Here is a 461,373-nt window from a genome sequence, read left to right as displayed (position 1 = left end):
ATCCCCATCGCCATCCGCCGCAGCATGACAAAAGCTGGCAGCGCGCGCAGCGCCTGGCGCAGCGGATTGTCGAGGGTAAGCTGGCGGATGTGACCAGGGGCGCGACCTTCTTTCATGCGCACAGCGCCAGACCCGCGTGGCGCCACGCCTTCCAGCGTACCGTGGTGATAGGCAATCACGTTTTTTACGCCAGCCGTTAATCATAAAAAAAGGCCGGATGCATCACATCCGGCCTTATTTATTTCATGTCGGCTTAGCTGGCCTGACGGGTTTCATGCTGGCGGCGCCAGGCCACCAGGTCTTCAATGGTCACCACCGGCATGGCGTGCTGCTTCGCAAACGCAATCACTTCCGGCGCGTGCGCCATGCTGCCGTCATCATTGGTCAGTTCGCACAGCACACCCGCAGGTTTGAAGCCCGCCAGCGTCACCAGATCGAGCGTCGCTTCGGTGTGGCCGCCGCGCGCCAGTACGCCGCCGTCGCGCGCGCGCAGCGGGAATACGTGGCCGGGACGATTCAGATCGGACGGTTTAGCGTCATCGGCAATCGCCGCGCGGATGGTGGTAATACGGTCGGAGGCCGATACGCCGGTCGTCACGCCGCTGGCCGCTTCAATGGTCACGGTAAAACCGGTGCCGTAAGAGCTGGTGTTGTTCTCTACCATCATCGGCAGATCCAGCTGCTGGCGGCGCGCTTCGTTAATGCACAGGCAGACAATGCCGCTGCCGTGACGAATGCTCAGCGCCATCTGTTCCACGGTCATGGTTTCGGCGGCGAAGATCATATCGCCTTCGTTTTCGCGATTTTCATCGTCCAGCACCATCACGCCGCGCCCGTTGCGCAGCGCATCAATGGCGCGTTCTACACGCTGTTCCGGCGTGCCAAATTCAGAAAGAAGCGTCTGATTCATGGTAAAAAAACCTTATTAATAAAATATGAGTTACCAGAACCAGGGCGAGCTTAGGAGTGCGTAGAAAACACATGGCAATAACGTGACGCGGGCGCAGCCCGGCTGATGTCGTTACCCTCTCCCATCCGGACTTTAACCGTCGGCCCCGGAATTACACCGGATCTGCTGACCTTTCACTGTACAGCGAAAGCGCTCGCGGGCTTTCAGCCGAAGCTGATTTACCGCCGGTGGGGAATTTCGCCCCGCCCTGAGAATAAGCGAAATTACTATAGCGCCAATCACCTGGTCGGGCAATTAACAAAAGTGCAAATGCTTTTGCACTTCATGCGTTGCGGATTTCGGGTTTAACCTTTTCGTTTCTGGCATTACACTTAATGCTTGATGAGTCGGAACACGCGCTGTTATCAGCCACCGTAACCAGGAAACAACCATGATCGACACGAAAAAAATTGAACAACTGGCGCGCCAGGTGCACGAAGCGATGCCAAAAGGTATTCGCGACTTTGGCGACGATGTGGAAAAGAAAATTCGTCAGGTATTGCAGGCGCAGTTAACCCGCATGGATCTGGTTAATCGTGAAGAGTTTGACGTGCAGACCCAGGTTTTGCTGCGCACGCGTGAAAAACTGGCGGCGCTGGAGCAGCGTCTGGCGAAGCTGGAGAGTGAAAGTCCGGCGGCCCCGGCTCCGGCGGTGATCACGCCAGATCCTGCAGGCAAAATCGATACGCCTCAGTAAGGTTTACGCGGCGGGAGTTCGCTCCCGCCGGCTACGTGTTTACTGATTGCGAATGGTTTTGATGATGTTGGTGGTGGAGATACCGTCTTCAAAGTTGAGCACACGCACGTCACCGCCGTTGGCCCACACCTCTTTACTGCCCGCGATATCTTCCGGCTTATAATCACCGCCTTTCACCAGCAGATCCGGCAGCACTTCGGCAATCAGCCGCTGTGGCGTATCCTCTTCAAACAGCACCACCCAGTCTACGGCCTCCAGCGCACCCAGCACGATCATGCGGTTTTCCTGCGGGTTCACCGGGCGGGTTTCGCCCTTAAGACGTTTGGTGGAAGCATCGCTGTTGACCGCCACGATCAGGCGATCGCCCAGTTTGCGCGCGTTGGCCAGATAAGAGACATGGCCGGCATGCAGAATATCGAACACGCCGTTGGTCATTACTACTTTCTCACCTCGCTGGCGCGCCTGCGCCACCGCCACTTTCAGCTCGGCTTCGGTCATCACGCCAAAGCCGCTGTCCGGCCGCGCGTGAATCGCATTCTCCAACTCCACGGTACTGACGGTAGAAGTCCCGAGCTTGCCGACCACCACGCCAGCCGCAGCGTTGGCGAGGAAGCAGGCATCTTCCAGACTTTCACCGGCAGCCAGCACTGCGGCCAGCACACCGATCACCGTATCGCCGGCACCGGTCACGTCATACACTTCCTGCGCCTGGGTAGGCAGATGCAGCGGCGCTTTGCCCGGCTGCAGCAGCGTCATCCCGTTTTCCGAACGCGTCACCAGCAGCGCGGAGAGATCGTAATCGGCGATCAGTTGCATACCGCGGCTAACAATCTCCTCTTCGCTTTTGCACTTGCCCACCACCGCTTCAAACTCGGACAGGTTGGGCGTCAGCAGCGTCGCGCCGCGATAGCGTTCAAAATCGGTGCCTTTCGGGTCGATCAGTACCGGCACCTGCGCCGCACGCGCCAGCTGAATCATGGTCTGCACGCTGCTCAGTGCGCCTTTGGCATAATCAGACAGCACCAGCGCGCCCGCCTGTGCCAGCGACTGACGCAGACGATCGTGAATCGGCTGCGGATCGACCTGCTCAAAGCCCTCTTCAAAGTCGAGGCGAATCAGCTGCTGATTGCGCGACAGCACGCGCAGTTTGGTGATGGTCGGATGGCTGTCGAGGGCGACGAAATCGCATTCAACCTTCACCTGCGCCAGCGTTTCGCGCAGCACGCGCGCAGCATCATCTGCACCGGTCAGGCCGATAAGGCGCGAGTCCGCACCGAGTGCAGCGATATTCATCGCCACGTTGGCCGCGCCGCCCGGACGCTCTTCAATGGTATCCACTTTGACCACCGGCACCGGGGCTTCCGGTGAGATCCGGCTGGTCGGGCCGTACCAGTAGCGGTCTAACATCACATCGCCGACAACCAGCACAGCGGCCTTGCCAAACGCGGGCAGTGTTACTTTCATGCAGAGACTCCAGACTTCAACGTTCAGTCAAAATAATGCGCGGATAATAGCATAGAAGCCGCCAGGCTCACTGCTCCGTGTCATCCGCGTCGCTCGCGGCCAGCCAGCGCTGCCAGCTGGCGTGCACCACGGCGCGTTCGTCAGCGAACGATGCCGGATCGACATGACCCGGCAGTTCCTGTAGCGCCAGATGATGCAGCGCATCGCGCAGCGTGACGTAAGCGTGCGTCAGCGCCTGCGCTTCCTCATCAGCCATGATGCCGTGGCGCGCCATCAGTTCGAAAATGCGCACGTTATCCGACCAGCGCGTCAGCGCCGGCTGGCTGGCGGCGTAACCTAAGACCAGATACTGCGCAATGAATTCAATATCGGTGATACCACCCTCATCGGTTTTAATCTCCCAGCGGCCTTTGTGCTTGTTACTGAGGTGCGCGCGCATTTTCTCACGCATCTCACGCACTTCGGTTTGCAGCTTCGCGCCTTCACGCGGCAGGCACAGAATACCGCGCCGGATCGCATCGAAGCGCTCACACAGCGCCGGTTCGCCAAACACGATGCGCGCGCGCACCAGCGCCTGATGTTCCCACGTCCAGGCTTCATGGCGCTGATAGTCGTCAAAGGCGGCAAAGGTGCTGACCAGCATGCCGGCCGCGCCAGAAGGGCGCAGGCGCGCGTCCACCTCATACAAAATGCCGGACGAGGTGCGGGTGCTGAACAGATGCATGACGCGCTGAGCGAGACGCAGGTAAAACTGGCGCCCGTCGATAACGCGTTCACCGTCGGTTTCGGCATCGTCCGGACAGTCATGCAGAAACACCAGATCGAGATCCGAACTGTAACCCAGTTCCCAGCCGCCCAGTTTGCCGTAGCCGACCACGGCAAAGCCGCGCTCGCTGTCGCTGGTGAGGTGCGAAGGGCGGCCATAGCGCTGCACCATCATCTGCCACGCCTGCTGCACCACCGATTCAATGATCGCTTCCGCCAGCCAGGTTAAGTGATCGCTCACTTTCATCACCGGCAGGGTTCCGGCGATGTCGGCGGCGGCGATACGCAGATGCTGTGCCTGCTTGAACTGGCGCAGCGCTTCCAGCTGCTGCTCTTCATCATCGGTGGGAATGCGCAGCAGATACTGGCGCAGTTCGTCACGATAAGCGTCGGTGGCGGTGGGCTGATACAGCGTGGCCGGATCGAGCAGTTCATCCAGCAGCAGCGGATAGCGCGCCAGCTGGCTGGCAATCATCGGCGAAGCGCCACACAGGCGAATCAGGTGGCGCAGCGCGCCGTGATACTCGGTCAGCAACTCGAGATAGGTGCTGCGCGTTAATACGCCAAGCAGCAGCGGCGTCAGGCGTGCCAGCACCACATCGGCGTCGTCACGTGCGCACACTTCGCTTAGCAGGCGCGGCATTAATTGATCGAGCGCCAGCCGGCCGCGCGGACCGATGGTGCGGCGACTGACATCCTGACGGAAATCATTCAGCGCCCGATACAGCGCATGGCGCTGTTCCGCCTGCAGCTGCGGTACCACCGGCAGCAAATCGCTCTCTTCCAGCGCGTCCTGCCACAGGCTGGCGAACTCCGCCAGCTGCGGCTGATCGTCGACATCCGGCGCATCATCGCCTATCAGCTCGTCGAAAATGTGGCGCACGCCGGCCATGTGCTGCTCCAGCTGTGCCAGCAGCGTCGCCCAGTCCGCCATGCCCATCGCCCAGGCCAGGCGCTGGCGGTCGAGGGGATTTTCCGGCAGCGTCTGCGTCTGCTCATCGTTGATGCTCTGCAGCAGATTCTCCAGCCGGCGTAAAAACAGGTAGGCGGCGCGCAGATGATCAACCTGCTCCGGTGTTAACAGCGCCAGCTCACCGATGGCCTGCAGCGTCGGCAGCAGCGAGCGCAGCTGAAGTGAGCGCTCACGTCCACCTCGAATCAGCTGAAACACCTGGACGATGAATTCGGTTTCGCGAATGCCGCCAGCGCCGAGTTTGATGTTGTCCTTCAGGCCGCGCCGCCGTACTTCGCGGGCAATCATGCCTTTCATGTTACGCAGCGACTGGATCACGCTGAAATCGATGTAGCGGCGATAGACGAACGGGCGCAACATCTGCTGCAGCTCCTGGCTCCAGTGGCCGCCATCGTCGCCCATCAGGCGCGCTTTCACCATCGCGTAGCGCTCCCAGTCACGGCCCTGCTCCTGGTAGTAATCTTCCAGCGCGGCAAAGCTCAGCACCAGCGGGCCGCTGTCGCCGAACGGGCGCAGGCGCATATCCACGCGATAAACAAAGCCATCGACGGTAGGTTGATCCAGCACCTTAATCAGCCGCTGCCCCATGCGGGTAAAGAACTGCGCGTTGTCGAGCTCGCGCCGGCCGCCGTGGGTGACGCCGTTTTCCGGCCAGGCAAAGATCAGGTCAATATCGGAAGAGAAGTTGAGTTCACCGCCGCCCAGCTTGCCCATACCCAGAATCAGCATCGGCTGCGCTTCGCCGGCGGCGTTGCACGGCGTACCGAAATCGCGGCAGCAATCCTGCCACACCCAGTCGCGCGCGGCGGTAATAAGCACTTCCGCCAGCGTGCTGAGCTGCGTCAGGCTCTGCCCGGTGCTGGCCTGCTCCAGCGCCTGCATCCACGCGATGCGCACCAGCATATGACGGCGGAACAGGCGCAGTTCGCGCATCAGGGAGGCTTCGTTATCCACCGGCTGCAGCGCCGCTGCCAGCCAGGCCGCATAGTGCTGCCACTCTTCGGGCTGCGGCGGTTGCTGCTGCAGCTGTTGCCACCACGCCGGATGCTGCTGCAGGTTGTCTACGATAAAGTCACTAAAGGTCAGTGCGCCAGCCTGCTGCGGCGTGATGGCCGTCAGCGGCAGGCCCAGACGTTCTGCCACGCTGGCGAGCTGCGCCTGCATCAGCGTCGGTAACGGTAACGACATCTTCCCTCCCTGATGATTGATGGTGCCGTAGCCTTAGCGTTTCGCACCGTTATTCAGCCAGAACGGCGGTTGACGGATCGCCAGATTAACCAGCTGAATCAGACCGCGCTCCTGTTTTTCACGAATGGCGTGCTGCAACTCCTGCCAGCCCGCCAGCCACTGGCTGACTTCTTCAGCCGGATACGCCCCCGCCAGCAGATGCACCGCCAGCAACTGGCGGTTCAGGCGCGTAGCTTTGTCCTGAAATTCATTGAACAGCTGCACGTCGACGAAGGTTTCACGCAGATCCGCGCCGATGCGCCCCAGCATGATGTCGCTGAAGCGTTTAAACGAGCCCTGTAGCTTGCTTTTGTTCTTCTCGTCCAGCCACGGCTGCCACTGCGACTCCACCAGCCAGTGAGTAAGTGCTAACTGAGCTTCGACCGAGGTCGGTGAGAAGCAGACGGTTTCTGCGCTGGCCTCGCTGTCCGCCAGCAGCTCTTCCAGCCGGGTCAGCTTCTGACGCAGTTCGCTGTTGGCCTTGCGCGGCACCAGCGTGCCAAACAGGGAAAACGCCTGACGCAGCGTTTCCAGCGCTTCAATTACCCGTGCCCGGGCGTCTTCATTACCGCGCAGCCAGACTTCTTCATGGTACTGCCAGTGGCCGAGCGCCGCGCTCATGGCGTGAACCATGCCCTGCTCCACCGTGGCTTTGGCGGCAATTTTCTGCAGCGGCAGCGCGCGCAGCGGTCGCGGCGCGTTGCCCTGCGCCAGCTGATAACCGCGTGCCGCTTTGCTCAGGCTGCCGAGGCGCAGGCCGCCCGTGGCGATCAGCGCACTGGCGAAGGTCAGCATATCGCTGCGCGCTCCACGCTTAAGCTCCAGCTCCACTTCATACAGCGGCTCGCTCAGCTCCCCTGCGGCAACGCTGCCGCAATCGAACGCTACTTCAATTTCGCTGTCGCCAACGCTCACCAGCCAGGTTTCACGCTGGAAATGGGTACTGAACAGCGGCTGCAAACGCGGCTGCAGCGCGGCGACATCGGTCCCCTGCGGCCAGATCTCTGCCGGCAGGCGGGCAATGTCCAGCTGCGGCTCGCTGAGGTCGACGTTGTATTCCGGACGCTGATGCAGGCCGCCCAGCGTTTTGCCGGCGGTTTTCAGCGTCATTTCATAGCGCTGATCCACGCCGCGAATCCGCAGGCCCATATCCCAGCGGCGCAGCTGGTTGTCATCGGTTTCGTAATAGATGTTGGTCAGCTCACGCGCGGCGTGGTGCTGATGTGGCCAGGCGGCAAGCGTCTGCGCCAGTTTTTCGGCGGCTTGCGGGGTGGCAATGAACTTTAATTCGATTTCGATGGTCATAATTTTTTATTCAATACGCTGCTGGCACTTACGAGTTTAATCTGGCGAAGAGTAATGCACCGCAAGCCTGCTGTCTCTGCTTTCTTGTGCTTTTACGACCCTTTTCGCACCGCATTGAGACCAGGATAGTTCTCATTCAGATTTATGCGAAGCGACTCCAGACTGTGCCGGTAAATTTACGCCCATCATGAAAAAACGATATCGAATGAAAAAAATCTCACTTGCCGCCCTCTCTTTGCTGGCTTTCAGCGCCATCGCACCGGCCCACGCGGCCGATGAAAAACGTTACATCTCCGACGAATTATCCACCTGGGTACGCAGCGGCCCTGGCGATCAGTATCGCCTGGTTGGCAAGCTGAATGCCGGGGAGGAAGTCACGCTGCTGCAAACCAATAATGACTCGCAGTACGCGCAAATCCGCGATGCAGAAGGCAAAACTAACTGGATCCCGCTGTCGCAGCTCAGCGCCTCCCCCAGCCTGCGCACCCGCGTGCCGCAGCTGGAGCAGCAGGTCAAAGAGCTGACCGACAAACTGGCGAACATTGATAACAGCTGGAATCAGCGTACGTCAGAGATGCAGAACAAGGTGGCCAACAGCGACGGCACCATCAACGGCCTGAAAGAAGAGAATCAGAAGCTGCGCAACGAGCTGATTGTCGCGCAGAAGAAGGTCAGCGCCGCTAACGTTCAGCTGGATGACAAACAGCGCACCATCATCATGCAGTGGTTTATGTATGGCGGCGGCGTGCTCGGCGTCGGTCTGCTGCTCGGTCTGCTGCTGCCGCACATGGTGCCGCGCCGCAAGAAAAACGATCGCTGGATGAATTAAAGCCGCCACGCCATTTGTGGTTTGCCTGGAGGGGATCGTAAGATGCCCCTTTTGGCATGCCCGCTTTTTCGCCAAAGTATGCAACAATAACGTAACAAGCGTGCGCGGCACGCAAAAGTGGATTGCCTCTGGAGTGGTTGAGTGAAGACGTTTCTGGTCGGTGGCGCAGTGCGTGATGCCTTACTGCGTTTGCCGGTAAAAGATAGAGATTGGGTGGTGGTGGGCGCAACGCCCGACAGCATGCTGGCGCAGGGCTATCAGCAGGTGGGCCGGGATTTTCCGGTTTTTTTACATCCTGAAAGCCGCGAAGAGTATGCGCTGGCGCGCACCGAACGCAAAAGCGGCAACGGTTATACCGGCTTCGTGACCCAGTTCGCGCCGGACGTGACGCTGGAGCAGGATTTACAGCGTCGCGATCTGACCATCAATGCCATCGCGCAGGCCGCTGACGGCACGCTGATCGACCCTTATCATGGCCAGCAGGATTTGCAGCAGCGTACCCTGCGTCACGTGTCTGCAGCTTTTAATGAAGATCCGCTGCGCGTGCTGCGCGTGGCGCGTTTTGCTGCCCGTTTCGCCCACCTCAATTTCCGCGTGGCACCTGAAACCCAGGCGCTGATGCGCGAGATGGCGCACAGCGGCGAACTGGCGCACCTCACCGCAGAGAGGGTGTGGAAAGAGACGGAAAAAGCGCTGCTGACGCGCAATCCTCAGGTCTATTTCCAGCTGCTGCGCGACTGCGATGCATTACAGGTGCTGTTCCCGGAAATCGACAACCTGTACGGCATTCCGGCCCCCGTTAAGTGGCATCCGGAGATCGATACCGGCGTCCACGCGCTGATGACGCTGACCATGGCCGCAGCGCTCTCCGACCAGCTTGACGTGCGCTTCGCCACGCTGTTCCACGATGTGGGTAAAGCGCTGACGCCGCCAGAGAAGTGGCCGAGCCATCATGGTCACGGCCCGGCCGGTGTACCGATTGTTGAAGCGCTGTGCCAGCGACTGCGCGTGCCGAACCAGGTGCGCGATCTGGCCCTGGTGGTGACGGAGTTTCACGATGTGGTACACACCATTGAAAGCCAGCCGGCTGACGCGCTGGTGGCGCTGTTTGACCGCATCGACGCCTGGCGCAAGCCCGATCGCGTGGAAAAGATGGCACTGACCAGCGAAGCCGACGCTCGCGGGCGCACGACGCTGGAGAGCATGGCTTATCCGCAGGGCGATTATCTGCGGCGCGCGTTTGCGCTGGCGCAGGCGGTGCCCACCAAAGCGGTGGTCGAGGCCGGTTTCAAAGGCGCGGCGGTGCGGGAAGAGCTGACGCGTCGGCGCGTGCTGGCGTTGCAGGAAGGGTTAATCGACGCGCGGCCAGCGTAACCGGCCGCGCCTCGCGCATTACATAAAGATGGCGTAAACCGCTGCCGCGACGATAAAGCGGTAGATGGCAAACGACACAAACGAGATACGTTTGATCAGCTCAAGGAACACTTTGATCGCCAGCAGCGCGACGATGAAGGCGGTCACGAAGCCCACGGCAAACATCGGGAAATCCTGCATCGTCAGGAAGCCCATGCTCTTGTAGAGATCAAGTCCGGTAGCACCGATCATCATCGGTACCGCGAGGATGAAGGAAAACTCGGACGCCGCATAGCGGCTGACGCCCATCAGCATACCGCCGGAGATGGTGGCGCCGGAACGCGAGAAGCCCGGCCACAGCGCCAGACACTGGAAGCAGCCAATCATAAACGCCTGGCGATAGGTGATGTCATCAATGCCCACCGCTTTCGGCTGCTTTGGCTTGAGATATTCCGCCGCCAGCAGCAGCACGCCGCCCACCACCAGCGCGTACATCACGTTGATCGGGTTAAACAGGGTTTTAATCTGGTCATGCAGTACCAGGCCAATCACCACTGCCGGCACCATACCCAGCAGAATGTGAATCAGCGTCAGTTTTCCGCTGCCGACGCCTTCGTGGCGCTCCTGGCCGAAGTGAATGCCGATCAGGCCAAACAGCCGGCGCCAGAACATCACCACTACGGCGAGGATTGAGCCCAGCTGGATCACCACTTCAAAGGTTTCCGCCTTCTCACCCTCGAACCCCAGCAAATGGCCAACAATAATCATGTGGCCTGTGGATGAGACCGGCAGGAACTCCGTAAGGCCTTCCACAACCCCCAGGATTGCAGCTACCCATAGCTGATGAATGTCTGCCATCAAATTTTACCCTCTATCCGTTTTAAACAGTAAAAAGGCGGTCGCGCACCGCTACCGCCTGAAATTATGCCTGCACCTTGCTGAAGGAAACCTTAAGGATTTCGGTCACTTCCCCTTCATCAGCGCAGCGGCCTCCACTGAGACACACCATAATTTGGTTTGGTTTCATTGTGATGGCAATCACGCAGGATTTATTTAGGAATAGTCCCGCGCTCAATTCTCACGCCCACGCTCGCCGCCTGGGCGACAGCCCCCGGTTTACCTACCTTCACGCGTACGCCAGGCGTTTTGAAACGATTCATCAACAGATCGGCGATTTCTTCTGCCACCCGTTCGACCAGCGCAAAACGCTGTCCCTGTAAATGATTGAGGATCGCTTCGGTGACATCGGCATAGCTCAGGCAGTGGTTCACATCGTCGCTTACCGCCGCCCGACGGTTGTCCCACGCCATTTCGACATCGAGCACCAGCTTCTGCTGCATGCCCTGTTCCCAGTCGTAAACGCCAATGGTGGTGAACACGGTGAGTTGTTCTATAAATACGATATCCATGATGTCACTCTCTGTTTTTGGCTTAGCCGGATACCACTTCCGGCGGATTATGCGTATTATCCACGCTTATCGAGAACAAAACGACCCAAAAGGAACGGTACGAAGCTATGAGTGCTATCGCGCTTGGTATGATTATTTTCGCGTATCTTTGCGGCTCGATTTCCAGTGCGATCCTGGTTTGTAAACTCGCTGGTTTACCCGATCCCCGCAGCGCAGGCTCTGGCAATCCAGGCGCCACCAACGTGTTACGTATTGGCGGTAAAGCCGCCGCTGCCGCGGTACTGATTTTCGACGTGGCGAAGGGAATGGTGCCGGTATGGATCGCCTGGTGGCTGCACGTCACGCCGATGTATCTTGGCCTCACGGCCATCGCCGCCTGCCTCGGCCATATCTATCCGGTGTTTTTCCGCTTTCGCGGCGGCAAAGGTGTGGCCACCGCGTTTGGGGCCATCGCGCCGATTGGCTGGGACCTGACCGGCCTGATGACCGGCACCTGGCTGCTGACGGTGCTGCTCAGCGGCTACTCATCGCTGGGCGCGATCGTCAGCGCGTTAATTGCCCCGTTTTATGTCTGGTGGTTTAAGCCGCAGTTCACCTTTCCGGTGTCGATGCTGTCATGCCTGATTTTGCTGCGCCATCACGACAATATTCAGCGCCTGTGGCGCGGTCAGGAAAACCGCGTGTGGAAGCGTAAAAAGAAGAAATAAAAAAACCGGCGCGCGGCCGGTTTTTTATCATCAGATGGTCGGTAATTCCGCCAGCGGCCAGCGTGGCCGCACGCTGACGCCCAGCTCACCGCGCGTGCCGCCTTTCAGCCGCACCATGCCGGCATAGGCAATCATCGCGCCGTTATCGGTGCAGAACTCCGGACGGGCATAAAACACCTCGCCGCCGCGCGCGCTCATCATGGTTGCCATGCGTTCACGCAGCGTGCGGTTGGCGCTCACGCCGCCGGCAATCACCAGGCGTTTAAAGCCGGTCTGCTCCAGCGCACGCTTGCATTTGATCATCAGCGTGTCTACTACCGCATCTTCAAAGGCGCGGGCGATATCGGCGCGCGCCTGTTCGTCACCGTCATGTTCGCGAATGGTATTCGCCGCAAAGGTTTTCAGGCCAGAGAAGCTGAAGTCCAGCCCCGGACGATCGGTCATCGGACGCGGGAACTTAAAGCGATCCGGCGTGCCCTGCTGTGCCATGCGCGACAGCATCGGGCCGCCCGGATAATCCAGCCCCAGCAGCTTGGCAGTTTTATCGAACGCTTCCCCGGCGGCATCATCAATCGATTCGCCCAGCAGCGTATATTCACCAATGCCGGTGACGCTGATCAGCTGCGTGTGGCCGCCGGAGACCAGCAGTGCCACGAACGGGAATTCCGGTGGGTTGTCTTCCAGCATCGGCGCCAGCAGATGGCCTTCCATGTGATGCACCGGCACCGCCGGCACGTTCCAGGCGAACGCCAGCGCGCGGCCAATGGTGGCGCCAACCAGCAGCGCACCGACCAGGCCGGGACCGGCAGTGTACGCCACGGCGTCAATCTCTCCGGCCTGTAAGTCCGCCTGTTTCAGCGCGGCCTGGATCAGCGGCACGGTTTTCCGCACGTGATCGCGCGAGGCCAGTTCCGGCACCACGCCACCGTAATCCGCATGTAATTTCACCTGGCTATATAATTGATTCGCCAGCAGACCGGACGCATCGTCATAAATCGCGATGCCGGTTTCATCGCAGGACGTTTCAATACCCAGAACTCGCATAGCTTTATCACCCTCTTCTTGCGGCGCGCAGTGTAGCACAGGCCGGCTGACGCCTGCGCCCTTCCGCACGCGAAAAAGTGTTTTTCTGTCGCGCAAAGAGTGCGCTATACTCCACGGCCTGAAAAAACCGGCAGCCGCACAGGCAAACGCTCCTGTTGGTTCTAAATTGTCCATGGTGCTTTACAAGCCAGCCGCGCCTGGAGTAAAATGCTGCACCATTTTGAAAAGTGCTGGCGCCGCAGTCAGCAGCAAAAACCGAATTTTATCGAGGTGAGAGTTACATGCCGGTAATTAAAGTACGTGAAAACGAGCCATTCGACGTAGCACTGCGTCGCTTCAAGCGTTCCTGCGAGAAAGCAGGCGTTCTGGCTGAAGTTCGTCGTCGTGAGTTCTATGAAAAACCAACGACTGAACGTAAGCGCGCTAAAGCGTCTGCTGTTAAGCGTCACGCCAAGAAACTGGCTCGCGAAAACGCACGCCGCACTCGTCTGTACTAATTTCTTTTCGGAAGTTCGCTTCCGCCGCGTGTTAAACGCAGACAGAGTCAAGTAAGAGGCCGTGCTTTCCGAAAGGAAGCGCGGCTTGTTGCCGTTTATGAGCTGAAAAACCGGGGCTTATGGCTGGACGAATTCCACGCGTATTTATCAATGATTTACTTGCCCGCACGGACATCGTGGATCTTATCGATGCCCGCGTTAAGCTGAAAAAGCAGGGTAAGAACTATCACGCGTGCTGTCCTTTCCATAACGAAAAAACCCCCTCTTTCACCGTAAGCGGTGAGAAGCAGTTCTACTACTGCTTTGGCTGTGGTGCCAAAGGCAACGCCATCGACTTCCTGATGAATCACGATCGTCTGGATTTCGTCGAGAGCGTAGAGGAACTTGCCACGCAGCACGGCTTAGAAGTGCCGTACGAAGCGGGCAACGGTCCGAGCCCGATGGAGCGCCACCAGCGCCAGAGCCTGTATCAGCTGCTGGAAGGTTTAGACAGCTTTTATCAGCAGAGCCTGCGCAATCCGCAGGCGAAATCAGCACAACAGTATCTTGCCACACGCGGGCTGAGCCAGCAGGTGATCGATCACTTTGCCATTGGCTATGCGCCAGCCGGCTGGGACAACGTGCTGAAGCGTTTCGGTCAGCAGAAAGAAGATCGTGAATCGCTGATGGAAGCGGGCATGCTGGTCAGTAATGACAGCGGCCGCACCTACGATCGTTTCCGCGATCGCGTGATGTTTCCGATTCGCGACAAGCGCGGACGCGTGATTGGTTTTGGTGGCCGCGTGCTGGGCAACGATACGCCCAAGTACCTGAACTCACCGGAAACACCGATTTTCCATAAAGGCCGCCAGTTATACGGCCTGTATGAAGCGCAAAAAAATCATCCGCAACCGGCGCGTCTGCTGGTGGTGGAAGGCTATATGGACGTAGTGGCGCTGGCGCAGTTCGGCATTGATTATGCTGTCGCCTCGCTGGGCACCTCGACCACGGCGGAACATATCCAGCTTTTGTTCCGCTCGACCGATAACGTGATCTGCTGCTACGACGGCGACCGCGCCGGTCGTGAAGCTGCATGGCGTGCGCTGGAAACCGCATTGCCTTACATGAATGACGGTCGTCAGCTACGCTTTATGTTTTTGCCCGACGGCGAAGACCCGGATACCCTGGTGCGTAAAGAGGGCAAAGCAGCGTTCGAAGCGCGGATGGAGCAGGCTATGCCGCTCTCCACGTTTCTGTTCGACAGCCTGATGCCGCAGGTGGATTTGAGTACGCGCGACGGCCGTACCAAGCTGGCGACGCTGGCGCTGCCGCTGATTAGCCAGATTCCGGGCGAAACGCTGCGGATTTATATGCGTCAGACGCTGGGTAATAAACTCGGCATTCTGGACGATAACCAGTTAGACAAGCTGATGCCGAAGCAGGCGGAAAGCGGTACCGCGCCGGTGGCGCCGCCGATGAAACGCACCACCATGCGCGTGCTGATTGCGTTGCTGGTGCAGAATCCGCAATTTGCCGCCATCGTGCCTGCCCTGGACGGGCTGGAGCAGTCTAAATTAGCGGGATTGCCGCTGTTTGTTGAGTTAGTCCGCCGTTGTACTGAGAATCCTGGCCTGACCACCGGACAGCTACTAGAGTTATATCGCGGGACAGAATTTAGCCAGCCCCTTGAAACACTGGCCACCTGGAACCACATGATCGTAGATGACGAAGCGGAAGAAGTGTTCCAGGACTCGCTGGCAAGCATCTATGATGCTGCGCTGGAGCAGCGCCTCGAAGCACTGATTGCGCGCGACCGGACTGAAGGCCTGAGCGCCGCCGAACGCCGTGAATTCTGGGCATTAAGCCAGGCATTAGCCAAAAAATAAGATTTTACCGGGTCAGAACGATGAAGGCTGATAGCGCCGCCGTTCTTGCCTGATGTTTCTGGTTTATGGTCGCTGTAAGCGAAGCCGGAAGCAATGCATACATACCAGAGGCGTTAACGTCGCTGTCAGTTTCAAGGCTGCCAGCGCGCAGCAACCGGAGCGTACTGGCGTACGTGAGGATTGCGGGCACTGCCAGCATTGAAAATGGCAAGTAAGTTAGCCCCGGACAGAATATTAAGCGGCTTAAGTGCCGATTTACGATGGGCCAAAGCCCTGGCCGCGTTGAAGGCAGCGGCAAAAATACAACGCCTTCACTGTTATAGTTGGCTCGCTGCCGACCGACACCAATCTAATTAACAGAAGTGTGGATACCGTCTTATGGAGCAAAACCCGCAGTCACAGCTTAAGCTGCTTGTCACCCGTGGTAAGGAGCAGGGCTATCTGACCTATGCTGAGGTCAATGACCATCTGCCGGAAGATATCGTCGACTCCGATCAGATCGAAGACATCATCCAAATGATCAACGATATGGGTATTCAGGTGGTGGAAGAAGCCCCGGATGCCGATGATCTGATGCTGAATGAAAACAGCACCGATACTGACGAAGATGCCGCGGAAGCTGCCGCTCAGGTATTATCCAGCGTTGAATCTGAAATTGGCCGTACCACCGACCCGGTTCGCATGTACATGCGTGAAATGGGTACCGTTGAGCTGCTGACGCGTGAAGGCGAAATCGACATCGCCAAGCGTATCGAAGACGGTATCAACCAGGTGCAATGCTCTGTCGCCGAATACCCGGAAGCAATCACCTACCTGCTCGATCAGTACGATCGCGTTGAAGCGGGCGAGTCACGCCTGTCTGACCTGATCACCGGTTTCGTCGATCCGAACGCCGAGGAAGATCTGGCACCAACCGCGACCCACGTTGGTTCTGAGCTATCGGAAGAAGACCGCGACGACGACGAAGAGGAAGACGAAGAGAGCGACGACGACAGCTCCGACGACGATAACTCTATCGATCCGGAACTGGCGCGCGAGAAGTTTAACGACCTGCGTACGCAGTACGAAACTACGCGCAACGTGATCAAAGCCAAAGGCCGCAGCCATGCGGACGCCGTGGCCGAGATTAATAATCTCTCTGAAGTGTTCAAACAGTTCCGCCTGGTACCGAAGCAGTTCGATTACCTGGTGAACAACATGCGTGAAATGATGGAGCGCGTGCGCACGCAAGAGCGCCTGATCATGAAGCTGTGTGTTGAACTGTGCAAAATGCCGAAGAAAAACTTCATCACCCTGTTTACCGGTAATGAAACCAGTGAGAGCTGGTTCAAAGCGGCACTGGCCATGAACAAACCGTGGTCGGAAAAACTGCAGGAAGTGGAAGAAGATGTCATGCGTTCGCTGCAGAAACTGCTGCAGATTGAAGAAGAGACCGGCCTGACCATTGAGCAGGTGAAAGACATCAACCGTCGTATGTCGATCGGCGAAGCCAAAGCGCGTCGTGCGAAGAAAGAGATGGTTGAGGCTAACCTGCGTCTGGTGATCTCCATCGCCAAGAAGTACACCAACCGTGGCCTGCAGTTCCTCGACCTGATTCAGGAAGGCAACATCGGTCTGATGAAAGCGGTGGATAAGTTTGAATATCGCCGTGGCTATAAGTTCTCAACTTACGCCACCTGGTGGATCCGTCAGGCTATCACCCGTTCCATCGCCGACCAGGCGCGTACCATCCGTATTCCGGTGCATATGATTGAGACCATTAACAAACTCAACCGTATTTCGCGCCAGATGCTGCAGGAGATGGGCCGCGAGCCAACGCCGGAAGAGCTGGCTGAGCGCATGCTGATGCCGGAAGATAAAATCCGTAAGGTGCTGAAAATCGCTAAAGAGCCGATCTCCATGGAGACGCCGATTGGTGATGATGAAGATTCGCATCTGGGCGACTTTATCGAAGACACCACGCTGGAACTGCCGCTGGATTCCGCAACCTCGGAAAGCCTGCGTTCTGCCACTCACGACGTGCTGGCTGGCCTGACCGCGCGTGAAGCCAAAGTCCTGCGTATGCGTTTCGGTATCGATATGAATACCGACCACACGCTGGAAGAGGTGGGCAAACAGTTTGACGTAACGCGTGAGCGTATCCGTCAGATTGAAGCCAAAGCGCTGCGTAAACTGCGCCATCCGAGCCGCTCGGAAGTGCTGCGTAGCTTCCTCGACGATTAATCGTCCTGGTCAGTAAAAACCCCGGCTAGCCGGGGTTTTTTATTGTCTTCAGTATGGCGTCAGCCCTTTCTCCTGCATCACGCTGCGCGCCTTGTCGCTCTGCAGGTATTTCACGAACTTCGCCGCGGCCTGCTGCTGCTGGCTGCTGCGCGTGATCACCGCACCGTACAGCGTATCCTGCTGTGCCGCCGGCGGAATCAGTCCCACGATAGTAATGCCTTTCACCGCCTTCAGCTCGCTGTTCTGCTGGAAGCCCAGCTCGGCTTTGCCCTGCGCGACCGCCTCACCCACCGGCGTGGCCGGAATCACGGTGATCTTCGCCGCCGTTTTCGGGCCCAGCTGCAGCTTATCCAGCATCTTGCTCTGAATATATTTGCCGCTGGCGCTGTCAGACACGGCGATGCTTGAGGCGGAGGTCAGTACCTGTTTGAACTTCGCGACGGTACTGATATCCGGCGGCGTGGTACCCTGCTTCACCGCCATGGCAATGTACGAGTGCGCCAGCACCTGATGGCTGGCGCTATCCACCCATTTGGCCTGCTCCAGCGGCTTGATGGCGTAATCCACCATCACCAGCACGTCGGCGCTTTCATGGCGTTTAAGGCGATTAGGAATCGCCTGCGGCGTATCACCCATCGACGGCGCCGCTTCCAGCTCAATGCTGTCACCGCTCTGCTGCTGATAATCCTGCTTCAGGCTTTCAATCACCGGGTACATACCGCCGGAACTGAATACCTTCAGCGTTGCGGCCTGGACGCCCGGTTGCGCCGCCAGCAGCAGTGCCGCCAGAACCATGGTGCGTTGCTTCATCTCCCTGCTCCTTTTTTTGCGTGGAGCATCCGGTGTAGCCAGAAACAAAACGATGAACAACGTTATTACCTGATGAAACAGAGCCAGCTCACGCCTTATTCTGTAACCAATCATGAAGCTGGCGATAAGCAGCAACCATCTCTTCCAGCGAAGCGCGGTTTAATCCGCTGGGATTGGGCAGCACCCATAAGCGGGTTTCGCCCAGCAGCTGCGGCTGCTCGCCCCACGCCACGTTGCGCTGACGAAACGCCTTCTGAAACGCATCCTTACCCAGCACCGCCAGCGCGCGCGGCTGAAAGCGCAGCACCTTTTCCTGCAGACGCGCGCCGCCGTCACGCAGCTCCGCGCCCGCCAGCTCGCTGGCCTGAATGGTAGGGCGCTCTACCAGCATGGTGATGCCGCAGCCGGTCTCCAGCAACCGCTGTTCCTGCTCCGGCAGCAGCTGTTCGCGGGTGAATCCGGCCTGATGAATCACCTTCCAGAAGCGGTTGCCGGGATGCGCAAAGTGAAAACCGGTATGCGCCGAGGATTTACCCGGATTGATGCCACAGAACAGCACCTGTAAATCGGGCGCGATGATGTCACGGATGTCGTGATCGCTCATGCCGTCACCAGCCCGGCGCGCAGTTTGACCGCCTGACGCGTCACCTCCAGCATCTGGCGCGCTTCCGCCTCGTCAGTACAGGCGCGCGCCAGCGCCAGCGCACCGACCATTTCGGCCTGCATACTACTGGCGATGCTCTCCGCCTGCGCATGCCCCAGCTGCTGCAGCGCCTGCACCAGCTGGCGCCGCACTGCTTCGCGCTTCGCTGAAAACAGCGCCCGCGCATCCGGCGGTAAATGCGCCACTTCGCTGACCAGCGCCGGTATCGGGCAGCCCTCGCCCGGCGCGCCACAGTGCTGGTCCGACAGATAGCGGTCGATCCACTGGTTCAGCCGTTCAGCCGGATCCTCAATCGCCAGCACGGCGGCAAAACGCTGCGCCGAGTCGGCAAACATCTCGCTAATCACCGCTTCGACCAGCGCTTCACGCGAGGCAAAGTGTGCATAAAACCCACCGTGCGTCAGACTAACGCGCTTCATCAGCGCTGCCACGCCAATGCCTTCGGTGCCGCATTCGCGCATCACCACCGCCGCTTCTTCCAGAATGCGCTGCCGCGTGCGCGCCTTATGGCTTAGCTTTTCCATCGGTTGTTACCCTGCTCATCGTTAATGGCAATCAGTGTAATTATTACGATCGTCATATTCCAGCTTGACGATAGATATGATGGTCGTCATATTATCAGCACACCAATATGACGACCATCATAAAGAGGGCTTTTCCCATGTCACACCAACTGGCTTTAATCACCGGCGCTTCCAGCGGTATCGGCGCAACTTACGCAAAACAGCTGGCCGCACGCGGCAACGACCTGATTCTGGTGGCGCGCGATGCTGCACGTCTGAGCGCACTAGCGCAATCGCTGCACGAAGCGCACGGCGTGGAGGTCAGCGTACTGGCCGCAGACCTGACGCGCCATGAGGATCTGGCGCGTATTGATAGCGAGCTGCGGGACAATACGCGTATTACCACGCTGATCAACAATGCGGGTATGACGGTGGAAGGCGAGTTTATCGACGCCAGCATTGAGCAGACGCAAACCATGCTGGCACTGAACGTGGTGGCGCTGACGCAGCTCTCTCACACGGCCGCGCAGGTTTTCCGCAGCCGCAACGCGGGCACCATCGTGAACGTGGCGTCGGTACTGGCGCTGGTCAACGAACAGGCAAACGGGGCCTACAATGCGACGAAAGCTTTTGTGCTCTCGCTGACGCGGAATATGCAGCGTGAGCTGGCGGGCCACAACGTACGCGTACAGGCGCTGCTGCCGGGCCTGACGCGCACCGAGATCTTTCAGCGCACCGGGCGCTCGGTGGATGATCTGCCAGCAGAGATGGTGATGGAGGTCGACGACTTAGTCGCCGCCGCGCTGCGCGGTCTGGATGACGGCGAAGCGATCACCATTCCTTCGGTGGAAGATATGGGCCTGTGGCACAGCTTTGAGCAGGCGCGCGGCGCCATCCTGCCGTTTATCTCGCTGAATAAGCCCGCCACGCGTTATCGCTGAGCCTGCGCATCCGGAGACAAGGCGGCAGCAAGCCTTGTCTCAAAAACGCGACAGCAGTGGGCGCTTATTGCCCGCTTCTGCCGGGGTTCCGGGATTTTTTGCTGTGAGATCAAGGACTCAGTGATTGCGGGAATTTTCACCAACCGATTGAGCAACGCTGGATCGCCCCACCGAGATACTTTATAATCCCCGCTCCGCTGGCCCCTTAGCTCAGTGGTTAGAGCAGGCGACTCATAATCGCTTGGTCGCTGGTTCAAACCCAGCAGGGGCCACCAAATTATCAATGACTTACCTTAAAAGCTACCGTTAAGCTGGTTTTCCAGGATGCTTATAGGATACCGGCCTGAAGTAGAGCAAAATAGTGCTTCACCCACCCTATATTCAGTCAATTTTACTTTAAGCTAATTTCACCCTAAGGCTACTTAACGCTCAGGCCATCTGTGGCATAAAGCTGTTCAGCAAGCGCAATGTCCGCTTTGCGCGAAAAGCGGACCTTTTTATTTTATAGTGAAAACGCCCCGCATGGTCAGGTTATAGTAATACCTCTCGCCCTTAGACTGCGTCTGCTTGAGTCGATAGCTTCAAGAAGGCGGAGGCGGCTTTCACTAAGATGATTGGCGAGTAATTCTGCTGCTTTCTCAGTATTCTGCGAGCGAAGCGCAGCAAATATTTCGCGATGATCCTCCCAGGCGGGATTCGACGGTGCCTTGTCCAGCCATCTTGCTCGTGAAAGCCGGCGCAGAGCATCGCTTATCCCTTCGATAATAAACGCATTCTGACACAGACGGGCCAGCTCTAGATGAAATCGTGTTCCGGCATCGTCCATAATATCTTCAGCTGCATCAGCAGCCTTCTCTTTGAGCAGGGTTTCCAGACTGCTGATTTGTTCTTCCGTCATTTGGCCGGCTGAAAGTTTTAATGCCGCAACTTCCAGTACTTCCCGGTAAATACATAGCTGTTCAACTTCCGCGATATCGATCGGCGCCACCATCCAGCGTATTCCGTCACGACATACCAGCCCCTCTGACTCCAGCTTTTGTAATGCGGCTCGCACAGGTGTCCGGGACGCGTTAAACGTCGCTTCAGCCCAGCGCTCTGTCAACCGTTCTCCCGGTCCCAGCTCCATGTTGAGAATTAGTTTTCGTAACTGGTTTTCAACCTCTGATGCCTGACTCATGACGGCAGTGTTCTCCCATAAATTGACAGTAAAATGCACAATCTGTATTGTATACCAAATTGGTATACCAAAAAAAGAGCGATTGTATGACCCAACTCTATAACAGCTTCTGGCAGCGAAATCTGATCGTTTGCTTCATAGGCTCATTCTCAACCGTCTTCGCAATGACGCTGATGCTGCCGTTCCTCCCCTTATATGTTGAAGAGCTTGGTGTTCACGGGCATGCAGCAGTTGTTCAATGGTCTGGTGTGGCATTCAGCGCAACGTTTATTACTGCCGGCCTGATCGCCCCGGTCTGGGGAAGACTTGGTGACAGATATGGACGCAAGTCGATGCTCGTGAGAGCCAGTCTGGGCATGGCGGTTACGGTATCTCTTATGGGGCTGGTAACCAATATATGGCAACTTGTCGGTCTGCGGTTGTTGGTAGGACTGGCTGGCGGTTATTCCTCCGGCGCGACAATTCTTATTGCGGTCCAGGCTCCCAGAGAACGTGCAGCGTGGGCGCTCGGGATAGTTTCATCCGGTGTAATGGCAGGGAACCTTGCCGGTCCGCTTGCCGGGGGATGGCTACCCGGCCTGATTGGAATTCGATCCACATTTCTTTGTGCCGGCGCGCTGATATTTTTAGCTTTCCTCATGACACTTCTTCTTATCCGGGAAGAGGTGAAAAAACCTTCGGATGTAGCCACTCAAGCCCGGATTGGCTGGTCGCAGATACCCGCACGGTCTGCAGTTGTCGGCATGCTTTGCACCGGCCTGCTGCTGATGCTGGCTAACATGTCAATAGAACCCATTATCACGGTCTATGTAAGAACCCTCGTCAGTGACGCGTCTCAGATAACTAAAGTGGCAGGATATGTGATGGCGGCAGCGGCATTGGGAAGCATTATTTCCGCCTCCTGGCTTGGGAAGCTGGCAGACAGGATAGGGCACCTTCGCATTATCGCACTTGCGTTAACTGCGGCCGGTTTGTTGCTGATCCCTCAGGCATTTGTCACGTCCGGGTGGCAACTGATTGCCTTGCGTTTTCTGATGGGACTGGCACTTGGCGGCCTGTTGCCATGTATTGCGGCAGTGATACGTCATCGCGTACCAGAAGAAATGGTGGGCAGCATTCTTGGTTATTCCGTCGCAGCGCAGTTCGCCGGACAGTTCATCGGGCCGCTGATTGGGGGTTTTGTCGGCGGGCATATCGGAATGCGAGCCGTCTTCCTGGCAACCAGCTGCTTCCTGCTGCTCGGAGCGGCGTGGAACCTCAAAATACAAGGCCAGTCATCGACGCGCTGACTGGCAGCATTATCCTTCCCCCTGCAGATTTCGGAGATTTTATGTCAAATCAACTCAGTAATATTAGTAATAACAGCGCGCTGCTGGTAATGGACTTCCAGACGATCATTCTCAACAACTTCCTCCCGCATGAGAGTGCTGGAAACGTTATTCGCAACACGGCATCGCTGATATCTGCCGCACGCGCAGCAGGTGTACCGGTTATCTACGTCAGTGTCGGATTCCGCAGGGGTTACCCTGAGGTAAGCCAGAACAACATGATTTTCTCGTCCATAAAAGAGAATGGGATTTTTATGGCTGATAACGAGAGCACGGCTATTCATGCTGATGTCGGGCCGGCAGAGAATGAGCCCGTCATTGTAAAACGCAGGGTCGGTGCTTTTTCTTTTACCGAACTTGATATGATCCTTCGTGCACAAGGCATCGAAACCCTGATCCTTACAGGCGTGACGACCAGTGGTGTGGTGCTTTCTACAGTCGGGCAAGCTTTCGACCTTGATTACCGCCTCATCGTTGTGAGTGATTGTTGCGCAGACCCGGCCCATGAAACCAATGTGTTTTTACTTGAAAAAATAATACCTCAACATGCTTTTGTTACCAGTTCATCTGAAATATCAGAAGTCTGGGCATAAAAATATGAATTTCTGAGGTCAAAACAACCGTAATGTACTGGCGGAAGATGATCGGGTATGCCCGGTCATATGAACTTCCGCTTCAGGCACGTTGCAGATATCAGGTACATCCAGAGAGTTAAGTGTGAGCGAAAAGCGGAAATTGATATGATGTCAGAAACGACATTTTAAGAAACGCTTCTAAACCATTCAGTGAGAGGTATCAAAAATGAATACATGGCTGATAACGGGAGCTTCACGTGGTCTTGGTTTGGTCATCGCCAGGGCTGCATTGAAAAACGGTGATAATGTTATCGCTACAGCCCGACGCCCTGAAAATCTTTCGGAACTTAACGACATAGCGGACGGACGCCTATTATCAGTAAAGCTGGAGCTGAACGATCCTGAATCCATTAATGAGGCGGTCAGGTCAGGACTTGAGGCTTTTGGGGGCCTGAATGTTCTCGTTAATAATGCCGGGTATGGTCAGTTAGGTTTTTTTGAGGAGGTTGATGCAGATGCCGTTGAAGCTCAAATGGCTGTCAACTTTCTGGGTACGCTTAATGTTACCCGTGCAGTTCTGCCCGTTATGCGTACTGCCGGAAGCGGTCATATCATCAATATCGCTTCCATAGCTGGCATTGAAGGTTTCGTGGGTTCGTCTGTTTACTGCGCGTCAAAACATGCAATGGCTGGCTGGTCTGAAGGTCTCGCACAGGAGGTTGCTGATTTTGGCATCGCCGTTACGTGCCTTTATCCGGGCCGCTTCAGGACGGATTTCCTTGACCGAAGTTCCGTTCGTTATGGATCAGTGAGCATTGATGCCTATGCAACTGAATCGCAAAAACGGATAGAAGAACTGGATGCTGGTAATCATGTGCAACCTGGAGATCCGGAAAAACTTGCCAGCGTGTTAATTCAAATCACGAATATGCCCCAGCCGCCGGTCATTCTTCCGCTTGGCAGCGACGCGCTTAAAATCTTTGAGAAGAAGAGAGAGCAACTTGATTCAGTCATTAAAAAATATGGTGATCTGACGTCTTCGACTGACTACTGACAACTTACCTTTTTAAATTGGGAATTGGCGCCCCCCTTTTCCTTGAAAAGGAATGTCCGCTTCTGGCACAAAGCGGACACTCGACATGAGCTTTCAGTGCGATCAGTAATGTCAGGCCTGCCACATATAAGCAAGCAGCCACTACCCTCCTTCTCCCCTCGCTTTCGAGCAACAAATAATTGCGATGTTTGCATCGCTGATTTAAACCACTCGAGGCTGCCGAGCTGCCAACCCTACCGGCACAGCTAATCGCCATTAGAACGTTTCGAATGAGATAAGCACAGCCTCGAGAAAACAGCCTTACCGAAATGCCACGTAAGCTGTTGTATATTCCATTCTTCGTCACTTTTGTCATCATGGTCATGCTTTACCTGAAACTCTGCGTCCAGAGCAGCCCAAAGGCGCTGACGCGCTGTGATTCATCGATTTCACCTGTCTGCTTGTAGGGGTGTTATAAAATCCCCCTCTCCTCTGCGATTTCAAAAATGCACATGTGAAATTCACTACCAATTTGGTTTAAATTTGACCAGGCAGCTCAGCCTGGCAGGTGAAATCCAGTTTTATTCATTCATTTCATAAACTTACAAACTGGTCTAATGACACCCCTTGAAAAAAAGTGTACAGGTGATCACGAAAATTATTCTTTATTTTCATTGAGTTAAGAGACCTGCCGCCGCCACCATGAAAATGCAAAAATCAGCCGTTTTCCGCGGGGCCGCCGCCTCGTGGACAGGGTACCCCGCCGGGAGGACCCGCTCATTTTTCCACGTCCTGACGGCCACAGTGGCTCACCATCAAAAGGCTGGTGGTCGGTTTAGAAAATGAAAGTCAGGCCCGAAAGGGTTTTGCCCAAATAGTGCAAAACCTTCAGGCTTTTACAATGACTTCTCAGAAAGGGCGGACATTCAAACACAGCTTAAGCTTTTGATTTGTTCGGGACTGTCCCTCTGCCTGCTTAAAAAGAGCTGGAAGTTAGAAGATTAATTAGTAACCTCATGATTTTATTAGGAGTGGTCACAGTGACCACCCGCATCCTGACACTCAATCTGGCCCCCTCTTTAAGGACCGCCCGGCTCTTTGGGCAGGCACAAAGCCGTAAGCTATTGTTTATTGCATCCATCCTCACTTTGAGGATACAGGTCATGCTCTAAGTGAATTCGTTTTTATGGCAATTATTGATGTCCGATACTTCTCCAGCGTTTGCACGTTCAGCCAGCATCTGCTGGTTAACTAAACACTGAGAGTAAAAGTCACGCATGAAAAGGGTTTTACCCGAAAAGTGCAAAACCCCGATCTGCGGCATCAGCTCTCATTTTGCTAACGCTCAACTAGAACTTAATTCGTTGATTTATCCATTCATCGTCATTTCGGCCCCCTCTCGGGATACTCGATTAACAACACTCTGATTTCAGTATCGAGGGTACTGGCAACCTCTCGCCCTAAATCATTGTCGGGTACCCAGTTCGAAGATGATCCAGTTATTAAGCCTGCTTCAGATTTTAACAATTACGATTGACTCTTAACTAGTTGAAAGAAATATAAGCCCTCATATTAAGAATGACCACCAGCCAGAAATCGATTATCCTCAACAAAGCAGGATTATAATTCTTTCTCAACATGTAAGCCTGACCAGTTTATATTTCATAGAAAACTAATATTTTCTAATTCAGGCCTCATACCCGCAATGAGAGGGTATGGCTAATGATATGCTGTATGTAACATCAGGTAACAGTTAATCAAGACACCTATTAAGATTCAAATCTTATTAATTTTATTTCTGGTTGGCTTGCTCATTTAGCCTGTATAGACTTATGGCCTGACAATTTCGCCTCTCAAGCTCGTTTCAGTCCAATTCAAAAATTGCTGAATAACTGGCCTGTTTCTGTATCCCACTGGGGTCACAATATGATGTGCGTTAACAGCATGAGTGAAATTATCTGGTAATACGCGCACAAGTTTACCTTCTTCTAAAAACCTGCCGGCAAGCAAGTCGCTCTCAAGAACAATTCCATGTCCCATCACCGCTGCTTCAATGCTCATGTAGGAACGATCAAACCGAAATAGCCATGGCTGAGCAGGCTGATTAAGATGATGCATCCGAAACCACTCGGGCCAGCGCAGGAGCGTTGATTCAGAGTAAATCAGCCGCCTTGTAATCAAATCATAGAGGGACTTAACCGGCGCTTGTGCCAGATATTCAGGTGATGCCATTGGCATGATATGTTCATCTCTGACAGAGATTATTTCACACCCCTCCCAGGCTGGAAAGCCATGCCTGATTGCGATATCAATTTCTCCACGAGAAAAGTCTATTTCCTCATATGAACAAGCCAATGTAACTTCAATGCCAGGACACTGATCCTGAAACGACTCAAGCCTCGGTAAAAGCCACATATATCCAAATGTCGGTGAACTGTGAATGCGAATTCTATTAAGTTTATCTGAATCTTTCATCTCCTCAGATGCCTGCATCAGCCCCTGCAGATGAACACCGATCATGGCCAGATAGGCTTCACCTTTGGAGTTAAGTTTTACTCCCGCTGCGTTACGGTCAAATAACTGACACCCCAGGCTTTTTTCCAGCTTCGCCAGCTGATGACTTGCTGCAGAAGCGGTAATTCCTAATGTTTCTGCCGCACGAAGGACATTGCCTGCACGTGCGATTTGTTCAAAAACCTGAAGGCACTTCAGCGAAGGAATGTCTGCATATTTTCTCATTATTGAACTCATCAAAGATGTATCCGGCCCACATTTTACCAGTTTGAGAAACCTGATTACACAGTGACCTTGATAAATGGTAAACCATTATAGCGATCACAATCACAGTTCATTATCAATCATAGCGTGCTTTGTAGACAACCAACCCTCCTCTGTTGTTAATTGGTTAACCATTAATGTGACCTATCTGAGGAGAATCCAGTATGTCAGAGTTGCAGCAGAAACTAGACAAGCTTTCCGGGCATGCCTGGGCGATACGTCGGCACGCCCTTCGTATGGGTGAAGTGCAGGGCCAGGGCTACATCGGACAGGCGCTCGGCATAGCCGATGCACTGACAGTGGCGTACTTCCATGCCATGTCATTCCGTGCAGATGAACCGGAATGGGAAGGTCGCGATCGTTTTTTATTATCGATTGGTCACTACGCTATCGGTTTGTACGCGGCACTGATAGAGGCGAAGATCATCGCCGAAGATGAGATCGAAAATTATGGCAGCGATAACAGCATCTTGCCGATGTCCGGAATGGCAGCGTATACCCCTGGCATGGAAATTACTGGTGGGTCACTGGGGCACGGGCTGGGTATTGCGGTTGGAATGGCGCTGGGACTGAAAAGAAAAGGTAACCCGGCCGCTGTCTACAACCTTCTGTCAGACGGGGAACTGAATGAGGGTTCTACTTGGGAAGCCGCACTTTCAGCAAGCCACTGGAAGCTGGATAACCTAATCGCGCTGGTTGACGTCAACCGTCAGCAGGCAGATGGCAACAGCCAGGAAGTACTTGCGACGGAGCCGGTGGATAAAAAGTTCGAGGCTTTCGGATGGTTTACGCAGCGCGTGAACGGCCATGATTTGCAGGCACTGGTCTCTGCGTTCGATACAGCCAGACATCACCCGGGCTGTCAGCCACGCGTCATTATTCTTGATACGCTTATGGGCAAAGGTGTGCCTTTCCTTGAAGAGCGGGATAAGAACCATTTTATTCGCGTAGCGGATGCCGAATGGCAGCAGGCGCTTGACATGCTGCAGCGTCATATCTGAATTTCCCTTAAGACTTTATGAGGTCATGATGACTACCCGTAAACTGAAAACCTCCGCCATGATTGCGTCCATAGCTGAAGAGGGCCAGGCAACAATTCCTGCGCCCTTTGGCCATGCTCTGGTGCAACTGGCAAAACACCATGAGGATATTGTCGGCATGTCAGCCGATTTGGCAGCCTATACCGATCTGCACATCTTTTCGCGCGAATACCCATCGCGTTTTTATCAGATGGGTATGGCGGAGCAGTTACTGATGAGTGCCGCTGCTGGACTGGCTCGTGAAGGTGCCACACCGTTCGTCACGACCTATGCGGTATTTGCTGCACGCCGTGCCTATGATTTTATCTGCATGGCAATCGCGGAAGAGAAGCTCAATGTAAAAATCATTTGCGCACTGCCCGGGCTGACAACAGGCTATGGGCCCAGCCACCAGGCAACCGAGGATATTGCGATCTTCAGGGGAATGCCAAATATGACTATCATTGACCCCTGTGATGCCATTGATATTCAGCAGGCTGTGCCGGCCATTTATGAACATGACGGACCCGTCTATATGCGGCTGCTGCGAGGGAAAGTGCCGGTGATTCTGGACCGCTTCCCCGATTACACATTCGAAATAGGAAAAGCCAGGCTGCTGACTGAAGGGCAGGATGTGCTGATCATCTCTTCAGGATTAATGACAATGAGAGCTGTTCAGGCTCGCGATTTGCTGGCGCAACAGGGGATCAGCGTGGCTATTCTCCACTCGCCGACAATTAAACCATTGGATGAAGAAACGATTTGTCGCGAAGCGGCGAAGCGTAACTGTCTGGTGATTACCGCAGAAAATCATACTGTTATTGGCGGGCTGGGTGAAGCTGTTGCTTCTGCGTTGATGCGTAACGGGATTTCGAGGCCATTCAGGCAGGTTGGCTTACCCGATGCGTTCCTTGATGCAGGTGCGTTACCCACACTGCATGACCGCTATGAAATCTCGGCCCGTTCGCTGGCATCAAATATCGCTACCTGGATAAAGAAATAATGAAATTTATATTTATTCCCAGGCGCAAGCCTGGGTGTAAATATTGAAAAATTTCAGATGATTCATCTTTCTGAACCCTGAAGGGATTAACATGATAAATAAATCGAAAAAGACGAGTCACTATCGATGGTTTGTCATCGCACTAATTTTCGTTCTTTTTATGGTTGCACAGGCTGATCGCGCTAATATTGGTTTTGCCATCCCGTTCATTCAGAAAGAATATAATCTGACAAACACGGAAATCGGGATGATTATCAGTCTTTTTTTTGCGGGCTATGGATTATGTCAGATACCAGCAGGTTTTTTTGTCAAACGTAAAGGGATCCGTTTCTCGTATGCTGCAGGCATGTTATTGACGTCTTTATTTACTTTCATGATGGGAAAAGTTGATTCTGTTCTCCACCTGAAAATTCTGCGCACGCTGGTAGGAATTAGCGAAGCGCCAGTTGTGATCAGCTCTACAGCTACAATCAATAACTGGTTCCCAACCAGCGAAAAAGGCACAGCTACCGGTATTTTTTTAGCAGGTTCCAAATTCGGGCCACTGTTAGTGCCACCCATTTGCGCGTGGATCTTGATTAATTACGACTGGCGCCACATTTTTCTTTTCTTCTCCATTCCCGGCGTGGTACTGGCCCTGGTGTGGTATGTCCTTGTGAGGGATACGCCTTCTGAAAGCCGCTTCGTCAGCCAGCAGGAAGCGGAATATATCGCAGAAATGGATGAGGGCATTCCGTCGGGCCGTAAGTTAAGTTCTTCTGGCCGGGCGTTTCGCTACAGCTGGATTGATCGCCTGATAAGAACTGAAAAACTCAGTCCGTTGGAATCTTCCCGGCAGGTTTTCAGGTCCTGGGATATTATCGGTGCGGCAATAGGTTACATGTGTATGGTCGGTATAGTTGATGGCGTCATAATGTCCTGGCTACCCAAATATCTCCTGCAGGAACATCATCTTACTCTGGTATCATCGGCAACACTCGCTGCCACGCCCTTTGCGGGCAACGTAGTGGGTAATCTGTGCGGTGGGTGGATTTCTGACAACCTCTTAGCGAAACGTCGTAAGCCGTTGATGATGTTTAGCGCCGTCTCCACAATTGTCATGACCGGTCTCATGACCATTGCGCCCCAAAATCCGTATTTACTCGGCGTGCTGCTGTTCCTACTTGGATTCCTGATAGCACTGGGTTATTCCGCTTACTCAGTCTATGCCATGGCGAGGGCTTCCCGAGAAACCTATCCGGTTGCCTATGCAATTATTAATATGGGCGGTCAACTTGGAGCAGTGTGTATGCCTATGATTGTGGGCGTTCTGCTTGATCACTATAGCTGGAATGCCGTGTTCATTACGCTGGGGGTTGCAGCTGCACTGTGCTTCACTGTGGTTCTGACCATTCGTGAACCATTACCAGCCGGTGCGAAAATAGATTAACGGCGCAGTTTCCTTTAGAAGTAGCGCAACTGCCAGTTAGCGCTGCTTCATCAGCAAGCTTATAAGCATATTTTCCCGCTCCCAAAGCGAAAAATGTGCTCTCATGGCGGCTCGTGCTGCTTCAGGATCCCGTACAGCAATTGCCTGAACAATATCCTTGTGATTACTGTTTATGCGGGTTTTTGACTCATCCATATCTTTCATTATGCTGCGTCTTTTTCGCAACAGATCCGAAATAAAAGAAGCGATGCTTTGATAGAAAAGCATGATGACCGGATTATGCGTCATCCCTGCCAGGATAAGATGAAACTGATAATCAGCTTCCACTTTCTCTTCAAAAGTCTCAGCTTCTACCATGCGTTCACTCTGGTGCCTGAGCTCCGTTATTTCCTCTTCTGTAGCATGAGTAGCCGCTTCTTCCGCCAGCATTCTCTCAAACATTTCCCGAGCATCTTCTATGGTATCAAGGGAAATATAACCAAGCTGTGTGGCGATATCAAAGTAGAGATTTGCAAAAGAAAAACGAGGCATCCGGATATAAGTACCACTCCCCTGATTACGTTCAATAAAACCAAAGAACTCAAGTGAAGATAGCGCATTACGGATAATGGATCGCTGAACACCCATTTGCTCCGCCAGCACGCGTTCAGGCGGTAATTTATAAATACCGTTCTTATCGATTGCAGCGGTGGCAAGAATGCTTTTGATTAAAGTCTGACTTTCTACGGGTATTCCGGTCATTTTTGTCACGCAAGGTAATCACAGATAAAACATCTGATGCTGAGGCCATCCTAACGCCTGCCTTTGCCCCTGGCAACTGCAATAACATCAGAAACTGATAAGTCGGGCTTTTGTAAGTGATGAGCCAGAATGACTGATTACACCCGGCTCAAGGGGGATGGACGCTGTGGCGGCCTGTTCGATCACGGATTGTCTAAACAGATGCAATGTCATTACCAATTTCTCTGATACCGGCCGAGTTAATCAGTGAGAAATATTCTTGCCGATGCAGCCAGTCCGGCGACAGCCGTTTTATCTGCAGGTTTAAGGGTCTGCTCTAAACGAAAAAAAGGGCTGCCATCATAAAAACGGCAGCCCTGGATTCAGGCCCAGTAATGTTTACTGGAAAGATTAATTCGTATCAGGCAGTGCGTAAGCAATGACATAGTCGCCTTTGCCCGTGCGCATGAAGTGATGGCCGGTGGCTTCAATAACGACATACTCTTTGCCGTTCTGCTCATAAACCATTGGGTTCGCCTGGCCGCCTGCGGGTAATGGTGCAGACCAGACCGTTTTTCCGGTTCTGATGTCAATCGCCCGAATCAGGTCATCGGTAGCGGCTGCGATGAATACCAGACCACCCTTAGTCACGGCTGAGCCGCCGTTATTTGGGGTGCCAATGTTAATCGGCAAACCTGTGGGAATGCCAAAAGGACCGTTATTACGTGCGGTGCCTAAGGGACGATCCCACACGGTATGCCCGGTGCGGAGGTCAATTGCGCGAATACCACCATAGGATGGCTCATTACACAGCATGCCGGTAAAGCCATTCTGCCAGCCCGGATTAATGTTCAGTGCAAAAGGTGCGCCGCTCTGCGGTGTAAGCGGGCTGGCGTGCGTATCCAGGTTATAGCCAATTTTGTCTGACGGATGCACATTGAGCTTATCGGCCACGCTTCTGGCCACAAACTCAGTGTAGTTGACCGTATTGTTGTAGTTAGCAATCACCAGACCGTTTACCGGATCGACCGATACGCCACCCCAGTCGCTGCCGCCATTGTAACCCGGATAAGAGATAAACGGTTTACCTATCGAGCCCGGTGTGTAAGCACCCCGGTAATCTGCCTGATGGAATTTGATACGGCAGTAGAGCTGGTCCAGCGGAGTCAGTCCCCAGGTGCTTTCCGGCGTCAGATCAGGCTTACGCATACTGTTGAAGGTCGAATACGGCTGCGTAGGGGAGCGCATTGCGGGATCGGTTCCCCCCTGCGGCGCAGGTTTTTCAATCACATCAAAGAGTGGCTTACCGGTTTCACGATTGAGGACATAGAGCTCAGCGTTCTTGGTCGGAAGAATGATGGCCGGCACTTTACTGCCATCAGGCTGGGGGTAATCTACCAGAGTTGGAGGTGAGCCCAGATCATAATCCCAGATGTCATGATGTGTGGTCTGGAAATTCCAGCGTGGCAAGCCGGTATTAATATCCAGTGCAACCAGCGAATCACCGTATTTCAGTTCAGCGGCCGTACGAGGCGCACTCCAGTAATCCCCAGACGGGTTGGCTACCGGCAGGTAGACAAGTCCCAGTTTTTCGTCACCGGTGAAGGTTGTCCATACGTTAGGGCTGCCACGTTTGTAAGCATCAGGGCCATGCTTAGGCGTAGCGTCGTCAGGATTAGCCGCATCCCAGGCCCACTTGAGTTTACCCGTCCTCACGTCAAAAGCTTTGATTACGCCTGGTGGACCAAACACTCGCTGTCCGTCGATGACCTGATGACCCACTACAATGGTGTCGCGTACCACTACCGGGCCTGAAGTAATAGATACATATCCTGTATAGGTCTCTCCCATATCTTCAAGGATGGAAACTTCGCCATTGTTACCAAAATCAGTACAGCGTTTTCCATCCTGCGCATCGACTTCAATCACACGGTCGTCAAGAGTACCCAGAATGATGCGACGGTCGCAGTGCTGCCCAGGCTGATTTTCGGCCTGTACTGGTACAGGTTGAGACGGGTAATGAGTCGCATCAAAGTAAGCAAGTGAGCGACACGCTGGCGTATAGGGCAGAGCGTCACGGTTAATCTGTGCATCAAAGCGCCATTTCTGCTTGCCGGTTGCAGGATCAAAGGCAACGATGTTATTAGCCGCGGTGCAGACGTAGAGGAAGTCACCCACTTTCAACGGAGTATTTTCCGTACCCCAGCGCGCGCCCGGTGGTAAATCCCCCGCATGTGACTGCCAGGCAACTTTCAGCTTACTGACATTGGCTGGCGTGATTTGCGCGGCGGATGAATAGCGTGCCGCAGAAAGGTTGCCACCATAAGCAGGCCAGTCATTTTTGACCTCTTGGGAGGTCATACCCGTGCCAGTATCTGCCGTAAAATTTTTGCCATCAGGTTGGGGAAAGCCGTTTGCTTCAGTGGTATGTGATGGCAGAAATGCCAGGCCACCAGCCCCGATAAACGTCAGCGCTAGTGCGCCAGTGATTGCCCCGCTGTGCTTGCGCTTCATACGCGGCAGCAGCGTGGAAAGATGGAAAGAAAACGCAATCGCCAGGGCTAAAATCAGTGCGAAACGAGGCACCCATCGCCAGAAATCGGTTCCGGATTCAGCAATCGTCCAGAAAAGTGTACCGAAGAACAGCAGGCTGAACCAGAGCACTGCACTGGCCTTTCCCCGCCACAACGTGTAACCGGAGAGTATGCTAAGAATACCAGCAATCCCGTAATACCAGTTTCCGCCGAGCGAGATAAGCCATATACCGCCAGCCAGTAAATAGAGTCCGAGCAATAGCAGAATAGCTGCAAGTAACCTGCCAGCCCATCCGGGCTGACTTTTTAGTTTTGAACGTTGATTCACAATAATACCTTGCCTGTTTTAACTAAAAATTAAATAAAGCGGCAGATTGTTATCATGATGTGAGTAATTTGTCACACTTCATATTCAAATTAAGCACAAAACATTCAATTCCCATTTTATTCATGAGGGGTTGAAAAAAAACTCATCACTTAAGAATATCAATAGAATTCAGATTAAGCTTTGCAGCCATTTTTTTAGGAATTAGCTAACATTCATAATACTGAAACAAAAAAGCCATAACCAAAATAGACGGTAATTATTATTGTGAATCCGTCACATTGCAGGCAAATTGAAAAGTCAAAAAATAATTGAAGATCCTTTCACCAACCATTGATACTGGAAATAATTTATTTCCTGCAAATCTGAACTATAATTACATTTCGGATTCAACCATGGCTGACTTTGTAGCAGGTAAACTCGACGAGAACCTCGATTCATGAAGTCAGTTTTTAATCGACTCATGGTTAAGTACTGTCCTGCAACTTTTATGACCTGGACGCCCCCCCTTGGTTAGGGTGGCACTGAAAATTATTAATATTTTATCCCTCTTAAGAAAATATCATAATAACTCATAAGAATCAGCACATCGAATTTTGCTGACTCGCATAATGTTAAAGCGATCTCGGACAGAGCCTGTTTCAGTCGCTCAAACCAGCAGAAAGCAGATGAGCAACTTAGCCTGGGCCTTCACAATTAGTAAATGTGAACTATCCGTTTTATCATTAACGTAGTGTCTTCAAGGACCGTTCGCTGAGAGATGGCTGTAAAAGTCGACGAAATTCATTTGTGAATAAAAATGCTGTCAATAGATAAATAAAACCCCACAAAACAGGAAATAATTTATATTTTTTCAAAAACATCAATAAGCATTGGCAACTTCCTGATTTAGCAAAAAAAACACACCACTCATAGCGGATTAAAAGTCCGCTATGAGCGGTGTAATGTTAACACTATAATTATCTCTATTTATTATTTCGGGCCATGAAATTTCCTGCATCACCATCATTCGGGTCAACGAAGATAATATCATCAGGACTGCGACGCGGACTGTCTAATGACAGAAAAATCACCGGCTCTTCCAGCAGCTTCGGTAGTGCATGTACAACATTACGTTCGAAGAAAAGCAGGTGACCCGGAGCAAATTCAGCCTCATCGCTGGGGTCCTCCATCCAGAACGTGCCCCGTCCGGAAAGAACATAAAGATATTCATCACACTGCTGATGATAATGCGGCTTTACGCCATGATAGGCTCGAAAAACACGGCAACTCGCTTCAGGTCTGTCTGTAAGGTACTCATCAGCCAGCATGCTATCAGAGTATTCTGGCAAGCGACGGGCGATTTCGGTTGGAATGAACCGTGCAGAACGCGTTTTTTCTGGCATCTCATTCTCCTTTATATTGCCTGGTTAAACAGCAAAGGAATTCCCGTTCGGGATTCAAGCCTTAGAGCGTAGTCCCGAACAGCAGGTGGAAAGTAAAGTGTTTTAACAATAGACAGGCAGCGCAGCAGTGGCCACAAAACAATATCGCTGATATCGATGTGATGACGTGATTCCACCAGCGGCACCAGATCATATAGCTTTGTCAGCATTTCATTACAGAGAGCAGAGGTGCGGGCTGTCAACGCAGTCAGGTCACCAAAGGCTTTTTCCTCACGCCGGCGATAAGCCTCACGGGCCCCAGGCGTAGACAATTCAGGAAAGTCAGCCTCTGTAAAGCGCGGAATGAAAAGCTTGAGAGCAACTGACCACACATCGTTAATCCAGGACTCTATCTTCTGATCAATCTGACCAGAAAACGCGGGAGTGTGGGCTCCGTCCATATAGCGCACAATATCCAGGCTTTCTGCCATGTGCGATCCATCCTCTTTTTCCAGAATGGGGACGACTTTTTTACCGACAAGTCGTAATGGCGTGTCCTCATCTCCCTCCATGATAATGGAAAGTGTTATGGGCTCTTTCTTAATAGCAAACGCCATGCGCACCCGAGTACAGAAAGGGCAATGGTCGTATATGTAAAGCTTCATGCTTTGCCACCGGCAAGCGGTTTAAGGGCGATGATTTCTGATGTCTCAATATATTGAGGAAGCTCAGCAAACAATGCCTTAATGTGCGGGGCATTCAAATGTTCATCCAGCAATACCTGACTCTCCCACTCTTCTGTCCAGATAAAGCGACTTGCGTTCTTTGCATCAACATTGAGCTGGTAGCTAATGCAGCCCTTTTCAGCAAGCGTTGTATCAATAACCGATCGGAACAGCTTTTCAACAGTGGATTCGGTACCAGGGGTTACCTGAAAAATAGCAATTACGGGAACAGTCATGATCTATCCTCTTAAGTTACTCATGAATAACTTACTTAAAAGTAACCAATGAGCTGACATGTCGCAACTTTTTTGTTATCTTTCTGCTTCAGAAGAGAGAGGATGAGCAAAATGTCAAAAAGGGCTGAGCGCGCCGCTCATACACAGGCAAAACTTCGTGAAGCGGCTATAAGCGTCTTTGCACGAAAAGGTTTCCATGAGACTAAAATCAGTGACATCGTGGCAGAGGCAGGGGTGAGCCAGCCCGCATTTTACCTTTACCATGACAGCAAAGAAGTGCTGTTTGAGACTTTGGTCAGTGAATTTCGCAGTGAATTGTACGAAGCAACCCGTCAGTGCCTAATTTCTCCCGGACTCAGCGCTGAAGAGTTATATGAAGATCTCCGTCAAAGTTTCGTTCGCTTTCTAACCGTTCTGCAAAGGGATCGCGACCTGACGGAAATTGGTTTTTTCCAGCCCGCAAGCGGTGAAACAACTAAAGAACAGATGATCGCATGGATTACGATGAACATGGAACGTGAGCAGCGAGCAGGTATCTTGCGTGATGATATTTCTGTACGCTGCCAGGCAAGATTCGTCATGGGCCTGCTCGACCAGATGTCTCGTATTATCGATTCTGAACACGACGTAAATGAATTCGCTGGCATTTGTGCCACTCTTTTCTGTGACGCGCTTGCCGCTAAAAGCCTGAATTAAGACTAATAATTTACAATAAGAAATTCTTGATGGCTCTTTGCTTATTTTGACATCCAGTGGTGCTATTCCTCCCCACCTAATCTCGTGAGCTGCTGAGTGAACCCCGGTAATGTCTTATTTTATTAATTATTATCCGCAGCTGGCGTAAAGCGGACGTTTTACATAGCATCGTCATATTCAATTTGAAAAAATATTTGATAATAAACACGCTCAGTTGTCGGTGGTAAAGCAAGAGCTGCAAAACTCACACCTGAGCCACGCAGAGCTTCAGCACTTTAAGCAGCGACAGAAAATAAAGAATTAGCGGCTTTACCTGAAGTCTTCTACGAATTGTCAGATACTCTCCTGGAAATTGGTGGCGTTGAGCTGGAGTGTTATGTGCTGGATGACGCAGATATGACGCGAATTATAAAAGCAAGTACAGCTGGTATGGGGTTAGGTTTTTTATCCTGTAAGCGCATCAGCGCGACTTGTTAATTTAGTGACCAGCGAACGATCAAAGCCCTCTTTAAACAGTGAGTTAATAGGTCAGCGCCAACCCCCTATCCGCTTCATATACCCTTCAAGAAATATCGTTGGGTCTGCTTACTCGACCACTATATTGGCTGGTATTTGCGATGCAATTCTGGCTGCGCGCAAAGATGGCAAGCTTCAGGCTCAGCAAATGCATATCGCCGCTCAGGCTTAATACTGGTAAGAGGCTTTGCTCGCGTCGGTATAATCCTGACGCTGGCCAGCCAGTATCACGGAAATGTACCCCCCAGACGCTTCACCAGAAACTCTGCGTCAAGCGCAGCCCAAAGGCGCTGCCCCCCTTAATTCTTCAACTTCATCGGTCTACTTTTGGTGGTGTTATAAAATCCCATCTCCTCTGCGATCTCAAAAATGCGCCAGTGAAAGGCACCACAAGTGGTTTGAATTCGACCAGGCAGCTCAACCTGGCAGATGAAACCCAATTTTATTCACTAATTTCACAACCTTATCAACTGGTCTAATGACACCCCTGAAAAAAAAGTGTACAGGTAATCTTAAATATTATTTATTATTATCAATAAGTTAAGGGACCTGCCGCCGCCACCATGAAAATGCAAAAATCAGCTGTTTTCCGCGGGGCCGCCGCCTCGTGGACAGGGTACCCCGCCGGGAGGACCCGCTCATTTTTCCACGTCCTGACGGCCACAGTGGCTCACCATCAAAAGGCTGGTGGTCGGTTTAGAAAATGAAAGTCAGGCCCGAAAGGGTTTTGCCCAAATAGTGCAAAACCTTCAGGCTATAGCAATGACCTCTCAGTAAGGCAGACATTCAAACACAGTCTAAGCCTTTGATTTATTCGGACCGTCACTCTGTCTGCCCTGCGAGAGCGGGAAGCCAGATAATTAGTGAATAACTTCCTGATTTTACTACGAGTGGTCACAGTGACCACCCGCATCCTGACGCTTAATCCGGCCCCCTCGTTTGAGGATAGTCCTGCTCTTCGGCCAGGCATAAAGCTGTAAGTTGATGTTTATCTTATCCATCCTCACCTTGATTGATGCAGGCCGTGCTCTCCGTGTATTCGGTTTTAATGGAGATCGTTAATGCTCGATACTTCTACGGCATTTGCAGGCTCAGCCACCGTCTAGCTCTTTGCTCAGAATATGATAGTTTCGTCTGAATAAGGTTTTACCCGAAAAGTGCAAAACCCCAAGTTGCGGAGCGCCTTTAACTGCTCAGGATCCGTGCCCAGATAGCTGGCCCCGCACAGGTCTTTGCAGTTCATGCCGTGCAGCTGCATCAGGCGCACCACCAGCTTTCTGCAGCGGGTCCCTGCAGAAAAGGGGCCTGTCGGACAGAGAAACCGCCCCAGAGAGGTCCTCGCCTGTACACTCGCTCTGGGTTAATAGCTGCGCGTATGAGATGCATGGATTAGTCATCTGGAGGCTGCACAGCAGCCAGGATGAATTCACAGACACACCGGGGGAAACGATCATTTCCTCTGCTTTTGCTTCAATGGATTATGATTATTTTACTAAGTATACGAATGAACTTTTTTTGAGGATTTAGCGTGCTGCGAGCATGTATTCTTCTGCTTTTTGCAGGATTTGTATCTTCATCCCTGGCTGAGACATTTACGCCTCGCGAGCAGGCATGGATAGCGTCACATCCCCGCGTTTACTATACCGTCGATAACCTCTGGCCACAGGAGTCTGTAAAGGGCAGCAAGCATACCGGCCTGAGTCGTGAAGTGCTGGATGAAGTCACACGTCGTACAGGGATTCAATTCATTTATGTTCCCCCTAATCAGACTTCGCAGCATCGGCCAATGATGGTGAGTGCGCTGACAGGCAATCTATTAACAAATGAGCAGCGTCAACGCTGGCTGCTGACCTTTCCATGGATTAATACCATGCCCATCATTGTGGCAAAGAAAGATCAGGTGCAGTTACGTACGCTTGCCCAAATGCAAGGCAAACAAATAGCCGTGGCAGCTGACAGTGAGTTTGCGCCGTGGATACGACGTCATTATCCAGCGATACATGTTGTCATGAAATCAGACGTGCGTAGCGCTTTGCAGTCAGTTGAGACGGGCGAAAATGTTGCAGCGATTGCCTCTGGCCTGGTCATATTACCCATTTTACAGCGGCATTATATCAATCAGCTTGGTATTGTGGCGCAGGTCCCTGAGATGGTTAGCGGGGTCAACATGGGTGTCAATCCCGCTTATCCTGAGTTACGTGATATTCTCAATAACGTTATGGCGAATATCTCTGCACGAGATGCAGAACGCCTTTTTGCCCACTGGGTCAGTGTCGTGGATATTGGCACACCGACGTTGCAGTTCGTAGTATGGCAATACCGCTATCCCCTGGCGGTGATAAGCGTTCTGGTGCTTATGCTGATTTTAGCGATGCGGTTTGCCTTGCAGTCACGCAAGCGAGCAATTCGCAGTGAGCAACATAAAAGTCAATTTCTTGCAGTCATGAGTCATGAAGTGCGTACACCGATGAATGCGATAATCGCTTCACTGGAGTTATTGCAGCAAAGTGACAGTTCCAGCATAAAGCGTCATCATTACCTAGATCTCGCTTATTCCTCTTCACAGGACCTGCTTGATTTGCTCAATAACGTCCTCGACCACGAAAAAATCAGCCAAAATAAAGTCGCTATAATATCCGACCCCGTGGCCATCGGCACTTTGCTGGAAGCAGTCATCGACAGCCAGCGACCAGCCGCTCAGCGAAAAGGCATCATGCTGAGCTTTGAGGATTACCGGAGCAATACGACAGAATGGGTCCAAACCGATGCCCATCGTCTGAGACAAATCATTAACAACTTGCTTTCCAATGCTATCAAGTTTACCGACAGCGGCAGCGTACTGCTTCAATTAGAGAATCGTGACGAATTAATGTGCTTTACCGTGCGTGACAGCGGTGTAGGAATTGCACCCGCCCTGAAAAAAACGTTAATGAAGGCATGGCAACAAGGTGATCATCAAGCTGGCGGCAGCGGACTTGGGTTATACATCTGCCATTCACTGGTGACGCAAATGGGCGGTACTGTTGAAATCAACAGTCAGCCGGGAAAGGGCACGGAGGTACAAGTCATCCTGCCTTTGAAATCAATCCCAGCGGTGGTTAACTATGAAAATACCCGAAATTTGTCCCTGCCCCATTTCGGAGGAAATTGTTCGGTGCTGTTAGTGGAAGATCACTTTGCAAACCGAGAATTAATAGCAGAACAGCTCACGCGGCTCTCGTGTCATTATGAGATAGCGGAAGACGGAGAAAGCGCGATTCAGCTCTTTGAAGATGAAAATTATTACGACGTTGTTTTGCTTGATTGCGGTCTGCCAGGTATGGATGGTTACGGCGCGGCGAGACAGATTCGTCTAATCGAGCAACATCAACGGCGTGAACGCACACCTATAATTGCTATTTCAGCTCTGCACAGCCCAAGCCATCAAGCTAAATGTCATGAAAGCGGCATGGATGGCGTATTATCTAAGCCTATTCGCATTAGCGAACTGGCTGAAGAGCTGAAGAAATGGTGCCCTCACGAAGCACTTCAGACTTCAGTTGAGCACTCTGCAGCAACGGTATCCCATGAGGTCTGGCTTGCACTGCAGCAGGATGCTGATGCATTTATGACAGCAGCCAGACAACGTCAGATGCGCTATATGATTCATCATATTCACCGAATAAAAGGGGTGGCGCTAATGTATCAACTTCAGGGGCTGGCTGAGTTTTCGGCAGAGCTTGAATCAAGACTTCGCGCCGATATGCCTTCTGAACATTGGAAGCTGGAGCTATGGCATGAGCAGCTGATTACGTTATGCAGACCTTCAAATCCCTTTGACAAGTAGCGTTTTGAGAGTGCTCCCGTAGTCCGATCATGTCATTTTTACGTTCAATCATATCCGATTTATAAGACCACATATACCGTGTGGTCAGGATAATGAGAGAACCCCCATGCTTTCCAGGGCGATAGAGATACTTATTCTTCTTGTGGCTGGAGTACTGAGTTCCAGCACTATCGCCTCATCACTGCTAAATGATGAGGAACTTGCCTGGATAATAGCTAACCCGGTTATCCATTATGCCGTCCAGCAGGACTGGCCTATTGACTATATTTCACAGGATAAACATTTCGGCCTGAGCAGGGATTATCTTGATCACATCGAAAACGTGACAGGTTTACGCTTTGTGCTGGCAACGAACCCCGGAGATGCTGCTTTAATAACAAATATGGCACCGGGACTCATGGTGGATACCGAACGGGACAAATGGATTTTCAGCCAGCGCTGGATTACCGCTAATGCATTAATTGTCACCCGTGCTGGCACTACCAGCACCCGCACACTGCAGCAGTTACTGGGTAAACGCGTTGCAGTACGTGATGGGAGCGATTATGAGATTTGGCTGAGGCGTCATTACCCGGATATTACTCTTTTGCCACAAGCCGATCTCTCTGCCGTGCTGAACAGTCTTCAGCGTGAGGAGGTGGATGCAGCAATCGGCCCCGACCTGTTGATGCGACCGCTGTTATATCGTCATTTGAAGAAAAAACTGGTGGTGGCCGGTCAAATACCTTCCATGGCGACGGGTCTGCATATGGCCGTATCGCGCGACAGGGAGCCACTGAGATCGATAATCGACAAGGCACTCGCCGCTATGTCAGCCAGTCAGACTGATGCGTTGTTCAGCCAGTGGCTGGGCGACCTGAAAATTGGCCATTTAACCGCAAACGTGATTTTTTCAGTATTTCCGTTTGAACTTACATTATTTACGCTCCTGATCATCGGTCTTATCTGGGCCCTCTGGCGCGCATTACGCCATCGACGTCGCGCTGTCATTAGTGAAGCGAGTATGGGTCAGTTTCTCGCGATCATGAGTCATGAAATTCGCACGCCTATGAATGCAATGATTGCAGCGCTGGAATTATTACGTTTGCCCTGCGACACCCAACAACGTAAAGACTACCTGGCACTTGCTCACACCTCATCAAAACATTTAATGGGTCTCCTTAACGATATTCTTGATCATAGTAAATTATCGCACGGTCAAATCCGACTGGATAAACAATGTTTTTCTCTTGCGCATATGATGGAGGATTTGTCAGCTTTACAGGAACCGGTTGCCGCAGAAAAAGGTTTGAAACTTGTAACTTCACTTGATAAATCACTCGAACACCAATGGATTGTTGCAGATTCCTATCGATTGCGTCAGATAATTAATAATCTTCTGGCGAACGCGATAAAATTTACTGAGGAGGGTGTCGTTTCACTGGAAGTGGTTTATCAACACTATGCGGAAAAAGAAGGTTTACGCATTACCATCAGTGACACCGGAATTGGAATCCCACTGTCCGCCCAATCCACGCTCTTCGATGCCTGGACACAGGCAGATAACGCCAGTCAGCGCCGCTATGACGGCAGCGGTTTAGGATTATTTATCTGCCATGAACTTGTAAGTTTAGCGGGCGGACAGATCCGGTTTAACAGTCAGCCCGGTGTAGGCTCAACTTTCTGTGTCAAGATACCTGTCGTTTTCTGCGATAAGCCAGCCCAGCACGCGAAAAATGAAACGGGCATTCAACGATTAGCAGCTGGCAGCAGTATTTTAGTTGTAGAAGATCATCCAGCAAATCAAGCGATTCTTGCTGCGCAGTTAACAGCCCTGAATTGCCACTATGATATGGCGAGTAATGGTAGAGAAGCACTCTCTTTGCTTGAAGATGAAAATTATTATGACGTCATTTTACTGGACTGTAACCTTCCCGATATGGATGGCTACGAAGTCTCGCGACGGATCCGCGCATTTGAAATCGAACGTAATCAGAATATAACACCCATTGTCGCAATTTCTGCACTGAGCGGCACTAAACACCAGCAGCAGTGTTTAGAAAGTGGCATGCAGGCGTGGCTGACGAAGCCCTTATTATTGCCATGTTTATCCGCTACACTCTCCCGCTGGTGCGAATCAGACAGTACCGGGCAATCAGTTAAAGAAATAACAGACATTAAATGTAATATTACGGCTCACTTGTCTGAGGACATTGAAGGGTTCGATAAGGCGCTGAGAGAACAGAACATACGCTTGATGCTGCACTACATGCATCGAATACACGGCGCGGCACTATCGTATCAAATACAGCCCCTGGCGGCTTGCGCAGCTGATTTTGAGCAACAGCTGCGTGCTGCGAAGATTCCATCGATGCTACAGGGCAAAAATTGGATCAAGCAGCTCAGGAATCACCTTTCAGCAGCTCATGCTTAATGATAAAAAGTTCATGGTCAGCTTTCAGTCCCAGCTTTCTCAGCGCGCTCTGTTTCTGCCCACTCACCGTCTTCAAGCTCCTGGCGAATTTTTCAGCAATATCGGTAACGGTCATGCCAGCCAGAAAACAGCGGATCACTTCCTGCTCTTTAGGAGACAGCATCTTCAGCGAAACCGCACGCTGAATGTTATCAGCGCTCAGATTGCCGGTGATCAATATTTCGCCGTTATGTTGCTGTTCGGCAAGACGCTGCATCATTTCGTTTTCGAGGTAAATACGTCCTGCGTGTATTTCTGTTAGCGCCTTTGCAATCTCCTCAAAGGGACGATTTTTCCCTATAAAGCCTTTAGCTCCTCCACGCAAAGCGAGAGCTACCGTCGCTGGATTGTAATGCGCTGATACGACAAGAATGGCGACATCAGGATGACGACGGTGGAGGGTTTTTATCAGGTTTAAACCATCCATATCAGATGGCGACAGCTCGTAATCCACTATAGCAACATCACAACCTGATGATTTTAAATGTTTAAAAAGGTCGCCACTCGTTGTAAACGTTCCTGTAACGTTAAAGGCTGAGTTCTCAGCTAAGACATCCCGTAAACCACGTAACACTAAAAAGTGATCGTCCAGCAAGGCAATAGATATCGTTCCAGATAAGGATGTGTTCATCGCAAATCACTCTGTTCAATCATTCAGCTGACATGAGATAGAGTGTAATGCATTTTGGGAAAAATACACCACTAGCATTGTTCAAAGGTGGCTTTAGCAGGTTGATATGATTTGGTATTTTACCTTTTTTCAAGCCAGGTGATGCAGTTGACACCACAGAACTTAAGCAATTAAAGTCACACATCATTTATTTGAAGGCATTTTTGAGATTGCTCTGGTATTTATCCTTAACATTTTAGCATACCATTCGATTAAATTTGATTTAAAGAGATAATATACCACTTTAACAAGAATGAATTTATTACAACCACCTCTTTCAGAAAAATATTAACGTGTTTAATTTTCTTAACTTTGCAAGTTATCATGCATGCCGTCATTTTAAGATTTTAAATCTATCACGATCGCACAATCAAAAAACATTTAAACATTGAAAATCAAAATATATTGGACGTATAAATTAAAAATAAATTCATTTCTTCACAATTAAAATCATCAAGAAAGTTATTTAAACACATTCTGTAAAAAAGGTAAAATGTAATGATCAAAAATATTACTATCCTCGATGACCATCCTTTGTTTTCTGCAGGCCTAAAAATCATCATTAATCAGGATCCATTACTCGTAGTTAGAGATATTTGCAAAACCAGCATCGAATTATTTTTTTCTTTGACATTTGGATCTACTGATATATTACTTGTCGACTGTTCTCGTCCTGCTGGGGAGATCAATGCTCATGATCTAGTGAAGAAGTTACATAAAGAATTTCCTGATATAGCGTTGATTCTTATGGGTGAAAATAGTTTTCATCTTCAGATTGCAGAACAATGTTCCGGCATGATTGAAGATTATTTCTGTAAAACTCTTTCACCTGAATGTTATTTGATTGGCCTGCACAGGGTTAGAGAAAAACTGGTCGGAGAACCCTACAACATCATCTATCAGTCTGAGACAAAAAAATCGGTAGCGCCTCTTTCTCACGAACGCCTGTCAGCCAAGGAGAAGAGCATTATTGAATATTTACATTCCGGAATGAGTGTAACGGAAACCGCCGCCCGAGTGAACCGCAGCGTAAAAACCATCAGTACTCAAAAACGCAATGCAATGAGGAAATTAGGCATCAAACAAAATCGTGATATTTATCGGCTGAATCTTAATGAGCTTTAAAATTAGCTTGCCTCAACTTAAATATCGCAGAGATATTCATTTTCAAAGGGATCTGCACTGAGCACATCCCATTGAATGCATGATAAATAATGTTTGCCGAGACATGCTATTGCAGGCTAGCGTAAGGGCTGAATTCCGACCAGCTGTAGAGCAGAAAGTGGCCCCGGCTGTTGCTGTTGCTGTTGCTGTTGCTATTGCTGTTAATGCGACTTTACCGGTGGCAGGCTGAAACAGCTGAACAGAGAACTGACTACGCTGAATCCATTAAACGCCTGAAGGGCGTCAGCGGCCTGCGGGGGATGGCCGGAGCACCAGCACCGGCTTTTCCTAGCCCACAGGGTGTCGATGTTGCTGTTCAAATAATGGCAGAAATAAATAACAGAAAACTCACCAGATGGCGCGGTCTGCGGTTATCAGTTGCAGGAATTATTTGCCCGGCCGTTCCTCTGCAGAAGTAGCCAGCACGCCCGGGTGCAGATGTAAGCCTGAAACGCCCGTAATTGCACGCGCCTTGTGCAAATCGCAGGCGGCCTGCATGGATAATCAGAGACGCGCCGCAGCACCAGCCCCGCCTCCAGCAGCACCGCCATTTCCGGACTGACAGAAGCCTTACCGCTTATGACTTTGCTCAGCGCCGAAGCGGACACGCCCCGCTCTTTCGCCAGCACGCGCAGGTCAATATTATTGTGTTCAATATACTCGGTGATTAGGCCGCCCGGATGCGGGTATTAACATGCCCATCAGTGGTAATCATCCAGGTTGAGAATATAAGCTTTACCGCTCGTGAAGTTGAAGGTTATGTACCTGTAAGCCCTGACCATGGTGGAATAATTTTCCCTGTCTTTATTCAGGATATATATTCAGGCCGCGATAATCTTTTTCTTAAAAAGCAGGCTACGTATAAGTTTTACGTTGGTTAACGTGGACCGATAAGATCGACCACAAGCGAAAATACCTCATCCATAACGTATGGCTCAACCGTAGCGGCATTACTTGCTCTGCGCGCTGTCAGGTCAAGCGAACGCAGCTGATAGCATAGCGCTAAGCCTGTCACTTTACCGGTATCCGTGCTGTTGTCATGCAGATATATGATCACACCCTGCGAGCGTGACGCACCGCCGCCGCTTGTTAGCGGCACGCAAACCGCTGTTCCAATACCGCCACCAGCTCTCGTTGCGAGATTACCAGGTAGTGGTGCAGTCCCTTAAACTCACGACCTTTCACCGGATCGTCGTTTACGTGCAATATTCCGCCCTTCTGCGACACTCTACTCGAAACTATCAGATTTGCTCCCTGCCCTGCGGCGCGTCATTCAGGCCGCCGGATGTTTCATCGATATAGCCATGAATTTTCTGCTGAGCAATACCGGCGAGCAGCCTGACAGGATATGCATTACAAATGACGCGAATGAACGAACCTCAAGCCGAGCGGCTTAGTTATTATCTGCTAACGGGTGCGATGTAACGTTTCGCCAGTTGCTGTCAACGTTGGATGAAGCCCCGCAGCGATACGTGCTGACGGACGGTAAGCCGTAAGTCGACCATACCTCGTACCGGTGCTGCGTGGGGTAATGCAAAACGAAAACGGACCGGCTAAAGAACGACTTGCGTAACGACCGCAACGCTCGGCGATAGCCCGGCGGTTTTGTTCGCCGAATCAGTGGTCCTCAGGGATACAGGCTAAGGCGCACTTTACGGGAGCCATCGAGGTGCTCCGGGGGAAGCATATCCGCTAAGGCTATATAGAGGAAGCGGCGTGCTGGGCGGCGTAAAGTTGATGACATTCACTTTCGGATGCCGTCCAACACCATAATTGAAGCGCTGCGCCTTATTGGCGAGCTGTACGGGTATAAGGTAGCTGCCAGTGAAACGACATCAATCCAGAGCATTATCTGAGCCAAGTGCTGTCTGTGATCGCCAGCTGGCCGAACAGGAGCGTGGGTGAGATGCTGCCGAGGCACCTTATGATACCAGACAGGAGCTCCGGTATATCCCGTCAAGACGGTATTAGTCGTACGCTTATAGCTTCTTCAACAGTAACTATCGCACTAATGAATCATACGTACGATTCATTTGGGGTTCAGAACGGATTCAACATTCCTAATAATTACTGGACTGTGATGGTATAAGTTGATATTGCTTCAAAGTTTCCTGTCTGGCCGTTTTTCTTCTGAGGCAAATACCGCAGTGACCAATAGAATGTTTCATCAAAATGGCTTTTATCTCCGCTCAAAGAGGAATTATAGTTTAATGGGATAGTGTCTCCAAACTTAATCCATGAACTGTTATCCTTGCCACTAGAAAATCGCACGATTATATCATCGATATTTGTAGACAGCGCATATCCATCGTTAGGATGTAATTTTCCCGCTGTAAACTTAATATTTACATTATAGAGATTACCCTCTGCGCGTTTAGGACTGCATGCCACCTCTATACGCGTCGATTGCGGCTGACCAACCGTGGTTTCAGTCTGCACATCTGGTCGATTAACTGCTCCGAAAGATACTGACTGATTCTTATCTGTCATAATTTCACAACTTGCTGGGGTTATAAGTGTGGGCGCAACCAATCCGCTATTAAATATATCGATACTGGATTGCCCTGTGCCATTTAAAACGACAGAAACGCTTCCATTTTCTGCATGCAGTACGCTTTGACGTTGAACTGGTGTAGCATTGCCGGTTTTAATCAATTGGGCTTTGATAACATAATTAAATGAACGTATTTCACTCCCCTGGGCCTGCAAACTACAGCGCGCTGGGTTATTAAAACTTAGCGTGCCCGCTCCTGAGCACTGGCCACCCACGGTAGTTAACTCTGCAAACAACCTCACACCAATTCCGGGAATATTTGTAGCTAAGATATCCCGTGCAGGTCCCAGCCAATTCACATTGCCGGCGATTTGGCTTTGCATGGTGACCGGCGAGGCTAGCGTGTTACTGCATTGCACACCAAAGTTAAGGATTGTACGCGGCGTGCCGCCAATATCACTCCATTTAGCGGAAGAAGTTGCAATGTTTAAGCTGCTGCTAAATACCTGCTCACTCTTCTCGGTGAAAGAACAGCCTTGCGGTAAATCTCCTGTGTTAAAGGCTTCAGCCTGTGCCGTTTGGCTGGCGATAATCAGAGGAATAATTCTCATGAAAATGAGATTATACATTTTGTTTTTATTTATTCTAAGCATTACCATTTCCTGTTAATTTCGCTGACAAATGCTTTCAGTTTGTAATGGCACGCCATCCAGCTGATTTTTTATGGCCGCCTCAAGATTAAATCTTACCTGGCAAGTATTATCTCCGCCCTTGCCCCACGTCAGCTCCATTGAACCTGAGTCAGGCATACCAGAAATATATAACAGGCCATCATCACCAACGATACCGGTAGAGGGCTCTTTGTTTTGGCTATTCAGCAGGCGTGCTGTTGCACCAAATGGCACAAATTTCCCTTGCTCGTTTTTGAGCGTTATCATTACTTGGTGTCCACGTTGCGTAGGATATTCAGCCAGTACTACAGCTCCTCGTGTTGGCGTTACGGATGCGGTGGTTTTTCCTAATGTCACCGTGGGTTTTAAACCCTTTGGATTTAATGAAATCTCCGTTCGCTGGTAAGGGATCACCCACGGCATAATCGCCTGGCCAAAGGTATCAGTACGTAGGCCGGTCTGATTACCAACTTTGAGATCGCTCGCTCCCGGCGCGCGTATTAATGCTATGGTTTCGCCTAAATCCTGTGATAACGTCACCCCATAAGGATGTGCAACAATGCCTCCACGGAGGCCGTAATTAATCTGTTGCTGGCTAGGACTACGATTAAAGCCTGCAGATAAGGTACCCGCACTGCCGCTATATGTTCCTGACAAAGCCGTCGAATGGCTGTTGTCTTTATTTGCATATGACTGGCTTAAATTGTAGTTAAGCTGGTTGTCTTCCATTGCCGAGCCGCTGATTCCTGCTTGCTGGTTCGCACCCTGGCCGTTACTGCTGGTAAGAGCGTAATTGGCATAGACGCTGTTATTCGCACCGCCAGACAACCAACGGCTGAGGGGCACCGCTATGTTAAACGCCACGCGACGATCTTCACGTCCCGAATCAGTATCCTGTGACTGACTGAAATTGAGACCATAACTGATGCCGTACAAATTAGTGTTATAACCTAATGCCCAAGTGCGTAATTCCCCGGATTTTGTCCAATAATTACGCTGAGAACCCGACGCATATATCGAACCTGCGGGACCCAATGATTGATTAAGCATCACCTGAAATTCGCCACGTGGACGATAGCGGTTATTGAAATTGCTTTTGCCGGGATCGGAAAAGGCATCCTCAAGGCTGTAGTATCCCTCAGTTGAATAACGGTAAGCAGCTAAAGATAGTGTTGTGTTGGTCTCTGCCAGACTCTGCGAGTATCGCAGACGATATGACTGCCCTTGACTCTTGTCCCGATGTGGCAACGTCATACCCGAATGCGTTACATCTGCCGATAACGCGCCCAGCTTGCCCAAACCAACACCTACACCAACGCTTGCGGCCATAAACTGCTTCGCCAATTGCATGCCGCCATACAGGGTTACGCTGCCTGGTAAGCCATAAACGAGCGTACCCTGTATAAAGCGTGCATGGTTAGTGTTAGCTGACGACCCACTGTTACGTAGTTTGCCGGCTACCGCTGCATATTTTAACTGTCCTTCGCGCTGCATGATGGCGAGCGAAGAAAAAGGCTGAATGAAACGTCGTTCGCTGCCATCACTCTCTTTAATGATTACCTCAAGGTCGCCACTCATCGTGGCTGGATAAAGATCGTCAATCGCAAATGGGCCCGGTGGTACATAAGATTGGTAAATTACGTTGCCGTTTTGTCTAATGGTGATTTCAGCGCCTGATTCCACCACGCCCCGTACTACTGGAGCATAACCTCGCTGGGTACTGGGCAGCATCCCTTCATCTGAAATCAACTGTCCTCCCTGAAATTGCACGCTATCGAAGACATCTGCTGGCGTAGCGCTATCCCCGACAATTAATTGGCCTTTGATCGTATGAATATCGCGCTGCAAATAGGTGCTTATCAGATTAAAGCTGTCACTCGCCGCCGCGCCGGCACGAGCGGTATGTTGATAGGTGGCGTAACTGCGCAAGCGCCATGCCCCCAGATTTATTCCACCGCGCAGGTTGCTATAGATTGACGATTGATTTCCGTTACCTGAGCTTTTGGTCTGATTGCCACTCAATGAATAGTTCAGCAGAGCCGCAGGCATGCCTTGATCCCACTGTTCTGCATCTGCTTCAAATTCGCTACGACGCTCTGAATAAAGCTGTGGGAAAGTCAGTTCCACCCGCTGTGAGGCATAATCGAAACGCACAGTTGCGCCAGGCAACACTTCACGAATATCACTAATCAGCGTGTCATCGGCAGCGCCGGCAAGTGACGGGACCGCTTGTGTTCGTAGTCCAATCGCCTGATACTGCTTTAATGTCAGCTGGGGAATTAAATTTCCATCTTTATCATTAGTAAAAGTGAGCTTGCGTTCACCAATGACTCGGTTATTTACTACGAGTTGGACATGATATTCCCCTGGTGGCTGCCTGCCTTTTTCAAATACAGACAAATCTGCGACGTTACTACTTATATCACCGTCAACCCCCAGAGAGAGCAATGCTGGATTAAAGTATTCTTGCGCCTGCGCGGACGGAAGTGCAATAAGAGTCAGACCGCTGAACCACAGTATCTGGCCGATTTTAACTGCGAGCGGTCTAAGGACGATGTCTTTGAACAGCACGCGATTTATGACTCCATTCGATTTGTTGTACAAAGACATGAAAACCCTTATCTTGCAAAATTTTTGCCTGAATTATTTAATTAAAAAGTAAAACTTCGCGTAATTGCAGGTGTAACACCACCAAAATCATTGATGGTTTTAAAGGTAACCGTTTTCTCCTGAGTATTTACCGGGGACTGATAACGCTGCTCGCTCAGTGGAGCAACCATCGCTGACACATCTTTTACGCCCTTACCGCCCACTCTTAATTCATTTAAGGTAATAAAGTAAGGCGTAGGGTTTTTTACCACTATCTCGTCACCCTGCTTGCTGAAAGTCAGTGATTTATAAGCAGAACTGGCATCACCATTTAAGTTTGCAGGGCGATAAAAAAGTTTAATTCTCATTACATAGGCAATCGCTACCACATTTTTGGCGTCTTTATCTTGTGCAGGAATCGCTTTAACATTTAACCAATAAGCTGTCTCACGATCGGTTGCCAGGTTTTCACTTCTCAATATACGCAAAGTGTTTTTACCTTTATCCTGACGGTATAACGGAGGTGTTATAATAAACGCGCCCTTTTCAACTTTGTTCGTATCATAGTTACTCAGCCATGACTGAACTAAAAAAGAAACACTCTGAGAAGAGTTTATAACATCAATGTTAGCTTCTTTTTTACTTTCATCATATATCACGCGAGTAGCTGATAGAGCAAAGCCCCCCTTATCAATACTGGCAATTGAATTGAAACTCATCAAGGCAATACAAAAAGAGAATAAAAAAAATTGATTTTTCACAGAAATAACCTTTAAAAAAATAAGTGAACAATGAACTAGTTTTCCATTGTTCACTAAGTCGGCATCACTCGTAAGTCATTGCCATATTAAGTGTGGAACTGTAGTCCCCCGAAACCACAGCTCGGCTGTCCCTGATCATACGTGCTTGCAATGTTTTACTACCGCCCCCATTAGTAATATCGATAGTCTGAGTGTCACCAGATTTTATACGAGTACCATATGGATCACTCGGCGATGCGTAATAGAATAAAGTCATACCTTCCATATCACCATCTACTTCTGGGTATTCAGCATTGACATCATAATTCCAAGTAGTAACAAGCTTCGCTTTAGTAATGCCTGAAGCACAAGCTGAAAGTGTAATTGGAATATCTTTTTGGGTAACAGGTGAAAAAGGCGTTGTTGCCTCTACAGTTGCAGCAGTAACTTCGTCAAACATAAGTGATCCGTCAATTCCTGCGACCGTACAAGTCCCATTACCGACCTTGCCACTTAAAGTAATTATGCCGGTTTCGTTTGCATGTGCTGCGCCCACTGAAAAGATCATTGCCGATGCGAAAGCGGCCAGAATGGTTTTTTGCATTTTCTTACCCTAATATAATTAACAACTAAATGATGCCAAATGCATCTACTTTTACTGCCACACTTCCACTCTCTTAAGAATGTATGAACGTCTTAAGAGAACGAAGATATAATATCAAAAAAACTCTAAACCTAATTCAAGAGCATTCTCAAAAAATCAATTTGAAAAATAAATTTATCCACAAAAATATTAGCAATTTGCTAAGCGAAATCAAACATTCCCAAAATAAATGAGCCCATGCAAATCGCTCCCATTCTTTCATTTTTTTAGATGCACAACCGATCTTTTTTATGTATTAAGATTTTTGCTAGTTTAATTAACGCCATAGTGATACTCAAAATACAGCTATTATTGAGCACAGGTGCTAAAGCACCACATTTTGAACCAATGCAAATTCATTTTATCATTGCGTGAATGTAGATTTATCATGTTTAAATAAATCGCCATCTTAGCAAGTGTTTTTCATGTGGATGTGTTTTAAATTGCACCCAGGATTTTTGACTTAAAATGTCAACACAATGGCAATTGCTTACTGATCAAGCCAGATCTAGTAAGCATTTTTTGGAGTAGTTCTTTTTAGCTGAGGTAGCCAAATTGTGAGCCTAATCTTAGTCGAAATCTCACCAAATTAATTTCCAAAAACAACTAGATTACCTTTTTAAATCAATAAAACTATCGACTTCGTCGTTTAAGCTTCAACCATCATAATTTTCATCAAATATTAAAAACTTCTTAACTCAGGTTAAAATTGGACAATTACTAACAATTACAATGCTGTTCTTATTTGAGTCATTTCAATTCTTGCCCCCAGCCAGAAGCCAATCAGTCTTCTCGCCATTTAAAGAATATAATCAACAAGAAATCATGTAATAGCAGACTACATTTCACTCAAACGTATAAAATAATCTATTACTCTAATCGTGCATTTAATCATTTAGAATTTCCACATCGAATTGCAATGTGGCTCCTGCAGGAATCAAACCCGTGACACCCTTTTGACCAAAGGCTTGCTCTGGTGGCAGCACAATTTCAACCTTTGTGCCTTCACTTAGCTGACTCAATATTTTGGTTATCGTAGGCAACAGATTTTTGACATTTGAACGTTGTACTTTTTTTTCCAACCCACTGTTATCAAACACCGTTCCGTCAGCTAAACGTCCAGTAATTAAAATATTAACAGTGCTTGCAGGCATAATCTTCTTTCCGGAACCAATTTTTGTTACCACATAAAGAGCACCGTCCAGTTTTTTTACACCTTTGCGTTTAAGTGTTTTCGCTATTAGTTTCTTTCCAAGCTCGCGCTGCTCTTCTTCTTGTTTAATGAACTCTTGTTGTTGCGCAGTTAATTTTTCATTCAGCTTTGTGTCTAATTCAGACACCAGCATGCTAACTTCTTCGCTATTCATCAGAATTTTTCGGTCGAATGCATCTTGAATTCCTGCTAATACCATCGAGCGGTCTGGTTCAATGCCCAGGTCTTGCTGAGCGCGCAAGCTATTAACAATATTGTCGGCAAACGCAACCCCATTTGCATAGGACAATTTCTGCTGATGACTTTCCGGCTTCGCTGTCGAGCGTGCTGACTTAAGTTTGTTAAGCTGCTCCTCTGCGTTGGCTTTATGCTGCTGTGCCAGAACAAGAGCCTGTTGAAGTGCATCGATTTTTTTCTGCTGGGTGATATCCGCCACTGATGACTCTACCGCACGCTGATGATGGGTAGCTTTAAGCTCATCGAGCTGCTTAGTCAGTAAGACAATACTTTGCTCTTTTTCATTCAACTGTTCTTTCAGGGAGTTGTACTGGATCGTATTGCTATCAGTTAACAGCCGTTGACCCTGCATTACTGTAGTTAATTCCGCAATTTGACTCGCAGCCTTTGCATGTTCACTTCGCGCGCTGCTCAACGCTTGTTTGAGATGTCTTACCTCGTCGCGCAGTTCTTCCGCCATTGTCCCCTCGCTTTTCAGAGCGGTAATCTGAGCTTCCAGTACCAGTTTCTCCGATTGATGTCCGGCTAAGACTTCTTTGTTAATACGCTGCTGTTCGTTAAGAGAACGTTGCAGTGCTTCAATACGCTGCATCTCCTGCAAACTATTAGGCGTGGCCGGGCGCAGAGTTTTTTTCTTTACCGGCGCTGACTGAATCCATGGTTTGTCATTATCAGAATCATCAAACAGCGAATAAGGAATGGTATTCGATGAGTCATACCCCGTGAGCGCAGGCTTAGCCCAAGCCATGCTATAACTGATCGACAGCATCAGAACCAGCATCATGCGAGTGAGAAGGACTTTCATCGTACCTCCTGAGTGCGGCTGGCAATGATTTGGTGTTGAAACTGTTTAACCAACAGGCGTGCTTTTGCGGCCTCACCGTTGCGCGTCGCCTCGGCATACATGCGGAGTTTCATTTGTTCAATGATCTGAGAAAGTTGTGCATCACGGCTGGATTGACTGGCAATCTCATACCAGGCATATGCCAGCGCAGGGTTTGGTTTTACACCTTCTCCTGCTTGGTAAGCTCCAGCAAGATTGAATTGGGCAAGCGTATACCCTTGTAGTGCTGATTTGCGATACCATTCAAGTGCCTGAGCGACATTTTTTTTCACACCAACACCCCGGCTGTATGCTGCGCCCACATCGTTTTGTGCCTGCGGATCGCCTAATTGTGCAGCGTGTAGTCGCCAGTTAAAGCCTTCTTGCGGGCGCTGTAGCAATGAGGTGCGCTTTAAAAAGTATTGAGACAATGCTTTCGCCGCCTGCGCGTTACCGCTTTCTGCAGAATGTTCAAGCCAGCGACGCGCCTCCGCAGGCTGCTCTTCAAGTAACATTTTACCCAAGAGGTATTGCGCCTGGGTGTCCCCATGCTCAGCCGCGTTACGCAGCAATGGCTGAGCAGCTTCATTCTGACCGGCTGAAACTAACCAATGACCGTATTGCTGCTGAGCCTGCTGATTGCCAACAGTTGCCCTCTTTAAGGTGTCCTGCAATTGTTTATTTAATCCGGTAAGCATCAGTGAGGATGAAACGCTACGATTACCTGGCGTATTGCGGTCGTTATGGCGCGCACTACAACCAGCTACCAGTGTAACCATTAGCAGAAGGGTTAGAATGGGTTTCATCCATGCACCTCCTCTGCATCTGCCATAATGGCCTCGAACAAGAGAGAATGAATGGTGTGACAACGCTTAGCCAACTGCGCCTCGTATATGCTGTCTAAGGTGATACGCATATCTGTACTCAGTTGTTCACGCAGTAATAAATATTTTGCGCTATTATCGCGTAATGCATTGAAATGCTGCTTTTGCTGAAGGAATTGCCCTTTATCGTATTTTGCCAATACAGCGATTTCTTTCTGACAGCGCGTCATTGTGGGGGATTCATTGAGTTGAACACTATCTGACAACGAACGTTTAACATTAGTCGTTGAAGATACTGACTGACAGCCTGCGAGTATCAGCAATACCAATCCCATAAAAGTAAATTTAATTCCCATGCAAAGAGACATATCACTATTCAGCCTAAATTGAGGTCTGGATAAATGCCCTCGCGACCACAAAAATTGCATCAAGGTGAGATAAAACAACCGGTATTGCGTGACTGAGGGCATATAAAATTGAGTTTCATAATAGGACTGCCGCCCAGTAAAAAACACAAGAGCACTCTTGAAAACTCTGAATTGCCACGGGTTTAACAGATACCTTAGAGTTATTCAAGATGGCTTAAAGAGAGGTGCCCATGAGCAGTAAGCATTTTCCCCTAGAGTTTGAAACTGAAGCAGGTCATCTCCCACTCTCTGGGTATATACAGGTGAAAAGTGGAGAATGTGGGGTCCCGCTCCCCACCTTGCCCACCATCTCCCCACATTTTTACCCAGTTTTATGATGAAAATGGAGCGCAAGGTGATCACCTTTCTGGATAACCAGATCATCATCAGTCAGTTTCTGCAGCAAGCGGATAAAGTGCTTGGTATTGATCCCCATAGCTTTAAGCTCTTCGCATAGAATCATTTTTGTACATGCCTCCTCGCTGGCAATAAGACTAAGAATAGCCTGCCTGAGCGCCATATGATTTCCTGTAAAATTCGGCACGCCGGCCCGTTCTGGTTCGCGCTCATCATCCTCACGGGCAACATCCTGCACGGCCAGCGAATGGACCTCCTCGCCCTCTTCATCGGTAAACAGTTTTACCGGCAGCAGGTCGTTCGCCCGGCGCTTCTGCTCTTCAGCATCCTTCATTTCCGTGCATGTCAGTATCAGGACGATTTATTCCCCTTCTTAAACGTTGGACACATAAAGAGCAGCAACTCTGTTTTCAAAAGCACGAAAAAAAATAGTGGTTTAAGTGTTCACCTATTCACCTTTCCCATTTTTATTATAATTATCATTATATTAATTGGTGAGCACCATAATTATAAGTATTCACCATGTGTTCACCCTAAAAGTCTTAAAGGTGAACACTTAAAGAAAAAGTGTTCACCCCTTATGATGATAAATAAGATTCTTTCTACAGGATGAACACTGGTGAACACTTTTAAATTAATTTTTTTCTTGTGTAGTTTCAAAACAACGGGGCATCCATTCTTGAGCCTCGGGTGTAAGCAGCAGGTTTGACCTCATGCCCTGCTTTGTCTTCTCATACGGCTTTCCATACTCAGCCATGGCACCAGGCATGTCTGTGCCAAACCGCATGAGCGATACCGCGTTGCTCAGCCCGTTCGCCCGCATGTAAGCCATGTAGGCGTTGTAGAGATAGCGACGCTGGCTGAAAGGAATAATTCCTGCGTTACCTATCAGCATGCCGTCACAGTGCGGTGAAGCCGTCAGGTAACCGCAGAAATCGACCAGCGAATCGCACTCGCGCTAACTGGCCAGAGCCTCACCGGGCGACTGCTGTTCAGACAGCAGCTGACGCGCCTCCTGCTGGTCCGTAAAGCGGGTAAGAAGGTGGCGGATGATGACCGGCAGCTCAGCCTCTATCTTTGCCGTCATCAGCGGATCGCGTTCGTCTTCCGGGATGACCCGTGAAAAGTTAAAAATGATCCGGCGCCGCGATATGCCCCCGCTGCGATCGCTGAAGGTCATGGCGTTATTTTTGATGACTAGAATAGATGTGGAGTACAGCGGCTTACGGCTGAGACTGATCGCACTTTAATAAGAGAATAAAAGAACATCCCTGACCGTAATAATGAACCAGGCTATAAAGATTTTACGGTGATAACAGCGGAAAGAAGGACACCGATGAAGACCAGCTCGAAAACTGCCAGCAGCAGTAGCCTTTCGAATTTTCCCAGGCCGGAATTCGACAGGATGGCATTACCTGTGCTGCGTGCTGTCAACACCATGCCCAGTGTAGAAGCCACTAAAAGACTCCAGAATATGAGCGGATGCCAGTCTGCACCTTTTAGTTCCCGTTGCCTCAGAACTGCAGCCATCACGACTGACTGTAATAGTCCCAGCGCTATCAGGCCAGACGTTTCATTTGCGATTTTGCAGTAGTCAGACAGGAAACTTTTCACACCATACCCTTAGTTTTCACATAACGAACCAGCATAGTAGTCCTTTCACTTCAAAGGCTTTAACCTGGTCACAATCAGGTTCTCCATATAACCATTTCCTTTTCCGGCCCCCACCATGCCCCCACTTTTGCCTGCCCCCACCACGCCCCCACCTGTTTTTTGAAAACCCCCTCTCAGCCCGGTAAATTCGCGGGTTTGAGCATGGCCCCCACTTTCTGTGTGTATACAGGGAAAAAGTGGGGGCGAAAGGGGTGTCGCCCCCACCGCCCCCACCTGGCCCCCACTTATTCCCCCATATTCCTCTGAGAGTGAATGACAATATTTTCGCCGTCTAAAGAAACGAGCCCTGCCTTTGTCAGCTTACTCAGCCAGCGGGAAAAATGCTTGCGGGTATCAATGCCCATGGCCTTCAAATCATCAATGATGATGGCCTTTGTACAGGCCTCACCCCGCGCATTGCGACTTCTCACTGACTGCCATATTGCCAGATGATTTTCACTGAGGTTTGGCACGGCAATTAAATCCGGATCGCTTTCCTCAGCCTCACGGGCGACGTCCCGCACGGCCAGCGAATAGATTTCCTCTCCCTCTTCGTCCGTAAACAGCCTGACCGGCTCCAGGTCGTACGCCCGGCGCCTCAGCTCCTCAGCGTCCTTCATTTTGGTGCAGGTCAGTATCAGGGCGATGTTCTCATCCTCGCGTTTCACCTGAAACTCAGCGTCCAGCGCCGCGCGGAACGAACTGGAGCCCCGCGCCCCTCTGGCCTCGTCTTTCCCTGAGTGGTGAACCACCAGCACCGTGGCGCCGGTTTTCCGCTTAATGTCGTCACAGCCCTCAATGAACGCCCCCATATCGCGGGCGTCGTTCTCATCGTTGCCGCCAAAGCAGCGCGCCAGGGTGTCGATGACAATCAGCCGCACCGGCAGACCGCCCTCTGACGCAACCTGCTTCGCCGCCAGGATGACCTCCTGCACCTCTGACTGACGCACCGGAAAGACGGGGCGGTTTACCAGCCAGACGTTCTCCACGCGCTGCTTATAAACCTGCTCCCAGGCGCGGATGCGGCGCGGCACGCCGATGCCTCCCTCACCCACGATATACAGCACCGCGCCGCGGTTAACCCTGTGGCCTGCCCAGGAGAGGCCTGCCGAAATATGGCAGGCCCAGGAGACGGCGAGAAAGCTTTTGAACGAGCCGCTGGGGCCGTAGATGCTGCACAGCGCCTGCGCGGGCAGGACGTGCTTCATCACATAGTCCTGCCGGGCGTCGAAGCCCTCAGAGCCGCGCGACAGCGGCAGCCGGGTCCTCGTCGTGTCTGCCGCAGGAAAGACGCGCTGAATGCGCCCGGTGTCGCGCAGGCAGGCATTCAGTTCCTCCGTGCCGAGGATTTCTGCCACGACCGAGCGGCGGAGCGCCTTCACCTGCTCAGCGTCCGTGCCCAGGTAGCCGGCATCGCACAGGTCTTCGTAGGTCATGCCGTGCAGCTGCATCAGGCGCACCACCAGCTTTCCGCAGCGGGTTGCCGGATCGTGATGCTGGCGGGCGGCCTTTTCCAGCTCAGAGCGGCTGCAGGGGCGTCCGTGTGCCCACAGATAGACGCAGGCAAAGAGCGCGTCGGAAAGCGGCTCAGTAAGCCGCAGGGGAAGGCTCATTTCGGCAGGCCTCCGCTCATCTGGAATTTGCCAATCAGCGGGTGGTACCAGTACGCCGAGCCGTACTTCCGTTTGGCCGCACGCAGCACCAGACGGGCCGCTTCACGGAATTTCCCGTCCGATACCAGGTAACCTCCGGCCCTGTGCCGCACCAGCATCACGCCGGCGTTTTTTGCCAGCTCCTCCGCCTTTTTGGTGGAGATGCCAAACTCCGCCGCCAGGGTGCTGACCGGCGCCATGCCGGGCGGAATGGTGCCGCCCTGTGAATCCACCAGCGCGTTCAGGCTGGCCTCCAGGTCCCCGACGCGCGCAGTGAGCGCCTCCACCCGGCTGGCCAGCTCGTTAAACTTCACGTTACTGATCATGGTACTTTCCTCCGTCAGCCCTGAGCGCGCGGTAAATCTCAAAGTTGATGTCGCAGGCCAGGCTGATGAGGTGCCGCAGCTGGGGCGAGCACTCCTGGCAGGCCTTGTCCATAATCACCTCAAACAGCGAGGTGGCCATCTCGGCCTGGAATTCAGCCTGATCTAAATCCATGGGCTCACGCATTTTGGGCCTCCTGAACGGGCAGCGGGTCCTTGGGAGAGTGGGTAAGGCAGCGGATATCCTGCTCTGAGCCGGCGCCGGTGCAGAGATGAAACGGGGGCACAGTCCGGCCCTGACGGGAAATGGCGGGGAGGCAGTACTGATATTTGGGGCGAGTTTGGGTATGCTTGTTAACAGCCATAGTCGTTACTCCTAATAACGCGACAGGTCAGAAGCCTCGGATGTGTTGCAGCACTTCGGGGCTTCGTTCATTTGTTCACACCAACACACACTGGTGTTTAAACACGTTACCTCTAAGTGTTTAAACACGTCAAGAGTCTTGTGTTTAAACACTTCATGTGCCAAACGAACTGCGATAAGGTTGTTACTTGGTGAACCACAGAGGTTATGACTAAAAATGAGTACTGGGCATAAGAACAACAAATCCACCTTTAAAGGGATTCGTTTCCCGCACGAGTTAATTGATGCGATCGAAAAAATCGTTAGCGATGAAAAAAAACTGAACCCACAAACAAATTTCTCTTCTTGGGTAATACAAGCATGTGAAGAAAAGCTGGAAGCGAAACAGCGCGGCAAGTAATAAAACATTTCATACTTCCAGTTGATTACTTTGCTGAGCAGCATTTGGTAGCCTCGACACTGTAGCCCTGATCCTATCTTGAGCTGTAAAATTTTCTTATTCTCAAACACAGTCAACCTCACACGGTCTGCGTACGACGCGTGGACGCCAGATAAGCGTCTAAATCTGACTGAAAATAAATAACCTTGCGACCGACTTTGTAATGCGGAATTTGCACCTTCCCGGTGCTGGCCCAGTTAGCCAGTGTCTGTGGCGTAACCCCCAGATAGTGCGCTGCCTCTGACCGGGTCAGACGGCAAGGTGTTTTCAGGCTGAGAGGGAATTGCATGAGTATCACCATCAATATCAGTTGAAGACTGATGGTGAATATCTATCGCCGGAGATACTGTGTGTAGCCCCACAACGCGCTGTGATCGGATCACAACGCGCTATAAGGGGATCATAACGCGTTATGAGGGTATGACTAGCCGAAAAGGCGGATACGGGCGAACTTTGGAAGCCGGCCCGAGTTTCTCCTCTTTAATCCAGCGTGCCAGCGTCTCTTCACTGACCTGTCCTTTCAGATGGCCATATACTTTTTTGATCATGGCATTTTTAGGGGTGTGCGGATAATGGCGCCAGGTTTCAGACATTATCGCGATCACTTCATCTGCATGTTTATTACGCCGTCCTGACGCATTCCTGCTGTTATGGCCGCTATACACTTCCCGACGGAACTCTTCAGACTGACGCAGCTTATTCATGGCGACATCAATAAACGTTGCAGTATCGGTCTGTCCCAGGATGTCGAAAGACTTCAGAACAGGAAGGAGTGAAATGGCTGTGTGGTAGTGCTGTTCAAGCAGAAGCAGCAGATAGGATTTAAGCAGGGCCAGCCGGGCACGGTCATAGCTGCCTTTCGCGAGGTCCATACACCAGAGCGGATCTGAAATTTCGGTGATATACGTCCTGCGGTCTGCATCACTGAAGGACAACGCTTGGTAAAACATATTGATATAACCTGTCACCGGCTCTGCCATAGCCAGCTCTTCCAGCTTTTTTGTCATTTCCGCTTTGATTTCATCAATCATTTTCTGACCTCATTGACCTTTTCCGAGAGTGAAAAAAGCAGTCTTCGTTTCTCATCATCATTGAGGTGCTCCAGCGCTTCTTTCAGCCGGGCATCCAGGCCTTCGGGCTTATCCGCTCTCCCGCTGTAGCCCAGGATGGCATGCTCAATTTTTGCTGCCGGTGCCTGCAGTTCATCCGCACCAAAGTGCAGATACCCCTGGGTCACATCGGCACTGCGCAGCGTTCTGTGGTTCATCAGGCGCTTCAGGATATAGCTTCCTACCCCGGCCAGCTCCGCCACGGTACCGTAAGTTCGCCTCGCGTCATGCCACTTGAACGGGATGGGCTGCAGATTGTCCGGATTGGGTTCAGGAACCGTTGACCGGCTTATGCGCCCGGTGACGTGGCGGTATTCTTTGATGGTGGTCTTTATGCCCGGAAAGACCAGAGGATGCTCTCCGCGCCGCGCCGCAGCGCGCCGGCGGAACAGCGCCAGTAAGGTACGGGTGATGGGCAGTTCAAGCGGGTCGCCGTTTTTTGTCGTATCTATCCAGAAGTAGCGGCCTCCCAGGTTAACGCAGGACCAGGCGAGACCGAATATTTCGGACTTCCGCAGGCCCGTGAACGTGGCCATCTCCACGGCATCACACACGGTCGCAGCGAAATCATCAAGTTCCCGCTCCGCCTGCTGCCTTACCGTCTCTATCGCAGATAACCAGCGGCCAAGATCGTGAGTACGGATGCGGTCGCTTTTCCTGACCGTGCCATGCCATTTCCGCTTGGTGCTGAGCACCAGTGTGGGTGGATCGGGAAGCAGGGTTCGCCCTTCCTCATCCCGGTAGTGATCGTGTGCGAAACGGTAAACCGCCCTGAGTGCGCGTGCCCATAAATCCGCCTGCGCATGACTCCCCTGCCCGGTGCCCCGTCGGAGGGAACGCTTATCCGCACCATACCAGACCGTGCCATGCGTGATGGCTTTATGACGGGCTTCAACGCGATCGCGGGTGATGTAAGCCAGAGGCTGTGAGAGCCAGTCCCCTGAATAGTTGCCCAGAATGCTCCGGTATTGTTTTGCGGTGGCCGGCTTCAGGCGATGCTCGCGGCTGAGAATATAGGTGTTCAGGGCATCCTGCAGGGTGACGGCTGCCCGTTCGTGCGTGCGCTTCTGAATATTAGGGTTCTGACCGCTGAGGGCCATGCTGCCCATGACCTCCAGGGCTTTCGCCCGGGCATTCTCCACCGACAGCGCAGGAAAACGCCCCAGCGTTGCCCGGAAAAACTTGCCGTTTTTCTTGCGGGACACACAGAAACTTTTAGTGCCGCTGACGCCGACACGGATCCGAAGCCCGTTTACGACCGTGTCGCCATACTCCACCTGTCCCCTGGCAGCAGGGGGGAGCTCTTCCAGCCTGGTTTTCGTGAATTTGAACGTTTCCATCCAACCTCCTCGACCACACGATCAGGGTATCCTGCGAATCGCATGGTCCAGCCAGGATACCTATAGGATTCCCCAAGCGCGTATTAGGGATGACTTCTGGTTATTTATACAGCGGTTATTATATTGGGAAGGTATTGAAAAGTATAGAGGGGCATATTAACGTAAGTTGTTGATTTTACACTCATAATCGCTTGGTCGCTGGTTCAAACCCAGCAGGGGCCACCAAATCTTCATAAATCATGTATTTAAATCACTTCTCTGGTGATTTTTCCGTCCCCATTTTGGATGGTGCTGCTTTAAATATATGTCACTGCAAAGCCTGACCAGACTAATCGCTTTAAATGATTAAATGGTGATTAGTAAGCTCATGAAATGACTTAACAAAAGGAATCGTTATGTCTTACAGCTGCTATCTGTTATTAAATCGTCGTGAAATGACTTCACTCAATTGTCCGGGCATTGGTGTTTTTCCCGCGTTTTCAGGCCAGAAAGATGGCCGTAATAATCCTGATAAAACTCATGTCCCCGATATTGGCCCATTAGTGCGCGGACGTTATTACATCGTTGAGCGGCCATCAGGTGGAAGATTAGGTCCCTGGCGTGAGAGATTTTTGAAAGAAATATACGGAACAGATCGGACCACCTGGTTTGGTCTTTACCGCGATGACGGCAAAATTGATGATTACACGTTTGTGGAGGGCGTCAGACGTGGGAATTTCAGGCTCCATCCCATAGGACCGCTCGGTCTTAGCGAGGGCTGTATTACACTTGCTCATCCTATCCAGTTTCAGTACATGCGCGATATGTTCCTGCGCGCCGGCCCCACTCTCAATATTCCAGGTAGTCAATTGAAAGCCTATGGAACGGTAAAGGTGTACTGATGATGCGTATTTTTTTACTCATTTTGTTATTTATCATCTGTTGCGTGGCAATCTCTAAAGCGTTCGCAATATTAGTTCCTGCATCAATATATTATTCAATCGCCAACGCCCTGCAGATCTATGGTGATGAATCGGTTATTGATTTTATATTAATAGTCAATATTTCTATATCGATTCTGCTTTCTCTAATACTGGTAGTCCTTCTAAAGCGTAAAAAATGAAGATAAGAGGCTCCGGAGCCAGGTTTCATCAACTGAGAGCCGGCTTAAGACATTTGTAAAGGTGCTGTCGTTGCTGTAGTCACCCACTGTACAACAGCGCTCAGCCCAGTACTATAAATAGTATCTCATTGATAATTTGTTATTAATCTTTTCGTAAAAAACTGATTAAAATAAACTTTTTTCGCACCTCAGCTATCGCGCGATAATGCTTTAACCAATAATTTTCTAGAGATCATATAACTATTTTTTGGTGAAAATCATATGCAGAGCGAGATAACTTTTGAACTGTAGAATTCTTTTCGAACATAAATGGTGTTTTAGGGAGAATGAGATCCGATCGGGTCAGATATTCTATGTAAAAACTGAGCTAAAGGTAAGCCAGGCGGTGCCGATAACTGAAAATTGCAGGCTCAACTGCCATCCAACAGGAAAGCGCAGGTGCTCTTTAAACCTTGCTATTCAGCGTTTAGGATGGCTTTGCAACGCGCGGGAATCGAGACACCTGCTGGGCAGCTTACGCACGTCTTGCGACACACCTTCGCGTCTCATTTCATGATGAACGGCGGCAATATACTAGTGCTTCAGCGAATATTGGGACATACAGATATCAAGGTCACGATGCGATATGCGCACTTTGCACCGGACCATTTATTCGAAGCGACATTGTTTAACCCACTGAGTATGTTAATAAAATGATAACATCAATAACCTCTCACACATATATGTGATAAGTAATTAATATTTCTCTAAAAATAACCCTACTCAATATTTTACATAAAGAAAGTGCTTTTAATAATTAACACTTGTCGTTTTAATTAGTAAATTAAAAAAGGAAGTTAGTAAATGAACAATGAAACACAATACTTGTATGATCTTAAAAAAGAAGATTTTCTTTTTAAAAACAACCTTACAGAAGAAGATTTTGAAAATTCCAAATTAGTATGGAATGATCTATTAAAAATCGGCAGTTATCATGCTGCGCGCGTTGATTTTTTGAAGGAAACAGCCATTATGATATCTTCAGTACTTCAGCAAGTAAATGAAGTCCACTCAGTAAGATGGCGTGTAAAAGATCCTGAACACCTCATGGCTAAGGTTGTAAGAAAACGCAATGAGGGAAATAAAAAGTATGATGAAATTTCAGAAGAAAATTACACTACGATTATCACTGACTTGATTGGAATAAGAGTCCTCCATCTATTTAAGAAGGATTGGAAGCCTATTCATAGTTTCATAGAATCAATGTGCCAGCAACTAGAAAAACCTGTGGTATATATTAGAGAGGGAGATGACTCCGAATCTGAAGAATATAGCAATCAAGGTTGTTTAGTAAAAGTACACAAAGCTGGTTATCGTTCAGTTCACTATATAACAAAAACTCGACCTATGAAGGATGAAATATTTACCGAAATTCAAGTTAGAACTATCTTTGAAGAAGGCTGGAGTGAGATTGATCACAGAGTTCGATATCCCAATTTCTCTGACAACGAGCTTTTAAATTATTTCCTTATGATATTCAACCGATTTTCTGGAAGTGCTGATGAGATGGGTTCATTCGTTCTTGATCTCAGGCAGACTATCGAACTTATGGAATTGTCAAAACTAGAGTTATCAAGAATTGAAAATGAAAAGGCTGAGAGCCTACAAAAAATAGATGAATTAATAGCCAAGCTAAGCTCAGAAGAAGAAAAGGTTGGTCAAGCATCCACCGAACTTAAGGAACTAAGAGCTGAGATTAAAGTGCTGAAGAATAATGAAGCAACAACATCTAAAGGGAATTTATTAAAATCAATTGAATCACAAGATTATATAACTGCAAATGAAAAGCTTTCAAAATCTTTAGGACTATATAAAAATAGCAATTTTGATAAAAGCAAGTCATGGCTTGACGAATATTTAACAAACAATAGTATAGCAACGAATGAAAAAATTAACTCACTGTTAGGCTTCAGTAATAATAAAAATCAACAAATGATTCTAAAAGCATTAGGCACCACACCATTAATTAACAAGTCGAATGCAGAAAACATCCTTAAAAAGTTAGGCATTACAAATGACTCGATGTCTCATAGTCACACCATTCAAAATATTGTTAATCCTAAGTCGTCAGAAAATATCGATGACATATTGAAATTAAAATCAAAAAATAATGATTCTGATTAAAATTTTATGTTCCTAAATGGCAGCAAAGTGGCAGCAGAGCGCAACGCTGTGCGCCACTTTTCATCACTATTCGGCCTAACGAAAACCTAAAAATCAGTAAGTTACTGATTTATCTAGTTTAGAAATGGGACTCATAATCGCTTATTCAGTGGTTCTAACTTAGCGAAGGCCGCCAATAACTTGTTCATCTGATTGACTTAAGTCACCCTCAAACAGGTGGCTTTGCTATTTAGATTTAAACAATGACGATGCAAGGTCAGCGTTTTTTGCTGATACAGTTAAAACTCCAATGCGCAGTACCCTTCCGCTTTCAACCTAAAATCACCTGTTTTGCCAGCCTTTCCGACTCAAGCTGCCTCACGCTGCCATTGTGTTAACAACCGCCTGTTACAGACCACTACACCACAATCCATCTCGCTAAACCTTCATGCAGCCTCAATTCCCCCACAGAACCACACATTTTGCACATCAGGCCAACACATCCCAGTGACTGCCAGCAGCTCACCTGCCAGATTATCTATTCAAAAACCTATTCATCTATCTATTCATAAAGTGATTCAACACCATGTCTACGCGTGCGGAAACCCTACGTCAGCTTCTCCATAGCGGGCCGATAACGGGAAGGCAACTCATTGAAAAAATGGGTATAAGCCAGCCCACGCTTTCCCGTGCGATTAGAGAACTGGGTGATGACATCGTCAAAATCGGGGCGGGTCCATCTATTCACTATGCCCTGCGGGATACGTTTCGCGGATTCCGCTCGGCCCCGATTTACCGTGTTACCGATGAAGGGCAAATCAAACCTCTCGGCGAGCTGATCCGGTTCGTCCGGAAGGATTTGTGATGGTGCAGGCGGACCATAAAAGCTTTCACAGTGACGGGCTGCCGTGGTGGCTGTTTGACATGCGACCGCAGGGCTATCTCGGCAGAGCGTATGCCTCGACTTATGCCAGCGGGCTCGGTCTGCCGGCGAATCCCGAACAATGGGCGGACGCAGATGTCGTCAGAGCGCTGCTGGCACAAGGTCATGATGCGATCGGCAACCTGCTGATCGGCGAGCAGGCGCGCAGCCGTTTTCTGGAAATGCCCGAACCGACACCCGTGGAGCGCGTGACGGCGTATCCCGAGCTGGCGCGGGCGGCGGGCGCTGGTGAGGTGCAGGGCTCATCAGCGGGTGGTGAGCAGCCCAAATTCTGCACCTATACCGAACGCGGTCATGTGCTGGTGAAATTCACCGCAGCAGATGACAACCCAGTCAGCGAACGCTGGCGCGATCTGCTGATGGCTGAACATCTGGCCCTGAAAGTGCTGGGTGTTGGGACCGACGTGTTTGATATTGCAGGGCAGCGCTTTCTCGAAATCCCCCGCTTCGATCGGGTGGGCAAAATGGGCCGTATCGGCGTGTTTTCGCTACGGGCGCTTGATGCGGAGTTCGTCGGCAATGCCAGTGCAAGCTGGCCGGTCCTCGTCAACCAGCTTGTGGCGGAAAAGTGTGTCCATTCTGAGGCCGCTAATAGCACGGCCCGGCTTTGGGCATTCGGCATGCTGATCGGCAATACCGACATGCACGCCGGTAACCTGTCATTCATCAGTCGCCATGGCCGTCCTTATCACCTCGCGCCAGCTTATGACATTCTGCCGATGGGCTTTGCGCCCAGAGCGGGCGGCGCCATCGTGAATACGCTGCGGCCAGCGTCACTGCCGGAAGTGGTCAGCAGCGATACATGGCGGGAAGCGCTGGCTTTGGCGGAGGAATTTTTGTCTCTGGCGAACAGTTGCGATGGTTTCTCAGCGCGTTTTGCGCCGTGCCTCGCCGCGTTACAACAGCATCTGAATGAGGCCCGATCGCGCATCGCCCGACTGGGCTAAGCGCTTTTCATCATTGATTATTCCCTTAAAGCTGCATCACTGAAAGCGGCGGCGACCAACCGCCTCGTACCCAATTTTTTCCCCGCAACTTTGCAAAAGTAAAACGATCGGTTTACTTTTTAAGGTATGCGTAAAAAACAACATATCCTGAACGCTGCCGAGCGGCTGTTCTACAACAATGGTTTTCATGCCACCAGCACCGATTACATTTGCCGTGAGGCGAAGGTCTCCACGCGTACGCTCTATCAGCACTTTCCGTCGCGCGAGCGGTTAACTGCCGCGGTGATGACCGCGCGCCGGCAGCGCTTTGCCGATTTATTGTCACAGCCAGACGATCCTGCAGCCATCAGCCAGCTGTTTTCGGTGCTGGAACAGTGGATGCGGGCAGAAGGATCGCTCGGCTGCTTTTTTGCCAAAGCGTACGGTGAGTATGCGGAGCAGGATGCTGAGCTGGCGGCGCAGGCGCTGGATTATCGTTACTGGCAGCGCGGCTATATCCGTGCCTGCCTGGCGCACTCGCACAGGAATTCGCCGTCAGCGCTGGCCGATGCTATCTGGATACTGTTTGAAGGGGCGATTATGGCCGGATTGATTGACGGTCCGCAGGCTGTGGTCAATGCGCGTCTGGCGGCTGAGCAACTGATGGCGAGTGCGTCATGAAAACCTCACTCCGCCTGACACTGAGCGGCTTTATGCTGATCGCCGTGACCTACGGGCTGGCGCGTTTTGCGTGGGGAATGATGATGCCGCAGGTGGCACAACAGATCAGCTTCAGCCCGCGCGCATCGGGCATGCTGGCCGCCTGCAGCTATCTGGCTTACTGCCTGGCCACGCCCGGCGCCACGCTGCTGCTGGCGCGCTGGGGCGTGCGCAGCACCGCCATGCTGGCAGCGCTGACGGCTATGCTCGGCTTATTGCTGCTGGCCGCTGCCGGCAGCGCATGGCTGATTGCCGGTGGGCTGTTTATCGCGGGTCTCGGTGCCGGACTGGCTTCCCCGGCGCTCGCCAGTGCCGTGAGCCGGCAAATTGACGCGTCGCGGCAAACCGCCGCTAATACGCTCATCAACGCCGGCACCGGCGCGGGCATTATTGTGTCAGTGCCCATTTTTATGCTGATGCCCGGCGGCTGGCGCGCGGCCTGCTGCTGTTTTGCCGCGCTGGCGTTAATCAGCCTGTTGCTGGCACGCTATTGCCTGCCCGCCGGTCGTGCCGATCCACCGGGATCGCCGGTTGGCTGGCGCGATCGGCTGCACAATCATGCGCTGCAGCGGGTGATTATCATCGCTTTTCTTAGCGGTGTCGCCAGCGCGGCGTGGTGGTGTTTTGGACCGGATGTGTTACGCCAGCACAGCCACCTGAACGAAGGCCACGCCAGTATGCTGTGGCTGGTTAGCGGCGCGGCCGGCATTCTCGGCGCGCTGACCGGCCCGCTGGCACGCTGCATCGGTATGCGTCAGGTATACTGGCTGGCGCAGCTGGCGATGGCCGTTCCGCTGCTATTGCTGGCGGCACTCACCCACTTTAGCTACTGGCTGGTACCGGCGGCGGCACTGTGCGGCGCGGGATATGTCACGCTGTCGGGTATTCTGCTGGTTGCGGGTGCCGCCGCCACGCCACAGAATGCGGCCTCTGGCGTGGCGGCGGCGTTTCTGACGCTGGCGATTGGGCAAATTGTCGGGGCGATACTCTTTGCGCAGCTCTACAGCAGCAGCGCCGCCACAGCCCTGCTGCTGTTCGCTGCCATCCCGGTTGCGCTGCTATTTCTGATACCGGCTAACCCGCCACAGCGCGCTGACGCTTAACGTCCGGTGGTGAGCCAGCGGCTGAGGATGCCGGCACTGGAGTAGCCGCGAATGATCGCCGCGTAGCTGTCAAAGCGATTGCTCACTTCGCTTACCTGATTGTTATACAGATCGCTTTCGGCGCTCAGAACATCCAGCAGCGAGCGGCGTCCGAGGTGATACCACTGATCGAAAAAGTCTTTGCGGATGCGGTCAGACTCGACAATCAGACTCTTATACAGCGCGGCGCGATCGGCCATCGAATGTGCATCCTGGCTGGCAGCGCGCACGCGATTCTCCAGATCGCGTCGCTGCTCCTGTACCTGCTGACGGCTGGCTTCGGCGCGTTTAATCGCCGCAATCTCCTGCGCGTTGGTTGAACCGCCGCGGAACAGGCCCCAGCTAACGTTGATGCCGGTTTGCCACGCCTGCTGGCGACCGAGCTGATCTTCACGCGTGCTTTTGGTTACCGTCCAGTTGAGTTTTGGCAGGCCGGAAGCTTTAATCGCTTCCGCTTCTTTAAACCCCGCTCGCGTTTCCGCGCTGGCGCGCAGGATCAGCGGATGATAATCCAGGCTGGCCAGCTGGCGGTTGAGATCGCCAAAATTCATCGCCCAGCGATCGCTGGCTGGCAGCGTCACGCGACTATTGCCCATCAGGCGGTTCAGCGTGATTTCGACATCGCGCGCGCGCGACTCGGCATTCTCCAGATAACTCTGCGCCTGCAGCAATCGGCCTTTGGCCTGCGTCAGCTCGCTGCGACGACCGGTATCTGACTGCACAATGCCGCTCAGCATGGTGGTCAGTTCGGTCATGCGCGCCACGTACTGCTGGCTGATGGCAATGATCCGCTGCTGCTTGTTCCACTCAATCAGCGCGTTGCTGACCTGCATCGCCAGCTCTTCACGCTGCGCCTGCGCCGCCTGCTGCGCCGAGGTCACGCGCTCTTCGCGGCTCTCGATGGTGCGGCTGGTCTGACCGAAATCAATCAGGTTGGTCGCCATCGACACGCCGAGCGCCGGCACGTTGCTCTGACTACCGTCGCTTTTTACCCCGCCACCAAACTCTTTGGTCGCCGAGCTGGCGCTGACATCCAGCTGCGGCCAGCGCTGCCCTTTCGCCTCATCCACGCTGGCGGCGGCGGCATCGGTCTGCGCCACGGACGATTTCAGCGCCGGGCTGATGCGCCAGGTGATGCGCGCGGCCGAGAGGAATTTCTGCCGCAGCTCGGATTCAGCCACGGTTTCATCCACCGCGCCGCTCAGGCTGACCGGTGAACGCGCCACGGCGGCATCGGCGGCAGTGGTTCTGGTTTCCGCTACTGGCGGACTGACATAACTGAACTCGCTCTGTGCTTTTACTTCTGCTTCATTCACCGGCACCGGCGCAGGCTGCTGTGAGTTGAAAGTGCGTACCGATTTCAGCAGCGGATTCGTCTGCCTGGGTTCCGGCTGGCGCTGCTCCTCCGTCAGAAAACCGCCGCCCTGTACCGGCTGCACCGGCGGTGGTGCAATCGGCGCTGCTGGCGCTGGGGCCGGTGAAGGTGCCGGCGGTGGTGCAATCGGCGCTGCTGGCGCTGGGGCCGGTGAAGGTGCCGGCGCTGGTGCCGGCTGAGCGCGTGGCGCGGCGACCGGTGGTGCAACCGGCGCGGCCTGAGGTTGCGTAAACATCGGTTGCGGTGCCGGCGCGGTTGCAAAGCGCTGGGCTGGCGCAACGGGCACGCGCTGTACCGGCACGCTGCGTACCGGTGCCGCAGCGGGGGCGGCCGGGCGATGTCCGCTCATCTCGGCAAACATCATCAATTCACTGGTCGAATCGGCCATTACGCTGATGGCCGGAGCCATCATGACCGTAATGCAACCGGCAAGCAAAGAGAGGCGCCGCGCCGCTGCGCGACGGTGCATATTATTATTTTTCATGGTTATTAACGCTCGCGGAAGGCTTCTTTCGCCTTAAGTACCGGCTTCAGCAGGTAATCAAGGATGGTTTTCTCGCCGGTGCGGATTTCCACCGTGGCCACCATGCCGGGAATGATCGGCAGATCTTTATTGCCTGCGTGCAGCGTGCTTTTATCGGTGAGAATCAACACGCGGTAATAAGTGTCATCCGGGCGGCCGGAAGCGGCTTTCTGATCGTCTTTCAGCGTATCCGGACTGATGTATTCCACATGGCCATCCAGTCCACCGTAGATGGCGAAGTCGTAGGCGGTGATTTTCACTTTGGCCGGCAGCCCCGGACGCAGGAAGGCGACATCAGAAGGACGGATTTTCCCCTCCACCAGCAGTTGCTCTTCCAGCGGCACGATTTCCAGGATGTGCTCACCGGGCTGAATGACGCCGCCGATGGTGTTGACGCGCACGTTTTTCACCGTGCCGCGCACCGGTGCGGTAATGGTGGTGCGCTCGACCACGTCCGCGCGGCCAATCAGGTTTTCGCTTACCTGGCTCAGTTCCAGCTCCAGCCGCGCCAGTTCGGTGTTGGCATCAGACTGGTAACGGTTACGCCGCTCGACAATCTGCGCCTGGATGTCGTTCGCCTGGCGCTGCATGCGCAGCAGTTCAACCTCAGACAGCAATCCTTTCGCCGCCAGCGGCTCCGCCAGACGAATTTCACGCATCGACAGGGCATAGCTGCGCTGCAGTGAGTTAATGCTGTCGTTCAGCGCGCGCTTGCGTGATTCATAGGCTTTGGTCTCCTGCGCAACCACGGCGGGATCGCTCTGCACCTGCTCGTCAAACGTCAGCGGCTGCGCGTAGGCTTCGGCACGCAGACGCGCAATGCTGCCCTTCAGGCCAATCACTTTGCTCAGCGCCTCGCGATAGCTTGATTGCGCACGCGTCGGATCGATTTTCAGCAGGACGTCGCCCCGGTTGACCACCGTGCCTTCACGCACATTCATTTCGGCAAGAATGCCGCCTTCCAGACTCTGAATCACCTGCTCGCGGCTGCGGGAAATCACTTTTCCGTCGCCTTTGGTGATCTCCTCCACCCGCGCATAGTTTGCCCAGGTGAGACCGATGCCAATCACCGCGATGATGATCCACATCACCAGTTTCGATCCCGGCGTGGTTTGCGACAGCAGGGACGCCTGCACGTCATTCATGAATTCGGCATCCGCAGCGGAGAGATTTTTGCTGCGGCTGCGCCATGGCATTAACTTGATCATACTGCGGCCTCCTCTGCCGCGGCGATGGCGGGCTCTGACGTTGCCGAAGCATCGTTAGCCGGCGCGGGTGCGCGCGCCGCCTGCTCTACCGCCTGACGCGGCTGGCGGGTTTTACCTTTACCTTCCAGCGCGGCCAGCACCTGCTCTTTCGGGCCATCCGCGACAATTTTTCCTTCCTCAACCACGATGATGCGGTCGACCAGCGCCAGAATTGACGGACGATGCGTCACGACGATCAGCGTGTGGCCTTCGCTGGCGCGGCGCAGATGGGCGAGGAACTGGCTTTCGGTCATGCTGTCCATGGCGCTGGTCGGTTCATCCATCAGCAGCACTTTGGGCCGCGTCAGCAGAGTTCGCGCCAGCGACACTAACTGACGCTGACCGCCCGACAGCCCTTCACCGCCCTCACCGACCGACAGGTTGATGCCGCTCGGATGGCGCGCCGCCACGTGATCGAGACCGGTCAGATTCAGCACGCGCAGCAGTTCATTCGCGGTGGCATCCGGCCGGCCAATCATCACGTTCTCGCGCAGCGTGCCGTAGAACAGGCGCGCATCCTGGCTGACGAAGCCCACCGCTTTGCGCCAGTCGGCCGGATCGATCTGGTTAACATCGAGTCCGTCAGCGGAGATCTGCCCTTTCACCGGCTGATACAGACGCGCCATCACGCGTAACAGCGTCGATTTACCGCTGCCGATGCGGCCAAGAATCGCCACGCGCTCACCGGCCTTGATAGTCAGCGAGATGTCTTTGAGGATTTCCGGATTGGGCTTCATCGGCGGTGCCGGATAAGAGAAGCTGACATTGCTCAGCGAGATCTCGCCGGTCAGCGGCGGATCGGTCAGGTAGGTTTTGCTGCTGTCGCGATCGACCGGCATCTCCATCAGCTTATTCAGCGAGGTCAGCGCCGCTTTGGCCTGCTGATAACGCACCGCCAGACCAATCACCTGACCCAGCGGGCCGGTGGCGCGGCTGGCCAGCATCACGGTGGCGATCATCGCACCCATGGTGAAGGTGCCAGCGTTGATCAGATAAACCCCGGCCACCACCAGCATCACGGTCTGAAACTGCTGAAGAAAGGTCACCACGCCGGTTGCCAGCGTCGAATAGCGTTTTGACTTCATTGAGTTAGCCGACTGCAGCGCGCTGAAGTTCTCCCAGCGGCGCTGCATATGTGCTTCACCGCCCACGGCTTTCAGCGTTTCCATGCCTTCAACCGACTCGATCAGCACGCCCTGTTTCAGCGACGCATCGCGCAGGTTCTCCTTCATGATGCGCGCCAGCGGCCACTGGATCGCGGCGCTGACGATGATGATCAGCGGGATCATCATCAACGGAATAATCGCCAGCGGACCGCTGATAAAGAAGATCACGCCGACGAACATCAGGATAAACGGCAGATCCGAAATCGCCGCCAGCGTCGCCGAGGCAACAAAATCGCGCACCGATTCGTATTCACGGATCTGGTTGGCGAAAGTGCCTGATGAGGCCGGTTTGTGCTCCATCTGGATCGACAACGCCTGACGGAACAGCATGCTGCCCAGCACCAGGTCGGCCTTTTTGCCCGCCATGTCCAGCAGATGTGCCCGCACAAAGCGGGTAATGGCTTCGAAGATCATGGCGATGGTGACGCCAATCGCCAGCGACCACAGCGTAACAAACGCCTGGTTCGGCACCACGCGATCGTAGACGTTCATGGTGAAGAAGATGCTGGAGAGTGCCAGCACGTTGATCAGCACGGCGGCAATGGCGGCGCTGCGGTAGTAACGACGGTAGCGCCACAGGGTGCTGAACAGCCAGTGACCTTTGACCTCCGGCAGCATTTCACTGGCGCGCTCATCCAGTACCGCCGCCGGTTTCGCCATCACCGCAAAGCCGGCATAAATCTCGTTGAGCTCTGCCAGGCTCATCTCCACCGCTTTATCACTCACCTCCGGCATGATCAGCTGGAAGCGCAGCTCGCGCTGATTCTCCTCATTGGTGTGAATGCGCCGCGACAGCACAATGCAGCCGCCGCCGTTCTGCCGCAGCAGAATCATCGGCATCAATTGCTCCGGCAGATCCTGCAGGCGGCGTTCGACCATGCCGCCGGTAATGCCAGCGTTCTCCAGAGCGGTCATCGCCTGCGACGGCGACAGCAGCGTCGCTTTTGGCAGGCCGGCGACCAGCGCCTCTTCACTCTTCTCGCGTTTGTAGTGTTTGCAAATCCACGCCACGCTTTTTAATAGCGTGTCATCCACGGTGGTTTCGATACGAGCAACAGAACGCGCATCCTGCTCCACGGCATTCTGCTTCTGGTCCATCATTTCCCGACTCCTGTAAACCTGACAAAAAACGGTGGACGCATCGTCCACCGCAGACTTTTCTTTGAATTGGGAAAATTCTGACAGAAGGCAGCTTTCAGGCCGTCCAAGACTTGTCTCAAACGGTGGAGAATATTTATGAATAAAGTGGGCAAAGCCCGATTGAATGCGGTCTGGCGACCGAACGATTGCAGAATAATCGCGGCGCTGTTGAGCGCTGTCCTGGGCGTGTTATCTTAGCTGCTCGCTTTACTGCAACCGGACAAAGAGCAATGGCAAAACAGCGGGTAGGTATCGTATTTGGCGGCAAGTCGGCCGAACATGAAGTGTCGTTACAGTCGGCCAAAAATATTCTTGAGGCGATCGATAAAAACAAATACGACGTGGTCCTGCTGGGGATCGACAAACAGGGCGAGTGGCATCTCAATGACGCTTCAGGCTTTCTGCTCAACGCCGACAATCCGGCGCTGATTGCCCTGAACCGCTCCGGTGAAAACGTGGCGCTGGTGCCCGGCAGCCGCGCGGAACAGCTGATTACGCGGCAGCAGGCGCAGCCACTGTCGCAGCTGGATGTCATCTTCCCGATTGTGCACGGCACGCTGGGCGAAGATGGCTCGCTGCAGGGGTTGCTGCGCATGGCCAATCTGCCGTTTGTCGGGTCGGATGTGCTGGGTTCCGCGGTCAGCATGGACAAAGATTTCACCAAACGCCTGCTGCGCGATGCCGGCCTGAAAGTGGCACCGTGGCTGAGCGTCACCCAGCCGCAGCGCGCGGCGCTGGATGTGCAGGCGGTGATTGCGCGCTTTGGCCTGCCGCTGTTTATCAAGCCAGCCAATCAGGGATCATCCGTTGGGGTGAGCAAAGTGACGCAGCCGGACGAATTCGACGCGGCGCTGGATCTGGCGTTCCGCTTTGACCGCAAGGTCCTGATTGAACAGGGCATCAGCGGCCGTGAAATTGAATGCGCGGTGCTGGGTAACGAGGCGCCAGAAGCCAGCCCGTGCGGTGAAATTGTGGTGCACGACGCTTTCTACTCGTATGACACCAAATATATCAGCGAGAGCGGCGCGCAGGTGGTGGTACCGGCTGACATCAGTGCGGAAGCCAGCGAGGCCATTCGGGCTGTAGCGATTACCGCGTTCCAGGCGCTGGAGTGCTTTGGCATGGCGCGCGTCGATGTGTTCCTCACCGAAACGGGCGACATTATTGTCAACGAAGTGAATACTTTACCCGGCTTCACCAACATCAGCATGTATCCCAAACTGTGGCAGGCGGCCGGCCTGAGCTACAGCGATCTGATTACCCGCCTGATTGAGCTGGCGCAGCAGCGTCATCAGCAATCCAGCCAGCTGAAAAGCAGCGTGTAACCTGCGATGGCGTGGCTCAGGCCACGTCATGCGCCATGCTGCGCGGCGCGATTGCCGGTGAGGTCTGATTGCGGCCGTTGCGCTTGGCAACGTAAAGGTGTTTATCAGCCGCTGACACCAGCCGGTTGATTACCCCCGGCCATTCACGTTCGTTAACCGCACCGCCGCGCGCCAGGCCGAGGCTGACCGTCACGGTCACGGTGTTGCCCTGAATCCAGAACTTCTCTTTCACCATTGCCTGACGAATCACTTCGGCCAGCTGAAACAGTTGGCTGTGGGTGTAATCAAACACCACCACCACGAACTCTTCGCCGCCAAAGCGGCACACCAGGCCACGACTGCCGACTACGTGCTGAATACGGCGCGCAATTTCCTCCAGCACGCCATCGCCGGCATCATGGCCAAAATTGTCATTAATGGCTTTGAAGTAGTCGACATCCAGCATAATCACGCCGGCTTCACGCTGCAGGGAAAACGGCTGCTGGCGAAGGTTTTCATACAGGCCGGAGCGCGACAGTAGCTGGGTGAGGAAATCGTAATTGGCGCGCAATGCCAGGCGATGGTTAAGCTGGCGAATGGCGTCCATGCTCACCGCCACCAGCAGCGGGCTGAGCGCTACGGTGGCCACACCGAGCCGTGCGGAAGTGAGATGGCTGATGGGCAGCAGCGAATCATCGCCCTGAATATTCATCACGCCGTGCGAGACCAGCACGATCTCGGTGATGCCGGTGAACAGAATCACCAGGCTGGTGATCGGAATCGGCAGAACAATGGCACACCAGATCAGCGCCGGTACCGGGAAGGTCAGACTGCCCGCGCCACCAATCAGCGCCCCCACCGTGAGCGACAGCGCCACGGCGAGCAGCGGCAGCAGCCTGGCCGGGTGCACCAGCGTCCGCAGCGGCACGCTGCGCAGCGGACGCGTCAGCATCACCGGCAGCAGCATCAGCGAGGTGGAGAACTGCTCGCTGAACCAGTCGGCCCACGCCACCACAAAGCGCGCGTTGAAGTCGATATCCTGCGCCCACGCACCCCAGGTGGCGCAGGCTGCTGCACCGAGCAGGCACGCCGGAAAGATGCGCATGGCGTTGAACACCTGGCTGTTTGCAGTTGGCGATTGCAGATGCTTAATCAGCATGCTGACTGACACCAGAATAAACAGGATATTGGCAAAATTAATCGTCACCGCTGGCAGTGCCCAGCCGGAAAAAACCGTATCGTTGAAAATCATGGCGGCAAAACACACCAGATAACTGGAGGTGGTGTGTAAAAACGGGTTGCGCACCATTAAACCGGCGATGAGGGCATTCACCGGCCAGAACAGGGAAAACTCTTCGGGAATACGCAGGTGGCTGCCAATAAAGCAGAAGAACAGCGTAATAAGACACAGCGAAAGAGCATTCTTTTTAACATTATTCTCTTCAAACAGCTTAACGCGCATACGTCTGAACCCTGTAACCTGAAATCGCTGCCATCCGTCGCTGGCATCAGCAATCATTTAACCTGAAAAATCCGTGCGATAATTCGCTAATTAACCCGGTATTCGTCGCCCTGCTCTGCGACTGAGCGGCGCTCACTCTGCCATGAAAGCCAGAGACGAGCTACCAGCCCCGCCGGCAGCATGTGAAACAGGCAGGCGCAGTGAGCGGCAATTATGCCGTATAAATAAAAAAATCGGATATCCGGGATATCCGATTCTGGCGAAAAAAACTGCATGACTGCGCGCGGGAACGTTATTTCACCGCCACCGGCCACTGGCTCAACCGGATGCCGCGCTCACCGGCGCTATCCCCGAAATCCTGCAGCACCGCTTTCACGTCCGGATCCATATACTCGGCGTTATCGTGATCGACAATCACCACGCTATTTTCCGGGATCTCCGCCAGCAGCCCCTGCAACTTCGGGTTGTGCATAAAGGTCAGGTTTTGCTGAAAGCGCAGCACGTAATGGTCGTCATAGCGGGTAAGTTGCAGCGCGTTGCGATGGCTTTGGTAGATGCTGCACAGAATCTGCGTCGCGATACCGATACCAATCCCGGCCAGCATGCCAAACACAATGATACCGCCGATGGTGGCAAGAAACGGCACGTACTGCTGCGCGCCCATGCGAATCTGTTCGACGAACAGGCGCGGCGTTGCCAGCTTATAGCCGGTATACAGCAGCACCGCCGCCAGGCTGGCGAGCGGAATCGCGTTAAGCAGAGCGCTGAACCACAAGCCACAAATCAGCAGCAGCACGCCGTGCAGCAGAATCGACAGTTTGGTTTGGGCACCCACGCTGACGTTGACCGAACTGCGCACAATCACCGCGGTAATGGGCATCGCCCCGAGCAAGCCGGCGGTCAGGTTACCGATGCCCTGCGCGAACATCTCTTTATTCGGTGACGGCGCCGGGTGCTGCGGACGCAGTTTTTTCAGCGCCTCCTGGCTGAGCAGCGTTTCAAGGCTGGCCACCAGCGCCAGCGTAATCGCTACCACCCACACCGACGGATTCTGCCACGCCAGCCAGTCAGGAGTTTCCAGCTCCGCCACCAGCGCCGACATACTGTCAAACGCCGGCAGTACGATACGCGGCAGGCCTTCGCCGAGGCTGGGAAACAGGCGATCGCCTAACACCGTGGCGAGGCAGCCAAACAGCACCGCCACCAGCGGGCCGGGGATCCAGCTCAGCGCTTTAACCGCTTTGATCGCGGGCGTGGTCCACAGCCACAGAATCAGCAGCCCGCTACCGGCCACCAGCATCGCGCTGAGCGAAAACGCAAACTCCCCGCTGACCAGCGACTGCAGACCGGCATCACTCGCGGCGCCCAGCGCTACCGGAATCTGCTGCATAATCAACAGCAGGCCAATGGCCGCCAGCATCCCTTTGATGACACTGCCCGGCACCAGCGAGATAAAACGACCGGCGCGCAGCAGGCCGAGCATGCACTGCAGCACGCCAGCCAGAATCAGCGCAGTGAGAAACGCGGAAAAGCTGCCGAGCGTCTGGATTGAGGCCACAACAATGGTCACCAGCCCCGCCGCCGGGCCGCTCACGGCAAAGCGCGAGGGACTGAGCGCGGTAACCAGCAGACCGCCGATCACCCCGGTGAGCAGACCGGCAAAGGGCGGCAGACCGCTGGCCTGCGCGATGCCCAGACACAGTGGCAGCGCCACCAGAAACACCACCAGACCAGCAGGAATATCCTGACGAAGCGTTTGCAGATTCATGATGAGGGTTCCTCTGACGATTGCTGTATTAACTCTTTCAGATGGCCGGACTGCAGGTCATAAACGCAGCCAAATACATCCAGCTGCTGTCCGGCCTGCCAGGCCTGTTGCACCGGCTCGCAGCGCACCAGCTGGCTAAACTGGGCGATGACATTGGCTTCAATCAGCCGGTTAAGCTTGCTGCTCTCCTCTTCCTGCGCGGGACTGGCGTGATAGGCCACCAGCCCGTGCTGCAATGCGCGCCGCAGCGCGGCAATGCGCCTGGCGAGCGCCGAATCCTCCTGCGCTAACGGGCTGGCAGGCAGACCCAGCGCCGCCTGCACGCCGCCGCAGCCGTAGTGACCGCACAGCACAATGCGCTCGACGCCGAGATAAAAAATCGCGTACTGCAGCACGCTGATAAAGTTGTCATCATCGGGTAGTACCATATTGGCGATATTGCGGTGCACGAATAGCTCGCCCGGATGCGAGCCGGTCAGCACTTCTGCCGGTACGCGACTGTCGGAACAGCCAATCCATAAGGAGTGGGGTTTCTGCTGATGCAGATATTGTTCAAAGTAATCTGGATTACGCTCGCGGCGCTGGAGTGCCCAACTGCGATTTTTCGCTAATAAGGGTTTAAGGGTCGTCACAATTATCTTCTCTCTGTATCCGCAAATAGCGCTTCCGGGCAAATAAATGCATGGCGCAGCACGGTTTTAGCGTTCTGTGGCAGGTGAATACGGCGCTTTCTCACAGAAATTGGTTATAGACGCTTATGAATTGATTTGCACCAGGAATATTTCAGCCCGGCAGAAGAAGCGACCTTATGTAAAATAAGTGTCAGCAAATGTCATGAAAAAGTAAGTTAATGCAAGTGACGCAATCAGCAGGAATTTCATTAAAAATAAATATAATCAGTCTATTAATAATATTTTTTAAAACGCATTTCGGATGCACTGACAAATATATACACGTAAAACTTTTGCGCCTTTACGCTGGTATGGTGGATTACACTCTGCTCGCTGAGAAAAATCCTAATTACTAAATTTATGAATAGTGATATTCGCTGGTTTTAACGTTATTCGCGATGATATTTCACTGAAGACGGCGGAAGGATTAAGTAAGAGATCGGGAAAATGATAAGCAGAATAATAATTACAAAGAAACGTAAATATCACTGGCGCTAACCGCCTGCGATAAGCGCCCGCCAGGGCAGGCGCTATTTCGCTTGACGAATTATTTACCGTTCCAGGCTTTCATGCGGGATTCACGCACCTGCAGCTGCTGTTCCGGGGTTAACTTATTGTAGTTTTCAGCCATGCCGCTCTCCCAGTCGCCGTACAGTGGATTTGGCAGCACAATGAACTGGGTGCCAAAACGCTGATGGTTGAGCGTGACAAACTGCTGGCGCTGCGCGTTACCCTGATGCCAGGTGGCGCCGCCGAAGTCATTCAGGTTATCGCCGATATACAGCACCACGTTGTAGCCGGCATTTTTAATTGCGTCGAAACGCGCCTGTTTATTGGAATTGCCGGTACTGAGACGCACGGTTTTGTCGCTTACGCCGCTGAAGCCCAGCTTGTTGAGGTTATCGACCGTGGCCGCGTAGTCTTTCTGATCGCGGTTCGAGACGTAGAACATGGTGCCGCCGTGGCTATTCACGTAATTGGCAAATTCGACGGCACCGGGCACTGCGGTCGCCTGGCGCGCCTGCGTCCACGCTGACCAGGTTTTACCGGAGAACGGCTGGCCGTTTTTTGCCTGCCACGCGCTGTAGGCGCTGTTATCGATCATGGTTTCATCCAGATCAACAATCACCGCTTTGGGTTTGCCGGTGAGCGAAGGAGCGTTATCAAACGCCATGCGTGCCGTGTTGAACGCCTGCCAGCTCAGCGCCTGATATTCGCCAGACTGCTGGAACCAGTTGACTGCCAGCACCGACTGCTGACCGAGTTGCTGCTGAGCCTGCTGTTTTTGCGGTTGGGCACAGCCGGTGAGCGTCAGGGCAATCAGGCCCGCCGCGGCCAGCCAGGAGGTGTTTTTCATCATGTCGTCCTTAAGTGATTATGGTCAGTTTTTGTAAAGCTTTAAAAATGTAGCAGTTAACGTAAGCTGTGGGCAGAGGAAAACCGGGGTCAGGTCACAGGAGACACTTATGGATAATCGCGGGCCGCGCTCGGCGCTGCTGGAGAGTCAACGCTGGCTGGAGTATGCCTTCCAGCCTGCCGGTCAGCCGGCACCGGCCGCTGCGGCGTACGGACAGCAGCGGCACAGCGCAAAAGTGGTGTTGGCCGGACAAAACCGGCCGCCGAAAAGTTGTGAATCCGATGGGGTGATCGGTGACGATCATCGGCCGGTTGCGGTTTACACCGCTGACTGTCTGCCGGTGCTGTTTGCCGATGTGAAAACGCATCAGGTGGCGGCGGTGCATGCCGGCTTGCAGGGTACGCTCGGCGGCGTGCTGAGCAGTGCCCTCGATCAGCTGCTGGCGGGTGGCGCGACGCCGGCATCCCTGCTGGTGGCGATCGGTCCGGCGATCGGCCCGTGCTGCTATGAGCTGGGCGTTGATCGCATCGCACAGATGCAGCAGCGCCCGGATCTGCCGGCGCTAAGCTGGTCACAGCAACAGCCGCATAATCCGCAGGCAATCCGACCTCAGGCGCGGGCGCATCATCAGGGAGTATGGTTTGATTTGCCTCAGCTGGCGCAGGACCTGCTGTTACAGCGCGGCATCCCGGCGGCGCAGATTGATCGCGTGGCGGTGTGTACTTACTGCATGGCGGAGGCGGGTTCGAGCTATCGCTATAACACCCATTTTGACAGCGGCTATCAGTCACGTTTCTCGTGGATTCGCCGCCGCGAGTAAGCACGCTTCACCTCCCTGTGAAGCGCAGGCCTTAGTGAATGATGGCGTTGAGCGCCAGTACACCGGCGAGGCCGAGGATGGAGATCAGCGTTTCCATTACCGTCCAGGTTTTCAGCGTTTCAACCACGCTCAGGTTGAAATAGCCTTTGAACAGCCAGAAACCGGGATCGTTCACGTGCGAAGCGATCACGCTGCCTGAACCAACCGCCAGCACCATCAGCGCCGGATCGGTATGGGTAGCGGCAATGATCGGCGTTACGATGCCGGCGGTGGTGATCGCTGCGACGGTGGCCGATCCCAGCGCGATGCGCAGCATTGCCGCCACCGTCCAGCACATCAGCAGCGGTGACAGCGACGATCCTTTCATCAGATCGGCGATATAGTTACCGACACCGCTATCCACCAGCACCTGCTTAAAGGCGCCGCCGCCGGCAATGATAAAGACGATCATGGCGATGGCGGCAATCGAATCGCCGCACATATCCATCACCTGCTCCATTTTGCGCCCGTTGCGCAGACCGAGGGTGAACACTGCAATTACCACGGCGATAAACAGCGCCACCGCCGGGTTGCCGATAAATTCAAAGAACTGGCGCAGCGCATTCTCTTTCGGCATCGTCAGTTCGCAGACTGCCGCAATCGCCATCAGCACCACCGGAATCACTGCAGCAAAGATGCTGATAAAGAAGCCCGGCATCTCTTCTTCAGTGAAGATTTTAGGGTTATACAGCCCTTCCGGCGGCGACTTTTCGAAGCTTTTGAGGAATTTTGAGAAGATCGGGCCGGCAATGATCACCGTCGGGATGGTAATGATTAAGCCGTACAGCAGCGTGGTGCCGAGATTGGCACCAAAGATGGTGGCAATGGCGGTTGGGCCGGGATGCGGTGGCAGGAAGCAGTGCGTCACCGACAGCGCTGCCACCATTGGCACGCCGACGTACAGCAGTGGCAGTCCGGCCGCCGCAACGATGGTGAACACCAGCGGCAGCAACAGCACAAAGCCGACTTCGTAAAACATCGCCAGACCGACGATCAGTCCGGTGACCACCAGCGCCCACTGCAGCCGCTGTTTACCGAACGCGGCAATCAGCGTGGTGGCCACCCGCTGGGCAGCGCCGGTATCGGACACCAGCCGCCCGAGCATGGCACCAAAGCCGAGGATCATCGCCAGGCCGCCAAGCGTGGAACCAATACCTTTCTGAATCGAGGCCATCACATTGAGCGGCGTCATGCCTTCGGCGATACCTACCACCGCCGAGACAAACACCAACGCAATGAAGCCGTTGACCTTGAAGACAATCATCAGAACCAGCAGCAGTATCACACCCAGCACAATTATGGTTATTGGCATTTTTTATTATCCTTAGGAAGACAGAGGGGTGTTTAAGGTTTAGGCGCGCGCCGGCAATTACGCCAGCCGCGCCAGGGCATTACACGGCGACGCGCATACCGCCATCAACAAACAGCAGATTGCCATTGACGAAATCAGATGCGCCCGACGCCAGGAACACCGCCGCGCCAATCAGCTCTTCCGGCTTGCCCCAGCGCGCAGCCGGCGTACGTTTGGTCAGCCAGCCGGTGAAGGCCGGATCGTCAGCCAGCGTCTGGGTCATCTCGGTGACGAAATAGCCCGGCGCAATGGCGTTAACCTGAATATTGTGGCGCGCCAGCTCCACGCACATGCCGCGCGTCAGCATAGTGACCGCGCCCTTGGAGGCGGCATACGGCGTGATGGTGTCGCGCCCCAGTTCGCTCTGCATCGAGCCGATGTTGATGATTTTTCCGCGCTGACGCTGCACCATTCTTTTCGCCACGGTTTGTGACACCAGAAACACCGCTGTCTGGTTGACGGCAATCACGTCGTTCCAGTCCTGCTCGGGAAACTCGAGAAACGGCCGGCGGCGCTGAATGCCGGCATTGTTCACCAGGATATCAATCGCGCCCCACTGACTTTCAATCTCCTCCACCGCCTGCTGAACCTGCGCCGACTGCGTGACGTCAAAGGCCTTCGCCCGCGCGAGATAACCCAGCTCGCGCAGTTTCGCCGCGCCCTGCTCTGCGCCGCCCTCGGTGGTGGCGTTGATGATCACTTCCGCACCCGCCTCCGCCAGACCGCGCGCCAGCAGAAAACCGATGCCGCGCGCCGAACCGGTGAGCAGCACACGCTTGCCCGTCAGGGAAAATAGCTGACTCATACTGACTCCTTAAAACGTTAACTGGACTTTCGCCGCCCGGGTTTTATCACCGGCAAACTGCAGCGCCGCGTCGATATCCTGTAAGTCATACTCCCCGCTGAACAGCGGCAGCGGATTGACTACGCCGCGTGCCAGCCAGTCAACCGCCGTGTTGAATTCGTAGGTGAAACGGAAAGAACCGACCAGATTGATCTCTTTGGCGATCAGCGTCATCAGCGGGAAATCCGGAATCGTGCCGCCCATGCCAACCTGCACCAGCGTGCCTTTGGCGCATACCACGTCGAGACAACGCTGCAGCGAGGACGGCTGGCCGGAAGCCTCGAAAGCGACATCGAAGAAGCCTTTATCTGCAAGGTAGGGCGTGAAATCACCGTCAGCAGCGTGGATCACCCCGGTCGCGCCCATCTGCTGCGCCAGGCTAAGCGAGCGTTCGCTGATATCGCTGCAAATAATCTCGGCAGCTCCGCGGGCTTTGGCAGCGGCGGCAATCAGACAGCCAATCGGCCCGACGCCAGAAATGAACACGGTTTTGCCGCTCAGATCGCCCGCCTGCTGCGTGGCGTGGATGCACACAGCCAGCGGTTCAGCAAACACCATTACGCTGTCATCGGCCTCCTGCGGAAACGGCACGCACTGCGCGCTATCGACCACTTTGTATTGCGTGAAGCCGCCATCCACGTGCGGCAGATACATGGCGCTGCCGAAAAAGCGCATTGAGGTGCACTGATTTTGCTGCTCGCGCAGACAGTATTTACAACTGCCGCACGGCTTTGAGGGATTGACCGCCACTTTTTGATTGGGCTGGAGCTGTGGATCGTCGCTCTCCACCACGTAGCCGATCACTTCATGGCCGAGGATCATCGGCATCTTCACTTCGAAGCTGCCGACTTTACCTTCCTGATAGTAGTGCAGATCGGACCCGCAGATGCCGCCGCGCGTGATGCGCACCAGCGTGCCGGTGCCGTCCCACTGCACCTGTTGCTGTGCGACGCTAACCTGTTTTTTGCCGGTAATGACGCAGGATTGCGTTTCAATGTTCATTGTAGCCCCTTCAGTGCTGTAGCAATGGGGCTATCACAGCGGGATACGGCCGGCAAAACTGTGACGAACATCACTCAAAGCGATGTTACAAAACGGCTGTTACCGGGAACGTGATGCAGAGAGGCGGAAAAGCAGACGGCGGCCATCCCTGACCGCCTTAAAGAAGGATTAGCTGCCCGACATCAGGTCGTGGCTGTATTTGAACAATTCCGAATCCGAGCGCAGGCCGAGCTTTTTCAGCGCCGACTGCTTTTGTCCACTCACGGTTTTACGGCTGCGTTTAAACTTCACGGCAATTTGCGACACGCTGAGCCCATCCAGAAAACAGCGCACCACTTCCACTTCGCGCGGGCTAAGGGTTTTGACCTTCTCATACATATTGCCTTTGCTGGAGAGATCGAGGTTTTCGTTGATGGCGTCTTCATTCATCACGTAGAGGTTTTCCACCTCGTACGCCACTTCCTGTGACAGGAATAGCCGCCCCTGCGCCACCTGACGAATCGCCTGAACGATCTCCTGCATATTGTGGCTTTTTCCAATAAAGCCCTTAACGCCGGCGCTCAGCACCATTTTGACAATCGCCGGGCTCTCCATGGACGATGAGATCAAAATCTTTTGCTGCGGATAGTGATTTCGCAGCTGTTTCACCAGGGCCAGGCCATCCAGTTCACGCTCGCCCAGCAAAAAATCCAGCACCAGCACATCCACCGTGGTGCTGCGCAACTGACTAAACAATTCATTACTTGAAGACCAGGTCCCGACCAGATGAATATCCGGTTCGTGTTTCAGGCATAACTCGAAAACGGTACGAACCATCGGGTGATCATCAAGGACAGCGACACGCACCTGTTTATTATGTGCATATACCATTCTTTTATTCCTTTATTACAGTCTCAATTTTGTCCAGTACTGATAACCACACCAGTGAAAATGACCTGAAAGTATGCACTGACCGCTGCAGGGAAAATCGCCTGCAACGGTTTAAACCAAACGTCACCAGGTTAACAAAAATTAAAATTTTGCTTACGCGTTTAACTTATTACCGCTATTTAAAAGGTAGTTTTACCGGATTAATGGACAGCAGCGGTTAGCGGCCCCGGAAAAACTGCGAAAATTCTGACGTAACTCTGCGAATGGACCACATAAGAATTGTCTTGAAAGGTCATTTTATGGATAAGCCGTTGAAATATTTGAAATCAAAGCAAAAGCAATATCTAAAAAAAATCATGAATGTTAATAATAAGTTAAACATTCGAGAATGGTCGCAAAATATCCTTAATGCGGCATTAGATCAGGCAGGCGGGAAAAATCTCTTTATACTCCTTTTCCCTTATCGGCATTAATGACTTTATTTTCTTCAGGAACGCACGGTGTTTAATCCTGTTAATTTCATCCGTCTGGCGGGCGTGGTCCTGTTTATTTTTTTTGGCGGCGCGCTGCAGGCGCAGGTCAAACCTTTGCAGCTTTTAGCGCGTTACGATACCGCACAGCCCGCGCTGCAGCTGGCTGAGCCCATCTCTTCTGCCTTTCGAAATAAAGTGATTAAAGTCGCAGTGGCCGGTAAATCACAGCCACCGATATATATGGATACCGATACGCGCCGCTTCGAAGGCCTGAGCGCCGACTACCTGTCGCTGATTCAAAGCATGCTGGAGACCAGCATTGAGCTTTATCACTTCCCCAGTCATAGCGCCGCGCAGCAGGCGGTGCTGAAGGGCGAAATGCATATGCTGGCGATTTACGTCGCCCAGCCATCGTCACAGTCGCAGCCGCTGCTGGCCAGCGCCCCGTGGATGCTGGATTACAGCGTGATGGGATTGAAGACCGACAGCGACCTTTTTCTCAATAACGGCATGCCCGAGCAAATCGCCTGGTCAGGCACGCCGCTGCAGCGCCAGTACCTGGAAGAGACATACGAAAACGCGCAGCTGGTGCGTTTCCCGGGCTACTATGATGCCGTCGCCGCCACCGTTTATGGTCAGACGGCGCGCGTCTGGGGAAATGCGGCGACGCTGACACACCTCAACCGCTATCTGTTTGCCAACGCGCTTACTATTCTGGCCGATGAGCATACGATTCCGCTCAACGTCGGTTTCGGCATCAGTCCGCTGTATCCTGCGCTGGCCGACGCCATCAACCAGGCGCTGCCGCAGATTCCGCTGTCTATCCGCATGCAGATTGCCAAACGCTGGCAGCTCGATCCCCATCATGTACTGCAACGCAATCCGCTGGCGCTCACCGCCGACGAAGAGCAGTGGCTGCAAAACAACATTCACATCGAGACCACCTTGCCGCTGGCGCAGGCACCGCTCAGCAGCCGGACGCCGGCAGAGCAGTTTCGCGGCATGGCGCCGGACGTGCTGGAGCTGATCACCAGCCAGACCGGCCTGAATTTTGTGGCGCACGCCAGTCATGAACACCCCGGCGGACGTCCTTTGCCAAAGCTGTTTCCACTGGAAATTCTGGAGCCACAGTTCGAAGCACAACCGGCTCTGATTACACGTCCGTGGCTGGTTTCGCATTGGGTGATCATCCGCAATCAGCAGCCGGGAAACATCATGGCACGTGACACCTTTCCGTTTGGTTCGGCGCTGATGCTAAAAAATCCGCTGATGAAAAGCTGGCTGCAGGAGCACTATCCGCACCTGTCGGTGAGCGATACCGATCGTCCGCTGGATGCGCTGCGCCAGCTGCTGGCGCGCAAGGTCGATGCGGTGATCGTGCCGAAAATTTTTGCCGACTACCATCTGCGCAACCATTTTGGCAGCGGGCTGATCGTCGAGGGTACGCTGGGCGCCGATCCCGCGCGCTTTGTGATGCGCGTTGAGCCCGGCAATGAGACGCTGATCAGTATTCTCGATAAAGCGCTGCTGGCCATCCCACCGGAAACCCTGTTTAAGCTGATGGCGCAGTGGCGTCAGGCGGAACCGCCGTTTCTCAGCGGCTCGTGGCAGAACTATAAGCAAACGATTCTGCTGATTGTTTCGGTATCGCTGGGATTGATTCTGCTGATCCTGCTGTGGAACCACCATCTGCGCAAAGTGATTCAGCAGCGTATGCAGGCTGAGAATGCGCTGAAAAATCAGCTCAATTTTACCCACACGCTGTTTAATGACTCGCCGGTGGCAATGTATATCCGCGATAAGCAAACGCGGCTGGTGGATTGTAATAATGCCTATCTGCGCTTTTTGCACATCAAACGCGACGAGGTGATTGGCAAACGACTGTCGGACGTGTTCAACACCAATAACGCCAGCATTCACACTATCGAAGATGGTTACCAGCAGACGCTGCTGGATGGTGAAGCGGTAATGCGCGACGTCCAGCTGATGTTTGGCCAGCAGGCCTTCCATCTGTACCACTGGACGCTGCCGTTTCGCGATCGGCTGGGGGAAGTTGCCGGGGTGATCGGCGGCTGGGTCGATGTTACCGAGCGTAACGCGCTGCTGCAGGAGCTGCAGCTGGCCAAGGACACCGCAGACAAAGCCAACCGCTCCAAAAGTGAGTTTCTCGCCAGCATGAGTCATGAGATCCGCACGCCGCTGCACGCCATCATTGGTCTGCTGGAGCTGGAAACCCGCTCGCAGCCGTGTGAGACGCTGTCAGAAAATATTCGCGTCGCCTACAGCTCGGCGCGTGCGCTGCTGTCGCTGATCGGCGATATCCTCGATCTGTCAAAGATCGAATCTGGCCAGTATCAACCCACGCCGGAAACCGTCTACCTGCCGGATGTGATCGATCAGGCGGTGACACTGTTTCGCAACAAGGCCGAAAGCAAAGGGATCGATCTGCGCGTAGAGATGGACATCGCGGCCTACTGGGTACAGACCGATCCGCTGATGATCAACCAGATCCTGTCTAACCTGTTGAGTAACGCCATTAAATTTACCGATCGCGGCAGCGTAACCGTGGTGCTGATGCAGGGGATTGGCCAGGAAGAGGAAGGTTGTGAGTTCGTCATAGAAGTGAGCGATGACGGCTGCGGCATGACTGAGGAGCAGCAGCAGGCGATCTTTGAGCCATTTGTCCAGGTCGGTGAACGTCAGCAGCAGCAGATTGGCACCGGTCTTGGCCTGAGCATCTGCCGCAATCTGGCAGAGCTGCTGGATGGCGAACTGATTGTGGAGAGTACGCCAGGTGAAGGATCGGTGTTCTCCTTCTACTTCCGCGCGCCGGCCGGCGAACCGCGCGATCAAACCCAACCGCATCTGTCACAGCCGCTGGTCACCGACAAGCTGTCAGTGCTGGTGATTGATGATCATGCGCCTAATCGCCTGCTGCTGGGTAAACAGCTGGAGCTGGCGGGCCATCAGGTGGTGGTGAGCGAAAGCGCCGTCGAAGCGCTGAAACTGTGGCAGCAGGATCCGCTGCGCTTTGACTTGATCATTACCGACTGCAATATGCCCGGTATGAACGGGTTTGAATTTGCCCAGGCGCTGCGCCAGCATGAACGCCACCATCATCTGCCGCCGATCACGCTATACGGCCTGACCGCCTCCGCCGAGCAGCACATCATGCAGCGCTGCCTGCAGGCTGGCATGAACGACTGTCTGTTCAAGCCGCTGAATCTGGATACGTTGCTGGCGCAAATCACCCACTGTCCGCGCCGCACGCCAAACGCGCCTGACAGCGAGGCTGCAGCCGGCGTAACCGGGCAACCTGTTGCTGATACCGCCGTCGCCGCGCTGCCGGCCCCTGTGGCGGTTCCGACTTTTGCGCCGCTGCTGATGCAGCTGGCTGAGCGCGATCCCGCCAGCTGCATCACCCTGCTGGAAAGTATTCGCACCAGCCACGATGAATTGCTGGCGGCGCTGCAGCAAACCACTGATGCTCACGCGCTGTCACAGCTTGGCCATAAGCTGAAAGGCGGTGCCAGTATTCTTAATGCCAGCGCGCTGATGGAGCTGGGGCGCAAGCTGGAGAAACACCAGCAGGAAGGACACGATGTCGCGCAGCTGATTGCCGCCATCGCGTGCGAAATTAACGCCGTCAATGAAACATTAATTATCTTTGAACAATATCGGCTGAAAAATCAGCAGGTTTTATAAAAACATAATCTTATCAAGACATTTCTCGGTTCGCCGGGATAAGCCGCCAGACATAATGTCCGCCAGCGCCATCATATCGGTGTCGTAAAAGGGAGATCTATGTTTAATGCAAAAATTCTCATCGTTGATGAGCATCGCCTTGTTGCGGCTGGGGTGCAGGCTTTATTATTAATGAATGGCTTTAATTGTGTCACTACAGCAAACACAATTAATGATGGTATTGACGATGTTATTCATCAGCACATCGACATCCTGATTTTAGATCCTGATTTCAAAGAGAAAAATGGCATCGCCTTTTTACGCGATATCGTAAAATCTAAAACCTGGATGAAAGTCATTCTGCTCAGTCAGAGCAGTAACAATCACCTGCTTATACAATCGCTTAGTCAGGGTGCTAACGGCTTCGTGTCGAAATACGATCCGATTCAGACGCTGATCGCCGCCATTGGCTGCGTATTTAACAATGTAAATTATCTGCCCGGCGATATTCTTGACCGGCGCCAGCGTTATGTTAATGAACAGGATATGCTGTCGCGCCTGACCGAGCGGGAAACGCTTATTTTACGTCAGCTGGCGCAGGGAAAATCCAATAAAATCATTGCCTGTGAATTAGGATTAAATAACAAAACTATCAGTACTTATAAAACTAAAATTTTTCAAAAGCTCGAATCAAAGAATCTGGTCGATATTATCGAACTGGCACGGCGAAACGGTGCCTGCTGAAGCCAAAATCAAGACCAGTCTTGCGGATTAATTCGACTGAGGCATGGCATCATCACCTCGTCCTCACCCGGGATTGTTATAGAGATTGAGTCATACAGGAATTTATAACCACAGAGCTAATTTATTAGCCCAATCTTCATGCCATTACAGGGCGCGCAGGTTTCTTCCCGAGCCTGGCGAAAGTGGTCCGATACTTTCGTCTGCGACTTGCCGCCCTGCTTTTTTTTGATGTTTCTCACAGGCTGAGCGCCGCAAATTTCCAGCCCGCACTTTTCCCGCTAGAGTTCACTCATCCGACCACTCACTGAGTAAGTGATCATGACTGAGCGTTATCCGCATCTGTTTGCCCCGCTGGATCTGGGCTTTACGCAACTGAAAAACCGTTTCCTGATGGGCTCAATGCACACCGGTCTGGAAGAGCATGCTGATGGCGCTCAGCGCCTCGCTGCCTTCTACGCCGAGCGCGCCCGGGAAGGCGTTGCGCTGATTGTGACCGGCGGCATCGCGCCCAATGCGCAGGGCGTGGTGGCGCAGGGCGGAGCCATGCTCACAGACGAAACCCAGTGCGGCTGGCACCGCCAGATAACCGATGCGGTACATGCACAGGGGGGCAAAATTGCGCTGCAGATCCTGCACGCCGGACGTTACAGCTATCAGCGCGATCTGGTGGCGCCCTCGGCGTTACAGGCGCCCATCAACCCGTTTACACCGCAGGCACTGAGCGAAGCGCAGATTGAACAAACCATCGCGGATTTCGCGCGCTGCGCCCGGCTGGCGCAGCAGGCCGGTTACGACGGTGTCGAAATCATGGGTTCCGAAGGCTACCTGATTAATCAGTTCCTGGTCGCCCATACCAATCAGCGCGACGACGGCTGGGGCGGTGATGTGGCGCGGCGGCAGCGCTTTGCACTGGAAGTGACGCAGGCGGTGCGCGCCGCCGTCGGCGAAGCCTTCATCATTATTTTTCGCCTGTCGATGCTCGACCTGGTGAATAACGGCAGCTCACTGCAGGAGACGCTGCAGCTTGCCACGGCGCTGGAGCAACGCGGCGTGACGCTGTTCAACAGCGGCATTGGCTGGCATGAAGCACGCATTCCCACCATTGCCACCTGCGTGCCGCGTGCCGGTTTCGCCTGGGTCACGCAGCATCTGCGCCAGCACGTCAGCGTACCGGTTATCGCTACCAACCGTATCAATCATCCTCAGGTAGCGGAGGAGATTGTGCGCGACGGTATTGCCGACATGGTGTCGATGGCGCGGCCATTTCTTGCCGATGCCGCGTTTGTCAGCAAAGCGCAGGCGGGCCAGCCCGACGCCATCAATACCTGCATCGCCTGTAATCAGGCCTGTCTCGATCAAATCTTTGCCGGCAAGGTCACTTCCTGCCTGGTCAATCCGCGCGCCTGTCATGAAACGCTGATGCCGGTCATCGCCGCCGCGCAGCCAAAACGCCTGGCGGTGGTAGGTGCCGGTCCGGCCGGTATGGCGTTCGCGCTGCAGGCGGCGCAGCGCGGCCATCACGTCACCCTGTATGAAGCCGATGCGCAGATTGGCGGCCAGTTTAATATTGCCCGCCAGATCCCCGGCAAGGCGGAGTTCAGCGAAACGCTGCGCTATTTCCGCCATCAGCTGGCAGCCGCAGGTGTTGAGCTGTGCCTGAATCATCGCGTCAGCGCCGACGAACTGGAACAGGCGGATGAAGTCATCATCGCGACCGGCATCACACCGCGCCAGCTGGCGATTCCGGGCATCGATCACCCCAGCGTGCTGAGCTATCTCGAGGTGATACGCGACAAAAAACCGGTTGGCCGGCGCGTGGCGATTATCGGTGCCGGCGGCATTGGTTTCGACACCGCGGAGTTTCTGCTGCAGCACGCCGATCGCGAGGAAGACTTCTACCAAAGCTGGGGCATCGATCGCAGCCTGCAGGCGCGCGGCGGTTTAGTGCGTCCACAGCCGGCTCCTGCCGATCGCCAGATCTGGCTGCTGCAGCGTAAATCCGGCAAGCCGGGCGCCGGGCTGGCGAAAACCACCGGCTGGATCCATCGCGCCAGCCTGCAGGCGCACGGCGTGCAGATGTGGGGCGATGTCGAGTATCTGAAGATTGATGATGACGGGCTGCACCTGCGCCATCAGGGGGAAGCGCTGACGCTGGCGGTAGATAACGTCGTGATTTGCGCCGGTCAGGAACCGCTGCGTACGCTGGCGCAGGCGCTGGCCGCACGCGGCAAAGCCGTGCGGCTGATCGGCGGTGCCGACGTCGCGCAGGAGCTGGATGCACGGCGCGCCATTGCTCAGGCCACCGAACTGGCGCTCAGCCTGTGATTAACGCAGCTTGACCGAACGCAGCACCACAAATTTGGCGTTAGAGGCCACCAGCTCGCAGTTGCCAAACAGCTTCTTCATTTTCTGATGATAGCCAAGGTGGCGGTTGCCGACGATGCGCAGCTCGCCGCCATACTGCAGGCAGCGTTTGGCGTCACGCAGCATCTGCCACGCCAGGTGGTCGGTCACCGCGTGCTGCTGATGGAACGGCGGATTGCACAGCACCGCATGCAGCCGGTCCGACGGAAAACCGCTCAGCACGTTGTTAACCCGAAACTGGCAGCGCGCCAGATCCTGTGGCCGGTTGAGCTCAACGTTAAGCTGGCTGGAAGCCACCGCCATGTAAGATTCATCGACGAACAGCACCTCGGCCTGCGGATTCTGTTCCAGTGCCTGCAGGCCGATCACGCCGTTACCGCAGCCGAGATCGACGATTTCGCCCTCAATATCGTGCGGCAGGTGTTGCAGAAAGAAGCGCGCGCCAATATCCAGCGCCGCGCGGGCGAACACATTGGCGTGATTGTGGATATGATACGGCGTCTCGTCGAGCGGCCACACGGTGGTCGCCGGCACGTCCGCCAGCGCCGGCGCGCTGAAATGGCTGTAAATCAGACGCGCTTTTTTCCACGCCAGTGAGGTTTTGCTCTCACCGAGAATGCGTTCAAACAGCTGCAGCGTGGAATTATGGATATCTTTGGCTTTGCCGGCCGCCAGAATCAGGGTATCCGGCGTGACGACCGTCCGCAGCGCGCGCAGCTGGTGCTCAAGCAGCGCCAGCGCTTTGGGCAGCTTAATCAGTACCGCCGCCGGGGCAGCCGGCAACGGCGCCAGGCTATCAAGAAAGTGTACCGACGCTTCATCCAGACCGTTGAGACGCAGATTCTGCCGGGCGGCCTGCTGGCTGAGCCACGAGTCGCTGACGTGCCAGATTTCCCGATCGTTCAGCCCGCAGGTCAGCGCGCCAAAGCTGTCATTGAATACCAGCACCGGGCCTGCCGGCAGCGCCTGCTGCAGCAAATATTCATCTGCGGCGTCCCACGCCTGTAGCGGGCTCTCTTCGCGCATCGGCGGGAAGCGCTGAAGCGTCAGCGTGCGATCGGTCAGTTCAAGTTGGCTCATGGAATCTCCGGCGTGGTACACTTTGCGCGATTTTCGCCCTGAAAAGGGGGCGCAGTATACTGTCTTTCGTCGGGAATCCCAATGTCATTAATCTATCTGCAGGGTTACCCTGAAAACATCCTCGAACAGGTGCAAGTGCTGATTGATAATCAGCGATTAGCCGCCTTTTTGCAGCAGCGCTATCCCGATACGCACGACGTCGTCAGCGACCGCGCGCTGTATGACTACACGCAGGCGCTTAAAAACCGCTATATGCGCAGCGCGCCGCCGGTGAGCAAGGTCATCTGGGATAATAAAATCAAAGTGATGAAGCATGCACTTGGCCTGCATACCGCCATTTCCCGCGTGCAAGGCGGTAACCTGAAAGCCAAGGCCGAAATTCGCATCTCGACCTTTTTCCGCCTCGCGCCGGAACCCTTTCTGCGCATGATCGTGGTGCACGAACTGGCGCACCTGAAAGAGAAAGATCACAGCAAAGCCTTTTATCAGCTGTGCTGCCACATGGAACCGAACTACCACCAGCTGGAGTTCGACGCGCGCCTGTGGATGACCGAACAGGCGCTGCGCGGCAACGCGGCCTAAAGAAACTCCTGCGCTTTCTGGATCAGACTGGTTTTGGTCAATGCGCCAAGGAAGCGACGCTCCTGCGCATTATTCAGCACCGGTAAACGCTCCAGCGTCACGCGTGCAAACGCCTCCCAGCCTTCACGCATGCTCTGGTACTGGTAAATGCAGGGGAAATTATCATCCATCACGCTGCTGACCGGCGAATCCAGCGTGATCTCCTGTGCCAGCACTTTGCGCGAAATGTCATGAATTGATACTACGCCAAGAAACTGACCGGCCTGATTAATGACGTAAACGTAGCGCTCGCGCTTGAGTGAACTCACCGCCAGCGCCTGCCCGACCGATTCCGCCGGCTGCAGCGCCGCGCCGGGGATAATCAGCTGATCAACCCGCATATTATCAAAATCATATTTCGCTTCTGAACGATTAAGGTGATGGCTTACCACCGGATAGGTGCTGGCGGACTGCAGCCGGTAGACCAGCATTGACGCCAGTACCGAAGCGATCATCAGTGGGAACAGCAGGCTACTGTTGAGCGTCATCTCCAGCACCATCAGCATCGCCATCAGCGGCGCCTGACTGACCGCCGCCAGCACCGCCGCCATACCCACCGCCGCATACAGCAGCGTATTGCCCACCGGCAGATGCAGCAGCACGCCAGTCTGCGCCAGCGCCACGCCGAGCAGCGCACCAATCAATAATGAGGGCGTGAACAGGCCGCCTACCGCGTTGGAGCCAACCGAGAGCGTGGTCGCCAGCATTTTCAGCACCAGCAGGCCGAGCAGACCCGCCAGCAGATAGTTGCCTTCAATGATTTTCACGATCACTTCATAGCCGTTACCAAGGATATCGGTGGAGATCAGCGCCAGTAAGCCAACCGCAAAGCCGCCTGCGCCCAGCCTGAGCGGCAGCGAGCGCACGCGGCTGAACAACGCTTTGCTGCGCGCAATCAGCTTGATCAATAGCCAGCCCGCCACACCCGCAGTAAAACCAATGATTACCGTCATCAGCAGGCTGGTGAGATCCATCTGAAACAGCGTGTCGGAGAGCGGATAGAGCGCGCTGCGAAAGCCCAGTGACCACATGGTCATCACCGCCACAGCCGAGGCGATAATCAGCGGAATCAGCCGCTGTAGCGCAGAGATACCAAACGCAATTTCCGCGACAAAAATCGCCGACGCCAGCGGGGCGTGATACACCGACGACAGACCGGCGGCCGCCGCCATCGCGACGATGTCACTGTTGCGCATATTGAGGGACGCTGGCAGCCAGCGCCCCAGCAGGCTGCCGCTCAGCGCCGACAGCTGCACCATCGGCCCCTCTTTACCAATCGACGCCCCGCTGCCGATACTGGCAATCGACGACAGTGCGCGAAACAGCGAGGTTTTGGTGGGCACCGCATCCAGCCGCGCGTTAATCACTTCAAGGTAATCGGTTTTCACCGTCTCCTGCTGCTCAATCGCCACCGCGTAGCGCAGGAACCAGCCGGCCAGCAGCCCGCCCGCCCCCACCAGCAGCGGCCAGAAGATCCACGGCCAGACGTGCATCGCGACCGTGATTTCGCTGTCGCTGTGAAACAGCAAATGATTGATGAGATCGATGATGCCGCGAAACGCCAGCGTGACCAGTGAGGCCACCAGGCCCACCGGAATGGCGATCAGCAGTGTGGTCCAGTTCAGTGCGTGTTTGCTTCCGCTCACCCGGCGTCCCCGCATGTCGGTTAAAAAAGGGTTTGGCATCATCATATTGGAATGCGGATCGCAGGATCAAATTTCGCCTGCCTGCGCCGCCAGGGAACATGCTACTCTGCCGCTTTCAAAGTGCAGGAGAGCCAGCCGTGATACGTTTTGCCATTGTGGGAACCAACTGGATCACCCGCCAGTTTATCGACGCCGCGCACGAGAGCGGCAAAATGAAACTGAGCGCCGTCTATTCACGCAGCCAGCAGCAGGCCGACGCCTTTGTCGCGGATTATCCCTGTCCGCTGACCTTTACCTCACTCGAGGCGCTGGCGGCAAGTGCGGAAATCGACGCGGTGTATATCGCCAGCCCCAATGCGCTGCACTGTGAGCAGGCGCTGCTGTTCATGTCGCACGGCAAACACGTCATCTGCGAAAAACCGCTGGCCTCTAACCTGCGTGAAGCTGAGGCGATGATTGCCTGTGCGCGTCAGCATCAGGTGGTGCTGTTTGAGGCGTTCAAAACCGCCAGTCTGCCGACGTTCCTGCGCCTGCAACAGGCACTGCCGCAGCTGGGCACGCTGCGCAAAGCGCTGTTCAACTACTGTCAGTACTCGTCACGCTATCAGCGCTATCTCGACGGTGAGAACCCAAATACCTTCAACCCGCGCTGGTCCAACGGTTCGATCATGGATATCGGCTACTACTGCCTCGCCGCTGCCGTTACCCTGTGGGGCGCGCCGCAGCAGGTGAAAGCTGAGGCCTCGCTGCTGGCAAGCGGCGTCGATGCGCACGGCGTGGTAGTGCTGGACTACGGCGATTTCGACGTCACGCTGCTGCACTCGAAAGTCAGTGATTCACAGGTTCCCAGCGAAATCCAGGGCGAAGCCGGCTCGCTGGTGATAGAGAAAATTTCCGAGTGCCAGCAGCTGCGCCTGATTCCGCGCGGCGGCGAGAGCCAGAACCTGACGCAGCCTCAGCACATCAATACTATGCTGTATGAAGCAGAGACCTTCGCCCGGCTGGTGGAAACGCGCCAGGTGGAGCACCCTGCGCTGGAGGTGTCACGAATTACCGCCCGGTTGCTGACAGAGATTCGTCGCCAGACCGGCGTGGTGTTTCCGGCGGATCGGAAAGAAGTGTAAATATTGCAAAATATTACAGCTCCCCCATTGAATCTGCTCGCGCTTGCACGTATGTTGGCGGCAGCAAAGGGGAGTAACTTGTAAGCTGACCGATCGTCATTACGATGCGTAGCGCATCCGGTCGTCAGGCAACCCGGAATTGATTCTGTGTTGTAAGTGAGACCTTGCCGGAAGGCGAGGTTTGCTTGCAGCTCTATAAAGCGGCTGACGTCTTCTGACTCAGCCGTTTTTTCATTTTCAGGACAGGATACGACTATGCACTCTGTAGGCACACCGTTACTCTGGGGCAGCTTCGCTGTCGTCGTGCTCATCATGCTGGCGATCGATCTCTTCTTACAGGGACGACGCGGCGCACAAACCATGTCATTCAAACAGGCTGCCGTCTGGTCGCTGGTGTGGATCTCCGTTTCTCTGCTGTTTGCCGCCGCGTTCTGGTGGTATCTCGACGGCAGCGCCGGGCGCGAAGTCGCGACGGCGCAAACCCTGGCTTTCCTGACGGGTTACGTACTGGAAAAAGCGCTGGCGGTCGATAACGTCTTCGTCTGGCTGATGCTGTTCAGCTACTTCGCCATTCCGTCTAATCTTCAGCGCCGCGTGCTGATTTACGGCGTGCTGGGCGCGATTGTGCTGCGTACCATCATGATCTTTGCCGGCAGCTGGCTGGTCACACAGTTCAGCTGGATCCTCTACATCTTCGGCGCTTTCCTGCTGTTTACCGGCATCAAAATGGCCTTCGCGAAAGAGGACGATGACGCTGCCGTCGGCGATAAGCCGGTGGTGCGCTGGCTGCGTAAGCATCTGCGCATGACCGATGAACTGCATGGCGAAAAGTTCTTCACCCGCAAAAACGGCGTGCTGTTTGCCACACCGCTGCTGCTGGTGCTGATTATGGTGGAGCTGAGCGATGTGATTTTCGCTGTCGACAGTATTCCGGCTATTTTTGCCGTCACTACCGACCCGTTCATCGTGCTGACCTCTAACCTGTTCGCTATCCTTGGCCTGCGCGCCATGTACTTCCTGCTGGCCAACGTGGCAGAGCGCTTCTCGATGCTGAAGTATGGTCTGGCGATCGTGCTGGTATTTATCGGTATCAAGATGCTGATCGTCGAGTTCTATCACATTCCGGTGGCGATCTCGCTGACGGTGGTCGGCGTAATTCTCGGCGGTACGCTGCTAATTAACGTCTGGGTAAACCACAGAAACGACCAGAAAGGCATCTCACGATAATCTTCTGCAGGGGCGCTAATCGCCCCTGCTTTGTTTCGCCAGCGCCAACCTTCGCGTTTCATATCTCTGTCACACTTCCTGTCATCAGCAGATCAAAAAACCGATCTGGCGCGCACCGGCAGAATTATCTCTTTTCTCGTCAGCTCTTTTCCTTATACTCCGCCGGGCAAACCGTTTGGCGCGGAGCAACCGCGCACAACACTCATACCGCAATAAAAAGACCGTAATATGCTAAATAATCTTCTTCGACCGCTGGGCATCCTGTTCTCAGGCAGTCTGGTAAAACAAATCATGATTGGCCTGGTTGCCGGCGTGGCGCTGGCGTGGCTTTCACGCGATGCCGCGTTAGCCGTCGGTCTGCTGGGCGAACTGTTCGTGCGCGCGCTGAAAGCCGTGGCACCGCTGCTGGTGCTGGTGCTGGTGATCTCTTCGATTGCCAACCATCAGCAGGGGCAAAAAACCAGAATTCGCCCGATCATTATGCTGTATCTGCTCAGTACCTTCTTCGCGGCGGTGGTCGCGGTAATTTTCAGCCATCTGTTCCCGCAGACGTTATCGATGAATGTCGGTACGACCGAAATCACCCCGCCGTCCGGCATCACCGAAGTGCTGCACGGCCTGCTGATGAGCATGGTCGCCAATCCGATTGAAGCGCTGATGAACGCCAACTACATTGGCATTCTGGTGTGGGCGGTTGGTCTTGGCCTGGCGTTTCGTCATGCCAGCCCGAGCAGCAAAGCCTTCCTGAATGACGCGTCGAATGCCGCGACCTGGGTGGTGCGCTGTGTGATTCGCTGCGCGCCGCTGGGCATTTTTGGCCTGGTGGCATCGATTCTGGCCTCAACCGGCTTCGGCGCGCTGTGGCAGTATGCCCACCTGCTGACACTGCTGATTGGCTGCATGCTGATTATGGCGCTGGTGGTCAACCCGATGCTGGTGTTTCAGAAAATCCGCCGCAATCCTTATCCGCTGGTGTTTACCTGCCTGCGCGAAAGCGGCGTGACGGCGTTCTTTACCCGCAGCTCGGCGGCGAATATTCCGGTCAACATGGCGCTGGCCAAACGCCTGAATCTGGATGAAGACACTTATTCGGTATCGATTCCGCTGGGCGCGACCATCAGCATGGCGGGCGCATCAATCACCATTACCGTACTGACGCTGGCTGCGGTGCACACGCTGGGCATTGCCGTGGACGTGCCCACCGCTATTCTGCTGAGCCTTGTCGCCTCGCTGTGTGCCTGCGGTGCGTCCGGCGTGGCGGGCGGTTCGCTGCTGCTGATTCCGGTTGCCTGCAACATGTTTGGCATTCCTAACGATCTGGCGATGCAGGTGGTTGCGGTCGGTTTTATCATCGGCGTACTGCAGGATTCCGCCGAAACCGCACTCAACTCCTCAACCGACATTCTGTTTACCGCCGCCGTATGTCAGGCAGAAGCGGAACGTCAGCCACGTACCGCCGGTTAACCCGTTTCGCGGCACCCACCGGTGCCGCGCTTTAACCGCTGCCGCTTTAAAGCGTCACGCCACTCTTGAAGATCGCCAGCTCGCGGAAATCATTAGCTTCATTGCGCGCCGGCTGGCCGTTCGCAATTGCCACAATAGTCTCAACAAACTCCGCCAGCAGCGTCTCCATGCTGGTGCCCTCCAGCAGTCGTCCGGCATTGAAATCAATCCAGTGCGGCTTTTTCTCCGCCAGCGGCGTGTTGGTGGCGATTTTCACGGTGGGCACAAAGCCGCCATACGGCGTGCCGCGCCCGGTGGTAAACAGCACCATATGGCAGCCGGCTCCGGCCAGCGCGCTGGTGGCGACCGCATCATTACCGGGCGCGCTGAGCAAATTGAGCCCCGGCGTGCGCAGCCGCTCACCGTATTTCAGCACATCCACCACCTGACTCTGCCCGGCTTTTTGCGTACAGCCCAGCGACTTCTCCTCCAGCGTGGTGATGCCGCCCGCCTTGTTGCCCGGCGATGGATTTTCATAAATCGGCTGCTGATGATCGATAAAGTAGCGCTTGAAGTCGTTAATCATCGCCACCGTTTTGTCGAAAATCGCCGCATCACGGCAGCGGCTCATCAGGATGCGCTCGGCACCAAACATCTCCGGTACTTCGGTCAGCACCGTGGTGCCGCCGTTGGCGATCATCTGGTCAGAGAAACAGCCGAGCAGCGGATTGGCGGTGATGCCGGAAAAGCCGTCCGAGCCACCGCATTCGAGACCAAACTTCAGCTCGCTCAGTTTGCCCGGCTGGCGGCGGTCGTGACGCATCACGTTGTACAGCGCATGCAACCGCTGCAGGCCGGCTTCCACTTCATCATCCTGCTTCTGACACTCCATAAACTGCACACGTTCGCTGTCAAAGCCGCCCAGCGTGTCGCGAAAGATATCGACCTGATTGTTTTCGCAGCCGAGTCCAATCACCAGCACCGCGCCAGCATTGGGATGACGCACCATATTTTGCAGCATGGTGCGGGTATTTTCGTGATCCTGCCCCAGCTGTGAACAGCCGAAGGGATGGCTGAACAGGTGCACGCCGTCGATGCCGGCCGCGTCGTCACTCTCCCGGAGAAAGCGTGACACAATCTGCCGGGCGATGCCGTTCACGCAGCCGACGGTCGGTAAAATCCACAGCTCGTTACGAATGCCAACCTCGCCCGTGGCGCGACGATAAATCTGCACCTCACGATCCGCCGCCTGCGGTGGCAGCGTGAGGTGTTCCGGCTGGTATACGTACTCGTCGACATCGCTCAGATTGGTGCGCGCGTTGCTGGAGTGAATCAGCTCGCCGACGGCGATCGGCTGAGTGGCATGGGCAATCGGCAACCCATACTTAATCACCTGCTCGCCACTGATGAGCGGTTGCAGCGCAAACTTGTGGCCGCGCCCGATATCCTGCTGCAGCGTAATCCGCTGTTCTGTGACGATAACCTGGGTGCCAGCCGCCAGATCCTGCAGCGCCACGGCGACGTTGTCGCGTGAATGTATTTTGATTGCCTGTTGCATCGCGTTATCTCAGTTGGCTAAGGGCCGTCCGCATGCCGTGGACGAGAATGTTGTGCAACTGCTGGCTGACCGCCGTAACCAGACCGGGCCGCTGGGTTAAATCTTCGCCCCAGTGCTGCGCGTCGCTCAGTACGTCGCTCACCAGCTGCTGCGGGGTGGGTTGATCGGTGAGGACCGCCGGCCACAGCCGGGCAAAACGCTGCAGCCAGTGCGCGTCATCCTGCAGCGGCCACTGCCGGTCATCCTGCTGGCCGCGATAAAACGCCAGCAGCGCGGCAAAGGCAAAGATGAGGCGCGGCGGCCAGTCGCCACGCTGCTGCTGCGCCTGCAACAGCGCCGGCAGCAGGCGCGTGCGGAATTTGGTCATGCCGTTGAGCGCAATCGCCAGCAGCGCATGGTGAATAAACGGATTGCGAAAGCGGCGCTGCACCGCATCGGCAAAGGCGTGCAGCTCGGCGCGCGGCAAATCCAGCGTCGGAATCACCTCTTCGCGCAGCAGCGCATCGACAAAAGCGGCCAGCTGCGCATCGTTCATGGCCTCACCCACGCTCGCCAGCCCGGCCTGAAACGCCACCGGCACCAGCGCAGTGTGCGCCCCGTTAAGGATCGCCACCTTCTGCGCTTTGTACGGCGTGATGTCATCCACCCGCCTGACGGCAGGCGCCAGCGCCGTCAGCTGCAGCTCATGCATCAGCGCATCCGGTCCCTGAAGCACCAGCTGGTAATAGCGCTCCCCGGCCACCAGATAGCGGTCGTCATAGCCCAGTTGGGCTGCAATCTGTGCGCCATCCGGCGGATAGCCGCTGACAATGCGATCCACCAGCGTGTTGTAAAAGGCGCAGTGCTGCGTCACCCACTGCGCAAAGGCCGCTGGCAGCTGCCACTGCTGGCAATAACGCAGCACTAACGCGCGCAGCGTGTCGCCATTATGGTCGATCAGCTCACACGGCACGATCAGCCAGCCTTTATCGGCGGCACCGGCAAAGTGCTGATAACGCGCCCACAAAAGCTGCGTCAGTTTGCCGGGAAACGACGACGCAGGTTGATCCTCCAGCCGATCCTGTTCGGCATACACGATGCCGGCCTCGGTGGTGTTGGAGAACACAAAACGCATCTGCGGCGCGCGTGCCAGAGCCAGGAATTCTTCGAACTGCTGATAAGGCTGGATTTCACGATTAAGGCTGCGGATCAGCCGGGTTTCACTGAGCGGTTGCCCCGCTTCATTCAGGCCGCGCAGCAGCGTGGTGTAGAGGCCATCCTGCTGATTGAGCGTCTCCGTCTGCATCCGGTTGCGCGGTCGCACCACCACCACGCCGGCATCGGTGCCCTGATGTTCATTGAGCCAGTCGAGCTGCCAGTCGATAAAGGCACGCAAAAAGTTGCCTTCGCCGAACTGGATCACGCGTTCGCTATAGCGTGCGCCGGGGAAATCGCGGCGGTTGAGTCGCAACATGTCGCTTCCTTGAAGATGAAATCGGTCAGCTAATGCGCAAAAGTTATCATACCAATTTCAGCGACAGGGAGATTTGTTTGCCAACTGCGTCACATTATCCATCATTGCCATACGGCGAAAGCCGGCGTACCTCTTATTCCCATCAGCTTAACTATATGTATATTCTATAAATTAAACATCAAACCTGAGCAGGCGCGCAGGTTCTTAACTTGCCAGATGGTATAACAGCTTCATCGCTTTGCGACATCGCAGGGTAAGTGGTATAACAACTTACCGTCTTTCACAGAACCGAAAAATCATGGACCTGAACGAATCCCGCCGCCTCTACCAGCAACTCGCCAGCGAACTCAAGCAGCGCATCGAAGCGGGCAGTTATGCCGTGGGGGCAAAGTTACCGGCAGAGCGGATGATTGCGGAGGCGCACCAGGTGAGCCGTACCGTGGTAAGGGAAGCGATCATCATGCTGGAGGTGGAAGGCTACGTCGAGGTGCGCAAAGGGTCGGGCATTCATGTGATCAGCGACCAGCCACAACCGCGCGACAGCGCCGCCGATCAGCTGGAGTTTGCCAGCTATGGCCCCTTTGAACTGCTGCAGGCGCGCCAGCTGATTGAGAGCAATGTCGCCGAATTTGCCGCCACGCAGATCCGTCCACAGGACATTGTGGCGCTGCTGACGATTCAGGAAAAAGCCCGGCAGGAAGATCACGCGCGCGATTCGACATGGGATATGGAGTTTCACGTGCGCATTGCGCAGTCCACCCAAAACAGCGCGCTGGCCGCCATCGTAGAGAAAATGTGGCGGCACCGGCTGCATAATCCTTACTGGCTCAAGCTGCACGAGCACATTGACGCACGCCATATCACCAGCTGGTGTGACGATCACGACCAGATTTTAAAAGCGCTGATGCGCAAAGATCCCGCCGCCAGCAAACTGGCGATGTGGCAGCATCTGGAAAATACTAAACAGATGCTGTTCGACGCCACCGCCGATGATTTCGAATTCAACGTCGACCGCTACATGTTCGCAGAAAATCCGGTGATCCTGCCCTGAAGCCGCAATGGCAGAAACGCTGCATTTTCAGGCTAAAAAGTCAGTTAATCTGCAATAGTGTCAGCTCGTGTAAAGCTCCTTTTGACCATCTGCGTCAAAAGGTAAAACTCCTGTGCGACCGCGACTTTACACTGTCTGAATCCCGCGATTTTTGTTACAGTTATCGCCCTTTTCTTACCCTTTGCGACAGGGCTATAAAAAGTCGCTGATTTAACAATCAATTCTGGATGGATCCGGAAATCCTGCTCAGGTGGCATACCTAAAATGTATAACTTAACCCGCCTGCGCCTAAGCCCCTCACGGGCACGTTTAACAATGATGTTCAGGAATGATTGATGGATATTTTGCAAGCATTGCTGCATGCCCTGTGGCAGCAGGATTACGAAATGCTCTCCGACCCCACGCTGGTGTGGGCGATTTATGGCGTGTTGTTCATGATTCTGTTTCTCGAAAATGGCCTGCTGCCCGCCGCGTTTCTGCCCGGTGATAGTCTGCTGATTCTGGTCGGCGTGCTGATCGCGAAAGGCACCATGAGCTTCCCGCTCACCCTGCTGGTGCTGACCACCGGCGCCAGCCTTGGCTGCTGGGTCAGTTACATTCAGGGCCGCTGGCTTGGCAATACGCCGACGGTGCAGAAATGGCTCTCCCATCTGCCCGCGCAGTATCATCAGCGCGCCCACAGTCTGTTCCATCGCCACGGCTTGTCTGCGCTGCTGATTGGCCGCTTTATCGCCTTTGTCCGTACCCTGCTGCCGACCATTGCCGGCCTTTCCGGCCTGAGCAATGCCCGCTTCCAGTTCTTTAACTGGATGAGTGGCTTCCTGTGGGTGCTGATTCTTACCGTGCTCGGCTTTGCGCTGGGGAAAACACCCATTTTCCGCCGCTATGAAGATGAGCTGATGTTCTGCCTGATGCTGTTGCCGCTGGTGCTACTGGTCATCGGTCTGGTGGGTTCACTGGTAGTGCTGTGGCGTAAACGTCAGGCGGGTCAGAACGGGAAGTCACAGTAATGACAGGGTTGCGTAATTTCCCCAGGCGTTTACTCCCCTGGCTGTGCGCTGGTGTGCTGGCGCTGCTGGCTATCGGCATTGTGCCCAAACTGATGCAGCATGAAACGGTGGTGAAGATCCGCGTGGCACACAGTGGCACCAATCTGCCGGACGGCTTTTATCTCTATCAGCAGCTTTCGGCGCAGGGCGTGCGGATTAAAAGTATTACCTCGGCAGGCGATGCGCTGGTCATTCATTTTGAGAATGAAGAGCAGAGCCTGGCCGCGCAGAAAGTACTGCGCCGCCTGCTGCCACAGGGCTTTGTCGTGGCGGCGGGTCCGCAGGCGTCACAGCAGGTGGTGGACGCTAATCGCCCCACTTATAGCTGATCCCCGCCGTCGGGTTCACCGCCCGGCGGCACCTCAATCCTCGCTATCCCCGCGTGTTTTTTGAATTTTTTCGTCTGCTGTCTATTCTTAAGTAAGCGCGAGCAGACGACAAGCTGGGATGCCCCTCCTGTCCGGTTTGCGACAGGTCGTCAACAATGGAAGGTAAAAACCTGATGAAACAACAACTACTGCTGGGTGCGATTCTTTTCTCTCTCTCGGGTTCACTGCTGGCAGCGGAATCGCTGTGTCAGCAAAAACAGCAGGATATTCAGCGCGAAATTGAGATGGCGAAACAGCACGACAACCAGCGCCGGGTCACCGGACTGGAACGCGCACTGACCGAAGTCCGCGCCAACTGCACTGACGAGAAACTGAAATCCGCCCACGCTGAACGCATTGAAGCTCAGCAGCATAAAGTGGCTGAGCGCGAGCGCGAACTGCAGCAGGATCGCCAGGAAGGCAAAGACCAGGAGAAGATCGGTAAGCGCGAACGGAAGCTGGAAGAGGCACGCCAGGAGCTGAAAAAGCTGCAGGCCGAGCCTTATTAATCGGACTTAAATAAATGATGTAATGGAGAACACCATGGCTAAAGACACCACATCTGAACATCTGCGTGCGGAACTGAAAAACCTTGCCGACACCCTGGAAGAAGTGCTGAGCAGCTCGGCTGATAAGTCGAAAAGCGAGCTGGATAAACTGCGTCACAAAGCACGCGGTGCCATTGAGAGTTCACGCGAGCGGCTGGGCGAATCCGGCGAACGCATCGCGCAGACCACGCGTGAAGCGGCGGAGAAAGCGGACGTCTACGTGCGTGAAAATCCGTGGCACGGCGTGGGTATCGGCGCAGCAGTGGGCGTGCTGATCGGCATCCTGATTTCACGTCGTTGATATGAGCGAGAATCAGAGCCACGGCCCAGGCAAAGGGGTCTTCAATGTAGGTCAGCGCGTGGTGACAACGCTGGTTGGCATGGTCGAGACACGCGTGCGGCTGGCCGTTGCCGAGCTGGAAGAGGAAAAAGCCAATCTGATCCAGATGTTGATCATGATAGGCCTGACCATGCTGTTTACCGCTTTCGGATTGATGAGCCTGATGGTGCTGATTATCTGGGCGGTAGATGCGCAGTACCGGCTGATGGCGATTGCCATCACCACCGGCGTGCTATTCGCGCTGGCGCTGATTTTTGGTTTATGGACGTTGCGTAAATCCCGGCAGTCCACGCTGTTGCGCCATACGCGCAAAGAGCTGGACACCGATCGCACCTTACTGGAGGAGCATCGCTCATGAGTCAGCGTGAACGTGAAGCACGCATTCATGAATTGCTTAATCAGGTACAGCAGCAGCGGCTGGATCTCAGCGCTGCGCGCCGCGACTGGCTGGAAAGCACCGCGCAGTACGATCGCGGCTGGCTGACGTTTCTCAGCCTGCGCCGCTATCTGGCGATTGGCAGCAGCGCGCTCGCCATCTGGTCGATCCGCAGTCCCAACCGCATCATGCGCTGGGCCAAACGCGGACTCGGCCTGTGGAGCACCTGGCGCATGATCAAATCGGCGATGCCGCCACGCTAACTTCCTCACCTTAAACCGGATCGAAAAGATTCGGTTTTCCTCCTTCAGAATTCCTGAATAACATCGACAGTTTATCTCGCTTACAACTATTGCTGCGCGCGACTATCATCTCCCTCCATCAGCCCGACGAACTGTTTAACGCGGTTTAGCGGGAAAATAACCTGGCAGGCCAACAACCTGCGCCAAAAACCTTGTTGGAGTAAATGATGAAAAAATTCGAAGACTCAGGCCTGCTGCTGGCACGCGTATTAATGACCATCCTGTTTATTACTGCCGGCTGGGGCAAAATCACCGCTTATGCGGGCACCGCACAGTACATGCAGGCGATGGGCGTGCCCGGCTTCCTGCTGCCGCTGGTGATTCTGCTGGAACTGGGCGGCGGCCTGGCGATTCTGTTCGGTTTCCTGACGCGCTTCACCGCGCTGTTCACCGCCGGCTTCACGCTGCTGACCGCGTTCCTGTTCCACAGCAACTTTGCGGAAGGCGTTAACCAGCTGATGTTCATGAAAAACCTGTCCATCGCCGGTGGTTTCCTGGTGCTGGGTCTGGTGGGTCCGGGCGCCTACAGCATTGACCGCCTGATTCGTCAGCGCTTTATGCCAGCAACCGCTCGCTAAGCACACAAGCCGTGCAACAGCACATATACTGAATAGCAGGGGTGGGGATTTTCCTCGCCCCGTTTTTTTTATGGAGGGCTTATGGGACAACTGATTGACGGTGTCTGGCATGACACCTGGTACGATACGAAGTCAACCGGTGGCCGCTTCAAACGCACAGAAGCAGTCTGGCGTAACTGGATCACGGCAGACGGCAGCGCCGGGCCAACCGGGAAAGCCGGCTTTGCCGCCGAGCGCGATCGTTATCATTTATACGTTTCGCTGGCCTGCCCGTGGGCGCATCGCACCCTGCTGATGCGTCAGCTGAAGGGGTTAGAAGAGATGATTTCGGTGTCAGTGGTGCACCCGCTGATGCTGGAGAATGGCTGGACCTTCGACGATGACTTCCCCGCCGCGACCGGCGATTCGCTGTATCAGAACGAATTCCTCTATCAGCTCTATCTGCATGCCGATCCGCAGTACAGCGGGCGCGTGACCGTGCCGGTGCTGTGGGATAAAAAGCAGCACACGATTGTCAGTAATGAGTCCGCCGATATCATCCGTATGTTTAACAGCGCCTTCGACGCGCAGGGCGCTCGCGCCGGCGATTACTACCCGCCCGAGCTGCGTGACAAGATCGACGAACTCAACGGCTGGATTTATGACACCGTCAATAATGGCGTCTACAAAAGCGGATTTGCCACGTCACAGTCGGCCTATGATGAAGCCGTAACCGCACTGTTCCATTCGCTGGCACGGCTGGAGCAGATTCTGGGTCAGCATCGCTATCTGACCGGCGATCGCCTCACCGAAGCCGATCTGCGCCTGTGGACCACGCTGGTGCGCTTTGACCCGGTCTACGTGACCCACTTTAAGTGCGATCGTCATCGCATCAGCGATTACCGTAACCTGAACGGCTTCCTGCGCGATATTTATCAGATGCCGGGCATTGCCGATACGGTAAACCTGCCGCACATCCGCCATCACTACTACTGCAGCCACAAGACCATCAATCCGAACGGCGTTATTTCGCTGGGACCGGCTTTTGACTGGGATGAGCCGCACGGCCGCGGTTAACGGCTTGCTTACGCATGCCTGCCCTTCTCTCCCACTATTGGGAAAGCAAGGCAGGCAGTATTGCGCTGCCTCAGGCAAATTTGATCAACACCATCCCGGCCAGCAGCAGTGCCACGCCCAGCCAGCCGCGGGTGTTCAGACGTTGTCCGAACAGGATCCAGCCTGCCGCTACGGTAGCCACCAGACCGAAACCGCCCCACAAGGCGTAGGCCACCGAGAGATCGATCCCCTTCACTGCCTGCGACAGGGCACTGAATGCCGCCAGGACAGCCACCAGCGATACCACGCCATACAGCGGACGACGGAAGCCGTTGGCGTATTTCAGCGCGATGTTCGCCACAATTTCCAGCACGATGGCCAGCGCCAGCCAGGCCAGATGCACGACATTAAGCGTGGTCATGACGCAGCTCCTTACGGCTGAATGTCCCCGCTTTGATCAGCGCGATACCCGCGATCAGCGTGATCAAACCCGCCGCCTTCATCACCGACAGCGCCTCGTCAAACAGCATCACGCTGGACAGAGTGATAAACAGAATACCGACGCCTTCCCACATGGCATAAGCCACGCCAAGGGCAATACGTTTAACGGCAAAGGTGAGGAAGATGTATGACAGGGCGATCATCAACAGCATAAAAATATAGCCAGCGCTGCCGCCATTAACGCTGGCCCATTTCATTGACACGGTGCCCGTAATTTCGGCAGCAATCGCTAACGCTAATAAAATCCAGTACAGCATGATTTCTCTCCTGTGAGAAATAAACGCCATCCACGCGCAAACAGCAGCGTGATAGCTGAAAAAGATAAAAATCCAGGAAGGAGAGAAAAAAACTACAGCGCGAAGCGCCAGTGCCGATCGCTCAGTGAGCAGCAGAAAACGCAGGTGGGTGAAGAGGTTAATACGTAAAGTGTAACGAAATGGTTATCCATAATTTTACAACTTATCCACGTTGTTGCTTTTCCCGGTGTGGATGAAAAATTGTCCTCAGTAGTTGAACACGCGCCTATTCTGGCACAGGGAAAAGAATGTTTTTGCGGATTTGCGTTTCTTTACGCAGAGAAATGGGGGTTTTGTGCGGTTTTATCTGGCTACGTGCGGTTTTCTGCCCTCACCCTAACCCTCTCCCACGGGGAGAGGGAATAGTCTGCTGCGGTTTTCTGACCTCGTGCCACATGAGGGAATAGTCAGATGCGGTCTGGCAGGGCGAGCACTCAACTCGCCACACGCACAATCGGTCCCTTCTCCCGCTTGCGGGAGAAGGTTAGGATGAGGGACAGCACGCACCTTACCCCAAAAACAAAACGCCCGCAGATTCTCACCTGCGGGCGTCTTTATAAAAAAGTCGAAACTGACCGATAAGCCGGGTTCTGTCGTGGACAGTCATTCATCTAGGCCAGCAATCGCTCACTGGCTCAAGCAGCCTACCCGGGTTCAGTACGGGCCGTACCATGTGAACCCCTATTTGGCCTTGCTCCGGGTGGAGTTTACCGTGCCACGGACTGTTGCCAGCCGCGCGGTGCGCTCTTACCGCACCCTTTCACCCTTACCTGATCCCATTACTGGGCCATCGGCGGTTTGCTCTCTGTTGCACTGGTCGTAGGCTTGCGCCCCCCAGGCGTTACCTGGCACCCTGCCCTATGGAGCCCGGACTTTCCTCCCCTCTGCCCGTCTCCCCCGAAAGGGACGACGACAAAGCGGCGACTGTCTGGTCAGCTTCGGCGCGGGATAATAGGCGATCCGCCCGCGTTTGTCACGCCTCTTGCTGCTCCAGCGCATACTTGTACAGGGCATTTTTCTTAACCCCATGAATTTCCGCCGTCAGCGCCGCCGCCTTTTTCAGCGGCAGCTCAGCCTGCAGCAGCGCCAGCGTGCGCAGCGCCTCTGCCGGCAGCGTCTCTTCATCCGCTTTATGCCCTTCGACAATCAGCACCATCTCGCCCTTGCGGCGATTCTCATCCGCCTGCACCCACGCCAGCAATTCACCCACCGGCGCACCGTACAATGATTCCCAGGTTTTGGTCAGCTCTCGTGCCAGCACCACGTAGCGCGTCGCGCCCCATACGCTGACCATATCCTGTAGCGTATCCAGCACGCGATGGGTCGATTCGTAGAAAATCAGCGTGCGCGGTTCGTCACTCAGCGCACGCAGCGCATCGCAACGCCCTTTACTTTTGGCCGGCAGAAACCCTTCGTAACAGAAACGATCGGACGGTAATCCCGCCGCGCTCAATGCTGTGATCGCCGCGCAGGCACCGGGCAACGGCACTACGCGCACCCCGGCCTCGCGGCAACGACGCACCAGATGGTAGCCCGGATCGTTGATTAACGGCGTGCCCGCATCGGAAACCAGCGCAATGCTCTGGCCCTCCTGCAGCTTCGCTAACAGCACGTCGGCCTTCTGCTGTTCGTTATGGTCGTGAAGTGCGAACAGTCGCGCATTGATGGCGAAATGTTGTAGCAACAGCCCGGTATGACGTGTATCTTCCGCAGCGACCAGATCGACGCTCGCAAGCACCGTCAGCGCACGCTGCGTGATATCACCCAGGTTACCGATCGGGGTAGGAACGATATAGAGCGTGCTGGCAGAAATCTCTGCCCGATCGAGTTGTTTCATTGTTTCATCCGAATTGCCGATTTAATATTGAGCATCTTGAAAAAAACATCACTGGATACAGTATGCTTCCTTCGAAAGTCGTACGTCATAAAGCAGGACGCCTGGTCCCTGTTTTGCTCGCGGGCCTGATTCTGGCCGCCTGTAGCGGCCAGGGACCGCAGCAAACCTCAAGCGTAAACGTGCAGGGTCCTGCCACGGGCCGCTCTGACTATTATCTGCAGCAGGTGCAGCAAAGCAGCGATGATAGCAAGACCGACTGGCAATTACTTGCCATCCGTGCCCTGCTGAAGGAAGGAAAGTATCCGCAGGCGCAAAATCAGCTCGGCCAGCTGCCACAGCAGCTCTCTGACGTACAACAGCAGGAACTGCTGCTGCTGCGCGCCCAACTGCAAATTGCCCAGCAGGATTTCAACGGTGCTCAGCAGCTGCTGGGACAGATAAAAGCCGCTGACCTGTCGCAGGATCAGCAGGTGCGCTACTACGCGCTGCAGATTGCCGCTGCGCAAAATCGTCCGTCGCTCGCGCTGCTGCGCGCCTATATTGCTCAGGAACCGCTGCTGAAAGGCGCCGATCACCAGAGCAATATTGACGCCACCTGGCAGGCGCTGACCCAGTTAACCCAGGATCAGCTCAACAGCGTGGTGATCAACGCCGACGAAAATACGCTGCAGGGCTGGCTCGACCTGCTGAATACCTGGCACGCCAACAGTCAGGATGCCCAGATGCTGAAAGCCGCCATTAGCGACTGGCAGACGCGCTATCCGCAAAACCCCGGCGCGAAAACCCTGCCGACCCAGCTCAGCCAGGTGCAGAACTTCACTAAAGCTTCGACCAGCACTATCGCGCTGCTGCTGCCGCTTAATGGCCAGGCGCAGGTGTTCGCCAGTGCCATCCAGAAAGGCTTTAACGATGCAAAAAACGGTGTGCTGACTGCGCCAGCAGCCCCTGCCGCACCGGCCAGCAGCGATGCCAGCGCCTCCACGCAACAGCCCGCCAGCACGGCAACGCCAGCCAATGGCGATGCCAACGCGGTAGTCAGTCCGGCGGCCGCGGCCATCACGCCGTCAGACAGCGCACAGCCGCAGCAGCCCGCCGCACAGCCAGCCGTCGCGCAGCCTGCCAGCAGCGCCCAGGTGAAAGTGTATGACACCAGCAGCCAGCCGATTGCTCAGGTGATGCAGCAGGCGCAGCAGGATGGTGCCACCCTGGTGGTTGGTCCGCTGCTGAAAAATAACGTGGAACAGGTCGCCAACAGCCAGACACCGCTGAACGTGCTGGCGCTCAACGAGCCAGAGCAGATCCAGAACCATCCGAATATTTGCTATTTTGCGCTTTCTCCTGAAGACGAAGCGCGCGATGCCGCGCACCATATCTGGGATCAGGGCAAACGCCAGCCGTTGTTGCTGATGCCGCGCAGCAGCTATGGCGACCGCGTGGGCAAAGCGTTTGCGCAGGAGTGGCAGAAGCTGGGCGGCGCAACCGTGCTGCAGCAGCGTTTCGGCGGCGTGGGCGAGCTGAAACAGGGCATCAACAGCGGTGCCGGTATTGCACTGAGCGGCACGCCGCTGACGGTCCAGCCGGACCAGCCGCAGGGCGTGGCGGTCGCCGGTCTGACGATTCCGGCACCGCAGACCAGCACTCCTGCACCTGAGAGCGCCAGCAGCAGCGGCAGCGTTGATGCGGTTTACATTATTGCCACTCAGGACGAACTGCAGCTGATCAAGCCGATGATTGCCATGCGCACCAGCAGCCGCAATAACATCGCCCTGTATGCCAGCTCGCGCAGCGCGCAGGCTGGTGCCGGTCCGGACTTCCGGCTGGAAATGGATGGCCTGCAGTTCAGCGATATTCCGCTGCTGTCCGGTGCCAATCCTGGCCTGATGCAGCAGGCGGCGCGTAGCTTTAACAACGACTATTCGCTGGTACGCCTCTATGCGATGGGCATTGATGCCTGGACGCTGGCGAACCAGTTTAACCAGATGCGTCAGGTACCGGGCTTCGCCATTGATGGCAACACCGGCAAGCTGAGCGCCGACACGGATTGCGTGATCAACAGGAAGTTGGCATGGAACCAGTATCGTCAGGGACAAATCGTTCCGGTGCAGTAAACCGCCAGCGCCTCGGCGCTGAGCAGGAGCAGCAGGCGCGTCGCTACCTTGAGCGCGCCGGACTGCAGTGGGAGGCCAGCAATGTGCGCTGTCGCAGCGGGGAAATCGACCTGATTATGCGCGACGCAGATTGCTGGGTGTTTGTTGAAGTGCGCTATCGGCGCGATGCACGTTTTGGCGGCGCGGCTGCCAGCGTGACGCGCCAGAAACAACAAAAGCTGCTGCGTACCGCTGCGCTGTGGTTGCTGGCACGCGGCGGCAGTTTTGATACGGTGAATTGCCGTTTTGACATCATCGCCATCACCGGGCGCGAACTGGTGTGGCTGGCCGATGCCTTTCGTGCGGATGGATAGAACCAGGTGGTCTTGTGCAGGACAGAATTAAAGCGTGTTTTACCGAAAGTATTCAGACGCAAATCGCCGCAGCCGAAGCGCTGCCAGATGCGATTTCCCGCGCCGCGATGACGCTGGTGCAGTCACTGCTGAACGGCAACAAAATCCTCAGCTGCGGTAACGGAGCCTCGGCGGCTAACGCCCAGCATTTTGCCGCCAGCATGATTAACCGTTTTGAGACCGAGCGTCCCAGCCTGCCGGCGCTGGCGCTGAGTGCGGACAATGTGATGCTGACGGCAATCGGTAACGACCGTCTGCACGACGAAATTTATGCCAAGCAGGTTCGTGCGCTTGGACAGGCCGGCGACGTTTTGCTGGCCATCTCCACCCGTGGCAACACCCGCGATATTGTTAAAGCGGTGGAAGCTGCGGTTACCCGCGATATGACTATCGTCGCGCTGACCGGCCATGACGGCGGTGAGCTGGCGGGCCTGCTCGGTCCGCACGATGTGGAAATTCGCATTCCGTCACATCGCAGCGCACGCATTCAGGAGATGCATATGCTGACGCTGAACTGCCTGTGCGATTTGATTGATAACACCTTGTTCCCACACCAGGAATGACTGAAGGAGCTCAAATGAAAGCATTGAACGCTATCGCCATTCTGTTAACCGCCATGCTGCTGCAGGGCTGCGTGGCGGTTGTCGCCGGCGGCGCTGCGGTCGCCACCAAAACCGCCACCGACCCGCGTACCGTGGGCACGCAGGTTGATGACGGCACGCTGGAGCTGCGCGTCACTAACGCGCTGGCAAAAGATGAGCAGATCAAAAATCAGGCGCGCGTGGTCGTGACCGCGTATCAGGGCAAAGTACTGCTGACCGGTCAGGCACCGTCAGCCGATCTCGCCAGCCGGGCGAAACAGATCGCCATGGGCGTTGATGGCGCGACAGAGGTGTATAACGAGATTCGCACCGGGCAGAAAGTGAGCCTCGGCACGTCTTCATCAGATACGTGGATCACCACCAAAATCCGCTCGCAGCTGCTGGGCAGCGATCAGGTGAAATCGTCCAACGTGAAAGTCACCACTGAGAACGGGGAAGTGTTCCTGCTGGGTCTGGTAACGCAGGAAGAAGCGAAGGCAGCAGCGGATATCGCCAGCCGTGTCAGCGGCGTGAAGCACGTCACCACCGCCTTTACCATTCTGAAATAATGCCACAGGCGGCCAACAGGGCCGCCTTTTTTACACCGGAATATCAATTACCAGCGCACGCAGCGGCGTTTCCGCCTGCAGCGTAATCTGCGCCTCTTCACTGACAAACGCCCCATCGCCACAGCGCAGCTGCTCCTGATGCGCACTGCTGGCCCGTACCTCAAGCGCACCGTGAATCGACTGCAAATAGGCGCGCGGTCCGTGCAGCGCCAGGCTGTACTGCTCGCCCGGTGCCAGCGTGACCTGATGTACCCACACCTGCTGACGCAGCTGCAAACTGCCGTCCGCGCCATCCGGTGACGCAATCAGCACATGGGTTTGCTGCGGCAGCGCGCGTTTTTGCAGCAGCGGATTTTCCCGTTCCGGACAGGCGGCCAGCCACAGCTGCATGCGCGTCAGTGGGCGATCCTTGCTGATATTGTGTTCGCTGTAATTGACGCCCTGGCGGGCCGACAGCAGCATCGCTTCGCCCTCGCGCGCCACCAGGTGATTGCCTTCGCTGTCGCGGTATTCGGCTTCACCCTGCAACACCAGGTTGAGCACATCCACCTGCGGATAGGTGCGCGGCTGAAATGCCGCACCGGGCGCCAGCACTTCCTGATTTAGCACGCGCAGCGAGGCGTAGCCCATCAGCTGGGGATCAAAATAGTGGCCAAATGAGAAGCTATAGCGCGCCTGCAACCAACCGAAATCGGCCTGGCCACATGCGGACGCGCAGCGGGTTGTCATCATGCTTTACCTCCGACGCACTGCGGTGAGAATCCACCACAGGCTTTATACGTCAATGGTAAAAGGCTGGACGCCGGATTGTTAGCCAGTTAATCTGCCTGGCATATTCAAATTTACTGACAGAGAGTCGGCATGGCTAAAGAGCGCGCGTTAACCCTGGAAGCTTTACGTGTGATGGATGCTATTGACCGTCGCGGCAGCTTCGCCGCTGCGGCCGACGAGCTGGGACGCGTGCCATCGGCGCTGAGCTACACCATGCAGAAGCTGGAAGAGGAGCTGGATGTGGTGCTGTTTGACCGCTCCGGCCATCGCACCAAATTCACCAACGTCGGGCGAATGCTGCTGGAACGCGGCCGCGTGCTGCTGGAAGCCGCCGATAAACTCACCACCGATGCCGAAGCGCTGGCGCGCGGCTGGGAAACCCATCTGACCATCGTGGCCGAAGCGCTGATCCCGACCGAGCTGCTGTTCCCGCTGGTAGAGAAGCTGGCCGAGAAAGCCAATACGCAGATTTCGCTGGTCACCGAAGTGCTGGCGGGCGCGTGGGAACGACTGGAACAGGGGCGCGCCGACATCGTGATCGCGCCGGATTTGCATTTTCGCGCCTCCACCGAAATCAACACGCGCAAGCTGTACAGCATTATGAGCGTGTATGTTGCCAGTCCGGATCACCCGATTCATCAGGAAGCCGAGCCGCTGTCCGAGGTCACGCGCGTTAAGTATCGCGGCATCGCCGTGGCGGACACCGCGCGCGAACGTCCGGTGTTGACGGTGCAGCTGCTGGACAAACAGCAGCGCCTGACGGTAAGCAGCATGGATGATAAACGCCGCGCGCTGCTGGCCGGTCTCGGCGTAGCGACCATGCCCTATCCGATGGTGGAGAAAGATATCGCCGAAGGCCGCCTGCGTGTTGTCAGCGCCGAGTACACCCGTGAGGTGGATATTATTATGGCGTGGCGCCGCGATAGCATGGGTGAAGCCAAAGCCTGGTGCCTGCGTGAGATTCCGAAACTGCTGGCGAAACGCGGCTGATTTTGTGGGCTGGCGGCGTTTCGCCCTCACCCCAGCCCTCTCCCGCACGCGGGAGAGGGAGCCGTCCGGGCATGGTTTGAGGGCCAGAATTCAGTCAATCCACCGGGCGCTGAGAATCAGCGCCTGAACTCACACGCCGCTGGGTCGGTCCCCTCGCCCGCTTGCGGGAGAGGGTTAGGGTGAGGGACAAACCGCACCCATCCCCATCACAACCGGCTCAGACAATCCATCGCCACCGCTTTAAAGCTGACGAAATCAGCGCAGTCGCGCAGTCTTGTCACCGCCCTTTCGCGCAGGAAGGTGACAAACAGATCGTAAATCGCCATCGCCTCCTCGTATTCACTCTTACTGATCGCCAGCAGAAAAATTACCGAAGCCGTCTCATCGCCCCAGCTCACGCCGTGCGGTGCCAGCACGGTATAAACCACGGTTTTTTTAGCCAGTAATCCCAGCGAGTGTGGCAGCGCGATCCCTTCGCCCAGCATGGTACTGACAATCGCTTCACGCTCTTCAACCGAAGGATAAAAATCAGCATCGACATAGCCCTCCGTCTCGAGCCGATCGCACAGCAGGCGGAACAGCGCCGACTGGCTCATCGGCCGGTCGAGCACCATGAAATGCTGCGCGTCGAAGTACTTCTCCAGCATGTAAGGCCGGGTGCGGTCCACCAGCACCAGCTTGCCGAGCTGTTCCAGCTGAAACTCCGTAGGGAATGGCGACATCATCACTACCGGCTTGTTCTTCTCGCTGAGCCGCGCGGTTGAAATAACAAAATCTTCATCAATGTGCGCACGCACTTCGTAGTCACGCTGCGACAGCCGCGCCGTCACCACCAGCTGCGGGTATTTGCGCAGCAGCAGCGCCTCGATCATGCGCAGCGTGGAGTTGCCGCTGTCGCAGACCAGCAACACCTGCGGGTGTCGCTGGTAGCCGACATCGTAATGTCGCTCCAGCCCGACGCCGATGTGCAGCACCAGAAAGCCAATCTCGTTTTCGCTGATGGTATACGGCGTGTATTTGCCCCAGCTGGTGACGGCCGCCAGCGTTACATCGTAGGCCATCGGATAGTGCTGCTTGATGTTACTCAGCAGCGGATTGGGAATGTGGATTTGATAGCGCACGCGAGTGATCATGGTTTTGATGTGCGTGAGCAGATCGGCGCGCAGCTGCTCATCCTGCTGCAGCCGGTAGTTGTAATGGGTGTTGATGTAGTTAAGCAGGTAATCCACCAGCGCATCCGCGTCATCGGCGTTGATGGTGCTGGGGGCCAGCGCCTGAATCTGCCGCGCCGCAATATTAACGCGCAGCCAGTTCTCTTCCGCCTGCGAGATGCCTTTGCCCACCAGCGGACGCATCAGATTAACCAGATCGTGCGCCGCCTCGCGTATCTCCTCGCCAACATCCTCCGCGCCGGGATCGCTGAGCGGGAAGCCTTCGCTGATGCGGCGCACCGCCACCGCGCAGTAAATCAGCAGGTAGCGCTCGCCTTCATCGCTCAGCCGGATGGCGTGCTGCGTAAAGCACTGCGCCAGCAGCGGTTGCAGCTGCACCAGCATGCCGCTGTGCAGCGCCTCGACCGTCAGCAGCGGGCTGTCCGGCGTCTGCTGGTCGATTTGCCACAGCAGATCGGTCAGGCAGGTGCGAATCGCCGCCTCGCTGCCAAACAGTTTCATACCGTAGCGCGGCTTGGTTTCGATGTTGAGATGATAGCGGCCCAGCCACTCGCGCACTTCCGCCATGTCACTCTGCAGCGTGGCGCGGCTGACGAACCACTCTTCCGACAGATCTTCCAGCTTGAGCGAATACGCAGCGGTGAGAAAGCGGCTCAGCAAATAGCGCACCCGATCCTGCGAGGTGCGCGGCACCCGCAGCGGTGCCGCACTCTCCTGCTGCAGGCGGCCGAAGCGCACCGCGTCGTCGATTTTTAGCTGATAGCCCGCGCCGCGCGCCAGCACGAACTGAGCGCCGTGCTGTTCCAGCAGCGCATTGAGCGCGGTGATGTCGGTGCGCACCGTGCGCGTTGAAACGGAAAAACGCCGCGCCAGCTCATCCTGTGGCAGCGTTTCGCTTTGCAGCGCCGCGAAGAGTTGAGCTAAACGCTGATTGGGAAATCTCACGGAGCCTCACCTGTTACTCATTTGTTACAGCAGTTTCTTGCACGTTGCCAGAAGCTGACGCACATCGTCAATGCGCGTGTCGCCGCTGGCGCTATCAATGATCGAGCTGTAAACGTGCGGGATGACTTTACTGACCCCGGCCTCCAGAGCAATCCGCACGATCTCTTCGAAATTACTAAGATCGATACCGCCGGTCGGCTCCAGCCAGAAATCATGGCGCGCACAGGCGTCCGCCACCGCGCGATACTCCTCCACCGCTTTCAGGCCGCCCATCGGGAAATACTTCACCGAACTGCCGCCCATATCCTGCAGCATGGCGATCGCCGTGGCGATCGGCACAATACCGTCCGCCGCCTGCGAACTGCGCGGACCGGTGGAGATTTTCACCTTGCCCGGCGTGCCGGTTGGTGAAACCAGACCGTTCACGATGGTGTGTGGCTGTCCGAGCAGCGCGCGGCTGGTGGCCACGCCGGTAAAGACCTGATTAACGTGCTGCGGCTGCAGTTCTGCCGAGATTTCACTGACCATCGCCGACTGATTCGGGTCGCCCGCGCCCAGCCCGACCGACAGCGCATTATCAATCAGCGCCGCATACTCGCGCATATCGGCAATCGCGGCCTCATTCGAGGCATAGTTCTTCGACAAAACGCCGACCAGCACATGCCCTTCTGCCGCCTGCCAGATCGCCTGCGCATTCTGCTTTGAACCGGCCAGCACGTTGAGGCACAGACGGCCCTGATAGAAATTGGGGTTAAGATTCATGCGCGTTTTCCTCCGCTGAGCAGCGCCTGGATGCGGCTAAAGATGATGTGCAGCTGTTCCGCGCTGACGCTGCGCACATCCGCTTCGATAATGCCTTCGTTGGCTTTATAGCCGCGGAAATAGATGGCGATGTCGCCGTTTTTCAGCGCCTGCACCAGCTCGCCGGTTGGCCAGCCCGTCACCGCTTCATCAAATTTGATCTCGGCGCGGGCGATATCACGACCGGCCGCATCCCACACCACGCGCGCGCTGACGCCGTTCAGCGTGTTGAGGTTATCGATAAAGGGCGTCATCTTCGCCACCATGTCGGCACCGCTGGTTTTGCTCTGCAGCAGATAGTTTTCAATCGCCTGAGTCAGACCGAGAATGCCCTCTTTGCCAACTTTCATCGCGCGGCCAATGCCGTTGCTCTGGCGTTTCACCCACTCGACGTACTGGCTGCGGCCAATCACCAGGCCGCTGGTTGGCCCTTCAATGGCTTTGGCACCGCTGTAGATCACCAGGTCGGCGCCCATCTGGTAATAGCACTGCAAATCCTCTTCGGCCGCCGCATCGACAATCAGCGGAATACCGTGTTTGCGCGCGACTACTGCCGCCTGTTCGACGCTGAGATGGCTTTTCTGCACACAGTGATGCGACTTGACGTACAGCAGCGCCGCGGTGGTCGGCGTGATGGCCGCCGCCAGCTGTTCTGGCGAGCACTCATTGCTGTAACCGGCCTCAATCAGGCGTCCGCCGCCCAGCGCCACCATGCTACCCACCGGCGCGCCGTAGTTCACGTTATGGCCTTTCGGCACCACAATGTCGTGCGGCACGCTGAGCGGCGCGGCGTGCAGGTTATCCAGCAACCAGTCGTTATCTTTGACGATCACCGCCGCTACGCACTGGGCAATACCGGACGAGGCGCAGGACACCACCACCGCGTTTTCGACTTCCAGCAGGCGCGCGATGTAGGCACCGGTTTTGTTGACCAGATCTTTGATCTCAAAGTAGTGATTGAGGCCGTAGCTGACGGTATCCACCACGTCGGCGGACGGCGTCGACACGCCGAGAATGGTCATACGGCCGGAGGCGTTGATCACCTGTTTCAGGTCATATTTCTCATAAATCGAAGACATGATGCGCTTTCCCTTCCTCAGTCAGATGCCACTGGCCCGCGATCACCACGGCCAGCGGCAGCAAATGTTGCTCACCCGTTACCCGTTCGCCTTCAGCATCGACGAACGGGCGGGCTTCCTCTTTGACGGTAAAAATGGTCAGATCGGCGTCATAACCGGCGGTAAGATGCCCTTTACCGGCCAGATGCAGACCCGCTGCGGCATTAACGGTGACGCAGGCGATCACCTGCGGCAGCGTCATGCCGATGGAGAAAAATTTCGACATCACGTGCGCCAGGCTGTGCACCGGGCCGTTGATGCGGTTGCGACAATAGATATCGGAGCTGATGGTGTCCGGCAGAATGCCCTGGGCAATCGCCTCGCGCGCCACCGCAAAACTGAAGCTGGCGCTGCCGTGGCCGATATCCAGCTTCACGCCGCGCGCGATCGCCTGCTTAACCGCCGCTTTCAGCTCGCCCTGCGGTGACAGAATGCGGTTCGGCTTGCCGTTGAAGCAGTGAGTGATGATGTCGCCGGAAGTGAGCAGCGCGGCTATCTCCTCCAGCACCGGCGGGTTGTTACCGATGTGCACCATCAGCGGCAGATTGCCCGCCGCCTGCTGAATGGCTTTGGCGCGCACCAGCGGCTGAATGCCGTTGTCGCCGACCACGCTGCTGCTCATGCGTGCCTTCAGGCCGACAATAAAGTCCGGGCGACGCTGTACCGCCTGCACCACCGCTTCGCCATCGATCTGCGCCATGTCGGCCAGCTCGTTCTGCGTGACGATGCCGGTGCGCGAGATGTTGATCAGCGCGCGCACTTCGGTCTTCGCGCTGCGCGTCAGCTGATAAAAGTCGTCGATGTGATCGGCACCGGTGCTGCCCGCATCCACCACGGTGGTGACGCCCTGCGCCACGCCAATCGCGTCGGCTTCGTCGTGGTAAATCGGTGATTTGGGATAGCAGTGTACGTGGCTGTCAATCCAGCCGGCGCTGACGTAGTAGCGGCCGCCGAGATCGCGCTCCTGTTGCGCTGCGCCGTCCACCTTACCGACCGCCGCGATTTTGCCGGCGCGAATCGCGATATCCACCAGCTGTTCATCACACAGACGCGCGCGGCGCAGAATCAGATCAAACATAAAACCCCCATTTACAGAGCGCACATGCCGTAGCGGCGCAATTTATTGCGCGATAAATCGCGCCGCTACGGGATTGTGCAGCCATTTCGCGCTTACAGCGAAACCGGGAAGATAGCGCCGAGCACCATGGCACCGAGAATTGCGCCGCCGGTAATCGGCTTGTTCCACAGGTAAAACAGCAGTGCACCGACCAGCGAACCGAGGCCGATCGGAATCGACGCCGCCATAGCGGACAGAATAATCAGTGGACCAAGGAAGCGACCGGAGGCATTCCCGGCGCCCATCATTACGTCCGCGCCGTAGGTGGAATCGCTCTGGTTGATGGTGAATTTGCGTGCAAGGATAATCACGTAGCCAATCGCCACGCCAATCACCAGCCCGGTTGCCAGCGAGGCGGCAAAGTTCGCCACCGGAAACACGATACCGGCTCCCAGCAGCAGCGCTGGCACACCGAGGCCGACGCCGGTCTGAATCGCGCCGCCGATATCCAGAATCCCTACCAGCGAGCCTTCAATGATGCGCGCAAACAAGAAGCTGGCACCAAACGCCGCCACCGCACCGTACACGCCGGTCTCCATGCCGGAGCGCAGCATCGAAACGAATGCCACTTCGTTAAAAGCACCGATGCCGTACAGGTAGTACATGTGCGTCCCGGCGAATACGCCGGAGGAGAGCAGGCCGACAAACAGCGGAAAAGACCAGTCGGCGTACCAGAACCCTTTGTTTTCGTTCTCGTTCATACTGAAGGCTCCTTATTTGCCACTCAGGCTGTTGTGGATCATGTCCAGCCAGCCAGGGATGCCGAGCTGGAAGGATTGCAGCAGTTTCACATCGAAGCCACGGAAGAAGCCGCTCAGCACAAACAGCAGGACAATCGCAGCCATCATCACTTTGGTGACTTTGTTCCAGCCGCTCTCTTCCACGCCTTTACCGATCAGAATGCCCAGCACCAGACCCGGCACGGCGTTACCCATGATCAACTGCGCCAGACCACCAAAAATGGTTGCCCAGAAGCCCGATTTCTTACCGGCATCTATCGCCGCCAGCCAGAAGATCACCGGCATCACCGTGTTCACCAGCAGATTCGCCGCCGGCACCAGCACTTTTACCGCGGTCACCTGCAGCGCAGCCGGTACGGCAGAAGCGGTACTGTTCAGGAAGGCCACCACGATCATGCCGATGATGCCGCAGGCAATCGCCATGCGCTTCGGGTTATGCAGCGTTTCCGCGACGTTGCGGTTCTTTACCATCAGTGCGGCCGCGCCCCAGTTCGGCAGAATGCGGTGATCCACATCCTGCGTGAAGGAGCCCGCGGCAACGGAGGATGCCCAGGCGTTAAAGAAGAAGCCGAGACCAAAGGAGAAGTGCGAAGCCGGATCGCCCTCGCAGGAGTTGAGCTCGCCCAGCGTACGGAAGGCACCCATCCCCTGCGTGACGGGCGCGTGGAACATGCGCGCCGCGCCCGCTCCAACGCCCACGCCGACTAATCCACCGATGATCAACGACTTAAACAAAATGATTAAAAACATATTGTTACCCTTGTTGTCGTTATTCTTACGTTGCTGTGAAGGTCACGCTCTCGGTGTCGATCACAGTGACGCTGACAGTAATTTCCAGCTCCACGCTGTAATTCCGCCGTTCACGCGCGAGGAAGAAGAACAGAAATTTCTCCTTCCGCACGCTCTCCTGCGCGCGCAGCACCCGCACATCGAGCGGTTCAATGCGCAACAGAATTTTCTGGCTGGTGCGCAGCACCTGCTGCTGCACCTTGCTGAGCGCATCGGCGAAGGCTTTTGCTTTGCTGTCGCCTTTGCCCTGCACCGTGACCTGCGTCTCATACTGTTGTTTCATGCTTAGCTGCCGTGTTTTTTATTCCAGGCCTGCACCAGACGCTCACCCAGCTCTTCTTTATCCATGAAGCCAAAACCGAGCACGGTGGCACCTTCGTTGATGGCGGTTACCCCTTCGTCAACCGAACGCATGCCGTGTTTGGCTTTGTAGCCGTACTTGTTCTGCGCGGTGATGGCACCGGCACCGCCGCTGCCGCAGAAGGAGATGCCGAAATCAGCGTTTTCCGCCTTCATCACATCGCCCAGTTTCATATCCGCCGCCACGCCCGGCACCACTACTGCCCGGCCGCCGGCTTTTTCCACGCCAGCTGCCACTTTCTGTCCTTTACCCAGACGATCGCCAATCACTACCGTTACCATATTCCGTTCCTCTCTCAATTCATGCTTCGTTCGATTTCGCCACTTCGATATGCACCGACAGCAGCCAGGCTTCTTCGACAGGCAAATTGCCAAACAGATCCACCACCTGCTGCGCCAGCGCCATGGTCTCAGGCGAGATGTCCTCAAACAGTTCGGCTTCGACGTCCGGCAGCGCCTCTCCGGTGAGAGAGCGAGCCGCCATGGCGCGGACATGTGAGGCCAGCATTTGCTGTTGCACCGCATTGGCTGCAATGTGGTGCGCGGCATACAGCGCCGCGATTTGATTCATCACCTTATCCGCCAGCGCCTGGATTGCCTCCGGCGTGCTCGGTTTCAGCGGGACAGCATCACTCCTCACCTTGTTACTCCTGTTTACAGCGGACAATGTCAGATAATTCGCGTTGAGAAGAAATTACGCTGTCCGCCTGGCGGTGTGGAGACGCAACATTTCCACCTCAAAGTGGAAATCCCACGGGCGACTGTGCGCCAGATCGCACGATGCACGAACTATGCGAGATCGCTCACGAAATGCGTGAAATGAGGTAAAAAGCGGGATAAAAACGGTGGAATGACGCAAGGCTGCGGCAGGAATAAGGCCAGCCTGCAGGCTGGCCCGGTTTATCAGCGGAATTTCTTATGGTTGGCGTTACGGATATCTTCCAGTTTCTTCGCTTCGGTTTTCGCCTCGTCCAGCTTGTTGGCCTGCGCCAGCTGGTCGACAACGTCGATCTGGGCAATCAGTGAGTCCAGACCGGCGTGGTAATCCTTGATCTGTGCGCTGTCAGCGCCCTGACCTTCCAGTTTCTCCGGCGTGGATTTTTTCGCATCCTGCGCCGCAGCCCGCATCTTGCCCAGTGCAGTGTGCATTTCCTGCGCGTCAGAGGTTTTCTTCACTACGCTCAGCCCGTCTTTCAGGGTATCCATATCCTGCTCCAGGTCAGCCGCGAACAGGCTGGCCGAGGAGAACAGTAACGACAAAGACAACATTGCAATCACATGCTTACGCATAACGTTTTCCTTTAATTATTATCAGGCGAAAAAAAAGCAGCCGCTGTGGGCTGCTTTCATCAAGCGATGTCTTTATTGTCCGGCGATTTTCATCTCCGGCAGCAGCACCGATCCGCATTGTATATTGCTGCGCGTTTCAATGTCGTTACCGACCGTTACCATATTGAGCCACATATCTTTGAGGTTGCCCGCAATTGTGATCTCGCTCACAGGGTATTGAATTTCACCGTTTTCAACCCAGAAGCCAGCCGCACCGCGCGAGTAGTCGCCGGTCATGGCGCTGACGCTGGAACCCATCATCTCGGTAACGATCAAACCGCGCCCCATCTGCTTCACCAGATCGTCAAAGCTGTGGCCCTGACCGGCGATGCGCCAGTTATGAATGCCGCCCGCGTGGCCGGTGCTTTGCAGGCCGAGCTTACGCGCCGAATAGCTGGTCAGCAGCCAGTTCTGCAGCACGCCATCTTTCACGATTTCGCGCGCTTCGGTGCGTACGCCTTCGCTATCAAACGGCGTCGAGGCCAGCCCTTTCAGCAGATGCGGTTTTTCTTCAATCGTCAGCCACGACGGCAGAATTTGCTGGCCCAGCGCGTCAAGCAGGAAGGTGGATTTACGGTAAACGCTGCTGCCGCTGATCATGCCCACCAGATGGCCGAACAGGCCGGTGGCCACTTCCGGCGCAAACAGCACCGGCGCTTTCATGGTCGGCAGCTTACGCGGCGAAAGACGTGCCAGCACGCGGCGCGCGCACTCCGCGCCCACCCAGTCGGCGCTTTGCAGATCGCCCATCGCGCGACCAATGGTGTAGGCGTAGTCGCGCTCCATATCACCGTTGTGCTCGGCAATGACGCAGCTCGACAGCGAATGCCGGCTCGAGCAGTAGCTCTGCAGCATGCCGTGGCTGTTACCAAAGACTTTGATACCGACGTGGCTGTTAAAGCTGCCCCCTTCGGTATTGGTGATGCGCTTATCAGCCTGCAGTGCGGCCTGCTCGGCCTGGGCGGCCAGCTCAATGGCGCGATCGGCGTCGATCTCCCACGGGTGATAGAGATCGAGATCCGGCGCCTCGAACGCCAGCAGATCGCGCTCGGCCGGCGCAGCACAGGGATCGGGCGAGGTGTAGCGCGCGATATCGATCGCCGCCTGCACGGTGCGTTTAATCGCGTCCGGGCTGAGATCGGTCGAGGAAGCACTGCCTTTGCGGTTTTGGTGATAGACGGTGATGCCAAGCGCGCCATCGCTGTTGAATTCGACGTTTTCCACTTCGCCGTAGCGGGTACTGACACCGATTCCGGTGGTTTTGGTGACCGCCACTTCTGCTCCGTCGGTGCTGGCTTGCGCCAGTTCCAGCGCCTGCGCGACAGCCTGTTCCAACACTTTACGTTGTTCTGCAACCTGAGTAGATACGTTCATCGACCTGCCGTCTAATCTTAAGTATGAATTTATTGAGTCTATCAGACTCAGAGAACAATTTCGCAGTCGCCCGATAAACTGGTAGGATTAGCCTCTTTTTTTAGGGAGCCAACAGATGACGAAGCAGCCCGAAGACTGGCTCGACGATGTGCCGGATAATCAGGAAGAAGAAGACGAAGAGATTATCTGGGTCAGTAAAAGTGAAATTAAACGCGACGCCGAGGAGCTGAAACGCCTGGGCGCCGAGTTAGTGGATTTAGGGAAAAACTCCCTGGATAAGATCCCGCTTGATGAACAGCTGCGTGACGCCATTGAACTGGCGCAGCGCATTAAGAAGGAAGGCCGCCGCCGCCAGCTGCAGCTGATTGGTAAAATGCTGCGTCAGCGCGACGAAGAGCCAATCCGCCTGGCGCTGGATAAGCTGAAGAACCGCCACAACCAGCAGGTTGCGCTGTTCCATAAGCTGGAGCAGCTGCGCGATCGGCTGATTGAACAGGGTGATGACGCGGTGGCGGAAGTGCTGAATCTCTATCCGCACGCCGACCGTCAGCAGCTGCGCAGTATGATCCGCAACGCGCAGAAAGAGAAAGCCGCCAGTAAGCCGCCAAAAGCCGCCCGCCAGATTTTCCAGTACCTGCGCGAGCTGGCTGAAGCGTAAGTCCGCTGCGGACGGTTGCCCTGCCCTCACCCTAACCCTCTCCCGCAGGCGGGAGAGGGAATCTAAAGCGCAGTGCTGAGGTAGCTGAAGCGCAGTGTTGGGGTAGCTGAAGCATTGTGCTGAGGTAGCGGAGGACGAGCGCTGAATGTGACGTCCGCACCGGACGGCCCCTTCTCCCGCCTGCGGGAGAAGGCTGGGATGAGGGCAGATCGCCTCTCTTCCAGGGCCGGCCTTAACCGGCCACGCATTACTTACCTAACCGCTCCAGCAGTTTCTGATGAATCCCGCCAAAGCCGCCGTTGCTCATCACCAGAATCGAATCACCCGGCTGCGCCGCTTTAGCCACCATCTCCACCAGCGTATCAATGTCCGCGCTCCAGTGCGCCGGCTGAATGCAGGCTTCCGCAACGTCCGCGACCTGCCACGGAATGTGGTGCGGCTGGAACAGGAATACCTCATCGGCACGCCCTAACGAAGGAGCCAGTTCGTTCTTGCTCACGCCCATCTTCATGGTATTAGAGCGCGGCTCAAGCACCGCCAGAATGCGTGCGGTACCGCCGACTTTACTGCGCAGCGCCGCCAGCGTAGCGAGAATCGCCGTTGGGTGATGGGCAAAATCGTCATACACCTTAATCGCGTTCACTTCGCCGCGTAGCTCGAGGCGACGACGCGCGTTAATGAAGCTGTTCAGCGCCTCTCCGGCATCGCACGGCTTCACGCCAACGTGACGTGCGGCGGCAATCGCCATCAGGCCGTTGTGCATGTTGTGTTCGCCGACCAGCGCCCAGTTCACTTCCGCCACTTTCTCACCGTCGAGCCACGCTTCCCAGCGCGAGGCATCCGGCACCAGCTTCTTCGCCTGCCAGCGGCCGTTATCGCCCACGCTCTCCTGCTCGCTCCAGCAGCCCATCGCCATCACCTGCTTAATATTGTGATCGTGTTCCGGCAGCAGGATCTTGCCCTGACCCGGCACGATGCGCACCAGATGGTGGAACTGCTTCTGGATCGCCCGCAGATCGTCGAAGATGTCGGCATGATCGAACTCAAGATTATTGAGGATCAGGGTGCGCGGGCAGTAATGTACAAACTTGGAACGCTTGTCGAAAAACGCGCAGTCGTACTCATCCGCCTCGATGACGAAGAATGGACTTTTTCCTAATTTTGCCGATACGTCGAAGTTACCCGGCACCCCACCAATAATAAAGCCCGGTTCCAGGCCGCAGGCCTCGAGAATCCACGCTGCCATGCCGGCTGTGGTGGTTTTGCCATGGGTACCGGCCACCGCCAGCACCCAGCGATCGCGCAGCACGAAATCATGCAGCCATTGCGGTCCGGAGAGGTAAGGAATGTTGCGTTCCAGCACCGCTTCCACGCACGGGTTGCCGCGCGTCATGGCGTTGCCGATGATCACCAGATCCGGTGCCGGCTCCAGCTGCGAGGCGTCGTAACCTTCTGTTAATTCAATGCCTTGCTGTTGCAGCAGCGTGCTCATCGGCGGATAGACATTGGCATCTGAACCGGTCACTTCGTGTCCGAGCGAGCGGGCCAGCATCGCCAGTCCGCCCATAAAAGTGCCACAAATCCCAAGGATGTGAATGCGCATAAAAAGATCCATTACTCAAAAGTTCGGCGCACAGTGTAACGCCGAGTCCGGAGGGAAGAAACGGATTAGGACTATGGTTTTTGAAGTTCAATCGGCTAAACTGCGTACGCATACGTTGGTAGCTTGTTACAGCTGCTGCCACTCCATCGTAGATTCAGGGAATGTGTTATGAAAACGTTAGGCGAATTCATCGTCGAGAAGCAACACGACTTTCCTCACGCCACAGGTGAACTGACGGCGCTGATTTCCTCCATCAAGCTGGGCGCAAAAATCATCCACCGCGACATCAACAAAGCGGGTCTGGTGGATATTCTCGGTGCCAGCGGCGTAGAGAACGTGCAGGGTGAGCAGCAGATGAAGCTGGATCTGTTCGCTAACGAAAAGCTGAAAGCGGCACTGAAGGCGCGCGGTGTGGTCGCGGGGATTGCTTCCGAAGAAGAAGATGAGTTTGTCATCTTTGAAGGTTCGGAGAACGGTAAGTATGTAGTATTGATGGACCCGCTGGATGGTTCTTCGAACATCGACGTTAACGTTTCCGTCGGCACCATTTTCTCGATTTATCATCGTATTAGTGAGCCAGGCACGCCAATCACCGAAGCCGATTTCATGCAACCGGGCCACAAGCAGGTTGCCGCAGGTTACGTGGTGTACGGTTCCTCAACCATGATGGTGTACACCACTGGCGTGGGCGTTCATGCCTTCACTTACGATCCGTCGCTCGGCGTGTTCTGCCTGAGCCACGAACGCATGACCTTCCCGGAAAAAGGCTACACCTACTCGATCAACGAAGGGAATTACATCCGCTTCCCGCAGGGCGTGAAAAAGTACCTGAAGTTCTGCCAGGAAGAAGATGTATCTACGAAGCGCCCTTACACCTCGCGCTACATCGGTTCGCTGGTGGCGGATTTCCACCGCAACCTGCTGAAAGGCGGCATTTATCTCTATCCCAGCACCGCCAGCCACCCGAAAGGCAAGCTGCGCCTGCTGTATGAGTGCAACCCGATGGCCTTCCTCGCCGAACAGGCGGGCGGTAAAGCCAGCGACGGTAAAAACCGTATCCTCGATATTCAGCCGGAAACGCTGCACCAGCGCTGCCCGTTCTTCTGCGGTAATGATGCGATGGTCGACGACGTTGAACGCTTTATGCGTGAGTTCCCGGACGAACATCAGGCGTAAGTAAGTGGGCATTTAAAATGCCTGCGTGTGAAGCCTGTCAGTAAATGATTTTCGGTCGCCATTAATGGCGACCCTACAGGTTAATGGCACGGTTTATGTTGGGTGCGCATTTATGCGCACCGGCATACAGAGATTAATTGCAATTAAATCGGCACTACGCCGTTGCCCAGGCTTACTTATTTTTTATTTCTGATTCTTGCCTGACGATTAATTAATTCACCATTCTCCGCATAATAACGACTCGGCCAGATCTCAGCCGGCGAAATACCAATTGCTTCGGCAATAATTAATTCCCCTTTCGGCCACGGACGCGCCAGCGCGTTGGCTAACGTGGTGGAACATAATCCGGCCTGTCGGGATAACGCCGCCATTGAGGTTCCCTTTTTACGCAGCGCCGCAATGATATCGGCCGGATGCCAGTCTGACTTCGCATTATTCACGCAACTCTCCTTAGTTCGCTTATCCATTCCCGTAACGATACTACGTTACTCGTAGTATCTGACAAGCGCTAAATCTACGATTCTCGTAGTCATGAAACCGACCTCCTCGCTGCAAGACACTTTTTGTCGACGCCTGAAACAGGCGAATCAGAAAAACTTTATTTCGCAATAAAGCTAGGGATTGCTTCTGCTATAGATGCACTTTTTCGCGAACATATTTATCAATCGTTTTGAAAAAGTGTTTATGGGGCAGATATAATAAAATAAGTGGCTGAGGTACACCCTCTCGCATTCATATGGAGCTGATAATGAGTTAGCTGCATTTATATTAAATTACAGAAAAAATCAAAACTCATTACAAAGCACTGTTTATAATAAAACAAATGTACACTTCAATTAACTCAACGCAACCTATATATTATAAAGAATTATTTTACAGTTCATCATTAACATCCCACCTAATTGAAAAAATATACTTTTTACAAAAAAAATGATTAACTTATAAAAGAGCTTAAAAAACAATAGGTTATATGGAAAAATCAATAATTGTTTCTGTTGTTCTAAAAAGATATAATGGTAGCAATTTGAATATTGAGCACTACCATGAAAACAACACATCCTAACATTTCCATTTTCTCATTTTTTTCTGGATCAGGTTTTTTAGATCTGGGGTTTGAAAAAAGCGGATTTAATATAGTTTTTGTAAATGAAAATCATCAAGCATTTCTCAATGCCTATTCTTACTCAAGAAAAAAAATGGGTATGCAGCCCCCCCAGTTCGGTTATAATCTCGAAAGTATAGAAGAATACATATACGGGAATAAAATAGAACATTTGGGGAAATTAGTGATGACAACTAAAGGTTCATCACTTGTTGGGTTCATTGGCGGTCCTCCATGTCCGGATTTTTCGAATGGTGGAAAAAACAAAGGCCATATCGGTGACAATGGTCGCCTCACAAAAGAATACATTGAATTAATCTCCTTACATAAACCAGACTTCTTTCTTTTAGAAAATGTTAAAGGATTATGGAAAACTGAAAAGCATAGAAAGTTTTATGATGAAATGCTTAATATTTTAAGAGATAGAGACTATTCTCTGACAAATCATTTGGCTAATGCCTTAGAGTATGGCGTTCCTCAAAATAGGGATAGAATAATGCTTTTTGGTGTACATAAAAATTTATTACATAACGAAAAAAATTCAAATTCACCACTTCCTTTTAACTGGAAAGAAAATTTAACCTACACATCTGATAAAATCCCTCAGAAAGATGTCTGGCCAGGTAAAGAGGTTTTCATTAAAGACAGCGTTAAAAATATTCCGAACACTCTAGAGAAGTTCAATGAATTAACCGTTGAGCATTGGTTCAATAAAAATGATGTAACCAATCATCCTAATTCCATACACTTTTTTAAACCGAAACAAGGATTGGCAAAGTTTCAAAACATTGATGAAGGAGACGTCAGTAGAAAATCTTTTAAACGACTTCATCGCTGGCGTTATTCTCCAACTACTGCTTATGGAAACAATGAAGTTCATCTTCATCCATATAAAGAAAGAAGGCTCAGTGCTTCTGAAGCCTTGGCCATTCAATCTATGCCTAAAGATTTTGAATTACCTCAAGATATGTCCCTAAGTGATATGTTCAAAACCATCGGAAATGGTGTTCCTTATTTGATGTCAAGAACAATCGCCAACGATATTAAAACTTTCCTTTTTAATATTATAAAATAAGAGTTTTATAAACCTTAATAGAAGAGGATTGATATGCTTAACACCTTGACAATTGATGAGTTAAAATCATTGGTAGGTCTGAATTTAACGCCCCTTTCTCAAAAAGAAAGAGCATTTATGATTACTGAAATAGATAATGACAATAATAAAATTTTAATTAAAACATTTAATCGTGAGAGTGTAACAACTCGCAACCTTAAGTTTTTTGAGATTTTCTTTGATGAGATAAAATCAAAGAATTATTGTTGCATTGAAGACTCAATAAAATTAGATGGGATGGTTTTAAGTCAAATTCAAACCATTGCAGCTAATTTGGCAAAAATTTATTTTTTCCATTATAATAAAAAAACATTCTTATTTTATGTTCCTGAGTCATATAAAGCTCCAGGAACTATCGAAGAACTAAATCAAGTAGATCAACCAAAAGCTAAAAGAGTTATCAATAGTAGTAAACGGCTTGATTATATAGAACTTGCCTATCAAGTTGAAAAAAATATTCGCAATTTTAAGAAAGAAATAGATAATTTACACGCACTGTCCCCAGGTATTTTGTCTAACACCAATATTAAAACTGTAACGGATGATTTCGATAAAATACTTACTGAAATTGAAGCAACTAAGTTTTCAAGTAATAAAAAAAATAATATTTACAACTTAGATAATTTTGATATTAATGCTGTCGAGATGTCTGACATAATTGACATCCCTCAAATTACCGGCATTGATTCCGGAGAGGATTCGTATCATATTAATACGGACGAAGAGAATAGTGAAGCCAAGTTTTCCTTAAAGGTGCCTAATATTCGTCGCCAAACTCCAAGCTTAGCTTTATTATATGATAGATTATTATACGATGAAATTGAAATACAACCAGAATATCAAAGGAAAGATAGAATTTGGAGTGATGACAAAAAATCGAAATTAATAGAATCAATTCTGATGCAATTACCATTACCAATCTTTTACTTTGGAGAAAGAGAGGACGATGTTTGGGTTGTTATTGATGGCTTACAAAGAATAACAACTGTTCAAGATTTTATGAGAAACAAGTTTCCTCTCAAATTAGAGAAAAGCTCATCTGTTTACGAAATGAATGGATTAACCTTCCAAGAGTTTAGCCGTTCATATACACGTATTTTGAGAGAGTTTGAAATCACGGCTTATGTTATCGAATTACAGGAAAGTGATGACTCAAATAGATTCATTATTGAATTATTTCATCGCATTAACACATATGGAGTAAAATTAAGCGATCAAGAAATAAGGTCTGCAATCAACTTTGGCTCGAGCGTTTTCTATTTAAGATATTTGGCTACAAGTAGCTTGTTTTTAAATGCAACAACCTACACTATAAATGACAAAAGGCAAAAAGATCTTGAGTTATGTTTAGGTGCTCTTTCTTTTATATTGTTTGGATATAGTAATTTTAATTATAATAGATATGACTCATTCCTTTCTTCTACAATGAAATGGATAAATAAACAAACTTTTAAAAAAGTTGAAAATGACGATGACATCACGTATCACTCTGATTCTCAAGAAATAACAGAGTTAACTCGCAGGTTCGAAAAAGGCCTAAGAGTTAGCATGGAAATTTTCGGACGCGATGCGTTTAAAAAACAGCAAAATAGCACAAAAAAAGATCCAATCAGTAAACCCTTATTCGAATTATTTGTGACAATTTTTTCTAATATTGACGATGCTAATTTATTAAAACTTAGAGAAAATAAAGATATATTCATAAATAAACTTTATGATGCTATTGCAGATGACTCAACCGATTACGCGAAATGGAACAGCCCATCATATGAAAATACAAATAGAGGACTGAACTACTCTTTATCAAGTTCAACAGGAAAAAGAACTACCATTCTTTATCGGTTTGAATCAATACTTCAAATCCTGTTAGTTTCAACTGGATGCGCCATAAATATTCAACCAATGCTCGGAGATCAAAATGCTTGAGAGAGTAATCTTAAAAAACTTTAAATGTTATAAAAGTGCAGAAATAAAATTCTCCAAACTAACAATCTTCTGCGGTAGTAATTCTGTAGGAAAAAGCACAGCCATACAAGCTGTAGGAATGGCGTTCCAAAGTGAATTTTCAGAGAGTTTAGAAATAAGCGGAGACTTGATAGACTTAGGCACTTTTAAGGATATCTTCTGTAGATTTGCAGATGACTCTGATGATCTATTAAGTATATCCCTACATTTTGACCTTTCACAAAGGATGGTTATGCAGTGGTCGGCCTCTAACACATCGGGTCACACTTTTAATAGTAACTCTTTAGTAGCTGTAAATTTCAATGGAGACTTTAGAGAAAAAATTACAACAAACTATTTCATTAAGAATGGTTTTCAATTCATAGAAGCAGAGAGATTTGGGCCAAGAAGTTACTTTAACATCAACAAAAAAAAGAAATCTTTATTTTGGCTTGGTACAAAAGGGCAGTATTCTTACGAAATATTCTCATCAATTAAAGAATCCAAAGAAAGGCTTCCATCAAAAGATCCCCGCAATCATCATAAAGCTGAAGATGGGTCAACAATACGTAGAAATTTAAATTATTGGATGTCTGAGATAACGCCAAATTTTATTATGGATTCGTCTGTAGTTGATGAGGCTAAAATTAGCCATGCTACTTTCCAAGTAAGCTCTGGAAAAACATCTCCATCAAATATGGGTTTTGGATTAAGTTATGTTCTAAGTGCGGTATTAGCTTTATTAGTAACCAAGCCTGGTGGCATTGTTATAATTGAAAATCCCGAAGCTCACTTGCATCCTCGGGGACAAAGCTACTTAGGCCGTTTGATCGCCTTGGCTTCGCTTGCGGGCGTACAAGTAATAATTGAAACTCATAGTGATCATTTAATAAATGGAATACGTGTTGTTTCTAGAACCAATCATACTTATCGAAAAGAAGATTTTAAATTGCATTACATTTCTTCCAACAAAATAGGTGAGGGAGAAATCAAAACTATTGATGTTGGTGAAAAAGGTGAGCTATCAGAGTGGCCTCAAGGTTTTTTTGATCAACAATCAAAAGATTTAAAAGTAATCATCAAAGGCATAGACGATTGAGGATCTTAATCCATGGAAAAGAACATCTCTCAAATACATATTAGCGGATATAGCTTATCTTTATTAGATGGAGAAAGTAGCTTTGATGAGATCACTGATGCATTAGAAGAATTAAAATATAAGATAAATGAGTATGCCGAATGGAGTAAAATTGAAGTAATTTGCATGAGTGACATTGTAGAATATAGCTCGCCCGAAGAAAATGAAATCTCATTAGAATATAAATTACTCAGTGCTGCAGACTATGATGATAGCATTTATGCTTATTATTTAACCCTTATTGAGAAAGCCATTGGCCCTTACAAATCTCATCTTTACACGACATCATCTTTGGATAAAATAACAAACCAAAATGAATATACCTTCCCCAGGAACTATGCATTTTGTTCAAAAAACCTTTTGTGGCCTAATATAACCGAGGAAAAACACACAGATTCTTGCTTAGATACTTTACAAAGGAATGCTTCATTTATAGCAAGTGTACAAACTGACGAAGCAAATTTTATTGAGCTGTGCATCGAAAATTTTTATAACATTGAATTTCATCCTCAAATAGTATCAACTTTAAACACAATTAAAAGAGGCACATATCTGGATTACATTTTTTCAATTTTAATATGCCTAAACACTCTTAACAAAGCTCACAACCTCATTTCTAAAGACCCTCAAAAAAACGAAGAAGATTTGTTAATTATTGCTGGTATCACAGCAGATTTTGGAAAACAATTTCCATGTACTAGGCAAGGAAAAAACAAACCATTTTTCCAGTTCAACAATGATGGAAAGATTATTAAAATCAACTGTGAATACCACCTCAAAATAAATTGGAATGATAAAAACATCAGAGATAATAATGAAGATTTTTTGCGTTTATATTTTGGGTTGAAATATGATGAAAATAATAAAAGGAAGTTCATTAAGGTCGCTCATATCGGATGCCACCTCCCAATAAAAAATAACAAGATATAATTTAAAAAATCAACATCTTCCGTAAACTACCAAGGTAATATTTTACCTTGGTAGCTAAATTATGTTTCTTTTAAAAACAAAACTGTGCCATAGATGCCTGCAACTGCTGCGACTGCGCTTCCAGCGACTGCGTAGCGGCACTGGCCTGCTCCACCAGCGCGGCGTTTTGCTGCGCGGCTTCATCCATCTGCGTCACCGCCTGATTGACCTGCTCAATGCCGCGGCTCTGCTCTTCCGAGGCGATGGAGATCTCTTTCATTAGCGCGGTCACCCGCATCACTTCACTGGAGATCTCATCCATGGTTTCGCCGGCGCGCGTGGCCATGTCGCTGCCCTCTTTGACCCGCGTCTGTGATTCGCTGATCAACTCACGAATCTCTTTGGCGGCGCTGGCGCTGCGCCCGGCCAGGGTGCGCACTTCGTTGGCAACCACGGCAAAACCGCGCCCCTGCTCACCGGCACGCGCCGCTTCCACCGAGGCGTTGAGCGCCAGGATGTTGGTCTGGAACGCAATGCCGTCGATCACGCTGAGAATATCGGCGATCCGATCGGAGCTGTGGGTGATCTCACGCATCTTCTCCATCACGTAGCACACCACTTCTGCACCGCGATCGGCAGTATCCGACACGCTACTGGCCAGCTGATTGGCCTGCTGCGCGTTGCTGGCGTTAAGCCGGACGGTGGCCGTGAGCTGCTCCATGCTGGCGGCAGTCTGCTCCAGCGAGGCCGCCGACTCCTCCGTGCGCTGCGACAGATGCACCGTGCCCGCGGACAGCTCGCGGCTGCCGACGTCAATCTGCAGGCTGGCTTCACGCACCTGGCTGACCGAGTTGCGCAGCGCCAGCTGCATTCCCGTCAGCGCCTGGTTCAGACGGCCGATTTCGTTATTGGCCGCTGCCGGCAGCGGCTGCGACAAATCGCCGGCTGCAATCTGCTCCAGATGCTGGATCGCCCCGTCCAGCGGACGCAGCAGCGCGCGGCGCAGCAGCAGCCAGGCCAGTGCAATCAGCAACAGGGTCAGCGCGACGGCGACACCAATCATGATCTTCATCTGCAGTTCATTGTGCGCCGCTGCCGCCAGACGTGCGGCAGAGACCTCGTCGGCATACAGGCTGAAGTCGTTCACTGCCTTCGAATAGTTAGCCGCCAGCTGCGACAGGTTGCCTTCCAGCACCTGGTAATACTCATCGGTATACTGCTTTTGCAGCGCATCCATCATGGGTGCCATGGCGCCTTTCTGATACGCGCTGAACGCGGCCGCGACCGCATCGGCGAGGCTTTTGCCCTGCGCGGTAACGGTACCGGCATCAATAAACGCGGTCAGATGGCGTTGCGAGCTGGCGACATCCGCCTGCGCCTGTTTGCTAACGGTCGCGCCCTCGTCCAGCAGGCCGATTTCGATTTTGCGCACCGCCAGCGCGGCGCTGGCGCGGGCACGCATCAGATCGGCGTTGCTCTGATACAGGCTGTTAAGTTCAATGCCCTGAATACGGTTGATGGCGTCAAGTGACTGGTTGCCGGAATTGATGGCGTAGATGCCCATACCGCTCACTGCCAGCAGCAGCAGCGTCATAAAGGCCAGAAGAGAGAGTAAAGCCGTGCGTATAGATAGCTGTGTGATCATGATAATTCCCGTGCGCTTTAAAAAAGGGAGAATCCAGTAGCCCTAAAACGGAGAGATTATCGGCAGTGACCGGGGGAAACTTTATCCTTCATTGATGGTCAACCTGATTACGATCATCTACGCTTCAGATTTCCTGAAGTTCGTAGCGCTAAAAGCAAGGAATGTAACGATGAAAAAATGGCTTCCGCTTGCCTGTCTGTTCGCGTCCAGCGTGGCAATGGCACAGCAAAACCCTATCGATCAGCAGCTCAATCAATGCCTGAATAAAGAGTCCAGCACCACCGGCATGTCGCAGTGCTACAGCACGGCCAATAAGGCGTGGGACAAAGAGATGAATGCGCAATATAGTCAGCTGATGAAGAAATTAACCGGTGAGCCCAAAGACAAACTGCGCAATGCGCAGCGCGCCTGGCTGGCCTACCGTGATAGCTGGACCGATGCCAGCCGCAGCTATTTCCTCAGCAGTCAGGGCTCCATGGCGGCGCTGTCAGTGGGCGCGCAGGGCGTCAGTCTGGTGCGCAACCAGGCGCTGATGCTGCAATCAATCAACAAAGGCAGTTGCGCCAATCCCGATGATTGTTGATAAATGGGGGCGTTAAACACGCTCAGCGCTGGCCACGGTCAGCGCGCCCATTATTCACGGAGAAACCATGGCTGCCTACGCCTCGACCCTCATTCTTATCTGCCTCGCCATCCTGAGCTACTTCGTCCACAACAGCGCCGTCACCATTTCGATTCTCATCCTGCTGGTGATTAAGCTCACGCCGCTGGCACAGTTCTTTCCCTATGTCGAAAAGCAGGGCATCCAGATTGGTATCATTATTCTCACCGTGGCCGTCATGGCACCGCTGGCAAGCGGCACGCTGCCGGCCTCGTCGCTGCTGAAATCCTTTGCTAACTGGCAATCCATTGTGGCGATTATCGTTGGCGTGTTTGTTGCCTGGCTCGGCGGTCGCGGCGTCAGTTTAATGAGCGTGCAGCCGTCGGTGATTGGCGGGTTGCTGATTGGCACGGTGATTGGTGTGGCGTTCTTTCGCGGCGTGCCGGTCGGGCCGCTCATCGCGGCAGGGATTGTGTCGCTGTTTGTCACCACGAAGTAGCCTGCTGGACCATTCCGAAACGCCAAAAAGGGGGCATACTTTCAGAGTCAGTTGGCTATAATAGCCGTCACTCAACTTACGACTAATGAAGGAAAGCCAGATGAGTTTGAACCAGGTGCCTGCAGGTAAAGATCTGCCAGAAGATATCTATGTCGTCATCGAGATCCCGGCCAACGCCGATCCGATCAAATATGAAGTGGACAAAGAGTCTGGCGCCCTGTTTGTAGACCGTTTCATGTCTACCGCCATGTTCTATCCGTGCAACTACGGTTACATCAACCACACGCTGTCTCTGGATGGTGACCCGGTTGACGTGCTGGTGCCAACCCCGTATCCGCTGCAGCCAGGTTCAGTGATCCGCTGCCGTCCGGTAGGCGTGCTGAAGATGACCGACGAATCAGGTGAAGATGCCAAACTGGTTGCGGTTCCGCACACCAAGCTGAGCAAAGAGTACGATCACATTAAAGATGTGAACGACCTGCCAGAACTGCTGAAAGCGCAGATCACCCACTTCTTTGAGCACTACAAAGATCTGGAAAAAGGCAAATGGGTGAAGGTTGACGGCTGGGACAACGCGGAAGCGGCTAAAGCTGAAATCATCTCCTCTTTCGAGCGCGCACAGAAGAAGTAAGTTTTCTGTCAGCGCTGTCGCATCGCTATGTATGGCGATCGGCAGATAAAAAAACACCGCCCACTGGGCGGTGTTTTTATTTACGCTTCTGCGGCGTCATCGCGCCGTAACCAGTCGCCACTCGCGATGCGGGTGCGACCGGCAATCGAACGCTGATACACGTACAGCCAGGCGCTGCCGTAGGGCGTCTGGATCAGCTGGCGCTTATACTCGCCGTTCTTGCTGCGCAAGGCATCCAGCTCGCCGAGGGTACTGGCGTCGATGCGATACACTTCGCAGTACACCGTGCCGTCCCCCTCAACCACGCCCGGATAGTGACCGAGATTGTAGAGCGCAAACCCTTCAATCTGATGGTCGCCGAGCCATTGCGCATTGGTCATCCAATGACTATTTCCCTGTTTGCGCCGTAAACTGCCGTAGACAATTATTCGCATTGCTAAAACTCAAACTGATAGAGCAAATCCAGTGCCTGATCGAGACCCGACACGGCTTCCAAATAGAGTTTGGGCATCAGGCGATAACGCAAAGTGAGCGTCGCCAGTGAATCAAATATGCCAACACCGTATTTTACCTGCAGACCCGGCAGCACATAACCACTCACCTGCACCTGCTGGCTGTCGCCGACACCGGTGGTATCAAGCGCAAGGTTACTGACGCCGAAGGTCTCGCCGATTTTACCCATAACCTGACCACTTTGTGCAACCCCCAGTCCAACCAGCGCCGAGGTTAAGGCGTTGCTGTCGCCATCGCTGCTGAGTCCCTGACCGCGTAACAGGTAAGACAGCGCCTCCTGCTGCGACATCGCCGGGTCGGAGAAGACCTCCACCTTCGGCTCGTCGGCCAGCCCGGTGACGCGCAGACCAGCTGTCACATCATCCTCGGTGGCTTCCGGGTTACGAATCGCCTCCAGGTTGACGTACGGCTGATCCGGCGGACCGGCGAACTGCAGCTCGCCTTTACGCACAATCAGATCCTGACCATACGCGTGGAAACGGCCGGAAGGAATATTGATTTGTCCGTTTAAGCCCAGGCCGGTTTTATCCTGCACCAGTTTGAGATCGCCGTTGAGGCGCGCTTTCAGGCCAAAGGCCGAGAGGCGCACATCGTTGCCGACGTGGATCACCAGATTGCTGTTGATCGGGATCGCGGCGGTTTTCGGCTGAATCGGCTTGAGGTTCTCATCCAGCATCACCTCATCCGACGACACGCCGGTAGCGCTCTCCGGCACTTCCTGCACCGTGATGCGCGCCCACGGAATATCAACCTTGCCGTCAAGGTTGAACGCCGCCGGTGTGGCTTCAAACGCCAGGTCCGGCGAAACGTCCATCCGCACCATCGGCGGAACGGTAACGCGAATGCGGCTGCCCTGCGCAGTAACGCGCGCGCGCCAGTTATCCAGCTGGCTCCAGTCCGCGTTGCCGCCCAGATTGAGATTACCCTGCTGCGTCTGGATCAGGCCGTTGAGCGTGGAACTCATGCCGTTAAACACCAGGTTGAGATTGGCCGAGGTGAGATCAACCGGCATAAAGCTGCCGTCCACATCAACATCGCTCAGCCCCAGCTGACCAAAGATCTGCGGCTGCTGCAGCGTGCCGCCGAGACGCAGATTGCTGTTGAGGTTGCCTTTGATCTTCTCGCCCTGCATCAGCGCCGGGTTGAGCATCGCCAGTGAAATGTTGCTGATGCCGATGTTGCCTGACAGCTGGCGGCGATTCTCCGGATCGGCGATTTGCACGTTGCCGCTCAGCTGACCGTTATTCACGATGTGAATCAGCCAGTCGAGCTGCGCGCGTCCATTACGCAGCGCCGCATTCAGGTTGAGCGTGTCGAAGGCGATCGGCAGGTTATTCCCCTGCACATCCTGCACCACTTTTACGCCGTTTCCTTTAAGCGACACCGTGCCGGTCGGCAGCGCGCCGTCGGCGGTCCAGTTCACGCGCGCATCACCGCTGAACACGCCGTTCAGCTGGGTGGCATCGGTGAGGAACGGCTTAAGCATTGCCAGATCAAAGCGGTTCAGCACCACGTGCGCATGGCCGCTGGCTCCGGCCTCGATCGGCTCCGGCACGCACAGCTGCGCGTTGGGGTTTTGCCAGCAGTGCGGCCCGATGGTGGCGCTCTGTTTGCTGTTCAGGTAGTCAATCGTCATCGCGCGCGTCAGGCGCCATTCGCCCACCGGCGTGTCAAAACGCGTATTGTTGAGATTGCCCTGCCAGCGCTGCGTCTGGCGGTCAAAGCTGCCGTTGAGCGCCAGCTGGCCGGAGACCGGCTCGCCCTGCACGTTGAGTTTCAGCTGGTGCTGCTTCTCGTTACCGTCGGCGTTGAGCGTCAGCAGGCTGATCTTAAACGCGTCCTGCTGTAGCTGCTCTACGCGCAGCTGCAGTTTACCGGCGACCTGATCGCTGGATTTCACATCGCTCTGCAGCGTGACGCGGCGGATCTGCAACTGCTGCCAGCGCAGACCGCTGGCGGTAAGATCGGCCAGCAGCTGGGGCGCCTGCAGCGTACCGCGCGCCTTGATGGTGCCTTTGGCTACGCCGCCGAGGCCCGGCAGCGCGTTATCCAGATGCGGCGCATCGACACTGGCATCGAGATTTAGCGCGTCGCCCAGTTCGCCCTTCACGTCGAGATGGTTGCGCCCCAGCGCGATGTCAATGCCGGGGATTTTCCACTGGTTGTAACTGTTGCCGGTCAGCGAGCCTTCGGCGCTCACCGCGTTCTGTTTCACATTGCCCTTCAGCGCCAGCTGCGGCACGCTGAGCTGCCAGCTTCCGCCGTACAGGCTACCGCGCGTGGTGATTTTACCGTCGAGCTTCGCCGGCCAGTCAGGATACTGTTTAGCGGTATTGATGCCCGCCAGCGTCAGCTCGCTGCGCCAGCTGATGGCTTTGCTCCAGTCCACCAGCGCGCTGAGGTCAATGTTGCCCTGCAGCGCCGCCACGCGAAGTTTATCCAGGCTGAACTGCTGCACGTTGCCTTTACCGTCCAGCGTAATGGTGGCCGGCGGCACGGCTTCGCCCTTCACTGCGGTGCGCAGCGACATCACGTAGTCGGTGGCTTTGCCGCTGAACTGGTAGTCGAGATTATCCGCCTGATACTGCACCGGACCGGTCAGCGGCCAGCGCAGCTGCGGGCTGGTGAGTTTGAGCGACAGCGGCAGACCGGCGACCGCCGGCTGCGCGGCGGCGTCCAGCTGAGCACGCACCGGCCCCGAGAGGTTCAGGCCCAGCTTCAGCTCGTCACGCATTGCCCCGGCGAGGTTCAGTTTGATCTTCTCGCCTTTAATCGGATCGAGATTCAGCGAGCCGTTGAGCACAAAATTGACCGGCCAGTTATCCGCCAGCCGGGCATCGCCGCTGGCGTTGAGCTGTCCCTGCGGCGAGTCGACGTCAAAGGTCTCCAGCTGCACATGCCGGTCGGTAGTTTTGGCCTTCAGCAGCAGACGCGTAATCGCCACATCCGTATCGCCGGTGATGCGCAACTGCTCACCCAACAGCTGCTGCACGTTGATATCGAGTGGCAGCTGGAAATCCGGCAGTGCCGGCAGCAGCGGCTCGGCAAACATCGCCTGCAGCGTTTCGCCCAGCGGTTTCTCATCCGGCTGCGGCTGCTGCACTTTAGGCTGCACCACCTGTTCGTCCGCCACTTTCGCCGCCTTCGGCAGCGCGATCAGCAGGCTCTGGATATGGGTGGGATTGAGCGTCAGCGCGCGATCCTGCCACTGCAGGCCGCTGGTGAAGTCGAGCAGCGAAATGGCGGTGTCATCGACTTTAACGTTGATGTTATGCAGGCTGACCCGGCTCAGCGTAATCGGGTATGGCGTGCTGAGATTGCTGCTGCCGCTCTCCTCTTCCGGCGGCGGCGCACTGGCGGGCGTCATTTTTTTGCTGTCGACCACCACGCTGACGTCCTGCAGCGCGATATCGTTCACGCACACCGAGGAGTGCAGCAGGCAGTTGAGGTTGAGCGCCAGATGGAAGCGCCCGGCATCCACGCTGACGCCCGGCATCTGGTACTTCACGCCGCTCAGCGTCAGATCGCGCCAGCCGCCTTCCACCTTGTTAATCGACAGGCCCGGCACCCAGCGATCGGCACCTTTAAACAACAGATGCAATCCGGGCGTGGTGCCCACCAGAAACGCCACGCTGGCCAACAGCACCAGCACGAAAATACCGATACCGATCAGGACCTTTTTCCATAGCTTCATAGTTCAGGCCCCAGTCCTACATAAAATTGCAATCCATGCTCCTTGTCGTCACCAATCGGGCGCGCGATATCAAACTTGATCGGCCCTACCGGAGAAGACCAGCGCACGCCGAAGCCTGCACCGGTTTTAACATTACTCTGCTTGATGTCGTTGACCGCTTCGCCGGAGTCGACGAATACCGCGCCCCACCATTTGCCGGAGACGTTGTACTGATACTCGAGCGAGCCGGTGGCCAGCTTTGAGGCACCGGTGAGTTTGCCTTCGTCATCGCGCGGCGAGATATCTTTGTATTTATAGCCGCGAATGCTGCGGTCACCGCCGGCGAAGAAGCGCAGATCGGGCGGCACTTTTTCAAAGTCGTTGGTTTCAATCCAGCCAAGATTACCGCGCGCCACAAAGCGATGCTTCTCGCCCAGCGTGCGGATCCACACGTTCTGCGCCTGCAGGATCAGGAAGTCGACGTCCGAGCCCCAGGTGGTGTCCGACACGTCTACCGAATAGCGCTGTGAATCGCCCCAGGTCGGCATCAGGCCGCCGCGCGAACGGGTGCGGTTCAGGCTGACGCCCGGATAGAGCAGCATGGTGGTGTTGGTGACGCTGCCCTGAGTAAAGTGGTCGAGGCTCCAGCGCAGGTTAACCGCGCGCTGCCAGCCGGAGCTGCTGTCCCAGTTACGCGACATCGCCAGCGTGGTGGTGTCCGATTTGGTGTCGTTGAGATCGGTGCGTTTCAGGCCGCCGGAGAAGGTGTAGTACTGCTCCAGCGGACTTTTCAGCAGCGGCACTTTATAGCTGAGATCAAGCTGCTGCTCCGGCGCGGAGATATAGGCGCTGGAGGTCAGGCTGTGGCCGCTGTCGTTGATCCACGGCTTTTTCCACGTGCCTTTCAGCCGCGGTCCGACGTCCGTCGAGTAACCGACACCGGCTTCGATGGTGTTCTCCACGCGCGGCGACACGGCGGCGCTGAGCGGCAGCACTTTGGTCTGGCGTCCTTTATCGAACTCGGGTGCCACGACGACAGAATTAAACCAGCCGGTGGCGGAGAGGCGACGATTGAGTTCGGCCAAATCGCGTGAGCTGTAGGGATCGCCCTTTTTGAACGGCACCAGATTGCGCAGATAGGCTTCATTGATTTGCGAGCCCTCAAAGCTGACATCGCCGAAGCGATAGCGCGGGCCGCTGTCGTAGTCGATATCCCAGAATGCTAAACGCCGTTCGACCGAGACACCAAGCTGGCTCTGCTTAAAGTCACCGTCGAAGTAACCATTACGCAGCGCCAGGCTGGAGAAGCCGTTTTTGAATTTATCGTAGTCGCCGTGATTAAGCTGGCTGCCGACTTTAGGCCTGCCCTGCTTCACCCACGCCTGATAGTCAGGATCGTCTTTTGCGGCGCCTTCCACCACGATGGTGCTGCCGCCAATCTTCACCGGCTCACCGGCGGTGACGCGGGCAATCAGCACCGGACGCCCCCCCTGCGGCGGTGCCGGGCGTGATTCAAAGTCGATCTGCGGCTCGTAATAGCCCAGCGCACGCAAACCTTCTTTGATCGCGGCAGCCACGCGCGCCTGGAAACGGCCGTCGTTCGACACCTCGTCACTGCCGATAGTGGACAAGCGCGCCCTGACGTTTTTCTGTAACTCCCCGGTCAGGCCTTCCAGCTGCAGTCGCACTTTGGCTGCCTCAACAGCAGGTGCGGCAAGCAGCAGGCTGGCCAAGCAATAAGCATGAAATCGCGGCACGCGTACTCCTGTTAATAATGCCTGCCCCTATTCCGCAGGGGCGTTAACTCTGGTGGAAAGGGTATCACCACACCTTGCATACCCATCAGCATAGCCGCTCTTTTTTGCGAACGGCTGCGTAAAAACGGCCGCTAAGCCAAATCGACTGCTATTGTCGGTAAATGTGCGTACCGATACAACAACGAAGCCGCGCTTCTGCGCACCGCCAGCTGCCACTCGGATTAATCCGAGCCGCCCAATCACGCCGCTGGCGGCAGCAATAGCGCTGCTGCTATAATCAGCGACCAGCAGGCCTCGCCTGCACGCATTTCTGCCCCGACGTTAACGTGACTTTGTCGAACTGGCGCAGACATTTTTGGCACGGATAGCCCTGTTTGACGGGTAAGTACCGGATGTACGCCTCTTCGCGCTGCCCAGGCCAAAAATGACAAGTGATTAACCCAACGGATCTTTTATGCTTGATAGCCTGCTTGTCATTCTTTTACTGATCGTAATCAGTTCATTTTTTTCTCTGTCGGAGATCTCGCTGGCGGCTGCCCGCAAGATCAAACTGAAACTGCTGGCCGATGAAGGCAACATCAACGCGCAGCGCGTGCTGAAGATGCAGGAACAGCCTGGCATGTTCTTCACCGTGGTACAGATTGGCCTCAACGCCGTCGCGATTCTCGGCGGTATCGTCGGCGATGCGGCGTTTTCTCCCGCCTTCAGCAGCCTGTTCAACCGCTTTATGGAGCCGGAACTGGCGGATCAGCTCAGCTTTATCTGCTCCTTCACCATCGTCACCAGCCTGTTTATTCTGTTTGCCGACCTGACGCCAAAACGCGTCGGCATGATCGCGCCGGAAGCCATCGCGCTGCGCATCATCAATCCGATGCGCTTCTGCCTGCTGGTTTTCCGCCCGCTGGTATGGCTGTTCAATGGCCTGGCCAACGTGTTCTTTCGCATCTTTAAGCTGCCGATGGTGCGTAAAGATGACATCACCTCGGATGACATTTACGCGGTGGTAGAAGCGGGCGCGCTGGCCGGCGTGCTGCGCAAGCAGGAGCACGAGCTGATCGAGAACGTGTTTGAGCTGGAATCACGCACCGTGCCTTCGTCTATGACCTCGCGTGAAAATATCGTGTGGTTCGATCTGCACGAAGACGAAACCAGCCTGAAAACCAAAATCGCGCAACACCCGCATTCGAAGTTTCTGGTGTGCGACGGCGATATCGACCATATCGTCGGTTACGTTGATTCCAAAGAGCTGCTGCTGCGCGTGCTGGGCAATCAGAGCATGACGCTCAACAGCGGCGTGCAGATTCGTTCGGCGCTGATTGTGCCGGATACACTGACGCTGTCAGAGGCGCTGGAGAGTTTTAAAACCGCCGGCGAAGACTTCGCGGTGATCATGAACGAATATGCGCTGGTGGTCGGAATTATCACGCTTAACGACGTGATGACCACGCTGATGGGCGATCTGGTCGGTCAGGGGCTGGAAGAGCAGATTGTGGCGCGCGACGAGAATTCCTGGCTGGTGGAAGGCGGTACGCCGATTGATGACGTGATGCGCGTGCTGGATATCGACGAGTTCCCGCAGTCCGGCAACTACGAGACCATCGGCGGCTTCATGATGTATATGCTGCGTAAGATCCCCAAACGCACCGATTTCGTCAAATTCTCCGGCTACAAATTCGAGGTGGTGGATATCGACAGCTACCGCATCGACCAGCTGCTGGTGACGCGCATTGATGACCGCCCGCCGGTGCTGAATGTGTCGAAGAGTACGCTGGATGAGTCTGAAGGGCCTGCCGCATAGCAGTGATCGTGCGGTTACAGAAAGATTCAGGGCGCCAGCGGCGCCCTTTCTTTTGCTTAGTTGTACTCGGCTTGCAGCCGCAGCACCTGGCGGTTGATTTCTGACATCACGCTAAGGTGCTGTTTATCCTTGACGCGCGGCAACATGACTTTGCCTTTGTCGAACTCAAACGCGCCAACATCCTTGATGTACAACCTTCCTTTAAATAGCGTCTTTACATATTTCGCAATTTGCAGCGGATTATAGCGCTGGAAGATCTTCATGCTGTTTAACTCCTGAACAGATGTAATACGCTTCGCCGTTGCCAAATTCGGTACGAGCCCTTGAAGCGCAAATGAGGCATAACTATAGAACATGATTCCTTGCCGATGTTCCGAAAAAATGGATTTTTTACTGAATTGACACATCATTACAGAGAACTCTGTCATAACGATCACAAAATCCAGTATAAACCTTCATTGGTTAAGGAATTGTGGCATGGGTTACAAAGCTGCTATCTCATCGCGACAGGCGCATCATCCACGCCTAATATTGCAAAAACATGAATAACTGGTCGGATCACTAAGGAGCATTACCATGCGTTTGGCACATTCCGTGATAGCCCTGGCGCTGCTGCTGCCCAGCCTTGCCTCAGCCCACGCGTTTAAGGTTGGCGAGCGCGTGCCGGCAGTCGGCGTTAACGACAAAGGAGAACTGCTGTATCAGCAGGAGAAGTTTCGCTACCAGCCCTGGAACAGCGCCCAGCTGAGCGGCAAAGTGCGGGTCATCCTGCATATTGCCGGACGCTCGTCAGCCAAAGAACAGAACGCCGCGCTGATTGAAGCCATCAAAGCCGCCCAGCTGCCGCACGACCGCTATCAGACCACCACGGTGGTTAATACCGATGATGCCATTCCCGGCACCGGGATGTTTGTGCGCAGCAGCATTGAGAGCAATAAACAGCAGTATCCGTGGTCGCAGTTCATTGTCGACAGCAACGGCAACGCGCGCAAGGCGTGGCAGCTGGAGAAAGGCGGTTCGGCAATTGTGATTCTGGATAAGACCGGCCATGTGCGTTACGCCAAAGACGGTCCGCTGACGCAGGATGAAGTGCAGCAGGCGATGAAACTGATCCATCAGCTGCTGCAGGCGTGATCGCGCCACAGCGGGTGGCGCGCATAGCGTATCAGAACAGCGAGACGCGGAAGCCCGGATTCAGGAACGACTCGCGCGGCGCGTAGTCGAGGGTTTTGCCCTGCCAGTCATGCACGTGTGCGCCGGCGGCAATTGCTACCGCATGGCCGGCACCGGTATCCCAGATATTGGTCGGCCCGAAGCGCGGATAGAGCTGCGCCTTACCCTCTGCCACCAGGCAGAACTTGAGCGAGGAGCCGATAGCGGTGGTCTGATGCTCGCCCAGCTGGGTCAGATACTCTTTCAGCTCTTCGTCTTTGTCGGCGTGCGAACGGCTCACCACCACCAGCAGCGGTCGCGCTTCACGCACGTGGATCTGCGTGGTGTGGCCGCCCTCTTCTTTCCACGCTTTGCCTTCGGCCGCAGAATACATCACCCCCAGAGCCGGCGCGTACACCACGCCCAGCACCGGTTTGCCGTGCTCAATCAGCGCGATATTGACCGTGAACTCGCCGTTACGCTTAATGAACTCTTTGGTGCCGTCGAGCGGATCGACCAGCCAGTATTGCTGCCAGTGCTGACGCACATCCCAGCCGGGTGGATCCTCTTCCGACAGCACCGGCACGTCAGGCGTCAGCGCCGCTAAGCCCTGCACGATAACCTGATGTGCCGCCAGATCGGCCGCCGTGACCGGTGAATCATCCGATTTACGCGTCACGTCCAGCGGTTGTGCGCCATCGTAGACCTGCATAATGGCATCGCCCGCGCTGCGCGCCAGCTGGCAAATTTTATCTAACATTGTTCACCTCATTTCGGCTGATGCTGCCGCTGAAACCCCGGCAGCCCGTCTCCAGATATTTTAGCAGGTACGCTGTGACAGCCGCAGCTAAGCGTATTCGCTTTGATTATCAATATCATAGTTCGGTCGTGGCGGCTATGGCGCAATGCTGAATGGCAGGCACTCCGTCAGCTTACGCAGGAAAGAGGCAAAATCCCGAGCCCCATCACAAATTGAAATGATAATTCGTCATGGTTTTACATTATTTTGAGAGGCCCATTAAAGCGAACAAGGAGCAAGCCATGTTCAAAGCGAGCATGTCGTTACTGGCCCTGTGCGTTGCAGCCGCCACGGTGCAGGCTGCCACGGTGGATTTACGCATTCTGGAAACCACCGATCTGCACAGCAACATGATGGATTTCGATTACTACAAAGACACGCCGACCGAAAAGTTTGGTCTGGTGCGCACCGCTACGCTCATCCAGCAGGCGCGCGGCGAAGTAGCAAACAGCGTGCTGGTGGATAACGGCGACATTATTCAGGGCAGCCCACTGGGTGATTACATGGCGGCCAAAGGCCTGCAGCCGGGAGAAATCCATCCGGTGTATAAAGCCCTTAATACGCTGGATTACGCGGTGGGCAATCTCGGCAACCACGAATTTAACTACGGCCTGCCCTATCTGCAGCAGGCGATTGCCGGGGCACGTTTTCCCTACATCAACGCCAACGTTATCGATGAAACCAGTGGCAAACCGCTGTTTACCCCCTATTTAATTAAAGAAACTGCGGTAAAAGACCGCGACGGCAAGCCGCATACGCTGAAAATCGGCTATATCGGCTTCGTACCACCGCAGATTATGGTGTGGGATCGCAACAATCTGCAGGGTAAAGTGCGCGTTGATGACATCACCGAGACAGCGAAGCGCTATGTGCCGGAAATGCGCGCAAAAGGTGCTGAAATAATCATCGCTATTCCGCACTCCGGTCTGAGCAGTGAGCCGTACCATGCCATGGCGGAAAACTCGGTGTATTACCTCAGTCAGGTGCCAGGTATCAACGCCATCATGTTCGGCCACGCGCACGCGGTATTTCCCGGCAAAGAGTTTGCGGCGATTAAAGGCGCGGATATCCCTCAGGGCACGCTTAACGGCGTACCGGCGGTGATGCCCGGCATGTGGGGCGATCATCTCGGCGTGGTTGACCTGGTGCTGAAAAATGACGGCGGCAACTGGCAGGTGACCCAGGGTAAAGCCGAGGCACGGCCAGTTTACGATGCGGTAGCGAAAAAATCGCTGGCGGCGGAAGATGCCGATCTGGTGAAAGTGCTGGCCGACGATCATCGCGCTACGCGTGAGTTTGTGGCAAAACCGATCGGCAAGTCGGCGGATGTGATGTACAGCTACCTGTCGCTGGTGCAGGACGATCCCACCGTGCAGATCGTCAATAATGCACAGCGTGCTTACGTCGAACGCTTCATTCAGGGCGATCCCGATCTGGGCCGCTTACCGGTGCTCTCGGCAGCGGCCCCGTTCAAGGCCGGCGGCCGTAAGAACGATCCGGCCAGCTACGTTGAAGTGGAAAAAGGCGATCTTACCTTCCGTAATGCCGCCGATCTCTATCTCTACCCGAATACGCTGGTGGTGATGAAAGTCAGCGGTGCGCAGGTGAAAGAGTGGCTGGAGTGCTCGGCAGCGCAGTTTAATCAGATCGACGTGCATCGTCGTCAGCCGCAGTCGCTGATCAACTGGGATTTCCGCACCTACAATTTTGATGTGATCGACGGCGTGCAGTATCAGATCGATGTGACGCAACCGGCGCGCTACGACGCCGAATGCCAGCTGATTAACCCGGCGGCATCACGCATCCAGGATCTGCGCTGGCAGGGCAAACCGATCGATCCCAAAGCGACCTTCCTCGTTGCCACCAATAATTACCGTGCCTGGGGCGGCAAATTTGCCGGTACCGGCGAGCAGTATGTCGCGTTTGCTTCGCCGGATGAGAACCGCTCGGTGGTGGCCGCCTACATCAGCAGCGAAACCCGCGCCCACGGCGCGGTGCAGCCACAGGCCGATCACAACTGGCGGCTGGCACCGATCGCCAGCGCAACGCCGCTGGATATTCGCTTTGAGACCGCGCCGGGCGCAAAAGCCACGCAGTTTATTGAGAAGTATGCTGATTATCCGATGAAAGCCGTCGGCAGTGATGAAACGGGCTTTGCAATCTGGCAGGTAGATCTACAGAAGCAGGCAGAGAAGAAGTAGTGACCGCGGGCGCCAGATATGGCGCCCGCTGTTTATTACAGGATTTCCAGCAGCTCGACTTCGAAAATCAGGGTGCTGAATGGCGGGATAGAGGCACCCGCGCCGCGCTCGCCGTAAGCGAGATTGTGCGGAATGGCCAGCTCCCACTTCGAACCAACCGGCATCAGGGTCAGCGCTTCAATCCAGCCGGCAATCACGCCGCTGACCGGGAATTCAGCCGGTTCGCCACGGGCAACGGAGCTATCAAACACGGTGCCGTCAATCAGCTTACCGGTGTAGTGCACGCGTACGCGATCCTGACGTGATGGGATCGGACCATCGCCCTGGGTGATGACGCTGAACTGCAGGCCGGATTCGGTGCTGCTCACGCCTTCACGCTGTGCATTCTGCTCGAGGAACTGCTGACCTTCGGCCGCCATGGCTTCGACGCGCTCACGACGTACGCCTTCGGCACGCTCGTGGACTTCACGCAGCGCACGGTGTACCACGTCAACCGGAACTGCCGGTGAGTTCCCTTCCAGCGCGTCGCGCAGGCCCGCAAGCAGCGCTTCTGGCTGCAGACCCTGCAGTCCAGACTCTTGCAGCTGCTGACCAACCTGTAAACCGATACCGTAACTTGCTTGTGATTCGACGCTGTCAAATGAAGGGGTCGTCATCTTGTTTCCTTAATCCCGGAGAAAATAGAACCGGCAGCATAACAGCGCAGGCGGCTGGCGTAAAATCTCGCGCGCCGCGGATGACATTTCCCGGGGAAAGAGAAACAATATGCAGGTCAAATTTTTCAATGCTGGCAGGCACTTCGCGCCCGCTTTGCCCATACTATAGAACAAGAGAGCATCCATGGGCCAAATCGCCCCACGACGTCGCAGGACGCGCGCACCGCGTACCTTATTTTCCCGGTTGCAACGCTGGCTGCCTGACAGGCGCGTCACGACCGCCAGCGAGGAGGAGGAAAGAATGGCTTCTGAAACCCCGTCGCGTATACCCGCTGTGCTGCAGCGCATCTGGCATCTGCTGGATAACGTACGCTGGATGGATCCGCTGCCGCCGCTGCACCGACGCGGTATCGTTATTGCCCTGCTGGTGATGCTGCTGGCGTTTCTCTGGCCTGCCAGCACACCGCAGTATCCGGTGGAACGTCCGGCGGAGAGCAGCGGCAAAGAGGTGCCGATGCAGGCGGAAATCTACGATAACAATGCGCAGCCGCCGCAGAATACGACGCCAAAGAGTGATGCCCAGGGCGAATGGCACAGCTATACCGTGGCCTCGGGCCAGACGCTGGCACAGCTGTTCCGTGACAACAATCTTCCGGTCAATGATGTGTTTGCCATGGCGCGGGTGGAAGGCGATGGGCAGCCGCTGAGCGCACTGCAGAGTGGTCAGCAGGTGAAGATTCGTCAGAACGCGCAGGGCGTGGTGACCGGCTTAACGGTCGAGAGCAGTAACGGTCCGGTGTTGTTTACCCGCCAGCCGGACGGCAGCTTTATCCGCGCGCAGTAAGCGACAGAAACAAAAACGCCGGCACAAGGCCGGCGCTTTCAAACTAAGTAAAAAATTACTCAGCTACTACATTCACAACCAGTTTCGCGAATACTTCGCTGTGAACCTGGAAGTCAACTTCGTGCTCACCGGTGGTGCGCAGAACGCCGTTTGGCAGGCGAACTTCGCTCTTCGCCACTTCAACGCCAGCTGCAGTAACTGCATCAGCGATGTCGCGGGTACCGATGGAACCGAACAGTTTACCTTCGTCGCCTGCTTTAGACGCGAGAGTAACGGTGCCCAGTGCATTGATTTTCTCTGCACGTGCGTTAGCAGCAGCCAGAACGTCAGCCAGTTTGGCTTCCAGTTCAGCGCGACGCGCTTCGAAGAACTCAACGTTTTTCTTGGTAGCAGGAACAGCTTTACCCTGTGGAACCAGGAAGTTACGAGCGTAGCCCGCTTTAACGTTAACCTGATCACCCAGGCTGCCCAGGTTTGCTACTTTATCAAGCAGAATAACTTGCATTACCTTATCCTCTTAAAGTCGTTAATGGACAGTTGCCGATTACTGATGACGATCAGTGTACGGCAGCAGAGACAGGTAACGCGCGCGCTTGATAGCACGAGCCAGCTGACGCTGGTATTTTGCACGAGTACCGGTGATACGGCTTGGAACAATCTTGCCGCTTTCAGTGATGTAGTTTTTCAGCGTTGCGATATCTTTATAATCGATCTCTTGAACGCCTTCCGCGGTGAAACGGCAGAACTTGCGACGACGGAAATAACGTGCCATTTGGCTAGTCTCCAGAATCTATCAATTCAATCTGCTCGGCATGTAACACAAGTTTGCTCTGGCCATTGCGTGCCTGATGGCAGCTAATAAAACCTTCGAGTGTGAGTTGCGTGCCGACCGTTATATGTTGAGTAATCGCCTGATGGGCGCTGCCGCTGATAATCACCGGCATCTGACACCAGGCTTGCCGGTGAAACCCGGCTTCCTCCTGCACAGAACGATGCTCAAGCACGAACTGGCAGTGAGGAATCCCTGACGGACTGACTTTTCGAACTGGCGTCTTGCACACGGTGCCAGACAGGCGCAGCCGATTGGCCGTCATCGTGGATTACTCTTCAGAATCCCCAGCATCTGAGTCTTCTGCCGATTCGTTAGCGAAGTCTTCGCGGCGCTCACGACGCTCGTCTTTCGCTTTAACCATCGGAGAAGCTTCAGTTACCGCGTGCTTAACGCGCATAACCATGCTGCGGATAACGGCGTCGTTGAAGCGGAAGTTAGTTTCCAGCTCGTCGATCACTTCCTGCGGTGCTTCTACGTTCAGCAGAACGTAGTGTGCTTTGTGCAGTTTGTTGATCGGGTAAGCCAGCTGACGGCGACCCCAGTCTTCCAGACGGTGGATCGTGCCCTGTGCACCAGTGATAGCACCAGTGTAACGCTCGATCATGCCCGGAACCTGCTCGCTCTGGTCAGGATGGACCATAAATACGATTTCGTAATGACGCATCGATAGCTCCTTACGGATTATTCAGCCTCCTGTCAGGGTCAGCTGCGGCCCACGGAAGCAAGGAACGTTATAGGTTGCGAATCACCCAAAAGATGAAACACACCTCTGAATGCAGCTGAAAAATTGACGCGTAATCATACTGACCTCGCCGGGGAAACTCAAGCGCACAATTCATCAAATTGTCGCTGCCGTGCCAGGCGGGGACACCTTTCGTGCTAAGGATTGAGATTCAGCAGGTTAGTCAGAGATTGTTCAAAATCCCTGAACGAGGCGTTCAGCATGACGATCTGGCGTCGTACTGGTGAAGAACTAAACTCTCTACAGGCGCAACGGTTTGGCTTAATCAGCGCGCCTGAGAGTGAAATCCCTGGAGTGAGGAGTCGATTATGAAAGCTGTCATTATCGCCACTTTACTGGGTCTCTTCCTGTCTACCCCCGCTCTTGCCAGCTCCGCTGACCAGGCGCTGCAGATGAGAAGTAACAGCAGCAAAGCGGCTTCAGGCTATGTCTACGTTAACCGGCTGGATGCGCCAGGCGGTAACCCGGTCAGCGCGAACACCAGCGCCGCCGACCGCTTGTCGTCACAACTGTAGTCCGGCCTGTTATCCCGGGCTGGCGTGCTCCGCGCCGCCAGCCCGTTCCGTTTTACAAATGATGTTTAAAGAAACTGACCAGCGCGGTGAGCGCTGGCGGCGTGATTTTGTGCCCGATCTGCTTTTCCGCCAGAAAGGTGAGCCGGCTGTCGAGCTGCGCCTCGCGCAACGCCTTCTCCAGCCGTACCGTTTCGGCAAACGGTACGACTTCATCCGCTTCACCGTGCCATAACAGCAGCGGCCGGTTAGCCAGCTGCGCCAGCTGCTGACAGGGATCGTAGGCTGCCAGCGGGGCCAGCCGCGCCTGTAACGCCGCTTTTTGCTCTGGCGTGTGCGCTACCAGCGGCGGGAACAGCGTCTGACTGAGCTGCATGAAGTAACCGGAGCCCATCAGGCAGGCAACGCTGTGCAGGTGTGGATAGCGCGCCATCGCGCCCAGCGCGGTCATGCCGCCCATTGAGGCGCCGGCAATGGCGAAACGCTCGTCCGCCACCCAATCGTTGTCGCGCAGCGCCGCTTCCAGCAGCGGCACTTCATCAATGTTCTGGCGCAAAATCTCCCAGAAGTGCGTCATGCGCGCGTCGGTATCGCCGTTGTAGCGTGCGCCGTGCATCTCTGCATCCGGCATCACCACACGGAAACCGGCCTGCGCCAGCGCCACGGCAAAGTAGCTGTACACCTCTTTCGACGAGGTAAATCCGTGATAAAACAGGATGGTGGGTAAGCGCGCCAGCCGCTGTCCGGCCGGTGCCGCGTGAATACACTCAATGCCCGCCAGGTTCTCCGTTGCCAACTCAATCATACCGTCTCCGTTGAGAATGATTATCACTGGTCTCAGTGTACGTGCTGCCGGCCAAAACGCGAGCCACATCACATTTATTTCGATTAATTTCTGCCCTAAACATTTGCCGCATTTTGCCGTTGATCCTGTACCCCTCCAGTTATTTATTAAAGGTACTTTATGAAGCGTCTCTCTCTCAGCGCCATGAGTCTCGGAATTAAGCTGTCTGTATTGACGTCTTTCAGTGTGGCAATCGTGCTGTTTGCCCTGACGTTAACGCTCAGCCATAACGCCGCGCGCCAGCTGGAGCAGCTGGCTGTCGACGATATGCAAAACCAGGTGCTCGGCATTAATGAAATGGCCACGATGTTTAACGCGACCTTATCGGAAGAAGTGGCGAACTATACCCGGCTGTTTCAGAGCTTTTTACCTAAGCGATTCAGCCGTGACGACAGCTCACGCATTCAGGTGGGATCGTTCAGCACGCCGACGCTGCGTGCCGGGCTGAAAACCCTCAACCTCGATCAGATCGCCGTGGACGATTTTCTCGATCGTACCGGTGCAGTCTCCACCATTTTTGTGCGCGACGGCGAGGATTACATTCGCATCGCGACCTCACTGAAGAAAGAGGATGGCAGCCGCGCGGTGGGCACCCAGCTTGATCGCAGCAGCGCGGCGTGGCGCAGCGTGAATAAGGGCGAAGTGTATCGCGGCCTGGCGACGCTGTTCGGCCATCGCTATATCACCCAATACCAGCCGGTGCAGGACGACAGCGGCGCAGTCATCGCCATTCTGTTTGTTGGCGTGCAGATTGATAAACAGTACGCGCTGATGCGGGACAAAGTGCTGGCGCGACGTCTCGGCGACAGCGGCAGCTTCTTCGTGCTGAACGGCACGCCGGGCAGCGCACAGGGCCAGTATCTGTTTGCCCGTCAGTCCGAAGGCAAGCTGCCGGACTGGGATCGCAGCGTACAGCAGCAGATCCTGACGCAGCCGCACGGCCTGCTGGAGATCGCGCATCAGGGCGAAACCCGCCTGCTGGCATGGCAGCAACTGCCGGGCTGGAACTGGATTATCGCCGGTGAAGTCAGCCGTGCCAGCCTGCTGGCACCGATCACTCACAGCCGCAATCTGTTCATGCTGATTGGCCTGGCGCTGGTGCTCGCCTTTGCCATTGGCTTTGTGCTGTATAGCCGGCGCGCCATTACCCGGCCGCTGCAGCAGGTGATCCATCTGGCCGAGCAGTATGCGGCAGGTAATCTGCAGGCGCACCTCGACTCAGCGCGCCGCGACGAGATCGGCCAGCTGGTGAGCGCGATTAACGGCATTGGCGACGGCCTGGAGAAAGTGGTAGGCCAGGTACGCGCCGCCGCGCGTGAGATCAGCGACGGCACCGACACCATTGCGGCCAGCAGTTCCAGCATCAGCGAGCAGATTGGCCGCCAGGCGAGCAGCGTCGAAGAGACCTCGGCCAGCATGGAGCAGTTTGGCGCAACCGTGGCGCAAACCGCCGCTAATGTGCGTCAGGCGATGGCGCTGGTTGGTGAAGCCGCCAGCACCGTCAGCCAGGGCGGCAGCACCGTGGCGCGCTCGGTAGAGACCATGGCGGAGATTCGCATTGCCTCGCAGAGCATCGCCGACATTACCCACGTGATCGAGTCGATTGCCTTCCAGACCAATATTCTGGCGCTCAACGCTGCGGTTGAGGCGGCGCGCGCCGGTGAGCACGGCAAAGGCTTCGCGGTCGTCGCTGCGGAAGTACGTGCACTGGCGCAGCGCAGCGCCAATGCGGCGAAGGAGATTGATGGGCTGATCGCCAGTTCGATCGACAAAGTGGCCGCCGGCCATGCGCTCTCGGAACAAACGCGTGACGCCATGAGCCATATTGTCAGCCATATCGAACAGGTGAAAACCCTGATGGGGGAAATCAATATCGCCGCCCAGGAGCAGGCTGCGGGCATTGGTCAGGTCAATCTGGCGATGAACCACATCAGCCATGCGACCCATCAGAGCAGCGACATGATTAACCAGTCCGAGCACACGGCGCAGCACCTGAGTCAGAAAGGCCATCATCTGACCCAGCTGGTGAGTATTTTCCGCCTCAACGACTGATGAGCACGGGCAGATGGCTTACACTTGAGTCATCTGCCTGTTTTCCGGAGCCACCATGCGTACGCTTATTCTGCTGCTGGGCCTGCTGCTGAGCGGCTGTGCCGCACTGCACACCACGCCACAACCCCCGCCAGCGCCCACCACTCAGGCGCAGGAGATCACCCGCGCGCAAAGCTATGGCCTGCCGAAGCTTGGCACCGTCAGCGCCCATTCACGCGGCTCGCCGGATGATGTGCAGCGTGCGATCGCTGCACGCGCCAATCAGAGCGGTGCGGTTTACTATCAGATCCTGATGGTCGATGAGACCACCATGCCTGGCTTCTGGTATGCCACCGCCATTCTGTACGGCGCGCCCTCAGGCGGCAGTAGCACGCTGCAGTAAGCGTGCGTTCAGATCATCACTCAGCGCCTGTGCCGGGCGCGATGAGAGATAACGCGCGCACCAGCTGTCTGCCAGCGGCGGTTCTGCCGCTTTCAGCAGCACCGCGGCACTCGCCAGCCGAATCAGCATGTCGCTAACCTGCCGTGCCTGCTCTTCGCGCAGGTTGCCGAGCTGTAGCCGCAGCTGACGCCAGCAGCGATCGAAGTGGCGATTGCTGCCCTTCACCGCATCAAACTCATCCTGCAGCATGCTAAGCACCTCTGCATGCCGTCCCAGTACACGCAGCACATCAAGGCACATCACGTTACCCGAGCCCTCCCAGATACTGTTCACCGGCATCTCGCGATACAGGCGCGGCAGTTCACTCTCTTCGCAGTATCCAATGCCGCCCAGCACCTCCATGGCTTCAGCCACAAATGGCATACCGGCTTTGCAGATCACGAACTTTGCCGCCGGGGTGAACAGGCGTGCATACAGCCGTTCATGCGCGCTGGCCGGCGTTGACCAGGCGCGCGCCAGACGCAGCAGCAGCGCGGTTTGTCCCTCCAGCTGCAGTGCCTGCTGCGCCAGCACCGCGCGCATCAGCGGCTGATCGCTAAGGCTTTTGCCCATCACCTGACGCTGACCGGCGTGATGCAGCGCAATCGCCAGCGCGCGTCGCATCTGGCCATGGCTGCCGAGCGCGCAGTCAAAGCGCGTCATACCGCCCATTTTCAGGATCAGCCGCACGCCATCGCCCTCCTCACCCATCAACCAGCCGAAGGCATCCTGAAACTCCACTTCGGCACTGGCATTGGCGCGGTTGCCCAGCTTGTCTTTCAGACGTTCAAGACGAATGGCGTTGCGCGTGCCGTCCGGCAGCAGGCGCGGCAGAAAGAAGCAGCTCAGCCCGGCGGCGGTCTGCGCCAGAATCAGGTGCGCGTCGCTTTGCGGCACCGAGAAAAACCACTTGTGGCCGGTGATGCGCCAGGGTTCGCCCGGCGCACGCGTGCCAGGCGGTTCGGCGCGTGTGGTGTTGCTCAACACATCGGTGCCGCCCTGCTTCTCCGTCATGCCCATGCCAATCAGCAGGCCGCGCTTCTGGCTGCCGGGCAGATGATGCGCATCATACCGATCGCTCAGCAGCCGATCGTGCCAGTCGGCGTAGGGAGCGGGCAGATGGGTTTGCAGCAGCGGGATCGCGGCGTGAGTCATGGTTACCGGGCAGAGTGAACCGGCTTCCACCTGCGCATGCAGAATGAAACGCGCCGCGCGTGCCACCATGGCGCTGCCCTGCACGTCAGGCTGCCAGCTCAGGTTATGTAACCGGCTGGCGCACACGCCCTGCATCAGCAGATGCCAGGCAGGATGAAAGCGCACCTCGTCGAGCCGCTCACCGCGCGCGTCGTAACGCAGCAGCTCCGGCGGCTGTGCATTGGCCAGGCGACCTAATTCCAGTGACTCCGCGCTGCCGAGCTGCAGGCCGACGGACGCCAGCCATTCGCGGTCCCAGCCGGCCCCTTCACGCACCACCGCCTCGCACAGCGCGCTATCGCCGGTGAAGAGATTGCTGTTGCTGAGCGGAGATGGTTGATTGAATACGCTGTGAGTGGTCCAGGCCATGGCACTCTCCTCTCCTGTTGCCCGTACTGATGTGGCTATAAGTATGGAGAGGATGTGCAGTTATGCCTGGTACAGCTGAGGTTTTGCGGCGGCGATCACGCCTGGCGCTGACGCACCGCTTCGAACAGACAAACGCCGGTGGCCACCGAAACGTTGAGGGAAGAGACGCTGCCGGCCATCGGGATGCTGATCAGCTCATCGCAGTGTTCGCGCGTCAGGCGGCGCATGCCCTCTCCTTCCGCACCCATCACCAGCGCCATCGCGCCGGTCATTTTGCTCTGATACAGCGTGTGGTCTGCTTCACCAGCCGTGCCGACGATCCAGACGTTGTACTCCTGCAGCAGACGCATGGTGCGCGCCAGATTGGTGACGCGAATCAGCGGCACGTTTTCCGCCGCCCCGCTGGCGACTTTTTTCGCCGTGGCGTTGAGTGGTGCCGAACGGTCTTTCGGTACGATCACCGCATGCACACCCGCCGCATCGGCGCTGCGCAGGCAGGCGCCCAGGTTATGCGGATCGGTGACGCCATCCAGAATCAGCAGGAACGGCTGATCCAGTGAGGCCAGCAGATCCGGCAGATCGCCTTCCTGATAGTTTTTACCCGGCTTAACGCGCGCCACGATGCCCTGGTGCACGCCGCCTTCGACCTGGCCGTCGAGCCACTGGCGGTTGGCCAGCTGAATCACAATTCCCTGAGCTTCCAGTGCGGCGATCAGCGGCTGCAGGCGGCGATCATCGCGGCCTTTAAGGATAAAGACTTCCTGAAAACGCTGGGGATCACGCTCCAGCAGCGCCTGCACGGCGTGAATGCCAAAAATTATTTCACTCATTACTTTGCTCAAGGTTGGATGTATATCGTTGAATACAGAACATTAATCAGGCTGCGCGTTGGGGCGCAGCCTGCGAAACAGGTTGAGCAAGGTGCGTCAGCGCTGACGCACCTGGCCGCTGGCGGGTGAAGAGGCCATCAGGCTTCGCTGGCCTTCTTCTTCACTGCGCGCTTCGCCTTGGTTGCGGCGGCGATTTTACGGGTTTTTTCGGAGACTTTTTTGCTTTTTTTCTCGCTTTTATTCGCCGCAGGCGGCTGCTTCTCACCGCGGAAAGCGGCGTCCGGCTCAAAGTTGCCCTTGCGGCCCGCATCGCGTCGCCGCTTCGCCGGTGGCTTGCCGCCACGCTTCTCACGCTCGCGCGCGGTTTTTCCTTCACCGCGCGGTACGCGTTTGCTGGAGATCAGCGCGAAATCGATCTTGCGCTCATCCATGTGCACCGCGTCAACGCGCACTTCCACCGCATCACCCAGACGATAAGTGCGACCGCCGGATTCGCCAATCAGACGCTGGCCCACCGGATCGAAGCGGTAGTAATCATTGTCCAGCGTGGAGACGTGCACCAGGCCATCAATGAACAGATCGTTGAGGCGAACAAAGAAGCCAAAGCCGGTCACGCTGGAGATCACGCCGTTGAATACGTTACCCACCTGATCCTGCATAAAGTCGCACTTCAGCCAGTCGGCCACATCGCGCGTCGCTTCATCGGCACGGCGTTCGGTCATCGAACAGTGCTGACCCAGCTGCAGCATCTGCTGCATATCGTAGTGATAACCACCGGTTGGCGTGGTGTTGCCTTTTACCGTGCCCTGCTCTTTGGCCAGCAGATACTTGATGGCACGGTGCAGCAGCAGATCCGGATAGCGACGGATCGGCGAGGTAAAGTGCGCATACGACGCCAGCGCCAGGCCAAAGTGACCGCGGTTTTCCGGATCGTACACCGCCTGCTTCATCGAACGCAGCAGCATGGTTTGCAGCATTTCAGCATCCGGACGGTCGGCAATCTGCGTCAGCAGATCGGCATAATCGATCGGCTGCGGTTTCGACCCACCCGGCAGGCTGAGGCCCAGCTCGCCCAGCACGGTACGGAAGCTGGTGATGCTGTCTTCGCTCGGGCGATCGTGATCGCGGAACAGCGCCGGCTCCTGATGTTTCTCAACGAAACGCGCGGAGGCGATGTTGGCCAGAATCATGCACTCTTCAATCAGCTTGTGCGCATCGTTACGTACGGTGCGCTCCACGCGCTCAATGCGACGCTCAGCGTTGAAGATGAATTTGGCTTCGTCGGTTTCAAACGAGATGCCACCGCGCTGTTCGCGGGCGGTTTCCAGCACCTCATACATGCGGTGCAGCTCTTCGAGGTGCTTCACCTGCGCCGCATACTGTTCACGCAGCTCCGGGTTGCCCTGCAGAATGCTCCACACTTTGTTGTAGGTCAGACGCGCATGTGAGTTCATCACCGCTTCGTAATGTTTGAAGCCGGTGAGTTTACCGCTGGCCGAGATGGTCATCTCGCACACCATGCACAGGCGATCCACCTGCGGATTGAGCGAGCACAGGCCGTTCGAGAGGATCTCCGGCAGCATCGGTATCACCTGCGACGGGAAGTAGACCGAGGTGCCGCGCTGCTGCGCTTCGTTATCCAGCGCGGTGCCGGGACGCACGTAATAGCTAACGTCGGCAATTGCCACCCACAGGCGCCAGCCGCCGCCGCGTTTTTTCTCGCAGTAAACGGCGTCATCGAAGTCACGCGCGTCTTCACCGTCGATGGTCACCAGCGGCAGTTCACGCAGGTCGACGCGGCCTTTTTTCGCCGATTCCGGTACCTGCTCTTTCAGTCTGGAAATCTCTTTCTCGACTTCTTCCGGCCATGAGTGGGGAATTTCATGGGTGCGCAGCGCCATATCCACGGCCAGACCGGTGCCCATGTTGTCGCCGAGAATTTCTGTAATTTTGCCGATGGCTTTGCTGCGGCGCGTCGCGCGCTGCACGATCTCCACCACGACCACCGATCCCATGCGCGCATTCAGCGTCTCTTCCGCCGGGATCAGAATGTCAAAACTCAGACGGCTGTCGTCCGGTACCACGAAGCCGGTGCCGGCATCGGTGAAGTAGCGGCCAACAATCTGGCTGTTACGCGGTTCCAGCACGCGTACCACGCGCGCTTCACGCCGCCCTTTGCGGTCGGAGCCGCCCGGCTGGGCGAGGATGACATCACCGTGCAGGCAGAACTTCATCTGCTCCGCCGAGAGGTAGAAGTCATCTTTCTGACCATCAACGCGCAGGAAGCCGTAGCCATCGCGATGGCCAATCACTTTGCCGCGCAGTAAATCCAGACGCTCCGGCAGGGCGTAGCACTGGCGACGGGTGAACACCAGCTGGCCGTCACGCTCCATGGCGCGCAGGCGGCGACGCAGCGCTTCAAGCTGATCTTCGCTGGTGATGTTTAACTCTTCGGCGATCTCTTCGCGGCTCGCCGGCTTTTCACGCTTTTCTAATAGCGCGAGGATAAATTCCCGACTGGGAATAGGATTTTCGTACTTTTCAGCTTCTCTATCCTGAAAGGGATCTTTTGACATTACGGTTCCTCCGATGTCATTTATGTGGAATTGCCACCGGCGGTTCGGACAATAAGATGTGGTAAAGCGAATCGTTGTTTTGCACCAGGTCGGCGAGCGTATATTTATCCAGTTCCTGCAGGAATAGCTGGACCGCATTATTCAGCGCGCTACGCAGGCGACAGGCGGGATTTATCGCACACTCTTTACAGTTTACCAGCTGCAAAGGCTCCATTTTTCTCACGACATCGCCAATGACGATTTTTTCCGGGTCCATGCCTAAACGAATTCCGCCGTTTTTACCGCGTGTCGCGGCAACAAAGCCGGCCCGGCTCAGTTGATTGATGATTTTAACCATATGGTTACGCGATACCCCGTAGGTATCGGTGACTTCGGTAATGTTGGTCTGCTGACCTTGCGGCAATGTCGCCATGTAAATCAGGGCGCGCAGACCGAAATCGGTAAAACTTGTTAGCTGCACATGTACCTCAGTGAATCATCGATATTGTTGTTATAACGCCCGTGAGCGCTTCGATTAACATTGATGATAAACCAGTGTGGAAAACCCGGAGCGCTTTTTTCCTGTAACTCCCGAAACCAGCAGGAAAAAATGAAGTGAGCGGAGTCAAAGAGCAGATAAACGAAGGCCGGACAGTGTCCGGCCTGCAAAACGTGATTAAGCGTCGAACGGATCGCGCAGAATCATGGTCTCACTACGGTCGGGACCGGTTGAAATAATATCAATCGGCACGCCAGTCACTTCTTCAACACGTTTGATGTAATCACGTGCTGCCTGCGGCAGGCCTTCCAGTGTTTTAACACCAAAGGTGTTTTCACTCCAGCCCGGCAGAGTTTCATAAATCGGCTCGATGCCTTCCCAGCCTTCTGCCGCCAGCGGCGTGGTGGTCATCTCGCGGCCATCCGGCATACGGTAACCGACGCAGATTTTCACCTCTTTCAGGCCATCCAGCACGTCCAGTTTGGTCATGCAGAAGCCGGACAGGGAGTTGATCTGCACCGCACGGCGCACTGCAACCGCATCCAGCCAGCCGGTACGACGACGACGGCCTGTGGTGGCACCGAACTCATGACCTTTCTCACACAGGAACTCGCCGGTTTCATCAAACAGTTCGGTCGGGAATGGACCGGCACCAACGCGGGTGGAGTAAGCTTTGACGATGCCCAGCACGTAATCCACGTAACGTGGACCGATACCTGAACCGGTCGCCACGCCACCAGCAGTGGTGTTGGACGAAGTCACGTACGGATACGTACCGTGGTCGATATCCAGCAGCGTACCCTGTGCGCCTTCGAACATGATCAGGTCGCCACGCTTACGCGCGCCGTCCAGCAGTTCAGACACGTCAACGACCATGCCGGTCAGGATGTCGGCCACCGCCAGCACATCGCTCAGCACTTTATCGTAGTCTACTGCATCTTCTTTGTAGTAGTTCACCAGCTGGAAGTTGTAGAAATCAACGATCTCTTTCAGCTTCACGGCGAAGGTTTCTTTGTTGAACAGGTCGCTGACGCGCAGACCGCGACGGGCAACTTTATCTTCGTAGGCTGGGCCGATACCACGACCGGTGGTACCGATAGCTTTGGCACCGCGCGCTTTTTCACGCGCCAGGTCCATCGCCACATGGTATTGCAGAATCAGCGGACAAGCTTCAGAGATCAGCAGACGTTCACGTACCGGCACACCGCGCGCTTCCAGACCGTTCATCTCTTTCATCAGGGCTTCAGGCGACAGCACAACACCATTACCAATGATGCTGGTGACGTTTTCACGCAGGATGCCAGAGGGAATTAAGTGGAGGACGGTTTTCTCACCGTTGATGACAAGTGTATGGCCTGCATTGTGGCCACCCTGGTAACGCACAACATATTTCGCGCGTTCAGTCAGAAGGTCTACGATCTTACCTTTACCTTCATCACCCCATTGGGTGCCCAGTACGACGACGTTCTTACCCATTTTCTAAAATCACCGATTGCTTAAAAATGGATTCTACCATCGGATTTTCACTCTTTCAGCACTTTTAGCATACGATTGCGCTGTTTTTTGCCTGAGTTTTGATCACTACAACATGTTGGGGGCAATGCTCTGCAGCAGACACAATTTAGCCGTGCGGCAGCGCGCAGATTTTTGCTCAGCCATTCGCGTGCGTGCTCAGCATGGCGTAAATCACCACGCCCGCCACCACCAGCCCGCCGCCAAAACGGTGCAGTATACGGTCAGGTAACTGCGTCATCGCCAGAATCATGCGACGCCACAGGCGCGGCAGCAGCATCGGTCCTAATCCCTCCAGCACCAGCACCAAAGCCAGCGCCATCCAGACGGTTGTGTTCATTCTGTTTTCCCAAAAAAAAGGCCGACATCAGTGTCGGCCTCAAGGTTATAACAGTTATTAACGCGAGACGTTAGTTGGCGCCTTCATATAGCGGAAGAAATCGCTATCCGGGCTCAGCACCATCACGTCCTGATTGTCCGCGAAGCTGTTCTCATAGGCACGCAGGCTGCGGATAAAGGCATAGAAATCAGGATCCTGGCTGAAGGCGTCAGCGAACAGCTTGGCCGCTTCACCATCCCCTTCACCACGGCTGATCAGCGCCTGACGCTGCGCTTCTGCCAGCGTACGGGTTACCTGATAATCGGCCTGGGCGCGCAGTTTTTCCGCCTCTTCCTGACCCTGTGAGCGCTGGCTACGTGCTACCGCTTCACGCTCGGCGCGCATACGGTTGTAGATCGCGTCCGACACTTCGGTCGGCAGGTTGATCTGCTTGATGCGCACGTCGACCACCTGAATACCCAGCGCCGCCATACTGTTCGGGTTTGGCGCCGGCTCATTGCTGTTGGTCTCGCGCTCAACGCGGGCAGCCGCGCTGGCAATCGCATCGTCAGCGGCTGGCGTCTGCACTTCGTCGTCATTGCCGGCACTGCCGGTGTTCAGCGCATCGCGTACGTCGGTAGTCAGACGGCCACGCGAGTCGGTGACGATATCTTTCACATCAAGACGGCCCATTTCTGAACGCAGACGGTCGCTGAACTTACGTTTCAGCAGTACTTCCGCCTGAGATACATCGCCACCGCCGGTCGCGAGGTAGTAACGGCTGAAATCGCTGATGCGCCACTTGATGTAAGAGTCCACAATCAGGTCTTTCTTCTCTTTGGTGACGAAACGATCGGCCTGGTTATCCATGGTCTGGATGCGCGCATCCAGCGACTTCACGGTTTCGATAAACGGAATCTTGAAGTGCAGACCCGGTGCGTACACCTGCGGCTTGTTCTCATCATCACGCAGTACTTTACCAAAGCGCAGCACGATACCGCGCTGGCCTTCCTGCACCACGAACAGTGAGGCGTACAGCACCACCAGAACAACAATAATTACGGCGATGATTGGCTTACGCATCGATTACTCCCTCCCTTCGCGCTGGGTATCGTTACGCAGCGCATTGGCGCGACGCTGATCCATGATGCTGTCCGGACTATAGGATGAAGTGTCGCCGCGGCCGGCATTGCTGCCCGGTGACGACGGTAACTTCATCAGATTGGCATTGTTCTGACCGCTCTGGCCGCCTGCCTGGCCGCCACGCATCAGCTGATCCAGCGGCAGCACCATCAGGCTGTTGCCACGGTCGTTAACCAGCACTTTGCGGGTATGGCTGAGCACGCGCTCCATGCTTTCAATGTAGAGACGTTCTTTGGTGATCTGCGGTGCGGCTTTGTACTCCGGCAGCAGACGCGCGAACCGCGCCACTTCACCCTGCGCTTCCAGCACGGTACGCTCTTTGTAGGCTCGCGCCTCTTCAAGAATACGCTGCGCCTGGCCGTTAGCACGCGGCTGCACTTCGTTGGCGTACGCTTCAGCTTCACGCACGTACTGCTCGCGGTTTTCGCGGGCGGCAATCGCATCGTCAAACGCGGCTTTGACCTCTTCCGGTGGACGCGCCGCCTGGAAGTTGACGTCAAGCAGCGTAATACCCATGTTGTAAGGACGAATGGTTTCGTCGATTTCACGCTGGGTATCGCTACGCACGACGGTACGGCCTTCGGTGAGGATCCGGTCCATGGTCGAGCGGCCAATCACGCCGCGCAGCGCGCTGTCAGTAGCCTGACGTAAGCTGTCATCGGCACTGGTCACCGCATACAGGTAGCGCTCCGGATCGGTCACGCGGTACTGCACGTTCATCTCCACGCGCACCACGTTCTCGTCCGAAGTCAGCATCACGCCAGACGCCGCCAGCTCACGCACCGCTTCGACGTTGACGGCCCGCACCTGATCGATAAAGGTCGGTTTCCAGTTGAGGCCAGGCTCAACCAGATGGCTGAATTTGCCGAAACGCGTCACGACCCCGCGTTCCGCTTCTTTGATGGTGTAGAAACCACTGGCTGCCCAGATGACCACTGCCGCCACGGCGACAATGCCAACCAGTTTGCCACCGCTGCCGCCGCTGCGCTGGCCGTTATCGCTCTGTTTGCCACCGCCCAGTCCGCCGAGTTTTTTACTCAGCTTACGGAAGATATCATCCAGATCAGGAGGTCCCTGATCGCGACCTCCTTTATTTCCCCCAGAGTTGCCGCCTTGGTTATTGCTGCTTCCCCACGGGTCGCGGTCCTGTCCGTTATTTCCGGGCTGATTCCACGCCATGTCTCTACTCCATTTATTGTATATAAGTTTACCCTGCCACGTGCCGGGCACGTCTTGGGGTAAATGAGTTGGGCAACGGTCAAACAATATAGCTGGCGAGCTGCGGTTCCTGCTTGCACAAGCGGCGCCAGTCAACAATCGGCATTCGCACCTGCAAACCTACGCAGCCATCTTCTTCATTCCACTCTTTTTCAATCGCCTGCAGCTGATAGAAGCGGCTGCGCAGGCGGCCCGCTTCCGGCGGCAGACGTAAATCATACTGCGCCACTTCACCGGCTAAGCGCTCGGACAGCGCCTGCCACAGCAGCGGCAAACCGGCACCGCTCTGCGCCGACAGCCACACGCGCGTCGGCCGGTTCTCTTCGTCGCGATCGATACGCGGCTCAAAGCCATCCAGCATATCGATCTTATTCATCACCAGCAGCACCGGAATCTCATCGGCTTCAATCTCTGCCAGCACTTCGTTTACGGCGTCGATGTTGTCATTGACGCGCAAATCCGCGGCGTCAATCACGTGCAGCAGCAGCGACGCCTGACGGGTTTCCTGCAGGGTGGCTTTAAACGCCGCCACTAAGTCATGCGGCAGGTGACGGATAAAGCCTACCGTATCCGCCAGCACCACTTCGCCGACATCGGCCACGTTGAGGCGGCGCAGCGTCGGGTCCAGCGTGGCGAACAGCTGGTCGGCAGCATACACGTTGGCTGAAGTGATGGCGTTGAACAGGGTGGATTTGCCGGCGTTGGTGTAGCCCACCAGGGAGACGGTCGGCACATCGGCTTTCGCACGCGCCTGACGTCCCTGCTCACGCTGTTTTTCCACGCGTTCAAGGCGGGACAGAATCTGGCTGATGCGGCCGCGCAGTAAGCGCCGGTCGGTTTCCAGCTGGGTTTCACCCGGTCCACGCAGGCCGATACCGCCTTTCTGCCGCTCAAGGTGAGTCCATCCGCGCACCAGACGGGTAGCAAGATGGCGTAACTGTGCCAGCTCGACCTGCAATTTCCCTTCATGGGTGCGGGCGCGCTGGGCAAAAATATCGAGAATTAAGCCGGTGCGATCGATTACGCGACATTCGCACAGCCGCTCAAGATTACGTTCCTGAGCAGGGGATAAGGCATGATCGAATAAAACGACCGATGCTCCACTCGCTTTCACCGCATCGGCAATTTCAACTGCCTTTCCTTCACCGACAAAATATTTGGGATGTGGCGCTTTACGGCTGCCGGTAATCACTTGCAGCGCATCGACGCCCGCAGAAGAGACAAGAGTTTCAAACTCCTGCAAATCTTCCAGCTCTTTGTCTTGGGAGAACCAGATGTGTACCAGTACGGCCTGCTCACCGGCATCATAACGGTCAAACAAGCTATAACCTCGCTAAAATAAAATAACCAGGACGGGAAAACGCGCTCGCTCCCCAGCCCTGGCTTTACGGCCGTGCAGAATTACTCTGCGTTATCGCCGTCTTGTTGTGGCTGCGACTGAGCGCCCTGGTTGCTTCCGCCATGGTGGTAGTTACTGCCACCGCTGCCGCCCGCGTTGTTGCTATGGTGCGAAACCGGACGAGAAGGAACCACTGTAGAGATGGCGTGCTTATACACCATCTGGCTTACCGTGTTTTTCAACAGAATGACGAACTGATCAAAGGATTCAATTTGTCCCTGCAGCTTAATACCATTCACCAAATAGATCGAAACCGGTACACGTTCACGACGCAATGCGTTCAAAAACGGGTCTTGTAATGATTGCCCCTTAGCCATTCTATCTTTTCCTTATATGCTTGTTGTTTGTTACTTTGTGAACCGTGGTTCAGAAAAACTGCGTAAAAATTTGCGCACGATAACGGACCAATTGTACACAATCATCCCTGCTACGCACTAACAACCTGAAGCACCGCATTACGCGCTAATTCTGGCGCGTCACTGTCTAACCAGTGGACGTCGGGCCAGCCACGTAACCAGGTCATCTGGCGTTTAGCGAGCTGCCGGGTGGCGCAAATTCCCCGATAAACCATTTCGTCGTAATCGATTTCGCCAGACAGATAAGACCACATCTGACGGTAACCAACACAGCGAATGGAAGGCATGTCCGTATGCAAATCACCTCGTGCAAACAGTGCCCGAGCCTCCGCTTCAAAACCTGACGCTAACATCTGGTCGTAACGCAACGCGATGCGCTGGTGTAACAGTTCGCGGCTCGCCGGAGCGATAGCAAACTGGTACACATCGTAGGGTAACGCTTCACCGGCCGTTTTTGTCAGTTCCGTTAAAGTTTTACCCGAAATAAAAAAAACTTCCAGTGCTCGCGAAAGTCTCTGCGGATCATTCGGATGAATACGACTACCGGCGACCGGATCGATTTCACACAGCTGGCGGTGCAGGGCTTCCCAGCCTTTTTCCGCCGCCATTTGCTCTATTCGCTGACGCACTTCCGGATCGGCCGAGGGCAGCGGCGACAATCCTTCCAGCAACGCTTTGAAGTAAAGCATGGTTCCACCAACAAGCAGCGGAATCTTACCTTTTTGGGTAATCTCCGCCATTTCTGCCAGCGCATCGCGACGAAACTCAGCAGCGGAATAGCTCTCCGCCGGGTCGCGAATGTCCAGCAAGCGATGGGGTGCCTGCGCCAACTCCTGTGCCGACGGTTTCGCCGTGCCAATATCCATCCCGCGATAGATTAAGGCAGAGTCAACGCTAATAAGTTCCACCGGAAGTTGCTGACGCAGCGCAATGGCTAATGCCGTCTTACCGGAGGCGGTCGGCCCCATCAAAAAAATTGCCTTTGGCCGGCTAGCCTGGTTCAGTTCACTCATGCTTCAACGCGTTTAGCGCGCTCTCAATCTCAAGGGTCTGTAACAGACCTGAAGGCGGCGATTTCAGCAGATGCGGACAGAGCCGTTCGAGCTCTGCCAGCAGCGTGATCGCCTGCGAGTGATTCCAGTGAGGTTCTGCCGCATCATCGCGTCGCGCCAGCCACTGGGCCAGTGCGGAAGCAGAAACCTCTTGCTGCCGGGCGAGATAGCCTAACAGGTCTGGAATCAAGATTTGTAAATTTTGTGTTCGTAACGGTAAAGGGACAGCGCGCAGCGTCACATGCTGTCCTTCCCGTTGTAAATCAATGCCCATCTGGCTTAACAGCGCCGCCTGGGCAGCAATCACGCTTAACTCTTCGTGAGCGATTTTCAGCCGTACCGGGATCAGCAGCGGCTGCGGTTTGAGCCCCTCATCGCCGGGTTGCAGCTGGGCCTGTTTGAGCCAGCGCGCCGCCACGCTTAATGACAGCAGCTGCAACGTCTCCCCGCGCTCCAGCAGCGCATAGCGCTCGCGTAGCACGCTGAGCACCCGGCCAAAACTTTGCGTATGGGCGGCCAGCGGCGCTTCACGCGCGGGTGCCGGGCGTGGCGCGGGCGCGGGCGCGGGTTCAGCGGCCGGTGCGCGTGGCGTCTCCGCCGCCGGTGTTTTTATCAGCTGCTGATAAACCGCCCCTTCACGCGCGCGATAGCCCGGCTCTTTCGGCTGCCACTGGCCGCCCGTGCCGCCGGATGCCGCACTGCCACCGCTGCGCGCGCCGGTTGCCGGCTGGGCAAAGTGATTCGCTCCGGCGGCCTGGCGGTTCTCAGGCTGCCACTGCGGCGGTGGCTCTTCGGCATGGGCCAGCGGCAATTCGGCGCTGCGACTGGCCTGCAGCACGCTCATCACGCCCTGCCAGATAAAGTCATGCACCAGACGCGACTGATGAAAACGCACCTCATGCTTCGCGGGATGCACGTTGACATCCACCTGGTGCGGGTCAATCTCCAGATACAGCACATAGGCTGGCTGCTGATCTTCACCGAGCTGGGTTTGATAGGCCTGGCGGATGGCGTGATTAATCAGCTTGTCGCGCATCATGCGACCGTTAACGTAGCAGTACTGCAGGTCGGAAACCTGACGCGACCCCGCCGGATCGGCCACCCAGCCGCGCAGCGCCAGATCGTCGTGCTGCCAGTCAATGCGCAGCGCGTGCTGCATGAAAGGCGTCCCGCAGATGGCGCCCAGACGCCGCTCGCGCTGCGCCTCCTGCGTCACGCCGCGATACTGACGCACCAGCTTGCCGTTGTGCGTCAGCGAAATGGCAACGTCGAAACGCGCCAGCGCAATGCGGCGAATCACCTCATCAATATGGGTGAACTCGGTCTTTTCGGTGCGCATGAATTTTCGGCGGGCAGGCGTGTTGTAGAACAGATCGAGCACTTCCAGCGAGGTCCCCACCGGGTGGGCGGCGGGTTTGACCGTCACCGCCATATCGCGCCCTTCGGCATAGGCCTGCCAGGCTTCCTGCTGATCGGCGGTGCGCGACGTCAGCGTCAGGCGCGACACCGAGCTGATACTCGCCAGCGCTTCGCCGCGAAAGCCGAGGCTGACAATCGCCTCCAGATCATCCAGCGAGGCGATTTTGCTGGTGGCGTGGCGGGCCAGCGCCATCGCCAGTTCATCTCTGGCGATGCCGCAGCCGTTGTCGCGGATGCGGATCAGCTTTGCACCGCCTTTCTCAATATCGACCTCAATGCGCGTCGCTCCGGCATCAAGGCTGTTTTCCACCAGCTCTTTTACGACCGAGGCCGGGCGCTCAACCACTTCGCCAGCGGCAATCTGGTTCGCCAGCTGAGGCGGTAAAATCTGTATTGGCATGGTGGTGATCCTTATCAGGTATGGGCTGCGCGCAGCCCCTCATCAGGATTGTGGAATCTTTAAATTTTGCCCCAGCATCACGTTGCTCGACTTCATGTTATTCGCCTGCATGATGGCTTTCGGGCTGACGCCGTACTTCGCGGCAATCGCCGTCAGCGAATCACCGCGCACCACTTTGTGCCGCGCCGGACGGCTGGCCGCGGTGCTGACGCCGGAACCGGCCGGCACTTTCAGCCGCTGGCCGACCCACACCACATCGCGCTTCAGGTTATTCAGCTCGCGCAGCGTCGCCATGCTGACCCCGTATCGCGCGGCAATGCCGGACAGCGTCTCGCCGCGCGTCACGGTATGGCGCTGGGTAGCACCGGTGTACTGCACGGTGCCGGTCGCCGGGTTGCTGGCGACGCTAACCGCTGGTGCGCGATCCAGCGGCCGGTTTTCCTCCTTTGGGACCGATTGCAGCGGATGCGCGAGGAAATAGTTACGCAGTCCTTTGTAAATCGACTGGGCAATCTTTTCCTGATACGCGCTGCTGCCAAGCAGCCGCTCCTCCCCGGCGTTACTGATAAAGCCGGTTTCAACCAGTAAAGAAGGGATGTCCGGCGAACGCAGCACGCCGAGGCTGGCATGTTCCGGCAGACGTTTGTGCAACGGCGTTACGCCGCGCAGCTGCTGCAGTACTTTGACCGCCACGTCATAGCCGACGCGCTGTGAATGGCCAAACTGCAGATCCAGCACCGCCTGGCTCAGGTAAGGATCGGCCTGGCTGTTCGCCAGCAGATCGCCCGCGCCGCCCAGCAGCTCAGACTGTTTCTCTTTCTGCTCCAGCCAGTTAGCCATTTCGCTATTGGCACGACGGTTGGACAGCACCCAAACCGAAGCCCCGGTGGCAGAGTGATTCGGTGCGGCGTCGGCGTGAATCGATACCAGCAGGTTAGCGTTCTCTTTACGCGCCACCTCGGAACGGCCCATCACCGAAATAAAGTAGTCGCCGTTACGCGTCAGCACCGGTTTGAACATCGGGTCCTGATCCATCAGCGCTTTAAGCTTACGGGCAATGGCGATGGTGACATTCTTTTCATGCAAACCATGCTGGCCCGAGGCGCCCGGATCCTGACCGCCGTGTCCGGCATCAATCGCCACGATCACCGCATCGTTACGGCTGACCGCGCCGCCCGGACGCACCGTGGTGTTGCTGCTGGTCACCGCCGTCACCGGATTGGCGTTGAACGGATTGCCCTGGCTGGTCGTAGCGCTGTCGCTCTGGCGCGCACGCGTCACCGGTGCGGCCGCCGTGCTGCGTCTGGCGGGCTGCGTTCCGCTGATGGTGAACACCACGCGGTACTGATTGCCGTCACGCTGCGTACTGGCGCGCGTTTTCGCCGCCTGCGTCAGCTCAAACACCAGCCGGATGCTCTGCTTATCCTTCGGCTGGCTGTTGCGAATACGTTTGACGATGTTATCGCCGCTAAAGTTGAGCGGCAGGCCCTGAATACTGCCGCTCTGGCGAATATCCAGCACCACCCGGTTCGGGTTGTGCAGCGGAAAGAAGCCATACACCGGCTGGCCGTTAAAGCTCAGGGTCACCGTCGCCTGGCTGTCGCCGTTATCGACTTTGATATCCGATAGTGTCGCGGCCAGCGCCGACGAGGAGAACAGACACAGCAGGGCGAGCATCATCCCGGTAACGCGTGACATCATGCCGGTTCCCTGCCCTGCTGAAACTGCTGCAGCAGCGTGTTGCCGAGCGGCGAATGCGCGCTGATTTCCGCTGCGCGCGCGCTGGCGACGTAGCTTAGCGTCAGTGCCAGATCCGGCTCTGGCAGCACACCTGCGCCCTGCTGCGGCCACTCAACCAGGCAAAGCGCGTCGCCGCTGAAGTAGTCACGGATGCCCATAAACTCCAGCTCTTCCGGGTCGGCGAGGCGATAGAGATCGAAATGGTACAGGCTACGGTCGCCCAGCTGATAGGGCTCAACCAGCGTATAGGTTGGACTTTTGACGTTGCCCTGATGGCCAAGCGCCTGCAAAAAGCCGCGGCTGAAGGTGGTTTTACCGGCACCCAGATCGCCATACAGATAGATCACCACCGCGCTGCTGCAAACGCGGGCCAGTTGCGCACCCAGATTCAGGGTTGCCGCCTCATCGGGCAAAGGAATAACACAGGTCTTCATGCTTTATTGTTGGATCATCTCTGGATTAACAAACTGCCACAGCAGTGCGAACAAATCAGTGGCTAACATGCCGCGCGTCCCGCGCTGTCGCGCTACCGCATCCGCCGCGGCACCGTGCGCGACACAGCCCGCACAGGCGGCGTCAAACAGGGTGGCCTGCTGGCCCAACAGGGCGGCGATAATACCGCTCAGCACATCGCCCATACCGCCGGACGCCATGCCTGCATTGCCGACATCCGCAATCGCCATGTCGCCCGTCGCGCTGGCAATTACCGTACCGGCACCTTTCAGCACCACCACGCCGCCGTAGCGGTTTGCCAGGGTCTGCGCGGCGTGTAAGCGGTCACTCTCAATCTCTGCGGTTTTCACCCCGAGCAGGCGTGCTGCCTCGCCGGGATGCGGCGTAATGATGCGATTCTGACGGTTATCTGCATTGATTGCCAGCAGGTTAAGCGCATCAGCATCCCAAAGCATCGGCTTTTCACTCAGTGCCACCTTTTTCAGTGCCTTCTGAGCCCATTCACGCTGGCCAAGACCGGGACCGATGGCAATGACATCCGCCCACGCCAGCGCGTCGTCCAGCCGCGCGTCGCTCAGGGCATCCACCATCAGCTCCGGTCGTGCGCTGAGAATCGGACCAATATTATCTTCATGCGTTAACACCCGCACAAGCCCGGCACCGCTGCGCAGCGCCGCTTCGCCGGTCATGCGGATCGCGCCGGCCGTGCCGCTGTCGCCGCCGACCACCAGCAAACGGCCGTGATCGCCCTTATGCGAGGTGGCTTTGCGCGGCTTCAGCCAGCGCGGTAAATCCGCTGCAGCGTAGCGATGAATCGGCGCCGGCTCGCCAGCCAGAAACGTGTCCAGGCCAAGCGTCGCGCAATGCAGCACGCCGACGTGGTCACGCGCTTTGCCGGTGAGCTGACCGGGCTTCAGCGCAATCATACTTAGCGTACAGTCCGCCACGACTGCCGCCCCTGGCGTGGTGCCGGTCGCCGCCACCAGCCCGGAAGGGATATCGACGGCAAACACCGGCGCGGCGTGCGCGTTGACCTGTTCGATCAGCGACTGATAAGGCGCGGCAGGCGCGCGATTCAGCCCGGTGCCCAGCAGCGCATCAACAATCACGTCGATGTGTTCCGGCCAGGCAGCGTCGGCGGCATGAATCACGCCGCCCGCCGCCAGCCAGCCGTCGCGCGCCTGCTGTGCTTCTTCCGGCAGCGGACGTTCGCTGTCACAGGCCAGCAGCGTCACGCTCAGCCCGGCGGCCTGCGCCAGCCGCGCCACCACGTAGCCATCACCGCCGTTATTACCGTGGCCGCATAAAATCAGCCAGTGCTGCGCCTGCGGCCACTGCTGGCGAATCCGTTCATAACTGGCCTGCCCGGCGCGCTGCATCAGTTCATACAGCGTCAGGCCCAGGCTATCGGCGGCGTCGCACTCCAGTTGCGGCATGGCCTGCGCAGGCCAGACAGAGTGTGGTAAACTGCGTGCGTTTGCTTCAATTGCCTGGTCTCTCATGTCATACCCTCTCGATCTTCAACAGCTCGCTCAACAGATTAAACAGTGGGGGCGCGAACTCGGCTTTCAGCAGGTGGGTATTTGCGATACCGACCTGAGCGCCGAAGAGCCGAAACTGCAGCAGTGGCTGGAGAAACAGTATCACGGCGAGATGGACTGGATGGCGCGTCACGGTATGATGCGCGCCCGTCCGCATGAACTGCTGCCCGGCACGCTGCGCGTGATCAGCGTACGCATGAACTATCTTCCGGCCAAAGCCGCGTTTGCCAGCACGTTAAAAAACCCGCAGCTGGGTTATGTCAGCCGCTACGCGCTGGGCCGCGATTACCACAAAGTATTGCGCAATCGACTGAAAAAGCTCGGAGAAAAAATCCAGGCCCACTGCGGCGCACTCAATTTTCGTCCGTTTGTTGACTCCGCGCCGATTCTGGAGCGGCCGATTGCCGTCAAAGCCGGACTCGGCTGGACCGGCAAACATTCGCTGGTGCTTAATCGCGAAGCCGGCTCATGGTTTTTCCTCGGCGAACTGCTGATTGATCTACCGCTGCCGGTGGATGAGCCGCAGCAAGAGCAGTGCGGCCGCTGCGTCGCCTGCATGACCATCTGCCCGACCGGCGCCATCGTCGAACCTTATGTCGTCGATGCGCGCCGCTGCATCTCCTATCTCACCATTGAACTGGAAGGCGCCATTCCCGAAGCGCTGCGCCCGCTGATCGGCAACCGCATTTACGGCTGTGACGACTGCCAGCTGATCTGCCCGTGGAATCGCTATGGTCAGCTGACCGACGAAGAGGATTTTTCGCCGCGCGCGGTGCTGCACGCGCCGCAGCTGGTCGAACTGTTCGGCTGGGATGAAGCCCGTTTTCTGCGCGTCACGGAAGGCTCCGCCATTCGCCGCATCGGCCATCTGCGCTGGCTGCGTAACGTAGCGGTGGCGCTGGGTAATGCGCCCTGGGCACCCGAGAATCTCACGGCATTAGAACAGCGGCGCGGTGAACATCCGCTGCTGGATGAGCACATTGACTGGGCGATAGCGCAACAGCGGCAAAAGCGCGCGGCGCAGGCGATAGAGGTGCAATCGGCACAGCAGCAGCGGCTGGTGCGCGCCGTCGAGAAAGGGTTACCGCGTGATGCATGATTGAGCAATCGCGCAGGATATTATGCTTTTCCACATGCTGTGAATAAAATTATTTCCCCGAATAGTGACGTGGATCGTTATTTCGTCTAAAAGGGGCATTCACAGTCTGAAATATCATTTACCCAATAAAAAACATAGAGTTAGATAATTACTGTAAACATTTACGTCGGGTTTTGCACGCAGGGGCTTGTCCAGAGCTTGTGGATAACTCTGTTCAAAACGGTTTTGCAGATAGGGTAAAACGCCGTCAGCACGTTGCGGGCGCATTGTGGATAACCTGTAAGATTACTGCAACAGACGCAGACATCTCAGGCACTCACGCGGCGTGCAAAATTTCCAGATAACAAACGGAACCGCACAGGTAAAACGACTGCAGCAGTTGTATGTCTGATTGCGCCCGGGGGCAAATAACTTTAGTGAATATGAAAATCTGGAGCGGGAAACGAGACTCGAACTCGCGACCCCGACCTTGGCAAGGTCGTGCTCTACCAACTGAGCTATTCCCGCATAATCTTCGTATTTTAGTCTGCCACGGCGTTGGCTGCCTTCGCTCACCCAGGTCACTTACTCGTGTAAGCTCCCAGGGATTCGCTCAGTTGCCGCCTTGTTGCAAACTCAAATACTCGATTATGTACCGGCATTCTTAAGTCACAACAACCGCAAAAAGACTAAATCCGTGATTTGGATGGCGTACTGCAACAGAGACTGGAGCGGGAAACGAGACTCGAACTCGCGACCCCGACCTTGGCAAGGTCGTGCTCTACCAACTGAGCTATTCCCGCATAATCGTCGTCTTTCATTGCGCTGCGGCGTTAACGGCCTGGACGCGGCTGAAATCCTTGATTCTGATGCATTACTTTTTACTGCACGTTCTGGAGCGGGAAACGAGACTCGAACTCGCGACCCCGACCTTGGCAAGGTCGTGCTCTACCAACTGAGCTATTCCCGCATCATTGTCTTTCAATCTGCTGCGGCATTGACCGCCTTAGCGCAACTGAACTACCTGATTCAGAACATTTGTTACTTTTACTGCTCCGTACCTGCTGTAAATTCTTCACCGGTACGGGGTGCGCATTATACGAGAAATCCTTCCCGCCGCAAGCGTTGCAAAGCAAAATTTTGCGCTTTGCGCGCGTTTGCTGTTTTAATCGGCAAACTGCTGCTTTCCTGCGCACCCGCGTTGATTTACAGCTGCAGGAAGTGCTCGCGGTAGTAGGCCAGCTCGGCAATGGACTCGCGAATGTCGTCCAGCGCCTGATGCGTACCGGCCTTTTTAAAGCCTGGCAGAATCTCTGGCTTCCAGCGGCGCGCCAGCTCTTTCAGCGTGCTGACATCGAGATAGCGGTAGTGGAAATAGGCTTCCAGCTCCGGCATGTACTTAAACAGGAAGCGGCGATCCTGGCCAATGCTGTTGCCGCAAATCGGTGAGGTGTTGGCCGGAACCCACTGCTGCAGAAACGCAATCGTCGCCTGCTCCGCCGCACGATCGTCATGCTGGCTGGCCTTCACGCGCGCAACCAGCCCGCTATTGGTGTGGGTGCGTACATTCCAGTCATCCATCAGCGCCAGCTGCGCATCGGACTGATGCACCGCCAGTACCGGACCTTCGGCCAGAATGTTGAGGTTGGCGTCCGTTACAATGGTGGCGATCTCAATAATGCGATCGCGCTCCGGATCCAGTCCGGTCATTTCCAGGTCGATCCAAATCAGATTGTTTTCATTTCCCGCTGTCATGCATTTCCCGCCTGTTGCCAAAGTCGTCATTAGCCTGAATTAAGGTGTATCATAGACGTTTTGCCCAGCGGGGCGAAGCCTGGCGAAAGCGTGAGAGGATGCGTGAGCAAAAATAAATTGTCGAAGGGTCAACAACGTCGCGTGAGCGCCAACCATCAGCGTCGTCTGCAGCAACGGAACGAAAAGCCGGAACCGGACGACAGCCTGTTTGGTGAAGCCTCTGAAGGCGTAGTGATCAGCCGCTTTGGCATGCACGCGGATGTGGAAGACAGCGCCGGCGAGGTGCATCGCTGTAATATCCGCCGCACCATTCGCTCGCTGGTCACCGGTGACCGCGTAGTGTGGCGCGCCGCCGGCGAAAACGGTGGCAAAGGTATTGTTGAAGCCGTACACCCGCGCCAGACGGTGCTGACGCGTCCGGACTTCTATGACGGCGTGAAACCAATCGCCGCCAACATTGATCAGATCATAATTGTGTCGGCGATCCTGCCGGAGCTGTCGCTGAACATTATCGATCGCTATCTGGTGGCCAGCGAAACGCTCGGCGTGGAGCCGCTGCTGGTACTGAATAAAACCGATCTGCTGGATGACGACGCGCGGGCGTTTGTCGATGAGCAGATGGATATCTATCGCCACATTGGCTATCGCGTACTGATGGTGTCGAGCCGCGCCAAAGATGGACTGAAGGATCTGGAAGCGGCGCTCACCGGCCGGGTCAGCATTTTTGCCGGCCAGTCGGGCGTGGGTAAATCCAGCCTGCTGAACAATCTGCTCGGCCTCGACCTGGCAGGCGATGAGATCCTGACCAATGATGTGTCGGACGTGTCCGGCCTCGGCCAGCACACCACCACCGCCTCACGGCTGTATCACTTCCCGCACGGCGGCGATGTCATCGATTCGCCTGGCGTGCGCGAGTTCGGTTTGTGGCATCTGGAGCCGGAACAAATTACTCAGGGATTTGTCGAATTTCGTGAATTTCTCGGCGGTTGCAAGTTCCGTGACTGCAAGCACGACAACGACCCAGGCTGCGCCATCCGCGAAGCGGTGGAGAACGGGATCATCGACATTTCACGCTTCGATAACTACCACCGTATTCTGGAGAGCATGGCGCAGGTAAAAACGCGTAAAAACTTTTCCGCCAGCGAAGATTAACGGGTACAACGGCACATTCGCCAACTGACCGGGGCGCTGCTACAATCCGCCCCCTTTTGTGTAAACCAAACGTTATTAAGCCAGGAGGCAACGGTGTTTGATCGTTTTAAACTCGGCCTGAATCACATTCTGCCTAAAAAAGCGCTGACCGAACTCGCCGGTTGGGGCGCCAGCCGCCGCGCTGGCTGGCTGACCAAAGCGGTCATCGACATTTTTGTCTGGTTCTACAAAGTGGATATGGCGGAAGCCAGCAAGCCGCACACCGGCAGCTACCGCACCTTTAATGACTTCTTTGTACGCCCGTTAAAAGAGGGTGCGCGCCCTATCGATCCGGACGCTTCGCTGCTGGCCTTGCCAGCCGATGGCGCCATCAGCCAGCTGGGCCGTATTGCTGGCGATCAGATCTTCCAGGCCAAAGGCCACACCTACTCGCTGCAGGCGCTGCTGGCCGGCAATGACGATCTGGCGGAAAAATTTGTCGACGGTGAGTTCGTTACCACTTACCTTGCGCCGCGCGACTACCACCGCGTGCACATGCCGTGTAACGGCATCCTGCGCGAAATGATCTACGTGCCGGGCGATCTCTACTCGGTTAACCCGCTGACCGCGCGCAACATCCCGAACCTGTTTGCCCGTAACGAACGCGTGATCTGCGTATTCGATACCGATCACGGCCCGATGGTGCAGATCCTCGTGGGCGCCACCATCGTCGGCAGCATCGAAACCGTCTGGGCCGGCACCGTGACGCCGCCGCGCGAAGGGGTGATCAAACGCTGGCGCTACCCATCTGCCGATCATGATGGCGCGGTCGTGCTGCTGAAAGGTCAGGAGATGGGCCGCTTTAAGCTGGGCTCGACGGTGATCAACCTGTTCGCGCCGAACCGCGTTAAGCTGGCTGAAAGCCTTGAAGCCGAAAGCAAAACCCGCCTGGGTCAGCCGCTGGCTATCGCCCTGCCGCAGCCCGGCGACAGCGCTCCGCTCATCGACTAATTCCGGGAAACACCGCCGTGCGCGCCTCTCTTTTTCTGCTGCTGAGCCTGGTGCTCAGCAGCACCGCCTTTGCCGCCACCGTTCCACCCGCCAGCCAGCTGAAACAGGATCTGGAAACGGCGAAATCCGCGAAAAGCTCGCCCAACCAGGCCGAACAGGTGCAGGCGCTGGAAGCAGCAATTAACTTCCTGTCCGAACGCGACGACTCGCTGGAACGGGCGAAACAGTATCAGCAGGTAATCGATGATTTCCCGCGGCTGGCGCGCGAGCTGCGTCAGCAAATCGCCACGCTGACCGACAGCAGCAAGCCAGTGCGCAGCAACATGAGCAATGCCGAGCTGGATCAGGAGATCCTGCAGGTTAGCAGCCAGCTGCTGGAGGAGAGCCGCCAGGCGCAGCAGGAGCAGGATCGCGCCCGCGAAATCAGCGATTCTCTGTCGCAGCTGCCGCAGCAGCAGACCGATGCGCGGCGCGCCATGACCGAAAGCGAACGGCGCGCACAGGGCGTGGCGGCTGCCGCTACCCCGCTGGCACAGGCGCAGATTTATGCGCGTCAGACCGAGAGCGCTGCCAGTAAAGCGCGGGTAGATGAGCTGGAGCTGGCGCAGCTGTCGGCTAATAACCGTCAGGAGCTGGCGCGCATGCGCGCGGAAGTGCATCAGCGCAAAGCCACCCAGCTGGATAACTATCTGCAGGCGCTGCGCAATCAGCTCAACAACCAGCGCCAGCGCGAAGCCGAACTGGCGCTGGAGCGCACCGAACAGCTGGCGGAAAACAGCGGCGATCTGCCGGCCTCCATCAGCGATCAGTTCCGCGTTAACCGCGAGCTCTCCGCCGATCTGAATCAGCAGGCGCAGCGTATGGATCTGGTGGCCTCGCAGCAGCGTCTCGCCACCAATCAGACATTGCAGGTGCGCCAGGCGCTGAGCACGCTGCGCGAGCAGTCACAGTGGCTGGGCGTGTCGAACCTGCTGGGTGAAGCGCTGCGCGCGCAGGTGGCGCGCCTGCCGGAGATGCCGAAATCCCAGCAGATCGACAGTGAAATGGGCCAGCTGCGCGTGCAGCGGCTGCATTATGAAGACCTGCTGGAGCGCCAGCAGGCGCTGCGCAAAGAGAAACAGGCGGACGGCACGCCGTTCACCAGTGAACAGACGCGCATTCTGGATGCCCAGCTGAAAACCCAGCGCGAACTACTGAACTCACTGATTTCCGGCTGCGACACGCTGATTCTGGAAATCACCAAGCTGAAGGTTTCCAATACGCAGCTGCAGGACGCGCTGAGTGAAGTTAAAGAGGCGACGCACCGCTATCTGTTCTGGACCGCCGACGTCAGCCCGGTTGGCCTGAAATATCCGCTGGACGTGGCCACCGACCTGACGCGCCTGCTGTCGCTGGACACGCTGGGCCAGCTGGGCAAAGCGCTGGCGATGATGTTCACCAACCGTGAAACGGTGCTGCCAATTATTGGCGCCATTCTGCTGGTGGGCTTCAGCATCAGCACGCGTCGTCACTACAACGCCTTTATGGCGCGTGCGGCCAGCCGCGTGGGGAAAGTGACGCAGGACCGCTTCAGCCTGACGCTGCGCACCGTCTTCTGGTCGATTCTGGTCGCGGTGCCGCTGCCGGTGCTGTGGGCCGCGCTCGGCTTTGGCCTGCAGCACGCCTGGCCTTACCCGTTTGCCGTAGCGATTGGCGATGGCATCACTGCCACCCTGCCGCTGCTGTGGGCATTCATGATCAGCGCGGCTTTTGCCCGTCCTGACGGCCTGTTTGTCGTGCACTTCCGCTGGCCGCAGGCGCGGGTCGCGCGCGCCATGCGTTATTACTCGCTGACGGTCGGCCTGATCGTACCGCTGATTATGCTGCTGATTGCTTTCGCCAATCTCGACGATCCGCAGTTCTCCGCCACGCTGGGGCGCTTGTGCTTTATTCTGATCTGCGGGGCGCTGAGCATTGTCACCGTCAGCCTGAAACGCGCAGGTATCCCGCTCTATTTAGATAAAGAGGGCGACGGCGACAACTTCGTTAACCGGATTCTGTGGAACCTGATGATCGCCATTCCGCTGGTGGCGGCGCTGGCCTCCTGCATTGGCTATCTGGCCACCGCGCAGGCGCTGCTGGCGCGCCTGGAAACCTCGGTCGGCATCTGGTTCTTCCTGCTGGTGATTTACCACATCATTCGCCGCTGGATGCTGATTCAGCGCCGCCGCATCGCCTTTGACCGCGCGCGCCAGCGTCGTGCCGATATGCTGGCCAACCGCGCGCGCAGCGAAGAGGAAAAAGAGCAGCAGTCTGCCGTCAGCACCGATACCGTGGAAGTCGAAGAGCCGATTATCGATCTGGATGCGATCAGCGCGCAGTCGCTGCGGCTGGTCCGCTCGATTCTGACGCTGATTGCGCTGGTGTCGGTGATTGTGCTGTGGTCTGAGATCCACTCCGCGTTCAGCTTCCTCGACAACATCCCGCTGTGGGATGCCAGCACCACGGTGCAGGGCGTCGAGAGCGTACAGCCCATTACGCTGGGTGCCGTGCTGATCGCCATCCTGATCTTTATCATTACCACCCAGCTGGTGCGCAATATGCCGGCGCTGCTGGAGCTGGCGCTGCTGCAACACCTCAGCCTGTCGCCCGGTACCGGTTACGCCATTACCACCCTGACCAAATACGCGCTGATGCTGGTCGGCGGTCTGATTGGTTTCTCGATTATTGGCGTGGAGTGGTCAAAACTGCAGTGGCTGGTAGCGGCGCTGGGTCTGGGGCTGGGCTTTGGGATGCAGGAGATCTTTGCCAACTTTATCTCCGGCCTGATCATCCTGTTTGAGAAACCGATTCGTATCGGCGATACCGTGACCATTCGCGATTTGACCGGCAGCATCACCCGCATCAATACGCGCGCCACCACCATTACCGACTGGGACCGCAAAGAGATTATTGTGCCGAACAAGGCCTTTATCACCGAGCAGTTCGTCAACTGGTCGCTGTCGGATTCGGTGACGCGCGTGGTGCTGACCATTCCGGCACCGGCCCACGTTAACAGCGAAGAGGTGACGACCATCCTGAAGCAGGCGGCCGATCGCTGTACCTACGTGCTGGATATGCCAGCGCCGGATGTGTTCCTTGTGGATCTGCAGCAGGGCATTCAGCTGTTTGAGCTGCGCGTGCACGCGGCGGAGATGGGTCATCGCATGCCGCTGCGCCATGAGCTGCATCAGCTGATTCTGCGCGGCTTTGAAGAGCATGGCATTGAGATGCCGTTCCCGCCGTTCCAGGTACGGATGGAAACGCTGGGGCGCAAAACGCCGGCCAGCAACGGTTCGACTGCCAGCCGGACCTTCAAATCCGGTGGCCTGTAAAACAAAACGCCCGGCATGCGCCGGGCGTTTTTTCTTTACGCGCGAGTTACTTCACAAACTCTTCGCCCTGCGCGATATCTTTTTTCAGCGTCTCCAGCATGCCGTTAAGCGCCTGCTGTTCGAAATCACTGAGCGGCCCGAGCGGACGGCGTTCGGCGATACCGTTTTTGCCCAGCAGCAGCGGCTGCGAGAAGAAGCGCGCGTACTCGCCGTCGCCTTCCACATAGGCGCACTCTACGACATTGGCTTCGCCCTGCAGTGCACGAATCAGCGACAGACCAAAGCGCGCCGCCGCCTGGCCCATCGACAGCGTCGCCGAGCCGCCACCGGCTTTGGCTTCCACCACTTCGGTACCGGCATTCTGAATACGTTTCGTCAGGTCGGCGATCTCCTGCTCGCTGAAGCTGACGCCTTTAACCTGCGACAGCAGCGGCAGAATGGTCACGCCTGAATGCCCGCCGACCACCGGCACTTCAATCTCCGTAGGCTGTTTGCCCTTCAGGGCAGCGACAAAGGTGTTGGCGCGAATCACATCCAGCGTCGAGACGCCAAACAGCCGGTTTTTATCGTACACACCGGCTTTTTTCAGCACTTCGGCGGCAATCGCCACCGTGGTATTTACCGGGTTAGTGATGACGCCAATCAGCGCTTTTGGCGCGGTGGTCGCCACCTGTTCAATCAGGTTACGCACGATACCGGCGTTGACGTTAAACAGATCGGCGCGGTCCATGCCAGGTTTGCGTGCCACACCGGCCGAGATCAGCACCACATCGGCGCCGTGCAGAGCCGGCGTCGCATCTTCGCCACTGAACCCTTCAACTTTCACGGCGGTAGGAATGTGACTGAGATCAACCGCGACGCCTGGTGTCACCGGGGCAATGTCATACAGTGAGAGGGCTGAACCTGCGGGTAATTGGGTCTTGAGCAGCAGAGCGAGTGCCTGGCCAATACCACCAGCTGCACCGAGAACGGCAACTTTCATCCTGAACTCCTTATTAAGGTGGGGCAGAGATATGCCGGAAATCCATCAGGTTACGAGTTTAATCAACTTCTCAGGCGATAGCGACACACCTGTCGCGCAATAACATTACGCCGCAATCGGCTCCCGAGACATCTCCACTTCAGAAGTCGCCTGAATGATCCAGTCGCAGCCAGAAGACTATGGACGGCAATGATCATCGTTTTGTTGTTACCACTTCAATAATATAACAACTTTGCAACCTTCGCTTTGCGCGCCAGCGCGCGATTTTGGTGCAGGATAAAACTCTGTTATCATGCCCGCCCCACACGCGCATGCCGTGAATTCACGCATCCGCTTATTGCATAAAAATTCATCTAAATGCATAATAATTTATCTGCGACGGGCCTGTTGCCTGCTGCAACCCTCTTTTATTGGTAGCTTATGCGAAACCCATCTAAACAAGACGATCTGATAAAGGCGTTCAAAGCCTTACTGAAAGAAGAAAAGTTCAGCTCTCAGGGCGAAATTGTCCAGGCGCTGCAGGAAGACGGCTTCGGCAACATCAACCAGTCAAAAGTTTCTCGTATGCTGACCAAGTTTGGCGCGGTGCGCACGCGTAACGCCAAAATGGAGATGGTGTACTGCCTGCCTGCCGAACTGGGCGTGCCTACCACCACCAGTCCGCTGAAGAATCTGGTGCTGGATATCGACTATAACGATGCGCTGGTAGTGATTCATACCAGCCCGGGCGCGGCCCAGCTGATCGCCCGCCTGCTCGACTCCCTCGGCAAAGCCGAAGGCATTCTCGGCACCATCGCCGGTGACGACACCATCTTTATTACGCCAGCGCGCGCCTTTACGGTGAAGCAGCTGTATGACGCCGTGCTGGTGTTATTCGAACAGGAACTATAAAACCCTGTCTGTTACCGGCGGTTCACCTGCCGGTAACCTTGCCTGCCCGCCCACGTTTCTCCCGCTGTTTTATCGCCAACACCTTACAAAATAACCGCTTAGCCATATTCCGCCGGGTTCTCAATGCGCGAAGGTATTGGTACGACCTTTTCGCCTGCTTAACCCTTTGCGCTATTTTACGCTGTTTTACAATTAGTGCTTAGCGGTTATCTCTTGCTTTTAGCGCACAGCCAGCTTGATCAACCACATTGTTTCGCACAAAAAGATAATTTGATGCAGATCATTGTTTTTGCATGGAAATACACCCTCCTGGTTAAGATCCAGGCGGTTTTAATAACTTTGCGTTATAAAAATGTGCCATAAGGATAAAGAATTACAACCAATCATTATTAGCGGGATATTAATTTCATGGGTGATTAGATCTATACTTCTTTTCGTGATGCAAATCACACGAAATCAAAAAGAGAAAAACAGAAGACGAGGAAAAATACCATGAACGTTAAAACTACTATCGCCACCCTGAGTGTTCTATCTGCCCTGTCATTTGGTGCTTTCGCCGCAGATTCTATCAACGCCGAACAGGCAGCGAACCTGCAGCCGGTCGGCACCATCAGCGTCAGCGGCATTGGCGGCTCACCGATGGATATCCATCAGCAGCTGAACGCCAAAGCTGAAGCGCAAGGTGCTAAAGCCTATCGCGTTGTTGAGGCTTATAACGACAACAGCTACCACGCAACCGCGGAACTTTATAAATAAGTTTGCCGGAACAAGATGCAGTGTGAACGGCGACCCGTTTGAGAGGCGTTTGCCTCTCAGGTTGCCCACCCCATTTCAGGAGAGTGAATCATGAAAACCAAATTATCTATTGCTGTACTGAGTCTGGCTTCCGTTCTGTCTTTTGGCGCCAGTGCTGCCACCCTGGTAACCAACACCCAGGCTGAAAATCTGCAGCCGCTGAATCAGACCATTAGCGTGAGCGGCGTCGACGGCGACCAGACCAATATCCGTCAGGAACTGTCCCAGAAAGCCGATGCTCAGGGTGCCAGCCATTACCGCATCATTGAGAACAATCAGGACAACACCTTCCACGTGACGGCTGAACTGTACAAATAAACTTTAACTATCGATCCGGCGTTATGCAGTCGCCGGGAGAAGATCGACGACCCGCTTACCCTCTTAGTGCCGCAGGTTGTTGATTCTAATGAGGAGACGAATTATGAAAATCAAAACAACCATCGCAACCGCTACGCTGCTTTCTCTGTTCGCTTTTGGCGCTTCAGCTGCCCAACTGGTAACGGATGAATCCGCGCAGAATCTGCAATCTACCGGCCAGACCATTACCGTTAGCGGAACAGGCGGCTCACCTATGGATTACCGCGCTCAGCTTTCTCAGAAAGCCGATGAGCAGGGTGCCAGCGCGTATAAAGTGATTGAAGCGCGCACCGGTGACAGCTATCACCTGACTGCAGAGCTGTACAAATAATTCCTCGTCAATTCTGACGAACCCTTTGGCCCCGCCTGCCGGGGCCCTTTTTGGTTGTGCTACTGAACATTAAAGCGGAGCTGGCCTTCCAGCTCCTCTTCTGCCTCATCGAATAGCAATATCAGCGCACCATAGCGGCGTTTCTGCCCTTTCCCCAGATTGATGAACGCAATTTCCAGCGGCAGCGGGATCTGCTCGCCGATGATCATTTCCCACAGATCGTCCAGATCCTGAATGGTGCGATCCGCCAGCGCGAAACGTTCGCAAAACTGACGGTAGAAATGAGCCTGATCGACGATTTCATTGAAGTCGAAACGCTCGGTTCTCATGGTGACATCCTCTCGCTACGCCAGACCGCCGAGGTGCAGCGCTTTGACTTCCAGATACTCTTCCATGCCCAGCACCGATCCTTCGCGTCCCAGTCCGGACTCTTTCACGCCGCCAAACGGCGCCAGCTCGGTCGAGACCGCACACTCGTTGATCCCAATCATGCCGGCTTCCAGCGCCGCCGAAACGCGGAACACGCGCTGCAGATTCTGCGTATAGAAGTAAGCCGCCAGACCGTATTCGGTATTGTTGGCGCGCGCGATCACCTCAGCTTCATCGTCAAAGCGGAAGCAGGCGGCCACCGGACCGAAGGTCTCTTCCTGCGCCAGCTGCATCTCTTCATGCGCATCGGCAATCACCGTCGGCTGCCAGAAGTTACCGCCCAGCGGATGGCGCTCGCCGCCCACCAGCAGTTTCCCACCTTTGCTCAGCGCATCTTTGACATGCTCTTCCACTTTCTCCACCGCGGACGGCTCAATCAGCGGCCCGACCACCACGCCCGGCTCCACGCCGTTGCCCACTTTCAGTTTGCCCACCGCCTCAGCCAGCTGATGCACAAAGCGGTCGTATATTGCGTTGTGGATATAGAAGCGGTTAACGCTGACGCACACCTGGCCGGCGTTACGGAATTTGTTGGCGATAGCCCCCTGCACCGCCGCGTCGATATCGGCATCGTCAAACACGATATAGGGCGCGTTGCCGCCCAGCTCCATCGAGACTTTCTTCATGGTTTCGGCCGCGTTCCGCATCAGCGTTTTCCCCACTGCGGTGGAACCGGTAAAGGAGATTTTACGCACCGCGCGGGAAGCCATAATGGCGTCGCTGATGGCGTGCGTGTCGCCGGCTACCGCGTTCAGCACGCCGTCCGGCACGCCCGCCTTTTGTGCCAGCGCCACCAGCGCAAAGGCGCTGAGCGGGGTGTTATTGGCCGGCTTGATGATGCCGGTGCAGCCGGCCGCCAGCGCCGGGCCGAGTTTGCGCGTCAGCATCGCCATCGGGAAATTCCACGGCGTGATGGCAGCGACCACGCCAATCGGCTCGCGCGTCGCCAGAATGCGTGAACCGGCTTTGGCCGGCGGGATAATTTCGCCGTTGGCGCGCTTCGCCTGCTCGGCAAACCATTGAATAAAGCTGGCGGCGTACTCTACTTCCCCCTCGGCTTCCTTTAGCGGTTTGCCCTGCTCGGCGGTCATCAGCTGGCCCAGCCAGCTTTTGTGCTCAATGATCAGCTGGTACCAGCGATAAAGGATTTCGCTGCGCTGTTTGGCGGTTTTGTCGCGCCACGCCGGAAAAGCGCGCTGTGCGGCGGCAATCGCCTGTTCGGTTTCAGCCTTGCCGGCTTTCGCCACCTGCGCCAGTACCTCGCCGGTGGCCGGATTGGTGACATCAAAGGTGCTGCTGGCGGTGTGCCACTGGCCGTCAGCGAAGTAGCCAGTGTTGAACAGTTCGTGTTGTTGCAGGGAAGTGGACATCGTTATTCTCCTGTCAGTAAGCATCCTGTCAGGAAAGTATAGATGGCAATAATCGGGCAATGAGGGTCAGCGTGGCATCAGGCCAGCCGCTGCGCCAGGCAGCGGCCAGTTTCAGATTTGGATGAGGGTGTTCTGGTACTTATCCAGCATCATCGACAGCCGTTTCACCGGTTCCGTCACGCTGGCCGGAGCGGCATAGTGCTGCAGCTTCTGCTGATAAACGTCCAGCTCCTGCAGCAGGCGCTCAAAGTAGTAGCGCCGTTTATCATCGCTGCTGGCCGCAATAATGCGGTCGGCGGTGGCGCGCAGCTGGCGGTGATACGCCGACAGGTCGGCATTGACCGGCACCTCCGCGTTGCGCAGGCGCTGATGACCAATAATCAGCGTGAGCGCGATCCGGTACTTGTCGATATCGCCCGGGAACAGATTAAGTAGCAGGAACAGCTGCTGATAAAGCGCTGGTAAATGGTTCTCACGCCGGCGCGCCTGATTGGTGGTCAGCGCGGCCACCGCAGCATACATAAAGCGATTCAGCAGCTTGCGTCCGGTGCGGGCTTTGGATTTGTCACGAATCAGCAAAATCACCATCATCGCTACAAAGCTGCCAATCCACTGGCCGAGCGCGTTGTCGAGAAACACGTTGAACTCAAACTTCATCGGGTTATCCAGCACCAGCACGTTAATGGTGCCGATCAGTGCGCCCAGCGTACCAATCTGCCGCCGCTGTACAAAGATGCCGCCGATAAAGCCGAGTGCGCCAATCGCGATACACAACAGCAAGGCACTTTGCTGGGTGCCCGGCAATACCCAGATGAAGTAGAGCATGCCCAACGGCACCGCAAAGGCCATGCCGTAGAAGAAGTCTTTCGCCATCATCAGCGGATTCGGCATACGCATCGCCAGCGCGGTAATCACCGCCAGCATCACCATGCAGCCGCTGCCGGAAGTCCAGCCGGTATACAGCCAGAACAGCGAACCGAGCGCGGTGGCGACAAAGGTGCGCACGCCATTGATCATCGCATGATGCGTTTCCGCTGAGCGCGCCTGGATCACCACCTCACGCTGCAGAATGCTCTCCTCCAGCGTGGTGATACGGCTGTTGCTTTTAACGCCATTGATCAGCAGCAGATATTCGGTCGCGGCGCCGACCCAGCTGGCCAGGGTAAACGGCACGCTTTTACTGCTGACGCCAATAACGCGGCGCATCAGCTTCATGCGCTTATGTACGTCGCTGACGCTGGTTACCTCTTTTTCAATCAGCAGGCGATACTGCGGCGGGATGTAATCCGGGCGCGAATTCTGAATCAGGAAGGTCTCAGCGGCCTGAGTAATCAGCGTCAGCGATAGCGTGTTGAGCATTTGCAGCCGGCGGCTGGTGTTGCTCCAGCGCGACGACTCCATCAGCAGCTGGCTGCGCATACCGTTGAGCGCGGTCGTGCGGCGCACCAGTGCGCTCCAGGCTTTGTCGACTTCCTCTTTATCCTCGTGTGCCACGCACAGCTGCAGCAGGCGGTAGTGCGCTACCAGCAGCGCATCCACTTCCGCATCAATCACTTTCTTGATCGAGCGCGGAGAGAACAGCATGTCGGCGAGAATGGCGCACAGGATACCGAGCACAATTTCGCTGCAGCGCTCCACGGCGAACTGCGGCGCCAGCGTCAGGCCGCCGCTGGCATCCGCGGTCACCACGATGATCAGCGCGGTGTAACCGGCGAGGCCCAGCGCATAGGAGTTTTCGACTTTAATCAGCGATGAGAGCCAGACGCACATGCCGGCCCACAGGCAGCACAGCAGCAGCATCACCACCGGCGCGCGCACCGTCGCAATCATGATGGTGAGTGCCGCGATACAGCCGATAAAGGTGCCGATAATACGCAGAACGCCACGGTAGCGCAGCGCGCCAGAATAAGGATCGCCGCCCGCGGCAAAGGCGGTGCCGCCAGCCACGATGCCGGCGGTCATCACCGCCCAGCGCGGCGTTTCCAGATTGAAGTGAAAGCCAATCATCAGCGCTGCCACCAGCGCGAAGGTCAGCTTTACCGGGAAACGCAAAAACTCAATCATATCGCCCCCGCTTAACCAAACTCACGCAGGCGGTTGAACAGCTGCGCCATCGGCGACACTTTGGTCTGGCGGTCTTTGTCACCGGTGATCACCACGGTGGCGGTGGTCCCCGCCGGGAAGCGGTTGCCGGGTTGATCGTCAAGGCGAATACGCACCGGTACGCGCTGCGCCAGACGCACCCACTCAAGGTTGGAGTCCACGGTGGCCATGCCTTTACTGTCAACGCTGCTGCTGCTGTTGGTCACGCCAGCCGCGATGCTGTCAACTGTGCCGCGCAGCACCGTGTTGCTGCCCAGCGGAGTAATTTCCGCACGGAAGCCGGGACGCACGCCATCCAGCTTGGTCTCTTCCATGTAGGCCAGCACGTAGAACGAGTGCTGCTGCACCAGCGCCACGGCCACCGAGCCGCGCGTGATGAATTCCCCCTGATAGACGTTGAGGTTGGTGACCCAGCCATCGGACGGCGCTTTGATGGTGGTGCGATCGAGGTCGATCACCGCCAGATCGCGCGTCGCCACCGCTTTGGCCAGCTGATGTTCGCTGGTCTGCAGGTCGCTATTCGACTGCTCAATGGCTTCACGCGACATCGCGCTGGTACCGAGCTGGTTACGCCGCGCCGCTTCACGGCGTTTTTCGCTGACCAGCGCCTGGTAATATTCGACATCCGCCTGCGCCTCATCCAGCGCTTTCTGGTAGCGCGGACGGTCAACGATAAACAGCGTATCGCCTTTTTTCACCAGCTGGTTGTCGTGTACCGGGACGTCGGTGATCAGTCCGGTCACGTCCGGGGAGATCGCCACCACGTCGGCGGAGAATTTGGCGTCACGCGTCCACGGCGACTCGGTATAGAACACCCAGGCGCGGAAGATGATAATAACAGCGATGATAACCAGCAGGAGCGTAATGGCGTAACGCGCGATTTTTCTTATTAGCGCTTTCACTTAAAACCTCAGACGAATAGACGGGATACAAGGTAAAACACACAGCAATACAGCGCTGTGTTAAAAAGTGCCGGGTGCCACACCAGATCGTAAATCCCGCTGGGCGTCAGCACGCGTTTCACCAGCCAGAACAGCGCCAGCGAAACCAGTAGTTCAATGAAGATGGGCGGAAAAGACAGCCCGAATACGACAAATACCGGAAGCACACTCATTTCGGTTCCTTAGTTCGACCTTGCCGGATTGCACCGATACCTGCCCTCATGCCCTCTGGCACGTCGGGTTGATGATAGTGGGATGACGGATAATCTGATGACAACATTCAGGCCGCGTTGAGCTAATCATAGCGTATCATCGGGTAAACACTGCCGTGTTCAGGTGCGGTGAAGAGACCCAGCGTGCGTATAGTAACGCGCTTGACTATACGTTTTCTACATATTGTGAGCTAAATCACTTTTTAGCCAGAGTAAACAATGGAACGACTCAAAGGCATGTCCATTTTCGCCAAAGTGGTTGAATTGGGCTCATTTACCGCCGCCGCACGCCAGCTGCAGCTCAGCGTCTCGTCAATCAGCCAGATTGTTGCCAGACTGGAAGATGAGCTGCAGGTGAAACTGCTTAACCGCAGCACCCGCAGTCTGGGCCTGACCGAAGCCGGTAAGATTTATTATCAGGGCTGCCGCCGCATGCTGGCAGAGGCCTCGCAGGTGCACGAACAGCTGTACGCCTTCAACAACACGCCGATCGGGATTTTACGCATCGGCTGCTCAACCACCATGGCGCAAAATGTCCTGTCCGCCATGACCAGCGAGATGCTGCACGAATATCCGGGACTGAGCGTCAACCTGATGACCGGCATACCGGCGCCGGACCTGATTGCTAACGGGCTGGATGTGGTGATACGCGTCGGTGAGCTGCAGGATTCCAACCTGTTCTCGCGCCGGCTGGGCGCCATGCCGATGGTGGTATGCGCGGCGAAGAGCTACCTGGCCCAGCACGGCACGCCGGAAAAGCCGGCTGAAATCGACAACTTTTCCTGGCTCGAGTACAGCGTGCGCCCGGATAACACCTTCGAGCTGGTGGCGCCGGAAGGCCTGGTGACGCGCCTGACGCCGCAGGGGCGTTTTGTCACCAATGATTCGCAGACGCTGATTCGCTGGCTGAAAGCCGGCTGCGGTATCGCCTATGTGCCGCTGATGTGGGTGATTGATGAGATTAACGCCGGTGAGATCGATATTTTGTTCCCGCAGTATCACTCGGAGCCGCGCCCGGTGTATGCCGTCTATACCGAGAAGGATAAGCTGCCGCTCAAGGTGCAGGTGTGTATCAATTATCTGACCGAGTATTTCAGGCAGGTGGCGAGGCAGTATCAGCAGCACCGCAAAAGTTAGCCGCCGTCTGGCGCTGATGTGGCTGGCCTGAAGGGTGCATACGGGAAAATGCGGGGCAGTTATGCATGCCAGGTCACCCTGAAAGGTGACCTGGCAAAACAATTGCGTAATGCCGATCAGTTAAGTACCAAATTCAATTACCGCAGATTTCGTAGCGGCGCGATTAATCGCGCGTACTACTAGCAGCACCGTTCCCATCCATGCTTCGCGCAATAAATTGCGCCGCTACCAAAGTGTGCGTGCTGTTTACTCATAACTGACAAGCATTGTACAAACCCATTGCGCGGTTTTGACAGGGTGCGCACTGATGCGCACCAGCATGAACCTTAAGCCGTTCCGCCCACGGTAATTTTATCCAGCTTCAGCGTGGGTTGACCTACGCCGACCGGCACGCTCTGGCCCTCTTTACCGCACACGCCGACGCCCTTATCCAGCGCCAGATCGTTACCGACCATGGAAATCTGCTGCATCGCCTCAATGCCGGAGCCGATCAGCGTCGCGCCTTTCACCGGTTTGGTGACTTTGCCGTTCTCGATCAGATAAGCCTCGGAGGTCGAGAACACAAACTTGCCGGAGGTGATATCGACCTGGCCGCCGCCAAAGTTAGGGGCATACAGACCATACTCCACACTCTCAATGATCTCCTGCGGCGTCGATTTGCCCGCCAGCATATAGGTGTTGGTCATGCGCGGCATCGGCAGGTGCGCATAGGATTCACGACGCCCGTTACCGGTAGGCGGCACGCCCATCAGACGCGCATTGAGCTTGTCCTGCATATAGCCTTTCAGCACGCCGTTTTCGATCAGCACGTTGTACTGTCCCGGCACGCCTTCATCATCCACCGCCAGCGAACCACGCAGCCCTTGAAGGGTACCGTCGTCAACCACGGTGCAGAGTTCGGACGCAACCAGCTGGCCCATCTTACCGCTGAAGACGGAAGTCTCGCGGCGATTGAAATCCCCTTCCAGACCGTGGCCCACCGCTTCGTGCAGCAGCACGCCTGGCCAGCCCGCACCCAGCACCACTGGCAGCGTACCGGCTGGTGCCGCGACGGCGGACAGGTTAACCAGCGCCATGCGCACCGCTTCGCGCGCCCAGGCATCAGCCCGTACATCACCGCTCTCATCGGCAAGGAAGAATTCGTAGCCGGTACGCGCACCGCCGCCGCTGGCGCCGCGCTCGCGTTTACCCTGATCTTCCACCTGAACGCTAATGGACAGGCGCACCAGCGGACGAATATCCGCCGCCAGCGTACCGTCGGTGGCGGCAACCAGCACCTGCTCGTAGACGCCGCTCAGGCTGGCATTCACTTCCTGCACGCGCGGATCGGCGGCGCGTGCCACTTTATCAACCCGGTGCAGCAGCGCGATTTTGTCTTCGCGCGTCAGGCTGTCCAGCGGATTGACCGGGGCGTACAGCGAACGGTTAAGCACCGCGGAGAGCGCGTGCGCTTTACCGTTGCCCTGCTCGCGCACGATACTGCGCGCCGCTTCGGACGACTGGCGCAGGGCGTTGAGGCTGATTTGATCGGCATAGGCAAAACCGGTTTTCTCGCCGCTTACCGCGCGGACGCCCACGCCCTGATCGATATGATAAGAGCCATCTTTAATGATTTTGTCTTCCAGCACCCAGGATTCATGGAAGCTGGACTGAAAATAGAGATCGGCATAGTCCAGACGACGTTCTGAAAGCTGCCCTAACAGGGAAAAAAGGTCCTGCTGATTAATGCTGTTCGCAGCTAGTAACTGCTCACTTACCAGATTCAGAGTCATCGTTTCTCACTCATTATGTGCTCGGATAGTCATAGCCTGCGGCAATTCCCCGACGGCGTCAAATTCACTTCTTATCGGCTTCGCGCGGTTTGCGCAGCACTTCATTGATTTCCGGCTTATCCAGCGGTCCGCTGATGTGATAGCGCAGCAGCGAAATCTTATTCCACAACGGAGCCAGCACCTTGCTGGCGGCAAAAACCGCCGCGCCGACCACCGGGTTAATCACAAACGCGGTGGCCACGCCAACCGAGGCACCGATCTCCGGTGCCACCACCGCTTCCATGTCGATTTGCCGCTGCACCAGATCTATTTTGCCCTGCATGGCGATATCCGCTTCGAGGCCATCTACCAGCAGGTTATCGGTGCGCATCACGCCGTTTTCAATCCACGCCGTGCCGTTGATCGAATCAAACCAGAAACCTTCATTAAAGGTATCGCTAAAATCGAAGCGCAGCTTACGCAGCAGGGCATCGAAGCTCACCAGCCGCAACAACTGTCCGGCACGACCGGTGTTCACATCCGCAATCTGCCCTTTGCCGAAGTGGGTTTTCAGCGTGCCGCTCAGCGTCTTTTCTGAAGGCTGCCACGGTGCGGAGCGCCAGTGCAGGTCATAATCAATTTTAAACGGCGCATCGCGCAGCGGCGTGTTCATGCCAAACCAGTTGGTGGCATCATTGATATTTTTGCCGCTCAGGCTGCCTTTTAACGAGGTGCGCTGCTCGCCCGCTTTGTTCACCCATTCACCCGCGACATTGAGCTTCGAGCTGCCGGTATCGACGCTGCCGTTAGTGAGTGCTAACGTCTCTCCCTGCGGCTGGAGCCTGGCCTGGATGTGGCCGAACTTCTGCCCGCGCAGCCAGCACTCAGCGCAGTTGAGCTGCAGCGCTGGCCAGCTGCGGAAATCAATGCCGCTGTCACCGCTGAACGGCGAGGAGGCCTTGCCCGCTTCACCGTCACTCCATTGCGGATTGTAATAAAGATAGCTCAGGTCGATTTGCCACGGCGCGTGTTGTGCGGTTCGCAGGCTGCCGCGCGCTTCGCGGCTCTCCAGCTGCAGCTGCGTGCTGCCGCCCGCGCCCTGGGTCACCGTGGCATTAACATCGTGCCACTGCTGGCCGCCGAGCGTCAGGGCCGGGGTGCGCAACGTCACATCGCCCGGCAGCAATGCGCCGCCGATGTCCGTCTCGCCCTGCGCATTGCGTGAACCCGTCGCGCCGGTCATCAGCCCCAGCCAGGCTTCGCCGTCCAGCGCCGGCAGATTGAGTACCATCCCGCGCCGATCCGGTAGCGCCGGCGTGCTTTTGGCATCATTCAGCCAGATACCGCGATCGACGCGCAGCTGCGGCTCCAGCAGCCAGCGGCTGTTAAAGCGATGGTGCTCACGCACGCTGCCGCTGAGGTTAAAACTGTGCAAATCGCCGCTGGCATTAATGGCGATGGGCAGTGCCTCACCGGCCTCTTTATCCAGTGGTGGAGGTAAGTGACTGCTCACTGTCTTGCCGTCACCATTGATATCAACCTTGTAGCGCGCCCCACCCTGATGCGGCAGCGTGATGTCGACATTGCCCTGCCACGCCAGACTGCCGCCCAGCTTACTGCTTACACTGGCAGGCAGCATGGCCAGTTTTGCCGGCTGCCAGTCGCCCAGCAGTTTGACGTTAACGCCAAAATCATCGGGATTTTCCGTGGTGGTGAAACGCACGCCGGTGGGCTGACCGAACCAGTTGGCCTGCAGCTCTTCACTCTCCAGGTTTCCGTTGTTGTAGCGGAAACGTCCGGTCAGGTTTTTCAGCGTGGTGTTGAGCGGCTTAATGTGCAGGCTGTTGTTATTCAGCACCACGTTACCGCTGGCGTGCACCAGTTCCCCATCCAGCGGAATATCCAGGTTGAGCGAACCACGCACGTTGCCGCCAATCTGCAGCTGCTCCAGCGCCGCACCCAGCGTGGATTTGAGCGGCGTGCGGGCGAAATAGTCGGCGATATCTTTACCTTCGCCGCTCAAATCACCGTCAATGATCAGCTTCTCTTTCAGGTAATCCGGGATTACCGCACTGACGTTGCGCGCGTCCACCGCACCCAGCCGGGTTTGCGCCGCCTTCATCCACAGACCGTCGTTGATAAAATCGAGGTCGATATCGAGGTTTTGCAGCGCCGGCCAGCCTGGCTGGAACTGGAAGGTAGCATTGCGCACCGGCACGGCCACTTCAAACATGCCGTCGTGGTGTTTGAACGGGAACAGACGCGGATCGCCGGCAAACAGCAGCGTGGCATTCTCCACCTGGCCGCCTTTGACCGCTTCGCTGAGATACTGCGTCAGATCGTGGCCCATCAGCGGCTCGGGGAAGTAGCGCCACGCATCACCGGCATCGGTGACGCGAATCCCGGCAAGAATGTCGAGGCGCGGCGCTTTACCGACATTTTGCTGATAGCGGAAATCGCCGCGCGCCCATAGCGAACGTGCCTGCACGTCCAGCTGCTGGCCATCCAGCGTCAGGCCGTTGCCATCGCGCAGCCAGTTAATCCTGCCGGTGACCTGCTGAATCTGTAACGGCGCCTGGAACATATCGCCGTACGGCACTTCGGCCTGGCCCATCTGCACATCCAGCTGGCCGTGGTTCAGACTGCCGCTGGCGCTGCCGCTCAGATTGCTGATGCCCGGCAAAAGCTGCCAGTGCTGCCACGCCAGATCGCGCCAGCGCGCCTGCAAACGCGTCTGCTCCGGCTGCGCCAGCGGAATATCCAGCGCCAGCGCGTCGATATAGCCGCGCGGCTGCAGCGCCCGCCAGTTGTCCAGCAGCGTGGGCGAGAGCGGCGCAAACAGCGGCACCAGCGGTGCCAGACGCTGCAGATCGAGCCGGGTGGCACGCACCCGCACTTCCGCTGCACTGTTCGCGCCGATCATCTGTTTATCTTCCGGCTTCCACAGCAGGGCGATATGGCCGGCATCCCAGGCCACGCCGTCAGTCATCAGCCGGGTTTGCGGCACCGTCAGGCTCCAGCCATTCTGGTAGCGCGCCAGATGCGCGGTCAGGCCATCCACCTGCAGTTGATGATCGCCCTGCTCGCCGCGCCAGCGTGCGCCGCCTTTGCTCAGCAGCAGATCGCCCGCGTACACTTCGCCGTCGCGCAGGTTGACCCACGCGGCCAGGCTGAAACGCGCGCTTTGCAGGCTGGTATTATCACGCAGCCAGCGGCCAATCCACGGGCGCACGTCCACATCATCGGCCTGCATCCAGATGCGGCCGTCGTTGAGTAAGCCGTTAGTATCGTTAAGATCGAGCCGTACCTGCACCACGCCGTGCTGGCCGGTGAAGCTGGACAGGCTCACTTCGCCTTCGGCGCGATGGCGGTTGTCCTCGTTCAGCCAGGTAAGGCGGGGAATCGCCAGTTCGGCATGCTGGCCGGAAGGCGTGAGAAAACGGATGCTGCTGTCACGCAAATCGAAATGGTCAAACTGGCGTAAGAACAGATCGTTGATTTGGGCCGGTTTGAAGCTATTTTTTTGCTCGTCGCTGGTGAGCAACGGACGGTTGGTTGCCAGCCGCAGCTGCCAGAAGGTGAGATCGCGAAACTGCCAGCGCCAGTGCAGCAGCGACTGCCACACATTGAGCGCCAGCGTAACGCGGCCAATCTGCAGCTCGCCATCTTTATCCATGTCGATACGCAGATCGCGCACCTGCAGGGTCGGGCCAAAATTCTCCCATTTTCCCTGAACTTCACTGGCATCGATGGTGACGCCGCTGACGCGCGAAAGAGTGTGCAGCACCTCACCGCGATAGCTGTTGAGATGCGGCATCACAAGGCGCAGCCCGCTGACCAGCAGCGCCACAATGACGATGATTGCGGCGAGCAGCAGTAACAAAATCCCCGGCAACCGCCTCACACACCTCTCCTTGCTTTCCGTTGGGTTACGGCGTTCAACCTCACGACTTACATCATGACGACGTCAAACTGCTCCTGCGTGTAGAGCGGTTCAACCTGTACTTTGACCTGCTTGCCGACAAAAATTTCCACTTCGGCCAGCGCGTGCGACTCATCGCTTTTCAGCGCTTCACCCACTGCGGGTGACACGTACACCAGGAAGCTGTCGGAGTCGTAAGCGTGATGGACGCGGACGATTTCACGCATGATTTCATAGCACACGGTCTCCACCGTCTTCAGCGAACCGCGTCCCTGGCACACCGGGCAATCGGCACACAGCACATGCTCAATGCTTTCGCGCGTGCGTTTGCGCGTCATCTCGACCAGCCCCAGCGCGGAGAAGCCGTTGATGCTGGTTTTAACGCGATCTTTGCTCAGCGCGCTCTCCAGCGAGTGCAGCACGCGCCGGCGATGATCGTCATTATTCATGTCGATAAAGTCGATGATGATAATGCCGCCGAGATTACGCAGCCGCAGCTGGCGCGCAATCGCCTGCGTGGCTTCGATATTAGTATTAAAAATGGTTTCGTCGAGGTTGCGGTGGCCGACAAACGCACCGGTGTTAATGTCCACCGTGGTCATGGCTTCGGTCTGGTCGATAATCAGGTAACCGCCAGATTTCAGTTCCACCTTGCGCTCCAGCGAACGCTGAATCTCGTTCTCCACATCATAGAGATCGAAAATCGGCTGCTTGCCGTTGTACAGCTCCAGCTTGCTGGCCATCTCCGGAATATATTCGCTGGTAAATTCCACCAGCAGATCGCAGGTCAGGCGCGAATCGACGCGAATGCGATCCAGCGCTGCGCCGGCGAAATCGCGCAGCACGCGCTGCGCCAGCGCCAGCTCGCCGTACAGCAGGCAGCGCGTCTGGTTACGCTTCTTACGCTCGCTGACTTTGGTCCACAGGCGCTTTAAAAATGCCGCGTCCTGCGCCAGCTCTTCTGCGCCAATGCCTTCTGCGGCGGTACGAATAATAAAGCCGCCGAGATCGTCACAGTAAGCGGCAACCACCGCTTTCAGCCGCTCACGTTCGGCTTCGCTTTCAATGCGCTGTGAGACGCCCACGTGTGAAGCCCCCGGCATAAAGACCAGGTAGCGCGACGGCAGTGTAATATCGGTGGTGAGGCGTGCCCCTTTGGTGCCGAGCGGATCTTTCACCACCTGCACCATTAAATCCTGTCCCTGACGCACCAGCTCGGCGATATCGCGCACGATAAAGTTCTTCTTCTCATCACCCGCCACGCATTCGGTGTGCGGCATGATGTCCGAGGCGTGCAGAAAGGCCGCTTTGTCCATCCCGATATCGACAAATGCCGCCTGCATGCCCGGCAGTACCCGGCTGACGCGCCCTTTGTAGATATTGCCGACAATACCGCGCCGCGCTTCGCGCTCAATATGGATTTCCTGCAGAATGCCGCCGTCAATATAGGCAACACGGGTTTCAGAAGGTGTCACATTTACCAGCAGTTCAGCCGTCATCTTGTCCCCTTAACGCACGCAGCGACTGAAAATGGCTCAGCAGTTCGCTGGTTTCCACCAGCGGCAATCCCACTACGGCGTGATAACTTCCATTGATGCGGCGCACAAAGTTGCCGCCCAGGCCCTGAATACCGTACGCGCCGGCTTTATCCATCGGCTCGCCGCTGGCGATATAGTGCGAAATTTCCTCTGCCGTGATAGTGCGGAATGTCACGTCTGTGGTCACCAGGCAATCCAGCTCGCCCTGCGCATCGGCCAGCGCCACGGCCGTCATGACCTGATGGGTTTGCCCGGCCAGTTTACCCAGCATCTGCGCGGCATGCGCCGCATCGCGCGGTTTCTCCAGCACTTCGCCATTCAGCACCACGATGGTGTCAGCGCCCAGCACCGGCAGATCCTGTGGTGCTATCCGCACGCCGGCTCGCGCCTTATCGCTGGCCAGACGCCGCACATAAGACTCCGCCGCTTCGCCCGGCTGACGCTGTTCTTCAACATCGGTAATCAGGCGCTCAAACTGCAGGCCAAGCTGCGTTAACAGCTCGCGCCGACGCGGTGAGCCGGAAGCCAGGTAGAGGGTTATCATTGTATTCCTTATTGCACAGCAAACTGACGGCGAATCTTTCTCATCAGTAAGAATAGCCAGGGCCACAGGATACCGTCGACCACGCTACTCCAGAAGATTTCCGGGCGGAAGGAGACGTTGATGACCAGAAATTCTGCCCAGAAAACAATCACATCAACCGCCAGCGACAGCACCATAACCATTAATGCCTGCTGCCACAACGCCAGATTGCGGAATAGCTGAAATTTAAAGGCCACCAGATAGGCGATAATGCTGAACGCCAGCGCACGCACGCCCAGCGTTGAGCCGGCGACCAAATCCATAATGGCGCCAAGGAAAAAGCCGGTGCCCACGTTGACCCGGTGCGGCAGCGCCAGCACCCAGTAGATCAGGATCAGCAACAGCCACGATGGCCGGAACATGTAAATCTGATCCGGCCACGGCATGATTTGCAGGATAAGCGCAACAAGGAAGGACAGCCAGATCACCCAACGCCCCTGGCTGCGATATCGACTCAAGGCTGGCCTCCGCGCGAGTTCGCCGGATTACCCTGCGAACGGCTGCTGGCGGCGGGCTGTGGCGGCCCCATCTGCTGATTTTGCTGCATCATGGCGGGTGCCGGCGGCCCCATTTCGCCCGCGGGCGGCAGTACCTGCGGCATCATCTGCATCAGGCGTTCGTTGGCCACGCGATGCACTTCGTCCGGTGCCATCGGCATGTCGCCGTTCTTATCCGCACCCCACAGCAGCAGCAGGTAGCGCAGACGCTGCAGACCGGCGGTCGGACGCGCCTGAATCACGGTATAGGCACGCTGCGTATCCACTTTCACTGACGACACCACGCCGACCGGATACCCTTCCGGGAAGCGTCCGCCCAGGCCTGACGTCACCAGCACATCACCGACGCGAATATCCGTATTGCCCGGCAGATGCTCCAGCTGCAGATCTTCGCTGCAGCCGTTACCGGCGGCGATGACGCGAATATCGTTACGCAGCACCTGAATCGGCAGGGCGTGCGAGGCATCGCAAATCAGCAGCACGCGGCTGGTCATCTGCCCTACCGCCACCACCTGGCCGACCACGCCTTTATCGCTGATCACCGGCTGGCCTTCATACACGCCGTTGACGCTGCCTTTATCGATGATCACCTGATCGGTGTAAGGATCGGTGCCGGTGGAGATCACCTGGGTCACCATTTTGTGCTCATCCTGACGCAGCGGCGAGCCGAGCAGCTCGCGCAGACGCGCGTTTTCCTGCTTGTATTGCCCCAGCATCAGCAGGTCACTGTTTTTCAGGAAGAGCTCACGGCGCAGCGCTTTGTTTTCCAGCTCCAGCTGCTGGCGCGAGGCCAGCGTTTCGGAAACGCCGTCAAGAAGCTGTCGTGGCCCGTTGGCCAGGAAGTAAAATGGACTGACCGACGTGTCCAGGTAGTTGCGGATCTGGGAGAACGTGCTGATCCGGCTATCGGCTACAATAATCGCGATAGCCACAATCACGGCCAGAAACAGGCGCAACTGCAGGGAAGGTCCCCTGCTAAAAATCGGCTTCATAAATTCTGCGAATTCCTCGACATCAGGGAAGAAGCGTGAGTGTCAGCACTCACGCCTCCAGGGCTGGACGCTATACGCCGTCGTGCGCAGCGTCGCCAGTTACCCCGCATCCTGCAAACCGCAGTGACGACGTTGTGGCGCTGCTGCCCGGTGCCTGCTGCTGAGGCTGCCGTGCGGCATGCGATGGCCATCGTCCTGCCGTTGTGCTGATTTTGGGTATCGTCGCTATTCCCTGCGCAATTTGACCACGGTCTCAGCCGGAGAGGAATTACTCCTCGCTGAACAAATCGCCGCCATGCATGTCGATCATTTCCAGTGCTTTACCGCCGCCGCGCGCTACGCAGGTCAGCGGATCTTCTGCGACTACCACCGGAATACCGGTCTCTTCCATCAGCAGACGATCCAGGTTACGCAGCAGCGCGCCGCCACCGGTCAGCACCATACCGCGCTCGGAGATGTCAGACGCCAGCTCCGGCGGGCACTGCTCCAGCGCGACCATCACGGCACTGACGATACCGGTCAGTGGCTCCTGCAGCGCTTCCAGGATTTCATTCGAGTTCAGCGTAAAGCCACGCGGCACGCCCTCAGCCAGGTTACGGCCGCGCACTTCGATCTCGCGCACTTCGTCACCCGGATAAGCAGAACCGATCTCATGCTTGATACGCTCTGCGGTGGCTTCACCAATCAGCGAGCCGTAATTACGGCGCACGTAGTTAATGATAGCTTCATCGAAGCGATCGCCACCAATACGCACAGAAGAAGAGTAAACCACGCCGTTCAGGGAGATAACCGCGACTTCGGTCGTACCGCCACCGATATCCACCACCATCGAGCCGGTCGCTTCTGACACTGGCAGACCCGCGCCGATTGCCGCGGCCATGGGTTCTTCAATCAGGAACACTTCACGGGCACCGGCGCCCTGCGCCGATTCGCGGATGGCACGACGTTCAACCTGGGTTGCACCGACCGGCACGCACACCAGCACGCGTGGGCTGGGGCGCATAAAGCTGTTGCTGTGCACTTGCTTGATGAAGTGCTGGAGCATTTTTTCAGTCACGAAGAAGTCGGCGATAACGCCATCTTTCATCGGACGGATAGCTGCGATGTTACCCGGCGTACGGCCAAGCATCTGCTTTGCATCATGACCAACAGCCGCTACGCTCTTTGGGGAGCCGGCGCGATCCTGACGAATGGCAACCACAGAAGGCTCGTTCAGCACGATGCCTTGTCCTTTTACGTAAATCAGGGTATTCGCGGTACCCAGGTCAATGGACAAGTCATTGGAAAACATGCCACGAAATTTTTTAAACATACTAAGGGATAATCCTGCAAGCTGGGGGCGGAAAATAAAATCCGCCTACTTTACCAACCACGCGAAGCCGCTACAAGGCGCAAAAACGTTCTGCTTCGGTGAAAAACCAGGCTGAATAATTTTTCGCGGCGGTGCTGCCGTCCGACACCGGCGTTAAACGGCGCTAAGCTGCCGCTCTAAACGCAAATTCACCCGCCGGTCGCGGGTGAATTCCGACATAAAATCTAACATTTCCCGCCGCCGATCGCGCCGGCTGCGCACGGCATAAAGGCGAAAAATAGCCGCCTGCTGCCGTATCTGTGGCTGACGCGCTAAATCCGGTAACGTTGCGAGTGTTTCTTCACATTACTGTTCACCGGCAGCGAAGGGGCAAAAAAGTCGCCCTGGCCGCCCGCGACGCCCAGCCCGGCCAGCGTTTGCCACTCCGCGCGCGTGCGTACACCGGCGGCAAAGACTTTGGTGGGCGTGGATTTACACACTTCCAGCAAACTTTGCACGAACAGCTGATTTTCTGTACGGCGCTCAATGTTGCGAATCAGGCCCGGATCGAGCTTGATCAGCTCAATCGGGAACTGCTTGATGTAAGCGCTACTCACCACCGTTAATCCGGCCTGATCTACCGCAATCCGACAGCCAAACGCGGTCAGCATGCGGAAAACCGGCACTAAACGATTGATGTGTTGACAAACATCCGCCTCAGCAAGTTCAAATAAAAATCGTTTTCTTTGCGATTTACTGCACTGCAGCAGCAATTTTTGCAGCCAGCGCTGGAACGGCCGTTGCAGCAGCGAATCGATATTCACCGGCAGCGCCAGCGTTTCATCCGGCCAGACCTCCGACAGCGCCGCAATACGCATGACCAGCTGGCGATCCCAGCTGTCGGCCATGCCAAGCTGCAGCACCAGCGGCATGAACTCTGCCGACACCACCTCTTTATCGCCGTCGAACACGCGCGCCAGCATTTCACGGTGATGCACTTTGCCGTCCAGCAGCACCGCCGGTTTCTGGTACAGACGCGGGCCGCCGCGGTTCACGGTGTTTTCCAGCAGGGTGCGCCAGCGCACGCTGCCGCGCCCCATCTCCAGCGTATTGCCCTCGCCCACCGACCAGTTGTTGCCGCCCTGCAGCGCCGCCCGGCGCGTGGCCAGTTCGACATTCTCCATCACCTGCGACACCGACTCGCCGCTGCGCCAGGCGCTGATGCCAATGTGGATCAGGTCATCGCGATCCACCATGCGCATCGGCGGCAATGAATCCACCGCGTTGATCAGCTGGTCGGCAATGCTGTTGGCCTCTTTCAAAGTGCGGTGCGGCAGCAGTACGGCAAAGTCGCTGCGGAAATAGCGCGCCAGCAGCGCACCCGGATAGCGCAGCACGAAAGTGGAGAGCATGTTCACCAGGTCGAACAGGTATTCATCGACCAGCGTCGGCCCGAGGGTTTCATGTAGGGTGTCGAGGTCCGGCAGCCGCACCATCATCACCACACCGTGCGTACCAACGTCTTCCTGGTCTTCCAGCAACGTGGCCAGCTGGTTATCGAAAAACAGGCGATTATTCAGGCCGGTACGCGAATCCTGCGCGGCAAAGGTGCGGATTAATGTGTCGATACGCAGACGCTGCTCACCGGCTTCCTGTAAATCCCCCAGCAGCAGATCGATAGCGCGGCTGGCTTTCGGCGGCCATTCGGCGATGGTATCGCTGCGCGGCGCGCGCTCGCCAGCCAGAATACGCTCCGCGCGCGCCTCCAGCCGCTCCATATGCTGCCAGCGGCGGTTAAGCCAGCGGTGCGTCATCACCAGCAGTGCCGACATGATCGCCACCACCGTCAGCAGGATAATCAGCGTGTAGGCACCGGTGAACGAGCGGAACCAGGTTTTGGCGGGATCGAGCACCACCACGCGCAGCGCCATGCCCGGCGCGTGCACCAGCGGCACATCCAGTTGAATGAAACGATTGGGCTCGTCTTCCAGCATCGGATTTTCATGGCGCGCGAGGCGGAACAGCACGGTATCATCGTGATGCAGTTCCAGCTGTTCGGCATTGATGACGGGCATCAGGCGCGTCAGCCACTGCGTCAGTTCCTGCGGTGACTGGTTTGCCAGCGCTTTATCGACTTCCGTCGCCAGCGTCTGTACACGGTTCTCTACGCGCTGCTGCGACAGCCAGATAAAACTAAAAGCGCAGCCTACCAGCATCAGTAACATCGCCAGTAAGCTTAATAAGGTAATAAACGCAGAAAACTTGGTTGTTAATCGCATCCCTGTGCCTGTATCACTGCGGTTTATGAACGCCAGCCAACGGTTCGCGCCAGCCGCGCTGGTGCAAACCTGAGCAAATTATCACAATTACCGATCCAAATCAGCGCCCGCCCGGCGCCGGGTTTCGCCACCCTGCGGCGCGAGTATAACGTCAAAGTGTGAAGCGCTGCCTTCCGGGGCGGCTTTTTCGTCCTATTCTCAACAGAACGCACCGGCCAGGAAATTTCACATTTTGCCAGCGAAAGTGGCGCGCCGGGCAGCATTTGATCATGCTAGCTGCAGTTAATCGATTTGCCGGAGAACGCCATGAAGCGCAAGCACATCCTTACCGAAGCCGATGTTACGCCGGAAAGCATTTTTAATCTGCGCCGCCGCCAGGTGCTGAAAGCGCTGGGGCTTGGCGCTGCCGCGGCCAGTCTGCCCGGCGGCGCACAGGCCGATGTGCTGAGCTGGTTTAAGGGCAATGACAGGCCGCCGGCGCCTGCCGGACGCGATCTGCAGTTCAGTAAACCGGCCCAGTGGCAGGCGGACCTGCCGCTGACGCCGTTTGATAAAGTCGCTGGCTACAACAACTTCTACGAATTTGGTCTCGACAAAGCCGATCCCGCCGCCAATGCCGGCACGCTGAAAACCGACCCGTGGCAATTGCGCATTGAGGGCGAAGTGGCGAAGCCGATGACGCTGGATATGGACGACATCTTCAAGCGTTTCGCCATGGAGCAGCGTATCTATCGCATGCGCTGCGTTGAAGCCTGGTCGATGGTAATTCCCTGGGTAGGCTTTGAACTCAACAAGCTGCTGAAGCTGGCTGAACCCAACAGCAATGCCCGCTATGTCGCCTTCCAGACGCTATACGCGCCCGATCAGATGCCGGGACAAAAGGACCGCTTTATCGGCGGCGGGCTGGATTATCCCTATGTTGAAGGCTTGCGGCTGGACGAAGCGATGCATCCGCTGACGCTGCTCAGCACCGGCGTTTACGGCAAAGCGCTGCCGCCGCAAAACGGCGCGCCGATTCGCCTGACGGTGCCGTGGAAATATGGCTTCAAAGGGATTAAGTCGATCGTCAAAATTACCCTGATGCACGATCGTCCGCCCACCACCTGGAGCCAGATCGCCGCCAACGAGTATGGCTTCTACGCTAACGTGAATCCGCACGTCAACCACCCGCGCTGGTCGCAGGCGACTGAGCGCTTTATCGGTGCGGGCGGCATTCTCAAGGTGGAACGCCAGCCGACGCTGCTGTTCAACGGTTATGCTAAAGAGGTGGCCTCGCTGTATCGCGGTCTCGATTTACGGGAGAACTACTGAGTGCGCCTGACATTACGCCACGTTACGCTGCTGAAAGTGGTGCTGCATCTGGCGGCGTTTCTGCCGCTGGTGTACCTGTTTCTGGCGGCAAATCAGGGCTGGCTGAGCGCCGATCCGGCGAAAGATATCCAGCATTTTACCGGCCGCATGGCGCTGAAGCTGCTGCTGGCGACGCTGCTGGTAAGCCCGCTGACGCGTTATCTGAAGCAGCCGCTGCTGATTCGTACCCGCCGGCTGCTCGGCCTGTGGTGCTTTGCCTGGGCCTGTCTGCATCTCACCAGCTACTATCTGCTGGAACTGGGCTACGATCATCTGCGATTACTCGGCAGTGAGATTGTCTCGCGCCCCTATTTGTTACTGGGCATGATCAGCTGGATTATTCTGTTTGCTCTCGCCATCACCTCTTTTCAGCGCGCCCAGCGCAAACTGGGACGCCGCTGGCAAACGCTGCACAACGGCATCTATCTGGTCGCGATCCTCGCGCCTGTCCACTATCTTTGGTCAGTGAAAGTGCTGTCACCGCAGCCGTGGATTTATGCCCTGCTAGCGCTGGCGCTGTTAGGCTGGCGTTACAATAAGTTGCGTAAACTTCTGCGCCGATAATCCCCGCAAGGTTGTTTTCCTGCTGCGAGATCTGTTAAAAGGTGTGGCCTTCGGGCCTCGCCGGATCAACTTCGCAGATAAGACCAGTATTTTGCTGCGAATTGCCTCGAAACGGATATAATGCCCGGCTTTATTGCAAGCGAAGTCTTCTTTTTCACTCTGAAGAGTGACAAATGAAGGATGTCGCGGTATTTTACGCGATGCCTCACTGATTGCAGGAGATAGCCGCAAGATGGCGCATAAATTTCACATACTGCTGTTAAACGGACCCAACCTGAACCTGTTGGGAACGCGCGAGCCTGACAAGTATGGTCACACGACGCTGGCGCAGATTGTCAGCGATCTGACGCAACAGGCCGACCAGCACCATGTGAAATTGAGTCATTTGCAATCGAACGCGGAATACCAGCTGATTGATCGTATTCACGAAGCCCGCGGCAACGTCGATTACATCATCATCAACCCGGCTGCGTTTACGCACACCAGCGTTGCCCTGCGCGATGCGCTGTTGGCGGTTAGCATTCCTTTTATTGAGGTGCATCTCTCAAATGTGCATGCACGCGAACCGTTCCGACATCACTCCTATCTTTCCGATGTATCTGCCGGCGTCATCTGTGGACTGGGCGCCGACGGCTACTCGTGGGCTTTACAAACGGCCGTAAAACGCCTGTCACATTCCAATTAAACAGAGTACGGAACCACACTCATGGATATTCGTAAAATTAAGAAACTGATCGAACTGGTTGAAGAGTCCGGCATCGCTGAGCTGGAAATCTCTGAAGGCGAAGAGTCGGTTCGCATCAGCCGTTCACCTGCCAATGTCGGTTACCCTATGATGCAGCAGGCTTATGCTGTTCCGGCTCCACAGCCTGCGCTGGCTGCTGCGGTTGCACCTGCTGCTGCGCCTGTCGCTGCAGAAGCGGCTAAACCTGAAGTCAGCGGCCACATCGTGCGTTCGCCGATGGTCGGTACTTTCTATCGTACCCCAAGCCCGGACGCCAAAGCGTTTGTAGAAGTGGGTCAGAAAGTGAACGCTGGCGACACCCTGTGCATCGTTGAAGCGATGAAAATGATGAACCAGATCGAAGCCGATAAATCCGGCGTTGTGAAGGCGATCCTGGTGGAAAGCGGCCAGCCGGTTGAATTCGACGAGCCGCTGGTCGTCATCGAATAACGAGGCGAAGCATGCTGGATAAAATTGTCATTGCTAACCGTGGTGAGATTGCGCTGCGCATTCTGCGTGCCTGTAAAGAACTGGGCATCAAGACTGTGGCGGTACACTCCACGGCAGACCGCGACCTGAAGCACGTGCTGCTGGCGGACGAAACCGTCTGCATCGGCCCGGCGCAGTCGGTCAAAAGTTATCTTAATATCCCGGCGCTGATCTCCGCCGCCGAAATCACCGGCGCGGTTGCGATCCACCCGGGCTACGGCTTCCTCTCTGAGAACGCCGATTTCGCCGAGCAGGTTGAGCGCTCTGGCTTTATCTTTATCGGTCCGAAAGCCGACACCATTCGCCTGATGGGCGACAAAGTGTCAGCGATCAACGCGATGAAAAAAGCCGGCGTACCGACCGTACCAGGCTCTGACGGTTCGCTGACCGACGACATGGAGAAAAACCGTGCCATCGCTAAGCGCATCGGCTATCCGGTGATCATCAAAGCCTCTGGCGGCGGCGGCGGTCGCGGTATGCGCGTTGTGCGCAGCGACAAGGATCTTGAGCAGTCCATCAACATGACGAAAGCGGAAGCCAAAGCGGCTTTCAACAACGACATGGTGTACATGGAGAAATTCCTCGAGAATCCACGCCACATCGAGATTCAGGTTCTGGCCGATGGTCAGGGCAACGCCATCTATCTGGCCGAGCGTGACTGCTCCATGCAGCGTCGCCACCAGAAAGTGGTCGAAGAAGCGCCAGCACCGGGCATCACGCCGGAACTGCGTCGCTACATCGGCGAGCGCTGCTCTAACGCCTGCGTAGAGATCGGCTATCGCGGTGCCGGTACGTTCGAGTTCCTGTATGAAAACGGTGAGTTCTACTTCATCGAGATGAACACCCGTATTCAGGTGGAACATCCGGTCACCGAGATGATCACCGGCGTCGACCTGATCAAAGAGCAGCTGCGTATTGCTGCCGGTCAGCCGCTGTCCATCAAACAGGAAGATGTGGTGGTGCGCGGCCATGCGGTCGAGTGCCGTATCAACGCCGAAGACCCAAACACCTTCCTGCCGAGCCCGGGCAAGATCACCCGTTTCCACGCGCCAGGCGGTTTTGGCGTGCGCTGGGAATCGCACATCTATGCCGGCTACAGCGTGCCGCCGTATTACGACTCAATGATTGGTAAGCTGATCACCTACGGTGAAAACCGTGACGTGGCCATCGCGCGCATGAAAAATGCGCTGGCGGAACTGATCATCGACGGTATCAAGACCAACGTCGATCTGCAGATGCGCATCATGTCCGACGAAAACTTCCAGCAGGGTGGTACTAACATCCACTATCTGGAGAAAAAACTCGGCCTGCACGAGAAGTAAGCGCAGCGCAGAGCAATGCAGAGGCCGGTTAAACCGGCCTTTTTCATTTTTGTTGCCTTTGAGGTTGCATGATGGATGGGCGTTTTTTGCAAGCTAACAAAGAGGCGCGCTGGTCACTGTACCTGACGCTGGCGTACCTCGCCGTCTGGGGCGCGTCCGCCTGGCTCGGCGGCACGCAAAGCGGTATCACCGGCTTACCGCGCTGGTTTGAGTTCTCCTGCGTGTTCGCCCCGCTGCTGTTCATCGGCCTGTGCTGGCTGATGGTACGCGTGGTGTTCCGCGACATGTCTCTGGAGGACCACGATGGAAACTGAAATCATTCTGCCGCTGCTGGCCTATCTGGTGGTGATCGCCGGGCTGTCGGTGTTCGCCATGCGCAAGCAGCGTCAGGGCAACTTCCTCACCGAATATTTCCTCGGCAGTCGCTCGATGGGTGGCTTTGTGCTGGCGATGACCATCACCACCACCTACATCAGCGCCAGTTCATTTATTGGCGGACCCGGTGCGGCGTATAAATACGGCCTGGGCTGGGTGCTGCTGGCGATGATTCAGGTGCCGGCGGTCTGGCTGTCGCTCGGCGTGCTGGGCAAAAAATTCGCGATTCTGGCGCGACGCTACAACGCCGTGACGCTCAACGACATGCTGTATGGCCGCTATCGCAGCCCGCTGCTCATCTGGCTGGCCAGCATCAGCCTGCTGGTGGCGTTTATTGGTGCCATGACGGTGCAGTTTATTGGCGGCGCGCGCCTGCTGGAAACCGCTGCCGGCATTCCTTATGACACGGGCCTGCTGATTTTTGGCGGCACTATCGCGCTGTACACCGCGTTTGGCGGCTTCCGCGCCAGCGTGCTCAACGATGCCATGCAAGGGCTGGTGATGCTGATTGGCACCTTCCTGCTGCTGTTTGCCGTCATCCATCAGGCAGGCGGACTGGAAACGGCGGTCACCAAACTGCGCAGTATCGATCCGCAGCTGGTGTCACCGGAAGGCGTCGGCAACGTCATCAATCCAACCTTCCTCAGTTCGTTTGCCGTACTGGTGTGCTTTGGCGTGATTGGGCTGCCGCATACCGCCGTGCGCTGCATCTCCTACAAAGACAGCAAAGCGATGCATCGCGGTATCATACTCGGCACCATCGTGGTGGTGATACTGATGCTCGGTATGCATCTGGCCGGCGCACTCGGTCGCGCGGTACTGCCGGATCTGGCGATTCCGGATCGCGTGATCCCGACGCTGATGATCACCGTGCTGCCACCGATGGCGGCTGGCGTGTTCCTCGCGGCGCCAATGGCGGCGATCATGTCGACGATTAACGCGCAGCTGCTGCAATCGTCCGCTACGCTGATCAAAGATCTTTACCTGCGTATCGCGCCGCAGCACAGCGAGAACGAGGCGCGTCTGCGGCTGCTCTCCGGCACCATCACCTTTGTGCTCGGCCTGCTGCTGCTGCTGGCGGCCTGGAATCCGCCAGATATGATTATCTGGCTCAACCTGCTGGCGTTCGGTGGCCTTGAAGCGGTCTTTCTGTGGCCGCTGGTGCTGGGACTGTACTGGGAGCGCGCCAATGCGGCGGGCGCCATCAGTGGCATGGTGGTGGGAGCCGGATGCTATACGCTGCTTGCCAGCCTGAAAATCGAACTGTGGGGTTTTCACCCTATCGTGCCATCGTTGACATTAAGCCTGCTGGCCTTCCTGGTGGGTAATCTGTTCGGCAGCGCGCCTGACGCACGCGATGCTGCCCTGGAATAAAAGAGAAACGCTATGCCATGGATTCAAATCAAAATTAACAGCACCGGCGAGCACGCCGAAACCCTCAGCGACGCGCTGATGGACGCCGGTGCGGTGTCAGTCACCTTTCAGGACACGCACGACAACCCGGTGTATGAGCCGCTGCCAGGTGAAACCCGCCTGTGGGGCGATACCGATGTGACTGGCCTGTTCGACGCGGAAACCGCCATGGACGACGTAGTGGCCGAACTGAGCCAGCATCCGCTGCTGGGATCGGGTTTCCGCCATAAGATCGAACAAATCGAGGATAAAGACTGGGAGCGCGAATGGATGGATAACTTCCATCCGATGCGCTTCGGTGAACGCCTGTGGATCTGCCCCAGCTGGCGCGACGTGCCGGATCCGGATGCGGTTAACGTGATGCTTGATCCCGGTCTGGCCTTTGGTACCGGCACCCATCCCACCACGTCGCTGTGTCTGAGCTGGCTGGATGGTCTCGATCTGCAGGGCAAAACGGTGATCGATTTCGGCTGTGGCTCCGGCATTCTGGCCATCGCCGCGCTGAAACTCGGCGCAGCTCAGGCGATCGGCATTGATATCGATCCGCAGGCGATCCAGGCCAGCCGCGATAACGCGGAGCGCAACGGCGTGGCCGACCGCCTGTCGCTGTATCTGCCACACCAGCAGCCGGAAAACCTGCAGGCGGATGTGGTGGTCGCCAATATCCTCGCCGGTCCGCTGCGCGAACTGGCGCCGCTGATTGGCGTGCTGCCGAAAGCCGGCGGCCATCTCGGCCTGTCCGGCGTGCTGGCCAGCCAGGCGGAAAGCGTGTGTGAAGCCTATGCGGAGCGCTTTGCGCTGGACGCCGTGGCGGAAAAAGAAGAGTGGTGTCGCATCACTGGCGTGCGCCGCTAACCGACGCATGGGCCAGCAACTGCTGGCCCGATTTTGCCCGCCTGAGACCTGTCTCAAATCCCCGCCAGCCCCGTTTTCCTGCCGTTTCTTTACATTGAAATCATTAGACTGCTGCACCAGGCGATAGCGCTATCCCTGTTAACCGTGCCGTGCGCGGCACATAACATTGATATATCGCTTAGTGAATAAATGATGATGAAAAGCAAACACACACTGATCGCTCTGCTGCTGGCAGCAGCGCCTTTTGCTCACGTTCAGGCTGCCGCCTGGGATTATGCTCAGCCACAGCAGTGGGGCGACCTGTCCCCTGATTTTCACGTCTGCAAGCAGGGCGTGAATCAGTCGCCGATTGATATTCGCCAGGCGCTGCATGCCAGTCTGCCGGCGCTGACGCTGGAACTGCAGGCGCGCCAGGCCGCGATTGTTAACAACGGCCACACCGTGCAGATCAACCTGCAGCAGGGCGATACGCTGACGCTGGACGGCGAGACCTTCACGCTGAAGCAGTTCCACTTCCATACCCCGAGCGAAAACCTGATCGACGGCAAACGCTATCCGCTTGAGGGCCACTTTGTATTCAGTGACGAGCAGCAGCAGCTGGCGGTCATCGGGGTGATGTTCGAAGCCGGTGCGGCAAATCCGGTACTGACGACGCTGCTGGATACGCTGCCGGCGCAGGTCAATCAGCCGGCTACGCTGCAGCAGGATGTCGATATTACGCCACTGCTACCCGCCGATCGCCGTTACTACCGCTTCAGCGGTTCACTCACCACGCCACCGTGCAGTGAAGGCGTGCGCTGGCTGGTGATGAAGCAACCGGTAACGGCTTCCACACAGCAGCTGCAGGCCTTTAGCGCGGTGCTGGGTGAACACGGTAACAGCCGCCCGGTGCAGCCGCTCAATGGCCGGCTGGTGGTTGAGTAACGAAATACTCACCAAACGTAAATAAACCGTTCACTTTTCAATCATATCACCGCCATTTCTCTTGCCGATTCGCGGAAGTGGCGGTTTTTATGTTGTGATTCAGCGCATATTTTTGGAAAAACTTTTGCTCACAATTTCAGCGTATTTTTGTAATGCACTGAATTTAAACAAGTAATGATGAATACCCCGCTGCTAAGCCCCATTTCCCTGATCTTAAACGGCGAATTGTTCAAAGTTTGGCCTTTCATCTTCCGGAAAAAATGCGTAATATACGCCGCCTTGCGAACAGTTAGGGTCACTTCTTTTTCATGCGCATTGGACATCACCAGCTACGTAATCGACTCATCGCTGCGCCTATGGCCGGAGTATCCGACAAGCCATTTCGCACCCTGTGTTATGACAACGGCGCCGGTATGACTGTCTCCGAGATGCTGTCATCGAACCCGGAAGTCTGGGCCAGTGACAAATCACGTTTGCGTATGGTGCATAGTGACGAGCCCGGTATTCGCGCCGTGCAAATTGCGGGTTGCGATCCCGATGAGATGGCCGCCGCCGCGCGCATTAATGTTGCGTCCGGTGCACAGGTTATCGACATCAACATGGGCTGCCCGGCTAAAAAAGTGAATCGTAAGATGGCAGGTTCAGCGCTGCTGCAGCATCCGCAGCTGGTGGAGTCAATCCTCCGTGCGGTGGTGAACGCAGTCGATGTACCGGTTACGCTGAAGATTCGCACCGGCTGGGACAAAGAAAATCGTAATTGTGTAGAGATTGCCCAATTGGCTGAACGCTGTGGTATTCAGGCCCTGACCATTCATGGCCGCACGCGCGCCTGTTTATTTGAAGGGCAAGCTGAATACGACAGCATTCGGACAGTTAAGCAGAGCGTCGCTATTCCGATTATCGCGAATGGTGACATTACTGACCCGCACAAAGCCAGGGCAGTGCTCGACTACACCGGAGCCGATGCTCTGATGGTGGGACGCGCTGCTCAGGGAAGACCGTGGATCTTCCGGGAAATCCAGCATTATCTGGACACAGGGGAGCTGCTGGCACCGAAGCCGCTGGCTGAAGTGAAGCATATGCTGATTGGACACATACGGGAGCTGCACGACTTTTACGGTCAGCGCAAGGGATACCGTATTGCCCGAAAACACGTTTCCTGGTATTTGCAGGAAAGTGCCCCTGACGACCAGTTTCGGCGCACATTCAACGCCATAGAGGATGCCAGCGAACAGCTGGAGGCGTTGGAGGCATACTTCGAAAATCTTGCGTAAACGAAATAAAGAGCTGAAAGAACTATGTTCGAACAACGCGTAAATTCTGACGTACTGACCGTTTCTACCGTTAACTCACAGGATCAGGTGACGCAAAAGCCTCTGCGTGATTCGGTTAAACAGGCACTGAAGAACTATTTTGCTCAACTGAACGGTCAGGATGTAAGTGACCTGTATGAGCTGGTACTGGCTGAAGTCGAGCAGCCTCTGTTGGACATGGTGATGCAGTATACCCGTGGCAACCAGACCCGCGCTGCCCTGATGATGGGCATCAACCGCGGTACGCTGCGTAAAAAGCTGAAAAAATACGGCATGAACTAAGCGGTCTGGTTCATTGCTGCGATAACGCCAGCCCCCGGGCTGGCGTTTTTGTTTGTCTTTCCCGCCTGTTAACACCGCATGAAACGATTATCGTCAAAATGGTAACGATAGTTGCAATCGCCAGCGTGATAGCTCATCTCTCTCAGGGCTGCTGCCCTGCCCTGTTTTTGCGCAGATGAAATTGTCCCGATTCGCCTGCAGCCCGCTTTGTTTGTGATCCTGAACCGGTTCAGCGGTAATTCTTCTGTGCCGTACAGCTGCTGGTGAGCGTTAGCTCACACTGCTTCCATATAGTGAAACTTTTTGCACTATTTGTGATCGTGGCGACTCGTCATGCTGCCTTTTGGTGCGCGATAGTAGCGACAACTTTCCGGATACGTCCGTTTATTAAAAGATCTTTCCAGTGAATTCAGGATTCTGCAAACCTGGCATCAGCTTTGCAGTGTCGTGGATGGCCAAACGCCACAGAAAGAAATAAGCGCACAGTAAAGTGCGCGCAAACATAACAACACACGATCTCGCCACACAGGATGCTTTATGAAAAAGATGATGCTTTCCACCCTGATTGCTGCCGCCTCGCTGTTCGCCGTGACCCAGCAGGCGCACGCAGGCACCACGCTGGACGCCATTAAGAAAAAAGGGTTTATACAGTGCGGTATCAGCGATGGTCTGCCAGGGTTCTCCTACGCTGACGCCAGCGGTAAATTCACCGGTATCGATGTTGACGTGTGCCGCGCTGCCGCCGCTGCGGTCTTCGGCGATGCCAGCAAAGTAAAATACACCCCGCTGACGGCGAAAGAGCGCTTCACCGCGCTGCAGTCAGGCGAAGTCGATATTCTGTCACGTAACACCACCTGGACTTCATCACGCGACGGCGGTATGGGCTTCCTGTTCGCTGGCGTGAACTACTATGACGGCATCGGCTTCCTGACCCACAAGAAAGCAGGTCTGAAAAGCGCTAAAGAGCTGGATGGCGCCACCGTGTGTATCCAGGCCGGTACCGACACCGAGCTGAACGTGGCGGACTACTTTAAAGCCAACAAAATGCAGTACACGCCGGTCACCTTCGACCGCTCTGATGAATCCGCTAAAGCGCTCGACAGCGGCCGCTGCGATACCCTCTCTTCTGACCAGTCACAGCTGTACGCACTGCGCATCAAACTGGGCAAACCGGATGACTTCATCGTACTGCCAGAAGTGATTTCAAAAGAGCCGCTGGGCCCGGTCGTGCGTCGCGGTGATGATGACTGGTTCACCATCGTGAAATGGTCGCTGTTCGCTATGCTGAATGCCGAAGAGATGGGCATCAGCTCGAAGAACGTCGATGAGATGGCGGCGAAACCTACCACGCCAGATATGGCACACCTGCTGGGCGCTGAAGGTGATTTCGGTAAAGACCTGAAGCTCGACAACAAATGGGCGTACAACATCATCAAGCAGGTTGGCAACTATCAGGAAGTGTTCGATCGTAACGTTGGTAAAGACAGCGCGCTGAAAATTGCACGTGGCCAGAATGCGCTCTGGAACCAGGGCGGCATCCAGTACGCTCCACCAGTGCGTTAATTGTCTCCTGCCAGTCGGGCACCGCATCCTGCGGTGCCCACGCGTATTCTTCACTGAGGTTTTAACATGTCGCAACGCCCAACCGTGAAAAGGGATTTTTCGTTCGGTAATCCTACGGTTCGCGCCTGGCTTTACCAGATTGTCGCGATTGTGGCGGTGTTTGCTGTGGTGGGTTATCTGATCCACAACACGGTGATCAACCTTGCCAATCGCGGTATCACCTCCGGCTTTGGCTTTCTTGAGCGCAACGCCGGTTTCGGCATCGTCCAGCATCTGATCGATTACAGCGAAGGCGATACCTACGCGCGCGTGTTTATGGTCGGGTTAACCAACACCCTGCTGGTCTCCGCACTCTGTATTGTCTTCGCCTCCATCCTCGGCTTCGCCATCGGTCTGGCGCGCCTGTCGGATAACTGGCTGCTACGCAAGCTGTCGACCATTTATATCGAGACGTTCCGTAATATCCCGCCGCTGCTGCAAATCTTCTTCTGGTACTTTGCCGTGCTGCGTAATCTGCCGGGCCCGCGTCAGGCGCTGAACGCGTTCGATCTGGCTTTTGTCAGCAACCGCGGTCTGTATATACCGTGGCCGGAGTATGCGCCCGGCACCTGGCCATTCCTGATCGCGCTGGCGATTGCCATCGCCGCCAGCGCCGCGCTGTTCCGCTTCAACCGCAAGCATCAGCTGAAAACCGGTCAGCTGCGCCGCACCTGGCCCGCTGCGGCCGGTTTAATTGTGCTGCTGCCGCTGATCGCCCATACGCTGTTTGGTGCCGCCACGCACTGGGATGTGCCCGAGCTGCGCGGTTTCAACTTCCGCGGTGGCTTTGCCATGATTCCGGAACTGGCAGCGCTGACGCTGGCACTGTCGATCTACACCTCTTCCTTTATTGCTGAGGTGATTCGCGCCGGGATTCAGTCAGTACCGCATGGTCAGAGCGAAGCGGCACGTTCGCTCGGGCTGCCCAACCCGGTTACGCTGCGTCAGGTGATCATTCCGCAGGCGATGCGCGTGATTATCCCGCCGCTCACCAGCCAGTACCTTAACATCGTAAAAAACTCCTCGCTGGCGGCCGCGATCGGCTATCCGGATATGGTGTCGCTGTTTGCCGGCACCGTACTGAATCAGACCGGCCAGGCAATTGAAACCATTGCCATCACCATGGCGGTTTATCTGATTATCAGTCTGCTCATTTCGCTGCTGATGAACCTCTATAACCGCAAAATTGCGCTGGTTGAGCGTTAAGAGAACGGAACCATTATGTCTGTGACCACACACGAAACGCCGCCGGTGTCGGGCAATCCACTGGGTAAAGCCTGGCTCTGGGCGCGTAAAAACCTGTTCTCCAGCTGGCTGAATACGCTGCTCACGTTACTCAGCCTGTGGATTATCTGGAGCGTTATCCCGCCGGCGCTGAACTGGTTGATCTTCCAGGCTAACTGGATTGGCGAAACCCGTGCGGACTGTACGAAAGCGGGCGCCTGCTGGGTCTTTATCCACGCACGCTTTGGCCAGTTCATGTACGGGCTCTATCCGCATGAGCTGCGCTGGCGCATCAATCTGGCGCTGGTGATTGGCCTGCTGTCGATTGTGCCGATGTTTATCAAATCCATGCCGCGCCGCGGCCGCTATATCGCCTGCTGGGCGGTGATCTATCCGGTCGTCGTCTGGCTGTTGCTGTATGGCGGCTATTTCGGGCTGGATCGCGTGGAAACGCGCCAGTGGGGCGGCCTGACGCTGACGCTGATTATCGCATCTGTCGGCATTGCCGGGGCGCTGCCGCTCGGCATTCTGCTGGCGCTGGGCCGCCGCTCTAAAATGCCGGTGGTGCGCACCCTGTCGGTGATTTTCATTGAGTTCTGGCGTGGCGTACCGCTGATTACCGTGCTGTTCATGTCTTCAGTGATGCTGCCGCTGTTTATGGCGGAAGGCACCACGATAGACAAACTGGTGCGTGCGCTGGTTGGCGTGATCCTGTTCCAGTCGGCGTATGTCGCGGAAGTGGTGCGCGGCGGGCTGCAGGCCCTGCCTAAAGGCCAGTACGAAGCGGCAGAGTCGCTGGCGCTCGGCTACTGGAAAACCCAGGCGCTGGTGATTTTACCGCAGGCGCTCAAGCTGACCATTCCCGGTCTGGTGAACACCATCATCGCGCTGTTTAAAGATACCAGCCTGGTGATCATCATCGGCCTGTTCGATCTGTTCAGTAGCGTGCAGCAGGCAACCGTCGACCCTACATGGCTGGGTATGTCGACTGAAGGCTATGTCTTCGCTGCACTGGTTTACTGGATCTTCTGTTTTAGCATGTCGCGCTATAGCCAGTATCTGGAGAAGCGCTTTCACACCGGGCGTAAATCGCACTGAGGTTTTACATGACACAAACAATGACAACGGCGGCTAACGCCATGATGATTACGCTCGAAAACGTGAACAAATGGTACGGGCAATTCCACGTGCTGAAAGATATCAACCTGCAGGTGAAACCGCGCGAGCGTATCGTGCTGTGCGGCCCTTCGGGTTCCGGTAAATCCACCACCATTCGCTGCATCAACCATCTGGAAGAGCATCAGCAGGGACGGATTGTTGTAGACGGCATCCACCTGAATGATGACGTACGCAATATTGAACGCGTGCGCACTGAAGTCGGCATGGTATTCCAGCACTTCAATCTTTTCCCGCATCTGACCGTCCTGCAGAACTGCACGCTGGCACCGATGTGGGTACGCAAGATGCCAAAGAAAGAGGCCGAAGAGCTGGCGATGCACTATCTGCAGCGCGTGCGCATTGCTGAGCATGCCCATAAGTTTCCCGGGCAGCTCTCTGGCGGTCAGCAGCAGCGCGTGGCCATCGCCCGTTCGCTGTGTATGAAGCCGAAGATTATGTTATTCGATGAACCCACCTCCGCGCTTGATCCTGAGATGGTTAAAGAGGTGCTGGATACCATGATCGGCCTGGCGGAAGACGGAATGACGATGCTGTGTGTGACGCATGAGATGGGCTTTGCGCGTACGGTTGCCGATCGGGTGATCTTCATGGATCGCGGTGAAATCGTGGAGATGGCGCCGCCGGAGGAGTTCTTTGCGAATCCGAAATCCGAGCGGACCCGGGCGTTTCTGTCGCAGGTTATCCACTAAGCGAACACGATTCGCCGCATCATTCAGCCCTTGCCAGCCTGGCAGGGGCTTTTTTTATGCCTGTGGATTTTATTGAGCGTTTTTATTGAGATAAAGGTCATCGCGGAAAACAAAAAAGCCCTGAACAGATGTTCAGGGCTTTCGTGTTTGATGCCTGGCAGTTCCCTACTCTCGCATGGGGAGGCCCCACACTACCATCGGCGCTACGGCGTTTCACTTCTGAGTTCGGCATGGGGTCAGGTGGGACCACCGCGCTGTTGCCGCCAGGCAAATTCTTTTAAACCGAACTCATGCCATAACTGGTGCTGATACCCAGAGTCGAACTGGGGACCTCACCCTTACCAAGGGTGCGCTCTACCAACTGAGCCATATCAGCACACTAAATTTGATGCCTGGCAGTTCCCTACTCTCGCATGGGGAGGCCCCACACTACCATCGGCGCTACGGCGTTTCACTTCTGAGTTCGGCATGGGGTCAGGTGGGACCACCGCGCTGTTGCCGCCAGGCAAATTCTGTTTTCGTCCGCGTCTTTCGCGCTCTGACTGCGTTGCCCCGCTCGCGCCGCTCAGTCACATACTTCTGTATGCTCCTTCACGTCGTCTCGCGTGCCGCCCTGTCACAGCACAAAATCCACTGGACGTAATCCGGTGAACAAAGCTGAAAATTCTTTCGGTCTCTCAGACCAAAACGCCTCTGGCGTTGTAAGGTTAAGCCTCACGGGTCATTAGTACCGGTTAGCTCAACGCATCGCTGCGCTTACACACCCGGCCTATCAACGTCGTCGTCTTCAACGTCCCTTCAGGACCCTTAAAGGGTCAGGGAGAACTCATCTCGGGGCAAGTTTCGTGCTTAGATGCTTTCAGCACTTATCTCTTCCGCACTTAGCTACCGGGCAGTGCCATTGGCATGACAACCCGAACACCAGCGGTGCGTTCACTCCGGTCCTCTCGTACTAGGAGCAACCCCCCTCAATTCTCCAGCGCCCACGGCAGATAGGGACCGAACTGTCTCACGACGTTCTAAACCCAGCTCGCGTACCACTTTAAACGGCGAACAGCCGTACCCTTGGGACCTACTTCAGCCCCAGGATGTGATGAGCCGACATCGAGGTGCCAAACACCGCCGTCGATATGAACTCTTGGGCGGTATCAGCCTGTTATCCCCGGAGTACCTTTTATCCGTTGAGCGATGGCCCTTCCATTCAGAACCACCGGATCACTATGACCTGCTTTCGCACCTGCTCGAGCCGTCACTCTCGCAGTCAAGCTGGCTTATGCCATTGCACTAACCTCCTGATGTCCGACCAGGATTAGCCAACCTTCGTGCTCCTCCGTTACGCTTTGGGAGGAGACCGCCCCAGTCAAACTACCCACCAGACACTGTCCGCAGCCCGGATCACGGGCCTACGTTAGAACATCAAACATTAAAGGGTGGTATTTCAAGGTTGGCTCCACGCAGACTGGCGTCCACGCTTCAAAGCCTCCCACCTATCCTACACATCAAGGCTCAATGTTCAGTGTCAAGCTATAGTAAAGGTTCACGGGGTCTTTCCGTCTTGCCGCGGGTACACTGCATCTTCACAGCGATTTCAATTTCACTGAGTCTCGGGTGGAGACAGCCTGGCCATCATTACGCCATTCGTGCAGGTCGGAACTTACCCGACAAGGAATTTCGCTACCTTAGGACCGTTATAGTTACGGCCGCCGTTTACCGGGGCTTCGATCAAGAGCTTCTCCTTGCGGATAACCCCATCAATTAACCTTCCGGCACCGGGCAGGCGTCACACCGTATACGTCCACTTTCGTGTTTGCACAGTGCTGTGTTTTTAATAAACAGTTGCAGCCAGCTGGTATCTTCGACTGGCCTCGGCTCCGGGAGCAAGTCCCCTCACCTACGCGCCAGCGTGCCTTCTCCCGAAGTTACGGCACCATTTTGCCTAGTTCCTTCACCCGAGTTCTCTCAAGCGCCTTGGTATTCTCTACCTGACCACCTGTGTCGGTTTGGGGTACGATTTCGTGTTACCTGGAGCTTAGAGGCTTTTCCTGGAAGCAGGGCATCAGTTACTTCACCGCCGTGGCGGCTCGTCATCACGCCTCAGTGTTAAAGAAGACCGGATTTGCCTGGTCTTCACACCTGCACGCTTAAACCGGGACAACCGTCGCCCGGATAACCTAGCCTTCTCCGTCCCCCCTTCGCAGTAACACCAAGTACAGGAATATTAACCTGTTTCCCATCGACTACGCTTTTCAGCCTCGCCTTAGGGGTCGACTCACCCTGCCCCGATTAACGTTGGACAGGAACCCTTGGTCTTCCGGCGAGCGGGCTTTTCACCCGCTTTATCGTTACTTATGTCAGCATTCGCACTTCTGATACCTCCAGCATGCCTCACAGCACACCTTCAGCGGCTTACAGAACGCTCCCCTACCCAACAACGCCTAAGCGTCGCTGCCGCAGCTTCGGTGCATGGTTTAGCCCCGTTACATCTTCCGCGCAGGCCGACTCGACCAGTGAGCTATTACGCTTTCTTTAAATGATGGCTGCTTCTAAGCCAACATCCTGGCTGTCTGTGCCTTCCCACATCGTTTCCCACTTAACCATGACTTTGGGACCTTAGCTGGCGGTCTGGGTTGTTTCCCTCTTCACGACGGACGTTAGCACCCGCCGTGTGTCTCCCGTGATAACATTCTCCGGTATTCGCAGTTTGCATCGGGTTGGTAAGCCGGGATGGCCCCCTAGCCGAAACAGTGCTCTACCCCCGGAGATGAGTTCACGAGGCGCTACCTAAATAGCTTTCGGGGAGAACCAGCTATCTCCCGGTTTGATTGGCCTTTCACCCCCAGCCACAAGTCATCCGCTAATTTTTCAACATTAGTCGGTTCGGTCCTCCAGTTAGTGTTACCCAACCTTCAACCTGCCCATGGCTAGATCACCGGGTTTCGGGTCTATACCCTGCAACTTAACGCCCAATTAAGACTCGGTTTCCCTTCGGCTCCCCTATGCGGTTAACCTTGCTACAGAATATAAGTCGCTGACCCATTATACAAAAGGTACGCAGTCACCTAACAAGTAGGCTCCCACTGCTTGTACGTACACGGTTTCAGGTTCTGTTTCACTCCCCTCGCCGGGGTTCTTTTCGCCTTTCCCTCACGGTACTGGTTCACTATCGGTCAGTCAGGAGTATTTAGCCTTGGAGGATGGTCCCCCCATGTTCAGACAGGATACCACGTGTCCCGCCCTACTCGTCGGACTCACAGCTCATGCATCTTCGTGTACGGGGCTGTCACCCGGTATCGCGCGACTTTCCAGACGCTTCCACTGATGCACAAGCTGATTCAGGTCCTGGGCTGCTCCCCGTTCGCTCGCCGCTACTGGGGGAATCTCGGTTGATTTCTTTTCCTCGGGGTACTTAGATGTTTCAGTTCCCCCGGTTCGCCTCGTTAACCTATGTATTCAGTTAACGATAATGCACAAGTGCATTGGGTTTCCCCATTCGGACATCGACGGCTGTAGCGGTTCATATCACCTTACCGTCGCTTTTCGCAGATTAGCACGTCCTTCATCGCCTCTGACTGCCAGGGCATCCACCGTGTACGCTTAGTCGCTTAACCTCACAACCCACAGGCGTTTTGCAACGCTGCGGACTGCAAGCATTTGAGAGACTCGAACGCATCGTGATTCATTTCTTATTACGGAGAAATGAAGCGACGCGTCGTTTCAAATTTTCAGCTTGTTCCGGATTGTTAAAGAGCAAATACTTCGCAGCACACCGTCGCCGGTATACTCTGAAGTAAGTTTCAGTACTGTAATGGTGGAGCTAAGCGGGATCGAACCGCTGACCTCCTGCGTGCAAGGCAGGCGCTCTCCCAGCTGAGCTATAGCCCCATACAGTCACTGCAGAGACCATCTACTACCACTCACCAGGAGTCACGTTTCTCACACGGGAAATGTGATTTCGTCTCAGGCAAGGCATGTTTTCGCGAAGCATAGTGAACTATGCGAGCCGGAAACATAACGCGGCATGAGAAGAAATCTGGTAGGCCTGAGTGGACTTGAACCACCGACCTCACCCTTATCAGGGGTGCGCTCTAACCACCTGAGCTACAAGCCTGTAGAGGTTTTTTCTGCTCGTTACTTTTCTATCAGACAATCTGTGTGAGCACTTCGCGGGAAGGTATCTTCAGGTAAGGAGGTGATCCAACCGCAGGTTCCCCTACGGTTACCTTGTTACGACTTCACCCCAGTCATGAATCACAAAGTGGTAAGCGCCCTCCCGAAGGTTAAGCTACCTACTTCTTTTGCAACCCACTCCCATGGTGTGACGGGCGGTGTGTACAAGGCCCGGGAACGTATTCACCGTAGCATTCTGATCTACGATTACTAGCGATTCCGACTTCATGGAGTCGAGTTGCAGACTCCAATCCGGACTACGACGCACTTTATGAGGTCCGCTTGCTCTCGCGAGGTCGCTTCTCTTTGTATGCGCCATTGTAGCACGTGTGTAGCCCTGGCCGTAAGGGCCATGATGACTTGACGTCATCCCCACCTTCCTCCGGTTTATCACCGGCAGTCTCCTTTGAGTTCCCGGCCGAGCCGCTGGCAACAAAGGATAAGGGTTGCGCTCGTTGCGGGACTTAACCCAACATTTCACAACACGAGCTGACGACAGCCATGCAGCACCTGTCTCAGAGTTCCCGAAGGCACCAAAGCATCTCTGCTAAGTTCTCTGGATGTCAAGGCCAGGTAAGGTTCTTCGCGTTGCATCGAATTAAACCACATGCTCCACCGCTTGTGCGGGCCCCCGTCAATTCATTTGAGTTTTAACCTTGCGGCCGTACTCCCCAGGCGGTCGACTTAACGCGTTAGCTCCGGAAGCCACGCCTCAAGGGCACAACCTCCAAGTCGACATCGTTTACGGCGTGGACTACCAGGGTATCTAATCCTGTTTGCTCCCCACGCTTTCGCACCTGAGCGTCAGTCTTCGTCCAGGGGGCCGCCTTCGCCACCGGTATTCCTCCAGATCTCTACGCATTTCACCGCTACACCTGGAATTCTACCCCCCTCTACGAGACTCAAGCCTGCCAGTTTCAAATGCAGTTCCCAGGTTAAGCCCGGGGATTTCACATCTGACTTAACAGACCGCCTGCGTGCGCTTTACGCCCAGTAATTCCGATTAACGCTTGCACCCTCCGTATTACCGCGGCTGCTGGCACGGAGTTAGCCGGTGCTTCTTCTGCGGGTAACGTCAATCGGCGAGGTTATTAACCTCACCGCCTTCCTCCCCGCTGAAAGTACTTTACAACCCGAAGGCCTTCTTCATACACGCGGCATGGCTGCATCAGGCTTGCGCCCATTGTGCAATATTCCCCACTGCTGCCTCCCGTAGGAGTCTGGACCGTGTCTCAGTTCCAGTGTGGCTGGTCATCCTCTCAGACCAGCTAGGGATCGTCGCCTAGGTGAGCCATTACCCCACCTACTAGCTAATCCCATCTGGGCACATCCGATGGTGTGAGGCCCGAAGGTCCCCCACTTTGGTCTTGCGACGTTATGCGGTATTAGCTACCGTTTCCAGTAGTTATCCCCCTCCATCGGGCAGTTTCCCAGACATTACTCACCCGTCCGCCACTCGCCACCCAAAGAGCAAGCTCTTCTGTGCTGCCGTTCGACTTGCATGTGTTAGGCCTGCCGCCAGCGTTCAATCTGAGCCATGATCAAACTCTTCAATTTAAAGTTTGATTTGCTGCAACGAGTGCAGCGATGCTCTGTGAATTAAACTTCGTAATGAATTACGTGTTCACTCAGCAAAGACTTGATATTTTTTAAAGCCCGTAGGCTTGTGATATCAATCCTGCGAGTGCCCACACAGATTGTCTGATAAATTGTTAAAGAGCGGTGCGACGCGGCGTTCGGCCTGCTGTCGCGAGGTGGCGTATATTACGCTTTCCTCCTTCAGAGTCAAACACTTTTTTCAGCGTTTTTCTCCGGCGGGGTGAATCACTTCACGCCCTGCTGAGCCGCCTGCGTTGCCGCTTTGCCGTCTCAGTGGTGGCGCATTATAGGGATCCGGATTTTTTGCACAACCCCTTTTTTCGATCTTTTTTATCGACTGGCGAGTTTTCACTCTTTTCGCTGCGATCGCGAGCGATCCGCGCAAAAATCAGCTTGTTTACCCGCACCGGAAGCCGCAGGCTAGCGGGAAACATCAGAAAAGGAGAAATAGAATGTCTGTAGCCCTGCGCCCTTATAAGCAACATATTCCCCACACCGGCGAACGTGTGATGGTGGATAGCAGCAGCGTGGTCGTTGGCGAAGTCGAGCTGGCTGATGATGTCAGCATCTGGCCACTGGTAGCAATCCGCGGTGACGTGAATAAAGTGGTGATTGGTAAACGCAGCAATATCCAGGATGGCAGCGTGCTGCACGTTACGCATAAATCCAGCAGTAATCCCGATGGCTTTCCATTGATCATCGGTGAAGACGTGACGGTGGGCCATAAAGCAATGCTGCACGGCTGCACCATTGGCAACCGCGTGCTGGTGGGTATGGGCTCGATCCTGCTGGATGGCGCGATCGTCGAAGATGAGGTGATGATTGGCGCCGGCAGCCTGGTGCCACCCGGTAAACGCCTGCAAAGCGGCTATCTCTATTTAGGCAGCCCGGTGAAGCAGATTCGGCCGCTAAGCGAAGCGGAAATAGCCGGACTGCTTTATTCGGCCAGTAATTATGTCGGCTGGAAAGATGAATATCTGGCTCAGGGCAGCCACAGCCAGCCCTGATCGTCGGCCTGCTCCGCCCGGAGCAGCTGCTCGGCCTCTTCCTCCAGATCCCAGCGATGCGCGCTAAACAGCGCCATCGCCTCTCCGGCACCAAAGCGCTGCTGCAGCGCCGGCAGCGATATTGCGCAGGTCAGTCCCATACCATTCACCAAGACCGGGAACAGCACCGCCTGCCGGACTGCGTCCCAGCTTTCCCGATCGGGAAACTGGATAGCCTGATTCATGCCTGCATCGCCTGTTTAAGTTGATCGATGACCGGCGCGATCTCCGGCATAACGCCATGCCACAGCTGAAACGCATGCGCCGCCTGACCCACCAGCATGCCGAGTCCATCCGCCAGCTGCTGTGTGCCGTGCTGCTGGCACCACGCCAGAAATGGCGTCAGCCCCTGCTGATAAAACATGTCGTAACAGCGCACCTGCGCATCAATCAGCGTAACCGGCAGCGGCGGCACGTCGCCCGCTACGCCGCTGGAGGTGGCATTGATGATCAGATCAAAACGTTCGCCGGCCAGTTGATCAAAGCTCATCGCCTGGATCGCCCCACTGTGCTGGAATAGCTCAGCCAGCTGTTGCGCGCGTTCCGGCGTGCGGTTAACCACCACCAGCGCGCAGCCCGTCGAGAGCAGCGGCAGGATCACCCCACGCGCCGCGCCGCCCGCGCCCACCAGCAGAATACGATCGCCCGGCCGGATCAGCTGCAGCCGTTGCAGATCGCTCAGCAGGCCGATGCCGTCCGTGTTATCACCCAGAATCGAACCATCGGCTCGCTTCTTTAAGGTATTTACCGCGCCGGATAATGCCGCGCGTTCGCTGAGCTCATCCGCGAACTCCCATGCCTGCTGTTTAAACGGCAGCGTAACATTGGCGCCTTTGCCACCGGCCGCAAAAAACGCCTCTATCGCCTGCGGGAACCCTTCCAGCGGTGCGCAGATGCGTCCGTAAGGATGTTCAATACCGGTCTGCTCAGCAAAAGCGGCGTGAATAAACGGAGATTTGCTGTGGGCGATGGGATGACCAAAAACGGCAAACTTTTCCATAATCAGCCCTGACGAATGAGTTCACCGCTGATGGCATCGCGGATTTCAGAAGGATTCAGGCGACCGCCGGTGGCCGCCTGCAACACCGGGAACTGCGAGCCAAACTGCTCTGCCACTTCGGCGGCGCTGCGGCACGGCGGCTGACCGGTTAAATTCGCGCTGGTTGAGACCAGCGGCTTGCCAAACCCGCGGCACAGCGCCTGAACCTGCGGATGATCGCTGACGCGAATCGCCAGCGAATCAAAGCGGCCGGTTAACCAGCGCGGCGTATGCGGCGAAGCAGGCACCACATAGGTGACCGGACCCGGCCAGCTGGCAAACATACGTTCGCGCTGCAGCACGGTGAGTTCGCGATCGGCAATATAAGGCTCGAGCTGCGCATAATCAGCGGCGATCAGGATCAGCCCCTTTTCTACCGGGCGCTGTTTCAGCTCCAGCAGGGCCATCACCGCGCTTTCGCTGTCCGGATCGCAGCCAAGGCCGAATACGGCTTCGGTAGGGTAAGCAATCACTTGCTGTTGCTGAAGTTGTTCGATGCAGAAGTCGAGGCTTCCGGGTGCATGCTGGCTCTGGTTCATGATCACTCTTCATCCTGGGCGATGGGCTTGCCGCAGCGTTTGCTGGCGCAGAAGCGCTTCATGCCCTGTGCGGTTTTCTTTTCTATTAATAACGGGAACTGGCAATGGGGGCAGACACCTTCCAGCGGCGTGGCGTTGATCGCGAACTGGCAGTCGGGATATCGATCGCAGGCATGGAAGGTTTTGCCATAGCGTGAACGGCGCTGCACCAGCTTGCCGCTGGCGCACTGCGGGCAGGCAATTGCGGTTTCGTCCGGCTTATCGATGGTTTCCGTGTAATCACACTCCGGATAGTGGCTACAGCCGACAAACATGCCGAATCGCCCCTGGCGCAGCACTTTGTCCGCACCACACTGCGGGCAGGCATGGCCTTCCAGCACTTTGACAATATGGCCATCACCCTGACTTTTCAGCGGGCGGATATAGTCACAGGTTGGATAATTCACACAGCCGAGAAAAGGCCCGTGTTTGCCGGCACGTATCACTAATTCTGCCCCGCAGGCGGGGCAGGGATCGTGTTTACGCACGGTAAATAGTGCTGATTTACTCATATTACCGAATGCATTAATCGCAAATTAATGCAGCATACCTTCATTGACGTCGAATAACAGTTCTTCCATCTGCTGATAGGCATTTTCACACCCGGGGATGTTAAACAGCACCATCAGCACCACCCATTTGAGATCTTCCAGATCGAATTCCAGCGTATCAAGCGCCATAACCCGTTCGATGACCATTTCGCGCGTTTCCATATTCAGCACCTGGATTTGTTCCAGGAACAGAATAAAACCACGACACTCGGCATCTAAACGCTGGCTCTCTTCTTCCGTGTAGATTCGCATGGAGAGCGGATCGTTAGCCAGCAACACTGGCGCGACCAGGCCATCCTGATAATCCGCTAACCGCTCAAGCCAATTCAACGCATTGTAGATATCTTCGCGATGAAAACCGGCATCGGTTAAGTCATCGGTCAATTTATCCTGGTCAACGCGCATTTCAGCCTCGTTGTGGATATACGTCTCAAACAAGTACATAAGTACGTCGAACATGGCATGCCCTCCTCAATCGGACATAGCCGCCGGGTACAGCTGCGATCCATCCTGCTAACTCCAGCTCCAGCAATTGCGCTGCGATAACTGGCACAGGTTGGCCGGCACGTTCAGCGACGACGTCAACAGGTGTAACCTCATCACCTACGTTAGCCAACACGCTGGGAAATGGCAATGGCACATCATCACTGAGTTGTGAATATATTGTTTCTGAGATGCTGGCCGGCAACCATTGCAGGGCAGAATGCAAATCCTCAAGGATATTGTTGGGATGCGCCACCAGCAGCGCCCCCTGCTGAATCAGCCAGTGCGTGCCTTCACAGCCAGGGTTACCCAGTGCGCCAGGCAGCGCATACACGTTACGGTTTTGTTCCAGCGCATACCGCGCCGTTACCAGCGAGCCACTCTTCAGTGACGCTTCAACCACCAGCACGCCATGGCTCAGGCCGCTGATAATACGATTACGCCGCGGGAAATTTACCGCATGGGGCGCCATCGACAGCGGCAGTTCTGAAACCAGCGCGCCGCCGCTGGCGATGATCTCCTGTGCCAGCGGCTGATGGCTTTTCGGATAGAGATGATTCAGCCCGCTGCCCAGCACGGCCAGAGTTTTGCCCTGCACTTCCAGCGCGGCACGATGCGCCACGCCATCAATACCGCGCGCCAGCCCGCTGGTGATGGTCAAACCGCTTAGCGCCAGCTGCTGGGTAAACCAGCTGCCCCATTCTCTGCCATACGGTGAACAGTGACGACTGCCGACCACCGCCAGCTGCGGGGTCGCCAGTGCAGAGAGGTCACCCGCTATATAAAGGGCAGCCGGATAGCGGCTGATTTCCCGCAGCCGGGCGGGATAATGTGCGTCGGTGCAGGCGATCAGATGATGTTGCGCCTGTTGCAGCCAGCGCTGCGTTTTTTCCAGCTGGCGTGGACAGAGGGCGAGAAACTGTTGCCGCTGCGTGTCGTCCAGCCCGTGCTGCTGCAACCACGCGTCGTCAATGTGGCTGGCGGCCAGAAGCGCCATGATGAACTGACGGGCGCGCTCACCGCTTAAACCCCAGACGTAAGTCAGCCTGATAATCCTTTCACTGCGTTCCATGCTGCGCTCCCTGTCAGCCGTGCTCTGATGCGGCACAATGCTGTCAATCAGGCCCCAAAAAGTCTACAATATGAGGCAGTAATCTTTTCTTTAACGCATACAGATCTGGATATTTATGTCAGTTTTGCAGGTATTACATTTCCCTGACGATCGCCTTCGCAAAATTGCTGCACCCGTTGCGGCTGTGAATGCTGACGTTCAGCGTATTGTCGACGATATGTTTGAGACCATGTACGCCGAAGAAGGCATTGGTCTGGCGGCGACGCAGGTGGATATTCACCAGCGCATCATCGTGATTGATGTTTCTGAAAGCCGCGAAGAGCGCCTGGTGCTGATTAACCCGGAGCTGCTGGAAAAAAGCGGCGAAACCGGTATCGAAGAGGGTTGCCTGTCGATCCCGGAACAGCGGGCGTTTGTGCCGCGTGCCGAGCGGGTCAAAGTGCGCGCGCTGGATCGCGACGGTAACAGCTTCGAGCTGGAAACCGACGGTCTGCTGGCGATCTGCATCCAGCATGAGATCGACCATCTCGACGGTAAACTGTTTATTGATTATCTGTCGCCGCTGAAGCGTCAGCGTATTAAACAGAAACTGGAAAAACTGGCCCGCCAGAATGCGCGCGCATCCTGAGAGCGAACAGAAGGTTGAACTGTGTCTGCACCGTTAAAAATCATCTTTGCCGGTACTCCTGACTTCGCAGCGCGTCATCTCGACGCGCTGCTTGCTTCTGAGCATCAGGTGGTTGGCGTCTTTACTCAGCCCGACCGCCCTGCCGGACGTGGCAACAAACTCACGCCGGGCCCGGTAAAAGTGCTGGCTCAGGCGCATGATATCCCCGTGTTTCAGCCAAAGTCCCTGAAGCCGGAAGAGAATCAGCAGCTGGTTGCCGGGCTACAGGCCGATGTGATGGTGGTCGTCGCTTATGGTCTGATCCTGCCTCAGGCGGTGCTGACGATGCCGCGCCTTGGCTGCATCAACGTACACGGCTCGCTGCTGCCGCGCTGGCGCGGTGCGGCGCCGATTCAGCGCTCACTGTGGGCCGGCGATAACGAAACCGGTGTGACCATCATGCAGATGGACGTGGGTCTGGATACCGGCGATATGCTGCACAAAATAACCTGCCCGATTAATGCCGACGATACCAGCGCATCGCTGTACGACAAGCTGGCGCAGCTGGGCCCGCAGGGGATGCTGACCACGCTCAGTCTGCTGGCCGCCGGCAGCGCGCAGCCCGAAGTGCAGGATGAGACCCTGGTAACTTACGCGGAAAAGCTCAGCAAAGAAGAGGCACGTCTTGACTGGTCGCTCTCTGCTGTTCAGCTGGAACGGTGCATTCGCGCCTTCAATCCGTGGCCGGTGAGTTATTTCCTCATCGACGATCAGCCGGTTAAAGTCTGGCAGGCCAGCGTGTTACCACACCGCAGCGCCCAGCCGGGAGAAATTCTGCAGGCTGACAAACACGGCATCCAGATCGCGACCGCTGACGGCGTGCTGAATCTGCTCTCACTGCAGCCTGCCGGCAAAAAAGCCATGGCGGCGCAGGATCTGCTCAATTCGCGTCGTGAATGGTTTACACCCGGCACCGTTCTGGCCTGATTCTCCAGCCCGGTTTCCGCCGGGCTTTTTGTTTGATGAATGAATATGAAAAAAGCGACCAACCTGCGCAGCCTTGCCGCGCAACTGATTGAACGCGTGGTGGATAAAGGGGAATCGCTGAGCGCGATTCTGCCCGCTGCGCAAAAAACGCTGGCAAACAACGATGGCGCGCTGCTGCAGGAGTTGTGTTTTGGCGTGACGCGCACGCTGCCGCAGCTGGAAGCGTTGATTAATAAGCTGATGGCGCGGCCGTTAACCGGCAAACAGCGCGTGCTGCACTATCTGATCATGGTGGGCCTGTATCAGCTGCTGTATACCCGCGTTCCGCCGCACGCCGCGCTGGCCGAAACCGTGGCCGGGGCTGAAGCACTGAAGCGGGCAAATCTGAAAGGCTTGCTCAACGGCGTGCTGCGTCAGTTTCAGCGTCAGCGGGACGCACTGCTGGCGGAGGTCAATCAGGGCCCGCAGCGTTACTGGCATCCGGGCTGGCTGCTGAAACGGTTGCAGACCGCGTGGCCAGAGCAGTGGCAGCAAATTGTGGAAGCAAACAATCAGCGACCGCCAATGTGGCTGCGCGTGAATCGTCAGCATCACAGCCGTGACGCCTGGCTGGCGTTATTAACCCAGCAGAATCAAAATGCGTTTAGTGCTGACGCGCCGGATGCGCTGCGTCTTGAAGCACCGGCTCCGGTCAGTCAGCTGCCAGGCTTTGAGCAGGGCTGGGTGACGGTGCAGGATCTCTCTGCTCAGCGTTGTGCCCTGCTGCTGGCGCCGGAAAACGGCGAAACCATTCTCGACCTGTGCGCTGCGCCCGGCGGCAAAACCACCCATATTCTCGAAATTGCGCCACAGGCCCGCGTGATGGCGGTGGATATCGATGCGCAGCGCCTGTCGCGCGTGACGGAAAACCTGCAGCGTCTGGGGATGCAGGCTGACGTGCGTCAGGGCGATGGCCGCACGCCAGCGGCCTGGTGCGACGAGCAGCAATTCGACCGCATCCTGCTGGATGCGCCCTGCTCGGCCACCGGCGTTATTCGACGCCATCCGGATATCAAATGGCTACGCCGCGATCGCGATATTGACGAACTCGCCGCGCTACAGCGTGAGATTCTGGCGGCCATCTGGCCGCGCCTGAAATCGGGCGGTACGCTGCTTTATGCCACCTGCTCAGTGCTGCCGCAGGAGAACCAGCAGCAGATCGAGGCTTTCCTCGCGACGCATGACGATGCGGTGCCGCAGGCATTGCCACAGGGGCAACTTAACGGCTGGCAGGTTTTCCCTGCCATCGATGGCGGCGACGGTTTCTTCTACGCTAAGCTGATGAAAAAATAGTGCAGCGCACAGTGACAAGAGCAACGTATCCATGAAAATTATTATCCTCGGCGCCGGCCAGGTGGGCGGCACGCTCGCTGAAAACCTGGTGGGCGAAAACAATGACATCACCGTGGTTGATAGCGATCCCTCACGCTTACGCGTGCTGCAGGATAAGTTTGACCTGCGCGTGGTGCAGGGCCATGGTTCGCACCCGCGCGTGTTGCGTGAAGCCGGCGCCGAAGATGCGGATATGCTGGTGGCGGTGACCAGCTCTGACGAAACCAACATGATTGCCTGTCAGATTGCTTACTCGCTGTTTAACACGCCAAACCGCATTGCCCGTATCCGCGCCGCCGATTATCTGCGCGATGCGGAAAAGCTGTTCGTGCCGGAAGCGGTACCCATCGACCATTTGATCTCGCCCGAACAGCTGGTGATCGACAACATCTATCGGCTGATTCAGTACCCTGGCGCGCTGCAGGTGGTGAATTTTGCCGAGGGCAAAGTCAGCCTGGCAGTGGTCAAAGCCTATTACGGCGGACCGCTGGTGGGCAATCCGCTGTCGATCCTGCGTGAACATATGCCGCATATCGATACCCGCGTAGCCGCCATTTTCCGTCAGGATCGCCCGATCCGCCCGCAGGGATCGACGATTGTCGAAGCTGGCGATGAAGTGTTTTTTATTGCCGCCAGTCAGCATATTCGTGCGGTGATGAGCGAGATGCAGCGGCTCGAAAAGCCCTATAAACGCATTATGCTGGTCGGCGGCGGCAATATCGGCTTTGGCCTGGCGCAACGGCTGGAGAAGCAGTACAGCGTTAAGCTGATTGAACGTAATCAGCAGCGCGCAGCTGAACTGGCTGAACATCTGCAGGATACCATCGTGTTCTATGGCGATGCCTCGGATCAGGAACTGCTGGCAGAAGAGCATGTCGATCAGGTCGATCTGTTTATCGCCGTCACCAACGACGATGAAGCCAATATCATGTCAGCGATGCTGGCCAAAAAAATGGGTGCGAAAAAGGTAATGGTGCTGATCCAGCGTCGCGCCTATGTCGATCTGGTGCAGGGCAGCGTGATCGATATTGCGATCTCACCGCAGCAGGCCACGATTTCTGCGCTGCTTGGCCACGTGCGCAAAGCCGATATTGTCGGCGTCTCTTCACTGCGCCGCGGTATTGCGGAAGCCATCGAGGCCATTGCCCACGGTGATGAAACCACTTCGCGCGTGGTCGGCCGCCTGATTGAAGATATTAAACTGCCGCCGGGCACAATTATCGGCGCGGTGGTGCGTGGTGATGACGTGATCATCGCCAATGATAATGTGCGTATTGAGCAAGGCGACCACGTGATCATGTTCCTCACCGACAAAAAGTTTGTTCCGGACGTTGAGCGTCTGTTCCAGCCGAGCCCGTTCTTCCTGTAACGGGTTGTGGTTGGGCTGCAGTGAGAATGATGTTTAATCCATTGTTATAATGGCAATTACATGAAGGTTTGTTAGACTTTAGCCATTGGCCAAGGCAAGGAGATAACAATGAGTTTATTCAAAGAGTTTCGTGATTTTGCGATGCGTGGCAACGTGGTGGACCTGGCGGTCGGTGTGATCATCGGTGCTGCGTTCGGTAAGATCGTATCGTCACTGGTTGCGAACATCATTATGCCACCGCTCGGTTTACTGATTGGCGGCGTCGACTTTAAGCAGTTTAAATGGGTACTCAAGCCAGCCGAGGGCGATATCCCAGCGGTGGTGATGGAATACGGTAACTTTATTCAGACGGTATTTGACTTCATCATCGTGGCGTTTGCCATCTTCATTGCCATCAAAGTAATGAATAAACTGTATAAAAAGAAAGAAGTGGAAAAACCAGCGCCTAAACCGACTAATGAAGAAGTGCTGCTGACCGAGATTCGCGACCTGCTTAAGCAACAAAATAATAAAGTGTGATGAATAAAAGCCGCCTCTTCAGGCGGCTTTTTTGTCACTAAAGCAGAAGGCCAGAGGTAAACATTGTTGCTTACCGCTGGCCTCCTGATTCGCTCCCTTCGCGTGTTTATCTTTACGCCGGTAGCTGCCTTTCCCCTTCTGATTACGTTCAACACGCTGGCGATACAGCGGATCGTGTAACAGAGCTTCCAGGGCGTTATCGTTAATTTTGCCTTTTCGATGCTGATAGTGACTCATATCGTCCTCCGGTTAGTGATGGCGCAACTATAGTCCCTGCGCGCCAGAATTCAATCCTTGCTACAACAAATTTCAGGATGCGGATCTTCACCGGTTTCCAGTGCCTCGAGGATCGAACAGCAGGCGCTACTGTGGCGGTCGCCACAACAGGTTTCCGCCAGCCGTTGCAGCGAGCGCTGAATGGTTTGCAGTTCGCTAATCATACTGTTCACCTCATCCAGCCGTTTCGCCACGATTGCTTTTGACTCTTCACAGGTGTGATGCTCTGGATCGATGCGGATCGACAGCAGGTCGCGGATCGATTCCAGGCTGAAACCAAGCTGCCGGCCGTAACGGATAAAACGCAGGCGCTGCAGATCGTTATCGCTGTACAGGCGGAAGCCGCCCTCGGTGCGTACCTCATGATCCATCATCTGCTGCTTTTCATAAAAGCGGATGGTGTCCGGCGTCACGTCCGCCAGTTTTGCCAGCTGGCCAATGCGATACATACTATTTCTCCTGCTGTAGCCGCTGACCGATCGCCGGGCGGTATTCGCCACGCAGAAAATCGGTGCTCATGCCAGCCTGCTGTAGTTTCATCTCCAGCAGCGTCAGGCGTTTGGCCAGTTCGCGCGCCTCGCAGTCATCAGGATCGAGTTCGCGAAGCAGATCGCTCAGTGCCAGCGCGTCGCGGCGCATCTCCAGTTCCGGAGGGAGATAGCCGGCGTTTTTCAGCAGTCGCCAGGCACTGCGCAATTCCGCCGGCACACCACTGTCATCGTCCAGCGTGAGCGGCGCACCCTCACCAGGCAGATTGCTCAGCTCACCCTTTTCCTGAGCGGCGCGGATGTGTTGCTCAGCCAGCTGATCGATAAGCCACATAGAAACCTCCTGCAGGCATGTCTGCCAACAGCATAGCGAATGGAGGGGAAATAGGAAGAAATGACAGGCAATAAAAAACCCGCCGAAGCGGGTTTTTTACGTTACTGCAAATTACTCTGCAGCAGCTTCTGCTTGAGCTTCTGGACGATCAACCAGCTCGATGTATGCCATCGGAGCGTTGTCACCAGCACGGAAGCCACACTTCAGAATGCGAGTGTAACCACCGGCACGGCTCGCGAAACGCGGGCCCAGCTCGTTAAACAGTTTTGCCACGATCTCGTTATCACGAGTACGGGCGAATGCCAGACGACGATTAGCTACGCTGTCGGTCTTGGCAAGAGTAATCAGCGGCTCAACTACGCGACGCAGCTCTTTGGCTTTCGGCAGAGTCGTCTTAATGATCTCATGACGAACCAGAGAACCAGCCATGTTGCGGAACATAGCCTGACGATGGCTGCTGTTGCGGTTCAGTTGACGACCACTCTTACGATGGCGCATGACCTTATCCTTCTCAGTGAAACCTTAACCTGCGATCCGGTTATTCATCAGCAATGCTTGCCGGTGGCCAGTTTTCCAGGCGCATGCCCAGAGACAGACCACGTGATGCGAGCACGTCTTTAATCTCGGTAAGAGATTTTTTACCCAGGTTAGGCGTTTTAAGCAGCTCAACCTCGGTACGCTGTACCAGATCACCGATGTAGTGGATAGCTTCTGCCTTGAGGCAGTTAGCAGAGCGGACAGTCAATTCCAGATCGTCAACAGGGCGCAGCAGGATCGGATCGAATTCTGGTTTCTCTTCTTTGACTTCCGGCTGACGTACATCACGTAAGTCAACGAAAGCTTCCAGTTGTTCTGCCAGGATGGTTGCCGCACGACGAATCGCCTCTTCAGGATCGATTGTGCCGTTGGTTTCCATTTCGATGACCAGCTTGTCCAGGTCGGTGCGCTGTTCTACACGCGCTGCTTCAACATTGTAGGCGATACGGTCTACAGGGCTGTAGCAAGCGTCAACCAACAGACGGCCGATTGGGCGCTCATCTTCTTCCGAATGAATTCGGGCAGAAGCCGGCACATAACCACGACCACGCTGAACTTTGATACGCATGCTAATAGACGCGTTTTCATCGGTCAGATGGCAGATCACATGCTGCGGCTTGACGATTTCGACATCACCGTCGTGGGTAATGTCGGCTGCAGTCACAGGGCCAATGCCAGATTTATTCAGAGTGAGGATGACTTCATCTTTACCCTGAACTCTTACCGCCAGCCCTTTCAGATTGAGCAGGATTTCCAGGATATCTTCCTGTACGCCCTCTTTGGTGGAGTACTCGTGCAGCACGCCATCAATCTCAACCTCGGTCACCGCGCAACCCGGCATGGAAGAAAGCAGAATACGGCGCAGTGCGTTACCAAGAGTATGGCCAAAGCCACGCTCTAACGGCTCAAGGGTCACCTTGGCGTGCGTCGAACTCACTTGCTCGATATCTACCAGGCGCGGTTTTAGAAACTCTGTCACAGAACCCTGCATTGTGTCCTCTCTTTGGTACTAAGCTTTACTTAGAGTAAAGCTCGACGATCAGGTGTTCGTTAATGTCCGCAGACAGATCGGTACGCTCAGGAATACGCTTGAACACACCTTCCATCTTAGTCGCATCAACTTCCAGCCAGGTTGGCTTTTCACGCTGCTCAGCCAGCTCCAGAGCGGCCTTCACGCGAGATTGCTTTTTGGCTTTCTCACGGATGCTTACGACATCATTCGGAGATACCTGATAAGAAGCGATGTTAACAACGCGACCGTTTACCATTACAGATTTGTGGCTAACCAGCTGACGTGCTTCTGCACGAGTGGCACCAAAGCCCATACGGTAAACTACGTTATCCAGACGACCTTCCAGCAGAGCTAACAGGTTTTCACCGGTGTTGCCTTTCAGACGCGCTGCTTCTTTATAGTAGTTACGGAACTGACGCTCCAGCACGCCGTAGATACGACGAACTTTTTGCTTTTCACGTAACTGGCCGCCGTAATCAGACAGACGCGGTTTACGCGCACCATGCTGACCAGGGGCTTGTTCAATTTTGCACTTGGAATCAATCGCGCGAACGCCAGACTTAAGGAATAAGTCGGTGCCCTCACGACGGCTCAGCTTGAGCTTAGGACCCAAATATCTTGCCATTTTCTTTCTCCAACTAACCTAAAAAACGGAACGTTAAACGCGACGTTTTTTCGGCGGACGACAACCGTTGTGAGGGATCGGAGTCACATCAGTAATATTAGTGATGCGGAAACCAGCGGCGTTCAGAGCACGAATAGTAGATTCGCGGCCTGGACCCGGACCCTTAACCATAACTTCCAGGTTCTTAATACCGTAATCTTTCACGGCTTCTGCACAGCGCTCTGCAGCGACCTGAGCAGCAAACGGAGTAGATTTACGTGAACCGCGGAAACCGGAACCACCGGCGGTTGCCCAACCCAGTGCGTTACCCTGACGATCAGTAATAGTAACGATGGTGTTGTTAAAAGACGCATGGACATGAGCCACGCCATCTGAGACTTGTTTTCTTACACGCTTACGTGCACGAACTGGTGCCTTTGCCATTATTTACTCACCCCGATTATTTCTTGATCGGTTTACGCGGACCCTTACGGGTACGTGCGTTGGTCTTAGTACGCTGACCGCGCACCGGCAGACCACGACGATGGCGTAAACCACGGTAGCAACCAAGGTCCATCAGACGCTTGATGCTCAGGGTGATTTCACGGCGCAGATCACCTTCAACAACGAATTTACCAACTGCTTCACGCAGCTGATCAATTTGTTCTTCAGACAGCTCACTGATCTTAACATTTTCAGCGATGCCCGTTTCAGCACAGATGGCTTTAGAACGGGTTTTGCCGATACCGAAGATCGAAGTTAATGCGATAACGGTATGTTTTTGATCAGGAATGTTAATGCCTGCTATACGGGCCACTATGCACTCCTATAATTAAATAAATGCGTACCATGCTGAAAAGCCCGTTTTCAGGATACTCAAATGGAAACGCATCGACATACAAAAGATTGGCTGGCTAATCTAGCCAGCTCAACCCGACTTTGCAAGAAAAATATGTGACTTAATCAGCCCTGGCGCTGTTTATGCTTAGGCTCGGAGCTGCAGATCACACGTACGACACCGTCGCGACGAATGATTTTGCAGTTACGACATAATTTCTTGACGGAAGCACGAACTTTCATTTTTACTCTCCGTAACTTCTCAAGCTACTGAATTAACGGCCATAGCCTTTCAGGTTAGCTTTCTTCAATGCAGACTCGTACTGACTGGACATCATCAGAGTTTGCACTTGAGCCATAAAGTCCATGATGACAACCACTACAATCAGCAGCGAGGTGCCGCCAAAGTAGAAGGGAACCTTCATGGCATCACGCATGAACTCCGGGATCAGGCAGATAAAAGTAATATACAGTGCGCCGATTAAGGTCAGACGTGTCATTACTTTATCGATGTACTTCGCCGTTTGCTCTCCCGGACGAATTCCCGGTACGAATGCACCAGACTTCTTCAGGTTATCTGCTGTTTCACGCGGGTTGAAAACCAACGCCGTGTAGAAGAAACAGAAGAAGATGATTGCAGTCGCATAGAGTAGCACATAAAGCGGCTGTCCTGGCTGCAAATACAGCGAAATTGTTGTCAGCCAGTTCCAACCGGTACCGCCCCCGAACCAGGATGCTATCGTCGCCGGGAACAGGATAATGCTGGAAGCAAAGATAGCTGGGATTACGCCCGCCATGTTCACTTTCAACGGTAAATGTGTGCTCTGTGCAGCATATACACGACGACCTTGCTGACGTTTAGCGTAGTTAACCACAATGCGGCGCTGGCCACGCTCAACGAAAATAACAAAGAACGTCACTGCAAATACAAGAACTGCAACCAACAGCAACAGAAGGAAGTGCAGGTCGCCTTGCCGCGCTTGCTCGATGGTATGGCCAATGGCCGGCGGTAAACCCGCAACAATACCCGCGAAGATAATGATCGAAATACCGTTACCGATACCTCGTTCAGTAATCTGTTCGCCCAGCCACATCAGGAACATGGTTCCGGTAACCAGACTTACAACAGCGGTAAAGTAGAAAGCAAAGCCTGGATTTAATACCAGGCCCTGCATTCCAGGCATATTCGGCAGACCGGTAGCAATACCGATCGACTGGAATATAGCCAGAACCAGTGTGCCGTAGCGAGTGTACTGGCTGATCTTACGACGACCAGCTTCACCCTCTTTCTTAATCTCGGCCAACGCGGGATGAACCACCGTCAGCAGCTGGATAATAATAGAGGCCGAAATATACGGCATAATACCCAGCGCGAAGATTGAGGCACGACTGAGAGCACCACCAGAGAACATGTTAAACATTTCAATGATGGTGCCACGCTGTTGCTCAAGCAGTTTGGCAAGTACAGTGGCATCGATACCGGGGATTGGAATAAAAGAGCCAATACGGAAGACAATCAGTGCACCGATTACAAACAACAGTCTGCGCTTCAGTTCACCAAAGCCACCTTTGGCACTTTGAAAATCTAATCCCGGTTGCTTTGCCATCTGCTACTTATTCCTCGATTTTACCGCCAGCAGCTTCGATTGCAGCACGAGCACCTTTGGTGACACGCAGACCACGAATCGTAACAGGTGCAGATACTTCACCAGACAGGATCACTTTCGCGAACTCAATCTGTACACCGATGATGTTAGCTGCTTTCAGCGTGTTCAGGTCGACGATACCGCCTTCCACTTTCGCCAGATCAGACAGACGCACTTCTGCAGTCACGAATGATTTGCGCGAGGTGAAGCCGAACTTCGGCAGACGACGGTACAGAGGCATCTGACCACCCTCGAAACCACGACGTACGCCACCGCCAGAACGAGACTTCTGACCTTTGTGACCACGACCGCCGGTTTTACCGAGGCCAGAACCGATACCACGGCCCAGACGCTTGGAAGCGTGTTTAGACCCTTCGGCCGGAGACAGAGTGTTTAAACGCATCTCTTACTCCTCCACTTTCAGCATGTAAGAAATCGCGTTGATCATACCGCGTACAGCTGGCGTGTCTTCACGCTCAACGGTGTGACCAATACGACGCAGACCCAGACCAACCAGAGTGGCTTTGTGCTTAGGCAGGCGGCCGATTGAGCTACGGGTTTGTGTAATTTTGATTGTCTTAGCCATCGTGATTACCCCAGAATTTCTTCAACGGATTTACCACGCTTGGCAGCAACCATATCCGGAGACTTCATATTGCCCAGGCCGTCGATAGTTGCACGAACCACGTTGATCGGGTTGGTGGAACCATAGGCTTTAGCCAGAACGTTATGAACTCCAGCGACTTCCAGAACGGCGCGCATTGCACCGCCGGCGATGATACCGGTACCTTCAGAAGCCGGCTGCATGAACACACGAGAACCCGTGTGCGCACCTTTAACCGGGTGCTGCAGGGTGCCGTGAGTCAGCGCGACATTAACCATATTGCGACGAGCTTTTTCCATCGCTTTCTGGATCGCTGCTGGAACTTCACGCGCTTTACCGTAACCAAAACCAACGCGGCCGTTACCATCACCCACTACAGTCAGAGCGGTGAAGGAGAAAATACGACCACCTTTCACAGTTTTAGAGACACGGTTTACCGCGATCAGTTTTTCCTGCAGGTCGCCAGCTTGTTTCTCGATGTGTGCCATCTTAGACCTCTACCTTAGAACTGAAGGCCAGCTTCACGAGCAGCATCTGCAAGTGCCTGGACGCGACCATGATATTGGAAACCGGAACGGTCGAAAGAAACATCTTTGATGCCTTTTTCGATAGCGCGCTCAGCCAGAGCTTTACCTACAGCTGCAGCGGCGTCTTTGTTACCGGTATACTTCAGTTGTTCAGCGATAGCTTTTTCTACAGTAGAAGCAGCAACCAGAACTTCGGAACCGTTCGGGGCGATTACCTGTGCGTAAATGTGACGCGGGGTACGATGTACCACCAGGCGAGTAGCACCCAGCTCTTTGAGCTTGCGACGTGCACGGGTCGCACGACGGATACGAGCAGATTTCTTATCCATAGTGTTACCTTACTTCTTCTTAGCCTCTTTGGTACGCACGACTTCGTCGGCGTAACGAACACCCTTGCCTTTGTAAGGCTCAGGACGACGGTAGGCGCGCAGATCAGCTGCAACCTGACCAATCAGCTGTTTATCAGCGCCTTTCAGCACGATCTCAGTCTGAGTTGGACATTCAGCAGTGATGCCGGCCGGCAGTGCATGGTCAACCGGGTGAGAGAAGCCCAGGGCCAGACTCACAGAGTTGCCTTTAACAGCTGCACGATAACCAACACCAACCAGTTGCAGCTTCTTGGTGAAGCCTTCGGTAACACCGATAACCATGCCGTTCAGCAGCGCACGGGCAGTACCTGCCTGTGCCCAACCATCCGCATAACCTTCGCGCGGAGCGAAAGTCAGGGCGTTGTCTGCATGCTTAACTTCTACAGCACTGTTGATAGTACGAGTCAGCTCGCCGTTTTTGCCTTTGATCGAAACTTCCTGACCGTTGAGTTTTACCTCTACGCCGGCAGGAACAACGACAGGTGCTTTTGCAACACGAGACATTTTATCCTCCGATTACGCTACGTAGCAGATAATTTCGCCACCAAGACCAGCCTGGCGCGCTGCACGATCAGTCATGACACCTTTAGAGGTAGAAATTACAGCAATGCCCAGACCGGCCATAACTTTTGGCAGCTCATCTTTTTTCTTATAGATGCGCAGACCTGGACGGCTAACACGCTGAATGCTTTCTACAACAGCTTTACCCTGGAAGTACTTAAGAGTCAGTTCCAGTTCCGGCTTGATGTCGCCTTCGATTTTAAAATCTTGAATATAGCCTTCTTCCTTCAGCACGTTGGCAATTGCCACTTTCAGCTTGGAGGAAGGCATAGAGACCGCAACTTTGTTCGCGGCCTGACCGTTACGGATACGGGTCAGCATATCCGCGATCGGATCTTGCATGCTCATCTGTGTTACTCCCGTGATTCAAATGGTGACAATTACCAGCTAGCCTTTTTCAGACCCGGGATTTCACCGCGCATTGCGGCTTCACGGACCTTGATACGGCTCAACCCAAACTTCCGCAGGAAACCGTGCGGACGACCTGTCTGACGGCAGCGGTTACGCTGACGTGAAGGGCTGGAATCACGCGGCAGACTCTGCAGCTTGAGAACGGCGTTCCAACGGTCTTCGTCGGATGCGTTCACATCAGAAATGATCGCTTTCAGTTCAGCGCGTTTTGCGAAGAACTTGTCTGCTAATTTCACACGCTTAACTTCGCGTGCTTTCATAGATTGCTTAGCCATTAAGTAACCCTACCTTACTTGCGGAACGGGAAGTCAAAGGCAGCCAGCAGAGCACGGCCTTCATCATCAGATTTCGCAGTAGTGGTAATGGTGATATCCAAACCACGAACGCGATCGACTTTGTCGTAGTCGATTTCTGGGAAGATGATCTGCTCACGAACGCCCATGCTGTAGTTACCACGACCGTCGAAAGACTTCGCGGACAGACCACGGAAGTCACGGATACGCGGTACAGCAATAGTGATCAGACGCTCAAAGAACTCCCACATGCGCTCGCCACGCAGAGTTACTTTACAGCCGATCGGATAGCCCTGACGGATTTTGAAGCCTGCAACTGATTTGCGTGCTTTGGTGATCAGCGGTTTTTGACCGGAGATTGCTGCCAGGTCAGCTGCTGCGTTATCCAGCAGTTTCTTGTCAGCGATCGCTTCACCAACACCCATGTTCAGGGTGATCTTCTCGACCCGAGGGACTTGCATGACAGAATTGTAGCCAAACTCTGTCATGAGTTTCTGGACTACTTCGTCTTTGTAGTAATCATGCAGTTTCGCCATCGTACTACTCCAAATTACTTGATAGTTTCGCTGTTAGACTTGAAGAAACGGACTTTTTTACCGTCTTCGAATCTAAAGCCTACACGGTCAGCCTTGCCGGTTGCCGCATTGAAGATTGCAACGTTAGAAACCTGGATAGCAGCTTCTTTTTCAACGATGCCGCCTGGTTGGTTCAGAGCCGGAACCGGCTTCTGGTGTTTCTTAACCAGGTTGATACCTTCAACGATGACCTTACCAGAAGTCAGGACATTCTTTACTTTACCGCGTTTACCTTTGTCTTTACCGGTAAGCACGATAACTTCGTCGTTACGACGGATTTTCGCTGCCATTGTTCGCTCCTTAGAGTACTTCTGGTGCCAGAGAGATAATTTTCATGAACTTTTCAGTACGAAGTTCACGAGTTACCGGCCCAAAAATACGCGTTCCGATAGGCTGCTCGCTGTTATTGTTCAGAATAACGCATGCATTACCATCGAAGCGAATGACAGAACCGTCCGGGCGACGAACACCCTTCCTGGTGCGCACCACTACCGCTTTCAGGACATCACCTTTTTTCACCTTGCCACGCGGAATTGCTTCCTTGATGGTCACTTTGATGATATCGCCGACGCCTGCGTAGCGACGGTGCGAGCCACCCAGAACCTTGATACACATTACGCGACGTGCACCGGAGTTGTCGGCGACGTTCAGCATAGTCTGTTCTTGGATCATTTTAGTGCTCCGCTAATGTCAACTACTACTTCGGGACCCAAACCTCAGGTCGTTAAAAAGCCCCATAATTGAGGGCGCGGCATTATAACACCGGTTCTCGCAGATGGGTAGAAAAAATGAACGGCTCCATAGAGCCGTTCATTTTGTTTTTAGAGGAAGCGGATTCTATTACAGAATCGCTTTCTCTACAACGCGAACCAGAGTCCAGGACTTAGTCTTGGACAGTGGACGGGTTTCGCGGATTTCAACCACGTCACCAATTCCACACTCGTTGTTCTCGTCATGGATGTGCAGCTTAGTCGTACGCTTAATGAATTTACCGTAGATCGGGTGCTTCACGAAACGCTCGATAGCAACAACAGCAGATTTCTGCATTTTGTCACTAACAACACGACCCTGCAGAGTACGGATTTTATCGGTCATTACGCCGCCTTCTCAGTCAGTAAAGTCTTAACGCGTGCAACATCACGGCGAACTTGCTTCAGCAGATGGGTCTGCTGCAGCTGGCCAGATGCTGCCTGCATGCGCAGGTTAAACTGCTCGCGCAGGAGGTTAAGCAGCTCAGTGTTCAGCTCTTCAACGCTTTTTTCACGCAGCTCAGTTGCTTTCATTACATCACCGTCTTAGTTACAAAGGTGGTTTTGATAGGCAGTTTTGCTGCTGCCAGCTTGAATGCTTCACGGGCCAGCTCTTCCGGTACACCGTCCATTTCATACAGGACTTTACCAGGCTGGATCAGGGCAACCCAATACTCCACGTTACCCTTACCTTTACCCATACGCACTTCCAGCGGCTTCTCGGTGATTGGTTTGTCCGGGAATACACGGATCCAAATCTTACCTTGACGCTTAACTGCACGGGTCATAGCACGACGTGCTGCTTCGATCTGACGAGCAGTCAGACGACCACGGCCAACAGCTTTCAGACCGAAAGTACCGAAGCTAACATCCGTACCCTGCGCCAGACCGCGGTTACGGCCTTTGTGCACTTTACGGAATTTCGTACGCTTTGGTTGTAACATCAGCGACTCTCCTTACTTACGGCCTTTACGCTGCTGCTTTTTAGGTTGAGCAGCCGGTTCCGGTTGTTCAACAGCAGCCATACCACCCAGGATCTCACCTTTGAAGATCCATACCTTAACGCCGATTACACCATAAGTGGTGTGCGCTTCAGAGGTGTTGTAGTCAATGTCAGCACGCAGAGTGTGCAGTGGTACACGACCTTCACGGTACCATTCGGTACGTGCGATCTCAGCACCGCCCAGACGGCCGCTAACTTCAACTTTGATACCTTTAGCGCCCAGACGCATTGCGTTCTGTACAGCACGCTTCATCGCACGACGGAACATCACACGACGCTCCAGCTGTGAAGTGATGCTGTCAGCAACCAGTTTTGCGTCCAGTTCCGGTTTACGGACTTCGGCGATATTGATCTGTGCAGGAACGCCAGCGATGTTCGCTACGACCGTGCGCAGTTTTTCAACGTCTTCACCTTTTTTACCGATAACGATACCCGGGCGAGCGGTGTGAATGGTCACACGGATGCTCTTAGCCGGACGCTCGATAACGATGCGAGATACAGACGCTTTTGCCAGTTCTTTGTTCAGGAACTGACGTACTTTAAAGTCGCTGTCCAGGTTGTCAGCGAATTCTTTGGTGTTCGCAAACCAGGTAGAGTTCCATGGTTTTACAATACCCAGGCGAATACCATTAGGATGTACTTTCTGACCCATTGCTAGTCTCCAGAGTCTCAGCGATCGGACACAACCACAGTAATGTGGCTGGTGCGCTTCAGGATGCGATCTGCACGACCTTTAGCACGCGGCATAATGCGCTTCATGCTAGGGCCTTCATCTACGAAAATTTTCGCAACTTTCAGATCGTCGATATCAGCGCCATCGTTGTGTTCGGCGTTAGCAATGGCAGATTCCAGGACTTTCTTAACCAGTACAGCCGCTTTCTTGTTGGTGTAAGTCAGAATATCCAGAGCCTGCGACACTTTCTTACCGCGAATCAGGTCAGCAACAAGGCGAACCTTCTGAGCAGAAGAACGAGCATGGCGATGTTGAGCAATAGTTTCCATCTCTTCCTCCTACTTATTTCTTCTTGGCTTTCTTATCAGCAGCGTGGCCGCGATAAGTACGTGTCGGTGCAAATTCACCCAGCTTGTGGCCGACCATTTCGTCGGAAACAAAGACAGGAACGTGCTGACGACCATTATGGACAGCGATGGTCAAACCGATCATGTTAGGGAAGATCGTTGAACGACGGGACCAAGTGCGCAGGGGCTTCTTGTCACCGCTTTCCACCGCTTTCTCTACCTTCTTCAGCAAGTGCAGGTCAATAAAAGGACCTTTCTTGAGAGAACGTGGCATGGCTTATCCTCTAAAATTATTTGCTACGGCGACGTACGATAAATTTATCAGTACGCTTGTTGCTACGGGTCTTCTTACCTTTGGTCTGAACGCCCCACGGAGTTACCGGGTGCTTACCAAAGTTACGACCTTCACCACCACCGTGCGGGTGATCGACTGGGTTCATCGCAGTACCGCGAACGGTAGGACGAACACCACGCCAACGGGTTGCACCGGCTTTACCCAGAACGCGCAGCATGTGCTCAGCGTTACCGACTTCGCCCAGGGTTGCGCGGCAGTCAGCTTCGACTTTACGCATTTCGCCTGAACGCAGACGCAGGGTAACGTAGGAACCTTCACGCGCAACGATCTGCACGTAAGCACCAGCAGAACGGGCAATCTGACCGCCTTTACCTGGTTTCATTTCTACGTTGTGCACGGTTGAACCAACCGGGATGTTACGCATCGGCAGGGTGTTACCTGCTTTGATCGCAGCATCAACGCCAGACTGAATCTGGTCGCCAGCTTTCAGGCCTTTAGGGGCCAGGATGTAACGGCGCTCGCCATCTTTGTACAGAACCAGTGCGATGTTCGCAGAACGGTTCGGATCGTACTCAAGACGCTCAACAACTGCCGGGATACCATCTTTGTTGCGTTTGAAGTCAACAATACGGTAAGCCTGCTTGTGACCACCACCGATATGACGGGTAGTGATACGACCATTGTTGTTACGACCACCGGATTTGCTGTTTTTTTCAACCAGCGCGGCAAAAGGCTTGCCTTTGTGCAGCTCAGGGTTCACCACTTTAACAACGTGACGACGACCCGGAGATGTCGGTTTACATTTAACAACTGCCATTGTCTTTCTCCTCCGACTTACTCAGCGCCGCCGACGAAGTCCAGGTTCTGGCCTTCTTTCAGGGTGACGTAAGCTTTTTTCCAGTCGCTACGACGACCGATACGCTGTCCGTGACGCTTAACTTTACCCTTAACAACCAGGGTGTTTACGTCTTTCACTTCTACTTCGAACAGTTTCTCAACAGCAGCAACGATCTCTGCTTTGGTCGCGTCTTTGGCAACTTTGAGAACGATGGTATTGGTTTTTTCCATCGCGGTTGATGCTTTTTCAGATACGTGCGGCGCGCGCAGTACTTTCAGCAGACGTTCTTCACGGATCATGCCAGCATCTCCTCAACTTGCTTAACTGCTTCTGCAGTCATAACGACTTTGTCGAAGGCGATCAGGCTAACTGGGTCGATACCCGCTGCATCACGCACGTCAACCTTGTACAGGTTACGCGCAGCCAGGAACAGATTCTCATCCAGTTCACCGGTGATGATCAGCACGTCTTCCAGCGCCATGTCTTTCAGTTTCTGTACCAGCAGCTTAGTTTTAGGCGCTTCAACAGAGAACGACTCGACAACGATCAGACGGTCCTGACGTACCAGCTCGGACAGGATGCTTTTCAGCGCGCCGCGGTACATCTTTTTGTTAACTTTTTGACTGTGGTCCTGTGGACGCGCAGCGAAGGTCACGCCACCTGAACGCCAGATCGGGCTCTTGATAGAACCTGAACGCGCACGGCCGGTGCCTTTCTGACGCCATGGCTTTTTGCCTGAACCAGTTACTTCAGCACGAGTTTTCTGCGCGCGAGTACCCTGACGAGCACCTGCAGCGTAAGCAACAACAACCTGGTGAACCAGCGCTTCGTTGAAATCACGACCGAAGGTAGTTTCGGAAACAGTCAGCGCGCTCTGCGCGTCTTTCAGTACTAATTCCATTGCTATCCCCTTACGCCTTCACAGCTGGTTTAACAATCAGGTCGCTGCCGGTAGCACCCGGGACAGCACCTTTGACCAGCAGCAGGTTGCGCTCAGCGTCAACACGTACTACTTCCAGGCTCTGAACGGTTACGCGCTCATTACCCAGCTGACCAGCCATTTTCTTGCCTTTGAACACTTTGCCCGGAGTCTGGTTCTGACCGATAGAACCCGGAACGCGGTGAGACAAGGAGTTACCGTGCGTAGCGTCCTGGGTACGGAAGTTCCAGCGCTTAACGGTACCTGCGAAACCTTTACCTTTAGAGGTACCGGTAACGTCTACTTTTTTAACGTCAGCGAAAATTTCAACACTGATGCTCTGGCCAACAGAGTATTCTTCACCTTCGGTGCGGAATTCCCACAGACCACGGCCGGCTTCAACGCCAGCTTTAGCAAAATGACCTGCTTCCGGCTTACCAACACGGTTTGCTTTTTTCGCACCGGTGGTAACCTGGATCGCCTGGTAACCATCGTTTTCCAGACCTTTGACCTGGGTAACGCGGTTTGCTTCAACTTCGATTACGGTTACTGGGATTGAAACGCCTTCTTCAGTGAAGATGCGCGTCATGCCCACTTTTTTACCGACTAAACCAATCATTGTATCAACCTCTCAATCGCTCGATGACCTGATTAACCCAGGCTGATCTGCACGTCAACACCGGCAGCCAGATCCAGACGCATCAGAGCATCAACGGTTTTTTCAGTTGGCTCAACGATGTCTACCAGACGCTTGTGAGTGCGGATTTCGTACTGATCACGCGCATCTTTGTTAACGTGCGGAGAGATCAGAACGGTGAAGCGCTCTTTGCGAGTCGGCAGCGGGATCGGACCACGTACCTGCGCACCAGTGCGCTTGGCAGTCTCGACGATTTCCGCGGTTGATTGATCGATCAGGCGATGATCAAACGCTTTAAGACGGATACGGATTCTTTGGTTCGACATGAGACCAAGGCTCCAAACATTTTATAAACGAAAAAAATTACTACCCGCACCCATTACGATTGATGGGGGAGTGTAATCGTTCAGCATATAACTCCCCAATCGGGAGTATTGTCAGGCGATACACTAATCGCTATCGCCTGCGATTCTGCTCGAATCGCGCCACACCAATATCGGCAGGCCCGCGCATTATACGCAAATCTGTTCAGGAAGCAACCCATGCTGCGTTTTTAACCGCAAAAGCGCGCGCCGGTAAAAAAGCCCGCACGGGGCGGGCTGCAATCAACAGGTGGAACGGCACGGCAAACGCTACTTATCGCCCTCTTCTTTCAGCTGGGCCTGCAGATAGTTTTGCAGACCCAATTTCTGAATCAAGTCGAGCTCAGTTTCCAGCCAGTCGATATGGTGCTCTTCATCCGCCAGAATCTCGATCATCATGTCGCGGCTGACGTAATCATGAACTTTATCGGCGTACGCAATCGCCTCGCGTAAGTCTTTCGCCCCTTCCAGTTCGAGTGTCAGGTCCGACTGCAGCATTTCCGGTACGTCTTCACCAATGCGCAGCCGGCCGAGATCCTGCAGATTAGGTATGCCTTCAAGAAACAAAATGCGTTCGATGTACTTATCCGCATGTTTCATTTCATCAATGGATTCATGGTATTCGACATCGTTGAGGCGTATCAGGCCCCAGTTTTTGAACATGCGCGCATGTAGAAAGTACTGGTTGATTGCAACCAGTTCATTTCCCAGCAATTTATTGAGGTGAGTAATGATTTTGCCGTCGCCCTTCATTGTGCTTCCTCCGCTTGCAGATAAATAGAGCGTAGATGCGGATAAAAAGAAGTCAAAAAAACGCGACAGTTTTTGGGGTTATTCAGGCGAAGCGGATGCGTAGTTACGCTATCTCTTTGTAAAGAGGCACGTTTTGCATTTCATCATCCATAATCTCGCGCGCCACGCGAATACACTTGCCGCACTGCTTGCCGATAGGCACCAGCTGGCGCAGTTGCTGAATCGATTTGGGTTGATAACGGCGGACAACTTCACGCAGGGTTCGGTCGCTTACGGCATTACACAGACAGACGTACATTTACAGCCCACTCCAGTACAATTTCTGATCAAAGTGTAAATGAGAATGGTTTTTATTTCAACGTAACTTTTGTGTGGGATTAGGCGTGCCGGTCAATGCAAAGCAAAAAAAAAGAGCACCGAAGTGCTCTTTTTCATGCTGCGGTGGCAACCGGAGTTACCACCGTTATTAACGCAATTAAGCGAGAACTTCAGCAACAACGCCCGCGCCAACGGTACGGCCGCCTTCGCGGATTGCGAAACGCAGACCCTGGTCCATCGCGATTGGGTGGATCAGCTCAACGGTCATTTTGATGTTGTCGCCTGGCATTACCATCTCAACGCCTTCTGGCAGTTCGATGTTGCCGGTCACATCAGTAGTACGGAAGTAGAACTGTGGACGGTAGCCTTTGAAGAACGGAGTATGACGGCCGCCTTCGTCTTTAGACAGTACGTACACTTCTGATACGAACTTGGTGTGTGGCTTGATGGTGCCTGGCTTAGCCAGAACCTGACCACGCTGGATCTCTTCACGCTTGATACCGCGCAGCAGAACACCACAGTTCTCGCCTGCCTGACCCTGGTCCAGCAGTTTGCGGAACATTTCAACACCGGTACAGGTAGACTTAGCAGTCGCTTTGATACCCACGATTTCTACTTCGTCGCCCACTTTCACGATGCCGCGCTCAACACGACCGGTAACAACGGTACCACGGCCAGAGATTGAGAATACGTCTTCGATTGGCAGCAGGAACGGCAGATCGATAGCACGTACTGGATCTGGAATGTAAGTATCCAGGTGACCAGCCAGCTCAACGACTTTCGCTTCCCACTCAGCGTCGCCTTCCAGCGCTTTCAGCGCAGAACCGCGTACGATTGGGGTATCGTCGCCTGGGAAGTCGTACTGAGACAGCAGATCGCGAACTTCCATCTCAACCAGTTCCAGCAGCTCTTCGTCATCAACCATGTCGCACTTGTTCAGGAACACGATGATGTAAGGAACGCCAACCTGACGGCCCAGCAGGATGTGCTCACGGGTCTGAGGCATTGGGCCATCAGTCGCAGCAACAACCAGGATCGCGCCGTCCATCTGCGCAGCACCGGTGATCATGTTTTTCACATAGTCGGCGTGGCCTGGGCAGTCAACGTGTGCGTAGTGACGGGTCGGGGTTTCATATTCAACGTGAGAGGTGTTGATGGTGATACCACGAGCCTTCTCTTCTGGCGCGTTATCGATCTGATCGAATGCACGAGCCTGACCGCCGTAGGTTTTAGCCAGAACGGTGGTGATGGCTGCAGTCAGGGTGGTTTTACCGTGGTCAACGTGACCGATGGTGCCCACGTTTACGTGCAGTTTGTTACGTTGAAATTGCTCTTTCGCCATGGCGATAATCCTTACGTTATGCCTTCATCAATGATGAAGGCATCAGTTCACAATTTTTAAACCGTAGCCTTATTTGCTACGAGCTTCAATAACGGCCTGAGCGACGTTGTTCGGCGCATCATCGTACTTCAGGAACTCCATGGAGTAAGAAGCACGGCCTTTGGTCAGAGAACGCAACTGAGTCGCGTATCCGAACATTTCAGACAGCGGAACTTCAGCGTGAATCTGAACGCCAGTCGCGTTAGATTCCTGACCTTTCAGCATACCACGACGGCGGCTCAGGTCACCGATAACGTCACCGGTGTTCTCTTCTGGGGTTTCTACTTCAACCTTCATGATTGGCTCAAGCAGAACCGGCTGTGCTTTCTTAAAGCCATCTTTGAAGGCGATAGAAGCGGCCAGTTTAAACGCCAGCTCAGAGGAGTCAACGTCATGGTAAGAACCGAAGTGCAGACGCACGCCCAGATCAACTACCGGGTAACCGGCCAGTGGACCAGACTTCAGCTGCTCCTGGATACCTTTATCAACCGCAGGGATGTATTCACCAGGAATCACACCACCTTTGATATCGTTGACAAATTCGTAGCCTTTCGGATTCGAACCCGGCTCCAGTGGGTACATATCGATAACAACATGACCGTACTGACCACGACCACCAGACTGCTTGGCGTGTTTACCTTCGATATCGGTAACTTTAGAGCGAATCGCTTCGCGGTAAGCAACCTGAGGTTTACCGACGTTCGCTTCAACGTTGAATTCACGCTTCATGCGGTCAACGATGATGTCGAGGTGCAGTTCACCCATACCAGCGATGATGGTCTGGTTAGACTCTTCGTCAGTCCATACGCGGAATGACGGGTCTTCTTTCGCCAGACGACCCAGAGCCAGACCCATTTTTTCCTGGTCAGCTTTGGTTTTCGGCTCAACGGCGATAGAAATTACCGGCTCAGGGAATTCCATACGCTCCAGAATGATCGGGTTAGATGGATCACACAGGGTATCACCGGTGATCACGTCTTTCAGACCGATTGCTGCAGCGATGTCGCCTGCGCGAACTTCGCTGATCTCTTCACGTTTGTTAGCGTGCATCTGAACGATACGACCAAAACGCTCACGTGCAGATTTCACGGAGTTCAGTACGGTATCGCCCGAGTTAACCACACCCGAGTAAACGCGGAAGAAGGTCAGGTTACCTACGAACGGGTCGTTGGCAATTTTGAACGCCAGTGCAGAGAACGGCTCGTCGTCAGTTGCGTGACGCTCAGCCGGGGTATCTTTACCGTCGTCCAGGATACCGTTGATCGCCGGAACGTCAGTTGGTGCTGGCAGATATTCAACCACCGCATCCAGCATCGCCTGAACACCTTTGTTCTTAAATGCAGAACCACAGGTCACGAGGATGATCTCGTTGTTCAGTACGCGCTTACGCAGAGCAGATTTGATCTCTTCTTCAGACAGTTCTTCACCGCTAAAGAATTTCTCCATCAGCTCTTCAGAAGCTTCAGCAGCTGCTTCAATCAGCTTGCCACGCCACTCTTCAGCCAGTTCCTGCAACTCAGCACGGATATCTTCGTAAACGAAGGTAGTACCCTGATCGGCGTCGTTCCAGTTGATCTCTTTCATCTTGATCAGGTCAACAACACCGGTGAAGTTCTCTTCTGCGCCGATAGCCAGCTGCAGTGGAACCGGAGTTGCGCCCAGACGTGATTCGATCTGACCAACAACTTTCAGGAAGTTCGCACCCATACGGTCCATTTTGTTAACGAACGCGATACGTGGAACTTTATATTTGTTTGCCTGACGCCATACGGTTTCAGACTGCGGCTGCACGCCACCTACTGCACAGTAAACCATTACTGCGCCGTCGAGCACACGCATAGAACGTTCTACTTCGATGGTGAAGTCAACGTGTCCCGGGGTGTCGATGATGTTGATGCGGTGCGGCTCAAACTGCTTCGCCATACCTGACCAGAACGCAGTGGTCGCTGCAGAGGTGATGGTAATACCACGCTCCTGCTCCTGCGCCATCCAGTCCATGGTTGCAGCGCCATCGTGCACTTCACCGATTTTGTGGTTAACACCGGTGTAGAACAGGATACGCTCGGTGGTAGTGGTTTTACCGGCGTCAATGTGTGCGCTGATACCGATGTTACGGTAGCGCGCAATGGGTGTTGTACGAGCCATTTGATTCCTCTGATTCTCGGACGTTCAATGTAAGTCGACCCCAGCGGGTTGGCTGAATGAGCGCCCGCTGGTTTAACAACAACTACGTGGCGATTACCAGCGGTAGTGTGCGAACGCCTTGTTGGCTTCAGCCATACGGTGAACGTCTTCACGTTTCTTCACTGCAGTACCTTTGTTTTCTGCAGCGTCAGAAAGTTCGTTCGCCAGGCGGAGAGCCATCGATTTATCACCGCGTTTACGAGCAGCTTCTACGATCCAACGCATTGCCAGGGCATTACGACGAACCGGACGGACTTCAACTGGAACCTGGTAGGTTGAACCACCAACGCGACGTGACTTAACTTCGACAGTCGGACGTACGTTTTCGAGTGCAACTTCGAAAGCTTCCAGACCATCTTTACCAGCACGTTGAGCCAGGGTATCAAGTGCGGTATAGACGATTGATTCAGCAGTAGATTTTTTACCATCTACCATCAGGATATTTACAAATTTAGCCAGCAGCTCTGATCCGAACTTAGGATCCGGCAGAATTTTACGCTGACCAATGACGCGACGACGTGGCATGGAAATACTCCGTTGTTAATTCAGGATTGTCCAAAACTCTACGAGTTTATTTTGACATTAAAGTTAAAACGTTTGGCCTTACTTAACGGAGAACCATTAAGCCTTTGGCTTCTTCACGCCGTACTTGGAGCGAGCCTGCTTACGGTCTTTAACACCTGAGCAGTCCAGCGCGCCACGAACGGTGTGGTAACGCACACCTGGCAGGTCTTTTACACGACCGCCACGGATCAGGATCACGGAGTGCTCCTGCAGGTTATGACCTTCACCGCCGATGTAGGAGGTGACTTCAAAACCGTTAGTCAAACGCACACGGCAGACTTTACGCAGTGCGGAGTTTGGTTTTTTCGGGGTAGTGGTGTAAACACGAGTACAAACACCACGTTTTTGCGGGCAAGCTTCCAGCGCCGGCACGTTGCTTTTAGCAACCTGACGAACGCGTGGTTTGCGAACCAGCTGGTTAACTGTTGCCATTAAATAGCTCCTGGATTTAGCTTTTGCTTCGTAAACACGTAATAAATCGCCTCGTATTACTACGAGGAGGCAGAATTTTAGGGCTGTGCCCATAGGGTGTCAAGAAATAACCAGGTTTTACCCTTCACCAGGCCACTTGTTGTGGATGCTTCGTCGTCAGCGTAACGAAACCAGTATAGTTCAGACGCGACACATTGGTCGAAATTTGCGCAGTCAGCCCGCGCGCCATCACGTCTTCTTCTAATACCCACAGCGTGGCAGGCGACGCCAGCAGCTGCTGCAGCTTCTGACTGCCTGCCAGCGCGGCCGTCACACCATCCTGTAACAGCAGCACGTCATCGCCCTCCTGTAACAGCAGCAGCAGGCTATCGAAATCGCATTGCCAGGGAGAGTGCAGCAGGGTGTAGAGCATGGTCAGTTCTCAGAAACGGAGGATACGGTCATAAGTTGCCAGCGTCTGGCGCAGCGCGGCAGGTTCCAGCAGCTGCGCATCCAGCACGCGCGCTGCCGTGAGGCTCTGGCCACGTGCCAGCAGTGACGCCTGACAGATATAGCAGCGATCAATGTCGTATAACGCCAGCACGCCAAAGGTCGCAATATAGTCACGCGCCAGAATCTGCGCCGGCTGCTGATCGCGGTTGAGCTGCAGCACGCCGTCGCCAATAAAGAACAGGCCGATATCCTCGCTCAGCGCGCCGGTCGCCAGCACGGCATCCAGCCCTTCCCGGCCAGCACTGCTGCCGTGCGGAGCCTGCGTAAAAAGAAACGCCACGCGGTTCATCAGAACTGCACCAGGCGATCGCAGCTCAGCGCGGCTTCCGCCAGCGCGCCCAGGCCGCTAAGGGTAAATCCGGGCTGCAGATTGCTGCCCGCCAGCTGCAGGCGCGCTGCCTCCTGCGCATCGGTCACGCCGCGCCGCAACGCGGCTGCCACACAGATATTCAGTGCCGCGCCACTGTCGTCGCGCAGCTGCTGCCAGGCGCGCACCATGTCCACTTCATCGCTGGCCGGCGCGCTGAGCTGGTTAGCATTCAGCACGCCTTCGCGGTAAAAGAACACGCTTTCCAGCTGATGTCCCTGCGCCAGCAGCGCACGGGCAAACAGCAGCGCGCTACTGGCGTGCTGTGTGCCGTAAGCCGGTCCGGTCACCAGCAGCGTGTAGCGCATTAGCGATCCTGCCCCTGCAGATCGCCACTCTTAAACTGGCGGATATACAGATACACAGTGTGCTTAGAAATATTGAGGCGATCGGCCACCTGGTTAATGGCGTCCTTAATATCGAAAATGCCCTTCTCGTACAGATTGAGGACGATCTGGCGATTCTTGGCGTTATTCGACACGTTGCGGTCGGCGCTCACCTCTTCAATAGTGAACTCCAGCGTCTGGGTGACCAGATCCTCTACCGAGCTGGCAAAGTTGACGTTGGAATCCACCTGCTGCGTTTCCGGCGGCATGAAAGTCGACATAATCTGCGAAAACGGTACGTCCAGGTTCATATTGATGCACAGCAGGCCAATCACCCGCTGCTGCCGGTTACGAATCGCAATGGTTACCGACTTCATCAGTACACCACTTTTGGCCCGCGTGAAGTAGGCGCGCGACACATTGCTCTCCGCGCCGTGCATATCATGCAGCATGCGCAGCGCCAGATCGGTAATCGGGGAACCCACTTTGCGGCCGGTATGTTCGCCGTTGGCGATACGCACGGCGGAGCATTTAAGATCTTCCAGAGAGTGCAGCACGATTTCGCAGTGCGAGCCAATCAGCATCGCCAGACCGTCGACCACCGCTTCGTAGGATTTAAGAATATCGTAGTCTGCTTGTTCGAACGGACGCTGCTCCAGTAAATCGAAGTCAGTCAGTTCGCCGGGATTGAATGGATTAGACATCGAAGACATTACCCTAAATGGCTGGAGCCTGTCTCGACAGCATTGGGGCAGACTCATCTTATGATCATTGTGCAGGCGCTAGTCTGGCAAATGTCACCGTTTTTAGCCAGAGCTTTACTCATCGCGCCGCAAATTCAGGATGAGCGAAAACAAAACCGCCGCCCGAAGGCGGCGGTGCAAGTCAGCTTACTGCGCTTTCTTGTCAGCAGCGGCCGGAGCCTGCGCTTTCTCATCGGCTTTCGGCGCCGGCTTGATGTCGAGCAGCTCAACATCGAACACCAGCGTTGAGTTGGCCGGAATACCCGGTACGCCGTTTTTGCCGTAAGCCAGGTTCGGTGGGATCACCAGCTTGATCTTACCGCCTTTCTTCACGTGCTTCAGACCTTCGGTCCAGCCCGGGATTACGCCGTCCAGACGGAACGACAGCGGCTCGCCGCGCGTGTAAGAGTTGTCGAACTCGGTGCCGTCAATCAGCGTACCTTTGTAGTTAACCACCACGGTATCGCTGTCTTTCGGGGTTTCACCGCTGCCCTCTTTCTCTACCTGATACAGCAGGCCAGATTCGGTTTTCTTCACGCCCTTCTCTTTGGCGAACTTGTCCGCGTAAGCGGTGCCTTTGTCAGCATTCTCTTTCGCGTCTTTTTCCATCTTCGCCTGAGCGGCCCCTTTCACGCGGCCTTCAAACGCCTGCAGCGTCTGCTCAATCTCTTCGTCAGACAGCTTGCTCTTGCCGCCAAACGCATCCTGAACACCGGCAATCAGCTGGTCTTTGTCCAGTTTGATACCCAGTTTCTCCTGCTCCTTCAGAGAGTTGTCCATGTAGCGACCCAGGGAGGCGCCCAGCGCATAGGCTGACTGCTGGTCTTCGTTTTTGAAGGCAGCATTTTTCGGCGCCTGTGGCGCAGCCTGCGCTGCGTCAGCCGGTGCCGCAGTGGTTTCTGCTGCCATTGCCAGCGGTGCATTCAGCGCGACGGCCATGGTGGTAGCTAACAATGTGACTTTAAACAGTGATTTCATCCTTTCTCCAAAACCGAAGCTTCAAAACCTCGGGAATCATTGCGGACAGTGGCCCACACTATAACTTTACGTGGCAGTGGCGAACACTCCCACAGTGTAATTACCCGGTCAACCTCCGACCTTTTTTGCTTCAGGAAGTTTCATCAGAGATATAGGCGCAACGCGGGAATTCAATGCATACGCCAGGCCGAAGGTGAAATATCAGGTGATTCTGACACGAAAGACCGTAGAATCACGCCCGACAAGATCAACGCGCAGCACCGCGACAGGAGGAGTGATGATGCAACAACCAGAATGGGATCAACGCCTTGAGGCGCTGGAGAGCAAGCTGGCTTTCCAGGAACATACCATTGAGCAGCTCAATCAGACGGTGGTTCAGCACGAGCTGGAAATGAGTAAACTGCGTGAGCAGGTGCGTCTGCTGGTGGATAAAGTGAAGGCCGCCGCCCCATCCATGGTCGCTTCGCAAGCGGAAGAGACCCCGCCGCCGCACTATTAATATCGCGCGCTTTGCTGCCCAATAAAAAGGCCACCCGCAGGTGGCCTTTTTACGCTTAGTGGTTGCAGCCGCAACCACCGTGGCCGCCGCAGCCGCCGTGACCGTGCTCATGATCGTGACCATGGTCGTGGTCATGATCGTGATGATGGCCGTCAGCGCCATGAACGTGGCCGTGAGCGATCTCTTCTTCCGTGGCTTCACGGATAGCAACCACTTCCACATTGAAGTTCAGGTTCTGACCCGCCAGCATGTGGTTACCGTCAACCACCACGTGCTCATCTTCCACTTCGGTGATCTCGACCGGCACCGGGCCCTGGTCGGTTTCTGCCAGGAAGCGCATGCCAACCTGCAGCTCGTCAACGCCCATGAACACGTCTTTCGGTACACGCTGCACCAGGTTGTCATCGTACTGGCCGTACGCGTCGTTTGCCGGGATATGCACGTCAAACTTGTCGCCGACCGCGTGATTTTCCAGCGCTTTTTCCAGACCAGAAATCAGGGAACCATGACCGTGCAGATAATCCAACGGCGCACTCACCGGTGACTCGTCAACCAACACACCGTCTTCGGTACGAACCTGATACGCCAGGCTCACCACCAGGTCTTTTGCTACTTTCATGATATCTCCTAACCGTTGAGAACAAAGAATCCCGTCTCATTGGTCTATTCTCGCGTGCAATAACCAACCAGAAAGGTTCAGTACTGAGGATGCCAACAGTGCTGTTGGACCATACTGCTCAGCGTTAATGGCGCCGATTGTAGCGGAATTCAATACCGCTGTAAGGCTAAGCTTAAAAAAAGCTGCGCCATCGCGCTACTCCGGATGAAAAATGCCAATCACTTGCTCAGTGCTGCGAACCTGATCGCGCGCCTGCTTGTCCGCCTCACGCATCTGGTGGCCGCACTTCACGCACTCCACCACATCGACATTGTTTTCACGCCACATCGCCAGCGTGTCTTTCTCCTGACAGTGCGGACAGACCGCACCGGCAATAAAACGTTTACGCATAGTCTTTCCTGCCCGTCATCAGAACGGATACGTTAAGTGTAGCCTTACTCATCATCCCAGCCGTCAAACTGCCGTTTTTCATGCTGCATTTCACGCTGGAAAATGTCCTCCAGCTCGCGTCGCGCCTCACGCACGCGTGAAACCTGCACGCTGTCGTCGTGGCTCGGCACCAGTTCACGCAGCATGCGCATATCCAGCCGGCGGAAGTGCTGCTGCGCGCGCTGCGCCTGATGCGGATGCATGCCCAGCGATATCAGCGCTTTGCGGCCTAACTCCAGCGCACTGGAGAAGGTTTCACGCGAAAACAGCGTGACGCCCGCCTGCAGCAGCTCATGCGCCTCGACACGACCGCGCGCCCGCGCCAGGATCTCCAGCTGCGGGAAGTGCTGCTGGCACAAGTGCACGATGGTCATCGAATCTTCCGGATCGTTACAGGTGATGACAATCGACTGCGCATTCTCCGCTCCGGCGGCACGCAGCAGCTCGAGCTCAGTGGCATCGCCATAGTAAACCTTGTAGCCATATTTGCGCATCAGGCTGACCGCCGAGATATCGCGCTCCAGCACGGTGATGCGCTTGTTGTTGGCCATCAGCAAACGCCCGACCACCTGACCAAAACGGCCAAAGCCCACCACAATCACCTGGGGCTGATCGTCCTCGACAAACGGCTTTTCGCCGTCCTCTTCCGGTTCGTTGAAGCGGCGCGCCAGAATCTTATCCACGCCCTGCATCAGCAGCGGCGTGGTCATCATCGACAGCGTCACCGTGACCAGCAGCAGCGGCAGCTGATCGCCGCTGAACAGTTTTGCCGACGACGCCGCCGAAAACAGCACAAAGGCGAATTCACCGCCCTGACTCAGCACGCCGGCAAACTGCAGACGTTCCGAACTGCGCAGACCATAAATGCGCGCCAGCACATAGAGCACCAGCGTTTTCACCGCCACCAGCAGCACCACGCCGATCAGAATTTCGAAGATGTGGGTATAAAGCACGCCGAGGTTGAGCGCCATGCCCACCGAAATAAAGAACAGCCCGAGCAGCAGCCCTTTAAACGGTTCAATGGCGACTTCCAGTTCGTGGCGATACTCACTCTCTGCCAGCAGAATACCGGCGATGAACGTCCCCAGCGCCATCGACAGGCCCAGCGCATCCATAAACAGCGCCGAACCGAGCACCAGCAGCAGCGAGGCGGCGGTAAACACTTCCCGCACGCCGGACGCGGCGATGAAACGGAAAATCGGCCGCAGCAGATAGCGTCCGCCCACCAGCATACCGGCGAATGCCAGCACCTTCATGCCCACCTTGAGCCAGTCGACATGGCCACTGTCGCTGCCGGCCAGCAGCGGCACCAGCGCCAGCGCCGGAATCACCGCCAGGTCCTGGAACAGCAGCACCGAGAAGCCCAGCTGGCCCGCTTCGCTGCGGTTCATGCCTTTGTCGCGCATCAGCTGCAGCGCCATGGCGGTCGAGGACATCGCCAGGCCAATACCGCCAATCACCGCGGCCTGCCAGCTGAAGTCGGTCAGCCACAGCAGCACGCCGAGGATCGCTGCCGAAACCAGCACCTGCGCGGCACCGACGCCAAAAATAGAGCGCCGCAGCGCCCACAGCTTGGCCGGGTTCAGCTCCAGTCCGATGATGAACATCAGGAACACCACGCCAAGCTCCGAGAAGTGCAGAATCTCGTCCACATCGCTGATGAAGCCCAGCCCCCACGGACCGATGGCGATACCGGCCAGCAGATAGCCCAGCACCGCACCAATGCCGAGCCGGGCGGCAATCGGCACCACCAGCACCGCCGCCACCAGATAAATCACGCCGGCGGTGAGTAACGTTTCGCCTTGCATCACACTCCTCCGTTCGGCAGCGGTGACGCCAGCCAGTCGCCATAGGCGCGCGCAAAATTGCGCAGCACCTCGGGTGTCTGACGACGCGCCCAGTAAATCACCATCGGCGTCAGCCAGTGCATGCGACACATCTGCGCCGTCAGCTCAAACGGTCGCATAATGTCGCTCATCGGGTAACGATTGAGACCGCTGTGGTGATACGCCGTCTCCGGCTCACCGGTGGTCACCACGCTGCGCCAGTATTTACCTTCCAGCGCATTACCGTCCTGGCCGCTGGCAAAGCCGCGCGACAGCACGCGATCCAGCCACTCTTTCAGCAGTGCCGGACAGCTATAGGTATAAAGTGGATGCTGAAACACCACGATTTGATGGTCGCGCAGCAGTTGCTGCTCGTAATGAATATCAATAAAGAAATCCGGATAGTGGGCGTATAAATCGTGCACCGTGACGTGGTCCAGTTCCATAGCCGACTGCAGCAAAACCCGATTAGCAATCGAATCCTGTGATTCCGGATGGGCGTAAAGCAGCAATATTTTGGGCGGCTGCGACATCGTTCCCCTCCAAAGCGTCGTCACCGCGGCGGAATTCCGCTACCATGCTCGACGCAACAAACATTATCGAATTATGTTGCCGATAAATTAACATATTCTGACGATACGGCGCTTATGATTGTCTTTTCCGCATTACAAATCCGTCGCGGCACCAATGTGCTGCTGGATAACGCAACGGCCACCATTAACCCGGGGCAAAAAGTCGGCCTGGTGGGTAAAAACGGCTGCGGTAAATCCACGCTGCTGTCACTGCTGAAGGGTGAAATCAGCAGCGATGCCGGCAACGTCACCTTTCCCGGCAACTGGGCGCTGGCGTGGGTGAATCAGGAAACCCCGGCGCTGAGTAAAGCCGCGCTGGAATATGTTATCGACGGCGACCGCGAATATCGTCAGCTCGAATCCGAATTAGCGGCAGCCAATGCGCGCGACGATGGCAACGCCATTGCGCTGCTGCACGGCAAGCTGGACGCTATTCAGGCGTGGAGCATACACGCACGCGCCGCCAGTCTGCTGCACGGATTGGGCTTCAGCCAGGAACAATTAATGCGGCCGGTGAGCGATTTCTCCGGCGGCTGGCGCATGCGTCTCAATCTTGCTCAGGCACTGGTATGCCGTTCCGACCTGCTGCTGCTCGATGAACCGACCAACCACCTCGATCTCGACGCGGTGATCTGGCTGGAGCGCTGGCTGAAGAGCTATACCGGCACGCTGATCCTGATCTCGCACGACCGCGACTTCCTCGACCCGGTGGTGGACAAAATCATCCATATCGAACAGCAGACGATGTTCGAATACACCGGCAACTACAGCTCGTTCGAGCGTCAGCGTGTGGCCAAACTGGCGCAGCAGCAGGCGCTGTACCAGAGCCAGCAGGAAAAAGTCACCCACCTGCAAAAGTACATTGATCGCTTCCGCGCGCAGGCCACTAAAGCCAAACAGGCGCAGAGCCGCATCAAGATGCTGGAGCGCATGGAGCTGATTGCCCCAGCGCACGTCGATAACCCGTTCAGCTTCAGCTTCCGCGCGCCAGAAAGCTTGCCTAACCCAATCCTGAAAATGGAGCAGGTTTCGGCGGGGTACGGTGAGCGGGTGATTCTGGATGCCATCAAACTCAATCTGGTGCCGGGCTCACGCATCGGCCTGCTGGGGCGTAACGGCGCCGGTAAGTCCACGCTGATCAAACTGCTGGCGGGCGAGCTGGAGCCGCTGGCGGGCAAGGTGGGTCTGGCGAAAGGGATCAAGCTGGGTTACTTCGCGCAGCATCAGCTTGAGTATCTGTGCGCCGATGAGTCGCCGCTGCAGCATCTGGCGCGCATCGCCCCAAAAACGCTGGAGCAGCAGCTGCGTGACTACCTTGGCGGCTTTGGTTTTCAGGGCGACAAAGTCAGCGAAGCCACCGAGCGTTTCTCCGGCGGCGAGAAAGCGCGGCTGGTGCTGGCGCTGATCGTCTGGCAGCGGCCGAATCTGCTGCTGCTCGACGAACCGACCAACCACCTCGATTTGGATATGCGCCAGGCGCTGACCGAAGCGCTGATCGACTTTGAAGGCGCACTGGTGGTGGTGTCGCACGATCGTCATCTTCTGCGTTCGACCACCGACGATCTTTACCTGGTGCACGACCGCAAAGTGGATGTGTTCGAGGGCGATCTGGATGATTATCAGCAGTGGCTGAGCGACCTGCAGAAGCAGGAAACGCAGCAGGATGCCGCGCCAAAGCAGGACAACGCCAACAGCGCGCAGTCCCGCAAAGATCAGAAGCGCCGCGACGCCGAGCTGCGCGCGCAGACGCAGCCGCTGCGCAAAGAGATCGAAAAGCTGGAGAAGCAGATGGCCAAATGGCAGACGCAGCTCAGCGAAGCCGAAGCACAGCTGGCCGACAGCGCCATTTACGAGCAAAACCGTAAGGCCGATTTAACCGCCGCCCTGCAGCGCCAGGCGGAGAGCAAATCGGCGCTGGAAGAGGTCGAAATGGCGTGGCTGGAGGCGCAGGAGCAGCTGGAGCAGATGCTCGCGGGGTAAAGGTGCGCGATGATGTCATAAAGGGTGCGCGATGATGCCCTCACCCTGACCCTCTCCCATAGGGAGAGGGAATAAACCTTACTCCCGCGCTGGAACAGCCTCCTCCCACGGGAGAGGGAACAAACCTTAATCCGCCTTACCTGCTACGCACGGTCGGCCCCCTCTCCCGCTGGCGGGAGAGGGTTGGGGTGAGGGCAATCAACGCTCCGAAATCACACCGGCACATCCCCTAACACCGTCGCGCGATGCATCACGCGCCGCGCCGGATAATAATCCGCATTGGCATAATGCTGCGTCACGCGGTTATCCCAGATTGCCACGTCGTTCGGCTGCCAGCGCCAGCGCACCTGAAACTCCGGTTTGGTGGCGTGCGCAAACAGATAGCCCAGCAGCGCCTCGCTCTCCTTCTCGCTTACGCCGAGCAGCCTGGTGGTAAAACCTTCATTAACAAACAGCGCCTTGCGTCCGCTCACCGGATGGGTGCGGATCACCGGATGCTGCACCGGCGGATGCTTCGCCACGGCCTGCTGCCAGCGCTGATGCTCCTCTTCCGTCTTACGGTACTTATAGTCCTGGAACGATTTCTTAAAGTCGTGCTCCGCCTGCAGGCCACTCAGCAGCTGTTTGAACGGCTCTGACAGCGCCTCGTAAGCGGCAATTCCGCTGGTCCACAGCGTATCGCCACCGCTCTCCGGCAGCAGCTTTGAGGCCAGAATGGCGATCGCCGGCGGCGTCTGAATAAAGGTGACGTCGGTATGCCAGTTATCGTTGTCAGGCGGATTATCCTGATGCGTATCCAGCACGATAATCTCTTCCACGCCTTCGGCATGCGGATAAACCGGATGAATGTGCAGATCGCCGAAGCGGATCGCCAGCGCGCGCTGCTGCTCCGGCGTAATGCGCTGATCGCGCAGAAACAGCACCTGATGACGCAGCAGACCGTGGTAAAGCTGCTCAAACTGCGCGTCACTCAGCGGACGGCTGAGATCAACATCGCTGACCTGCGCCCCGATATACGGACCCAGCGCGGTAAAATTCACTCGTTCGTTCATTGCTGTTCTCCATTCCAGGGCGTCAGTCGGCGCTGTAGCGCACGTAAACCCAGTTCTAAACTAAAGGCAATCAGGGCGATCACCGCGATGCCCGCCAGCACCACATCGGTGGCGAGAAACTCCCCAGCCGACTGCACCATAAAGCCCAGTCCGCGCGTCGCGGCAATCAGTTCGGCCGCCACCAGCGTGGACCAGCCCACACCAAGACCGATGCGCAGGCCGGTGAGAATCTCCGGCAATGCTCCGGGCAGAATGACAAAACGCAGCAGCTGCCCGCGCGTCGCCCCCAGCGCCTGAGCGGCACGGATCCGCACCTGCTGCGTATTCTTCACGCCGGCCAGGGTGGATAAAGTCACCGGCGCGAAAATTGCCAGATAAATCAGTAAAATCTTTGAGGTTTCGCCAATGCCAAACCAAATCACCATCAGCGGCAAATAGGCCAGCGGCGGCACTGGTCGATAGAGTTCAATCAGCGGATCGAGCAGCCCGCGCACCGCCGGACTAAGCCCCATGGCAATGCCCACCGGAATGCCGATCAGCGCGGCAAAGAACAGCGCCACCAGCATGCGCGTCAGGCTGGCACCAAGGTGCTGCCATAGCGTGGCATCCATAAAGCCCTGCGGACCAGCAATAACCAGCAGCTTATGTAGCACCTGCTGTGGCGGCGGCAGAAACAAGGGCGCAATCAGCCCCAGCGCGGTCACGCCCCACCACAGCAGCAGCAGCACGGCCACGCTCAGCAGGCTCAGCGACAGCTGGCGGGAAAACGGCCAGCGCAGGCGACGAACGCGGGACGTCCGGCGCTTGTCATCAATAACGGCACTCATACAAACGCCTCCCGCTGCGCGAACACCTGGTTCAGGACATACTCACGTCGTTCGATAAATGCCGGATCGGATTTGATGCTGCGGCACGGCTCGCCTGCGGCGAAGCGCTGGCCAAAGTCGAGCTTCAGGCGTTCCACTACGCGACCCGGACCCGGCGACAGCAGCACCAGTTCGCTGGCGAGAAAGACGGCTTCTTCGATGTCATGGGTGATCAGCAGAATCTGCTTGCCGGTATCGCGCCATAACGTCAGCAGCAGCGTCTGCATTTGCTCGCGCGTGAAGGCATCCAGCGCACCGAACGGCTCATCTAACAGCAGCAGCTGCGGATCAGCGGCCAGCGCACGGGCAATCCCCACGCGCTGACGCTGACCCCCAGAGAGCTGCCAGATAAAACGCTTTTCTGCGCCCTCGAGCCCGACCTTACGGATCAGACGGCGGGCGATCGCGTGCCGTTCAGCTTTTGCCATGCCCGCCAGCTGCAGGCCGAACGCCACGTTATCGATGACGTTACGCCACGGTAGTAGCCCTTCGTTCTGAAAGACCACGCCGCGCTCTGCGCCCGGTCCGCGTACCGGCTTGCCATCCAGCGTGATACTGCCGGACTCCAGCGGCAGAAAACCGGCGATCAAGTTCAGCAGCGTGGTTTTGCCACAGCCGGACGGCCCCAGCACCACCAGCAATTCGCGGCTGGCCAGCTGCAGATTGATATCCTGCAGCGCCGGTTGCCCGGCGTAACGTGCGTTGAGATGGGTGATGCTGAGCATAAGGCCTCCGTTATTTGGCTAAGGGGGCAACAAAGCGCGTGGTGACAAAGCTGCTGTAGTCACTGGCGGCATTCGGCACTTTGCCCTGCTCTTTCAAAAACTGTGCGGTGTCGACAATCGCCTTGTTGACCGGTTTGCCCAGCTGTTCCACCTGCTGCTGCGCCGTCAGGTAGGTATTGCCTTTCACCAGTCCGGGGACGTCACTTTCCGGCACGCCGCTCAGGCGCGACAGCTTGCTGAGGTTATCCGGCTGCTGCAGCCACTGTTCCGGGTTGGCGATATAGGCCTGCTGCGCGGCAATCGCGCTGCGGGCGAAAGCGGTGACCACTTCAGGATGCTGCCGGGCAAAATCCTTGCGCACCACCCAGACGTCGAGCGTCGGTGAGCCCCACTGCCCGACCTGCGACGAGTCGGTCAGCACCTTGCCGTCTTTCTCCAGTTCATTGACGGCGGGCGCCCAGACATAGGCGCCGTCGATATCACCGCGCTGCCAGGCAGCAATGATCGCCGGCGGCTGCAGATTAACCAGTTGCACCTGGGTCGGTTTGATGCCCCAGTGTTTCAGCGCGGCCAGCAGGCTGTAATGGGTGGTGGAGATGAAGGGAACGGCAATGCGTTTGCCGATCAAATCTTTGGGCGAGCTGATGCCTTTTTTCACCACCAGCGCTTCAGAATTGCCCAGCTGTGAAGCCAGCAGGAAAGCTTCAATCGGCAGCTGCTGCGTGGCAGCCACCGCCAGCGGGCTGGAACCGATGTTGCCAATTTGCACATCGCCCGAGGCTAACGCACGCAGGACGCTGGCGCCGCTGTCGAATTTGCGCCAGTCAACCGTGGCACCGCTCTCTTTGGCAAAGGTATTGTCAGCCTGCGCCACTTTGGCCGGTTCCGCCGACGTCTGATAAGCCACGGTCACATTGACCGCCTGCGCCTGAAATGTCATCAGCGCTAACGCGGCTGCTACCGCGCTTATTGTTTTGGTTACTGCCATCATCATGCACCCCAATGTTGAGTCGTGACGGCAGTGTCGCCAGCAGCAATGATTTCATAAAGGAATTAAAAATTATCCCTAATAAAAATCGGTTCTTAGATCAACATCGGGTAACGCTATGCAAAAAGTGCAAATACAAAACCGCTGGTGCGGAAGAAATATGTCAGGCGCTCACATGCCGACTGTGGTATTGATCTCGTCTTGATTTTTTCCCCCTTTTACAGCGGTACTGGCCTCCATGTCGATTGAGAAAGTTGCGCGCCTCGCGGGCGTGTCGAAAGCCACGGTTTCACGGGTGTTGAACCAGCATCCTGGCGTCCGGCCAGATACGCGTAAACGGGTGCTGGCCGCAATTAATGTGTGCGAATACCAGCCCAACCTGCTGGCGCGCCAGCTGCGTACCGCGCAAAGCAACATGTTGCTGGTGCTGATTTCCGATATCACCAATCCGTTCTGTTCACGGGTGGTGCAGGGCATCGAGGCGGAGGCCGAAGCGCACGGCTATCACATCCTGTTATGTAATTCCGCGTCACAGCTGCGGCGCGAAACCGCCTATCTGGCACTGCTGGCCGGCAAAGTGGTGGATGGGGTGATTACCATGGACGCCGCGGCCTGCCTGCAGGGACTGAAAGAGTTGATTGGTGATGCGCCGTGGGTGCAGTGTGCGGAGTACGATCCCTCGGTTAACGCCTCCAGCGTCACCATCGATAACCGTCAGGCGGCCTATGACACGGTGCATTATCTGGCCGGCAAAGGGCGTCAGCGCATTGCGCTGGTCAACTGCGATATGCGCTATCTCTATTCGCACCAGCGCGAAAGCGGCTATCGCGACGCCATCACGCAGCTGGGGCTTGACTGGCACGGCGTCGCTTACGCCAGCGACATCTCCTGCGAAGCGGGCAGCGCGGCGCTGCGCGAACTGCTAACGCAGCCAGAGCGGCCGGATGCGGTGTTTGCGGTATCAGACGTGCTGGCGGTTGGTGTGATTCACGCTGCTCTGGAGGCTGGACTGCGCGTGCCGGAGGATCTGGCGGTGGTCGGCTTTGACGGCATTCCGTTCACCAGCAGCATCAACCCGCCGTTGACCACCATTGCCCAGCCGATGAACCAGATGGGTGCCCGCAGCGTGCAGCTGCTGCTGGCGCGCATCCGTCAGCGTCAGGCGGCAGTGGTGCATGAAGTACTGCCGTGGACGCGCATTGAGCGCGCCTCCAGCTGACTCAATGCCAGATCAACAGCACGCAGGCTGCGGTCAGCGCACCCATGGCGAGGTTGAAGATTTTCCACGCGCGCGGGCTGCGCAGCAGGCGGCCAATCAGCGAACCGAAACCCATCCAGATCACGCCGGAAACTACGTTCACCAGCGCCATGCCGATGCTGATCGCCACCACGGAATGCAGATAGGCGCTGCCGGCAAGGCTGAAGCTGGCGACCGCGCCCAGCGCCATCAGCCACGCTTTCGGGTTGATCAGTTGCAGTAACCCGCCCTGCCAGAAAGGCATCTGCTTCACGCTGGCATCGTCGGTCTCCAGCGTTTCGTATTCGGCGGTGGCAATTTTCCACGCCAGCCACAGCAGGTAGAGGCTACCGGCCACTTTCAGTACCAGATGCAGTGAGGGATAGAGCAGAATCAGGCTGCCGATGCCAAACGCCACCATCAGCAACATCACCTGCATGCCAATCATGATACCAATCAGCAGTGGAAAGGTGCGCAGGAAGCCAAAATTAGCACCTGAGGCGGTAAGTAACATATTATTGGGCCCTGGCGTGATGGCCGCGACCCAGAGAAAGCCCAGCATTGATAAAAAAAGACTCAGTTCCATGTATATTCGGGTGCTCCTCACCCAGAAAAGCGAACAACCCATCGAAGCTATCAGCGAGTTATGCATCAGACAAGTACTATCCCAGGCTATTTTGATCGCCCGAGCGGCGAGCGCTTTACCCCGCTGCGCGGCTTCGGCAATGCGCATCTGCAAACGCTGCTGCCGCGCCTGCTGCGCCGGCGCGTCACGCTGCGCCCGCACTGGCAGCGCCTCGATCTGCCGGACGGCGACTTCGTCGATCTGGCGTGGAGCGAAGATCCGGCACAGGCACGTCACAAGCCGCGCATGGTGCTGTTCCACGGGCTGGAAGGCAGTTTCCGCAGCCCGTATGCCCATGGGCTGATGCAGGCGTGTCAGGCGCGCGGCTGGCTGGCGGTGATCATGCATTTCCGCGGCTGCAGCGGCGAGCCTAACCGCCTGCAGCGCATCTATCACTCCGGTGAAACTGAAGATGCCACCTATTTTCTGCACTGGCTGCAGCGCGAATGGGGCACGGTGCCGACTGCGGCGGTCGGCGTTTCGCTTGGCGGCAATATGCTGGCCTGTCTGCTGGGGCTGCAGGGCACGTCGGCCCCGCTGGATGCCGCGGTCGCCATTTCCGCGCCGCTGGCGCTGGAGCCGTGCAGCCAGAAGCTGGACGTGGGCTTTTCACGCTTTTATCAGCACTACCTGCTGACCCAGCTGAAGAAAAACGCCACGCGCAAACTGCGCGCCTGGCCGGGCACGCTGCCGGTCGATCTGACGCAGCTGCGCGCCTTCCGCCGGCTGCGTGAGTTTGATGATGCGATTACCGCCCGCGCCCACGGTTTTATTGATGCGCGCGACTATTATCAGCGCGCCAGCGCCATGCCATTGCTGACCGGCGTGCGCAAGCCGCTGCTGATCATCCATGCTAAAGACGATCCCTTCATGACCGATGCGGTGATCCCGCAGCCGCAGCAGTTGTCTGCCACAATTGAGTATCAGCTGACGCAGCAAGGCGGTCACGTCGGCTTCGTGGGCGGCAGCCTGCTGCGACCCAAAATGTGGCTGGAGCAGCGCGTGCCGGACTGGCTCTCAACTTATCTGGATATGTAACTGTGATTATTCCCTGGCAAGAACTCGACCCGACAACGCTGGAAAACCTGATAGAAAGTTTTGTGCTGCGTGAAGGCACCGATTATGGCGAGCAGGAGCGCAGCCTGACGCAGAAAGTGGCCGACGTGCGCCGCCAGCTCGAGCAGGGCGAGGTGGTACTGGTGTGGTCAGAATTGCATGAATCGGTCAATATTATGCCGCGGCGGGAATTTCGCGGCTGATGCGTCAGGCGGCAATTCGTGGTAACAATGCTCATCGCCGGACTTCACAGGGAGCGCTGTTATGTCAGCCAGGCATCCAGTCATAGCCGTTACCGGTTCCAGCGGCGCCGGAACCACCACCACCAGTCTCGCCTTCCGTAAAATTTTCCAGCAGCTGGATCTGCACGCGGCGGAAGTAGAAGGCGACAGTTTCCATCGCTATACCCGTCCGGAAATGGACATGGCGATTCGTAAGGCGCGCGACCTCGGGCGTCACATCAGCTACTTTGGCCCGGAAGCCAACGACTTCGGCCTGCTGGAGCAGACTTTCCGCGACTATGGTCAGAGCGGACTCGGCCAGTCGCGCAAATATCTGCACACCTACGATGAAGCGGTGCCGTGGAATCAGGTGCCGGGCACGTTTACACCCTGGCAGCCGCTGCCGGAAAACACCGATGTGCTGTTCTATGAAGGCCTGCACGGCGGCGTGGTGACGCAGCAGCATAACGTGGCTGAACATGTCGATCTGCTGGTTGGCGTGGTACCGATTGTTAATCTGGAGTGGATTCAGAAACTGGTGCGCGACACCAGCGAGCGCGGCCATTCGCGCGAAGCGGTGATGGATTCGGTGGTGCGTTCGATGGAAGACTACATCAACTACATCACGCCGCAGTTTTCCCGCACGCACCTCAACTTCCAGCGCGTGCCGACCGTGGATACCTCGAACCCGTTTGCCGCGCGTGAGATCCCGTCGCTGGATGAGAGCTTTGTGGTGATTCATTTTCGCGGCCTGGAGGGCATCGCTTTTCCTTATTTACTGGCGATGATCCAGGGCTCGTTTATTTCCCACATGAATACGCTGGTGGTGCCGGGCGGCAAGATGGGACTGGCGATGGAGTTAATCATGACGCCGCTGGTGCAGCGGTTGATTGAAGGAAAACGTATTGAATAGCGCAGGCTAACGCGCCAGTTTCGCCGGGAGGAGCTGAGATCGGGAGCGCAGGGCCGCGCTCCCGGCTGGATTACAGCTCCACCACTTCGTAGCTGTGCGTTATCTCGACGCCCTTGCCCAACATGATCGCCACCGAGCAGTACTTCTCCGCGGACAGATCCACCGCGCGCGCTACCGCTTTATCGCTCAGCGCTTTGCCGCTGACAATAAAATGCAGATTGATATGCGTAAAAATGCGTGGCGCTTCTTCGCGGCGTTCCGAGGTCAGTTTGACTTCACAATCGGCGACATCGTTGCGCCCCTTTTGCAGAATCGACACCACGTCAATCGCGCTGCAGCCGCCCGCAGCCATCAACACCATTTCCATCGGGCTGGGCGCTTTATCACCGGAATTGCCGTCCATTAATACCTGATGACCGGATGAGGATTCTCCGAGAAAGGTCAGCCCTTCCACCCATTTCACTCGTGCCTGCATTATTCTTTCTCCTGAAGCGGCGGTTTTGCCGCCAGAGTACGCTTTCACCTGACAAACAGCAATGCAGACGCATCCCCCACCTGCTGAAGCGAGACAACAGGAGACAGGTTGCAAAAGCTATGCTACAAACAGTGCTGAAAATATTTTCGTCACGAAAGACGAAAGCGGGACGAATCAAAAGCATCGCTTACGAATCCACCCCCGAATAACTGTCCCTCACGGGAAACGCTGGACGATTTCACCGCCTGACAGGGAAAACTGCCCCCTGTATTTTGGGCACGATTACAACAGAGGATAATAGCGAATGGTTCTCGGCAAACCGCAAACAGACCCTACACTCGAATGGTTCCTGTCCCATTGCCATATTCACAAATATCCATCCAAAAGCACCCTCATCCATCAGGGTGAGAAAGCGGAAACGCTGTACTACATCGTGAAAGGTTCCGTCGCGGTACTGATTAAAGATGAAGAAGGCAAAGAGATGATTCTCTCCTACCTCAATCAGGGGGATTTCATCGGTGAGCTCGGCCTGTTTGAAGAGGGCCAGGAGCGTAGCGCCTGGGTACGTGCGAAAACCGCCTGCGAAGTGGCTGAAATTTCCTACAAAAAATTCCGTCAGCTGATTCAGGTCAATCCGGATATTTTAATGCGCCTGTCGGCGCAGATGGCGCGTCGCCTGCAGGTAACATCTGAAAAAGTCGGCAACCTTGCCTTCCTCGATGTGACCGGCCGTATCGCGCAAACGCTGCTCAACCTGGCGAAACAGCCTGACGCCATGACCCACCCGGACGGTATGCAGATTAAAATCACCCGTCAGGAGATTGGTCAGATCGTGGGCTGCTCACGCGAAACCGTGGGTCGTATCCTGAAAATGCTGGAAGATCAGAACCTGATCTCCGCACATGGCAAAACCATCGTCGTTTACGGCACCCGCTGATTTCTTCTCACCCACGGCGTGATGGCAACATCGCGCCGTTTCTGTTTACGATGAGCTGATGTGGCGTCGAATCATCTATCATCCGGAAGTTAACTATGCGCTGCGGCAAACGCTGGTGCTGTGCCTGCCTGTGGCGCTCGGCTGGCTGTTTGGCGATCTGCAAAAAGGGCTGCTGTTCTCCCTGGTGCCGGCCTGCTGCAACATCGCCGGTCTGGATACGCCACACAAGCGGTTCTTCAAACGGCTGATTGTCGGCGGCGCACTGTTCGCCAGCGGCAGTTTTCTGATTCAGTACCTCACGGCTTACGCTGTGCCGCTGCCGCTGATTCTGCTGGTGTTGCCGCTGCTGGTGGGCGTGACCGGTGAAATCAGCCCGCTGCATGGTCGTTTGCTGCCCGGCACGCTGATCGCCGCCATCTTTACCTTAAGCCTCGTCGGCCGTATGCCGATGTGGGTCCCGCCGCTGCTGTATATCGGCGGGACGCTGTGGTACGGGCTGTTTAACTGGTTCTGGTTCTGGCTGTGGAAAGAGCAGCCGATGCGCGAGACCCTCAGCCTGCTGTACCGCGAGCTGGCCGATTACTGCGACGCCAAATACACCCTGCTGACGCAGCTGACCGATCCGGAAAAAGCGCTGCCACCATTACTGGCGCGCCAGCAGAAAGCGGTCGATCTGATCACCACCTGCTACCAGCAGATGCATATGCTGTCGGCCAGCCGTGATAACAGCCATAAACGCCTGACGCGCGCCTTTCAGGTTGCGCTCGATCTGCAGGAGCACATCTCGGTCAGCCTGCACCAGCCGGAAGAGGTGCAAAAGCTGGTGGAGCAGAGCCACGCCGAGGCGGTGATCCGCTGGAACGCGAAAATCATTTCGGCACGGCTACGCGTGCTGGCCGATGCCATTCTCTATCACCAGCTGCCGGAACGCTTCCACATGGAAAAGCCGCTCGGCGCGCTGGAGAAAATTGCCCGGCAGCACCCGGATAATCCGGTCGGTAATTTCTGCCTCTACCATTTCAGCCGCATTGCGCGCGTGCTGCGCACGCAGAAGCCGCTGTATACCCGCGACCTGATGGCCGATCGCCAGCGCCGCCTGCCGCTGTTGCCGGCGCTGCGCAGCTACCTGTCGCTAAAATCTGCCGCGCTGCGGACGGCGGCGCGCTTTGCGGTGATGCTGATGTTCGGCAGCGCGCTGGCGCTGTTCTTCAATATTCCCAAGCCCTACTGGATTCTGATGACCATCATGTTTGTCAGCCAGAACGGCTACAGCGCCACGCGCGTGCGCATTCAGCACCGCGCGCTCGGCACCTTCGCCGGCTTGCTGATCGCCGCAGCGTCGCTGCGCTTTGCTGTTCCGGAGTCGATTGCCCTGCTGACCATGCTGGTCATCACCCTCGCCAGCTATCTGATCACGCGTAAATATTATGGCTGGTCGATGATTGGCTTTACGGTGACGGCGGTGTATTCACTGCAGCTGCTGTCGCTGAACGGCGCGCAGTTCCTGCTGCCGCGCATGATGGATACGCTGATGGGCTGCCTGATTGCCTTCGCCGGCATGATCTGGCTATGGCCGCAATGGCAGAGCGGGCTGCTGCGCAATAACGCGCACGACGCGCTGGAGGCGTATCAGGAGGCGCTGCGCCTGCTGCTCGGTCCGGAGCAGGCGCCGGAGAAGCTGGCGTATCAGCGCGTCAAGGTTAACCAGGCGCACAACGCGCTGTTTAACTCGCTCAACCAGGCGTCTACCGAACCGGGCTTTAACTTCCAGTATCTGAAAGATATGCGCCTGTGGGTGACTCACAGCCAGTTTATCGTCGAGCACATCAACGCCATGACCATTCTGGCGCGCGAGCACACCATGCTGACGCCAAAGCTGGCAGAGCGCTATTTGCAGTCCTGTGAAATTGCGCTGCAGCGCTGTCAGCAGCGGCTGGCTTACGACGGGCCGGGCAACGACAGCAATATTCTGGAAGCGCCGGAGAATCTGAATGAGGGGCCGGTGACGATTGTCGAACAGCATGTGAAGCGCATTCTGCAGCACCTCAATGTGATGCACACCATTTCTTCACTGGCGTGGAGCCAGCGCCCACATCACGGCCGCTGGCTCAGCGTGCTGAAGCCGAAAGGTTAGTTCAGGACTTTCGCGATCGCCCGGGCGAAGCGCGCCATGCCTTCTGCGATATCGGTCGGCTCAATCACCAGCGACGGCACAAAGCGAATCACATCGCTGCCGGCGGTCAGTACCATCAGGCCTTCAGCGGCGGAAGCGTTGAGGATATCGCGCGCTTTGCTGGCGTGCTGCGCGTTGAGTACGGCACCCAGCAGCAGCCCTTTGCCCCGAATTTCACTGAAGATGTCGAACTGCTGATTGATCTTCTGCAGCGCCGAGACAAACTGCTCACGACGCGCGTCGACACCATTCAGAACCTCGGGCGTATTGATGATATCCAGCGCGGTTTCGGCAATCGCACAGGCCAGCGGGTTGCCGCCGTAGGTGGTGCCGTGCACGCCCGGCGCCATCACCGAGGCGATTTCATGGGTGGTCAGCATCGCGCTCACCGGGAAACCGCCGCCCAGCGCTTTAGCGGTGGTGATGATATCTGGCTTGATACCATAGTGTTCGTAAGCAAACAGCTTACCGCTGCGGCCCATGCCGCTCTGCACTTCATCCAGCACCAGCAGCGCGTTGTGCTGATCGCACAGCGCACGCAATCCCTGCATGAATTCCGGCGTTGCTGGCATCACGCCGCCTTCCCCCTGAATCGGCTCCACCACAATCGCGCAGGTGTGGTCGTCAATTACCGCTTTCACCGCGGCCAGATCGTTAAACGGCACATGGACGATATCCGCCGGCTTCGGACCAAAGCCATCGGAGTATTTCGGCTGACCGCCCACCGAGACGGTGAACAGCGTGCGGCCGTGGAAGGCGTTGTGGAAAGCGATAATTTTGCTTTTGAATGGGCTGTGCTTTTTGCAGGCGTAGTAGCGCGCCAGTTTGAACGCCGCTTCGTTCGCTTCGGCACCGGAGTTACCGAAGAATACCCGCTCGGCGAAGGTCGCCGCGATCAGTTTACTGGCGAGGCGCAGTGCCGGCTCATTGGTGAACACGTTACTGGTGTGCCACAGGGTTTCGCCCTGGCTTTTCAGCGTTTCCACCAGCGCCGGATGACAATGGCCAAGCGCGGTGACCGCGATACCACCAGAGAAATCGATATACTCTTTGCCCTGCTGATCCCACACGCGGCTGCCTTTGCCTTTGACCGGCACAAACTGCGCAGGTGCATAAACAGGCAAAATAACGTTATCGAACGTTTCCCGGCTTACCGCTAGATTTTCCGCTGCCATTGATGACCTCATCGGGTTATTTGTTGAGCTGATGTGAAATTATAATCACAAAATATGCATAAAAAATCATGCAATGGCAAACGGAAGTTACGTATTGAGGAAATTCGCCAGCAGCTGATGTCCCTGCTCACTGAGAATGCTCTCCGGATGGAACTGCACGCCCTCCAGCGGCAGCGTACGATGGCGGAAGCCCATGATCTCATCGGCAACGCCATCGCGCAGGCTCCAGGCGGTGACTTCAAACTCCGGCGGCAGCGTGTCGCGCGCCACAATCAGCGAGTGATAGCGCGTGACGGTTAGCGGATTATTCAGGTTGCGGAACACGCCCTGGCCGGTGTGCTGCACCGCAGAAGTTTTGCCGTGCATCACCTGGCGCGCGCGCACCACCTGCGCGCCGTAGGCCTGGGCGATGGCCTGATGGCCCAGGCATACCCCGAGAACCGGCAACCGTCCGGCAAAGTGGCGAATGGCTTCGAGCGAAATGCCGGATTGATCCGGCGTACAGGGGCCCGGCGAGATCACCAGATGACTCAGCGGCAGCGCCGTCATCTCTTCCAGCGTCATCGCATCGTTGCGCACCACGCGCACCTGCGCGCCCAGTTCACAGAAGTACTGGTAGAGATTCCAGGTAAAGGAGTCGTAGTTATCAATTAGCAGCAGCATAATGCCCTCAGGCCAGTAAAACCGCCGCTATTCTACGCATTTTAACGCGCCGGACTCACCACTTTCGCAAACTGCGCGTTGAGCGGCGCGAGATCGCCGCCGACGCCGGCGACGATGGCCTGGTGCCAGCTTTCAGGCTCCAGCGTATCCCAGTTCAGCAGATAGCCCGCGTGCAGCGCCAGCTGTTCGAAAAAGATGCGCTGTGCCCGCCCGTTACCGGCACGGAACGGATGCAGGACGTAGATTTCACAGTAGTAATGCGCGATGCGTGCCACGAAGGTCTGCGGGTCGAGGTCGCACAGGCCCTCTTCCTCCTCCAGTGCGCTCATCAGCGCATTGCCCTCGTTCTCGATGTACTCACAGTGGCAATAGGGCGTGTCGTCGCGCCAGATGTCGATAGTACGCAGTTCGCCGGCCCAGCTGTAGATATCCTGAAACAGCGTGCGGTGAATGTGGCGCAGGTGCGGCAGGCCAGGCGTGGCCGGTCCGAGCGCCAGCGTGGCCAGCCGCGCCGCGCTGAATGCCAGCTCGGCTTTACGCAGCTGCGCCACGTCGTGAATTTCCAGCAGGTTTTTCAGCACGTCATCGTTGTGCCACAAATAGGGATCGCGCACCGCCAGGCTGTTATCCGCCATATTGCCTCCTCAGCGATGCCAGACGATCGTCCGCCTGGGCGCTCTCGACGGCAGGTTCATTCAGCGTATAACCGGCCAGTTTGCAGCTGGCCTGATAATTGGCCGCACGGGTTTGCTGCCACAACGTGATTTTCTGTTTTTCGGTGAGTTTGCTGCTCATAGCGCCTCCGGCAAGCAGGATGTGCCCTAAGTATAAGAGCAAATTTCAGCTTTGCCGGAGCGCGGCAGACGGCGCCACCCAGGGGTGGCGCGCAGAGGGATTACGGCAGGACTTTCGCGGAAGTGATAACAATCGGTTTTGACGGCACATTCTGGTATGGCCCGACATCTTTGGTCGGCACCTGGGCGATCTTGTCGATCACATCCATGCCTTTCACTACTTTACCAAACACCGCATAGCCGAAGTCGCGCTGGCCATGGTCAAGAAAAGCGTTGTCCGCCACGTTCAGGAAGAACTGGCTGGTGGCACTGTCTTTCTCAGCGGTACGCGCCATGGAAATGGTGCCACGCAGGTTGCGCAGGCCGTTATCCGCTTCGTTTTTGATCGGCGCGTTGGTCTGCTTCTGCTGCATATCCGCCGTGAAACCGCCGCCCTGAATCATGAAACCCGGGATCACACGATGGAAAATGGTGTTGTTGTAGAAGCCGTTATTCACGTAATCCACAAAGTTTTTTACTGAAACCGGGGCTTTCTGATTATCCAGTTCAAGTTCGATATTGCCCGCAGAGGTGGTGAGCAGCACGTGCGTATCCCCTTTCGCCGCCAGAGCCGAAGCAGATACAGAAGAGAGCGCTAACAGGGCAACCGCCGCTGTCAAAGTACGTTTAAGCATGAAAGATTCCTTACCTTGGAGAGCAAGCTCAAAAACGAGATTGATTGTAAAGAGCATGTAATACAAGAGCCAGCGTTTTACCTATATTTACGCTGATGTTGCTATCGTCATACTTTTCCCGTCGCGCAATCATTTGCGTGACGAAAATCACACTATTAATGAAATATTTCTCGCACGTTTCACTGCTTGTTTATTACGATCACAGATCCATTTACAATTCATGACACTTTTTGCCACGTCGGCGCATCACAGGTTCAGAACATGACAAACCGTAATCGCATTGGCCTTACCTGGATCAGCTTTTTCTCCTATGCGCTCACCGGCGCACTGGTGATCGTTACCGGTATGGTGCTGGATAATATTGCCCAGTATTTCCAGCTGCCCATCTCCGAGATGAGCAACACCTTCACTTTCCTTAACGCCGGTATTCTGGCGGCGGTGTTCCTGAACGCCTGGCTGATGGTGATTGTGCCACTCAAGCGCCAGCTGATCTTTGGCTTTGTGCTGATGATCCTCGCCGTGGCCGGGCTGATGACCAGCCATAACCTCACGGTGTTCTCGCTGTGCATGTTCGTGCTCGGCGTGGTCAGCGGTATCACCATGTCGATCGGCACCTTCCTGATTACCCATCTGTACGATGGTCGCCAGCGCGGTTCCCGTCTGCTGTTTACCGACTCGTTCTTTAGCATGGCCGGCACCATCTTCCCGATTATCGCGGGCATTCTGCTGGCGCGCGCGCTGCCGTGGTACTGGGTTTACGCCTGCATTGGCGTGATCTACGTGGCGATCTTCATCCTGACGCTGATGGTCGAGTTCCCGGTACTGAAGAGCGAAGCCGCGGTGCAGGGCGGCGAAAAAGAGAAGTGGGGCATCGGCGTGCTGTTCCTGTCGATCGCGGCACTGTGCTACATCCTCGGCCAGCTCGGCTTCATCTCCTGGGTGCCGGAATACGCCACCAAATCGATGGGCATGGATATCGCCGCCGCCGGTCAGCTGGTCGGTAACTTCTGGACCGCCTATATGGTCGGCATGTGGGCGTTCAGCTTCCTGCTGCGCTTCTTCGACCTGCAACGCATTCTGGTGGTGCTGGCGCTGCTGGCCACCGGCCTGATGTTCTGGTTCGTGAAAACCACCGATGCCAGCATGCTGCACTGGATCATTATGTCGCTTGGCTTCTTCTCCAGCGCCATTTACACCACCATCATCACGCTGGGCTCGCTGCAGACCAAAGCGTCATCGCCGAAGCTGGTGAACTTCATCCTCACCTGCGGCACCGTCGGCACCATGCTGACCTTCGTGGTCACCGGCCCGATCGTGGCCAAAGGCGGTGCCCACGCGGCGCTGTCCACCGCGAACGCGCTGTACGCGGTGGTGTTTGTGATGTGTGTGCTGCTCGGCTTTGTCACCAAACATCGCCAGCACGCTCACCAGACTGCCTGATCCCCGAGCGGCGCGAAGCCTCGCGCCGCTATTCCCCTTCCCGCTCCCTTAACGCCGGAACGTCACCGCTTCGCTAGCACCGAGATAAATTTCACTGCTTGCCGGCTGTGTGGCCGCCACCAGCACGCCCTTACGCAGCGAATAGCGCACCGGCACCTGACGGCGCAGCGCATCGAACCCGTTATCAGCAGGCAAAATAATCAGGCTGGCCGCGTTGCCTACCTGCACGCCATAATCCGCCAGCTGCATGGTTTTGGCACTGTTGTGCGTGATGAGTTGCAGACCGCTGTCGATCTGCTCATAGCCCATCAGCTGACAGACGTGCAGCCCCATGTGCAGCACCTGCAGCATGCTGGCGGTGCCGAGCGGATACCAGGGATCGAACACATCATCATGGCCGAAGCAGACGTTGATACCCGCCTCCAGCAGCTCTTTCACCCGCGTCACGCCGCGCCGTTTCGGGTAGCTGTCAAAGCGTCCCTGCAGATGAATATTCACCAGCGGATTGGCGACAAAGTTAATCTGCGACAGCTTCAGCAGGCGGAACAGCCGTGAGGTATAGGCGTTATTGTACGAATGCATCGCCGTGGTGTGGCTGGCGGTGACGCGGACGCCCATGCCTTCGCGGTGCGCCAGCGCCGCCACGGTCTCGACAAAGCGCGACTGCTCATCATCAATCTCGTCACAGTGCACGTCCACCAGCCGGTCATAGCGCTGCGCCAGCGCAAACGCCTTGTGCAGTGATTCGACGCCATATTCGCGGGTAAATTCATAATGCGGGATCGCGCCCACGACGTCGGCACCGAGGCGCAGCGCCTCTTCCAGCAGCGCTTCGCCGTTGGGATAAGAAAGAATACCTTCCTGCGGAAAGGCCACGATCTGGATATCGATCCACGGCGCCATCTCCGCTTTCACCTCCAGCATCGCGGTTAAGGCGGTCAGCGTGGGATCGGACACATCCACGTGGGTACGCACGTGCTGAATGCCGTTGGCAATTTGCCACTTCAGCGTCTGCCGCGCGCGCTGCTTCACATCCTCATGGCTGAGCAGTGCCTTGCGTTCAGCCCAGCGCTCAATGCCTTCAAACAGCGTGCCGGACTGATTCCACGCCGGTTCGCCAGCGGTTTGCGTGGTGTCGAGATGAATATGCGGCTCGATAAACGGCGCGCTCGCCAGGCCACCGGCGGCATCCAGCGCATCCGGCTGGGCGGCCGCGTGCGGCGGCTGCGGAATAATGGCGCTGATGTTGCCGTGGCGAATTTCGATCTGCCATAAACCCGGTTGGCCTGCCAGGCGCAGGTTGTTTATCCACTTAAACGCTTGCTGGGTCATATCCTTCTCCGCTGAAAACGCAACATCTTAAGCTAGCACGAAAAACGGCCGCGCCGCTGGCAACTTTTCTGCCGCCATTGGGTAATTTTCAACCAAATAAAAGACTTAGATAAAAACGCGTAAAATCAGCAACATACCTCTAAATGGGTATATAAAGCCGCAGTTGATGTACGTCAATAAGCGCCAGAAACAGCGCGCTAAGGTAGGCGCAGATCCCGCAAATTTTGAGGCAAGCATGAGCAAGCACAGTGTCGTTATTATTGGCAACGGCATGGTTGGCCACCGCTTTATCGAAGAACTGATCGACAAAGCCGTCCCTGAGCAGTTCGCGATAACCGTTTTCTGTGAAGAGCCCCGCGTCGCCTATGACCGCGTCCATCTCTCCGCCTATTTTTCCCACCACACCGCCGAAGAACTCTCACTGGTGCGCGAAGGCTACTACGAAAAGCATCAGGTCAATCTGCTGCTCGGCGAGCGCGCCATTACCCTCAACCGTGAGGAAAAGCTGATTCACTCCAACACCGGTCGTGCGGTGCATTACGACACGCTGATCCTGGCCACCGGTTCTTATCCGTGGATCCCGCCGATCGCCGGCGCGGAGGGCAGCGACTGCTTTGTCTATCGCACCATCGAAGATCTCAACGCGATAGAAGCCTGCGCGCGCCGCAGCAAACGCGGTGCGGTGATTGGCGGCGGTCTGCTCGGACTGGAAGCGGCGGGCGCGCTGAAAAATCTCGGCATTGAAACGCACGTGGTTGAGTTTGCACCGGTGCTGATGGCGGAACAGCTGGATACACAGGGCGGCGAACAGCTGCGGCGTAAGATCGAACAGATGGGCGTGCAGGTCCATACCGGCAAAAATACCCGGCAGATTGTGCATCACGCTAAAGGCGGTAAAACGCTGGAGTTTGCCGATGGCAGCGCGCTCGACGTCGACTTCATCGTGTTCTCCACCGGCATTCGTCCGCAGGATAAGCTGGCGCAACAATGCGGCCTGGCGCTCGGCCAGCGCGGTGGCGTTGCCATCAACGATCGCTGCCAGACCAGCGATGCGGCGATCTACGCGATTGGGGAATGCGCCGCCTGGCAGGATCGGATTTACGGTCTGGTGGCGCCAGGCTACAAAATGGCGCAGGTCGCCAGCGATGCGCTGGTTGGGCGTGACAGCGTCTTTGCCGGTGCCGATATGAGCGCCAAACTCAAGCTGCTGGGCGTGGACGTCGGCGGCATTGGCGATGCGCATGGCCGCACGCCGGGCGCGCGCAGTTACATCTGGCTCGATGAACAGCAGCACGTGTATAAGCGCCTGATCGTCAGCGAAGACAACAAAACTCTGCTCGGCGCGGTGCTGGTGGGCGACACCAGCGACTACGGCAATCTGCTGCAGCTGGCGCTCAATCGCATCGCCTTACCGGAAAACCCGGCGCTGCTGATTCTGCCGGCGGGCAGCGGCGAAAAACCGGCGCTGGGCGTCGATTCGCTGCCGGACAGCGCGCAAATCTGCTCCTGCTTTGACGTCAGCAAAGGCGATATCGTTAACGCGGTGCAGGCGGGCTGCCACACCGTGGCGGCGCTGAAAGCCGAAACCCGCGCCGGTACCGGCTGCGGCGGCTGTATTCCGTTGATTACGCAGGTGCTGAACGCTGAGCTGAGCCGTCAGGGCATCGAAGTCAATCATCACCTGTGCGAGCATTTCGCCTATTCGCGCCAGGAGCTGTATCACCTGATCCGCGTGGAGGAGATCAAGTCGTTTGACGCGCTGCTGGCGAAGTATGGCCAGGGTTACGGCTGTGAAGTGTGTAAACCGACCGTCGGATCGCTGCTGGCCTCCTGCTGGAACGAATACATCCGCAAGCCGCAGCACACGCCGCTGCAGGACAGCAACGATCTCTATCTCGGCAACATCCAGAAAGATGGCACCTACTCGGTGATTCCGCGCACCGCCGGCGGTGAAATCACGCCGCAGGGGCTGATGACGCTGGGCGAAGTGGCGCGGCAGTACAACCTTTACACCAAAATCACCGGCTCACAGCGCATCGGCCTGTTTGGTGCGCAGCGCGACGATCTGCCGGCGATCTGGTCACAGCTGATTGCCGCCGGCTTTGAAACCGGACAGGCTTATGCCAAAGCGCTGCGCATGGCGAAAACCTGCGTCGGCAGCAGCTGGTGCCGCTATGGCGTTGGCGACAGCCTCGGCTTCGGCATTGAGCTGGAAAACCGCTACAAAGGCATCCGCACGCCGCACAAGATGAAGTTTGGCGTCTCTGGCTGTACCCGTGAATGCGCCGAAGCGCAGGGCAAAGATGTCGGCGTCATCGCCACCGAAAAAGGCTGGAACCTGTACGTGTGCGGCAACGGCGGCATGAAACCGCGCCACGCCGATCTGCTGGCGGCTGACCTCGATCGCGACACGCTGCTGCAGTATCTCGACCGCTTCATGATGTTTTACATCCGCACCGGCGACCGTCTGCAGCGCACTTCGCTGTGGCTGGAGAGCATGGACGGCGGCATCGACTATCTGCGCAGCGTGATTATCGACGACCGGCTCGGCCTTAACGCGCAGCTGGAGCAGGAGCTGACGCGTCTGCGCGCTGACGTCCGCTGTGAATGGACCGCCACGGTTAACGACCCGCAGCAGCAGGCGCACTTCGCCACGTTTATTAACAGCCCGCAGCGCGACCCGCTGGTGCAGCACGTCAGTGAACGCGAGCAGCATCGCCCGGCGCGTCCGGCGGAGCGCATCGCTATTACCCTGATCGAGGAGGCTGACGCATGAGCCAGTGGTACACCGTGTGTGAACTCACACAAATCCTGCCCGCTACCGGCGTGTGCGCGCTGGTTAACGGCCAGCAGATCGCCATCTTTCGCCCGCGCGACGATGCGCAGCTGTACGCTCTGAGCAACATCGACCCGTTTGCTGAGGCCAGCGTGTTATCGCGCGGCCTGATCGCCGAACACCAGCACACGCTGTGGGTCGCCAGCCCACTGAAAAAACAGCGTTTTCGCCTGAGTGATGGCGTTTGTCTGGAAGATGAAAGCCGCTCGGTGGCGAGCTATGCGGTGCGCGTCAGCAACGGCCAGGTCGAAGTCTGCGCCTGACAGAATTCCTTCACTTTATGAGACGTCACTATGTTTTCTGACACCCTGAACACCTGCGCCGCCAATGCGGCGCGCATTGTACGCACCGCGCAGCACAGCCCGCTGGCCTTCTGGATTGGATCGGCGATGGCCGGCGCTTATGTTGGCCTGGCGATCATCCTGATCTTCACCCTCGGCAACCTGGCGGACCCGGCGTATCGTCCACTGCTGATGGGCGCCACCTTTGGTATTGCCCTGACGCTGGTGATCATCGCCGGTTCCGAGCTGTTTACCGGTCATACCATGTTCCTCACCGTGGGCGTCAAAGCCGGCACCATCAGCCACGGTCAGATGTGGTGTGTGCTGCCGCAAACCTGGCTGGGTAACCTGATCGGCTCAGTGTTTGTCGCCCTGCTCTACTACTACGCCGCTGGTGCGCTGCTGCCGAACGCCGGTTCGCTGATCCACAGCGTGGCGCTGGCGAAAACCACGCAGACGGCGATGGCGCTGTTCTTTAAAGGCGCGCTGTGCAACTGGCTGGTGTGTCTGGCAATCTGGATGGCGGTGCGCAGCGAAGGTGCCGCGAAGTTCATCGCTATCTGGTGGTGCCTGCTGGCGTTTATCGCCTCCGGTTACGAGCACTCCATCGCCAACATGACGGTATTTGCGCTGTCGTGGTTTGGCCAGCACAGCGCCGACCTGACGCTGCGCGGCATCGGTCACAACCTGCTGTGGGTGACGCTCGGCAATATGTTCTCCGGCATGGTGCTGATGGGTCTCGGCTACTGGTATGCCACGCCGCAGGCGCAGCGCCCGCAGACGCAAGCCCAGGCTTCGCCGCTGAAATCGGTATAATCCCTTCCACAGCCCGCACCGTGCGGGCTTTTTTTCAGGATTCGCTATGGATTACTTTCCGCTGTTTTGTCGGCTGCAAGGCAGGCGTTGTTTACTGGTTGGCGCAGGCGACGTGGCTGAACGCAAAGCGCGTTTGCTGCTGGAGGCCGGCGCAGAGCTGTACGTCGGCGCGCGGGATTTTTCCCCGGCATTTCAGCTGTGGGCTCAACAGGGAAAAGTGACGTTACTGCACGGCGCATTTACCGATGACTGGCTGGATGAATGCTGGCTGGCGATTGCGGCCACCAACGATGATGCCGTCAATCAGCAGGTGGCTGACGCCGCCGAACAGCGCCGCCTCTTCTGTAACCTGGTGGATGCGCCGCAGCAGGCCAGCGCCATTATGCCGTCGATCGTCGACCGCTCACCGCTGATGATCGCCGTCTCTTCCGGTGGCCGCGCGCCGGTGCTGGCGCGTCTGCTGCGCGAGAAGCTGGAGGCGATGCTGCCCCAGCATCTCGGCGAACTGGCTGCGCTGGCGGGCTCACTGCGCGAGCGCGTGAAGCAGCATTTTAGCGCCATGGCGCCACGCCGCGCCTTCTGGGAGCGCTTCTTTGCCAGCGATCGGCTGGCCCAGACGCTGGCCAACGGCGATCGGGCACGCGCTGCCGCACAGGTCGATGCCTTGTTTGCGGCGCCGCTGACGCAGCAGGGCGAAGTGGTGCTGGTCGGCGCCGGGCCGGGCGATGCCGGTCTGCTGACGCTGAAAGGGTTGCAGGCTATCCAGCAGGCTGATGTGGTGGTGTATGACCGGCTGGTGTCGGAGCCGATTCTTAACCTGGTGCGGCGCGATGCCGAACGCCTCTTCGTGGGTAAGCAGGCGGGCCATCACTGCGTGCCGCAGGAACAAATCAACCAGCTGCTGCTGGAGCAGGCGCAGCGCGGCAAACGTGTGGTGCGCCTTAAAGGCGGCGATCCCTTTATTTTTGGCCGCGGCGGCGAAGAGCTGGAGGTGCTGGCGCAGCATAACATCCCGTTCAGCGTGGTGCCGGGCATCACCGCCGCCTCCGGCTGTGCCGCCTACAGCGGTATTCCCCTCACCCACCGCGACCATGCTCAGAGCGTGCGCTTCGTCACCGGCCATCTGCAGCAGCACGGCGAAATGGAGTGGGGCAAACTGGCGGCGGAGCAGCAGACGCTGGTGTTTTATATGGGCCTCAGCCAGGCGGCCGACATTCAGCAGCAGCTGTTACGGCACGGGATGGACGCAGCGATGCCGGTGGCTATCGTGCAGCACGGCACCACGCCGCAGCAGCGCGTCGCCTGCGCCACGCTGCAGGAGCTGGCAACGCTGGCACAGCAGTTTGCCAGTCCGGCGTTGATCATTGTGGGCCGCGTGGTCAGCCTGCGCACGCAGCTGCGCTGGTTCTGATGCGGTAAAATACTGTACAGCGCTGCGCTTTGCCGCCAGACTGAGCAGCCAAATCAATCACAAGGAGTTTCCATGCGCATTATTTCTCTGGCCGCGGCGCTGCTGATGCCGCTGAGCGCGGCGGTGAGTGCCGCCCCGGTAACGTGGTCATCGGTCACGGGCGAATGGCAGGTGGTTGCCGTGACGCCGAAAAAGGAGAACGGCCAGATTTACATCAAAAACGATCCGCAGTTTATGGGCGCGCGCGTGGCGTTTAAACCAATGCGATTAGCTGGACGCGCGGTACTGCCGAACGCGGCATCAATCCGGCGACCGACAATTGCCAGGGAAAACCGCGCCTGAGCGCCGCCAGCGGGGCCGGACAGGATCGTGATTTCAGCTTTCGCTATGGCTTCAACGTGCACTGTGGCAATCAGGCGTGGGGACCGGCACCGGGCGCGGTACTGAGCGTGCTGGCCGACGGCAATGCGCGGCTATTCTGGGATGGCGCAGAGCTGACGCTGCATCGGGTGAAGTAAAGCCTGCGGGGCGCGTAGTGCTGCGCCCCGGCAAACCGGCTTATGGCTGCGCCACGAAGCCTACGGCGTCATACACTTTCTTCAGCGTTTCCTGGGCATGCGCACGGGCTTTCGCTGCGCCATCGCGCATCACCTGGTTGAGGAACGCTTCGTCATTGCGGAAACGATGATAGCGCTCCTGCAGCTCAGTCAGCATCTCAGACACAGCATCTGCCACCGCGCCTTTCAGGTGACCATACATTTTGCCTTCGAACTCCTGCTCCAGCTGCGCAATCGACTTACCGGTCACGCCTGACAGGATATCCAGCAGGTTAGACACGCCCGCTTTCTCTTTGATGTCGTAACGCACCACCGGCGGCTCTTCCGAGTCGGTCACTGCGCGCTTGATCTTCTTTACCACCGATTTGGTGTCTTCCAGCAGACCAATCACGTTGTTGCGGTTGTCATCGGATTTCGACATCTTCTTCGTCGGCTCCAGCAGCGACATCACGCGCGCGCCGGACTTCGGAATAAACGGCTCAGGAATTTTAAACACGTCGCCGTACAGCGCATTGAAGCGCGCGGCGATATCGCGGCTCAGCTCAAGGTGCTGCTTCTGATCTTCGCCGACCGGTACCTGGTTAGTCTGATACAGCAGAATATCGGCCGCCATCAGCACCGGATAATCGAACAGGCCGGCGTTGATGTTCTCTTCGTAACGTGCCGATTTGTCCTTGAACTGCGTCATGCGGCTCAGTTCGCCGAAGTAGGCGTAGCAGTTCAGTACCCAGCTCAGCTGGGCGTGCTCCGGTACGTGCGACTGCACGAAGATGGTGCTTTTTTCCGGATCGATACCGCAGGCAAGGTACAGCGCCAGCGTATCCAGCGTGGCTTTGCGCAGCGCGGCCGGGTCCTGACGAACGGTGATGGCGTGCAGATCGACGATGCAGTAAATGCAGTGGAAATCATCCTGCATCTGCACCCACTGACGCAGCGCACCCATGTAGTTGCCAATGGTCAGTTCACCGGAAGGCTGGGCGCCGCTGAAAACGATGGGTTTGCTCATGTTATGTCCTGATAATCACAGCCCGAGAACGGGCAAAAGTTCGCTAAAAGTATCGAGAGTTAAATCGGGCTGGCTGGTGGCAATCGGCTCACCGTAGTTGTAGCCGAAGGTCATCGCAACGTTTGGCACGCCCGCCGCCTGGGCAGCGAGAATATCATTGCGCGAATCACCGACAAACAGCAATTGTCCTGGAAGCACGCCGAAACGGCCGAGAACGAGGAAAATCGCCGCCGGATGTGGTTTTTTCACCACTACATCGTCGCCGCCGATGATCAGAGAAAAGTAGTCGGCAATGCCGAGCGACTGCAGCAGCGGAGCAACAAACGGTGTGGGTTTGTTGGTGACGATGGCCAGCGGCAGACCGCTGGCATGCAGCGCAGCCAGCGTCTCCTGCACCTGTGGAAACAGCGTACTGCCGGCTTCCACCGTTGCGGCGTAATGTTTGTCGAACAGCGCACGCGCGTCGCGCTGCTCGTCGGCCTGCGGCTCACGGCCCAGCGCCCAGCTGAGCGCCCGCGCCATCATGATGTCCGCACCGTTGCCAATCCAGGTCGAGACGCGCTCAACGCCCGCGGGCGGCAGCTGCAAATCGGCCAGCGCCAGATCGATCGCCTGTGCCAGGCCTGGCGCGCTGTGCACCAGCGTGCCATCGAGATCGAACGCCAGCGCGCGGATATCAGTGAAATGAGCCATTAACTTTCTCCAGTTCGCTGCGCATCTCATCGATCACCTTCTTGTAATCCGGATGACCGAAGATCGCCGAGCCGGCAACAAACATATCAGCCCCGGCCGCCGCGATCTGACCGATGTTATCGATCTTCACGCCGCCATCCACTTCCAGACGGATTTGGTAACCGCTCTGGTCAATGCGACGACGCGCTTCGCGCAGTTTATCCAGCGTGCCCGGAATAAAGGACTGGCCGCCGAAGCCTGGGTTGACCGACATCAGCAGAATGATGTCGAGCTTATCCATCACGTAATCGAGATAGCTGAGCGGCGTTGCCGGATTGAACACCAGACCGGCTTTACAGCCGTGCTCTTTGATCAGCTGCAGCGTACGGTCAACGTGCTCGCTGGCTTCGGGATGGAAAGTAATGAAGCTGGCACCCGCTTTGGCGAATTCCGGGATCAGCGCATCGACCGGCTTGACCATCAGATGCACATCGATGGGCGCGGTGATGCCGTAATCGCGCAGCGCTTTCAGCACCATTGGCCCCATGGTCAGATTGGGAACATAGTGGTTATCCATCACATCGAAATGCACCACGTCGCCACCGGCTTCCAGCGCTTTAGCGGTATCTTCGCCCAGGCGGGCAAAATCAGCGGCAAGGATTGATGGGGCCAGTAAAAATTGTTTCATCCGAATCTCCCAATTTTGTGCGCCAGCCGGAGCTGGCGTGATGCGTTGGTCGCGGACGAAACAGGCTAGCGGAAAAGCGCCAGCAGTTCGTCAACCTGAGTGCGACCACTTATGCTTCGGCTGATGGAACGCCGGGCTTTAACTACATGTAAATCCGCATGCTGATACCACTCGCGCGTCAGCAGGGTATCGTGGTTTGAAATCAGTACCGGGATGCGGCTCTCCTGCGCCAGCTTACTGGCCAGTTCCGCCAGATGCTGCTGCTCGCGCAGACTAAAGCTGTTGGTGTGGTAAGCGGTAAAATTAGCCGTCGCCGACAGCGGCGCGTACGGCGGATCGCAATAAACCACTGAGCCTGCAGGGGCGTTGCCCAGAGTAACATCGTACGATTCACAGACAAAGGTGGCTTTTTGCGCGCGCTCGGCGAACCATAACAGTTCGGCTTCCGGGAAGTACGGCTTACGATAGCGACCAAAGGGCACATTAAATTCACCGCGCAGATTGTAACGGCACAGGCCGTTGTAACCGTGGCGGTTGAGATAAAGAAACAGCACGGCGCGCTGATAGGTATCCGTGCTGGCGTTGAACGCCGTACGCTGGGCGTAATAGGTTTCCGCCGTATTGCCGCTGGCGCTGAACAGCTGGCGCGCGTCTTCAATAAACGAGGCGGTGCGCGTTTTGACGATATTGTAGAGATTGATCAGATCACCGTTGATGTCCGCCAGGTGATAACGGTCATAATCGGTGTTGAGGAATACGGAACCGGCGCCGACAAAAGGTTCGATTAAACAATCACCTTGTGGCAGATGACGACGGATATCGTCAAGCAGCGGGTATTTCCCTCCGGCCCATTTCAGGAAAGCGCGATTTTTCTTCATGCTGTCGTGGCTATTACATCTTAATTATTGGCTGTGGCGAAACCGACAGCAGATCTGCGCTTAGAACGGGGCCGCAGCAGCGCGGCCCCACATCACTTACTGGCTCTCTTTCTTCACCTGGCTGAGCGGTTTAACCCACGGGTTCGCCGCACGCACTTCCGCCGGCAGTGAAGCTACCGCACGTTTGGCTTCGGCCGGTGTGGCATAAGCGCCGCTCACCAGCACGTACCACGGCTGGCCGTTACGCGTGGTTTTATACACGTGATAACCGCTCAGATTCTGTTTCTTCGCCCAGGCGTTCAGGCTAGCTTCTTTCGACGCACCGCTCAGCTGCAGCGTGTAGTTGCCGCCCGATGGCAGCGACTTGCTGGCACCGCCACTGCTGGCCGGTGCGCTGTTGTGCGCGGTGGTGGTGTGCGTTTTGTTCTCTTTCACTGCGGCCGGTTTGCTGGCAGCCGGGGTTTTGTGGCTGCTACTGCTGGCACCGAGGCTGCGCGGTGGCGTCTCAGCGCGTACCGCCGGCGGCGTGACCGCTTTGCCAGCGCTGCCGCCGACCGTTGCCGGTGCGGTAGGCAGCGAACTGTTGCCCTGTGCGCCCTGCGCCGCGGCATCAACGGAACCCTGCTGATTGTTCAGCGCGGTATTGAGATCGCCCGGCAGCGTTACGCGCTGCTGGTTGGCCGGTGTGTCAACCGGTGCTGCCTGAGTCGGCGTGGAGGAGACAGACGGCATGGAGATTGACTGACCGTCACTGCCGGCAGGTGCGGCGTTACCGGCGGTATTCTGCGGCGCACTGCCCTCAGCCGACGGCGTGGCATTCTGCTGGCCGCTCATGGCGGTTGAACCTGACAGGTCGATATTCTTTTCACTGCCGCCGCCAGCCGGTGCCGCGTTACCGGTGCTGGCGCTGTTGCTGGCCGGTTTCTTCTCGTCCGGGCCGGTCAGCGCGGAGCCAATGCCCAGCACCAGAATCAGCAGCACCAGAATGCCGATGCCCATCATCATATGCTGACGGGAAACCGGTACTTTCGCTTTCGGCGCAGAAGACGATTTGCGAGGCCGCGTGGGACGGCGGTCACTGGCGTCAGGTTTTAACTCGTCTTCCGGTTTGAACTCATCCATTTAGCCTCCTCCGTAAAACGGCACGCTTCCCACGTGCCGCATCACTGCTCACTGTTCCCCCGCCGGACAGCAGCCCGACGTAGTCCGGGGATAATCAAGATACTTTGCAATCGTTAATCGCAGCCAGCACCATATCATGCGCCACGCCGCCACGCACTTCGGAGCGGCCAATAGCGAGAGGCAGCACCAGACGCAGCTCGCCGCCGAGCACTTTTTTATCGCGCATCATGTGCGGCAGATAGGCTTCTGCTGTCATGCTGGCCGGGCCGTTAACCGGCAGGCCAGCACGCTGCAGCAGCGCAATAATGCGGTCAGTATCGGCAGCGCTGAACTGACCCAGACGCTCAGCAGTGCGCGCCGCCATTACCATGCCCGCCGCAACCGCTTCACCGTGCAACCAGTTGCCGTAACCCATATGCGCTTCGATCGCATGACCAAAAGTATGACCGAGATTGAGCAGCGCACGCAGGCCGGTTTCACGCTCGTCGGCCGCCACCACGTCGGCTTTCAGCTCGCAGCAGCGGCGAATGCAGTAAGCCATGGCAGTGTTATCCAGCGCCAGCAGCGCATCAAGATTCTGCTCCAGCCACTGGAAAAATTCACCGTCGAGAATGATGCCGTATTTGATCACTTCCGCCAGACCGGAGGCCAGCTCGCGCGGCGGCAGCGTGGTAAGGCAGTCGGTATCCACGATCACCGAAGCCGGCTGGTAGAAAGCACCGATCATGTTTTTACCGAGGGGATGGTTCACCGCAGTTTTGCCCCCAACCGAGGAGTCAACCTGCGACAGCAAGGTGGTCGGCACCTGAATAAAGCGTACGCCGCGCTGGTAGCTGGCAGCAGCAAAGCCGGTCAGATCGCCAATCACGCCACCGCCCAGCGCAATCAGCGTGGTGTCACGGCCGTGCGGCTTCTGCAGTAGCGCGGTGAAAACCTCGTCCATCACCGCCAGCGTTTTGTACTGCTCACCGTCGGGCAGAATCACCTGATCCACTTTCACCCCGGCGTTGCTCAGCAGCGTCGCGAGTTTGTCCAGATAGATCGGTGCCAGCGTCTGATTCGTCACCAGCATGGCATTGTCGCCGGCTTTCAGCGGCCAAAAAGAAGCCGGATCGTTAAACAGTCCGGCAGCGATGGTGATGGGGTAACTGCGATCCCCCAGTGAGACAGTGATCTTCTCCATGATGACCGATACCTATTGCTGAGCCCTCAGGGTGCTGGATTAATTTTTTTCCAGCATGTTGATGATCTGATTGGCGACAACTTTTGCACTTTGATCGTCAGTGCGAATGGTGACGTCAGCGATCTCTTCATAAAGCGGATTACGTTCGCCAGCCAGCGCTTCCAGTACTTCGCGCGGCGGTTCGTCAACCTGCAGCAGCGGACGCTTTTTATCACGCTGAGTGCGGGCAAGTTGCTTTTCGATGGTGGTTTCGAGGTAGACGACCACACCGCGGGCGGAGAGACGATTACGGGTTTCACGGGATTTGACGGAGCCGCCACCGGTCGCCAGGACAATGCCCTGTTTCTCGGTCAGCTCGTTGATGATTTTCTCTTCACGATCGCGAAAACCGGCTTCGCCTTCCACATCAAATACCCAGCCTACATCCGCTCCGGTACGTCGCTCAATTTCCTGATCGGAATCGAAAAATTCCATATTGAGTTGCTGAGCTAACTGACGACCAATAGTGCTTTTGCCGGCACCCATCGGCCCAACCAGAAAGATATTGCGTTTCTCTGCCATTTTGTCGGTATTACTAAGAATTCGTTGATGATACCCCGCGTTCAGCACATTGCTGGCGGGACAGGAACTGAGACCTCATGAGCGTTAGCAAGAGTCAGACGGAAAATTATCTCAACACTCATGGCCGTTTGGCAACCGAATAAATTGCCCCCGGCGACCTTCAAACAGGACCGGTCTGTGGTTCGCGAGACGGTAACGCTCTTCCTTTTTTGCCATCCTTGTGCGCGCTACAGGTGCGCTGGCTGGGCCTGTCGCTCCCGACAGCTTACCTGCGTAAACTGTGGAATTGGTGCCGTTGCTGACGTCCTGTACCACCCAAAATTCGGGCATATTTCTTTCGATGCCAGTATCGCTTGTCACTGACACCCGCCGGAAGGTTATCCTGCCGCGTTCCGTTACACCGTTTTAAAATCGCTAAACCTTGTATGCTAATTCCTGCCCTGCGTCAACGCAGTTGGTCATATGGAGCGAATTTTCCGCTTTATCCGGCGGTAAGCGCTGCTTCCCTGACCAGTCGCGGCGTGATGAAGATCACCAGCTCACGTTTTTTGCGCTCGTCGGTCTGCTGACGAAACAGACTGCCGAGCAGCGGCACCTCGCCCAGCCACGGCACGCGCTTTTCGCCCTGGGTGCGCTGCTGCTGGAAAATACCGCCCAGCGCCAGCGTTTCACCGTCGCGCAGCGTCACCTGAGTGGCAATTTCCTGCTTATCAATGCTCAGCACCTGACTTTCCCCCATCGTCAGGCTGCGACCCGGCATGTTCTGGCTCAGCCGCAGCGTGAGCTGAATGCGCCCGTTGCCCAATACTACTGGCGTCACCTCCATGCCCAGCACCGCCTCTTTGAACTCAATCGCCGTCGCACCGCTGTTACCGGATTTCACCTCGTAGGGAATTTCGGTGCCCTGCTTGATGGTGGCGGTCTGCTGGTGTGAGGTAAACAGCCGCGGGCTGGCGATGATTTCGATCTGGTTCTCCTGCTCCAGCGCGCTCAGCTCCAGGTTAAGCAGTTCGCCACTCATCGGTCCGAGCGTGATGCCGGCGCGTATCGCCGGATTGCTCACCGTCAGCGGCACCAGCAGCTGCGGATTGCGCAGCGCCCCGGTGACGACATCGCCGGGTGCGGTGCTCCAGCTGACGCCGAGCTCGCGCAGATGCTCTTCATTGATGGTGACAATGTGCGCTGACAGCTCCACCTGCTCCAGCGGCAGATCCAGCGCCTGCAGCCAGCGCTCGGTATCGCGCAGCGCCTGCGCGCTGTCCCGCAGCAACAGGCTGTTGGTACGGCTATCCACCGTCACGCTGCCGCGCGGCGTCATCAGCGAGCGTTCCGCCTGCAGGCTGCGGTAGACATCGCTGGCGCTGGCGTAGTGCAGCGTGACGGTGCGCTGCTCAAGCGGCACCTGCAGCTGCTTCTCTTCACGCTCCGCCTGTGCCTGCTGTGCCTGTCGCTGCTGCCAGCTCTCCGGATAGACCAGCAGCACACCCTCCTCCTGGATCACCGTGAGTTTCGCCAGCCGCGTGACCAGCGCCAGTGCGCGCTCCCAGCCGACGTTATCGAGTCGCAGCGACAGCCGCCCCTCCACGCCCGGCGCGATCAGCAGGTTGGTTTGCTGATAGTCAGCCAGCGCCTGCAGAATGCGCTCGACCGGCGCATCATCAAATACCAGGCTCAGGGGCTGATCAGCGGCGTGCAGCGGACTGCTCAGCGCCAGCCACAGCAGCAGCATCATCCTTTTCATAAAATCCTCCTTTTATTACCCATGTGATGTGCTGCGGCGGACAGCTCTGCGTGACGCTCAGTACCAGCGTATGTGCACTGAGCTGGGTCACCTGCCACGGTGCCACCGGAAAAGCAGCCGGTGCGCTCAGCCGCTGACGTTTGCCCTGCGGTGAAACCAGCCAGGCCACAAAGTGCGGCGCGCGACCAATGGTGCCCTGTAAGCGCCAGCCCTGCGGTACGGCAGCGGGTGCCTGACAACGGCTGGCAGCCAGCGGCTGGAACGGATCGCGCGCCAGCGCCCAGCTGCTGCACAGCAGTAACACCAGTGCGCTACTCCGCATCGTCACTCTCCAGCCAGAACTCGCTGTGTAACACGCCCTGCTCCGCCTGCAGCTGAAAACGCTGTGGCACCGCTAACGCCGTAGCAGCCAGCCCGCTGAACAGCGGCAGAAACTGCGGCCAGCTCAGGCGCAGCGCCAGCTGCTGTGGCTGGCTGTCCGGATGCCAGGCCTCGAGCTGATTGCCGCGCGCTGCCACCAGTTGCTCTAACGATACGGACGCCGCCGTTGCCGCTGGCTGCAGCGTTGCGATCTCCGCCTGGAGCTGTTCGATGGCCGGTCGCTCGTCCAGCTGCTGTTGACGTTGCTGGTGCTGCTGCGCCAGTTGTGACAGCTGCTGTTGCAGCGTGCTGAACTGCTGCTGCTGCGGACGCAGCAGCAGTAGCCACGCCAGCCCGAATAGCAGCAGCGCCAGCAGTTGCAGGCTGGCTATTCGCCACGTCAGTGCCAGCTGCAGCCAGCGCTGGATGAGTTCATTCATTGGTCGCCTCCTGCAGCCGGGCACGCAGCGCGAAGCGGTAATCCCCCTGCGCCTGACGCTGTACGCTGCCCTGCTTCACCGCCGCAAATAGCGGTTGCGTCTGCAGCTGCTGGCGGAACGCGCTGACATCAGCCAGGCTCTGCGCCAGACCGTCCAGCACCAGTAGCCCCTGTCGCCGCTCCACGCGACTCAGCCACAGCGTCTCCGGCATCAGCGCGGGCAGTTGCTGCCAGAACTGCTGCCAGCGTTGATGCTGCTGCAGCCGCTGTTGCTGCGCCTGCTGCCTGCGTAACAGATCATCCCGCTGCGCCATCAGCGTTTGCTGTTGCGCCAGCCGTTGCTGGATCTGCTGGAGCTGCATGGTCATATCGGCCTGCTGCCGGGCTGCCTGCTGGAGCCGCTGTTCAGCGCGCCACCACAGCAGCAGCGTGAGTAACAGCGTTACCAGCAGCACGACAACCAGCAACGCCACGCTGTGCTGGCGGCGTAGCAGCAACTGCTGTGCCCGCCACGGGAGCAAATTGACCGCCAGCATCAGTAATCCTCCGGACGTAGCGCCAGGCCTAGCGCAATCGCCAGCGCGCCCGCCTCTGCCGGTAGCGGCGGTTGCAGATAGTGCAACAGCGCCAGTGGTTTGCAGCGCTGCACTTCCGCCTCCGGCAACGCCTGCGGTGAGGTGCAGAACACCGTTTGTGCCTGGGGAAAGGTGTCACGCAGATGGGCGAGCGTCAGGGGTTCGGTTGCCGCGCCGCAGGCGCTATTTTCGCCGGCCAGCGTCCACAGCCAGTGGTCGCAGAGCGGATGGATCAGCAGCTGATGCGGGCGCAGCGGAACGCGCATAGCGATCTGCGTCAGCGCCAGACTGCTCAGCTCAAACACGTCGGGGCGCAGTCCGGCCTGCTGCAGCGGCGCCAGCCACTGGGCGATGACGTCGCGGCGCGCGGCGGTGACGTGCAGCTGGCTGGCGCTGCCGCCCAGCCGGTAATCCAGCGACAGCGAGGCGGCTTCGACCGGGAACAGGCGTGATGCGGACGCGTTAACGTAGCGGCTGAGCGCCGGCTCGCGCAGTGAGGTTTGCGGCAACGGCAGCGTACGCTGCAGCACCAGCTGCGGCGGCAGGCCAACGCGCAGTGAGTAGCGCCTGGGTAAATGACGTTGCCAGCGCACCAACATCTCCTGTAACACTGGCGAGGTTTGCAACACGCCGTTGCGTAACGTATCGTGCGGCAGCGGCTGCTGCCACCAGTGTCGCAGCTGCCATCCGTGACGGCGTCGTTCAATGCCAAGGGCGCAGAGTTGCCCGTTCTGGATGTCCAGTCCAATTTGCCAGCGCTGAAAAGCCATGCGCGCGATCTCCTTATCGTTACAGGGAAAAGGATGATTACCCGCATTGCATGAAGATTGACGGGTATATCAAAGCGTCAGGCTTGCCTTTATACTACCGCGCGATTGTTTATAAACTGCCCAAACGCCAACAGATGGGAATTCTCAGGTGAAGTTCGTAAAGTATTTATTGATCCTTGCAGTGTGTTGCATTTTGCTGGGAGCCGGCACGGTTTATGGTTTGTACAAATACATAGAGCCGCAGCTGCCTGATGTGAACACATTGAAAGATGTGCGCCTGCAAACCCCGATGCAGGTTTACAGCGCGGATGGCGAGCTGATCGCCCAGTATGGTGAAAAGCGCCGTATCCCGCTCACCCTGCAACAGATGCCGCCTGAGCTAATCAAAGCGTTTATCGCCACCGAAGACAGCCGCTTTTATGAGCATCACGGCGTCGATCCGGTGGGGATTTTCCGCGCCGCCAGCATCGCGCTGGTCTCCGGCCACGCCTCGCAGGGCGCCAGTACCATTACGCAGCAGCTGGCGCGTAACTTCTTCCTCAGCCCTGAACGCACGCTGATGCGTAAAATCAAGGAAGCCTTCCTGGCGATTCGCATCGAGCAGTTGCTGAGTAAGGATGAAATCCTTGAGCTGTATCTGAATAAAATCTATCTCGGCTATCGCGCTTACGGCGTCGGTGCGGCGGCGCAGGTGTACTTCGGTAAACCGGTCGATCAGCTGTCGCTGAGTGAGATGGCGATGATCGCCGGCCTGCCGAAAGCGCCGTCGACCTTTAACCCGCTCTATTCACACGCCCGTGCGCTGGCGCGCCGTAATGTGGTGCTGGCTCGCATGCTGGATCAGAACTACATCACGCAGCAGCAGTATAACGACGCGCGCAACACGCCGCTGACCGCCAGCTATCACGGCCCGGAAATTGCCTTCTCTGCACCGTATCTCACCGAGTTAGTGCGTCAGGAGATGGTGAAACGCTACGGCGACAGCGCCTATGACGATGGCTACAAGGTGTATACCACCGTGACCCGCCATCTGCAGGAAGCCGCACAGCAGGCGGTACGTAACAACGTGATGGCGTACGATATGCGTCACGGCTATCGCGGTCCGACCAACGTGCTGTGGAAAGTGGGTGAAGCCAGCTGGGATCACACCCGCATCGTCAATACGCTGAAAAATCTGCCGGTCTACGGTCCGCTGAATGCCGCCGTGGTCACCAGCGCCAGCGCCGACGAAGCCACCGCCATGCTGAAAGATGGCAGCAGCGTTTCGCTGACTTTAGCCGGCGTGCGCTGGGCGCGTCCGTATAAATCCGACACCCTGCAGGGCCCGACGCCGCGCAGCGTCACTCAGGTGCTGCAGGCTGGCCAGCAGATTTGGGTACGCAAAGTCGGGGATGCATGGTGGCTGGGACAGGTGCCGCTGGTGAACTCGGCGCTGGTGTCGCTCAATCCGGAAGATGGTGCGGTACGCGCGCTGGTGGGTGGTTTTGACTTCAACCAGAGTATGTTCAACCGCGCTACCCAGGCGCTGCGTCAGGTCGGCTCGAACATCAAGCCGTTCCTGTATACCGCCGCCATGGACCGCGGCCTGACGCTGGCCTCCATCCTCAACGACGTGCCGATTTCACGCTGGGATGCCGGTGCCGGCGCAGACTGGCGACCAAAGAACTCGCCGCCGACCTATGCGGGTCCGATTCGTTTACGCCAGGGGCTGGGTGAGTCGAAAAACGTGGTGATGGTGCGCGCGATGCGTGCTATGGGCGTTGATTACGCCGCTGAGTATCTGCAGCGCTTTGGCTTCCCGGCGCAGAACATTATCCATACTGAGTCGCTGGCACTGGGCGCCGCATCCTTCACGCCAATGCAGGTGGCTCGCGGCTATGCGGTGATGGCCAACGGCGGCTTCCTGGTCGATCCTTACTTCATCGCGAAGATCGAGAACGAACAGGGCGGCGTGATTTTCCAGGCGCAGCCGAAGATCGCCTGCCCGCAGTGCAATCTGCCGGTGATCTATGGCGACACCAAAAAGTCGGTGGCGCTGAATGAAGAGAGCGTGGAAAACGTTGCCACCTCGAATCAGCAGCAGAATCAGACCGTGCCGCAGCCCGAGCTGGAGCAGGTACCGGCGCAGCCGCAGCCGGCCGGCGATCAGCAGTATGCGCCGCACGTGATCAACACGCCGCTGGCGTTCCTGATTAAGAGCGCGCTGAACTCCAACATCTTCGGTGAACCGGGCTGGATGGGAACCGGCTGGCGTGCCGGCCGCGATCTGAAGCGTAACGATATCGGCGGCAAAACCGGTACCACCAACAGTTCCAAAGATGCCTGGTTCTCCGGTTATGGTCCGGGCGTGGTGACGTCGGTGTGGATTGGCTTTGATGATTCGCGCGCGCTGGGTCGCACCACGGTATCGGGTGCGATTCCGGATCAGATCTCCGGCTACGAAGGCGGCGCGAAGAGTGCGCAGCCGGCATGGGATGATTACATGAAAGTGGCGCTGGATGGTGTGCCGGTGCAGCCGCTGACACCGCCGGACGGCGTGGTGACGGTGACCATTGACCGCAGCACCGGCAAGCTGGCCAACGGTGGCGGCAACACCCGTCAGGAGTACTTCATCAACGGCACCCAGCCGACCGAATATTCGGTGCATGATGTGGGCACCACTATTATGGACAACGGTGAAAGCCACGAACTGTTTTGATCAAAAAAGCCGGGGGAAATCCCCGGCTTTTTGTTTTTACCCCGTGCGACTTTCCGCGCCTTTTATTGCGCCGCCAGGTGTCCTCAATAACTCAACCGCCCCTGCTTCACCAGCCACTCACGCACCATGAACAGCGCGCTGACGTTACGCGCCTCGCGAAAATCCGGCTCTTCCAGCAGCGCCAGCAGATTGCTGAGCGGCCAGCGGCGTACAATCAGCGGCTCCGGCTCATCCCCTTCCAGCTTCTCTTCGTACAACCCTTCAGCTACCACGATATTCATCTTGCTGGAGAAATAGGACGGCGCCATGGTGAGTTTGCCCAGCGCGTCCAGCTGGTGCGCGCCAAAGCCCACTTCTTCTTTCAGCTCACGGTTGGCGGCTTCAAAAACGCTTTCACCAGGGTCGATTAAGCCTTTCGGGAAGCCCAGCTCATAGGTTTCCAGTCCGACGGCGTACTCCTGGATCAGGATCACGTCATCGCCAATGATCGGCACAATCATCACCGCTTCACGATCGGAGGGCTTCATGCGCTCATAGACGCGACGCGCACCGTTGCTGAAGGCGAGATCAACCGCTTCGATGGTAAACAGGCGGGAGCGGGCCACCGCTTCCACGTTGAGGATGTCAGGTTTTTTCAGGGGAGTGGTCATATCAGCCTCAAACTAAGCACAGCCTTGTGAAACGCGATGACGTCAGCATACCGAAGCCCGCGGCATTGTGCGACACGCAGCACGGGTCAATCATGGTGACATACATTTGCCCGCTGCCGCTAACAACTTCTTGTTATCTGCACAGTAAGATTTTCACAATAAGTCAACGGGGTAGCAGCAAATTCGGATAATACCGATGTTTAATTGAGGGACTTGTGAGTACCATCCCGTTAAGGAATAATCTAACAAATTTATAATACAATGATTTTGCGCGGTATTTTGTTTCATTTGCCTCTTGTCAGAATGACTTCTGCTCGCCAAAATTGACTCGTATTGCAGGTTTTACCGGGAGCACATCGTAAACGTGACGGCAGTTTTTTGGCTGGATTGAGCAAAGCATGAGCACTCTTATCGTCATTCTGGCTGTCATGCTGGCCTGTTCGTTAGTGGCCGGAATCGGCTACTGGTACGCTATGCGGCATCGTCCGCCGTTGGCGAAACCACTGCCGTTTATCAGTCCGCCCTGCCGTAAACTCACCGATGAAGAACGCGCTGCCGTTGAGAAGTATATTGCGTCGCTGGGTAAAGCACGTCAGCACAGCGGCGGGCGATCGACCCGATCGTCACGGGAACCCGAAGCGCTGGCGCTGACCGCACAGAGCAATAATGTTTATCCCGTTACCCGCTCCATCACCCGTTACGGCCTCTCCACTGACGATCCCCACAAATGGCGCTACTACCTGGATGAAGTCGAGGTGCATCTGCCGCCGCTGTGGGAGCAGTACATCGCTGAAGAAAACTACGTCGAGCTGATCCGTACCCAGCCCCTGCCGCTGGTGATCTCGCTCAACGGCCACTCGCTGGTGAACTATGCGGTAGAACAACCGGCGCTACCGCCGCTGGTGCGGCCGATGTCGACCAACGCTTCGATTCGTAAAGAGGAGAGCGAAAACGTCGAGCTGCTGCAGGTGCGCAAAGAGTCGCCGGAAGAGTATCAGCTGTCGCGCGCCGACGGCACGCGTGAAGCGAGCGCCATTTGCTGCGCCTTCCTGCTGTTTTTCCTCAGCCTGGTACTGCCCGGCAGCCTGATGCTGTGGATTGCGCTGCCCGCCGGCGCGATCGTCGCTGTCAGCCTGTGGTTTATGTATCGATTCCCCGGTGAAAAAGGGCTGCGCGATGTGCACTGTCTGCGCGGCGCACCGAAGCGCTGGGGCCTGTTTGGCGAATCCAATCAGGAGCAGAGCAACATCTCGCTCGGCATCATCGACTTAATCTATCCGGCACACTGGCAGCCTTATGTGGCGCACGACCTGGGCCAGGTGACAGATGTGGATATCTACCTGAATCGTCAGGTGGTACGCCAGGGGCGCTTCCTGTCGCTGCAGGATGAAGTCCGCAACTTCCCGGTACAGCGCTGGCGTAAAAACCTGGTGCTGGCGTGCGGTTCGCTGCTGGTGCTGGTGATGCTGGTGAGCTGGATTCCACTCAGCATGCCGATCAAACTCAGCCTCGCCTGGTTAAAAGGCACCGAAAGTGTGGAAGTGAACAGCGTCGATAAACTCACTGCCCTGCCGCTGCACATTGGCGATAGCCTGAAAGTGAGCGGCACCGGCATGTGCTCGGTTCCGGGCAATTACCAGAGCAACCGCAGCTACGGCTACATGCCGTTCGACTGCTCGGCGATTTACTGGAACAACGCTGCGCCGCTGCCGCTGCCGCAGTCCGACATCATCGACAAAGCCGCCGCGCTGCTGGAGACCACCACGCAGCAGCTGCATCCGGAAACCAACACCGACCCGAAACTTAACCCGCAGCTGGCGTCGGCGATTCAGAAATCAGGCATGATTCTGCTGGATGATTTCTCCGATCTGGTGCTGAAAACCCAGCAGCTGTGCAGCCAGCAGCAGGACTGCGTGCGCCTGAAAAATGCGCTGGTCAACCTCGGTAACGCCAAAGACTGGGATACGCTGATTCACCGTGCTGATTCCGGCAAGCTCAACGGCATGAACGTGCTGCTGCGCCCGGTTAGCGCCGAAGCGCTGGAGAATCTGGTGAATACCGCCACCTCGACCTTCTTCTCGCGGGAGACGCGTCGCGCGGCGGAAACCCTTAACAGCCCGCCGCCGGGCGGATTCCTGATCATTAGCGATGAAGGCCGGCAGATGGTGAACCAGCCGCAGCCGTCGGTGGCGCTGTTCGATCTCGACGCCCCTTCACAGTGGCACGAACTGCAGCGCCTGTCCGGCATGCTGCTGCACACGCCGTTTGCCGCCAGCGGTATCATTACCAGCATTACCACCGATGCCAACGGCACGCGCCACATCGCCCTGCACAACGAGCCCGACGCCATGGCGCAGTGGCGCTATCTGGGCACCGCGCTGCTGATGCTGGTGCTGATTGTCAGCGCCGTCAGCAACGGCCTGCTGGCGCTGCGCCGCATCCACCGCAACCGCCTGCGTATGGCGCAGATTCAGCAGTATTACGACAAGTGCTTTAACCACAACCTCAGCACTATGCAGAGCGTGCGCTCGCTGTTCTGACCCTCCGCCTTCTGTGCTACCCTGTCGCCCTGTTTTTCAGGGCGGAAAACAAAATGCCGATTACGCTTAAGGGATTGGCGATGGATCGGCAGCCCGCAACGGCACCTCGCCCTTGATTTATCACGTTGTACCCATACCTTTGGGTATCCGGCACCGGCCCGATCCATCTTTCCGGCGTCATGCGACCGATCGCCACACGGCGCGACGCAGCGTAACAGCAGGAGCCGCAATGAAAGAGAAAACCAGTGAAGGCGTCCGCCTTGATAAATGGCTGTGGGCCGCGCGCTTCTATAAAACCCGCGCGCTGGCTCGCGACATGATTGAAGGCGGCAAAGTGCATTACAACGGCCAGCGCAGCAAACCGGGCAAAGTGGTCGAACTGCAGGCCGAGCTGACGCTGCGTCAGGGCAACGATGAGCGCACGGTGATCATCACCGCCATCGGCGACCAGCGGCGTCCGGCCAGCGAAGCGCAGCAGATGTACGCGGAGACGGCCGCCAGCATCGAAAAGCGCGAAAAGAACGCGCTGGCGCGCAAAATGAATGCCCTGACCATGCCGCATCCCGATCGTCGCCCGGATAAAAAAGAGCGCCGCGATCTGCTGAAATTTAAATTGTCGGGCGATGAATAACTCGCGCCCCCACGAGAGAAACCTTATGTCTGTTCAAGATCAACTGCATCGTTACCTGTTTGAAAACGTCGCCGTGCGCGGCGAGCTGGTCAACGCATCTCAAACCTGGCGCGACATCGTGCAGAACCACGACTACGCCGAGCCGGTCAAAACGCTGCTGGGCGAACTGCTGGTCGCCACCAGCCTGCTCACCGCTACGCTGAAATTTGACGGCGACATCACCGTGCAGCTGCAGGGCGATGGCCCGCTGAGCATGGCGGTGATCAACGGAAATAACCGCCAGGAGCTGCGCGGCGTGGCGCGGCTGAAAGAGGATGCGGAGATCGCTGCCGGCAGCAGCCTGAAGCAGATGGTGGGTAACGGCTATCTGGTGATCACCATTTCGCCTGAGAAAGGCGAGCGCTATCAGGGCGTGGTCGGCCTGGAAGCCGATACGCTGGCGGGCTGTCTGGAAGATTACTTCATGCGTTCCGAGCAGCTGCCAACCCGCCTGTTCATTCGCACCAGCGAGAAAGGCGCAGCCGGTATTCTGCTGCAGGTGCTGCCCGCGCAGGAGCCCAACCTGGATGACTTTAACCATCTGGCCACGTTAACCGAAACTGTGAAGAGCGAAGAGCTGATTGAGCTGCCCGCTACTGACGTACTGTGGCGTCTCTATCATCAGGAAGAAGCCACGGTTTACGATCCGGCGCCGGTCAGCTTCAAATGCACCTGCTCGCGCGAACGCTGCGGTGAAGTGCTGAAAACGCTGCCGCCAGAGGAAGTGGATGAGATTCTGGTCGAAGACGGCAAAATCGATATGCACTGCGACTACTGCGGCACGCACTATGTGTACGACGCCGTGGATATTGCTGCTATTCGTAACGCTCCCTCCGGCAATAGCGATCAACTGCATTAATCAGCAAACGGGCGGTGACGCCGCCCGTATTTTCCGCCGGCGTAGCGCTATGATTTTTCACGGAAATTAACTAATTTACACTAACTTTAGTTTCATAAGTGGCAGATTTCTCTACTTGTCACGTTCCAGCTCGCATTTTTAACTCTCTTCACTTTTCCACCTCGCTCAGACGTGTACACTGCGCGCGATCTGCCCTGTGCGGCTATGCGCAGCAGGACGCAGAAACCCTCATAAAAAATGCCATGAAGTACCGATTTAAGGAGCAGTCACATGCGCGTTAACGGCCTGACATCGCAAGACCTCGAAACGCTCGGAATTAGCGGCACCACCGAGGTGGTGTACAACCCTGATTACGCCACGTTATTTCAGGAAGAAACCCGCCCGGAGCTGGAAGGTTACGCGCGCGGCACCCTGACGCAGAGCGGTGCCATTGCCGTGGATACCGGCATCTTCACCGGACGTTCGCCGAAAGATAAATACATCGTGCGGGATGACACCACGCGTGACACGCTGTGGTGGAACGATGTTGGCAACGGCAAGAACGACAACCAGCCGCTGTCACAGGAAACCTGGCAGGCGCTGAAAGATCGCTGCACGCAACAGCTTTCCGGCAAGCGTCTGTTTGTGATTGACGCCTTCTGCGGCGCCAACCCGGACACCCGCCTCAGCGTGCGTTTCGTGATGGAAGTGGCGTGGCAGGCGCATTTCGTCAAAAACATGTTTATCCGTCCGACTGAGGCCGAACTGGCTGAGTTTACGCCGGATTTCGTGGTGATGAACGCAGCGCAGTGCACCAATCCGGACTGGCAGGCGCAGGGTCTGCATTCAGAGAATTTTGTCGCCTTTAACCTGACCGAACGCATGCAACTGATCGGCGGTACCTGGTACGGCGGCGAGATGAAAAAAGGCCTGTTCGCCATCATGAACTATCTGCTGCCGCTGAAGGGTATTGCCTCAATGCACTGCTCGGCCAACGTTGGCAAAGCGGGCGACGTGGCGGTGTTCTTTGGCCTGTCCGGTACCGGTAAAACCACGCTCTCTACCGATCCGGATCGTCAGCTGATCGGCGACGATGAGCACGGCTGGGACGACGACGGCGTCTTTAACTTCGAAGGCGGCTGCTACGCCAAAACCATCAATCTGTCAGAGCAGGCCGAGCCGGAGATTTACCGCGCGATTCGCCGCGATGCGCTGCTGGAGAACGTGGTGGTGCGCGCTGACGGCACGGTCGATTACGCCGACGCCAGCAAGACGGAAAACACCCGCGTGTCTTACCCAATCGAGCACATCGAAAACATCGTGCAGCCGGTGTCGAAAGCGGGCCACGCGAAGAAGGTCATCTTCCTGACCGCCGACGCCTTTGGCGTACTGCCACCGGTTTCGCGTCTGACGCCGGAGCAAACCCAGTACCACTTCCTGTCCGGCTTTACCGCCAAGCTGGCCGGCACCGAGCGCGGTGTGACGCAGCCCACCCCAACCTTCTCCGCCTGTTTTGGCGCGGCGTTCCTGACGCTGCATCCAACGCAGTACTCGGATGTGCTGGTGAAACGTATGCAGGCGTCCGGCGCGCAGGCCTATCTGGTGAATACCGGCTGGAACGGCAGCGGCAAGCGCATTTCGCTGAAAGACACGCGCGCTATCATCAACGCGATTCTGGCCGGTGAGCTGGATGAAGCGGAGACCGTGACGCTGCCGGTGTTTAATCTGCAGGTGCCCACCACGCTGGCACAGGTGGACGATGCCATTCTCGATCCGCGCCGCAGCTGGCCTGACGCCGCCGCCTGGCAGCAGGCTGCCGAAGCGCTGGCGCAGCGCTTTATCACCAATTTCGAGAAGTACACCGATAACGATGCCGGTAAGGCGCTGGTGCAGGCCGGCCCGCAGCTGTGAAGTAGCCCAGCCGCCACAACGGCGGCTTAGCGATGGCACATTTCGTCGCGGCGCGATTTATCGCGTATGCCTGCAGCGGTAATATCGCTGATGGATGCGCAATAGATTGCGCCGCTACGGTTGGTGCGGAAATTTAACTAACGTTACTGCTTACTGCCGTCGTGGCGCTGTTTTCCGGGATCGGTAACCACGCGCGGATACGTAATCCGCCGCGTTCGCTGTCGCCAATCTCCAGCGATCCGTCATGCGCATCGATAATACGCTGCACAATCGCCAGGCCCAGACCGGTGCCGCTGGTGCTGCGCGCGCTGTCGCCGCGTACAAACGGCTGGAACAGATGCTGTAACTGATCCGGCTTAATGCCCGGACCATCATCCTCCACCTGGAACCACGCGCGATTTAATTCCTGACCGCTGCTGACCTTGATCCAGCCGTTACCGTAGCGCGCCGCGTTAACCACCAGATTCGCCACCGCGCGTTTAATCGACAGCGGGTTAATATCCAGCATCAGCTCCGCGTCCATCACCGCATTCTCAATCTCGCGCTCGTAGCCGCTCTCCGCCGCCACCACTTCACCCAGCACGCTATTCAGATCGGCACGCTCGGTTTGCATCTCCTGTCCGGTGCGCAGGTAATCGATGAACTGCTCGATGATGGCGTTACACTCTTCGATATCTTTGTTGATCGACTCGGCCAGGTAGCCATCTTCCTCGCCCATCATCTCGGTGGCGAGACGGATGCGCGTCAGCGGCGTGCGTAGATCATGGCTGACGCCGGCCATCAGCAGCGTACGGTCATCGGCCAGTTGCTTCACGCCCGCCGCCATCTGGTTGAAAGCACGCGTCACCGAACGCACTTCCGAAGCACCGTATTCGCGCAGCGGTGGCGGAATAATGCCTTTCCCCACCTGCAACGCAGCGTGTTCAAGATCGACTAAGGGTCGGTTTTGTATACGGATAAACAGCCAGGCGCCGCCAATCGCCAGCAGCATAATCGCCAGGGTATAGCGGAACAGCGGCGAGAAGTCGCCCTGATGGATTTCGGTCAGCGGTACGCGCACCCAGATATCCGGCGACAGCCAGGTTTTCAGCCAGACCACCGGCGAGTTTTTGTTAACCTCAACCCGCACGTCGGTCGGCCCGCCCAGCTGCTGCGCCATCTGTTCACTGAGGAATTCATAATGCTGCGCCCAGCGCAGTCCGCTCTCTTCCGCCGCCGCGTTGGTGTACAACGAGATGCCCAGCTCACGATAAATTTCGCGCCGGAAGGCCGGCGGCACTTCCAGCTGCGTACCATCCTCCAGCTGCAGCCGATCGGTCATCAGCATACGCACTTCGTAGGCGAGGACTTTGTTGAACTGCTGCAGGCTGGGAAGAATGGCGAAATTGAGCACCACCAGGTAGGTCGTTACCAGGCTGACGAACAGCAAGGTAACGATCAACAACAGGGTGCGGGCAAACGAACTGCGGGGTGAGAAGCGCAATCGCCTCATGCTTTACTGCCGTCCGGAACGAACACGTAGCCAAGGCCCCAGACGGTCTGGATGTAGCGCGGATGCGCCGGATCTTCTTCGACCATGCGGCGCAGACGAGAGATCTGCACGTCGATAGAACGCTCCATCGCACTGTACTCACGCCCGCGCGCCAGGTTCATCAGCTTATCGCGCGACAGCGGCTCACGCGGATGGCTCACCAGCGCTTTCAGCACGGCAAACTCTCCGCTGGTCAGCGGCATCGGCTCATCTTCACGGAACATTTCACGCGTGCCGAGGTTCAGTTTGAACTTACCGAAGGCGATGACGGCTTCTTCCTGCGACGGCGCGCCCGGCAGCTCATTGGCCTGACGACGCAGCACAGCACGAATTCGCGCCAGCAGCTCACGCGGGTTGAACGGTTTTGGAATGTAGTCATCGGCGCCGATTTCCAGCCCCACGATACGATCGACCTCTTCACCTTTCGCGGTGACCATAATGATCGGCATCGGGTTACTCTGGCTACGCAGACGACGGCAAATTGACAGGCCATCTTCGCCCGGCAGCATTAAATCCAGCACCATTAAATGGAATGATTCGCGGGTCAGCAGACGATCCATCTGCTCGGCGTTGGCGACGCTGCGCACCTGAAAGCCCTGTTCGGTGAGATAGCGTTCGAGCAGTGCGCGCAGACGCATATCATCATCGACGACCAGAATTTTGTAGTTCTCTTGCATGTTCAACTCCCAAAGGCGCCATTGCCTGAGCCGATATTGTGTAAAAAAGATGCCCGTCTGTGACAGTCATTAATGGTTTATATTCTAGCCGAAATTGTTACAAAGCATATTAAACAGCAGCTTATCTTTAATTTTAACCGCGAACTGCGGCTCCGCTCGCGCTTTTCTGACTGATTTTGACGCCGTTTAGCGCTTGTCTGAAAATCAGCGGCGTTTTCTGCCGGCGAGTGGTCCAGCCGGGCCGTCCCGCTTCCGCCGTCAGGCGGGGCGCGCCATTTGGCTTAAGTTTCGCCTGCAGGATAAGCCAGCGGCCGCGCTCAGCAGCATAAAATATCGCGCTTTCGACGCTGACTGCGTATCCGCGCTCGGAACAGTGCCAGTGCGCGCGCAAAATAAGGCCAGCGTTAAATAAAGTGATTTAAATCAGTCAGTAAACTCCCCTTTCCTCTGCGCAAATGATCTCCGACACTGCATCGGTACCTGCTTACTGAGTTCATGTGGAGAAGAAAGATGAAAAAAACCGTTGTTCTGCTGAGCGCTCTGGTACTCACCAGCCTCACACAGGTTCAGGCCGCTACGCCAGCGGGCGAAGCCGCCGGCGCACAGGCGTCGACCACGGCCAAAGGTAATTCAGATGCTATCGGCATCGGTGCGGTGGGAGCCCTGCTCGGCGTCGCGCTGGCCACCATGGGCGGCGGCGATCACGGCGGCAGCAGCACCTCAACGACCACGGCGACCACGCCGGGCAAATAACGCTTATATGGCGCGGCAAGGCTGCGGCGCTTCCCCCTCTTATACTGCCAGCCCTTTCGCCAGCGGAGAATAAGTTGCGCCCCGGCTTGTTTCACCAGGCCATTACTCTCCGCCTCTTTTTTCCTCACTTTCCGTGACGTACTCAATGCGGTTCACAAACCACACCTTCTGTCCTTCCGGCGTGTTCACCGTCACCTCGTCATCCACCTCTTTTTTGATCAGCGCGCGCGCCATCGGCGAGTCGATGGAGATGTACTCTTTCACCGTATCGCCATAGATCTCGTCCGGTCCGACGATGCGAAAACGCTTCACGTCGCCCTGCTCATTCTCTACTTCCACCCAGGCACCGAAGAACACTTTGCCCTCCTGCTGCGGCGCATAATCAACGATTTTCAGCTCGGCGAGGCATTTACGCAGATAGCGCACGCGCCGATCGATCTGGCGCAGTAGGCGCTTGTTATAGGTGTAATCGGCGTTTTCAGAGCGATCGCCCAGGCTGGCGGCCCAGGAGACAATGCGGGTGATTTCCGGCCGCTTCTCATTCCACAGATGGTCGTGCTCAGCACGCAGCTTGTTATAGCCTTCGCGGGTAATCAGTTGGGTTTTCATCGCTTCACTCGTGGTTACAGCCCTGTTCACTGCACAGAGGCTATCACAAAGCCTTACCTGCCCGGACAGGCACCCAGCGTCTTTTTCATCAGGCGCACATAATCGGCGACCAGGCCGGGCGTCCAGGTCATGATTTCTGCCCGTTCGCGCAGCACGCAGGCGCCCCAGAATGCCGGCTGCAACAGCAGCGCAAACACCTGCTGCAGCCGCTGGCCGTAATAGCCTTCAAACGCCACGTCCAGCGCATCCACCACGGTGGTCGAACAGTTTTTTGCCGTCAGATTATACAGGCTGTCACCACGGTTGGCCTGCCAGTAGCTGGCGAGCGCCTGTCCGTTGTAGTGCTGAAAACTGAAGGTTAAATCCGGGCTGCGCCAGTCGGCAATCTCTGCCGCCAGCGAGGGGAGAAAACGGCCGGGACGATCGTTAATCTGTCCGGCCAGCAGCAGACGCGGCAGCTCGTGCGGTTGCGGATCGATCTCCTGCTGCGGATAAAGGCTGATGTAGCCGCACTCGCCAAAGCTCAGTGCCGCGTGGCCGGTACAAAAGTGCCCTTCACCGTTAATCACGCCGATGTAACGGTCAATCACATAGCGCTTCGGCTGTTGACTGGCTTCAGACTGCGCCTGCCAGACGTGGACACAGAGAGGAAATGCCGCAGCGTCCGGCGGAAAGCGGGCCTGCTGCCACGGCCGGAGCCGCGCGATATGACGATGGCCGCGACAAAACCACGGCAGCAGCGTAACGGACTGACCCGCCGGCAGGCGCTGCCACTGGCGCCAGACGCGCCACACCGTCAGGCTGAACGACAGCAGCAACAGTACCAGCCAGCTGCCCAGCAACACGCAGGTATGCAGGTTGTCATTGAAAAACAGCACCACGCTCAGCACCATCTCGCCGCAGCCCAGCATAAAATGTCGCACCCAGCGCTGGCGCTGAATCAGCGCCGCGCTCAGGCAGCGAAACAGGCCGTTAAACAACAGGCAGATTTCCATCACCGTCAGCAGCAGTTTCTTCAGCTGCCTTTCGTCACCGTGCCACAGCGCGCCGGCCAGCAGCGTACCGACAAAAATCAGGGAAAACAGCAAATTGAGCCAGCGCTGCAGCGACACCTCGCCGCTCAGCAGGTTAAACAGCAGCGACAGCGACAGTAAGAGCGCCAGCACCTGTAGCGACAGATTGATATGCCCATCGACCAGCACGTCCGCCACAATCATGCCTGCCAGCAGCACACCGCACAGCGCCAGGCCATAAATCAGCAGACGATAACGCACCAGCAGCTCGCGTCCGGCCAGCAGCAGCAGTAATTTGATCATTGCTTCACCCTCCTTCCGTGGTTTGCCGCAGATTATAGGGCAGAGACGGGGCGAGCCTGGCTGCAACCGGCACGCCATTGCGCTGGGGTTTAACACATAGGTGACTAAGTTTCTCTGAGTTGCGCGCTGCATTCAGAAAAAGACGGATTCACCGGTCAGCGGCTGGCAATTTGCGGCCTCAGTCCGTATAACTGTCCCCTATTTCTAACCCTGTGTAAGCAAGACCGTTACTGATGATGAAAGATTCGCTGAGCCAGATTATCGCAGGTGAGCTGAAGGCACGCGCCGACCAGGTTGACGCCGCCATTCGCTTGCTGGACGAAGGGAACACCGTGCCGTTTATCGCACGTTACCGTAAGGAAGTGACCGGCGGGCTGGATGATACCCAGCTGCGTACGCTGGAGAGCCGTCTCGGCTATCTGCGTGAGCTGGAGGAACGCCGCCAGTCGATTCTGAAATCCATTGATGACCAGGGCAAACTGACGCCGGAATTAGCCACTGCCATCAACGGCACGCTGAACAAAACCGAGCTGGAAGATCTCTATCTGCCTTATAAGCAGAAGCGCCGCACGCGCGGGCAGATCGCTATCGAAGCCGGGCTGGAACCGCTGGCAGAGACGCTGTGGAACGACGCGTCTCAGGATCCCGAGCAGCTGGCAGCGCGTTATGTCGACGCGGACAAAGGCGTCGCCGATGTGCGTGCCGCGCTGGATGGCGCACGCTATATCCTGATGGAGCGCTTCGCCGAAGACGCCACGCTGCTGGCGAAAGTGCGTGATTACCTGTGGAAGAACGCCCATCTGGTTGCACGCGTGGTGGAAGGCAAAGAGGAAGAAGGCGCTAAATTCCGCGACTACTTCGATCATCACGAAGCGCTGAGCAGCGTGCCGTCGCACCGCGCGCTGGCCATGTTCCGTGGCCGTAACGAAGGCATTTTACAGCTGTCGCTCAACGCCGATCCGCAGTTTGATGAAGCGCCGCGCGAAAGCTACGGTGAAACGCTGATCGCCGACCACCTTGGCCTGCGCCTGAACAACGCACCGGCCGACAGCTGGCGCAAAGCCGTGGTCAGCTGGACCTGGCGCATCAAGGTCCTGCTGCACCTCGAAACCGAACTGATGGGCACCATCCGCGAACGGGCAGAAGACGAAGCGATCAACGTGTTTGCCCGTAATCTGCACGATCTGCTGATGGCGGCACCCGCCGGCATGCGCGCCACCATGGGCCTCGATCCTGGCCTGCGCACCGGGGTCAAAGTGGCGGTGGTCGATGCCACCGGCAAGCTGGTCGCGACCGATACCATCTATCCGCATACCGGCCAGGCGGCCAAAGCCGCGACCTCGGTGGCGGCACTGTGCGCGAAACATCAGGTTGAACTGGTGGCGATCGGCAACGGCACCGCTTCACGTGAAACCGAGCGTTTCTTCCTCGACGTACAGAAGCAGTTCCCGCAAATCAAAGCGCAAAAAGTGATTGTCAGTGAGGCCGGAGCATCGGTCTATTCCGCTTCCGAACTGGCGGCGCAGGAGTTCCCCGATCTCGACGTTTCGCTGCGCGGTGCGGTGTCTATCGCCCGTCGTCTGCAGGATCCGCTGGCAGAGCTGGTCAAAATTGACCCGAAATCGATTGGCGTTGGCCAGTATCAGCACGATGTCAGCCAGAGCCAGCTGGCGAAAAAACTCGATGCGGTGGTGGAAGATTGTGTGAACGCCGTGGGCGTCGATCTGAATACCGCTTCGGTGGCGCTGCTGACGCGCGTCGCCGGCCTGACGCGCATGATGGCGCAGAACATTGTCAGCTGGCGTGACGAAAACGGCCGTTTCCAGAACCGTCAGCAGCTGCTGAAGGTGAGCCGCCTTGGGCCGAAAGCCTTTGAACAGTGCGCCGGCTTCCTGCGCATTAACCACGGCGATAATCCGCTGGATGCCTCAACGGTGCATCCGGAAGCCTATCCGCTGGTGGAGCGCATTCTCGCCGCTACGGAACAGGCGCTGAATGAACTGATGGGCAATCCGGGTAGCCTGCGCGACCTGAATGCGCGCGACTTCACCGATGAGCGTTTCGGGCTGCCGACCGTCACCGATATCATCAAAGAGCTGGAGAAACCGGGCCGCGATCCGCGTCCGGAGTTCAAAACCGCGCAGTTTGCCGAAGGCGTGGAGACGCTCAACGACCTGCTGCCTGGCATGGTGCTGGAAGGTGCAGTGACCAACGTGACCAACTTCGGCGCGTTCGTCGATATCGGCGTGCATCAGGACGGCCTGGTGCACATCTCTTCGCTGTCGGACAAATTCGTAGACGATCCGCATCAGGTGGTGAAAGCCGGCGATATCGTCAAAGTGAAAGTGATGGAAGTCGATCTGCAGCGTAAGCGTATCGCGCTGACCATGCGTCTGGATGAGCAGCCGGGTGAGAGCAATGCGCGCAGCGGCGGCAACCGTGGCGCAGGCAAAGAGGCCGCGCGGCCGGCCGCCGGTGCCAAAGGCCGCGGCAAACCTGCCAGTGCCAGCGTCGGTAACAGTGCGATGGGCGATGCGCTGGCGGCCGCGTTTGGGAAGAAACGCTAAGCGGCGCGCGAGTACAGGAGGTTGATAAATTGTCCTGGCGGACTACGCTGAGAAAACCGTGTGAAAAAATGACCTTCCGCGTAACCCGGCGATCCGATGGACATTATCAACTTCCTGCTCGATGAGATTTATGAAGGTAGCTTCCCCGTCGCGGCGCGCGAGCGCCTGCTTTCGCACATCCGCGCGGCGCGCGACACGGTAAAGCTGCCGCGTAAAGCGCACTGGGATGAAAAAGACGTGGTGCTGATCAGTTACGCCGACCAGTTCCGCGAACCCGAGCAGCCCACGCTCGCCAGCTTTACGCGTTTTTTTCAGCAGCATCTGCAGTCCACCTTCAGCCTGGTGCATCTGCTGCCATTTTTCCCCTATTCGTCCGACGATGGCTTCTCGGTTATCGATTATCACCAGGTAAATCCGATCTGCGGTGACTGGCGGCACATCACGGCGCTGCACAGCGAAACCCGGCTGATGTTCGATTTCGTCTGTAACCACATGTCGGCGCACAGCGCGTGGTTTCGCCACTTTCTGGCGCAGGATGCCGGCTGGGACGACTTCTTTATCAGCATGCCGCCTGCCACCGATCTCAGCGCCGTGACGCGCCCGCGCACCTCACCGCTGCTGACGCCGTTTACCCTCGCTAACGGCGACACGCGCTTTATCTGGACCACCTTCAGCGCCGACCAAATCGATCTCAACTTCGCCAATCCGCAGGTGCTGATCCGCATGGTGGGCGTACTGCTGGATTATCTCAACAAAGGCGCGGATTACGTGCGGCTGGACGCGGTGGGCTACATGTGGAAAACGCCGGGCACACGCTGTATCCATCTGACCAAAACCCATCAGCTGGTGAAGCTGTTTCGCGCCATCGCCAACGAAGTCGCGCCAGGTACGGTGATCGTGACCGAAACCAACGTGCCGCATCAGGATAACATCAGCTATTTCGGCAACGGCCACGACGAAGCGCAGATGGTTTACCAGTTTTCGCTGCCACCGCTGGTGCTGCACGCCATTCACTCCGGCTCGGCGCGCGCGCTGCGCCAGTGGGCCAGCACGCTTGAGCCCGGTGATGGCGGCACCACCTTCTTCAATTTTCTCGCCTCGCACGACGGCATTGGCCTCAATCCGGCACGCGGAATTTTGTCAGAAGTCGAGATTGTGGCGCTGGTGCGTGAACTGGCGCTGGAGGGCGCGCTGGTCTCCTATAAAAACAACCCGGACGGCAGCACCAGCCCGTATGAAATCAACGTAACGTATCTGGATGCGCTCAATCACCAGACCGACGATGACGACACGCGCCTGCGTCGCTTCCTGCTGGCGCACGCGATTCTGCTGGCCTTTCCCGGCGTGCCCGCCATCTATATTCAAAGTATTCTCGGCTCGCGCAATGACAACGAGGGCGTGCGCGCTGCCGGGCACAACCGCGCCATCAACCGTGAGAAGTACAGCCTGCGCGATATCGAACAGCAAATCAGCGGCGGCAACCCGCTGCGTCAGCAGGTGTTTGAGCGGCTTAGCGCGCTGATTCAGCTGCGCACCCGGCAGCCGGCGTTCCATCCGGACAATCCGATGACGCTGCTGGAGAGCGACAACGCGGTGCTGCTGCTGCGCCGTCACGCCGCGGACAGCGACGAAGGGTTACTGTGCGTGTTCAATCTCAGCAGCCGCGAGATCAGCACTACGCTGCCGCAGGCGCGCCCTTTTCAGGATGTGATCAGCGGGCAGCGCGTGGATGGCAGCCAGCCGCTGGTGCTGGCCGCCTGGCAGTTTATGTGGCTGCGTGGATGAACTGCTGCACCTGCTGGCAGAACGCCTCCGGGTGCGAAATAAACGGCGCGTGCGCGGCCTTCGCGATGACAACCGACTGCGAATGCGGCCAGCGTGCATCCAGCTGCGGCGCAATGCGGCGCGGCACCAGGCCATCCAGCGCGCCATAGATACGCAGGAACGGCAGCGTCAGCCCATCCAGTGCGCTGCGCAAATCATCGTGGCGCAGAATGTTCAATCCCCCTTCCAGTACCGCTACCGACGGCATCGGCTGCGACAGCACTACCTCTTTCAGCTGGCGCGCGTCCTGACGCGCATTTTCCGTCCCCATGGTTTGCAGCGCGAGAAAACGCTCCACGGTGCGCTGGAAATCGCTGCTCAATTGCTGCTGGAACGTCGCCAGCGTCTCAGGCTGAATGCCGGGCCATTCATCCCGGGCGGTAAAGCACGGCGACGACGCCACGCTAATCAATGCCGCCACGCGATCGGGCTGGCTCAGCGCCAGCTGGCTGGCCACTAAGCCGCCCAGCGACCAGCCAAGCAGCACAGCGCGCGCTGGCAACTGCGGTAGTAGCTGCTGCGCCATCTGCGCCAGGCTCAGCGGCCCAAATCCCTGGCTGCGGCCAAATCCCGGCAGGTCCACCAGGTGCAGACGAAAATGCGGGCTGAGTCGCGGAACAATGTGTTGCCACACTTCGGCGTTCAGTCCCCAGCCGTGCAGCAGCACAAGATCGCGATCGCCTGTGCCTGTGGTGTGCCAGTAAAGCGAACTCATCGGTTACACTCCCGAAAAGTGAAAAGGAGGTCGCTATGCTAGCAATCCCGGCCCTGTGTTGGCTATGCCGTCTGCCGCTGCGGATCGCCCGGCACGGCCTGTGCAGCGTATGCCTGCGTCAGCTACCGGCGCTGCCGGCGCTCTGTCCCTGCTGCGGACTGCCGGCCAGCGGCGAGCAGCCGTGCGGACGCTGCCTGCGCCGGCCGCCGCCGTGGCACGCTCTCACTTGCGTGAGTGATTATGTGCCGCCGCTGAGCGAATGGGTGCAGCAGCTCAAATTCTCGCGCGCAACCGCACTCAGGGTGATGCTGGCGCGGCTGCTTTTGTTAAAATTATTAACAAAGCGCCGCCAGCAGCCGTTGCCGCGTATCGATCTGGTGCTGAGCGTGCCGCTGCATCGCCGCCGCGCCTGGCAGCGCGGGTATAATCAGGCCGCGCTGCTGGCTAAACCGCTGGCGCGCTGGCTCGGCTGTGAATACCGCGAAGGGCTGCACCGGGTGCGTCACGGTGCGGTGCAGCATGCGCTCAGCGCCCGCGCCCGGAAAAGCAATCTGCGTGGAGCGTTTCGCCTTGAAATGGCGGTGCGCGGACGCCACATCCTGCTTATCGATGATGTGGTGACCACCGGCAGCACGGTGGGGGAAATCAGCCGCTTATTACTGGCGCAGGGCGCAGCCAGCGTACACATAGGATGCCTGTGCCGTACCTTGTAGAGCGTCGGCGTTGGGCGTATTATAACCAGGTATTTTAGTCAACTATTGAGCAATCGCCATGATCCGTATTACTGATACTGCGCAAGAGCACTTCGCAAAACTGCTGTCAAAACAGGAAGATGGCACCCAGATTCGCGTATTCGTTATTAACCCGGGTACGCCAACCGCCGAGTGCGGCGTCTCCTACTGCCCGCCGGATGCGGTCGAAGCCACCGATACCGAACTGAAGTTCGACAAGCTGTCTGCGTATGTCGATGAGCTGAGCGCGCCGTACCTCGAAGATGCGGAGATCGACTTCGTGACCGATAACCTCGGTTCACAGCTGACGCTGAAAGCGCCGAACGCCAAGATGCGTAAAGTGTCGGACGATGCGCCGATGGTTGAGCGCGTGGAGTATCTGCTGCAGGCGCAGATCAACCCGCAGCTGGCCAGCCACGGCGGTCGCGTCTCGCTGATGGAGATCACCGACGAAGGCTATGCCATTCTGCAGTTCGGCGGCGGCTGTAACGGTTGCTCGATGATTGACGTGACGCTGAAAGACGGCATCGAGAAAGAGCTGCTGGCCGCCTTCCCGGAACTGAAAGGCGTGCGCGATCTCACCGAGCATCAGCGCGGCGAGCACTCCTACTACTGATAGAAGATGCGGCAGCCACCCCGGCTGCCGCGTGTTTTACTGCTTCTTACGCCCTTCATTGACGATCGTCAGCAGCTGCTGCACTTTCCGGTAACTAAACAACTTCTCCAATGGTACGCGCAGTTTGCGCCGCCAGTTGGGGTATTCGGCTACCGTGCCCGGCACGTTGACCGGCGTCTCCATTCCCAGCCAGTCCTCCGGCTGCAGCCCCAGCAGGGCGCTGTCGGTAAATGCCAGAAAGCGGTGCACACCCTGATTCAGCGCGGGCGTCAGGCGCTGACCCGCACTGTTTTTGCTGCGTGCGTCAATCGCCTGCGCCTCGCTCATCGCCTTCAGCAGCGCTTTTCTCTGCCCATCGCGTTCGGCGATGGCCGCGTTCAGCATGCTGCGTCTGGCGAACAATCCCAGCTGATTGCGCAATTGCAGATCGGCGGCATGCCAGAATCCGCTCAGCGTGGGCAAATCATGGGTACTGGCGCTGGCAATCGACTGGCGCGGATAGGCTGCCGGTAGCCGGAACTGCCCCTCCTCCCCGCACTCGAACATCAGCACCTTCCACGAAAAAATGCCGCGGTCGCGCAGCAGGCTGACGATTTCCTGCGGCACGGTGCCGAGATCTTCACCGATCACCATGCAGCGCTGACGCTGACTTTCCAGCGCGAGGATCGCCAGCAGGTCGTGCACCGGATAGGCGACATACGCGCCTTTATCGGCACTTTCGCCATAGGGAATCCACCACAAACGCAGTAGCGCCATAACGTGATCGATGCGCAACGCCCCGCAATCGCGCATATTGGCGCGCAGCAGATCGATAAACGGCTGATAGCCCCGCGCGCGCAGTACATGTGGATCGAGCGGCGGCAGCGCCCAGTTCTGCCCGAGCGGGCCAAGCGGATCCGGCGGTGCGCCCACCGACGCGCCCAGCTTATACAGCTGCGGATCCTGCCAGGTTTCCGCGCTGTGCTGTGCCACGCCAACCGCCAAATCGCGATATAACCCGACCGCCATCCCCAGCTGCTGGCTACGCTGCCAGCAGGCGGCGAACTGCTGCTGCGCCAGCCACTGCAGCCAGCTCCAGAACAGAATGTCGTCCTCATGCTGCGCGCACCATTGCTGCACCTCCGGCTGCTGCGCCTGCTGCCAGCCTGATGGCCACTTTTCCCAGCCCCACTCATCGGGATGCTGCTGGCTGCGCGCCGCTACGATGGCGTCAAACGCCGCCTGATAGCGCAGCGCATCGCCGCCTTCAGCCAGAAACTGCTGAAACGCCGGCTGTCGGGTCAGCTGCGGCTGTGCGTGCTGCCAGGCAAAACGCAGCGCAGTCAGCTTGAGCGTCGTCACCGCGCGATAATCGACAAACGCTGCGCTGCGCGCCTGTTTTAGCGCTTTGCGCGTTGGCGCGCTGTGCCACCAGCGCTGGGCGGCGTCACTGTGGGTGAATTCGTCGATTTGATTGATGTCGATGTACAGCACGTTGAGCCAGCGGCGCGAGCTCGGGCTGTACGGGCTGACGTGATCCGGCTGCGCCGGATAGAGCGCATGCAGCGGGTTGAGACCGATGAAATCTCCGCCGTGAGCGGCGACCTGCTCCAGCATCTGCATCAGATCGCCAAAGTCGCCGATGCCCCAGTTACGCGCCGAGCGCAGCGTATAGAGCTGCACCAGCGCGCCCCAGCGCTTCTCCCCCTGCGCCAGCGCTGGCGGCAGATAACAGCGCGCCGGTGCGATGATAATGCGCGTCTGCCACTGCTGGCGTGAAGTGCTCAGCGTGAGCTGATGGTAGCCCTCGGGCAGTTCTGCCGGCAGCGCCAGGCTTTCTCCCGCGCTCAGCGTGCCGTCATAGTGCTGCCCCTGCTCGCTCACCAGCTGCCAGCGGTAGTCGTCGCTGCCCTGCGGCGTCAGTTCAGGCAGTCCGGGCGGCGTTAACACCAGCACCGGCGGCAGCGGTGGCGCGCTGCCCGTCGGGGCGTCCATCAGCGCCATCAGCGCGCGTTTGGTGTCGTCGCTGATGGTCTGTGACTCACCTTTATTGTTGATAAAACTCAGTGCGATACCGGCATCCCGTGCAGCCTGATCCAGTTTCTTCATGGCCATGTTGTCTCCTTCGTTGCCGTGCGCACATTACGCATGCAGCGTCATTTTCCGGCGGCTCAGCGCGCCGCCTGCCAGATACGCTGTTGATAATCGCGAATCGAACGATCGGCACTGAAGCGGCCGGTATGCGCCGTGTTGAGAATCGCCGCTTTGGTCCACGCTTCCGGATCGCGCCACAGCGCTTCGACGCGCTGCTGCGCCGCGATATAAGCGGCGAAATCGGCCAGCACCAGCCACGGATCGCCCTGTTTGCTCAGGCTCTCCAGCAGCGGCGCAAATACCTGCCGGTCGCCGTCGCTGAATTTGCCCTTTTCCAGCTCCTTCAGCAAACCGTCGAGATAGCGATCGTGCTTGCGCAGTTTCTTCGGACTGTAACCGTCGGCCTTCAGTGCTTTTACCTCATCCACCGTGTTGCCAAAGATAAAGATATTTTTCTCACCGACCGCCTCGGCAATCTCCACGTTAGCCCCGTCCAGCGTGCCAATGGTCAGCGCGCCGTTGAGCGCCAGCTTCATGTTGCCGGTACCGGAGGCTTCGTAACCGGCCGTAGAGATCTGCTCCGAGAGATCGGCTGCCGGAATCATCAGCTCGGCGGCGGTAATCCGGTAATCCGGCACAAACACCACCTTCAGACGATCGCCCACCAGCGGGTCGTTGTTGATCACCTCCGCGACTTTATTGATGGCACAGATGATGTTTTTTGCCAGCAAATAGCCGGGCGCCGCCTTGGCGCCAAACAGAAAGACGCGCGGCACGAAGTCGGGATTGTCCGGGTTATCGCGCAGCTGGCGATAGCAGTGCAGGATGTGCAGCAGACTGAGATGCTGGCGTTTGTATTCGTGCAGGCGCTTGATCTGCACATCAAACAGCGCGTCAGGATTGATATCGATGCCGGTCACGCGTTTGATGTACACCGTCAGCCGCAGTTTGTTTTGCTGCTTGATGGTGCGGAACTGCTGGCGAAAACTTTTCTTCTTCGCCAGCGGCGCCAGCCATTCCAGCGCGTCGAGATCGTTGGCCCACTCCACCTGCAGGCTGGCGTCAATCAGCGCGGACAGCAGGGGGTTGCACTGCTTCAGCCAGCGGCGCGGCGTAATGCCGTTGGTGACGTTATGAAACTTGTGCGGCCACAGCTGGTGATATTCCGGGAACAGATCGTTAACCACCAGCTGCGAGTGCAGCGCTGCCACACCGTTGACGGCGAAACAGCTCACCACGCACAGATTGGCCATGCACACTTCGCCGTCGCTCACCACCGCCAGCTTGTGCCAGAGGGCACTGTCGTTCGGCCAGCGCTGTTTGACCTGCTGCTTCAGCTGGCGATTGATCTGTTTGATGATTTGCAGATGGCGCGGCAGCAGTTCGCGCAGCAGGCTTTCAGGCCAGCGCTCCAGCGCCTCCGGCATCAGCGTGTGATTGGTATACGCGAAGGTTCGGCTGGTGATGTGCCAGGCGTCATCCCAGCTCAGCCCGTGTTCATCCAGCAACAGACGCAGCAGCTCCGGAATAGCGATGGTGGGATGGGTATCGTTGAGCTGAATCACTTCGAAATCCGGCAGCGTATGCAGCGCACGGCCCGCCAGCCGGTGCCGGCGCAATATATCGCTCACCGCGCAGGCGCACTGAAAATATTGCTGCATCAGCCGCAGGCGTTTACCGGGCGCATGGTTGTCATTGGGATAGAGCACTTTGGTCAGCTTGTCGGCTTCAATGCCCGGCTGCTCCGCCTGCAGGAACTTCCCGGCGTTAAACAGCGTCAGGTCAAACGGCTGCGCGCTGGTGGCTTGCCACAGGCGCAGCGGCAGCGTGATGCCGTTGCGATAGCCGATTACCGGCAGATCCCAGGCCTGGCCGATCAGCTGCTGTGCCGGACGCCATTCGACGCTGCCGTCGTCGCGCTTTTTGACCTTACCGCCCAGTCCCACCGGCACATCCAGCGCGGCGTTGTGGCGGAACCACGGATAGCGATCGCGCTGCCAGTCATCCGGCGCTTCGTGCTGCTGTCCGGCCACAAACGACTGACGAAACAGGCCGTACTGATAGTTGAGGCCGTGCCCCATCGCCGGCTGACCGACCGTCGCCATCGCATCCATGTAGCAGGCCGCGAGCCGTCCCAGACCGCCGTTGCCCAGCGCCGGATCGACCTCCTCCTCCAGCAGTTCATTCAGCTCAACCTCGTGCTCTGCCAGCGCGGCGGCCACCTCGTTATACCAGCCGAGATTGAGCAGGTTGTTACCGGTCAACCGGCCGGGCAGAAACTCCATCGAGAGATAATTAACGTGGCGCTGAGCGCTTTTCGGCGGCACGGGCGGCTGTGCGGCGAGCAGTTCCATCAGCGCCCGGCTGAGCGCCTGCCACCACTGATGCGGCGTCATCTGCCGGGCGGAAGTCAGTCCGAGCTGCTGCCACTGGCGGGTCAGCGCGGCGTCAAAGCGGGTTTTATTGAATTTTAGCGGCGACATAGTGCATCCCTTTGCATCCGAAACGGTAAACACGGGCAAGCGCAAATCTGAAAGAGTAAGTTAAGCCGGGGACGCTGAAAAAAGCGACAGGGAAATGAAGATGCAGTGAAAAAAGGCGTGCCGCTGCGGCCTGGTCGCCATCAATGGCGACCCTACAATACGGCACAATGCGCTAAGGGTGCGGTTCGGTAACGATGGCCAGGTGCCTCACAGGGTGCGCATTGATGCGCACCTGGGAAATCAGCACAGCTCCAGATGGACTTCGTGCTGTTCAATCACCTTCAGTACGCTTAACGGCGGGGTTTGATCGGTATACAGGTAATCAATCAGGCTCATGTTGCCAAGGTTAACCATAGCGTTACGGCCAAACTTCGAATGATCTACCACCAGCATCACGCAGCGCGAGTTCTCGATAATGGCGCGTTTGGTGCGCACTTCGTGATAGTCGAACTCCAGCAGCGAACCGTCCATATCAATACCGCTGATGCCGAGAATGCCGTAATCGAGCCGGAACTGAGAGATAAAATCGAGCGTGGCTTCCCCCATGATACCACCGTCGCGCGTGCGCACTTCGCCGCCGGCGATGATCACGCGGAAATCCGGCTTGCCCATCAGCAAAATCGCCACGTTGAGGTTGTTGGTGACAATACGCAGATTGTTGTGGTTGAGCAGCGCATGCGCCACCGCTTCCGGCGTGGTGCCGATATCAATAAACAGCGTGGCACCGTCCGGGATCTGGCTCGCCACACGCTCGGCGATGCGTGCCTTTTCCGCCGACCACATCATTTTGCGATCCTGCCACGCGGTGTTTTCCGAGCTGGAAGGCAGCGCTGCGCCGCCGTGATGACGCTGAATTTTGTTTTGATCGGCCAGATCGTTCAGATCGCGCCGGATAGTCTGCGGGCTGACCTCAAAGTGATCCACCAGCTCTTCCGTACTGACATACCCCTGACGCCGGACCAGATCGATAATGGCGTCATGACGTTGCGTCTGCTTCACATCTCTCTCCTCGGCTCAAGGCCGTGTTCTTTTTATCCTGCTGCTAGCGACGTGCGCGTTTGCGCGTATCAACGAACGCCATTGCCAGCCCCACCAGCAAACCGGTGACGTGCGCAGCGTTCGCGATCGACAGGCCAAAGGCGCCGTACCAGCCAATCACCAGCCATACAATAGCGAAGCCAATCAGGCCGCGCTCGAGATAAATGCCACTTTCGGGATCGCGCTCGCCGCGCAGCCAGCAGTAGCCCATCAGCGCATAGACCACGCCGGACAGCCCGCCAAACAGCACGCCGCTGAATTTCGCCTGCATCCAGCCGCTCAGCAGCGCTGAAATCAGCATGATAACGAACAGCTTGCCGCTGCCGAGGCGCTTCTCTACCGCACCGCCGAGATACCACCACCACATCAGGTTGAACAGAATGTGCAGCAGCGAGAAGTGCAGCAGCGCGTGGCTGAACCAGCGCCACACCTGAAAATACTGGGAGGAATCCGCCGGCCAGGCCAGCCAGCCGAGTACCACATCGTCGCCGACAATCTGCATCAGGATAAACACCGCCACGCAGGCGATCATGATGGTCAGCGTGAGCGGGCCCGCGCGTTCGCGAATGTTTGCCCAGATATTGCCACGCTCATAACGCAGACCGCTGTCGGTGGTACCGCTGTGCCAGCTCGCCGCCTGATAGCGTGGATGGTTGGGATCGCGCACGAACTGCGCGAGTTCGTTTTCGACCATCTCCAGCTTGCTGTCGTCATCCAGCACAATGACACAGTGACTTTCGCGCTCAATGCGTAGCGTGACGCCACGCGTCGCCATGTAATCCACAAACGCCTGCGCCATGCGCGGCTGGTTAAACTGGGTGATGCGCATCATGCGGTGCTCTCCTTCCTTTAATCGGTCAATCAGAGGCTGCCGGTGGCGACCTGCGTCGGAAACGCCGCGCGCCAGGCATCAAAACCGCCGTCGATGCTGTAGACGTCGCTAAAGCCCTGGCTTAACAGGAACTGCGCCGCGCCTTTACTGCTGTTACCGTGATAGCACATCACCAGCACCGGCTGGTCGTGCCGGGCGCCGGCAATGAACGTCGCCAGGTTGTCATTGGTCAGATGTTGGGCACCAGTGGCGTGGCCCATGGCGAAACTTTGCGGATCGCGGATGTCTACCAGTTGCGCTCCCTGTGCCAGATGCTCGTTAGCCTGCAGGACGTTAATACACTCGAAGGTTTCCATGGGTCTCTCATTACCTCGTCATCAATTGGCGTTAGTTTACCCTGATAAGCCGCCGCTATAACCTGACAAATCCTGTGGATATGTGATTTTTTTCCTGCCGAAATGTTAGCTATATCACGCAAGAATGTTTTTATTGAGTTAAGCGCTGGCGTCAATGTTGGTTTCCGATTATTATTACGCTCGAAAACGAACATTTTAGAACTATTCCGAACATCGGAGGAGATGACGTGAAAACCAAAGACCTGATCGTGATCGGCGGCGGCATCAACGGTGCCGGCATTGCAGTGGATGCTGCAGGACGCGGCCTGTCAGTGCTGATGCTGGAGGCGCGGGATTTGGCCTGTGCAACCTCCTCTGCCAGTTCCAAGCTGATTCACGGTGGCCTGCGCTATCTGGAACATTACGAATTCCGTCTGGTGGGCGAAGCGCTGGCCGAACGTGAAGTGCTGCTGAAAATGGCGCCACACATCGCCTTCCCGATGCGTTTCCGTCTGCCACACCGCCCGCATCTGCGTCCGGCGTGGATGATCCGCATGGGCCTGTTTATGTACGATCGCCTCGGTAAGCGCACTACGCTGCCAGGCAGTAAAGGTCTGCGTTTTGGCGCGGAATCGGCCCTGAAGCCTGAAATTACGCGCGGTTTCGAATATTCCGACTGCTGGGTAGACGATGCGCGCATGGTGGTGCTTAACGCGCAGGAAGTGGTGAAACAGGGCGGCGAAGTACGCACCCGCACCCGCGTTACCCGCGCCTGGCGTGAAGCCGGCCTATGGATGGTGGAAGCGGAAGACGTCGATACCGGCAAAACCTACACCTGGCGCGCCAAAGGGCTGGTTAACGCCGCCGGCCCCTGGGTGAAGCAGTTCTTTGACGATGGCCTGAAACTGAAATCGCCGTACGGTATTCGCCTGATCAAAGGTAGCCATATCGTGGTGCCGCGCGTGCACACCGAAAAGCAGGCTTACATTCTGCAGAACGAAGATAACCGTATCGTGTTTGTGATTCCGTGGATGGATGAGTTTTCAATCATCGGTACCACCGACGTCGAATACAAAGGCGATCCGAAAAATGTCAAAATCGATGACAATGAAATCAGCTACCTGCTGAAAGTTTATAACGCGCACTTTAAAAAGCAGCTGACCAGTGACGATATCGTCTGGACCTACTCCGGCGTACGTCCGCTGTGCGATGATGAATCTGATTCACCGCAGGCGATCACCCGTGATTACACGCTGGACGTGCACGACGACAACGGTCAGGCACCGCTGCTGTCCGTGTTCGGCGGCAAGCTGACCACCTATCGCAAGCTGGCGGAGCATGCGCTGGAGAAACTGGCGAAATACTACCCCGATGCCGGTCCGGCGTGGACCAAAAACGCCGTGCTGCCAGGCGGTGATTTCTCCGGTACGCGTGAAGATTACGCTGCCAGTCTGCGCCGTCGCTATCCGTTCATCAGCGAAGGCATGGCGCGTCACTTTGCCCGCACCTACGGCAGCCGCACTGAAGAGCTGCTGGAAGGCGCGAAGAGCCGTGAAGATCTGGGTGAAAACTTTGGCCACGAATTCTATGAAGCCGAACTGCGTTACCTGGTGAAACACGAGTGGGTGCGCGAACTGGACGACGCCATCTGGCGCCGTACCAAGCAAGGTATGTGGCTGAGCGAAACCGAACAGGCGCGCATCCGCGACTGGCTGGCGGAAAACGGCCAGAAACCGGCTTTGTCGCTGGCTTCCTAATCGCCTTAAGCATTGTCCTCAACCCCGCCACCCGCGGGGTTTTTGTTTTTTCTCTTTTTGTGTCGGCGAGAGGTTATTCACACAAAGCACTGCACCAGATCAATTCTCACCGCTCCACTTACTGACTAAATAATCCGCGACCGGATTAACGGACTCGTCAGTGACAGGGAGCATCACGCATGGCTTTAGCCACTTTTCCGCTCAATATCTTCACCACACAGCGCATGTTTAATGACTATGGCGCTGACGATATGCGCTACGGCGATATCTGTGAACGCCGGATGAAAAACGAATTCGGCCTCACCCACATTTCCAATGTGGTCGACCCATGGAACATGACGCGGCTGCATCCCTTCCATAATCCCCAGTCGCGCTTTGCTGGTGCTTATGCGAAACCTGGCGAAAAGCTTTCAGCGCTGGAGTGCGCCAGGCTGCTGTTTGCTGAGATGCAAACCACTTCATTACCTTTCGCGCTTGTTGGCCCGCAACGTTTCCTGATAAATAAGATGCTGGAGCATTTTATGCGCTCCAGCTGCCTGCCGTTTCGGGATTTGTCGCTGGATATGGCATATCGGGACAAAATTATGAACGACAGAAGCATAAACAGTACACACAAAGCCATAATTGATACGCTCAATGTTAATATTGATTATGGTATCAAAGGCCTGCCATTGAAAAATATAGGTGATATTAATTCTGCCATTAATAACTCGATCCTGCCAAAGTTCGATTCATTAATTATGGATAAAATAAATGGTCTAGGCATTACTGTTCATGATGTTTATGCTACCAAAATTGACATATTGAGTCTTGACGTTAATGGTGCGCGCTGGAGGGCAAAAATGCGCTTCAGCGGACAGGATCATTTCGGTCTGGATACGCATGATATTCACAAGCATAAATTCAGACAGTTTCAGTTTTTTAAGATATGGTTCACCTTACAACGTTATGATAAATTTGGCTTTCGTCCTTTTCTGACGAACATGGATGCTGTGATAGATATTGAAGGCGGCCGTTAATGAACAGGAAGACATGGGCAGGATTAATTCTGCTTATTGCATTAGCCAGTGGCATATATTGCTACCTGAACTTCAGGGAAGTTAACGTCATTGACGTTCACCAGGATTACTATTCTGCATCAATTATCGTCGATCACCTGCCTTATTCTGACGACGAAAAAATAAGGTGGTGGTTGAGTCACCAGCAGCAAATAACATTAAAATACAATATTAAAGCCTTTAATGAAAATGGCTCCATTACCTATTATTTTTATGCATTAGGTGAGGGATATCAGCCATTAGAAAAAAAGGACCGCATTTGCTTTAAGCAAATTCAACCCCCTGCTAATTGCCTTGATAAAAATTTACTGATGAAAATTCAGCGGACGCAGGATGGTGGCGTGATGTTCTCACTGGATTCAGGAAATTACACAGTGAATAAAGACAACGAAATGAGTCAATTGCAGAGGAGCAATTGATACATAGCGCGATAAATCGCGCCGCTACAGTGTGTGCGGTCGATAATGACGAAAGTCACTGCCGCATTTACCGTAGCGGCGCAATTCATTGCGCTAATTAACACGCTAACTTACAGCCCGGCATTGTCACGAATATATTTACGGGCTTTCACTGCATATTCGAATGGGTTAGCGATGGCCGGATCCTGTTCCGCTTCGACCACCATCCAGCCTTTATAGCCGTAATCATCGAGGATTTTGAATACCGGTTTGAAATCGATCACGCCATCGCCTGGTACGGTGAAGGTGCCTTTTTTCACTCCGTCGAGGAACGACAGCGAGTTTGCGCGCACCTCTGCCACCACGCTGTCACGCACATCCTTCAGATGCACGTGGAAAATACGCGGCAGATGCTGGGTCAGCACATCCAGCATCACCTGCTGTGATCCTTCGGAGTAGTAAATGTGGCCGGTGTCGTACAGCAGACCGACGTTATCGTTGGTCATTGCCATAAAGCGGTCGATTTCGGCTGGCGTCTGAATGCCGGTGCCCATGTGATGATGCAGCGTCACGCGCATCCCTTTCTGCGCCGCGATCGCCGCCAGTTCGTTGTAACCTTCTGCCGTCAGGCGCCACTCTTCGTCAGTGAAAACCGGCTTCTGCTCCAGCACCGGCAGCGACGTGCCCTGAATGCTTTTGCTCTGTTCCGAGCAGCCAATCACGCGCGCGCCCATGGCGTGCAGGAAATTCATGTGGTTGATGAACTGATCGATGGTTTTCGCTTTGTCACCGTTGGCAAAAAAGGTACTAAACCAGGCGTTACAAATCTGCATACCGCGGATATCCAGCATCGGCTTCAGCACCGCCGGATCGCGCGGATACTTGCTGCCCACTTCGCTGCCGGTGAAACCCGCCAGCGCCATCTCGCTGACCGTTTGCTGGAAAGTATTTTCGCTGCCGAGTTCCGGCATGTCGTCGTTGGTCCAGCCAATCGGCGCAATCGCCAGTTTGACGTTCTCTTGGTTCATTTTCAGCTCCCTGATACAGAGAGGCAGCGGTAATCCGCTGCCGTGGATAGATTTAGCGCACGCGCCTGATTATTTCTGGTAAAACGCCGGACGCGGCGGCATGGCAACGGGCTCAATCGCGCCGCTGGTTTGCGCCTTCAGGCAGGCATCGGCCGCCACCGAGGCGGCAAAGCCATCCCAGGCAGAAGGCCCGCTCAGCTGACCCGCTTTCACATCATTGATAAACGCCTGCAGCTCAACGTCGTAGGCGTCGATAAAGCGATCTTTCCAGTCGGTCAGCAGCGCGTTGCCAAGGCGGGCATCTTTGCGCATCTGAATGGCCGATGGCTCCGGCAGTCTGGCGATGCCCTCTTCGCCCACCACTTCACACTGAATGTCATAGCCGTACGCGCAGTTCACAAAGATCTCCACATCGATGCGGATGCCCTTCTGCGTTTCAAACAGCACGATTTGCGGATCTTTCAGCTTCGCGTGTGACTTTGAGGTCGTGCGCGGGAACACCACCTGCACGCTTTTGTAATCGTCCTCGGTCAGCCAGCGCAGGACATCCAGCTCGTGTATCAGGGTGTTGGTAATAGCCATGTCGGTGGTGTAATTCTCGCCGACGCTCTGATTACGGTGCGCGCAGTGCAGCATCAGCGGCTCGCCGATGTCACCGTCGGTGATCACCTTTTTCAGCGCGCGATAGCCGGCATCATACGGGCGCATAAAGCCCACCTGCACCAGACGTTTGCCGTGCGCAATCTCGGCGTCGACAATGCGACGGCAGCCCTCTGCGCTCAGCGCCAGCGGCTTCTCGCAGAACACCGGTTTCCCGGCGGCAATCGCGGCCAGCGTGAACTCTTCATGCGTCGGGTCCCACGAGGTCACCAGCACGGCATCCACTTCCGGCGAGTTAATTACCTGATGACCATCCTGATACACTTCGGCCTGAATATTCAGCCGCTGCAGCGCCGCGCGTGCACCTTCCACATTGATGTCTGAAACCGCCACCACTTTTGCGCCCTGCAGCACGTTGTTGCAGCGACGAATATGTTCCTGACCAATTGCGCCGGTACCGATTACACCGAGTTTGAGCGTCATAATTACACCTGTAGAGTCGGATAAGTAGGGTAAAACGGCCGGGCAGCGCCGGCCTGAAAAGGGTTAGTACTTACGCGCCTGTTGAATATGCTGATTGAGCTTGTCGGCCACCTGCTGCGTCCGCTCTGAGGTGGAAGCCTGCGCCACGCCGACATGCCACCAGCTGAAGTATTTGTGCACCATGGTTTTCGGCAGCACTTTGATGTCAATCAGGGTCGAAACCGTCTGCTGCTGCGCATCTTCCAGCGCCGCTTTCAGCTGCTCCAGCGTGGTGACACGGTAGGTTTTACAGCCGTAGCCGGCGGCTATCGCCGCGAAATCAACCGGCACGAAGCCGCCATCCAGCTTGCCGCCCTGCGGATTACGGAAGCGGAACTCGGTGTTGAAACTGTCCATGCCGTGTTCCATCTGCAGGTTGTTGATGCAGCCATTGGTCATGTTATCCAACAGGATGACGTTGATTTTCGCCCCTTCCTGAATCGAGGTGACCAGCTCGGAGTGCAGCATCATGAACGAGCCGTCACCCACCATGGCGTAGACTTCGCGCTGCGGCTGTGCCAGCTTCACGCCCAGCGCGGCATTCACTTCGTAACCCATGCACGAGTAGCCGTACTCAACGTGATACGCGTTGTAATCTTTGGTGCGCCATACGCGCTGCAGGTCACCCGGCAGACTGCCGGCGGCGGCGACAATCACCGCATCCTTTGGCAGCTGTTCGTTTAAGGTGCCCAGCACGCTGCTCTGCGTCAGCACCGACTTTGTCAAACGCTCAAACTCGGCGAACAGCGCGGTGCGATCGATGTGGTCAGCGATTTCCGGAATAAAGTCGTCGGTATTGAAAGTGGCGGCGTACACGCGCTGCGTCTCTTTCAGCAGCTTGCTCTGCGCCTGTTCAATCTGGCCACCCCAGTGATTCTCAAAGCCGTTCAGTCCGGCTTCCAGCGCGGTTAATCCTTCGCGTGCATCCGCAAGCAGCTGCACGCCATCCAGCTTGTAGCTGTCGAAGTTGTTGACGTTAATGTTGAGGTAGCTGATTTCCGGATGCTGGAAAATCCATTTTGAAGCCGTGGTGAAATCGGTATAGCGCGTACCAATACCGATCACCAGATCGGCCTCTTTAGCCAGCAGGTTCGCCGCCAGACAGCCGGTTTCACCCACGCCGCCCACGTTCAGCGGATGGTCGGAAACGATGGTGCCTTTGCCGGCCTGCGTTTCGGCAAACGGAATATTGAAACGCTCGGCAAAGCTCAGCAGCGCCTGACCGGCATCGGAGTATTTCACGCCGCCACCCACTACAATCAGCGGCTTGTGCTTACGCGCAATCAATGCCAGCGCCGCGTCCAGCTGGGCCGCCGTCGGCAGACGCCGGTCAAGCAAATGCACGCGTTTCTGGAAGAAGTATTCCGGGAAATCCCAGGCTTCGCCCTGCACATCCTGCGGCAGCGCCAGCGTTACCGCCCCGGTTTCCGCCGGATCGGTCAGCACGCGCAGCGCATTGATACAGGCGGTCATCAACTGCTCCGGACGGCTCACGCGGTCCCAGTATTTACTCACTGCGCGGAAGGCATCGTTGGTGCTGATACTGAGATCGTGACTTTGCTCGATCTGCTGCAGCACCGGGTCCGGCTGGCGCGTGGCGAACACATCGCCCGGCAGCAGCAGCAGTGGAATCCGGTTGGCTGTTGCCGTGGCTGCCGCGGTAATCATGTTGGCGGCACCCGGTCCGACGGAAGAGGTACAGGCAATGATTTGACGGCGCAGCGACTGCCGGGCAAAACCGATGGCAGCGTGCGCCATACCCTGCTCGTTACGGCCCTGATACACCTGTAAATCGCCGCTGTCCTGCTCCAGTGCCTGGCCGAGGCCGAGCACATTGCCGTGGCCGAAAATAGCAAAGATGCCGTGCACAAATTTGGTTTCAACGCCGTCAACGTTCAGGTACTGGTTATCCAGAAATTTCACCAGCGCCTGTGCGGTAGTCAGTCTGATAGTGCCCATATGCTTCTTCCTTTACATGTGGTACCCGCTCAGGGGGTACGACGCGGTTCGGGTCGGCGGTGAAAACGCGCCCGACGCTAAGTGAAACGTGTGGCGATTATAAACAAATGTTTTTTCCATTAAACCTGATTACAGAAGAAACATTTCATTTTGCGATGAAGATCAAATTCGGCGCTGAAACGCGAGCGATGACGGGACGGGATGACAGCAAAGTGAAACAGCCTGCTGTGCCTCAGCCATCATAACGAAATTTCATTTCACGTCAGCAGCTTCCTCTCATCCGTCATCATTTCCTGCGAGCTGGCTCACAAGCCAGAGCACCCGCGAAACGGGCAAGCCGTAAAGGGCGGGAAAGGTGGCGGCACCAGAGTTTTACCTGGCTCACAAAATCGCGATGGATGTTTCATTTCATATTGTGTTTGGAATTTTTATTCCTCATACTGCCCACATAGCCAGTCAGGCACCCTGAGATCCCGGAAGCATTGCGCTTGATAGTGGGCGGCAGCGCCCGCCGTGTCTGCTTATCACAGAAGGAAACCATCAGTATGAGTACACAACAGAAGCGGCTTGATGTGATTTGTATTGGACGCATCGCCGTCGATCTTTACGGCCAGCAAATTGGCTCGCGCCTGGAAGATATGACCAGCTTTAACAAATACCTCGGCGGCTCTTCTGGCAACGTAGCCTATGGCACCGCGATTCAGGGGCTGAAGTCGGCGATGCTGGCGCGCGTCGGTGACGAACACAATGGCCGCTTCCTGCGTGAAGAACTGCAGCGCGTGGGCTGCAATACTGACGGGCTGATCACCGATAAGCAGCGCCTGACCGGGCTGGTGATTCTCGGCATCAAAGACGAAGAGACCTTTCCGCTGATTTTCTATCGCGACAACTGTGCGGATATGGGGCTGGTTCCCGAGGATATTCGCGAAGAGTTCATTACCTCGTCCCGCGCCGTGGCGGTAACCGGCACCCACCTGTCGCATCCGGACACGCGGGCGGCGGTGCTGAAAGCGCTGGATATCGCCCGGCGCAACGGCCTGCGCACCGCGCTGGATATTGATTATCGCCCGGTGCTATGGGGTCTGACCTCACTGGGTGACGGTGAAACGCGTTTCATCGAATCCGGCCAGGTGACGCAGCAGCTACAGGAAGTGGTGCACTATTTCGATCTGATCGTCGGAACGGAAGAAGAGTTCCATATCGCTGGTGGCAGTACCGATACGCTGACCGCGCTGAAAAATGTGCGTAAGGCCAGCAGCGCCACGCTGGTCTGCAAACGCGGGCCGCTGGGTTGTGTGGTGTTTGAGGGCGAGATTCCCGATAGCTGGGAACAGACGCGCCTGCACAGCGGCGTGCGCGTTGAGGTGCTCAACGTACTGGGCGCCGGCGATGCGTTTATGTCGGGTCTGCTGCGCGGCTGGCTCAGTGATGAGAGCTGGGAGCAGGCGTGCCGCTACGCCAATGCCTGCGGCGCGCTGGTGGTGTCACGTCACGGCTGTGCGCCGGCGATGCCAACAAAGGAGGAGCTGGACGATTTCCTTAGCCGCGACAACGCGGTGAAACGTCCGGATCTCGACGCGCGCCTTAATCATCTGCATCGCGTCACCACGCGTAAACAGCAGTGGCCGGAGCTGAACGTGTTCGCCTTCGACCACCGTAAACAGCTGGCCGATATGGCGCGCGAAGCGGGCGTCAGCGAAGAGCGCATTCCGCAGCTGAAGCTGCTGCTGCTGCAGGCGGCACAGGAAGCGGCCAACGAAGCCGGTCTCAATGAAAAGAGCGGTATCCTGGCGGATACCACGTACGGTCAGAAAGCGCTCAACGCCATTACCGGTAAACACTGGTGGATTGGCCGGCCCATCGAGCTGCCGAGTTCACGTCCGCTGCGTCTTGAGCACGGTAACATTGGCTCTCAGCTGGTGGACTGGCCGGCTGAGCATGTGGTCAAGTGCCTGGTGTTTTACCATCCGCACGACAGTGCCGAACTGCGTAAAGAGCAGGACGACCTGGTTCTTGATGTGTGGCGCAGCTGTAACAAGAGCGGGCACGAGCTGCTGCTGGAAGTGATTCTGCCGGAGAGCAACCCGGACCGTAACGAGTCCTACTATTACGATATGCTGAGCCACTTCTACAGCCTGGGCGTGCAGCCGGACTGGTGGAAACTGCCACCGCTGGCGGCGGAGAGCTGGCAGGCAATCGGCGAGCTGATTGAGCAGCAGGATCCGCACTGTCGCGGCATTCTGTTACTCGGCCTTGATGCGCCGGAAGAGAAGCTGAAAGCTGGCTTCGCCGCCGCCGCGCAGGCGAAGTGGGTGAAAGGTTTTGCCGTGGGTCGCACCATTTTTGGCCAGCCGTCACGCCAGTGGCTGAACGGTGAGCTGGATGATAAGGCGCTGATTGAGACCGTGAAAGGCAATTATCTGCGCCTGATTGGCTACTGGCGCGCCGCGCGCGGCTGACGCATTTGAAGAGGATGTACTGAGAAGCGGCCTGACGGGCCGCTTTTTAGTGAGTTGCGCGCGGATGCCCTCACCCCCGCCCTCTCCCACCGGGAGAGGGAGCCGTTCAGGCAGGTCGTCAAGCATTGTGCCAAGCCTGTCAGACCGCTCCGGACTGTCCCCTCCCTCACTGAATGAAGAAGCAAAACCTTGCGACCCGCCTGATAAACCGCTCCGGACTGTCCCCTCTCCCGCCTGCGGGAGAGGGTTAGGGTGAGGGAAAGCCCTCAACCCCCTGAGTTTTGTGAGGCAATTCATAAACCGATGAAATAGCCTTCACGATAGCGTCAAACAAATGAAATTTTCCATCCATCTGGTACTATAGCGCTCATTATCCAGCCATATTTCCTTTTCTGACGGGCCGAAGTAATGACCAATAACCCAACGCAATTAACCTTGTTACAGGACGATATCCGTCGTCGCTACGAGACGCTGAGTAAACGCCTGAAGCAGGTGGCTCGTTATATCCTTGATAACAGCAACAGCATCGCGTTTGATACCGTCGCCTCTATCGCCCAGCAGGCGGATGTTCCGCCCTCCACGCTGATCCGCTTCGCCAACGCATTCGGCTTTAGCGGCTTCAACGAAATGAAACAGGTCTTTCGTCAGCACCTGATGGAAGAGACCGTGAACTATACCGAACGGGCGCGCCTGTTCCGCCAGACGGCCACCGACGACAGCGCCAGCTCCCCGGAGAGCCCGGTGGAGATCCTCAACGTCTTTACCATGGTCAACAGCCAGGCGCTGCAGCAGCTGGCGATGCAGGTGAATCCCGACCAGCTGAACAAAGCGGTGAAGATGCTCAACGAGGCGGAGAACATCTACATCATCGGTCTGCGCCGCTCGTTCAGCGTGGCCTCGTATCTGGTGTATGCGCTGCGCCATCTGGAGCGTCGCGCTTTTCTGATTGATGGCCTGGGCGGCATGTTCACTGAACAGCTCAGCATGGTGAATCCGAAAGACGTGGTCATCGCCATCAGCTACTCGCCGTATGCGCGTGAAGCGGTGGAACTGGTGGAGCTGGGCGCTAAACGTGGCGCGCATCAGATCGCCATCACCGACAGCCAGGTGAGTCCGCTGGCGGCGTTCAGCGATGTCTGTTTTGTGGTGCGCGAAGCGCAGGTGGATGGCTTCCGCTCGCAGGTGGCCTCGCTTTGCCTGGCGCAAACCCTGGCGGTGTCGCTGGCGCTGAATAACAGCAGCAACGAATAAACCCCGGGTACCGAATGGAACAAAGGCAGCCATCTGGCTGCCTTTTTTTATCTGTGCGCATTTCCGGCGACCGCGCGGAGACCCGATTAACGGCGCGGATACTGCTCGCTGTTCACCCAGGCGTGATCCTTCTCCCAGGTAAATTTCCACAGCCGCACCGGCCCGGCCATCACGTTCAGATAATAGTTATCGTAACCGGCCAGCGTCGCCACCGGATGATACCCGCGCGGCACCGTCACCACATCGCGGTTATACGGGGCCATACACTCGTCGAGCGAACGGTCGTCGGTGTACACGCGCTGCATGGCGAAACCGGGCTCAGGATCGAAACGGTGATAATAGGTCTCTTCCAGATAGGTTTCGTCCGGGCTGTCCTTCTCATCGTGCTTGTGGCTGGGGTACGAACTGGTCGCGCCCTCGTCGGTATACACCTCGACCACCAGCAGGCTGTCGGCCGGTTGATTATCCGGCAGAATGTTATGCACCAGGCGCTGATTGCGCCCTTTGCCACGGTGCTCCACGCCAACATCCTGCGGTGCAATCAGCCGCGCCGGCAGATTGCCACTGCCCGGCGCACTGCATACCGCCAGCTCCAGATCGCTGTCGGCAGTGACTTCAACCTCATCATGATGCGGCACGTAAACCGAGTAAGGCGGCGTGCGCTCAAACGGCGACAGGCGCTTACCGATGCCAGGGAATTCTGCGTCGCGGGTTTTCACCGACGCCAGACCGGCCACCAGCACCAGGCACAGCTCTCTCTCGCCGCTGCTTAACCGCAGCGTCTGGCCCTTTTTCAGCAGATAAGCGTCAAAGCCCACGTATTCCCAGCCGGCGCTCTCGGGCGTCACGTGCTGGATACGCCCGTGGCTGTCCGGCTGCTGCACTTTTGAAATCAGTGACATCCTGTTTCTCCTGTTGCGCGACATTAACCCAGCGTTGGCATGCTGAATTCAGAAACGGTCTGCTGACCGCTTGGCCAGCGCACGGTTGCCGTTTTCATGCGGGTGTAGAAACGCACCCCGTCCGGACCGTGCACGTTGAGCGCACCAAACACCGAACGCTTCCAGCCGCCAAAGCTGTGGAACGCCATCGGCACGGGCACCGGCACATTGACGCCCACCATGCCCGCTTCCACGTTGTGCACAAATTCACGGGCGGTATGGCCGTTGCTGGTGAAGATGGCGCTGCCGTTACCAAATTCGTGGCTATTTACCAGTTGCAGCGCGCTGTCAAAGTCGCTGGCGCGCATGATGCTCAGCACCGGTCCGAAAATTTCTTCGCGCCAAATCACCATCTCCGGCGTGACGTTATCGAACAGCGTACCGCCAACGTAGTAGCCCTCTTCATGGCCTGCGACTTTCACGCCGCGTCCGTCAACCACCAGCGTCGCGCCTTCCTGCTCACCTTTGTCGATGTAGCCCAGCACTTTCTTCTGGTGCGCAGCGGATACCACCGGCCCCATTTCATTCTCTTCGGCACCCTGCTGCATGCCCGGACCTACGCGCAGCGCTTTGATCAGCGGCGTCAGGCGCGAAATCAGTTTATCGGCTGTATCGTCGCCAACCGCCACCACCACCGGCAGCGCCATGCAGCGTTCCCCGGCAGAACCGAAAGCACCGCCCATGATGGCGTTCACGGTGGCATCCAGATCGGCATCCGGCATCACAATGGCGTGGTTTTTCGCGGCGCCGAAGGCCTGCACGCGTTTGCCATGCGCGCTGGCGGTTTTGTAGATGTGCTCGGCCACGCCGGACGAGCCGACGAAGCTGACCGCCGCGATGCGCGGATCTTTATACAGCTGCTCAGCGTCTTCGTTTGAGGAGTGCACCACGTTGAACACGCCATCCGGCAGGCCCGCTTCTTTCAGCAGTTCAGCCATGCGTACCGAGGCAGAAGGATCGAGCGCCGGCGGCTTCAGCACAAAGGTATTACCGCACGCCAGCGCGATGGGGAACATCCACAGCGGCACCATCGCCGGGAAGTTGAACGGCGTAATGCCCGCAACCACACCCACCGGCTGCATCAGTGAATAGCTGTCGACGCCGGAACCGACGTTCGGTGAGTTTTCCCCTTTGATCAGGTGCGGAATGCCGCAGGCAAATTCGATCACTTCAATGCCGCGCGTCAGCTCACCCAGTGCATCGGACCAGACTTTACCGTGCTCAGAAACAATCAGCGCCGCCAGTTCATCGCGATGTTTTTCCATCAGCGCTTTGAAGTTGAACATGACGCGGGCACGACGCAGCGGCGCCGTTTTCGACCATTCCGGAAACGCCGCATGGGCGACCTCAATGGCCTGCGCCACTTCTGCCGCCGTGCTTTGCGTCAGTTCGCGGATCACTTTGCCGGTCGCCGGATCGTAGACCGGAATGGTTTCGTTGCTGGCGCTGTGCGTGATTTTGCCGCCGATAAAGTTTCCTACGATAGTCATGTCGTTGCCTCTTTGATGTGTAAGGTCCCTGCAGGCCGCGGGTCAGTCTGGGTCGCGCCCGATCAGGCAATACGGAAAGCGTGCTATGAAGCTATTACAGTGAAATAAATTTTTCAAATAGTTCTTTTTGGAAAATTTGCTTTTAGCGGCCTGGATCGCATTTTTCCGCCAGCGTTAGCGGACTGGCGCAAAGTGCGGGCCTGATGACAATGCCGATGCTGCCTGCGCCCGTAATCAGCAGCAGCGAGATTCGCAGGACGAGCAGTCAGCGAGAGGGTCAGCGCCGCAGCGTGGCTGGATGAAACGAAATATGAAATTTTTGCGAGGCAGATCCAATATCCGTTATTTCATAATTCAATTAAAACGAAATAAATGTTTTCTTTGCAGCATCTGCAGGCAATACGATGTGAAACGAACCCTTATCTGTGTCTTAGCGACACGCTTTTGTTAGTGTTGGCCTCGGTCGGAGGCCTTTTTTTCACCTGTTTCCCCCATCCGATGCGTGATTGCCGCAGCGGATTGCCTGGTACGCATCAATGCGCGCTCTGTCATGCTGTAGGGGCGCCATTTATGGCGACCTGGACGCAGCGTCCTCGGCTGGCATCCCAGCCTGACGCTTGATCATCCGCAGGGTACAAAGCAGCGCAAATCCCACCAGCAGCGCAGTCAGCAGGTAGACCAGCTGTACGCCGGCGAAGCTCATGATAAAGCCCGCGATCGGACCGGTGATGCCGAGCGACAAATCCATAAACGCGGTGTAGGTGGCCAGCGCGCTGCCCTGGTTCTGCTGCGGCACCACTTTGACTGCGACCACGCCAATCGCCGGGAACACCAGCGAGAAACCGGCGCCGGTGAGAAAAGCGCCGAACTTCGCCATCCACGGTTCGAACGCGCCCGCCACCAGCAGCAGGCCAATCGCCTCAACGGCAAAACACAGGCTGGCGACGCGCAACCCGCCGAGCTTGTTGATGGCATTGGGAAACAGCAGGCGCATGCCGACGAACGCAGCGCTGAACAGCGTCAGCGCGAAGGCGGCACCATCCCAGCCCTGCTCCTGATAAAACAGGGTGATAAAGGTGGCGATCACGCCAAAGCCCGCCGAGCCCATCGCCAGCAACAGGCCAAAACCGTATACCTTACCGAGCACCGCGCGGAACGGCAGCGGTTTGGCCTTGCTGCCTTTCACCGACGCCCGGGGCAGCGCCAGCACTATCGCCAGCACGCTGATGGCGATAATCACGCTGGAGAGCAGCAGCAGGCCGCCGCTGCGAAAGATCATCACCCCAAGCGGTGCGCCAATCGCCATTGCGCCATAGGTGACAATGCCGTTCCAGGAGATCACCCGGCCAATATGCAGCGAGCCGACTTTCGCCACGCCCCACAGCGAGGTGCCGGTGCCGCAGAAACTCTGCCCGACGCCCAGCAGCACGCGCCCGAGGCACAGCAGCGCGAGGCTGAGCACCTCCTGCTCCTCTATCAGCGCCGACAGCAAAATACACAGCCCGCTCACCAGGCTGCCAAACAGCCCAAGCACCACCACCTTTTTGGGTCCCCAGCTGTCGGCATAGCGACCGGCATGCGGACGGCTTAGCAGCGTGGCGACATATTGCAGACTGATCACCACGCCGGCCCAGAAAGCGCTGTAGCCCAGGCCGTCATGGACAAAGCCCGGCAGCACCGCCAGCGGCAGGCCAATGGTGAGATAGGTGGCGAAGTTGAACTTCACGATGGAGAGAATCTGTAAATTCAGACGAAAACGGCTGTATTCGGCCGCGGCGGGCTGGTCAGGCATGAGTGATTGGGCTCGTGTTTGACGGAATTTTTATAGCTGAAGCTTCACTATACGCCTTTTCTCGCCGTGCGCACCGTCGATTCGCGGCGGGCCGATGGCGGTATCTCCGACGGCGCTTATCGGGTTCGCTTCGCTTACTCCTAAACAAACAATTACTTACTGGCGTTCAACTACACTTTCCACAGCGAACCACCATTCAGGAGAGGGAATGAACGAAAAGCCACAGGAGAAAATTGGCCAGAACATCCTGGTCAAGCTGGCGATGTTAGTGATTATTCTGGCGGGCATTCGTGCCGCGTCAGATATTCTGGTGCCCTTCTTACTCGCCAGTTTCCTGGCGATTGTACTTAATCCGCTGGTGACCCTGCTGATGCGCCGGGGTTTGCGGCGCGGCGTGGCGATCTCGCTGGTGATCACGGTGATCTTCATTGTGATGCTGCTGCTGGTCGGGGTGCTGGCCAGTTCGGTAAGCGAGTTCAGCGATACCTATCCGCAAATCCGCAGCCTGCTGGAACAGAAGCTGACGGTGCTGCAGCATTTTGCCGCACAGTTTCATATCAATATCTCCACCAGCGCACTGGCGGCACGGCTCGATCCCAATGTGATTATGAACATGGCCACCACGCTGCTGGCGCAGTTCTCCGGTGCCATGACCAATGTGGTGCTGTTGATTCTGACCGTGGTGTTCATGCTGTTTGAGGTGCACCATCTGCCGTACAAATTGCGCAATGCGATGATGAATCCGCAGATCCGCATCGCCGGATTGCACAAGGCGCTGAAGGGCGTCACGCACTATCTGGCACTGAAAACGCTGGTCAGCCTGATTACCGGGCTGGCGGTGTGGCTGGTGCTGATGCTGCTGGACGTCAAATTTGCGCTGTTCTGGGGTGTTGTCGCCTTTATCCTCAATTTTATCCCCAATATCGGCCCGATTATCGCCGGTGTGCCGCCGTTTATTCAGGCGCTGGTGCTGAATGATGTGTATGACGCCGTGCTGGTGGCGGCGCTGTTCAGTGCCATTCACATGGTGTTTGGCAATATGCTGGAACCGCGCCTGATGGGACGTGGGCTGGGACTGTCAACGCTGGTGGTGTTTCTGTCGCTGATTTTCTGGGGCTGGCTGCTCGGTCCGGTCGGGATGCTGCTGTCGGTGCCGCTGACCAGCGTTACCAAAATCCTGATGGAAACCACGCCGGGCGGCAGCCGGCTGGCGATAATGCTGGGTAATGGCCGCCCCAAACCGCGCCTGCGCGTCAAAAATAACCGGCCCGCGCCGCGCCCGTAACGTCTTACCACGCCACGATGCCAGACGATCCGTATTTGCCGATCGTCTGGCAGCGCCCCTGCGCAGTGACGTTGCCGCCGTATGGCGTCAGTGCGCATCGCCATACCTGATGATTCTGGCGCAACATTCTTACTCATCTCGTGCCACAGGCTTTTCCTGCCGGAAAATGCCAGTAACGGCAAAACATTGTCAATAAACGCAAAGCGCAAACCATAATTGACTTGTATCAGATTGGTGGAAAATCAAAACGCTAACATGCACGGCCGCGGGAAAGTGTTATGCTGCTGACGCCGTAACGCGCTTCCTGAATGCTGCTTAAACCGACCGAGGAAAGTCTGGTGCCTCTGCAAAAACGACAACGCGATTTTGGCTGGCTGTTGATTGTCTGTGCCGGGTTATTACCGCTGGTGCTGGGCATATTTTGCACAGCCATTGAGGCGCGCCATACGGTCAGCCAGCAGCAAATTGCCACCGCCAATGCCCTGCTGACGCAGGCAGAAAAGATGAGCGACAGCGCCTGGGATATGGTGACCCGCCTGCGTCAGTACCAGAATCGTCGCTGCGCCGATATTGATGAAGATTTGCAGCGCGCCGGCACCCTTAACGCCTACTTCCGCTCGATTGGTACCCTGCAGGGCAGCGAAATCACCTGCTCGTCGGCTTACGGGCTGCAGCACGACACGCTGGCCGGGATGATGATGCAGTCTCCGCCGGTGACCGGCAAAGCCTGGTGGAGCCTGTCGATTCGCGGCACCTCCGGCGTACCGGATCGCCCGGCGGTGATTTTCGTGCGTCACCTGCCGGACAGCAGCGGTTTCTGGGCGGTGATTGATGGCCAGTATCTGATGGATTTCATGCGCGCCATCGGCGAGTCGAACCGTTATCAGATGAGCCTGCGCTTCAACGGCGGCAGCCCCATCGCCAGCGGTCCGGACGACCAGCCAGAGCTGCCGTACCTCAGCAGCGCCAACTATCAGGCGGAGTCCAGCCGCTATCCAATCAGCGTCAGCGTGACGGTACCCGCCGCCGAGCTGATCAAAGCCTGGCGTCAGGCGCTGCTTATTTTCCTGCCAATGGCCGCCATCTTTTCGATTTTGCTGATGGTGCTGACCGCCAACTGGCTGCGCCGCCGCCTCTCATGGGCGGATGAAATTCGCCGGGCGATACGCAACCGTGAGTTCACGGTGCACTATCAGCCGGTGTACAGCACCGGGATTCAGCGCTGCACCGGTGCGGAAGCGCTGATGCGCTGGCAGCGGCCCAACGGCGAAATGATCCGCCCGGACATCTTCATCAGCCATGCCGAAGCGGAAGGCATGATCGTGCCGCTGACCCAGCATCTGCTGGCGATGATGGCGGAAGATATCCAGAGCTGGCAGGTTGAACCGGGCTTCCACATTGGCTTTAACCTCGCGGCTGAGCATCTGCAACACCCCGATTTTGTGCAGGACATGATGCGTTTTGCCCGCAACATCCGTGACAAACAGATGCTGATCACGCTGGAGCTTACTGAGCGCAGCCTGATCGAGGACGGCGACGCGGTGTCGCGCAAGCTGCGCTATCTGCAGTCACACGGCATGAAGGTGGCGATTGACGACTTCGGCACCGGCCACTGCGCGCTCTCCTATCTGATGACCTTCCCGCTCGATTACCTGAAGATTGACCGCGGCTTTATCAACGCCATTGAAGGACTGGAGATCGAAACCCCGGTGCTGGATGCCATCATCAATCTGTGCCACAAGCTGCAGCTCGAGGTACTGGGTGAAGGGGTAGAAACCGCGTTGCAATTTCAGTATCTGCAGCAGCGTGGCGTGGTGTTTATTCAGGGCTATTATTACGCCCGTCCGATGGACAATAACCAGCTTCGCGCCTGGCTTAATCAGCAGGGGCGCCAACCGCTTCCCGTTGAGGACCACCATGAGCCTGAACTGCATCATTCTTGATGATTATCAAAATGTTGCCCTGTCGCTGGCCGACTGGGCATCGCTGCAACCGCAGGTAAAAACTACCGCACTGCACCGCCACTACGCCGACGAAGATGAACTGGTCGCTCACATCGCGCACGCCGACATTCTGGTGGTGATGCGCGAACGCACGCCACTCAGCGCCCGGCTGATAGGCCGCCTGCCCAATCTGAAGCTGATTGTCACCTCCGGCATGCGCAATGCCTCAATCGATCTGCACGCCTGTGCCGAACGGCTGATTGCGGTGTGCGGCACCGCCAGTAGCAGCGCGGCGCCGCTGGAACTGAGCTGGGGGCTGCTGCTCGGTCTGGCACGCCATATCCCGGCGGAGAGCCAGGCGCTGCGCAGCAACGGTGCGTGGCAGCATACGCTGGGCATGGCGCTGCACGGCAAAACCCTCGGCCTGCTTGGGCTGGGCAAGATTGGTGGTGAGATGGCTAACGTGGCGCGCGCCTTTGGCATGCGCGTGTGCGCCTGGAGCCAGAACCTGAGCGAAGCACGCGCAGCGGCGTGCGGCGCAGAGAAGATGGCTTCGCTGCCGGCGCTGCTCGGGGCGAGCGATGTGGTATCGATTCATCTGGTGCTGAGTGAGCGCACCCGTCATCTGCTGGACGGCGCGGCGCTGGCGCACATGAAGCCGGGCGCGCTGCTGATTAACACCTCGCGCGCCGGGATTGTCGATCAGCAGGCGATGATCAGCGCGCTGCAGTCTGGTCAGCTGGCGGGCGCCGGGCTGGATGTCTTTGAACAGGAGCCGCTCCCGGCCGATCATCCGCTGCGTCAGTTGCCGAACGTGCTGGCAACGCCGCATCTGGGCTATGTCGCCGACACTAATTACCGCACCTACTTCAGCGAGGCGGTGGAAGATATTGCTGGCTGGCTGCACGGCGCGCCGCTGCGCTCGCTGCTTTAAGCCCCCGGCGCGTCGACAGCACCGGGGTTAGCTGTGGCAGTACAGGCGCGGCAGCCCGGCATAATTGATCATCTGGTCGCCATTGGGCAGCTGGTACATCTGGTAATAATCGTTATTGCCCTCGCGCGCTGGCGAAAACACGATCTGTGCCGCCAGCGCGGGCGGTACGGTGTCGTCTGCCAGGATACGTACGTTGCGCGTGGTGCTGAGCATGAAATCGCCCTGGCGGCGCCAGGTGGTATCGGATACGCGATGCAGGCGATAGTGGCGATCGCGTACCGTGACGGTGCCGGTCAGCGTTGAGCTGCCGCTGCCGTCCGCCTTAAAGCGCGTGCGAATGGTGGCATCAATCGCGCCAGCCGGCGCGCCTTCATGATCAATACGATACGGTACCTCACACCACTCCGGCACCGGTTCTGCCGGCCGCAGCAGCAGCGCCAGCGCCCACGGCAGCACAAAGGCCAGCACCACTGCCGTGGTGATTATCGCTTTACGCATCGGGTATCTCCTGCGCTGACACCATCCATGAAATACATTCGTTGTCCTTCTGCGCGATCGGTTTGGCGCACAGGAAGGTGCTGGAAAAGAGTCGGGTGCGCACCGGGTTGATGTACACCATCGGCGGCGCTGAGCCATCCGGCAGGCGCGGCTGCCACTGCCGATAGCGCCGCAGCGCGTCCTGCACCACCCACGAATCGGCTTTCAGATGGCTGGGAATAAACACCTGACTGTTCTGGATGCGCAGCAGCGGCCGGAAATCCAGCGCATCGTGCTGCACCGGCGCAAACATCTGGCGTGCCAGCAGCGCCAGCGCGACATTCACCAGCAGCAGCGCAACGATTACCCAGCGCAGCACAGGCCGCTTTTTCTTGACGCTGGCCGGCGCGGGCGCAGGTTGCGGACTGACCACCGCTGCCGCTGGCGCAGCCACCGGCTCATCGCTCAGCGGCGCCACATCGACCTGATCGGCCAGCACGCAGCCAATCAGCGGCACCTGATGCACCAGCGGCCCCGGCGCGTGTGCCAGCTGCGCCTGCTGATTGATGGCGGCAATGGTGGCCGTCAGGCGTTCGGCGAATGGTGTGTCGCTGGGGACGCGCTGGAACAGCGCATGCAGGGTCTGGTTGCGCACCAGTTTGCCATCCGCATCAATCACGCGCCGCAGAATGGCGGTTTGCAGCGGCGTCAGTGCCACGCGGTGCGCGGGCGACCGCACCGGAAAGAGGACCTGCTGGTCAACGTCAAAACAGAGACTTTTTGCAAATAAAACAAAGCGTGCCATGCGGCGCCCGATCTCCGGCAGAGAAACTGGCGCAAGTATAGATATTTTCGCTCGCCCGCGCATCTGCGCTGCGGCCTGCGTCGCGATTCAGACAATTTTTTTGCCGCGATTGCGGACCAAAACGGCCATAGTTTTAGCCAAAAAATAGCCAGTTATTGGCGGAAACATGACAAATATCACATTTAAACGGTATACTCTGTCGCGGGATGCAATAATTACCTGAGTAATAATTGCTTTGGCAGGCCAGGGAAAAAACCACTTTCACGGCTATGCTTTAATTTTCTCAACGCCGCGGACTGAGCGCTCCACCGAGTCCGCAGCGTTGAGGACTTTTTGAATTCCAATACAGGGTAACCTCATGAAATTACGTAGGAAGCGTGTAAAACCTATTGGGCTGGATGACGTCACGATTATCGATGACGCTCGTTTACGTAAGGCCATTACCGCCGCGTCACTCGGTAACGCGATGGAATGGTTCGATTTCGGTGTTTATGGCTTTGTGGCCTACGCGCTGGGTAAAGTGTTCTTCCCGGACGCCTCGCCAGGCGTGCAGATGATTGCCGCACTCGGGACCTTCTCGGTACCGTTCCTGATCCGTCCGCTGGGCGGCCTGTTCTTCGGCATGCTGGGCGATAAATACGGTCGCCAGAAAATCCTGTCGATCACCATTGTCATCATGTCGATCAGTACCTTCTGTATCGGCCTGATCCCTTCTTACGCCTCGATTGGTATCTGGGCACCGATACTGCTGCTGCTGGCGAAAATGGCGCAGGGCTTCTCGGTGGGCGGGGAATATACCGGTGCGTCGATCTTCGTCGCCGAATATTCGCCGGACCGTAAGCGCGGCTTCATGGGAAGCTGGCTGGACTTTGGTTCGATTGCCGGCTTCGTGCTAGGCGCGGGCGTGGTGGTGCTGATCTCAACGGTGATTGGCGAGCAGAAATTCCTCGACTGGGGCTGGCGTATTCCGTTCTTCCTCGCGCTGCCGCTGGGCATTATCGGCCTGTATCTGCGTCACGCACTGGAAGAGACCCCGGCGTTCCAGCAGCATGTTGAGAAGCTGGAGCAAGGCGACCGCGAAGGTCTGCGCGACGGCCCAAAAGTGTCGTTTAAAGAGATTGCCAGCAAACACTGGAAAAGCCTGCTGGCCTGTATCGGTCTGGTGCTTGCCACCAACGTGACCTATTACATGCTGCTGACCTACATGCCGAGCTATCTGTCGCATAACCTGCACTACTCGGAAGATCACGGCGTGCTGATTATCATCGCCATCATGATGGGGATGCTGTTTGTGCAACCGGTGATGGGCATGCTGAGCGACCGCTTCGGCCGTCGTCCGTTCGTGATCGTCGGCAGTATCGCCCTGTTCTTCTGTGCGATTCCGGCCTTTATGCTGATCAACAGTAACGTACTGGGGCTGATTTTTGCCGGTCTGCTGCTGCTGGCGGTGATCCTCAACGCCTTCACCGGCGTGATGGCCTCGTCACTGCCGGCGATGTTCCCGACGCACATTCGCTACAGTGCGCTGGCCAGCGCCTTTAACATCTCGATTCTGATTGCCGGTCTGACGCCAACCGTGACCGCCTGGGCGGTGGAAGCCAGCAACAATCTGTATATGCCGGCTTACTACCTGATGGTGGTGGCGGTGGTCGGTCTGGTGACCGGTCTGTACATGAAAGAGACCGCCAACAAACCGCTGCGCGGCGCGACACCGGCGGCATCGGACCTCGAAGAAGCGCGTGAGATCCTGCAGGAGCATCACGACAACATCGAGCAGAAGATTGAAGATATTGATGAAGAGATCGCCCGCCTTGAGGCGAAGCGGAAAAACCTGGTGCAGCAGCACCCGGACATCAACGAGTAATCTGCCCTTCACTCCCGCCACCCGGCGGGAGTTTTGTTTCTGCGGTTGCCGGGTGCGTGAGAATGTGTGTGCTGCGGGTGATGCTTCCAGGTGCGCATCAATGCGCACCCTACGGGTATGTTGCGAGTTGGGATTCTGCTGATTCCCGGTGCGCATCAATGCGTGCCCTGCGGGTGATGATTCTGCGGTGGCCTGGTGCGCTGTAGGGTCGGCATTCATGCCGACCGGCAACAACGCCCGGCCCGCACCGCACACAATCCTTCATGCTACCCGGCGAAAAGGGGTAAACTGTCGCCACTTTTTTCACCAGCATAAGTTAATCGAGCATGTCTGATTTCAATCTCATTCAGCGCCCAAGAAGACTGCGCAAAAGCGCGTCGATGCGCGAACTGTTCCAGGAATCCCACCTCAGCCTGAACGATCTGGCCCTGCCGATCTTCGTTGAAGAAGGCGTGGATGATTACGTGCCAATCAACGCCATGCCGGGCGTGATGCGCATTCCGGAAAAACGTCTGGCGTACGAAATCGAACGCATCGCCAAAGCCGGTATCCGTTCGGTCATGACCTTTGGTATCTCGCACCACACCGATGCCACCGGCAGCGATGCGTGGAACGAAAACGGCCTCGTGGCGCGCATGTCGCGCATCTGCAAAGACACGGTGCCGGAAATGATTGTCATGTCCGATACCTGCTTCTGTGAATACACCAGCCACGGCCACTGCGGCGTACTGTGCGATCACGGCGTCGACAACGACCAGACGCTGATTAACCTCGGCAAACAGGCGGTGGTTGCTGCGCAGGCCGGTGCCGACTTCATCGCGCCGTCAGCAGCAATGGATGGCCAGGTGAAAGCGATTCGCCAGGCGCTGGACGCGGCCGGTTTTACCGATACCGCTATCATGTCTTACTCCACCAAATTCGCCTCGTCGTTCTACGGCCCGTTCCGTGAAGCAGCGGGCACCGCGCTGAAAGGCGACCGCAAAACCTATCAGATGAACCCGATGAACCGCCGTGAAGCGATTCGCGAGTCGCTGATTGATGAAGCGGAAGGTGCAGATTCGCTGATGGTCAAACCGGCAGGCGCTTACCTCGATATTCTGCGTGATATCCGCGAGCGCACCACGCTGCCGCTGGCGGCTTACCAGGTGAGCGGTGAGTACGCGATGATCAAATTTGCCGCTCAGGCGGGCGCCATTGATGAACGTAATGTGGTGCTGGAGAGCTTAGGTGCCATTAAGCGTGCCGGTGCCGATCTCATTTTCAGCTATTTCGCCCTTGATCTTGCCGAGCAAAAAGTGCTCTGATCCTCTCGTTACGCTAAACAATCGCGCATTGCCGCGGTTGTTTAGTGCTCTCTGCCCCTGCGCGGGCACGACATCCGGTTTGCTGTAACACATCCATCATTAACAAGAGTTACGCGATGAAAGCACCTGCACTGCCTGCGGACGAATCACAGCGTCTGGCCCAGTTACGTGCGCTCAACATTCTGCACACACCCACAGAAGAGCGTTTTGACCGTTTAACCCGCCTTGCCCGACGTCTGTTTGACGTTCCGGTCGCGATGGTCAGTCTGCTGGAGAATGACTATCAATGGTTTAAATCCAGCGACGGTTTTGATCGGCCAACCACCGCGCGTAACATCTCTTTTTGCGGTCATACCATCCTGCAGGATGAAGTGATGGTGGTAGAGGACGCGCTGGCCGACACGCGCTTCAGCGATAATCCGCTGGTTACCGATGCAGACAATCCGGTGCGTTTCTACGCGGGCTATCCGCTGCGCACGCCGTCCGGTGCCAAAGTCGGTACGCTGTGCATCATCGATAATCATGCTCGCCAGTTCAACGCGGAGGATCTGCACGCGCTGCGCGATCTGGCGGCCATGGCCGAAGCCGAGCTGGTAGCGTTTCAGACCGCGACGTCCGATGAGCTGACGCAAATCACCAACCGGCGCGGCTTTATGACGCTGGGACAGATGGCGCTGAATGAGTGCCAGCTGAGACAGCTGCCCGCCAGCCTGACGTTTCTCGATCTCGACGGTTTTAAGGCCATCAATGACCGGCATGGACACCGCGAGGGCGACCGCGCGCTGATGGACTTTGCCGATGCCATGAAGGTGAGTTTTCGCCATGCCGATATCTTTGCCCGGCTCGGCGGCGATGAGTTTGTGGTGCTGCTGAACGGTATTCGTCAGGACGAGGCGGAAGCGACGCTGGCGCGCTTCGCCCATTATCTGCATAAACAGATGCAGGATCTGGAGCGGCGTTACACGCTGCAGTTTTCATCGGGCATTGTGGAATTCGATCCGCAGCAGCCGCAATCGCTGGAGCAGCTGCTGGAAAGCAGCGACGCACGCATGTACGCCGCCAAGTACCAGAAAAGGCAGCCGCGCAGATAGCCGCTCCTTAATGCGCCAGCTCGTCAATCAACGTCTGATTAAACTTCGCTGGCGCTTCCATCTGCGGCGCGTGCCCCATACCGGGGAACTCAATCAGCCGCGCGCCGGGAATCAGCTGTGCCACCTGTTTGCCCAGTACATTGTAATGGCCGAGCTGCGCTTTCACCGCCGGTGAAGCGATATCGCTGCCAATCGCCGTGGTATCGGCCGTGCCGATCATCAGCGTGGTCGGCACCTTCAGGTCTTTAAACTCGTAATAGACCGGCTGGGTGAAAATCATGTCGTAGATCAGCGCCGAGTTCCACGCCACTTTCCCATGCCCCGGTCCTTTATTCAGCCCGGCCAGCATCTGCACCCATTTGTCATATTCCGGCTTCCACTGGCCGCTGTAATAGGTGTGCTGCTCATATTTCTTAATGCCCGCCGCGTCGAGCTTCAGCTCGCGCTGATACCATTGATCCACCGAGCGCCACGGCGCGCCCTTCGCCTTCCAGTCCTCAAGGCCAATCGGATTGACCAGCACCAGCTTCTGCGTCTGCTGCGGATACATCAGTGCGTAACGCGTCGCCAGCATACCGCCGGTCGAGTGGCCAACGATCACCGCTTTCTCAACACCGAGCTGCGCTAACAGTTGATGGGTGTTTTGCGCCAGTTGCTGGAAGCTGTACTGATAGCGGGTGGGTTTGGTGGAGGTGCAGAAACCAATCTGATCCGGCGCAATCACGCGATAGCCCTGCTGGCTCAGCGCGTTGATGGTGTCTTCCCAGGTGGCAGCGCAGAAGTTTTTACCGTGCATCAGCACCACTGTCTGACCATTGGCCTGCTGCGCGGGCTTCACGTCCATATAGCCCATGCTGAGCGACTGCTGCTGGGAGGAGAAGGTAAAATGCTGCAGCGGATAAGGATAGTGAAATCCCTCCAGCTGCTCGCCATACACGGCCTCTGCGGCCTGCGCGCTGAGCGTGCCGCACAGCATCGCTGACGCCAGCGCTACGCTGAGTAACGGTTTTAATCGAAAACGAAACGTCATGTGACCTCTTTTGTACAGGGAAAAACCCTCAGTCTGGCACGAAAACCGCCGGTGGATATTGATGCGCCGTGCCGCCGCCCGTCACACCTTTAACTGTTAAGCCGCGCAAAGCGATAATCCATTTGCGTTAATAATAACGGCCGTAATTACGGCAACTATTCAACATCATCACAACATGTCGGCGATTAATTTCACGATAAACAAGACCAGTCTTGATGACAATTAATAAAAAAGCCATTTCCTGATAAAACTTTACGTTACGACAGTGCTTAAAAAGTTTAATTTAATTACACTGTGTCGAGTTATTGGAGGACCATAATGATGCAGCAAAAATACAACCAAGGGGTGATTGATTCGGTGACCGAATGGATTATGGCCAACCTGGATCAACGTTTGAGCATTGATGATATTGCACTGAAATCTGGCTATTCCAAATGGTATTTACAGAAACTGTTTGCCCGTTACCATAACGAAACGCTGGCGCGTTATATTCGCAAAAAGAAACTGATTTGTTGCGTGAACGAGCTGAAATTCAGCCGCACGCCGATTATCAGTCTGGCGGTTAAATACCATTTCGAAAGTCAGCAATCCTTTACCCGCTCGTTTAAACAGGTGATGGGCTGCACGCCGCTATTCTGCCGTAAACGCCAGCTGAGCGATGCTGCCGAAGCCCTGTTGCGCAGCAGTGACGATCCCTGCGCGCTGTGTCGCAAGGTCGGGTTTAATCGCAGCGAGCAGGAAAAACCGGTTGTTAATCCGGTCAGCGAAAATAATGGGAAGTTTCCAGCGCGTATTAGCTGCGCGGTACGTTAATCACGTCTGATATTTCGGGAAAATATTTATAACCGCGTGAGTAGAAGCGGCGCGATTTATTGCGCTGATGTTCAGGTGCACCGTGTCCACTCAGGCATCGCGCAATAAATTGCGCCGCTACGGTACGTGCGAAATATCATCTCGGTGCCTGTCGACCGCACAGATTGTAGCGGCGCGACTTATCGCGCTGATGCTGAGTTGCGCCGTGTCCATTCAGGCATCGCGCAATAAATTGCGCCGCTACGGTACGTGCGAAACGTCATTTCGGTGCTTATCAACCGCACAGATTGTAGCGGCGCGATTCATCGCGCTGATGTTCCGCCGCACCGTGCCTGTCCGGCCGGTGAAATCCTTTTATTTCTCAGCGCACCGGCTGGCCCGGCAGCAGCTTATCTGACATCAACTGGCGGCAGACAAACGCGTCCTGCCGCGCCTGCTGCTGCTGTTGCGGCGACAAATCCTGCCACACCGTTTGCAGATGCTCTGCCAGCCCGGACTGGAAATGAATCTTCTGCAGCGCGTAATCCGAATTACCGCCTTCAATAATCTGCTGCATCGCCTGTGCGCTGTTATCGCGCCCGTCATGGGTCAGCGTACAAAAGGTCGCGATGTAGTAAGCCTTGTCCTCATCGCTGTAATGCGGCATCAGCCACCAGACCAGCGCACTGATAACCAGCAGCAGCGGCAGCAGAAATTTGATTTTTAACATGGATTTATTGACCAGCTGAAAAAGAAACCGCCGCGATCTTAACAGATTCGCCGCGCCATGCCGCACGCCATTTTCAGGCTTTTCTCCGACAGATTGAGACGAGGCTTAACGGGGGATACACCGATGTGCTTATAAAGTAGCCCGCTCAAATTTCCTCGTCATTCAGGGAATGAACATCATGAAAAAAAGCCAGCTGGCGCTGCTGATTGGTACCTTGTGCCTTAGCGGTTCACCCTATGCCGGGATTATGCGCCATGACATTGACGTACAGGAATACCGCGATTTTGCCGAAAACCGGGGCAAATATGCTATCGGTGCCACCGATATTCCCCTCTATCGCAAAGATGGCAGCTTTGACGGCTATGTACTGGACGTGCCGATGCCGGACTTTAGCATGGTCAGCGACGAGGGTTTCAGCTCATTTATCGCGCCATCTTTTGTCACAGGTGCCAAACATGTTCGATATGTTCTGTCGCTGAATTTAGGCAAAAAAGCCAAATTTTCGCCGAATTACCGTGGCATTAACTACAATAATGATCCTACGCGAGACTTTCATTTACCGCGGGTTAATAAGGTGGTCGTCGAAAGCGCGCCTTCGCCTTACATCGGCGGTGAAGAATTATTAGCGAATCGCAGTCGCTATACCGTATTTGCCCGCCTGGGTGCGGGTTATCAGCAAATCGACGATCCAGAAAGCGGTAAATTGATACCTATCGATGGCGCCTACGTCTATAACACCGGTGGAACCTTTAAACCCGGCGCCATTACAACTTTCTATCATTACTACATAAAGTGGCGAACCTTCGCGCCAGATAATCCGGCATTTTCTCCGTTGAGCATTGGTACCCGTTCAGGTGATAGCGGTAGTCCGATATTTGCCTGGGACAGTATCGACAAGCGCTGTAAAACTGCAGGCCAGCTGGATCGATAGCGATCGCAACCACAACGGCGCACAGGTGAGCTACGATAATCCGCTGCAGTGGCAGCTCTCCGGCGGCGTAAAATACGACTTCCGCCTCAACGGGAAGCTGAAGCTGGGCGCAGAAACGCGCTACGTGCAGCGCATCAGCCAGCGCGATCGGGTAGCGATTGGTGACGGCCAGCAGGCAGCGCACTTCGCCACCGGACGCGGCGGTAACAGCCTGCAGTACAGCGGTTACGCCGGCTGGCAGGTGCTGGACAATCTGGAGCTTAACACCCAGCTTCAGGGCCAGCAGCGCCTGACGCAGGAAGGCATCAGCGACTGGAATCTGCAGGCCGGTGTGAAAATCAGTTTTTAATCACGGCTCTCACCACGCATCAGCCCGGGACATGTCTTACCGGGCTTTTTTATGCTTTTCTGAAAAAAAAACCAGACAAAACTTAATTGCCACGTTAATTGGTCGCTTTAAGTTTGCGATTCTCGTTATTTTCATCCATGGAAGATAATATGAAACTTACCCCACTGACGCTGGTGATCAGTACGTTCTGTTATAGCCTTCCTGCATTCGCTGATGAGCGCCACCCTGCATTTTCCACCTCACAAAATAATAACGGTAACGCTGCGAATATTCCGCACCCACCGGAAGCCTTTCATGGTCCATCAACCCAGGAAATCCCTGAGCTGCCGCTGATGGCGCAGGTCAGCCGCCAGACTGGCGAAGGGATTAAACAGCTTGGGAAAATGATCGCCCGCGGCTCGTGGTTTGATGAGATCAATCCGGCCAAGTCTGTCCTGATGAGAAGCAGCATGCTGGCCAGCAATAGCAGCCATCATTTGTGGTATTACCGGTTACAAAACGTGGTAGTGACCGGAGAGCCAGACAATGGCATCCCTAATCTTATTGATATCCCGGGTGAAATAATGCCGGAACCCGATCCCGGTAATGGCGAAGTTGTTATATTGCCGCCTCCACCGCCGCCTGAGCCGGAACCGCCACAGTTAGCACCCGCGCCACAAATCCCGACCTACCTCGCCCTGCCCAACATGCTGTATGCCCTCAGCGACTCCATGCAAACCCGCTTCCACTTCGCTGCCCGGCAGATGAGTCTGGATGATCATCACAACCTGTTTGTGTATGGCTATAGCGGCGGCGAGCGCTATCGCAGTGCGCAGGGTGATAGCGATGCCACCAGCCGCTATCAGGGCTGGATGCTGGGTGCACGCTGGACGCCAGAAGCGGAACAGAGCCCGCTGGCCTTCAGTGCGGGCGTGCATAAAGGCGTGATGACTATGCTGTCGGATACGCCGGCGGGGCGCAGCCAGCTGCGTATGCAAACCCAGGGCATTAATGCGCTGATTGGCATTCAGCCGCCTGAGGGCTGGCAGCTGGAGATACCGCTTGGGCTGACGCATTATCGCGGCACTTTACGCCATGAAACCCAGGGGGAAGTGGCGCGGATCAGCGCCGTTAGCGGAAATATCGGCGCAGAAGCGGGCTGGCGCTGGCAGCAGGATGCGCATAGCCTGATGCCGCTGGCCGCAGCCGGTGTGCAGTGGCTGCATATTGCGGATTTCACCGAGCAACAGGGGGAGCAGGTGGACTATCAGCTGGCGCCGCAGTTCAGCCTGGCTGGCGGTATTAAGTATGATTATCAGCCGCTATCGTCAGTGAAGATGGGGCTGGAGGCGCGTTATGTCTGGCACAGCGGCAGGCAGCATACGCTGGATGCCGGCGATATGCGCGGATTGCCGATTGAGCGCGCCCGCCATAGCGCCCAGCTGGGCGGTTACGTCAGCTGGCAGCTGCATGAAAACGTGGAGATCGGCACGCAGTTGCAGGTGCAGCAGCGGCTGGATCGCCCCGGCGTGAGCGACTGGAATGTACTGAGCGGCGTGAAAGTGGCGTTTTAAATTAATAATAAGGGAAGCGGTGGTGAATGGCTGGCGATGGATGGTTTGGTCGCCATAAATGGCGCCCCTACAACGATGCGGGACAGGTTTTGTCGTCAGGCGCGTTAATGCGCATCTGTGGCAAGGTTGCACAGTACCGTAGGGTGCGCATTCATGCGCACCGGCGTAATCGGTGGATAGATTCATGCACGTCTGTAATAAGGTTGTACAGCATCGTAGGGTGCGCATTCATGCGCACCGGTGTGAAAATGTTTGCTTTGATAAACGTCATTGCGCAACAAATTGCGCCGCTACCACCTGTGCGGTTATCAGCGGCATCACATGGAAGGGATATCTGCACGATAAGTCGCGCCATCATGATTTATTGTGGATGCGATTTCTGCACTGTCCAGCCGCACAAACCGTAGCGGCGCGATTTATCGCGCATTTTAATTACCGCACCGCGGCGGAATGCGCAATAAATTGCGCCGCTACCATCCGTGCGGTTATCAGCGGCATCACATGGAAGGGATATCTGCACGAGAAATCGCGCCATCATGATTTATTGCGGATGCGATTTCTGCACTGTCCAGTCGCACAAACCGTAGCGGCGCGATTTATCGCGCATTTCAATTACCGCACCGCGCCATCACGACGCCTGCAAATAATGCACTACCGACTGGTTCAGCGTATCCAGCTTCTCTTCCAGCAGCAGAAGCCCTTCGCGGATGACCTCCTGATCTTCAGCGCTTTGGCAGGCGCGCTCGATCTGCCCGCACAGATCATCGATCTCGACAGCGTAAATGATCTGCGCCGATCCGCCCAGCCGGTGCAGCGATGAAGCCAGCGCCGGCCAGTCCTGCGCATCAAAATGGCGCCAGCACTGCTGCATATCGTTGCGGCTCTCCTCGCCGACCTTCTCCAGCATCTTCGCCACCATCGCATCGTCGTGATACACCATGGCGCGCAGCGATTCGAGCGACAGCAGCGAATCCAGCGCCGGCACTTCGGCGGCTGGCTCGTTGCTGCTCAGCAGCTCGGCCAGCTTGTCAATTTTCAGCGGCTTAAACAGGCAGGCGTTCATGCCCGCTTCCAGACAGCGCACGCGCACGTCCGACTGCGCATTGGCCGTCAGACCAAAAATTTTCACCGCGTTGCCACTGCGGCGCAGGGTCTGCGTCAGTTCGATGCCGCTCATGCCTGGCATATTGCAGTCGGTGATAATCAGATCGAACGACTGATGCGCCAGCAGCGCCAGCGCCTCTTCGCCGCTGCTGGCTTCGCTGATCTGCTGGCCCAGCTCGCTGAGCTGGCTTCGCAGCAGCAGGCGGTTGGCCGGATGGTCGTCGACCACCAGAATATTCAGCTGCGGCAGCGCACGGCTGCGCGCCACGCGGGTTTTCTCCAGCAGCTTGCGCGCCCGGCGTGCCGGCATCATCACGTTAAGCTGAATCAGCGTGCCGCGTCCCGGCTGGCTGTTGAGGTTCATGGTGCCCTGCATCTTCTCCAGCAGCTGGGCGCTAATCACCAGACCAAGACCGGTGCCGGTCTGCTTGCGCCCCTCTTCGGTCTGAGCAAACGGCTGAAACAGTTTGGCCTGGTCGACAGCGCTGATGCCCACGCCGCTGTCTTCGATCTCAATTTCCAGCTCCAGCGAACCGTCTTCCCACTCATGGCCGATCACCCGCACTTCCACGCCGCCTTCGTGGGTAAACTTGATGGCGTTATTGATGTAATTGGCGATCACCTGGCGGAAGCGCGCAGCATCGATAAACACTTCCAGCCCCGGCGGCGTGTCGCTGTGGTAGTGCAGCGTCAGATTTTTGCCGCTGGCCATGCCGTCAAACAACCGCACCACCGGCAGCACCAGCTGCTCGGTGCTGACCCACTCCGGCATCAGCTCCAGCTGACCGCTCTCAATCTTGGCCATGTCGAGGATATCGCCAATCAGCCCCAGCAGCGTGTTGGCCGACTCGTAGGCGATTTGAATGGCTTCGTTGTCGCGCTGTTTGCGCCCTTCCAGCTCCAGCAGGCCGATGATGGCGCTGATCGGCGTGCGGATCTCATGGCTCATGGTGGCGAGGAACGAACTCTTGGCGCGGTTGGCTTCATCCGCCACTTTTTTCTCCGCCTGCAGCGCCAGCATCAGCAGCTCGTAGGCGGTAACATCCTGCCAGCCGCAGATCAGCCCGGTAATATTGCCCTGCGCATCACGCTGCTCCTGCGCCCAGTGGTGCACCATGCGCGCTTCGCTGCCGTTTTCGATCTCAATTTCCAGATCCTGGGCGGTATCGCCCCACAGACTGTTATGCGCCAGCGCCACCAGTTCCGGATCGTTGACCGCTTCCGGGCTCATCAGCGGATAGAGTTTGCTGATGAGCGGCGACAGCGGATGGCGCTGATCGTAAAGCGAAAAACTCAGACGCTGGGCGTCGACACCGGCAAAAAAGCGCTGAAACGCGCCGTTAGCACTGACCACTTTCCAGTTGCGATCCAGCACATAGACCGGCGTTGGCAGGCCATTCAGCAGCGCATCGCGAAAGCGCAGTTCAGCCTGCAGATCAGCTTCTGCGCGACGGCGATGCTTCACCTCTTTGCCGCGATAGTAAACCCAAGCCAGGCAGGCGATCAGCAGCAGCGCGGTCAGCAGAGTGATGGCGTAAAACTGCACGCGGTACAGCTGCCAGGTGGTGCGCGTGGTCTGCGGTGTGCCCTGCCAGCGGCTGGCAATCAGTGAGATTTCGCTCGGCTGAATGTCAGCCAGCGCCTTATCAATAATGCTCAACAGCTCCGGCTGATCGCGGCTGACGGCAAAGCTCAGCTCCACCGGCGGCAGCGCCAGACGCGACACGATCTTCAGCGGCTGCTGCGCGTAGCGCGCCAGTAACGTGTTCACGCTCAGCTGGTTATCGATCAGCCCGGCGACCTTGCCCTCCTGCAACAGCTGCAGCGCCAGGCTGGCGTTATCTACTTCAGAAAGCTGCAGCGTGGGGAAGCGATCCAGCAGCGCCTGACGCGCCGGATTGCCTTTGACGATACTGAGCTTCATGCCGGGATAGAGCGCCTGCGGCGCATCAGGCTGGTCCGGCACCAGCAGCACCAGCGGCACCTTCAGGTAAGGTCGGGTAAAGCGCACTGCCTCCTGATGGCCGCCATCCTGCGCCACCGCTGCCAGCATAGCTACCTGATGCTGCTCCAGCTGCTGTACGCCGTCACGCCACGAATACGCCGGCACCGGGTTGAAAAACAGCCCGGTGCGCAGCTGGATCAGATGCAGCAGATCAGCGCTGATCCCCTGAAATTCGCCCTGCTCGTCCAGCAGCGCCAGCGGTGCAGAGAACGGATTGAACGCCACTTTCACCTGCGCATGCTGCTGCAGCCACTGCTGCTCGCGCGGCGTCAGGCTGAGCGGATCCTGCAAACGCCAGACGTCCGGCCGCTGCGTCCACTGCCGAGAAATCAGCCGCTGCTGTTCGCCGGGAATGGCGGCGATGGCGGCATTCAGCGCTTTCAACAGCGGCTGATTATCGGCTTTCACCACCAGACGGCTGCCGTACAGCGCGTCTTCCGGCAAAATCGCTGCCAGCGCCAGCTGATTGACATAACTGCGCTCAATCAGAAACGCTGCCGCCAGCAGGCTGCCGAGCGCGTAATCCGCTTCGCCACTGGCCACCGCCGCCAGCGCCGCCTGGCTGGAGGGATAACGCACTATACTGGCCTGCGGAAAACGCTGTTTGATTTGAGCATCGGTAAGAGAGCCTTCGCGCATGGCGAGGCGCAGCGGCGCATCGTAGGGCACCGGCTGTGAGGCCTGCTTCTCCGCGGCGATCACCACCGGACGATTGATGAGAAAACTGTCTGTCGCCCTGAAGGCCGCCGCATCGTGCAGTTCGCGCCCCGGCGAGCTAAACAAGGCGTCCGCCGCGCCGCTTTTCACCGCTGCCTGCGCCGCCGCCTGGCTGGGATAACGCACCATCACCGCCTGCACGCCAAGATTACGCGCCAGCAGTTGCAGATAATCGGCGTAGATCCCTTCCACGCTGTTGCCGCTGCCCGCTGCCTCCTGAAAGATCAGATAAGGCGGCAGCTCCGGTGCCCACACCGCGATGCGCAGCTCATGTTTAATGCGCAGCCAGCGCCACTCGTCACCGCTCAACTCAATATGCATCGGTGCCAGCTTTTCACGGCTGAACAACTGAAATATTTCGGGCTGCGGCTGGGCGGCCAGTAGCGGGCTCAACAGCAGCAGAAGCAGAGTGACCAGGCGCAGCATCGCTACTCCATATGATTACGATTGGCGAAGGTAAAGAGATCGCGCAGGCTTTTGCAGTGCAATTTCTCCAGCAAACGGCCTTTGTAAGTTGAAACGGTTTTATTGCTGAGATTCATGCGGTTAGCAATGCGCATGTTATCCAGCCCCTTCAACAGATAAGTGAACACCTGAAATTCCTGCGGTGACAGCGATTCCAGCAGCCGGATATCGGGATGAGTGCTGCTCTGTTCCGGTGGTGCATTAATACCGGCTAACGGAAAGTAGCCATAACCATTTTGTGCCGCCCGAATTGCGGTGATGATTTCCGGCAAATTGTCTTTTTTACTGATAAAACCATTTGCGCCACAGCGAATACTCTGTATTGCATAGAAACTCTGATTCTTACCTGAGACGATAATAATAATACCCGGAAAACTCCTGGCGCGCAGAGTTTTTACGACTTCAATACCATTTATCGAGTGAATATCAATATCCATTACGACGATTTCCGGGTAATGCTGATCAACCAGCTCGAGTGCTTCGCGACCATCATCAGTTTCGGCAATTAAGGTATGCCCTTCTTTTTCAAGTAAAAAAGTTACAGCCATACGCGCCATGGGATGATCGTCGACGACGATAAAGTTCGCCATGATTCATTTCCTGTCAGTAGCCAAATATAAACTTCCTCTATCCAACTATTAGACTAATAAATTCAACAAATAATCAATAATAATCAAATAACAAAACGTAGGCCATGTCCTACACGACACCGATGAACAATCCCATATCTTTGTAAGAACATTAATCGTATGATCTTTATGTCGCAATTAATCACCCTGTAAACAATTTCACAAACCGTCATAAAATAAGAGCACAAAAATGGGAATGGATATTCTGTTCAACACTGGTGACGATAATAAACCCAAAAAAATCATTATTGCGCTAAGCTGCAATTTTGCGCAGACCGGTTTACAAGAGCTTTGCCGTTCACTCCCGGGATGTGAAGTGCAAACGATACTGGGTGCGCCAGAAGCGATATCAGATGAGCTCATGTTTAGTTATGCCGATTTAGTGATTACCGACCTGCCTCGTGATGCGGCAGGTCTGGCAGAGTTACTTCTCATTCCTGAATGGTTCAAAGGCAGCACGTTGATTTTATTGGATGAAGAAGCTAAGGCGATGCGTCGCACACTCCTGGATGCAGACTTCAGTGATGTGGTAATGAAAAAAGAAAAATTAACGACGCTGCATCAGGTAATACATAATCTGCTGCAAGCTAACCCTGAGTCTATTGAAGAACAGTTAATCGGGAAAAACGCCCTCATACGTGAAAAACGCGTTATTTGTGCTTTATTACGCGGAGTGAAACCGTCGTTGATTGCACGGGAAATGGGACTGCACCCACGTGAAATCAGTCGTAGCAAAATTAATTGCCTGGCAAGAAGCGGTTTTTCATCGCTTAATGCCATGCTGGCGTGCGCATCAAGGACATCACAATGATGTCACTTTTAGTTAATAAAATTTTCTTGCGTTAACAGCGCTCGATTTTTGACACGGAGGGAATAATCCGATAACAACAAAATGCTAACTTTAACAGCGCGACAAAATTTTGTTGTAGCAGCATCCTTTCAGGCTTTAATTTCCCCTGCCATGGCGTGTCCAAAACAAATCAGACGTTAAATACAACCTATCCATACATCGCCTGTCTGGTCGAAAAGGAAAAATTTCCCGGCTGCAGGGCTAATCACCAGCCTTAGCTTACACCTTTGCGGCTGCAGTTCCCCCAGCGCCAGCGTGCGCGCGTCATTGAAATCCGTCACCAGCGCCGGAAAATGCGCCATGCCGTTAATCTGCGCCCGGTACTCGCGCATCATGCCGCGTCGCAGGTGCTGCACATCGTTAGTGAGCCAGCGCGGCAGGCTGTTCGCCAGCTGATGCGCTGCCACCGGCCCGCCGGTATAAGCCAGCAAACGCACGCGCGCCTGGCGCGGCGGCTGAATAAAGTGGTGAATGAACCAATCCATGTATGCGTCTTTCATCCCTGCGCTTCCCCTGTGCTGACCGGCTGGCCTCAGGCTATTTTAAGGACTGGCAGGTTTAAGGTTAATGAGACCAGGCCTACGCGCCGGTCAGTGCAGTCTGACAAATGGGGGAGATTCTTAGTCGTTTGGGTTTGGGTTTGGGTTTGCCCTCACCCCGGCCCTCTCCCGCAAGCGGGAGAGGGAGCGGTCCGCTGCGGGCGGGGAATGCCGTGCGTAACTGGGGAAAATAAGGGGCATGAAGCAGGGGGCAAGTGTGAAAAGCTCGCAGACAAAGACTGAAGATGACCGATTGCACCCTGGCGTACCAGCCCGTTCCCTCTTCCCCTACCAGCACCGCCCAGTTCCCTCTCCCCAACCGGCACCGGCCAGTTCCCTCGCCCGCTTGCGGGAGAGGGTTAGGGTGAGGGAAAAACCACTCGACTATTAAAAAATTAAACCGCCTGCGCGCACGCCCATGCCGAGCTCCACGCCCACTGGAAATTGTAGCCACCGAGCCAGCCCGTCACGTCCACCACTTCGCCGATGAAATAGAGCCCCGGCACGTCGCGCGCTTCCATGGTCTTTGACGACAGCTGCGAAGTATCCACGCCGCCCAGCGTCACCTCGGCGGTGCGATAGCCTTCGGTGCCGTTTGGCTGCACGCGCCACTGGTGCAGCGTGGTGACCAGCTCGCTCTGCTGCTTGCTGTTGAGCTGCTTCAGCGTCACGTCCGGAATCTGCTGCAGCTCCTGCAATACTTCCACCAGCCGCTTCGGCAGGATCTTCGCCAGGCTGTTTTTCAGGCTGAGGTTGGGATGCGCCGCGCGCTGCACGTCGATAAAATCGTCCAGCGGCGTCTCCGGCGACAGGTTGACGGTGACAAACTCGCCCGGCTGCCAGTAGCTGGAGATCTGCAGCACCGCCGGACCGGACAGGCCGCGGTGGGTAAACAGCATCGCCTCTTTAAACAGCGTGCCGTCCTGAGCGGTGATGGTGGTCGGCAGCGCCACGCCGGAAAGCGTGTTCAGCTGCTCCAGCAGCGGCTTATGCAGCGTAAATGGCACCAGCGCGGCGCGCGTCGGATGAACGCGCAGGCCAAACTGTTCCGCCACCTTATAACCGAAAGGCGTTGCTCCCAGTCCCGGCATCGACAGACCACCGCTGGCGATCACCAGCTTGTCCGCGCGAACCGCCGAGCCATTCAGCTGCAGCGTATAACCGTCGTCGTCGCGCGCCACGTTCAGCACTTCGCTGCGCAGCCGCAGCGTCACCTGGCCGGCTTCACACTCCTTCAGCAGCAGATCAACAATCTGCTGCGCCGAATCATCGCAGAACAGCTGGCCGAGAGTTTTCTCGTGCCAGGCGATGCCGTGACGATTAACCAGATCGATGAAATCCCACTGGGTGTAACGCGCCAGCGCCGATTTACAGAAATGTGGATTGTGCGACAGGTACGCCGCCGGTTCGGTGTAGAGATTGGTGAAGTTGCAGCGGCCGCCGCCGGACATCAGGATTTTGCGCCCTGCCTTCTTGCCGTTATCCAGCAGCAATACGCGACGGCCCAATTGCCCGGCCTGTGCCGCGCAGAACATGCCGGCCGCGCCTGCACCAATAATGATAACGTCAAACTTTTCCACGGCCATAACCCACCTGATTGAAAGGCGCTGATTGTAGAGATCTGCGGCTTTTCGCGCCAGCGACAAAAAATTGCCGTAAATGTGTCATATTGTAACTTGCTCATTTTGCGGTCTTTTTGCCTTTAATTACCTGCCGGATGACAAATTTAAGACAAAAAAGAGCTATATTTTTCTTTCCCATAGCGCACGTTGTCGCAGATAATGCGCCGCGTTCATGTCCTCCAAAATGGCGTAACGTTTATGCTACATCTGTTTGCTGGTCTTGACCTAAGCACCGGCCTGTTATTGGTTCTTGCTCTGCTGTTTGTGTTGTTTTACGAAGCAATCAACGGCTTTCACGACACTGCCAACGCGGTCGCTACAGTCATTTACACCCGTGCGATGCGGGCGCAACTGGCGGTTGTGATGGCCGGTGTGTTCAACTTCTTAGGTGTGCTGCTCGGCGGTTTGAGCGTGGCTTATGCCATCGTGCATATGCTGCCAACCGATTTGCTGTTGAATGTCGGTTCGGCGCATGGGCTTGCCATGGTGTTCTCCATGTTGCTGGCGGCGATTATCTGGAATCTCGGTACCTGGTATCTCGGCTTACCGGCGTCCAGTTCGCACACGCTGATCGGCGCCATCATCGGTATTGGTCTCACCAATGCGCTGATGACCGGCACGTCGGTGGTGGATGCGCTGAACCTGCCGAAAGTCATCAATATTTTCCTCTCACTGATTCTGTCGCCGATTGTTGGTCTGATCATTGCGGGTGGCCTGATTTTCCTGCTGCGTCGCTACTGGAGCAGCACCAAAAAACGGGCTCGCATCCACATGACACCTGCTGACCGCGAGAAGATCGACGGCAAGAAAAAGCCGCCGTTCTGGACGCGTATCGCGCTGATTGTCTCCGCCATTGGTGTGAGCTATTCGCACGGTGCCAACGACGGTCAGAAAGGCATCGGCCTGATCATGCTGGTGCTGATTGGCGTCGCACCGGCGGGATTTGTGGTGAATATGAATGCCTCCGGTTATGACATCACCCGCACGCGCGATGCGGTGAACCATCTGGAGCAGTATTACCAGCAGCACGGCCAGTCGCTGACGCACATCGTGCAGATGGCGCCACCGGCGGTGCCGACGCCGGAAGAGTCGCTCGGCGGCCCGCAGGAGTTCCATTGTGATAGCTCCCGTGCGCTTGATGCGATTAACCGTGCGCAGGGTCTGCTGGGTAATCTGCAGAGCTACAGCGATCTCACGCCTGACCAGCGCGGTCAGATGCGTCGTCTGCTGCTGTGCATCTCCGACACCGCGGACAAAGCCGCTAAGCTGCCGGAGACCAGCGCCGACGATAAGCGCTTCCTTAATAAGCTGAAAGGCGATCTGCTCGGCACCATTGAGTATGCGCCGGTCTGGATTATCGTGGCGGTCGCGCTGGCGCTCGGCATTGGTACCATGATTGGCTGGCGCCGCGTGGCGACCACCATCGGCGAGAAGATCGGTAAAAAAGGAATGACGTATGCGCAGGGCATGTCGGCCCAGGTAACGGCGGCGGTGTCGATTGGTATCGCCAGCTACACCGGGATGCCGGTTTCGACCACGCACATTCTGTCATCGTCGGTTGCCGGTACCATGCTGGTAGATGGCGGCGGTCTGCAAAGCCGCACCATCAAAAATATCGCGATGGCCTGGGTATTCACCCTGCCGGTGTGTATTTTGCTATCTGGCTCGCTGTACTGGATTGCGCTGAAGCTGATTTAACGCTTCAGCGTTGCAGGGTTCTGTCGTAGTGCGTTGCGAATACAACACAGCGCGCCGCGACAGAACCCGCTCCCCCTCTCAGTGCCAAATCGCTAAGGCGATCAGGCTCACCACCACCAGAAAACACAGCCCGCTGGTCAGAACAAACTGACCACGCACCCGCTCGCAGCGACGAATAAATTCATCGTCGTGATGATCGCGATAGCGTTTCTCCCAGATATAGCGCACCAGCCGCACCTGCTTGCTCGGCTGACCGTGGGACGTAAAGAAACCGGCACCATCAACATACTGATACAGCAACGGATCGCACCCGCGCAGCACCGCCAGCAGTGAGCGCAACGATGAGAAGTAACGCGCCATATTCACCAGACAAACCACACACAGAGCCCAAAAAAGCGCGATAGTGCTGATCATGTTCCCCTCCCGGCTGGAGCCGCAATGACGTTACCTGCAGCGGGGAAAAGCTGCAGACGCCCCACGGGAAATAAGCCAGCCACAGATGAATCGAATTGCATTGTTGTTATGCGGACCTGAGCGCGCTACCCGGACGGGAGTGGCCCTCATTTTCAGTGTAGGAGATCTGTTTAAATTTTTTCCAGCGATGATTTTCGTTCAGCGCGAGCGAAAAAAGCGATAACCCATGATCTGACTCACAGCCGGGCTTCGGTTTGCAGCATTTGCTACCCACTCTGGCTATACTCGGGATATAACAATTATTCACCTGCGTGGCTGACATTGTGGTTGGTGGCGCTTCATCGCCGTTACGCGCAAAGGATTACGCCAGCCGAACGGCAGAAATTCGGGTTGCCCCAGAATCTTGAGAAAGGAGTTTTATCATGGCTTATAAACACATCCTGATTGCAGTAGACCTTTCCCCGGAAAGCCAGTTACTGGTTGATAAAGCGGTATCACTGGCCCGTCCTTATGATGCAAAGATCTCGCTGATTCACGTTGATGTGAACTATTCAGATCTCTACACCGGGCTGATTGACGTCAACCTCGGCGACATGCAGAAGCGTATTTCGGAAGAGACACACACCGCGCTGCGCGAGCTCTCCACCAACGCCGGTTATCCGATTAGCGAAACCCTGAGCGGCAGTGGCGATCTCGGCCAGGTGCTGGTGGACGCGATTAAAAAATACGATGTCGATTTGGTGGTGTGCGGCCATCATCAGGATTTCTGGAGCAAGCTGATGTCGTCGGCGCGCCAGCTGATCAATACCGTGCATATCGATATGCTGATTGTGCCGCTGCGCGATGAGGAAGAGGAATAACCAGTAAAAAAGCCCCTCGGACCGAGGGGCAAAAGACTGCAATAACAGAACAACTACAACATGGCTTAGGGAAATTCCTGACGCTTACGGCTGTTGGTTCAGCGCCACCCGCACCACCACCCGGCGATTCGGCGCGTTACAGGCAATCTGTGCGGCGCGCGATCCTTCACAATACTCCACCACCGGTTCACTGCTGCCCGCACTGCTGGCACGGATCACCGTGGCCGGCAGGCCGCCGTCAATCAGCATCTGGCGTACCGTAGCAGCGCGCTGCTGGCCGAGCTGGCGGTTGGCGCTGGCGTTACCAATCGGGTCGGTGTGACCAATCACTTCGAGGCTTTTCAGCTCGGCGCGATCGCGCTGCAGCTCGGCAATCAGCGCACCGACCGCGCGGCGGCCGGCGGCGGAGATATCGCCAATCGACGATTTGCCAAAGTTGAACAGCACGTCACCGGCCAGCACGTAGTCTTTGTAGCTGCGCGGCGCGAGGTTGTCACACTTCACGACCGATGACGCACGCGACAGCGCGTGGATCTGCTGCTGCGCCCCGTTGAGTTCCCGCTCCGCCTGCTGACGGCTGACCACCTGTGGCTGGCCGGTGGTGACGTTGCCGAGGCGCACAAAGTAGGTGGTGCCGCCGGCAAAGTTGTCGCGCCACGCCTGGGCGCGCTTACCGCTGTAGCGCGGCGCGTCTTTCATGTAATTATCCAGCGAGTGGCTGCCGGGCTTGAGGCAGAAGACGCTGAAACCGCCCGGCAGCAGCGCGGTCTGGAATTCGCCATCGACATACACGTGCGCCGCGTCTTTGCCCGTTTGCGCGAGGGTGCGGTAGTACACCACCTGGGTCTGCGATGCCGGCACGCCGCTCACCGGCTGATAAAGTTCGCCGAACGGTTTCGCCGCCAGTGCGGTATGACTAAAAGTGGTGGAACCGGCCAGCAGTGCGGCCAGCAGGGTAAGGCTGAAAGTTTTCATAACTCCTCCACGGGTGCCCAACAGGGCACCCGATTAGTATTGATGGTTAACAGGTTGAAAAAGCCACGGCTGATTAATGATTATCCAGTTCGACTTTTACCCCCTGCTGTACCAGCAATTCTCCTTCCACTCCGCTGTGTCGATAAACATCGTAAACCTGACCGCCCTGAGTAATCGTGCCGGCAACCTGCGACCAGTCGCCGAGATCGGTGCCGTCTTTGAGTAGATCAGAGAGTGTAATATTTTCGTCCTCAACATTACTGATTGTTACGCGATAACCAGATTCTAAATTGATGTGATTATCAACGTTATTCAAAAATTCTGTTAGATCGAAATAATCCACACTATGATGAATTTCCTGATCAATATTGCTTTCAATGTTTACACCTTGTTCTGAATCCTCTAACGCATAAGAGTCATCATAAGTTGAAATGATCGCATCATCAGATTTGGAACTTGTATTCGATGTCACGGCGTTACCCCATCTTAACTCATCCATTACTAAGCTTGCTATATCCTTGGTAGTTAAGGTAACGTCACCAATATGTTTTCCTGCAGGTGCAACATAATCAAACTGCACCTTATCCCTATAACCGAATGCCTGCACAGACGTCTGTTTAAGTAAGTTACCTTCTGTATCATAAATGTTAATAATGGCTGGGCTAGAATCATAACCGGCAAAGCTTCCCCACCCCGTAAGGTAGAAATGAATGTCTGTCGTTGCGCCAAACTTCAAAGTAACTAAATCGTCATTTACCTGCAAACCATTGGAAGGATTATGAACCCCCCCTGCAGTAATTACTACAACATCCCATTTCCTTGTAATAATTAACCCGCTGTTAAAGTTTTCAGATTTTCCATATCTTCCCGCGGCATGACTATCAAAATTTTCATAGCCTTTTGTTAGGATTACATCTGGGCCTATTTCTATATTCCAGTTAGTGGATTTTGCACTATTACCGGCCTTATCCGTAGCCTGCACATTAAAATTATGCGCCCCATTACTTAATACTGCCGACGGCGTAAACGCCCACGAACCATTCGCCCCTGCAATAACCGATCCCAGCGCTTTACTGCCATCATAAATGGTTACCACACTGTTGGCTTCCGCCTTACCTGACAGCGTCGGCGTGGTGTCATCGGTTTTGCCACCGTTAGCCACGTTACCGGTTTTGCTGCCAGCGTTGTCATACACCGTATCAATGGTCGGGGTGCTGATCACCGTATCAACGGTGATATCCCAGGTCACAGCCTCACCGCTGCTGTTGCCGGCGCTATCGCTGGCTTTGGCTGTGATGTGGTGCAGTCCGTCCGACAGGTCACTGGCCGGGATGAAGCTCCAGTTGCCGCTGCCATTGGCGCGGGTGCTGCCCACCGCTTTGCCATCAATAAAGATGGTTACCAGGCTGTTGGCCTCGGCGGTGCCGTTGAGGGTCGGCCGCTTGTCGTCAGTAAAGCCATTTTTGCCGATGTTGCCCTTAATGCTGCCGACATCATCTTCAATTGTGACAATGACCGGTGCGTTTGGCGCCACGGTATCCACGGTAATGTTCCACGCCGCGGTCTGGCCGCTGGTGTTGCCCGCGGTATCGGTGGCGGTGGCGGTGATGCGGTGCAAGCCATCGGCCAGATCGCTGCCCGGGGTAAAGCTCCAGTTACCGCTGCTATCGGTGCGTACGGTACCGGCAGGCGTACCGTCGATGTATACGGTAACGGTGCTGTTAGCCTCGGCGGTGCCGCTGATAGTCGGCCGCTTATCATCGGTAATGCCGTTGTTCAGCACATCACCGGTGAGGCTGCCGGCGTCATCGTAGACGCGTACAATCGCTGGCAGGTTTGGCGCCACGGTATCGACGGTTATTGCCCACGTCTGGGCACGATAACTGATGTTTCCGGCCGCGTCGGTAGCAGTGGCGCTAAACTCATAGCGTCCGTCAGCCAGATCGCTGCCCGGGGTAAAACTCCAGTTGCCGCTGGCATTGGCATATACCGAGCCTACCGCAACGTCATCAATATAAATGGTCACCAGGCTGTCACGCTCGGCGGTGCCATTCAGCGTTGGCCGCTTATCATCGGTCACGCCGTCGCGCTTAATCTCACCGGTCACGCTGCCAACGTTATCCATGATGCTGGTGAGCACTACCGGATTCGGCGCCTGGGTATCGACAATCACCGGCCAGATCTCAGATGGTGCCGAACTGTTGCCCACCGGATCGGTCATCACCACGGTGAAGTTGTGCGTACCATCGTTAAGCGGCGTAGTCGGGGTAAAGCTCCAGCGCCCATCGTTGCCAACGCTGGCTTCACCAATCGGTGTACCGTTATCGATGATGGTGACCTTATCACCTGGCGTACCGCGACCGGACAGGGTTGGCGTGGTGTCATCGGTATAGCCGCCTTTGCCAATTGGCCCCTGAACCGTGCCGACGTCGTCGCTGACGGAGTCAATCACGCCTTTGTTCGGCGCGGTGATGTCAATCAGCAGATCGAACTGGCTGGTTGGCTCACTTTCGCCGTGTGCTTCAGAAGTCGCCGTTACGGTCAGGGCGTGCGAACCTTCGCTGAGCGCTGTGCCTGGCGTGAAGTTCCACTGGCCCTGCGCGTTGGCGTTTACCTGACCAATCAGCTTGCCGTTGTCATAAATTTTCACCAGCGCGTTCGGCGTCGCGGTGCCGTACAGCGTTGGCGTGGTGTCATCGGTGGCCTGGCCGGGACTCAGATCGCCTTTGACACTGCCGGCGTTGTCTTCCACGCGGGTCAGCGCTACCACCACCGCAGAAGTATCGACGGTAAAGTCAATCGCCCCGCCAATCGGGCCCTGGTTACCGGCGAGATCGACCGGCTGCGCGGTGAAGCTGTGCTTGCCATCCGTCAGCGGCGTGCCCGGGGTAAACGTCCAGTTACCGCTGTCATCGGCGACCGCTCTGCCCAGCTCTTTGCCGTTGTCGCGCACAATTACCGTAGCGCCCGGCTCAGTTTTACCGCTAAAGGTCGGCGTGGCATCGTCGGTGGTCTCGCCGCTGCGAATCGGCCCCTGTACCTGGCCGACATCATCCGTCAGTACCGGATTGATGATGTTGCCTGGCGCCGTGGTATCCACTTCAATCGGATAGACGCCGGTTTCCGGGCTGACGTTGCCGGCAGCATTGGTGGAAGTCGCGCTGATGTTATGCACGCCGTCACGCAGATCGCTGGCTGGCGTATAGCTCCAGTTACCGTTGGCGTCTGCCGTTACCGTGCCCAGCTTAATGCCGTCTGCATAAAGCGTAACGAGGCTGTTCGGCTGTGCGGTACCGTTAATGGTTGGTCGTGCATCGTCGGTGACGCTTCCCTTCTGCACCAGGCCCTGAATGTCTCCTACGTTATCCATTACGCTGGTAATCGCCGGCGCATTCGGCACACCGCCGCTGATCAGGCCAAACTCAAACTTGTCTGACGACTCGCTGACGTTACCAGCGGCATCTACCGCTTCCGCTGTCAGCGCATGGGCACCGTTGGCCAGCGGTAACGGTGGCTCGAAGCTCCAGTTGCCTTTGCCGTCAGTGCGGGTTGAGCCTATCAGCACGCCATTGTCATAAATATTCACCAGACTGTCGGCTTCAGCGGTACCGCGTACCGTCGGTGTCGCATCATCAGTGGTGTCGCCTGCAGCGATTGGTCCACGGCGATCGCCCTGATCGTCATACACTTCAGTGATCGCTGGCTTATTCGGTGCCTGCGTATCCACATTCACTACATAAGGATCCGACGGCTTACTGCTGTTGCCCGCCGGGTCGGTGATCACGGTTTCAAATTTGTGCTCACCGTCGTTGAGCGGAGTTTCCGGCGTGAAGGTCCACTTGCCATTCTCGCCAATTACCGCGCTGCCGATGGTTTCACCGTTATCGATAATGGTTACCACGTCGCCCGGTTTACCGCCGCCAGTCAGCGTTGGCGTGGTATCGTCAGTCGCGCCGCCGTTGTCCACGGTGCCCTGCTCTGTACCCACGTCATCACGGACATCCTCAATACCCGCGTTGTTTGGCGCCGTGATATCAATAGTGATATCGAAGGCGGCTGTGGCCTCACTCTCGCCGTGTGCCGGCGTGGTGGCGGTCGCCGTCAGGCTGTGCGGCCCTTCGCTCAGCGCAACGCCAGGCGTAAAGCTCCAGCTGCCGTCTTTGGCTGCCACCGTGCTGCCAATCAGCTGGCCATTGTCGTAAATTTTCACCAGCGCGTTGCCGGTTGCGGTGCCTTTCAGGGTCGGCGTGGTGTCATCTGTCACCTGACCGGACGTGAGATTACCGGTAATGCTGCCCGCATCGTCATACACCTGAGTGATAGCAATCACCACTTTGGAGGTGTCGACGGTGAAGTCAATGGCGTCAGTTTCCGGCCCTTTGTTACCGGCCTTATCCACCGGCTGAACGGTAAAGCTGTGGTCGCCATCCGCCAGCGGCTGATCCGGCGTGAAGCTCCAGTTACCGTCTTTATCAGCTACCGCGCGACCCAGTTCATTACCGTTATCGCGCACGATTACCGTGGCGCCCGGCTCGGTTTTACCTTTAAAGGTGGGCGTCGCGTCATCGGTGATGTCGCCGCTGTTAATCGGACCCTGCACCAGGCCAACGTCGTCAATCAGCTGATTACCTTTGCTGGCTTCTGGCGCGGAGGTATCGATATCAATTTGATACGCCCCGGTTTCCGGACTGATATTACCGGCCGCGTTAGTGGCGGTAGCGGTGATGTTGCGCACACCATCCGCCAAATCGCTGTCCGGCGTAAATGACCAGTTCCCGGCGCCATCGGCCTGGGTGCTGCCCACAGCTTTGCCATCAACCAGCAGCGTAACGATGCTGCCCGGCTGGGCGGTACCGTTGATGGTCGGACGCGCGTCGTCGGTCAGACCGCCTTTCTGGATTGCACCCTGAATGTCACCTACGTTGTCCATCACGCCAGTGATAGCCGGTGCCGTTGGCTTACCGCCGGCTGCCAGCGAGAAGTCAAACTTCTCTGATGGCTCGCTAGCGTTGCCCGCCGCGTCGATCGCTTCCACGGTCAGCGAGTGTGCGCCATTGACCAGCGGTTTGCCCGGTTCGAAGCGCCAGTTGCCCTGCCCGTCAGCGCGCACGCTACCGATCAGTTCACCGTTGTCATAAATCTTCACCAGGCTGTTGGCTTCCGCAGTGCCCTTCACGGTAGGAATGCTGTCATCGGTGGTATCACCGGATTTCAGCGCACCGGTGCGATCGCCCTGGTCATCAAACACTTCGGTAATCGCTGGCTTGTTCGGCGCCTGCGTATCAACAGTCACAATGTACGGATCGGACGGCTGGCTGCTGTTGCCGGCCGGATCGGTGATCACGGTTTCAAATTTATGCTCGCCGTCGTTGAGCGGGGTTTCCGGCGTGAAGGTCCACTTGCCATTCTCGCCAATTACCGCGCTGCCGATGGTTTCACCATTGTCGATAATGGTCACCACATCGCCCGGCACGCCTTCACCTACCAGCGTTGGCGTGGTGTCGTCAGTAATGCCACCGTTGTCGACCGGGCCCTGCACCGTGCCCACGTCATCCAGGACGCTATCAATACCGCCCACGACTGGCGGGGTCAGATCGATGGTGAGGTCAAAAGGTGACGACTCGGCGCTGGTTCCGGCGACGTTTGTCGCCGTAGCCGTAAAGTGATGTTCACCTTCCGCCAGCGCAACATCTGGCGTAAAGCTCCACTCGCCTTTGTAGTTGGCTTTTGCGGAACCGATGAGCGTGCCGTTGTTATAGATGTGAATCAGCGCGTCTGGCGTCGCCGAACCGTTGAGGGTTGGCGTGGTGTCATCGCTGACCGCACCGCTGGTCAGGTTGCCCGTGACAGAACCCGCATCGTCATAAACGCTATTGATGGTCACCAGCACCGCAGAGGTATCGACAATGAAGTCAACTGGCTGGCTTTCCGTACCTTTATTACCGGCTTTATCAACTGGCTGCGCAGTGAAGCTGTGATCGCCATCCGCCAGCGGCTGGTCCGGCGTAAAGCGCCAGTTGCCGTCTTTACCGGCGACCGCGCTGCCAATCGGCTGGCCGTTGTCGCGGATAATAATGGTCGCACCCGGCTCGGTCACACCGCTGAAGGTTGGTTGCGCGTCATCCGTAGTGTCGCCGCTATTAATCGGCCCCTGAATGTCGCCAACGTCATCCGTCAGCTGATTATCGCTGCTGGCATCAGGCGCGGTGGTGTCAATCACAATCGGGTAGAGTCCGGTTGACGGGCTGATATTACCGGCCGCGTTGGTCGCGGTAGCACTCAGATTACGCAGCCCTTCGGCCAGGTCACTATCTGGCGTGAATGACCATTTGCCTGCGGCATCCGTCAGGGCGGTCCCCAGCACTTTGCCATCGGCATACACGGTGACTACGCTGTCTGGCTGCGCGGTACCGTTAATGCCAGGACGAACGTCATCGGTCACGCCGCCTTTTTCAATTGCGCCCTGCACATCTCCGACGTTGTCCACTACGCCAGTGATCGCCGGTGCGGTCGGCGCGCCGCCGGCCTGCAGCATGAAGTCAAAGTTGTCGGACGGTTCGCTAACGTTACCGGCCGCATCAACCGCTTCCACAGTGAGTGAATGCGCGCCGTTCAGCAGCGGTCGGGTTGGCGTGAATTCCCATTGGCCTTCAGCATTCGTGACAGCTGAACCCACCAGTTGGCCATTGTCATACAGGTTGACCAGGCTACCCGGCTCCGCTTCGCCGCGCACGGTCGGCTGGGCGTCATCCGTCACCTCACCCGGATTGAGTGCACCCTGCTTATCACCTTGATTATCATATACTTCTTTAATTACAGGTTTTTCTGGCGCCTGCGTATCCACGATAATGGTGTAATCGTCAGACGGTGAGGATTCATTACCTGCCGGATCTGTCACGATGATGCCGATATTGTGTTCGCCGTCTTCCAGCGGCTCTTCCGGGGTAAATTCCCACTTGCCATCGTCACCGATCACGGTGCTGCCGATTGGATTACCGTTGTCGATGATAGTCACTACGTCACCCGGTGTGCCGCCACCGCCGATGGTCGGCTGCGTGTCGTCGGTTGATTCGCCGTTTTCGATAGGCCCGGTTTCGTTACCGACATCGTCAATGATATCGCCGATTTCCGGTTTCGCGGGTGGGGTGGTATCCACGATGACAGTGTAAGGATCGGACGGTTCGCTGGTGTTACCCGCCGGATCGGTGATTACGGTTTCAAACTTGTGTTCACCGTCGTTGAGTGGCGTTTCTGGCGTGAATTCCCACTTGCCGTCATCACCGATGACGGTACTACCGATGGTTTCGCCGTTATCAATAATGGTCACCACGTCACCCGGCGTGCCGCCACCAACCAGCGTTGGCGTGCTGTCATCAGTCACCTCGCCGCTTTCAACGGGTCCCTGAACGCTACCTACGTCATCCTGCACCTCGTCAATGCCGTCATTGCCTGGGGCAGTGATATCAATGATCAGATCAAACGGTGCGGTCGGTGCGCTGACGCCATTGGCTTCGGTCGTCGCCGTGGCAGTAAAGCTGTGTTCGCCTTCATTCAGCGGCTCCGCTGGTGTAAATGACCATTCACCCTTGTAATTTGCCAGCGCGGAGCCAATCAGCTCACCGTTGTCATAAATATGGATCAGCGCACCTGGCGTCGCTGAACCATTGATGGTCGGCGTAGCATCGTTAGTCACGCCACCTTTTTGCACGTAGCCAGCTTCGCCTGCGTCGTCATAGACGTTGATAATCGTCACTTCAACACCAGAGGTATCGACGATGAAGTCGACTGGCGCGCTTTCTTCACCTTTGTTACCGGCGTTATCTACCGGTTGCGCAGAAAAGCTGTGATCGCCTTCGGCCAGCGGTTGTTCCGGGGTGAATGTCCAGTTACCGTCTTTGTCCGCGACAACGCGGCCAATTTCTTCACCGTTATCACGGATAATCACCACAGCGCCCGGCTCAGTTTTACCGTCAAAGGTAGGTGTGGCGTCATCAGTGGTATCGCCACTGTTAATCGGCCCCTGAATCGCGCCGACATCATCAGTCAGGGTGTTGTCGCCGCTATTTTCTGGCGGGGTAGTGTCAATGATAATCGGATACACGCCGGTCTGCGGACTGATGTTGCCCGCCGCATCGGTAGCAGTAGCGGACAGCTGATGTTCACCTTCAGCCAGGTCCACTTCCGGTGTAAAGTGCCAGCGGCCGTTTTCATCAGCGGTGGTGGTGCCCAGCAGCACATCACCGTCATAAACGGAAACGGTATAGCCTGGCTGCGCCGTGCCATGCACGGTTGGGCGGGTGTCATCGGTGACACCGTTTTTCGCGACGTTGCCCTGAATATCACCCACATCGTCCAGCACACCAATAATCGCCGGCGCGCTTGGCACACCACCGGTGATCAGGGTGAAATCAAAGCTGTCAGACGTTTCGCTGACGTTACCCGCCGCGTCAGTTGCTTCTGCCGTGAGAGAGTGTCCGCCATTGCTGAGCGGTTTGTTCGGAGTAAATTCCCAGTTGCCTGCGGCGTCTGCACGCGCGGAGCCAATCAGCACGCCATTGTCATACAGGTTAACAATGCTGCCAGCTTCAGCCTCGCCTTTTATGGTCGGGAGCGCATCATCGGTCGTATCGCCCGGCTGCAGTTCACCCTGCTGTTCACCCTGATTGTCGATAACCGCAACAATACGCGGCTTATCCGGTGCCTGGGTATCAACAATAATGGTGTAATCATCTGATGGTGCAGACTCGTTGCCGACCGGATCGGTGATGATGATACCGATGTTGTGCTCACCATCTTCCAGGGGTTGTTCCGGCGTAAACTCCCACTTGCCGTCATCACCCACGACAGTGCTGCCAATCGGCTTGCCGTCATCAATAATGGTTACCACGTCGCCAGGCGTGCCGCCGCCGCCGATGGTAGGTGTCCTGTCGTCGGTGCTACCGCCGTTGTCTACCGGTCCGACAATGCTACCCACGTTGTCAGTGACTTCACCAATGCCCGGATTTACCGGTGCCTGCGTATCAATAGTGATGATGTGAGGAGCAGAGGGCAGGCCGATATTACCGGCACGGTCGGCAGCAACCACGGTGAATGCGTGCTCACCATCAGCCAGTGCCGTTGCAGGGGTGAAGGTCCAGTTGCCGTTGGCATCAGTCAGTGCTTCACCGATTTTTTCACCGTTGTCGTAGATCGATACGGTACTGTACGGTTCCGCTTTGCCGGAGAGGGTCGGCGTATTGTCATCGGTGGCCTCGCCGTTGCCAATCAACCCGGTGAGCGAACCGTGATCGTCGAATACGCTGTCCAGCGTCGCCTGTGCTGGCGCTTTGAGATCGATAATTAGCTCAAACGGTTCGGAAGGCTGGCTGGTGTTACCCTTACCGTCGCGTTCAATCACCGTAAAGCTATGGTCGCCTTCAGCCAGCGCCGTGCCTGGCGTAAATGTCCAGTTACCGTCCTGATCGACAATGGCTTCACCAATTTTTGTGCCGTTATCCCAGATCTCAACAGTATTACCAGGATTGGTGCCGGTGCCGCTCAGAGTTGGCGTCGCGTCATCGGTATAGTCGCCGCTGGCCAGCGGTCCCTGAATGGCGCCCACGTTATCCGTCACCGCATCAATGGTTGCGCCTCGCGTGAATACCGGATCAGGCAGATTCCCGCCTTCACCCTCACCTGACTTACCGTGATCTTTTTTGTGATTGTGATAAATGATGCCTGCCGCTGCACCAATAGCGCTGAGTAAACCCAGGCCTAACAACATCGGATTAATCAGACCATTTTCGGCAATCAGCAGATTATCCAGCCCCGGGACGGAATCTGACCCGAGTACCAGCGCTGAATAATCGCCATCAGCAAGCGCTGCAGCTTCGTGATCATCACGCGCATCAGAGGCGATGTATTCATGGAAAGCGTTATCTTCTGCTTTACCAACCAGCTGGCCAGGGTAAACAAAAAAATCCTCAATGATGAGGTCGGGTTTATCCAGATCGCCATCCTCCAGGATAACCCAGAGACTTTTGCCTACGCGCTTGACGGTGATGTTTTCAGGTGCAACACCCTTCTCACCTTCAGCAAGGATATATTTCCCATTGGCAATGGCTTTGATTTTTACTGGTTTTCCATTTTTACCGTTGCGAAGCACCTGCGCTTCGACAACCGTTTTTTTGTCTACAACGGCGACATTAACGGGGATGGCGTTCATAATTTATTTAGTCCATGTATTTTAATAGTCACGCTAAACAACCAGGTTAGCGTTGAGAAATTTCCCGGATGAGAGAGCACAATGAAAGCCCCATCCTTAACGCGGAAATAATATCAACAAGGACTGCACTTTCTTATTGAGACATGTCGCAAAACAAATCCAGATAAAAAATACAGATAATTAATTTTATCAATGACTTAAATAAATATTAAGATTAATCTCTTAGGGGAAAAATCTTATATAGCCGGATGTTTATCAGTAATTTCACCCTTAAAAACAAAAAACATAAAAATAGCAACACTGATATCAAAAAAAATAACGGAAATATACTTGATGGGTTAGCATAAGTCTGGAAGGAGTGAATTTCCGGGCGGAAGACAGTAAAGATATGAGTTTTAACCAGTTAACTTATGGCTATGCACAATCCACGTTATGCATCGTCATGATATGAAATTATATGGCTTGCAGCGACGCGATGATTCACGCCGCTAAGCCATAGTGACTGCTTACGACAACGGCGGATAAATATCAAAACGGTGGCTTTTGGTCACCACCGCCGATTGGGTGGCGACGCCGGCCAGCGGCGGTGCGTAATCCGGGCGCTTCACCACGATGCGCTTCTTCGCCAGACGGCGCGCCGGTTCGAGCAGCGCATCGGCATCCTCATCCGGCCCCACCAGCGACTGAAACACCCGCATCTCCTTCTTCACCAGCGCGCTTTTCTGCCGGTGCGGATACATCGGATCGAGATACACCACGTCCGGTGCCGGCGTAATATCACTCAGCGCCTGCTGGCTGACCACATGCAGCAGCGTCAGGCGCTCGCGCAGCCAGCCGCCGATCTCCGCATCTTCATAACCACGCCGCAAACCATCTTCCAGCAGCGCCGCGACCACCGGATGACGCTCCAGCATACGCACGCGACAGCCCAGCGCGGCCAGCACAAAGGCATCACGCCCCAATCCTGCCGTCGCATCCACCACGTCGGGCAGATAATCCCCTTTGATGCCCACCGCTTTCGCCACCGCTTCGCCGCGTCCGCCGCCAAATTTGCGCCGGTGCGCCATCGCGCCGGAAACGAAATCGACAAAGATGCCGCCAAGCTTTGGCTCATCCACTTTACGCAGCTCCAGATGCTGAGCTGTCAGCACCAGCGCCAGCGTGGCGCTGTCGTCCTGCTCCAGCCCCCAGCGCTGCGCCAAATGTAATAAGGCGCCGTCTCCGGCGCCTGTTTCATCCACTAAACCGATCTTCACAAGCAGGTTTATCCCTGAATTCCGTAGTGTTCCAGCATCGCATCCAGCTGCGGTTCACGGCCGCGGAAGCGTTTGAACAGCTCCATCGGCTCTTCGGAACCGCCGCGCGTCAGGATGTTGTCGAGGAACGACTGACCGGTCTGACGGTTGAAGATGCCCTCTTCTTCGAAGCGCGAATACGCATCGGCAGCCAGCACGTCGGCCCACAGATAGCTGTAATAACCCGCCGCGTAGCCACCGGCAAACACGTGGCTGAAGGCGTGCGGGAAGCGGCCCCACTCCGGACTCGGCACCACGGCAACCTGCTTTTTCACTTCACGCAGGGTTTCGAGGATTTGCGCGCCCTGCGCCGGATCAAACTCGGTATGCAGACGGAAATCGAACAGGCCAAACTCCAGCTGACGCAGAATGAACAGCGCCGCCTGATAGTTCTTCGCCGCCAGCATTTTATCCAGCAGCGCTTTCGGCAGCGGCTCACCGGTTTCGTAATGGCCGGAGATGAACGCCAGCGCTTCCGGCTCCCAGCACCAGTTTTCCATAAACTGGCTCGGCAGCTCGACCGCATCCCACGGCACGCCGTTGATGCCGGACACGCCCGGCGCTTCGATGCGCGTCAGCATGTGGTGCAGGCCGTGGCCGAACTCGTGGAACAGCGTGGTCACTTCATCGTGAGTGAACAGCGCCGGTTTGCCCTGGACCGGACGGTTGAAGTTACAGGTCAGGTACGCCACCGGCTTCTGCAGGCTGCCGTCGGCTTTACGCATCTGACCGACGCAGTCATCCATCCACGCGCCGCCGCGCTTGTGCTCGCGCGCGTAAAGGTCGAGGTAGAAGCTACCACGCAGCTCGCCGCTCTCGTCGAACAGGTCGAAGAAACGCACGTCCGGATGATAAACATCCACGTCGGTACGCTCTTTGGCGGTGATGCCATAAATACGCTTCACCACTTCAAACAGGCCGTTCACCGCGCGTGATTCCGGGAAGTACGGACGCAGCTGTTCGTCGCTGATGGTATACAGATGCTGTTTCTGCTTCTCGCCGTAATAGGTGAGATCCCACGGATTCATCTCATCCACGCCAAACTCTTTTTTGGCGAAGGCACGCAGCTGCGCCAGCTCTTTTTCACCCTGCGGGCGCGCGCGTTTGGCGAGGTCGTTCAGGAAGTCGATCACCTGAGACGGGCTTTCCGCCATTTTGGTTGCCAGCGATTTGTCGGCGAACGAGTCAAAGCCCAGCAGCTCGGCCAGCTCGTGGCGCAGCGCCAGCTCTTCCGCCATGATTGGGCCATTGTCCCATTTACCGGCGTTCGGGCCCTGATCGGAGGCACGGGTGGAATAGGCGCGATACATCTCTTCACGCAGCGCGGCGTTGTCGCAGTAGGTCATCACCGGCAGATAGCTCGGGATATCCAGCGTCAGCAGCCAGCCTTCCTGCTGTTTGGCTTCCGCCTGCGCTTTGGCTGCGGCCAGTGCGCTCTCCGGCATTCCCGCCAGTTCAGCTTCGTCGGTGATCAGTTTGCTCCAGCCCATGGTGGCGTCCAGCACGTTGTTGCTGTAAGCCGATCCCAGCTCGGAGAGGCGCGCGGCGATCTCGCCATAGCGTTTCTGTTTCTGTTTATCGAGGCCGATACCGGACAGCTCAAAGTCGCGCAGGCTGTTATCCACCGCTTTCTTCTGCGCGGTATCCAGCTGTGCGTAGCTCTCGCCCTCACGCAGGTTGCGATACGCCTGATACAGGCCTTCGTGCTGACCCACCCAGGTGCTGTATTCGGACAGCAGCGGCAGCGTCTGCTCGTAGGCTTCGCGCAGTTCCGGGCTGTTTTTTACCGAGTTGAGATGGCTGACCGGCGAGAAGATGCGGCCCAAGCGATCGTCCACTTCCGCCAGCGGCTGGACTAAATTTTCCCAGGTGTAAGGCGCGCCCTGCGCCACTACGCGCTCCACCGCCGCGCGACAGTCGTTCAGCGCTTCAGTTACAGCGGGAACCACGTGCTCAGGTTTGATGGCGGAAAAAGGCGGTAGCGTAAAAGGCGTGAGTAACGGATTGGTCATAAGCGCAGTCCTTTCATCATGGAGTGGGGCCGCGCGCAGGGGCGCGACGCAATTTTACTAACATGCGGCCAGACGAGGGGAAAATCAATGCCACCCGCAAGGGCAGAGAGAAAAACGCGCGATGAATCGCGCCGCTACAATAAGTGCACGTATCAGTAGCGGCGCGATCTAGCGCGCAATGTTGAAAAAAAAGCCCGCCAGACGGCGGGCCAGAGGTTATTTGATGGTCAGCTGATAATGGATCACATCATACGGCGCGACCCACGGTGGCAGCGGCTCGCGCTCGTAAATATCTTTCGCCAGCGCCCAGCCTTCCACTGCGCCGCCTTTACCAGTCAGCGACATGCCTTCCTGCAACAGTGGCGGCAGGCTGTCGTTGAACGGCACCTGATCGTGCGAAAAATCGTTGATTACCTTGCCGCTCAGAGTGGTGACGCGGACACTGACCGCTGCCTGCTGGTCCGGCAGCAGTTTGCCTTTGACGCTTTTCACCGCAAACCACTGCATGCCGAGATCTTTCTTCAGCGCTTTACGCTTCGCCACTTTCTTGTCCAGCTGCGCGTAACCTTTTTCAATCAGTGCGTTCAGTCCTTTGCCAATGGAGGCCTGCATAGTGGCGTAACGGCGCGCCATCTCTTCGCCATCAAGTAGCGAATCACCGCTTTGCAGCTGGGTGGTTAAGCCGGCAATCAGCTGATCCATACTGATGCTGAGGCCGATGTCTTTGACCATCTGCAGCTGCACCACCGCATTGCTGGCGATGAACTGACCCAGCGTGTAGCCATCGCGTTCGGCATCGCTCTTCGGGGCAGAAAGTTTCGGCGCGGCGGCCGGTTGCTGCTTCGCCGCCTCCAGTTCCCGCGTCAGCTGCGCCAGGTTGTGCGCCTGCTGCTGTTTTTCGCTATCCAGCGCGGCGAGTTGTTTTTCACGCTCGGCCTGCTGCGTCTGCAGCGCGGTGAGCTTCTTCTCGCTTTCCGTCTGCTGTGACTGTAACGCTTTCAGCTGTTTGTCGCTTGCAGTCTGCTGCGCGGCCAGTTTTTGGGCGCTCTCAGCCTGTTGCGCGCTGAGCTGCTGTTTGGTTTCAGCCTGTAATGCCGCCAGCTTTTTATCGCTTTCCGCCTGCTGGGCGCTGAGCTGCTTTTTGCTCTCAGCCTGCAGCGCCGCCAGCGCCTTGTCGTTTTCTGCCTGTAGCGCCGCCAGTTTTTTGTCGTTCCCGGCCTGCTGGGCGCTGAGCTGTTTTTTGCTCTCAGCCTGCAACGCCGCCAGCGCTTTCTCGTTTTCGGCTTTCAGCGCTTTCAGCGCGTCGACGCTCTGGGTGGCCGCTGCGCGCGCGTCGCTGAGCTGTTTCGTCAGCTGGGCGCTGCCGGCGCTTTGCTGCTGCTGAGCCTCTTTCAGCGCCTGCTGCAGCGTGGCGATGTTTTTCTCCTGCTGCTGCTTCTCCGCGCTGAGCGCTGCCAGCTTTTTATCGTTCCCGGCCTGCTGGGCACTTAGCTGCTTTTTGCTCTCAGCCTGCAGCGCCGCCAGCGCTTTCTCGTTTTCGGCTTTCAGCGCTTTAAGCGCATCGGCGCTCTGGGTGGCCGCCGCGCGCGCGTCACTGAGCTGCTTCGTCAGCTGGGCGCTGCCGGCGCTTTGCTGCTGCTGTGCCTCTTTCAGCGCCTGCTGCAGCGTGGCGATATTTTTCTCCTGCTGCTGCTTCTCCGCGCTGAGCGCTGCCAGTTTTTTATCGTTCCCGGCCTGCCGGGCGCTGAGCTGCTTTTTGCTCTCTGCCTGCAGTGCCGCCAGCGCCTTGTCGTTTTCCGCTTTCAACGCTTTAAGCGCATCGGCGCTCTGGGTGGCCGCCGCGCGCGCGTCGCTGAGCTGTTTCGTCAGCTGGGCACTGCCGGCGCTTTGCTGCTGCTGTGCCTCTTTCAGCGCCTGCTGCAGCGTGGCGATGTTTTTCTCCTGCTGCTGCTTCTCCGCGCTGAGCGCTGCCAGTTTTTTGTCGCTGGCAGCCAGCTGCGCCTTTAACGCATCGTCCGCTTTCACCGCAGGTGCCGCAGACAGCTTTTCGAGTTCCGCCACGCGGAGGCGCAGACGCGTCAGTTCCGCACTGTGATCGGGCGCTGTTGCGGCTTTTTTCTCTGCCTTGCTGACGGTTTTCGCCGCCGGTTTAGCGGCCGGTTTTGCAGGTGGCTGTGGTTTTGCTGCCGGTGCCGGCGGCAGGGTGCGCGCTGCTTCGCTGAACGCGCGCAGCATGTCATCATCAGCCGCTGACGCGGCCTGTCCGGGTAGCAGTAAGGCCGCGCTAATCAGCACCGCCAGCAGATGACGCTGTGTCATCAAAACCTCCAGTCGCGGCTCCTTGCCGCTAAGAAACAAAAGGCCTCATCTCAATATGTTAATTGAGATGAAGCCATCCACCGCGCGAGGTTGTCGCGCTGTTAAAAAAGGGGTCGGCTTACGCCGTTATTGTTAACCGGCCTGGCGAATAATCAGCTGTGACAGACGGGTTTTAATGCGGAAGCACAGTTCACGGATCTGGAACTGATAGCGCGGCATGACTAAATCGTTAATATCCGCGCCGATCGAATCTTTAATCTGCAGATATTTGTTGGTCTGCGCGCCAATTTTCTGGAATTCCGCCTGGTAGCTGTCATAAGACGCCTGGCTGTAGAGACGCATCGCATCCAGCTCTTTACGGCACTGCTGAATGTTGCTGGCGCGATCGTCAGCGAACGAGGCAGCGGCCGGCTGAGCTGGCGCTTCGGTTACAAACGGCTGGCCGTCAGGCCGTGCAGCGGATTCAGCCATCGGCTGAGCGTCGGCGGCGGGCGGCGTTACCAGGCTATGAACAGGCTGTTGTTTCGCGCAGCCGGCCAGTGCCAGCAGGCTTGCCACCGCGATACCAGTCATTTTTTTCATTATTGTCACCAGGAGTTATTAAGGATGCTTGAAGCAAAAAATTATACGGCCATGGCCGAAAAGTTTCCTTGCCAGAGACGCATTCCTGGCATTTCGCTCGCGACCGCTTCGTTTTCGGCTACTAACTTACTTAATCTGCGGTAAAATTTCGAGAGTCGAATTATCCCTAAGTGAAATTAGTTATCTACCAGACCGGTCGCATTCCGCTAAAGCGACCCGGGCGCTGAAAACTTAAGCGGATGGTAAAACGTCAGCAATTTTTATGCGGCGCGGCTATAATCGCGCCAGACACGATCTATTCGACTTCATTGATCCAACCGCGGACCCCTCTTTTTTATGCTGAGTTATCGCCACAGTTTTCATGCCGGCAACCACGCCGACGTGCTGAAACACACCGTTGAAAGCCTGATCCTCACCGCCCTGATGGAGAAGGAGAAACCTTTCCTCTATCTGGACACCCACGCCGGTGCCGGACGTTACCAGCTGAGCGGTGAGCACGCCGAACGTACCGGCGAATATCTGGAAGGCATTGCGCGTATCTGGCAGCAGCCGGACGCACCGGCGCTGCTGAAGCCCTATCTGGCGGCGATTCGCAACCTCAACCCAACCGGCACGCTGCGCTATTACCCTGGCTCGCCGCTGATCGCCCGCCATCTGCTGCGCGACGAGGACAAGCTGCAGCTCACCGAACTGCATCCGACCGATTACCCGCTGCTGCGCAGTGAGTTCAGTAAAGATGCGCGCGCCCGAGTTGAACGCGCGGATGGCTATCAGCAGCTGAAGGCCAAACTGCCGCCACCGACCCGTCGCGGCCTGATCCTTATCGACCCGCCGTACGAAATGAAAAGCGATTATCAGGATGTGGTGAAAGGCATTCAGGAAGGTCACAAACGTTTCGCCACCGGCGTCTATGCGCTGTGGTATCCGGTGGTGTTGCGCCAGCAGATCAAGCACATGCTGAAAGATCTGGAAGCCACCGGCATCCGCAATATTCTGCAGATCGAGCTGGCAGTGCGTCCGGACAGCGATCAGCGCGGCATGACCGCGTCCGGGATGATTGTCATCAACCCGCCGTGGAAGCTGAAAGCGCAGATGGAAGAGCTACTGCCGTGGCTGCACCAGAAACTGGTGCCCGCCGGCACCGGTCACTACAGCGTGACGCAAATCGTGCCGGAATAAGCGCTACACCTCAAATATCGCAAAATCATGCGCCAGTTCGGTGGCCGGAAACACCGACTGGCACTCTGCCAGTAGCCTTTCCCGATCCTGTGACAAATAGCGCGAGCTAAAGTGCGTAGCGATCATGCGTTTTGCGCCAGCGCGCTGTGCCACGCTGGCCGCCTGCACCGTAGTGGAGTGGCCGCGCCCGTTGGCTTTTTCCGCCATCGCCGCTTCCAGCGTGGTTTCATGCACCATCACATCGGCGTTCGCCGCCAGCTGCAACGCCACCTCGGTGGGGCCGGTATCGCCGAAGATCGCCAGCACTTTGCCTTTGGTGGCCGGGCCAAGATAGTCGGCGCCGTTGATCTCGCGGCCATCTTCCAGCGTGATGCGTTTGCCCTGTTTCAGATCCTGATACCACGGGCCGCGCGGCACGCCTTCCGCCTTCAGGCGCGGTGCGTCAAGGAAGCCCGGCTTATCATGCTGTTCGATGCGGTAGCCATAGCACTCGACCACGTGGTTTAGCGCATAAGCAGTGACGCGAAACTCACCGTTATCCAGCACCGGACCGGCTTCGATCTCGACAATCTCCAGCGGATAGCCGGTATAAGAGCCACTCAGGCTGAGCGCAGTGTCGACAAACTGGCGCAATCCTTTCGGACCGTACAGCGTCATCGGCTCGGTCAGGCCCGCCATCGAACGGCTGGTGAGCAGACCCGGCAGGCCAAAGATGTGATCGCCATGCAAATGGGTAATAAAGATTTTTTCCAGCTTGCCGGGCTTAAGCGCCGATCGCATAAACTGATGCTGCGTCGCTTCACCACAGTCGAACAGCCAGGTCTCGCCGCGCTTCGACAGCGTCAGCGCAATGGCGGTGACGTTGCGCTGCAGGCTGGGCGCGCCCGCGCCGGTACCAAGAAATGTCAGGTGCATGATAAGTTCCTTTGAGCCAACCCCTTGCCGGCATTCAACCCTATTACATACATAGGTGCAAACTTTGCGCCGGTAACTGAAGCGGCGTTACACTCTATGCCAGTTTTCCTCCAACAGATGGACACAACGGATGACCAGACATTTTGATTACCTCGCCATTGGCGGCGGCAGCGGCGGTATCGCCTCCATTAACCGTGCGGCGATGTATGGCCAGAAGTGCGCGCTGATCGAAGCGAAAGAGCTGGGCGGCACCTGCGTCAACGTCGGCTGTGTACCGAAGAAAGTGATGTGGCACGCCGCGCAGATCGCCGAAGCGATTCACCTGTACGGTCCGGATTACGGCTTTGATACCACCGTTAATCGCTTTGACTGGTCAACGCTGGTGAAAAACCGCAGCGCCTACATCGACCGTATCCACACCTCGTACGACAACGTGCTGGGTAAAAACCAGGTAGAAGTGATCAAAGGGTTCGCGCGCTTTGTCGATGCCCACACGGTGGAAGTGAACGGCGAGACCATTACTGCCGACCATATCCTGATCGCCACCGGCGGTCGTCCCAGCCATCCACAGGTGCCGGGCGCAGAGTACGGCATCGATTCCGACGGCTTCTTTGAGCTGGAGGCGCTGCCAAAACGCGTTGCGGTGGTAGGCGCAGGCTATATTGCGGTAGAGCTGGCCGGCGTGGTGAATGCGCTGGGCGCAGAAACTCACCTGTTTGTGCGTCAGCATGCGCCGCTGCGCAGCTTCGACCCGCTGATTGTTGAGACGCTGGTAGAAGTGATGCAGGCGGAAGGTCCGACGCTGCACACCGAATCGATCCCGAAAGCGGTGATCAGGAATGCTGACGGCAGCCTGACGCTGCAGCTGGAAAACGGCCAGCAGCAGACGGTGGATTGCCTGGTATGGGCAATTGGCCGCGAGCCCGCCACCGATAACCTCAACCTGACGGTGACCGGTGTGGCGCTGAATGACAAAGGCTACATTCAGGTCGACAAGTTCCAGAACACTAACGTCAAAGGCATCTATGCGGTGGGTGATAACACCGGTGCGGTCGAGCTGACGCCGGTGGCCGTGGCGGCAGGCCGTCGCCTGTCCGAACGCCTGTTTAATAACAAGCCGGACGAGCATCTCGACTACAGCAACGTTCCCACCGTGGTGTTCAGCCATCCGCCGATTGGCACCGTCGGTCTGACCGAACCGCAGGCGCGTGAGCAGTATGGCGACGACCAGGTAAAAGTGTACAAATCGTCGTTCACCGCCATGTATACCGCGGTGACCCAGCACCGTCAGCCGTGCCGCATGAAGCTGGTATGCGTGGGGCCGGAAGAGAAGATTGTGGGTATTCACGGTATCGGCAACGGCATGGATGAGATGCTGCAGGGCTTTGCGGTGGCGCTGAAGATGGGCGCCACCAAAAAAGACTTCGACAACACCGTGGCGATTCACCCGACGGCGGCGGAAGAGTTCGTCACCATGCGCTAACACCGCCTCCGCGCCATCATCGCAGCCCCCGCCTGGGGGCTTTTTTGTTTGCTGACTACTCAACAGCGCGCATACCCGCTATGATTTTTGCTTTGCTGGCCCGGCGGCCAGCGTTTTGCGGTAACGGGACGACGTCAGCACGTGAATATCATCAGCATAATTATGGAGTCGGGCAAAGCTGCGGTCGACGTCGCGCTTTACACCCTGATTCCCATCATGGTGGTGATGCTATTCATCATGAAATACCTCGAAGTGAAAGGCGTGCTGGATTTTGTCGTGCGCCACGCCACGCCGTTACTGAAGCCGCTGGGGATTACCGGCCTGGCGCTGTTCGCACTCATCCAGTTAAATTTTGTCAGTTTTGCCGCACCGCTCGCCGCGCTGGCGATCATGGAGAAGCGCGGCACGTCAGACCGCCACATGGCAGCCACGCTGGCGATGCTGTTTGCGATGGGCCAGGCCAACGCCTTTTATCCGCTGATTCCTGACGGGCTCAACTGGAGCGCCGCGCTGCTGTTCTCCATCAGCGGCGGCGTGCTGGCGGCCGCCTCAACCTATCATTTTTTTGCCCGCAAACTTTCCGACGTCGCGCTGCGCGATGAAGACCAGGGCGTGGAGAACAGCGACACGAAGCCGGGACTGATCGCCATCATCAACACCTCGGGTGCCGACGCCATTCGCCTCGCGCTCGGTTCGCTGCCGATGCTGATCCTTTCCTTGTCGGTAGTGGGCATCCTGAAGAGTGCCGGCGCCATTGAGCTGCTGACGCAGCTGCTGGCACCGCTGTTACACAAACTGCATATCGCCGAGGTGTATGTGCTGCCTGCGCTGACCAAATGCCTGGCCGGCGGTACCGCCTATTACGGCGTGGTTGCCGGACTGGTCGAACAGGGGCAGTACAGTGCGCACAACATCAACGCCTCGGCAGGCCTGCTGATTCAGACCTTCGACCTGCCCGGCATCGGCATTTTCCTCGGGCTCTCCAGCCGTTTTCCGCGCCTGTTCCGCTTCGCCGTGCCCGGCATTTTGCTCGGCATTGCGCTGCGCGCCACGGCGCACAGCCTGCTGTTCTGATGCCCAACGCTTAATATTGACGTGATTCAGGCCGCTTTGAAAGCGGCCATCCCGACTCACGTAGCGAAAAATGACAATATTACATCCAGAGCAGCTCAGGCTTATTGAAGGTAACAAATTTCTCGGTAAAGAACCGACACTCATCAATAGCCAGATTAATTTTCATGGTAAGAACAATATTCTGATATGTGAGGAGGGCGTAGTCCTGCAGGATTCCGTAGTGGATTTTCGGGCGGATAATTCAATCATTTATTTGAGCCAAAGTGCGATACCCTACATCGTTAAAATAATTGCATTCTCAAATTCGGTCTGCTTCATCGGCAGACATAATTACTTCAATGAAAAGTTAACGCTGATTCTCTCAGAAGAAAAAAATATCATCATTGGCAATCATTGTTGTCTCTCCTTTGGTATCTGGATGCGAACCGCCGATCCTCATCTGATATATAACATTGCGGATAATCAGCGCATCAATCATTCCCGTAGCATTTATATCGGCGATCACGTGTGGATCGGACAAAACGCGATGATTTTGAAAGGTTCCTCGATCCACTCCGGCAGCGTAATTGGTGCCATGAGTCTGGTGGCGGGGAAAACGATACACTCCAATAGCTGCTGGGGCGGGAACCCAGTGAGAATGCTTAAAGAGAATATTGCCTGGTGCGGAGAAAGCGTTCATCACTGGACAGAAGCGACAACGCGTGCCTGGAACATGTGCGATACCGAACCAATGCAGTTTAACCATGACGACCATGTATTAAATATTGCGGTGATTGAACAGGGGTTTAAAAATGCCCGCAATGTTGTTGATAAATGCCAATATCTATTGAAGCATATCGTTAAAAACGAAAATAAAAATCGTTTTTATGGTTAAGGTAAATAAAAGAGACAACGATGTCAGCCAGTCCGTGTTAACCAGCCGCAGACCGCCATTAATAACGGTCTGCGCAACCAGGTTACACGGCAAAGTTACGCATCCGCGCCAAACGCCAGCGCTTTCTGCGCGCGCAACTCTGCCAGCCGGGCTTCCAGCGCGGCTTCGATGTGCTGATAGGCCGTGCTGCCGAGCGCCAGCCGCAGCGGCATCGTTTCCTGATCCAGCGTCGCCAGCGTGGCCGTCACGCATTTTCCGGCATCACCCAATATAGCAAAGTCACCCGCTTCAATCGCCCGACGCAACTGACCGGATGCGTTGTCACGATAGGCGTCGAGCGGCGCGGCGATATCCAGCCCGCTGGCGAAGTTGGTGACGGTCGGGCCCGGCTCCACCAGCAGCAGCTCGATGCCAAAGCTGGCGACTTCCTGGCGCACCGCTTCGACAAAACCTTCAATGCCCCATTTGCTGGCGTGATACAGGCTGAAATTGGGATACGCCACCTGGCCGCCCTCGGACGAGATCTGCGCAATGCGGCCCCCGCCCTGCTGGCGCAAATGCGGGATGACGGCGCGAATCAGCTGGATCGATCCGGTGAGATTGGTGGCGATCTGGCGTGCAATCTGCGCGTCGCTGAGCTCTTCCGCCGCGCCAAACAGACCGTAAGCGGCGTTGCTTACCACCACATCAATACGCCCGACGCGGGCAAAGGCGGTGGCGATGGCCGGTGCAATACTGGCCGTTTCGGCCAGATCCAGCCGCATCACCAGCAGACGATCGCCATATTGCTGCTGCAAATCTTCCAGCGCCTGCTCGCGGCGCACCGTTGCCACCACGCGATCGCCGCGCTCAAGTAAACGTTCACTCATCAGTCGGCCCAGCCCGCTGCTGGCACCAGTAATTAACCAGGTTTTCATTTTGCACTCCTCATGTTGAAAACCTGATGATAGATCGCTTTACTGGTGGTCATAATCTCCCCAATCGCACATGACCTGGTGAGGAAATACCACCAATGAAACGCCCTTCCTGGCACGAACTGCAGGCGATCAAAACGCTGGGCGAGCAGCGCAGCTTTCGGCGCGCCGCCGAGCTGCTTGGCCTGAAGCGCTCTTCGCTCAGCCACCTGGTGAAAACGCTGGAGCACAACCTCGGCGTGCAGCTGTTTCAGCGCACCACACGCAGCGTGTCGCTGACCGACGCCGGTGAGCAGCTATTACAGCGTCTCGCGCCGCTGCTCAATCAGATGGATGAGGTGCTGCACGAGGTCAGCCTGAGCCGCCAGCAGCAGTACGGTACGCTGCGCATCAGCGCCAGCGATGTGGTGATTGGCCTGCTGCTGGATCAGGTAGTGCCCGGGTTCAGCGCGCGCTACCCCGGCATCCAGCTTGATTTCTCCGCCCAGGGCGCGCTGGTGGATATCACCGCCGCCGGGTTTGATGCCGGCATCCGGCTGATTGAGGATGTGCCGCAGGATATGGTGGCTATTGCGCTCGGCGGCCCGCTGACCTTCGTTACCGTGGCCTCGCCCGACTATCTGGCGGTGCACGCGCCGGTGCGTCAGCCGCAGGATTTACTGCAGCAGCAGTGTATTCGTCATCGCCTGCCCGGGGGCAAACGCTATCGCTGGGAGTATCAGCGAGCGGAAGAAAGCCTGGAGATTGACGTGCCGGGTACGCTGACGTTAGACAATAACGCGCTGATGGCGCGCGCGGCCATCAACGGTTCAGGGATTGCGTTCGTGCCCTCACTGTACGTTAGCGAGGCACTGCAGCAGGGGAAATTAGTGGAGCTGCTGGCCGACTGGCGCATTCAGTCGGCGGGAATCGCGCTGTGGTTCCCGCCGAACCGGCATCAGTCGATGGCGCTGCGGCTGTTTATCGACGCATTGAAAACCCGCCTGCCGCACCACCGCTGAATCAGCCCTGACGCTGCGGCGCTTTGTGCACCATGGTGTAGGCGTAGTCGACGCCCATGCCGTAAGCACCGCTGTGCTCACGCACCAGATCCATCACCGCATCGTAGGTCTCTTTGCGTGACCAGTCGCGCTGGTACTCCAGCAGCACCTGCTGCCAGGTCACCGGCACCGCACCCGCCTGCACCATGCGCTGTACGGAACGTTCGTGCGCATCAACACTGGTGCCGCCGGAGGTATCGGTCACCACATACACTTCGTAACCGGCTTTCAGCGCCATCAGAGCCGGGAAAGTCAGGCACACTTCGGTCCACAGCGCCGAGATGATCAGTTTTTTGCGGCCGGTTTTCTCTACCGCCTCGACAAATTTCGCGTCTTCCCAGGAATTCATGGAGGTGCGCTCAATCGGCTTCGATTCCGGGTGCACCGCCAGCAGTTCTGGCCAGATGTAGCCGCTGAAGCTTTCCGTTTCTACCGAGGTGTAAATCACCGGCACGTCGAAAATTTTCCCCGCTTTCGCCAGGGCGACGGTGTTATTTTTGAGCTGCTGGCGGTCAATATTGGCGACACCAAACGCCATCTGTGGCTGATGGTCGATGAAGATCAGGGTTGAGTTCTGTGGGTCAAGCAGGTCGAGTTTAGACATGATAGTTTCCTCTAAAGTGGTTTTAAATTTGTGTGTTGTGCTGCTGGAATAAACTTTAGAGAAAGCGCGGACAAAGAGATAACGCAAAGAATTTTACAACTTGTTAAAAGCGTTTTTAGAAGATTGATTTAAATAGATTAATTAGCCAAAGCGCAGCGTTTTTGCTGGTAAAACAGCGGCTCACCGGCGTTGATTCTGCGCCTGCGACGGGCGTAATCTGTGGCGACAAAATCATAAAAAACACCATCGCAAAATGATCGTACGTCCTCATCAACACTGGTTTCTCCGGTTGTTTGACTGGCACGGCTCAGTGCTGTCTCGCATTGCGTTCCGCCTGTCGCTTAACCTGCTGATGTCAGTGATCGCCATTCTGGGTTATCCCTGGTATTCCACGCTCGGCATTCACCTGACCACCGCACCGTTCAGCCTGATTGGCGTGTCGATCGCCATCTTTCTTGGCTTTCGCAATAATGCCAGCTACGCGCGCTTTATCGAGGCGCGCACGCTGTGGGGCAATATGCACATTACTCAGCGCTCGCTGCTGCGCCAGGTGAAAACGCTGCGCGGACTGCGTGCGGAACAGGTGCAGGAGTTTATCGGGCTGCAGCTGGCATTTAGCTGGAGCCTGAAACACCGGCTGCGTAAAACCGATGCGCAAGCCGATCTGCAGCGGCTGTTGCCGCCCGCGTGGCACGCCGCGGTGCTCGGCCATCCGATGCCGACCTCGCAAATCATGTTATGCATGGGCGAATGGCTGGCGCAGCGGCGTGATGAGGGATTAGTGACGGATATCGTCTGGCAGAGTATTGATGACAACCTCAACCATCTGTCGGCGTATCTGGGTGGCTGCGACCGGCTGGCCAGCACACCGATTCCCTTCGCCTACAGCCTGATTCTGCACCGCACGGTGTATTTGTTCTGCACCCTGCTGCCGTTCGCACTGGTGGCGGATTTGCACCTGATGACGCCGCTGGTGTCGGTGTTTATTTCGTACACCTTTTTGTCGCTGGAGTCGCTGGCGGAGGAGCTGGAAGATCCGTTCGGCACCGCGCCCAATCACCTGCCGCTGGACGCGCTGTGCGTGAATATCGAACGCAATCTGAAAGCGATGAACAACGATTTCCCGCTGCCGGCAGCGAGCCAGCCGGACCGGTATTTTAATCTGACGTGAACCAGGTGCGCATGAATGCGCACCCTACAAAACAGCGCATCATGCTGCTGCAAGGGCGCCATTCATGGCGACCAAAAAACGGTGACCTGGCGAGCATCCAGGTGCGCATGAATGCGCACCCTACAAAACAGCGCGCCACACTGCTGTAGGGGCGCCATTCATGGCGACCAAAAAACTGTGACCTGGCGAGCATCCAGGTGCGCATGAATGCGCCCCCTACAAAATAGCGCATCATACTGCTGCAGGGGCGCCATTCATGGCGACCCAAAAAACGGTGACCTGGCGAATATCCAGGTGCGCATGAATGCGCACCCTATAAAACAGCGCGTCACGCTGCTGTAGGGTCGCCATTCATGGCGACCGCAGCCCATCACACCTTATCCCAGCTTATCCAGCCAGCGGACATACGCCTGGTCCCACAGCGCGGCGGGGGTGCCGGCTTTACCGAGGCCAAAGCCGTGGCCGCCGCTGCTCAGTTCAATCAGCTCAACCGGCACGCGCATACGGCGGCAGGCGTCGCGCATCAGCTCGGTGTTATGAGGGTTGGAGGTATGATCGTCCTCCGCCTGCGCCAGAAAGGTTGGCGGGTAGGCGCGGGTGACGTAATTTTGCACTGACCAGTTGGCTTCCTGGGTCGGCGTGGCGTCATTGCCCACGATCATCTGGTGAGTACGGGTGTGCTGATACGGTGCTTCAAGGGTGATAACCGGGTAAATCAGCCCGACGCTGTCCGCGGATGGCCGGATGTCATCCAGCGAATCCTGCGGTGAATAGGTGACGAAGTCAGGCCGCGCTGCCGCCATGCCGAGCAGATGGCCGCCGGCCGAAAAGCCCAGCAGGTGCACCTTGTTTTCCATCGCGCGCACCATGCGAATCGCGCGCTGCGCATCCTGCAGCGGCGCCATTCTGCCGGCCTGCCACTTTTCACCCGGCAGTCGGTAGCTGAGCACGTAGGCGGTATACCCGTTGGCATTAAGCCAGCGCGCGACCGGCCAGGCTTCGCGCCCCATGCCGATAAAACGGTAGCCACCACCAGCCGCAACGATCACCGCTTCGCCGTTGGGATTCTCCGGACGAAAGCGCTGAATGGCGGGAGAAACGATATTGGTCCACGAACCGTTAGCGCTGACTTTCAGCAGGCCAGACGGACCGCCGCCACCCGGTGGGTCGTCCGGCCAGAGCGGAATAATGTCATCCCGGGCAAACAGTTTGCCCGCCGTCATGGAGAGTACGGTTGCTCCGCTAGCCAACAGAAAACGACGCCGTGTAATCATCTTGCCCAGTAGCCGGTATGGAAAATGCGCCAGCCCGGAGGCTGGCGTCTCATTATGTGATGCAGGTCCTGTTTCAATCTGGCGATAATGTACGCATTTCGTACAAAAAAGCCATAAAAAAACGCGCCAGAAAAGGCGCGTATTCACGAAGAGAAGGGAAAATTAATCCTGCTGCTGGAATTGAGTCATCACCGTCTGCTCGCACTGCTGCTGATCGTGACGCAGCTTCGCCCGCTCTTCTTCACCCAGCTCCAGCCAGCCGTTGACCACTTCCTGCGCGGTTTCCTCATTGAAGGAGGGCTTGTTCATGGCCGACGGTGACTGGCTGGCCGCCAGCTGAGACTTCATTTTCTCAGTGTAGCTCTGCATGTCACCGGTTTTCTGCTCCCCGCTAACAATGTGGCACAGCTGGCTGGCGTAGATATTCTCCTGCGCGTCGGCATCCGTATCATCCGCCAGCGCGCTGGCAGACAGCGACAGCCCTACCAGGGCGATAAGCAATGCTTTCATAATAAGCTCCCGTTATTTCCAGAAAATCACGTTTCATCTTGCTGCGTGCGTGCCGCCTGCCGGGCAGCACGCCAGTTCAGTAGCGGCGTCACCGTGATGCCGTGCAGCACAATGCTGCACACCACCAGCGTCAGCGCCATGTCCATCATCTGTTCCGCCTGCGGGCCCTGCAGGCCATGCACCCAGGCATAAGCAATATAATTGATACTGCCGATGCCGCGAATCCCCAGCCAGCCAATCAGCATCCGCCGCATAAACGGCATCTCGCAGCGCCAGGTGGTCAGCCATACCGCCAGCGGTCGCACCACCACAAACAGCAGCAGCGCCAGGCCGATGCCGGTGAGATTCCAGTGATGCGCCAGCGTAATACCCAGCACCACCATCATCGCTGCCGCCAGCAGGCGTTCGATAGTATCACCAAACGACAGCGCATCGCCGACCACCAGGCCGACCGATTTCACCGGGCTGCCGCCCCCCTGTTTCAGACGCTGGTTAGGATTGACCAGCACCTCTGCCGGCAGGTAGCGCTTCTCTTCCGGTAAATCTTCCAGTGGAAAGCGTTTAGTCACGCGCAGCTCGGCGCGGCGTAGGCCGACGCCTGCCGCAAAGGTGGCAAGGAAGCCAGACGCATCCACCGACTGCGCCGCCGCGTAGCTCAGGGCGATCAGTGCCAGCGCGAGGAAATCATTGGGGGCTACGTCGTGATGCGCGCTGCGCAGATGGGTCGCCAGCTGGCCGATCAGCCGTCCGAGCAGGTAACCAATCGCCAGCCCGCCGCCAATCGCCCACACCACATCGCGCGCTGCCCAGCCGCCCAGCAGCTCCAGACTGAAGGCGCCCGGATGCATCAGCAGCAGCGCCAGCATCAGCAGCGGCAGCGCTGAACCGTCGTTCATGCCGGCCTCGCTGGAGAGCGCCACGCGCAGAGCATCGTCATCGCGCGCATCGTTAACAGAGATCAGGCTGGCAAGCACCGGGTCGGTCGGGGCAACAATGGCACCAAACGCCAGCGACAGCGGCCAGCCAAAGCCGGTAATCCAGTGAATCAGGCAGGCCATGCCGCCGACGGTCAGCAGCATCGCCGGGAATGCCAGCCGCAGCCCGACGCGCCACGCGTGCGCGCTCATCGGCAGACGCAGTTTGAGCCCGGTGATAAACAGCGAGGCGGCCATGGTGATTTCGGTGATATGGGCGGCGAGCTCGGCGTGGCCGATAATGTCGATTTGCAGCAGATTAAGCATCCACGGGCCGCACAGAATGCCCGCGAACAGGTAGAGACCAAACGACGTCACCGGCCCCCGGTGAATCCAGCCAGAAGCCAGTGACATCAAAAGTAGCAGACCGCCAGTGAGGGCGGTCCAGGCCAGGAAGTTCATAACGCTCCGTTTTTAAATAACATTCTCCTTTAAGCCTGGCACAGGATCGTGAATTAGTTTTGCAGATGGCGACTGGCGAGGCGAATCAGCAGCGCAAGCACAGCGGCAGCCGTCGCAAGGCTGACCACGCCATTCCAGCCGAAATGGGCCAGCGCCAGGCTGCCGAGCGCCGCGCCGGTCGCCATACCGATAAACACCACGGTGAACATCAGCGCATTGAGGCGGCTGCGCGCTTCCGGCGCCAGGCTGTAGACCAGCGTCTGATGCGCCACCAGCGTGGCCTGCACGCCAAGGTCAAAGCCGATGGTGCTGAGGATAATCAGGCCAAGCTGCGCCGGCACCGGCAGTACCGGCAGCAGGAACATCAGGGCAAACGACACCATCACCAGCGTGGCGCCATACTGGGTGACACGCGCCGGGCCGATGCGGTCGGCAAAACTGCCCGCCAGCGGCGCGGCCAGCGCCCCGGCGGCACCGGCCAGACCGAAGGCCCCTGCCACGGCGCTGTCGAGATGGAAGCGATCGCTCAGCATCAGCGCCAGGGTAGACCAGAAGGCGCTGAAACTTACCGACAGCAGGCCCTGCGCCAGCGCCGCGCGGCGCAGCGTCTGGTGATGCTGCCACAGATGCGCCAGCGACAGCAGCAGACGCGGATAGCTCACCGTGGTGCCCGGCGTAAAGCGCGGCAGCGCGCGCCACAGCGCCAGACTACTCAGCAGCACCGCCGCCGCCGCCATCATGTACATGGTGCGCCAGCCCAGATACTCGGCCACCACGCCGCTCACCACGCGCGACAGCAGAATGCCGACCAGCAGCCCGGTCATCACCGTGCCGACGGTTTTGCCACGGCTGCGCTCCGGTGCCAGCGCCGCTGACGCCGGCACAATGTCCTGCGCCACGGTAGCGGTTAATCCGGTAACAAAGCTGGCGATCAGCAACGCATTGATGCCGCCGGAAAAACCGCACAGCAGCAGCGCGGCGACCAGCAGTAAGCCTTTAACCAGAATGATGGTGCGACGATCGTGGCGGTCACCGAGCGGGGCCAGCAGCAGAATCCCCAGCGCGTAACCGGCCTGGGTCAGCATCGGCACCATACCGACGCTGCCAATGCCCACATTGAACTGTTTACTGATGATATCCAGCATCGGCTGGCTGTAGTAAATCGATGCCACGCTGAGACCGGCACCGGCCGCCAGCGTAAACACCAGCGGCGCCGGCAGCTTTTCAGCAGGCATGGCAGAAGATTGAGACATGGCAGACATAGTGGTTTTCCCCCGTGATGATGCGCTTATTAAAGCGCGTTGCGGCCATACGCGGTAGACTGCTATGACACAGAACTGTTATGCAGGTTACGTATGAGCACATTCACCAGCGTTGACCGCATCGAACTGATGCAGACGTTTATCCGCATTGTTGAAAGCGGCTCGCTGTCGGCGGCCGCGGCGCAGCTCGGCACCACTCAGCCCACCGTAAGTCGCCGTCTGCAGGCGCTGGAACAGCGGCTCGGCCTGAAACTGATTTTACGTACCACCCATGCGCTGAAACTCACCGATGACGGAGAGCGCTGCTACGCCCAGGCGCGGCAGCTGGTGGCGACCTGGCACGCGCTGGAAGATGAGTTAACCGGCGCGAATGACGACCCGATCGGCACGCTGCGCGTGCGTGCGCCGCATGCGTTTGGTCAGGATCAGTTGATTGCGCCGCTGATGGATTATCTGCAGCGCTATCCGCGCCTGGCAGTGGAGTGGATGCTCAACGACCGCACGCCGGACTTTGTCAGTGAAAACGTTGACTGCGCCATTCAGGTCGGCGCGCCCACCGATCCGTCGGTGGTGGCGGTGCTGCTGGCGGAAGTGCCGCGCTTTGTCGTCGCGGCACCGGCGCTGCTGGCGGCTCATGCGCCGGTGAAAGAGGTTACCCAGCTGACGCAGCTGCCGTGGCTGGCGCTGACCAGTTTTTATCGTAACGAAATTGCGCTGCAGCGTCTCAGCGACGGCCAGCCGATCAACCTGGCGATTGCCCCGCGCCTCGCCAGCGATAGCCTGTACGCGGTGCGCAAAGCCGCGCTGGCGGGCATGGGCGCCGCGATTGTGTCGTCATGGGTGGTGCAGGAGGATTTAGCCAGCGGCGCGCTGGTGCAGCTGGTGCCCGACTGGCAGGCGCCGCCGCTGCCGGTGTGGCTGACCTACCCGTGGGCCAGTTATTATCCGGCCCGCCTGCAGCATTTTTTCGCGATGATCAGGGACGTGATGCCGCAGCTGACCGGCACGCAGCCGGTGCGGTAAGGGGCCAGGTCGCCATTCGGGTTTTTTGTAGGGTGCGCATTCATGCGCACCTGGTGCAACTGGTGCAACTGGCCAGGTCGCCATGAATGGCGACCCTACGGGGCACTGCGGTTTTTGTAGGGTGCGCATTCATGCGCACCTGGTGCAATGAGTCAGCTCGTGCGTAAAGGTCACGATTTCTTTTCAACCTTCGACATATTATCCAGCCAGCCCATCACAAAGGCCGACAGCACGAAGGTCAGGTGGATGATCACGTACCACATCAGCTTTTCGTTAGCGACGTTACGCGCGTCCATAAAAATACGCAGCAGGTGAATCGATGAGATCGCCACAATCGAAGCTGCCACTTTGTTTTTCAGCGAGCCGGAATCCATCTTGCCGAGCCAGCTCAGCTTCTCTTTGCTTTCATCGATATCCAGCTTGGAGACAAAGTTCTCATAGCCGGACAGCATCACCATGACCAGCAGGCCACCAACCAGCGTCATGTCCACCAGCGACAGCAGCAGCAGAATCAGATCGTTTTCCGCGATGCTGAGAATGTTGGGCAGCAGGTGAAAAATTTCCTGAAAAAATTTAACCGTCAGCGCCAGCAGCCCCAGCGAAAGTCCAATGTAAACCGGTGCCAGCAGCCAGCGCGATGCATACATCAGGTTTTCGGTAAAACGTTCCATAAGTTCCCATTTATCAACAGACAAGCCATCGAGTATAACCGAACTTATGTGAAGTTATTTCAGTGCTTCTTCAGAAATTTCAGGCGCGACTGGCAGCGGCAGCGACAGGCGAAACACCGCCCCGCCCTGCGGCCGGTTTTCCGCCCAGATGCGACCGCGATGTGACTCAATAATGGTTTTGCTGATGGCCAGCCCCAGCCCGACGCCCGGCACGGCCGACTCCTTGTCGCCGCGGGCAAACTTGTCAAAAATGCGCGTCAGATTCTCCGGCGCAATGCCCGGTCCGTTATCCCAGACAGCGATCTCCAGCCGGGTTTTATCGCGCCAGGCGCGAATGCCGTGCTGCGCGGCATTGCCGGCATACTTCAGGCTGTTTTCGATCAGGTTAGTAAACACCCGCTCCAGCATCGCGCTGTCGCCTTTGATCAGCACCAGCTCCGGCGGTAAATCCAGCGTAAAGTCGTGCCCTTTCAGCGACGGTCCCATGCTGCTTAGCGCGCCGCCAATCACCTCGTCCAGCGCCACCCACTCTTCGCGCAGGTTGAGCCCGCCGGACTGAATGCGCGCCATATCCAGCATGTTACTCACCAGCCGGATGGTGCTCAGCGTCTGTTCGCGGATCTGATTGGCCTGGCCGACGTATTTCGACTGCTCGCTGGCGAGGTCCAGCATCAGCATCTCGGCCTGGCCAAACAGCACCGTCAGCGGCGTGCGCAGGTCGTGCGACAGCGCCGACAGCAGCGCATTACGCAGCTGTTCACGCTCGGCGGCCAGCCGTGACGCGGCTTCGCTGTGTGACAGCGCCATGCGTTCCAGCGCGTTGGCAATCAGCACCGTAAAGGTCTCCACCAGCCGCTGCTGTTCGGGAATCATCAGCTGGCGCAGGTTGTCCGGCTCAACCACCAGCAGGCCGCGGCAGTGCGCCCCGCTTTTCAGCGGCAGAATCTGGTACGGCACCGCCGGTAACGTATCGGTGCCGGCACCGGCCGGTTGCCCTTTGCTGTAGCTCCATTTGGCGATTCCGAGGTCGGGCGGCGTCCCGATGGTGCTTTCACCCGCCGACTGCAGCTCACCCTGTTCGTCGGGCAGCAGCAGCTGGCTGCGCGCCTGCAGCGTCACCTCAATGACGCGCTGGCTGGTGGCAGCGATATCCTGCGGCGTCAGCGCGCTGCCAAGCGATTTCGCCATCTCATACAGATGGCGCGCGCGCTGTTCACGGTAGCGCGCCACCCGCGCCTGATAGCGCACGCCGGCGGTGAGATTGCCGACAATCACCCCGACCGCCAGCATCACCGCAAAGGTCACCAGATATTGCAGATCCGATACCGCCACCGTGCCGGTGGGGGCCACAAACACCAGGTCGAAGGCCAGAATATTGATTACCGTGGCGAACACCGACGGCCAGCGGCCAAAGCGCAGCGCCACCAGCACCACCGCCAGCAGATAGATCATCACCGCGTTGGCGGTATCAAACTCCACCAGCCACCAGCGGCCAATCAGCGTCACCAGCACGCAGAGCGCGATCGCCATCAGACACCCGCGCAGGTGCAGCCGCCATTTCTCACCGCTGGCACGCTGGCCGCTCAGGGCCGCTGGCACATCGCGCACCGGCTCATCCAGCGCCACTACCAGCAGGTCGAGCTCCGGCCCCAGCTCGCCGAGACGCTGGGCAAAGCTGTCGCGTCGCCAGCGCCGCTGCGGCTGGCGGCCGGTGACGATTTTGCCGAGATTGTGCTCGCGCGCATAGCGCAGCACCGCGCGCGCCTCGTCCGGATCGGACAGCGTGGCGGTTTCCGCGCCCAGCTCCTGCGCCAGCTGCAGCGTGCGCAGAATGGCGCGCCTCTGCGCTTCCGGCAGTCGGTTGAGGCGCGGCGTTTCCACATACACCGCATGCCATTCGCTGCCGAGCCGGGCAGCAAGACGGGCGGCGGTGCGTACCAGCTTTTCACTGCCGGTGTCGTCACCGATGCACAGCAGAATCGCGTCGCGCGTGTGCCACACTTTGTCGCGCCCCTGCTGATCGCGCCAGGCGCGCATCTGATCGTCTACCCGGTCGGCCGTGCGGCGCAGCGCCAGTTCACGCAGCGCGAACAGGTTGCCTTTGCGGAAGAAATTTTCGATGGCGCGCTCGGCGCGGTCGCCGACGTACACTTTGCCCTCTTTCAGCCGCTGACGCAGATCGTCCGGCGGCAGATCCACCAGCACCACTTCGTCGGCGCTGTCGAAAAAGGGATCGGGTACGGTTTCGCGCACCTGAATGCCGGTGACGCCGCCCACCACGTCATTCAGGCTCTCCAGATGCTGCACGTTGACGGTGGTAATCACGTCGATACCGGCATCCAGCAGCTCTTCAATGTCCTGCCAGCGCTTGGGATGGCGCGAGCCCTGCACGTTGGTGTGCGCCAGTTCATCCATCAGGATCACCGCCGGATGGCGCGCCAGCGCGGCGTCGAGGTCGAATTCCGCATGGCGCGACCGACCGGTGGCGCGCCGCGCCAGCACCGCCAGCCCCTGCAGCAGCGCGGCGGTCTCTTCACGGCCGTGGGTTTCGACCACGCCAGCCAGCACGTCCAGCCCCTGCGCCCGCAGGCGCTGCGCCTCCTGCAGCATGGCGTAGGTTTTCCCTACGCCCGCACAGGCGCCGAAGTAGATTTTCAGTTTACCGCGATGGCTGTCGCTGTGATTGAGCAGCAGGGCATCGGGATCGGGGCGCGGTAATTCGTCGTGTATGTCGTTCAAATATTGAGTTCCGTACGAACAATGAAACGGTCGCCATGAATGGCGTTACGCTGTGGTGCGTGCATCGAAACGGTCGCCATAAATGGCGTTACGCTGTGGTGCGTATATCGAAACGGTCGCCATAAATGGCGACCCTACGTTGTAGGGTGCGCATTCATGCGCACCGAATTCACCTCATCCCTGCAAATCATCCAGCGCCATATTCAGCCGCAGCACGTTCACCGTTTCTTCGCCGATAAACGGCAGCAGCGGGCGCTCGGTGTTGCGCGCAATCAGCGCCTCAACGTCTTTCAGCGTCATGTTGCGCGCTGCCGCAACGCGCGGTGCCTGCCACAGCGCCGCTTCAGGGGAGATATCCGGATCCAGGCCGCTGCCTGAAGCGGTTACCAGCTCCACCGGCACCGCTGCCGGCGCCTGCGGGTTGGCAGCGCGCAGCGCAGCGACCCGCTCCGCCACCGCTTTATCCAGCGCCGGATTACTGGCGGCAAGGTTGCTGCCGCCTGACGCCTGCGCGTTGTACGGCACGTCGCTGGTGGCCGATGGACGGCCCCAGAAGTGCCCCGGCTGGCTGAACGCCTGACCGATCTGCTCTGAGCCGCGCACCGCGCCGTCGCGCTCAATCAGCGAACCGTTGGCCTGCGACGGAAACCACCACTGCGCCAGGCCGGTGGTCAGCAGCGGATAGACCGCGCCGGTCAGCAGGGTAAGCAGGATTAACAATACTATAGCCGGACGTAACTGACTCATTTCTCTTCTCCTTACACCAGGCCCGACAGCGTCAGCAGCAGGTCGATCGCTTTAATGCCAATAAACGGCACCACTAAACCGCCTGCGCCATAAATCCACAGATTGCGGCGCAGCAGCGCTGCCGCGCTCATCGGCCGATAGCTCACGCCTTTCAGCGCCAGCGGAATCAAAAACACAATTACCAGCGCGTTAAAGATCACCGCCGACAGAATCGCCGAGGCCGGTGAATGCAGCGCCATCACGTTCAGCATATTGAGCTGCGGATAGGTCACGGCAAACGCCGCCGGGATGATGGCGAAGTATTTCGCCACATCGTTGGCGATACTGAAGGTGGTAAGCGAACCGCGCGTCATCAGCATCTGTTTGCCGATGTGCACCACTTCCAGCAGTTTGGTCGGGTTGGAGTCAAGATCGACCATGTTGCCCGCCTCTTTCGCCGCCTGGGTACCGGAGTTCATCGCCACCGCCACGTCGGCCTGCGCCAGCGCGGGCGCATCGTTGGTGCCGTCGCCGGTCATTGCCACCAGGCGCCCTTCCGCCTGATACTGACGAATCAGCGCCAGCTTGGCTTCCGGCGTCGCTTCCGACAGGAAGTCATCGACACCGGCTTCCGCCGCAATCGCCGCGGCGGTTAACGGGTTATCACCGGTGATCATCACCGTTTTGATGCCCATCTTGCGCAGCTCGGCGAAACGCTCCTTAATGCCGCCTTTAACGATGTCCTTTAACGCCACCACGCCCAGCACCTGCGCGCCTTCGGCCACCACCAGCGGCGTACCGCCGGCGCGCGCCACCTCTTCCACCCGGGCATTAACCTCAGCCGGGAAGCTGCCGTGGCTGGCTTCGATATGACGACGTACCGCGTCGACCGCGCCTTTGCGGATCAGGCGATCCTGCACGTTGACGCCGCTCATGCGCGTCTGCGCGGAGAACGGGATAAAGCTGGCGCCCATGCTGCTGAGATCGCGTTCGCGCAGGTTAAATTTCTGCTTCGCCAGCACCACAATGCTGCGCCCTTCCGGCGTCTCATCGGCCAGCGATGCCAGCTGCGCCGCGTCGGCCAGCTGCTGCTCGCTGACGCCCGGCGCGGGCAGGAACTGCGTCGCCTGGCGGTTACCGAGCGTGATGGTGCCGGTTTTGTCCAGCATCAGCACATCGACGTCACCGGCGGCCTCCACGGCGCGACCGCTGGTGGCAATCACGTTGGCTCCCAGCATGCGGCTCATGCCCGCCACGCCAATCGCCGACAGTAGTCCGCCGATAGTGGTGGGAATCAGGCACACCAGCAGCGCCACCAGCACCGTCACGCTAACCGGCGTGCCGCCCCAGGCGGAAAACGGCCACAGCGTGGCGGTCGCCAGCAGGAACACAATGGTCAGCGACACCAGCAGGATGGTCAGGGCGATTTCGTTGGGCGTTTTGCGGCGTTTCGCGCCTTCCACCATGGCGATCATGCGGTCGAGGAAAGTCTCGCCCGGATTGACGCTGCACTGAATCACCAGCCAGTCCGACAGGATGCGCGTCCCGCCGGTTACCGAGGCAAAATCCCCGCCGGATTCACGAATCACCGGTGCCGATTCGCCGGTAATGGCGCTCTCATCGACCGATGCGCCGCCCTCCAGCACTTCACCGTCGCACGGGATGATGTCCCCGGCTTCCACCAGCACCACATCGCCTTTGCGCAGCGTATCGGCCGCCACCGGCCGCCACTGCGCACCGTGAAACGGTTCCGCCAGTTTCTTCGCATCGCTGTGCTTGTTCACCCCTTTCAGACTGTTGGCCTGCGCCTTGCTGCGCCCTTCCGCCAGCGCTTCGGCGAAGTTAGCGAACAGCACGGTAAACCACAGCCAGATGGCGACCGCCGCGGTAAAGCCGGCGCTGCCGTTCAGCTGCCCCGCCGCCATACCGATGGCCAGCAGCGAGGTGAGCACGCTGCCGATCCACACCAGAAACATCACCGGGTTGCGAAACTGTACGCGCGGATCGAGTTTTTTCACCGCATCCAGCATCGCGGTGCGCGTCAGCGCCGCATCAAACAGCGCCAGTTGTTGACGACTCATGATTCCGTTATCCCTGAATAAGTTGCAGATGTTCCGCCACCGGGCCAAGCGCCAGCGCGGGAACGAAGGTCAGCGCACCCACCAGCAGCACGGTGCCCACCAGCAGTGCGATAAACAGCGGGCCGTGAGTCGGCAGCGTGCCGTTGCCCACCGGCTGAATTTTCTTCGCCGCCAGCGAACCGGCAATGGCCAGCACCGGAATGATGATGCCGAAGCGGCCGACCAGCATGCAGAAGCCCAGCAGCAGGTTCCAGAACGGGGTGTTGGCGCTGAGACCGGCGAAGGCGCTGCCGTTGTTGTTGGCCGCCGACGATACCGCATACAGCACCTCACTGAAGCCGTGAATGCCGGGGTTGGCCATACCGGCGCGTCCGGCTTCGGTCATCATCGCCAGCGCAGTACCCAGCAGCACCAGCGTCGGCGTCACCAGAATCGCCAGCGCGGTCATTTTCATCTCCCAGACATCGATCTTTTTGCCCATGTACTCCGGCGTACGGCCAATCATCAGACCGGCGATAAACACCCCGAGCAGCACGAACAGCAGCATGCCGTACAAGCCGGCACCGACGCCGCCGAACACCACTTCGCCCAGCTGCATCAGCCACATCGGCACCATGCCGCCCAGCGCAGTGAAGGAGTCATGCATGGCATTTACCGCGCCGCACGACGCCGCAGTGGTGATCACCGCAAACAGGCTGGAGTTGAGAATGCCAAAGCGTGTCTCCTTGCCTTCCATGTTGATCGCGCTATCGGACCCCAGGGTCAGAAAGTGCGGATTGCCGCGCAGCTCAGCCCACATCACCGCGACCACCGCCAGCACAAACATGATGCTCATGGCCCACAGCAGCATATGGCCCTGACGGCGATCGCCCAGCTGCTGACCAAAGGCAAAGCACAGCGCGGCCGGGATCAGGAAGATGCTCAGCATCTGCACAAAGTTGGTCAGTGCCGTCGGGTTTTCGAACGGATGCGCCGAGTTGGCGTTAAAGAAACCGCCGCCGTTGGTGCCGAGCATTTTGATCGCTTCCTGCGAGGCTACCGGCCCGAGCGGCAGCGTTTGCTGCGCGCCTTCCAGCGTGGTGAAGGCATGATAGGGTTCAAAGTTCTGAATGCTGCCCTGGCTGACAAAAAACAGTGCCATCAGCAGGCTAATCGGCAGCAGCACGTAGACGGTGATGCGCGTCAGGTCGCGCCAGGCATTGCCGAGCGTTTCCAGCGAACGGTTAGCAAAACCGCGCATCAGCGCAAACGCCACCGCAATACCGGTTGCCGCCGAAAGGAAGTTTTGCACCGTTAAGCCCGCCATCTGGCTGAAGTAACTCAGCGTGCTCTCGCCCGCGTACGCCTGCCAGTTGGTGTTGGTGACAAAGCTGATCGCCGTATTGAGCGCCAGATCCCAGCTCAGGCCAGGCAGATGCTGAGGATTGAGCGGCAGCGCGCCTTGCCCCATCAGCATCGCCAGCAGCAGCACAAAGCCGAGCGCGTTAAACAGCAGGATGGCCAGCAGATAGTGCGGCCAGCGCATCGCCGCGCCATCAACGCCGGCCAGACGCCACAGCACGCGTTCGCTGCGCGCCAGCAGGGGTTTATCCGCCACCATCAGCGCCAGCAAGCGGCCCAGCGGCTGCGCCAGCACCATCAGCACCAGCAGATAGCACGCAATCAGTAAAAACGCATTCGCCGCCATCAGAATGCCTCCGCATTAAGCAGGGCATAAATCAGGTAGCCCAGTAATAAAAATACCAGCACGATGCCGGCTATCACGCCCACACTCACAGCAACCTCCAGAGGATTTGGTAGTGCAGCAAGCATGCGCGGCGCGGCATAAAGAAGGGGTAAAAAGGCGCAGAGCGGGCGTAAAGAAAGTATAAAAACGCGGGCAGATCAGGCGCTTTCCAGCGCCCAGATGCGGTTCAGGTCAACGTTGTGCCACAAGCCGCTGTCCTCAGCGCCGGTGATGGTATCGGTGCAGAAGCTGTCGCCGAGGTCCAGCGCTTCCGGTTTGACCTCGCGCTGCGAATGCAGCGACCAGAACACATGCACTTTGGGCTTCAGCAGCGATTTTTCCCCGGCCTGCACCACCAGCGCCACGCGCCCGGAAGCCAGCCGTACCAGCGAGCCCACCGGATAAATACCGATGGTGCGCACAAACGCGTGCAGCAGCGCACTGTCAAAGTGGCCGCGCCAGCTCAGCATATTGTGCATCGCCTCAGCCGGCGTCCAGCCTTTGCGATACGGGCGATCGGAGGTCACCGCGTCGTAGACGTCACACACCGCCGCCATGCGTGCGTAGAGCGAGATCTCTTCGCCCTGCAGCCGATGCGGATAGCCGCTGCCATCGAATTTTTCATGGTGATGCAGCGCAATATCCAGCAAATCTTCATCCGCATGGGCTTCCATCAGCATTTGCGCACCGACGATTGGATGCTGGCGCATAATCGTAAACTCTTCGTCGGTGAGCTTATCCGGCTTGTTGAGGATGGTCAGCGGCACCGCGGCTTTACCGACGTCATGCAGCAATCCGCCCATGCCCACGCGACGCAGCTGCTGCTCATCCAGCCCCATTTTCTTGCCCAGCGAAATCATCAGACCGCACACCGCCATGGAGTGCAGGTAAGTGTAATCGTCATGATTTTTCAGCCGCGCCACGCTGAGCAGCGCGGTTGGCTCGCGGGTAATCGATCCGGCAATTTCATCGACCAGCTCAAGGGTAAAGGCAAGATCGAGGCCCTGCCCCATGCGCGCTTCGTTGAACATCGCCAGCACCTGCGGCTTGCCCTGGTTGAAGATGCACTGCGCCTGATCCATCTCGCGGAAAAACGGCGTCTGCGGAATGTCTTTTTTCGGCTGCGGCGTGGCAGGCGCGCGCACCGACCGCTCGGGATCGATCCATACCTGCTGGATCCCCTCGTTACGGATCAGGGCGATCTGACGCTTATCGGTGATCAGCATCTGGTTGCGAATGCGTTTGTCCTTGATCCACCAGACCTCAAGCTTGTGGATAAACATGCCTGGCCGCAGCTCGTCAACGGTAATCAGCTTTATCACGATATCGCTCCTTAATATCAGTGGATGGTAAGGAGTGATATCGGCAGCTGAGCAAAAAATCTTCAGGGCGGCGTGACTGGTCGGGTCAGGTTCAGGCAACCTGCGTGCCGCGCTGGGCTAAAAAGGCACTCAGCGTCATGACACGGCTTAACTCCTCCTGCGTTCTGGCGTCATTTTCCACTTCCCACTGATCGAGATGACGCTGCAGGTTAAGCCAGAATTCAATCGAGGTGGCGAAAACCCGTGCCAGCCGGTAGGCCATCTCAGTGCTGAGTTTACGGTTGTTATTCACCAGCGCGCTGACGGTGTTGCGATGCACATTCAGCATCTCCGCCAGATCATTCACTTTGAGGTTGAGCGGTTCGAGAAATTCATACTGCAGGACGTCCCCCACGCTGGTGGGTTTGCGCATTGCTTGTTTCATAAGGTGCTCTCTTTGGTACGGGTAGCGGGCCAGAAGGGATCGTTAGCGCTATTTTTTGTAGCGGTGCGGATCCAGATACAGATCCCAGGCTTCGCCTTTTGCCCACTGGAAAATTAGCCGATACTGCGCGTTAACCCGAATCGAATAGTAACCCAGCAGCGGCGGCTTCAACGCTTCAAAACGGTTACCCGGCGGCGAACGCAGATCCTGATGCGAAGTGGCGGCATGAATGATATCCAGCTTACGCGCCAGCGCGGATTCAATCGCACGCGGAATCTGCGCATGCGGTGTCCCATGGGTATAAAATTGTGCCAGCCAGGCCTGACGAAACGCCCTGATTGAACCCATCCTGCTTCCCTGCCTGTCTTACGAACCAGCAGGTAAAATAGTGCACTCATGCACAGTGCTCAAGTGCACTTTTTAACATCATAGTTTATTTCCGATCGGGATTCCAGATCGGCAACCTCAGACCGATCGCCTACGCGTTCAATCGGGCCCATCACCAGCAGGAACAGCAGCGCCGCGACGACACAGTGCGCGCCGACGAACACCAGGCCAATGCTGTAGCTGCCGGTCAGGCCAACGATCACGCCAAACAACAGCGGCGTGATAAAGCCCGCCATGTTGCCGATGCCGTTGAAGATCGCGCCGGCGAGGCCAACAGCTTCTTTGGGCGCCGTATCGCTGACCACGGTCCAGGTGCCCGCGCCCGCCGCCACGCCTTTGCCGAAGAAGGCAAACGACATGATGGCGATAATGCCGGCGTTGGAAGGGATCACCGCAGCCAGAATCAGCGAGGCGGCCATCAGCATGCCAATGATGTACGGCGTTTTGCGCGCCCACGACAGGCTCCAGCCGCACGCCAGCAGCATATCTGAGATATAGCCACCGCTGATGCCGCCCAGAAAGCCAAACAGCGCCGGTGCAATGGTGGCGAAACCGGCATCCAGAATGTTCATGCCGCGCGCCTGCACCAGATAGATCGGGAACCAGGTAATGAAGAAGTAGCTAAGCGCGATGGTGCAATACTGGCCGAGGTAGGCGCACCACAGCATGCGGTTGGTGAGCAATGTTTTGAACATCGCTTTGCTGACCGGTGGCCGCGCCCGCAGCGTTTGCGCGGCGTCGATATCCACCAGCGCGCCGCCCTGTTCAATGTAATGCAACTCGCTGGCGGAAACGTGCGGATGCTGACGCGGGCTGCGCATATAGCCCGCCCAGACAAACACCGCCAACACGCCGATGCCGCCGAGCACAAAGAATGGCCATTCCCAGCCATAACGCGACACCAGCCAGCCGGAGAGCGGTGAGAATATCGCCACGGCAAAGTATTGTGCCGAGGCAAACAGCGACGATGCGCGTCCGCGCTCTGCGCCCGGGAACCACATGATGACTGCGCGGGCGTTAGCGGGAAAGCTCGGTGCCTCAATCAGGCCCAGCGCGAAGCGCAGCGCAAACATCAGCGTCAGCGCCATGGTCATGCCACTGGAAAACTCACCGACAAATCCCATCAGCAGGGTCGAAACCGACCACAGCGCCAGCGTCACGCCGTAGACCTTTTTGGTGCCGAAGCGATCGAGAATCAATCCGCCGGGGATCTGGCCGATGACATACGCCCAGCTGAAGGCCGAAAGGATCAGGCCGAGCTGGATCGCCGACAGGCCAAACTCCTGTTTGATCGCCGAGCCGGAGATCGACAGGATCGAGCGATCGGCATAAGCGACCACTGACAGGAACAGAATCAGGCAAAGGATCCAGATACGCACATGGCTGTTCTGGCTGCGGTTTTTGCGTTGCAACATAGGCTGAATTCCTTGATGGAGGAGCATCCTGCCCCGAAGCGATGATGGTCAGGAATACCGCGCAGATTTCCCTGTTCAGCAACTATAGGAAGCCAGTGTTGCTCTGGTCATTGTGCGAATGAAGGAATCCGCGCGGCGAAACGGCGCGGGTTTTGGTCGCTGACACAAAGCCAGGTGCGGTAGCGCACAAAATTTTTAATCCGTGCTGGCTTTCGCCGCGGAATGTGCGCCAGCGCTGAGAAAAGAGTTTGCGCGATCACTATGAGCAGGCAAAGCATCCATGCGCGTCGGGCAAATTGTGCGCTGCACAGCAAATTACCACGCAGCAGATTGCCAGCTCTGCTGCCGGCTCGTAGGCTGAAAATGATTTCATTGAGCCATTTTCAACACCAATGAAAAATTTATTCTAATAAACAGCTTACTCTGGAGTCTGCGATGAAAACCCTCAAGGCGATACTGTTACTTGGCCTGCTGACCAGTTCGGCCTCCGCGCTGGCGGAGAAGATTGGCGTGTCGATGGCCTATTTTGACCAGAACTTCCTAACCATTATTCGTCATGCCATTGATAAAGAAGCCAAAGCGCGCGGGCTGGATGCCCAGTTTGAAGATGCGCGCGGCGATGTCGGCCGCCAGACCGACCAGGTACAGAGTTTTATCAGCGCCGGCGTGGATGCCATCATCGTCGATCCGGTGGATTCCGCCAGCACACCACAGCTAACCCGACTGGCACAGCAGGCGAAAATACCGCTGGTGTACGTCAACCGCACGCCAGGCGATAAAACCCTGCCGCCCGGCGTAGTGTTTGTTGGTTCGGACGAACGCGAATCCGGCACGCTGCAAATGGAGGCGCTGGCTAAACTGGCGAATTATAAAGGTAACGTGGCGATCATGATCGGCAACCTGACCGATGCCGGCGCGCTGCAGCGCACCAAAGATGTCGAGCAGGTGGTGGCGAAATACCCAGGCATGAAAGTGGTACAGAAGCAGCCAGCAAACTATGCGCGCAACGAAGGCATGGACCTGATGCTCAACTGGATTGGCAACGGTGAAGCGATCGATATCGTCACGGCCAATAACGATGAGATGGCGATTGGTGCGGCAATGGCGCTGGCAAAGAGCAATAAAAAGATTCTGGTGGGCGGCATCGACGCCACGCCGGACGGCCTGAAGGCTCTGGCGCAGGACAAGATGCAGGTGACGGTGTTTCAGGACGCCATCGGTCAGGGCAAAACCTCGGTAGACGTGGCGCAGAAGCTGATTAAAGGCGAGAAAGTGGCTTCACACGTGTGGATCCCGTTCGAGCTGGTGACCAAAGAAAATATGCAAAAATACGTCGAGCGCAGCCAGTAGCCGACGGACACTGCGGGGGCGCGATTGTGGCGAGCTGAGCTGCCTGGTGCGCATCAATGCGCACCCTACAGATATTCTGTGAGCACTGTAGGGGCGTCATTTATGGCGACCTGGATTGCCTGGTGCGCATGAATGCGCACCCTACAGATATTCTGTGAACACTGTAGGGGCGCCATTTATGGCGACCTGGTTACCGGGCGCCCTGGTGCAGGCCGACGCAACCATCACTCGCGCAGTATCGCCATGACGATAATGTCGTGGTACTCGCCCTCGCGCAGGCAGGCTTTGCGCTTCACGCCTTCCTGCTCAAAGCCCAGGCGCTGATACAGACGCAGCGCGCGCTGGTTGTCGTGAAACACTTCCAGCTCAACGCGAATCACGCCCAGCCAGTTAAAGGCATAGTCGATACCCGTGCGGATCAGCCGCTCGCCGATGCCACGACCGCTAAACGCCGGATCGACGCCAATACCAAAACTGATGCTGTGACGCGTACGCGGCCGCTGTTCGGTAAACAGCGTCAGCTCGCCCACCATCTGCCCGTCGATCTCCGCCACAAAACCGATGAAGCCTTCGCTGTCCATCCGCTCGAATTTTTTCTGCCAGGTGGCGACGCTGGGAAACGGCAGCTGCGTGGTCCAGCGATACACCTCGGGATGACTGTATAAACGTTGATAGGCGGCGGCATCGCCCGGTTCACGTCCGCGAATCTGCAAATCCATGTCGATAATCCCTGTTCAGTTGCACTAAGCTGTTAACTCTCACCGATCGGAAAGAGTGGCCTTATGTTGTATCGTCGTTTTGAACGTTTTATCAATATTTTTCAGGATGCCCCCACCGATTCCCCACCCGCCAGCGTGTGGCCGTTTTACCTCTATTATCTGCGTCAGGTGTGGCCGAGTTTTGTCGCGCTGCTGATTGTCGGACTGGCACAGGCGCTGATCGAAGTGGCGCTGTTTAGCTACCTCAGCCGTATTATCGATCTGGTCAATCACACCACGCCCGCTACGCTGTTCAGCGATAACTGGCCGATTCTGCTGTGGATGGCGGCGGTGGCGCTGATTCTGCGACCGGTGGTGATCGCGCTGCACGATATGCTGGTGCATCAAAGCATTAACCCCAGCATGACCAGCATGATCCGCTGGCAGCATCATAACTATGTGCTGCGGCAGAGCCTCAATTTCTTCCAGAATGATTTTGCCGGCCGTATTGCTCAGCGCATCATGCAAACCGGTAACTCGCTGCGTGACTCGGCGGTCCAGCTGGTGGATGCGATCTGGCACGTGGTGATTTACGCCGTGACCTCACTGGTGCTGTTCGCGGAAGCCGACTGGCGGCTGATGATTCCGCTGATCGTCTGGATTGTGGCGTACAGTCTGTCGCTGCGCTTCTTTGTGCCGCGCGTCAAGCAGCGCTCGGTGGTGTCATCCGAGGCGCGCTCGAAGCTGATGGGCACCATCGTTGACGGTTACACCAACATCGCTACCCTGAAACTGTTTGCCCATAACGATCTGGAAAAACGCTACGCGCGCGACGCCATTCAGGAGCAGACCGACAAAACCCAGCATGCCAGCCGCATGGTGACCAGCATGGATATCACGCTGTCGACGCTCAATGGCCTGCTGATTGTCAGCACTTCCGGCCTCGCGCTGTGGCTGTGGAGCCAGTCGCTGATCAGCGTTGGCGCCATCGCGCTGGCCACCGGGCTGGTGATTCGCCTGGTGAACATGTCCGGCTGGATCATGTGGGTGGTGAACGGCATCTTCGAAAACATCGGCATGGTGCAGGATGGCCTGAATACCATTGCGCAACCGCTCAGCGTGCAGGATGCGCCGCAGGCGAAAAAGCTGCAGGTGACGCGCGGCCAGATCCGCTTTGAGGATGTGCGTTTTGACTATGGCGGCGGCCGCCAGGTGATTAACCGCCTGAATCTCAACATCAAGCCTGGCGAGAAAATCGGTCTGATTGGCCCGTCCGGCGCCGGTAAATCGACCCTCGTGAACCTGCTGCTGCGGCTGTATGACATCAACGGCGGGCGCATTCTGATTGACGATCAGGACATCGCGCAGGTCACGCAGGCGAGCCTGCGCAGTCAGATTGGCATGATCACCCAGGATACGTCGCTGCTGCACCGCTCGATTCGCGAAAACCTGCTGTACGGTCGCCCGGATGCCAGCGAAGCCGAACTGCAGGCGGCGATTGTGCGCGCCCGCGCCGACGAATTTATCCCGCTGCTCTCCGATCCGCAGGGCCGTACCGGGCTGGATGCGCACGTCGGCGAGCGCGGCGTCAAACTCTCTGGCGGCCAGCGCCAGCGTATTGCCATCGCCCGCGTGCTGCTGAAAGATGCGCCGGTTCTGATCATGGATGAAGCCACGTCGGCGCTCGACTCTGAAGTGGAAGCGGCGATTCAGGAGAGCCTGGAGACGCTGATGCAGGGCAAAACGGTGATCGCCATCGCCCATCGCCTGTCGACCATCGCGAAAATGGACCGGCTGGTGGTGCTGGAAAATGGCGGCATTGTTGAGATGGGTAACCATCGCGAACTGCTGGCGCACGGCGGGCTGTACGCGCGCCTGTGGCAGCATCAGACCGGCGGATTTGTCGGCGTCGATTAATCGCCGCGCCGGTAAGGCAGGGCGTCGCGCGCTTCCTGTGCCCAGGCGCGCACCCCTGCCCGCTCCTGGTGCAGAAAATCCCCGACCGCATCACGCAGCCCCGGATGGCACAGATAGTGCCAGGAATGGGTGAGTTGCGGTTCAAAGCCGCGCACCAGCTTGTGCTCGCCCTGCGCACCGGCATCAAAGCGCTGCAGCCCTTCAGCGATGGCGAAATCCATGCCCTGGTAGAAACAGGTCTCGAAGTGCAGCCGGTCAAACTCCGCCAGACAGCCCCAGTAGCGGCCATACAGCGTGTCGTCATCCACCAGACAGAAGGCCATGGCGGCGGGCTGCTGCTGTAGCGTGGCGATCACCACGCGAATCGCCTGCGGCATCCGCTCCGCCAGCAGGCTGAAGAAGGAGCGCGTCAGATAAGGTCGCTGGCCGCGCACCGCGTAGGTGTTGGCGTAGCAGGTATACACAAAATCCCACTGATCTTCACGCAGCTCATCGCCGCGATACCAGTTAAACGCAAAGCCGCTGCTGGCCAACTGTTCGCGCTCTTTGCGTAGCTGCTTGCGTTTGCGCGACATCAGCGTGTCGAGAAAGTCGTGAAAATCGCGGTAACCGCGATTGTGCCAGTGATACTGCACGCCGAGACGCGCCAGCCAGTCCGGCTGGGTTGCCAGCAGCGCGTTGGCGTGCGGCGTGGTGAAGTTGATATGCGCCCCGCTTAAGCCGTGCCGCTGCAACGCATCGGGCAGCGCTTCCAGCATCGGGATGATAGCCGCCTCGTCACCCAGCAGCCGCGCACCGGTCACCGGGCTGAACGGAATGGCGCCGAGCCATTTGGGGTAATAAGGAATACCGGCACGCTGGCAGGCATCGGCCCACGCGTGATCGAACACATATTCGCCCCACGAATTGCGTTTACGGTAGCCCGGCAGCGCTGCCCGCAGCCTGCCGTCTTCGCGCCACAGCAGATGTTCCGGCTGCCAGCCGTTTTCCGCGCGCACGCTGCCACTCTCTTCCAGCGCGAGCAGGAAGGCGTGACGCAAAAAAGGTTGATTGTCAGGTAACAGCGCATCCCATTCGGCAGCGGTGATCTCCGCCAGCGATGACAGGTGAAGCAAAGGCATTGGTGGCTCCCGGCCAGCTTAAGGCGAACGCCTAGTTCAGCAGGTTTTGCCGCTGTGCGAAAGGTGCGGCGCACTGAATGTAAAGCGGGTCGTTGCGCCATGCTGCGCACATTGCTGTCGCGGCCCGTGCCACGATTTTTCACTTCGCCTGTGTATACTCACCCTTTTCCTTGCAGGAAATGCCATGGATCGTCTTGATTGTGATCGCATGTTTGTCGCCGTACTCGAAGTCGGCAGCTTTGCCGGTGCCGCCGCCCGGCTCGGCACCAGCAGCGGCCAGGCGTCAAAGCTGGTGTCGCGTCTGGAGCAGCAGCTTGGCGTGCAGCTGTTCAAGCGCAGCACACGGGCACTGTCGCCCACCGAGATCGGCCGCGCCTATTACGAGCGGGTGAAAACCCTGCTGGAGGCGTTCGACGCGCTGGATGCCACGGTGCAGGAGAATGCCCGCTCGCCCACCGGCCGCCTGAAGATTAGCGCACCCGGCACCTTCGGCACCGCGGTGCTGGCCAGCGTGCTGGTGGCGTTCGCGCGTCACTATCCGCTGATTGAGCTGGACGTCAACTTCTCCGACCGCGCCGTGAATATCGTCGATGAAGGCTTCGATATGGCGATCCGCATCGGCAAGCTGGACGACAGCAGCCTGATTGCGCGCCGTCTGGGCGAGGTGCCGATTCGCCTCGCCGCCGCGCCCGGCTATCTGCTGCAGCACGGCACGCCGCAGCACTGGCGCGATCTGGCGACGCATCAGTGCATCAGCGACACCAACTTTCGCGATCCCTGGCACTGGCCGTTCGTTACGCCGTGTGGCGACAGCGTCAGCATGCCGATTCGCGGCCGCCTGTGCTTCTCCAACACCGAAGCCTGCCTGCAGGCGGCGCTGGCCGGCCTCGGCATTGCGCGTCTGCCCGGTTTTATCGCTGCACCGGCGCTGCAGCGGGGCGAAATCGTCACGCTGCTGGAGGACTTTGCGCCGCCAGCCATGGGCCTGTTTGCTCTGTATCCGCCCGCGCGCCATCTGGCGCAGAAAACCCGCCTGCTGATCGACTTTCTGGCCGAGCACTTCCGCCTGCATCCGCCCGGCTGATTCCTTCCATTATGGAAACAATAAAAGCCGTTTTGCCCGGATTATCAGCATAACGGCAGCACGGTAAGCTGCTGACATCACTTCAGAGGAGCAGAGCGATGTTGGTAAACGGTAAGTGGAGCGCAGAGTGGCATCCGGTTCAGGCCACCGATAAACAGGGTGGCTTTGTACGCCAGACTTCCAGCTTTCGTCACTGGATTAGCGCCGATGGCAGCAGCGAATTTGCCGCCGAGCCGGATCGCTATCATCTGTATGTCGCGCTGATCTGCCCGTGGGCCTCGCGCACGCTCATTGCACGCAGCCTGAAAGGGCTGGAGCAGATTGTCAGCGTGTCGGTGGTTGAGCCGCAGCTTGGCGCGCAGGGCTGGCGCTTCGGCGATTATCCCGGTGCCGATCGCGACCCGCTGAACAACGCTGAGTATCTCCATCAGCTGTATACCCGCGCCGACGCCGACTTTACCGGGCGCGCGACCGTGCCGGTGCTGTGGGATAAAAAAACCCAGACCATCGTTAACAATGAGTCGGCGGATATTCTGCGCATGTTCAACAGCGGCTTTGGCGATCTGGCAGACAACCGGCTCGATCTCTACCCTGAGGATCTGCGCCCGGAGATCGACGCGCTGAACGCAACGATCTACCCGCGTCTCAATAACGGCGTTTATCGCACCGGTTTCGCTACCACCCAGGTGAGCTATCAGCAGGCGTTTAATGAGGTGTTTGAGCAGCTGGATGAGCTGGAGCAACGGCTGAAAGATGGCCGCACTTTTCTGCTGGGTGAACGACTGACCGAAGCCGATATCCGCCTGTTCGTGACCCTGATACGCTTTGACGTCGCCTATCACGGCCTGTTCAAATGCAACCTGCGCCGCCTGCGCGATTACCCGCTGCTCGATCGTTATCTGAAGAGTGTGCTGGCGGTCTCCGGCGTGCGGCAAACGGTGAACATCGACCACATCAAACAGGGCTATTATTCGATTAAAGCGCTGAATCCCAACGGCATCGTGCCAGCGGGACCGGATATGGCGGACTACGGTTTTTAAGGAGCAGGGCAATGGCAAAAGCGTTAGTGGTGTTTTTACATGGCGTCGGCAGTAATGGCGCGGATTTGGCGGTGCTGGGGCAACACTGGTCAGCGCTGCTGCCCGACGTGGCATTTGCCGCGCCCGATGCGCCCTTTCCCTTTGAACACGCGATGGGCTATCAGTGGTTCAGCCTGACCGGCATCACGCCGGAAAACCGTCCGGCACGCGTACGGGCTGCGCGCGACGCCTTTGACGCCACGCTGCAGCAGCTGATGGCGCAGCACGCGATGGCCGGCGCGTGGCAAAAGGTGATTCTGGTGGGATTCTCGCAGGGCTCGATCATGGCGCTGGATGCGCTGGCCTCCGGACGCTATCCGCTGGCTGGTGTGGTGGCCTTCTCCGGTCGCCTGGCCTTTGACGAGGCGCTCACGCCGCCGCCGCATGCCTCCACGCTGCTGATTCACGGCAAAGCCGATGACGTCATCCCGTTCAGCGAAACCGTCTCCGCCGCGCAGCGCCTGCAGAGCGCGGGCGTCGCGGTCACCGCACAGTATGAACCCGCCACCGGTCACACCATTTCCAGCCACGGCGCGATGCAGGCAGCGGCCTACATCGCCCAGTGCCTGCAGGATTAAGGCCAGTAGCGCTGCAGCGCCTGCCACGCCTGACGCGCGGCCGCTTCCGGCGGCTGTGCTTTGAGGCGATCGTTAAACACTTCGATGCCCACCGGACCGCGATAGCCTGCACTTTTCAGCTTATCGACAAAGCGTTCCACTTCAATGATGCCGTCGCCGGGCAGTAAGCGCTGATGGCGCGCATAATCGCTCAGCGCCTGCTTTTCCTGCGGTGGCATCTGCGCCATATCGCACAGCTGCACTTCATAAATGCGGTCGGCCGGAATGCCGTCGAGCTGCGAGGCATCGCCACCGCGTGCGCAGATGTGGAACAGATCGACCACCAGCCCGATATTGGGTTGATCCAGCCGCTGCAAACGCTGCCACGCCAGCGGCAGCGTATTGTCGACGCTGCACCACGCCATCGGTTCATACATGATGCGCATGTTATAGCGCGCGGCTTCCGAGGCCAGCCAGCGTAGATCCTCATCAATGCGCTCCGCAACGCAGTCTTCGCGCGTGGTCGCCGGCGCCTGAATGGTATCGCAGCCCAGTGACTGCGCGACGCGAATGAAATCACGCAGTTCGGCGCGCTTTTGCAGCCGTTCGCTGTCCGGCGCGCCGGTAAAGTCACGCAGCACCTGCAGATTGGTAAAGCCCAGATTCAGCTGCGCGGCCAGGCCCGCCGTGTGCTCAGTAACCTCTTCCCGCCACATTTCAACCTGATCGAACCCGGCGGCACGCGCCGCCTGCAGCTTATGCGCCGATTCACCGTTTAACAGCACCAGGTTAAGGAATTTCGGGTTTGCAGACATCAACAGCTCCTTAATCGTCCGGATAAAGCGGTGACAGAGGCTGTGCGCCACCCGCACAGCATCCTGATCAGTATCCCCCTCTTAAGGGTGATTTCAAGCGTGTCGTTTAGCCCAGCAGGTTCACCACGGCGAAACCGGCAAAGGTCATCAGCAATGAACCGATGACATGCACCATCACGCTCGACATTGCCCACAGGTATTTTCCTGATTGTAGCAACACCACGATCTCGGCCGAGAAGGTCGAAAAGGTCGTCAGCCCGCCGCACAGGCCGGTGACGATCAGCAGTTTCCATACGGGATCGATGTGCGGATTGCGCACAAACCACGCCATCGCCGCGCCAATAATAAAGCCACCGACCAGATTAACGATCAGCGTACCTGGCGGCAGGTTGGGGAATAACGTATTGAAACGCAAAGAGATAAGCCAGCGCAGCGTGCAACCGATGGCACCACCGATCATGACCGCGAACAGCGACTTCAGCATAGTCTGGAGCTCCTGAATTGAGATACGCGCAGGGCCGCGGCAGGACAGAAACTACACCTGACACACCGCCGTCTCCCGCGCAGGGATAAGCAAGTTGCCAGGCGTCATCAGCCGTCTGTAACCAGAGGGCGGTTGGGTAAGGTGGCACGCCATCACCTCAGAGGCACGATAATACGCTGGCGCGGCGGAGGTGACAATATTCACCTGCCGTCAGCGTATCGTCGGGAACAATTATGTTTTACCGTGGCAGACATCATCAGCGAGGAGATTCCGATGCGTACCCTGATTTTTGATACTGATATCGGCGTGGATGACGCCTTTGCGCTGGCGTATGCGGCGCGCACGCAGCAGCTGCTGGGCATCACCACGGTGTTTGGCAATGTCGCGGTTGGCCAGGCGGTAAAAAACGCCCGGCTGTTCTGTGCAAAGATGAACATCAGCGCGCCGGTGTATCGCGGCTGTTCGCGTCCGCTGGCGCTGGCCCCTTCCGCACCGGCCATCCTGCACGGCGCAGACGGTCTCGGCGATGCCTTCGATAACCCGTATAGCGATGTCGCCGACAGCGCGGTACAGTTCATCATCGACAGCGTACGCGCGCAGCCGCACGCGATTACCCTGGTGGCAATCGGGCCGCTGACCAATATCGCCTGTGCCATCAACCAGGCGCCAGACATCATTCCGCTGGTGAAAGAGCTGGTGATCATGGGCGGCGCGTTTGGCACCGACGGCCACGCCGGCAACGTGACGCCGTTCGCTGAGTTCAATATCTGGAAAGATCCGCATGCCGCCGATCAGGTGCTGGCCTCGGCGCTGCCGGTGGTGATGCTGCCGCTGGATGTGACGCACAAGGTGCTGATCAGCGGAGAGGAAGTGCGCCAGCTAAATCAGCCGGTGTTAAGTGCCATCTGCCGGCCTTATCTGGCTTACAGCCTGCAAAAAGAAGGATTTGATGGCATGGCGCTGCACGATACCCTGACGCTGTCGTGGCTGGCGCTGCCGCAGGCGTTCAGCGTGACGACAGCGCCGGTGCGCGTGGTGACCGAAGGCATCAGCCGCGGCCAGACGCTGCAGCGCGTGAGCAACCTCGCCTCGCGCGACGATCCGTTCGCCGGCCTGCGCGCCCAGCGGTTGTGTCTGGGCGTCGATGCCGAGGCGGTACGGCAACATTTTTTTGCCACGCTGCGCGCCTGACACTCTCTCTAGCGGGCGAAATGGATGACGCCTTTGATCAGCTCAGGGTTGTTGATCACCCCGGGCTCAAAAGTCTCGGCCAGCGTCGAGAAGTCGTAATGGCGGTTGAGCATCATATCGGCCCGCAGCTGACCGCTGGCCATCAGGGCGCGCACTTTGTCGAAGTCTTCCCGCGTGGCGTTGCGGCTGCCCAGCAGCGTGGTCTCCTTTTTGTGAAACTCGGTGTCGGGGATCACCAGATCGCCTTTGTGCAGGCCAACAAACACGATGGTGCCGCCGTGACGAATCAGCTGCACGGCGCTGTTCATCGCCGCCGGACTGCCGGTGGCGTCAATCACTTTGGCGGCCAGCCGCCCGCCAAACTCTGCACGCAGCGCGGCGATAAAATCATCGGCCAGCGGATCGATCGTCGCCAGCTGCAACTGCTGCGCAACGTGCGCGCGCCGCTGAGCGCTGGTATCGGCCACCACCACCTGTGCACCGGCTGCGGCGGCAATCGCCGCGACGCCCAGGCCAATCGGTCCGGCCCCGACCACCAGCACCTGCTCATCGGCGACCAGCGCCGCGCGTCGCACCGCATGGGCGCTGATGGCAAAGGGCTCGATCAGTGCCGCTGCTTCAGGCGCCACATCGTCAACCGCCAGCAAATTAGTGTCCGGCACGCTGAGAAACTCGCAAAAACCCCCGTCCTGATGCACGCCAATCACTGAAATCTGTTCACAGCAGTTGGTTTTGCCGCTTAAGCAGGCGTCGCAACGCTGACAGGCCACGTAAGGAATCAGCGCCACGCGCTGCCCTGGCTGAAATCCCTGCGCCGCCGCGCCCAGCGCCACCACTTCACCGCACAGCTCATGACCGAGCACGCGCGGATAGGAGAAAAACGGCTGATTGCCGGCCCAGGCGTGAATATCGGTGCCGCAAATGCCGGCGGCAATCGGTTTGATCAGGACTTCGTGCGCGGCAGGCGTCGGTACGCTGCGCTGCTGCCACACCATGCTGCGCGGTTCGGCGACCACCAGCGTTTTCATGTTCGTCATCGTTTCCTCCTGGGCTGTTCACGCAGTTATGGCGAAAATCGACCGCGGCGGGAGGTTGCGCTGTGCGAAGTGTGAGGCAGCGCGATTTTTTTGGGCTTTGTGTGGTTTTTAATGCATAAAAAACCGGAGGGCCGTATGAGCCGAAGCCAGAATCTGCGCCAGAACGTCATCAATCAAATGCTGGAAGCCATTGCCCGCCGCCATGTGCGCTCGCCGTTGCCTCCGCAGGCAGCGCTCGCCGAGATGTTTAATATCAGCCGCACCACGGTGCGCCACACGCTGCAGCATCTGCATCAGCGCGGCGTGCTGGAAAAAGTGGCTGAGACCTACGTCATCGTGCGCGATCCCTGCGAGGAGGATGGGTTTAGCGTACTCAGCCCACCGATCGACCAACAGGCGGTGCAGTTTGAGCAGGCGTTTTTTAACCTGATTAACCAGCGTTTGCTGATGCCGGGCGATAGCTTTACCGAGCTGCAGCTGGCGCAGCAGGTGCGGGTCAGCCCGGTGGTGGTGCGCGAGTTCCTGCTGCGCTTTATGCGTTATAACCTGCTGGAACCGGTTAAGCGCGGCCACTGGCGAATGAAGAAATTCGATCAGGAGTACGCCGAAAAGCTGTTTGAACTGCGCGAAATGCTGGAAACGCACGCGCTGACCCGCTTTCTTAACCTCGCCGCCGGTGATGAGCGCTGGGTGCAGGCGCGCGATCTGCTGGATCGTCATCGCGCGCTGCGCGACACCATCGCCAGCAACTACCGCCAGTTTGCCGCGCTGGATAAAGAGATGCATACGCTGATTCTCTCCGCCGCCAACAATCCGTTTTTCAACCAGTCACTGGAAATTATCTCTGTGATTTTTCACTCGCATTATCAGTGGGATGAAAGCGACCTGAAACAACGCAACATCGTCGCGCTGGAGGAGCATATGGCGATTCTCACCGCGCTCATCAGCCGCCAGGATGTGGACGCGCTGTGCGCGCTGCATGCGCATCTCAGAACCGCCAAACACTCAATGATCCGCTCTATCCGGCAGTACAATTAAAAACCGATTAAAAACCACAAAGCATAAGCGCCCGCACGAATCAGAAACATGTTTGCAACATCTCCCGCGGTTTACTTCTAGTCTCGAAGGCAGCCCCTTAGGGCAGCCCGTTTCGCTGCCGCAGGAACCCCAAGACTGATAACGATAAGTACCCGAACCTGGGAGGTTGCAATGGAAAATACATCAACACGCGGCGGCACCACCGCGCCAGCACCCGAGCACGCCGGGCAGGATTATGTGCCGGCGCGCGCCGATGTGGTGCGCTCTCCGCGCATCCGTAAGATTCAAATCACCGCCATGCTGTTGCTGCTGTTCGCCGCCATCATCAACTACCTTGACCGCAGCTCGCTGTCGGTAGCTAACATGACCATCCGCGAGGAGCTGGGCTTATCGGCCACCGAGATTGGCGTGTTGCTGTCGGCGTTTTCGCTGGCCTACGGTTTAGCCCAGCTGCCGTGCGGCGCGCTGCTCGATCGCAAAGGCCCGCGCATTATGCTGGCCATCGGCATGTTCTTCTGGTCACTGTTCCAGGCGGCGGCCGGGCTGGTGCATAACTTCACGCAATTTGTGCTGGTGCGCATCGGGCTGGGCATTGGCGAAGCGCCGATGAACCCGTGCGGCGTGAAGGTGATCAACGACTGGTTCAACATCAAAGATCGCGGTATGCCGATGGGGATGTTTAACGCGGCGTCGATGATTGGTCTGTCGGTGGCACCGCCGATTCTGGCGGCGATGATGCTGGTGATGGGCTGGCGCGGCATGTTTGTCACCATCGGCGTGCTGGGCATGTTTCTCGCCATTGGCTGGTATCTCACCTATCGCGACCGGGATAACAACAAGCTGAGCGGTGAAGAGATTCACTATCTGCAGGCGGGCAGCGTGGCGTCACGCAAAGAGCCGCTGAGTTTCGCCGAGTGGCGTGGGCTGTTTAAGCAGCGCACCATGTGGGGCATGATGATTGGCTTCAGCGGCATCAACTATACCGCGTGGCTGTACATCGCCTGGCTGCCGGGCTATCTGCAGTCGACCTATCATCTGGACCTGAAAAGCACCGGCCTGCTGGCCGCCATTCCTTTCCTGTTCGGCGCGGCGGGCATGCTGCTCAACGGTTACGTGGTGGATGCGCTGGTGCGTCGCGGTTTCGACGCGGTGAAAGTGCGCAAGGTGTCGATTGTCAGCGGCATGCTGCTCTCCGCCGCCTTTACCACCTTTGTGACGCGCGCCACCGACACCACCAGCGCGGTGACGCTGATTGGTATGGCGCTGTTCTGCATTCACTTTGCCGGTACCTCATGCTGGGGCCTGATCCACGCTAACGTCACAGCGCGCATGACGGCGTCAGTGGGCAGTATCCAGAACTTTGCCAGCTTTGTTTTCGCCTCTTTTGCGCCAGTAATTACCGGCTGGGTGCTGGATACCACCAAATCGTTCAGCCTCGCGCTGATGATATGTGCTGGCGTCACGGTGGTCGGCGCGCTGGCTTACCTGCTGCTGGTCAGAAAACCGATCACCGATGGGGTGTAACACCAGGGTTTCTGCTTAATGCTCTTCTCCGGGTGCGCAGGTTATGCGCACCCTTTCTTCATCCGCCCGCCACACCTATTCCAGCCGCCGCGTTATCGCCTGATTCTGCATCTGATCAGATAAATTAAACTGCATGATGGCAATTACTATCCAGCACTATTAAGCCCGAAATAAGGAAAATATACTGCTAAACACGCCGGTAATAGTTATTATTTTAAGACAAAACTCAAAGACGAATATTATAAATTACCACCCTCAGTGCATTATTATCCATTAATGCATTAACGAAGGTTAATTAATTAGCCACAGTAAACTTTTGTGGATTAGATCAAAGTTTGACCGGATAATTTAACTTACCGTTCAGTCACTATTAATGTTCAGGTATGAGCGTGGTGACCAAATGGATTTACAACGCAAGGCCCTTTTTATCTCTTTTGATGCCGTGGCATTATCGGGTATTACGGTAGAAGCCACTAAAATTGCCGTTCGTTTACGCGAGCAGGGAATCACCTCCTTTCTTGATATCGGCTACGACATAAAAATTGATAAGGGAAACTTCGGACGCCCCTATTCCGAAAATGAAATTAATTCGCTAAAGCATCATTTTACCTTAGTCCGGCATGATGAAATCCGTCAGGTGGAAGGTTATAACCCGGCCTTCCTGCAATATATTCATGACGTACTGATTAATCATAGCCAGACGCTGGATGCCGCCGCAGAAAAAATCCTGGTGCAGCAGACGGAAAAGATGGCACAGGCGGTGGCAAACGCGCTGTGCGCAAAATGGCAGGCGCTGGATATCAATTATTTAATCATTGAGAACGGGACGCTGCCGGATAATATTATTTTTACCCGCGCGCTCTATCTGGCGATTGCGCAATACGGCGCCGCTAAACAGCTCGGCCGGTTTGTGTTGTGGCGCGACCATGACCTGATGTGGAACAGCGAATCCACTTCATCGCGTTACGGCAGCGCGCCCTGGCCACATGCCGTCAGGCCGCAGCCCTCGCCGCATATTACCTACGTCACGCTGAACCAGGCACTGGCCTCACAGCTGGCGGCCTGGTGCGAACATCAGGTCGAAATCGAGGTGATGCGTAATACCTATCCTTTTGACCCGAGCCATCCGCGCAAAGATTTACGCCGCCAGTTTGGGTTGCTGGCGCAGGACAAGGTGATTGCCCGCACCACGCGAATTATTCCGGCTAAGCGACTCGATCGGGATATTCACCTGTTGCATGCGCTGAACAGTGAACTTATCGCGCAGCATCAGCCACAGCGCGTTTATTTAATGGTCGCCGGCGATCCGCTGGAAGACAGCGTGCATTATCACGCATTGAAGCAGTTAATTAGCCGGTTCCAGCTGGAGCGTTACGTCATCTTTTTTGGCGCGTTAAATCACGACTTCATGGAGCGTAATCCACAGGCCACCACCATTCAGGATCTTTATCACGCCTGCGATGTGGTGTCGTTTTTAACCGCATGGGATTACGACAGCTACGGTAATCCGATTGGCGAGGCGATCAGCCATCAGCGTTGTTATATCGCCACCCGCTATGAATATTATCACGAGGTGTATGGCCAGTACGGTTTTGAAGGCGAACTGATGGCGATTTCCGCCAGCCATGATGGCCTGCCGGATGCCGATTTTATTCAGCGCGTCAGTGCCTTATTACAGGATGACGCACGCCGCGACGCCATCGCCACGCGCAATTATCAGAAAGGAAAATCCCTGCTGTCGGATCACATCTTCCGGCAGATATTTAATGTGTAGTTAAGGAGTGACTATGGATAACCGTTGTTTTATTTCTGTCGTGCTGCCGGTTTATAACGAGGCAGCACGTATTAACGCGGTGCTGGAATCAATATTGCAGCAGCGTTCACCCGGCGGATTGTTTAATTTTGATAATCTGGAAGTGATCATGGTGGATAATAATTCCACCGATAATTCGGTCGCGCTGATTGAAGCCTTTGCCGCGCAGCATCCGCAGCTGACAATTCATCAGCTGCAGGAGACGGTGCAGGGCGTCTCTTCGGCGCGGAAAAAAGGCATGGATTTCGCCTCACAGCGCGCCGGTCTGCGCGACGAGGCCAGCGGTTTTCAGCGCAAGCACTACATTCTTTCGGCCGATGCGGACTGCACCGTTGATGCGCTGTGGATCGACGAACTGGTCGGCACCATGATTGCGCAAAACGGCGATCTGGGCACCTGTAACTACTACTACGAAACCGCGGATTTCCACGAGCGCCCGCGGCTGTATACGGAGATTGATAAAACGCTGCGCTGCCGCCACGCTTCCTTCTCCCTGTTTGGCGGCTTTCCGGACGGCAAAGGCTTTGGCGTCGAAAAGCAGCTGTACGACGAAGTGGGCGGCATCGAGATTTTTTACCAGCTGAAAAACGGTGAGTTTGTTGAACATCTGTCAGACGACTGGGATTTTGGCATCAAGGTGATCGCCGCCGGCGGCAAACCGGTGTATGCGCCCAACTCCCGCGTGCAGATCAACAGCCGCCGGGTGGATAACCTGCTGCACGAAGTGATTGAAGGTGTGGCCTACGGCCATAACGGCACCATCATCATGAAAGATGTGCGACCCACGCTCACCGCACTGACGCCGTTCACCGATGTCAGCGCAGAGCAGGCGCAGCAGGCGTGGCACTACTCGATTAAAGATTACGTGCCAAAAAATCTGGTGCTGCCGGTGCTGCTGAATCCGTCGCTGCTGCGCGACAACGCCGCGGTGATTAATTTCTTCACGCCAGAGGTGGCTGAACGCCTGTTCGCCCGCATTCACAGCATGATGCAGGAGATGAGCGTGACCGATTTCCTGCCGATTCACAGCTACAAAACCCCGGCGTTTCGCCTCTATTTTGAATTCCGCCATGAGCTGTTTGCCGCGCTGCGTCGTGCCGTCGGCGCAGAGATTGGCGAGCCACCGCCGCTGCCGGCCTGCTTTGCCCAGGTGACGGAAAATGATTTCGCCCGCTTTGTCTGGTATTACTGCGAAGATCGCGAATCCGGTGAGGCGCATAACTACTTTGCAAACGGCGGGGTATTCTGATGCGTGCTGCCTGGCTGCAATCCCTGCAGGATATCGATCGTCACTATCCTCGCCCGGCCATATGCGAGGTGCTTAGCCGGCCGGAAAACGCCGATTTGCTGGAATACGTGGTGCATGATCCTTTTGGCTGCCATGTGTTTCCCGGTGATATCGACGATTTTCCGCTGCCGAATTTTTTCCGCGCCATGCAGCACAGCCTGAGCCATGCGCCGCAAATTCATCTGTGGGCGTATATCCCCACCTGCCGCTACAAGTGCCACTTTTGCCAGTTTCCTACGGTGATTGTAAATCCGCAGTCGCCGCGCGCGCCTGAGCTGTTCCGCGATATCGTCGATCGCAACATTCAGGAGGCGAAACTGTGGCTGGCGCAGTTGTCGGCGCTGGGTGAAGTGCCGGTGGGTGAGTTCAACCTGTTCGGCGGCACGCCCTCGCTGCTGCCACCGGATGAGCTGCGGCGCTTAATGGATTTTTACCGCAACCATTTCAACTTCCGCGAGGCCACGCTGCGCTTCGAAGGCGAGCCCGGCACGCTGACGCGCGAATTCCTCGCGCAGCTGCGTGAACTGGGCTTCAGCAAACTGTCGTTTGGCGCGCAGTCATTCTCAGACCGCCTGATCAAAGGCTGTGGTCGCCTGCACAGCGCGGATGCCTGCTACAAGGTGATTCGTGATGCGCGCGAGCTGGGCTTCGCCCTGGTCAGCGTCGATCTGATGTATGGCCTGCTGGGACAAACGGTGGATGACGTGCGTGACGATCTGCAGCAGGCGCGCGCGCTTGACCTGTCGCATCTGGTGTTCACCAAGCTGCACATGAAGCCGTTCGCCGAGAGCCGCACCGGCGTGTCGGCGGAGGGAGAAAATGCCTGGCAGCGTAAGAATGCGGCGATGCCCAGTCTGGGTCAGCAGTATCAGATGCGCGCGCTGGCCGAGCAGTGGCTGGATGGCGATTACCTTGAACATCCCACCATGTATTTCCACCATCGCAGCGCACCGCCGGAGAAGTGGAAAGCGATCATTACCGATCTCGACCAGCAGGCACCGGAAGTGGCGATTGGCCTTGGCGGCAGCTCCAAATGTGCCGGCGCGGAGCTGATTAACCTGACCGACTACGCCGATTATCAGCGCGCACTGGATAACGGTGAGCTGCCGATCGCCTCGGTGCGCGGTATGTCGCCGGATCAGCAGGCCATCAACGGCTGCAAGATGGCGCTGTCAACGCTGATTCCGCTCGACGATGTGCTGTTTCAGCAGAAGTTTGGCGTCAGCCTGTTTGCCCAGCCGACCATCGCCCGTGCGCTGCGTGAGTTGCAGCAGCGCGAGTTAGTGCACAGCGATGGCCGCTACGTCACGCTCACCCCCGCCGGCCGCGTGCTGGTAGAAGCCATCATCAATACCCAGTTCGACTAAACCGCCCTTACCTCTCAACGGCACGCGACGGCGTGCCTGGAGCCTGTTATGTCCCAGTCTGTTTATAGCTTTTTTTATATCGCCATCGACACCGAAGCGGGCGTCACCGCTGAACAGTTTGAAACCTTCGTGCGCGAAAAAGGCGTGCATCTGCCGTGCTATCCCGGCTGGCGCTGGACGCTGTTTCGCGGTCTGCGCGGCGAGCGCGTCGATCAATACCTGATGCTGTTTGAAATGAAAGATGCGGCACAGCGCGCGCGCTTTATGCAGGATGACGGTGAACTTACCGCCGAGGCAGAGCACTTCTGGCATCTGCATCCCGACGCGGATGCGCTGCTCAGCGAGTGGCGCCAGCTGGCGACCTTCGCGCGGCGCCCGACGATTTTCACCCATTTCGATCTGCTGGCAGAGAATCCTCACAGTACGCTGTCGGGTGGCCCGCGCTTTGATGCCCGCAGCGGCACCGCGCGCATTCTCGGTACCCACTATCTGGCGCTGCGACCGGGCGTGCAGCCGCAGGAATTTGAGCAATTCATCGCGCAGAATGCCGCGCGTATCGTTGATTATCCCGGCTGGAAGTTTCATCTGCTGAAAGGCCACAGCGGCAACCGGCTGGACGGCTATGTGGTGATGATGGAGATTGAGAGTGAAGCGGCGCTGAATGTGTTTTATCCGCAGCCTGATATCGCCACCGCCAGCGCGGCTGACTTTGCGCGCGCGCACCGGGATACCAAACAGATGTATGAAGAGTGGAAGCAGCTGGCGTCCTTTTCCGGTTCGCCGCAGCTGTATACCGATTATCTCGCCGTGGCGGAATGTGGCACACTGAAGTGAGTGCTGGCGGCGCGCTCTGCTCATTGCTGAAACGCGCCGCCGGTTTTCTCCGTTACGACTGGTAGTAATACACCGCTTCAAAAGGCCGCAGGTGCGTCAATGCCCCAGGCGGCGATGCCTCACTGTAATTACTCATCAGTACCTGCCAGTTGCCTTCAACTTCCGGCAACAGCAGTGGCTGCGCACTGTGACTCAGGTTCGCCACCACCAGCAGGCTTTCACGCGGCGAATTGCGACGATAACACCAGATGTGTGACGCTTCCGGTGCCAGATCCTGATAATCGCCCTCGGTGAAGATAGCGTAACGCTTACGCAGCCGAATCAGCGTTTGGTAGCCATAGAACACCGAGTTGCTGTCGAGCAGCGCGTTAGCCGCGTTGATCAGCGTATAGTTATCCGCCACGCCTATCCACGGCTCACCCCGCGTGAAGCCGGCATTGGCGCTGCTGTCCCACAGCATCGGCGAGCGGCTGTTGTCGCGCGATTTGCTGGCCAGAATCGCCAGGATTGCCGCCTCCGGCTTGCCCTGCGCCAGCCACGCAGCGTGGATGTTGTGGCTCTCGATGTCCTGATACTGCTCAATGCGGGTAAAATGAGGGTTGGTCATTCCCAGCTCTTCGCCCTGATAGATATAGGGCGTGCCCTGCATGCCGTGCAGCAGCATCGCAAAGCATTTTGCCGAGGCGATGCGCAGCGCACCTTCATCACCAAAGCGCGTGACGATACGCGGCTGATCGTGGTTACACCAGAACAGCGCATTCCACGCCACGTTGTGCATCCCGCGCTGCCACTCCGCAAAAATTGCCTTGAGCTGAACGAAGTCCGGTGCCGCCAGCGTCCATTTGTCGCCCTGGGGATAATCCACCTTGAGATGGTGGAAGTTAAATGTCATCGACAGCTCGTTTTGCGCCAGCGAAGCATAGCGCTGGCAGTTGGCCAGCGTGGTCGAGGACATTTCCCCCACCGTCATCAGCCCGCGCGGCGTGAACACATCGCGGTTGAACTCCTGCAGGTAGTCATGGATGCGCGGACCATCGGTGTAAAAGCGCCGCCCGTCATGGCCGGGCAGATCGTCGCTAAAATCCTGATGCTTCGACACCAGGTTGATCACATCAAGCCGCAATCCATCGACGCCTCGATCCGCCCAGAAGTGACACACCTGCTTTAACGCCTCGCGCACCGCCGGATTTTCCCAGTTGAGATCGGCCTGCTCCGGCGCGTACAGGTGCAGATAGTATTGCTGACGCCGTTCGTTCCACGCCCAGGCGCTGCCGCCAAACTTAGACTGCCAGTTATTGGGCGGCGTGCCGGGCACCCCGTCGCGCCAGATATAGAAATCGACGTACGGCTGCTCACCGGCTTCGGCACGCTTAAACCAGGCATGCTCGGTCGAGGTGTGGTTGAACACCATATCCAGCACCATGCGCATACCGCGCCGGTGCGTCTCCGCCAGCAGGTGGTCAAAGTCGGCCATGGTGCCGTAGGCGGGATCGATGGCGGTGTAATCCGCCACGTCGTAACCGTTATCGATCTGCGGCGACACATAGATCGGCGTCAGCCACAGCGCATCGACGCCCAGCTGCTGCAGATAATCCAGCCGCTGAATCACGCCGTTGAGATCGCCGGTGCCGCGCGCCCCGCTGTCCTGAAAACTTTTGGGATAGATTTGGTAGATCACCGCCTGGCGCCACCAGGGATATTCAGCGTGCCTGTTCATGTTGCACCTCGGCCTGGCTGATGATGGCGGTTGCCGCTTTACGTTTGGTGATGATGATGGTCAGCAGCAGCGGAACCAGAATCGCCACCAGAATCGCCAGCGAGTAAACCGTCCAGTACTGTGGCTGAATCGAGAGAATACCCGGCAAGCCGCCCACGCCGATGCCGTTGGCCATCACGCCGTTGAGGCCGCACAGCAGCGCCGCCAGCGCAGAGCCAATCATGGCGCACAGCATGGGGTAGCGGTACTTGAGGTTGACGCCGTACATCGCCGGCTCCGTTACGCCGAGCCACGCTGAAATGGCGGCCGGCACGGTGAGGTCGCGTTCAGCACGATCTTTGTTAGCGATAATGATGCCGACCACCGCAGCACCCTGTGCAATATTGGACAGCGCAATCAGCGGCCACACCGGCGTGCCGCCCATGCTCTGAATCATCTGCAGATCAACCGCCAGCGTGGTCTGATGCACGCCGGTGATCACCATCGGCGCATACAGGAAGCCAAACAGCGCGGCACCAATCGGCGCGAAGCTGCCGGTCATCAGGTGACGCACCGCGAAGGCGATGCCGTCGCCAATCAGACGGCCAAATGGGCCAATCAGGCTGTGGGCGAGGAAAACCGACAGCAGCAGCGCACACACCGGCACCACCACCAGCGTCAGATAGGCGGGCACGATACGTTTTAGCGCCAGTTCGATTTTCGCCAGCGCCAGCCCGGCCAGCAGCGCCGGAATCACCTGCGCCTGGTAGCCGACCCGATCAATACTGAACCAGCCGAAGTTCCACACTTCCGGCACCTGGCTGCCAATCAGATACGCATTCATCAGCTGCGGTGAAACCAGCGTAATGCCCAGCACAATCCCCAGGATTGGCGTACCGCCCAGCTTGCGCACCACCGACCAGCAAATCCCCACCGGCAAATAGAAGAAGATCGCTTCGCCAATCAGCCAGAGGAAATCGTACAGCCCTTTCACACCGGGATAGAGCTGCACCAGGGTTTTATCATCCGCCACGGCAATATCGCCGAGCACGTTACGGAAACCGAGAATTAAACCGCCGCTAATTAACGCCGGTAATAACGGGAAAAATATCTCAGCAAAATGGGATAATAATGCCTCGTGCCATTTCATCTGGCTGCGCGCCGCAGATTTAATCTGCTCCTTAGAGGTCTCACTAATATTTAGTGCTTCAACTAACGCTTTATAATAAGTGTCAACTTCGGTTCCAATAATTACCTGAAACTGTCCGGCAGAATTAAAGCATCCTTTAACGCCGGGCGTGGCGCGGATGGCCTCTGGATCGGCCTTGTCGACATCCTGCAGCACAAAGCGCAGGCGGGTAATACAGTGCGAAAGTGACAGAATATTTTCCCGACCGCCCACGCGGTCAATGAGATCGTTAATGATCTCGCGACTGATGGTTTTCATTATCATCCCTTATTTCCATGCCGGAATCGGCAGTGGACGATAATACGCCGCTGCTTTTAATTTTAACTATAGCAAAGCGAGGGAATTAGTTGGCGATCACAAAAATATTTACGCAATACATCGCAGGAAAATTAACTTAACAATAATTATTTAACCTGATAACTAAATCTGCGCCATTTAAATATAAATTCGGGACATTTCGTATTGTTGAATAATTATTTAAGCGGTAGCGCGGTGGCAGTGCAACGTTCGCCACCGCGCAGCAAAACGTCAGACGATGCGGTGGCGCAGACGACCAATCTTCTCAATTTCCACTTCGATCTCATCGCCAGGGAACATAAACAGCGGTGGCGTACGCTTTTTCCCCACGCCGCCCGGTGAGCCAGTGATGATGACATCGCCCGGTGACAGCGGACTAAACGCCGAGATGTATTCAATGATCTTCGCCACCGGATGCACCATGCTGGCCGTGGTATCATTCTGCACTTCGCGCTGATTCAGCCAGGTTTTGATCGCCAGCTGCTGCGGGTCCGGGATGTCGTCGGCGGTGGTCATCCACGGGCCAAAGCCGCCGGTTTGCTGCCAGTTTTTGCCTGCGGTAAACCAGGTGAACTGCATGTCGCGCACCGTGGCATCCATAAAGCAGCTGTAGCCCGCTACATGCTGTAGCGCATCGGCGGCTTTTACCTGATAAGCCGCCTTGCCGATGATCACCGCCAGCTCGCCTTCGTAATCAAATTCAGCCGTGGTCGCCGGTTTCAGCAGGGGCTGCTCGTGTGCTGCCAGCGAATCGGCAAAGCGTACGAACAGCGTCGGCGCGTCGAGCGTGGCGGCAAACTCCTGGCGCTTGTCGGCATAGTTCATACCAACGCAGAAGACTTTGCCTGGGTTTTCCACCACCGGCAGGAAGCGAATCGCGCTGAAGGCATAGTCCACCGGCTCGCTCAGGTACCCCTGCAGGTCACTCAGGCCACCGCGCTGCAGCAGGGTTTTCAAATCCGGACAGCTGTCGCCCAGCCGCGCACCGAGATCGATCACGCCGTCGGGTTGCACGATGCCATAACTTTTTCTTGCCTGGTCAATAAGAGAAAAACTGCACAGCTGCATGATGGCCTCAATGTTATAGAGAATTTGCGCGCAGGTTATCAAAAGCCAGACGGAAAAGCGGTATGACCTGAGGGTAAAGTAATTAATGTTTGTGAGTTTTGGTGACAGAGATGCGCAGAGGGGAACGGCGCCGGGTGATAACCACAGGTCGATCCCTGACCGCGATTATCGAGGGTTTCTGGCGGAGCGCTTAGTTTAAGGCGCCCGGCGGTACGTGTTTGAAGGTCTCAACATAAGAGCGAAACACGGAGCGGAAAAAACGTTTCATGGTGCACCTGATACAAAAATTGTTGAAGAATTACGCGAAAATTATAACGCCCGCGCATTTTTCACGCAATTATTTTTGAACCAGATCACAAAAACGCGCCCACCCCATGCTGCCAGACGTTAACGGAACAGCCCTAAGTGCTCAATCAGGATGGTGCAGCCAATGCTGATCAGTACCACGCCGCCCAGCACTTCCGCCCATTTGCCCATTACCGGACCGATAAAGCGGCCGACCAGCACACCGGTGGTCGCCATGATAGTGGTGGCCGCACCGATGGTGAGCGCGGTGAGCACAATGTTAACCTGAAGGAACGCGAGGCCAACCCCCACCGCCAGCGCGTCAAGGCTGGTCGCTACCGCCGTCAGCGCCAGTACCATAAAGCCGTGGCGCTGCGGCGCTTCGCACGGCTCATCGGCCGTCTGACGGAAACCTTCCATGATCATCCGCCCGCCAAGAATGCCCAGCAGACCAAATGCCACCCAGTGATCCCACGCCATAATGTAGTGGCTGGCGGCCAGCCCGATGGCCCAGCCTACCAGCGGCGTCAGCATTTCAATGACGCCAAAAATCAGCCCTGTGCGTAATGCTTCTTTGAAGCCCGGACGATACAGCGACGCGCCTTTGCCCAGTGCTGCAGCGAAAGCGTCCATCGACATACCAAAGGCCAGAATCAGGGTTGCGATAAATGTCATGGTTTTCAGTCAATGCGGTGAAATAAGACGATTAAGCCTGCACTTTGTCCGCATATCGGGTTCAGTAATGAAAAAGTGCGCGCAGTCTAGCACGCCAACCAGCCAAAAAAAAGACAACAAAATCATGGGTTTAAGTATAGCAAAGGCTATAACTCTTAACTGCCGCTATTTCTGTAGCTAAGTGGATGGAATAGAAGAAATTTCTTAGCGCACGCTGCGGCGGGGATTGCACCGCGCCGCGGTTTTATGCGCTAATGCCCGCGCTAACTGATTTGGAATGATGCGATGAAAAACCCATTTGAAACGCTGATCATCCCGGGCGGCATTCTGCTGCTGGGCTTTCTTTCGGCGCTACTGCTGCCCGCCCCTTCGTTTGGCGTGGCGCTGGCAAAACAGCTGCAGCAGGCTCTGCATCTGCAGGATGTGAATCAGCTGTACACCATAGTGTTCTGCGTCTGGTTTTTGCTGCTGGGTACCGTTGAGTTTTTCATTATCCGCTTCGTCTGGCGCCGCTGGTTCCAGCTGCGCTGAGCGGTGCGCGTGATGCATTTTTCTTCTGACGGGCGCCCGACACCGTGCCCAAATTAAAAGTCACACAAATGTAACATTATTTTTACACGATCTGGCGAAACATCAGGCAACATAAAATCCGCATAAAAAATCAATTTCGCTAAAACCTATCGTTTTCAATGCGTTAATTTGTGATCCAGCTCACCGTGTGAAATCACCCCTCTCCATTTCCCTCACACTGCCGCAACAACTACGTTACTATAACTGCCTGATTAGGGGATAAAAATCCCTTATGACAGCGCCGTCGGGCTGATTAATTCTTATGCTGAATCATTTCTGCATTTAAAAAATAAACAAACGTTTAATTCCGATACGAGAATGTTATATTCGAATGCATATGCATAACGTGCAGTTAACCGTTATCACACCTATGGCTTAAACCTGAGTCTTAACCTTTGAGAAATAGCGCAACGCGCTTGCAAAAAGCGTGGCTGTTTCGCCTGCGAACCTGTTGAGCTTCAGGGCAACAGAGAGGAGATGTCGCCTCATGAGCAACACTGCGGTAAATCTGGCGCTAGCCGCCGCTGGCATGGAAAGCACACACCTTCAGGAACGAAAAGACGTAGATGTCCTGCTGATCGGCGCAGGCGTGATGAGTGCTACCTTAGGCACCTGGCTGCAGGATCTCGAGCCAGACTGGTCGATTGAGATGGTCGAGCGGCTGGATGATGTCGCGGTCGAATCCTCTAACGGCTGGAACAATGCCGGCACCGGCCACGCGGCGCTGGCCGAGCTGAACTATACGCCCGAAAGAGCGGATGGCAGCATCGACATTGCCAAAGCGGTGGCGATTAACGAATCCTTCCAGATTTCCCGCCAGTTCTGGGCGTATCACGTACAGAAAGGCAACCTGAGTAATCCACAAAGCTTTATTCACAGCACGCCGCACATGAGTTTTGTCTGGGGCGAGGCCAACGTGGCTTTCCTGCGCAAGCGCTTCCAGGCGCTGCAGAAAAGCACCCTGTTCCGCGGCATGAACTATTCCGAAGATCGTGACCAGATCGCTGAGTGGATTCCGCTGGTGATGAACGGGCGCGACCGCAAGCAGAAAGTGGCGGCCACCTGGACCGACATGGGCACCGACGTTAACTTCGGTGAGGTGACGCGCCAGCTGATTGCTGCGCTGGAGAAGAAAGAGAATTTCCGCCTGCGTCTGCGTCAGGAAGTACGCGACATCAAGCGCCTGAGCGATGGGCGCTGGCAGGTAAGCCTGCACAACCTCGCCAGCGGTGAGCCGCGTGTGCTGACCGCGCGCCAGCTGTTTATCGGTGCCGGCGGTGCCGCGCTGCCGCTGCTGCAAAAAACCGGCATCCCGGAAGTAAAAGGCTACGCTGGTTTCCCGGTGGGCGGCTCGTTCCTCGTCACGGAAAACCCGGACGTGGTGGCGCAGCACATGGCGAAGGTGTATGGCAAAGCCAGCGTGGGCGCACCGCCGATGTCGGTACCGCATGTTGATACCCGCGTGCTGGATGGCAAGCAGGTGCTGCTGTTTGGCCCGTTTGCGACCTTCTCCACAAAATTCCTCAAGCAGGGCTCGCTACTGGATATGTTCGGCGCGATGAACAGCAGTAACCTGCTGCCGATGATGCAGGTTGGGCTGAAAAGCTTCGATCTGGTGAAATATCTGGTCGATCAGGTGCTGCAGAGCGATGACGATCGTATGGAAGCGCTGCGCGCTTATGTACCGCAGGCAAAACAGGAAGACTGGAAGCTGGTCACGGCCGGTCAGCGCGTGCAAATCATCAAAAATGATGAGAAAGAGGGCGGCGTGCTGCGTCTCGGTACCGAAGTGGTCACCTCGGCCGACGGCTCGATCTCTGCGCTGCTGGGCGCGTCACCGGGCGCCTCCACCGCAGCACCGATTATGCTGGAGCTGATGGCGAAAGTGTTCCCGGAGCAAATGCGCTCGCCAGAGTGGCAAACCAAAATCCGCGCGGTAATCCCGTCGTGGGGCCGCAAGCTGAACGGCGACGTAGCGCTGACCGAGAAGGTGCTGGCCGAAACCAGTCGCGTGCTGCAGCTGGATTACGCACCGGTCATCACGCCGGAAGCTGCCAACGACGAAGGCCGTGAAACCGCCCATGTGGTGGGCAAGTAAGCGGCGACGCCTGTCCCTTCACCGGTAAATACAGACCTGACTGGGGCCGCAATCGCGGCCTCTTTTTTGATTACAGTGTCGCCCTTTGGATGACGCAATCCCTGACGGTTCCAGCCTGGAATTTATTCACCAGGAAGCGCACGTTTGTTAGCGGCACAATACATTGCACATTGCGCGATAAATCGCGCCGCTACATCAGGGTGCGTCGTACGGCTTCGTTAACTGACCAGCCCCCCATATTGTGCCCCTGCTTACCGCGCCATCCAACGCCGTGGCATCAGCCCAATAGCAGCGCGTCATACAGCATCCACCCGGTGGTCGCCACCAGCGACAGCGCCATTAGCGTGTTGAATGCCTGACGTTTCCACGCAATCTGCAGGTGATGGCGCAGCCGGTCGCCCAGCGCTGCCCAGATTAAAATGCACGGCAGGTTGAGGGCGGCGAAGCCGAGCAGCACCGCCAGCACACCGTTGCTGTTGGCGTACATCAGCGCCACGTTGGTGACCATTAGCCAGGCTTTGGGATTCACCGCCTGGAAACACACGCCGCCCAGCAGGGTCATCGGACGCGGACGTTCGCGCAGCTGCGGCGCACCGGCGCGGAAGATTTTCCACGACAGCCACAGCAGATAGCTGCATCCCACCACCGTCAGCGGCAACCGCACCGACGCCATCCAGTGCAATAGCAGCTCCAGCGCCACGCTCGCCAGCAGCATCTGTAACGCACAGCCGAGCAGGATGCCAAACAGCATCGGCAGCGTGCGCCGGAAGCCAAAATTGACGCCGGACGTGGCCAGTAACAGATTGTTCGGACCCGGTGTAATCGACATCACCGTAACGTAGCTAAAGAAGGATGGATCGAGCATGGTGCGTTTCCCTGAGAATCAACGAAGCACCATGCTAATGCGCAAATTACGATGGCAACAGAGACACAAAATCACTATTGTGATGGATACAGTTAAGGCAATTTTAAATTGTACCTATCGCGCGCGGAGGCTTTTGTGTCCCTTCCTCTCTCATCCGGCCAGACGCTGTACCAGCAGCTGGCGGACAGTTTTGCCGAATCTATCCATCAGGGCACGCTGAAGCCGGGTAAGCGCCTGCCGGCCATCCGGCGCGTGGCACAGTCGCACCAGGTCAGCATCAATACCGTGCTAAGTGCCTGGCATATCCTTGAAGATCGCGGCCTGATAGAAGCCCGTCCGCAGTCGGGCTACTACGTGCGTGGCGTGCTGCCCGCGGTAACGCGACCGCTCAGGCCGATGAGCGCCAGCGTTAATGACCCCAGCACGCAAAAACTGGAACTGATCGAGCAGGTGTTCGCCGCGCAGAATCACCCCGACTACACCAATATTTCGCTGGCCTGCCCGCAGGATAGCGAACTGTTTCCGGCGGCGAAACTGGGACGCATTACCGCCTCCCTTATTCGCCGCGATAACGACATCATTGGTCGCTACGCGCTTCCGCCGGGTAGTGAGCGCTTACGGGAGGAGATTGCGCGCCGTAGCCTGCACACCGGCCTGAATCTGACTGTCGCGGACATCACCCTGACCCACGGCTGCATGGAAGCGCTGCAGCTGGCGCTGCGTGCGGTGACGAAGCCGGGCGACTGCGTCGGGCTTGAATCGCCGACCTACTTCTTTTTGTTCCCGCTGCTGGCCTCACTCGGGCTGAAGGCGCTGGAAATCCCCACCGATCCGCAAAACGGCCTGTCGCTGGATGCGCTGGAGATGCTGCTACAGGAGCAGCGCATTCAGGCGCTGATCGCCATGCCGGGCGCGCAGAATCCGCTGGGCTACGTGATGCCGCTGGAAAATAAAAAGCGTCTCGCGAAGTTAGTGAACACTTACCACGTTCCGCTGCTGGAGGATGGGCTGTATGACGAATTGCAGTTTGACTGGCCGCTGTCGCCGCCGGTCAAAGCCTTTGACCGCGACGGCTGGGTGATTTACTGCACGAGTTTTACCAAAACCGTCGCGCCCGATTTTCGCGTGGGCTGGACGGCTGCCGGCCGCTTCCACCCGGCGATTGCGCGGCTGAAAGCGGTATCGTCGATGACCGAATCAAAACTGCTGAGCGAAACGCTGGCCGAATTCCTCGCCAGCGGCGGTTATGATCACCATCTGCGTTCGCTGCGGCGTCGCTATGCCGCTAATCTGGATGCGGCGCGCGGCATCATTGCCCGTCATTTCCCGCAGGGCACGCGCGCTACCCTGCCGCGCGGCGGCTTTGTGTTTTGGGTCGAGCTGCCGGGTAAGGTTGACACGGTGGAGATGTTTCATCGCCTGTTGCAGGAGCAAATTTGCGTCACGCCGGGCGCGCTCTATTCACTGAGCGATCGCTATCGCCATGCGCTGCGTCTCTCCTGCTGCTATCCGTTTGATGAGCGTTACACCTGGGCACTGAAACGCACCGGCGCGCTGGCCTGTGAAATCACCGGTATCGCGCCGGGTCAGGATCAGGGCTTACCGTTGCGGCCCCAGGTGGTGTAACCCTCGCGTTCCGTCAGGCGCTCATAATAGGTTTGCACGGCAGGAAAGTCCGGATGGTCGAGCGGGGTTTCAAACCAGCGGTTCACCGCCAGGCCAACCGGAATATCGGCCAGGGTAAAGTTTCGGCCCGCGACGTAGCGCCCGGTTTTTTCCAGCTGCTGATTAAGAATACCCATGGTGTGGCTCCAGCCTTTGATGGCGGCAGCCAGCAGGCGCGGATCCTGATGGGCTGGCGAATTGCGCACCAGCGACATAAAAGCATAGCGCCATGAGGTGTTGAGCTCGGTGGCCTGCCAGTCCATCCACTGATCGACCGGCGCACGCGCGCGCGGATTATCCGGGTAGAGCCATTCACCGCCGTTGCTGTTGGCGAGGTAGCGCAGAATCGCGTTGGACTCCCACATCACGAAGTCATCTTCGATGATTACTGGCACCATGGCGTTGGGATTGAGCGCCATAAACTGCGGTGAGTGCAACGACTGCGGGTCTTCACCCCACGGCTCGTGCTCCCAGGCAATATCCAGCTCTGAACAGAGCCACAGCACTTTACGAACGTTGATTGACGAGTTACGGCCCAGAATTTTTAACATAGCGGACTCCGCTGGCAGAATTGTTAATCTATTCATAGTCCTGTTAGACGCCTTAAGCAATCAGCAGGATGTAAATCCGGATTTCAGACAACCTCAATGAGGAAAGGAGCGAACATGCAGGTGGCGTTTAAACAAGTGGATGTGTTCTCCACAGGTGCGTTCAGCGGCAATCCGCTGGCGGTGATCATGGATGCCCAGGGTCTGAGCGACGCACAGCTGGCGGCCATCGCACGCTGGACCAATCTGTCGGAAACCACCTTCGTGCTGCCACCACAGGATGCCACAGCCGACTATCGTGTGCGCATTTTTACGCCCGGCGGCGAGCTGCCGTTTGCCGGACACCCCACGCTTGGCACCGCGCATGCCTTGCTGGAAGCCGGCTGGCCCCTGAAAACAGCGGGTAAGATTGTGCAGGAGTGCGGCGTGGGCCTGGTTGAGGTGCAGATTGGCGCTGACGGTACGCTGGCCTTTGCCGCACCGCACGCCAGCCTGACGCCGTTCAGCGATGCGCTGATGAGCAGCGCACTGCACAGTGACGCGTTCGACCTCAGCCAGACGCCAGCCGTGGCGGATATGGGGATTCGCTGGCTGTTAGTTCCGATGAGCAGCGCGCAGGCGGTGCTGGAGGTGGTCACCCAGGCGGACGATTTACTGCGGCTGCAGCAGCATGCGGGTGTGAACGGCATCGCCCTGTTTGGCCCGCTGCCGCAGGACGCAGAGGCGCAGTACGAGGTGCGCGCGCTGCTGGTCGAGAACGGTAGCCTGGTCGAAGATCCGGTCACCGGCAGCGCCAACGCCTGTCTGGCACGCTATCTTGCGGCGCAGGGCCAGCGGCAGGATTACTGCGCGCGTCAGGGCAGCGCCATCCAGCGTGCCGGTCGCATTGTGGTGCGTTTTGCCGGTGAGACAATCTGGATCGGCGGACAAACCCTCACCCTGATTGATGGCACGATTGAGGTGTAAAACGGGCGCTGCTCCGTTGGTTAACACGATTCGGTCGCAGCGCGATGTTTTTACAGTGCCTGACCGCCGGAGGCCTCGATACGCTGGGCGGTAATCCAGCCGGTTTCATCGCTCAGGATCGCGCTGATGGCATCACCGATATCATCCGGCAGACCAACGCGGCCCAGCGCGGTCACTGAAGCGATATGCGCGTTCAGATCTTTGGTGTCGCGCACGCGACCCCCGCCAAAGTCGGTTTCAATCGCCCCCGGCGCCAGAATGTTGACGCGAATGCGGCGCTCGCCCAGCTCTTTCGCCTGATAGCGCGTCAGCACTTCCATCGCCCCTTTCATGGCGGCGTAAGTACCTGAACCCGGCAGCGTCATGCGCGTCAGACCGCTGGAAATGTTCAGGATGCGTCCACCATCGGCGATCAGCGGCAGCAGTTTCTGCGTCAGGAAATACGGCCCTTTAAAATGCACATTCACCAGCGCATCAAACTCCTCTTCACTGGTTTCGGCCAGCAGCTTGTAATGACCATGGCCAGCGTTGTTCACTAAATAATCAAAGCTGTCGCGCTGCCAGGTTTCGTTCAGCGTTGCTTTGACCCGCGCCGCAAAGTCATCGAACTGTTTACTGTCGCCCACATCCAGCTGCAGCGCCACCGCACGCGCGCCCAGCGCCTCAATCTCCTTCACGACCGCCTGCGCTTCTTCAGCATGACCGCGCCAGGTAAACAGAATATCGACGCCCTTAGCCGCCAGTTTTAGCGCGCCATTCTTGCCCAGACCGCGGTTACCGCCGGTAATCAATGCAATTTTATGAGACATGTTTCGCTCCGGTTGGAAAATTGAACACGGATTAAGGATATTCGCGAATAATTGATCTATAAACGCAGGGGAATACACAGCACTGTTTCACTAACAACAACAATCGGTGAACAACATGGATAAAATTCACGCTATGCAGGTGTTTGTGCGGGTGGCAGAAATGGGCAGTTTTACCCGCGCGGCTGAGAGTCTGGGTTTACCCAAGGGCAGCGTTTCCCGCCAGCTGCAGGCGCTGGAAAACCAGATGGGCACACGCCTGCTGCACCGTACCACGCGCCGCGTGCATCTCACCCAGGATGGCCTGGTGTATTACGATCGCTGCCTGGATTTGCTGTCGATGCTGGATGATATGGACAGCCTGTTCCAGCACGATCCTGCCACGCTGAGCGGCAAGCTGCGCGTCGATATGTCGGTGGCGATGGCGACCGGTTTTATCCTGCCGCGCCTGCCGGAGTTTTTGCAGCACTATCCGGGCGTGGAGATTGAGCTGAGCAGCAGCGATCGCCAGGTTGATGTGATTCGCGAGGGCTTTGACTGCGTGTTACGCGTTGGCGAACTGAAAGATTCCGGCCTGATTGCGCGAAAAATTGGCTCGCACGCCTTGATCAACTGCGCCAGCCCTGGCTACCTTTCCCGCTTCGGCATGCCGGTGCGGCTGGACGATCTCGGCCAGCACGCCATGGTGCACTATACCCAACAGCTGGGGCAGCCCTCGCCGGGCTTTGAGTACTTTGATGGCAAACAGTGCCATTACGTGCAGACCGGCGGCGTGGTGACGGTAAACAGCACCGAAACCTATCGCGCCGCCTGTATCGCCGGGCTGGGCATTATTCAGGTACCGGCGATTGGCGTGCAGCCGCTGCTGGAATCCGGCCAGCTGGTCGAAGTGCTGCACCACTTCCCGGCCAAACCGATGCCGATTTCCCTGCTCTATCCTCACCGTCGCAACGTGGCGCGCCGCGTGCGGGTGTTTATGGAGTGGCTGAGTCAGGTGCTGCAGGAATACGTGACCTGAACGGGCAAGCTATAATTTTATTTTCGCTGTGAACAGGATGCAGAAGGTCTATGACGGACAAAACCACAAAAGCCTCAGCGGCTGAAGCTAAGCCGCTGATTGATATCAAAACCGGGAACAAAACGGTGGATGGCTCAATCCGGCGCGTCTCACGCTTTGCCGCCTGGTTTCAGGCGATCCCGGCAGTGGCGCACTTTTTGCGCGCGCTGGAGCGCTTTAACGATCGCCTCGGCAGCCAGTTTGGTGCGGCGATCACCTATTTTTCATTTCTTTCGCTGATACCGATTTTGATGGTCTCCTTTGCGGCGGTCGGCTTTGTGCTGGCGTCCAATCAGGATCTGCTTTCTGAGTTGATCAACAAAATCGTTAACAGCATCAGCGACCCGACGCTGGCGACCACGCTGAAAAATACCGTCAATACCGCGATTCAGCAGCGCGCGACTGTCGGCCTGACCGGTTTGCTGCTGGCGCTCTACTCCGGCATTAACTGGATGGGTAACCTGCGCGAAGCGGTACGCGCCCAGTCGCGTGACGTATGGGAACGCACGCCCGATGACCAGGAAAAGTGGTGGAAGAAGTATCTGCGCGACCTGGTTTCGCTGCTGGGTCTGATGCTGGCGCTGGTGATTACGCTGTCGCTGACCTCGATTGCCGGCGCAGCGCAGGCGGCGATCGTGAATGCGCTGGGGCTGGGCGATATCGAGTGGCTGCGGCCGGCGATGACCATCATCGCGCTGTCGATCTCCATCTTCGCCAACTATCTGCTGTTCCTGTGGATTTTCTGGATTCTGCCGCGCCACAAGCCACGCAAAAAAGCGCTGCTGCGCGGTACGCTGCTGGCGGCGATTGGGTTTGAGGTGATCAAGTTTGTCATGACGCTGACGCTGCCAAAGCTGGCGACGTCGCCCTCCGGTGCCGCCTTTGGATCGGTGCTGGGGCTGATGGCCTTCTTCTACTTTTTCGCGCGTCTGACGCTGTTCTGCGCCGCGTGGATCGCCACCGCAAAATACAAGGATGATCCCGAGATGTCGCAGCCGCATCACTCTGCCTAACGCGACAATTCAGTTACATTTGCCGCAACAGCAAAAAATGTTTCCTGCTGGCTACTAAAGCAGCAAAAACCAGCAGGAAACGCTGGAGGGTCACTTTTATTTGGCCCTTTTGCAGAGAATCACGCCAGAAAAGCCGCGCTTCCCCCTCCCATCCGCCGCCGATTGCCGTAACTCAGAAATTATCCTCTTTTTCGCCGCCAAAGCCCGGTGTGACGCGGTTTTTCGTCATTGAATGCGGCAAAACAGGTGCGTAAGATTCTTTGTTTACATTTACAATTAAGAAACAGTTATGCAAGCCTCCATCTCCGAAACACCCGACCAACCACACGACGGCACACCGGTTAACTCACGCAGTAAAGTGGTAGTTGCCTCGCTGGTCGGCACTGCGATCGAATTCTTCGATTTCTATATCTATGCCACCGCCGCGGTAATTGTTTTTCCGCATATCTTCTTCCCGCAGGGTGACGCTACGGTTGCCACGCTACAGTCGCTGGCCACCTTCGCTATCGCCTTCGTTGCGCGCCCTATTGGCTCCGCGCTGTTTGGTCACTTTGGCGACCGCGTGGGCCGTAAAGCGACACTGGTTGCCTCGCTGCTGACCATGGGCGTTTCTACCGTACTGATCGGCCTGCTGCCGGGTTATCAGACCATTGGCGTGGCGGCACCGCTGCTGCTGGCGCTGGCGCGTTTTGGTCAGGGCCTGGGACTGGGCGGCGAATGGGGCGGCGCAGCGCTGCTGGCCACCGAGAACGCCCCGGCGAAGAAACGTGCGCTGTACGGCTCGTTCCCGCAGCTGGGTGCACCGATTGGCTTCTTCTTTGCCAACGGCACGTTCCTGCTGCTCTCGTGGCTGCTGACCGATGAGCAGTTCATGAACTGGGGCTGGCGCGTGCCGTTTGTGCTCTCTGCGGTGCTGGTGATTATCGGTCTGTATGTGCGCGTATCGCTGCATGAGAGCCCGGTGTTTGCCAAAGTGCAGAAAGAGAAGAAGCAGGTGCGGATCCCTATCGGTACGCTGCTGAGCAAGCATATGACGGCGACCATCCTCGGCACGTTTATCATGCTGGCGACCTACACGCTGTTCTACATTATGACGGTGTATTCGATGAGCTACGGCACCGCGCCGGCGCCGGTTGGTCTCGGTTATTCGCGTAACAGCTTCCTGTGGATGCTGATGGTGGCGGTCATCGGTTTTGGCGTGATGGTGCCGATTGCCGGCCTGCTGGCGGACCGTTTTGGCCGTCGCAAAACGATGATCACCATTACGCTGATGATTATCGCCTTTGCGCTGATGTTCCCGCTGCTGCTCGGCTCCGGCTCGCAGATTCTGGTGATGGGCTTCCTGCTGCTCGGCCTGAGTATTATGGGTCTGACATTCGGCCCGATGGGCGCGCTGCTGCCAGAACTGTTCCCGACCGAAGTTCGCTATACCGGCGCGTCGTTCTCTTACAACCTGTCGTCGATTCTTGGCGCCTCGGTGGCGCCTTATATTGCGACCTGGCTGAATGCGAACTACGGCTTGCAGGCGGTGGGCTTCTATCTGGCCTCCATGGCGGTGCTGACGCTGATCGCGCTGATTGCCTGTAAAGAGACGCGCCACCAGACGCTGTATGAAGCGGTGTGATTGATTGCGTGTTGACAGAACCCGGCTCCGGCCGGGTTTTTTATTGGCGGTGTGGGGATCGTGCGGTGTGTCCCTCACCCTGGCCCTCTCCCGTAAACGGGAGAGGGAGTATCCGCGCGGTGTTGATGGATAAGTGCAGAAACATCAGCCCGCACCGAACGGTTCCCTCTCCCGCCAGCGGGAGAGGGCCAGGGTGAGGGTGAGAAAAACCCTTCTGCCCCCAGACATAAGACATAAAAAAACCCCGGCAAGCCGGGGTTTGATTGGGCTGAAAACTGTGTCTCGCGTGCCTTAACCCGCGACGGCGATGCGTTTCATGTCGGTCATATAGCCACGCAGTTTGCGGCCAACGGCTTCGATTGGATGCTGGCGGATCGCTTCGTTCACGTCGCGCAGCTGCGCGTTATCCACCTGCGTGCCTTCCACCGCTTTGCCCAGGTCGCCAGGCTGCAGCGTGGTCATGAACTCTTTCAGCAGCGGAACGGCTGCGAAGGAGAACAGGTAGTTACCGTATTCTGCGGTATCGGAAATTACCACGTTCATTTCATACAGACGCTTACGGGCGATGGTGTTGGCAATCAGCGGCAGCTCGTGCAGGGATTCATAGTAAGCCGACTCTTCAATGATGCCCGCGTCAACCATGGTTTCGAATGCCAGCTCAACGCCCGCTTTCACCATCGCGACCATGACCACGCCTTTGTCGTAGTACTCCTGCTCGTCGATTTTGCCTTCGAACTGCGGGGCATTTTCGAACGCGGTTTTACCGGTCTCTTCACGCCAGGTCAGCAGGTTTTTGTCGTCGTTCGCCCAGTCAGCCATCATACCGGAAGAGAATTCACCCGAGATGATGTCATCCATGTGCTTCTGGAACAGCGGGGCCATGATGGTTTTCAGCTGCTCAGACAGTGCGTAAGCGCGGATTTTTGCCGGATTAGACAGACGATCCATCATCAGCGTGATGCCGCCAAACTTCAGCGATTCGGTGATGGTTTCCCAGCCGAACTGAATCAGTTTCTCGGTGTACGCCGCGTCGTGACCTTCGGCCACCAGCTTGTCGAAGCACAGCAGTGAACCGGCCTGCAGCATACCGCACAGAATGGTCTGCTCGCCCATCAGGTCTGATTTGACTTCTGCCACGAAAGACGATTCCAGCACGCCTGCACGGTCGCCGCCGGTGGCTGCAGCCCAGGCTTTGGCAATCGCCATGCCTTCGCCTTTTGGATCGTTTTCCGGGTGAACAGCGATCAGCGTTGGAACGCCGAAGCCACGTTTGTACTCTTCACGCACTTCGGTACCCGGGCACTTCGGTGCCACCATCACCACGGTGATGTCTTTACGGATGGTCTCGCCCACTTCGACGATGTTGAAACCGTGAGAGTAACCCAGCGCGGCACCGTCTTTCATCAGCGGCTGAACGGCCTGCACAACGGCAGAGTGCTGCTTGTCCGGCGTCAGGTTAACCACCAGATCCGCCTGCGGGATCAGCTCTTCGTAAGTACCCACTTTAAAACCGTTTTCGGTGGCTTTACGGAACGACGCACGCTTCTCAGCGATGGCTTCAGCGCGCAGTGCGTAAGACACATCGAGGCCAGAGTCACGCATGTTCAGACCCTGGTTCAGGCCCTGCGCACCGCAGCCGACGATGACCACTTTCTTACCTTTCAGGAAGCTAGCGCCATCCGCGAATTCATCGCGCGACATGAAGCGACATTTGCCTAACTGCGCTAACTGATTGCGCAGATTCAATGTGTTGAAGTAGTTAGCCATGGGTACTCCGCTCAGATGTTGTGTTTGCTTTTGTTCAGTAACGGCGCCGGATTTAGCGCCGCGAATGACCCCATCATATGACAGGAAATCTGTTGCTTAAATTGATATATTAACAACGTCACATTGCAGAATTTGCAACATCACGCTGAGGGCAAAACGCGCATGGATTTACGAGACCTGAAACTGTTTCTTCACCTGGCGGAAAGCTGCCACTTTGGCCGCACCGCGCGCGCCATGCACGTCAGCCCGTCGACATTGTCACGCCAGATCCAGCGGCTGGAAGAGGATGTCGGACACGCGCTGTTCCTGCGCGACAACCGCACCGTGACGCTGACCGAAGCCGGCGAGCGGCTGCGTCAGTTCGCTCAGCAGACCCTGCTGCAGTATCAGCAGCTGCGCCATGTCATGGACCTGAACGGTCCGTCGCTGAGCGGCGAGCTGCGCCTGTTCTGCTCGGTAACCGCCGCCTACAGCCATCTGCCGCCGATTCTCGACCGCTTTCGCGCGGAGCATCCGCAGGTGGAGATCAAACTCACCACCGGCGACGCTGCCGATGCCATTGAAATGGTGCAGTCCGGCGAAGCGGATCTGGCCATCGCCGGCCGGCCGGAGTCGCTGCCCGCCAGTATCGATTTTACACCACTGGGTTTGATCCCGCTGGTGCTGATCGCCCCGGCGCTGCCCTGCCCGGTGCGCAGCCAGGCGACGCAGGAACAGCCGGACTGGTCGCAGATTCCCTTTATCCTGCCGGATCAGGGGCCGGCGCGGCGCGGTATTGATTTATGGTTTCGCCGCCATCGCATTGCCAACCCGCAGATTTACGCCACGGTGTCTGGCCATGAGGCGATTGTGTCGATGGTGGCGCTCGGCTGCGGCATCGCGCTGCTGCCGGATGTGGTGCTGGAAAACAGTCCGGAACCGGTGCGCAATCGCGTGCTGACGCTGGAAAATGTCGAGTCGGTGGCGCCGCTGGAGCTCGGCGTATGCGTACAAAAAAAGCGGCTCGGGGAGCCGCTGATCAATGCTTTCTGGCACCTGCTGTAGTTTAGCCGGCGAGGAAGAAGCGAAACGCCGGATTGCTGGCCTCGTCGTGCCACTCATAGCCGAGCGCGTTGAGGTGGGTGTCGAAATCCGGCTCTTTGTCGTTGATCTCGAACGCCGCCAGCACGCGACCAAAATCGGTGCCGTGGCTACGATAGTGGAACAGCGAAATATTCCAGTGCGCACCCAGCGTCTGCAGAAACTTCAGCAGCGCGCCCGGCGCTTCCGGGAATTCGAAGCTGAACAGCCGTTCACGCAGCGGTTTTGACGGGCGTCCGCCCACCATGTAGCGCACGTGCAGCTTCGCCATCTCATCATCCGACAAATCCACCACCTGATAGCCGCCTTCAGCCAGCTGGCTGATGATCTCGCTGCGCTCCTCAAGGCCGCGCGTTAAACGCACGCCAACAAAGATGCAGGCGTTGTCGGCATCGGCATAACGGTAGTTGAACTCGGTTACCGCACGGCCGCCCAGCGTCTGGCAGAAACGCAGGAAGCTGCCCTGCTGCTCAGGAATGGTGACCGCCAGCAGCGCTTCACGCTGTTCACCCAGCTCACAGCGCTCGGAGACATAGCGCAGACCGTGGAAGTTGACGTTGGCGCCCGACAGCACGTGCGCCAGCCGCTCGCCTTTGATGTCGTGCTGCTGGATGTACTTCTTCATGCCCGCCAGCGCCAGCGCGCCGGAAGGCTCCGCCACCGCTCGCACATCCTCGAACAGATCCTTCATCGCTGCGCAGATGGCATCGCTGTCTACGGTGATGATGTCGTCGAGGTATTCTTTGCACAGGCGGAAGGTTTCGCTGCCGATACGCTTGACCGCCACGCCTTCGGCAAACAGCCCGACGCGCGGCAAATCCACCGGCTCGCCAGCATCAAGCGCCGCCTTCAGGCAGGCAGAATCCTGCGACTCGACCGCGATAACCTTGATTTGCGGCATCAGCTGTTTAATCAGTACCGCCACACCCGCCGCTAAGCCGCCGCCGCCTACCGGCACAAACACACGATCGAGATGCGCATCCTGCTGCAACAGCTCCATCGCCAGCGTGCCCTGTCCGGCAATCACCGCCGGATGATCAAACGGCGGCACGAAGGTGTAACCCTGCTGCTCCGCCAGCTCAATCGCTTTGGCTTTTGCCTCGTCAAAGTTGGCGCCAAACAGGTAAGCCTCACCGCCAAACGCGCGCACTGCATCAACCTTGATGTCCGCCGTCGCCACTGGCATCACAATCAGTGACCTGATGCCGAGCGTGCTGGCCGAGAGCGCCACGCCCTGCGCGTGGTTACCCGCCGAAGCAGTAACCACGCCGCGCGCTTTCTGCTCTTCCGTCAGACCGGCGATCATGGCGTAAGCACCGCGCAGCTTGAAGCTGTGCACCGGCTGGCGATCTTCGCGCTTCACCAGAATGGTGTTGCCAAGACGCGACGAAATTTTTTCCATTTTTTGCAGCGGCGTCACCTGGGCAATTTCGTACACAGGCGCACGCAGCACCGCGCGCAGATACTCCGCGCCATTGGGCGACGCGGAAAGCGGTTGAGACTCAGCCATCAGAGATTAGCCTCCCAGCTTAGACTTATCGCGCACCGCGCCCTTGTCAGCGCTGGTGGCGAGCGATGCATAAGCACGCAGTGCGAAGGAGACCTGACGCACGCGACCGTGCGGCGTATAAGCCGCTTCGCCACGCGCTTCCTCTTCTTCACGGCGGGCATGCAGTTCGTTATCCGGTACCGCCAGCTTAATGCCGCGATTCGGGATATCGATTTCAATGATGTCGCCATCTTTAACCAGCGCGATGGTGCCGCCGTTCGCTGCTTCCGGTGATGCGTGGCCAATGGAGAGACCCGAGGTGCCGCCCGAGAAGCGTCCGTCAGTAATCAGCGCACAGCTTTTGCCGAGCCCCATCGATTTCAGATAAGTGGTCGGATAGAGCATTTCCTGCATGCCCGGACCGCCTTTTGGCCCTTCGTAGCGGATCACCACCACATCACCGGCGACCACTTTGCCGCCGAGAATCGCTTCCACCGCATCGTCCTGGCTTTCATACACTTTTGCCGGACCTTTAAAGGTGAGGATCTCTTTGTCGACGCCGGCGGTTTTCACGATGCAGCCATCTTCCGCCATGTTGCCGTACAGCACTGCCAGACCGCCATCCTGAGAGAATGCGTGTTCGCGCGTGCGGATACAGCCTTCCTGACGATCGTCATCCAGCGTATCCCAGCGGCAGTCCTGTGAGAACGCCTGGGTAGTACGGATGCCCGCCGGGCCGGCGCGGAACATCTTCTTCACCGCTTCGTCTTTGGTCAGCATGATGTCGTACTGATCGAGGGTTTCGCGCAGGTTGAGGCCCAGCACGTTGCGTACGTCGGTGTGCAGCAGGCCGGCACGATCCAGCTCGCCAAGAATACCGATTACCCCGCCCGCGCGGTGCACATCTTCCATATGATATTTCTGTGTGCTCGGCGCCACTTTGCACAGGTGCGGCACTTTACGTGACAGGCGATCGATGTCGGAGATGTTGAAATCGATCTCGCCTTCCTGTGCGGCGGCCAGCAGGTGCAGCACGGTATTGGTGGAACCGCCCATGGCGATATCCAGCGTCATGGCGTTCTCGAACGCAGCTTTGCTGGCGATGTTACGCGGCAGCACGCGCGCATCATCCTGCTCGTAGTACTGTTTGGTCAGGTTAACGATGCGCTTGCCGGCGTTGATGAACAGGTCTTTACGATCGGCGTGGGTTGCCAGCAGCGAGCCGTTGCCCGGCTGCGACAGGCCCAGCGCTTCGGTCAGACAGTTCATGGAGTTGGCGGTGAACATGCCGGAGCACGAGCCGCAGGTCGGGCAGGCGGAACGCTCAATCTGTTCGCTGTCGGCATCGCTGACGTTCGGGTTCGCACCCTGAATCATCGCGTCCACCAGATCCAGCTTGATGATTTTGTCTGACAGCTTGGTTTTACCGGCTTCCATCGGACCGCCGGAGACAAAGATCACCGGAATGTTGAGGCGCAGCGAGGCCATCAGCATGCCGGGGGTGATTTTGTCGCAGTTGGAGATACACACCATGGCGTCGGCGCAGTGGGCGTTCACCATATATTCCACGGAGTCGGCAATCAGCTCGCGTGAAGGCAGTGAATACAGCATGCCGCCATGACCCATGGCGATACCGTCATCCACCGCGATGGTGTTGAACTCTTTGGCTACACCACCCGCGGCTTCGATTTGCTCAGCGACCAGTTTGCCAAGATCGCGCAGGTGCACGTGGCCCGGTACGAATTGGGTGAAGGAGTTAACCACGGCGATAATCGGCTTACCGAAATCGTCGTCGGTCATTCCGGTGGCGCGCCACAGGGCACGGGCACCCGCCATGTTACGACCATGGGTGGTGGTGGCGGAACGGTACTTAGGCATGCTCTATTTACTCCAGTCTGAAAAATGACGCGGGCGCTGCTGCACCCGCGTTACTGTCTTGTTATGGATTCACCTGATCCAGCCAGCCGTACTTGTCTTCGGTTTCGCCGGTGAACAGGCCAAAGAATGCCTGCTGGATTTTGGTGGTCACCGGGCCACGTTTGCCCTCACCCACCTGGATGCCGTCCACGCTGCGTACCGGCGTGATTTCTGCGGCAGTACCGGACATGAACACTTCATCCGCCAGGTACAGCGATTCGCGTGACAGCACCTGCTCGCGCACTTCGATACCGAGATCCTTCGCCAGCTTGATGATGGCGTCGCGGGTGATGCCCGGCAGCGCTGAAGAGGTGAACGGCGGGGTGAAGAGGATGCCGTCTTTCACTTCAAACAGGTTTTCGCCAGCACCTTCGGAGATATAACCCTGGGTATCCAGCGCGATACCTTCCTGATAGCCGTGGCGGCGCGCTTCGCTGCCAACCAGCAGAGAAGAGAGATAGTTACCGCCTGCTTTCGCCGCGGTTGGCAGGGTATTTGGCGCCACGCGATTCCAGGAAGAAACCATGGCGTTAATGCCCTGCTCCAGCGCTTCGGCGCCCAGGTAAGCCCCCCACGGGAACGCAGCGATGATCACATCAGTGGTGAAGCCGTCTGGCGGGTTAACGCCGAGGCCCACGTCGCCGACAAAGGCCAGCGGACGAATGTAGGCACTCTTCAGTTTATTGACGCGGATGACTTCGCGGCACGCTTCCATCAACTCATCCACGCTGGCTTTGATCGGGAAACGGTAAATTTTGGCGGAGTCGTGCAGACGCTGCATGTGTTCACGGTGACGGAACACCACCGGACCTTTGTGTGAGTCGTAGCAGCGAACGCCTTCGAACACAGAGGTGCCGTAATGCAGTGCGTGAGACATAACGCTAACCTTGGCGTCTTCCCACTTAACCATCTCTCCATTGAACCAGATAAAGTCTGCTTTCTTCGTACTCATTGTTATTTCCTTTGGCGACTAGGCGCGGATTTGTTGTGTTGTCTGTTGCTGGATCTCGACACAGGCGACATCCATAAGTTTGCTTAACTGCGAAGACAGTAAATCGACAGAGCGCTGGCTGGCAACGGTCATTTCGATATTAATGTTCTCCGCATTGACGGCGGACGCCATATTCATCGCGCAGACCTGGAAGCCACGGTGACGCACGACGCGCAAAATGCGCTCCAATATTTCAGGGCGAAAGCGGGCTTCGATAGACAATTGATGCTGGTTCATACGGTTTTCTCCATCATGTTTGCGTTGCTGGCACCCGGCGGTACCAGTGGCCAGACGTTTTCATGCTCATCAATCGCAACATGCAGGAAGTAAGGACCTTCACTGTTCAGCAGAGCATCAATCGCGGCGTCGACCTGATCTTTACGGCTAATGCGCTGGCCCGGAATATCAAAGGCGCTGGCCAGCGTGAGGAAATCGGGGTTATCGGTGAGGATGGTTTCACTGTAGCGACCATCAAAGAACAGCTGCTGCCACTGGCGAACCATGCCAAGACGCTGGTTATCCAGCAGCAGGATTTTTACCGGCAGCTGCTTACGCTTGATGGTGCCCAGCTCCTGAATATTCATCATGATTGAGCCGTCACCGGACACGCAGATAACGGTGTCATCCGGACGGGCAACCTGCGCGCCTACCGCAGTCGGCAGCCCAAAGCCCATGGTGCCCAGACCGCTGGAGGTGATGAAGTTTTCCGGCGCGCTGAAGCGCATGTGCTGCGCCGCCCACATCTGGTGCTGGCCAACGTCGGTGGTTACCACCGCGCTGTCAGGTTTACGATCTGACAACTGCTTCAGCAGCAGTGGCGCGTAGATCGCCTCGCCGGGATGGTCGTAACGCCACGCGAACTCCGCGTTCATCGCTTTAACTTCAGTACGCCAGCCGTCGATCTGCAGCGGCATGCTCAGCGCCGGCAACACCTGGTTGAGATCGCCCTGCAGCGAAACGTGAGCGCGACGCAGTTTGTTCAATTCCGCCGGATCGATATCAATATGGATGACGCTGGCGTGCGGCGCGAAGGTATCCAGCTTACCGGTGACGCGGTCGTCGAAGCGTGCGCCGACGGCAATCAGCAAATCACAGGATTGCACCGCCAGGTTGGCCGCTTTGGTGCCATGCATGCCGAGCATACCGAGATAGAGATCGCTGCTGGCTTCGGCGCTGCCCAGTCCTTTCAGGGTAGAAACCATCGGGATGCCGGTCTCCTGCGCCATAGCCCGCAGCGCCGGGACGGCCTGCGCCATGCCGACACCGCCGCCGATATACAGCATCGGTTTTTGCGCCTGCGCCATCAGCGCGCGCGCTTCGGCAATGTGCTGCGGTGAGTGGCTCAGTGCTTCTTCAACCGGCAGCAGGTGCGGCGTCAGGTCACCGCTGGCAATCTGAATATCTTTGGGAATGTCGACCAGCACTGGTCCCGGACGGCCGGACTGCGCGATGGCGAAAGCTTCCGCCATCACCGAGGGTAAATCATCCAGCGATTCAACGAGGAAGCTGTGTTTAGTGCAGGCTAATGACAGGCCAAGAACGTCGATCTCCTGAAAGGCGTCGGTACCGATAAATGCTGAAGAGACCTGCCCGGTGATGGCGACAACCGGAACGGAATCCATCATCGCATCGGCCAGCCCGGTGATCAGGTTGGTGGCGCCCGGTCCGGAAGTCGCGATGCAAACCCCGGTTTTGCCGGTCGCACGCGCATAACCGATCGCTGCCATCACCGCACCTTGTTCATGACGACACAGTAGATGTTCCACGCCGCCATCGTAGAGCGCATCGTACACTGGCATGATTGCTCCGCCAGGATAACCAAACACTGTGTCGACACCCTGCGCGCGTAAAGCCTGAACTACCCACTGTGCACCTGTCATGGTTATTCTCCTGTATTCCTGCTGGAACAACAGAATTTTATGCTACTGCTCATAATCTGTTCCTCGCTGATTCGCTGATATTTCGTCTGGTCGAAAAAAAACCCCCGGACCTTACGGTGCGGGGGTTTTTCGAATTCCAGGCTTGATTTTTAAGCCTTTCTTTCTCCAAGCGTAGCCCCGCACGGTGGGTTAATAATCACCACCACGCTAATCACGACTAGGCTAATCACTTGTAGAAGGGCTTTCATGTGTCGTCTGTTTTTTCGTTAGTTCGAAGTAATACCTACAGAGTTACCATAGTTAGCAGGGGATTTACAATAATTTTCATCGGAAAATTTTATGACGCGCGCAGTTGACGTGCGTTATCGCTTTGTAAGTAAAAGGTTATTCGCATTTGTGATAATTATTCATTACGCCCGCGACGCAACCGTTATTTTGCTTTTGCGATCTGGCTGCGAAAATTAATGAACAGGATGAAAAGCGCAGCGATTTTCCTGAATACCGCTTCAGGATGATAGTTTCAGCGGTCGCCGTGTGGATTTTTTTCAGCAAGGATAAAGGCAACAAGGAGCGGTTATGTCTTTATCGAAAGTATTAACACGCGCGGCGCTCGGAGTGCAGGCTCCACTGGTGACGATTGAAGTGCATATCAGCAACGGTCTGCCAGCATTGACGCTGGTAGGTCTGCCGGAAACCACCGTCAAAGAAGCCCGCGAACGCGTGCGCAGCGCCATTATCAATAGCGGTTTCACCTTTCCGGCGAAGCGCGTCACCATTAACCTCGCGCCAGCTGATTTACCTAAGGAGGGTGGGCGCTACGACCTGCCCATCGCTATCGCCATTCTCGCGGCCTCAGAGCAGCTGCCAGGCGATAAGCTGGCCCATTATGAGTTCCTGGGTGAGCTGGCGCTAAACGGCGCGCTGTGTGGCGTTCAGGCCGCGATTCCTGCTGCCATGGCAGCGCTGCAGGCCGGACGTCAGATGGTCTTAGCGGAGCAGAATCAACAGGATGTGGGCCTGATACAACAGGGCGAAACGCTGGTGGGCAAGCATCTGGTGGAGATCTGCGCTTTCCTGCATAACCAGACGGCGCTGACGGTCGCCCATTACCAGCCTGAAACGGTGCCGCACGAGCAGCAGGACCTGAGCGATATTATTGGCCAGCAGCAGGGACGGCGCGCGCTGGAAATTACCGCCGCCGGTGGCCATAACCTGTTGCTGCTGGGCCCGCCCGGCACCGGTAAGACCATGCTGGCAACCCGATTGCCCGGCATTATGCCGCCGCTGGATGACCAGGAAGCGCTGGAGTGCGCCGCAATTGCCAGCCTGGTCAGCAGCGGTACGCTACATCATCAGTGGCGTAGACGGCCGTTCAGAGCGCCTCATCACAGCGCATCGCTGTATGCGCTGGTCGGCGGAGGATCCCTGCCGCGGCCGGGCGAAATTTCGCTGGCGCACAATGGGGTGCTGTTTCTCGATGAACTGCCCGAGTTTGAGCGCAAAGCGCTGGATGCGTTACGCGAACCGATTGAGTCCGGTGAAATCGCCATTTCCCGTTCCCGCGCCAAAGTCACTTTCCCTGCGCGCTTTCAGCTGATTGGTGCAATGAATCCCAGCCCGACGGGCCATTATCAGGGGAATCATAATCGCTGCACGCCGCAGCAGGTGCTGCGCTATCTCAGCCGGCTGTCTGGCCCGTTTCTGGATCGCTTCGACCTGTCGCTGGAGATTCCGCTGCTACCGGGCGGCTCGCTCAGCCAGAAGCAGCAGCACAGCGAAACCAGCGCGCAGGTGCGCGCCCGCGTACTGGCCGCCCGGGCGATACAGATGGCACGCGCGGGCAAAGTGAATGCGCAGCTGTCGAATCCGGAGATCGCCCGTGATTGTGTGTTACAGCAGCAGGACGCGGAATGGCTGGAGGAGATCCTGAATGCACTGGGATTATCGGTGCGTGCATGGCAGCGCATCTTAAAGGTGGCGAGAACCATCGCAGATTTAGCGGGTGAACGGCAGGTTACGCGTCAGCATCTGCAGGAGGCGGTGGGATATCGCAGTATCGATCGTTTACTGATTTACCTGCATAAAAGCCTGGAATGACAACGGGGCTGAAATCAGCCCCGTCATGTTAATCGTCGCTATCGCTGAAGTCTTCCACCGTGTCCATCTGCGGTTTACCGCCGGACAAGGTATGAAAACGTTTCGGACGCTTGATACGTGCAGTGTATTTTGACCAGACACGTTCAGCCTCAGTCTGCGGCTCACGCAGACCACGACAGACTTCAATAAACAGACGCTCTTCTTCGGTCTCCGGATCGCGCTTAGCAAGATCCAGTTCGTTGAAAGCGTATCCGTGGCGTTCCAGAAGCTGAGCTTCTTTAATGGTGAAGTCACCATGACGCGAAAAACCACGAGGGTAATGTTTGTTATCAAAGAAACGATTAGTTGTTGCGAAGCTGTCCGCCATCTTACACGCTCCTGATTCTCATATGGCCGTGCTATTTATGGCGCGGAGTATTAGATAGGCTTGACAGAGTGTAAAACAAAACATTTAAATCAGTACGACAAACATTTTTTGGGAGAATGCTGTGGATACGGAATTACTGAAAACTTTCCTCGAAGTGAGCAGAACGCGTCATTTCGGGCGTGCTGCTGAAGCGCTTTACCTCACGCAATCTGCCGTTAGTTTTCGCATCCGTCAGCTGGAAAATCAGCTGGGCGTTAATCTTTTTACCCGTCACCGCAATAATATCCGGCTGACTTCAGCAGGCGAGCGCTTATTGCCCTACGCTGAGAGCCTGATGAGTACCTGGCTGATGGCAAAGAAGGAGGTTTCGCATACCCAGCAGCACCATGAGCTATCAATCGGTGCCAGTGCATCGCTCTGGGAAGCGTATCTTACGCCCTGGCTGCAGACGCTATACGAGAACCGGGAGAGCCTGCATCTGGAAGCACGTATTGCTCAGCGCCATTTGCTGGTCAAGCAGTTACATGAGCGCCAGCTTGATCTGCTGATCACCACCGAAGCGCCAAAAATGGATGAACTCACCAGTCAGCAGATCGGTCATATTTCACTCGCGCTCTTTCGTGCACGCAAAACTGAAAAGCGTGAAAAATATGATTA

At 56.5% G+C, this 461,373-nt stretch carries 421 protein-coding genes, 7 tRNA genes, 4 rRNA genes, 1 other RNA gene, 4 pseudogenes and 2 riboswitches (2 of these 439 running past the window's edge); of the genes and pseudogenes, 169 read left to right on the top strand and 268 right to left on the bottom strand.

What is annotated here, in order from left to right; translation table 11 throughout:
- Nucleotides 1–200 carry the 3' portion of a cell wall hydrolase gene (locus tag C1N56_RS02720; RefSeq protein ID WP_394517089.1) on the top strand. It extends 184 nt beyond the left edge of the window, so the window shows 200 of its 384 coding nt (coding positions 185–384); its start codon lies beyond the left edge, outside the window; it ends in the stop codon at nucleotides 198–200.
- 53 nt (nucleotides 201–253) lie between these two features.
- Here the strand turns inward: C1N56_RS02720 and ribB are convergent, their stop codons facing one another.
- A complete protein-coding gene (ribB, locus tag C1N56_RS02715; protein ID WP_010618704.1) occupies nucleotides 254–910 on the bottom strand; it encodes a 3,4-dihydroxy-2-butanone-4-phosphate synthase in 657 nt (218 codons plus the stop codon).
- A 109-nt stretch (nucleotides 911–1,019) separates the two neighbouring features.
- Nucleotides 1,020–1,169: riboswitch (FMN riboswitch) on the bottom strand.
- Between the two features lie 171 nt (nucleotides 1,170–1,340).
- Between ribB and C1N56_RS02710 the strand changes: the two genes are divergently transcribed.
- Nucleotides 1,341–1,646 (top strand): ubiquinone biosynthesis accessory factor UbiK, encoded by a 306-nt coding sequence (locus C1N56_RS02710; RefSeq protein WP_010618705.1) that lies wholly within the window; start codon nucleotides 1,341–1,343, stop codon nucleotides 1,644–1,646.
- A 39-nt stretch (nucleotides 1,647–1,685) separates the two neighbouring features.
- Here the strand turns inward: C1N56_RS02710 and hldE are convergent, their stop codons facing one another.
- From hldE to C1N56_RS02695, 3 genes are all read right to left on the bottom strand, one after another.
- Nucleotides 1,686–3,110: a bifunctional D-glycero-beta-D-manno-heptose-7-phosphate kinase/D-glycero-beta-D-manno-heptose 1-phosphate adenylyltransferase HldE gene (gene hldE / locus C1N56_RS02705; protein ID WP_021509620.1), complete on the bottom strand. Its 1,425-nt coding sequence runs from the start codon at nucleotides 3,108–3,110 to the stop codon at nucleotides 1,686–1,688.
- Nucleotides 3,111–3,177: 67 nt separating this feature from the next.
- Nucleotides 3,178–6,036, bottom strand: a complete 2,859-nt coding sequence (glnE, locus tag C1N56_RS02700; protein ID WP_058780507.1) for a bifunctional [glutamate--ammonia ligase]-adenylyl-L-tyrosine phosphorylase/[glutamate--ammonia-ligase] adenylyltransferase — start codon at nucleotides 6,034–6,036, stop codon at nucleotides 3,178–3,180.
- A 33-nt stretch (nucleotides 6,037–6,069) separates the two neighbouring features.
- The gene (locus C1N56_RS02695; protein ID WP_104188253.1) at nucleotides 6,070–7,380 is read right to left on the bottom strand and encodes a CYTH domain-containing protein; all 1,311 of its coding nucleotides are present in this window, start codon (nucleotides 7,378–7,380) and stop codon (nucleotides 6,070–6,072) included.
- A 205-nt stretch (nucleotides 7,381–7,585) separates the two neighbouring features.
- Here C1N56_RS02695 and C1N56_RS02690 point away from each other — a divergent pair, with 205 nt between their 5' ends.
- Both C1N56_RS02690 and C1N56_RS02685 read left to right on the top strand, forming a co-directional pair.
- On the top strand, nucleotides 7,586–8,209 hold the full coding sequence (locus tag C1N56_RS02690) for a TIGR04211 family SH3 domain-containing protein (protein ID WP_104188252.1): 624 nt from the start codon (nucleotides 7,586–7,588) through the stop codon (nucleotides 8,207–8,209).
- Nucleotides 8,210–8,350: 141 nt separating this feature from the next.
- Complete coding sequence (locus C1N56_RS02685) at nucleotides 8,351–9,583, top strand: multifunctional CCA addition/repair protein (RefSeq protein ID WP_394517088.1); 1,233 nt, start codon at nucleotides 8,351–8,353, stop codon at nucleotides 9,581–9,583.
- Between the two features lie 18 nt (nucleotides 9,584–9,601).
- Here C1N56_RS02685 and bacA read toward each other — a convergent pair whose 3' ends face one another.
- Together bacA and folB are read right to left on the bottom strand one after the other, a co-directional pair.
- Complete coding sequence (bacA, locus tag C1N56_RS02680) at nucleotides 9,602–10,420, bottom strand: undecaprenyl-diphosphate phosphatase (RefSeq protein ID WP_031280132.1); 819 nt, start codon at nucleotides 10,418–10,420, stop codon at nucleotides 9,602–9,604.
- A gap of 191 nt (nucleotides 10,421–10,611) precedes the next feature.
- Nucleotides 10,612–10,971, bottom strand: a complete 360-nt coding sequence (folB, locus tag C1N56_RS02675) for a bifunctional dihydroneopterin aldolase/7,8-dihydroneopterin epimerase (RefSeq protein ID WP_104188248.1) — start codon at nucleotides 10,969–10,971, stop codon at nucleotides 10,612–10,614.
- Between the two features lie 107 nt (nucleotides 10,972–11,078).
- Here folB and plsY point away from each other — a divergent pair, with 107 nt between their 5' ends.
- Nucleotides 11,079–11,678, top strand: coding sequence for a glycerol-3-phosphate 1-O-acyltransferase PlsY (gene plsY, locus C1N56_RS02670; RefSeq protein ID WP_021509626.1), 600 nt, complete (start codon nucleotides 11,079–11,081; stop codon nucleotides 11,676–11,678).
- 30 nt (nucleotides 11,679–11,708) lie between these two features.
- Here the strand turns inward: plsY and tsaD are convergent, their stop codons facing one another.
- A complete protein-coding gene (tsaD, locus tag C1N56_RS02665) occupies nucleotides 11,709–12,722 on the bottom strand; it encodes a tRNA (adenosine(37)-N6)-threonylcarbamoyltransferase complex transferase subunit TsaD (RefSeq protein ID WP_394517087.1) in 1,014 nt (337 codons plus the stop codon).
- 281 nt (nucleotides 12,723–13,003) lie between these two features.
- Between tsaD and rpsU the strand changes: the two genes are divergently transcribed.
- The 3 genes from rpsU (at nucleotide 13,004) to rpoD (ending at nucleotide 17,307) form a co-directional block, all read left to right on the top strand.
- Complete coding sequence (rpsU, locus tag C1N56_RS02660) at nucleotides 13,004–13,219, top strand: 30S ribosomal protein S21 (RefSeq protein ID WP_001144069.1); 216 nt, start codon at nucleotides 13,004–13,006, stop codon at nucleotides 13,217–13,219.
- Between the two features lie 119 nt (nucleotides 13,220–13,338).
- Nucleotides 13,339–15,084, top strand: coding sequence for a DNA primase (gene dnaG, locus C1N56_RS02655; RefSeq protein ID WP_021509629.1), 1,746 nt, complete (start codon nucleotides 13,339–13,341; stop codon nucleotides 15,082–15,084).
- A gap of 378 nt (nucleotides 15,085–15,462) precedes the next feature.
- Nucleotides 15,463–17,307, top strand: coding sequence for an RNA polymerase sigma factor RpoD (gene rpoD, locus C1N56_RS02650; protein WP_058759769.1), 1,845 nt, complete (start codon nucleotides 15,463–15,465; stop codon nucleotides 17,305–17,307).
- A 48-nt stretch (nucleotides 17,308–17,355) separates the two neighbouring features.
- On the opposite strand, the gene C1N56_RS02645 is transcribed toward rpoD, so the two are convergent.
- From C1N56_RS02645 to C1N56_RS02635, 3 genes are all read right to left on the bottom strand, one after another.
- Nucleotides 17,356–18,117, bottom strand: a complete 762-nt coding sequence (locus tag C1N56_RS02645; protein WP_058759768.1) for a substrate-binding domain-containing protein — start codon at nucleotides 18,115–18,117, stop codon at nucleotides 17,356–17,358.
- Between the two features lie 88 nt (nucleotides 18,118–18,205).
- On the bottom strand, nucleotides 18,206–18,721 hold the full coding sequence (gene mug / locus C1N56_RS02640; RefSeq protein WP_058771358.1) for a G/U mismatch-specific DNA glycosylase: 516 nt from the start codon (nucleotides 18,719–18,721) through the stop codon (nucleotides 18,206–18,208).
- The gene (locus tag C1N56_RS02635; RefSeq protein WP_394517086.1) at nucleotides 18,718–19,305 is read right to left on the bottom strand and encodes a TetR/AcrR family transcriptional regulator; all 588 of its coding nucleotides are present in this window, start codon (nucleotides 19,303–19,305) and stop codon (nucleotides 18,718–18,720) included. The genes mug and C1N56_RS02635 overlap by 4 nt, the downstream gene beginning before the upstream one ends.
- 137 nt (nucleotides 19,306–19,442) lie before the next feature.
- Here C1N56_RS02635 and C1N56_RS02630 point away from each other — a divergent pair, with 137 nt between their 5' ends.
- A complete protein-coding gene (locus C1N56_RS02630) occupies nucleotides 19,443–20,225 on the top strand; it encodes an SDR family NAD(P)-dependent oxidoreductase (protein ID WP_394517085.1) in 783 nt (260 codons plus the stop codon).
- Nucleotides 20,226–20,424: 199 nt separating this feature from the next.
- Nucleotides 20,425–20,500: transfer RNA gene (locus C1N56_RS02625), tRNA-Ile, on the top strand.
- Between the two features lie 251 nt (nucleotides 20,501–20,751).
- Here C1N56_RS02625 and C1N56_RS02620 read toward each other — a convergent pair.
- Nucleotides 20,752–21,402: a GntR family transcriptional regulator gene (locus tag C1N56_RS02620; RefSeq protein ID WP_394517084.1), complete on the bottom strand. Its 651-nt coding sequence runs from the start codon at nucleotides 21,400–21,402 to the stop codon at nucleotides 20,752–20,754.
- An 86-nt stretch (nucleotides 21,403–21,488) separates the two neighbouring features.
- On the opposite strand from C1N56_RS02620, the gene C1N56_RS02615 reads away from it, so the two are divergent.
- The 3 genes and pseudogenes from C1N56_RS02615 (at nucleotide 21,489) to C1N56_RS02605 (ending at nucleotide 24,359) form a co-directional block, all read left to right on the top strand.
- Nucleotides 21,489–22,691, top strand: coding sequence for an MFS transporter (locus C1N56_RS02615; RefSeq protein WP_394517083.1), 1,203 nt, complete (start codon nucleotides 21,489–21,491; stop codon nucleotides 22,689–22,691).
- A 41-nt stretch (nucleotides 22,692–22,732) separates the two neighbouring features.
- A pseudogene (locus tag C1N56_RS02610) lies at nucleotides 22,733–23,339 on the top strand (cysteine hydrolase family protein).
- A 192-nt stretch (nucleotides 23,340–23,531) separates the two neighbouring features.
- Nucleotides 23,532–24,359: an SDR family NAD(P)-dependent oxidoreductase gene (locus C1N56_RS02605; protein ID WP_394517082.1), complete on the top strand. Its 828-nt coding sequence runs from the start codon at nucleotides 23,532–23,534 to the stop codon at nucleotides 24,357–24,359.
- 1,809 nt (nucleotides 24,360–26,168) lie between these two features.
- Here C1N56_RS02605 and C1N56_RS02600 read toward each other — a convergent pair.
- Nucleotides 26,169–27,077, bottom strand: coding sequence for a LysR substrate-binding domain-containing protein (locus tag C1N56_RS02600; protein ID WP_394517081.1), 909 nt, complete (start codon nucleotides 27,075–27,077; stop codon nucleotides 26,169–26,171).
- Nucleotides 27,078–27,280: 203 nt separating this feature from the next.
- Here C1N56_RS02600 and C1N56_RS02595 point away from each other — a divergent pair, with 203 nt between their 5' ends.
- From C1N56_RS02595 to C1N56_RS02585, 3 genes are all read left to right on the top strand, one after another.
- Complete coding sequence (locus C1N56_RS02595) at nucleotides 27,281–28,117, top strand: transketolase (RefSeq protein ID WP_325924677.1); 837 nt, start codon at nucleotides 27,281–27,283, stop codon at nucleotides 28,115–28,117.
- A gap of 25 nt (nucleotides 28,118–28,142) precedes the next feature.
- Nucleotides 28,143–29,138, top strand: a complete 996-nt coding sequence (locus C1N56_RS02590; protein ID WP_394517080.1) for a transketolase family protein — start codon at nucleotides 28,143–28,145, stop codon at nucleotides 29,136–29,138.
- 91 nt (nucleotides 29,139–29,229) lie between these two features.
- The gene (locus C1N56_RS02585; RefSeq protein WP_325924675.1) at nucleotides 29,230–30,567 is read left to right on the top strand and encodes an MFS transporter; all 1,338 of its coding nucleotides are present in this window, start codon (nucleotides 29,230–29,232) and stop codon (nucleotides 30,565–30,567) included.
- A gap of 36 nt (nucleotides 30,568–30,603) precedes the next feature.
- Here C1N56_RS02585 and C1N56_RS02580 read toward each other — a convergent pair whose 3' ends face one another.
- From C1N56_RS02580 to C1N56_RS02560, 5 genes are all read right to left on the bottom strand, one after another.
- Nucleotides 30,604–31,308 carry a FadR/GntR family transcriptional regulator gene (locus tag C1N56_RS02580; protein WP_394517442.1) on the bottom strand — a complete coding sequence of 235 codons (705 nt, stop codon included), beginning with the start codon at nucleotides 31,306–31,308 and terminating at the stop codon, nucleotides 30,604–30,606.
- A gap of 390 nt (nucleotides 31,309–31,698) precedes the next feature.
- Nucleotides 31,699–34,149: a membrane-bound PQQ-dependent dehydrogenase, glucose/quinate/shikimate family gene (locus C1N56_RS02575; protein WP_394517079.1), complete on the bottom strand. Its 2,451-nt coding sequence runs from the start codon at nucleotides 34,147–34,149 to the stop codon at nucleotides 31,699–31,701.
- Nucleotides 34,150–35,111: 962 nt separating this feature from the next.
- Nucleotides 35,112–35,531, bottom strand: a complete 420-nt coding sequence (locus C1N56_RS02570; RefSeq protein WP_325924673.1) for a cupin domain-containing protein — start codon at nucleotides 35,529–35,531, stop codon at nucleotides 35,112–35,114.
- An 11-nt stretch (nucleotides 35,532–35,542) separates the two neighbouring features.
- Nucleotides 35,543–36,127 (bottom strand): glutaredoxin 2, encoded by a 585-nt coding sequence (gene grxB, locus C1N56_RS02565; protein WP_394517078.1) that lies wholly within the window; start codon nucleotides 36,125–36,127, stop codon nucleotides 35,543–35,545.
- 44 nt (nucleotides 36,128–36,171) lie between these two features.
- A complete protein-coding gene (locus C1N56_RS02560) occupies nucleotides 36,172–36,471 on the bottom strand; it encodes a putative quinol monooxygenase (RefSeq protein ID WP_394517077.1) in 300 nt (99 codons plus the stop codon).
- Nucleotides 36,472–36,573: 102 nt separating this feature from the next.
- On the opposite strand from C1N56_RS02560, the gene C1N56_RS02555 reads away from it, so the two are divergent.
- The 3 genes from C1N56_RS02555 (at nucleotide 36,574) to C1N56_RS02545 (ending at nucleotide 43,922) form a co-directional block, all read left to right on the top strand.
- Nucleotides 36,574–37,167, top strand: coding sequence for a TetR/AcrR family transcriptional regulator (locus C1N56_RS02555; protein ID WP_325924670.1), 594 nt, complete (start codon nucleotides 36,574–36,576; stop codon nucleotides 37,165–37,167).
- A gap of 2,044 nt (nucleotides 37,168–39,211) precedes the next feature.
- The gene (locus tag C1N56_RS02550) at nucleotides 39,212–41,509 is read left to right on the top strand and encodes an ATP-binding protein (RefSeq protein ID WP_394517076.1); all 2,298 of its coding nucleotides are present in this window, start codon (nucleotides 39,212–39,214) and stop codon (nucleotides 41,507–41,509) included.
- 106 nt (nucleotides 41,510–41,615) lie between these two features.
- On the top strand, nucleotides 41,616–43,922 hold the full coding sequence (locus tag C1N56_RS02545) for an ATP-binding protein (RefSeq protein ID WP_394517075.1): 2,307 nt from the start codon (nucleotides 41,616–41,618) through the stop codon (nucleotides 43,920–43,922).
- On the opposite strand, the gene C1N56_RS02540 is transcribed toward C1N56_RS02545, so the two are convergent.
- On the bottom strand, nucleotides 43,891–44,592 hold the full coding sequence (locus C1N56_RS02540; RefSeq protein WP_394517074.1) for a response regulator: 702 nt from the start codon (nucleotides 44,590–44,592) through the stop codon (nucleotides 43,891–43,893). The two genes, C1N56_RS02545 and C1N56_RS02540, sit on opposite strands and share 32 nt — an antisense overlap.
- Before the next feature lie 537 nt (nucleotides 44,593–45,129).
- Between C1N56_RS02540 and C1N56_RS02535 the strand changes: the two genes are divergently transcribed.
- The gene (locus C1N56_RS02535) at nucleotides 45,130–45,756 is read left to right on the top strand and encodes a LuxR C-terminal-related transcriptional regulator (RefSeq protein WP_394517073.1); all 627 of its coding nucleotides are present in this window, start codon (nucleotides 45,130–45,132) and stop codon (nucleotides 45,754–45,756) included.
- Between the two features lie 413 nt (nucleotides 45,757–46,169).
- Here C1N56_RS02535 and C1N56_RS02530 read toward each other — a convergent pair whose 3' ends face one another.
- The 15 genes and pseudogenes from C1N56_RS02530 to C1N56_RS02460 form a co-directional block, all read right to left on the bottom strand.
- Nucleotides 46,170–46,403 (bottom strand): hypothetical protein, encoded by a 234-nt coding sequence (locus C1N56_RS02530; protein WP_394517072.1) that lies wholly within the window; start codon nucleotides 46,401–46,403, stop codon nucleotides 46,170–46,172.
- A 269-nt stretch (nucleotides 46,404–46,672) separates the two neighbouring features.
- The gene (locus C1N56_RS02525; protein WP_394517441.1) at nucleotides 46,673–46,852 is read right to left on the bottom strand and encodes a hypothetical protein; all 180 of its coding nucleotides are present in this window, start codon (nucleotides 46,850–46,852) and stop codon (nucleotides 46,673–46,675) included.
- Between the two features lie 1,010 nt (nucleotides 46,853–47,862).
- Nucleotides 47,863–48,942, bottom strand: a complete 1,080-nt coding sequence (locus C1N56_RS02520) for a fimbrial protein (RefSeq protein ID WP_394517071.1) — start codon at nucleotides 48,940–48,942, stop codon at nucleotides 47,863–47,865.
- Nucleotides 48,943–48,954: 12 nt separating this feature from the next.
- Nucleotides 48,955–51,570, bottom strand: coding sequence for a fimbria/pilus outer membrane usher protein (locus tag C1N56_RS02515; RefSeq protein WP_394517070.1), 2,616 nt, complete (start codon nucleotides 51,568–51,570; stop codon nucleotides 48,955–48,957).
- A gap of 41 nt (nucleotides 51,571–51,611) precedes the next feature.
- Nucleotides 51,612–52,310, bottom strand: a complete 699-nt coding sequence (locus tag C1N56_RS02510) for a fimbrial biogenesis chaperone (RefSeq protein ID WP_394517069.1) — start codon at nucleotides 52,308–52,310, stop codon at nucleotides 51,612–51,614.
- Nucleotides 52,311–52,374: 64 nt separating this feature from the next.
- Entirely contained in the window at nucleotides 52,375–52,893 is a 519-nt protein-coding gene (locus C1N56_RS02505) for a fimbrial protein (protein ID WP_394517068.1), read from the bottom strand.
- Between the two features lie 926 nt (nucleotides 52,894–53,819).
- Nucleotides 53,820–55,187: an FKBP-type peptidyl-prolyl cis-trans isomerase gene (locus C1N56_RS02500; RefSeq protein WP_394517067.1), complete on the bottom strand. Its 1,368-nt coding sequence runs from the start codon at nucleotides 55,185–55,187 to the stop codon at nucleotides 53,820–53,822.
- Nucleotides 55,184–56,011, bottom strand: a complete 828-nt coding sequence (locus tag C1N56_RS02495; protein ID WP_394517066.1) for a tetratricopeptide repeat protein — start codon at nucleotides 56,009–56,011, stop codon at nucleotides 55,184–55,186. Before C1N56_RS02495 ends, C1N56_RS02500 begins: the two co-directional genes overlap by 4 nt.
- Nucleotides 56,008–56,544 carry a hypothetical protein gene (locus tag C1N56_RS02490; RefSeq protein ID WP_394517065.1) on the bottom strand — a complete coding sequence of 179 codons (537 nt, stop codon included), beginning with the start codon at nucleotides 56,542–56,544 and terminating at the stop codon, nucleotides 56,008–56,010. Before C1N56_RS02490 ends, C1N56_RS02495 begins: the two co-directional genes overlap by 4 nt.
- A gap of 214 nt (nucleotides 56,545–56,758) precedes the next feature.
- Nucleotides 56,759–57,127 (bottom strand): Cro/Cl family transcriptional regulator, encoded by a 369-nt coding sequence (locus tag C1N56_RS02485; protein ID WP_394517064.1) that lies wholly within the window; start codon nucleotides 57,125–57,127, stop codon nucleotides 56,759–56,761.
- A gap of 300 nt (nucleotides 57,128–57,427) precedes the next feature.
- Nucleotides 57,428–58,036, bottom strand: a pseudogene (locus tag C1N56_RS02480) (primase-like DNA-binding domain-containing protein); the annotation flags it as partial.
- Between the two features lie 50 nt (nucleotides 58,037–58,086).
- Nucleotides 58,087–58,407, bottom strand: coding sequence for a hypothetical protein (locus C1N56_RS02475; RefSeq protein ID WP_394517063.1), 321 nt, complete (start codon nucleotides 58,405–58,407; stop codon nucleotides 58,087–58,089).
- Between the two features lie 284 nt (nucleotides 58,408–58,691).
- Complete coding sequence (locus tag C1N56_RS02470) at nucleotides 58,692–60,059, bottom strand: helicase RepA family protein (RefSeq protein WP_394517062.1); 1,368 nt, start codon at nucleotides 60,057–60,059, stop codon at nucleotides 58,692–58,694.
- The gene (locus C1N56_RS02465) at nucleotides 60,056–60,424 is read right to left on the bottom strand and encodes a hypothetical protein (protein ID WP_394517061.1); all 369 of its coding nucleotides are present in this window, start codon (nucleotides 60,422–60,424) and stop codon (nucleotides 60,056–60,058) included. Before C1N56_RS02465 ends, C1N56_RS02470 begins: the two co-directional genes overlap by 4 nt.
- Nucleotides 60,414–60,608, bottom strand: coding sequence for a hypothetical protein (locus tag C1N56_RS02460; RefSeq protein WP_394517060.1), 195 nt, complete (start codon nucleotides 60,606–60,608; stop codon nucleotides 60,414–60,416). Before C1N56_RS02460 ends, C1N56_RS02465 begins: the two co-directional genes overlap by 11 nt.
- Before the next feature lie 394 nt (nucleotides 60,609–61,002).
- Here C1N56_RS02460 and C1N56_RS02455 point away from each other — a divergent pair, with 394 nt between their 5' ends.
- Nucleotides 61,003–61,185 carry a YlcI/YnfO family protein gene (locus C1N56_RS02455; RefSeq protein WP_394517059.1) on the top strand — a complete coding sequence of 61 codons (183 nt, stop codon included), beginning with the start codon at nucleotides 61,003–61,005 and terminating at the stop codon, nucleotides 61,183–61,185.
- Between the two features lie 118 nt (nucleotides 61,186–61,303).
- Here C1N56_RS02455 and C1N56_RS02450 read toward each other — a convergent pair whose 3' ends face one another.
- From C1N56_RS02450 to C1N56_RS02440, 3 genes are all read right to left on the bottom strand, one after another.
- Nucleotides 61,304–61,513, bottom strand: coding sequence for a helix-turn-helix domain-containing protein (locus C1N56_RS02450; RefSeq protein WP_394517058.1), 210 nt, complete (start codon nucleotides 61,511–61,513; stop codon nucleotides 61,304–61,306).
- Nucleotides 61,514–61,634: 121 nt separating this feature from the next.
- Complete coding sequence (locus tag C1N56_RS02445) at nucleotides 61,635–62,255, bottom strand: hypothetical protein (RefSeq protein WP_241798604.1); 621 nt, start codon at nucleotides 62,253–62,255, stop codon at nucleotides 61,635–61,637.
- On the bottom strand, nucleotides 62,252–63,673 hold the full coding sequence (locus tag C1N56_RS02440; RefSeq protein ID WP_394517057.1) for an integrase arm-type DNA-binding domain-containing protein: 1,422 nt from the start codon (nucleotides 63,671–63,673) through the stop codon (nucleotides 62,252–62,254). Before C1N56_RS02440 ends, C1N56_RS02445 begins: the two co-directional genes overlap by 4 nt.
- A 395-nt stretch (nucleotides 63,674–64,068) precedes the next feature.
- Here C1N56_RS02440 and C1N56_RS02435 point away from each other — a divergent pair, with 395 nt between their 5' ends.
- From C1N56_RS02435 to C1N56_RS02405, 7 genes and pseudogenes are all read left to right on the top strand, one after another.
- The gene (locus C1N56_RS02435) at nucleotides 64,069–64,554 is read left to right on the top strand and encodes a DUF2778 domain-containing protein (RefSeq protein WP_104188241.1); all 486 of its coding nucleotides are present in this window, start codon (nucleotides 64,069–64,071) and stop codon (nucleotides 64,552–64,554) included.
- A gap of 546 nt (nucleotides 64,555–65,100) precedes the next feature.
- A pseudogene (locus tag C1N56_RS02430) lies at nucleotides 65,101–65,471 on the top strand (tyrosine-type recombinase/integrase); the annotation flags it as partial.
- Nucleotides 65,472–65,618: 147 nt separating this feature from the next.
- The gene (locus tag C1N56_RS02425) at nucleotides 65,619–66,938 is read left to right on the top strand and encodes a hypothetical protein (protein WP_394517056.1); all 1,320 of its coding nucleotides are present in this window, start codon (nucleotides 65,619–65,621) and stop codon (nucleotides 66,936–66,938) included.
- Between the two features lie 565 nt (nucleotides 66,939–67,503).
- A complete protein-coding gene (locus C1N56_RS02420; protein ID WP_278708238.1) occupies nucleotides 67,504–67,782 on the top strand; it encodes a MarR family transcriptional regulator in 279 nt (92 codons plus the stop codon).
- On the top strand, nucleotides 67,782–68,807 hold the full coding sequence (gene yjjJ / locus C1N56_RS02415; protein WP_394517055.1) for a type II toxin-antitoxin system HipA family toxin YjjJ: 1,026 nt from the start codon (nucleotides 67,782–67,784) through the stop codon (nucleotides 68,805–68,807). The genes C1N56_RS02420 and yjjJ overlap by 1 nt, the downstream gene beginning before the upstream one ends.
- A 126-nt stretch (nucleotides 68,808–68,933) precedes the next feature.
- Nucleotides 68,934–69,467: a TetR/AcrR family transcriptional regulator gene (locus C1N56_RS02410; protein WP_058771307.1), complete on the top strand. Its 534-nt coding sequence runs from the start codon at nucleotides 68,934–68,936 to the stop codon at nucleotides 69,465–69,467.
- Entirely contained in the window at nucleotides 69,464–70,609 is a 1,146-nt protein-coding gene (locus C1N56_RS02405; RefSeq protein WP_394517054.1) for an MFS transporter, read from the top strand. Before C1N56_RS02410 ends, C1N56_RS02405 begins: the two co-directional genes overlap by 4 nt.
- Here the strand turns inward: C1N56_RS02405 and C1N56_RS02400 are convergent.
- From C1N56_RS02400 to C1N56_RS02390, 3 genes are read right to left on the bottom strand one after another with little or no spacing between them, the layout of a single operon-like run.
- A complete protein-coding gene (locus tag C1N56_RS02400; protein WP_394517053.1) occupies nucleotides 70,606–72,507 on the bottom strand; it encodes a TolC family protein in 1,902 nt (633 codons plus the stop codon). The genes C1N56_RS02405 and C1N56_RS02400 overlap by 4 nt on opposite strands.
- Before the next feature lie 5 nt (nucleotides 72,508–72,512).
- The gene (locus C1N56_RS02395) at nucleotides 72,513–73,754 is read right to left on the bottom strand and encodes an HlyD family type I secretion periplasmic adaptor subunit (protein WP_021509681.1); all 1,242 of its coding nucleotides are present in this window, start codon (nucleotides 73,752–73,754) and stop codon (nucleotides 72,513–72,515) included.
- On the bottom strand, nucleotides 73,751–76,060 hold the full coding sequence (locus C1N56_RS02390) for a type I secretion system permease/ATPase (protein ID WP_394517052.1): 2,310 nt from the start codon (nucleotides 76,058–76,060) through the stop codon (nucleotides 73,751–73,753). The genes C1N56_RS02395 and C1N56_RS02390 overlap by 4 nt, the downstream gene beginning before the upstream one ends.
- 269 nt (nucleotides 76,061–76,329) lie before the next feature.
- On the opposite strand from C1N56_RS02390, the gene ddlA reads away from it, so the two are divergent.
- On the top strand, nucleotides 76,330–77,424 hold the full coding sequence (gene ddlA, locus C1N56_RS02385; RefSeq protein WP_394517051.1) for a D-alanine--D-alanine ligase: 1,095 nt from the start codon (nucleotides 76,330–76,332) through the stop codon (nucleotides 77,422–77,424).
- 16 nt (nucleotides 77,425–77,440) lie between these two features.
- Here the strand turns inward: ddlA and C1N56_RS02380 are convergent, their stop codons facing one another.
- The 4 genes from C1N56_RS02380 to C1N56_RS02365 all read right to left on the bottom strand — a co-directional run bounded on the left by C1N56_RS02380 (nucleotide 77,441) and on the right by C1N56_RS02365 (nucleotide 82,661).
- A complete protein-coding gene (locus tag C1N56_RS02380) occupies nucleotides 77,441–78,865 on the bottom strand; it encodes a GGDEF domain-containing protein (protein ID WP_058776404.1) in 1,425 nt (474 codons plus the stop codon).
- 292 nt (nucleotides 78,866–79,157) lie between these two features.
- Nucleotides 79,158–80,627, bottom strand: coding sequence for a SulP family inorganic anion transporter (locus tag C1N56_RS02375; RefSeq protein ID WP_104188445.1), 1,470 nt, complete (start codon nucleotides 80,625–80,627; stop codon nucleotides 79,158–79,160).
- A gap of 2 nt (nucleotides 80,628–80,629) precedes the next feature.
- The gene (locus C1N56_RS02370; protein ID WP_104188443.1) at nucleotides 80,630–81,271 is read right to left on the bottom strand and encodes a carbonic anhydrase; all 642 of its coding nucleotides are present in this window, start codon (nucleotides 81,269–81,271) and stop codon (nucleotides 80,630–80,632) included.
- A gap of 580 nt (nucleotides 81,272–81,851) precedes the next feature.
- Nucleotides 81,852–82,661 carry a 5'-nucleotidase, lipoprotein e(P4) family gene (locus C1N56_RS02365; protein WP_058771313.1) on the bottom strand — a complete coding sequence of 270 codons (810 nt, stop codon included), beginning with the start codon at nucleotides 82,659–82,661 and terminating at the stop codon, nucleotides 81,852–81,854.
- A 109-nt stretch (nucleotides 82,662–82,770) separates the two neighbouring features.
- Between C1N56_RS02365 and C1N56_RS02360 the strand changes: the two genes are divergently transcribed.
- The gene (locus C1N56_RS02360) at nucleotides 82,771–83,481 is read left to right on the top strand and encodes a polyphenol oxidase family protein (protein WP_394517050.1); all 711 of its coding nucleotides are present in this window, start codon (nucleotides 82,771–82,773) and stop codon (nucleotides 83,479–83,481) included.
- A gap of 31 nt (nucleotides 83,482–83,512) precedes the next feature.
- On the opposite strand, the gene C1N56_RS02355 is transcribed toward C1N56_RS02360, so the two are convergent.
- The 4 genes from C1N56_RS02355 to C1N56_RS02340 all read right to left on the bottom strand — a co-directional run bounded on the left by C1N56_RS02355 (nucleotide 83,513) and on the right by C1N56_RS02340 (nucleotide 87,587).
- The gene (locus C1N56_RS02355) at nucleotides 83,513–84,832 is read right to left on the bottom strand and encodes a gluconate:H+ symporter (protein ID WP_058771315.1); all 1,320 of its coding nucleotides are present in this window, start codon (nucleotides 84,830–84,832) and stop codon (nucleotides 83,513–83,515) included.
- 79 nt (nucleotides 84,833–84,911) lie between these two features.
- A complete protein-coding gene (idnO, locus tag C1N56_RS02350; protein ID WP_394517049.1) occupies nucleotides 84,912–85,676 on the bottom strand; it encodes a gluconate 5-dehydrogenase in 765 nt (254 codons plus the stop codon).
- Between the two features lie 9 nt (nucleotides 85,677–85,685).
- A complete protein-coding gene (idnD, locus tag C1N56_RS02345; protein ID WP_394517048.1) occupies nucleotides 85,686–86,717 on the bottom strand; it encodes an L-idonate 5-dehydrogenase in 1,032 nt (343 codons plus the stop codon).
- A gap of 168 nt (nucleotides 86,718–86,885) precedes the next feature.
- Entirely contained in the window at nucleotides 86,886–87,587 is a 702-nt protein-coding gene (locus C1N56_RS02340; protein ID WP_058759838.1) for a response regulator transcription factor, read from the bottom strand.
- 500 nt (nucleotides 87,588–88,087) lie between these two features.
- On the opposite strand from C1N56_RS02340, the gene C1N56_RS02335 reads away from it, so the two are divergent.
- The 3 genes from C1N56_RS02335 to C1N56_RS02325 all read left to right on the top strand — a co-directional run bounded on the left by C1N56_RS02335 (nucleotide 88,088) and on the right by C1N56_RS02325 (nucleotide 94,813).
- On the top strand, nucleotides 88,088–91,765 hold the full coding sequence (locus tag C1N56_RS02335) for an ATP-binding protein (protein WP_394517047.1): 3,678 nt from the start codon (nucleotides 88,088–88,090) through the stop codon (nucleotides 91,763–91,765).
- Nucleotides 91,766–91,864: 99 nt separating this feature from the next.
- Nucleotides 91,865–92,488, top strand: a complete 624-nt coding sequence (locus C1N56_RS02330; RefSeq protein WP_021509694.1) for a response regulator transcription factor — start codon at nucleotides 91,865–91,867, stop codon at nucleotides 92,486–92,488.
- A 318-nt stretch (nucleotides 92,489–92,806) separates the two neighbouring features.
- Nucleotides 92,807–94,813, top strand: coding sequence for an NADPH-dependent 2,4-dienoyl-CoA reductase (locus tag C1N56_RS02325; RefSeq protein ID WP_152390413.1), 2,007 nt, complete (start codon nucleotides 92,807–92,809; stop codon nucleotides 94,811–94,813).
- Here C1N56_RS02325 and rlmG read toward each other — a convergent pair whose 3' ends face one another.
- Complete coding sequence (gene rlmG, locus C1N56_RS02320; RefSeq protein ID WP_058771320.1) at nucleotides 94,814–95,932, bottom strand: 23S rRNA (guanine(1835)-N(2))-methyltransferase RlmG; 1,119 nt, start codon at nucleotides 95,930–95,932, stop codon at nucleotides 94,814–94,816.
- Between the two features lie 81 nt (nucleotides 95,933–96,013).
- On the opposite strand from rlmG, the gene C1N56_RS02315 reads away from it, so the two are divergent.
- Nucleotides 96,014–96,514 (top strand): M48 family metallopeptidase, encoded by a 501-nt coding sequence (locus C1N56_RS02315; protein WP_394517046.1) that lies wholly within the window; start codon nucleotides 96,014–96,016, stop codon nucleotides 96,512–96,514.
- Here the strand turns inward: C1N56_RS02315 and C1N56_RS02310 are convergent.
- Entirely contained in the window at nucleotides 96,511–98,199 is a 1,689-nt protein-coding gene (locus tag C1N56_RS02310) for a chloride channel protein (protein WP_241798597.1), read from the bottom strand. The two genes, C1N56_RS02315 and C1N56_RS02310, sit on opposite strands and share 4 nt — an antisense overlap.
- A gap of 137 nt (nucleotides 98,200–98,336) precedes the next feature.
- On the opposite strand from C1N56_RS02310, the gene C1N56_RS02305 reads away from it, so the two are divergent.
- The 3 genes from C1N56_RS02305 to sstT all read left to right on the top strand — a co-directional run bounded on the left by C1N56_RS02305 (nucleotide 98,337) and on the right by sstT (nucleotide 102,014).
- The gene (locus C1N56_RS02305; RefSeq protein WP_241798596.1) at nucleotides 98,337–99,323 is read left to right on the top strand and encodes a Gfo/Idh/MocA family protein; all 987 of its coding nucleotides are present in this window, start codon (nucleotides 98,337–98,339) and stop codon (nucleotides 99,321–99,323) included.
- A gap of 255 nt (nucleotides 99,324–99,578) precedes the next feature.
- The gene (locus tag C1N56_RS02300; RefSeq protein ID WP_343464157.1) at nucleotides 99,579–100,550 is read left to right on the top strand and encodes a TerC family protein; all 972 of its coding nucleotides are present in this window, start codon (nucleotides 99,579–99,581) and stop codon (nucleotides 100,548–100,550) included.
- Nucleotides 100,551–100,778: 228 nt separating this feature from the next.
- Nucleotides 100,779–102,014, top strand: coding sequence for a serine/threonine transporter SstT (sstT, locus tag C1N56_RS02295; protein ID WP_343464156.1), 1,236 nt, complete (start codon nucleotides 100,779–100,781; stop codon nucleotides 102,012–102,014).
- Nucleotides 102,015–102,060: 46 nt separating this feature from the next.
- Here the strand turns inward: sstT and C1N56_RS02290 are convergent, their stop codons facing one another.
- A complete protein-coding gene (locus C1N56_RS02290) occupies nucleotides 102,061–103,551 on the bottom strand; it encodes a UxaA family hydrolase (RefSeq protein ID WP_343464155.1) in 1,491 nt (496 codons plus the stop codon).
- Between the two features lie 4 nt (nucleotides 103,552–103,555).
- Complete coding sequence (locus tag C1N56_RS02285; RefSeq protein WP_394517045.1) at nucleotides 103,556–105,004, bottom strand: tagaturonate reductase; 1,449 nt, start codon at nucleotides 105,002–105,004, stop codon at nucleotides 103,556–103,558.
- Nucleotides 105,005–105,302: 298 nt separating this feature from the next.
- On the opposite strand from C1N56_RS02285, the gene exuR reads away from it, so the two are divergent.
- The 9 genes from exuR to C1N56_RS02240 all read left to right on the top strand — a co-directional run bounded on the left by exuR (nucleotide 105,303) and on the right by C1N56_RS02240 (nucleotide 110,672).
- Nucleotides 105,303–106,055, top strand: a complete 753-nt coding sequence (gene exuR / locus C1N56_RS02280; RefSeq protein ID WP_211725567.1) for a transcriptional regulator ExuR — start codon at nucleotides 105,303–105,305, stop codon at nucleotides 106,053–106,055.
- Between the two features lie 335 nt (nucleotides 106,056–106,390).
- A complete protein-coding gene (locus C1N56_RS02275) occupies nucleotides 106,391–107,065 on the top strand; it encodes a DedA family protein (protein ID WP_021509705.1) in 675 nt (224 codons plus the stop codon).
- The gene (gene mzrA, locus C1N56_RS02270; RefSeq protein ID WP_031280145.1) at nucleotides 107,065–107,433 is read left to right on the top strand and encodes an EnvZ/OmpR regulon moderator MzrA; all 369 of its coding nucleotides are present in this window, start codon (nucleotides 107,065–107,067) and stop codon (nucleotides 107,431–107,433) included. The genes C1N56_RS02275 and mzrA overlap by 1 nt, the downstream gene beginning before the upstream one ends.
- 173 nt (nucleotides 107,434–107,606) lie before the next feature.
- Nucleotides 107,607–107,981 (top strand): DUF1090 domain-containing protein, encoded by a 375-nt coding sequence (locus C1N56_RS02265; RefSeq protein WP_136546454.1) that lies wholly within the window; start codon nucleotides 107,607–107,609, stop codon nucleotides 107,979–107,981.
- 34 nt (nucleotides 107,982–108,015) lie between these two features.
- Complete coding sequence (locus C1N56_RS02260) at nucleotides 108,016–108,321, top strand: DUF883 family protein (RefSeq protein ID WP_021509708.1); 306 nt, start codon at nucleotides 108,016–108,018, stop codon at nucleotides 108,319–108,321.
- A 1-nt stretch (nucleotide 108,322) separates the two neighbouring features.
- Complete coding sequence (locus C1N56_RS02255) at nucleotides 108,323–108,718, top strand: phage holin family protein (protein ID WP_021312955.1); 396 nt, start codon at nucleotides 108,323–108,325, stop codon at nucleotides 108,716–108,718.
- Nucleotides 108,715–108,999, top strand: a complete 285-nt coding sequence (locus C1N56_RS02250; RefSeq protein ID WP_010618800.1) for a YqjK-like family protein — start codon at nucleotides 108,715–108,717, stop codon at nucleotides 108,997–108,999. Before C1N56_RS02255 ends, C1N56_RS02250 begins: the two co-directional genes overlap by 4 nt.
- 206 nt (nucleotides 109,000–109,205) lie before the next feature.
- Nucleotides 109,206–109,616, top strand: a complete 411-nt coding sequence (locus C1N56_RS02245; RefSeq protein WP_010618799.1) for a DoxX family protein — start codon at nucleotides 109,206–109,208, stop codon at nucleotides 109,614–109,616.
- Nucleotides 109,617–109,697: 81 nt separating this feature from the next.
- Nucleotides 109,698–110,672 (top strand): glutathione S-transferase family protein, encoded by a 975-nt coding sequence (locus C1N56_RS02240; RefSeq protein WP_021509710.1) that lies wholly within the window; start codon nucleotides 109,698–109,700, stop codon nucleotides 110,670–110,672.
- Between the two features lie 70 nt (nucleotides 110,673–110,742).
- On the opposite strand, the gene mdtI is transcribed toward C1N56_RS02240, so the two are convergent.
- The 4 genes from mdtI to rsmI all read right to left on the bottom strand — a co-directional run bounded on the left by mdtI (nucleotide 110,743) and on the right by rsmI (nucleotide 113,285).
- Nucleotides 110,743–111,072 carry a multidrug/spermidine efflux SMR transporter subunit MdtI gene (gene mdtI / locus C1N56_RS02235; RefSeq protein WP_021509711.1) on the bottom strand — a complete coding sequence of 110 codons (330 nt, stop codon included), beginning with the start codon at nucleotides 111,070–111,072 and terminating at the stop codon, nucleotides 110,743–110,745.
- Nucleotides 111,059–111,409 carry a multidrug/spermidine efflux SMR transporter subunit MdtJ gene (mdtJ, locus tag C1N56_RS02230; protein WP_021509712.1) on the bottom strand — a complete coding sequence of 117 codons (351 nt, stop codon included), beginning with the start codon at nucleotides 111,407–111,409 and terminating at the stop codon, nucleotides 111,059–111,061. The genes mdtI and mdtJ overlap by 14 nt, the downstream gene beginning before the upstream one ends.
- A gap of 602 nt (nucleotides 111,410–112,011) precedes the next feature.
- Nucleotides 112,012–112,388, bottom strand: an RNA gene (gene rnpB, locus C1N56_RS02225) — RNase P RNA component class A.
- Between the two features lie 33 nt (nucleotides 112,389–112,421).
- A complete protein-coding gene (gene rsmI / locus C1N56_RS02220; RefSeq protein ID WP_127834631.1) occupies nucleotides 112,422–113,285 on the bottom strand; it encodes a 16S rRNA (cytidine(1402)-2'-O)-methyltransferase in 864 nt (287 codons plus the stop codon).
- Nucleotides 113,286–113,347: 62 nt separating this feature from the next.
- On the opposite strand from rsmI, the gene C1N56_RS02215 reads away from it, so the two are divergent.
- The 4 genes from C1N56_RS02215 to dolP are packed head-to-tail and all read left to right on the top strand — an operon-like array spanning nucleotide 113,348 to nucleotide 116,935.
- Nucleotides 113,348–115,393, top strand: a complete 2,046-nt coding sequence (locus C1N56_RS02215) for a penicillin-binding protein activator (protein ID WP_031280147.1) — start codon at nucleotides 113,348–113,350, stop codon at nucleotides 115,391–115,393.
- Nucleotides 115,351–115,746 (top strand): YraN family protein, encoded by a 396-nt coding sequence (locus C1N56_RS02210; protein WP_021509715.1) that lies wholly within the window; start codon nucleotides 115,351–115,353, stop codon nucleotides 115,744–115,746. The genes C1N56_RS02215 and C1N56_RS02210 overlap by 43 nt, the downstream gene beginning before the upstream one ends.
- Before the next feature lie 14 nt (nucleotides 115,747–115,760).
- Nucleotides 115,761–116,348, top strand: a complete 588-nt coding sequence (diaA, locus tag C1N56_RS02205; RefSeq protein ID WP_021509716.1) for a DnaA initiator-associating protein DiaA — start codon at nucleotides 115,761–115,763, stop codon at nucleotides 116,346–116,348.
- A 14-nt stretch (nucleotides 116,349–116,362) separates the two neighbouring features.
- On the top strand, nucleotides 116,363–116,935 hold the full coding sequence (dolP, locus tag C1N56_RS02200) for a division/outer membrane stress-associated lipid-binding lipoprotein (protein ID WP_021509717.1): 573 nt from the start codon (nucleotides 116,363–116,365) through the stop codon (nucleotides 116,933–116,935).
- A gap of 30 nt (nucleotides 116,936–116,965) precedes the next feature.
- Here dolP and C1N56_RS02195 read toward each other — a convergent pair whose 3' ends face one another.
- Nucleotides 116,966–117,667: a pirin family protein gene (locus tag C1N56_RS02195; protein WP_031280148.1), complete on the bottom strand. Its 702-nt coding sequence runs from the start codon at nucleotides 117,665–117,667 to the stop codon at nucleotides 116,966–116,968.
- Nucleotides 117,668–117,796: 129 nt separating this feature from the next.
- On the opposite strand from C1N56_RS02195, the gene C1N56_RS02190 reads away from it, so the two are divergent.
- Complete coding sequence (locus C1N56_RS02190) at nucleotides 117,797–118,696, top strand: LysR family transcriptional regulator (protein ID WP_021509719.1); 900 nt, start codon at nucleotides 117,797–117,799, stop codon at nucleotides 118,694–118,696.
- 206 nt (nucleotides 118,697–118,902) lie between these two features.
- Here the strand turns inward: C1N56_RS02190 and C1N56_RS02185 are convergent, their stop codons facing one another.
- From C1N56_RS02185 to pmbA, 11 genes are all read right to left on the bottom strand, one after another.
- Entirely contained in the window at nucleotides 118,903–120,813 is a 1,911-nt protein-coding gene (locus C1N56_RS02185) for a BglG family transcription antiterminator (RefSeq protein ID WP_348879830.1), read from the bottom strand.
- Between the two features lie 24 nt (nucleotides 120,814–120,837).
- Nucleotides 120,838–121,575: a 2-dehydro-3-deoxy-phosphogluconate aldolase gene (locus C1N56_RS02180; protein ID WP_059012418.1), complete on the bottom strand. Its 738-nt coding sequence runs from the start codon at nucleotides 121,573–121,575 to the stop codon at nucleotides 120,838–120,840.
- The gene (locus C1N56_RS02175; RefSeq protein ID WP_152390407.1) at nucleotides 121,572–122,693 is read right to left on the bottom strand and encodes a DgaE family pyridoxal phosphate-dependent ammonia lyase; all 1,122 of its coding nucleotides are present in this window, start codon (nucleotides 122,691–122,693) and stop codon (nucleotides 121,572–121,574) included. Before C1N56_RS02175 ends, C1N56_RS02180 begins: the two co-directional genes overlap by 4 nt.
- Nucleotides 122,677–123,810, bottom strand: a complete 1,134-nt coding sequence (locus C1N56_RS02170) for an amidohydrolase/deacetylase family metallohydrolase (RefSeq protein ID WP_241798589.1) — start codon at nucleotides 123,808–123,810, stop codon at nucleotides 122,677–122,679. Before C1N56_RS02170 ends, C1N56_RS02175 begins: the two co-directional genes overlap by 17 nt.
- Before the next feature lie 92 nt (nucleotides 123,811–123,902).
- Nucleotides 123,903–124,550, bottom strand: coding sequence for a DUF4310 family protein (locus C1N56_RS02165; protein WP_021509724.1), 648 nt, complete (start codon nucleotides 124,548–124,550; stop codon nucleotides 123,903–123,905).
- A 12-nt stretch (nucleotides 124,551–124,562) separates the two neighbouring features.
- Entirely contained in the window at nucleotides 124,563–125,339 is a 777-nt protein-coding gene (locus tag C1N56_RS02160) for a DUF4311 domain-containing protein (RefSeq protein ID WP_021509725.1), read from the bottom strand.
- A gap of 25 nt (nucleotides 125,340–125,364) precedes the next feature.
- The gene (locus C1N56_RS02155; RefSeq protein ID WP_021509726.1) at nucleotides 125,365–125,661 is read right to left on the bottom strand and encodes a DUF4312 family protein; all 297 of its coding nucleotides are present in this window, start codon (nucleotides 125,659–125,661) and stop codon (nucleotides 125,365–125,367) included.
- A 2-nt stretch (nucleotides 125,662–125,663) separates the two neighbouring features.
- Entirely contained in the window at nucleotides 125,664–126,020 is a 357-nt protein-coding gene (locus C1N56_RS02150) for an SFCGS family glycine-rich protein (RefSeq protein ID WP_021509727.1), read from the bottom strand.
- A gap of 19 nt (nucleotides 126,021–126,039) precedes the next feature.
- On the bottom strand, nucleotides 126,040–126,378 hold the full coding sequence (locus C1N56_RS02145; RefSeq protein WP_010617110.1) for a glycine dehydrogenase: 339 nt from the start codon (nucleotides 126,376–126,378) through the stop codon (nucleotides 126,040–126,042).
- A gap of 263 nt (nucleotides 126,379–126,641) precedes the next feature.
- The gene (gene cybC, locus C1N56_RS02140; RefSeq protein ID WP_058775744.1) at nucleotides 126,642–127,028 is read right to left on the bottom strand and encodes a cytochrome b562; all 387 of its coding nucleotides are present in this window, start codon (nucleotides 127,026–127,028) and stop codon (nucleotides 126,642–126,644) included.
- A gap of 72 nt (nucleotides 127,029–127,100) precedes the next feature.
- On the bottom strand, nucleotides 127,101–128,441 hold the full coding sequence (gene pmbA / locus C1N56_RS02135; RefSeq protein WP_058775743.1) for a metalloprotease PmbA: 1,341 nt from the start codon (nucleotides 128,439–128,441) through the stop codon (nucleotides 127,101–127,103).
- Nucleotides 128,442–128,556: 115 nt separating this feature from the next.
- Between pmbA and yjgA the strand changes: the two genes are divergently transcribed.
- On the top strand, nucleotides 128,557–129,099 hold the full coding sequence (gene yjgA, locus C1N56_RS02130) for a ribosome biogenesis factor YjgA (RefSeq protein WP_058759857.1): 543 nt from the start codon (nucleotides 128,557–128,559) through the stop codon (nucleotides 129,097–129,099).
- 247 nt (nucleotides 129,100–129,346) lie between these two features.
- On the opposite strand, the gene mpl is transcribed toward yjgA, so the two are convergent.
- Nucleotides 129,347–130,702 carry a UDP-N-acetylmuramate:L-alanyl-gamma-D-glutamyl-meso-diaminopimelate ligase gene (gene mpl / locus C1N56_RS02125; protein ID WP_166712150.1) on the bottom strand — a complete coding sequence of 452 codons (1,356 nt, stop codon included), beginning with the start codon at nucleotides 130,700–130,702 and terminating at the stop codon, nucleotides 129,347–129,349.
- A 168-nt stretch (nucleotides 130,703–130,870) separates the two neighbouring features.
- Here mpl and fbp point away from each other — a divergent pair, with 168 nt between their 5' ends.
- Nucleotides 130,871–131,878: a class 1 fructose-bisphosphatase gene (gene fbp / locus C1N56_RS02120; protein ID WP_021509731.1), complete on the top strand. Its 1,008-nt coding sequence runs from the start codon at nucleotides 130,871–130,873 to the stop codon at nucleotides 131,876–131,878.
- 176 nt (nucleotides 131,879–132,054) lie between these two features.
- Here the strand turns inward: fbp and C1N56_RS02115 are convergent, their stop codons facing one another.
- On the bottom strand, nucleotides 132,055–132,318 hold the full coding sequence (locus C1N56_RS02115) for a helix-turn-helix domain-containing protein (RefSeq protein ID WP_021509732.1): 264 nt from the start codon (nucleotides 132,316–132,318) through the stop codon (nucleotides 132,055–132,057).
- Between the two features lie 603 nt (nucleotides 132,319–132,921).
- Here C1N56_RS02115 and C1N56_RS02110 point away from each other — a divergent pair.
- The 4 genes from C1N56_RS02110 to C1N56_RS02095 are packed head-to-tail and all read left to right on the top strand — an operon-like array spanning nucleotide 132,922 to nucleotide 138,106.
- On the top strand, nucleotides 132,922–134,055 hold the full coding sequence (locus C1N56_RS02110; RefSeq protein ID WP_394517044.1) for a DNA cytosine methyltransferase: 1,134 nt from the start codon (nucleotides 132,922–132,924) through the stop codon (nucleotides 134,053–134,055).
- Nucleotides 134,056–134,088: 33 nt separating this feature from the next.
- A complete protein-coding gene (locus tag C1N56_RS02105) occupies nucleotides 134,089–136,020 on the top strand; it encodes a DUF262 domain-containing protein (RefSeq protein ID WP_394517043.1) in 1,932 nt (643 codons plus the stop codon).
- Nucleotides 136,013–137,137 carry a DUF3696 domain-containing protein gene (locus C1N56_RS02100; RefSeq protein WP_394517042.1) on the top strand — a complete coding sequence of 375 codons (1,125 nt, stop codon included), beginning with the start codon at nucleotides 136,013–136,015 and terminating at the stop codon, nucleotides 137,135–137,137. Before C1N56_RS02105 ends, C1N56_RS02100 begins: the two co-directional genes overlap by 8 nt.
- Before the next feature lie 12 nt (nucleotides 137,138–137,149).
- Nucleotides 137,150–138,106 carry a hypothetical protein gene (locus tag C1N56_RS02095; RefSeq protein ID WP_394517041.1) on the top strand — a complete coding sequence of 319 codons (957 nt, stop codon included), beginning with the start codon at nucleotides 137,150–137,152 and terminating at the stop codon, nucleotides 138,104–138,106.
- Nucleotides 138,107–138,176: 70 nt separating this feature from the next.
- Here the strand turns inward: C1N56_RS02095 and C1N56_RS02090 are convergent, their stop codons facing one another.
- On the bottom strand, nucleotides 138,177–139,727 hold the full coding sequence (locus C1N56_RS02090; protein ID WP_394517440.1) for a methyl-accepting chemotaxis protein: 1,551 nt from the start codon (nucleotides 139,725–139,727) through the stop codon (nucleotides 138,177–138,179).
- A 172-nt stretch (nucleotides 139,728–139,899) separates the two neighbouring features.
- On the opposite strand from C1N56_RS02090, the gene C1N56_RS02085 reads away from it, so the two are divergent.
- The 3 genes from C1N56_RS02085 (at nucleotide 139,900) to ppa (ending at nucleotide 141,461) form a co-directional block, all read left to right on the top strand.
- Nucleotides 139,900–140,313 (top strand): lysozyme inhibitor LprI family protein, encoded by a 414-nt coding sequence (locus tag C1N56_RS02085; protein WP_059012325.1) that lies wholly within the window; start codon nucleotides 139,900–139,902, stop codon nucleotides 140,311–140,313.
- Between the two features lie 67 nt (nucleotides 140,314–140,380).
- Complete coding sequence (locus tag C1N56_RS02080) at nucleotides 140,381–140,830, top strand: DUF441 domain-containing protein (protein WP_021509736.1); 450 nt, start codon at nucleotides 140,381–140,383, stop codon at nucleotides 140,828–140,830.
- 100 nt (nucleotides 140,831–140,930) lie between these two features.
- Complete coding sequence (ppa, locus tag C1N56_RS02075) at nucleotides 140,931–141,461, top strand: inorganic diphosphatase (protein WP_021509737.1); 531 nt, start codon at nucleotides 140,931–140,933, stop codon at nucleotides 141,459–141,461.
- A gap of 80 nt (nucleotides 141,462–141,541) precedes the next feature.
- On the opposite strand, the gene C1N56_RS02070 is transcribed toward ppa, so the two are convergent.
- Genes C1N56_RS02070 through C1N56_RS02060 form a run of 3 tightly spaced genes read right to left on the bottom strand, consistent with a single transcriptional unit; the run spans nucleotide 141,542 to nucleotide 147,404 of the window.
- The gene (locus C1N56_RS02070; protein ID WP_031280151.1) at nucleotides 141,542–141,895 is read right to left on the bottom strand and encodes a gamma-glutamylcyclotransferase family protein; all 354 of its coding nucleotides are present in this window, start codon (nucleotides 141,893–141,895) and stop codon (nucleotides 141,542–141,544) included.
- Between the two features lie 2 nt (nucleotides 141,896–141,897).
- Nucleotides 141,898–145,668: an autotransporter assembly complex protein TamB gene (locus C1N56_RS02065; protein WP_394517040.1), complete on the bottom strand. Its 3,771-nt coding sequence runs from the start codon at nucleotides 145,666–145,668 to the stop codon at nucleotides 141,898–141,900.
- A complete protein-coding gene (locus C1N56_RS02060) occupies nucleotides 145,665–147,404 on the bottom strand; it encodes an autotransporter assembly complex protein TamA (RefSeq protein WP_031280152.1) in 1,740 nt (579 codons plus the stop codon). Before C1N56_RS02060 ends, C1N56_RS02065 begins: the two co-directional genes overlap by 4 nt.
- A 454-nt stretch (nucleotides 147,405–147,858) precedes the next feature.
- On the opposite strand from C1N56_RS02060, the gene C1N56_RS02055 reads away from it, so the two are divergent.
- Nucleotides 147,859–149,202, top strand: coding sequence for a hemolysin family protein (locus tag C1N56_RS02055; RefSeq protein ID WP_021509741.1), 1,344 nt, complete (start codon nucleotides 147,859–147,861; stop codon nucleotides 149,200–149,202).
- Between the two features lie 56 nt (nucleotides 149,203–149,258).
- On the opposite strand, the gene C1N56_RS02050 is transcribed toward C1N56_RS02055, so the two are convergent.
- Nucleotides 149,259–149,465, bottom strand: a complete 207-nt coding sequence (locus C1N56_RS02050) for a DUF1107 domain-containing protein (RefSeq protein WP_031280153.1) — start codon at nucleotides 149,463–149,465, stop codon at nucleotides 149,259–149,261.
- Nucleotides 149,466–149,778: 313 nt separating this feature from the next.
- Between C1N56_RS02050 and C1N56_RS02045 the strand changes: the two genes are divergently transcribed.
- The gene (locus C1N56_RS02045; protein WP_058759862.1) at nucleotides 149,779–150,336 is read left to right on the top strand and encodes a YtfJ family protein; all 558 of its coding nucleotides are present in this window, start codon (nucleotides 149,779–149,781) and stop codon (nucleotides 150,334–150,336) included.
- Nucleotides 150,337–150,367: 31 nt separating this feature from the next.
- Here C1N56_RS02045 and cysQ read toward each other — a convergent pair whose 3' ends face one another.
- Nucleotides 150,368–151,114: a 3'(2'),5'-bisphosphate nucleotidase CysQ gene (cysQ, locus tag C1N56_RS02040; RefSeq protein WP_021509744.1), complete on the bottom strand. Its 747-nt coding sequence runs from the start codon at nucleotides 151,112–151,114 to the stop codon at nucleotides 150,368–150,370.
- 281 nt (nucleotides 151,115–151,395) lie between these two features.
- Here cysQ and C1N56_RS02035 point away from each other — a divergent pair, with 281 nt between their 5' ends.
- The gene (locus C1N56_RS02035; protein WP_394517039.1) at nucleotides 151,396–153,354 is read left to right on the top strand and encodes a bifunctional 2',3'-cyclic-nucleotide 2'-phosphodiesterase/3'-nucleotidase; all 1,959 of its coding nucleotides are present in this window, start codon (nucleotides 151,396–151,398) and stop codon (nucleotides 153,352–153,354) included.
- 35 nt (nucleotides 153,355–153,389) lie between these two features.
- Here the strand turns inward: C1N56_RS02035 and fklB are convergent, their stop codons facing one another.
- Entirely contained in the window at nucleotides 153,390–154,010 is a 621-nt protein-coding gene (gene fklB, locus C1N56_RS02030) for an FKBP-type peptidyl-prolyl cis-trans isomerase (protein ID WP_021509746.1), read from the bottom strand.
- A gap of 184 nt (nucleotides 154,011–154,194) precedes the next feature.
- Here fklB and C1N56_RS02025 point away from each other — a divergent pair, with 184 nt between their 5' ends.
- Entirely contained in the window at nucleotides 154,195–154,854 is a 660-nt protein-coding gene (locus tag C1N56_RS02025; protein WP_150360361.1) for an OapA family protein, read from the top strand.
- 55 nt (nucleotides 154,855–154,909) lie between these two features.
- On the opposite strand, the gene rplI is transcribed toward C1N56_RS02025, so the two are convergent.
- Genes rplI through rpsF form a run of 4 tightly spaced genes read right to left on the bottom strand, consistent with a single transcriptional unit; the run spans nucleotide 154,910 to nucleotide 156,350 of the window.
- Entirely contained in the window at nucleotides 154,910–155,359 is a 450-nt protein-coding gene (gene rplI, locus C1N56_RS02020) for a 50S ribosomal protein L9 (protein WP_021509748.1), read from the bottom strand.
- 39 nt (nucleotides 155,360–155,398) lie between these two features.
- On the bottom strand, nucleotides 155,399–155,626 hold the full coding sequence (rpsR, locus tag C1N56_RS02015) for a 30S ribosomal protein S18 (RefSeq protein ID WP_000135199.1): 228 nt from the start codon (nucleotides 155,624–155,626) through the stop codon (nucleotides 155,399–155,401).
- A gap of 4 nt (nucleotides 155,627–155,630) precedes the next feature.
- Nucleotides 155,631–155,948 (bottom strand): primosomal replication protein N, encoded by a 318-nt coding sequence (gene priB / locus C1N56_RS02010; protein WP_031280155.1) that lies wholly within the window; start codon nucleotides 155,946–155,948, stop codon nucleotides 155,631–155,633.
- 6 nt (nucleotides 155,949–155,954) lie between these two features.
- Nucleotides 155,955–156,350 (bottom strand): 30S ribosomal protein S6, encoded by a 396-nt coding sequence (gene rpsF, locus C1N56_RS02005; RefSeq protein ID WP_021509750.1) that lies wholly within the window; start codon nucleotides 156,348–156,350, stop codon nucleotides 155,955–155,957.
- Nucleotides 156,351–156,736: 386 nt separating this feature from the next.
- Between rpsF and C1N56_RS02000 the strand changes: the two genes are divergently transcribed.
- A complete protein-coding gene (locus C1N56_RS02000) occupies nucleotides 156,737–156,943 on the top strand; it encodes a hypothetical protein (RefSeq protein WP_021509751.1) in 207 nt (68 codons plus the stop codon).
- A 52-nt stretch (nucleotides 156,944–156,995) separates the two neighbouring features.
- On the opposite strand, the gene yjfP is transcribed toward C1N56_RS02000, so the two are convergent.
- Nucleotides 156,996–157,745 (bottom strand): esterase, encoded by a 750-nt coding sequence (gene yjfP / locus C1N56_RS01995; protein ID WP_021509752.1) that lies wholly within the window; start codon nucleotides 157,743–157,745, stop codon nucleotides 156,996–156,998.
- A gap of 159 nt (nucleotides 157,746–157,904) precedes the next feature.
- Here yjfP and C1N56_RS01990 point away from each other — a divergent pair, with 159 nt between their 5' ends.
- Together C1N56_RS01990 and bsmA are read left to right on the top strand one after the other, a co-directional pair.
- The gene (locus C1N56_RS01990; protein WP_104093863.1) at nucleotides 157,905–159,836 is read left to right on the top strand and encodes a methyl-accepting chemotaxis protein; all 1,932 of its coding nucleotides are present in this window, start codon (nucleotides 157,905–157,907) and stop codon (nucleotides 159,834–159,836) included.
- A 55-nt stretch (nucleotides 159,837–159,891) separates the two neighbouring features.
- Nucleotides 159,892–160,218 carry a biofilm peroxide resistance protein BsmA gene (gene bsmA / locus C1N56_RS01985; protein WP_021509754.1) on the top strand — a complete coding sequence of 109 codons (327 nt, stop codon included), beginning with the start codon at nucleotides 159,892–159,894 and terminating at the stop codon, nucleotides 160,216–160,218.
- Here bsmA and C1N56_RS01980 read toward each other — a convergent pair.
- The 15 genes from C1N56_RS01980 to nnr all read right to left on the bottom strand — a co-directional run bounded on the left by C1N56_RS01980 (nucleotide 160,192) and on the right by nnr (nucleotide 178,217).
- Entirely contained in the window at nucleotides 160,192–161,820 is a 1,629-nt protein-coding gene (locus C1N56_RS01980; protein ID WP_288420934.1) for an isovaleryl-CoA dehydrogenase, read from the bottom strand. The two genes, bsmA and C1N56_RS01980, sit on opposite strands and share 27 nt — an antisense overlap.
- Before the next feature lie 95 nt (nucleotides 161,821–161,915).
- Nucleotides 161,916–162,650, bottom strand: coding sequence for a 23S rRNA (guanosine(2251)-2'-O)-methyltransferase RlmB (gene rlmB, locus C1N56_RS01975; protein ID WP_021509756.1), 735 nt, complete (start codon nucleotides 162,648–162,650; stop codon nucleotides 161,916–161,918).
- 137 nt (nucleotides 162,651–162,787) lie between these two features.
- Nucleotides 162,788–165,226: a ribonuclease R gene (gene rnr / locus C1N56_RS01970; protein WP_058771339.1), complete on the bottom strand. Its 2,439-nt coding sequence runs from the start codon at nucleotides 165,224–165,226 to the stop codon at nucleotides 162,788–162,790.
- Between the two features lie 16 nt (nucleotides 165,227–165,242).
- Nucleotides 165,243–165,686 carry a nitric oxide-sensing transcriptional repressor NsrR gene (gene nsrR / locus C1N56_RS01965; protein WP_021509758.1) on the bottom strand — a complete coding sequence of 148 codons (444 nt, stop codon included), beginning with the start codon at nucleotides 165,684–165,686 and terminating at the stop codon, nucleotides 165,243–165,245.
- Nucleotides 165,687–165,881: 195 nt separating this feature from the next.
- On the bottom strand, nucleotides 165,882–167,180 hold the full coding sequence (locus tag C1N56_RS01960; RefSeq protein WP_125309934.1) for an adenylosuccinate synthase: 1,299 nt from the start codon (nucleotides 167,178–167,180) through the stop codon (nucleotides 165,882–165,884).
- Between the two features lie 175 nt (nucleotides 167,181–167,355).
- Nucleotides 167,356–167,556 carry a DUF2065 domain-containing protein gene (locus tag C1N56_RS01955; protein WP_031280157.1) on the bottom strand — a complete coding sequence of 67 codons (201 nt, stop codon included), beginning with the start codon at nucleotides 167,554–167,556 and terminating at the stop codon, nucleotides 167,356–167,358.
- A gap of 57 nt (nucleotides 167,557–167,613) precedes the next feature.
- Nucleotides 167,614–168,618, bottom strand: coding sequence for a protease modulator HflC (gene hflC / locus C1N56_RS01950; RefSeq protein ID WP_021509761.1), 1,005 nt, complete (start codon nucleotides 168,616–168,618; stop codon nucleotides 167,614–167,616).
- 3 nt (nucleotides 168,619–168,621) lie between these two features.
- Nucleotides 168,622–169,857 (bottom strand): FtsH protease activity modulator HflK, encoded by a 1,236-nt coding sequence (hflK, locus tag C1N56_RS01945; protein WP_021509762.1) that lies wholly within the window; start codon nucleotides 169,855–169,857, stop codon nucleotides 168,622–168,624.
- A 79-nt stretch (nucleotides 169,858–169,936) separates the two neighbouring features.
- On the bottom strand, nucleotides 169,937–171,217 hold the full coding sequence (gene hflX / locus C1N56_RS01940) for a ribosome rescue GTPase HflX (RefSeq protein WP_021509763.1): 1,281 nt from the start codon (nucleotides 171,215–171,217) through the stop codon (nucleotides 169,937–169,939).
- 80 nt (nucleotides 171,218–171,297) lie between these two features.
- Nucleotides 171,298–171,612, bottom strand: coding sequence for an RNA chaperone Hfq (hfq, locus tag C1N56_RS01935; protein WP_010618006.1), 315 nt, complete (start codon nucleotides 171,610–171,612; stop codon nucleotides 171,298–171,300).
- A 110-nt stretch (nucleotides 171,613–171,722) separates the two neighbouring features.
- Nucleotides 171,723–172,664 (bottom strand): tRNA (adenosine(37)-N6)-dimethylallyltransferase MiaA, encoded by a 942-nt coding sequence (gene miaA / locus C1N56_RS01930; protein WP_031280158.1) that lies wholly within the window; start codon nucleotides 172,662–172,664, stop codon nucleotides 171,723–171,725.
- Nucleotides 172,657–174,522: a DNA mismatch repair endonuclease MutL gene (mutL, locus tag C1N56_RS01925; RefSeq protein WP_394517038.1), complete on the bottom strand. Its 1,866-nt coding sequence runs from the start codon at nucleotides 174,520–174,522 to the stop codon at nucleotides 172,657–172,659. Before mutL ends, miaA begins: the two co-directional genes overlap by 8 nt.
- Nucleotides 174,523–174,564: 42 nt before the next feature.
- A complete protein-coding gene (amiB, locus tag C1N56_RS01920; protein ID WP_394517037.1) occupies nucleotides 174,565–176,223 on the bottom strand; it encodes an N-acetylmuramoyl-L-alanine amidase AmiB in 1,659 nt (552 codons plus the stop codon).
- Entirely contained in the window at nucleotides 176,220–176,696 is a 477-nt protein-coding gene (tsaE, locus tag C1N56_RS01915) for a tRNA (adenosine(37)-N6)-threonylcarbamoyltransferase complex ATPase subunit type 1 TsaE (protein ID WP_058771343.1), read from the bottom strand. Before tsaE ends, amiB begins: the two co-directional genes overlap by 4 nt.
- A gap of 3 nt (nucleotides 176,697–176,699) precedes the next feature.
- Entirely contained in the window at nucleotides 176,700–178,217 is a 1,518-nt protein-coding gene (gene nnr, locus C1N56_RS01910; RefSeq protein WP_394517036.1) for a bifunctional ADP-dependent NAD(P)H-hydrate dehydratase/NAD(P)H-hydrate epimerase, read from the bottom strand.
- Here nnr and queG point away from each other — a divergent pair.
- Nucleotides 178,216–179,355 carry a tRNA epoxyqueuosine(34) reductase QueG gene (gene queG / locus C1N56_RS01905; RefSeq protein WP_394517035.1) on the top strand — a complete coding sequence of 380 codons (1,140 nt, stop codon included), beginning with the start codon at nucleotides 178,216–178,218 and terminating at the stop codon, nucleotides 179,353–179,355. The two genes, nnr and queG, sit on opposite strands and share 2 nt — an antisense overlap.
- Before the next feature lie 431 nt (nucleotides 179,356–179,786).
- Here queG and C1N56_RS01900 read toward each other — a convergent pair.
- From C1N56_RS01900 to orn, 4 genes are all read right to left on the bottom strand, one after another.
- Nucleotides 179,787–179,862: transfer RNA gene (locus C1N56_RS01900), tRNA-Gly, on the bottom strand.
- Between the two features lie 199 nt (nucleotides 179,863–180,061).
- Nucleotides 180,062–180,137 (bottom strand) — tRNA-Gly (locus C1N56_RS01895).
- A 91-nt stretch (nucleotides 180,138–180,228) separates the two neighbouring features.
- Nucleotides 180,229–180,304: transfer RNA gene (locus C1N56_RS01890), tRNA-Gly, on the bottom strand.
- A gap of 236 nt (nucleotides 180,305–180,540) precedes the next feature.
- On the bottom strand, nucleotides 180,541–181,089 hold the full coding sequence (gene orn, locus C1N56_RS01885; protein WP_021508132.1) for an oligoribonuclease: 549 nt from the start codon (nucleotides 181,087–181,089) through the stop codon (nucleotides 180,541–180,543).
- 102 nt (nucleotides 181,090–181,191) lie between these two features.
- Between orn and rsgA the strand changes: the two genes are divergently transcribed.
- From rsgA to mscM, 3 genes are all read left to right on the top strand, one after another.
- Nucleotides 181,192–182,241 (top strand): small ribosomal subunit biogenesis GTPase RsgA, encoded by a 1,050-nt coding sequence (rsgA, locus tag C1N56_RS01880; RefSeq protein ID WP_031279822.1) that lies wholly within the window; start codon nucleotides 181,192–181,194, stop codon nucleotides 182,239–182,241.
- Nucleotides 182,242–182,334: 93 nt separating this feature from the next.
- On the top strand, nucleotides 182,335–183,231 hold the full coding sequence (asd, locus tag C1N56_RS01875; protein ID WP_021508134.1) for an archaetidylserine decarboxylase: 897 nt from the start codon (nucleotides 182,335–182,337) through the stop codon (nucleotides 183,229–183,231).
- A gap of 17 nt (nucleotides 183,232–183,248) precedes the next feature.
- A complete protein-coding gene (mscM, locus tag C1N56_RS01870; protein WP_021508135.1) occupies nucleotides 183,249–186,584 on the top strand; it encodes a miniconductance mechanosensitive channel MscM in 3,336 nt (1,111 codons plus the stop codon).
- A 46-nt stretch (nucleotides 186,585–186,630) separates the two neighbouring features.
- Here the strand turns inward: mscM and mdh are convergent, their stop codons facing one another.
- Nucleotides 186,631–187,566 (bottom strand): malate dehydrogenase, encoded by a 936-nt coding sequence (gene mdh / locus C1N56_RS01865; protein WP_021508136.1) that lies wholly within the window; start codon nucleotides 187,564–187,566, stop codon nucleotides 186,631–186,633.
- Between the two features lie 420 nt (nucleotides 187,567–187,986).
- On the opposite strand from mdh, the gene argR reads away from it, so the two are divergent.
- The 4 genes from argR (at nucleotide 187,987) to yhcN (C1N56_RS01845) (ending at nucleotide 189,940) form a co-directional block, all read left to right on the top strand.
- Entirely contained in the window at nucleotides 187,987–188,457 is a 471-nt protein-coding gene (gene argR, locus C1N56_RS01860) for a transcriptional regulator ArgR (RefSeq protein ID WP_021508137.1), read from the top strand.
- Between the two features lie 492 nt (nucleotides 188,458–188,949).
- Nucleotides 188,950–189,213, top strand: coding sequence for a peroxide/acid stress response protein YhcN (yhcN, locus tag C1N56_RS01855; RefSeq protein WP_021508138.1), 264 nt, complete (start codon nucleotides 188,950–188,952; stop codon nucleotides 189,211–189,213).
- 90 nt (nucleotides 189,214–189,303) lie between these two features.
- Nucleotides 189,304–189,570 carry a YdgH/BhsA/McbA-like domain containing protein gene (locus tag C1N56_RS01850; protein WP_021508139.1) on the top strand — a complete coding sequence of 89 codons (267 nt, stop codon included), beginning with the start codon at nucleotides 189,304–189,306 and terminating at the stop codon, nucleotides 189,568–189,570.
- A 103-nt stretch (nucleotides 189,571–189,673) separates the two neighbouring features.
- Nucleotides 189,674–189,940 carry a peroxide/acid stress response protein YhcN gene (gene yhcN, locus C1N56_RS01845; RefSeq protein ID WP_021508140.1) on the top strand — a complete coding sequence of 89 codons (267 nt, stop codon included), beginning with the start codon at nucleotides 189,674–189,676 and terminating at the stop codon, nucleotides 189,938–189,940.
- Nucleotides 189,941–189,999: 59 nt separating this feature from the next.
- Here the strand turns inward: yhcN (C1N56_RS01845) and C1N56_RS01840 are convergent, their stop codons facing one another.
- From C1N56_RS01840 to aaeX, 5 genes are all read right to left on the bottom strand, one after another.
- Nucleotides 190,000–190,269 carry a barstar family protein gene (locus C1N56_RS01840; RefSeq protein ID WP_104188189.1) on the bottom strand — a complete coding sequence of 90 codons (270 nt, stop codon included), beginning with the start codon at nucleotides 190,267–190,269 and terminating at the stop codon, nucleotides 190,000–190,002.
- 15 nt (nucleotides 190,270–190,284) lie between these two features.
- Complete coding sequence (locus C1N56_RS01835; RefSeq protein ID WP_215481617.1) at nucleotides 190,285–191,739, bottom strand: NAD-dependent succinate-semialdehyde dehydrogenase; 1,455 nt, start codon at nucleotides 191,737–191,739, stop codon at nucleotides 190,285–190,287.
- 111 nt (nucleotides 191,740–191,850) lie between these two features.
- Nucleotides 191,851–193,803, bottom strand: coding sequence for a p-hydroxybenzoic acid efflux pump subunit AaeB (gene aaeB, locus C1N56_RS01830; RefSeq protein ID WP_021508143.1), 1,953 nt, complete (start codon nucleotides 193,801–193,803; stop codon nucleotides 191,851–191,853).
- An 11-nt stretch (nucleotides 193,804–193,814) separates the two neighbouring features.
- Nucleotides 193,815–194,744 (bottom strand): p-hydroxybenzoic acid efflux pump subunit AaeA, encoded by a 930-nt coding sequence (aaeA, locus tag C1N56_RS01825; RefSeq protein ID WP_125310645.1) that lies wholly within the window; start codon nucleotides 194,742–194,744, stop codon nucleotides 193,815–193,817.
- Nucleotides 194,745–194,752: 8 nt separating this feature from the next.
- Nucleotides 194,753–194,956, bottom strand: coding sequence for a p-hydroxybenzoic acid efflux pump operon protein AaeX (gene aaeX / locus C1N56_RS01820; RefSeq protein ID WP_021508145.1), 204 nt, complete (start codon nucleotides 194,954–194,956; stop codon nucleotides 194,753–194,755).
- Nucleotides 194,957–195,214: 258 nt separating this feature from the next.
- Between aaeX and aaeR the strand changes: the two genes are divergently transcribed.
- Nucleotides 195,215–196,132 (top strand): HTH-type transcriptional activator AaeR, encoded by a 918-nt coding sequence (aaeR, locus tag C1N56_RS01815; protein ID WP_058771467.1) that lies wholly within the window; start codon nucleotides 195,215–195,217, stop codon nucleotides 196,130–196,132.
- A gap of 326 nt (nucleotides 196,133–196,458) precedes the next feature.
- Here the strand turns inward: aaeR and tldD are convergent, their stop codons facing one another.
- The 8 genes from tldD to csrD all read right to left on the bottom strand — a co-directional run bounded on the left by tldD (nucleotide 196,459) and on the right by csrD (nucleotide 208,985).
- Entirely contained in the window at nucleotides 196,459–197,904 is a 1,446-nt protein-coding gene (tldD, locus tag C1N56_RS01810; protein WP_136545551.1) for a metalloprotease TldD, read from the bottom strand.
- A 64-nt stretch (nucleotides 197,905–197,968) separates the two neighbouring features.
- The gene (yhdP, locus tag C1N56_RS01805) at nucleotides 197,969–201,787 is read right to left on the bottom strand and encodes an AsmA2 domain-containing protein YhdP (RefSeq protein ID WP_150360356.1); all 3,819 of its coding nucleotides are present in this window, start codon (nucleotides 201,785–201,787) and stop codon (nucleotides 197,969–197,971) included.
- Nucleotides 201,788–201,834: 47 nt separating this feature from the next.
- Nucleotides 201,835–203,304 carry a ribonuclease G gene (rng, locus tag C1N56_RS01800; protein WP_021508149.1) on the bottom strand — a complete coding sequence of 490 codons (1,470 nt, stop codon included), beginning with the start codon at nucleotides 203,302–203,304 and terminating at the stop codon, nucleotides 201,835–201,837.
- The gene (locus C1N56_RS01795) at nucleotides 203,294–203,887 is read right to left on the bottom strand and encodes a Maf family protein (RefSeq protein WP_021508150.1); all 594 of its coding nucleotides are present in this window, start codon (nucleotides 203,885–203,887) and stop codon (nucleotides 203,294–203,296) included. Before C1N56_RS01795 ends, rng begins: the two co-directional genes overlap by 11 nt.
- Before the next feature lie 8 nt (nucleotides 203,888–203,895).
- Entirely contained in the window at nucleotides 203,896–204,384 is a 489-nt protein-coding gene (gene mreD / locus C1N56_RS01790; protein ID WP_031279826.1) for a rod shape-determining protein MreD, read from the bottom strand.
- Nucleotides 204,381–205,415 (bottom strand): rod shape-determining protein MreC, encoded by a 1,035-nt coding sequence (gene mreC / locus C1N56_RS01785; RefSeq protein WP_021508152.1) that lies wholly within the window; start codon nucleotides 205,413–205,415, stop codon nucleotides 204,381–204,383. Before mreC ends, mreD begins: the two co-directional genes overlap by 4 nt.
- Nucleotides 205,416–205,683: 268 nt before the next feature.
- On the bottom strand, nucleotides 205,684–206,727 hold the full coding sequence (gene mreB, locus C1N56_RS01780) for a rod shape-determining protein MreB (protein WP_003855260.1): 1,044 nt from the start codon (nucleotides 206,725–206,727) through the stop codon (nucleotides 205,684–205,686).
- A gap of 311 nt (nucleotides 206,728–207,038) precedes the next feature.
- Complete coding sequence (gene csrD / locus C1N56_RS01775) at nucleotides 207,039–208,985, bottom strand: RNase E specificity factor CsrD (RefSeq protein ID WP_059011525.1); 1,947 nt, start codon at nucleotides 208,983–208,985, stop codon at nucleotides 207,039–207,041.
- A gap of 306 nt (nucleotides 208,986–209,291) precedes the next feature.
- Here csrD and msrP point away from each other — a divergent pair, with 306 nt between their 5' ends.
- The 15 genes from msrP (at nucleotide 209,292) to C1N56_RS01700 (ending at nucleotide 223,290) form a co-directional block, all read left to right on the top strand.
- Nucleotides 209,292–210,296, top strand: coding sequence for a protein-methionine-sulfoxide reductase catalytic subunit MsrP (gene msrP / locus C1N56_RS01770; protein ID WP_394517034.1), 1,005 nt, complete (start codon nucleotides 209,292–209,294; stop codon nucleotides 210,294–210,296).
- Complete coding sequence (msrQ, locus tag C1N56_RS01765) at nucleotides 210,297–210,899, top strand: protein-methionine-sulfoxide reductase heme-binding subunit MsrQ (RefSeq protein WP_021508155.1); 603 nt, start codon at nucleotides 210,297–210,299, stop codon at nucleotides 210,897–210,899.
- A 232-nt stretch (nucleotides 210,900–211,131) separates the two neighbouring features.
- On the top strand, nucleotides 211,132–211,584 hold the full coding sequence (gene aroQ / locus C1N56_RS01760) for a type II 3-dehydroquinate dehydratase (RefSeq protein WP_021508156.1): 453 nt from the start codon (nucleotides 211,132–211,134) through the stop codon (nucleotides 211,582–211,584).
- Nucleotides 211,585–211,605: 21 nt separating this feature from the next.
- A complete protein-coding gene (gene accB, locus C1N56_RS01755; protein WP_058759883.1) occupies nucleotides 211,606–212,073 on the top strand; it encodes an acetyl-CoA carboxylase biotin carboxyl carrier protein in 468 nt (155 codons plus the stop codon).
- A gap of 11 nt (nucleotides 212,074–212,084) precedes the next feature.
- Nucleotides 212,085–213,434, top strand: coding sequence for an acetyl-CoA carboxylase biotin carboxylase subunit (gene accC / locus C1N56_RS01750; RefSeq protein ID WP_159377413.1), 1,350 nt, complete (start codon nucleotides 212,085–212,087; stop codon nucleotides 213,432–213,434).
- A 71-nt stretch (nucleotides 213,435–213,505) separates the two neighbouring features.
- A complete protein-coding gene (locus C1N56_RS01745; RefSeq protein ID WP_104188182.1) occupies nucleotides 213,506–213,748 on the top strand; it encodes a YhdT family protein in 243 nt (80 codons plus the stop codon).
- Nucleotides 213,738–215,183, top strand: coding sequence for a sodium/pantothenate symporter (gene panF, locus C1N56_RS01740; protein ID WP_104188180.1), 1,446 nt, complete (start codon nucleotides 213,738–213,740; stop codon nucleotides 215,181–215,183). Before C1N56_RS01745 ends, panF begins: the two co-directional genes overlap by 11 nt.
- 12 nt (nucleotides 215,184–215,195) lie before the next feature.
- Entirely contained in the window at nucleotides 215,196–216,077 is an 882-nt protein-coding gene (gene prmA / locus C1N56_RS01735; protein ID WP_021508161.1) for a 50S ribosomal protein L11 methyltransferase, read from the top strand.
- Between the two features lie 195 nt (nucleotides 216,078–216,272).
- Complete coding sequence (locus tag C1N56_RS01730) at nucleotides 216,273–217,001, top strand: carbonic anhydrase (protein ID WP_282996005.1); 729 nt, start codon at nucleotides 216,273–216,275, stop codon at nucleotides 216,999–217,001.
- 308 nt (nucleotides 217,002–217,309) lie between these two features.
- Nucleotides 217,310–218,275, top strand: a complete 966-nt coding sequence (gene dusB, locus C1N56_RS01725; RefSeq protein WP_040679767.1) for a tRNA dihydrouridine synthase DusB — start codon at nucleotides 217,310–217,312, stop codon at nucleotides 218,273–218,275.
- Nucleotides 218,276–218,299: 24 nt separating this feature from the next.
- Nucleotides 218,300–218,596 carry a DNA-binding transcriptional regulator Fis gene (fis, locus tag C1N56_RS01720; RefSeq protein ID WP_003855228.1) on the top strand — a complete coding sequence of 99 codons (297 nt, stop codon included), beginning with the start codon at nucleotides 218,300–218,302 and terminating at the stop codon, nucleotides 218,594–218,596.
- A gap of 537 nt (nucleotides 218,597–219,133) precedes the next feature.
- On the top strand, nucleotides 219,134–220,159 hold the full coding sequence (locus tag C1N56_RS01715; RefSeq protein ID WP_058759887.1) for an amino acid ABC transporter substrate-binding protein: 1,026 nt from the start codon (nucleotides 219,134–219,136) through the stop codon (nucleotides 220,157–220,159).
- A gap of 66 nt (nucleotides 220,160–220,225) precedes the next feature.
- A complete protein-coding gene (locus C1N56_RS01710) occupies nucleotides 220,226–221,404 on the top strand; it encodes an amino acid ABC transporter permease (protein ID WP_021508165.1) in 1,179 nt (392 codons plus the stop codon).
- Between the two features lie 15 nt (nucleotides 221,405–221,419).
- Nucleotides 221,420–222,520 (top strand): amino acid ABC transporter permease, encoded by a 1,101-nt coding sequence (locus C1N56_RS01705; protein WP_058759888.1) that lies wholly within the window; start codon nucleotides 221,420–221,422, stop codon nucleotides 222,518–222,520.
- 8 nt (nucleotides 222,521–222,528) lie between these two features.
- The gene (locus C1N56_RS01700; protein ID WP_058759889.1) at nucleotides 222,529–223,290 is read left to right on the top strand and encodes an amino acid ABC transporter ATP-binding protein; all 762 of its coding nucleotides are present in this window, start codon (nucleotides 222,529–222,531) and stop codon (nucleotides 223,288–223,290) included.
- A gap of 152 nt (nucleotides 223,291–223,442) precedes the next feature.
- Here C1N56_RS01700 and rrf (C1N56_RS01695) read toward each other — a convergent pair.
- The 7 genes from rrf (C1N56_RS01695) to C1N56_RS01665 all read right to left on the bottom strand — a co-directional run bounded on the left by rrf (C1N56_RS01695) (nucleotide 223,443) and on the right by C1N56_RS01665 (nucleotide 229,014).
- Nucleotides 223,443–223,558: ribosomal RNA gene (gene rrf / locus C1N56_RS01695) — 5S ribosomal RNA — on the bottom strand.
- Between the two features lie 32 nt (nucleotides 223,559–223,590).
- Nucleotides 223,591–223,666: transfer RNA gene (locus C1N56_RS01690), tRNA-Thr, on the bottom strand.
- Between the two features lie 14 nt (nucleotides 223,667–223,680).
- Nucleotides 223,681–223,796 (bottom strand): 5S ribosomal RNA (gene rrf / locus C1N56_RS01685).
- 197 nt (nucleotides 223,797–223,993) lie between these two features.
- Nucleotides 223,994–226,898 (bottom strand): 23S ribosomal RNA (locus C1N56_RS01680).
- Nucleotides 226,899–227,096: 198 nt separating this feature from the next.
- Nucleotides 227,097–227,172, bottom strand: a tRNA-Ala gene (locus C1N56_RS01675).
- A gap of 149 nt (nucleotides 227,173–227,321) precedes the next feature.
- Nucleotides 227,322–227,398, bottom strand: a tRNA-Ile gene (locus C1N56_RS01670).
- 74 nt (nucleotides 227,399–227,472) lie between these two features.
- Nucleotides 227,473–229,014 (bottom strand): 16S ribosomal RNA (locus tag C1N56_RS01665).
- The 16S, 23S and 5S rRNA genes sit together here with 3 tRNA genes alongside, the layout of an rRNA operon.
- Before the next feature lie 494 nt (nucleotides 229,015–229,508).
- Between C1N56_RS01665 and C1N56_RS01660 the strand changes: the two genes are divergently transcribed.
- A complete protein-coding gene (locus C1N56_RS01660; RefSeq protein WP_058759903.1) occupies nucleotides 229,509–230,063 on the top strand; it encodes a gamma carbonic anhydrase family protein in 555 nt (184 codons plus the stop codon).
- On the opposite strand, the gene C1N56_RS01655 is transcribed toward C1N56_RS01660, so the two are convergent.
- Genes C1N56_RS01655 through dprA form a run of 6 tightly spaced genes read right to left on the bottom strand, consistent with a single transcriptional unit; the run spans nucleotide 230,039 to nucleotide 233,825 of the window.
- Nucleotides 230,039–230,287 (bottom strand): DUF1488 family protein, encoded by a 249-nt coding sequence (locus tag C1N56_RS01655; RefSeq protein WP_058759902.1) that lies wholly within the window; start codon nucleotides 230,285–230,287, stop codon nucleotides 230,039–230,041. The two genes, C1N56_RS01660 and C1N56_RS01655, sit on opposite strands and share 25 nt — an antisense overlap.
- Complete coding sequence (gene aroE, locus C1N56_RS01650) at nucleotides 230,284–231,102, bottom strand: shikimate dehydrogenase (protein ID WP_104094136.1); 819 nt, start codon at nucleotides 231,100–231,102, stop codon at nucleotides 230,284–230,286. The genes C1N56_RS01655 and aroE overlap by 4 nt, the downstream gene beginning before the upstream one ends.
- A gap of 2 nt (nucleotides 231,103–231,104) precedes the next feature.
- A complete protein-coding gene (gene tsaC / locus C1N56_RS01645; RefSeq protein ID WP_104094137.1) occupies nucleotides 231,105–231,680 on the bottom strand; it encodes an L-threonylcarbamoyladenylate synthase type 1 TsaC in 576 nt (191 codons plus the stop codon).
- 2 nt (nucleotides 231,681–231,682) lie between these two features.
- A complete protein-coding gene (locus C1N56_RS01640) occupies nucleotides 231,683–232,231 on the bottom strand; it encodes a DNA topoisomerase family protein (protein ID WP_058782020.1) in 549 nt (182 codons plus the stop codon).
- Between the two features lie 24 nt (nucleotides 232,232–232,255).
- Nucleotides 232,256–232,729 (bottom strand): DUF494 family protein Smg, encoded by a 474-nt coding sequence (gene smg, locus C1N56_RS01635; RefSeq protein WP_031279836.1) that lies wholly within the window; start codon nucleotides 232,727–232,729, stop codon nucleotides 232,256–232,258.
- Entirely contained in the window at nucleotides 232,701–233,825 is a 1,125-nt protein-coding gene (gene dprA, locus C1N56_RS01630) for a DNA-protecting protein DprA (RefSeq protein ID WP_150360729.1), read from the bottom strand. The genes smg and dprA overlap by 29 nt, the downstream gene beginning before the upstream one ends.
- A gap of 115 nt (nucleotides 233,826–233,940) precedes the next feature.
- Here dprA and def point away from each other — a divergent pair, with 115 nt between their 5' ends.
- The 5 genes from def to mscL all read left to right on the top strand — a co-directional run bounded on the left by def (nucleotide 233,941) and on the right by mscL (nucleotide 238,678).
- A complete protein-coding gene (gene def / locus C1N56_RS01625; protein WP_021508231.1) occupies nucleotides 233,941–234,453 on the top strand; it encodes a peptide deformylase in 513 nt (170 codons plus the stop codon).
- Between the two features lie 21 nt (nucleotides 234,454–234,474).
- The gene (fmt, locus tag C1N56_RS01620; RefSeq protein ID WP_058759898.1) at nucleotides 234,475–235,419 is read left to right on the top strand and encodes a methionyl-tRNA formyltransferase; all 945 of its coding nucleotides are present in this window, start codon (nucleotides 234,475–234,477) and stop codon (nucleotides 235,417–235,419) included.
- A 45-nt stretch (nucleotides 235,420–235,464) separates the two neighbouring features.
- Nucleotides 235,465–236,751 (top strand): 16S rRNA (cytosine(967)-C(5))-methyltransferase RsmB, encoded by a 1,287-nt coding sequence (gene rsmB, locus C1N56_RS01615; RefSeq protein WP_394517033.1) that lies wholly within the window; start codon nucleotides 235,465–235,467, stop codon nucleotides 236,749–236,751.
- Between the two features lie 31 nt (nucleotides 236,752–236,782).
- A complete protein-coding gene (gene trkA / locus C1N56_RS01610) occupies nucleotides 236,783–238,159 on the top strand; it encodes a Trk system potassium transporter TrkA (protein ID WP_021508228.1) in 1,377 nt (458 codons plus the stop codon).
- Nucleotides 238,160–238,267: 108 nt separating this feature from the next.
- Nucleotides 238,268–238,678 carry a large-conductance mechanosensitive channel protein MscL gene (mscL, locus tag C1N56_RS01605; RefSeq protein WP_021508227.1) on the top strand — a complete coding sequence of 137 codons (411 nt, stop codon included), beginning with the start codon at nucleotides 238,268–238,270 and terminating at the stop codon, nucleotides 238,676–238,678.
- 18 nt (nucleotides 238,679–238,696) lie between these two features.
- Here mscL and C1N56_RS01600 read toward each other — a convergent pair whose 3' ends face one another.
- The 42 genes from C1N56_RS01600 to fkpA form a co-directional block, all read right to left on the bottom strand.
- Complete coding sequence (locus tag C1N56_RS01600) at nucleotides 238,697–238,915, bottom strand: alternative ribosome-rescue factor A (RefSeq protein WP_021508226.1); 219 nt, start codon at nucleotides 238,913–238,915, stop codon at nucleotides 238,697–238,699.
- Between the two features lie 50 nt (nucleotides 238,916–238,965).
- Complete coding sequence (gene zntR, locus C1N56_RS01595) at nucleotides 238,966–239,403, bottom strand: Zn(2+)-responsive transcriptional regulator (protein WP_211724941.1); 438 nt, start codon at nucleotides 239,401–239,403, stop codon at nucleotides 238,966–238,968.
- A 1-nt stretch (nucleotide 239,404) separates the two neighbouring features.
- The gene (locus C1N56_RS01590; RefSeq protein ID WP_058759896.1) at nucleotides 239,405–239,776 is read right to left on the bottom strand and encodes a DnaJ family domain-containing protein; all 372 of its coding nucleotides are present in this window, start codon (nucleotides 239,774–239,776) and stop codon (nucleotides 239,405–239,407) included.
- A 111-nt stretch (nucleotides 239,777–239,887) separates the two neighbouring features.
- Nucleotides 239,888–240,274, bottom strand: a complete 387-nt coding sequence (gene rplQ, locus C1N56_RS01585; protein WP_003850180.1) for a 50S ribosomal protein L17 — start codon at nucleotides 240,272–240,274, stop codon at nucleotides 239,888–239,890.
- A gap of 40 nt (nucleotides 240,275–240,314) precedes the next feature.
- Nucleotides 240,315–241,304: a DNA-directed RNA polymerase subunit alpha gene (locus C1N56_RS01580; RefSeq protein WP_007891688.1), complete on the bottom strand. Its 990-nt coding sequence runs from the start codon at nucleotides 241,302–241,304 to the stop codon at nucleotides 240,315–240,317.
- A 25-nt stretch (nucleotides 241,305–241,329) separates the two neighbouring features.
- Nucleotides 241,330–241,950 carry a 30S ribosomal protein S4 gene (rpsD, locus tag C1N56_RS01575; protein ID WP_010618555.1) on the bottom strand — a complete coding sequence of 207 codons (621 nt, stop codon included), beginning with the start codon at nucleotides 241,948–241,950 and terminating at the stop codon, nucleotides 241,330–241,332.
- 33 nt (nucleotides 241,951–241,983) lie between these two features.
- Nucleotides 241,984–242,373, bottom strand: a complete 390-nt coding sequence (gene rpsK, locus C1N56_RS01570; RefSeq protein WP_004160563.1) for a 30S ribosomal protein S11 — start codon at nucleotides 242,371–242,373, stop codon at nucleotides 241,984–241,986.
- A 16-nt stretch (nucleotides 242,374–242,389) separates the two neighbouring features.
- Nucleotides 242,390–242,746, bottom strand: a complete 357-nt coding sequence (gene rpsM / locus C1N56_RS01565) for a 30S ribosomal protein S13 (protein ID WP_021508223.1) — start codon at nucleotides 242,744–242,746, stop codon at nucleotides 242,390–242,392.
- Nucleotides 242,747–242,892: 146 nt separating this feature from the next.
- The gene (gene rpmJ / locus C1N56_RS01560; RefSeq protein ID WP_071813610.1) at nucleotides 242,893–243,009 is read right to left on the bottom strand and encodes a 50S ribosomal protein L36; all 117 of its coding nucleotides are present in this window, start codon (nucleotides 243,007–243,009) and stop codon (nucleotides 242,893–242,895) included.
- Nucleotides 243,010–243,041: 32 nt separating this feature from the next.
- Nucleotides 243,042–244,373 carry a preprotein translocase subunit SecY gene (gene secY / locus C1N56_RS01555; protein WP_021508222.1) on the bottom strand — a complete coding sequence of 444 codons (1,332 nt, stop codon included), beginning with the start codon at nucleotides 244,371–244,373 and terminating at the stop codon, nucleotides 243,042–243,044.
- Between the two features lie 7 nt (nucleotides 244,374–244,380).
- Nucleotides 244,381–244,815: a 50S ribosomal protein L15 gene (gene rplO, locus C1N56_RS01550; RefSeq protein WP_021508221.1), complete on the bottom strand. Its 435-nt coding sequence runs from the start codon at nucleotides 244,813–244,815 to the stop codon at nucleotides 244,381–244,383.
- A gap of 3 nt (nucleotides 244,816–244,818) precedes the next feature.
- A complete protein-coding gene (gene rpmD / locus C1N56_RS01545; protein WP_013510758.1) occupies nucleotides 244,819–244,998 on the bottom strand; it encodes a 50S ribosomal protein L30 in 180 nt (59 codons plus the stop codon).
- 5 nt (nucleotides 244,999–245,003) lie between these two features.
- Nucleotides 245,004–245,504, bottom strand: coding sequence for a 30S ribosomal protein S5 (rpsE, locus tag C1N56_RS01540; protein ID WP_010618560.1), 501 nt, complete (start codon nucleotides 245,502–245,504; stop codon nucleotides 245,004–245,006).
- 14 nt (nucleotides 245,505–245,518) lie between these two features.
- Nucleotides 245,519–245,872, bottom strand: coding sequence for a 50S ribosomal protein L18 (gene rplR, locus C1N56_RS01535; protein WP_013510760.1), 354 nt, complete (start codon nucleotides 245,870–245,872; stop codon nucleotides 245,519–245,521).
- A 9-nt stretch (nucleotides 245,873–245,881) separates the two neighbouring features.
- A complete protein-coding gene (gene rplF / locus C1N56_RS01530) occupies nucleotides 245,882–246,415 on the bottom strand; it encodes a 50S ribosomal protein L6 (protein ID WP_007891676.1) in 534 nt (177 codons plus the stop codon).
- Between the two features lie 12 nt (nucleotides 246,416–246,427).
- Entirely contained in the window at nucleotides 246,428–246,820 is a 393-nt protein-coding gene (rpsH, locus tag C1N56_RS01525) for a 30S ribosomal protein S8 (RefSeq protein WP_021508220.1), read from the bottom strand.
- A 32-nt stretch (nucleotides 246,821–246,852) separates the two neighbouring features.
- A complete protein-coding gene (gene rpsN, locus C1N56_RS01520) occupies nucleotides 246,853–247,158 on the bottom strand; it encodes a 30S ribosomal protein S14 (protein WP_010618564.1) in 306 nt (101 codons plus the stop codon).
- Nucleotides 247,159–247,172: 14 nt separating this feature from the next.
- Nucleotides 247,173–247,712, bottom strand: coding sequence for a 50S ribosomal protein L5 (rplE, locus tag C1N56_RS01515; RefSeq protein WP_013510763.1), 540 nt, complete (start codon nucleotides 247,710–247,712; stop codon nucleotides 247,173–247,175).
- A 14-nt stretch (nucleotides 247,713–247,726) separates the two neighbouring features.
- Nucleotides 247,727–248,041 carry a 50S ribosomal protein L24 gene (gene rplX, locus C1N56_RS01510; RefSeq protein WP_021508218.1) on the bottom strand — a complete coding sequence of 105 codons (315 nt, stop codon included), beginning with the start codon at nucleotides 248,039–248,041 and terminating at the stop codon, nucleotides 247,727–247,729.
- Between the two features lie 10 nt (nucleotides 248,042–248,051).
- Entirely contained in the window at nucleotides 248,052–248,423 is a 372-nt protein-coding gene (gene rplN / locus C1N56_RS01505; protein ID WP_006120590.1) for a 50S ribosomal protein L14, read from the bottom strand.
- Nucleotides 248,424–248,591: 168 nt separating this feature from the next.
- On the bottom strand, nucleotides 248,592–248,846 hold the full coding sequence (gene rpsQ / locus C1N56_RS01500; RefSeq protein WP_010618568.1) for a 30S ribosomal protein S17: 255 nt from the start codon (nucleotides 248,844–248,846) through the stop codon (nucleotides 248,592–248,594).
- The gene (gene rpmC, locus C1N56_RS01495; protein ID WP_021508217.1) at nucleotides 248,846–249,034 is read right to left on the bottom strand and encodes a 50S ribosomal protein L29; all 189 of its coding nucleotides are present in this window, start codon (nucleotides 249,032–249,034) and stop codon (nucleotides 248,846–248,848) included. Before rpmC ends, rpsQ begins: the two co-directional genes overlap by 1 nt.
- Nucleotides 249,034–249,444, bottom strand: a complete 411-nt coding sequence (gene rplP, locus C1N56_RS01490) for a 50S ribosomal protein L16 (RefSeq protein WP_002438716.1) — start codon at nucleotides 249,442–249,444, stop codon at nucleotides 249,034–249,036. Before rplP ends, rpmC begins: the two co-directional genes overlap by 1 nt.
- A gap of 12 nt (nucleotides 249,445–249,456) precedes the next feature.
- Nucleotides 249,457–250,155, bottom strand: a complete 699-nt coding sequence (rpsC, locus tag C1N56_RS01485; RefSeq protein WP_021508216.1) for a 30S ribosomal protein S3 — start codon at nucleotides 250,153–250,155, stop codon at nucleotides 249,457–249,459.
- A gap of 17 nt (nucleotides 250,156–250,172) precedes the next feature.
- Nucleotides 250,173–250,505, bottom strand: coding sequence for a 50S ribosomal protein L22 (gene rplV, locus C1N56_RS01480; RefSeq protein ID WP_007891659.1), 333 nt, complete (start codon nucleotides 250,503–250,505; stop codon nucleotides 250,173–250,175).
- 13 nt (nucleotides 250,506–250,518) lie between these two features.
- Nucleotides 250,519–250,797, bottom strand: coding sequence for a 30S ribosomal protein S19 (gene rpsS / locus C1N56_RS01475; protein ID WP_001138115.1), 279 nt, complete (start codon nucleotides 250,795–250,797; stop codon nucleotides 250,519–250,521).
- Between the two features lie 16 nt (nucleotides 250,798–250,813).
- A complete protein-coding gene (rplB, locus tag C1N56_RS01470; protein WP_010618573.1) occupies nucleotides 250,814–251,635 on the bottom strand; it encodes a 50S ribosomal protein L2 in 822 nt (273 codons plus the stop codon).
- Nucleotides 251,636–251,652: 17 nt separating this feature from the next.
- A complete protein-coding gene (gene rplW, locus C1N56_RS01465; protein ID WP_010618574.1) occupies nucleotides 251,653–251,955 on the bottom strand; it encodes a 50S ribosomal protein L23 in 303 nt (100 codons plus the stop codon).
- Complete coding sequence (rplD, locus tag C1N56_RS01460) at nucleotides 251,952–252,557, bottom strand: 50S ribosomal protein L4 (RefSeq protein WP_021508215.1); 606 nt, start codon at nucleotides 252,555–252,557, stop codon at nucleotides 251,952–251,954. Before rplD ends, rplW begins: the two co-directional genes overlap by 4 nt.
- A 10-nt stretch (nucleotides 252,558–252,567) precedes the next feature.
- Nucleotides 252,568–253,194, bottom strand: coding sequence for a 50S ribosomal protein L3 (rplC, locus tag C1N56_RS01455; RefSeq protein ID WP_021508214.1), 627 nt, complete (start codon nucleotides 253,192–253,194; stop codon nucleotides 252,568–252,570).
- A 32-nt stretch (nucleotides 253,195–253,226) separates the two neighbouring features.
- Nucleotides 253,227–253,538, bottom strand: a complete 312-nt coding sequence (rpsJ, locus tag C1N56_RS01450; RefSeq protein WP_006120582.1) for a 30S ribosomal protein S10 — start codon at nucleotides 253,536–253,538, stop codon at nucleotides 253,227–253,229.
- A gap of 306 nt (nucleotides 253,539–253,844) precedes the next feature.
- A complete protein-coding gene (bfr, locus tag C1N56_RS01445) occupies nucleotides 253,845–254,327 on the bottom strand; it encodes a bacterioferritin (RefSeq protein WP_021508213.1) in 483 nt (160 codons plus the stop codon).
- A gap of 103 nt (nucleotides 254,328–254,430) precedes the next feature.
- On the bottom strand, nucleotides 254,431–254,625 hold the full coding sequence (bfd, locus tag C1N56_RS01440; protein WP_021508212.1) for a bacterioferritin-associated ferredoxin: 195 nt from the start codon (nucleotides 254,623–254,625) through the stop codon (nucleotides 254,431–254,433).
- Nucleotides 254,626–254,802: 177 nt separating this feature from the next.
- The gene (gene tuf / locus C1N56_RS01435) at nucleotides 254,803–255,987 is read right to left on the bottom strand and encodes an elongation factor Tu (protein WP_058770981.1); all 1,185 of its coding nucleotides are present in this window, start codon (nucleotides 255,985–255,987) and stop codon (nucleotides 254,803–254,805) included.
- A 69-nt stretch (nucleotides 255,988–256,056) separates the two neighbouring features.
- Nucleotides 256,057–258,171 carry an elongation factor G gene (gene fusA / locus C1N56_RS01430; protein ID WP_021507461.1) on the bottom strand — a complete coding sequence of 705 codons (2,115 nt, stop codon included), beginning with the start codon at nucleotides 258,169–258,171 and terminating at the stop codon, nucleotides 256,057–256,059.
- Nucleotides 258,172–258,264: 93 nt separating this feature from the next.
- Nucleotides 258,265–258,735, bottom strand: a complete 471-nt coding sequence (gene rpsG / locus C1N56_RS01425; RefSeq protein WP_007886246.1) for a 30S ribosomal protein S7 — start codon at nucleotides 258,733–258,735, stop codon at nucleotides 258,265–258,267.
- Nucleotides 258,736–258,831: 96 nt separating this feature from the next.
- Nucleotides 258,832–259,206: a 30S ribosomal protein S12 gene (rpsL, locus tag C1N56_RS01420; protein ID WP_010616440.1), complete on the bottom strand. Its 375-nt coding sequence runs from the start codon at nucleotides 259,204–259,206 to the stop codon at nucleotides 258,832–258,834.
- Between the two features lie 124 nt (nucleotides 259,207–259,330).
- The gene (tusB, locus tag C1N56_RS01415) at nucleotides 259,331–259,618 is read right to left on the bottom strand and encodes a sulfurtransferase complex subunit TusB (protein ID WP_021507460.1); all 288 of its coding nucleotides are present in this window, start codon (nucleotides 259,616–259,618) and stop codon (nucleotides 259,331–259,333) included.
- A 9-nt stretch (nucleotides 259,619–259,627) separates the two neighbouring features.
- The gene (tusC, locus tag C1N56_RS01410; protein ID WP_021507459.1) at nucleotides 259,628–259,987 is read right to left on the bottom strand and encodes a sulfurtransferase complex subunit TusC; all 360 of its coding nucleotides are present in this window, start codon (nucleotides 259,985–259,987) and stop codon (nucleotides 259,628–259,630) included.
- A complete protein-coding gene (gene tusD / locus C1N56_RS01405) occupies nucleotides 259,987–260,373 on the bottom strand; it encodes a sulfurtransferase complex subunit TusD (RefSeq protein WP_021507458.1) in 387 nt (128 codons plus the stop codon). The genes tusC and tusD overlap by 1 nt, the downstream gene beginning before the upstream one ends.
- Nucleotides 260,373–261,095 carry a helix-turn-helix transcriptional regulator gene (locus C1N56_RS01400; protein ID WP_021507457.1) on the bottom strand — a complete coding sequence of 241 codons (723 nt, stop codon included), beginning with the start codon at nucleotides 261,093–261,095 and terminating at the stop codon, nucleotides 260,373–260,375. Before C1N56_RS01400 ends, tusD begins: the two co-directional genes overlap by 1 nt.
- A 186-nt stretch (nucleotides 261,096–261,281) precedes the next feature.
- Complete coding sequence (fkpA, locus tag C1N56_RS01395; protein ID WP_021507456.1) at nucleotides 261,282–262,112, bottom strand: FKBP-type peptidyl-prolyl cis-trans isomerase; 831 nt, start codon at nucleotides 262,110–262,112, stop codon at nucleotides 261,282–261,284.
- A 280-nt stretch (nucleotides 262,113–262,392) separates the two neighbouring features.
- On the opposite strand from fkpA, the gene C1N56_RS01390 reads away from it, so the two are divergent.
- The gene (locus C1N56_RS01390; protein ID WP_010616434.1) at nucleotides 262,393–262,611 is read left to right on the top strand and encodes a SlyX family protein; all 219 of its coding nucleotides are present in this window, start codon (nucleotides 262,393–262,395) and stop codon (nucleotides 262,609–262,611) included.
- Nucleotides 262,612–262,666: 55 nt separating this feature from the next.
- Here C1N56_RS01390 and slyD read toward each other — a convergent pair whose 3' ends face one another.
- The 4 genes from slyD to kefG form a co-directional block, all read right to left on the bottom strand.
- A complete protein-coding gene (gene slyD, locus C1N56_RS01385) occupies nucleotides 262,667–263,230 on the bottom strand; it encodes a peptidylprolyl isomerase (RefSeq protein WP_021507454.1) in 564 nt (187 codons plus the stop codon).
- A gap of 195 nt (nucleotides 263,231–263,425) precedes the next feature.
- Nucleotides 263,426–263,620 (bottom strand): YheV family putative zinc ribbon protein, encoded by a 195-nt coding sequence (locus C1N56_RS01380; protein WP_021507453.1) that lies wholly within the window; start codon nucleotides 263,618–263,620, stop codon nucleotides 263,426–263,428.
- A gap of 44 nt (nucleotides 263,621–263,664) precedes the next feature.
- Nucleotides 263,665–265,467: a glutathione-regulated potassium-efflux system protein KefB gene (gene kefB / locus C1N56_RS01375; RefSeq protein WP_088517944.1), complete on the bottom strand. Its 1,803-nt coding sequence runs from the start codon at nucleotides 265,465–265,467 to the stop codon at nucleotides 263,665–263,667.
- On the bottom strand, nucleotides 265,467–266,018 hold the full coding sequence (gene kefG / locus C1N56_RS01370; protein WP_021507451.1) for a glutathione-regulated potassium-efflux system ancillary protein KefG: 552 nt from the start codon (nucleotides 266,016–266,018) through the stop codon (nucleotides 265,467–265,469). Before kefG ends, kefB begins: the two co-directional genes overlap by 1 nt.
- 114 nt (nucleotides 266,019–266,132) lie before the next feature.
- On the opposite strand from kefG, the gene C1N56_RS01365 reads away from it, so the two are divergent.
- Nucleotides 266,133–268,037, top strand: coding sequence for an ABC transporter ATP-binding protein (locus C1N56_RS01365; RefSeq protein WP_159378038.1), 1,905 nt, complete (start codon nucleotides 266,133–266,135; stop codon nucleotides 268,035–268,037).
- A gap of 212 nt (nucleotides 268,038–268,249) precedes the next feature.
- On the opposite strand, the gene tauD is transcribed toward C1N56_RS01365, so the two are convergent.
- Genes tauD through tauA form a run of 4 tightly spaced genes read right to left on the bottom strand, consistent with a single transcriptional unit; the run spans nucleotide 268,250 to nucleotide 271,671 of the window.
- Nucleotides 268,250–269,089, bottom strand: coding sequence for a taurine dioxygenase (gene tauD, locus C1N56_RS01360; RefSeq protein ID WP_394517032.1), 840 nt, complete (start codon nucleotides 269,087–269,089; stop codon nucleotides 268,250–268,252).
- Nucleotides 269,086–269,916 (bottom strand): taurine ABC transporter permease TauC, encoded by an 831-nt coding sequence (gene tauC, locus C1N56_RS01355; protein ID WP_021507448.1) that lies wholly within the window; start codon nucleotides 269,914–269,916, stop codon nucleotides 269,086–269,088. Before tauC ends, tauD begins: the two co-directional genes overlap by 4 nt.
- On the bottom strand, nucleotides 269,913–270,680 hold the full coding sequence (gene tauB, locus C1N56_RS01350) for a taurine ABC transporter ATP-binding subunit (RefSeq protein ID WP_021507447.1): 768 nt from the start codon (nucleotides 270,678–270,680) through the stop codon (nucleotides 269,913–269,915). Before tauB ends, tauC begins: the two co-directional genes overlap by 4 nt.
- 10 nt (nucleotides 270,681–270,690) lie before the next feature.
- Nucleotides 270,691–271,671, bottom strand: coding sequence for a taurine ABC transporter substrate-binding protein (gene tauA, locus C1N56_RS01345; protein WP_394517439.1), 981 nt, complete (start codon nucleotides 271,669–271,671; stop codon nucleotides 270,691–270,693).
- 235 nt (nucleotides 271,672–271,906) lie between these two features.
- On the opposite strand from tauA, the gene C1N56_RS01340 reads away from it, so the two are divergent.
- The gene (locus C1N56_RS01340) at nucleotides 271,907–272,887 is read left to right on the top strand and encodes a LacI family DNA-binding transcriptional regulator (RefSeq protein WP_021507445.1); all 981 of its coding nucleotides are present in this window, start codon (nucleotides 271,907–271,909) and stop codon (nucleotides 272,885–272,887) included.
- A 1-nt stretch (nucleotide 272,888) separates the two neighbouring features.
- Here the strand turns inward: C1N56_RS01340 and C1N56_RS01335 are convergent, their stop codons facing one another.
- On the bottom strand, nucleotides 272,889–273,491 hold the full coding sequence (locus C1N56_RS01335; protein ID WP_031279689.1) for a LysE family translocator: 603 nt from the start codon (nucleotides 273,489–273,491) through the stop codon (nucleotides 272,889–272,891).
- A 60-nt stretch (nucleotides 273,492–273,551) separates the two neighbouring features.
- Here C1N56_RS01335 and C1N56_RS01330 point away from each other — a divergent pair, with 60 nt between their 5' ends.
- From C1N56_RS01330 to C1N56_RS01320, 3 genes are all read left to right on the top strand, one after another.
- Entirely contained in the window at nucleotides 273,552–274,568 is a 1,017-nt protein-coding gene (locus C1N56_RS01330) for a hydrolase (protein WP_058759291.1), read from the top strand.
- A gap of 2 nt (nucleotides 274,569–274,570) precedes the next feature.
- A complete protein-coding gene (locus C1N56_RS01325) occupies nucleotides 274,571–274,789 on the top strand; it encodes a YheU family protein (RefSeq protein WP_021507442.1) in 219 nt (72 codons plus the stop codon).
- Between the two features lie 61 nt (nucleotides 274,790–274,850).
- Nucleotides 274,851–275,720, top strand: coding sequence for a phosphoribulokinase (locus tag C1N56_RS01320; protein WP_021507441.1), 870 nt, complete (start codon nucleotides 274,851–274,853; stop codon nucleotides 275,718–275,720).
- Nucleotides 275,721–275,790: 70 nt separating this feature from the next.
- Here the strand turns inward: C1N56_RS01320 and C1N56_RS01315 are convergent, their stop codons facing one another.
- Complete coding sequence (locus C1N56_RS01315) at nucleotides 275,791–276,195, bottom strand: OsmC family protein (RefSeq protein WP_021507440.1); 405 nt, start codon at nucleotides 276,193–276,195, stop codon at nucleotides 275,791–275,793.
- A 304-nt stretch (nucleotides 276,196–276,499) separates the two neighbouring features.
- Here C1N56_RS01315 and crp point away from each other — a divergent pair, with 304 nt between their 5' ends.
- Both crp and C1N56_RS01305 read left to right on the top strand, forming a co-directional pair.
- Nucleotides 276,500–277,132, top strand: a complete 633-nt coding sequence (gene crp / locus C1N56_RS01310; RefSeq protein ID WP_000242755.1) for a cAMP-activated global transcriptional regulator CRP — start codon at nucleotides 276,500–276,502, stop codon at nucleotides 277,130–277,132.
- A gap of 58 nt (nucleotides 277,133–277,190) precedes the next feature.
- On the top strand, nucleotides 277,191–279,266 hold the full coding sequence (locus C1N56_RS01305; RefSeq protein ID WP_021507439.1) for a YccS/YhfK family putative transporter: 2,076 nt from the start codon (nucleotides 277,191–277,193) through the stop codon (nucleotides 279,264–279,266).
- Here the strand turns inward: C1N56_RS01305 and C1N56_RS01300 are convergent.
- From C1N56_RS01300 to ppiA, 5 genes are all read right to left on the bottom strand, one after another.
- Complete coding sequence (locus C1N56_RS01300) at nucleotides 279,263–280,480, bottom strand: bifunctional acetylornithine/succinyldiaminopimelate transaminase (RefSeq protein WP_058759292.1); 1,218 nt, start codon at nucleotides 280,478–280,480, stop codon at nucleotides 279,263–279,265. The two genes, C1N56_RS01305 and C1N56_RS01300, sit on opposite strands and share 4 nt — an antisense overlap.
- A gap of 87 nt (nucleotides 280,481–280,567) precedes the next feature.
- Nucleotides 280,568–281,143, bottom strand: coding sequence for an aminodeoxychorismate synthase component II (locus C1N56_RS01295; protein ID WP_088517938.1), 576 nt, complete (start codon nucleotides 281,141–281,143; stop codon nucleotides 280,568–280,570).
- Nucleotides 281,144–281,184: 41 nt separating this feature from the next.
- Entirely contained in the window at nucleotides 281,185–281,778 is a 594-nt protein-coding gene (locus C1N56_RS01290) for a putative adenosine monophosphate-protein transferase Fic (RefSeq protein ID WP_021313655.1), read from the bottom strand.
- On the bottom strand, nucleotides 281,768–281,938 hold the full coding sequence (locus tag C1N56_RS01285; RefSeq protein WP_021507436.1) for a YhfG family protein: 171 nt from the start codon (nucleotides 281,936–281,938) through the stop codon (nucleotides 281,768–281,770). Before C1N56_RS01285 ends, C1N56_RS01290 begins: the two co-directional genes overlap by 11 nt.
- Nucleotides 281,939–282,038: 100 nt before the next feature.
- Complete coding sequence (ppiA, locus tag C1N56_RS01280; RefSeq protein WP_021507435.1) at nucleotides 282,039–282,611, bottom strand: peptidylprolyl isomerase A; 573 nt, start codon at nucleotides 282,609–282,611, stop codon at nucleotides 282,039–282,041.
- Nucleotides 282,612–282,872: 261 nt separating this feature from the next.
- On the opposite strand from ppiA, the gene tsgA reads away from it, so the two are divergent.
- Entirely contained in the window at nucleotides 282,873–284,051 is a 1,179-nt protein-coding gene (tsgA, locus tag C1N56_RS01275; RefSeq protein ID WP_021507434.1) for an MFS transporter TsgA, read from the top strand.
- A gap of 48 nt (nucleotides 284,052–284,099) precedes the next feature.
- Here the strand turns inward: tsgA and C1N56_RS01270 are convergent, their stop codons facing one another.
- Complete coding sequence (locus C1N56_RS01270; RefSeq protein ID WP_394517031.1) at nucleotides 284,100–285,383, bottom strand: cytosine deaminase; 1,284 nt, start codon at nucleotides 285,381–285,383, stop codon at nucleotides 284,100–284,102.
- Between the two features lie 235 nt (nucleotides 285,384–285,618).
- On the opposite strand from C1N56_RS01270, the gene nirB reads away from it, so the two are divergent.
- From nirB to C1N56_RS01245, 5 genes are all read left to right on the top strand, one after another.
- Complete coding sequence (gene nirB, locus C1N56_RS01265; protein WP_394517030.1) at nucleotides 285,619–288,159, top strand: nitrite reductase large subunit NirB; 2,541 nt, start codon at nucleotides 285,619–285,621, stop codon at nucleotides 288,157–288,159.
- Entirely contained in the window at nucleotides 288,156–288,482 is a 327-nt protein-coding gene (nirD, locus tag C1N56_RS01260) for a nitrite reductase small subunit NirD (protein ID WP_021507431.1), read from the top strand. The genes nirB and nirD overlap by 4 nt, the downstream gene beginning before the upstream one ends.
- A gap of 30 nt (nucleotides 288,483–288,512) precedes the next feature.
- Complete coding sequence (nirC, locus tag C1N56_RS01255) at nucleotides 288,513–289,316, top strand: nitrite transporter NirC (protein WP_021507430.1); 804 nt, start codon at nucleotides 288,513–288,515, stop codon at nucleotides 289,314–289,316.
- A gap of 46 nt (nucleotides 289,317–289,362) precedes the next feature.
- The gene (gene cysG / locus C1N56_RS01250) at nucleotides 289,363–290,727 is read left to right on the top strand and encodes a siroheme synthase CysG (protein WP_166711861.1); all 1,365 of its coding nucleotides are present in this window, start codon (nucleotides 289,363–289,365) and stop codon (nucleotides 290,725–290,727) included.
- Between the two features lie 72 nt (nucleotides 290,728–290,799).
- Entirely contained in the window at nucleotides 290,800–291,069 is a 270-nt protein-coding gene (locus C1N56_RS01245) for a hypothetical protein (RefSeq protein ID WP_394517029.1), read from the top strand.
- Nucleotides 291,070–291,285: 216 nt separating this feature from the next.
- Here C1N56_RS01245 and trpS read toward each other — a convergent pair whose 3' ends face one another.
- The 12 genes from trpS to pilM all read right to left on the bottom strand — a co-directional run bounded on the left by trpS (nucleotide 291,286) and on the right by pilM (nucleotide 301,279).
- A complete protein-coding gene (trpS, locus tag C1N56_RS01240; RefSeq protein WP_058770971.1) occupies nucleotides 291,286–292,290 on the bottom strand; it encodes a tryptophan--tRNA ligase in 1,005 nt (334 codons plus the stop codon).
- 15 nt (nucleotides 292,291–292,305) lie between these two features.
- Nucleotides 292,306–292,983: a phosphoglycolate phosphatase gene (locus tag C1N56_RS01235; protein ID WP_021507426.1), complete on the bottom strand. Its 678-nt coding sequence runs from the start codon at nucleotides 292,981–292,983 to the stop codon at nucleotides 292,306–292,308.
- The gene (gene rpe, locus C1N56_RS01230; RefSeq protein WP_021507425.1) at nucleotides 292,967–293,650 is read right to left on the bottom strand and encodes a ribulose-phosphate 3-epimerase; all 684 of its coding nucleotides are present in this window, start codon (nucleotides 293,648–293,650) and stop codon (nucleotides 292,967–292,969) included. Before rpe ends, C1N56_RS01235 begins: the two co-directional genes overlap by 17 nt.
- Nucleotides 293,651–293,715: 65 nt before the next feature.
- A complete protein-coding gene (gene dam, locus C1N56_RS01225; RefSeq protein ID WP_021507424.1) occupies nucleotides 293,716–294,528 on the bottom strand; it encodes an adenine-specific DNA-methyltransferase in 813 nt (270 codons plus the stop codon).
- Between the two features lie 96 nt (nucleotides 294,529–294,624).
- Nucleotides 294,625–295,650, bottom strand: coding sequence for an SPOR domain-containing protein (locus C1N56_RS01220; RefSeq protein ID WP_394517028.1), 1,026 nt, complete (start codon nucleotides 295,648–295,650; stop codon nucleotides 294,625–294,627).
- Nucleotides 295,651–295,744: 94 nt separating this feature from the next.
- Entirely contained in the window at nucleotides 295,745–296,833 is a 1,089-nt protein-coding gene (aroB, locus tag C1N56_RS01215) for a 3-dehydroquinate synthase (RefSeq protein WP_021507422.1), read from the bottom strand.
- A 39-nt stretch (nucleotides 296,834–296,872) separates the two neighbouring features.
- Nucleotides 296,873–297,394, bottom strand: a complete 522-nt coding sequence (gene aroK, locus C1N56_RS01210) for a shikimate kinase AroK (RefSeq protein ID WP_010617392.1) — start codon at nucleotides 297,392–297,394, stop codon at nucleotides 296,873–296,875.
- 481 nt (nucleotides 297,395–297,875) lie between these two features.
- On the bottom strand, nucleotides 297,876–299,135 hold the full coding sequence (gene hofQ, locus C1N56_RS01205; RefSeq protein WP_394517027.1) for a DNA uptake porin HofQ: 1,260 nt from the start codon (nucleotides 299,133–299,135) through the stop codon (nucleotides 297,876–297,878).
- On the bottom strand, nucleotides 299,077–299,457 hold the full coding sequence (locus tag C1N56_RS01200; RefSeq protein WP_394517026.1) for a HofP DNA utilization family protein: 381 nt from the start codon (nucleotides 299,455–299,457) through the stop codon (nucleotides 299,077–299,079). Before C1N56_RS01200 ends, hofQ begins: the two co-directional genes overlap by 59 nt.
- On the bottom strand, nucleotides 299,447–299,935 hold the full coding sequence (locus C1N56_RS01195) for a HofO family protein (RefSeq protein WP_394517025.1): 489 nt from the start codon (nucleotides 299,933–299,935) through the stop codon (nucleotides 299,447–299,449). Before C1N56_RS01195 ends, C1N56_RS01200 begins: the two co-directional genes overlap by 11 nt.
- Complete coding sequence (locus tag C1N56_RS01190; RefSeq protein ID WP_394517024.1) at nucleotides 299,928–300,470, bottom strand: PilN domain-containing protein; 543 nt, start codon at nucleotides 300,468–300,470, stop codon at nucleotides 299,928–299,930. The genes C1N56_RS01195 and C1N56_RS01190 overlap by 8 nt, the downstream gene beginning before the upstream one ends.
- A complete protein-coding gene (gene pilM, locus C1N56_RS01185; RefSeq protein WP_275027591.1) occupies nucleotides 300,470–301,279 on the bottom strand; it encodes a type IV pilus biogenesis protein PilM in 810 nt (269 codons plus the stop codon). Before pilM ends, C1N56_RS01190 begins: the two co-directional genes overlap by 1 nt.
- 148 nt (nucleotides 301,280–301,427) lie before the next feature.
- Between pilM and mrcA the strand changes: the two genes are divergently transcribed.
- Nucleotides 301,428–303,977, top strand: coding sequence for a peptidoglycan glycosyltransferase/peptidoglycan DD-transpeptidase MrcA (mrcA, locus tag C1N56_RS01180; RefSeq protein ID WP_031279687.1), 2,550 nt, complete (start codon nucleotides 301,428–301,430; stop codon nucleotides 303,975–303,977).
- An 83-nt stretch (nucleotides 303,978–304,060) separates the two neighbouring features.
- On the opposite strand, the gene nudE is transcribed toward mrcA, so the two are convergent.
- Complete coding sequence (gene nudE / locus C1N56_RS01175) at nucleotides 304,061–304,627, bottom strand: ADP compounds hydrolase NudE (RefSeq protein WP_058774993.1); 567 nt, start codon at nucleotides 304,625–304,627, stop codon at nucleotides 304,061–304,063.
- A 398-nt stretch (nucleotides 304,628–305,025) separates the two neighbouring features.
- Between nudE and C1N56_RS01170 the strand changes: the two genes are divergently transcribed.
- From C1N56_RS01170 to pckA, 4 genes are all read left to right on the top strand, one after another.
- Nucleotides 305,026–307,167, top strand: coding sequence for an intracellular growth attenuator family protein (locus C1N56_RS01170; RefSeq protein ID WP_394517023.1), 2,142 nt, complete (start codon nucleotides 305,026–305,028; stop codon nucleotides 307,165–307,167).
- 229 nt (nucleotides 307,168–307,396) lie between these two features.
- Nucleotides 307,397–307,798, top strand: coding sequence for a ribosome-associated heat shock protein Hsp15 (gene hslR, locus C1N56_RS01165; RefSeq protein ID WP_021507413.1), 402 nt, complete (start codon nucleotides 307,397–307,399; stop codon nucleotides 307,796–307,798).
- Nucleotides 307,799–307,823: 25 nt separating this feature from the next.
- The gene (hslO, locus tag C1N56_RS01160; protein ID WP_021507412.1) at nucleotides 307,824–308,696 is read left to right on the top strand and encodes an Hsp33 family molecular chaperone HslO; all 873 of its coding nucleotides are present in this window, start codon (nucleotides 307,824–307,826) and stop codon (nucleotides 308,694–308,696) included.
- 270 nt (nucleotides 308,697–308,966) lie between these two features.
- On the top strand, nucleotides 308,967–310,586 hold the full coding sequence (pckA, locus tag C1N56_RS01155; protein ID WP_021507411.1) for a phosphoenolpyruvate carboxykinase (ATP): 1,620 nt from the start codon (nucleotides 308,967–308,969) through the stop codon (nucleotides 310,584–310,586).
- A 133-nt stretch (nucleotides 310,587–310,719) separates the two neighbouring features.
- Here the strand turns inward: pckA and envZ are convergent, their stop codons facing one another.
- Together envZ and ompR are read right to left on the bottom strand one after the other, a co-directional pair.
- Nucleotides 310,720–312,078: a two-component system sensor histidine kinase EnvZ gene (gene envZ / locus C1N56_RS01150; protein WP_031279686.1), complete on the bottom strand. Its 1,359-nt coding sequence runs from the start codon at nucleotides 312,076–312,078 to the stop codon at nucleotides 310,720–310,722.
- A complete protein-coding gene (gene ompR, locus C1N56_RS01145; RefSeq protein ID WP_001157751.1) occupies nucleotides 312,075–312,794 on the bottom strand; it encodes an osmolarity response regulator transcription factor OmpR in 720 nt (239 codons plus the stop codon). Before ompR ends, envZ begins: the two co-directional genes overlap by 4 nt.
- Nucleotides 312,795–313,304: 510 nt before the next feature.
- Between ompR and yjbE the strand changes: the two genes are divergently transcribed.
- Nucleotides 313,305–313,547: an exopolysaccharide production protein YjbE gene (yjbE, locus tag C1N56_RS01140; protein WP_021507409.1), complete on the top strand. Its 243-nt coding sequence runs from the start codon at nucleotides 313,305–313,307 to the stop codon at nucleotides 313,545–313,547.
- Nucleotides 313,548–313,649: 102 nt separating this feature from the next.
- Here yjbE and greB read toward each other — a convergent pair whose 3' ends face one another.
- Nucleotides 313,650–314,156: a transcription elongation factor GreB gene (gene greB / locus C1N56_RS01135; protein ID WP_021507408.1), complete on the bottom strand. Its 507-nt coding sequence runs from the start codon at nucleotides 314,154–314,156 to the stop codon at nucleotides 313,650–313,652.
- A 53-nt stretch (nucleotides 314,157–314,209) separates the two neighbouring features.
- Nucleotides 314,210–315,472 carry a hypothetical protein gene (locus C1N56_RS01130; RefSeq protein WP_238561414.1) on the bottom strand — a complete coding sequence of 421 codons (1,263 nt, stop codon included), beginning with the start codon at nucleotides 315,470–315,472 and terminating at the stop codon, nucleotides 314,210–314,212.
- Between the two features lie 236 nt (nucleotides 315,473–315,708).
- Between C1N56_RS01130 and C1N56_RS01125 the strand changes: the two genes are divergently transcribed.
- Nucleotides 315,709–318,039: a Tex family protein gene (locus C1N56_RS01125; RefSeq protein WP_125309889.1), complete on the top strand. Its 2,331-nt coding sequence runs from the start codon at nucleotides 315,709–315,711 to the stop codon at nucleotides 318,037–318,039.
- A 96-nt stretch (nucleotides 318,040–318,135) separates the two neighbouring features.
- Complete coding sequence (locus C1N56_RS01120; RefSeq protein WP_278707703.1) at nucleotides 318,136–319,824, top strand: alpha-amylase family glycosyl hydrolase; 1,689 nt, start codon at nucleotides 318,136–318,138, stop codon at nucleotides 319,822–319,824.
- On the opposite strand, the gene bioH is transcribed toward C1N56_RS01120, so the two are convergent.
- A complete protein-coding gene (gene bioH, locus C1N56_RS01115) occupies nucleotides 319,805–320,578 on the bottom strand; it encodes a pimeloyl-ACP methyl ester esterase BioH (protein WP_021507404.1) in 774 nt (257 codons plus the stop codon). The two genes, C1N56_RS01120 and bioH, sit on opposite strands and share 20 nt — an antisense overlap.
- A gap of 35 nt (nucleotides 320,579–320,613) precedes the next feature.
- Here bioH and gntX point away from each other — a divergent pair, with 35 nt between their 5' ends.
- Nucleotides 320,614–321,291 carry a DNA utilization protein GntX gene (gene gntX, locus C1N56_RS01110; protein ID WP_394517022.1) on the top strand — a complete coding sequence of 226 codons (678 nt, stop codon included), beginning with the start codon at nucleotides 320,614–320,616 and terminating at the stop codon, nucleotides 321,289–321,291.
- Nucleotides 321,292–321,349: 58 nt separating this feature from the next.
- Nucleotides 321,350–321,925, top strand: a complete 576-nt coding sequence (nfuA, locus tag C1N56_RS01105) for a Fe-S biogenesis protein NfuA (protein WP_021507402.1) — start codon at nucleotides 321,350–321,352, stop codon at nucleotides 321,923–321,925.
- A gap of 36 nt (nucleotides 321,926–321,961) precedes the next feature.
- Here the strand turns inward: nfuA and malQ are convergent, their stop codons facing one another.
- The 5 genes from malQ to glpE form a co-directional block, all read right to left on the bottom strand.
- A complete protein-coding gene (gene malQ, locus C1N56_RS01100; RefSeq protein WP_058780190.1) occupies nucleotides 321,962–324,019 on the bottom strand; it encodes a 4-alpha-glucanotransferase in 2,058 nt (685 codons plus the stop codon).
- 56 nt (nucleotides 324,020–324,075) lie between these two features.
- On the bottom strand, nucleotides 324,076–326,481 hold the full coding sequence (malP, locus tag C1N56_RS01095) for a maltodextrin phosphorylase (RefSeq protein ID WP_394517021.1): 2,406 nt from the start codon (nucleotides 326,479–326,481) through the stop codon (nucleotides 324,076–324,078).
- A 240-nt stretch (nucleotides 326,482–326,721) separates the two neighbouring features.
- A complete protein-coding gene (locus C1N56_RS01090; RefSeq protein ID WP_058759319.1) occupies nucleotides 326,722–327,480 on the bottom strand; it encodes a DeoR/GlpR family transcriptional regulator in 759 nt (252 codons plus the stop codon).
- Nucleotides 327,481–327,523: 43 nt separating this feature from the next.
- The gene (gene glpG, locus C1N56_RS01085; protein WP_058759383.1) at nucleotides 327,524–328,348 is read right to left on the bottom strand and encodes a rhomboid family intramembrane serine protease GlpG; all 825 of its coding nucleotides are present in this window, start codon (nucleotides 328,346–328,348) and stop codon (nucleotides 327,524–327,526) included.
- Nucleotides 328,349–328,380: 32 nt separating this feature from the next.
- Complete coding sequence (gene glpE / locus C1N56_RS01080) at nucleotides 328,381–328,707, bottom strand: thiosulfate sulfurtransferase GlpE (protein WP_021313438.1); 327 nt, start codon at nucleotides 328,705–328,707, stop codon at nucleotides 328,381–328,383.
- Nucleotides 328,708–328,934: 227 nt separating this feature from the next.
- Here glpE and glpD point away from each other — a divergent pair, with 227 nt between their 5' ends.
- The 3 genes from glpD (at nucleotide 328,935) to C1N56_RS01065 (ending at nucleotide 331,920) form a co-directional block, all read left to right on the top strand.
- On the top strand, nucleotides 328,935–330,443 hold the full coding sequence (glpD, locus tag C1N56_RS01075; RefSeq protein ID WP_058780192.1) for a glycerol-3-phosphate dehydrogenase: 1,509 nt from the start codon (nucleotides 328,935–328,937) through the stop codon (nucleotides 330,441–330,443).
- 179 nt (nucleotides 330,444–330,622) lie between these two features.
- Entirely contained in the window at nucleotides 330,623–331,462 is an 840-nt protein-coding gene (locus tag C1N56_RS01070) for a DUF3289 family protein (protein WP_394517020.1), read from the top strand.
- Nucleotides 331,462–331,920: a DUF943 family protein gene (locus C1N56_RS01065; protein WP_394517019.1), complete on the top strand. Its 459-nt coding sequence runs from the start codon at nucleotides 331,462–331,464 to the stop codon at nucleotides 331,918–331,920. The genes C1N56_RS01070 and C1N56_RS01065 overlap by 1 nt, the downstream gene beginning before the upstream one ends.
- Before the next feature lie 110 nt (nucleotides 331,921–332,030).
- Here the strand turns inward: C1N56_RS01065 and iolE are convergent, their stop codons facing one another.
- From iolE to iolD, 3 genes are all read right to left on the bottom strand, one after another.
- A complete protein-coding gene (iolE, locus tag C1N56_RS01060; RefSeq protein ID WP_058770955.1) occupies nucleotides 332,031–332,927 on the bottom strand; it encodes a myo-inosose-2 dehydratase in 897 nt (298 codons plus the stop codon).
- A gap of 69 nt (nucleotides 332,928–332,996) precedes the next feature.
- Entirely contained in the window at nucleotides 332,997–334,010 is a 1,014-nt protein-coding gene (locus tag C1N56_RS01055; RefSeq protein ID WP_021507394.1) for a Gfo/Idh/MocA family oxidoreductase, read from the bottom strand.
- 63 nt (nucleotides 334,011–334,073) lie between these two features.
- Nucleotides 334,074–336,008, bottom strand: coding sequence for a 3D-(3,5/4)-trihydroxycyclohexane-1,2-dione acylhydrolase (decyclizing) (iolD, locus tag C1N56_RS01050; RefSeq protein ID WP_021507393.1), 1,935 nt, complete (start codon nucleotides 336,006–336,008; stop codon nucleotides 334,074–334,076).
- Nucleotides 336,009–336,553: 545 nt separating this feature from the next.
- Between iolD and iolC the strand changes: the two genes are divergently transcribed.
- Both iolC and C1N56_RS01040 read left to right on the top strand, forming a co-directional pair.
- Complete coding sequence (gene iolC / locus C1N56_RS01045; RefSeq protein ID WP_394517018.1) at nucleotides 336,554–338,467, top strand: bifunctional 5-dehydro-2-deoxygluconokinase/5-dehydro-2-deoxyphosphogluconate aldolase; 1,914 nt, start codon at nucleotides 336,554–336,556, stop codon at nucleotides 338,465–338,467.
- Nucleotides 338,468–338,875: 408 nt separating this feature from the next.
- Nucleotides 338,876–339,718 carry a MurR/RpiR family transcriptional regulator gene (locus C1N56_RS01040; RefSeq protein ID WP_088516544.1) on the top strand — a complete coding sequence of 281 codons (843 nt, stop codon included), beginning with the start codon at nucleotides 338,876–338,878 and terminating at the stop codon, nucleotides 339,716–339,718.
- Between the two features lie 86 nt (nucleotides 339,719–339,804).
- Here C1N56_RS01040 and iolB read toward each other — a convergent pair whose 3' ends face one another.
- From iolB to C1N56_RS01025, 3 genes are all read right to left on the bottom strand, one after another.
- Entirely contained in the window at nucleotides 339,805–340,620 is an 816-nt protein-coding gene (gene iolB / locus C1N56_RS01035) for a 5-deoxy-glucuronate isomerase (RefSeq protein ID WP_058759327.1), read from the bottom strand.
- Nucleotides 340,621–340,643: 23 nt separating this feature from the next.
- A complete protein-coding gene (locus C1N56_RS01030) occupies nucleotides 340,644–342,149 on the bottom strand; it encodes a CoA-acylating methylmalonate-semialdehyde dehydrogenase (RefSeq protein ID WP_021507389.1) in 1,506 nt (501 codons plus the stop codon).
- A gap of 568 nt (nucleotides 342,150–342,717) precedes the next feature.
- Entirely contained in the window at nucleotides 342,718–343,941 is a 1,224-nt protein-coding gene (locus C1N56_RS01025; RefSeq protein WP_394517017.1) for an MFS transporter, read from the bottom strand.
- Nucleotides 343,942–344,149: 208 nt separating this feature from the next.
- On the opposite strand from C1N56_RS01025, the gene C1N56_RS01020 reads away from it, so the two are divergent.
- Nucleotides 344,150–345,226, top strand: coding sequence for an AI-2E family transporter (locus C1N56_RS01020; RefSeq protein WP_150059640.1), 1,077 nt, complete (start codon nucleotides 344,150–344,152; stop codon nucleotides 345,224–345,226).
- 4 nt (nucleotides 345,227–345,230) lie between these two features.
- Here C1N56_RS01020 and C1N56_RS01015 read toward each other — a convergent pair whose 3' ends face one another.
- Nucleotides 345,231–345,353, bottom strand: a complete 123-nt coding sequence (locus tag C1N56_RS01015; protein ID WP_283341962.1) for a hypothetical protein — start codon at nucleotides 345,351–345,353, stop codon at nucleotides 345,231–345,233.
- Nucleotides 345,354–345,564: 211 nt separating this feature from the next.
- Here C1N56_RS01015 and C1N56_RS01010 point away from each other — a divergent pair, with 211 nt between their 5' ends.
- Nucleotides 345,565–347,169, top strand: a complete 1,605-nt coding sequence (locus C1N56_RS01010; RefSeq protein ID WP_215800565.1) for an EAL domain-containing protein — start codon at nucleotides 345,565–345,567, stop codon at nucleotides 347,167–347,169.
- Nucleotides 347,144–348,103 carry a D-2-hydroxyacid dehydrogenase family protein gene (locus C1N56_RS01005; RefSeq protein ID WP_394517016.1) on the top strand — a complete coding sequence of 320 codons (960 nt, stop codon included), beginning with the start codon at nucleotides 347,144–347,146 and terminating at the stop codon, nucleotides 348,101–348,103. Before C1N56_RS01010 ends, C1N56_RS01005 begins: the two co-directional genes overlap by 26 nt.
- Nucleotides 348,104–348,130: 27 nt before the next feature.
- Here C1N56_RS01005 and C1N56_RS01000 read toward each other — a convergent pair whose 3' ends face one another.
- Both C1N56_RS01000 and C1N56_RS00995 read right to left on the bottom strand, forming a co-directional pair.
- Nucleotides 348,131–348,601, bottom strand: a complete 471-nt coding sequence (locus C1N56_RS01000; RefSeq protein ID WP_021508122.1) for a hypothetical protein — start codon at nucleotides 348,599–348,601, stop codon at nucleotides 348,131–348,133.
- Nucleotides 348,594–349,385 (bottom strand): hypothetical protein, encoded by a 792-nt coding sequence (locus C1N56_RS00995; RefSeq protein ID WP_283341965.1) that lies wholly within the window; start codon nucleotides 349,383–349,385, stop codon nucleotides 348,594–348,596. The genes C1N56_RS01000 and C1N56_RS00995 overlap by 8 nt, the downstream gene beginning before the upstream one ends.
- Before the next feature lie 358 nt (nucleotides 349,386–349,743).
- Between C1N56_RS00995 and proP the strand changes: the two genes are divergently transcribed.
- From proP to C1N56_RS00980, 3 genes are all read left to right on the top strand, one after another.
- Nucleotides 349,744–351,249, top strand: coding sequence for a glycine betaine/L-proline transporter ProP (gene proP, locus C1N56_RS00990; RefSeq protein ID WP_021508120.1), 1,506 nt, complete (start codon nucleotides 349,744–349,746; stop codon nucleotides 351,247–351,249).
- A 326-nt stretch (nucleotides 351,250–351,575) separates the two neighbouring features.
- Nucleotides 351,576–352,553, top strand: a complete 978-nt coding sequence (gene hemB, locus C1N56_RS00985) for a porphobilinogen synthase (RefSeq protein WP_031279816.1) — start codon at nucleotides 351,576–351,578, stop codon at nucleotides 352,551–352,553.
- A gap of 116 nt (nucleotides 352,554–352,669) precedes the next feature.
- A complete protein-coding gene (locus C1N56_RS00980) occupies nucleotides 352,670–353,644 on the top strand; it encodes a GGDEF domain-containing protein (RefSeq protein ID WP_088516893.1) in 975 nt (324 codons plus the stop codon).
- Nucleotides 353,645–353,651: 7 nt separating this feature from the next.
- On the opposite strand, the gene C1N56_RS00975 is transcribed toward C1N56_RS00980, so the two are convergent.
- Entirely contained in the window at nucleotides 353,652–354,620 is a 969-nt protein-coding gene (locus C1N56_RS00975) for an alpha/beta fold hydrolase (protein ID WP_394517438.1), read from the bottom strand.
- Between the two features lie 372 nt (nucleotides 354,621–354,992).
- Here C1N56_RS00975 and C1N56_RS00970 point away from each other — a divergent pair, with 372 nt between their 5' ends.
- Nucleotides 354,993–355,487, top strand: a complete 495-nt coding sequence (locus tag C1N56_RS00970) for a helix-turn-helix domain-containing protein (protein WP_031279815.1) — start codon at nucleotides 354,993–354,995, stop codon at nucleotides 355,485–355,487.
- Between the two features lie 361 nt (nucleotides 355,488–355,848).
- Here C1N56_RS00970 and C1N56_RS00965 read toward each other — a convergent pair whose 3' ends face one another.
- The gene (locus C1N56_RS00965) at nucleotides 355,849–356,196 is read right to left on the bottom strand and encodes a hypothetical protein (protein WP_088516543.1); all 348 of its coding nucleotides are present in this window, start codon (nucleotides 356,194–356,196) and stop codon (nucleotides 355,849–355,851) included.
- Nucleotides 356,197–356,374: 178 nt separating this feature from the next.
- On the opposite strand from C1N56_RS00965, the gene C1N56_RS00960 reads away from it, so the two are divergent.
- The 3 genes from C1N56_RS00960 to C1N56_RS00950 all read left to right on the top strand — a co-directional run bounded on the left by C1N56_RS00960 (nucleotide 356,375) and on the right by C1N56_RS00950 (nucleotide 359,029).
- Nucleotides 356,375–357,127, top strand: coding sequence for a S6 family peptidase (locus C1N56_RS00960; protein WP_394517015.1), 753 nt, complete (start codon nucleotides 356,375–356,377; stop codon nucleotides 357,125–357,127).
- A 25-nt stretch (nucleotides 357,128–357,152) separates the two neighbouring features.
- Nucleotides 357,153–357,476, top strand: coding sequence for a hypothetical protein (locus tag C1N56_RS00955; RefSeq protein WP_394517014.1), 324 nt, complete (start codon nucleotides 357,153–357,155; stop codon nucleotides 357,474–357,476).
- Between the two features lie 149 nt (nucleotides 357,477–357,625).
- Entirely contained in the window at nucleotides 357,626–359,029 is a 1,404-nt protein-coding gene (locus tag C1N56_RS00950; protein WP_394517013.1) for an autotransporter domain-containing protein, read from the top strand.
- A 628-nt stretch (nucleotides 359,030–359,657) separates the two neighbouring features.
- On the opposite strand, the gene C1N56_RS00945 is transcribed toward C1N56_RS00950, so the two are convergent.
- Both C1N56_RS00945 and C1N56_RS00940 read right to left on the bottom strand, forming a co-directional pair.
- Complete coding sequence (locus C1N56_RS00945; protein WP_159378016.1) at nucleotides 359,658–363,281, bottom strand: response regulator; 3,624 nt, start codon at nucleotides 363,279–363,281, stop codon at nucleotides 359,658–359,660.
- 2 nt (nucleotides 363,282–363,283) lie between these two features.
- On the bottom strand, nucleotides 363,284–363,910 hold the full coding sequence (locus C1N56_RS00940; protein WP_021508111.1) for a response regulator: 627 nt from the start codon (nucleotides 363,908–363,910) through the stop codon (nucleotides 363,284–363,286).
- A gap of 229 nt (nucleotides 363,911–364,139) precedes the next feature.
- Here C1N56_RS00940 and C1N56_RS00935 point away from each other — a divergent pair, with 229 nt between their 5' ends.
- Nucleotides 364,140–364,760, top strand: a complete 621-nt coding sequence (locus tag C1N56_RS00935) for a hypothetical protein (protein ID WP_021312984.1) — start codon at nucleotides 364,140–364,142, stop codon at nucleotides 364,758–364,760.
- Nucleotides 364,761–364,936: 176 nt separating this feature from the next.
- Here C1N56_RS00935 and C1N56_RS00930 read toward each other — a convergent pair whose 3' ends face one another.
- Nucleotides 364,937–365,284 carry a hypothetical protein gene (locus C1N56_RS00930; protein WP_136548270.1) on the bottom strand — a complete coding sequence of 116 codons (348 nt, stop codon included), beginning with the start codon at nucleotides 365,282–365,284 and terminating at the stop codon, nucleotides 364,937–364,939.
- 449 nt (nucleotides 365,285–365,733) lie between these two features.
- Complete coding sequence (locus C1N56_RS00925; RefSeq protein WP_394517437.1) at nucleotides 365,734–366,918, bottom strand: BaiN/RdsA family NAD(P)/FAD-dependent oxidoreductase; 1,185 nt, start codon at nucleotides 366,916–366,918, stop codon at nucleotides 365,734–365,736.
- A gap of 240 nt (nucleotides 366,919–367,158) precedes the next feature.
- Here C1N56_RS00925 and pitA point away from each other — a divergent pair, with 240 nt between their 5' ends.
- The gene (gene pitA, locus C1N56_RS00920) at nucleotides 367,159–368,658 is read left to right on the top strand and encodes an inorganic phosphate transporter PitA (protein ID WP_021508108.1); all 1,500 of its coding nucleotides are present in this window, start codon (nucleotides 367,159–367,161) and stop codon (nucleotides 368,656–368,658) included.
- A gap of 78 nt (nucleotides 368,659–368,736) precedes the next feature.
- Here the strand turns inward: pitA and uspB are convergent, their stop codons facing one another.
- Complete coding sequence (gene uspB, locus C1N56_RS00915; protein WP_010618665.1) at nucleotides 368,737–369,072, bottom strand: universal stress protein UspB; 336 nt, start codon at nucleotides 369,070–369,072, stop codon at nucleotides 368,737–368,739.
- Between the two features lie 422 nt (nucleotides 369,073–369,494).
- On the opposite strand from uspB, the gene uspA reads away from it, so the two are divergent.
- The gene (gene uspA, locus C1N56_RS00910; protein ID WP_021508107.1) at nucleotides 369,495–369,932 is read left to right on the top strand and encodes a universal stress protein UspA; all 438 of its coding nucleotides are present in this window, start codon (nucleotides 369,495–369,497) and stop codon (nucleotides 369,930–369,932) included.
- 84 nt (nucleotides 369,933–370,016) lie between these two features.
- On the opposite strand, the gene C1N56_RS00905 is transcribed toward uspA, so the two are convergent.
- From C1N56_RS00905 to C1N56_RS00880, 6 genes are all read right to left on the bottom strand, one after another.
- The gene (locus C1N56_RS00905) at nucleotides 370,017–370,907 is read right to left on the bottom strand and encodes an OmpA family protein (RefSeq protein ID WP_058775176.1); all 891 of its coding nucleotides are present in this window, start codon (nucleotides 370,905–370,907) and stop codon (nucleotides 370,017–370,019) included.
- A 73-nt stretch (nucleotides 370,908–370,980) separates the two neighbouring features.
- Nucleotides 370,981–381,111: an Ig-like domain-containing protein gene (locus C1N56_RS00900; protein WP_394517012.1), complete on the bottom strand. Its 10,131-nt coding sequence runs from the start codon at nucleotides 381,109–381,111 to the stop codon at nucleotides 370,981–370,983.
- A gap of 506 nt (nucleotides 381,112–381,617) precedes the next feature.
- Nucleotides 381,618–382,367, bottom strand: coding sequence for a 16S rRNA (guanine(1516)-N(2))-methyltransferase RsmJ (gene rsmJ / locus C1N56_RS00895; protein ID WP_021508104.1), 750 nt, complete (start codon nucleotides 382,365–382,367; stop codon nucleotides 381,618–381,620).
- 8 nt (nucleotides 382,368–382,375) lie between these two features.
- Entirely contained in the window at nucleotides 382,376–384,418 is a 2,043-nt protein-coding gene (prlC, locus tag C1N56_RS00890) for an oligopeptidase A (RefSeq protein ID WP_058775174.1), read from the bottom strand.
- Nucleotides 384,419–384,634: 216 nt separating this feature from the next.
- Nucleotides 384,635–386,737 carry a hypothetical protein gene (locus C1N56_RS00885; protein ID WP_394517011.1) on the bottom strand — a complete coding sequence of 701 codons (2,103 nt, stop codon included), beginning with the start codon at nucleotides 386,735–386,737 and terminating at the stop codon, nucleotides 384,635–384,637.
- A 132-nt stretch (nucleotides 386,738–386,869) separates the two neighbouring features.
- The gene (locus C1N56_RS00880) at nucleotides 386,870–387,319 is read right to left on the bottom strand and encodes a flagellar basal body L-ring protein FlgH (protein WP_021508101.1); all 450 of its coding nucleotides are present in this window, start codon (nucleotides 387,317–387,319) and stop codon (nucleotides 386,870–386,872) included.
- Between the two features lie 336 nt (nucleotides 387,320–387,655).
- On the opposite strand from C1N56_RS00880, the gene C1N56_RS00875 reads away from it, so the two are divergent.
- Nucleotides 387,656–388,498, top strand: coding sequence for a 23S rRNA (adenine(2030)-N(6))-methyltransferase RlmJ (locus tag C1N56_RS00875; RefSeq protein WP_021508100.1), 843 nt, complete (start codon nucleotides 387,656–387,658; stop codon nucleotides 388,496–388,498).
- 3 nt (nucleotides 388,499–388,501) lie between these two features.
- On the opposite strand, the gene rnz is transcribed toward C1N56_RS00875, so the two are convergent.
- Complete coding sequence (gene rnz, locus C1N56_RS00870) at nucleotides 388,502–389,413, bottom strand: ribonuclease Z (protein WP_059012345.1); 912 nt, start codon at nucleotides 389,411–389,413, stop codon at nucleotides 388,502–388,504.
- 130 nt (nucleotides 389,414–389,543) lie between these two features.
- Here rnz and gorA point away from each other — a divergent pair, with 130 nt between their 5' ends.
- The 3 genes from gorA (at nucleotide 389,544) to C1N56_RS00855 (ending at nucleotide 392,844) form a co-directional block, all read left to right on the top strand.
- Entirely contained in the window at nucleotides 389,544–390,896 is a 1,353-nt protein-coding gene (gorA, locus tag C1N56_RS00865; protein WP_159378013.1) for a glutathione-disulfide reductase, read from the top strand.
- 141 nt (nucleotides 390,897–391,037) lie between these two features.
- The gene (locus C1N56_RS00860) at nucleotides 391,038–391,970 is read left to right on the top strand and encodes a nucleoside recognition domain-containing protein (RefSeq protein ID WP_058775170.1); all 933 of its coding nucleotides are present in this window, start codon (nucleotides 391,038–391,040) and stop codon (nucleotides 391,968–391,970) included.
- Nucleotides 391,971–392,040: 70 nt separating this feature from the next.
- A complete protein-coding gene (locus tag C1N56_RS00855) occupies nucleotides 392,041–392,844 on the top strand; it encodes an acyltransferase (protein ID WP_394517010.1) in 804 nt (267 codons plus the stop codon).
- Nucleotides 392,845–392,939: 95 nt separating this feature from the next.
- Here C1N56_RS00855 and C1N56_RS00850 read toward each other — a convergent pair whose 3' ends face one another.
- Nucleotides 392,940–393,761: an SDR family oxidoreductase gene (locus C1N56_RS00850; protein ID WP_394517009.1), complete on the bottom strand. Its 822-nt coding sequence runs from the start codon at nucleotides 393,759–393,761 to the stop codon at nucleotides 392,940–392,942.
- Nucleotides 393,762–393,856: 95 nt separating this feature from the next.
- Between C1N56_RS00850 and C1N56_RS00845 the strand changes: the two genes are divergently transcribed.
- Complete coding sequence (locus C1N56_RS00845; RefSeq protein WP_394517008.1) at nucleotides 393,857–394,759, top strand: LysR substrate-binding domain-containing protein; 903 nt, start codon at nucleotides 393,857–393,859, stop codon at nucleotides 394,757–394,759.
- Nucleotide 394,760: 1 nt separating this feature from the next.
- On the opposite strand, the gene C1N56_RS00840 is transcribed toward C1N56_RS00845, so the two are convergent.
- Entirely contained in the window at nucleotides 394,761–395,402 is a 642-nt protein-coding gene (locus tag C1N56_RS00840) for a hydrolase (RefSeq protein WP_021508093.1), read from the bottom strand.
- A gap of 253 nt (nucleotides 395,403–395,655) precedes the next feature.
- Here C1N56_RS00840 and C1N56_RS00835 point away from each other — a divergent pair, with 253 nt between their 5' ends.
- A complete protein-coding gene (locus C1N56_RS00835) occupies nucleotides 395,656–396,573 on the top strand; it encodes a bestrophin family protein (protein ID WP_031279808.1) in 918 nt (305 codons plus the stop codon).
- A gap of 377 nt (nucleotides 396,574–396,950) precedes the next feature.
- Here C1N56_RS00835 and C1N56_RS00830 read toward each other — a convergent pair whose 3' ends face one another.
- From C1N56_RS00830 to C1N56_RS00815, 4 genes are all read right to left on the bottom strand, one after another.
- Nucleotides 396,951–397,847, bottom strand: coding sequence for an alpha/beta hydrolase (locus C1N56_RS00830; protein WP_166720061.1), 897 nt, complete (start codon nucleotides 397,845–397,847; stop codon nucleotides 396,951–396,953).
- A 162-nt stretch (nucleotides 397,848–398,009) separates the two neighbouring features.
- Nucleotides 398,010–398,357 carry a hypothetical protein gene (locus C1N56_RS00825; RefSeq protein ID WP_021507870.1) on the bottom strand — a complete coding sequence of 116 codons (348 nt, stop codon included), beginning with the start codon at nucleotides 398,355–398,357 and terminating at the stop codon, nucleotides 398,010–398,012.
- Nucleotides 398,358–398,383: 26 nt separating this feature from the next.
- Nucleotides 398,384–399,733, bottom strand: a complete 1,350-nt coding sequence (locus C1N56_RS00820) for a cation:proton antiporter (RefSeq protein ID WP_021507871.1) — start codon at nucleotides 399,731–399,733, stop codon at nucleotides 398,384–398,386.
- 53 nt (nucleotides 399,734–399,786) lie between these two features.
- Nucleotides 399,787–400,995, bottom strand: a complete 1,209-nt coding sequence (locus C1N56_RS00815) for an MFS transporter (RefSeq protein ID WP_031279767.1) — start codon at nucleotides 400,993–400,995, stop codon at nucleotides 399,787–399,789.
- A 93-nt stretch (nucleotides 400,996–401,088) separates the two neighbouring features.
- Here C1N56_RS00815 and C1N56_RS00810 point away from each other — a divergent pair, with 93 nt between their 5' ends.
- Entirely contained in the window at nucleotides 401,089–402,018 is a 930-nt protein-coding gene (locus C1N56_RS00810; protein ID WP_059012526.1) for a LysR family transcriptional regulator, read from the top strand.
- 170 nt (nucleotides 402,019–402,188) lie between these two features.
- Here the strand turns inward: C1N56_RS00810 and C1N56_RS00805 are convergent, their stop codons facing one another.
- The 10 genes from C1N56_RS00805 to C1N56_RS00760 form a co-directional block, all read right to left on the bottom strand.
- Entirely contained in the window at nucleotides 402,189–402,689 is a 501-nt protein-coding gene (locus C1N56_RS00805) for a TIGR00645 family protein (RefSeq protein ID WP_021507874.1), read from the bottom strand.
- A 54-nt stretch (nucleotides 402,690–402,743) separates the two neighbouring features.
- The gene (gene kdpD / locus C1N56_RS00800; RefSeq protein WP_264443564.1) at nucleotides 402,744–405,419 is read right to left on the bottom strand and encodes a two-component system sensor histidine kinase KdpD; all 2,676 of its coding nucleotides are present in this window, start codon (nucleotides 405,417–405,419) and stop codon (nucleotides 402,744–402,746) included.
- A 183-nt stretch (nucleotides 405,420–405,602) separates the two neighbouring features.
- Complete coding sequence (kdpC, locus tag C1N56_RS00795; RefSeq protein ID WP_150059619.1) at nucleotides 405,603–406,175, bottom strand: potassium-transporting ATPase subunit KdpC; 573 nt, start codon at nucleotides 406,173–406,175, stop codon at nucleotides 405,603–405,605.
- A gap of 11 nt (nucleotides 406,176–406,186) precedes the next feature.
- Nucleotides 406,187–408,235, bottom strand: coding sequence for a potassium-transporting ATPase subunit KdpB (gene kdpB / locus C1N56_RS00790; RefSeq protein ID WP_058759354.1), 2,049 nt, complete (start codon nucleotides 408,233–408,235; stop codon nucleotides 406,187–406,189).
- A gap of 7 nt (nucleotides 408,236–408,242) precedes the next feature.
- Nucleotides 408,243–409,922 (bottom strand): potassium-transporting ATPase subunit KdpA, encoded by a 1,680-nt coding sequence (kdpA, locus tag C1N56_RS00785; RefSeq protein WP_394517007.1) that lies wholly within the window; start codon nucleotides 409,920–409,922, stop codon nucleotides 408,243–408,245.
- Nucleotides 409,922–410,011 (bottom strand): K(+)-transporting ATPase subunit F, encoded by a 90-nt coding sequence (kdpF, locus tag C1N56_RS00780; protein ID WP_021507879.1) that lies wholly within the window; start codon nucleotides 410,009–410,011, stop codon nucleotides 409,922–409,924. The genes kdpA and kdpF overlap by 1 nt, the downstream gene beginning before the upstream one ends.
- 108 nt (nucleotides 410,012–410,119) lie before the next feature.
- On the bottom strand, nucleotides 410,120–411,283 hold the full coding sequence (locus tag C1N56_RS00775) for an HD-GYP domain-containing protein (protein ID WP_021507880.1): 1,164 nt from the start codon (nucleotides 411,281–411,283) through the stop codon (nucleotides 410,120–410,122).
- Between the two features lie 91 nt (nucleotides 411,284–411,374).
- Nucleotides 411,375–411,707: a HigA family addiction module antitoxin gene (locus C1N56_RS00770; RefSeq protein ID WP_058775157.1), complete on the bottom strand. Its 333-nt coding sequence runs from the start codon at nucleotides 411,705–411,707 to the stop codon at nucleotides 411,375–411,377.
- Nucleotides 411,708–411,755: 48 nt separating this feature from the next.
- Nucleotides 411,756–412,055, bottom strand: coding sequence for a type II toxin-antitoxin system RelE/ParE family toxin (locus C1N56_RS00765; protein WP_059013049.1), 300 nt, complete (start codon nucleotides 412,053–412,055; stop codon nucleotides 411,756–411,758).
- A gap of 59 nt (nucleotides 412,056–412,114) precedes the next feature.
- A complete protein-coding gene (locus tag C1N56_RS00760) occupies nucleotides 412,115–413,509 on the bottom strand; it encodes an MFS transporter (RefSeq protein ID WP_159378007.1) in 1,395 nt (464 codons plus the stop codon).
- A gap of 435 nt (nucleotides 413,510–413,944) precedes the next feature.
- On the opposite strand from C1N56_RS00760, the gene C1N56_RS00755 reads away from it, so the two are divergent.
- Nucleotides 413,945–414,859, top strand: coding sequence for a sugar ABC transporter substrate-binding protein (locus C1N56_RS00755; RefSeq protein ID WP_394517006.1), 915 nt, complete (start codon nucleotides 413,945–413,947; stop codon nucleotides 414,857–414,859).
- A gap of 224 nt (nucleotides 414,860–415,083) precedes the next feature.
- Here the strand turns inward: C1N56_RS00755 and C1N56_RS00750 are convergent, their stop codons facing one another.
- On the bottom strand, nucleotides 415,084–415,578 hold the full coding sequence (locus C1N56_RS00750; RefSeq protein WP_394517005.1) for a GNAT family N-acetyltransferase: 495 nt from the start codon (nucleotides 415,576–415,578) through the stop codon (nucleotides 415,084–415,086).
- Nucleotides 415,579–415,641: 63 nt separating this feature from the next.
- On the opposite strand from C1N56_RS00750, the gene C1N56_RS00745 reads away from it, so the two are divergent.
- Nucleotides 415,642–417,474: an ABC transporter ATP-binding protein gene (locus C1N56_RS00745; RefSeq protein WP_132466540.1), complete on the top strand. Its 1,833-nt coding sequence runs from the start codon at nucleotides 415,642–415,644 to the stop codon at nucleotides 417,472–417,474.
- Here the strand turns inward: C1N56_RS00745 and C1N56_RS00740 are convergent.
- Nucleotides 417,471–418,595: a GNAT family N-acetyltransferase gene (locus C1N56_RS00740; RefSeq protein ID WP_104189764.1), complete on the bottom strand. Its 1,125-nt coding sequence runs from the start codon at nucleotides 418,593–418,595 to the stop codon at nucleotides 417,471–417,473. The two genes, C1N56_RS00745 and C1N56_RS00740, sit on opposite strands and share 4 nt — an antisense overlap.
- A 184-nt stretch (nucleotides 418,596–418,779) precedes the next feature.
- Between C1N56_RS00740 and C1N56_RS00735 the strand changes: the two genes are divergently transcribed.
- The 3 genes from C1N56_RS00735 to C1N56_RS00725 all read left to right on the top strand — a co-directional run bounded on the left by C1N56_RS00735 (nucleotide 418,780) and on the right by C1N56_RS00725 (nucleotide 421,336).
- On the top strand, nucleotides 418,780–419,679 hold the full coding sequence (locus C1N56_RS00735; protein WP_058759361.1) for a LysR family transcriptional regulator: 900 nt from the start codon (nucleotides 418,780–418,782) through the stop codon (nucleotides 419,677–419,679).
- 98 nt (nucleotides 419,680–419,777) lie between these two features.
- The gene (locus tag C1N56_RS00730) at nucleotides 419,778–420,719 is read left to right on the top strand and encodes a glutathione S-transferase family protein (RefSeq protein WP_058780231.1); all 942 of its coding nucleotides are present in this window, start codon (nucleotides 419,778–419,780) and stop codon (nucleotides 420,717–420,719) included.
- Between the two features lie 11 nt (nucleotides 420,720–420,730).
- The gene (locus tag C1N56_RS00725; protein ID WP_127834710.1) at nucleotides 420,731–421,336 is read left to right on the top strand and encodes an alpha/beta hydrolase; all 606 of its coding nucleotides are present in this window, start codon (nucleotides 420,731–420,733) and stop codon (nucleotides 421,334–421,336) included.
- Here C1N56_RS00725 and C1N56_RS00720 read toward each other — a convergent pair.
- Nucleotides 421,333–422,130, bottom strand: coding sequence for a sugar phosphate isomerase/epimerase family protein (locus C1N56_RS00720; protein WP_058770917.1), 798 nt, complete (start codon nucleotides 422,128–422,130; stop codon nucleotides 421,333–421,335). The two genes, C1N56_RS00725 and C1N56_RS00720, sit on opposite strands and share 4 nt — an antisense overlap.
- A 106-nt stretch (nucleotides 422,131–422,236) precedes the next feature.
- A complete protein-coding gene (crcB, locus tag C1N56_RS00715) occupies nucleotides 422,237–422,614 on the bottom strand; it encodes a fluoride efflux transporter CrcB (RefSeq protein WP_021507890.1) in 378 nt (125 codons plus the stop codon).
- Between the two features lie 91 nt (nucleotides 422,615–422,705).
- A riboswitch (Fluoride riboswitch) is annotated at nucleotides 422,706–422,780 on the bottom strand.
- A gap of 107 nt (nucleotides 422,781–422,887) precedes the next feature.
- Between crcB and C1N56_RS00710 the strand changes: the two genes are divergently transcribed.
- On the top strand, nucleotides 422,888–423,805 hold the full coding sequence (locus C1N56_RS00710; RefSeq protein ID WP_159378002.1) for a nucleoside hydrolase: 918 nt from the start codon (nucleotides 422,888–422,890) through the stop codon (nucleotides 423,803–423,805).
- An 8-nt stretch (nucleotides 423,806–423,813) separates the two neighbouring features.
- On the opposite strand, the gene C1N56_RS00705 is transcribed toward C1N56_RS00710, so the two are convergent.
- Nucleotides 423,814–424,842 carry a zinc-binding alcohol dehydrogenase family protein gene (locus tag C1N56_RS00705; RefSeq protein WP_125310450.1) on the bottom strand — a complete coding sequence of 343 codons (1,029 nt, stop codon included), beginning with the start codon at nucleotides 424,840–424,842 and terminating at the stop codon, nucleotides 423,814–423,816.
- Between the two features lie 135 nt (nucleotides 424,843–424,977).
- Here C1N56_RS00705 and C1N56_RS00700 point away from each other — a divergent pair, with 135 nt between their 5' ends.
- The 6 genes from C1N56_RS00700 to C1N56_RS00675 all read left to right on the top strand — a co-directional run bounded on the left by C1N56_RS00700 (nucleotide 424,978) and on the right by C1N56_RS00675 (nucleotide 432,706).
- On the top strand, nucleotides 424,978–425,880 hold the full coding sequence (locus C1N56_RS00700; protein ID WP_021507893.1) for a GntR family transcriptional regulator: 903 nt from the start codon (nucleotides 424,978–424,980) through the stop codon (nucleotides 425,878–425,880).
- 171 nt (nucleotides 425,881–426,051) lie between these two features.
- Nucleotides 426,052–427,404 carry an MFS transporter gene (locus C1N56_RS00695; protein WP_021507894.1) on the top strand — a complete coding sequence of 451 codons (1,353 nt, stop codon included), beginning with the start codon at nucleotides 426,052–426,054 and terminating at the stop codon, nucleotides 427,402–427,404.
- Between the two features lie 400 nt (nucleotides 427,405–427,804).
- Nucleotides 427,805–429,178, top strand: coding sequence for a glycosyltransferase family protein (locus C1N56_RS00690; RefSeq protein ID WP_058770913.1), 1,374 nt, complete (start codon nucleotides 427,805–427,807; stop codon nucleotides 429,176–429,178).
- A gap of 13 nt (nucleotides 429,179–429,191) precedes the next feature.
- Nucleotides 429,192–430,466 (top strand): glycosyltransferase, encoded by a 1,275-nt coding sequence (locus C1N56_RS00685; RefSeq protein WP_159378000.1) that lies wholly within the window; start codon nucleotides 429,192–429,194, stop codon nucleotides 430,464–430,466.
- Entirely contained in the window at nucleotides 430,466–431,872 is a 1,407-nt protein-coding gene (locus C1N56_RS00680) for a radical SAM protein (RefSeq protein ID WP_394517004.1), read from the top strand. Before C1N56_RS00685 ends, C1N56_RS00680 begins: the two co-directional genes overlap by 1 nt.
- 48 nt (nucleotides 431,873–431,920) lie before the next feature.
- Nucleotides 431,921–432,706 carry a hypothetical protein gene (locus tag C1N56_RS00675; protein WP_159377999.1) on the top strand — a complete coding sequence of 262 codons (786 nt, stop codon included), beginning with the start codon at nucleotides 431,921–431,923 and terminating at the stop codon, nucleotides 432,704–432,706.
- A gap of 52 nt (nucleotides 432,707–432,758) precedes the next feature.
- Here C1N56_RS00675 and treC read toward each other — a convergent pair whose 3' ends face one another.
- The 5 genes from treC to mntP form a co-directional block, all read right to left on the bottom strand.
- Nucleotides 432,759–434,423 (bottom strand): alpha,alpha-phosphotrehalase, encoded by a 1,665-nt coding sequence (gene treC, locus C1N56_RS00670; RefSeq protein ID WP_394517003.1) that lies wholly within the window; start codon nucleotides 434,421–434,423, stop codon nucleotides 432,759–432,761.
- Complete coding sequence (gene treB / locus C1N56_RS00665; protein ID WP_058770908.1) at nucleotides 434,407–435,849, bottom strand: PTS trehalose transporter subunit IIBC; 1,443 nt, start codon at nucleotides 435,847–435,849, stop codon at nucleotides 434,407–434,409. Before treB ends, treC begins: the two co-directional genes overlap by 17 nt.
- A 270-nt stretch (nucleotides 435,850–436,119) precedes the next feature.
- Nucleotides 436,120–436,956 carry a fumarylacetoacetate hydrolase family protein gene (locus C1N56_RS00660; protein ID WP_222951496.1) on the bottom strand — a complete coding sequence of 279 codons (837 nt, stop codon included), beginning with the start codon at nucleotides 436,954–436,956 and terminating at the stop codon, nucleotides 436,120–436,122.
- Between the two features lie 190 nt (nucleotides 436,957–437,146).
- The gene (gene azuC, locus C1N56_RS00655; RefSeq protein WP_125310475.1) at nucleotides 437,147–437,224 is read right to left on the bottom strand and encodes a stress response protein AzuC; all 78 of its coding nucleotides are present in this window, start codon (nucleotides 437,222–437,224) and stop codon (nucleotides 437,147–437,149) included.
- 119 nt (nucleotides 437,225–437,343) lie between these two features.
- Nucleotides 437,344–437,916 (bottom strand): manganese efflux pump MntP, encoded by a 573-nt coding sequence (gene mntP, locus C1N56_RS00650; RefSeq protein WP_021507902.1) that lies wholly within the window; start codon nucleotides 437,914–437,916, stop codon nucleotides 437,344–437,346.
- A gap of 204 nt (nucleotides 437,917–438,120) precedes the next feature.
- On the opposite strand from mntP, the pseudogene C1N56_RS00645 reads away from it, so the two are divergent.
- The 3 genes and pseudogenes from C1N56_RS00645 to mqo form a co-directional block, all read left to right on the top strand.
- Nucleotides 438,121–438,171 (top strand): annotated as a pseudogene (locus tag C1N56_RS00645) (hypothetical protein); the annotation flags it as partial.
- Between the two features lie 30 nt (nucleotides 438,172–438,201).
- Nucleotides 438,202–438,447, top strand: a complete 246-nt coding sequence (locus C1N56_RS00640) for a DUF1158 domain-containing protein (RefSeq protein WP_132466520.1) — start codon at nucleotides 438,202–438,204, stop codon at nucleotides 438,445–438,447.
- Nucleotides 438,448–438,973: 526 nt separating this feature from the next.
- Nucleotides 438,974–440,584, top strand: a complete 1,611-nt coding sequence (gene mqo, locus C1N56_RS00635) for a malate dehydrogenase (quinone) (protein WP_141496784.1) — start codon at nucleotides 438,974–438,976, stop codon at nucleotides 440,582–440,584.
- 277 nt (nucleotides 440,585–440,861) lie between these two features.
- Here mqo and C1N56_RS00630 read toward each other — a convergent pair whose 3' ends face one another.
- Entirely contained in the window at nucleotides 440,862–441,449 is a 588-nt protein-coding gene (locus tag C1N56_RS00630) for a LysE family translocator (RefSeq protein ID WP_059011339.1), read from the bottom strand.
- A gap of 135 nt (nucleotides 441,450–441,584) precedes the next feature.
- Between C1N56_RS00630 and C1N56_RS00625 the strand changes: the two genes are divergently transcribed.
- Nucleotides 441,585–443,075, top strand: a complete 1,491-nt coding sequence (locus C1N56_RS00625; RefSeq protein ID WP_058775178.1) for an aminotransferase-like domain-containing protein — start codon at nucleotides 441,585–441,587, stop codon at nucleotides 443,073–443,075.
- On the opposite strand, the gene C1N56_RS00620 is transcribed toward C1N56_RS00625, so the two are convergent.
- Nucleotides 443,042–443,665 (bottom strand): glutathione S-transferase family protein, encoded by a 624-nt coding sequence (locus C1N56_RS00620; RefSeq protein ID WP_021507906.1) that lies wholly within the window; start codon nucleotides 443,663–443,665, stop codon nucleotides 443,042–443,044. The two genes, C1N56_RS00625 and C1N56_RS00620, sit on opposite strands and share 34 nt — an antisense overlap.
- A 114-nt stretch (nucleotides 443,666–443,779) precedes the next feature.
- Here C1N56_RS00620 and C1N56_RS00615 point away from each other — a divergent pair, with 114 nt between their 5' ends.
- Nucleotides 443,780–444,628: a PhzF family phenazine biosynthesis protein gene (locus C1N56_RS00615; RefSeq protein ID WP_058770906.1), complete on the top strand. Its 849-nt coding sequence runs from the start codon at nucleotides 443,780–443,782 to the stop codon at nucleotides 444,626–444,628.
- A gap of 50 nt (nucleotides 444,629–444,678) precedes the next feature.
- On the opposite strand, the gene C1N56_RS00610 is transcribed toward C1N56_RS00615, so the two are convergent.
- On the bottom strand, nucleotides 444,679–445,437 hold the full coding sequence (locus C1N56_RS00610; RefSeq protein WP_021507908.1) for an SDR family NAD(P)-dependent oxidoreductase: 759 nt from the start codon (nucleotides 445,435–445,437) through the stop codon (nucleotides 444,679–444,681).
- 115 nt (nucleotides 445,438–445,552) lie between these two features.
- Here C1N56_RS00610 and C1N56_RS00605 point away from each other — a divergent pair, with 115 nt between their 5' ends.
- From C1N56_RS00605 to C1N56_RS00595, 3 genes are all read left to right on the top strand, one after another.
- Nucleotides 445,553–446,452 carry a LysR family transcriptional regulator gene (locus tag C1N56_RS00605; RefSeq protein WP_031279769.1) on the top strand — a complete coding sequence of 300 codons (900 nt, stop codon included), beginning with the start codon at nucleotides 445,553–445,555 and terminating at the stop codon, nucleotides 446,450–446,452.
- Nucleotides 446,453–446,502: 50 nt separating this feature from the next.
- On the top strand, nucleotides 446,503–447,504 hold the full coding sequence (gene yhjD / locus C1N56_RS00600) for an inner membrane protein YhjD (RefSeq protein ID WP_058759376.1): 1,002 nt from the start codon (nucleotides 446,503–446,505) through the stop codon (nucleotides 447,502–447,504).
- 289 nt (nucleotides 447,505–447,793) lie between these two features.
- Entirely contained in the window at nucleotides 447,794–449,128 is a 1,335-nt protein-coding gene (locus C1N56_RS00595) for an MFS transporter (protein ID WP_021507911.1), read from the top strand.
- A gap of 291 nt (nucleotides 449,129–449,419) precedes the next feature.
- Here the strand turns inward: C1N56_RS00595 and ilvC are convergent, their stop codons facing one another.
- Nucleotides 449,420–450,895, bottom strand: a complete 1,476-nt coding sequence (gene ilvC, locus C1N56_RS00590) for a ketol-acid reductoisomerase (protein WP_021507912.1) — start codon at nucleotides 450,893–450,895, stop codon at nucleotides 449,420–449,422.
- A gap of 162 nt (nucleotides 450,896–451,057) precedes the next feature.
- Here ilvC and ilvY point away from each other — a divergent pair, with 162 nt between their 5' ends.
- Nucleotides 451,058–451,939, top strand: coding sequence for an HTH-type transcriptional activator IlvY (gene ilvY, locus C1N56_RS00585; protein ID WP_021507913.1), 882 nt, complete (start codon nucleotides 451,058–451,060; stop codon nucleotides 451,937–451,939).
- Nucleotide 451,940: 1 nt separating this feature from the next.
- Here ilvY and ilvA read toward each other — a convergent pair whose 3' ends face one another.
- The 6 genes from ilvA to ilvL form a co-directional block, all read right to left on the bottom strand.
- Entirely contained in the window at nucleotides 451,941–453,485 is a 1,545-nt protein-coding gene (gene ilvA, locus C1N56_RS00580; RefSeq protein WP_058775138.1) for a threonine ammonia-lyase, biosynthetic, read from the bottom strand.
- Between the two features lie 6 nt (nucleotides 453,486–453,491).
- Nucleotides 453,492–455,342, bottom strand: coding sequence for a dihydroxy-acid dehydratase (ilvD, locus tag C1N56_RS00575; protein WP_021507915.1), 1,851 nt, complete (start codon nucleotides 455,340–455,342; stop codon nucleotides 453,492–453,494).
- A gap of 61 nt (nucleotides 455,343–455,403) precedes the next feature.
- Nucleotides 455,404–456,333 (bottom strand): branched-chain amino acid transaminase, encoded by a 930-nt coding sequence (locus C1N56_RS00570; protein ID WP_021507916.1) that lies wholly within the window; start codon nucleotides 456,331–456,333, stop codon nucleotides 455,404–455,406.
- A gap of 18 nt (nucleotides 456,334–456,351) precedes the next feature.
- Entirely contained in the window at nucleotides 456,352–456,609 is a 258-nt protein-coding gene (ilvM, locus tag C1N56_RS00565) for an acetolactate synthase 2 small subunit (RefSeq protein ID WP_008106624.1), read from the bottom strand.
- Nucleotides 456,606–458,252 (bottom strand): acetolactate synthase 2 catalytic subunit, encoded by a 1,647-nt coding sequence (ilvG, locus tag C1N56_RS00560; RefSeq protein WP_394517002.1) that lies wholly within the window; start codon nucleotides 458,250–458,252, stop codon nucleotides 456,606–456,608. Before ilvG ends, ilvM begins: the two co-directional genes overlap by 4 nt.
- Before the next feature lie 149 nt (nucleotides 458,253–458,401).
- On the bottom strand, nucleotides 458,402–458,500 hold the full coding sequence (gene ilvL, locus C1N56_RS00555) for an ilv operon leader peptide (RefSeq protein WP_071813600.1): 99 nt from the start codon (nucleotides 458,498–458,500) through the stop codon (nucleotides 458,402–458,404).
- Nucleotides 458,501–458,828: 328 nt separating this feature from the next.
- On the opposite strand from ilvL, the gene C1N56_RS00550 reads away from it, so the two are divergent.
- On the top strand, nucleotides 458,829–460,349 hold the full coding sequence (locus tag C1N56_RS00550) for a YifB family Mg chelatase-like AAA ATPase (RefSeq protein ID WP_058780245.1): 1,521 nt from the start codon (nucleotides 458,829–458,831) through the stop codon (nucleotides 460,347–460,349).
- Nucleotides 460,350–460,377: 28 nt separating this feature from the next.
- Here C1N56_RS00550 and C1N56_RS00545 read toward each other — a convergent pair whose 3' ends face one another.
- Nucleotides 460,378–460,716, bottom strand: a complete 339-nt coding sequence (locus C1N56_RS00545) for a DUF413 domain-containing protein (RefSeq protein WP_021507919.1) — start codon at nucleotides 460,714–460,716, stop codon at nucleotides 460,378–460,380.
- A 121-nt stretch (nucleotides 460,717–460,837) separates the two neighbouring features.
- Between C1N56_RS00545 and hdfR the strand changes: the two genes are divergently transcribed.
- Nucleotides 460,838–461,373, top strand: the 5' portion of a protein-coding gene (gene hdfR, locus C1N56_RS00540) for an HTH-type transcriptional regulator HdfR (protein ID WP_031279770.1). Its footprint extends 286 nt past the window's final position; the window shows 536 of its 822 coding nt (coding positions 1–536); it begins with the start codon at nucleotides 460,838–460,840; its stop codon lies off the right edge, out of view.

It is taken from the genome of Pantoea sp. SGAir0175 (assembly GCF_043547855.1).
Note: the sequence above shows the minus strand (reverse complement) of the source record. Positions and strands in the feature narration are given on the sequence as shown.

Coding starts and splice junctions, on each gene's coding strand:
- C1N56_RS00880 (WP_021508101.1), bottom strand. CDS start 387,319: ATGAAAAAAATGACTGGTATCGCGGTGGCAAGCCTGCTGGCACTGGCC.
- fis (WP_003855228.1), top strand. CDS start 218,300: ATGTTCGAACAACGCGTAAATTCTGACGTACTGACCGTTTCTACCGTT.
- C1N56_RS00755 (WP_394517006.1), top strand. CDS start 413,945: ATGAAAACCCTCAAGGCGATACTGTTACTTGGCCTGCTGACCAGTTCG.
- rplO (WP_021508221.1), bottom strand. CDS start 244,815: ATGCGTTTAAACACTCTGTCTCCGGCCGAAGGGTCTAAACACGCTTCC.
- nnr (WP_394517036.1), bottom strand. CDS start 178,217: ATGAGAGACCAGGCAATTGAAGCAAACGCACGCAGTTTACCACACTCT.
- C1N56_RS00830 (WP_166720061.1), bottom strand. CDS start 397,847: ATGATTACACGGCGTCGTTTTCTGTTGGCTAGCGGAGCAACCGTACTC.
- dolP (WP_021509717.1), top strand. CDS start 116,363: ATGAAAGCATTGAACGCTATCGCCATTCTGTTAACCGCCATGCTGCTG.
- C1N56_RS02515 (WP_394517070.1), bottom strand. CDS start 51,570: ATGTCTTTGTACAACAAATCGAATGGAGTCATAAATCGCGTGCTGTTC.
- rnz (WP_059012345.1), bottom strand. CDS start 389,413: ATGCACCTGACATTTCTTGGTACCGGCGCGGGCGCGCCCAGCCTGCAG.
- rpmC (WP_021508217.1), bottom strand. CDS start 249,034: ATGAAAGCAACTGAGCTGCGTGAAAAAAGCGTTGAAGAGCTGAACACT.
- C1N56_RS02290 (WP_343464155.1), bottom strand. CDS start 103,551: ATGCAACAGGCAATCAAAATACATTCACGCGACAACGTCGCCGTGGCG.
- C1N56_RS02520 (WP_394517071.1), bottom strand. CDS start 48,942: ATGCTTAGAATAAATAAAAACAAAATGTATAATCTCATTTTCATGAGA.
- C1N56_RS02095 (WP_394517041.1), top strand. CDS start 137,150: ATGGAAAAGAACATCTCTCAAATACATATTAGCGGATATAGCTTATCT.
- iolB (WP_058759327.1), bottom strand. CDS start 340,620: ATGTCACTGATTTCAAAAGTGCAGCAGCCGGACAGCCACGGGCGTATC.
- argR (WP_021508137.1), top strand. CDS start 187,987: ATGCGAAACCCATCTAAACAAGACGATCTGATAAAGGCGTTCAAAGCC.
- mscL (WP_021508227.1), top strand. CDS start 238,268: ATGAGTTTATTCAAAGAGTTTCGTGATTTTGCGATGCGTGGCAACGTG.
- trkA (WP_021508228.1), top strand. CDS start 236,783: ATGAAAATTATTATCCTCGGCGCCGGCCAGGTGGGCGGCACGCTCGCT.
- fkpA (WP_021507456.1), bottom strand. CDS start 262,112: ATGAAATCACTGTTTAAAGTCACATTGTTAGCTACCACCATGGCCGTC.
- hslR (WP_021507413.1), top strand. CDS start 307,397: ATGAAAGAGAAAACCAGTGAAGGCGTCCGCCTTGATAAATGGCTGTGG.
- C1N56_RS01305 (WP_021507439.1), top strand. CDS start 277,191: ATGTGGCGTCGAATCATCTATCATCCGGAAGTTAACTATGCGCTGCGG.
- C1N56_RS00750 (WP_394517005.1), bottom strand. CDS start 415,578: ATGGATTTGCAGATTCGCGGACGTGAACCGGGCGATGCCGCCGCCTAT.
- aaeR (WP_058771467.1), top strand. CDS start 195,215: ATGGAACGACTCAAAGGCATGTCCATTTTCGCCAAAGTGGTTGAATTG.
- C1N56_RS00545 (WP_021507919.1), bottom strand. CDS start 460,716: ATGGCGGACAGCTTCGCAACAACTAATCGTTTCTTTGATAACAAACAT.
- bfr (WP_021508213.1), bottom strand. CDS start 254,327: ATGAAGGGCGACGGCAAAATCATTACTCACCTCAATAAATTGCTGGGA.
- C1N56_RS02585 (WP_325924675.1), top strand. CDS start 29,230: ATGATAAATAAATCGAAAAAGACGAGTCACTATCGATGGTTTGTCATC.
- C1N56_RS00935 (WP_021312984.1), top strand. CDS start 364,140: ATGGGAATGGATATTCTGTTCAACACTGGTGACGATAATAAACCCAAA.
- C1N56_RS01125 (WP_125309889.1), top strand. CDS start 315,709: ATGAAAGATTCGCTGAGCCAGATTATCGCAGGTGAGCTGAAGGCACGC.
- mdtI (WP_021509711.1), bottom strand. CDS start 111,072: ATGACCACGCTTAATGTCGTGCATCTGGCCTGGCTGGCGCTGGCCATC.
- kdpA (WP_394517007.1), bottom strand. CDS start 409,922: ATGGCGGCGAATGCGTTTTTACTGATTGCGTGCTATCTGCTGGTGCTG.
- C1N56_RS02440 (WP_394517057.1), bottom strand. CDS start 63,673: ATGGAAACGTTCAAATTCACGAAAACCAGGCTGGAAGAGCTCCCCCCT.
- uspA (WP_021508107.1), top strand. CDS start 369,495: ATGGCTTATAAACACATCCTGATTGCAGTAGACCTTTCCCCGGAAAGC.
- C1N56_RS02085 (WP_059012325.1), top strand. CDS start 139,900: ATGAAAAAATGGCTTCCGCTTGCCTGTCTGTTCGCGTCCAGCGTGGCA.
- rplW (WP_010618574.1), bottom strand. CDS start 251,955: ATGATCCGTGAAGAACGTCTGCTGAAAGTACTGCGCGCGCCGCACGTA.
- rlmG (WP_058771320.1), bottom strand. CDS start 95,932: ATGAGCCAACTTGAACTGACCGATCGCACGCTGACGCTTCAGCGCTTC.
- zntR (WP_211724941.1), bottom strand. CDS start 239,403: ATGTATCGCATTGGCCAGCTGGCAAAACTGGCGGACGTGACGCCGGAC.
- rplR (WP_013510760.1), bottom strand. CDS start 245,872: ATGGATAAGAAATCTGCTCGTATCCGTCGTGCGACCCGTGCACGTCGC.
- C1N56_RS02595 (WP_325924677.1), top strand. CDS start 27,281: ATGTCAGAGTTGCAGCAGAAACTAGACAAGCTTTCCGGGCATGCCTGG.
- tusC (WP_021507459.1), bottom strand. CDS start 259,987: ATGAACCGCGTGGCGTTTCTTTTTACGCAGGCTCCGCACGGCAGCAGT.
- ilvG (WP_394517002.1), bottom strand. CDS start 458,252: ATGACAGGTGCACAGTGGGTAGTTCAGGCTTTACGCGCGCAGGGTGTC.
- glpG (WP_058759383.1), bottom strand. CDS start 328,348: ATGCGCATCACCCAGTTTAACCAGCCGCGCATGGCGCAGGCGTTTGTG.
- pilM (WP_275027591.1), bottom strand. CDS start 301,279: ATGGCTTTTCAGCGCTGGCAAATTGGACTGGACATCCAGAACGGGCAA.
- aroB (WP_021507422.1), bottom strand. CDS start 296,833: ATGGAGAAGATCACTGTCTCACTGGGGGATCGCAGTTACCCCATCACC.
- ilvC (WP_021507912.1), bottom strand. CDS start 450,895: ATGGCTAACTACTTCAACACATTGAATCTGCGCAATCAGTTAGCGCAG.
- C1N56_RS00760 (WP_159378007.1), bottom strand. CDS start 413,509: ATGTTGCAACGCAAAAACCGCAGCCAGAACAGCCATGTGCGTATCTGG.
- mntP (WP_021507902.1), bottom strand. CDS start 437,916: ATGACATTTATCGCAACCCTGATTCTGGCCTTTGGTATGTCGATGGAC.
- rpsJ (WP_006120582.1), bottom strand. CDS start 253,538: ATGTCGAACCAAAGAATCCGTATCCGTCTTAAAGCGTTTGATCATCGC.
- C1N56_RS01220 (WP_394517028.1), bottom strand. CDS start 295,650: ATGGATGAGTTCAAACCGGAAGACGAGTTAAAACCTGACGCCAGTGAC.
- rng (WP_021508149.1), bottom strand. CDS start 203,304: ATGACGGCTGAACTGCTGGTAAATGTGACACCTTCTGAAACCCGTGTT.
- C1N56_RS01320 (WP_021507441.1), top strand. CDS start 274,851: ATGTCAGCCAGGCATCCAGTCATAGCCGTTACCGGTTCCAGCGGCGCC.
- C1N56_RS00700 (WP_021507893.1), top strand. CDS start 424,978: ATGAGCCGAAGCCAGAATCTGCGCCAGAACGTCATCAATCAAATGCTG.
- rplC (WP_021508214.1), bottom strand. CDS start 253,194: ATGATTGGTTTAGTCGGTAAAAAAGTGGGCATGACGCGCATCTTCACT.
- sstT (WP_343464156.1), top strand. CDS start 100,779: ATGCTAAATAATCTTCTTCGACCGCTGGGCATCCTGTTCTCAGGCAGT.
- hldE (WP_021509620.1), bottom strand. CDS start 3,110: ATGAAAGTAACACTGCCCGCGTTTGGCAAGGCCGCTGTGCTGGTTGTC.
- C1N56_RS02050 (WP_031280153.1), bottom strand. CDS start 149,465: ATGAAGATCTTCCAGCGCTATAATCCGCTGCAAATTGCGAAATATGTA.
- rpsC (WP_021508216.1), bottom strand. CDS start 250,155: ATGGGTCAGAAAGTACATCCTAATGGTATTCGCCTGGGTATTGTAAAA.
- pmbA (WP_058775743.1), bottom strand. CDS start 128,441: ATGAACGTATCTACTCAGGTTGCAGAACAACGTAAAGTGTTGGAACAG.
- C1N56_RS00875 (WP_021508100.1), top strand. CDS start 387,656: ATGCTGAGTTATCGCCACAGTTTTCATGCCGGCAACCACGCCGACGTG.
- C1N56_RS00735 (WP_058759361.1), top strand. CDS start 418,780: ATGGATCGTCTTGATTGTGATCGCATGTTTGTCGCCGTACTCGAAGTC.
- idnO (WP_394517049.1), bottom strand. CDS start 85,676: ATGAGTCAGCTATTTTCCCTGACGGGCAAGCGTGTGCTGCTCACCGGT.
- tldD (WP_136545551.1), bottom strand. CDS start 197,904: ATGACTCTGAATCTGGTAAGTGAGCAGTTACTAGCTGCGAACAGCATT.
- C1N56_RS00905 (WP_058775176.1), bottom strand. CDS start 370,907: ATGAAAACTTTCAGCCTTACCCTGCTGGCCGCACTGCTGGCCGGTTCC.
- accC (WP_159377413.1), top strand. CDS start 212,085: ATGCTGGATAAAATTGTCATTGCTAACCGTGGTGAGATTGCGCTGCGC.
- C1N56_RS01295 (WP_088517938.1), bottom strand. CDS start 281,143: ATGCTGCTGCTAATTGATAACTACGACTCCTTTACCTGGAATCTCTAC.
- grxB (WP_394517078.1), bottom strand. CDS start 36,127: ATGGCGTTTGCTATTAAGAAAGAGCCCATAACACTTTCCATTATCATG.
- mpl (WP_166712150.1), bottom strand. CDS start 130,702: ATGCGCATTCACATCCTTGGGATTTGTGGCACTTTTATGGGCGGACTG.
- C1N56_RS02465 (WP_394517061.1), bottom strand. CDS start 60,424: ATGATCAGTAACGTGAAGTTTAACGAGCTGGCCAGCCGGGTGGAGGCG.
- rpsL (WP_010616440.1), bottom strand. CDS start 259,206: ATGGCAACAGTTAACCAGCTGGTTCGCAAACCACGCGTTCGTCAGGTT.
- gorA (WP_159378013.1), top strand. CDS start 389,544: ATGACCAGACATTTTGATTACCTCGCCATTGGCGGCGGCAGCGGCGGT.
- ddlA (WP_394517051.1), top strand. CDS start 76,330: ATGGCAAAACAGCGGGTAGGTATCGTATTTGGCGGCAAGTCGGCCGAA.
- C1N56_RS01330 (WP_058759291.1), top strand. CDS start 273,552: ATGCATCAGACAAGTACTATCCCAGGCTATTTTGATCGCCCGAGCGGC.
- rsmI (WP_127834631.1), bottom strand. CDS start 113,285: ATGAAACAACTCGATCGGGCAGAGATTTCTGCCAGCACGCTCTATATC.
- yhcN (WP_021508138.1), top strand. CDS start 188,950: ATGAACGTTAAAACTACTATCGCCACCCTGAGTGTTCTATCTGCCCTG.
- aroK (WP_010617392.1), bottom strand. CDS start 297,394: ATGGCAGAGAAACGCAATATCTTTCTGGTTGGGCCGATGGGTGCCGGC.
- hemB (WP_031279816.1), top strand. CDS start 351,576: ATGTCTGATTTCAATCTCATTCAGCGCCCAAGAAGACTGCGCAAAAGC.
- msrP (WP_394517034.1), top strand. CDS start 209,292: ATGAAGCGCAAGCACATCCTTACCGAAGCCGATGTTACGCCGGAAAGC.
- C1N56_RS00820 (WP_021507871.1), bottom strand. CDS start 399,733: ATGAACTTCCTGGCCTGGACCGCCCTCACTGGCGGTCTGCTACTTTTG.
- C1N56_RS01745 (WP_104188182.1), top strand. CDS start 213,506: ATGGATGGGCGTTTTTTGCAAGCTAACAAAGAGGCGCGCTGGTCACTG.
- hflC (WP_021509761.1), bottom strand. CDS start 168,618: ATGCGTAAGCCAATCATCGCCGTAATTATTGTTGTTCTGGTGGTGCTG.
- rpsS (WP_001138115.1), bottom strand. CDS start 250,797: ATGCCACGTTCTCTCAAGAAAGGTCCTTTTATTGACCTGCACTTGCTG.
- tsgA (WP_021507434.1), top strand. CDS start 282,873: ATGACAAACCGTAATCGCATTGGCCTTACCTGGATCAGCTTTTTCTCC.
- C1N56_RS02405 (WP_394517054.1), top strand. CDS start 69,464: ATGAAAACCTCACTCCGCCTGACACTGAGCGGCTTTATGCTGATCGCC.
- ilvA (WP_058775138.1), bottom strand. CDS start 453,485: ATGGCTGAGTCTCAACCGCTTTCCGCGTCGCCCAATGGCGCGGAGTAT.
- C1N56_RS01710 (WP_021508165.1), top strand. CDS start 220,226: ATGTCGCAACGCCCAACCGTGAAAAGGGATTTTTCGTTCGGTAATCCT.
- C1N56_RS00720 (WP_058770917.1), bottom strand. CDS start 422,130: ATGTCTGCAAACCCGAAATTCCTTAACCTGGTGCTGTTAAACGGTGAA.
- C1N56_RS01390 (WP_010616434.1), top strand. CDS start 262,393: ATGCAACAACCAGAATGGGATCAACGCCTTGAGGCGCTGGAGAGCAAG.
- C1N56_RS02590 (WP_394517080.1), top strand. CDS start 28,143: ATGATGACTACCCGTAAACTGAAAACCTCCGCCATGATTGCGTCCATA.
- bacA (WP_031280132.1), bottom strand. CDS start 10,420: ATGGCAGACATTCATCAGCTATGGGTAGCTGCAATCCTGGGGGTTGTG.
- def (WP_021508231.1), top strand. CDS start 233,941: ATGTCAGTTTTGCAGGTATTACATTTCCCTGACGATCGCCTTCGCAAA.
- C1N56_RS01300 (WP_058759292.1), bottom strand. CDS start 280,480: ATGGCAGCGGAAAATCTAGCGGTAAGCCGGGAAACGTTCGATAACGTT.
- C1N56_RS00825 (WP_021507870.1), bottom strand. CDS start 398,357: ATGAAAGCATTGCTTATCGCCCTGGTAGGGCTGTCGCTGTCTGCCAGC.
- C1N56_RS02420 (WP_278708238.1), top strand. CDS start 67,504: ATGTCTACGCGTGCGGAAACCCTACGTCAGCTTCTCCATAGCGGGCCG.
- C1N56_RS02070 (WP_031280151.1), bottom strand. CDS start 141,895: ATGCGAATAATTGTCTACGGCAGTTTACGGCGCAAACAGGGAAATAGT.
- C1N56_RS01955 (WP_031280157.1), bottom strand. CDS start 167,556: ATGAACACAACCGTCTGGATGGCGCTGGCTTTGGTGCTGGTGCTGGAG.
- tauB (WP_021507447.1), bottom strand. CDS start 270,680: ATGCTCAGCATCACCCATCTCAACGCACGTTACGCCGGGCAACCGGCG.
- C1N56_RS02360 (WP_394517050.1), top strand. CDS start 82,771: ATGGATAATCGCGGGCCGCGCTCGGCGCTGCTGGAGAGTCAACGCTGG.
- C1N56_RS02495 (WP_394517066.1), bottom strand. CDS start 56,011: ATGAAACCCATTCTAACCCTTCTGCTAATGGTTACACTGGTAGCTGGT.
- malP (WP_394517021.1), bottom strand. CDS start 326,481: ATGTCGCCGCTAAAATTCAATAAAACCCGCTTTGACGCCGCGCTGACC.
- C1N56_RS01700 (WP_058759889.1), top strand. CDS start 222,529: ATGACACAAACAATGACAACGGCGGCTAACGCCATGATGATTACGCTC.
- hfq (WP_010618006.1), bottom strand. CDS start 171,612: ATGGCTAAGGGGCAATCATTACAAGACCCGTTTTTGAACGCATTGCGT.
- C1N56_RS00815 (WP_031279767.1), bottom strand. CDS start 400,995: ATGTCTGCCATGTCTCAATCTTCTGCCATGCCTGCTGAAAAGCTGCCG.
- C1N56_RS02635 (WP_394517086.1), bottom strand. CDS start 19,305: ATGGAAAAGCTAAGCCATAAGGCGCGCACGCGGCAGCGCATTCTGGAA.
- C1N56_RS00975 (WP_394517438.1), bottom strand. CDS start 354,620: ATGCTGTGCGGCACGCTCAGCGCGCAGGCCGCAGAGGCCGTGTATGGC.
- C1N56_RS00675 (WP_159377999.1), top strand. CDS start 431,921: ATGTCCCAGTCTGTTTATAGCTTTTTTTATATCGCCATCGACACCGAA.
- C1N56_RS02500 (WP_394517067.1), bottom strand. CDS start 55,187: ATGAAAGTCCTTCTCACTCGCATGATGCTGGTTCTGATGCTGTCGATC.
- azuC (WP_125310475.1), bottom strand. CDS start 437,224: ATGAAACGTTTTTTCCGCTCCGTGTTTCGCTCTTATGTTGAGACCTTC.
- smg (WP_031279836.1), bottom strand. CDS start 232,729: ATGTTCGACGTACTTATGTACTTGTTTGAGACGTATATCCACAACGAG.
- C1N56_RS02100 (WP_394517042.1), top strand. CDS start 136,013: ATGCTTGAGAGAGTAATCTTAAAAAACTTTAAATGTTATAAAAGTGCA.
- C1N56_RS02580 (WP_394517442.1), bottom strand. CDS start 31,308: ATGACCGGAATACCCGTAGAAAGTCAGACTTTAATCAAAAGCATTCTT.
- C1N56_RS01580 (WP_007891688.1), bottom strand. CDS start 241,304: ATGCAGGGTTCTGTGACAGAGTTTCTAAAACCGCGCCTGGTAGATATC.
- iolD (WP_021507393.1), bottom strand. CDS start 336,008: ATGGGCACTATCAGACTGACTACCGCACAGGCGCTGGTGAAATTTCTG.
- ilvD (WP_021507915.1), bottom strand. CDS start 455,342: ATGCCTAAGTACCGTTCCGCCACCACCACCCATGGTCGTAACATGGCG.
- rnr (WP_058771339.1), bottom strand. CDS start 165,226: ATGTCAAAAGATCCCTTTCAGGATAGAGAAGCTGAAAAGTACGAAAAT.
- bfd (WP_021508212.1), bottom strand. CDS start 254,625: ATGTACGTCTGTCTGTGTAATGCCGTAAGCGACCGAACCCTGCGTGAA.
- tuf (WP_058770981.1), bottom strand. CDS start 255,987: ATGGCGAAAGAGCAATTTCAACGTAACAAACTGCACGTAAACGTGGGC.
- C1N56_RS02540 (WP_394517074.1), bottom strand. CDS start 44,592: ATGAACACATCCTTATCTGGAACGATATCTATTGCCTTGCTGGACGAT.
- C1N56_RS02155 (WP_021509726.1), bottom strand. CDS start 125,661: ATGAAACAACAGTATGAGACGCAGGTCACGGTGCAGGGCAAAGGCGAC.
- nfuA (WP_021507402.1), top strand. CDS start 321,350: ATGATCCGTATTACTGATACTGCGCAAGAGCACTTCGCAAAACTGCTG.
- C1N56_RS01015 (WP_283341962.1), bottom strand. CDS start 345,353: ATGTTGCGCCAGAATCATCAGGTATGGCGATGCGCACTGACGCCATAC.
- mreC (WP_021508152.1), bottom strand. CDS start 205,415: ATGAAGCCGATTTTTAGCAGGGGACCTTCCCTGCAGTTGCGCCTGTTT.
- fusA (WP_021507461.1), bottom strand. CDS start 258,171: ATGGCTCGTACAACACCCATTGCGCGCTACCGTAACATCGGTATCAGC.
- mdtJ (WP_021509712.1), bottom strand. CDS start 111,409: ATGCTGTACTGGATTTTATTAGCGTTAGCGATTGCTGCCGAAATTACG.
- C1N56_RS01235 (WP_021507426.1), bottom strand. CDS start 292,983: ATGGCTCATTTCACTGATATCCGCGCGCTGGCGTTCGATCTCGATGGC.
- C1N56_RS02195 (WP_031280148.1), bottom strand. CDS start 117,667: ATGATGACAACCCGCTGCGCGTCCGCATGTGGCCAGGCCGATTTCGGT.
- C1N56_RS01020 (WP_150059640.1), top strand. CDS start 344,150: ATGAACGAAAAGCCACAGGAGAAAATTGGCCAGAACATCCTGGTCAAG.
- yjgA (WP_058759857.1), top strand. CDS start 128,557: ATGACGAAGCAGCCCGAAGACTGGCTCGACGATGTGCCGGATAATCAG.
- rpsK (WP_004160563.1), bottom strand. CDS start 242,373: ATGGCAAAGGCACCAGTTCGTGCACGTAAGCGTGTAAGAAAACAAGTC.
- bioH (WP_021507404.1), bottom strand. CDS start 320,578: ATGAGTTCGCTTTACTGGCACACCACAGGCACAGGCGATCGCGATCTT.
- C1N56_RS02535 (WP_394517073.1), top strand. CDS start 45,130: ATGATCAAAAATATTACTATCCTCGATGACCATCCTTTGTTTTCTGCA.
- fbp (WP_021509731.1), top strand. CDS start 130,871: ATGAAAACGTTAGGCGAATTCATCGTCGAGAAGCAACACGACTTTCCT.
- hslO (WP_021507412.1), top strand. CDS start 307,824: ATGTCTGTTCAAGATCAACTGCATCGTTACCTGTTTGAAAACGTCGCC.
- C1N56_RS00885 (WP_394517011.1), bottom strand. CDS start 386,737: ATGACACAGCGTCATCTGCTGGCGGTGCTGATTAGCGCGGCCTTACTG.
- C1N56_RS02545 (WP_394517075.1), top strand. CDS start 41,616: ATGCTTTCCAGGGCGATAGAGATACTTATTCTTCTTGTGGCTGGAGTA.
- C1N56_RS00640 (WP_132466520.1), top strand. CDS start 438,202: ATGAAAAACCCATTTGAAACGCTGATCATCCCGGGCGGCATTCTGCTG.
- C1N56_RS02025 (WP_150360361.1), top strand. CDS start 154,195: ATGGGCCAAATCGCCCCACGACGTCGCAGGACGCGCGCACCGCGTACC.
- ppiA (WP_021507435.1), bottom strand. CDS start 282,611: ATGCTTAAACGTACTTTGACAGCGGCGGTTGCCCTGTTAGCGCTCTCT.
- envZ (WP_031279686.1), bottom strand. CDS start 312,078: ATGAGGCGATTGCGCTTCTCACCCCGCAGTTCGTTTGCCCGCACCCTG.
- C1N56_RS00630 (WP_059011339.1), bottom strand. CDS start 441,449: ATGCTCGATCCATCCTTCTTTAGCTACGTTACGGTGATGTCGATTACA.
- C1N56_RS00725 (WP_127834710.1), top strand. CDS start 420,731: ATGGCAAAAGCGTTAGTGGTGTTTTTACATGGCGTCGGCAGTAATGGC.
- C1N56_RS02315 (WP_394517046.1), top strand. CDS start 96,014: ATGTCATTAATCTATCTGCAGGGTTACCCTGAAAACATCCTCGAACAG.
- malQ (WP_058780190.1), bottom strand. CDS start 324,019: ATGGCCATGAAGAAACTGGATCAGGCTGCACGGGATGCCGGTATCGCA.
- C1N56_RS01285 (WP_021507436.1), bottom strand. CDS start 281,938: ATGAGCAGCAAACTCACCGAAAAACAGAAAATCACGTTGTGGCAGCAA.
- C1N56_RS01365 (WP_159378038.1), top strand. CDS start 266,133: ATGATTGTCTTTTCCGCATTACAAATCCGTCGCGGCACCAATGTGCTG.
- C1N56_RS02170 (WP_241798589.1), bottom strand. CDS start 123,810: ATGTTTGATCTGATTCTGCGCCGCGCGCGTCTGTGTGATGAACAGCTG.
- tusB (WP_021507460.1), bottom strand. CDS start 259,618: ATGCTCTACACCCTGCTGCACTCTCCCTGGCAATGCGATTTCGATAGC.
- iolC (WP_394517018.1), top strand. CDS start 336,554: ATGAGTACACAACAGAAGCGGCTTGATGTGATTTGTATTGGACGCATC.
- C1N56_RS00595 (WP_021507911.1), top strand. CDS start 447,794: ATGCAAGCCTCCATCTCCGAAACACCCGACCAACCACACGACGGCACA.
- cysQ (WP_021509744.1), bottom strand. CDS start 151,114: ATGTTAGATAAAATTTGCCAGCTGGCGCGCAGCGCGGGCGATGCCATT.
- C1N56_RS00900 (WP_394517012.1), bottom strand. CDS start 381,111: ATGAACGCCATCCCCGTTAATGTCGCCGTTGTAGACAAAAAAACGGTT.
- C1N56_RS01730 (WP_282996005.1), top strand. CDS start 216,273: ATGAAAAGCAAACACACACTGATCGCTCTGCTGCTGGCAGCAGCGCCT.
- C1N56_RS02630 (WP_394517085.1), top strand. CDS start 19,443: ATGTCACACCAACTGGCTTTAATCACCGGCGCTTCCAGCGGTATCGGC.
- secY (WP_021508222.1), bottom strand. CDS start 244,373: ATGGCAAAGCAACCGGGATTAGATTTTCAAAGTGCCAAAGGTGGCTTT.
- C1N56_RS00850 (WP_394517009.1), bottom strand. CDS start 393,761: ATGAAAACCTGGTTAATTACTGGTGCCAGCAGCGGGCTGGGCCGACTG.
- C1N56_RS00945 (WP_159378016.1), bottom strand. CDS start 363,281: ATGCTGCGCCTGGTCACTCTGCTTCTGCTGCTGTTGAGCCCGCTACTG.
- C1N56_RS02645 (WP_058759768.1), bottom strand. CDS start 18,117: ATGAAGCAACGCACCATGGTTCTGGCGGCACTGCTGCTGGCGGCGCAA.
- rplF (WP_007891676.1), bottom strand. CDS start 246,415: ATGTCTCGTGTTGCAAAAGCACCTGTCGTTGTTCCTGCCGGCGTAGAG.
- C1N56_RS02160 (WP_021509725.1), bottom strand. CDS start 125,339: ATGTTTTTAATCATTTTGTTTAAGTCGTTGATCATCGGTGGATTAGTC.
- cybC (WP_058775744.1), bottom strand. CDS start 127,028: ATGCGTAAGCATGTGATTGCAATGTTGTCTTTGTCGTTACTGTTCTCC.
- C1N56_RS02460 (WP_394517060.1), bottom strand. CDS start 60,608: ATGCGTGAGCCCATGGATTTAGATCAGGCTGAATTCCAGGCCGAGATG.
- C1N56_RS02255 (WP_021312955.1), top strand. CDS start 108,323: ATGAGCGAGAATCAGAGCCACGGCCCAGGCAAAGGGGTCTTCAATGTA.
- C1N56_RS00950 (WP_394517013.1), top strand. CDS start 357,626: ATGAAACTTACCCCACTGACGCTGGTGATCAGTACGTTCTGTTATAGC.
- tauD (WP_394517032.1), bottom strand. CDS start 269,089: ATGAACGAACGAGTGAATTTTACCGCGCTGGGTCCGTATATCGGGGCG.
- C1N56_RS02455 (WP_394517059.1), top strand. CDS start 61,003: ATGAGTACTGGGCATAAGAACAACAAATCCACCTTTAAAGGGATTCGT.
- C1N56_RS02400 (WP_394517053.1), bottom strand. CDS start 72,507: ATGAAAAATAATAATATGCACCGTCGCGCAGCGGCGCGGCGCCTCTCT.
- C1N56_RS02410 (WP_058771307.1), top strand. CDS start 68,934: ATGCGTAAAAAACAACATATCCTGAACGCTGCCGAGCGGCTGTTCTAC.
- C1N56_RS00960 (WP_394517015.1), top strand. CDS start 356,375: ATGAAAAAAAGCCAGCTGGCGCTGCTGATTGGTACCTTGTGCCTTAGC.
- hofQ (WP_394517027.1), bottom strand. CDS start 299,135: ATGAAAAGGATGATGCTGCTGCTGTGGCTGGCGCTGAGCAGTCCGCTG.
- C1N56_RS01960 (WP_125309934.1), bottom strand. CDS start 167,180: ATGGGTAAGAACGTCGTCGTACTGGGCACCCAATGGGGTGATGAAGGT.
- C1N56_RS02505 (WP_394517068.1), bottom strand. CDS start 52,893: ATGCAAAAAACCATTCTGGCCGCTTTCGCATCGGCAATGATCTTTTCA.
- C1N56_RS02080 (WP_021509736.1), top strand. CDS start 140,381: ATGGCTGCCTACGCCTCGACCCTCATTCTTATCTGCCTCGCCATCCTG.
- C1N56_RS01590 (WP_058759896.1), bottom strand. CDS start 239,776: ATGTGGCTTATCGATCAGCTGGCTGAGCAACACATCCGCGCCGCTCAG.
- ilvY (WP_021507913.1), top strand. CDS start 451,058: ATGGATTTACGAGACCTGAAACTGTTTCTTCACCTGGCGGAAAGCTGC.
- rpsN (WP_010618564.1), bottom strand. CDS start 247,158: ATGGCTAAGCAATCTATGAAAGCACGCGAAGTTAAGCGTGTGAAATTA.
- rplP (WP_002438716.1), bottom strand. CDS start 249,444: ATGTTACAACCAAAGCGTACGAAATTCCGTAAAGTGCACAAAGGCCGT.
- C1N56_RS02390 (WP_394517052.1), bottom strand. CDS start 76,060: ATGATGGACCAGAAGCAGAATGCCGTGGAGCAGGATGCGCGTTCTGTT.
- C1N56_RS01200 (WP_394517026.1), bottom strand. CDS start 299,457: ATGCGGAGTAGCGCACTGGTGTTACTGCTGTGCAGCAGCTGGGCGCTG.
- C1N56_RS02330 (WP_021509694.1), top strand. CDS start 91,865: ATGTTTAATGCAAAAATTCTCATCGTTGATGAGCATCGCCTTGTTGCG.
- C1N56_RS00835 (WP_031279808.1), top strand. CDS start 395,656: ATGATCGTACGTCCTCATCAACACTGGTTTCTCCGGTTGTTTGACTGG.
- mzrA (WP_031280145.1), top strand. CDS start 107,065: ATGACAGGGTTGCGTAATTTCCCCAGGCGTTTACTCCCCTGGCTGTGC.
- C1N56_RS00685 (WP_159378000.1), top strand. CDS start 429,192: ATGGATAACCGTTGTTTTATTTCTGTCGTGCTGCCGGTTTATAACGAG.
- C1N56_RS01380 (WP_021507453.1), bottom strand. CDS start 263,620: ATGCGTAAACGTTTTATTGCCGGTGCGGTCTGTCCGCACTGTCAGGAG.
- tauA (WP_394517439.1), bottom strand. CDS start 271,671: ATGATGGCAGTAACCAAAACAATAAGCGCGGTAGCAGCCGCGTTAGCG.
- rpoD (WP_058759769.1), top strand. CDS start 15,463: ATGGAGCAAAACCCGCAGTCACAGCTTAAGCTGCTTGTCACCCGTGGT.
- C1N56_RS00810 (WP_059012526.1), top strand. CDS start 401,089: ATGAGCACATTCACCAGCGTTGACCGCATCGAACTGATGCAGACGTTT.
- C1N56_RS02710 (WP_010618705.1), top strand. CDS start 1,341: ATGATCGACACGAAAAAAATTGAACAACTGGCGCGCCAGGTGCACGAA.
- C1N56_RS01795 (WP_021508150.1), bottom strand. CDS start 203,887: ATGATAACCCTCTACCTGGCTTCCGGCTCACCGCGTCGGCGCGAGCTG.
- exuR (WP_211725567.1), top strand. CDS start 105,303: ATGGACCTGAACGAATCCCGCCGCCTCTACCAGCAACTCGCCAGCGAA.
- rpsG (WP_007886246.1), bottom strand. CDS start 258,735: ATGCCACGTCGTCGCGTCATTGGTCAGCGTAAAATTCTGCCGGATCCT.
- treB (WP_058770908.1), bottom strand. CDS start 435,849: ATGAAAACCATCAGTCGCGAGATCATTAACGATCTCATTGACCGCGTG.
- C1N56_RS01070 (WP_394517020.1), top strand. CDS start 330,623: ATGGCTTTAGCCACTTTTCCGCTCAATATCTTCACCACACAGCGCATG.
- C1N56_RS02105 (WP_394517043.1), top strand. CDS start 134,089: ATGCTTAACACCTTGACAATTGATGAGTTAAAATCATTGGTAGGTCTG.
- panF (WP_104188180.1), top strand. CDS start 213,738: ATGGAAACTGAAATCATTCTGCCGCTGCTGGCCTATCTGGTGGTGATC.
- ilvL (WP_071813600.1), bottom strand. CDS start 458,500: ATGAAAGCCCTTCTACAAGTGATTAGCCTAGTCGTGATTAGCGTGGTG.
- uspB (WP_010618665.1), bottom strand. CDS start 369,072: ATGATCAGCACTATCGCGCTTTTTTGGGCTCTGTGTGTGGTTTGTCTG.
- crcB (WP_021507890.1), bottom strand. CDS start 422,614: ATGCTGAAGTCGCTGTTCGCGGTCATGATCGGTGGTGCCATCGGTTGC.
- C1N56_RS02555 (WP_325924670.1), top strand. CDS start 36,574: ATGAGCAAAATGTCAAAAAGGGCTGAGCGCGCCGCTCATACACAGGCA.
- C1N56_RS02175 (WP_152390407.1), bottom strand. CDS start 122,693: ATGTCTTCGATTTATGAGAAATATGACCTGAAACAGGTGATCAACGCC.
- aroQ (WP_021508156.1), top strand. CDS start 211,132: ATGGCGCATAAATTTCACATACTGCTGTTAAACGGACCCAACCTGAAC.
- folB (WP_104188248.1), bottom strand. CDS start 10,971: ATGGATATCGTATTTATAGAACAACTCACCGTGTTCACCACCATTGGC.
- C1N56_RS02240 (WP_021509710.1), top strand. CDS start 109,698: ATGGGACAACTGATTGACGGTGTCTGGCATGACACCTGGTACGATACG.
- nirC (WP_021507430.1), top strand. CDS start 288,513: ATGTTTTCTGACACCCTGAACACCTGCGCCGCCAATGCGGCGCGCATT.
- C1N56_RS02245 (WP_010618799.1), top strand. CDS start 109,206: ATGAAAAAATTCGAAGACTCAGGCCTGCTGCTGGCACGCGTATTAATG.
- C1N56_RS00840 (WP_021508093.1), bottom strand. CDS start 395,402: ATGTCTAAACTCGACCTGCTTGACCCACAGAACTCAACCCTGATCTTC.
- rplD (WP_021508215.1), bottom strand. CDS start 252,557: ATGGAATTAGTACTGAAAGACGCGCAGAGCGCGCTGACTGTTTCCGAA.
- ilvM (WP_008106624.1), bottom strand. CDS start 456,609: ATGAACCAGCATCAATTGTCTATCGAAGCCCGCTTTCGCCCTGAAATA.
- C1N56_RS02600 (WP_394517081.1), bottom strand. CDS start 27,077: ATGAGAAAATATGCAGACATTCCTTCGCTGAAGTGCCTTCAGGTTTTT.
- hflK (WP_021509762.1), bottom strand. CDS start 169,857: ATGGCGTGGAATCAGCCCGGAAATAACGGACAGGACCGCGACCCGTGG.
- C1N56_RS00740 (WP_104189764.1), bottom strand. CDS start 418,595: ATGCCTTTGCTTCACCTGTCATCGCTGGCGGAGATCACCGCTGCCGAA.
- C1N56_RS00970 (WP_031279815.1), top strand. CDS start 354,993: ATGATGCAGCAAAAATACAACCAAGGGGTGATTGATTCGGTGACCGAA.
- C1N56_RS00940 (WP_021508111.1), bottom strand. CDS start 363,910: ATGGCGAACTTTATCGTCGTCGACGATCATCCCATGGCGCGTATGGCT.
- rpsH (WP_021508220.1), bottom strand. CDS start 246,820: ATGAGCATGCAAGATCCGATCGCGGATATGCTGACCCGTATCCGTAAC.
- dam (WP_021507424.1), bottom strand. CDS start 294,528: ATGAAGAAAAATCGCGCTTTCCTGAAATGGGCCGGAGGGAAATACCCG.
- amiB (WP_394517037.1), bottom strand. CDS start 176,223: ATGATGTCACGCGTTACCGGGATGATGCTCGCCCTGCTGTGTCTGTTC.
- idnD (WP_394517048.1), bottom strand. CDS start 86,717: ATGAACATTGAAACGCAATCCTGCGTCATTACCGGCAAAAAACAGGTT.
- proP (WP_021508120.1), top strand. CDS start 349,744: ATGAAATTACGTAGGAAGCGTGTAAAACCTATTGGGCTGGATGACGTC.
- C1N56_RS02445 (WP_241798604.1), bottom strand. CDS start 62,255: ATGATTGATGAAATCAAAGCGGAAATGACAAAAAAGCTGGAAGAGCTG.
- C1N56_RS02560 (WP_394517077.1), bottom strand. CDS start 36,471: ATGACTGTTCCCGTAATTGCTATTTTTCAGGTAACCCCTGGTACCGAA.
- C1N56_RS00605 (WP_031279769.1), top strand. CDS start 445,553: ATGGATAAAATTCACGCTATGCAGGTGTTTGTGCGGGTGGCAGAAATG.
- kdpB (WP_058759354.1), bottom strand. CDS start 408,235: ATGAGTCGTCAACAACTGGCGCTGTTTGATGCGGCGCTGACGCGCACC.
- C1N56_RS02260 (WP_021509708.1), top strand. CDS start 108,016: ATGGCTAAAGACACCACATCTGAACATCTGCGTGCGGAACTGAAAAAC.
- C1N56_RS02605 (WP_394517082.1), top strand. CDS start 23,532: ATGAATACATGGCTGATAACGGGAGCTTCACGTGGTCTTGGTTTGGTC.
- aaeB (WP_021508143.1), bottom strand. CDS start 193,803: ATGATTGAGTTTTTGCGTTTCCCGGTAAAGCTGACCTTCGCGCTGGTG.
- kefB (WP_088517944.1), bottom strand. CDS start 265,467: ATGCAAGGCGAAACGTTACTCACCGCCGGCGTGATTTATCTGGTGGCG.
- dusB (WP_040679767.1), top strand. CDS start 217,310: ATGCGCATTGGACATCACCAGCTACGTAATCGACTCATCGCTGCGCCT.
- C1N56_RS02620 (WP_394517084.1), bottom strand. CDS start 21,402: ATGAGTCAGGCATCAGAGGTTGAAAACCAGTTACGAAAACTAATTCTC.
- C1N56_RS01040 (WP_088516544.1), top strand. CDS start 338,876: ATGACCAATAACCCAACGCAATTAACCTTGTTACAGGACGATATCCGT.
- C1N56_RS01340 (WP_021507445.1), top strand. CDS start 271,907: ATGTCGATTGAGAAAGTTGCGCGCCTCGCGGGCGTGTCGAAAGCCACG.
- glpE (WP_021313438.1), bottom strand. CDS start 328,707: ATGGAAACCTTCGAGTGTATTAACGTCCTGCAGGCTAACGAGCATCTG.
- C1N56_RS01655 (WP_058759902.1), bottom strand. CDS start 230,287: ATGAATCAGGCTATCCAGTTTCCCGATCGGGAAAGCTGGGACGCAGTC.
- C1N56_RS02250 (WP_010618800.1), top strand. CDS start 108,715: ATGAGTCAGCGTGAACGTGAAGCACGCATTCATGAATTGCTTAATCAG.
- C1N56_RS00995 (WP_283341965.1), bottom strand. CDS start 349,385: ATGGCACGCTTTGTTTTATTTGCAAAAAGTCTCTGTTTTGACGTTGAC.
- C1N56_RS02180 (WP_059012418.1), bottom strand. CDS start 121,575: ATGAATCTTAACCCCAATTTCTATCAGGGCCGTCTGTGCCTCAACGTG.
- tusD (WP_021507458.1), bottom strand. CDS start 260,373: ATGCGCTACACGCTGCTGGTGACCGGACCGGCTTACGGCACACAGCAC.
- C1N56_RS01335 (WP_031279689.1), bottom strand. CDS start 273,491: ATGGAACTGAGTCTTTTTTTATCAATGCTGGGCTTTCTCTGGGTCGCG.
- ppa (WP_021509737.1), top strand. CDS start 140,931: ATGAGTTTGAACCAGGTGCCTGCAGGTAAAGATCTGCCAGAAGATATC.
- yjjJ (WP_394517055.1), top strand. CDS start 67,782: ATGGTGCAGGCGGACCATAAAAGCTTTCACAGTGACGGGCTGCCGTGG.
- C1N56_RS02485 (WP_394517064.1), bottom strand. CDS start 57,127: ATGAAGGATGCTGAAGAGCAGAAGCGCCGGGCGAACGACCTGCTGCCG.
- nudE (WP_058774993.1), bottom strand. CDS start 304,627: ATGACCACTCCCCTGAAAAAACCTGACATCCTCAACGTGGAAGCGGTG.
- C1N56_RS01120 (WP_278707703.1), top strand. CDS start 318,136: ATGGACATTATCAACTTCCTGCTCGATGAGATTTATGAAGGTAGCTTC.
- C1N56_RS02570 (WP_325924673.1), bottom strand. CDS start 35,531: ATGCCAGAAAAAACGCGTTCTGCACGGTTCATTCCAACCGAAATCGCC.
- miaA (WP_031280158.1), bottom strand. CDS start 172,664: ATGAGTGAACTGAACCAGGCTAGCCGGCCAAAGGCAATTTTTTTGATG.
- C1N56_RS02300 (WP_343464157.1), top strand. CDS start 99,579: ATGCACTCTGTAGGCACACCGTTACTCTGGGGCAGCTTCGCTGTCGTC.
- C1N56_RS00845 (WP_394517008.1), top strand. CDS start 393,857: ATGAAACGCCCTTCCTGGCACGAACTGCAGGCGATCAAAACGCTGGGC.
- C1N56_RS02355 (WP_058771315.1), bottom strand. CDS start 84,832: ATGCCAATAACCATAATTGTGCTGGGTGTGATACTGCTGCTGGTTCTG.
- rpsQ (WP_010618568.1), bottom strand. CDS start 248,846: ATGACCGATAAAATCCGTACTCTGCAGGGTCGTGTTGTTAGTGACAAA.
- mdh (WP_021508136.1), bottom strand. CDS start 187,566: ATGAAAGTTGCCGTTCTCGGTGCAGCTGGTGGTATTGGCCAGGCACTC.
- C1N56_RS01850 (WP_021508139.1), top strand. CDS start 189,304: ATGAAAACCAAATTATCTATTGCTGTACTGAGTCTGGCTTCCGTTCTG.
- slyD (WP_021507454.1), bottom strand. CDS start 263,230: ATGAAAGTAGCAAAAGACCTGGTGGTGAGCCTGGCGTATCAGGTTCGT.
- C1N56_RS01245 (WP_394517029.1), top strand. CDS start 290,800: ATGCGCATTATTTCTCTGGCCGCGGCGCTGCTGATGCCGCTGAGCGCG.
- yjbE (WP_021507409.1), top strand. CDS start 313,305: ATGAAAAAAACCGTTGTTCTGCTGAGCGCTCTGGTACTCACCAGCCTC.
- C1N56_RS01055 (WP_021507394.1), bottom strand. CDS start 334,010: ATGACGCTCAAACTCGGTGTAATCGGTACCGGCGCAATTGGTCAGGAA.
- dprA (WP_150360729.1), bottom strand. CDS start 233,825: ATGGAACGCAGTGAAAGGATTATCAGGCTGACTTACGTCTGGGGTTTA.
- C1N56_RS02000 (WP_021509751.1), top strand. CDS start 156,737: ATGAAAGCTGTCATTATCGCCACTTTACTGGGTCTCTTCCTGTCTACC.
- C1N56_RS00770 (WP_058775157.1), bottom strand. CDS start 411,707: ATGAAACAAGCAATGCGCAAACCCACCAGCGTGGGGGACGTCCTGCAG.
- C1N56_RS00610 (WP_021507908.1), bottom strand. CDS start 445,437: ATGTCTCATAAAATTGCATTGATTACCGGCGGTAACCGCGGTCTGGGC.
- C1N56_RS00980 (WP_088516893.1), top strand. CDS start 352,670: ATGAAAGCACCTGCACTGCCTGCGGACGAATCACAGCGTCTGGCCCAG.
- C1N56_RS01715 (WP_058759887.1), top strand. CDS start 219,134: ATGAAAAAGATGATGCTTTCCACCCTGATTGCTGCCGCCTCGCTGTTC.
- C1N56_RS01315 (WP_021507440.1), bottom strand. CDS start 276,195: ATGCAGGCACGAGTGAAATGGGTGGAAGGGCTGACCTTTCTCGGAGAA.
- C1N56_RS02150 (WP_021509727.1), bottom strand. CDS start 126,020: ATGGTAACGGTAGTGATTGGCGATCGTCTGGGTAAAGGACAGAAAGTG.
- C1N56_RS01600 (WP_021508226.1), bottom strand. CDS start 238,915: ATGAGTCACTATCAGCATCGAAAAGGCAAAATTAACGATAACGCCCTG.
- rsmB (WP_394517033.1), top strand. CDS start 235,465: ATGAAAAAAGCGACCAACCTGCGCAGCCTTGCCGCGCAACTGATTGAA.
- ompR (WP_001157751.1), bottom strand. CDS start 312,794: ATGCAAGAGAACTACAAAATTCTGGTCGTCGATGATGATATGCGTCTG.
- kefG (WP_021507451.1), bottom strand. CDS start 266,018: ATGTCGCAGCCGCCCAAAATATTGCTGCTTTACGCCCATCCGGAATCA.
- C1N56_RS02035 (WP_394517039.1), top strand. CDS start 151,396: ATGTTCAAAGCGAGCATGTCGTTACTGGCCCTGTGCGTTGCAGCCGCC.
- C1N56_RS00680 (WP_394517004.1), top strand. CDS start 430,466: ATGCGTGCTGCCTGGCTGCAATCCCTGCAGGATATCGATCGTCACTAT.
- C1N56_RS02615 (WP_394517083.1), top strand. CDS start 21,489: ATGACCCAACTCTATAACAGCTTCTGGCAGCGAAATCTGATCGTTTGC.
- C1N56_RS02340 (WP_058759838.1), bottom strand. CDS start 87,587: ATGGTATATGCACATAATAAACAGGTGCGTGTCGCTGTCCTTGATGAT.
- crp (WP_000242755.1), top strand. CDS start 276,500: ATGGTTCTCGGCAAACCGCAAACAGACCCTACACTCGAATGGTTCCTG.
- C1N56_RS00805 (WP_021507874.1), bottom strand. CDS start 402,689: ATGGAACGTTTTACCGAAAACCTGATGTATGCATCGCGCTGGCTGCTG.
- C1N56_RS00855 (WP_394517010.1), top strand. CDS start 392,041: ATGACAATATTACATCCAGAGCAGCTCAGGCTTATTGAAGGTAACAAA.
- gntX (WP_394517022.1), top strand. CDS start 320,614: ATGCTAGCAATCCCGGCCCTGTGTTGGCTATGCCGTCTGCCGCTGCGG.
- bsmA (WP_021509754.1), top strand. CDS start 159,892: ATGCGTACGCTTATTCTGCTGCTGGGCCTGCTGCTGAGCGGCTGTGCC.
- C1N56_RS02055 (WP_021509741.1), top strand. CDS start 147,859: ATGCTTGATAGCCTGCTTGTCATTCTTTTACTGATCGTAATCAGTTCA.
- C1N56_RS02380 (WP_058776404.1), bottom strand. CDS start 78,865: ATGCGCGTTAAGCTGTTTGAAGAGAATAATGTTAAAAAGAATGCTCTT.
- C1N56_RS02190 (WP_021509719.1), top strand. CDS start 117,797: ATGGCTAAAGAGCGCGCGTTAACCCTGGAAGCTTTACGTGTGATGGAT.
- C1N56_RS00765 (WP_059013049.1), bottom strand. CDS start 412,055: ATGGGTTCAATCAGGGCGTTTCGTCAGGCCTGGCTGGCACAATTTTAT.
- pitA (WP_021508108.1), top strand. CDS start 367,159: ATGCTACATCTGTTTGCTGGTCTTGACCTAAGCACCGGCCTGTTATTG.
- rpsF (WP_021509750.1), bottom strand. CDS start 156,350: ATGCGTCATTACGAAATCGTATTTATGGTCCATCCTGACCAGAGCGAG.
- rpe (WP_021507425.1), bottom strand. CDS start 293,650: ATGAAACAATTTTTACTGGCCCCATCAATCCTTGCCGCTGATTTTGCC.
- accB (WP_058759883.1), top strand. CDS start 211,606: ATGGATATTCGTAAAATTAAGAAACTGATCGAACTGGTTGAAGAGTCC.
- C1N56_RS00710 (WP_159378002.1), top strand. CDS start 422,888: ATGCGTACCCTGATTTTTGATACTGATATCGGCGTGGATGACGCCTTT.
- C1N56_RS02110 (WP_394517044.1), top strand. CDS start 132,922: ATGAAAACAACACATCCTAACATTTCCATTTTCTCATTTTTTTCTGGA.
- tsaE (WP_058771343.1), bottom strand. CDS start 176,696: ATGAAGACCTGTGTTATTCCTTTGCCCGATGAGGCGGCAACCCTGAAT.
- C1N56_RS00660 (WP_222951496.1), bottom strand. CDS start 436,956: ATGCAGCTGTGCAGTTTTTCTCTTATTGACCAGGCAAGAAAAAGTTAT.
- fklB (WP_021509746.1), bottom strand. CDS start 154,010: ATGACGACCCCTTCATTTGACAGCGTCGAATCACAAGCAAGTTACGGT.
- C1N56_RS01640 (WP_058782020.1), bottom strand. CDS start 232,231: ATGAGTAAATCAGCACTATTTACCGTGCGTAAACACGATCCCTGCCCC.
- queG (WP_394517035.1), top strand. CDS start 178,216: ATGTCATACCCTCTCGATCTTCAACAGCTCGCTCAACAGATTAAACAG.
- tauC (WP_021507448.1), bottom strand. CDS start 269,916: ATGAGTGCCGTTATTGATGACAAGCGCCGGACGTCCCGCGTTCGTCGC.
- csrD (WP_059011525.1), bottom strand. CDS start 208,985: ATGCGATTAACAACCAAGTTTTCTGCGTTTATTACCTTATTAAGCTTA.
- tsaC (WP_104094137.1), bottom strand. CDS start 231,680: ATGAACCAGAGCCAGCATGCACCCGGAAGCCTCGACTTCTGCATCGAA.
- C1N56_RS01130 (WP_238561414.1), bottom strand. CDS start 315,472: ATGATCAAATTACTGCTGCTGCTGGCCGGACGCGAGCTGCTGGTGCGT.
- mug (WP_058771358.1), bottom strand. CDS start 18,721: ATGAGCGATCACGACATCCGTGACATCATCGCGCCCGATTTACAGGTG.
- C1N56_RS00615 (WP_058770906.1), top strand. CDS start 443,780: ATGCAGGTGGCGTTTAAACAAGTGGATGTGTTCTCCACAGGTGCGTTC.
- cysG (WP_166711861.1), top strand. CDS start 289,363: ATGGATTACTTTCCGCTGTTTTGTCGGCTGCAAGGCAGGCGTTGTTTA.
- C1N56_RS01030 (WP_021507389.1), bottom strand. CDS start 342,149: ATGACTATCGTAGGAAACTTTATCGGCGGCAAAATCACGCACAGCGCC.
- pckA (WP_021507411.1), top strand. CDS start 308,967: ATGCGCGTTAACGGCCTGACATCGCAAGACCTCGAAACGCTCGGAATT.
- C1N56_RS02065 (WP_394517040.1), bottom strand. CDS start 145,668: ATGAAGCTATGGAAAAAGGTCCTGATCGGTATCGGTATTTTCGTGCTG.
- C1N56_RS01660 (WP_058759903.1), top strand. CDS start 229,509: ATGTCTGTAGCCCTGCGCCCTTATAAGCAACATATTCCCCACACCGGC.
- C1N56_RS02695 (WP_104188253.1), bottom strand. CDS start 7,380: ATGACCATCGAAATCGAATTAAAGTTCATTGCCACCCCGCAAGCCGCC.
- C1N56_RS02435 (WP_104188241.1), top strand. CDS start 64,069: ATGTCTTACAGCTGCTATCTGTTATTAAATCGTCGTGAAATGACTTCA.
- aroE (WP_104094136.1), bottom strand. CDS start 231,102: ATGGAAAAGTTTGCCGTTTTTGGTCATCCCATCGCCCACAGCAAATCT.
- prlC (WP_058775174.1), bottom strand. CDS start 384,418: ATGACCAATCCGTTACTCACGCCTTTTACGCTACCGCCTTTTTCCGCC.
- glnE (WP_058780507.1), bottom strand. CDS start 6,036: ATGTCGTTACCGTTACCGACGCTGATGCAGGCGCAGCTCGCCAGCGTG.
- rplX (WP_021508218.1), bottom strand. CDS start 248,041: ATGGCAGCGAAAATCCGTCGTAACGACGAAGTTATCGTGCTTACCGGT.
- mqo (WP_141496784.1), top strand. CDS start 438,974: ATGAGCAACACTGCGGTAAATCTGGCGCTAGCCGCCGCTGGCATGGAA.
- tsaD (WP_394517087.1), bottom strand. CDS start 12,722: ATGCGAGTTCTGGGTATTGAAACGTCCTGCGATGAAACCGGCATCGCG.
- C1N56_RS02450 (WP_394517058.1), bottom strand. CDS start 61,513: ATGCAATTCCCTCTCAGCCTGAAAACACCTTGCCGTCTGACCCGGTCA.
- rpsR (WP_000135199.1), bottom strand. CDS start 155,626: ATGGCACGTTATTTCCGTCGTCGCAAGTTCTGCCGTTTCACCGCGGAA.
- C1N56_RS01000 (WP_021508122.1), bottom strand. CDS start 348,601: ATGCGTAAAGCGATAATCACCACGGCAGTGGTGCTGGCCTTTGTGCTG.
- C1N56_RS00930 (WP_136548270.1), bottom strand. CDS start 365,284: ATGGATTGGTTCATTCACCACTTTATTCAGCCGCCGCGCCAGGCGCGC.
- C1N56_RS00570 (WP_021507916.1), bottom strand. CDS start 456,333: ATGAGTACGAAGAAAGCAGACTTTATCTGGTTCAATGGAGAGATGGTT.
- C1N56_RS01005 (WP_394517016.1), top strand. CDS start 347,144: ATGAGCCTGAACTGCATCATTCTTGATGATTATCAAAATGTTGCCCTG.
- C1N56_RS01990 (WP_104093863.1), top strand. CDS start 157,905: ATGAAGCGTCTCTCTCTCAGCGCCATGAGTCTCGGAATTAAGCTGTCT.
- rpsU (WP_001144069.1), top strand. CDS start 13,004: ATGCCGGTAATTAAAGTACGTGAAAACGAGCCATTCGACGTAGCACTG.
- nirB (WP_394517030.1), top strand. CDS start 285,619: ATGAGCAAGCACAGTGTCGTTATTATTGGCAACGGCATGGTTGGCCAC.
- prmA (WP_021508161.1), top strand. CDS start 215,196: ATGCCATGGATTCAAATCAAAATTAACAGCACCGGCGAGCACGCCGAA.
- greB (WP_021507408.1), bottom strand. CDS start 314,156: ATGAAAACCCAACTGATTACCCGCGAAGGCTATAACAAGCTGCGTGCT.
- C1N56_RS01025 (WP_394517017.1), bottom strand. CDS start 343,941: ATGCCTGACCAGCCCGCCGCGGCCGAATACAGCCGTTTTCGTCTGAAT.
- C1N56_RS01840 (WP_104188189.1), bottom strand. CDS start 190,269: ATGAGAACCGAGCGTTTCGACTTCAATGAAATCGTCGATCAGGCTCAT.
- C1N56_RS02690 (WP_104188252.1), top strand. CDS start 7,586: ATGAAAAAAATCTCACTTGCCGCCCTCTCTTTGCTGGCTTTCAGCGCC.
- rpmD (WP_013510758.1), bottom strand. CDS start 244,998: ATGGCTAAGACAATCAAAATTACACAAACCCGTAGCTCAATCGGCCGC.
- C1N56_RS02165 (WP_021509724.1), bottom strand. CDS start 124,550: ATGAACGAGAACGAAAACAAAGGGTTCTGGTACGCCGACTGGTCTTTT.
- C1N56_RS02425 (WP_394517056.1), top strand. CDS start 65,619: ATGAACAATGAAACACAATACTTGTATGATCTTAAAAAAGAAGATTTT.
- treC (WP_394517003.1), bottom strand. CDS start 434,423: ATGAACAGGCACGCTGAATATCCCTGGTGGCGCCAGGCGGTGATCTAC.
- C1N56_RS00550 (WP_058780245.1), top strand. CDS start 458,829: ATGTCTTTATCGAAAGTATTAACACGCGCGGCGCTCGGAGTGCAGGCT.
- yhjD (WP_058759376.1), top strand. CDS start 446,503: ATGACGGACAAAACCACAAAAGCCTCAGCGGCTGAAGCTAAGCCGCTG.
- C1N56_RS02395 (WP_021509681.1), bottom strand. CDS start 73,754: ATGATCAAGTTAATGCCATGGCGCAGCCGCAGCAAAAATCTCTCCGCT.
- rplB (WP_010618573.1), bottom strand. CDS start 251,635: ATGGCAGTTGTTAAATGTAAACCGACATCTCCGGGTCGTCGTCACGTT.
- rplI (WP_021509748.1), bottom strand. CDS start 155,359: ATGCAAGTTATTCTGCTTGATAAAGTAGCAAACCTGGGCAGCCTGGGT.
- aaeX (WP_021508145.1), bottom strand. CDS start 194,956: ATGAGTGTGCTTCCGGTATTTGTCGTATTCGGGCTGTCTTTTCCGCCC.
- C1N56_RS01705 (WP_058759888.1), top strand. CDS start 221,420: ATGTCTGTGACCACACACGAAACGCCGCCGGTGTCGGGCAATCCACTG.
- rplV (WP_007891659.1), bottom strand. CDS start 250,505: ATGGAAACTATTGCTCAACATCGCCATGCTCGTTCTTCTGCTCAGAAG.
- rpmJ (WP_071813610.1), bottom strand. CDS start 243,009: ATGAAAGTTCGTGCTTCCGTCAAGAAATTATGTCGTAACTGCAAAATC.
- C1N56_RS00690 (WP_058770913.1), top strand. CDS start 427,805: ATGGATTTACAACGCAAGGCCCTTTTTATCTCTTTTGATGCCGTGGCA.
- dnaG (WP_021509629.1), top strand. CDS start 13,339: ATGGCTGGACGAATTCCACGCGTATTTATCAATGATTTACTTGCCCGC.
- C1N56_RS01195 (WP_394517025.1), bottom strand. CDS start 299,935: ATGAATGAACTCATCCAGCGCTGGCTGCAGCTGGCACTGACGTGGCGA.
- C1N56_RS01980 (WP_288420934.1), bottom strand. CDS start 161,820: ATGGCCTGGACCACTCACAGCGTATTCAATCAACCATCTCCGCTCAGC.
- nirD (WP_021507431.1), top strand. CDS start 288,156: ATGAGCCAGTGGTACACCGTGTGTGAACTCACACAAATCCTGCCCGCT.
- C1N56_RS02210 (WP_021509715.1), top strand. CDS start 115,351: ATGGAACCAGTATCGTCAGGGACAAATCGTTCCGGTGCAGTAAACCGC.
- C1N56_RS01065 (WP_394517019.1), top strand. CDS start 331,462: ATGAACAGGAAGACATGGGCAGGATTAATTCTGCTTATTGCATTAGCC.
- yhcN (WP_021508140.1), top strand. CDS start 189,674: ATGAAAATCAAAACAACCATCGCAACCGCTACGCTGCTTTCTCTGTTC.
- trpS (WP_058770971.1), bottom strand. CDS start 292,290: ATGAGCAAACCCATCGTTTTCAGCGGCGCCCAGCCTTCCGGTGAACTG.
- C1N56_RS00745 (WP_132466540.1), top strand. CDS start 415,642: ATGTTGTATCGTCGTTTTGAACGTTTTATCAATATTTTTCAGGATGCC.
- C1N56_RS02365 (WP_058771313.1), bottom strand. CDS start 82,661: ATGAAAAACACCTCCTGGCTGGCCGCGGCGGGCCTGATTGCCCTGACG.
- yjfP (WP_021509752.1), bottom strand. CDS start 157,745: ATGATTGAGTTGGCAACGGAGAACCTGGCGGGCATTGAGTGTATTCAC.
- iolE (WP_058770955.1), bottom strand. CDS start 332,927: ATGAACCAAGAGAACGTCAAACTGGCGATTGCGCCGATTGGCTGGACC.
- C1N56_RS02045 (WP_058759862.1), top strand. CDS start 149,779: ATGCGTTTGGCACATTCCGTGATAGCCCTGGCGCTGCTGCTGCCCAGC.
- C1N56_RS02275 (WP_021509705.1), top strand. CDS start 106,391: ATGGATATTTTGCAAGCATTGCTGCATGCCCTGTGGCAGCAGGATTAC.
- C1N56_RS02265 (WP_136546454.1), top strand. CDS start 107,607: ATGAAACAACAACTACTGCTGGGTGCGATTCTTTTCTCTCTCTCGGGT.
- priB (WP_031280155.1), bottom strand. CDS start 155,948: ATGACGGCCAATCGGCTGCGCCTGTCTGGCACCGTGTGCAAGACGCCA.
- kdpC (WP_150059619.1), bottom strand. CDS start 406,175: ATGAGTCAGTTACGTCCGGCTATAGTATTGTTAATCCTGCTTACCCTG.
- C1N56_RS01400 (WP_021507457.1), bottom strand. CDS start 261,095: ATGTCTAATCCATTCAATCCCGGCGAACTGACTGACTTCGATTTACTG.
- rpsD (WP_010618555.1), bottom strand. CDS start 241,950: ATGGCAAGATATTTGGGTCCTAAGCTCAAGCTGAGCCGTCGTGAGGGC.
- C1N56_RS00695 (WP_021507894.1), top strand. CDS start 426,052: ATGGAAAATACATCAACACGCGGCGGCACCACCGCGCCAGCACCCGAG.
- C1N56_RS01270 (WP_394517031.1), bottom strand. CDS start 285,383: ATGACCCAGCAAGCGTTTAAGTGGATAAACAACCTGCGCCTGGCAGGC.
- rplE (WP_013510763.1), bottom strand. CDS start 247,712: ATGGCGAAACTGCATGATTACTACAAAGACGAAGTAGTCCAGAAACTC.
- C1N56_RS00730 (WP_058780231.1), top strand. CDS start 419,778: ATGTTGGTAAACGGTAAGTGGAGCGCAGAGTGGCATCCGGTTCAGGCC.
- C1N56_RS00705 (WP_125310450.1), bottom strand. CDS start 424,842: ATGACGAACATGAAAACGCTGGTGGTCGCCGAACCGCGCAGCATGGTG.
- rlmB (WP_021509756.1), bottom strand. CDS start 162,650: ATGAGTGAAATAATTTTTGGCATTCACGCCGTGCAGGCGCTGCTGGAG.
- C1N56_RS02470 (WP_394517062.1), bottom strand. CDS start 60,059: ATGAGCCTTCCCCTGCGGCTTACTGAGCCGCTTTCCGACGCGCTCTTT.
- ribB (WP_010618704.1), bottom strand. CDS start 910: ATGAATCAGACGCTTCTTTCTGAATTTGGCACGCCGGAACAGCGTGTA.
- C1N56_RS02285 (WP_394517045.1), bottom strand. CDS start 105,004: ATGTTGCGACTCAACCGCCGCGATTTCCCCGGCGCACGCTATAGCGAA.
- plsY (WP_021509626.1), top strand. CDS start 11,079: ATGAGTGCTATCGCGCTTGGTATGATTATTTTCGCGTATCTTTGCGGC.
- C1N56_RS01290 (WP_021313655.1), bottom strand. CDS start 281,778: ATGGCGGATAACAGCCTGGCGGTGCGCGATCCCTATTTGTGGCACAAC.
- C1N56_RS00620 (WP_021507906.1), bottom strand. CDS start 443,665: ATGTTAAAAATTCTGGGCCGTAACTCGTCAATCAACGTTCGTAAAGTG.
- C1N56_RS01190 (WP_394517024.1), bottom strand. CDS start 300,470: ATGCTGGCGGTCAATTTGCTCCCGTGGCGGGCACAGCAGTTGCTGCTA.
- mreB (WP_003855260.1), bottom strand. CDS start 206,727: ATGTTTAAAAAATTTCGTGGCATGTTTTCCAATGACTTGTCCATTGAC.
- C1N56_RS01170 (WP_394517023.1), top strand. CDS start 305,026: ATGAGCACTCTTATCGTCATTCTGGCTGTCATGCTGGCCTGTTCGTTA.
- C1N56_RS01835 (WP_215481617.1), bottom strand. CDS start 191,739: ATGTCCACTTCCCTGCAACAACACGAACTGTTCAACACTGGCTACTTC.
- C1N56_RS02215 (WP_031280147.1), top strand. CDS start 113,348: ATGCTTCCTTCGAAAGTCGTACGTCATAAAGCAGGACGCCTGGTCCCT.
- rpsE (WP_010618560.1), bottom strand. CDS start 245,504: ATGGCACACATCGAGAAACAAGCTGGCGACCTGCAGGAAAAACTGATC.
- mutL (WP_394517038.1), bottom strand. CDS start 174,522: ATGCCAATACAGATTTTACCGCCTCAGCTGGCGAACCAGATTGCCGCT.
- orn (WP_021508132.1), bottom strand. CDS start 181,089: ATGACAGCGGGAAATGAAAACAATCTGATTTGGATCGACCTGGAAATG.
- rplQ (WP_003850180.1), bottom strand. CDS start 240,274: ATGCGCCATCGTAAGAGTGGTCGTCAACTGAACCGCAACAGCAGCCAT.
- C1N56_RS02325 (WP_152390413.1), top strand. CDS start 92,807: ATGACTGAGCGTTATCCGCATCTGTTTGCCCCGCTGGATCTGGGCTTT.
- rplN (WP_006120590.1), bottom strand. CDS start 248,423: ATGATCCAAGAACAGACTATGCTGAACGTCGCCGACAACTCCGGTGCA.
- C1N56_RS00965 (WP_088516543.1), bottom strand. CDS start 356,196: ATGTTAAAAATCAAATTTCTGCTGCCGCTGCTGCTGGTTATCAGTGCG.